Annotated in this window: 415 protein-coding genes, 2 pseudogenes and 1 riboswitch (1 of these 418 only partly in view); of the genes and pseudogenes, 190 read left to right on the top strand and 227 right to left on the bottom strand. The window is 65.3% G+C overall.

The genetic code is table 11. From position 1 onward, the window contains the following. The 4 genes from HL666_RS17745 to HL666_RS17730 form a co-directional block, all read left to right on the top strand. A protein-coding gene (locus tag HL666_RS17745; RefSeq protein ID WP_172114349.1) for a cation diffusion facilitator family transporter crosses the window boundary here: on the top strand, positions 1–180 show its 3' portion. The gene continues 1,209 nt to the left of window position 1, outside the view; the window shows 180 of its 1,389 coding nt (coding positions 1,210–1,389); the start codon falls outside the window, past its left edge; its stop codon occupies positions 178–180. Positions 181–389: 209 nt separating this feature from the next. After that, the gene (locus HL666_RS17740) at positions 390–2,714 is read left to right on the top strand and encodes a sensor histidine kinase (RefSeq protein ID WP_172182684.1); all 2,325 of its coding nucleotides are present in this window, start codon (positions 390–392) and stop codon (positions 2,712–2,714) included. Positions 2,715–2,849: 135 nt separating this feature from the next. Then, entirely contained in the window at positions 2,850–3,362 is a 513-nt protein-coding gene (locus HL666_RS17735; protein ID WP_172182682.1) for an isoprenylcysteine carboxyl methyltransferase family protein, read from the top strand. Positions 3,363–3,531: 169 nt separating this feature from the next. Then, entirely contained in the window at positions 3,532–3,855 is a 324-nt protein-coding gene (locus HL666_RS17730; RefSeq protein WP_172182680.1) for an antibiotic biosynthesis monooxygenase, read from the top strand. 167 nt (positions 3,856–4,022) lie between these two features. On the opposite strand, the gene HL666_RS17725 is transcribed toward HL666_RS17730, so the two are convergent. Beyond that, positions 4,023–4,916 carry a LysR family transcriptional regulator gene (locus HL666_RS17725; RefSeq protein WP_172114353.1) on the bottom strand — a complete coding sequence of 298 codons (894 nt, stop codon included), beginning with the start codon at positions 4,914–4,916 and terminating at the stop codon, positions 4,023–4,025. A gap of 261 nt (positions 4,917–5,177) precedes the next feature. Here HL666_RS17725 and HL666_RS17720 point away from each other — a divergent pair, with 261 nt between their 5' ends. Genes HL666_RS17720 through HL666_RS17700 form a run of 5 tightly spaced genes read left to right on the top strand, consistent with a single transcriptional unit; the run spans position 5,178 to position 11,193 of the window. Then, positions 5,178–5,654 (top strand): formate dehydrogenase subunit gamma, encoded by a 477-nt coding sequence (locus HL666_RS17720; RefSeq protein WP_172182678.1) that lies wholly within the window; start codon positions 5,178–5,180, stop codon positions 5,652–5,654. Further along, complete coding sequence (locus HL666_RS17715; protein ID WP_172182676.1) at positions 5,651–7,207, top strand: formate dehydrogenase beta subunit; 1,557 nt, start codon at positions 5,651–5,653, stop codon at positions 7,205–7,207. Before HL666_RS17720 ends, HL666_RS17715 begins: the two co-directional genes overlap by 4 nt. 24 nt (positions 7,208–7,231) lie before the next feature. Continuing rightward, positions 7,232–10,111 (top strand): formate dehydrogenase subunit alpha, encoded by a 2,880-nt coding sequence (gene fdhF, locus HL666_RS17710; RefSeq protein ID WP_172182674.1) that lies wholly within the window; start codon positions 7,232–7,234, stop codon positions 10,109–10,111. Position 10,112: 1 nt separating this feature from the next. After that, entirely contained in the window at positions 10,113–10,961 is an 849-nt protein-coding gene (gene fdhD / locus HL666_RS17705) for a formate dehydrogenase accessory sulfurtransferase FdhD (RefSeq protein ID WP_172134546.1), read from the top strand. Then, positions 10,951–11,193 (top strand): formate dehydrogenase subunit delta, encoded by a 243-nt coding sequence (locus tag HL666_RS17700; RefSeq protein WP_172114358.1) that lies wholly within the window; start codon positions 10,951–10,953, stop codon positions 11,191–11,193. Before fdhD ends, HL666_RS17700 begins: the two co-directional genes overlap by 11 nt. 222 nt (positions 11,194–11,415) lie before the next feature. On the opposite strand, the gene HL666_RS17695 is transcribed toward HL666_RS17700, so the two are convergent. Both HL666_RS17695 and alaS read right to left on the bottom strand, forming a co-directional pair. Further along, positions 11,416–12,642: a cyclic nucleotide-gated ion channel gene (locus tag HL666_RS17695; protein ID WP_172134545.1), complete on the bottom strand. Its 1,227-nt coding sequence runs from the start codon at positions 12,640–12,642 to the stop codon at positions 11,416–11,418. A gap of 2 nt (positions 12,643–12,644) precedes the next feature. Then, positions 12,645–15,320 (bottom strand): alanine--tRNA ligase, encoded by a 2,676-nt coding sequence (gene alaS, locus HL666_RS17690; protein WP_172134544.1) that lies wholly within the window; start codon positions 15,318–15,320, stop codon positions 12,645–12,647. A gap of 181 nt (positions 15,321–15,501) precedes the next feature. Next, positions 15,502–15,613: riboswitch (glycine riboswitch) on the top strand. A 142-nt stretch (positions 15,614–15,755) separates the two neighbouring features. On the opposite strand from alaS, the gene gcvT reads away from it, so the two are divergent. The 3 genes from gcvT to gcvP all read left to right on the top strand — a co-directional run bounded on the left by gcvT (position 15,756) and on the right by gcvP (position 20,323). After that, positions 15,756–16,913, top strand: a complete 1,158-nt coding sequence (gene gcvT, locus HL666_RS17685) for a glycine cleavage system aminomethyltransferase GcvT (protein ID WP_172182672.1) — start codon at positions 15,756–15,758, stop codon at positions 16,911–16,913. A 22-nt stretch (positions 16,914–16,935) separates the two neighbouring features. Then, positions 16,936–17,301, top strand: a complete 366-nt coding sequence (gene gcvH / locus HL666_RS17680; protein ID WP_172134542.1) for a glycine cleavage system protein GcvH — start codon at positions 16,936–16,938, stop codon at positions 17,299–17,301. A gap of 148 nt (positions 17,302–17,449) precedes the next feature. Beyond that, positions 17,450–20,323, top strand: a complete 2,874-nt coding sequence (gene gcvP, locus HL666_RS17675; protein WP_172182670.1) for an aminomethyl-transferring glycine dehydrogenase — start codon at positions 17,450–17,452, stop codon at positions 20,321–20,323. 90 nt (positions 20,324–20,413) lie between these two features. Here the strand turns inward: gcvP and recA are convergent, their stop codons facing one another. Continuing rightward, positions 20,414–21,508: a recombinase RecA gene (recA, locus tag HL666_RS17670; protein ID WP_172114364.1), complete on the bottom strand. Its 1,095-nt coding sequence runs from the start codon at positions 21,506–21,508 to the stop codon at positions 20,414–20,416. Positions 21,509–21,985: 477 nt separating this feature from the next. On the opposite strand from recA, the gene HL666_RS17665 reads away from it, so the two are divergent. From HL666_RS17665 to HL666_RS17650, 4 genes are all read left to right on the top strand, one after another. Further along, complete coding sequence (locus tag HL666_RS17665; RefSeq protein WP_172114426.1) at positions 21,986–22,279, top strand: hypothetical protein; 294 nt, start codon at positions 21,986–21,988, stop codon at positions 22,277–22,279. 848 nt (positions 22,280–23,127) lie between these two features. Beyond that, complete coding sequence (locus HL666_RS17660; protein ID WP_246739347.1) at positions 23,128–23,385, top strand: hypothetical protein; 258 nt, start codon at positions 23,128–23,130, stop codon at positions 23,383–23,385. A 302-nt stretch (positions 23,386–23,687) separates the two neighbouring features. Continuing rightward, positions 23,688–23,927, top strand: coding sequence for a DUF6894 family protein (locus HL666_RS17655; RefSeq protein ID WP_015665825.1), 240 nt, complete (start codon positions 23,688–23,690; stop codon positions 23,925–23,927). 196 nt (positions 23,928–24,123) lie between these two features. Continuing rightward, on the top strand, positions 24,124–24,261 hold the full coding sequence (locus tag HL666_RS17650) for a hypothetical protein (RefSeq protein WP_172114324.1): 138 nt from the start codon (positions 24,124–24,126) through the stop codon (positions 24,259–24,261). A 7-nt stretch (positions 24,262–24,268) separates the two neighbouring features. On the opposite strand, the gene HL666_RS17645 is transcribed toward HL666_RS17650, so the two are convergent. Beyond that, entirely contained in the window at positions 24,269–24,523 is a 255-nt protein-coding gene (locus HL666_RS17645; RefSeq protein WP_172114365.1) for a hypothetical protein, read from the bottom strand. A gap of 94 nt (positions 24,524–24,617) precedes the next feature. Then, the gene (locus tag HL666_RS17640) at positions 24,618–24,914 is read right to left on the bottom strand and encodes a hypothetical protein (protein WP_172114366.1); all 297 of its coding nucleotides are present in this window, start codon (positions 24,912–24,914) and stop codon (positions 24,618–24,620) included. Between the two features lie 314 nt (positions 24,915–25,228). Between HL666_RS17640 and HL666_RS17635 the strand changes: the two genes are divergently transcribed. Further along, entirely contained in the window at positions 25,229–25,669 is a 441-nt protein-coding gene (locus HL666_RS17635) for a PaaI family thioesterase (RefSeq protein ID WP_172182668.1), read from the top strand. Positions 25,670–25,814: 145 nt separating this feature from the next. Next, positions 25,815–26,066: a PilZ domain-containing protein gene (locus HL666_RS17630; protein ID WP_172114368.1), complete on the top strand. Its 252-nt coding sequence runs from the start codon at positions 25,815–25,817 to the stop codon at positions 26,064–26,066. Positions 26,067–26,079: 13 nt separating this feature from the next. Here HL666_RS17630 and HL666_RS17625 read toward each other — a convergent pair whose 3' ends face one another. Both HL666_RS17625 and HL666_RS17620 read right to left on the bottom strand, forming a co-directional pair. Beyond that, complete coding sequence (locus HL666_RS17625; RefSeq protein ID WP_172182666.1) at positions 26,080–28,059, bottom strand: pyrroloquinoline quinone-dependent dehydrogenase; 1,980 nt, start codon at positions 28,057–28,059, stop codon at positions 26,080–26,082. A 276-nt stretch (positions 28,060–28,335) separates the two neighbouring features. Further along, entirely contained in the window at positions 28,336–29,850 is a 1,515-nt protein-coding gene (locus HL666_RS17620) for a caspase family protein (protein WP_172182664.1), read from the bottom strand. Between the two features lie 236 nt (positions 29,851–30,086). On the opposite strand from HL666_RS17620, the gene HL666_RS17615 reads away from it, so the two are divergent. The 3 genes from HL666_RS17615 (at position 30,087) to HL666_RS17605 (ending at position 33,088) form a co-directional block, all read left to right on the top strand. Then, entirely contained in the window at positions 30,087–30,467 is a 381-nt protein-coding gene (locus HL666_RS17615; RefSeq protein WP_311975835.1) for a hypothetical protein, read from the top strand. Positions 30,468–30,681: 214 nt separating this feature from the next. Next, positions 30,682–31,728 carry an HD-GYP domain-containing protein gene (locus HL666_RS17610; protein ID WP_172114372.1) on the top strand — a complete coding sequence of 349 codons (1,047 nt, stop codon included), beginning with the start codon at positions 30,682–30,684 and terminating at the stop codon, positions 31,726–31,728. A 136-nt stretch (positions 31,729–31,864) separates the two neighbouring features. Continuing rightward, positions 31,865–33,088 (top strand): GNAT family N-acetyltransferase, encoded by a 1,224-nt coding sequence (locus tag HL666_RS17605; RefSeq protein ID WP_172182660.1) that lies wholly within the window; start codon positions 31,865–31,867, stop codon positions 33,086–33,088. On the opposite strand, the gene HL666_RS17600 is transcribed toward HL666_RS17605, so the two are convergent. Both HL666_RS17600 and HL666_RS17595 read right to left on the bottom strand, forming a co-directional pair. Further along, on the bottom strand, positions 33,066–33,731 hold the full coding sequence (locus HL666_RS17600; protein WP_172114374.1) for a DsbA family oxidoreductase: 666 nt from the start codon (positions 33,729–33,731) through the stop codon (positions 33,066–33,068). The genes HL666_RS17605 and HL666_RS17600 overlap by 23 nt on opposite strands. A 68-nt stretch (positions 33,732–33,799) precedes the next feature. Beyond that, positions 33,800–34,615 (bottom strand): helix-turn-helix domain-containing protein, encoded by an 816-nt coding sequence (locus tag HL666_RS17595; RefSeq protein ID WP_172134570.1) that lies wholly within the window; start codon positions 34,613–34,615, stop codon positions 33,800–33,802. Between the two features lie 104 nt (positions 34,616–34,719). On the opposite strand from HL666_RS17595, the gene HL666_RS17590 reads away from it, so the two are divergent. From HL666_RS17590 to HL666_RS17580, 3 genes are all read left to right on the top strand, one after another. Then, positions 34,720–34,944 carry a hypothetical protein gene (locus HL666_RS17590; protein ID WP_172134534.1) on the top strand — a complete coding sequence of 75 codons (225 nt, stop codon included), beginning with the start codon at positions 34,720–34,722 and terminating at the stop codon, positions 34,942–34,944. Positions 34,945–34,977: 33 nt separating this feature from the next. After that, a complete protein-coding gene (locus HL666_RS17585) occupies positions 34,978–35,376 on the top strand; it encodes a hypothetical protein (protein WP_172134533.1) in 399 nt (132 codons plus the stop codon). 126 nt (positions 35,377–35,502) lie between these two features. Beyond that, on the top strand, positions 35,503–36,120 hold the full coding sequence (locus tag HL666_RS17580) for a class I SAM-dependent methyltransferase (protein WP_172182658.1): 618 nt from the start codon (positions 35,503–35,505) through the stop codon (positions 36,118–36,120). A gap of 26 nt (positions 36,121–36,146) precedes the next feature. On the opposite strand, the gene HL666_RS17575 is transcribed toward HL666_RS17580, so the two are convergent. Further along, the gene (locus HL666_RS17575) at positions 36,147–36,857 is read right to left on the bottom strand and encodes an SET domain-containing protein (RefSeq protein WP_172182656.1); all 711 of its coding nucleotides are present in this window, start codon (positions 36,855–36,857) and stop codon (positions 36,147–36,149) included. 145 nt (positions 36,858–37,002) lie between these two features. Between HL666_RS17575 and HL666_RS17570 the strand changes: the two genes are divergently transcribed. Beyond that, positions 37,003–37,617, top strand: coding sequence for a hypothetical protein (locus HL666_RS17570; RefSeq protein WP_172182654.1), 615 nt, complete (start codon positions 37,003–37,005; stop codon positions 37,615–37,617). Here the strand turns inward: HL666_RS17570 and HL666_RS17565 are convergent. Together HL666_RS17565 and HL666_RS17560 are read right to left on the bottom strand one after the other, a co-directional pair. Then, entirely contained in the window at positions 37,614–38,264 is a 651-nt protein-coding gene (locus tag HL666_RS17565; RefSeq protein WP_172182652.1) for a DUF6321 domain-containing protein, read from the bottom strand. The genes HL666_RS17570 and HL666_RS17565 overlap by 4 nt on opposite strands. A gap of 45 nt (positions 38,265–38,309) precedes the next feature. After that, a complete protein-coding gene (locus HL666_RS17560) occupies positions 38,310–39,020 on the bottom strand; it encodes a TetR/AcrR family transcriptional regulator (protein ID WP_172182650.1) in 711 nt (236 codons plus the stop codon). A 109-nt stretch (positions 39,021–39,129) separates the two neighbouring features. Here HL666_RS17560 and HL666_RS17555 point away from each other — a divergent pair, with 109 nt between their 5' ends. From HL666_RS17555 to HL666_RS17540, 4 genes are all read left to right on the top strand, one after another. Next, positions 39,130–40,542 (top strand): carotenoid oxygenase family protein, encoded by a 1,413-nt coding sequence (locus HL666_RS17555; protein WP_172182648.1) that lies wholly within the window; start codon positions 39,130–39,132, stop codon positions 40,540–40,542. A gap of 150 nt (positions 40,543–40,692) precedes the next feature. Next, positions 40,693–41,277, top strand: coding sequence for a hypothetical protein (locus HL666_RS17550; protein WP_172114382.1), 585 nt, complete (start codon positions 40,693–40,695; stop codon positions 41,275–41,277). Positions 41,278–41,301: 24 nt separating this feature from the next. Further along, positions 41,302–41,853, top strand: coding sequence for an inner membrane-spanning protein YciB (locus HL666_RS17545; protein ID WP_172114383.1), 552 nt, complete (start codon positions 41,302–41,304; stop codon positions 41,851–41,853). Between the two features lie 118 nt (positions 41,854–41,971). Then, the gene (locus HL666_RS17540) at positions 41,972–42,268 is read left to right on the top strand and encodes a hypothetical protein (RefSeq protein WP_172182646.1); all 297 of its coding nucleotides are present in this window, start codon (positions 41,972–41,974) and stop codon (positions 42,266–42,268) included. A gap of 922 nt (positions 42,269–43,190) precedes the next feature. Here the strand turns inward: HL666_RS17540 and HL666_RS17535 are convergent. The 3 genes from HL666_RS17535 to HL666_RS17525 form a co-directional block, all read right to left on the bottom strand. Beyond that, a complete protein-coding gene (locus HL666_RS17535; protein WP_172182644.1) occupies positions 43,191–43,871 on the bottom strand; it encodes a DUF429 domain-containing protein in 681 nt (226 codons plus the stop codon). Between the two features lie 303 nt (positions 43,872–44,174). Next, on the bottom strand, positions 44,175–45,830 hold the full coding sequence (locus HL666_RS17530) for a fumarate hydratase (protein WP_172114385.1): 1,656 nt from the start codon (positions 45,828–45,830) through the stop codon (positions 44,175–44,177). A gap of 185 nt (positions 45,831–46,015) precedes the next feature. After that, positions 46,016–46,255 carry a hypothetical protein gene (locus HL666_RS17525; RefSeq protein ID WP_246741557.1) on the bottom strand — a complete coding sequence of 80 codons (240 nt, stop codon included), beginning with the start codon at positions 46,253–46,255 and terminating at the stop codon, positions 46,016–46,018. Between the two features lie 199 nt (positions 46,256–46,454). Between HL666_RS17525 and HL666_RS17520 the strand changes: the two genes are divergently transcribed. Beyond that, positions 46,455–46,889: a hypothetical protein gene (locus HL666_RS17520; RefSeq protein WP_210261948.1), complete on the top strand. Its 435-nt coding sequence runs from the start codon at positions 46,455–46,457 to the stop codon at positions 46,887–46,889. A gap of 162 nt (positions 46,890–47,051) precedes the next feature. Continuing rightward, entirely contained in the window at positions 47,052–47,264 is a 213-nt protein-coding gene (locus tag HL666_RS17515; RefSeq protein ID WP_172114387.1) for a hypothetical protein, read from the top strand. Positions 47,265–47,329: 65 nt separating this feature from the next. Here HL666_RS17515 and HL666_RS17510 read toward each other — a convergent pair whose 3' ends face one another. The 10 genes from HL666_RS17510 to flgB form a co-directional block, all read right to left on the bottom strand. Then, positions 47,330–48,031, bottom strand: a complete 702-nt coding sequence (locus HL666_RS17510) for a glutathione S-transferase (RefSeq protein ID WP_172182642.1) — start codon at positions 48,029–48,031, stop codon at positions 47,330–47,332. A gap of 57 nt (positions 48,032–48,088) precedes the next feature. Then, positions 48,089–48,775, bottom strand: coding sequence for a lectin (locus HL666_RS17505; RefSeq protein ID WP_172182640.1), 687 nt, complete (start codon positions 48,773–48,775; stop codon positions 48,089–48,091). A gap of 159 nt (positions 48,776–48,934) precedes the next feature. Continuing rightward, positions 48,935–49,903, bottom strand: a complete 969-nt coding sequence (locus HL666_RS17500; protein WP_172114390.1) for a Tim44 domain-containing protein — start codon at positions 49,901–49,903, stop codon at positions 48,935–48,937. A gap of 155 nt (positions 49,904–50,058) precedes the next feature. After that, positions 50,059–52,626, bottom strand: a complete 2,568-nt coding sequence (gene cckA, locus HL666_RS17495; protein WP_172182638.1) for a cell cycle histidine kinase CckA — start codon at positions 52,624–52,626, stop codon at positions 50,059–50,061. A 155-nt stretch (positions 52,627–52,781) separates the two neighbouring features. Further along, complete coding sequence (gene flhB / locus HL666_RS17490) at positions 52,782–53,861, bottom strand: flagellar biosynthesis protein FlhB (protein ID WP_172114392.1); 1,080 nt, start codon at positions 53,859–53,861, stop codon at positions 52,782–52,784. Positions 53,862–53,875: 14 nt separating this feature from the next. After that, positions 53,876–54,643 carry a flagellar biosynthetic protein FliR gene (gene fliR / locus HL666_RS17485; RefSeq protein ID WP_172114393.1) on the bottom strand — a complete coding sequence of 256 codons (768 nt, stop codon included), beginning with the start codon at positions 54,641–54,643 and terminating at the stop codon, positions 53,876–53,878. Positions 54,644–54,858: 215 nt separating this feature from the next. Further along, positions 54,859–55,122, bottom strand: coding sequence for a flagellar biosynthesis protein FliQ (gene fliQ, locus HL666_RS17480; RefSeq protein ID WP_008965881.1), 264 nt, complete (start codon positions 55,120–55,122; stop codon positions 54,859–54,861). Between the two features lie 140 nt (positions 55,123–55,262). Then, positions 55,263–55,619: a flagellar hook-basal body complex protein FliE gene (gene fliE / locus HL666_RS17475; protein WP_172114394.1), complete on the bottom strand. Its 357-nt coding sequence runs from the start codon at positions 55,617–55,619 to the stop codon at positions 55,263–55,265. A 16-nt stretch (positions 55,620–55,635) separates the two neighbouring features. Further along, the gene (gene flgC, locus HL666_RS17470; RefSeq protein WP_172114395.1) at positions 55,636–56,061 is read right to left on the bottom strand and encodes a flagellar basal body rod protein FlgC; all 426 of its coding nucleotides are present in this window, start codon (positions 56,059–56,061) and stop codon (positions 55,636–55,638) included. Positions 56,062–56,090: 29 nt separating this feature from the next. After that, on the bottom strand, positions 56,091–56,498 hold the full coding sequence (gene flgB, locus HL666_RS17465) for a flagellar basal body rod protein FlgB (RefSeq protein WP_172114396.1): 408 nt from the start codon (positions 56,496–56,498) through the stop codon (positions 56,091–56,093). Between the two features lie 357 nt (positions 56,499–56,855). Here flgB and HL666_RS17460 point away from each other — a divergent pair, with 357 nt between their 5' ends. From HL666_RS17460 to HL666_RS17450, 3 genes are all read left to right on the top strand, one after another. Further along, positions 56,856–57,911 (top strand): flagellar biosynthetic protein FliO, encoded by a 1,056-nt coding sequence (locus tag HL666_RS17460; protein WP_172182824.1) that lies wholly within the window; start codon positions 56,856–56,858, stop codon positions 57,909–57,911. Continuing rightward, positions 57,908–58,663 (top strand): flagellar type III secretion system pore protein FliP, encoded by a 756-nt coding sequence (gene fliP / locus HL666_RS17455; RefSeq protein WP_172134703.1) that lies wholly within the window; start codon positions 57,908–57,910, stop codon positions 58,661–58,663. The genes HL666_RS17460 and fliP overlap by 4 nt, the downstream gene beginning before the upstream one ends. Before the next feature lie 664 nt (positions 58,664–59,327). Then, positions 59,328–61,466 (top strand): PQQ-dependent dehydrogenase, methanol/ethanol family, encoded by a 2,139-nt coding sequence (locus tag HL666_RS17450; protein WP_172182636.1) that lies wholly within the window; start codon positions 59,328–59,330, stop codon positions 61,464–61,466. Positions 61,467–61,508: 42 nt separating this feature from the next. Here HL666_RS17450 and HL666_RS17445 read toward each other — a convergent pair whose 3' ends face one another. The 5 genes from HL666_RS17445 to fliL all read right to left on the bottom strand — a co-directional run bounded on the left by HL666_RS17445 (position 61,509) and on the right by fliL (position 68,317). Continuing rightward, positions 61,509–65,252: a tetratricopeptide repeat protein gene (locus tag HL666_RS17445; RefSeq protein ID WP_172182634.1), complete on the bottom strand. Its 3,744-nt coding sequence runs from the start codon at positions 65,250–65,252 to the stop codon at positions 61,509–61,511. Positions 65,253–65,356: 104 nt separating this feature from the next. Next, on the bottom strand, positions 65,357–66,127 hold the full coding sequence (locus HL666_RS17440) for a MotE family protein (protein WP_172182632.1): 771 nt from the start codon (positions 66,125–66,127) through the stop codon (positions 65,357–65,359). After that, a complete protein-coding gene (locus tag HL666_RS17435; RefSeq protein ID WP_172114402.1) occupies positions 66,124–66,603 on the bottom strand; it encodes a DUF6468 domain-containing protein in 480 nt (159 codons plus the stop codon). The genes HL666_RS17440 and HL666_RS17435 overlap by 4 nt, the downstream gene beginning before the upstream one ends. Then, positions 66,600–67,802, bottom strand: coding sequence for a flagellar motor switch protein FliM (gene fliM, locus HL666_RS17430; protein ID WP_172114403.1), 1,203 nt, complete (start codon positions 67,800–67,802; stop codon positions 66,600–66,602). Before fliM ends, HL666_RS17435 begins: the two co-directional genes overlap by 4 nt. A 20-nt stretch (positions 67,803–67,822) precedes the next feature. Further along, complete coding sequence (gene fliL, locus HL666_RS17425; protein ID WP_172114404.1) at positions 67,823–68,317, bottom strand: flagellar basal body-associated protein FliL; 495 nt, start codon at positions 68,315–68,317, stop codon at positions 67,823–67,825. A 377-nt stretch (positions 68,318–68,694) separates the two neighbouring features. On the opposite strand from fliL, the gene flgF reads away from it, so the two are divergent. The 5 genes from flgF (at position 68,695) to HL666_RS17400 (ending at position 73,820) form a co-directional block, all read left to right on the top strand. After that, the gene (flgF, locus tag HL666_RS17420) at positions 68,695–69,459 is read left to right on the top strand and encodes a flagellar basal-body rod protein FlgF (RefSeq protein WP_172114405.1); all 765 of its coding nucleotides are present in this window, start codon (positions 68,695–68,697) and stop codon (positions 69,457–69,459) included. Between the two features lie 28 nt (positions 69,460–69,487). Further along, positions 69,488–70,276 (top strand): flagellar basal-body rod protein FlgG, encoded by a 789-nt coding sequence (gene flgG, locus HL666_RS17415; protein ID WP_172114406.1) that lies wholly within the window; start codon positions 69,488–69,490, stop codon positions 70,274–70,276. A 22-nt stretch (positions 70,277–70,298) separates the two neighbouring features. Then, complete coding sequence (gene flgA, locus HL666_RS17410; protein ID WP_172182630.1) at positions 70,299–71,360, top strand: flagellar basal body P-ring formation chaperone FlgA; 1,062 nt, start codon at positions 70,299–70,301, stop codon at positions 71,358–71,360. Between the two features lie 5 nt (positions 71,361–71,365). Beyond that, a complete protein-coding gene (gene flgH / locus HL666_RS17405) occupies positions 71,366–72,145 on the top strand; it encodes a flagellar basal body L-ring protein FlgH (RefSeq protein WP_172114408.1) in 780 nt (259 codons plus the stop codon). Between the two features lie 484 nt (positions 72,146–72,629). Further along, positions 72,630–73,820 carry a hypothetical protein gene (locus tag HL666_RS17400; protein ID WP_172114409.1) on the top strand — a complete coding sequence of 397 codons (1,191 nt, stop codon included), beginning with the start codon at positions 72,630–72,632 and terminating at the stop codon, positions 73,818–73,820. A gap of 354 nt (positions 73,821–74,174) precedes the next feature. On the opposite strand, the gene HL666_RS17395 is transcribed toward HL666_RS17400, so the two are convergent. From HL666_RS17395 to HL666_RS17375, 5 genes are all read right to left on the bottom strand, one after another. Then, positions 74,175–74,966, bottom strand: a complete 792-nt coding sequence (locus tag HL666_RS17395) for a 2-keto-4-pentenoate hydratase (protein WP_172182628.1) — start codon at positions 74,964–74,966, stop codon at positions 74,175–74,177. A 164-nt stretch (positions 74,967–75,130) separates the two neighbouring features. Continuing rightward, positions 75,131–75,280, bottom strand: coding sequence for a hypothetical protein (locus HL666_RS17390; protein ID WP_246739350.1), 150 nt, complete (start codon positions 75,278–75,280; stop codon positions 75,131–75,133). A gap of 35 nt (positions 75,281–75,315) precedes the next feature. Continuing rightward, positions 75,316–77,412, bottom strand: a complete 2,097-nt coding sequence (locus HL666_RS17385; protein WP_172114411.1) for a sensor histidine kinase — start codon at positions 77,410–77,412, stop codon at positions 75,316–75,318. Between the two features lie 234 nt (positions 77,413–77,646). After that, positions 77,647–78,012, bottom strand: coding sequence for an RNA polymerase-binding protein DksA (dksA, locus tag HL666_RS17380; RefSeq protein WP_172114412.1), 366 nt, complete (start codon positions 78,010–78,012; stop codon positions 77,647–77,649). Between the two features lie 228 nt (positions 78,013–78,240). Next, positions 78,241–78,852, bottom strand: a complete 612-nt coding sequence (locus tag HL666_RS17375) for an NAD(P)-dependent oxidoreductase (RefSeq protein WP_172182616.1) — start codon at positions 78,850–78,852, stop codon at positions 78,241–78,243. 144 nt (positions 78,853–78,996) lie between these two features. On the opposite strand from HL666_RS17375, the gene HL666_RS17370 reads away from it, so the two are divergent. Further along, positions 78,997–79,371, top strand: coding sequence for a winged helix-turn-helix transcriptional regulator (locus tag HL666_RS17370; RefSeq protein ID WP_172114414.1), 375 nt, complete (start codon positions 78,997–78,999; stop codon positions 79,369–79,371). 14 nt (positions 79,372–79,385) lie between these two features. Here the strand turns inward: HL666_RS17370 and HL666_RS17365 are convergent, their stop codons facing one another. After that, positions 79,386–79,799: a flagellar assembly protein FliX gene (locus HL666_RS17365; RefSeq protein ID WP_172114415.1), complete on the bottom strand. Its 414-nt coding sequence runs from the start codon at positions 79,797–79,799 to the stop codon at positions 79,386–79,388. Positions 79,800–80,069: 270 nt separating this feature from the next. Between HL666_RS17365 and HL666_RS17360 the strand changes: the two genes are divergently transcribed. The 4 genes from HL666_RS17360 to HL666_RS17345 all read left to right on the top strand — a co-directional run bounded on the left by HL666_RS17360 (position 80,070) and on the right by HL666_RS17345 (position 82,736). Continuing rightward, positions 80,070–81,194: a flagellar basal body P-ring protein FlgI gene (locus HL666_RS17360; RefSeq protein WP_172134694.1), complete on the top strand. Its 1,125-nt coding sequence runs from the start codon at positions 80,070–80,072 to the stop codon at positions 81,192–81,194. Next, complete coding sequence (gene flgJ, locus HL666_RS17355) at positions 81,194–81,592, top strand: flagellar assembly peptidoglycan hydrolase FlgJ (protein ID WP_172114417.1); 399 nt, start codon at positions 81,194–81,196, stop codon at positions 81,590–81,592. Before HL666_RS17360 ends, flgJ begins: the two co-directional genes overlap by 1 nt. Positions 81,593–81,649: 57 nt before the next feature. After that, a complete protein-coding gene (locus HL666_RS17350; protein ID WP_172114418.1) occupies positions 81,650–82,135 on the top strand; it encodes a hypothetical protein in 486 nt (161 codons plus the stop codon). A gap of 214 nt (positions 82,136–82,349) precedes the next feature. Continuing rightward, complete coding sequence (locus HL666_RS17345; protein WP_172114419.1) at positions 82,350–82,736, top strand: hypothetical protein; 387 nt, start codon at positions 82,350–82,352, stop codon at positions 82,734–82,736. A 259-nt stretch (positions 82,737–82,995) separates the two neighbouring features. Here HL666_RS17345 and flaF read toward each other — a convergent pair whose 3' ends face one another. From flaF to HL666_RS17330, 3 genes are all read right to left on the bottom strand, one after another. Further along, entirely contained in the window at positions 82,996–83,361 is a 366-nt protein-coding gene (gene flaF / locus HL666_RS17340) for a flagellar biosynthesis regulator FlaF (RefSeq protein ID WP_172114420.1), read from the bottom strand. Positions 83,362–83,710: 349 nt separating this feature from the next. Beyond that, positions 83,711–85,282, bottom strand: coding sequence for a DUF1522 domain-containing protein (locus tag HL666_RS17335; RefSeq protein ID WP_172114421.1), 1,572 nt, complete (start codon positions 85,280–85,282; stop codon positions 83,711–83,713). A gap of 230 nt (positions 85,283–85,512) precedes the next feature. Then, the gene (locus HL666_RS17330) at positions 85,513–87,060 is read right to left on the bottom strand and encodes a flagellin N-terminal helical domain-containing protein (protein WP_172182614.1); all 1,548 of its coding nucleotides are present in this window, start codon (positions 87,058–87,060) and stop codon (positions 85,513–85,515) included. A gap of 381 nt (positions 87,061–87,441) precedes the next feature. Between HL666_RS17330 and flbT the strand changes: the two genes are divergently transcribed. Continuing rightward, positions 87,442–87,876 carry a flagellar biosynthesis repressor FlbT gene (gene flbT, locus HL666_RS17325; protein WP_172115623.1) on the top strand — a complete coding sequence of 145 codons (435 nt, stop codon included), beginning with the start codon at positions 87,442–87,444 and terminating at the stop codon, positions 87,874–87,876. Positions 87,877–88,035: 159 nt separating this feature from the next. Here the strand turns inward: flbT and HL666_RS17320 are convergent, their stop codons facing one another. The 10 genes from HL666_RS17320 to HL666_RS17275 all read right to left on the bottom strand — a co-directional run bounded on the left by HL666_RS17320 (position 88,036) and on the right by HL666_RS17275 (position 103,147). Next, the gene (locus HL666_RS17320) at positions 88,036–89,586 is read right to left on the bottom strand and encodes a flagellin N-terminal helical domain-containing protein (protein WP_172182612.1); all 1,551 of its coding nucleotides are present in this window, start codon (positions 89,584–89,586) and stop codon (positions 88,036–88,038) included. A gap of 348 nt (positions 89,587–89,934) precedes the next feature. Beyond that, on the bottom strand, positions 89,935–91,443 hold the full coding sequence (locus HL666_RS17315; protein ID WP_311975819.1) for a pyridoxal phosphate-dependent decarboxylase family protein: 1,509 nt from the start codon (positions 91,441–91,443) through the stop codon (positions 89,935–89,937). Next, positions 91,440–92,630, bottom strand: coding sequence for an ATP-grasp domain-containing protein (locus tag HL666_RS17310; protein WP_172115110.1), 1,191 nt, complete (start codon positions 92,628–92,630; stop codon positions 91,440–91,442). Before HL666_RS17310 ends, HL666_RS17315 begins: the two co-directional genes overlap by 4 nt. A gap of 52 nt (positions 92,631–92,682) precedes the next feature. After that, complete coding sequence (locus HL666_RS17305) at positions 92,683–94,308, bottom strand: hypothetical protein (RefSeq protein ID WP_172182611.1); 1,626 nt, start codon at positions 94,306–94,308, stop codon at positions 92,683–92,685. Positions 94,309–94,319: 11 nt separating this feature from the next. Continuing rightward, on the bottom strand, positions 94,320–95,126 hold the full coding sequence (locus HL666_RS17300) for a hypothetical protein (protein WP_311975817.1): 807 nt from the start codon (positions 95,124–95,126) through the stop codon (positions 94,320–94,322). Positions 95,127–95,218: 92 nt separating this feature from the next. Beyond that, complete coding sequence (locus tag HL666_RS17295; protein ID WP_172115099.1) at positions 95,219–97,090, bottom strand: flagellin family protein; 1,872 nt, start codon at positions 97,088–97,090, stop codon at positions 95,219–95,221. Positions 97,091–97,105: 15 nt separating this feature from the next. Next, positions 97,106–98,968, bottom strand: a complete 1,863-nt coding sequence (gene flgK / locus HL666_RS17290; protein ID WP_172133063.1) for a flagellar hook-associated protein FlgK — start codon at positions 98,966–98,968, stop codon at positions 97,106–97,108. 43 nt (positions 98,969–99,011) lie between these two features. Next, complete coding sequence (locus HL666_RS17285) at positions 99,012–100,817, bottom strand: flagellar hook-basal body complex protein (RefSeq protein ID WP_172182610.1); 1,806 nt, start codon at positions 100,815–100,817, stop codon at positions 99,012–99,014. Positions 100,818–101,115: 298 nt separating this feature from the next. Then, a complete protein-coding gene (gene msrB, locus HL666_RS17280) occupies positions 101,116–101,619 on the bottom strand; it encodes a peptide-methionine (R)-S-oxide reductase MsrB (RefSeq protein ID WP_172115093.1) in 504 nt (167 codons plus the stop codon). A gap of 94 nt (positions 101,620–101,713) precedes the next feature. After that, positions 101,714–103,147 carry an NAD(P)/FAD-dependent oxidoreductase gene (locus HL666_RS17275; RefSeq protein ID WP_172182608.1) on the bottom strand — a complete coding sequence of 478 codons (1,434 nt, stop codon included), beginning with the start codon at positions 103,145–103,147 and terminating at the stop codon, positions 101,714–101,716. Positions 103,148–103,263: 116 nt separating this feature from the next. On the opposite strand from HL666_RS17275, the gene HL666_RS17270 reads away from it, so the two are divergent. Together HL666_RS17270 and HL666_RS17265 are read left to right on the top strand one after the other, a co-directional pair. Beyond that, positions 103,264–103,803, top strand: a complete 540-nt coding sequence (locus tag HL666_RS17270) for a SixA phosphatase family protein (RefSeq protein WP_172115089.1) — start codon at positions 103,264–103,266, stop codon at positions 103,801–103,803. Between the two features lie 52 nt (positions 103,804–103,855). After that, a complete protein-coding gene (locus HL666_RS17265; RefSeq protein ID WP_009030219.1) occupies positions 103,856–104,281 on the top strand; it encodes a universal stress protein in 426 nt (141 codons plus the stop codon). A gap of 15 nt (positions 104,282–104,296) precedes the next feature. Here the strand turns inward: HL666_RS17265 and HL666_RS17260 are convergent, their stop codons facing one another. From HL666_RS17260 to HL666_RS17250, 3 genes are all read right to left on the bottom strand, one after another. Continuing rightward, entirely contained in the window at positions 104,297–104,953 is a 657-nt protein-coding gene (locus HL666_RS17260) for a class I SAM-dependent DNA methyltransferase (protein WP_172182606.1), read from the bottom strand. Between the two features lie 24 nt (positions 104,954–104,977). Next, entirely contained in the window at positions 104,978–105,565 is a 588-nt protein-coding gene (locus tag HL666_RS17255; RefSeq protein WP_172182818.1) for a YdcF family protein, read from the bottom strand. Positions 105,566–105,653: 88 nt separating this feature from the next. Beyond that, on the bottom strand, positions 105,654–106,238 hold the full coding sequence (locus tag HL666_RS17250; protein WP_172115105.1) for a hypothetical protein: 585 nt from the start codon (positions 106,236–106,238) through the stop codon (positions 105,654–105,656). Between the two features lie 48 nt (positions 106,239–106,286). Here HL666_RS17250 and HL666_RS17245 point away from each other — a divergent pair, with 48 nt between their 5' ends. Continuing rightward, positions 106,287–106,718, top strand: coding sequence for a hypothetical protein (locus HL666_RS17245; RefSeq protein WP_172115082.1), 432 nt, complete (start codon positions 106,287–106,289; stop codon positions 106,716–106,718). A 74-nt stretch (positions 106,719–106,792) separates the two neighbouring features. On the opposite strand, the gene HL666_RS17240 is transcribed toward HL666_RS17245, so the two are convergent. Continuing rightward, positions 106,793–107,299, bottom strand: coding sequence for a YciE/YciF ferroxidase family protein (locus tag HL666_RS17240; RefSeq protein ID WP_172115079.1), 507 nt, complete (start codon positions 107,297–107,299; stop codon positions 106,793–106,795). Positions 107,300–107,665: 366 nt separating this feature from the next. Between HL666_RS17240 and HL666_RS17235 the strand changes: the two genes are divergently transcribed. Together HL666_RS17235 and HL666_RS17230 are read left to right on the top strand one after the other, a co-directional pair. Next, complete coding sequence (locus HL666_RS17235) at positions 107,666–108,757, top strand: lysylphosphatidylglycerol synthase transmembrane domain-containing protein (protein ID WP_172115076.1); 1,092 nt, start codon at positions 107,666–107,668, stop codon at positions 108,755–108,757. 92 nt (positions 108,758–108,849) lie between these two features. Beyond that, a complete protein-coding gene (locus HL666_RS17230) occupies positions 108,850–110,796 on the top strand; it encodes an SGNH/GDSL hydrolase family protein (protein ID WP_246741556.1) in 1,947 nt (648 codons plus the stop codon). A 681-nt stretch (positions 110,797–111,477) separates the two neighbouring features. Here the strand turns inward: HL666_RS17230 and HL666_RS17225 are convergent. After that, a complete protein-coding gene (locus tag HL666_RS17225; RefSeq protein ID WP_172115073.1) occupies positions 111,478–112,086 on the bottom strand; it encodes a DUF2147 domain-containing protein in 609 nt (202 codons plus the stop codon). A gap of 171 nt (positions 112,087–112,257) precedes the next feature. Beyond that, positions 112,258–113,286: an NAD(P)/FAD-dependent oxidoreductase gene (locus HL666_RS17220; RefSeq protein WP_172115071.1), complete on the bottom strand. Its 1,029-nt coding sequence runs from the start codon at positions 113,284–113,286 to the stop codon at positions 112,258–112,260. A 176-nt stretch (positions 113,287–113,462) separates the two neighbouring features. Here HL666_RS17220 and HL666_RS17215 point away from each other — a divergent pair, with 176 nt between their 5' ends. Beyond that, positions 113,463–113,927, top strand: a complete 465-nt coding sequence (locus HL666_RS17215; protein ID WP_172115068.1) for an acyl-CoA thioesterase — start codon at positions 113,463–113,465, stop codon at positions 113,925–113,927. Positions 113,928–113,986: 59 nt separating this feature from the next. Here HL666_RS17215 and HL666_RS17210 read toward each other — a convergent pair whose 3' ends face one another. Together HL666_RS17210 and HL666_RS17205 are read right to left on the bottom strand one after the other, a co-directional pair. Next, positions 113,987–114,307: a 2Fe-2S iron-sulfur cluster-binding protein gene (locus HL666_RS17210; RefSeq protein WP_172115065.1), complete on the bottom strand. Its 321-nt coding sequence runs from the start codon at positions 114,305–114,307 to the stop codon at positions 113,987–113,989. An 83-nt stretch (positions 114,308–114,390) separates the two neighbouring features. Beyond that, the gene (locus HL666_RS17205) at positions 114,391–114,765 is read right to left on the bottom strand and encodes an Hpt domain-containing protein (protein ID WP_172133058.1); all 375 of its coding nucleotides are present in this window, start codon (positions 114,763–114,765) and stop codon (positions 114,391–114,393) included. Between the two features lie 384 nt (positions 114,766–115,149). Here HL666_RS17205 and HL666_RS17200 point away from each other — a divergent pair, with 384 nt between their 5' ends. Further along, entirely contained in the window at positions 115,150–120,900 is a 5,751-nt protein-coding gene (locus tag HL666_RS17200; protein WP_172115061.1) for an apolipoprotein A-IV repeat region-like domain-containing protein, read from the top strand. Between the two features lie 356 nt (positions 120,901–121,256). Here the strand turns inward: HL666_RS17200 and HL666_RS17195 are convergent, their stop codons facing one another. From HL666_RS17195 to HL666_RS17185, 3 genes are all read right to left on the bottom strand, one after another. Next, complete coding sequence (locus tag HL666_RS17195) at positions 121,257–122,129, bottom strand: MlaD family protein (protein WP_172115059.1); 873 nt, start codon at positions 122,127–122,129, stop codon at positions 121,257–121,259. Between the two features lie 150 nt (positions 122,130–122,279). Then, positions 122,280–123,050, bottom strand: coding sequence for an ABC transporter ATP-binding protein (locus HL666_RS17190; protein WP_172115057.1), 771 nt, complete (start codon positions 123,048–123,050; stop codon positions 122,280–122,282). A gap of 6 nt (positions 123,051–123,056) precedes the next feature. Beyond that, positions 123,057–124,190, bottom strand: coding sequence for an MlaE family ABC transporter permease (locus HL666_RS17185; RefSeq protein WP_172115055.1), 1,134 nt, complete (start codon positions 124,188–124,190; stop codon positions 123,057–123,059). A gap of 158 nt (positions 124,191–124,348) precedes the next feature. On the opposite strand from HL666_RS17185, the gene dgcA reads away from it, so the two are divergent. Continuing rightward, a complete protein-coding gene (gene dgcA, locus HL666_RS17180; RefSeq protein WP_172182604.1) occupies positions 124,349–125,344 on the top strand; it encodes an N-acetyl-D-Glu racemase DgcA in 996 nt (331 codons plus the stop codon). Here the strand turns inward: dgcA and HL666_RS17175 are convergent. Beyond that, positions 125,314–126,513, bottom strand: a complete 1,200-nt coding sequence (locus tag HL666_RS17175; RefSeq protein WP_172182602.1) for an MFS transporter — start codon at positions 126,511–126,513, stop codon at positions 125,314–125,316. The genes dgcA and HL666_RS17175 overlap by 31 nt on opposite strands. Positions 126,514–126,588: 75 nt before the next feature. Here HL666_RS17175 and HL666_RS17170 point away from each other — a divergent pair, with 75 nt between their 5' ends. Next, positions 126,589–128,214: a hypothetical protein gene (locus HL666_RS17170; protein ID WP_172182600.1), complete on the top strand. Its 1,626-nt coding sequence runs from the start codon at positions 126,589–126,591 to the stop codon at positions 128,212–128,214. A gap of 150 nt (positions 128,215–128,364) precedes the next feature. Beyond that, complete coding sequence (locus HL666_RS17165; protein WP_210261961.1) at positions 128,365–130,089, top strand: caspase family protein; 1,725 nt, start codon at positions 128,365–128,367, stop codon at positions 130,087–130,089. Positions 130,090–130,102: 13 nt separating this feature from the next. On the opposite strand, the gene HL666_RS17160 is transcribed toward HL666_RS17165, so the two are convergent. From HL666_RS17160 to HL666_RS17140, 5 genes are all read right to left on the bottom strand, one after another. After that, the gene (locus tag HL666_RS17160; RefSeq protein WP_172182596.1) at positions 130,103–131,092 is read right to left on the bottom strand and encodes a threonine ammonia-lyase; all 990 of its coding nucleotides are present in this window, start codon (positions 131,090–131,092) and stop codon (positions 130,103–130,105) included. Positions 131,093–131,149: 57 nt separating this feature from the next. Next, positions 131,150–131,962 (bottom strand): UDP-2,3-diacylglucosamine diphosphatase, encoded by an 813-nt coding sequence (locus HL666_RS17155; protein ID WP_172115044.1) that lies wholly within the window; start codon positions 131,960–131,962, stop codon positions 131,150–131,152. Between the two features lie 192 nt (positions 131,963–132,154). Beyond that, complete coding sequence (gene pyk / locus HL666_RS17150) at positions 132,155–133,573, bottom strand: pyruvate kinase (protein ID WP_172182594.1); 1,419 nt, start codon at positions 133,571–133,573, stop codon at positions 132,155–132,157. Positions 133,574–133,728: 155 nt separating this feature from the next. After that, positions 133,729–134,802: a tartrate dehydrogenase gene (locus tag HL666_RS17145; RefSeq protein WP_172133050.1), complete on the bottom strand. Its 1,074-nt coding sequence runs from the start codon at positions 134,800–134,802 to the stop codon at positions 133,729–133,731. A gap of 21 nt (positions 134,803–134,823) precedes the next feature. Further along, positions 134,824–136,119 (bottom strand): MFS transporter, encoded by a 1,296-nt coding sequence (locus HL666_RS17140; RefSeq protein ID WP_172182592.1) that lies wholly within the window; start codon positions 136,117–136,119, stop codon positions 134,824–134,826. Between the two features lie 126 nt (positions 136,120–136,245). Here HL666_RS17140 and HL666_RS17135 point away from each other — a divergent pair, with 126 nt between their 5' ends. Beyond that, entirely contained in the window at positions 136,246–137,163 is a 918-nt protein-coding gene (locus HL666_RS17135) for a LysR family transcriptional regulator (protein ID WP_172115036.1), read from the top strand. Positions 137,164–137,184: 21 nt separating this feature from the next. On the opposite strand, the gene glgX is transcribed toward HL666_RS17135, so the two are convergent. The 5 genes from glgX to HL666_RS17110 form a co-directional block, all read right to left on the bottom strand. Further along, positions 137,185–139,419, bottom strand: a complete 2,235-nt coding sequence (gene glgX / locus HL666_RS17130; protein WP_172115034.1) for a glycogen debranching protein GlgX — start codon at positions 139,417–139,419, stop codon at positions 137,185–137,187. A 65-nt stretch (positions 139,420–139,484) separates the two neighbouring features. Further along, entirely contained in the window at positions 139,485–139,757 is a 273-nt protein-coding gene (locus HL666_RS17125; protein WP_172115032.1) for a DUF3606 domain-containing protein, read from the bottom strand. Between the two features lie 901 nt (positions 139,758–140,658). Next, positions 140,659–141,480: a hypothetical protein gene (locus tag HL666_RS17120; RefSeq protein WP_172182590.1), complete on the bottom strand. Its 822-nt coding sequence runs from the start codon at positions 141,478–141,480 to the stop codon at positions 140,659–140,661. 425 nt (positions 141,481–141,905) lie between these two features. Next, a complete protein-coding gene (locus tag HL666_RS17115; protein WP_246739946.1) occupies positions 141,906–142,136 on the bottom strand; it encodes a DUF3551 domain-containing protein in 231 nt (76 codons plus the stop codon). Between the two features lie 375 nt (positions 142,137–142,511). Then, a complete protein-coding gene (locus tag HL666_RS17110; RefSeq protein WP_172133048.1) occupies positions 142,512–143,306 on the bottom strand; it encodes a helix-turn-helix transcriptional regulator in 795 nt (264 codons plus the stop codon). A 92-nt stretch (positions 143,307–143,398) separates the two neighbouring features. Between HL666_RS17110 and HL666_RS17105 the strand changes: the two genes are divergently transcribed. Next, a complete protein-coding gene (locus HL666_RS17105) occupies positions 143,399–143,962 on the top strand; it encodes a peroxiredoxin-like family protein (protein ID WP_172133047.1) in 564 nt (187 codons plus the stop codon). A 301-nt stretch (positions 143,963–144,263) separates the two neighbouring features. Here the strand turns inward: HL666_RS17105 and HL666_RS17100 are convergent, their stop codons facing one another. From HL666_RS17100 to HL666_RS17085, 4 genes are all read right to left on the bottom strand, one after another. After that, entirely contained in the window at positions 144,264–144,812 is a 549-nt protein-coding gene (locus tag HL666_RS17100) for a cytochrome b (protein WP_172112798.1), read from the bottom strand. Positions 144,813–144,920: 108 nt separating this feature from the next. Next, the gene (locus HL666_RS17095; protein WP_172112797.1) at positions 144,921–146,363 is read right to left on the bottom strand and encodes a sensor histidine kinase; all 1,443 of its coding nucleotides are present in this window, start codon (positions 146,361–146,363) and stop codon (positions 144,921–144,923) included. Continuing rightward, a complete protein-coding gene (locus HL666_RS17090; protein WP_172112796.1) occupies positions 146,360–147,025 on the bottom strand; it encodes a response regulator transcription factor in 666 nt (221 codons plus the stop codon). Before HL666_RS17090 ends, HL666_RS17095 begins: the two co-directional genes overlap by 4 nt. 9 nt (positions 147,026–147,034) lie before the next feature. Beyond that, positions 147,035–147,340, bottom strand: a complete 306-nt coding sequence (locus HL666_RS17085) for a PepSY domain-containing protein (protein WP_172112795.1) — start codon at positions 147,338–147,340, stop codon at positions 147,035–147,037. A gap of 328 nt (positions 147,341–147,668) precedes the next feature. On the opposite strand from HL666_RS17085, the gene HL666_RS17080 reads away from it, so the two are divergent. Beyond that, positions 147,669–147,914 carry a hypothetical protein gene (locus HL666_RS17080; protein ID WP_172112794.1) on the top strand — a complete coding sequence of 82 codons (246 nt, stop codon included), beginning with the start codon at positions 147,669–147,671 and terminating at the stop codon, positions 147,912–147,914. 34 nt (positions 147,915–147,948) lie between these two features. On the opposite strand, the gene arsB is transcribed toward HL666_RS17080, so the two are convergent. The 4 genes from arsB to HL666_RS17060 all read right to left on the bottom strand — a co-directional run bounded on the left by arsB (position 147,949) and on the right by HL666_RS17060 (position 150,605). Beyond that, on the bottom strand, positions 147,949–148,977 hold the full coding sequence (arsB, locus tag HL666_RS17075; protein WP_172182588.1) for an ACR3 family arsenite efflux transporter: 1,029 nt from the start codon (positions 148,975–148,977) through the stop codon (positions 147,949–147,951). Positions 148,978–148,980: 3 nt separating this feature from the next. After that, positions 148,981–149,508, bottom strand: a complete 528-nt coding sequence (locus tag HL666_RS17070) for an arsenate reductase ArsC (RefSeq protein ID WP_172112792.1) — start codon at positions 149,506–149,508, stop codon at positions 148,981–148,983. Beyond that, the gene (locus HL666_RS17065; protein WP_172182586.1) at positions 149,501–149,863 is read right to left on the bottom strand and encodes an ArsR/SmtB family transcription factor; all 363 of its coding nucleotides are present in this window, start codon (positions 149,861–149,863) and stop codon (positions 149,501–149,503) included. Before HL666_RS17065 ends, HL666_RS17070 begins: the two co-directional genes overlap by 8 nt. Positions 149,864–149,957: 94 nt before the next feature. Then, positions 149,958–150,605 carry a Crp/Fnr family transcriptional regulator gene (locus tag HL666_RS17060; protein WP_172182584.1) on the bottom strand — a complete coding sequence of 216 codons (648 nt, stop codon included), beginning with the start codon at positions 150,603–150,605 and terminating at the stop codon, positions 149,958–149,960. Between the two features lie 77 nt (positions 150,606–150,682). Between HL666_RS17060 and HL666_RS17055 the strand changes: the two genes are divergently transcribed. The 5 genes from HL666_RS17055 to HL666_RS17035 all read left to right on the top strand — a co-directional run bounded on the left by HL666_RS17055 (position 150,683) and on the right by HL666_RS17035 (position 155,969). Next, positions 150,683–151,165 carry a hypothetical protein gene (locus HL666_RS17055; protein ID WP_172112789.1) on the top strand — a complete coding sequence of 161 codons (483 nt, stop codon included), beginning with the start codon at positions 150,683–150,685 and terminating at the stop codon, positions 151,163–151,165. 103 nt (positions 151,166–151,268) lie between these two features. Continuing rightward, positions 151,269–151,586, top strand: a complete 318-nt coding sequence (locus HL666_RS17050; RefSeq protein ID WP_172112829.1) for an ArsR/SmtB family transcription factor — start codon at positions 151,269–151,271, stop codon at positions 151,584–151,586. A gap of 47 nt (positions 151,587–151,633) precedes the next feature. Beyond that, positions 151,634–153,010, top strand: a complete 1,377-nt coding sequence (locus tag HL666_RS17045; protein ID WP_172182582.1) for an NAD(P)-binding domain-containing protein — start codon at positions 151,634–151,636, stop codon at positions 153,008–153,010. Between the two features lie 27 nt (positions 153,011–153,037). Beyond that, complete coding sequence (locus HL666_RS17040) at positions 153,038–154,225, top strand: MFS transporter (RefSeq protein ID WP_172112787.1); 1,188 nt, start codon at positions 153,038–153,040, stop codon at positions 154,223–154,225. 169 nt (positions 154,226–154,394) lie between these two features. Continuing rightward, positions 154,395–155,969 carry an EAL domain-containing protein gene (locus tag HL666_RS17035; RefSeq protein ID WP_246741555.1) on the top strand — a complete coding sequence of 525 codons (1,575 nt, stop codon included), beginning with the start codon at positions 154,395–154,397 and terminating at the stop codon, positions 155,967–155,969. A 9-nt stretch (positions 155,970–155,978) separates the two neighbouring features. Here the strand turns inward: HL666_RS17035 and HL666_RS17030 are convergent, their stop codons facing one another. Further along, entirely contained in the window at positions 155,979–156,404 is a 426-nt protein-coding gene (locus HL666_RS17030) for a CHRD domain-containing protein (RefSeq protein ID WP_172182580.1), read from the bottom strand. A gap of 174 nt (positions 156,405–156,578) precedes the next feature. Between HL666_RS17030 and HL666_RS17025 the strand changes: the two genes are divergently transcribed. Beyond that, complete coding sequence (locus tag HL666_RS17025) at positions 156,579–157,235, top strand: TetR/AcrR family transcriptional regulator (RefSeq protein ID WP_172182578.1); 657 nt, start codon at positions 156,579–156,581, stop codon at positions 157,233–157,235. A gap of 93 nt (positions 157,236–157,328) precedes the next feature. Here HL666_RS17025 and HL666_RS17020 read toward each other — a convergent pair whose 3' ends face one another. Continuing rightward, on the bottom strand, positions 157,329–158,048 hold the full coding sequence (locus tag HL666_RS17020) for a GntR family transcriptional regulator (protein ID WP_172182576.1): 720 nt from the start codon (positions 158,046–158,048) through the stop codon (positions 157,329–157,331). Between the two features lie 175 nt (positions 158,049–158,223). Here HL666_RS17020 and HL666_RS17015 point away from each other — a divergent pair, with 175 nt between their 5' ends. From HL666_RS17015 to HL666_RS16995, 5 genes are all read left to right on the top strand, one after another. Beyond that, positions 158,224–159,117, top strand: a complete 894-nt coding sequence (locus HL666_RS17015; RefSeq protein ID WP_172112782.1) for a VOC family protein — start codon at positions 158,224–158,226, stop codon at positions 159,115–159,117. A 29-nt stretch (positions 159,118–159,146) separates the two neighbouring features. Continuing rightward, positions 159,147–160,679, top strand: coding sequence for a bifunctional 3-(3-hydroxy-phenyl)propionate/3-hydroxycinnamic acid hydroxylase MhpA (gene mhpA, locus HL666_RS17010; protein WP_172182574.1), 1,533 nt, complete (start codon positions 159,147–159,149; stop codon positions 160,677–160,679). Positions 160,680–160,709: 30 nt separating this feature from the next. Further along, positions 160,710–162,035 (top strand): MFS transporter, encoded by a 1,326-nt coding sequence (locus HL666_RS17005; protein ID WP_172182572.1) that lies wholly within the window; start codon positions 160,710–160,712, stop codon positions 162,033–162,035. 14 nt (positions 162,036–162,049) lie between these two features. Continuing rightward, the gene (locus HL666_RS17000; RefSeq protein ID WP_172182570.1) at positions 162,050–162,901 is read left to right on the top strand and encodes a fumarylacetoacetate hydrolase family protein; all 852 of its coding nucleotides are present in this window, start codon (positions 162,050–162,052) and stop codon (positions 162,899–162,901) included. Between the two features lie 81 nt (positions 162,902–162,982). Continuing rightward, positions 162,983–163,123, top strand: a complete 141-nt coding sequence (locus HL666_RS16995) for a hypothetical protein (RefSeq protein WP_172182568.1) — start codon at positions 162,983–162,985, stop codon at positions 163,121–163,123. 21 nt (positions 163,124–163,144) lie between these two features. Here HL666_RS16995 and HL666_RS16990 read toward each other — a convergent pair whose 3' ends face one another. From HL666_RS16990 to HL666_RS16940, 11 genes are all read right to left on the bottom strand, one after another. Next, positions 163,145–164,725, bottom strand: a complete 1,581-nt coding sequence (locus tag HL666_RS16990) for a DHA2 family efflux MFS transporter permease subunit (protein ID WP_172182566.1) — start codon at positions 164,723–164,725, stop codon at positions 163,145–163,147. A gap of 10 nt (positions 164,726–164,735) precedes the next feature. Further along, on the bottom strand, positions 164,736–166,007 hold the full coding sequence (locus HL666_RS16985; RefSeq protein ID WP_172182564.1) for an HlyD family secretion protein: 1,272 nt from the start codon (positions 166,005–166,007) through the stop codon (positions 164,736–164,738). Positions 166,008–166,180: 173 nt separating this feature from the next. Further along, positions 166,181–166,870 carry a YoaK family protein gene (locus HL666_RS16980; RefSeq protein ID WP_172182562.1) on the bottom strand — a complete coding sequence of 230 codons (690 nt, stop codon included), beginning with the start codon at positions 166,868–166,870 and terminating at the stop codon, positions 166,181–166,183. A 20-nt stretch (positions 166,871–166,890) separates the two neighbouring features. Beyond that, positions 166,891–168,300, bottom strand: coding sequence for an alginate export family protein (locus HL666_RS16975; RefSeq protein WP_172182560.1), 1,410 nt, complete (start codon positions 168,298–168,300; stop codon positions 166,891–166,893). Positions 168,301–168,304: 4 nt separating this feature from the next. Next, positions 168,305–169,189 carry a glyoxalase gene (locus HL666_RS16970; RefSeq protein ID WP_172182558.1) on the bottom strand — a complete coding sequence of 295 codons (885 nt, stop codon included), beginning with the start codon at positions 169,187–169,189 and terminating at the stop codon, positions 168,305–168,307. Between the two features lie 25 nt (positions 169,190–169,214). Further along, positions 169,215–169,640 carry a DoxX family protein gene (locus HL666_RS16965; protein ID WP_172182556.1) on the bottom strand — a complete coding sequence of 142 codons (426 nt, stop codon included), beginning with the start codon at positions 169,638–169,640 and terminating at the stop codon, positions 169,215–169,217. Next, a complete protein-coding gene (locus HL666_RS16960) occupies positions 169,640–171,517 on the bottom strand; it encodes an amidohydrolase (RefSeq protein WP_172182554.1) in 1,878 nt (625 codons plus the stop codon). The genes HL666_RS16965 and HL666_RS16960 overlap by 1 nt, the downstream gene beginning before the upstream one ends. Further along, positions 171,514–171,801 carry a XapX domain-containing protein gene (locus HL666_RS16955; protein WP_172112771.1) on the bottom strand — a complete coding sequence of 96 codons (288 nt, stop codon included), beginning with the start codon at positions 171,799–171,801 and terminating at the stop codon, positions 171,514–171,516. The genes HL666_RS16960 and HL666_RS16955 overlap by 4 nt, the downstream gene beginning before the upstream one ends. A gap of 8 nt (positions 171,802–171,809) precedes the next feature. Continuing rightward, a complete protein-coding gene (locus tag HL666_RS16950; RefSeq protein ID WP_172112770.1) occupies positions 171,810–172,460 on the bottom strand; it encodes a hydrolase in 651 nt (216 codons plus the stop codon). Positions 172,461–172,486: 26 nt separating this feature from the next. Further along, positions 172,487–172,999: a magnesium transporter CorA family protein gene (locus HL666_RS16945; protein WP_172133030.1), complete on the bottom strand. Its 513-nt coding sequence runs from the start codon at positions 172,997–172,999 to the stop codon at positions 172,487–172,489. Between the two features lie 15 nt (positions 173,000–173,014). Continuing rightward, positions 173,015–173,839, bottom strand: a complete 825-nt coding sequence (locus tag HL666_RS16940) for an alpha/beta fold hydrolase (RefSeq protein ID WP_172112768.1) — start codon at positions 173,837–173,839, stop codon at positions 173,015–173,017. Positions 173,840–173,982: 143 nt separating this feature from the next. On the opposite strand from HL666_RS16940, the gene HL666_RS16935 reads away from it, so the two are divergent. Continuing rightward, entirely contained in the window at positions 173,983–175,032 is a 1,050-nt protein-coding gene (locus HL666_RS16935) for an AraC family transcriptional regulator (protein ID WP_172182552.1), read from the top strand. A 26-nt stretch (positions 175,033–175,058) separates the two neighbouring features. Here the strand turns inward: HL666_RS16935 and HL666_RS16930 are convergent, their stop codons facing one another. After that, positions 175,059–175,514 carry a nuclear transport factor 2 family protein gene (locus HL666_RS16930; protein ID WP_172182812.1) on the bottom strand — a complete coding sequence of 152 codons (456 nt, stop codon included), beginning with the start codon at positions 175,512–175,514 and terminating at the stop codon, positions 175,059–175,061. 61 nt (positions 175,515–175,575) lie between these two features. Then, positions 175,576–176,376 (bottom strand): bifunctional hydroxymethylpyrimidine kinase/phosphomethylpyrimidine kinase, encoded by an 801-nt coding sequence (gene thiD, locus HL666_RS16925; RefSeq protein WP_172182550.1) that lies wholly within the window; start codon positions 176,374–176,376, stop codon positions 175,576–175,578. A gap of 120 nt (positions 176,377–176,496) precedes the next feature. On the opposite strand from thiD, the gene HL666_RS16920 reads away from it, so the two are divergent. Both HL666_RS16920 and HL666_RS16915 read left to right on the top strand, forming a co-directional pair. Continuing rightward, complete coding sequence (locus HL666_RS16920) at positions 176,497–176,742, top strand: Lrp/AsnC ligand binding domain-containing protein (RefSeq protein ID WP_172112765.1); 246 nt, start codon at positions 176,497–176,499, stop codon at positions 176,740–176,742. 387 nt (positions 176,743–177,129) lie between these two features. Next, positions 177,130–178,194 carry a helix-turn-helix domain-containing protein gene (locus tag HL666_RS16915; RefSeq protein WP_172182548.1) on the top strand — a complete coding sequence of 355 codons (1,065 nt, stop codon included), beginning with the start codon at positions 177,130–177,132 and terminating at the stop codon, positions 178,192–178,194. Here HL666_RS16915 and HL666_RS16910 read toward each other — a convergent pair. Further along, on the bottom strand, positions 178,148–180,655 hold the full coding sequence (locus tag HL666_RS16910; RefSeq protein WP_172112763.1) for a bifunctional diguanylate cyclase/phosphodiesterase: 2,508 nt from the start codon (positions 180,653–180,655) through the stop codon (positions 178,148–178,150). The two genes, HL666_RS16915 and HL666_RS16910, sit on opposite strands and share 47 nt — an antisense overlap. 238 nt (positions 180,656–180,893) lie before the next feature. Between HL666_RS16910 and HL666_RS16905 the strand changes: the two genes are divergently transcribed. Continuing rightward, positions 180,894–182,054 (top strand): ABC transporter substrate-binding protein, encoded by a 1,161-nt coding sequence (locus HL666_RS16905; RefSeq protein WP_172112762.1) that lies wholly within the window; start codon positions 180,894–180,896, stop codon positions 182,052–182,054. A 207-nt stretch (positions 182,055–182,261) separates the two neighbouring features. Here HL666_RS16905 and HL666_RS16900 read toward each other — a convergent pair whose 3' ends face one another. The 6 genes from HL666_RS16900 to HL666_RS16875 all read right to left on the bottom strand — a co-directional run bounded on the left by HL666_RS16900 (position 182,262) and on the right by HL666_RS16875 (position 191,541). Continuing rightward, a complete protein-coding gene (locus HL666_RS16900) occupies positions 182,262–183,182 on the bottom strand; it encodes a c-type cytochrome (protein ID WP_172182546.1) in 921 nt (306 codons plus the stop codon). Positions 183,183–183,352: 170 nt separating this feature from the next. Beyond that, positions 183,353–183,805 carry a c-type cytochrome gene (locus tag HL666_RS16895; RefSeq protein WP_172182544.1) on the bottom strand — a complete coding sequence of 151 codons (453 nt, stop codon included), beginning with the start codon at positions 183,803–183,805 and terminating at the stop codon, positions 183,353–183,355. Between the two features lie 132 nt (positions 183,806–183,937). Further along, positions 183,938–186,247, bottom strand: a complete 2,310-nt coding sequence (locus HL666_RS16890; protein WP_172182542.1) for a xanthine dehydrogenase family protein molybdopterin-binding subunit — start codon at positions 186,245–186,247, stop codon at positions 183,938–183,940. A 167-nt stretch (positions 186,248–186,414) separates the two neighbouring features. Further along, positions 186,415–187,944: a murein biosynthesis integral membrane protein MurJ gene (murJ, locus tag HL666_RS16885; protein ID WP_172182540.1), complete on the bottom strand. Its 1,530-nt coding sequence runs from the start codon at positions 187,942–187,944 to the stop codon at positions 186,415–186,417. Between the two features lie 1,395 nt (positions 187,945–189,339). Continuing rightward, on the bottom strand, positions 189,340–190,491 hold the full coding sequence (locus HL666_RS16880; RefSeq protein WP_172182538.1) for a DegT/DnrJ/EryC1/StrS family aminotransferase: 1,152 nt from the start codon (positions 190,489–190,491) through the stop codon (positions 189,340–189,342). A gap of 48 nt (positions 190,492–190,539) precedes the next feature. Next, positions 190,540–191,541 carry a Gfo/Idh/MocA family protein gene (locus HL666_RS16875; RefSeq protein WP_172112756.1) on the bottom strand — a complete coding sequence of 334 codons (1,002 nt, stop codon included), beginning with the start codon at positions 191,539–191,541 and terminating at the stop codon, positions 190,540–190,542. A 342-nt stretch (positions 191,542–191,883) separates the two neighbouring features. On the opposite strand from HL666_RS16875, the gene HL666_RS16870 reads away from it, so the two are divergent. Continuing rightward, on the top strand, positions 191,884–192,594 hold the full coding sequence (locus tag HL666_RS16870; protein ID WP_172182536.1) for a DUF1223 domain-containing protein: 711 nt from the start codon (positions 191,884–191,886) through the stop codon (positions 192,592–192,594). A gap of 9 nt (positions 192,595–192,603) precedes the next feature. Here the strand turns inward: HL666_RS16870 and HL666_RS16865 are convergent, their stop codons facing one another. The 6 genes from HL666_RS16865 to HL666_RS16840 form a co-directional block, all read right to left on the bottom strand. Continuing rightward, positions 192,604–194,823 (bottom strand): O-linked N-acetylglucosamine transferase, SPINDLY family protein, encoded by a 2,220-nt coding sequence (locus tag HL666_RS16865; protein ID WP_172182534.1) that lies wholly within the window; start codon positions 194,821–194,823, stop codon positions 192,604–192,606. 86 nt (positions 194,824–194,909) lie between these two features. Beyond that, positions 194,910–197,129, bottom strand: a complete 2,220-nt coding sequence (locus tag HL666_RS16860) for a tetratricopeptide repeat protein (RefSeq protein WP_172182532.1) — start codon at positions 197,127–197,129, stop codon at positions 194,910–194,912. Positions 197,130–197,210: 81 nt separating this feature from the next. Then, on the bottom strand, positions 197,211–199,433 hold the full coding sequence (locus HL666_RS16855; protein WP_172182530.1) for an O-linked N-acetylglucosamine transferase, SPINDLY family protein: 2,223 nt from the start codon (positions 199,431–199,433) through the stop codon (positions 197,211–197,213). Between the two features lie 71 nt (positions 199,434–199,504). After that, positions 199,505–200,917, bottom strand: coding sequence for a mannose-1-phosphate guanylyltransferase/mannose-6-phosphate isomerase (locus tag HL666_RS16850; protein WP_172182528.1), 1,413 nt, complete (start codon positions 200,915–200,917; stop codon positions 199,505–199,507). Positions 200,918–200,929: 12 nt separating this feature from the next. Then, positions 200,930–201,946: an NAD-dependent epimerase gene (locus HL666_RS16845; protein WP_172182526.1), complete on the bottom strand. Its 1,017-nt coding sequence runs from the start codon at positions 201,944–201,946 to the stop codon at positions 200,930–200,932. A gap of 10 nt (positions 201,947–201,956) precedes the next feature. Further along, the gene (locus HL666_RS16840) at positions 201,957–203,240 is read right to left on the bottom strand and encodes a nucleotide sugar dehydrogenase (protein ID WP_172182524.1); all 1,284 of its coding nucleotides are present in this window, start codon (positions 203,238–203,240) and stop codon (positions 201,957–201,959) included. A gap of 197 nt (positions 203,241–203,437) precedes the next feature. On the opposite strand from HL666_RS16840, the gene HL666_RS16835 reads away from it, so the two are divergent. Then, positions 203,438–204,400, top strand: a complete 963-nt coding sequence (locus HL666_RS16835; protein WP_172112748.1) for a lysylphosphatidylglycerol synthase transmembrane domain-containing protein — start codon at positions 203,438–203,440, stop codon at positions 204,398–204,400. On the opposite strand, the gene asnB is transcribed toward HL666_RS16835, so the two are convergent. Both asnB and HL666_RS16825 read right to left on the bottom strand, forming a co-directional pair. Further along, complete coding sequence (gene asnB, locus HL666_RS16830) at positions 204,401–206,371, bottom strand: asparagine synthase (glutamine-hydrolyzing) (protein ID WP_172182512.1); 1,971 nt, start codon at positions 206,369–206,371, stop codon at positions 204,401–204,403. 38 nt (positions 206,372–206,409) lie between these two features. Next, entirely contained in the window at positions 206,410–208,374 is a 1,965-nt protein-coding gene (locus HL666_RS16825) for a TIGR04372 family glycosyltransferase (protein ID WP_172182510.1), read from the bottom strand. A gap of 417 nt (positions 208,375–208,791) precedes the next feature. On the opposite strand from HL666_RS16825, the gene HL666_RS16820 reads away from it, so the two are divergent. From HL666_RS16820 to HL666_RS16810, 3 genes are all read left to right on the top strand, one after another. Continuing rightward, complete coding sequence (locus HL666_RS16820; RefSeq protein ID WP_172112745.1) at positions 208,792–210,294, top strand: MBOAT family O-acyltransferase; 1,503 nt, start codon at positions 208,792–208,794, stop codon at positions 210,292–210,294. A gap of 64 nt (positions 210,295–210,358) precedes the next feature. Beyond that, positions 210,359–211,492: a hydrolase gene (locus HL666_RS16815; protein WP_172182508.1), complete on the top strand. Its 1,134-nt coding sequence runs from the start codon at positions 210,359–210,361 to the stop codon at positions 211,490–211,492. 128 nt (positions 211,493–211,620) lie between these two features. Continuing rightward, positions 211,621–212,757, top strand: a complete 1,137-nt coding sequence (locus HL666_RS16810) for a hypothetical protein (RefSeq protein ID WP_172182506.1) — start codon at positions 211,621–211,623, stop codon at positions 212,755–212,757. Between the two features lie 18 nt (positions 212,758–212,775). On the opposite strand, the gene HL666_RS16805 is transcribed toward HL666_RS16810, so the two are convergent. After that, positions 212,776–213,747 (bottom strand): hypothetical protein, encoded by a 972-nt coding sequence (locus tag HL666_RS16805; protein WP_246741554.1) that lies wholly within the window; start codon positions 213,745–213,747, stop codon positions 212,776–212,778. Positions 213,748–214,347: 600 nt separating this feature from the next. Here HL666_RS16805 and HL666_RS16800 point away from each other — a divergent pair. The 17 genes from HL666_RS16800 (at position 214,348) to HL666_RS16720 (ending at position 232,650) form a co-directional block, all read left to right on the top strand. Then, positions 214,348–215,835 carry a PfkB family carbohydrate kinase gene (locus tag HL666_RS16800; RefSeq protein WP_376698599.1) on the top strand — a complete coding sequence of 496 codons (1,488 nt, stop codon included), beginning with the start codon at positions 214,348–214,350 and terminating at the stop codon, positions 215,833–215,835. 9 nt (positions 215,836–215,844) lie between these two features. Then, positions 215,845–216,567 carry a nucleotidyltransferase family protein gene (locus tag HL666_RS16795; protein ID WP_172182502.1) on the top strand — a complete coding sequence of 241 codons (723 nt, stop codon included), beginning with the start codon at positions 215,845–215,847 and terminating at the stop codon, positions 216,565–216,567. A gap of 108 nt (positions 216,568–216,675) precedes the next feature. Further along, positions 216,676–217,614, top strand: coding sequence for an NAD-dependent epimerase/dehydratase family protein (locus HL666_RS16790; protein ID WP_172112740.1), 939 nt, complete (start codon positions 216,676–216,678; stop codon positions 217,612–217,614). Next, positions 217,611–218,219, top strand: coding sequence for an SIS domain-containing protein (locus HL666_RS16785; RefSeq protein ID WP_246739260.1), 609 nt, complete (start codon positions 217,611–217,613; stop codon positions 218,217–218,219). Before HL666_RS16790 ends, HL666_RS16785 begins: the two co-directional genes overlap by 4 nt. 12 nt (positions 218,220–218,231) lie before the next feature. Beyond that, entirely contained in the window at positions 218,232–219,230 is a 999-nt protein-coding gene (locus HL666_RS16780; RefSeq protein WP_172182500.1) for an NAD-dependent epimerase/dehydratase family protein, read from the top strand. A 66-nt stretch (positions 219,231–219,296) separates the two neighbouring features. Then, the gene (locus HL666_RS16775) at positions 219,297–220,145 is read left to right on the top strand and encodes a transketolase (protein WP_172182498.1); all 849 of its coding nucleotides are present in this window, start codon (positions 219,297–219,299) and stop codon (positions 220,143–220,145) included. Beyond that, the gene (locus HL666_RS16770) at positions 220,142–221,065 is read left to right on the top strand and encodes a transketolase family protein (protein ID WP_172182496.1); all 924 of its coding nucleotides are present in this window, start codon (positions 220,142–220,144) and stop codon (positions 221,063–221,065) included. The genes HL666_RS16775 and HL666_RS16770 overlap by 4 nt, the downstream gene beginning before the upstream one ends. Before the next feature lie 8 nt (positions 221,066–221,073). After that, positions 221,074–222,111 carry a zinc-binding dehydrogenase gene (locus tag HL666_RS16765; RefSeq protein WP_172112736.1) on the top strand — a complete coding sequence of 346 codons (1,038 nt, stop codon included), beginning with the start codon at positions 221,074–221,076 and terminating at the stop codon, positions 222,109–222,111. Between the two features lie 9 nt (positions 222,112–222,120). After that, complete coding sequence (locus HL666_RS16760; protein ID WP_172112735.1) at positions 222,121–222,738, top strand: HAD family hydrolase; 618 nt, start codon at positions 222,121–222,123, stop codon at positions 222,736–222,738. Beyond that, the gene (locus tag HL666_RS16755) at positions 222,716–223,762 is read left to right on the top strand and encodes an aminoglycoside phosphotransferase family protein (protein WP_210261944.1); all 1,047 of its coding nucleotides are present in this window, start codon (positions 222,716–222,718) and stop codon (positions 223,760–223,762) included. Before HL666_RS16760 ends, HL666_RS16755 begins: the two co-directional genes overlap by 23 nt. A gap of 28 nt (positions 223,763–223,790) precedes the next feature. Then, positions 223,791–224,453: a class I SAM-dependent methyltransferase gene (locus HL666_RS16750; RefSeq protein ID WP_172112733.1), complete on the top strand. Its 663-nt coding sequence runs from the start codon at positions 223,791–223,793 to the stop codon at positions 224,451–224,453. A 655-nt stretch (positions 224,454–225,108) separates the two neighbouring features. Continuing rightward, positions 225,109–227,133, top strand: a complete 2,025-nt coding sequence (locus HL666_RS16745; RefSeq protein WP_172182494.1) for an acyltransferase family protein — start codon at positions 225,109–225,111, stop codon at positions 227,131–227,133. Between the two features lie 113 nt (positions 227,134–227,246). Next, positions 227,247–228,200 carry a TylF/MycF/NovP-related O-methyltransferase gene (locus HL666_RS16740; protein ID WP_172112731.1) on the top strand — a complete coding sequence of 318 codons (954 nt, stop codon included), beginning with the start codon at positions 227,247–227,249 and terminating at the stop codon, positions 228,198–228,200. A 61-nt stretch (positions 228,201–228,261) separates the two neighbouring features. Beyond that, the gene (locus HL666_RS16735) at positions 228,262–229,350 is read left to right on the top strand and encodes a GSCFA domain-containing protein (protein ID WP_172133005.1); all 1,089 of its coding nucleotides are present in this window, start codon (positions 228,262–228,264) and stop codon (positions 229,348–229,350) included. A gap of 50 nt (positions 229,351–229,400) precedes the next feature. Then, positions 229,401–230,294, top strand: a complete 894-nt coding sequence (locus HL666_RS16730) for an SGNH/GDSL hydrolase family protein (protein WP_172112729.1) — start codon at positions 229,401–229,403, stop codon at positions 230,292–230,294. Positions 230,295–230,301: 7 nt separating this feature from the next. Then, the gene (locus HL666_RS16725; RefSeq protein WP_172182492.1) at positions 230,302–231,270 is read left to right on the top strand and encodes a phytanoyl-CoA dioxygenase family protein; all 969 of its coding nucleotides are present in this window, start codon (positions 230,302–230,304) and stop codon (positions 231,268–231,270) included. 402 nt (positions 231,271–231,672) lie between these two features. After that, the gene (locus HL666_RS16720) at positions 231,673–232,650 is read left to right on the top strand and encodes a TylF/MycF/NovP-related O-methyltransferase (protein ID WP_172182490.1); all 978 of its coding nucleotides are present in this window, start codon (positions 231,673–231,675) and stop codon (positions 232,648–232,650) included. Between the two features lie 6 nt (positions 232,651–232,656). Here HL666_RS16720 and HL666_RS16715 read toward each other — a convergent pair whose 3' ends face one another. Genes HL666_RS16715 through HL666_RS16700 form a run of 4 tightly spaced genes read right to left on the bottom strand, consistent with a single transcriptional unit; the run spans position 232,657 to position 239,556 of the window. Beyond that, positions 232,657–234,636, bottom strand: coding sequence for an acyltransferase family protein (locus tag HL666_RS16715; protein WP_172182489.1), 1,980 nt, complete (start codon positions 234,634–234,636; stop codon positions 232,657–232,659). Then, the gene (locus HL666_RS16710; RefSeq protein ID WP_172182487.1) at positions 234,614–235,699 is read right to left on the bottom strand and encodes a hypothetical protein; all 1,086 of its coding nucleotides are present in this window, start codon (positions 235,697–235,699) and stop codon (positions 234,614–234,616) included. Before HL666_RS16710 ends, HL666_RS16715 begins: the two co-directional genes overlap by 23 nt. A gap of 28 nt (positions 235,700–235,727) precedes the next feature. Then, a complete protein-coding gene (locus tag HL666_RS16705) occupies positions 235,728–237,686 on the bottom strand; it encodes an acyltransferase family protein (protein WP_172182485.1) in 1,959 nt (652 codons plus the stop codon). A gap of 19 nt (positions 237,687–237,705) precedes the next feature. Then, positions 237,706–239,556, bottom strand: coding sequence for a TIGR04372 family glycosyltransferase (locus HL666_RS16700; RefSeq protein ID WP_311975782.1), 1,851 nt, complete (start codon positions 239,554–239,556; stop codon positions 237,706–237,708). Between HL666_RS16700 and HL666_RS34230 the strand changes: the two genes are divergently transcribed. The 13 genes from HL666_RS34230 (at position 239,524) to HL666_RS16640 (ending at position 258,519) form a co-directional block, all read left to right on the top strand. Next, positions 239,524–239,781: a hypothetical protein gene (locus HL666_RS34230; RefSeq protein WP_246741565.1), complete on the top strand. Its 258-nt coding sequence runs from the start codon at positions 239,524–239,526 to the stop codon at positions 239,779–239,781. The genes HL666_RS16700 and HL666_RS34230 overlap by 33 nt on opposite strands. Before the next feature lie 333 nt (positions 239,782–240,114). Continuing rightward, positions 240,115–241,305 carry a class I SAM-dependent methyltransferase gene (locus HL666_RS16695; RefSeq protein ID WP_172182481.1) on the top strand — a complete coding sequence of 397 codons (1,191 nt, stop codon included), beginning with the start codon at positions 240,115–240,117 and terminating at the stop codon, positions 241,303–241,305. Further along, complete coding sequence (locus HL666_RS16690) at positions 241,305–241,841, top strand: WbuC family cupin fold metalloprotein (RefSeq protein WP_172132997.1); 537 nt, start codon at positions 241,305–241,307, stop codon at positions 241,839–241,841. The genes HL666_RS16695 and HL666_RS16690 overlap by 1 nt, the downstream gene beginning before the upstream one ends. Continuing rightward, the gene (locus tag HL666_RS16685; RefSeq protein ID WP_172112720.1) at positions 241,838–242,578 is read left to right on the top strand and encodes an SDR family NAD(P)-dependent oxidoreductase; all 741 of its coding nucleotides are present in this window, start codon (positions 241,838–241,840) and stop codon (positions 242,576–242,578) included. Before HL666_RS16690 ends, HL666_RS16685 begins: the two co-directional genes overlap by 4 nt. A gap of 68 nt (positions 242,579–242,646) precedes the next feature. Next, positions 242,647–243,912: a class I SAM-dependent methyltransferase gene (locus HL666_RS16680; RefSeq protein ID WP_172182479.1), complete on the top strand. Its 1,266-nt coding sequence runs from the start codon at positions 242,647–242,649 to the stop codon at positions 243,910–243,912. A gap of 159 nt (positions 243,913–244,071) precedes the next feature. Next, positions 244,072–244,914: an ABC transporter permease gene (locus tag HL666_RS16675; RefSeq protein WP_172112718.1), complete on the top strand. Its 843-nt coding sequence runs from the start codon at positions 244,072–244,074 to the stop codon at positions 244,912–244,914. A gap of 24 nt (positions 244,915–244,938) precedes the next feature. Continuing rightward, positions 244,939–245,688: an ABC transporter ATP-binding protein gene (locus tag HL666_RS16670; protein WP_172112717.1), complete on the top strand. Its 750-nt coding sequence runs from the start codon at positions 244,939–244,941 to the stop codon at positions 245,686–245,688. 42 nt (positions 245,689–245,730) lie between these two features. Then, positions 245,731–246,807, top strand: a complete 1,077-nt coding sequence (locus HL666_RS16665; RefSeq protein WP_172112716.1) for a glycosyltransferase family 2 protein — start codon at positions 245,731–245,733, stop codon at positions 246,805–246,807. Continuing rightward, positions 246,804–248,915: a TIGR04372 family glycosyltransferase gene (locus HL666_RS16660; protein WP_172182477.1), complete on the top strand. Its 2,112-nt coding sequence runs from the start codon at positions 246,804–246,806 to the stop codon at positions 248,913–248,915. Before HL666_RS16665 ends, HL666_RS16660 begins: the two co-directional genes overlap by 4 nt. Positions 248,916–249,114: 199 nt before the next feature. Then, positions 249,115–252,003, top strand: a complete 2,889-nt coding sequence (locus HL666_RS16655; protein ID WP_172182475.1) for an NF038122 family metalloprotease — start codon at positions 249,115–249,117, stop codon at positions 252,001–252,003. Positions 252,004–252,447: 444 nt separating this feature from the next. Next, positions 252,448–256,218, top strand: a complete 3,771-nt coding sequence (locus HL666_RS16650; protein ID WP_246739932.1) for a S8 family serine peptidase — start codon at positions 252,448–252,450, stop codon at positions 256,216–256,218. A 136-nt stretch (positions 256,219–256,354) separates the two neighbouring features. Beyond that, positions 256,355–257,512, top strand: a complete 1,158-nt coding sequence (locus tag HL666_RS16645) for a glycosyltransferase family 4 protein (protein WP_172112712.1) — start codon at positions 256,355–256,357, stop codon at positions 257,510–257,512. Beyond that, a complete protein-coding gene (locus HL666_RS16640; protein WP_172182471.1) occupies positions 257,509–258,519 on the top strand; it encodes an MraY family glycosyltransferase in 1,011 nt (336 codons plus the stop codon). The genes HL666_RS16645 and HL666_RS16640 overlap by 4 nt, the downstream gene beginning before the upstream one ends. Here the strand turns inward: HL666_RS16640 and HL666_RS16635 are convergent. From HL666_RS16635 to rfaD, 4 genes are read right to left on the bottom strand one after another with little or no spacing between them, the layout of a single operon-like run. Beyond that, positions 258,505–260,418, bottom strand: a complete 1,914-nt coding sequence (locus tag HL666_RS16635) for an SDR family NAD(P)-dependent oxidoreductase (protein WP_172182469.1) — start codon at positions 260,416–260,418, stop codon at positions 258,505–258,507. The genes HL666_RS16640 and HL666_RS16635 overlap by 15 nt on opposite strands. Then, on the bottom strand, positions 260,415–261,698 hold the full coding sequence (locus HL666_RS16630; RefSeq protein WP_172182467.1) for an O-antigen ligase family protein: 1,284 nt from the start codon (positions 261,696–261,698) through the stop codon (positions 260,415–260,417). The genes HL666_RS16635 and HL666_RS16630 overlap by 4 nt, the downstream gene beginning before the upstream one ends. After that, on the bottom strand, positions 261,695–263,167 hold the full coding sequence (gene rfaE1, locus HL666_RS16625) for a D-glycero-beta-D-manno-heptose-7-phosphate kinase (protein WP_172182465.1): 1,473 nt from the start codon (positions 263,165–263,167) through the stop codon (positions 261,695–261,697). The genes HL666_RS16630 and rfaE1 overlap by 4 nt, the downstream gene beginning before the upstream one ends. A 38-nt stretch (positions 263,168–263,205) precedes the next feature. Next, entirely contained in the window at positions 263,206–264,186 is a 981-nt protein-coding gene (rfaD, locus tag HL666_RS16620; RefSeq protein ID WP_172182463.1) for an ADP-glyceromanno-heptose 6-epimerase, read from the bottom strand. A 149-nt stretch (positions 264,187–264,335) separates the two neighbouring features. Between rfaD and waaF the strand changes: the two genes are divergently transcribed. The 3 genes from waaF to HL666_RS16605 are packed head-to-tail and all read left to right on the top strand — an operon-like array spanning position 264,336 to position 266,583. Beyond that, positions 264,336–265,400 (top strand): lipopolysaccharide heptosyltransferase II, encoded by a 1,065-nt coding sequence (gene waaF, locus HL666_RS16615; protein WP_172112706.1) that lies wholly within the window; start codon positions 264,336–264,338, stop codon positions 265,398–265,400. A 58-nt stretch (positions 265,401–265,458) separates the two neighbouring features. Then, entirely contained in the window at positions 265,459–266,055 is a 597-nt protein-coding gene (locus HL666_RS16610; RefSeq protein WP_172182461.1) for a D-sedoheptulose 7-phosphate isomerase, read from the top strand. Then, positions 266,056–266,583 (top strand): D-glycero-alpha-D-manno-heptose-1,7-bisphosphate 7-phosphatase, encoded by a 528-nt coding sequence (locus tag HL666_RS16605; protein ID WP_172182459.1) that lies wholly within the window; start codon positions 266,056–266,058, stop codon positions 266,581–266,583. It abuts the gene before it with no gap. On the opposite strand, the gene HL666_RS16600 is transcribed toward HL666_RS16605, so the two are convergent. Continuing rightward, positions 266,565–267,614, bottom strand: a complete 1,050-nt coding sequence (locus tag HL666_RS16600; RefSeq protein WP_172182457.1) for a glycosyltransferase family 4 protein — start codon at positions 267,612–267,614, stop codon at positions 266,565–266,567. The two genes, HL666_RS16605 and HL666_RS16600, sit on opposite strands and share 19 nt — an antisense overlap. A gap of 127 nt (positions 267,615–267,741) precedes the next feature. Here HL666_RS16600 and galE point away from each other — a divergent pair, with 127 nt between their 5' ends. The 3 genes from galE (at position 267,742) to HL666_RS16585 (ending at position 271,406) form a co-directional block, all read left to right on the top strand. Then, positions 267,742–268,755, top strand: a complete 1,014-nt coding sequence (gene galE, locus HL666_RS16595; protein WP_172182455.1) for a UDP-glucose 4-epimerase GalE — start codon at positions 267,742–267,744, stop codon at positions 268,753–268,755. Positions 268,756–268,857: 102 nt separating this feature from the next. After that, complete coding sequence (locus tag HL666_RS16590) at positions 268,858–270,663, top strand: ABC transporter ATP-binding protein (protein WP_172182453.1); 1,806 nt, start codon at positions 268,858–268,860, stop codon at positions 270,661–270,663. Positions 270,664–270,707: 44 nt separating this feature from the next. After that, positions 270,708–271,406, top strand: a complete 699-nt coding sequence (locus tag HL666_RS16585) for a fumarylacetoacetate hydrolase family protein (protein ID WP_172182451.1) — start codon at positions 270,708–270,710, stop codon at positions 271,404–271,406. An 844-nt stretch (positions 271,407–272,250) separates the two neighbouring features. Here the strand turns inward: HL666_RS16585 and HL666_RS34425 are convergent. The 3 genes from HL666_RS34425 to HL666_RS16570 all read right to left on the bottom strand — a co-directional run bounded on the left by HL666_RS34425 (position 272,251) and on the right by HL666_RS16570 (position 275,917). Then, entirely contained in the window at positions 272,251–273,477 is a 1,227-nt protein-coding gene (locus HL666_RS34425) for a reverse transcriptase/maturase family protein (RefSeq protein WP_172132977.1), read from the bottom strand. A gap of 818 nt (positions 273,478–274,295) precedes the next feature. After that, a complete protein-coding gene (locus HL666_RS16575) occupies positions 274,296–274,673 on the bottom strand; it encodes a hypothetical protein (RefSeq protein ID WP_172132976.1) in 378 nt (125 codons plus the stop codon). 140 nt (positions 274,674–274,813) lie between these two features. Continuing rightward, on the bottom strand, positions 274,814–275,917 hold the full coding sequence (locus HL666_RS16570; protein WP_172132975.1) for a cyclase family protein: 1,104 nt from the start codon (positions 275,915–275,917) through the stop codon (positions 274,814–274,816). A gap of 115 nt (positions 275,918–276,032) precedes the next feature. Here HL666_RS16570 and HL666_RS16565 point away from each other — a divergent pair, with 115 nt between their 5' ends. Beyond that, on the top strand, positions 276,033–277,106 hold the full coding sequence (locus HL666_RS16565) for a CobW family GTP-binding protein (protein WP_172182449.1): 1,074 nt from the start codon (positions 276,033–276,035) through the stop codon (positions 277,104–277,106). Positions 277,107–277,796: 690 nt separating this feature from the next. Here HL666_RS16565 and HL666_RS16560 read toward each other — a convergent pair. The 3 genes from HL666_RS16560 to HL666_RS16550 all read right to left on the bottom strand — a co-directional run bounded on the left by HL666_RS16560 (position 277,797) and on the right by HL666_RS16550 (position 280,074). Then, positions 277,797–278,726, bottom strand: a complete 930-nt coding sequence (locus HL666_RS16560) for an aspartyl/asparaginyl beta-hydroxylase domain-containing protein (protein ID WP_172132973.1) — start codon at positions 278,724–278,726, stop codon at positions 277,797–277,799. Between the two features lie 237 nt (positions 278,727–278,963). Then, positions 278,964–279,119, bottom strand: a complete 156-nt coding sequence (locus HL666_RS16555; protein ID WP_172112695.1) for a hypothetical protein — start codon at positions 279,117–279,119, stop codon at positions 278,964–278,966. A gap of 259 nt (positions 279,120–279,378) precedes the next feature. Then, positions 279,379–280,074 (bottom strand): PilZ domain-containing protein, encoded by a 696-nt coding sequence (locus HL666_RS16550; RefSeq protein WP_172112694.1) that lies wholly within the window; start codon positions 280,072–280,074, stop codon positions 279,379–279,381. Positions 280,075–280,795: 721 nt separating this feature from the next. Here HL666_RS16550 and cpaB point away from each other — a divergent pair. From cpaB to HL666_RS16530, 4 genes are read left to right on the top strand one after another with little or no spacing between them, the layout of a single operon-like run. Continuing rightward, positions 280,796–281,608: a Flp pilus assembly protein CpaB gene (gene cpaB, locus HL666_RS16545; RefSeq protein ID WP_172112693.1), complete on the top strand. Its 813-nt coding sequence runs from the start codon at positions 280,796–280,798 to the stop codon at positions 281,606–281,608. 11 nt (positions 281,609–281,619) lie between these two features. Further along, positions 281,620–283,089 carry a type II and III secretion system protein family protein gene (locus HL666_RS16540; protein WP_172182447.1) on the top strand — a complete coding sequence of 490 codons (1,470 nt, stop codon included), beginning with the start codon at positions 281,620–281,622 and terminating at the stop codon, positions 283,087–283,089. Positions 283,090–283,123: 34 nt separating this feature from the next. Then, entirely contained in the window at positions 283,124–283,861 is a 738-nt protein-coding gene (locus HL666_RS16535) for a CpaD family pilus assembly protein (RefSeq protein ID WP_172182445.1), read from the top strand. Next, entirely contained in the window at positions 283,858–285,126 is a 1,269-nt protein-coding gene (locus HL666_RS16530; RefSeq protein WP_172112690.1) for a CpaE/TadZ family protein, read from the top strand. The genes HL666_RS16535 and HL666_RS16530 overlap by 4 nt, the downstream gene beginning before the upstream one ends. A 3-nt stretch (positions 285,127–285,129) precedes the next feature. Here HL666_RS16530 and HL666_RS16525 read toward each other — a convergent pair whose 3' ends face one another. The 3 genes from HL666_RS16525 to HL666_RS16515 all read right to left on the bottom strand — a co-directional run bounded on the left by HL666_RS16525 (position 285,130) and on the right by HL666_RS16515 (position 288,386). After that, positions 285,130–285,999 (bottom strand): tetratricopeptide repeat protein, encoded by an 870-nt coding sequence (locus HL666_RS16525; protein ID WP_172182443.1) that lies wholly within the window; start codon positions 285,997–285,999, stop codon positions 285,130–285,132. Positions 286,000–286,084: 85 nt separating this feature from the next. Then, positions 286,085–286,330 (bottom strand): PilZ domain-containing protein, encoded by a 246-nt coding sequence (locus HL666_RS16520; protein ID WP_172112826.1) that lies wholly within the window; start codon positions 286,328–286,330, stop codon positions 286,085–286,087. A gap of 133 nt (positions 286,331–286,463) precedes the next feature. Continuing rightward, entirely contained in the window at positions 286,464–288,386 is a 1,923-nt protein-coding gene (locus HL666_RS16515; RefSeq protein ID WP_172182441.1) for an FAD-binding monooxygenase, read from the bottom strand. A gap of 97 nt (positions 288,387–288,483) precedes the next feature. Here HL666_RS16515 and HL666_RS16510 point away from each other — a divergent pair, with 97 nt between their 5' ends. The 3 genes from HL666_RS16510 to HL666_RS16500 all read left to right on the top strand — a co-directional run bounded on the left by HL666_RS16510 (position 288,484) and on the right by HL666_RS16500 (position 290,999). Beyond that, positions 288,484–288,939: a MarR family transcriptional regulator gene (locus tag HL666_RS16510; protein WP_172112825.1), complete on the top strand. Its 456-nt coding sequence runs from the start codon at positions 288,484–288,486 to the stop codon at positions 288,937–288,939. A gap of 211 nt (positions 288,940–289,150) precedes the next feature. Continuing rightward, the gene (locus HL666_RS16505; protein ID WP_172132967.1) at positions 289,151–289,414 is read left to right on the top strand and encodes a hypothetical protein; all 264 of its coding nucleotides are present in this window, start codon (positions 289,151–289,153) and stop codon (positions 289,412–289,414) included. A 1-nt stretch (position 289,415) separates the two neighbouring features. Continuing rightward, positions 289,416–290,999, top strand: a complete 1,584-nt coding sequence (locus HL666_RS16500) for a peptidoglycan recognition protein family protein (protein ID WP_172182439.1) — start codon at positions 289,416–289,418, stop codon at positions 290,997–290,999. 29 nt (positions 291,000–291,028) lie between these two features. Here the strand turns inward: HL666_RS16500 and HL666_RS16495 are convergent, their stop codons facing one another. Continuing rightward, the gene (locus tag HL666_RS16495; RefSeq protein WP_172182806.1) at positions 291,029–292,489 is read right to left on the bottom strand and encodes a flavin-containing monooxygenase; all 1,461 of its coding nucleotides are present in this window, start codon (positions 292,487–292,489) and stop codon (positions 291,029–291,031) included. A 166-nt stretch (positions 292,490–292,655) separates the two neighbouring features. Here HL666_RS16495 and HL666_RS16490 point away from each other — a divergent pair, with 166 nt between their 5' ends. Both HL666_RS16490 and HL666_RS16485 read left to right on the top strand, forming a co-directional pair. Continuing rightward, on the top strand, positions 292,656–293,381 hold the full coding sequence (locus tag HL666_RS16490) for a hypothetical protein (protein ID WP_172182437.1): 726 nt from the start codon (positions 292,656–292,658) through the stop codon (positions 293,379–293,381). Between the two features lie 146 nt (positions 293,382–293,527). Next, entirely contained in the window at positions 293,528–294,259 is a 732-nt protein-coding gene (locus HL666_RS16485; RefSeq protein ID WP_172182435.1) for an alanyl-tRNA editing protein, read from the top strand. Positions 294,260–294,535: 276 nt separating this feature from the next. Here the strand turns inward: HL666_RS16485 and HL666_RS16480 are convergent, their stop codons facing one another. Beyond that, a complete protein-coding gene (locus tag HL666_RS16480; protein ID WP_172182433.1) occupies positions 294,536–295,027 on the bottom strand; it encodes a P-loop nucleotide/nucleoside kinase family protein in 492 nt (163 codons plus the stop codon). Between the two features lie 577 nt (positions 295,028–295,604). Here HL666_RS16480 and HL666_RS16475 point away from each other — a divergent pair. Both HL666_RS16475 and HL666_RS16470 read left to right on the top strand, forming a co-directional pair. Then, the gene (locus HL666_RS16475; protein WP_172112682.1) at positions 295,605–295,883 is read left to right on the top strand and encodes a PepSY domain-containing protein; all 279 of its coding nucleotides are present in this window, start codon (positions 295,605–295,607) and stop codon (positions 295,881–295,883) included. 58 nt (positions 295,884–295,941) lie between these two features. Further along, on the top strand, positions 295,942–296,541 hold the full coding sequence (locus tag HL666_RS16470) for a cytochrome b/b6 domain-containing protein (protein ID WP_172182431.1): 600 nt from the start codon (positions 295,942–295,944) through the stop codon (positions 296,539–296,541). Between the two features lie 5 nt (positions 296,542–296,546). Here the strand turns inward: HL666_RS16470 and HL666_RS16465 are convergent, their stop codons facing one another. Further along, a complete protein-coding gene (locus tag HL666_RS16465; RefSeq protein WP_172112680.1) occupies positions 296,547–296,726 on the bottom strand; it encodes a hypothetical protein in 180 nt (59 codons plus the stop codon). Positions 296,727–297,020: 294 nt separating this feature from the next. On the opposite strand from HL666_RS16465, the gene HL666_RS16460 reads away from it, so the two are divergent. Further along, positions 297,021–298,061, top strand: coding sequence for a M15 family metallopeptidase domain-containing protein (locus HL666_RS16460; protein WP_172182429.1), 1,041 nt, complete (start codon positions 297,021–297,023; stop codon positions 298,059–298,061). A gap of 116 nt (positions 298,062–298,177) precedes the next feature. Continuing rightward, on the top strand, positions 298,178–299,047 hold the full coding sequence (locus HL666_RS16455; RefSeq protein WP_172182427.1) for an urea carboxylase-associated family protein: 870 nt from the start codon (positions 298,178–298,180) through the stop codon (positions 299,045–299,047). Positions 299,048–299,137: 90 nt separating this feature from the next. On the opposite strand, the gene ahcY is transcribed toward HL666_RS16455, so the two are convergent. From ahcY to HL666_RS16440, 3 genes are all read right to left on the bottom strand, one after another. Then, positions 299,138–300,559 (bottom strand): adenosylhomocysteinase, encoded by a 1,422-nt coding sequence (ahcY, locus tag HL666_RS16450; protein ID WP_172182425.1) that lies wholly within the window; start codon positions 300,557–300,559, stop codon positions 299,138–299,140. Between the two features lie 276 nt (positions 300,560–300,835). Next, a complete protein-coding gene (metK, locus tag HL666_RS16445) occupies positions 300,836–302,032 on the bottom strand; it encodes a methionine adenosyltransferase (protein WP_172112676.1) in 1,197 nt (398 codons plus the stop codon). Positions 302,033–302,101: 69 nt separating this feature from the next. Then, on the bottom strand, positions 302,102–303,451 hold the full coding sequence (locus HL666_RS16440) for a hypothetical protein (RefSeq protein WP_172112675.1): 1,350 nt from the start codon (positions 303,449–303,451) through the stop codon (positions 302,102–302,104). 155 nt (positions 303,452–303,606) lie between these two features. On the opposite strand from HL666_RS16440, the gene HL666_RS16435 reads away from it, so the two are divergent. From HL666_RS16435 to HL666_RS16420, 4 genes are all read left to right on the top strand, one after another. After that, positions 303,607–305,259: a caspase family protein gene (locus HL666_RS16435; protein ID WP_172132960.1), complete on the top strand. Its 1,653-nt coding sequence runs from the start codon at positions 303,607–303,609 to the stop codon at positions 305,257–305,259. A 185-nt stretch (positions 305,260–305,444) separates the two neighbouring features. Beyond that, positions 305,445–305,822 carry a DUF2147 domain-containing protein gene (locus HL666_RS16430; RefSeq protein ID WP_172132959.1) on the top strand — a complete coding sequence of 126 codons (378 nt, stop codon included), beginning with the start codon at positions 305,445–305,447 and terminating at the stop codon, positions 305,820–305,822. A 58-nt stretch (positions 305,823–305,880) separates the two neighbouring features. Beyond that, entirely contained in the window at positions 305,881–306,573 is a 693-nt protein-coding gene (locus tag HL666_RS16425) for an SGNH/GDSL hydrolase family protein (RefSeq protein ID WP_172112672.1), read from the top strand. Positions 306,574–306,678: 105 nt separating this feature from the next. Beyond that, entirely contained in the window at positions 306,679–307,809 is a 1,131-nt protein-coding gene (locus HL666_RS16420; protein WP_172112671.1) for an acyltransferase family protein, read from the top strand. Between the two features lie 54 nt (positions 307,810–307,863). Here HL666_RS16420 and HL666_RS16415 read toward each other — a convergent pair whose 3' ends face one another. The 6 genes from HL666_RS16415 to HL666_RS16390 all read right to left on the bottom strand — a co-directional run bounded on the left by HL666_RS16415 (position 307,864) and on the right by HL666_RS16390 (position 314,130). Next, positions 307,864–308,982 (bottom strand): cobalamin-independent methionine synthase II family protein, encoded by a 1,119-nt coding sequence (locus HL666_RS16415; protein WP_172112670.1) that lies wholly within the window; start codon positions 308,980–308,982, stop codon positions 307,864–307,866. Positions 308,983–309,426: 444 nt separating this feature from the next. Continuing rightward, entirely contained in the window at positions 309,427–310,143 is a 717-nt protein-coding gene (locus HL666_RS16410) for an ABC transporter ATP-binding protein (RefSeq protein WP_172182804.1), read from the bottom strand. After that, positions 310,143–310,889 carry an ABC transporter ATP-binding protein gene (locus HL666_RS16405; protein ID WP_172112669.1) on the bottom strand — a complete coding sequence of 249 codons (747 nt, stop codon included), beginning with the start codon at positions 310,887–310,889 and terminating at the stop codon, positions 310,143–310,145. The genes HL666_RS16410 and HL666_RS16405 overlap by 1 nt, the downstream gene beginning before the upstream one ends. Beyond that, positions 310,886–311,923 carry a branched-chain amino acid ABC transporter permease gene (locus HL666_RS16400; protein ID WP_172182423.1) on the bottom strand — a complete coding sequence of 346 codons (1,038 nt, stop codon included), beginning with the start codon at positions 311,921–311,923 and terminating at the stop codon, positions 310,886–310,888. Before HL666_RS16400 ends, HL666_RS16405 begins: the two co-directional genes overlap by 4 nt. 7 nt (positions 311,924–311,930) lie before the next feature. Continuing rightward, on the bottom strand, positions 311,931–312,800 hold the full coding sequence (locus tag HL666_RS16395) for a branched-chain amino acid ABC transporter permease (protein ID WP_172112667.1): 870 nt from the start codon (positions 312,798–312,800) through the stop codon (positions 311,931–311,933). Between the two features lie 148 nt (positions 312,801–312,948). Next, positions 312,949–314,130 carry an ABC transporter substrate-binding protein gene (locus tag HL666_RS16390; RefSeq protein ID WP_172182421.1) on the bottom strand — a complete coding sequence of 394 codons (1,182 nt, stop codon included), beginning with the start codon at positions 314,128–314,130 and terminating at the stop codon, positions 312,949–312,951. Between the two features lie 270 nt (positions 314,131–314,400). Here HL666_RS16390 and HL666_RS16385 point away from each other — a divergent pair, with 270 nt between their 5' ends. After that, positions 314,401–314,697, top strand: coding sequence for a hypothetical protein (locus tag HL666_RS16385; protein ID WP_376698598.1), 297 nt, complete (start codon positions 314,401–314,403; stop codon positions 314,695–314,697). A 12-nt stretch (positions 314,698–314,709) separates the two neighbouring features. On the opposite strand, the gene purU is transcribed toward HL666_RS16385, so the two are convergent. Then, a complete protein-coding gene (purU, locus tag HL666_RS16380; RefSeq protein WP_172112665.1) occupies positions 314,710–315,573 on the bottom strand; it encodes a formyltetrahydrofolate deformylase in 864 nt (287 codons plus the stop codon). Between the two features lie 156 nt (positions 315,574–315,729). Between purU and HL666_RS16375 the strand changes: the two genes are divergently transcribed. Beyond that, positions 315,730–316,572 (top strand): uroporphyrinogen-III synthase, encoded by an 843-nt coding sequence (locus HL666_RS16375; RefSeq protein WP_172182419.1) that lies wholly within the window; start codon positions 315,730–315,732, stop codon positions 316,570–316,572. Positions 316,573–316,703: 131 nt separating this feature from the next. On the opposite strand, the gene fcl is transcribed toward HL666_RS16375, so the two are convergent. Beyond that, positions 316,704–317,657 carry a GDP-L-fucose synthase gene (gene fcl, locus HL666_RS16370; RefSeq protein ID WP_311975768.1) on the bottom strand — a complete coding sequence of 318 codons (954 nt, stop codon included), beginning with the start codon at positions 317,655–317,657 and terminating at the stop codon, positions 316,704–316,706. Between the two features lie 43 nt (positions 317,658–317,700). Further along, the gene (locus tag HL666_RS16365; RefSeq protein WP_172112662.1) at positions 317,701–318,375 is read right to left on the bottom strand and encodes a Crp/Fnr family transcriptional regulator; all 675 of its coding nucleotides are present in this window, start codon (positions 318,373–318,375) and stop codon (positions 317,701–317,703) included. A gap of 290 nt (positions 318,376–318,665) precedes the next feature. Between HL666_RS16365 and HL666_RS16360 the strand changes: the two genes are divergently transcribed. The 10 genes from HL666_RS16360 to HL666_RS16315 all read left to right on the top strand — a co-directional run bounded on the left by HL666_RS16360 (position 318,666) and on the right by HL666_RS16315 (position 333,458). Then, positions 318,666–319,535 carry an ABC transporter ATP-binding protein gene (locus tag HL666_RS16360; RefSeq protein ID WP_376698597.1) on the top strand — a complete coding sequence of 290 codons (870 nt, stop codon included), beginning with the start codon at positions 318,666–318,668 and terminating at the stop codon, positions 319,533–319,535. Next, the gene (locus tag HL666_RS16355) at positions 319,532–321,463 is read left to right on the top strand and encodes a long-chain fatty acid--CoA ligase (RefSeq protein ID WP_172182415.1); all 1,932 of its coding nucleotides are present in this window, start codon (positions 319,532–319,534) and stop codon (positions 321,461–321,463) included. Before HL666_RS16360 ends, HL666_RS16355 begins: the two co-directional genes overlap by 4 nt. Before the next feature lie 205 nt (positions 321,464–321,668). Beyond that, positions 321,669–322,562 (top strand): branched-chain amino acid ABC transporter permease, encoded by an 894-nt coding sequence (locus tag HL666_RS16350; RefSeq protein ID WP_172112821.1) that lies wholly within the window; start codon positions 321,669–321,671, stop codon positions 322,560–322,562. Between the two features lie 3 nt (positions 322,563–322,565). Further along, positions 322,566–323,639: a branched-chain amino acid ABC transporter permease gene (locus tag HL666_RS16345; protein WP_172182413.1), complete on the top strand. Its 1,074-nt coding sequence runs from the start codon at positions 322,566–322,568 to the stop codon at positions 323,637–323,639. A gap of 57 nt (positions 323,640–323,696) precedes the next feature. Continuing rightward, the gene (locus HL666_RS16340; RefSeq protein WP_172112658.1) at positions 323,697–324,983 is read left to right on the top strand and encodes an ABC transporter substrate-binding protein; all 1,287 of its coding nucleotides are present in this window, start codon (positions 323,697–323,699) and stop codon (positions 324,981–324,983) included. A gap of 115 nt (positions 324,984–325,098) precedes the next feature. Then, positions 325,099–325,938: an ABC transporter ATP-binding protein gene (locus HL666_RS16335; protein WP_172182411.1), complete on the top strand. Its 840-nt coding sequence runs from the start codon at positions 325,099–325,101 to the stop codon at positions 325,936–325,938. 148 nt (positions 325,939–326,086) lie between these two features. After that, entirely contained in the window at positions 326,087–327,310 is a 1,224-nt protein-coding gene (locus HL666_RS16330) for a phenylacetate--CoA ligase family protein (protein WP_172182409.1), read from the top strand. Positions 327,311–327,438: 128 nt separating this feature from the next. Further along, a complete protein-coding gene (locus HL666_RS16325; protein WP_172112655.1) occupies positions 327,439–328,629 on the top strand; it encodes a CaiB/BaiF CoA transferase family protein in 1,191 nt (396 codons plus the stop codon). A 168-nt stretch (positions 328,630–328,797) separates the two neighbouring features. Next, entirely contained in the window at positions 328,798–328,959 is a 162-nt protein-coding gene (locus HL666_RS16320) for a hypothetical protein (protein ID WP_172112654.1), read from the top strand. Positions 328,960–329,483: 524 nt separating this feature from the next. Further along, a complete protein-coding gene (locus tag HL666_RS16315) occupies positions 329,484–333,458 on the top strand; it encodes an autotransporter outer membrane beta-barrel domain-containing protein (protein ID WP_311975767.1) in 3,975 nt (1,324 codons plus the stop codon). A gap of 215 nt (positions 333,459–333,673) precedes the next feature. On the opposite strand, the gene HL666_RS16310 is transcribed toward HL666_RS16315, so the two are convergent. The 6 genes from HL666_RS16310 to HL666_RS16285 form a co-directional block, all read right to left on the bottom strand. Next, positions 333,674–335,194: a tripartite tricarboxylate transporter permease gene (locus HL666_RS16310; protein ID WP_172112653.1), complete on the bottom strand. Its 1,521-nt coding sequence runs from the start codon at positions 335,192–335,194 to the stop codon at positions 333,674–333,676. Positions 335,195–335,314: 120 nt separating this feature from the next. Next, on the bottom strand, positions 335,315–335,857 hold the full coding sequence (locus tag HL666_RS16305) for a tripartite tricarboxylate transporter TctB family protein (RefSeq protein ID WP_172112652.1): 543 nt from the start codon (positions 335,855–335,857) through the stop codon (positions 335,315–335,317). A 32-nt stretch (positions 335,858–335,889) separates the two neighbouring features. Next, the gene (locus HL666_RS16300; RefSeq protein WP_172112651.1) at positions 335,890–336,876 is read right to left on the bottom strand and encodes a tripartite tricarboxylate transporter substrate binding protein; all 987 of its coding nucleotides are present in this window, start codon (positions 336,874–336,876) and stop codon (positions 335,890–335,892) included. 132 nt (positions 336,877–337,008) lie between these two features. Further along, the gene (locus HL666_RS16295) at positions 337,009–337,806 is read right to left on the bottom strand and encodes an enoyl-CoA hydratase/isomerase family protein (RefSeq protein WP_172112650.1); all 798 of its coding nucleotides are present in this window, start codon (positions 337,804–337,806) and stop codon (positions 337,009–337,011) included. Then, on the bottom strand, positions 337,806–338,999 hold the full coding sequence (locus tag HL666_RS16290; protein ID WP_172182407.1) for a pyridoxal-phosphate-dependent aminotransferase family protein: 1,194 nt from the start codon (positions 338,997–338,999) through the stop codon (positions 337,806–337,808). Before HL666_RS16290 ends, HL666_RS16295 begins: the two co-directional genes overlap by 1 nt. 208 nt (positions 339,000–339,207) lie before the next feature. Next, a complete protein-coding gene (locus HL666_RS16285; protein ID WP_172182405.1) occupies positions 339,208–340,413 on the bottom strand; it encodes a pyridoxal-phosphate-dependent aminotransferase family protein in 1,206 nt (401 codons plus the stop codon). Between the two features lie 126 nt (positions 340,414–340,539). On the opposite strand from HL666_RS16285, the gene HL666_RS16280 reads away from it, so the two are divergent. The 3 genes from HL666_RS16280 (at position 340,540) to HL666_RS16270 (ending at position 344,972) form a co-directional block, all read left to right on the top strand. Further along, positions 340,540–341,307 (top strand): GntR family transcriptional regulator, encoded by a 768-nt coding sequence (locus tag HL666_RS16280; protein ID WP_172112819.1) that lies wholly within the window; start codon positions 340,540–340,542, stop codon positions 341,305–341,307. Positions 341,308–341,424: 117 nt separating this feature from the next. Next, complete coding sequence (locus HL666_RS16275; RefSeq protein WP_172182403.1) at positions 341,425–344,379, top strand: FAD-binding and (Fe-S)-binding domain-containing protein; 2,955 nt, start codon at positions 341,425–341,427, stop codon at positions 344,377–344,379. Between the two features lie 164 nt (positions 344,380–344,543). Next, positions 344,544–344,972 carry a GlcG/HbpS family heme-binding protein gene (locus tag HL666_RS16270; RefSeq protein ID WP_172132942.1) on the top strand — a complete coding sequence of 143 codons (429 nt, stop codon included), beginning with the start codon at positions 344,544–344,546 and terminating at the stop codon, positions 344,970–344,972. A 201-nt stretch (positions 344,973–345,173) separates the two neighbouring features. On the opposite strand, the gene HL666_RS34595 is transcribed toward HL666_RS16270, so the two are convergent. Then, entirely contained in the window at positions 345,174–345,326 is a 153-nt protein-coding gene (locus HL666_RS34595) for a hypothetical protein (protein ID WP_347339861.1), read from the bottom strand. 6 nt (positions 345,327–345,332) lie between these two features. Here HL666_RS34595 and HL666_RS34590 point away from each other — a divergent pair. The 3 genes and pseudogenes from HL666_RS34590 to HL666_RS16255 form a co-directional block, all read left to right on the top strand. After that, a pseudogene (locus HL666_RS34590) lies at positions 345,333–345,380 on the top strand (hypothetical protein); the annotation flags it as partial. Positions 345,381–345,572: 192 nt separating this feature from the next. Continuing rightward, positions 345,573–346,577: an SDR family oxidoreductase gene (locus HL666_RS16260; RefSeq protein ID WP_172133072.1), complete on the top strand. Its 1,005-nt coding sequence runs from the start codon at positions 345,573–345,575 to the stop codon at positions 346,575–346,577. A gap of 87 nt (positions 346,578–346,664) precedes the next feature. Beyond that, the gene (locus tag HL666_RS16255; protein WP_172132941.1) at positions 346,665–347,033 is read left to right on the top strand and encodes a VOC family protein; all 369 of its coding nucleotides are present in this window, start codon (positions 346,665–346,667) and stop codon (positions 347,031–347,033) included. Here the strand turns inward: HL666_RS16255 and HL666_RS16250 are convergent. Next, positions 347,030–347,902: a GNAT family N-acetyltransferase gene (locus tag HL666_RS16250; RefSeq protein ID WP_172182401.1), complete on the bottom strand. Its 873-nt coding sequence runs from the start codon at positions 347,900–347,902 to the stop codon at positions 347,030–347,032. The two genes, HL666_RS16255 and HL666_RS16250, sit on opposite strands and share 4 nt — an antisense overlap. A 146-nt stretch (positions 347,903–348,048) precedes the next feature. On the opposite strand from HL666_RS16250, the gene HL666_RS34215 reads away from it, so the two are divergent. Beyond that, positions 348,049–348,414, top strand: a complete 366-nt coding sequence (locus HL666_RS34215) for a hypothetical protein (protein WP_311975766.1) — start codon at positions 348,049–348,051, stop codon at positions 348,412–348,414. On the opposite strand, the gene HL666_RS16240 is transcribed toward HL666_RS34215, so the two are convergent. The 5 genes from HL666_RS16240 to HL666_RS16220 form a co-directional block, all read right to left on the bottom strand. Beyond that, the gene (locus HL666_RS16240; protein WP_172112642.1) at positions 348,324–349,103 is read right to left on the bottom strand and encodes an enoyl-CoA hydratase/isomerase family protein; all 780 of its coding nucleotides are present in this window, start codon (positions 349,101–349,103) and stop codon (positions 348,324–348,326) included. The genes HL666_RS34215 and HL666_RS16240 overlap by 91 nt on opposite strands. 72 nt (positions 349,104–349,175) lie before the next feature. Continuing rightward, positions 349,176–349,913, bottom strand: coding sequence for an esterase/lipase family protein (locus HL666_RS16235; RefSeq protein ID WP_172182399.1), 738 nt, complete (start codon positions 349,911–349,913; stop codon positions 349,176–349,178). Further along, positions 349,913–353,338, bottom strand: a complete 3,426-nt coding sequence (locus tag HL666_RS16230; protein ID WP_172182397.1) for an acyl-[ACP]--phospholipid O-acyltransferase — start codon at positions 353,336–353,338, stop codon at positions 349,913–349,915. Before HL666_RS16230 ends, HL666_RS16235 begins: the two co-directional genes overlap by 1 nt. Positions 353,339–353,740: 402 nt before the next feature. Next, the gene (locus tag HL666_RS16225) at positions 353,741–354,010 is read right to left on the bottom strand and encodes a hypothetical protein (RefSeq protein ID WP_172112640.1); all 270 of its coding nucleotides are present in this window, start codon (positions 354,008–354,010) and stop codon (positions 353,741–353,743) included. A gap of 177 nt (positions 354,011–354,187) precedes the next feature. Continuing rightward, a complete protein-coding gene (locus HL666_RS16220) occupies positions 354,188–356,275 on the bottom strand; it encodes a molybdopterin oxidoreductase family protein (protein WP_172182395.1) in 2,088 nt (695 codons plus the stop codon). Between the two features lie 357 nt (positions 356,276–356,632). Between HL666_RS16220 and HL666_RS16215 the strand changes: the two genes are divergently transcribed. Both HL666_RS16215 and HL666_RS16210 read left to right on the top strand, forming a co-directional pair. Continuing rightward, positions 356,633–357,319 carry a GntR family transcriptional regulator gene (locus HL666_RS16215; protein WP_172112818.1) on the top strand — a complete coding sequence of 229 codons (687 nt, stop codon included), beginning with the start codon at positions 356,633–356,635 and terminating at the stop codon, positions 357,317–357,319. Between the two features lie 64 nt (positions 357,320–357,383). Next, positions 357,384–358,382 carry a TRAP transporter substrate-binding protein gene (locus HL666_RS16210; RefSeq protein ID WP_172112817.1) on the top strand — a complete coding sequence of 333 codons (999 nt, stop codon included), beginning with the start codon at positions 357,384–357,386 and terminating at the stop codon, positions 358,380–358,382. A gap of 79 nt (positions 358,383–358,461) precedes the next feature. Here the strand turns inward: HL666_RS16210 and HL666_RS16205 are convergent, their stop codons facing one another. Both HL666_RS16205 and HL666_RS16200 read right to left on the bottom strand, forming a co-directional pair. Further along, complete coding sequence (locus tag HL666_RS16205; RefSeq protein ID WP_172112638.1) at positions 358,462–359,193, bottom strand: Crp/Fnr family transcriptional regulator; 732 nt, start codon at positions 359,191–359,193, stop codon at positions 358,462–358,464. Positions 359,194–359,776: 583 nt separating this feature from the next. Further along, positions 359,777–360,490: a helix-turn-helix domain-containing protein gene (locus tag HL666_RS16200; RefSeq protein WP_172112637.1), complete on the bottom strand. Its 714-nt coding sequence runs from the start codon at positions 360,488–360,490 to the stop codon at positions 359,777–359,779. A gap of 137 nt (positions 360,491–360,627) precedes the next feature. Between HL666_RS16200 and HL666_RS16195 the strand changes: the two genes are divergently transcribed. Further along, entirely contained in the window at positions 360,628–360,945 is a 318-nt protein-coding gene (locus HL666_RS16195) for a c-type cytochrome (RefSeq protein WP_172112636.1), read from the top strand. Positions 360,946–360,960: 15 nt separating this feature from the next. Here HL666_RS16195 and HL666_RS16190 read toward each other — a convergent pair whose 3' ends face one another. From HL666_RS16190 to HL666_RS16180, 3 genes are read right to left on the bottom strand one after another with little or no spacing between them, the layout of a single operon-like run. After that, positions 360,961–362,064 carry an ABC-type transport auxiliary lipoprotein family protein gene (locus tag HL666_RS16190; RefSeq protein WP_172182393.1) on the bottom strand — a complete coding sequence of 368 codons (1,104 nt, stop codon included), beginning with the start codon at positions 362,062–362,064 and terminating at the stop codon, positions 360,961–360,963. A gap of 2 nt (positions 362,065–362,066) precedes the next feature. Beyond that, positions 362,067–362,846: an ABC transporter ATP-binding protein gene (locus HL666_RS16185; RefSeq protein ID WP_172112634.1), complete on the bottom strand. Its 780-nt coding sequence runs from the start codon at positions 362,844–362,846 to the stop codon at positions 362,067–362,069. Between the two features lie 2 nt (positions 362,847–362,848). Continuing rightward, a complete protein-coding gene (locus HL666_RS16180) occupies positions 362,849–363,985 on the bottom strand; it encodes an ABC transporter permease (protein WP_172133070.1) in 1,137 nt (378 codons plus the stop codon). Between the two features lie 164 nt (positions 363,986–364,149). Between HL666_RS16180 and HL666_RS16175 the strand changes: the two genes are divergently transcribed. Next, positions 364,150–364,419: a hypothetical protein gene (locus HL666_RS16175; RefSeq protein WP_172182391.1), complete on the top strand. Its 270-nt coding sequence runs from the start codon at positions 364,150–364,152 to the stop codon at positions 364,417–364,419. Then, positions 364,420–364,923, top strand: coding sequence for a phage holin family protein (locus tag HL666_RS16170; protein WP_172182389.1), 504 nt, complete (start codon positions 364,420–364,422; stop codon positions 364,921–364,923). A gap of 26 nt (positions 364,924–364,949) precedes the next feature. On the opposite strand, the gene HL666_RS16165 is transcribed toward HL666_RS16170, so the two are convergent. Continuing rightward, the gene (locus tag HL666_RS16165; RefSeq protein ID WP_172182387.1) at positions 364,950–367,643 is read right to left on the bottom strand and encodes a bifunctional acetate--CoA ligase family protein/GNAT family N-acetyltransferase; all 2,694 of its coding nucleotides are present in this window, start codon (positions 367,641–367,643) and stop codon (positions 364,950–364,952) included. Positions 367,644–367,897: 254 nt separating this feature from the next. Here HL666_RS16165 and HL666_RS16160 point away from each other — a divergent pair, with 254 nt between their 5' ends. Together HL666_RS16160 and HL666_RS16155 are read left to right on the top strand one after the other, a co-directional pair. After that, positions 367,898–368,887, top strand: coding sequence for a zinc-dependent alcohol dehydrogenase family protein (locus tag HL666_RS16160; RefSeq protein WP_172182385.1), 990 nt, complete (start codon positions 367,898–367,900; stop codon positions 368,885–368,887). Between the two features lie 25 nt (positions 368,888–368,912). Then, positions 368,913–370,457, top strand: coding sequence for a bifunctional aminoglycoside phosphotransferase/ATP-binding protein (locus tag HL666_RS16155; RefSeq protein WP_172182383.1), 1,545 nt, complete (start codon positions 368,913–368,915; stop codon positions 370,455–370,457). Positions 370,458–370,499: 42 nt separating this feature from the next. Here the strand turns inward: HL666_RS16155 and HL666_RS16150 are convergent. Both HL666_RS16150 and HL666_RS16145 read right to left on the bottom strand, forming a co-directional pair. Next, positions 370,500–372,237, bottom strand: a pseudogene (locus HL666_RS16150) (PHA/PHB synthase family protein). A 143-nt stretch (positions 372,238–372,380) separates the two neighbouring features. Then, positions 372,381–372,743: a hypothetical protein gene (locus HL666_RS16145; RefSeq protein WP_172132928.1), complete on the bottom strand. Its 363-nt coding sequence runs from the start codon at positions 372,741–372,743 to the stop codon at positions 372,381–372,383. Between the two features lie 160 nt (positions 372,744–372,903). On the opposite strand from HL666_RS16145, the gene HL666_RS16140 reads away from it, so the two are divergent. Then, positions 372,904–373,632 (top strand): CBS domain-containing protein, encoded by a 729-nt coding sequence (locus HL666_RS16140; protein WP_172112627.1) that lies wholly within the window; start codon positions 372,904–372,906, stop codon positions 373,630–373,632. A gap of 64 nt (positions 373,633–373,696) precedes the next feature. On the opposite strand, the gene HL666_RS16135 is transcribed toward HL666_RS16140, so the two are convergent. The 8 genes from HL666_RS16135 to HL666_RS16100 all read right to left on the bottom strand — a co-directional run bounded on the left by HL666_RS16135 (position 373,697) and on the right by HL666_RS16100 (position 383,251). Next, positions 373,697–374,965: a CaiB/BaiF CoA transferase family protein gene (locus HL666_RS16135; RefSeq protein WP_172182381.1), complete on the bottom strand. Its 1,269-nt coding sequence runs from the start codon at positions 374,963–374,965 to the stop codon at positions 373,697–373,699. A gap of 172 nt (positions 374,966–375,137) precedes the next feature. Beyond that, complete coding sequence (locus HL666_RS16130; RefSeq protein ID WP_311975765.1) at positions 375,138–375,992, bottom strand: DUF5309 domain-containing protein; 855 nt, start codon at positions 375,990–375,992, stop codon at positions 375,138–375,140. A gap of 1,377 nt (positions 375,993–377,369) precedes the next feature. Beyond that, the gene (locus HL666_RS16125) at positions 377,370–377,810 is read right to left on the bottom strand and encodes a hypothetical protein (RefSeq protein ID WP_172112606.1); all 441 of its coding nucleotides are present in this window, start codon (positions 377,808–377,810) and stop codon (positions 377,370–377,372) included. 559 nt (positions 377,811–378,369) lie between these two features. Next, positions 378,370–379,248: a M23 family metallopeptidase gene (locus HL666_RS34585; protein ID WP_172112605.1), complete on the bottom strand. Its 879-nt coding sequence runs from the start codon at positions 379,246–379,248 to the stop codon at positions 378,370–378,372. Positions 379,249–379,257: 9 nt separating this feature from the next. Further along, complete coding sequence (locus HL666_RS16115; RefSeq protein ID WP_172182379.1) at positions 379,258–380,016, bottom strand: hypothetical protein; 759 nt, start codon at positions 380,014–380,016, stop codon at positions 379,258–379,260. Positions 380,017–380,599: 583 nt separating this feature from the next. Then, on the bottom strand, positions 380,600–380,899 hold the full coding sequence (locus HL666_RS16110) for a hypothetical protein (RefSeq protein ID WP_172112603.1): 300 nt from the start codon (positions 380,897–380,899) through the stop codon (positions 380,600–380,602). Next, positions 380,892–382,553, bottom strand: a complete 1,662-nt coding sequence (locus tag HL666_RS16105) for a portal protein (RefSeq protein WP_172182377.1) — start codon at positions 382,551–382,553, stop codon at positions 380,892–380,894. Before HL666_RS16105 ends, HL666_RS16110 begins: the two co-directional genes overlap by 8 nt. A 44-nt stretch (positions 382,554–382,597) precedes the next feature. Further along, positions 382,598–383,251 (bottom strand): hypothetical protein, encoded by a 654-nt coding sequence (locus HL666_RS16100; protein ID WP_172182375.1) that lies wholly within the window; start codon positions 383,249–383,251, stop codon positions 382,598–382,600. A gap of 219 nt (positions 383,252–383,470) precedes the next feature. Between HL666_RS16100 and HL666_RS16095 the strand changes: the two genes are divergently transcribed. After that, positions 383,471–383,782, top strand: coding sequence for a hypothetical protein (locus HL666_RS16095; RefSeq protein WP_210261942.1), 312 nt, complete (start codon positions 383,471–383,473; stop codon positions 383,780–383,782). A 186-nt stretch (positions 383,783–383,968) separates the two neighbouring features. Here the strand turns inward: HL666_RS16095 and HL666_RS16090 are convergent, their stop codons facing one another. Beyond that, positions 383,969–384,544 (bottom strand): portal protein, encoded by a 576-nt coding sequence (locus HL666_RS16090; protein ID WP_172112600.1) that lies wholly within the window; start codon positions 384,542–384,544, stop codon positions 383,969–383,971. Positions 384,545–384,607: 63 nt separating this feature from the next. After that, the gene (locus tag HL666_RS16085) at positions 384,608–385,270 is read right to left on the bottom strand and encodes a hypothetical protein (RefSeq protein WP_172182373.1); all 663 of its coding nucleotides are present in this window, start codon (positions 385,268–385,270) and stop codon (positions 384,608–384,610) included. A gap of 48 nt (positions 385,271–385,318) precedes the next feature. Between HL666_RS16085 and HL666_RS16080 the strand changes: the two genes are divergently transcribed. Further along, entirely contained in the window at positions 385,319–385,573 is a 255-nt protein-coding gene (locus tag HL666_RS16080) for a hypothetical protein (protein WP_172182371.1), read from the top strand. Between the two features lie 36 nt (positions 385,574–385,609). On the opposite strand, the gene HL666_RS16075 is transcribed toward HL666_RS16080, so the two are convergent. From HL666_RS16075 to HL666_RS16055, 5 genes are all read right to left on the bottom strand, one after another. Further along, positions 385,610–386,896, bottom strand: a complete 1,287-nt coding sequence (locus tag HL666_RS16075) for a PBSX family phage terminase large subunit (protein WP_172182369.1) — start codon at positions 386,894–386,896, stop codon at positions 385,610–385,612. 422 nt (positions 386,897–387,318) lie between these two features. Continuing rightward, entirely contained in the window at positions 387,319–387,675 is a 357-nt protein-coding gene (locus tag HL666_RS16070) for a hypothetical protein (protein ID WP_172182367.1), read from the bottom strand. Between the two features lie 751 nt (positions 387,676–388,426). Continuing rightward, positions 388,427–388,690, bottom strand: a complete 264-nt coding sequence (locus tag HL666_RS16065) for a hypothetical protein (RefSeq protein ID WP_172112594.1) — start codon at positions 388,688–388,690, stop codon at positions 388,427–388,429. 653 nt (positions 388,691–389,343) lie between these two features. Then, complete coding sequence (locus tag HL666_RS16060; RefSeq protein ID WP_172182366.1) at positions 389,344–390,282, bottom strand: hypothetical protein; 939 nt, start codon at positions 390,280–390,282, stop codon at positions 389,344–389,346. Positions 390,283–390,385: 103 nt separating this feature from the next. Next, positions 390,386–394,279, bottom strand: a complete 3,894-nt coding sequence (locus HL666_RS16055; protein ID WP_172182365.1) for an ATP-binding response regulator — start codon at positions 394,277–394,279, stop codon at positions 390,386–390,388. A gap of 138 nt (positions 394,280–394,417) precedes the next feature. Between HL666_RS16055 and HL666_RS16050 the strand changes: the two genes are divergently transcribed. Further along, positions 394,418–395,716 (top strand): NRAMP family divalent metal transporter, encoded by a 1,299-nt coding sequence (locus tag HL666_RS16050; RefSeq protein ID WP_210261953.1) that lies wholly within the window; start codon positions 394,418–394,420, stop codon positions 395,714–395,716. Positions 395,717–395,903: 187 nt separating this feature from the next. Further along, positions 395,904–397,535, top strand: coding sequence for an NAD-dependent malic enzyme (locus HL666_RS16045; protein WP_172182800.1), 1,632 nt, complete (start codon positions 395,904–395,906; stop codon positions 397,533–397,535). Positions 397,536–397,606: 71 nt separating this feature from the next. Here the strand turns inward: HL666_RS16045 and rocF are convergent, their stop codons facing one another. Next, the gene (rocF, locus tag HL666_RS16040) at positions 397,607–398,581 is read right to left on the bottom strand and encodes an arginase (RefSeq protein WP_172132874.1); all 975 of its coding nucleotides are present in this window, start codon (positions 398,579–398,581) and stop codon (positions 397,607–397,609) included. A gap of 214 nt (positions 398,582–398,795) precedes the next feature. Between rocF and HL666_RS16035 the strand changes: the two genes are divergently transcribed. After that, on the top strand, positions 398,796–399,056 hold the full coding sequence (locus HL666_RS16035; protein ID WP_172182798.1) for a hypothetical protein: 261 nt from the start codon (positions 398,796–398,798) through the stop codon (positions 399,054–399,056). 6 nt (positions 399,057–399,062) lie between these two features. On the opposite strand, the gene HL666_RS16030 is transcribed toward HL666_RS16035, so the two are convergent. After that, complete coding sequence (locus tag HL666_RS16030; protein ID WP_172182363.1) at positions 399,063–400,214, bottom strand: OpgC domain-containing protein; 1,152 nt, start codon at positions 400,212–400,214, stop codon at positions 399,063–399,065. A 343-nt stretch (positions 400,215–400,557) separates the two neighbouring features. Between HL666_RS16030 and HL666_RS34505 the strand changes: the two genes are divergently transcribed. The 3 genes from HL666_RS34505 (at position 400,558) to HL666_RS16020 (ending at position 401,698) form a co-directional block, all read left to right on the top strand. Beyond that, positions 400,558–400,806 (top strand): hypothetical protein, encoded by a 249-nt coding sequence (locus HL666_RS34505; protein ID WP_172112589.1) that lies wholly within the window; start codon positions 400,558–400,560, stop codon positions 400,804–400,806. 288 nt (positions 400,807–401,094) lie between these two features. Further along, a complete protein-coding gene (locus HL666_RS34420; protein WP_283812621.1) occupies positions 401,095–401,229 on the top strand; it encodes a hypothetical protein in 135 nt (44 codons plus the stop codon). Positions 401,230–401,383: 154 nt separating this feature from the next. Further along, positions 401,384–401,698 carry a c-type cytochrome gene (locus tag HL666_RS16020; RefSeq protein ID WP_172112588.1) on the top strand — a complete coding sequence of 105 codons (315 nt, stop codon included), beginning with the start codon at positions 401,384–401,386 and terminating at the stop codon, positions 401,696–401,698. Positions 401,699–401,853: 155 nt separating this feature from the next. Here the strand turns inward: HL666_RS16020 and HL666_RS16015 are convergent, their stop codons facing one another. From HL666_RS16015 to HL666_RS16005, 3 genes are all read right to left on the bottom strand, one after another. Beyond that, positions 401,854–402,207, bottom strand: a complete 354-nt coding sequence (locus tag HL666_RS16015) for a phasin (RefSeq protein ID WP_172112587.1) — start codon at positions 402,205–402,207, stop codon at positions 401,854–401,856. Between the two features lie 92 nt (positions 402,208–402,299). Further along, positions 402,300–402,593 carry a hypothetical protein gene (locus HL666_RS16010; protein WP_172132871.1) on the bottom strand — a complete coding sequence of 98 codons (294 nt, stop codon included), beginning with the start codon at positions 402,591–402,593 and terminating at the stop codon, positions 402,300–402,302. A gap of 203 nt (positions 402,594–402,796) precedes the next feature. Continuing rightward, positions 402,797–403,816: a GlxA family transcriptional regulator gene (locus HL666_RS16005; RefSeq protein ID WP_172112585.1), complete on the bottom strand. Its 1,020-nt coding sequence runs from the start codon at positions 403,814–403,816 to the stop codon at positions 402,797–402,799. A gap of 64 nt (positions 403,817–403,880) precedes the next feature. Here HL666_RS16005 and HL666_RS16000 point away from each other — a divergent pair, with 64 nt between their 5' ends. The 4 genes from HL666_RS16000 (at position 403,881) to HL666_RS15985 (ending at position 406,987) form a co-directional block, all read left to right on the top strand. Continuing rightward, the gene (locus tag HL666_RS16000) at positions 403,881–404,591 is read left to right on the top strand and encodes a hypothetical protein (protein WP_172112584.1); all 711 of its coding nucleotides are present in this window, start codon (positions 403,881–403,883) and stop codon (positions 404,589–404,591) included. Beyond that, on the top strand, positions 404,591–405,883 hold the full coding sequence (locus HL666_RS15995) for an MFS transporter (protein WP_172182362.1): 1,293 nt from the start codon (positions 404,591–404,593) through the stop codon (positions 405,881–405,883). Before HL666_RS16000 ends, HL666_RS15995 begins: the two co-directional genes overlap by 1 nt. A 118-nt stretch (positions 405,884–406,001) precedes the next feature. Next, positions 406,002–406,664: a YqcI/YcgG family protein gene (locus HL666_RS15990; protein WP_246739252.1), complete on the top strand. Its 663-nt coding sequence runs from the start codon at positions 406,002–406,004 to the stop codon at positions 406,662–406,664. Then, complete coding sequence (locus HL666_RS15985; RefSeq protein ID WP_172182361.1) at positions 406,661–406,987, top strand: cupin domain-containing protein; 327 nt, start codon at positions 406,661–406,663, stop codon at positions 406,985–406,987. Before HL666_RS15990 ends, HL666_RS15985 begins: the two co-directional genes overlap by 4 nt. Before the next feature lie 2 nt (positions 406,988–406,989). Here HL666_RS15985 and HL666_RS15980 read toward each other — a convergent pair whose 3' ends face one another. Further along, entirely contained in the window at positions 406,990–407,178 is a 189-nt protein-coding gene (locus HL666_RS15980; protein WP_172112580.1) for a hypothetical protein, read from the bottom strand. Here HL666_RS15980 and HL666_RS15975 point away from each other — a divergent pair. Together HL666_RS15975 and HL666_RS15970 are read left to right on the top strand one after the other, a co-directional pair. After that, a complete protein-coding gene (locus HL666_RS15975) occupies positions 407,159–407,389 on the top strand; it encodes a hypothetical protein (RefSeq protein WP_246739251.1) in 231 nt (76 codons plus the stop codon). The two genes, HL666_RS15980 and HL666_RS15975, sit on opposite strands and share 20 nt — an antisense overlap. A gap of 224 nt (positions 407,390–407,613) precedes the next feature. Continuing rightward, positions 407,614–407,847, top strand: coding sequence for a DUF6894 family protein (locus HL666_RS15970; protein ID WP_172112579.1), 234 nt, complete (start codon positions 407,614–407,616; stop codon positions 407,845–407,847). Between the two features lie 289 nt (positions 407,848–408,136). Here the strand turns inward: HL666_RS15970 and HL666_RS15965 are convergent, their stop codons facing one another. Beyond that, complete coding sequence (locus HL666_RS15965; protein ID WP_172112578.1) at positions 408,137–409,192, bottom strand: hypothetical protein; 1,056 nt, start codon at positions 409,190–409,192, stop codon at positions 408,137–408,139. A gap of 300 nt (positions 409,193–409,492) precedes the next feature. Between HL666_RS15965 and bamA the strand changes: the two genes are divergently transcribed. After that, positions 409,493–411,745 (top strand): outer membrane protein assembly factor BamA, encoded by a 2,253-nt coding sequence (gene bamA, locus HL666_RS15960; RefSeq protein ID WP_512699044.1) that lies wholly within the window; start codon positions 409,493–409,495, stop codon positions 411,743–411,745. Between the two features lie 83 nt (positions 411,746–411,828). On the opposite strand, the gene HL666_RS15955 is transcribed toward bamA, so the two are convergent. After that, positions 411,829–412,263 (bottom strand): hypothetical protein, encoded by a 435-nt coding sequence (locus tag HL666_RS15955; protein WP_172182796.1) that lies wholly within the window; start codon positions 412,261–412,263, stop codon positions 411,829–411,831. Between the two features lie 246 nt (positions 412,264–412,509). Here HL666_RS15955 and HL666_RS15950 point away from each other — a divergent pair, with 246 nt between their 5' ends. Beyond that, positions 412,510–412,866 carry a hypothetical protein gene (locus HL666_RS15950; protein ID WP_172182358.1) on the top strand — a complete coding sequence of 119 codons (357 nt, stop codon included), beginning with the start codon at positions 412,510–412,512 and terminating at the stop codon, positions 412,864–412,866. A gap of 64 nt (positions 412,867–412,930) precedes the next feature. Here HL666_RS15950 and HL666_RS15945 read toward each other — a convergent pair whose 3' ends face one another. After that, positions 412,931–413,530 carry a DUF6456 domain-containing protein gene (locus HL666_RS15945; RefSeq protein ID WP_172112576.1) on the bottom strand — a complete coding sequence of 200 codons (600 nt, stop codon included), beginning with the start codon at positions 413,528–413,530 and terminating at the stop codon, positions 412,931–412,933. Between the two features lie 54 nt (positions 413,531–413,584). Next, positions 413,585–414,121 (bottom strand): GcrA family cell cycle regulator, encoded by a 537-nt coding sequence (locus HL666_RS15940; RefSeq protein ID WP_172182356.1) that lies wholly within the window; start codon positions 414,119–414,121, stop codon positions 413,585–413,587. 142 nt (positions 414,122–414,263) lie between these two features. Here HL666_RS15940 and HL666_RS15935 point away from each other — a divergent pair, with 142 nt between their 5' ends. Beyond that, positions 414,264–414,884 carry a LexA family transcriptional regulator gene (locus tag HL666_RS15935; protein ID WP_172112574.1) on the top strand — a complete coding sequence of 207 codons (621 nt, stop codon included), beginning with the start codon at positions 414,264–414,266 and terminating at the stop codon, positions 414,882–414,884. Positions 414,885–414,997: 113 nt separating this feature from the next. Beyond that, the gene (locus HL666_RS15930; protein WP_172132866.1) at positions 414,998–415,276 is read left to right on the top strand and encodes a hypothetical protein; all 279 of its coding nucleotides are present in this window, start codon (positions 414,998–415,000) and stop codon (positions 415,274–415,276) included. A 69-nt stretch (positions 415,277–415,345) separates the two neighbouring features. On the opposite strand, the gene HL666_RS15925 is transcribed toward HL666_RS15930, so the two are convergent. Next, positions 415,346–416,320, bottom strand: coding sequence for a quinone oxidoreductase family protein (locus HL666_RS15925; protein ID WP_172112572.1), 975 nt, complete (start codon positions 416,318–416,320; stop codon positions 415,346–415,348). A 206-nt stretch (positions 416,321–416,526) separates the two neighbouring features. On the opposite strand from HL666_RS15925, the gene HL666_RS15920 reads away from it, so the two are divergent. The 4 genes from HL666_RS15920 to HL666_RS15900 all read left to right on the top strand — a co-directional run bounded on the left by HL666_RS15920 (position 416,527) and on the right by HL666_RS15900 (position 418,863). Continuing rightward, positions 416,527–416,787 carry a hypothetical protein gene (locus HL666_RS15920; protein WP_172112571.1) on the top strand — a complete coding sequence of 87 codons (261 nt, stop codon included), beginning with the start codon at positions 416,527–416,529 and terminating at the stop codon, positions 416,785–416,787. Positions 416,788–417,018: 231 nt separating this feature from the next. Then, on the top strand, positions 417,019–417,345 hold the full coding sequence (locus tag HL666_RS15915) for a DMT family transporter (RefSeq protein WP_172112805.1): 327 nt from the start codon (positions 417,019–417,021) through the stop codon (positions 417,343–417,345). Positions 417,346–418,170: 825 nt separating this feature from the next. After that, positions 418,171–418,368 (top strand): hypothetical protein, encoded by a 198-nt coding sequence (locus tag HL666_RS15905; RefSeq protein ID WP_172112527.1) that lies wholly within the window; start codon positions 418,171–418,173, stop codon positions 418,366–418,368. A 273-nt stretch (positions 418,369–418,641) separates the two neighbouring features. Beyond that, positions 418,642–418,863, top strand: a complete 222-nt coding sequence (locus HL666_RS15900; RefSeq protein ID WP_172182355.1) for a hypothetical protein — start codon at positions 418,642–418,644, stop codon at positions 418,861–418,863. 34 nt (positions 418,864–418,897) lie between these two features. Here HL666_RS15900 and HL666_RS15895 read toward each other — a convergent pair whose 3' ends face one another. From HL666_RS15895 to phnG, 9 genes are read right to left on the bottom strand one after another with little or no spacing between them, the layout of a single operon-like run. Next, positions 418,898–419,509 (bottom strand): pyridoxamine 5'-phosphate oxidase family protein, encoded by a 612-nt coding sequence (locus HL666_RS15895; protein WP_172182353.1) that lies wholly within the window; start codon positions 419,507–419,509, stop codon positions 418,898–418,900. Continuing rightward, positions 419,487–420,125, bottom strand: coding sequence for a phosphonate metabolism protein/1,5-bisphosphokinase (PRPP-forming) PhnN (gene phnN / locus HL666_RS15890; protein ID WP_172182352.1), 639 nt, complete (start codon positions 420,123–420,125; stop codon positions 419,487–419,489). The genes HL666_RS15895 and phnN overlap by 23 nt, the downstream gene beginning before the upstream one ends. Beyond that, positions 420,122–421,279, bottom strand: a complete 1,158-nt coding sequence (locus HL666_RS15885; RefSeq protein ID WP_172132861.1) for an alpha-D-ribose 1-methylphosphonate 5-triphosphate diphosphatase — start codon at positions 421,277–421,279, stop codon at positions 420,122–420,124. Before HL666_RS15885 ends, phnN begins: the two co-directional genes overlap by 4 nt. A 16-nt stretch (positions 421,280–421,295) precedes the next feature. After that, positions 421,296–421,994, bottom strand: a complete 699-nt coding sequence (gene phnL, locus HL666_RS15880; protein ID WP_172112566.1) for a phosphonate C-P lyase system protein PhnL — start codon at positions 421,992–421,994, stop codon at positions 421,296–421,298. Between the two features lie 11 nt (positions 421,995–422,005). Further along, positions 422,006–422,800: a phosphonate C-P lyase system protein PhnK gene (gene phnK, locus HL666_RS15875; protein WP_172112565.1), complete on the bottom strand. Its 795-nt coding sequence runs from the start codon at positions 422,798–422,800 to the stop codon at positions 422,006–422,008. Then, the gene (locus HL666_RS15870) at positions 422,793–423,677 is read right to left on the bottom strand and encodes an alpha-D-ribose 1-methylphosphonate 5-phosphate C-P-lyase PhnJ (RefSeq protein WP_172112564.1); all 885 of its coding nucleotides are present in this window, start codon (positions 423,675–423,677) and stop codon (positions 422,793–422,795) included. The genes phnK and HL666_RS15870 overlap by 8 nt, the downstream gene beginning before the upstream one ends. Then, positions 423,674–424,777 carry a carbon-phosphorus lyase complex subunit gene (locus HL666_RS15865; RefSeq protein WP_172182350.1) on the bottom strand — a complete coding sequence of 368 codons (1,104 nt, stop codon included), beginning with the start codon at positions 424,775–424,777 and terminating at the stop codon, positions 423,674–423,676. The genes HL666_RS15870 and HL666_RS15865 overlap by 4 nt, the downstream gene beginning before the upstream one ends. Before the next feature lie 3 nt (positions 424,778–424,780). Next, positions 424,781–425,392 (bottom strand): phosphonate C-P lyase system protein PhnH, encoded by a 612-nt coding sequence (gene phnH, locus HL666_RS15860; RefSeq protein WP_172182348.1) that lies wholly within the window; start codon positions 425,390–425,392, stop codon positions 424,781–424,783. Further along, on the bottom strand, positions 425,392–425,847 hold the full coding sequence (gene phnG, locus HL666_RS15855; RefSeq protein WP_172112561.1) for a phosphonate C-P lyase system protein PhnG: 456 nt from the start codon (positions 425,845–425,847) through the stop codon (positions 425,392–425,394). Before phnG ends, phnH begins: the two co-directional genes overlap by 1 nt. A 119-nt stretch (positions 425,848–425,966) precedes the next feature. Between phnG and phnF the strand changes: the two genes are divergently transcribed. Beyond that, positions 425,967–426,692, top strand: coding sequence for a phosphonate metabolism transcriptional regulator PhnF (phnF, locus tag HL666_RS15850; RefSeq protein WP_172112560.1), 726 nt, complete (start codon positions 425,967–425,969; stop codon positions 426,690–426,692). A 36-nt stretch (positions 426,693–426,728) separates the two neighbouring features. Here the strand turns inward: phnF and HL666_RS15845 are convergent, their stop codons facing one another. The 9 genes from HL666_RS15845 to phnC all read right to left on the bottom strand — a co-directional run bounded on the left by HL666_RS15845 (position 426,729) and on the right by phnC (position 435,095). Then, complete coding sequence (locus tag HL666_RS15845) at positions 426,729–427,571, bottom strand: phosphodiesterase (protein WP_172182347.1); 843 nt, start codon at positions 427,569–427,571, stop codon at positions 426,729–426,731. A 7-nt stretch (positions 427,572–427,578) separates the two neighbouring features. Beyond that, positions 427,579–428,631, bottom strand: coding sequence for an ABC transporter ATP-binding protein (locus HL666_RS15840; RefSeq protein ID WP_172133064.1), 1,053 nt, complete (start codon positions 428,629–428,631; stop codon positions 427,579–427,581). 5 nt (positions 428,632–428,636) lie between these two features. After that, complete coding sequence (locus HL666_RS15835; protein WP_172112557.1) at positions 428,637–429,422, bottom strand: ABC transporter permease; 786 nt, start codon at positions 429,420–429,422, stop codon at positions 428,637–428,639. Positions 429,423–429,426: 4 nt separating this feature from the next. Continuing rightward, on the bottom strand, positions 429,427–430,242 hold the full coding sequence (locus HL666_RS15830) for an ABC transporter permease (RefSeq protein ID WP_172182345.1): 816 nt from the start codon (positions 430,240–430,242) through the stop codon (positions 429,427–429,429). 52 nt (positions 430,243–430,294) lie between these two features. Further along, positions 430,295–431,302: an ABC transporter substrate-binding protein gene (locus tag HL666_RS15825; protein WP_172182344.1), complete on the bottom strand. Its 1,008-nt coding sequence runs from the start codon at positions 431,300–431,302 to the stop codon at positions 430,295–430,297. 158 nt (positions 431,303–431,460) lie between these two features. Beyond that, a complete protein-coding gene (phnE, locus tag HL666_RS15820) occupies positions 431,461–432,309 on the bottom strand; it encodes a phosphonate ABC transporter, permease protein PhnE (RefSeq protein WP_172182342.1) in 849 nt (282 codons plus the stop codon). Further along, positions 432,306–433,190, bottom strand: a complete 885-nt coding sequence (gene phnE / locus HL666_RS15815; protein WP_172182341.1) for a phosphonate ABC transporter, permease protein PhnE — start codon at positions 433,188–433,190, stop codon at positions 432,306–432,308. Before phnE (HL666_RS15815) ends, phnE (HL666_RS15820) begins: the two co-directional genes overlap by 4 nt. A gap of 93 nt (positions 433,191–433,283) precedes the next feature. Then, positions 433,284–434,216 (bottom strand): phosphonate ABC transporter substrate-binding protein, encoded by a 933-nt coding sequence (phnD, locus tag HL666_RS15810; protein WP_172112552.1) that lies wholly within the window; start codon positions 434,214–434,216, stop codon positions 433,284–433,286. Positions 434,217–434,288: 72 nt separating this feature from the next. Then, positions 434,289–435,095 (bottom strand): phosphonate ABC transporter ATP-binding protein, encoded by an 807-nt coding sequence (phnC, locus tag HL666_RS15805; RefSeq protein ID WP_172112551.1) that lies wholly within the window; start codon positions 435,093–435,095, stop codon positions 434,289–434,291. Positions 435,096–435,273: 178 nt separating this feature from the next. Between phnC and HL666_RS15800 the strand changes: the two genes are divergently transcribed. The 3 genes from HL666_RS15800 to HL666_RS15790 are packed head-to-tail and all read left to right on the top strand — an operon-like array spanning position 435,274 to position 437,828. After that, entirely contained in the window at positions 435,274–435,936 is a 663-nt protein-coding gene (locus HL666_RS15800; protein WP_172132852.1) for an LbetaH domain-containing protein, read from the top strand. Next, positions 435,933–437,120: an alpha-D-ribose 1-methylphosphonate 5-triphosphate diphosphatase gene (locus HL666_RS15795; protein ID WP_172182339.1), complete on the top strand. Its 1,188-nt coding sequence runs from the start codon at positions 435,933–435,935 to the stop codon at positions 437,118–437,120. Before HL666_RS15800 ends, HL666_RS15795 begins: the two co-directional genes overlap by 4 nt. 6 nt (positions 437,121–437,126) lie before the next feature. Next, entirely contained in the window at positions 437,127–437,828 is a 702-nt protein-coding gene (locus tag HL666_RS15790; RefSeq protein ID WP_172182338.1) for a DUF1045 domain-containing protein, read from the top strand. An 18-nt stretch (positions 437,829–437,846) separates the two neighbouring features. Here HL666_RS15790 and HL666_RS15785 read toward each other — a convergent pair whose 3' ends face one another. The 6 genes from HL666_RS15785 to HL666_RS15760 form a co-directional block, all read right to left on the bottom strand. Next, positions 437,847–438,959, bottom strand: a complete 1,113-nt coding sequence (locus HL666_RS15785; protein ID WP_172182336.1) for a mechanosensitive ion channel family protein — start codon at positions 438,957–438,959, stop codon at positions 437,847–437,849. 121 nt (positions 438,960–439,080) lie between these two features. After that, positions 439,081–439,836, bottom strand: a complete 756-nt coding sequence (locus HL666_RS15780; RefSeq protein ID WP_172112546.1) for an SDR family NAD(P)-dependent oxidoreductase — start codon at positions 439,834–439,836, stop codon at positions 439,081–439,083. A 29-nt stretch (positions 439,837–439,865) separates the two neighbouring features. Continuing rightward, a complete protein-coding gene (locus HL666_RS15775; protein WP_172112545.1) occupies positions 439,866–440,789 on the bottom strand; it encodes an acetamidase/formamidase family protein in 924 nt (307 codons plus the stop codon). A gap of 32 nt (positions 440,790–440,821) precedes the next feature. Next, positions 440,822–441,688, bottom strand: coding sequence for an ABC transporter permease (locus HL666_RS15770; protein ID WP_172182335.1), 867 nt, complete (start codon positions 441,686–441,688; stop codon positions 440,822–440,824). After that, positions 441,685–442,506, bottom strand: a complete 822-nt coding sequence (locus HL666_RS15765; protein WP_172182333.1) for an ABC transporter ATP-binding protein — start codon at positions 442,504–442,506, stop codon at positions 441,685–441,687. Before HL666_RS15765 ends, HL666_RS15770 begins: the two co-directional genes overlap by 4 nt. Beyond that, positions 442,503–443,546 carry an ABC transporter substrate-binding protein gene (locus HL666_RS15760; RefSeq protein ID WP_172112542.1) on the bottom strand — a complete coding sequence of 348 codons (1,044 nt, stop codon included), beginning with the start codon at positions 443,544–443,546 and terminating at the stop codon, positions 442,503–442,505. The genes HL666_RS15765 and HL666_RS15760 overlap by 4 nt, the downstream gene beginning before the upstream one ends. A gap of 589 nt (positions 443,547–444,135) precedes the next feature. Between HL666_RS15760 and HL666_RS15755 the strand changes: the two genes are divergently transcribed. The 4 genes from HL666_RS15755 (at position 444,136) to HL666_RS15740 (ending at position 449,122) form a co-directional block, all read left to right on the top strand. Further along, the gene (locus HL666_RS15755) at positions 444,136–444,690 is read left to right on the top strand and encodes a peroxiredoxin (protein WP_172112541.1); all 555 of its coding nucleotides are present in this window, start codon (positions 444,136–444,138) and stop codon (positions 444,688–444,690) included. A 2-nt stretch (positions 444,691–444,692) separates the two neighbouring features. After that, positions 444,693–445,238 carry an alkylhydroperoxidase, AhpD family gene (gene ahpD / locus HL666_RS15750; protein WP_172112540.1) on the top strand — a complete coding sequence of 182 codons (546 nt, stop codon included), beginning with the start codon at positions 444,693–444,695 and terminating at the stop codon, positions 445,236–445,238. Between the two features lie 503 nt (positions 445,239–445,741). Next, entirely contained in the window at positions 445,742–446,659 is a 918-nt protein-coding gene (locus HL666_RS15745; RefSeq protein WP_172112539.1) for an SEL1-like repeat protein, read from the top strand. Positions 446,660–446,761: 102 nt separating this feature from the next. After that, positions 446,762–449,122, top strand: coding sequence for an ABC transporter substrate-binding protein (locus HL666_RS15740; RefSeq protein WP_512699043.1), 2,361 nt, complete (start codon positions 446,762–446,764; stop codon positions 449,120–449,122). Here the strand turns inward: HL666_RS15740 and modD are convergent, their stop codons facing one another. After that, positions 449,123–449,989, bottom strand: coding sequence for a ModD protein (modD, locus tag HL666_RS15735; RefSeq protein WP_172182332.1), 867 nt, complete (start codon positions 449,987–449,989; stop codon positions 449,123–449,125). Between the two features lie 119 nt (positions 449,990–450,108). On the opposite strand from modD, the gene HL666_RS15730 reads away from it, so the two are divergent. Continuing rightward, entirely contained in the window at positions 450,109–450,702 is a 594-nt protein-coding gene (locus HL666_RS15730; protein WP_172132844.1) for a DUF2478 domain-containing protein, read from the top strand. A 7-nt stretch (positions 450,703–450,709) separates the two neighbouring features. Here HL666_RS15730 and HL666_RS15725 read toward each other — a convergent pair whose 3' ends face one another. From HL666_RS15725 to nifH, 11 genes are all read right to left on the bottom strand, one after another. After that, positions 450,710–450,916, bottom strand: a complete 207-nt coding sequence (locus tag HL666_RS15725) for a TOBE domain-containing protein (protein ID WP_172112537.1) — start codon at positions 450,914–450,916, stop codon at positions 450,710–450,712. Between the two features lie 147 nt (positions 450,917–451,063). Further along, positions 451,064–451,360, bottom strand: coding sequence for a ferredoxin family protein (locus HL666_RS15720; RefSeq protein ID WP_172112536.1), 297 nt, complete (start codon positions 451,358–451,360; stop codon positions 451,064–451,066). 40 nt (positions 451,361–451,400) lie between these two features. Beyond that, positions 451,401–452,708 (bottom strand): FAD-dependent oxidoreductase, encoded by a 1,308-nt coding sequence (locus HL666_RS15715; protein ID WP_172112535.1) that lies wholly within the window; start codon positions 452,706–452,708, stop codon positions 451,401–451,403. 22 nt (positions 452,709–452,730) lie between these two features. Then, positions 452,731–453,837 carry an electron transfer flavoprotein subunit alpha/FixB family protein gene (locus tag HL666_RS15710; protein WP_172132843.1) on the bottom strand — a complete coding sequence of 369 codons (1,107 nt, stop codon included), beginning with the start codon at positions 453,835–453,837 and terminating at the stop codon, positions 452,731–452,733. A gap of 51 nt (positions 453,838–453,888) precedes the next feature. Continuing rightward, on the bottom strand, positions 453,889–454,734 hold the full coding sequence (locus HL666_RS15705) for an electron transfer flavoprotein subunit beta/FixA family protein (protein ID WP_172112533.1): 846 nt from the start codon (positions 454,732–454,734) through the stop codon (positions 453,889–453,891). Between the two features lie 259 nt (positions 454,735–454,993). Further along, positions 454,994–455,332 carry a nitrogenase stabilizing/protective protein NifW gene (gene nifW / locus HL666_RS15700; RefSeq protein WP_172182330.1) on the bottom strand — a complete coding sequence of 113 codons (339 nt, stop codon included), beginning with the start codon at positions 455,330–455,332 and terminating at the stop codon, positions 454,994–454,996. Further along, the gene (gene cysE, locus HL666_RS15695) at positions 455,329–456,120 is read right to left on the bottom strand and encodes a serine O-acetyltransferase (RefSeq protein WP_172112531.1); all 792 of its coding nucleotides are present in this window, start codon (positions 456,118–456,120) and stop codon (positions 455,329–455,331) included. Before cysE ends, nifW begins: the two co-directional genes overlap by 4 nt. Positions 456,121–456,122: 2 nt before the next feature. Next, positions 456,123–457,262 carry a homocitrate synthase gene (nifV, locus tag HL666_RS15690; protein WP_172182329.1) on the bottom strand — a complete coding sequence of 380 codons (1,140 nt, stop codon included), beginning with the start codon at positions 457,260–457,262 and terminating at the stop codon, positions 456,123–456,125. 313 nt (positions 457,263–457,575) lie between these two features. After that, a complete protein-coding gene (gene irrA / locus HL666_RS15685; protein WP_172112529.1) occupies positions 457,576–458,070 on the bottom strand; it encodes an iron response transcriptional regulator IrrA in 495 nt (164 codons plus the stop codon). A 17-nt stretch (positions 458,071–458,087) separates the two neighbouring features. Next, on the bottom strand, positions 458,088–458,822 hold the full coding sequence (locus HL666_RS15680; RefSeq protein WP_172132840.1) for a nitrogen fixation protein NifQ: 735 nt from the start codon (positions 458,820–458,822) through the stop codon (positions 458,088–458,090). An 82-nt stretch (positions 458,823–458,904) separates the two neighbouring features. Beyond that, entirely contained in the window at positions 458,905–459,792 is an 888-nt protein-coding gene (gene nifH, locus HL666_RS15675; protein WP_012045780.1) for a nitrogenase iron protein, read from the bottom strand. Between the last annotated feature and the right edge of the window lie 141 nt (positions 459,793–459,933).

Below are 459,933 nucleotides of genomic sequence, written 5' to 3'. Positions count from 1 at the left end.
CACAACGTCCGTGTCCGCAACACCGAGGCCGGCGAGATCGTCAACTTCCACTGCCGGGCCGCACCGTCGATGAGCGTGCTCAAGGTGCACGACAATGTCGACCACATCGAGCGCGGGATACGGCGCACCTTCCCGACCGTGAAGCGCGTCATCAGCCACGCCGAGCCGCCGCACGGCTGAAGCCCTGACGTCACGCTGCGTTCTCGCTTCGGACTCATCTCGCCGGCTTTTCGCCATGGCAAATCCGCATTGGATAAGATTTATTAGCTTTTGCCAAATCGTTGACTCTCGACAGCCCGAGAAATCTGGATTCAAATCGACTTGATTCGGAAGCGGCTGGGGCTCTTTCGAAATTCGGGTATCCAAGCAAAGTTTCGGGGGTCTACAGCATGGCGCGTGCGCATGCCGCGAACGCGTGCGTCCAATCTTCTGATTCCATCAAGGGGTTGGCGCAATCGATCGCGAAACCGGCCTATCAAAGGCTGCTGACTGCTGAGCCGGTATTGCGTCGTGCTGTCCCCACTTTGATCATTGCCTTTCTCGTCACCATCTGTCTCGGCGCCTTCGTCCAGGTGCTCGATCACAGCCGGCAGAAGCGCGGCGCGACCAAGCGCGACCTCGCCGCGATCTCGGATCTGCTGGCGGACCGCATCGGTCATCTGGCGATGCGCCCCGACCGCATGGCCAACATTGAGCATCTTCAGACCCTGCTGCCGGACCTGATCCCCGCCTGGGGCGTTGCGCCTGGCCGCCATGTGATCATCACCGGCGCCGACCACCGCATCCTCGCCCGCGTCCCGGTCGATGCCGCCCTCGGCGAGAACGACCGTATCCTCGACCTGATCTCGACGGCGCAACTGCTCGCCACCCCCGGCCTGCAGGGCGCCGTCACCGAGATCACGCTGCCGAACGGCCGTCCCGCCTTCGCCGTCTCGCAATTGATCAAGGCCCTGCCCGGCCGCGTCGTCGTGATCCAGGAGAAGATCGAGCCGATCTGGGGCTCGGACGCCGCGCTCTCGATCACGCTGTCGGCAACCACGGGCTTCGTCGTCCTGATCCTTGGCTTTGCCTTCCACTGGCAGTCGACCCGCGCCCGCGAAGGCGACCTGATCAACGACGCCGTGCGCGGCCGCATCGACACCGCACTGAACCGCGGCCGCTGCGGACTGTGGGACTGGGACCTGTCGCGCGGCCGCATCTTCTGGTCGAACTCGATGTTCGCGATGCTCGGTCTCGACAACCGCACCGACCTGCTCACCTTCGGCGAGGTCAACGCGCTGGTGAACTCCGACGACATCGACCTGTTCGCGATCGCCGACCAGCTCGTCGCCGGCGAGCTGCGCCACATCGACCAGAGCTTCCGCATGCGCCACACCGAAGGCCATTGGATCTGGCTGCGGGTGCGCTGCGAGCTGAGCCAGGGCACCACCGATTCCGGCCTGCACCTGATCGGCATCGCCGTCGACGTGACCGAGCAGAAGAGCCTGGTCGAGAAGACCGCCGAGGCGGATCTGCGGCTGCGCGACGCGATTGAGACGATCTCGGAAGCCTTTGTGCTGTGGGACGCCAACAACCGCCTCGTGCTGTGCAACTCGCACTTCCAGAAGCTGCACAAGCTGCCGGACTCCGCCGTGACGCCGGGCACCTCCTACGAGACCGTCATCGAGGTCGGCAAGATGCCGGAGATCCGCACCCGCCTGCACGACAACAGCCAGCAGGCGCCGGGCGGCCGCACCTTCGAGGCGCAGCTCGACGACGGCAGCTGGCTGCACATCTCCGAGCGCCGCACCAAGGACGGCGGCTACGTCTCGGTCGGCACCGACATCACCCGCATCAAGGAGCACGAGCAGAAGCTGGTCGACAACGACCTGCGCCTGCGTGCCACCGTGATCGACCTGCAGCGCTCGCAGACCGCGCTGGAGCGCCAGGCGATCGAGCTCGCCGACCTCGCCGAGAAGTACTCGCAGGAGAAGACCCGGGCCGAGGAGGCCAACCAGACCAAGTCGAAGTTCCTCGCCAACATGAGCCACGAGCTGCGCACGCCGCTCAACGCCATCATCGGCTTCTCCGAGATCATGGGCTCGGGCATGTTCGGCTCGCTCGGCTCGGAGAAATACCAGGAATACTGCCACGACATCCTGACCTCCGGTCAGTACCTGCTCGAGGTGATCAACGACATTCTCGACATGTCGAAGATCGAGGCTGGCCGCATGAAGCTCGACATGGAGCCGCTCGACCTCGCCAAGACGCTGGCGGAGTCGCTGCGCGTCGTCTCCGGCCGCGCCCAGGACAAGAGCCTGGTGCTCGACGCCGACATCGAGGGCAGCATCCCCGTCGTCGCCGACCGCCGCGCCACCAAGCAGATCATGGTCAACCTGTTGTCGAACGCGGTGAAGTTCACCCCCGAAGGCGGCCGCGTCACGATGCGCAGCCGCGTGTTCGACGACAAGGTCGTGCTGATCATCGCCGACACCGGCATCGGCATCCCCGCGCAATCGCTGGCGCGGCTCGGCCGGCCGTTCGAGCAGGTCGAGAGCCAGATGACCAAGACCTATCACGGCTCCGGCCTCGGCCTCGCCATCGCCCGCTCGCTGGCCCAGCTCCACGGCGGCTCGATGCGGTTGCGCTCCCGCATCGAATGCGGCACCGTCGTCCGCGTCACCCTCCCCCGCGACGCCTACAAGGCCACGGCGAGCATCTCGGTCGCGGCGTGAGGGTGGACGCGTCGGACACCTTTGCGCCGATGAGCGTCGCCGTCAGCTTGCGAACGGAAATGCTGACGTCTGAGGTATTGACGCACCTGCCGATCGACAACTAAGGCAAGCGCTCCGAAAACGGGAGTGTCGGGTGTGATCATCGCCTTCATCGTCGCCGCCTTCGTCTACCGCTTCGCCATGCTCGCGGTCTCGATCCGCAACGAGAAGCGGCTGCGCGCCGACGGCGCCACCGAATACGGCGCCTCGGTGTCGCGCTGGCTCGCGATGGCCCATGTGGCTTTTTATCTCGCCGCGACGGCCGAGGGCCTCGTCCGCGACGCGCCGATCGATGCCATCAGCATCACCGGCTTCCTCATCTACCTGTTCGGCGCGGTCATGCTGCTGGTCGTGTCGCAATTGCTCGGACGGTTCTGGACGGTCAAGCTGATGATCGCGCGCGACCATGCGCTGGTGAGGCACCCGTTGTTCCGGATCGTCCGCCATCCGAATTACTTCCTCAACATCGTCCCCGAGCTGATCGGCTATGCGTTGACACTGCACGCCTATGTCACGCTCGTCGTTGGACTGATGATCTATGCCCTGCCGCTGGCGCTGCGCATCCGGCAGGAGGAGAAGATCATGCGAGACAGGTTCGCCTCGTATTGACCGCGCGCGACCCGCTACGGACGAGGATCAAGGATCGAAGAGCCGCGTGCCCTCCTCCCCGGCACGCCGCTTTGATCCACGCCGCAGAATCGCAATTTTGAGCAAGTCCGGGACCGCAGGCTGTGCGATCCCTAGCGGGTGGACATCTTGGCACCCGAAGGGATCAACGATGCTGAGGCGGATATGGCGCGGCTGGACCAGCCCAGCGAATGCGGATGCCTACGAGGAACTGCTGCGCTCGACGATCTTTCCGGCGATCAAGGACCGAGCGATCGTCGGGTTCACCGGCATCGAGCTGCTGCGCCGGCCGCTGGAGACCGAGGTGGAGTTCATGACGATCATGACGTTCACCGACGAGGACGCCGTCAAGCGCTTCGCAGGAGCCGCACATGAGCAGGCCGTCGTGCCGGCCGCAGCGCAGGCGCTGCTCGGTCGCTATGACGCGCAGTCCGCGCATTACGATGTCCGGGTGCCATTGACGACGGCAGGCTGAGCCCGCAACGGCCCGCAAGAACGCAGGGTGGGCGAAGCGGCGCCGCAGGCGGCGTGTGCCCACCGTCTGTCGGCAGATATGGACGCCGACGGCGGGCGCGGCGCGCGTGATGCTGCGTCTGGCCGCGCGGACGCGCCTTTGCCCACCTGCAGCGACGAAGCCAATGCCTACGCCTGCAAGCTCGGCGCGACCTCGCGGGCGATCTGCACCAGCGAGGCGATCAGCGGGGTCATGGGGTCGCGCTGCGGGATAACGAGGCCGATCTGGTAGTTGATCACGGGATCGACGATCGGGATCGAGCGCACCTTGTCGGCGAGCCCCAGCGTCTCGGCGAGCTTGGCCGGCATCACGCTCGCCCAGCGGCCGGTCTTCACATGGGTGTAGAGCACCAGCAGCGAGTTCGAGGTCAGCGTCGGCGTCACCTCGTTGCCGGCGGCCTTCAGCGCGCGGTCGATGATGCGGCGGTTCTGCATGTCGGGCGTCAGCAGGCACAGCGGCACCTGCCCAACCTCCTTCCACGTCACCTGCTCGCGATCGCCGAACATCGCGTCGGGCGCGGTCAGCAGCCGGTAGCTCTCGTTGTAGAGCGGGATGGTGCGCACGCGGCCGATCGGCTCGTTCTCGATGTAGGTCAGCCCGGCATCGACCTCGAGATTCTCCAGCAGGCCGAGCACGTCGGCGGACGTGCACGACATGATGCGGAACCGGACCTCCGGATGCTTGGCGCGGAACGGCGTCGTCAGCGACGCCACCATGCCCAGCACGGTCGGCACCGCCGCGATCCGGATTTCGCCCGAAAGCTTGTCCTTGAGGCCATTGATCTCCTGGCGCATCGCGCGGAAGTCGCCGACGATGCGGCGCGCCCAATCCAGCGTGCGCTCGCCTTCCGGCGTGAACCCCTGGAACCGCGAACCGCGCTGCACCAGCATGACGCCGAGGATCTCCTCGAGCTGCTTGATGCTGGTCGACATCGTCGGCTGGGTGACGCCGCAGGCCTCGGCCGCCCGGCCGAAATGACGCTCCTTGGCCAGCGCCAGCAGCAGTTCGAGCTTGTCGATCAAGAGGTCGGCCTTCCAGCGGTTGATGGGCCTGGTTCCGCACGTTTTCGGACGCGTCGGCCACCGTGAAACTCTATCACGGCAAGGGTGTCGCCGACATGGTAAAACGCGCCGCAGCCCTGTCGCGCGAGCGCCTGTTTTTCGTCAACTTCTAGCTATCCCACGATTGCGTTTCGCTATCGCAGCACGGGACTGCTTTATTGATATCTTGAGCAATTCCAATTTGGATGTGCGAAACGCTTGCAACGCAGAATCGGGATCAGGATGACGCCGGTGTACGAAAGTTGGGACGCGGCGCGCGGCGCCGAGATCATCGCCGAACATAGCCAGATGGAGGGAGCAACCTTGCCCATCCTCCATGCGTTGCAGGAGACGTTCGGCTACGTCCCCGAGGATGCCATTCCGATGATCGCATCCGCCCTCAACCTGTCACGCGCCGAGGTTTACGGCGTATTCACGTTCTACCATGATTTCCGGGCCAAAAAGGCCGGCCGTCACGTGCTGAAGCTGTGTCGCGCCGAGGCCTGCCAGGCTGCCGGCGGCGATGCACTCGCAGCTCGTGTCGAGGCTAAGCTAGGGATTGCGATGGGCAACACCACCGCCGATGAGCGCGTCACGCTCGAGCCGATCTACTGCCTCGGCCTGTGCGCGACCGCGCCCTCGGCGATGCTCGACGGCCGGCTGTTCGGCCGGCTCGACGAAGCCCGGATCGATGCTCTCGTCTCGGAGGCCCAGCGATGAGCGTGCGTCTTTTTGTCCCGTGTGATGCCGGCGCGCTTGCCGTCGGCGCCGATGAGGTCGCCCACGCGCTGCACAAGGCGGCGCTGGAGCGCAAGGTCGATGTCGAAATCGTGCGCAACGGCTCGCGTGGGTTGTACTGGCTGGAGCCGCTGGTCGAGTTGGAGACGGCGCAGGGCCGCTTCGGCTTCGGTCCTGTCACCGCTGAAGACGTACCGTCGCTGCTCGACGCGATCCTTGCCGACACCTCGCACAAGCTCTCGCTCGGTCTCACCGAGGAGATCCCGTGGCTGAAGCGGCAGACCCGCCTCACCTTCGCCCGCTGCGGCATCGTCGATCCGCTTTCACTGGAAGACTACCGCGCGCACGGCGGCTACAAGGGTCTCACGCGTGCGCTGACCTTGTCGCTGGATGCCGTCATTGCCGAGGTCACGACGTCGGGCCTGCGCGGCCGCGGCGGCGCAGGCTTTCCGACCGGCATCAAGTGGAAGACGGTGTCGCAGACGGCGGCCGACCGCAAATACGTCATCTGCAACGCCGACGAGGGCGACAGCGGCACCTTCGCCGACCGCATGCTGATGGAAGGCGATCCCTTCGTTCTCATCGAGGGCATGACCATCTGCGGCATCGCGGTGGGCGCCACCAAGGGCTACATCTACACGCGTTCGGAATATCCGCACGCGATCGCGACCATGACCAAGGCGATCGACATCGCCAGGAAGGCCGGCCTGCTCGGTGACAAGATCGCGGGCTCCAACTATACCTTCGATCTCGAGGTCCGCACCGGCGCCGGCGCCTATGTCTGCGGCGAAGAGACCGCGCTGATGGAGAGCCTCGAAGGCAAGCGCGGCATCGTCCGCGCCAAGCCTCCGCTGCCGGCGCATCATGGCCTGTTCGGCAAGCCGACGGTCGTCAACAACCTCCTGTCGTTCGCGGCCATCCCCTTCATCCTCGATGAGGGCGCCAAGGCTTATGCGGATTTCGGCATGGGACGCTCGCGCGGCACGATGCCGATCCAGATCGCGGGCAACGTCAAGTTCGGCGGCCTGTTCGAGACCGCGTTCGGCATCACGCTCGGCGAACTCGTCGACGACATCGGCGGCGGCACGTTCACCGGCCGTCCCGTGCGCGCGGTGCAGGTCGGCGGTCCGCTCGGCGCCTATTTCCCGCGCGCGCTGTTCGATACGCCGTTCGACTACGAGGCGTTCGCCGCCAAGGAGGGCCTGATCGGCCATGGCGGCATCGTCGTGTTCGACGACACCGTCGACATGTCGAAGCAGGCGCGCTTCGCAATGGAGTTCTGCGCCATCGAATCCTGCGGCAAGTGCACGCCCTGCCGCATCGGCTCGACGCGCGGCGCCGAGACCATCGACAAGATCCGCCGCGGCGAGCGCGTATCTGAGAACATCGCTCTCGTCGAGGACCTCTGCGGCACTATGAAGCTCGGATCGCTCTGTGCACTCGGCGGCTTCACGCCCTACCCTGTGCTCTCGGCGCTGAAACACTTCCGCGAGGATTTCGGTCCTCAGCAACCGCGCCTGCAGGCTGCGGAATAGACATTCGGGAATAAGGACACGGCCATGTCGCTCATCCACGAAACCGATTACGGCACCCCGCTCTCCAAGTCCGAGAAGATGGTCACCTTGACCATCGACGGCCAGAGCATCACCGTTCCCGAGGGCACCTCGATCATGCGCGCGGCCATGGAGGCCGGCACGCAGATCCCGAAGCTGTGCGCGACCGACATGGTCGACGCATTCGGCTCCTGCCGCCTCTGCCTCGTCGAGGTCGAGGGCCGCGCCGGCACGCCGGCGTCGTGCACCACACCGGTGGCCGCGGGCCTCGTCGTTCACACCCAGACCGAGCGGCTGAAGAAGCTGCGCAAGGGCGTGATGGAGCTCTACATCTCCGACCATCCGCTCGACTGTCTGACCTGCGCCGCCAATGGCGATTGCGAGCTGCAGGACATGGCCGGCGCCGTCGGCCTGCGCGACGTGCGCTACGGCAACCAGGGTGAGAACCACGTGTTCGCCGACGCTTGCGGCGAGGCCAATCCGGCCTGGCTGCCGAAGGACGAGTCCAACCCTTATTTCACCTACGATCCCTCGAAGTGCATCGTCTGCTCGCGCTGCGTCCGCGCCTGCGAGGAGGTGCAAGGCACGTTCGCGCTGACCATCTCGGGCCGTGGCTTCGACAGCCGGGTGTCGCCGGGCATGAGCGAGAGCTTCCTGGGCTCAGAGTGCGTCTCCTGCGGCGCCTGCGTGCAGGCCTGCCCGACCGCGACCCTGACCGAGAAGAGCGTGATCGAGATCGGCCAGCCCGAGCATTCGGCGGTCACCACCTGCGCCTATTGCGGCGTCGGCTGCGCCTTCAAGGCGGAGATGCGCGGCGAGGAAGTCGTGCGCATGGTGCCCTACAAGGACGGCAAGGCCAATCGCGGCCATTCCTGCGTCAAGGGCCGCTTCGCCTATGGCTATGCGACCCACAAGGAGCGCATCCTCAAGCCGATGATCCGCGAGACCATCGACCAGCCCTGGCGCGAGGTCTCCTATGACGAGGCCTTCAACTTCGCCGCGCAGAAGCTGCGCGGCATCCAGGCCAAGCACGGCCGTGACTCGATCGGCGGCATCACCTCGTCGCGCTGCACCAACGAAGAAACCTATCTGGTGCAGAAGCTGATCCGTGCCGGCTTCGGCAACAACAACGTCGACACCTGCGCCCGCGTCTGCCATTCGCCGACCGGCTACGGCCTCGCCACCACCTTCGGCACCTCGGCCGGGACCCAGGACTTCGACTCGGTCGAGGACAGCGACGTGATCATGGTGATCGGCGCCAACCCGACCGATGCGCATCCGGTGTTCGGCTCGCGCATGAAGAAGCGGCTGCGCCAGGGCGCCAAGCTGATCGTCGTCGATCCGCGCAAGATCGACCTCGTGAAGTCGGCGCACATCAAGGCGGACTATCATCTGCCGCTGCTGCCCGGCACCAACGTCGCGATCCTGACCGCGCTGGCGCATGTGATCGTCACCGAGGGCCTCGTCAACGAGACCTTCGTGCGCGAGCGCTGCGACTGGAGCGAGTTCCAGGACTGGGCGGAATTCGTCGCGCTGGAGAAGAACAGCCCTGAGGCGATCGCCGGCATTTCCGGCGTCGATCCGGAAGCGATCCGCGGCGCGGCCCGGCTCTACGCCAAGGGCGGCAACGGCGCGATCTATTACGGCCTGGGCGTCACCGAGCACAGCCAGGGCTCGACCACGGTGATCGCGATCGCCAATTTGGCGATGGCCACCGGCAACATCGGTCGCCGCGGCGTCGGCGTGAACCCACTGCGCGGCCAGAACAACGTGCAGGGCTCCTGCGACATGGGCTCGTTCCCGCACGAGCTGCCGGGCTACCGCCACATCTCGGGCGACGCGGTGCGCGATCAGTTCGAGGCGATGTGGAACGTCAAGCTCAACCCCGAGCCGGGTCTTCGCATCCCCAACATGTTCGATTCCGCGATCGAAGGCACGTTCAAGGGCCTCTACGTGCAGGGCGAGGACATCCTGCAGTCCGATCCGAACACCACGCATGTCGTGCAGGCGCTGTCGTCGATGGAATGCGTCATCGTCCAGGACCTGTTCCTGAACGAGACCGCCAACTACGCCCACGTCTTCCTGCCCGGCTCGACCTTCCTGGAGAAGGACGGCACCTTCACCAACGCCGAGCGCCGCATCCAGCGCGTCCGCAAGGTGATGAGCCCGCTCAACGGCATGGCCGACTGGGAGGTCACGATCGGGCTGGCCAAGGCGATGGGCTTCGAGATGAAGTACAACCACCCGTCGGAGATCATGGACGAGATCGCGGCGCTGACGCCGACCTTCACCGGCGTCTCCTACCAGAAGCTCGAGGAGATGGGCTCGGTGCAGTGGCCCTGCAACGAGAAGTTCCCCGAGGGCTCGCCGATCATGCATGTCGACGGCTTTGTCCGCGGCAAGGGCAAGTTCGTGGTCACCGAGTACGTCGCGACCGACGAGCGCACCGGCCCGCGCTTCCCGCTCCTGCTCACCACCGGCCGCATCCTGTCGCAGTACAATGTCGGCGCGCAGACAAGGCGCACCGAGAACGTGGTGTGGCATGGCGAGGACGTGCTGGAGATCCATCCGCACGACGCCGAGCAGCGCGGCATCCGCGACGGCGATTGGGTGCGGCTGACCAGCCGCGCCGGCGAGACCACCTTGCATGCGCTGATCTCCGAGCGCGTGGCGCCGGGCGTGGTCTACACCACGTTCCACCATCCGCTGACGCAGGCCAACGTCATCACCACCGACTACTCGGATTGGGCGACCAACTGTCCGGAGTACAAGGTCACGGCGGTGCAGGTGTCGCAGTCCAACGGCCCGTCGGACTGGCAGAAGGCCTATGACGAGCAGGCCCGCAACTCGCGCCGCATCGCCCCGGTCGTGGAGGCGGCGGAGTAGCATGCGAGATGCAGTGCGCATCGCGGATCGTCTGGTCTGGCGCGACGGAGCCCTCACCGAGGGCCACCGCCGCGTGCCGGAGGAGACCGCGGTCGCGCTGACCTACAATGGCGGCACCCAGGCCGTCATGATGGCGACGCCGCAGGACCTCCGCGACTTCGCCGTCGGCTTCAGCCTGAACGAAGGCCTGATCACGAGCCGCGACGACATTGTCTCGCTCGACGTCGTCGAGCTGGACGACGGCATCGAGCTCAGGATGTGGCTGCCCGACGCGTTCGCCGAACGCCTCGCCGAGCGCCGCCGCAACATTGCCGGCCCCACCGGCTGCGGCCTGTGCGGCATCGACTCCCTCGCCGAAGCGGTGCGTCCGGCCGCGCATGTGCCCCAGGGCCGGCGCTTCACGCCGCGCGACGTCATGACGGCGCTGGTCGCCATCGAGCCGCTGCAGAAGCTCAACCACGAGACCCGCGCCGTGCACGCCGCGGCGTTCTGGACACCCGCCCGCGGCATCGTCGCCCTGCGCGAGGATGTCGGCCGCCACAACGCGCTCGACAAGCTGGCCGGTCATCTCGCGCAGACTCACAGTACGGCGACCGAAGGCCTCGTGATCATGACGAGCCGCGTCTCGGTCGAGCTGGTGCAGAAGGCCGCCGCCATGGGCGCGCCGGTGCTGGTCGCGGTGTCAGCGCCGACCGCACTCGCCATCCGCATGGCCGAGGCCGCCGGCATCACCCTCATTGCCGTCGCCCGCAACGATGGCTTCGAAATCTTCACCCATCCCGAACGGATCGTCGCGAGCGCCGAGACCGGCACGCGATCAACACAGACGGACACGCCCCATGTCGCATAACCCTTCCGAACGCCTCGTCTACATGGCCAACCAGATCGGCAAGTTCTTTCAGAGCCAGGGGCAGGAGAAAGAGGTCGCCGGCGTCGCCGAGCACATCAAGAAGTTCTGGGACCCGCGCATGCTGAAGACGATCTATGCGCACCACGATGCCGGCGGCGCCGGCCTCGACCCGGCCGTGAAGGAAGCAATCGGCAAGCTGAAGGACGCGGCGGTGGCGAAGGAGAAGGCGTAAGGCGGGCCGTCGCGTAGCCCGCATGAGCGGACGCCGGAGCCCGAAGGGCGCAGGTGGACGCGACATGCGGGACCGATGCCACCACACACTCCGGGCATGCTTGAACCCGGATGTCGCTTCGCTCATCCGGGCTACGCTGTCGCCGCAGCAATGATCACCGCTCCGAAGGGATGGGTTAAGAGCGACCGCCGTCACCGTGGGCGGTGAGATCAATCGCCCTACCTACCCGCCCTCCTCTTCATGCTCGGCCTGCGACAGCTCGGCGATGGCGAGGTCGCCAGAATCGGCCATGCGGGCCTTTGCCGTGGTGGTGACATGGGCGGCGAGCGCTGGCATGCGCGCGATCAGGGCGTGAAAATCCTGCGCGTCGAGTACCAGCAGCCGCGTCTTGCGGGTGGCCTTCACGGTCCCGGAGCGCTTGGTTCGGTGCAGCAGCGCGATCTCGCCGAAGAAGGTGCCGTCGGCGAGCCGCACACATTGCGTCGGCAGCTCGATCTCGACCTCGCCGGCGGTGATGAAATACATCGAGGACGCCACGTCGCCGCGGCGGACGAGAATTTCGCCGGTCTCGATCGTGCGCGCGCGCAGCAGCCGCATGATGTCGGCGATCTCCGAGGCGGAAAGATGTGAGAACAGCGGCACCCGCGCCAGCATGCCCCAGGTGACGACGAAGTCGCGCCGCTTCACCTCGTCGGCAAAGGCATTGGAGATGATGGCGACCGGCAGCGCGATCATCGCGAGGCCGCCGACGATCGTGAACACCGAGATCGCCTTGCCGAGCGAGGTCACCGGCACGACGTCGCCATAGCCGACGGTGCCGAGCGTCACGATCGCCCACCACATCGCGTCGGGAATGGTGCCGAACTTGTCGGGCTGCACGTCGCGCTCGACCGCATAGAGCAGCGAGGCGAACAGCAGCACGGCACCGGCCAGGATCGCGATGCAGCCGACGAGCGTACGGCGCTCGGCCTGGATCGCCGCGAGCAGCGAGCGCATCGCCGGCGAATAGCGTACCAGCTTGAGGAACGGCAGCACCACCAGCACCGCGAGCGTGGCGTGATCGCCGAACGCAAGCACGACAGCGGCCGGCAGAAAAGCCAGGAGATCGATGACTCCGAGCGCGGAGAGTGCATATTGCAGGCGGTCGCGCAGCGGCGAAACGTGCTGCGGCGTATGGCCGGCGACGCTCCAGAGCCGGGCGACATACTCGAAGCCGAACACCAGCACGGCCATGACCTTCACCGCGGTGAAGGTCGGGCCGAAGCGGGCGTCGAACTGCGGCACCGAGGCCAGGATCGTCGCCAGCACATCGGCGAAGATCACGATGACGACGGCCCGCACGATGCGCGCGCCGACCGACAGCGGCAGATGGTCGTGCTCGAGCAGCTCGTAGAGCCGGTCCCGCAGATCGGGATCGCGAATGCTCTCGCCCGGCCCGAGCGTCGGCACGATCAGCCGTCCCGGCCGATCGCGCTCTCGATCGCGGCCAGCGCGGCCTCCGCCTTGGCTCCATCGGGACCGCCGGCCTGGGCCATGTCGGGACGGCCGCCGCCGCCCTTGCCGCCCAGCGCCTCCGACGCCGCGCGCACGAGCTCGACCGCGTTGAAGCGCGACGTGAGATCGGCGGTGACGCCGACCACGACGCCGGCCTTGCCATCCTCGGCACGGCCGACGATGGCGACGATGCCGGAGCCGACCTGCTTCTTGGCCTCGTCGACCAGCGACTTGAGATCCTTCATCTCGACGCCCTCGACTGCGCGGGCCATCAGCTTGACGCCGTTGACCTCGCGGACGCCGGACGCCGCGCCACCCGCGGAGCCGCCGCCGCCCATCGCGAGCTTCTTGCGCGCGTCCGACAGCTCGCGCTCGAGCTTCTTGCGCTCCTCCATCAGCGCGGTGATGCGCGCTGGCACTTCGTCGACGGTGGTGCGCAACTCGGCCGCGGCGGCCTTGGCGAGCGAGAGGTTGTGGTTGGCGTGGGCGCGGGCGCCGCGCGCCGTCAGCGCCTCGATGCGGCGGACGCCGGAGGCCACCGCGCTCTCCGAGGTCACCGCGATCAGGCCGATGTCGCCGGTGCGCTTCACATGGGTGCCGCCGCACAGCTCGACCGACCAGCCCATTGCGTTGCTGCCATGGTCGCGCGCAACGTTGCCCATCGAGACGACGCGGACCTCGTCGCCGTACTTCTCGCCGAACAGAGCGCGGGCGCCGGCCTCGCGGGCGTCGTCGAGCCCCATCAGCCGGGTCGTGACCTCGGCATTCTCCAGCACGACGTCGTTGGCGATGTCCTCGACGCGGGCGAGCTCCTCCGCCGTGATCGGCTTCGGATGGACGAAGTCGAAGCGCAGGCGGTCGGGCGAGACCAGCGAGCCGCGCTGGGCGATGTGGTCGCCGAGCACCTGACGCAGCGCCTCGTGCAGGATGTGAGTCGCCGAATGATTGGCGCGGATCGCGGAGCGCCTGGAGTGATCGACGTCGAGCTGCAGCGCGGTGCCGAGCTTGAGCGTGCCCTGCTCCACGGTTCCGATATGCACGAACAGGTCGCCGGCCTTCTTCTGGGTGTCGGTGATGCGGACGCGGACGCCATCGCCGGTCAGCACGCCGGTGTCGCCGACCTGACCGCCGGACTCGCCGTAGAACGGCGTCTGGTTCAGCACGATCACGCCGCTCTCGCCGGCCTTGAGGCTGTCGACCTCAGCGCCGTCCTTGACCAGCGCGGTGACGGCGCCCTCGGCGGTCTCGGTCTCATAGCCGAGGAACTCGGTGGCGCCGAGCTTCTCGCGCAGCGGGAACCAGACGGTTTCGGTGGCCGCCTCGCCCGAGCCGGCCCAGGCCGCGCGCGCCTTCGCCTTCTGCCGCTCCATGGCGTCGGTGAAGGAGGCCTGGTCGACGCTGATGCCGCGCGACTTCAGCGCGTCCTGGGTGAGGTCGAGCGGGAAGCCATAGGTGTCGTACAGCGTGAAGGCGACGTCGCCGTCGAACATGTCGCCCTTGGTGAGCGAGGCCGATTTCTCGTCGAGGATGGCAAGCCCGCGCTCCAGGGTCTTGCGAAAGCGCGTCTCCTCAAGCCGCAAGGTCTCCTTGATCAGCGCCTCGGCGCGGATCAGCTCGGGATAGGCCTGACCCATCTCGCGGGTGAGCGCGCCGACGAGCTTGTGCATCAACGGCTCGCGCGCGCCGAGCAGCTGGGCGTGGCGCATCGCGCGGCGCATGATCCGGCGCAACACATAGCCGCGGCCTTCGTTGGACGGCAGCACGCCGTCCGAGATCAGGAACGACGAGGCGCGGAGGTGATCGGCGATCACGCGCAAGGATGCCTTCTGCGGGCCCTGCGGGTCGGCGTTGGTGAGGTCGGCGATGGCGCGGATCAGCGCGACGAACAGGTCGATGTCGTAATTGTCGTGCTTGCCCTGCAGCACCGCGGCGACGCGCTCGAGGCCGGCGCCGGTGTCGATCGAGGGCTTCGGCAAGGGATTGCGGACGCCGCCCTCGAGCTGCTCGTACTGCATGAACACGAGGTTCCAGATCTCGATGAAGCGGTCGCCATCCGCCTCCGGCGAGCCCGGAGGGCCGCCCCAGATCTTGTCGCCGTGGTCGTAGAAGATCTCCGAGCACGGGCCGCACGGGCCGGTGTCGCCCATCTGCCAGAAATTGTCCGAGCCGGCGATGCGGATGATGCGCGACTCAGGGAGGCCCGCGATCTTCTTCCACAGCCCGAACGCCTCGTCGTCGTCGATGTAGACGGTCGCGGTCAGCTTGTCCTTCGGGAGGCCGAATTCCTTGGTGACGAGCTTCCAGGCGAGCTCGATGGCATTCTCCTTGAAGTAATCTCCGAAGGAGAAGTTGCCGAGCATCTCGAAGAAGGTGTGGTGCCGGGCGGTATAGCCGACATTGTCGAGGTCGTTGTGCTTGCCGCCGGCGCGGACGCATTTCTGCGACGTGGTGGCGCGGTTGTACGGCCGCTTCTCGACGCCGGTGAAGACGTTCTTGAACTGCACCATGCCGGCGTTCGTGAACATCAAGGTCGGGTCGTTGCGCGGCACGAGCGGCGAGGACGGCACGATCTCGTGGCCGTTCGCAGCGAAGAAATTGAGGAAGGTCGACCTGATCTCGTTGACGCCGCTCATAGCAATCCAATCGAAGAAGTCCGGGAATTCTGCGGGAATGCTTTTAGACAAGGGACTATCGCGTGTCCAGAAACTGTGCAGAAACATCATGGGGTTGCTGCACGGCTCCTAAAGCTGGTTGAAAGCCATGGTGACGCGTTGACAGCTCCCGCGGGCTGGTGTTTTGTCGCCAGTACTGACGACAGTCGCGTCGGGAGAGACCGGTCTTCTGAGGTTCTGGTTGAACTTCGAGGGCCGGCGCCGAAGGAGCAACCGCCCCGGAAACTCTCAGGCAAAAGGACCCTCGCGACTTCAACTGCATCTGGAAAGAGACGCTGGCCGGGCCTGATCCCGGGAGGCGTCCGCCGACGGGATAATACTCTCAGGCACAGCGACAGATGGGGCTTCGGTAGCGTTTTTCGGGACTGGTCCCGAGGAACCGCGCGAGGACCCCTGATGGCTGAACCGGCTGCTGCAACTTCTTCTTCCTCTTTAAAGCGAACGCCGCTGCATGCGCTGCATGTGAGCCTCGGTGGCAAGATGGTGCCGTTCGCGGGCTATGAGATGCCCGTCCAATACGCGCCCGGCGTGCTCAAGGAGCACCTCCATACCCGCGCTGCGGCGGGGCTGTTCGACGTCTCCCACATGGGCCAAGTCGCGCTTGTGCCGAAATCCGGCACTGCCGTCGACGCCGCCGCGGCGCTGGAGCGGCTGGTGCCGCAGGACATCATCGGCATCCCCGCGGGCCGGCAGCGCTACGCCCAGTTCACCACTGCCGAGGGCGGCATCCTCGACGACCTGATGGTGGCGAATTTCGGCGAGCACCTCGTGCTGGTCGTCAACGCGGCCTGCAAGGACGCCGACATCCAGCTGCTGCGCGACGGGCTCTCCGACGTCTGCGAGGTGCAGCCGCTGATCGACCGCGCGCTGCTGGCGCTGCAGGGGCCGAAGGCCGTGAGCGTACTGGCGAAATTCTGTGCAGACGCCGGGGCGATGCGGTTCATGGATTCGGGACCGCGCATGGTCGACGGGATTACCTGCTACGTCTCGCGCTCCGGCTACACCGGCGAGGACGGCTACGAGATTTCTGTGCCTGCCGACAAGGCCGAGCAGCTCGCCGAGGCGCTGTTGTCCGACAAGGACGTGCTGCCGATCGGGCTCGGCGCGCGCGACAGCCTGCGGCTCGAGGCCGGGCTTTGTCTGTACGGCCACGACATCGACACCACGACGACGCCGGTGGAGGCCGCGCTGGAATGGTCGGTGCAGAAGATCCGCCGCAGCGGCGGCGCGCGCGCCGGCGGTTTCCCGGGCGCCGCGAAGATCCTGCCGCAGTTCGACGCCGGCGCAGCCCGGCGCCGCGTCGGCCTGAGGCCGGAGGGTCGCGCACCAGTGCGCGAGGGCGCGACGCTGTTCGCGACCGCCGACGCGTCGGAGCCGGTCGGCAAGGTCACCTCCGGCGGCTTTGGTCCCACGCTGAATGCGCCGGTCGCGATGGGCTACGTGCCGACCGCCCTCGCCGCGCTGGACACACAGCTGTTCGCGGATGTGCGCGGCCAGCGGCTGCCGCTGCGCGTCGCCGCTACGCCTTTCGTTCCCAACACCTACAAACGTTGACCATAAGCGCTGAAGGACGTCCATGACCACGCTCTACACCTCCGACCATGAATGGCTCAGCATCGAGGGCGATGTCGCCACCATCGGCATCACCGACTACGCGCAGGCACAGCTCGGCGACGTCGTGTTCGTGGAGCTGCCGCAGGTCGGCCGCGCGCTGAAGAAGACCGAGGCCGCCGCCGTGGTCGAATCGGTCAAGGCCGCCTCCGATGTCTACGCGCCGATCACCGGCGAGGTGGTCGAGGTCAACCAGGCCATCGTCGACGAGCCCGCGCTGGTCAACACCGATGCCGACGGCAAGGCCTGGTTCTTCAAGCTCAAGATCGCCGACAAGGCCGAGCTCGGCGGCCTGATGGATGAGGCGGCGTACAAGGCGCACACGGCGTGAGACAAGGCGGTGCGGCAACACCCACCACTGTCATCGCCCGGCTCGACCGGGCGATCCAGTACGCCGCGCCCCCTCCGCTTGATCTCGACAGCAACGTTTACTGGATGCCCCGCCTTCGCGGGGCATGACGAGGCATAGAGGATTGCTCATGACCACGCCGCTCAAGCCGCTCGATGATGCCGCCGCCAGCTTCGCCCGCCGCCATATCGGTCCCTCGCCGCGTGACGTCGCGGCGATGCTGGAGACCGTGAACGCAAAGAGCGTCGCGGAGCTGATGGCGCAGACCCTGCCCGGAACGATCCGGCAGTCCGCCCCGCTCGACATCGGCCCCGCCCTGAGCGAGACCGAGGCGCTGTCGCACATGCGCGCGCTGGCGGCGCAGAACCAAGTCTTCACCTCGCTGATTGGCCAGGGCTATTCCGGCACGATCATGCCGGCGGTGATCCAGCGCAACATCCTGGAGAACCCGGCCTGGTACACGGCCTACACGCCCTACCAGCCCGAGATCAGCCAGGGCCGGCTGGAGGCGCTGTTCAACTTCCAGACCATGATCTGCGACCTCACCGGGCTCGACGTCGCCAACGCTTCGCTGCTCGACGAGGGCACCGCGGCGGCCGAGGCGATGGCGCTGGCCGAACGGTCGGCACGGGCGAAGACCAAGGCGTTCTTTGTCGACCAGAATGTGCACCCGCAGACTCTGGCGGTGCTGCGCACCCGCGCCGAACCGCTGGGCTGGCAGCTGATCGTCGGCGATCCGGCGAAGGATCTCGAGGGCGCCGAGGTGTTCGGCGGCCTGCTGCAATATCCCGACACGACCGGCGCATTGCGCGATCCGCGCACCGCCATTGCCAAGCTGCACGACAGGGGTGCGCTGGCGATCCTCGCCGCCGACCTGCTGGCGCTGACCTTGATCGCGGCTCCGGGCGAGCTCGGCGCCGACATCGCGATCGGCTCGGCGCAGCGCTTCGGCGTGCCGATGGGCTATGGCGGTCCGCATGCCGCCTATATGGCGGTACGCGATGCGCTGAAGCGCTCGCTGCCCGGCCGCATCGTCGGACTGTCCGTCGATTCGCGCGGAGCCCCCGCCTATCGGCTGGCGCTGCAGACCCGCGAGCAGCATATCCGCCGCGAGAAGGCGACGTCGAACATCTGCACCGCGCAGGTGCTGCTGGCGGTGATCGCCGCGATGTACGCGGTCTATCACGGCCCTGAAGGGTTGAAGGCGATCGCCCGCAATGTGCATCGCCGCGCTGCAGTGCTGGCGGCGGGTCTGCGCAAGCTCGGCTTTGCTCCGGCAAGTGACAGCTTCTTCGATACGATCACCGTCGAGGCTGGCGCCACGTCGGATTCGATCATCGCCCGCGCTGTAGGCGAGCGGATCAATCTCGGCCGCGACGGCAGCCGGCTGCGGATCGCGCTCGACGAGACCACGACGCCCGATGTCGTCGAAGCCGTGTGGCGCGCCTTCGGTGGCGAGCTGTCCTACGCCGCGATCGAGGCCGAGGCGCGCGACGCCGTCCCGGCCGAGCTGAAGCGGCAGCGGCCCTACCTGACGCATCCGGTGTTCCACGCACATCGCTCCGAGACCGAGATGCTGCGCTATCTGCGCAAGCTTGCCGACCGCGACCTCGCACTCGACCGCGCGATGATCCCGCTCGGCTCCTGCACGATGAAGCTGAACGCGACCACCGAGATGATTCCGCTGACCTGGCCGGAATTTTCCAGCCTGCATCCGTTCGCGCCGCGCGCCCAGGCGGCCGGCTATCACGCGATGTTCGCCGATCTGACGGACTGGCTGTGCCGCATCTCCGGCTATGACACGGTGTCGCTGCAGCCGAACTCCGGCGCGCAGGGCGAATATGCCGGACTTCTGGCCATCCGCGGCTATCATGCCGCGCGTGGCGAGAGCCACCGCACGATCTGCCTGATCCCCTCCTCTGCCCACGGCACCAACCCGGCCTCCGCGCATATGGTCGGCATGGAGGTCGTCGTGGTCGGCTGCGATACCAACGGCAATGTCGATCTCGCCGACCTCAAGGCCAAGGCGCAGATGCACAGCGCCAAGCTCGCGGCGATCATGATCACCTATCCCTCGACGCACGGCGTGTTCGAGGAGCACATCCGGGACATCTGCGACATCGTCCATGCCCATGGCGGCCAGGTCTATCTCGACGGCGCCAACCTCAACGCACAGGTCGGGCTCGCCCGCCCCGGCGACTATGGCGCCGATGTCAGTCATTTCAACCTGCACAAGACGTTCTGCATCCCGCATGGCGGCGGCGGCCCTGGCATGGGCCCGATCGGGGTCAAGGCGCATCTGGCGCCCTTCCTGCCCGGTCATCCCGCGACCGACGGCGCCCGCGCGCATCCGGTCGGTCCGGTGTCGGCCGCACCCTACGGCTCGGCCTCGATCCTGACCATCTCCTACATTTATATGCTGCTGATGGGCGGCGAGGGCCTGACGCACGCCACCGAGATCGCGATCCTCAACGCCAACTACGTCGCGGCCCGGCTCGATCCGCATTTCCCGGTGCTGTACCGCAACGAGCGCGGCCGCGTCGCGCATGAATGCATCATCGATCCCAGGCCGCTCAAGCAGACCAGCGGCGTCACCGTCGACGACATCGCCAAGCGCCTCATCGACTACGGCTTCCATGCGCCGACGATGAGCTTCCCGGTCGCCGGCACCTTGATGATCGAGCCGACCGAATCGGAATCCAAGGCCGAGCTCGACCGCTTCTGCGACGCCATGATCGCGATCCGCAAGGAGATCGCCGAGGTCGAGCAGGGCCGCTTCAATATCGAGGCCTCGCCACTGCGTCACGCGCCGCACACGGTGCACGACATCGCCGAAGACGATTGGACCAGGGCCTATCGGCGCAGCGAAGGCTGCTTCCCGGAGGGCACTTCGCGCACCGACAAATACTGGTGTCCGGTCGGCCGCGTCGACAACGTCTATGGCGACCGCAACCTGGTGTGCTCGTGCCCGCCAGTCGAAGATTACGCGCAGGCGGCGGAGTAATCTGCCGCCAATAGCGGACGAGAACGACAACGGGCGCCAAGTCGATCGACAGGCGCCCGTTGCGTTTTCCCGTCGACGTGACCTGCAGGCCTATTCCTCCGCCGGCTCCTCGCCATCGCCGTCGGCATCGCGCTCGGCGTTGCCGGCCAGGATCTGCTCGGCGATCAGGCCGGAGTTCTGGCGGATCGCGGCTTCGATCTTGGCGGTCATGTCCGGATTGGCCTTGAGGAACGATTTCGAATTCTCACGTCCCTGCCCGAGACGCTGGCTATCGTAGGAGAACCAGGCGCCGGACTTCTCGACGATGCCGGCCTTGACGCCGAGATCGAGGATCTCGCCCATCTTGGACACGCCCTCGCCGTACATGATGTCGAACTCGACCTGCTTGAACGGCGGCGCCAGCTTGTTCTTCACCACCTTTACGCGGGTGGAATTGCCGATCACCTCGTCGCGCTCCTTGATCGCGCCGATGCGGCGGATGTCGAGGCGCACCGAAGCATAGAATTTCAGCGCATTGCCGCCGGTGGTCGTCTCCGGCGAGCCATACATCACACCGATCTTCATGCGGATCTGGTTGATGAAGATCACCATCGTGTTGGACTTGTTGATCGATGCCGTCAGCTTGCGCAGCGCCTGGCTCATCAGGCGGGCCTGCAGCCCCGGCAGCGACTCGCCCATCTCGCCCTCAAGCTCGGCCTTGGGCACCAGCGCCGCCACGGAGTCGACGACCAGCACGTCGACCGCACCGGAACGCACCAAGGTGTCGCAGATCTCCAGCGCCTGCTCGCCCGTATCCGGCTGCGAGATCAGGAGCTCGTCGATGTTGACGCCCAGCTTGCGCGCATAGACCGGATCGAGCGCATGCTCGGCATCGATGAAGGCGCAGATGCCGCCCTTCTTCTGCGCTTCCGCCACCGTGTGCAGCGCCAACGTGGTCTTGCCCGAGGATTCTGGCCCGTAGATCTCGACGATGCGCCCCTTCGGCAGACCGCCGATGCCGAGCGCGATGTCGAGCCCGAGCGAGCCGCTCGACACCGTCTCGACATCCATCGAGCGATCGTTCTTGCCCAGCTTCATCACCGAGCCCTTGCCGAACTGGCGCTCGATCTGGGACAGCGCTGCGGAGAGCGCCTTACTCTTATCCATGGAGGAACCTTCGACGATACGCAGGGCGGTGGCGGACATTGGCGCTCCTTATGGCGGGGATTCGCGGGATGGACAAACGGTTAACGAGGTCGGCCAGCAATCTTGAGGTGAATGTACTCCATCTGTTCTTTGTTCGCAATATGTTCTTGCGCGCTTTCCAACTGTTCGCAGACGGCCACAAGAGGCCCGGTCGCATCGGCGGCCGATCGCAAGCCGGAGCGACGACTGCGCAGGATCCGGGTGCGCGATCGAGGCAAATCGCGACAGACGTGCCGAGTCGCGACCCGGGGCACCGATTGCGACCCGGCCCTCCCCACGATCCAGCCTCGCTTCCCTCGACTGCGACGAACCGGAATTCAACCAAGAATTGTATTCGTCATGGAGCTTGCGATCCGGCTCATGGTTTGCTTCCTCCTGAACTCGCAGCAACTCGCATCGCCCGCCCATCGCATGTCGAACAGCAATTCCGCGCCCACCGTTACGCTGTGGCGGCCCGTCGGCCCCAAGGAACTCGCGCTGATCGAAGCGTCGGGCATGCGCGCATTTCCGCCGCGCCTGCCCGAACAGCCCATCTTCTATCCCGTGCTGACCGAGGACTACGCGGTGAAGATCGCGCGCGACTGGAACGTGCCGGCCAGCGGCAGCGGTCATGTGCTGCGTTTCGAGGTGCGGCGAGATTTTCTCGATCGCTACGCGGTGCACGAGGCCGGCGGGCGCGGCCACCTCGAGTACTGGATTCCGAGCGAGCATCTCGCGGACTTCAATGCCGCCATCGTCGGGCCGATCGCGCTCGTCAAAACTTTTCCTTGAAGCAGACGATAAACAAACAGACTTCTGCACGCGTGCGTAGACCGCACGCTCCGTGGTTCTCCTGACGAGAACGAAGTTCCCCCAACCCTTCTACTTTTGTTCGGCTCATCACATGAGCACGCGCACTGATTTCGTGCAGCGACACGCTCGCCGATCCTTCGATCTCGCGCGACCTCACTCGGTCGCAGCAAGTTCCACAGCAGGATCGCGGCCGCAGCTGGCCTCTCGCGCACCACGAAGACGATGATTGATTGCGGGTCTGCCGACATCATCGACACGGACAACACGATCCGCATTCTTTATCTGTTGATCATCATACCGCGGGCCCTGGAGTTGCCGGTGCATGCGGTCATGGCAGGCAACAGGAACTCCATCGGCACGAGCAACTCGTCCAGGATGAAACGGCGCTTCCGTTCCCCGCATGCGCGACACAATCAGAGGGCGACAACCCCTGCCGCCCGGACCGGACGTGATGGAGATTACGCGATATGCGGCCGGGTGACCGTCAAACCACGGGCATTGTCATAAACTTTTGGTTGTGATACCAAATTCAGGTCATCGGGCGTCGCAACGAATTGATCAGCCCCGAATTTGTTTGTTCGTTTTCGATGACGGTTGGCGAATGTCATAAGCTGATACTGGCGCGTGATGTGCCGTCACCCTCGAATGCCATCTGCCAGCAACGGCTGCAGGCTCTGTCACCTGTAGGCGCACGGCCCTGAAACCATCCGCGCCGAAAGAAGGCCCCGGACCGCGTCCGGGGCCTTTGACGTTGCGCGCCCCGCGTGGCGACTGATCAGCAGCGCAACTGTCGTTTTGTCGCACCCGAATGGAACGGATCGCGTCCGTTGCGCATCATCATGCCGATGACACGCGATGATCTCACCTGCCGTTGCTGCAGAGCCGGCCTCCAGCGCATCGAGCTTCATTCGCAGCGAGGGGCTGCGGGAGACCGCCGCTGCCCGGCCTGCGACGCGCTGCTCGAAACCGTCGATGGCGCGACGGAGGTCGTCTACCGTCTCATGGTCGTGCCGGAGCGGATCTTCGACGCGCGAACAATGCGCGCCCTCGAAAGGGCGCGCATTCGCCCTGCAACCTTGATGTGACGCAAGGTGAGCGTGCGCGTAACGAAGTAGATTGATTCTGTCATTGCCGAACTGCCCTGCCGGGAAGCTCCGACGTTGACCCGAGCCTCGGATCGCGGCGATCCGAGGCTCATTCGTCGCGGGTGGCTCGGGGATCGCCACGCCACGCGCTTTCGTAGCGACGACACTTCGCGGCCATCGCGAGCGGCGCCACTGGCGACCGTATTTTACCGGAATTGATCCACAGGGCGTTTCCGCTTCCATTTACGCTGCGTTCATCAAACCCAGCGGCCTGGGGCGGTCAGGGCTCACCGGTTTTGGCAATGCCGCTCTATTTCTTTCGTATCCGTAACGGCCACTTCTCAGGCGCGTCCGAGTACGGCACCGAGTGTGCCGATCGCAATGCAGCCTGGAAAGAGATGACGACTGTGTGCGCCGACATGGCCAGCAGCATCTCGCGCAAGCTCGCCGAAAATTCCGAGTGGCAAATGGAGCTGCTCGACGAGACGCGGCAGCCGGTCTTTCGCATCCGCATCGTCGCCGAGTCGCTCGATCAGGCGTGACGGCGGCTTGCGGTCCGCGCGTCGCGCCGACCCTGCATGGCGACTGCGACAATCAACAACCAAAAGCTGTGCAAGTTGTTGCAAATGCCTGCCATTTCGGCAGGCGTCCTTGATCCAAATCAAGTAGCCAGTTGCGCTCCTGGCAGACACTTAAACTTGTATGGGTAATCTGATCTTCAAATGTCCGCGGACCGGGATGAACGTGCAGCATTGGCTGGAAGAGCCGAAGCCAGGCGACCCCGCATGCGCTTACGAAACCGTGGTTTGCAAGGCCTGCACCCGGCTTCACTTCATCAATCGCGACACCCGCAAGCTGCTCGGCGAGCGCGAATGAGCGGCGCCTAGTCCGCGCTTGGCAATCGCCGCATCGTGAACTCGATGGCGCCATCGGGAAGCTCACGCCAGCTTTCGACGGCGCTCATATAGCCGGCCTTGGGGTAGCGGCTCAGATAGTCGCGCGCCTTGGCACGCGCTTCCTCGCGCGGCAGGGTGAACGTGTCGCGCACGTAACCATCGCGCACGTAGCCCTCGCGGCCGTCGCCGTTCCGGCGCCGGGCCGCCATCCGGCTGGCGATGTCCCGCGGGCGCAACCCCATCGATGAACTCCCGACACGCTGCAACCTCGTCAATATAGACGAGACTGCGTGGAATCCGAGTCCGGAGGATAGGGGTCTGGCCCGCTGAAGCGCTTCAGTTGGTGCTGGCGCCGGATTTCGGCTTCTTGGCCGCCGTGGTCTTCACAGGAGGGGTCGTCTTCGGCTGTTCCGCAGCGCGCACATTGCCCCAGGGGTCGGAGCTTGTCTTGGCATCCGGGATCTTGCGCATGGTGTCCTTGTAGGCCTTGTCACGCGCGGCCTCCGCCTCCTTCTCCTCGGGGGTCTTGGACGGACCATCCGCGAGAAGATTGATGTTCGGCATCTGCGCCATCGCCGGAACGGCCCAGCCGGTCAGCAAGGCGACCGTCATCGTCACGATCAGCTTCTTCATTGGTTACTCCCCGGTATAAGCCGCCTTATACCATTGCCTCGTCCTTCGCCAAGTCCGCGCAGGTCAGCGCAAGCCAAGTCTGCGCAGGCCAAACCTGGGAATGCCGGACTCGGGATGCCGGTCTGGGGATGCCAACGTAAGGCGAACACCCGGCCCGTTGCAGCCGTCTTGCCGGACCTGTCGCCGCACCGGCATTCATCATAGAATTTCAACTCCGGCCTTTTCAAGCCGCCGGCCTGCCTGCGGCCATCGGCCGACCACTCCCGCCTGCGCGCCGGAGCGTACCGGCGACAACACCTCGGAGGACCCCGCCCGTGCCGAACGACGCCCCGGATTTCACCCTCGATCAGGCGCGACGCATCCTGGATGACGTGTTCGCACCCTGGATCAAGGATCTCGCTCTGGCGGTCGAGGACATCGCCCCATCGGCGCTGGGCGAGCCCGGGGCCATCCTGCGGATGCCGTTCACCTCACGCCTGTGTCGTGACAACGGCGTGGTCTGCGGCCAGGCTTTGATGGCCTTTGCCGACACCGCGATGGTGATCGCCATGGTGACGGCAAGCGGCGGCTACCGGCCCATGACCACCGTCGACCAGACCACGCATTTCATGCGCGCCGTCGCCTCCGCCGACGTGATCGCGGATGCACGTGTCGTTCGGATGGGGCGGACCATGAGCTTCGGCCGAGTCACGCTGACGAGCGCAGCCGACGGCAAGCCGGTGGCGATGGTGTCGAGCGCCTTCGCGATGCTCTGATAAGGGTGGCTCCGGAAACTTAATGAAACGTAAAGACGACGGTCCGGCCTTCGCGGGCCGGATTTATCTCAATGAAACCCGGGCCTGATTTATTTTACGCGCTTTTGACACGAAAGGCGGCGTCAGCCGGCATCGGGTTACGGCCATGAGCGAGACGGATGAGAAGCGGATCGCACCCCGGCATCGGGTGCTCAAGCAGGGCAGGCTGGCGTTCGACGGCGGCGGCGCGGTCGATTGCATGGTCCGCAACATGTCCGACACGGGTGCGCGGGTCGAGGTGGTGAGCCCGGTCGGCCTGCCCGAGGCGTTCACGCTGGTGATCCCGTCGGACAAGTTCACGCGGCGTTGTCACGCGGTGTGGAGCCACGACAAGCGGATCGGCGTGGCCTTCGATTGAGCGGATCCGGCGGCTAGAGCCGCCGCCTCCGCAGCCGCCATCGCCAGCCGGCCGAGACAAGCACCGCCATCACCAGGCTCGCCGTGAGGGCACCGCCGGCGAACCGTCCGCCAGGCCTGTCGATCGTTCGCGACCACCAAGACGGCGCCTCGCCCGCCCGCGCCAGCCGGAATGCCACGACACTGTCGCCCAGCGATGTGCCGGCCTCGGAATGGCCGCCGGCTGCGATCACCATATATTGCTCGCCCTTCCACTCATAGGTCATGGGATTGGCGACGCCCGGCGCCGGCAGCCGGCCCTGCCACAGCTCTCGCCCCGTGCCGGCATCGAAGGCGCGCAGATAGGCATCCATCGCGCCGGTGAAGACCAGTCCGCCCGCCGTCACGGCGACACCGTTGACGAGCGGCGTCCCCCATTTGAACGCAAGCCCGAGCGGCGCACGATCCTCCGTGGTCCCGACCGTCGCGCGCCACAGGATTTTCCCGGCCTCGAGATCGACCGCGACCATCTCGCCCCAGGGCGGCCGATTGCACAACAGGCCGAGCCTGGACATCGCAATCGCGCGCGTCACCGCGAACGGCGCGCCGCGTTGCAGTCCGAAATCGACGCCGCGCGGCGGTGTCAAATGGTCAGCCTCGGCGCGCGGGATCAGCCTCACGATGTGAACGGCGCGGCTGACATTGGCATAGAGGATCCGGTGGACGGGATCGAACGCCGCTCCGCCCCAGTTCACGCCGCCGCCGGTCATCGGATAGAGCAGCGTGCCTTGCGTCGTCGGCGGCGTGTAGAGGCCGTCGTTGCGCAGACCCGCGAGCTGATCGTCGCAGGAGGAGTCCACGACGCGCGGCAACATGCGGAAGATGTCCGCCGGTGCGAAACGCTGCTCCAGCAGCGGCGGCACGTGCGTCGGAAATGGCTGCGTCGGAGAGAGATGCTCGCCCTCGACCGCGCCTTGCGGCACGTCACGCTCCTCGACCGGCCAGATCGGCAGACCGGTGTCGCGATCGAGCACGAACACGAAACCCTGCTTGGTCGGCTGCATCACGACGTCACGCATGCCCTGCCCGGTCTCGATCCGCGCCAGCGTCGGCTGCGCCGGCAGGTCATAGTCCCAGACGTCGTGATGCGTGGTCTGGAACGACCAGGCGGGCGCGCCGGTCTCGAGCCGCAATGCGATGACGGAATCGGAATGGCGATTGTCGCCTGGGCGCGCGCCGCCGAAGAAATCCGGACTGGGCGAGGACGTCGGAAGGAAGACCAGGCCGCGCTGCTCGTCGACCGACATCGGCGCCCAGACATTGGCATGGCCGGCAACGATGCCGTCATGGATCAGCGGATCGAAGCTCCAGCGCAGCTCGCCGCTGCGCGCATCGAAGCCGCGCACGGTGCCTCGGGGCGCATCGACCCGCACATTGTCGCCGATCGATGAGCCGACCACCACGACACCACGACCAACCACCGGTGCCGACGTGATCTGGAATTCTCCCGGCCACAGCAGGTCCCTGGCGACGTCGATCCGCACTTCGCCATCGGCTCCGAAGCCGGCGCAGGGACGTCCGGTCCGCGCGTCCAGCGCGATCAATCGGGCATCGACCGTGCCCATGAACAGCCGGCTGCGGCATGCCGCATCGGCCGGCGCCTGCGCGTCGATCCAATGCGCGACGCCGCGGCAGGCATAGCGATTGGCCGGACGCCGTCCGTCGCCGACCTTGGGATCGAAGCGCCAGCTCGGCACGCCGGTGCCGGGGTCGAGCGCGACGACCTCGTTGAACGGGGTGCAGAACACCAGGCTGTCCTCGACCAGGATCGGCGTCGCCTCGAACTTGGTACGAAGCGCTGCTGCCGGCGGCCGACTCTGGAGATCACCGGTGTGATAGTCCCAGGCTGGCACCAGCCGATCGACGTTCGCCGGCGTGATCTGCGCCAGCGGCGAGAACCGCGTCCCGCCGGCGTCGCCGCCCCAATGCTCCCAGCCATGGGCCGGCCCCCCCATCAGCTGGCTCCAGATGACGGCCGCCCAAACGCCACATTGACGCAACGACATCCCCTCCGCCTCCCCCGCAATCTGCCTCCGAAGCAACGCGTGAGCCATGAGAGCATCTCCCATGGGCAAATCCAGTCGAATGGGACAGTTGGCAGCCGATGCGGGACGAGTGGTTGAACGCAATGGCGGAGGGCGGACGCCAGGGACGACCGGACGGAGCTTTCTCTAGATGGAAGCGGCCGCCCCTGCGGACGGCCACTTCGATGACGTGGGGGTCGATGAGCTTCAGTAACCGTAGCCGCGCCGCGTCGGATAGCTCTGAGGAGCCCGACCATAGCCGCCTCCACGATAGCCCCCGCCGACGCCGATCCCGACACTGACCGGCGGCGCCACGCGCACCGGAGGACCATAATAGTCGCGCGTAGGAGACGGCGGCGCGTAGACCACGACGTCATCGCCAGGATCGCGGCGAGGCGTCCGGCTGGCGCGCCTGGGCGGATCATTGTCGCGCTTCCGGGCCGGCTTCTCCTCGACCCGCTTCGGCGTCTCCGATTTGCGGGCCGGCGGCGGCGTCTGCGAGCACGGACAGGTGGGACCTGCGGTGGCGGCCGCCGGCACGACCGGGGGGCTCGCCGGGGCCGCGGCAGGGATCGCCGCATTGACGGCCGCCACGACCGGCGCCACCACCGGCCGATTGCGCAGCCGCTCGATCAGCTTGCGTGCGGTCGGGGTCAGATCGCTGTCCGGATAGGTCGCGAGAAACCCTTGATAGGCGGCGACCGTGTTGATCAGCACCGCCTCGTTCCAGGCCGCCATCCTGTTGTGGAGGTCGAGCCATTCCCGCGCCTGCGGACCGTAGGGCGGCGCGGTGTAGAGGGCCACGAACGCCTCATAAGCTTCGACGCTGCCGTCGCCGACGATGATCTCGTTGGCGGCTTCGATCGGCTTGCCCTGCAGGCTGCGCTTCCATTCGTCGACGCTGCGCTTGGCAATCACCGGCCGCGGGCCGGCATTGGCAGCGCTCGCATCTGCCGGGACGACGAAGCGAAAATCCTCCGTCAGCGACGATGAATCCCAGGGCGTCTGGCGGCCTTCGGTGACCTTGTTCACTGCCACGCGCACCCGCTTGAACGCCTGCTCGATCGGCAGGCCCGGCTCCCGCGCGGCCTGTAGCAGGGCCGTGGTGTATGGGCTGTTGGCACCGGTGCCGTCCTCGGCTTCCGCCCCGGGCGAGGTCGAGTACGACAGGAAGGTGCCCGGCGCGCCGGTCTTGGTGTCGACCAGCGCGAGACCGCGGCCCGCGTTCTGATTGATCGCGGGAAACGGATTGTTGCGGCAGGCGTCGAGCAGCAGGATGCGCATCCGGCTGGGCACGGAGTTGAGCGTATTCAGAAGATCGTTGAGACGCACCGCCTGAAGCGGAATGTCGGCCTCACGTCGCGGATCGACGTCGACCGGAACCAGATAGTTCTCGCCATCGATCTGCAGGCCGTGGCCGGCATAGAACACCAGCGCCACCGTGTCCGGTCCCTTGCTCGCGATCTTTGCGGCAAAATCGCCGACCTCGCGGTTCAAGTCGCGCTGCGACAAGTCGGCGGCCCGGGTCACCTCGAAGCCGGCCTCTGCCAGCATCTTGGCCATCGCGTTGGCGTCATTCGCCGGATTGGGCAACGGGGTCACCGCACGATAGGCCGACTGCCCGATCACCAGCGCCAGCCTGCTGCTTTCGGCCAATGCGGGCGACAATCCGGCTAGCAGGCCGCCGGCCAGCAAGGCGGCCCTGAGGGCGTGGCGGAACATGGCAATCTCCAATCTGCACGTGACTTGCCCGTTGGTCGGACCGGTTCGCGGCCCGGTTCATTGCCGGGAGCAAATGCCGCACGGTCGGCTCCACTCGGCAGATGCTGCCGGATCGTGGCGTCCTGGTCGACATCTTTGCAGCACGAGATTCCCGCAGCATTGCCGCGATCGCGACCTAGCGTCCGCGCCGCATGGCGGGTAGCTCGAAAATGCGACTGATGGCGTCAGTTGCGGGAATGCTCGCGGCTCTGCCGCTTGCAGGCTGCGCCGCAGACAGTCAATCCCGCCTCCCCGCCTTCATGCGCGCCAGGGCCCCCGAGCCGCCGCCGGAATCCCCGCCCGACGTGGCGGTTCTCGTCCGCAAGTCTCTCGACATGATCTTCGTCGCCACGGCGCAGCCGCGCGATCTGGAGGCCACACCCGCCATGCGCACGGAGCGTGGCGACGCATGGACAGCCTGCGTGCGCGCCCAGATCATCTCCGTCGCCGGCGCTCGGCTCCGGCGCCAGACCTACCGGCTGACGATCAGGCAAAACGAGATCATCGACCGGCGGCGCGCCGTCCCAGGCCGCGACTGCGTGTCTGATGATTACAAACCGATCCTGCCCACGAAATGATTCAACCACAGGGCGATTGTATTAAATCCGGACGACCGGAGCTGATTACGAGCCGCTCCATGCAAGAACCTGCTACCACCTCGGGAACGTAGTGTTAGTTATTAGCTAACGCAAACCAGCGACCGCCCAGCGAACGAATGGCTCAAATTTAACGATTCCTGGGGAACATCATCTCCGACACACGCGCGGAATGACCCTTGGAATCTGGTTCTCCATGAACGTTCATATCGTCGGCGATGACACAGCCAAGCTCGCCCTGCTTCGTGGCATGCTGGCCGAGCGCTGCTCGCTCACATCGGAGCTGATCGGTGCCGCCGATATCAAAGGCGGCGACATCGACGCCATCGTCGTCGCCGCGGATCTGCGCGACGTCGACAACATCACGGCATTGAAAGGGATCTCCGACCGGCTGGCGCGGATTCCACGCCGCATCTTCCTGACCAACCACAAGTCCCGTCTGTCGACGGTTCAGGCCTATGCGCTCGGTGCTACGAGCGTGTTGTCGAGCACACCGAGCCGCAATCAGTTGCTGGGAAAGCTGCTGGATGCGCGGCCGAGCTCGGCGGTCAAGAGCGTTGCAGTCGACGATCGCCAGGCCGCATTCACAGGCGCGGCCTGCATCGCCTCGATGTTCGCTGCGGTACTCGGCGGGGCCGAGATCGACATCGAGGAGACGCGTCGCGCCGGCAAGCGGATTGCGGAATGTATCGCTGAAAACGGCCTGTCGGACTGGCTCGCGACCGTTCGGCGCCACCATGAAGGCACCTATCAGCATTGTCTGCTGGTCACCGGCATCACCGTCGATTTCGGTCTGAGCCTCGGCGTCCACAGCTCCGATCTGGAGCGGCTCTACATGGCCGCGATGTTCCACGACATCGGCAAGGCCAAGATCCCGCTGACCATCCTCGACAAGCCGGGCCGGCTCGACGTCAAGGAGCGCGCGCTGGTCGAAACACACCCCGCGGCGGGATACGATGCGCTGAAGGACAACGCGGCGATCACGACCGAGGTGCTCAACGCGGTCCGCCACCATCATGAATTTCTCGACGGCAGCGGCTATCCGGACGGGCTGATGGCCAACAACATCCCGGATCTGACGCGCATCCTCACCATCTCCGACATCTTCTCGGCCTTGATCGAATACCGCAGCTACAAGCCGGTGATGGCGCGCGAAAAGGCATACGAGATTCTGCAGGGGATGGAAGGCAAGCTCGAGAAGCCGCTGATCGGCGCCTTCCGCGATGTCGCGCTGATGCGCTGAGGCTCAATCGAGCCGTGGTGAATGGGCGGTTAAGGCCGGCACGCAAATCCTAACCGAGCGGCAAGGCCTATCTTGTCAGCTTTGCGATACCGTTCGGCCGGGCTGCGCGGTTCGCGCAGCAAGGGGACGATGGGACGTGGCCGAGATCATCGATCATTCGATTGCACATGCTTCAGCGGGCGCACCAGGGCGCCGCACCGTTGCGGCGGCGGCGCCCTTGCTTGCGCTCGGAGAGGTCGCTGTTCCGGCCTGGCAGGCTCTCGCCCAGCGGGCGCTGGAGCCGAACGGCTACTACCTGCCGGGTTGGGAGCTCGCCGTCGACGCCTCTGCCCAGGGCCGCACCGGCACCTCGGCGTTGTGCGCGTGGAATGACGACCCGTCCCCTCACCTCGTCGGCCTCATGCCCGTCACCTCGCTGTGGCGCGCCTGCAAGCTGCCGCTGCCTGTGCTCGCCAGCGGCCACCCCTACGGCACGTTGTGCACGCCTCTGCTCGATGCCGGCAGCGCGGAGCCGGCCGCGGCGCGACTTCTCGACGAGGCCAGGCGAACGGGTGCACGCGCGGTGCTGCTGCGCGACATGTCGGTCAGGGGTCCCGTGATGCAGGCGTTCGCCACCGTGCTCGGCAGCGCGGGGCTGCGTCCACGCATCGTGCACTCCTACGAGCGAGCATGCCTCGACGCGACCGGCGACGGCGAGACGATGCTCCACGACGCGCTCGGCACCAAGAAACTGAAGGAGCTGCGCCGCCAGCGCCATCGTCTGGCCGAGCATGGCGAGGTCCGCATCGAGGTCGCGCGCGCCCCCGGCGATGTCGCAGCTGCGCTCGAGACCTTCCTGCGGCTCGAGGCGAGCGGCTGGAAGGGACGCCGGGGCACCGCGCTGATCCAGCATGATGGCGATGCAACCTTCATTCGGCGCGCAGTGCCGGCGCTCGCGCAGGACCACGCCTGCGAGATCATCAGCCTCCTGGCCGGCGACATGGCCGTGGCTGCGGGCATCGTGCTGCGCCACCGCGGCCGCGCCTTCTTCTTCAAGCTCGGCGTCGACGAGCGGTTCGCGAAATATTCGCCGGGCGTGCAATTGACGCTCGATCTGACGCGGCACCTCTGCAGCGATCCGTCCATCAGTTCCGCCGATTCCACCGCGGGTCCCGACCATCCCATGATCAATCCGATCTGGCGCGGGCGCCTTGCGATCGGTGACGTGCTGATCCCGCTCTATGCGCGCGATCCCGCCGTCGAGATCATTCACGCCGCGCTGATCGCCCGCCGCCAGGGCCTCGGCCTTGCGCGGCGCGCGGTTCACGCGATCCGCGACTGGCGGAGACACCGGACGACTACTCAGCGGCCTGCGCATTGACCTCTGCCGAGACCTGGCGAATGGCGCGCGCCAGCATCTGCGGATCCTGCGCGCCGGACACGGCGTATTTTTGCGCGAAGACGTAGGTCGGCACGCCGGAGATGCCCTTCTCTGCGGCTTCCTGGGCCTGCCCCGAGACCAGCGCGACGTCCTCGTCGGTCGCCAGCATCTTGCGGACGACAGCGGCATCGAGCCCGCAATCCGCGGCGGCCTGCACCAGCACCTCGGTGTCGGTGAGATCGCCGCCGTCGCGGAAATACAGCTCCATCAGCCGCTGCTTCATCTCAGCCGCCTTGCCGATCTGGCCGGCCCAGTGAATGAGGCGATGGCAATCGGTCGTGTTGGGCTGGCGCGCCACCTTGTCGGGCCGGTAGTTCAGTCCCTCCTGCTCCGCGGCCGCGACCACGCGACCCGCGATGCCCTTATAGGCTTCGACCGAGCCGAACTTGGTCGTCAGATATTGCTCGCGGCTGATGCCCTCGCGCGGCACCCAGGGATTGAGGAAGAACGGCCGGAAGTTCACCTCGACCGGCACGTCGGGTACCAGCTTCAGGGCCTCCTCGATGCGATGCTTGCCGATGTAGCACCAGGGACAGACGACGTCGGAGACGACGTCGATGATCAGCGGCTTCAAGGTGCTCATGCGCGTGCCTCCAGGTTCCAACGGGCTACGCCCAAGATAGAGCGGTGAACGGCCAACACAAGCTCAGGTCACAGCGAGGTAACCATCTCCTTCAGCCTCGCGGCCGTGAGCTCGTCAGCCGGGAAGAAGGTCTCCAGCGCCAGCTCCGACAGCGTGATGTCGACCGGCGTGCCGAACACCATCGTCGTCGAGAAGAAGCTCAGCACATCGGCGCCCACCCGCAGCCGCAGCGGAATCGCGACGCTGTCAGCTGCGATAGGGGCCGATCGCGCCGGAATCGGATAGGATTTCAGCTCCTGATAGAGCGTCAGCAAGTCGGCATCCGCAGTGGCCTCGCATTGCCGGTGCAACCGCTCCAGCAGATGCCCGCACCATTCGGCGAGGTTCACCGTCCGCGCGGCGAGCCCCTCGGGATGGAACGCGACGCGCAGCACGTTGAGCGGCGGCGCCAGCAGCCGTTCGGGGATGCCCGCCAGCAGCGGCGCGATCATCCGATTGGCCGCGACCAGGTTCCAATGCCGATCGACCGCGAGCGCCGGATTGGGCTCATGCGCCTTGAGCACCAGGTTCATCGCCTCGCGCGCGGGCTTGAGCGCGGGGTCATCGAGTGGGCGCTGCTGGAACGCAGGCGCGTAGCCCGCCGCAACCAGCAGGACGTTGCGCTCACGCAGCGGCACGTCCAGCCGCTCCGCCAGTTTGAGGACCATGTCGCGCGACGGCGCGGCCCGGCCGGTCTCCACGAAGCTCAGATGGCGCGCCGAGATCTCGGCATCGAGCGCGAGGTCGAGCTGCGACAGATGCCGGCGCTGCCGCCACTGCCGCAGATGCTCTCCGACATGAACGGGTTTGGCGCGGTCGGCGCGCGCCGAGGCGAGCTGGGTCATCATGAGCGGAAGACCTATCACGCAGACGTCAGCGCCACCATGACGTGCGAGGTAATCGAAATGCCTCCCGTTGCCGACCATCGTCGTCACCACAGGAGATGACCATGAGCAGGCCGCAGACACCGACAACTACTCCACTTGCAGCCGTCAGCCGCTGGATGGCCGGGCTTGCAACCTCGCTGCTGGCGCGCTCGCTCAACCTGCCGGAGCCGCTGCTGCACGCCACGGGCAGCCTCGTCTTCGCGCAGGTCTATGAAATGGAGCTCCGGGCCGCACGCTCGCTGTGCCCGGCGCGCCTGCGACGTCAACTCCTCGCCTGGTTCCGCTGAAGCCAACCTCACCCCAACCGAAGGAGACCCGACATGATCACCTCGTCCGCCCTGCTCCGCCGCGCCCTGATCGCCGATGCCGTGTTCAGCGGCGTCGCAGGCCTTGCGCTCACCTTCGCCGCATCGCCGCTCGCGGCACGGCTGCAACTCCCCGACGCGCTGCTGCGCGAGACCGGGATGTTCCTGATCGTCTATGCCGCCTTCGTCGGCTGGCTGGGATCGCGACAACTGGCGCCGAAGCCGCTGGTCATGCTCGTGATCGCCGGCAATGCCGCGTGGACGGTCGGCAGCATCGCACTGTTGTTCTCCGGCTCCGTCACGCCCAATGTGCTGGGAGAGATCTTCGTTGCGGCGCAGGCGGTCGGCACCGGCGTGTTCGCCGAGTTGCAATATATGGGGCTGCGCCGCAGTTCCCGTGCCGTCACGGCCTGACGCCGCCTGAAGGCGGGCGCCGTCCGTCGAGATCGGACGGACGGGCGCTCGCATCCGAACTGAAACGAGGGCATGCATCGCGCGCGCACCTCCGGCATAGTCGCGTGCCGACGGGAGATCACACCGATGCAGCCGCATGTCAGCGGAACGGAGGGCTACGCCGCCGAGGCCGACACGCTGTTCGTGCGTTACGAGAGCATCCCGCCGGAACAGGTCCATGCGGCCGTGCTTCACCTGCTGCCCAAAGCGCCCGCTCGCGTGCTGGACATCGGCGCCGGTACCGGGCGCGATGCGGCGTGGTTCGCCAGCCTCGGACATCAGGTGGTCGCCGTCGAGCCGACAGCTGCACTGCGCCTCCGCGCGATGCAGATTCATGCCTCCGCCGCCATCACCTGGATCGATGACAGCCTTCCAGAGCTCGCCGCGCTGGCGATGCGTGACGAAGCGTTCGACCTCGTGATGATAACCGCCGTCCTCATGCATCTCGACGAAGCGCAGCGGCAACGCGCGCTTCCCAACATCGCGGCCGGCGTCGCGCCCGGTGGCAAGCTCATCATGACGTTGCGGCATGGGCCGGTCCCGCCAGGCCGCCGGATGTTCGAGATCGATCCCGAGACGATCATCGCGCCGGCGCGGCAGCTCGGCCTGCGGCTCGAGCTGAACCGCCACGGCCCTTCGTCCCGCGTCGATAACCAGGCCGCGGGGGTGAGCTGGACGACACTGGCCTTTGCCAAACAGCCCTGACGGACGACCGCCGCAGGCGGGCCGGATCAAGCCGCCTTGGCGCGGCTCGTCAGCGTCTTGGCCGGACTGGACTTGGTCTTGACCCGCTTGCCGACCGCAGGCCGGCGGCTCTTGGCCGCGGCACGATCTGATTTCGCGGAGGCGCTGGACTTGGACGTAGACTTGGCCTTGGCCTTGGCGCGCTGCTTGGCCTTGTCCTTCGCCGTCTCCTTGGCGAGCTCGTCGGTCTTCTTGTTCGCCTTCTTCTCGGCCTTGCGCGCGTCCTTTGCGTTCTCCTTGGCCTTCACCCGTGCCCGCTCGGCGCGCTCTTCCGCCTTCTTCTTCGCCCGCTTCTTCTCGCAGGCATCGCATTTGCATCCGATCGGCTTCAGATAGGCTTTGAAGTAGTCCGTGCCGTAATCGTAGTTGATCTCGTCGCCCGGCGCGATGTTCTTGATGGCGCGGATGACGATCTTCTTCTTGCGCGGCTTGACGTCGGATTCGGCGTTCGGCTTGCAGGAATGATTGATGTAGCGGGCGACGTTCTCGCGGATCGAGCCGTCGATGGTCCAGCGCTTGTCGAGCTCGAACAGATATTTGTTCTCGATCGCGTCGTCCTCCGCCTTCTTCGAATCCAGCAGCGGCCCGAAATAGCGGATGATCTTGGTGCCCTTCTTGATCGGCTGCGTGGCGAACAGGCCGAGCCCCGTCTTGGAGCGGCCGACGCGATAGGGTTTGGTCTTTGGGATGACAGGCATGAGTGATGAGAAGAGATGGACCTTGCGAGGCCGCCGTTCTAGGATAATTTCGCCACGCTGTCAGGTGTTTCCCGCTGCCGTTTCGCGCCGTCCCCAGCTTGCAGCGTCCTGCGCGGGACGAGTTCCGGATATCAGGCGCACTTGCATGCCCAAATCCTTCATCAATGGCGCAGTCTCGCGAATCAGTGTCGCGCTCGTGCTCTTGATCCCGTGGATCAGCCGGGCGGCTGCAGAGACCATCGCCAGCGCCTACACGTCGGCGGCCGCCAAGGACTGCCGCACCATCGGCAAGCCGGAGGGCGACAGCTCTACGCAAACCTGCCCCGGCAGAGACGGCCTGATCCTGCTCGTGAATGAAGGCGATCTTCGTCAGACGGTGTCGGTGGGCCGCAACATCCGCACCGCCGCGAAGGAGCCCGCAGCCCAGACCTGGTTCGGTCCGTTCAACTCCGCCGGTCCCATCGTCGAATGGCGCATGGCCGACGGCAAACCGTTCGCGATCATCCAGCGCTGGCAGATCGCCGACAATGACGACCAGGGCAGGAAGGGGCCGAAGGACAAGCCGATGCTGGTGGTGACGCGGCTGCCGCCGGGGCCGGTGTGCCACGTCGCTTATGTCGATGCCGCCGGCACCAACGCCAACGAACTGGCACGGCAGGCCGCTGACGAGGCGGCGCGGGGCTTTGCCTGCGGCAAGGACAAGGTGAAGATCATGGGCCCGCGCGGCCGCGTGATCGATCTGGCTCTGCCAGCGCCCTAGCCTCTTCTGCCTCCGGCATCCCGGTCCTTGATGCGATGATAGCGTGCGAGCAGCCGCTCGCCTTTCGCAGCAATCCGGCGCGCAGCTGCCACGGTGCGCGGCACCGGCTCGCCCCAGGCATGCGCCGAGAGCGCCAGCCGCGTGGGACGCCCTTTCGCGTCGACGAGCGGCGGCAACCGCTTGCGTCCGTAGAACCGCACCGCCCAGCTGCCCTTGCGGCGCATCTCCAGCGGCGTCATCTCCGACACCTTCTTGGTGACGCCCGGCTTCAAATGCGCGCCGTCGCGTTCGGCAAACGCCCGGCGCCCCGCCGCGGTGAGGCCGCCGCGCGGATCCTTCTCCGGCGCTTGGGTTGTCGTCTTCCGAGAGCGAGCCGCGCCGCGCTTGGCCGGTCGCTTCTTTGCAGAGGGGGCGGCGCGCGGCGTGGTCTTGGACTTCGCCGTCCGCTTGCGACCGCTGGTCTTGGTCTTGGCGGCCTTCTTGGCCGCAACGCGCATGTTGTCGACGAGGTTGGGATAGCGCCGTCCCGCCCGGCGGGCGCGCGCCTTGGCCGTCGCCTTTTGTGCCGGGGTGAGAGGCTTGGAGGCCTTGCCGGCGCGCTTGCGCGGATTGGCCTTGCTCCAGGGAGCGCGTGGTGATCGTGCCATGCGTCATCAACGCATGATCCCCGACCAGGTTTCCGCTGCGTCGAACTACGCCCCCGGCGGCAGCCTCGGCACGGTCGCGCGCAGCATCGCATCCAGCAGCGATTCGGCCGTGGTGCCCGCGGGCGAGCGGCGCAGAATGTCGGCGAGCCGGCCTTCGAGCAGCAGCATCGTATAGCCATGCACCAGCGACCACGCGCGCGCGATCGCCGCGGCCTGATCCAGCGACAGCTCCTCGTCGCCGACAAGGCCTTCGCGCGCCGCCACCGAGCCCGCCAGACCGGCAAAAGAGGCCTCGGCGGCGGCGTGCAGCGACGGGCGTGAATAGTCGAGGCGCTCGGTGCGGAACATCAGCCCGTACATGCCGGGATTGGCCTGCGCGTAAGCGACATAGGCATGCGCCCGGGCCATCGCGCGCTCGATCGGGGTGCCCGGCGATTCTCCCGCGGCCTTCATCGCCGCGTTGAAGCGCGTGAAGCCGATCGCGGCGAGCTCGCTGACGAGCCCGGTGAGATCCTTGAAATGATGCGTCGGCGCTGCATGCGAGACGCCCGCCTCGCGCGCCACCGCGCGCAAGGTGAGGCCCGCGAGGCCGTCCCGCTCCAGCACGCGCTCGGCGGCTTGCAGCAGCGCATCGCGTAGCGCACCGTGGTGATAGGGCGCCGCCTCCGCTGCGCCGGTACGTCGCCGCGCCAGGCGTGCCGCTGGCGCAGGCGTGCGGCGGGGCCGGGCCCGAACCTGTTCCGTCTTGCTCGTCATGAGTCTCCTTATACAAGCAATTTTGACACCGTAAAGATTTGCCTTGACCATCGCCTGCGCGACCGCTAGGTTTATCTTTACAACGTAAAGATAAAGTGGAGGAACGGTCGTGAGCGAAACTCTCCAGACGAGTGACCAGCACAACTGGACCAGGCGCAACAATCTCGCGCCGATCCCGTTCGAATGTGATGCCCCGTTCCTGAAGGTCACCGGCGAGCTGCCGCGCGAGCTCAACGGCACGCTCTATCGCAACGGTCCCAATCCGCAGTTCGACTCGCCCGGCTCGCACTGGTTCGTCGGCGACGGCATGCTGCACGCCTTCCATCTCGAAAACGGCCGCGCCTCCTATCGCAACCGCTGGATCCGCACGCCGAAATTCGAGGCCGAGCGCCGCGCGGGACGCGCGCTGTTCGGCGGCTTCGGCCGCAAGCTGCCGGACGCGCCGAGCGACGTCAGCGATGGCGGCGTCGCCAACACCAACATCATCGCCCATGCGGGGAAGCTGCTCGCGCTGGAGGAGGCGCATCTGCCGACCGAGATCGAGCCCGGCACGCTGGCGACGACAGGCTATCAGGATTTCGGCGGCCGCCTGCGCGGGGCCTTCACCGCGCATCCAAAGACCGACCCGGTCACCGGCGAGTTGCTGTTCTTCGGCTATAACGCGGCCGGACCGCTGACGCCCGCGCTCACCTACGGCACCATCGATGCCGCCGGCCAATTGACGCGCTTCAATCGGTTCGAGGCGCCCTATGCCAGCATGGTGCATGACTTCATCGTCACCGCCAACCACGTCCTGTTTCCGATCCTCCCGCTCACCGGCAGCATGGAACGCGCAATGTCGGGCAAGCCGCCGTATGCGTGGGAGCCCGACAAGGGCGCCTTCGTCGGTGTGATGAAGCGGAGCGGCGACATCAAGGACATCGTCTGGTTTCGCGGTGACGCCTGCTACGTCTTCCACATCATGAACGCCTGGGACGACGGCAGCCGCATCATTGCCGACGTCATGCAGTTCGACGAGCCGCCGTTGTTTCCGCACCCCGACGGTCGGCCGACCGATCCGCGGAAGTCGCGCGCGCGGCTGTGCCGCTGGAGCTTCGACCTCGCCGGCAACAGCGACCGCTTCACGCAGATGTATCTCGACGACCTCACCGGCGAATTCCCCCGCGTCGACGACCGCCGCGCCGGCCTTGCCAGCCATCATGGCTGGTACGCCTGCGCCAATCCGGACGGCCCGCTGTTCGGCGCACTCTCCGGCCTCGCTCATGTCGATGGCGCCGGCACGCGGCGCGCGACCCATCTTCTGCCGGACGGCGACAGCCTGTCCGAGCCGGTGTTCGTGCCGCGCAGCGCGGGCGCGGCCGAAGGCGACGGCTGGCTGCTGACCGTGGTCTGGCGTGCCGCGACCAACACATCCGACCTCGCCGTGTTCAACGCCACCGACATCGGCAGCGGACCGGTGGCGCTGGTTCATCTCGGCCACCGCGTGCCGGACGGCTTCCACGGCAACTGGGTCAGCGCCTGAAATCCGAGCCTCTGAATACCAAGCCATTGACAACACGACGCTAACCTCTCGCCTCACGATATGTTTACACTGTCAAGTTCGCCTTGACCCGCGCCGCAGCGGGCCGTATTTATCTTTCCAATGTAAAGATAAGCGTGACGGGACCTCGCCATGACGATCTTCCTCATCCTCGCGCCCTACGGCGTCTATGCTGCGCTGATGATGGTGGCCTCGGCCACGCTCAGCCTGGCGGTGGCGGCCGCGCTGTGCCTGGCGGTGGTTGGGCTGGACGTCGTGCGCGGCCGGTCGGTCAAGATCCTGGGCCTCGGCTCGGCGATCATATTCGCCGGCGTAGCCGCCTACCTGCAGCTCTTCGATCCCACCTTGAGCGCGTCCGGAGTGCGGATCGCCGTCGACTGCGGCATTTTCGCACTGTCGCTGGGCTCGATGCTGCTCCGCACCCCCTTCACCCTGCAATATGCGCTCGAGGACGTGCCGCCGGAAACGGCGGCGATTCCCGGCTTTCTGCGCGCCAATTACGTCATCACCGGCGCCTGGACGCTGGCGGCGCTGCTAATGGTCGTCGGTAACCTCATGACGCTCTACGTTCCCGGCCTGCCCTACTGGACCGGCCTCGCCATTGCCTTCGCTGCACGCAACAGTGCACTTTATTTCACGCGCTGGTATCCTGAGTATCGTAAGACGAAGGACATCGCCGCGCAGACTGCCGCCGCAATGTCCGGTCAGGATTCGTGACGGGTTGGCTCCAGGGAGACGTGCGTGAAAGACGTGTTTGCGAAACTGACTGCCGATTTTCTCTCCGCTGCCGTCTTCTTCATCCTGTACATCGCCACCGATGACGTCGTGCTGGCCACCTCCGCCGCGGTCGGCGTCGCCATCGTCCAGGTGGTCTGGGCCCGCATCAAGGGCGTCAGCCTCAGCTTCATGGCCTATGCCAGCGTCGCCCTCGTCATCGTGCTCGGCGGCGTCACGCTGCTGACCAACGATCCGCGCTTCATGTTCGCAAAGCCCGCGATCGGCCATTTCGCCATCGGCCTGATCATGCTCAGGCGCGGCTGGATGCTGCGCTACGTGCCGCCGATCGTTTCCGAGACGATTCCGGAATACGTCACGGTCGCGGGCTATGCCTGGGCGGCGCTGATGTTCGCACTCGGCCTCGGCACGGTCGCCGTCGCCATGACCGGCGACATCAAGCTGTGGGTGCTCTACATCACCGTGGTCGCCGGCGGCGCCAAGGTCGCAGCGTTCGCCCTGCAGTTCATCGCGTTCCGCTTCGTGGTCGCCAACCGCCTCCGGGCCGCACGAGCCTGACCGGAGCCGTCGATCGCCCAATGGGCTTACGATCAAAGATGCGCTATAGGGGCGCGCGAATGCATCCATGCGGGGCCACTTCGGCATCCGGGATGTGCAACGCCAGGGAGAACGATCGATGGCTGTGGACGGCAACTGGAATCTGACCTTGAACACGCCGATGGGCGAGCGCAGCGCGACGTTGAGCGTGAAGAGCTCCGGCTCGACGCTGACCGGCACCCAGGCCGCCGAGGGCGATTCCGCCGAGATCTTCGACGGCACCGTCAATGGCGACGACGTCGCCTGGAAGGTCTCGATCACCAGCCCGATGCCGCTGACGCTCGACTTCAAGGGCAAGGTCACCGGCGACACCATCTCCGGCGAGATGGGCATCGGCTTCATGGGCAGCTTCCCCTTCACCGGCGCCCGCGGCTGATCCTTATTCTTTAGAGTAGTGAGCACGTCGCCTCGACACCCTCCGCTGTCGTCCCCGCGAAAGCGGGGACCCATACCCCCAGGGAGCGGTTCGAGGCACGCTGGCGATTGGCATTTTGCCCCTCACATCCGCCGAGCGTATGGGTTCCGGCTCAAGGCCGGGACGACGCCTATTTTTCCGCCAGCATTCCGCTTCACATCTCCCAGACAAGCATTCGCATTCTCGCGGCTGATAACGCCCGAGTGATGCACCGGCAGGTCCCTCTTCGAAAGCAGAGGGCGCAGGGAAGGCCAGGCGTCGGCTGACGCCTGCGGCCCGCCTGCTNGAAGGCCAGGCGTCGGCTGACGCCTGCGGCCCGCCTGCTAAAAAAATGCAGGCGGCAGGTACCACAGGTGCAGCCGAGAACACCCGGCCTTCCCTGCGCGACGGTCTCACGCTTATACGCAGTCGCCCTGGTGCGCCGGCTTGTTGGCCACCATGCCGCGACAATGCTTGCGCATTGCGCTGTTGACACCAGCTTCGGGGTGTCAGGCCGCTGCGACTTCACGTCCGCGCCGAGCCGTTCGTCCGCGCATCCGCTGAGGACACGCTGCGGCTCCATCGCGGCCATCGCTCCCCGCCCCGCGTGTCGTGACGATCGCGCGCTACGCCCCTTCGCAGTGGGACGGGATGCGGGGAGATAATCATGATTTCCGGAAAATGGCAATGAATTTTTATTTTTCGGAACACGCATTCTCGCCTGACCGCTGGATCTCGCGAGAGGCGACACTCTCTCCTCCGTCATTCCGGGGCGTGCGAAGCACGAGCCCGGAATCCATCGGGCGGCAGCACACGCAGCCCGATGGATTCCGGGCTCGACGCGCTGCGCGCGCCGCCCCGGAATGACGGCGGAGTTCGTGGCCGCAGGAGTGCTCACGCGCTCTCAAAACCAGATCTGCATCGCCAGGCCATGCGCATCGCGTGGCGGATCGCCGTCGGGCACGCAGCCGGCGCAGTCGCGGGCGGCCAGCGCGACGGCGCAGGCGTCGAGCACATCGTCGGACTTGGCGGCGGTGCCGATACGGGCGCGGGTCAGCCAGTCGTCGATGGCGGCAAAGCCCGCGGCAACTAACAGGTCGCGCCGCAGCCTGGTCCCCTGCGCCGTCTTCTTCGACGGCAGCGGCGCGCCGTGGAGGCGCAGGAACACCAGCTCCGGATGGGCCTCGCGGATGTCGAAGTCGCGATGCGCGCGGACGTAGGCATCGACCTCCATGATCTTGCGGCCGAGATGCCAGAGCTGGCGCGAGGCGCGCGTCTGGCCACGCCGCGACGCCTCGGCATTCGCTTCGTCCGGATCGGTGTAGTCCTCCCACAGCCAGCGCCGCGCGCCGGTGAAGACGCGGGAGCGATGCGGCGCGAGCTTGTCGCGCGCGAGCCTGTCGCAGGCGCGGTTGCCGTCGTCGGTCATGCCGATGGGAATGTCGATCGCCGCGCGGGTGAAGGGAAATAGGAGCCCGGTGGAGATGTCGGGAGGGAAGCTGATGTCGCGTTGATCGCCGTCGATGGACACGGCGACCCAGCCGCGCGAGAAGCCATCGAGACCGAGGAAGCGTTGAGCAGGCACGTTATTAGTCCGGGATGAAACAGTGCCGATGACTGCGCCCTCTCCCCTTGTGGGAGAGGGCTACACCGATAGTAGCCTCGCAACTCGCTCGGGTGAGGGGTTCTCTCCGCAAGTACCGTTTTCGTGGAGAGAGACCCCTCACCCGGTATGATCGCGCCAATGCGCGATCATACCACCCTCTCCCGCAAGGGGAGAGGGTGCACCGCCGCCGTGGCAAGACGAGACTTGGTCACCACCTCCGCCCATACACCAACGGCCGGGATCGCTCCCGGCCGCTGCAACGAAGATCAAGCACGCACCACCTCAGCCGAGGTTCAGCTCCTTGAAGAAGTCGTTGCCCTTGTCGTCGATGATGATGAAGGCCGGGAAGTCGACGACCTCGATGCGCCAGATGGCTTCCATGCCGAGCTCGGGATATTCGACGACCTCGACCTTCTTGATGCAGTGCTCGGCGAGGTTCGCGGCCGCACCGCCGATCGAGCCGAGATAGAAGCCGCCGTGCTTCTTGCAGGCCTCGCGCACCGCCGGCGCGCGGTTGCCCTTGGCGACCATGACCATCGAGCCGCCGGCGGCCTGGAACTGGTCGACGAAGGAATCCATGCGGCCCGCGGTGGTCGGGCCGAACGCGCCGGAGGCATAGCCGTCGGGCGTCTTGGCGGGACCGGCGTAGTAGACCGGGTGGTTCTTGAAGTAGTCCGGCAGCGGCTCGCCGCGGTCGAGGCGCTCGCGCAGCTTGGCATGCGCGGCGTCGCGAGCGACGATCATGGTGCCGGTCAAGGACAGCCGGGTCTTGATCGGGTTCTTCGACAGCGTGGCGAGGATGTCCTTCATCGGCTGGTTGAGGTCGATCTTCACGACCTCGCCGCCGAGCGCCTGCTCGACCTCCGGCAGGTACTGCGCCGGATGATGCTCGAGCTCCTCGAGATAGACGCCGTCCTTGGTGATCTTGCCGAGCACCTGGCGGTCGGCCGAGCACGACACGCCGAGGCCAATCGGCAGCGAGGCGCCATGGCGCGGCATGCGGATGACGCGGACGTCGTGGCAGAAATACTTGCCGCCGAACTGGGCCCCTACTCCCAGGCTCTGCGTCATCTTGTGGATTTCCTGCTCCATCTCCAAATCGCGGAAGGCGTTGCCATCAGCGGAGCCCTGCGTCGGCAGCGCGTCGAGATAGCGCGCGGAGGCCAGCTTCACCGTCTTCATGCACAGCTCGGCCGAGGTGCCGCCGATGACGATGGCGAGATGATAAGGCGGGCACGCGGCGGTGCCGAGCGTCAGGATCTTCTCCTTCAGGAACGCCAGCAGCCGGTCTTTCGTCAGCACCGACGGCGTCGCCTGGAACAGGAAGCTCTTGTTGGCCGAGCCGCCGCCCTTGGCCATGAACATGAACTTGTAGGCGTCCTCGCCCTCGGCATAGATCTCGGTCTGCGCCGGCATGTTGTTGGCGGTGTTCTTCTCCTCGTACATCGAGAGCGGCGCGACCTGCGAGTAGCGCAGGTTCCGGCGCAGATACGCATCGCGCGCGCCTTCGGAGAGCGCAGCCTCGTCGTCACCGTCGGTGATGACGTTGCAGCCCTTCTTGCCCATGATGATCGCAGTGCCGGTATCCTGGCACATCGGCAGCACGCCGCCGGCGGAGATGTTGGCGTTCTTCAGGAAGTCGAGCGCGACGAACTTGTCGTTCGGGCTGGCCTCCGCGTCGTCCAGGATGCTGCGCAGCTGCTTCAGATGGCCAGGGCGCAGGAAGTGGTTGATCTCGCCGAAGGCCGCCTCCGACAGGGTGCGCAGCGCCTCGCGCGACACCACCAGCATGTCGCGGCCAAGCACCTTCTCGACCCGCACGCCCTCGGCCGTGATCTTCTTGTAGGGCGTGGTGTCCGGCCCGAGCGGAAACAGCGGCGTGTGCTTGTAGGGCGGGACGGGCTTGGACTGGTCGGGGAAAGCGGTCGGCGCGTTCATGGCGAGCTCGTGGGGTTCTAAAGATGGCCGCCCAAAGCGGTCTTGACAGGTCTGATATCACCCTGGTGTTGGGGCGCAACATATGGTTCGGCATGGCGGTTCCGGGGCCGGACCATGCCTACTTTGGTCTGAATGGTGGGAGATCGGCGGGGCAGTATGGGCGGACAGAACCGGTCGTGAACCCGTCACACGCCGGAGGCGTTCAGCACACAAACTTGCTGATGCGATCTGGCGTTTCTGTCTGCGAGACAATCTTCCGGTTTGGATCGAACCTCCTCCCGGAGAACTTCCTCCAGCTGGTCGTCTGTCAGTCCAACGTCCCGCATGTGCTTGACATGGTCGAGCAGAGCGCCGGCCGCGGCGTTCTGATCGTCGGCCGACAAGCGCTGAACCTCTTGCAGCGCCTGCTCGAGCAATTCGGTCATGGGTTGAACGTAACAGCTTCGGTGGGCGACGAAAAGAACCGCGCGAGGGACCGGACGCCGGTTTGCCACACCCGACGGCTTGTTGCCCTGCCCGGTCCATCGGACCTTGCATGACCCACGCGTGCACGCTTCAATGGAATTGGGGGTATTTGGAATGCAGTCTTATTTCCGTTCGTTTGGCCGCTCGGCCGGATTTGCCATGATCATCGCGCTCGGCGCGGTGCTCGCGCCGCAGGCGGCGCGGGCCGATCGCTGCGACGACGTCGCCAAGGAACTGAAGAACGGCATCGACGGTCTCAAGATCGGCCAGACCGCGGCGGGTACCGTCTATCTCGCCCATCCCAAGGCGCGCGAGATCACGCTCGGCTGCTCATCGAAGAACTTCTCGAACCAGCTGTTCGGGAAAACCGACCGCAAGCCGCCGCCGGCCTTCGTCGAACTGATGGCAAGCGCCGCGGCGATCGTGTTCACTCTGCCGAAGGACGACATGGTGCGCGGCGTCAACCGCTGCTACCGCCGGCTCGGCATCTTCCGCGGCGACGACGTTCCCAGCCGCTACCGCCGGCTCGACATGCGCTGCGCCAGGACCAAGACCGAGTCGTCGATCACGATCAGCCGCAGCAAGGATCAATAGCTTGGCATGACCGGGGTGCCGACGGTTTCTGCGAGGGGATCAGCGACCCGTTCACTATTCGCGACCGCCACTCACAGTTGCAGACAATTCGACCGATCCGGTTGACGAAACGTTCGTTGGACATGGCCACGCTTGGCCGAACACCAAGCGAGGAGCTGGACCATGTCCGTTTCGAGCGTTTCGTCGTCATCAGCGCCGCCCTCACCGCCGCCGGTCTCGATCGAGACGAACAAACCTCAGACGCAGCAGGCGCAGAGCCAACAGACGCAGTCGTTCAAGCCGGACAAGACCGGCGACGAAAACGCTGCCGAGAACAAGGCTTCGCGTCCGCCGCTGCCGCCCGGCCAGGGCACGCGCGTCGACATCATCGCCTGACGACCCCACACCCTCAGGCCAACTTCGTATGACGGCGGCGCCTTCGGCGTCCGCCGTCATACGTGCTACACATCCAGCGCCTTGTAGCGGCGGAAGATGCCGTCCTCGTTGAAGGGAATGCGGCGCTCGCTTTGCAGATAGGCGGCGACGTTCGGCCTGATGGCGACACGGTCGTGCAGCGCGACGAGGCCGGGGATGTTAGGCTCGAACGCCGCCATCCGGCGGGGAAACGCATAGCGCAGGCCGGCGACGATCTGGAACAGCGACAGGTCGACGTAAGTGAGCCGCCGCCCGGTGACATAGGCGCCGCTCTTTGCCAGGATCTGCTCGAAATAGCCGAGGAATTTCGGCACCCGCTCGCTCCAGAACTCGGCGGTGCGCTTCTTCGCGGCCGCGCGCTGGTCCTCGTAATACAGCGTCGGCCCGAGCGGATGATGGGTGTCGTGGATCTCGACGACGAAGTCGGTGACCGTGAGCTGCAGCTGATGCACCCAGGACTGGCCCGCCTCGGCCTTCGGCGCGAGCCCGTGGCGGCTGCCGAGGAAGAGCAGGATATTGGCGGTCTGGCCGATGATCCGGCGACCGGCTTTGAGGAACGGCGGCGCGAAGGGCGGCGTGTCGCCCGCCCCCTCCAGCACCGCGGTCATCGCGCCGATGCCCTCCTCGCGCGCGACGTCGCGATAGCTGGCACCCGCCTCCTCCAGCGCCAGCCGCACATATTCGCAACGGCCCTGGATCATCGGCCAGTAATACAGCTCGTAACGCATGGGCCATCCTCGATGCGATGCGCCCATACGCGATGCGGCGGAGACGGACGCAGGTTGTTAGTTCGCCGCGAAGCAGTATAGCAGCCCGTCGCCGCCGGTGCTCTTCAGATCGGCCTGGGAGCAGCCGCCGTCGGGACCGCGCGACGGATGCGAGGTGTTCCAGGATTTCGACGGCTCGTCGTCGCGCAGGCCGATGCGGTCGGAATGACCGACCATGGCGGCGCCCGCCGTCGCGCTGGTCCAGTTGCGGCAGGTGCGGTCCTCGCCAGCGGCGAATGCGGTTCCGTCCGCCTGCGAGCCGGTCAGCACGTCGTGGCGATTCGGCGTGTCGCCACGGCCGTTGATGACCTCGCCCTTCTCGCTCAGTGCCGTCTGCTTGGTGAGGTTGTTGGAGGCCCCGTGCAGGTCGGCGACGTCCTTGGCGATGACCACGCCCTTGGCGTTCTGCCACGGCCCCTTGCCGATGCGGTCGCGCGCGTTCACCGCGGGCTGGCCATCGGCGGCCTGGGTGGAGAGATAGGCGCGCCAGGTCTTGGCGCCGGCGCCCGCTGCCTGGGCGAGCGACTGGCAGTGCTTGTCGGCGCCGGCGAGGCCGCCGAGATTGCCGCCATTGCCGGGACCGTTGCTGGTCAGGAAGAAGCTCATGTCGCCGCTCTGCGCGGCGGCAGGCGCGATCAGGCCGGCAGCAGCGGAGGCCGCAGCAAGGAGCGCGCTGCTGATCATGATGGTGCGAATCGACGTCATGGGTGTCCTCCCTCGTGGAAACCGTCGGCGCATCGCTTCCTGCGATGTCGTTCATGCCTGGGAACCCGTCCTGCCCCGGATTATTCCGCCGCTGGCTGGGCAAAACAAAAGCGCCGCGGATGGCTCCGCGGCGCCTGAAGTTCGTTCCTATCAATCGGCTCAGCCGACCTGCTGGATCGCCGACAGCTGCCATTCGGCGCCGGGGTGACGCAGGAAGGTCCAGATCTCCGTGACCTCCTGCGGCTGGTCGGAGCCGTCGACCACGCGGCCCGAGGCGCGCTCGATGGTCTTGTCGGCCAAGGTGAACCGCATCGCCACCGTGGCGTAGTCGGCGCCGTTCTCGCGCCAGGATTCGGCCAGATCGCCCTGCAGCAGTTTGACGCCCGTGACCTTGTTGACGACGCCGCGGGCCTGGTTCTGCTCGAGATCGCGCTCGAAATACGAGGCCATCTCGGGCGTCGACAGCAGGCGCAGGCGGCCCACGTCCTCGCTCGACCACGCCGACTGGATGTCGCCGAGCAGCCGCTCGAACGCCTCATAGTCGGCCGGCTGGATCTGCAGCGGCGGCTGGCTGCCGCCGCCGAAGCCACCGAAACCACCACCCAGACCGCTCAGGCCCGAACGGAAGCTCTGCTGCCCGTCGGTCGACGACGGCGTGGGACCGGCGGCATAGGCCGGCTGGTTGCGGCGCTGCCACCAGGCCATCGCGAACCGCACCACCAGCACCACCAGAAGCACCTGGAGAATCAGGCCGATGATCGAGGCGAAGCCGCCGAGGCCGGAGAACAGACCGCCGCCGAACAGCATGCCGAACAGGCCTGCGCCGAGGAAGCCCGCGGCGAGGCCGCCGAGCAGGCCGCCGGCGCGTCCGCCGAACAGGCCGCCGCGCGCGGGCGCAGCCGTGTTCATGCCGGGCTGGCCCGGCTGGGTCATGGTGCGGTTGAACTGCGACGCCGATCCCGGCGCGGTCGATGTCGGAGGCGGCGCGGAGAAGGTCCGCGTGCCGCGGGAGCCCGAGCTGGAGCCGCCGCCGATCCGGGCGTCGGCCGCCGAGACGGCGAGCACCGTCGGCAGCGCCAATGAAAGGGCCACGGCCATCGCCTTGAGGAGGCCGCTTTTGCGCTGCATGAAGCTCATCTTCGTTTCCCATAACTCCCCGGAATGGGGATGCCCCTAAGATGGGCACATCGGGCGAAAAAGGAAGGCGGCACGAGGCCGCGCGGCTGCGGCGCTGGGTCGCGGGATGAACGCGCTCGGCCGCCGTGCCAGGGTACCCTGGTAACCTATTGCGGCGCCATGGTTTCCTTCACCGCCGCGACCAGCTGGCTGAGCGTGAAGGGTTTGGGCAGGAACGCGAACTGCTGGTTCTCCGGCAGGCTCTTCTCGAACGCGTCCTCGGCATAGCCCGAGACGAAGATGATCTTGATCTCCGGATTCTTCTCTCGCATCACCTTCAGCAGCGTCGGCCCGTCCATCTCCGGCATCACGACGTCGGAGACCACGAGATCGAGCTCGCCATTGCACTCCTCCAGCGCCTCCAGCGCCTCGATGCCGTTGGAGGCCTCGATGACGCTGTAGCCGCGCGAGCGCAGGCCGCGCGCATTCAGCGCCCGCAGGCCCTCCTCGTCCTCCACCAGCAGGATCGTGCCCTGCCCGGTCAGATCGGCGCGCGGCTTCGGCGGCTCGACGGCGGCCGAATCCCTGGCTGCGCCGTTGACCGCCTGCGGCTCGGCCTGGGCCTCCGGCACCACGACATGGCGCGGCAGGAAGATCTGGAACGAAGTCCCCTTGCCGACCTCGCTGTCGACGTAGATGAACCCGCCGGTCTGCTTGATGATGCCGTAGACCGTGGACAGGCCGAGGCCGGTGCCCTTGCCGACCTCCTTGGTCGAGAAGAACGGCTCGAAGATCTTCTCGCGAATCTCGGGCGGAATGCCGGTGCCGGTGTCGCTGATCTCGATGCGCACATAGTCGGCCACGGGCATGCCCTTGTAGGCCGCCTGCGCGACCTCGTCGGCCGAGATATTGGCGGTGCGGACCGACAGCTTGCCGCCGTCAGGCATCGCATCGCGGGCATTGACGGCGAGGTTCACCACCACCTGCTCGAACTGCGAGACGTCGACCTTGACCGGCCAGAGGTCGCGGCCATGGGCGAGATCGAGCTTGACCTTCTCGCCGATCAGGCGGCGCAGCAGCATCGTCAGATCGGACAGCGCGTCGCCGAGATCGAGCACCTGCGGCCGCAGGGTCTGGCGGCGCGAGAAGGCGAGCAGCTGGCGCACGAGCGTCGCGGCGCGCGTCGCGTTCTGCTTGATCTGCATGATGTCCTGGAACGACGGATCGGTCGGCTTGTGGGCGTTCAGCAGGAAGTCGTTGGCCATCATGATGGCCGAGAGCACGTTGTTGAAGTCGTGGGCGATGCCGCCGGCGAGTTGGCCGACCATCTCCATCTTCTGCGACTGGTTGATCTGGTTCTCCAGCGCGCGCCGCTCGGTGGTCTCGAGCATGTAGACGATCGCAGCCTCGGTCTCGCGCTCGTCCTCGTCGACCGCCGTGACGAAGAACTGGCCGAAGCGCTCCTTGGCGCCGTCCAGCATCACCTCGACCGGCGGAATGTCCGCCTGCCCTTCGGCCGCCTGATTGATCGCAGCGATCAGCAGATGCCGGTCGCGCTGGCTGACGGCACGGAAGATCGATTTGGCAGCCGCCGCATCGCCGCTGACGCTCTGCGCCAGCTTGGCGAAGCGCGCATTGGCACGCACCACCGCACCGCCGCGATCGACGGTCGCGATCGCCATCGGCGTGTGGTCGAAGAAGCGCATGAAGCGCACCTCGGCGGCGCGGTCGGGATCGGAGCGCTCGTCGCGGGCGCGGCTGATGACCAGGGTGCGCGAGGCGCCCGGCTTGCCGTCGGCGCCGAAGGCGAGCTTGTGGTAGAGCCGCGCCGGCATGGTCTTGCCGCCGCGCATCTTCAGGTCGATGTCGAACACCTCGGTGCGGACCTCGCCGGGCACCGCGACGATCGAAGTGAGCAGCGAGGCGCCGTCGCCGGAGACCACGTCGGCGAGCTTCAGCCCGCCCGAGCCGATCTCGGCGAGATCATAGTCGAGCCAGTTGGCGAGCGTCGCGTTGACGTAGACTAGGCTGCCTTCGGGATTGACAGAGAAGAAGCCGCACGGCGCATGGTCGAGATATTCGATCGCGTGCTGCAACTCCTGGAACACGTCTTCCTGGCGCTCACGGTCGCGCGTGATGTCGGCGATCGACCACACGGCGTAGCGGGCGTGGCGCTTGGTCTGGCCGAGCGGCCGCACGCGCATGCGCAGCCAGCGGCCCTGGCCGCCCTCGGCTGCGGTGATGCGCACCTCCTCCTGCTGCCGCTTGCCCTCGCGCGCCGCCTTGAGCAGCCGGAACACCGCTTCGGAGACGTCGGGATTGCCGATGAAGACGCGTTCGACGGGGCGCGCCTCCTGCGGGCTCGCCGCACCGGTCATGCTGAGATAGGCGGCGTTGGCGTAAACGACGTGGCCGCGCGGATCGGTCACCGCCAGGCCATCGAAGGCGTGGTCGGCGATCGCGCCCATGACGGGATCGTCGGTCGCCTTGTCGGCGAAGCGGACGATGCCTGCGGCAAAGGCGAACAGGTTGAACAGGCCGACGGTGGCGAGCAGCGACAACAGGCCCAGAATATAAGGCTGCGCCTGGGCGCGCCCGATCGTCATCAGCGCGATCGCGACCGCGACGAGGCCGAACGCCACCAGCAGAATCAGCAGAATGCTGCCGCTGCGGCGCGGCCGCTCCGGCAGGTTCACCTGGTCAGGTGACGCTTCGTTGTCGGGTTCGGCGCTCATGGCAAAAGGACGCGACCTGTCGGCTGGGAGCCTCAGCCCATTCGTGCGGCCCCCGCTTCCACCTGCCTGAATCGACGGGTCAAGCGCAAGCCCGTCAAGCCGATATTCCATGATTTATCCGTATTTTGCGGCCCGATCCTGGAGCGAATCGGTTGTCATCGCGGGCGCCCCGACAGGTTGCGCCGCAGCCCCATCACGTAGCCGATGATCTCCGCGACCGCGTGATAATGTTCCACCGGGATTTCCTCGTCGATCTCGACCGTGGCATAGAGCGCGCGGGCCAGCGGCACGTTCTCGACGATCGGGATGTCGTGCGCCTTGGCGACTTCCCGGATCTTGAAGGCGATGTTGTCGACGCCCTTGGCGACGCAGACCGGCGCGGACATGCCGCGCTCATAGGACAGCGCGACCGAGTAGTGGGTCGGGTTGGTGATGATGACGGAGGCCTTGGGAACCGCCGCCATCATGCGCTTCTTCATGCGCTGCTGACGGATCTGCCGGATGCGGCCCTTGACGTGCGGGTCGCCTTCGGACTGCTTGAACTCCTCCTTCATCTCCTGCAGCGACATCTTCTGCCGCTCGTACCATTGCCGGTACTGGAACAGGTAGTCGCCGATGGCGACGAGGGCGAGCAGCGCCACCACCGAGCCCATCAGATGCGTGGTCAGCGAGATCGTGACGCCGAGCAGCTCGCTGATATCCATGTGCAGCAGCGATTCCAGGCGCAGCCGCTCCGGCCACAGGATCATCACCATGACGGTGCCGAGCAGCACCAGCTTGAAGATGCCCTTGGCGAAGTTGGCCGCGGCCTGCTTGCCGAACAACCGCTTGGCTCCGGCCAGCGGCGAGATCTTGCTCAGGCTCGGCTTCATCGGCTCGCCCGACCAGACCAGGCGATGCTGCATCATGTTGCCGGCGATCGCCGCCAGCATCACCATCAGGATCGGCACGCCGATGGCGGCGATCACGGTGAACGACAGGCTGCGCGCCAGCGCCAGCAGGCCCGCGCCGTCGGTGTGGATCATCCAGGAATTGGCGATCAGGTTCCGCATCGGCACCAGCACGGCGGCACCGATCGAGCCCGAGAAAGTCGTCATCACCAACGTCGCGGCGGCGATCACGAACCAGGTGTTGAGCTCCTGGCTCTTGACGACGTCGCCGCGCTCGAGCGCCTGGTCGAGGCGTTTTTGCGTCGGGTCTTCTGTTTTGTCTTCGGAATCGGCTTCATCGGCCATCGATCAGGCTCCCCTCACCGCGGCATCATCTCGTGAAGGACGCCTTCGAAATAGCCGATGAACGATCCCATCATCGCGGTGAGAACCAGCGCGAAGATCATGAATCCGATCAGGATGGAGAGCGGCGCACCGACGAAATACACCTGCATCTGCGGCATCAGCCGCGCCAGCACGCCAAGCCCGATATTGAAGACGAGACCGAACACCAGGAATGGCGCCGACAATTGCAGCCCGATCTTGAAAGCGGCGGCAAAGGCCTTGGTGGCCAGCGAAGCGACGTCGCCGCTCGGGATCAGTTCGCCGGGCGCGAAGATCTTGTAGCTGTCGCTCAGCGCAGCAATGACCAGATGATGGCTGTCGGTCGAGAACAGCAGGGTCACGCCGAGCATGGTCAGGAAGTTGCCGATCAGGACACCCTGCTGGCCCTGCGTCGGATCGACCGCGGTGACGAAGCCGAGCCCCATCTGCTGCGCGATCACCGAGCCGGCGACCTGCAGCGCCGACAGCGTCACCCGCGCGGTCGCGCCGAGCACGATGCCGATCACGATCTCGTGGACCATCATCACCAGCAGCGGCGCCATCGCCTGCAGGTCGATCTGATAGGCCTGACGGTGCAGCGGCAGCACGACCATCGTGAGCAGCAGCGCGGTCGCGAGCTTGATGCGAACGGGAATGTTGACCTCGCCGAGGCCCGGCAACAGCATCACCATCGCGCCGATACGCGCGAAGGCCAGCATGAACACCGCCGCCAGGGTCGGAAGAAACGAGATGTCGATGCGCATCGTCCGCGGTCCCGGCGCCGGCAACCGCAAGCTGCTGCGGCACGCCGGTCTGCGAAGAAAAGACCGGACAGGAAACAGCTTGGCAACCGGCCTGCAGAGCGCCGGGCCGAAAGGCCGCTTGCGCCCGATCGAAAACGGCAGTGCCCCCCGGACTGCCCTTCACGACCGGTCGCAACGCCTCCAAGCAGGACAGCTCTGCCGCGCCGGACATTGCCTCATCCGCCGATGATTCGCGACGAGATCCGCATCATGTGCGAATGCAGCGCATCGGCCATGAACGGCAGCGCCAGCAGCAGCGTCACGAAGATCGCGATGATCTTCGGCACGAACACCAGCGTCTGCTCCTGAATCTGCGTCAGCGCCTGGAACAGCGAGACCACCACGCCGACCACGAGGCCGACCACCATCAGCGGCGACGACACCAGCACGATCGTCCAGATCGCATCGCGCGCCACGTCGAGCGTTTCAGCTCCGGTCATGTCCTCTCGCCCCTCGTCGTCGGTCGGCGCCTGATCGGGCGACCTTGCATTGCGCACGGCTCCGGCACATCCGGCCCCGCAGATCATGCGACGTGACACGCCCTGTGCGCGTCACGTCGTTCAAGCGCCCGCAGGCGGCCTCAGATCGTCATCTTCATGACGTCCTCATAGGCTTGGATCACGCGGTCGCGCACCGAGACCAGCGTCGACACCGCGACGTCGGTCTCGGCGACCGCGGTGACGACGTCCATCACATTTGCCTTGCCCGAGGCCATCGCGACCGTCTGGCTGTCGGACTTGCGCCCGGCCTCCACGACGCTGCCGATCGCATCCTTCAGCACCGCGCTGAACGACGGACCACCCTTGTCGGCGACGGCGCCACTGCCGAGCACGTCGCGCACGCGCGCAAGACCGCCGAAGGCATTGCCCGAACCGCTGGTGTCGAGCACGCGGGCGGAGTTCGCATAGGCATTTGCTGCGGAGATTGGGGAGGCCATGACTTTCGTTCCTGTCCTAGGTCTTCAGAATGTCGAGTGTGCGTTGGATCATGCGGCGCGTGGCGCCGATGATGTTCAAGTTCGCCTCGTAGGACCGCTGAGCATCACGCATGTCGGTCATCTCGATGAGCGGATTGACGTTGGGGTACTTGACATTGCCGGACGCGTCCGCGGCCGGGTTACTGGGGTCGTATTTGACGCGGAACGAAGATTGATCGGGCACCACCTTGCCGAGCGTCACCACCTTGGCGTCCAGCGCGCGGTCGAGCGCCGAACTGAAGGTCGGGACCTTGCGGCGATACGGATCGCCGCCCGCTTTCGCCGCGGTCGAGTCGGCATTGGCGATGTTCTCGGAAATGACGCGCATGCGCCCCGCCTGCGCACGCAGGCCTGACGTCGCGATGCTCATCGAGCGCAGGAAATCGCTGGAGTCGTTTGCCATGCTTGTCGGTCTCCGTCCTTAGCTCCGGCTCAGGCCTTGCCGATCGCCGTCTTCAACAAACGCAGGCTCTTGCCGTAGAGCGAGGTCGCGGCTGCATAGTCCATCTGGTTGGCGGAGACCTTGAGCATCTCCTCCTCGAGGCTGACGGCATTGCCGGCCGGCCGCGTCAGAAATCCCACCTTCCGATTCTGGTCGAAGCTCGCATTGTCGCCCGACGACGGCGCAATGTGCGCCGCGCTGGTGCGCGTCAGAGTCAATGCGGCGAAGCCGCCCACCGGCTGGCCGGTTGAATTGAACTTCGGCTCAACCAGATCCTTGGGCTTGAAGTTCGGCGTGTCCGAGTTGGACACGTTTTCGGACAGCACGCGCTGGCGCTCCTGATGCCATTGCATCTTCGTCCGCAACGCCGACAGGACGGGGAGATCGTTGATGGACATCGCGCTGCTCGGTTGTGTCCGGCTACCGGACGGTTTGGGTAGGTAGAAATTGCCGTGCATATGGTTAACGGAGAGTTAAGAAACGGTATGCCGGACACCGGGACTATCCCGGGGTTTTGACACTTTCTTAGGAAAGTGCGGGTCGGCCGGCTGATCGATGCATCAATTCGGGACGGGGGACCTCGCCAAGAAGTCGTTTTGGCCCGGCCGATTCATGGGTTATTAAGATACCGAGCGGCAGATCCTGCCGTTTTGCGTTAACGGGTTGGTTCCGGTTCTGAAGGCCTCGTTCACTGACGCGACTGCGTCGGGCACAGGAGAGACTTCGAAAGGACGCGGTATTTGCCGGGGACAGAGATGCAGGCGCTGACGTTCTTTTTTGCTTTCGTAGCCGTGCTGGCGTTGATCGGCCTTGCCGCATGGCTGGTTCGTCGATTCGCCGGCAATCGCCTCGGCACGAACCCGAATCGCGGCCGCATGCCCCGGCTCGCCGTGATCGATGCCGCTGCCGTCGACGGCCGCCGCCGGCTCGTGCTGGTGCGTCGTGATAACATAGAGCATCTCCTGATGATCGGCGGGCCGACCGACATCGTCGTCGAATCCAACATCGTGCGGGCGATGCCGGCACGCGAGCAGTTGCCGCAACGGCCGGGCCTCAATGCCGAACAGCCGGCGGCGCGCATCGCGCCGGCGCAGGACGCGCCGTCCTGGACCGACAACGAGCCGAAGCCCGAGGCCGCCGAGCTTGCGGAGGTGCCGGTTCCGGAGTTGCCGCTCCGTCCGCAGCGTCCTTCGTTCATCGACGAGGTTCGCCGCACCGCACCGGCAGCGGGCGAGCGGCGCGAGCCGCCGCCGCCCTTTCCGCCCGAGCCGCCGCTGCCGCCGCGCCGGCCTGCCCCGCGCCCCGAGATGCGCGCAGAGCCGCGCGGGGGCGACGAGGCCCGCCTGGAACCGCGCCCCGAGCGGGCTGCTGGCCGCGGCGAGCAGGTGATGCCGCGACCGCTGCGGCCAGCCGAGCCGCGCCAGGCCGAAGCACAGCGCCCGCCCGAGGGCCCTCGGCTGCCGCCGGCTCGCGCCGAGCGAGCCGAACGGGTAGAACGCGCCGAGCAGGCCGAGCGCGTGGCCGCGCCGCCGCTTCCACCGGTCGCCCAGATGCCTGCGCCGCCCCCGGCGGCGCCGCCGCCAGCGCCGGTGGATCAGAGCGCCGAGGCCAATCTGGCCGAGATGGCGCAGCGTCTGGAGGCGGCGTTGCGGCGCCCGACGTCCGAGCCGCAAGCGGCGTCAGGCGGCCCCGCAGCGCTCCGCCCCGCGCGCAGCGAGCCGGCAGCGGCGCCTGCTGCGCCCAAGACGAGCTTCGAGAATCTGGAGGACGAGATGGCCTCGCTGCTCGGACGTCCGAAGTCCTCTCAGTGAGATCGCGCAGCTTCCCGCGTAGAGTTGTCCTCATCGCTGTCCTGATTGCCGCCGGCTCGTTCGCGGGGAGCGCGGCTGCGCAGGACATCAGCATCAATCTCGGCGGCGCCGGCGGTGGCGGCGTCACCGAGCGCGCCGTCCAGTTGATCGCCCTGCTCACGGTGCTGTCGATCGCACCGTCGATCCTGATCATGATGACGTCGTTCACGCGCATCGTGGTCGTGCTGTCGCTGCTGCGCACGGCGATGGGCACGGCGACCGCGCCGCCCAACTCCGTCATCATCGCGCTCGCGATGTTCCTGACCGCGTTCGTCATGGGCCCGATACTGCAGAAATCCTACGAGGACGGCATCCGGCCGCTGGTCGAGAACCAGATCGGCGTCGAGGACGCGTTGCAGCGCGCCTCGGTGCCGTTGCGCGGCTTCATGCAGAAGAACGTGCGTGAGAAGGACCTCAAGCTGTTCATCGACCTCTCGGGCGAGGCGCCGCCGGCGACGCCCGACGACCTGTCGCTGCGCATCCTGGTGCCGGCTTTCATGATCTCCGAACTCAAGCGCGCTTTCGAGATCGGCTTCCTGCTGTTCCTGCCGTTCCTGATCATCGACCTGGTCGTCGCCTCGGTGCTGATGTCGATGGGCATGATGATGCTGCCGCCCGTGGTGGTGTCGCTGCCGTTCAAGCTGATCTTCTTCGTGCTCGTCGACGGCTGGTCGCTGGTCGCAGGCAGCCTGGTGCAGAGCTACGGCGGGTAGCGGCGCAACGACGATCACCGCGGCACGCTTTCCTCCGGGGCAAGCTCGTTCCCCTTCCCGAGGCAAGCTCTTTCTCCTCTCCATGAACGCGCCGGTTGGCGCGTTCATGGTCGGTGTGCAGCCCCCACCCTTGAGTGCCAAGACCTCATGGTGAGGAGCGCCGCACGCGCGTCTCGAACCATGAGGCCACAGTTCGAGGCTCGCCCTTCGAGATGCTCGCCTGCCGCCGGCTCCTCAGGGAGCGGGTCGCCACCGAGATTGACCGACAAGGAATCGTCGCAGCGAGCCGGGTCGCGCCGGCGAGAGGCTGATCCGCTCGCCGCAAGCGCGGCACCGCGCCCGAGCCAAAAGAAAGTCTCCGGCCCTTGGGAAGCCGGAGACGAAGGTGGATCCTGGAAAGATGATGAATGCACGAAGCGTAGTTCGCGACGCGTGGTGTGTGAACCCTGAAATTTGTGACGGCGCTTCGGGACAGAACTCGCGGTCAGATCGGGAAATTGTCCACGGCGCTGCAGGAAGAATTGGATGGGACAACTATCAAACAAGGACAATTAGTTGTTGTGATCGCTGCAGCGGCGACTTTGTCGGTTCCGTTTCTTGACGCTCACTTTCATCCGCCCCTACGATGCAAGAAGGATCCGACAGAGATCCAGGGAGGAACGATATGGAAGTCAGACAAGGTGTGCATCGAGCAAGAGTTCGGTCCGCTGTTCGCGCGGCTGCCATTCTTTGCGTGGCGCTCGCCATTCCCGCGGGCGGAACGACAGCCGAGGAATTGACGCCGGATCGCATCAAGGCGACGATGTCCGCCGTCGACAGCGCCATGATCAAGGCCAATGCCGCGACGTCGAAGGATTGGCCGACCATCGGCCTCGACTATGGCGAGACGCGCTTCAGCAAGCTCGACAAGATCAACACCGACAACGTCAAGGAGCTCGGGCTCGCCTGGAGTTATAATCTCGAATCCGAGCGCGGCATCGAGGCGACGCCCGTCGTGGTCGACGGCATCATGTATCAGACGGCATCGTGGAGCGTCGTGCATGCGATCGATGCCCGCACTAGCAAGAAGATCTGGACCTTCGATCCCGGCGTCAAGCGCGAGATCGGCTACAAGGGCTGCTGCGACGTCGTCAATCGCGGCGTCGCCATCTACAAGGGCAAGGTGTTCGTCGGTGCCTATGACGGGCGGCTGATCGCGCTCGATGCCGCGACCGGCCAGAAGGTCTGGGAAAAGGACACGCTGATCGATCACGAGCACTCCTACACCATCACCGGTGCGCCGCGCGCGTTCAACGGCAAGGTGGTGATCGGCCAGGGCGGCGCTGAGTATGGCGCGCGCGGCTACATCACCGCCTATGACACCGAGACCGGCAACCAGCTGTGGCGCTGGTTCACCATCCCCGGCGATCCGTCGAAGCCGTTCGAGGACGAGTCGATGGCCGCGGCGGCGAAGACCTGGGATCCCTCGACCAAATACTGGATCAATGGCGGTGGCGGCACGCCATGGGATACGATCACCTACGACCCCGACCTGAACATGGTCTATCTCGGCACCGGCAACGGCGCGCCGTGGAATCGCAAGATCCGCAGCCCGTCCGGCGGCGACAACCTCTATCTCGCCTCCATCGTGGCGCTGAACGCCGACACCGGCAAATACATCTGGCACTATCAGGAGACGCCCGGCGATCACTGGGACTACACCTCGACCCAGCCGATGATCCTGGCCGACATCACCATCGACGGCGCCCCGCGCAAGGTGATCCTGCACGCGCCGAAGAACGGCTTCTTCTTCGTGATCGACCGCACCAACGGCAAGTTCATCTCGGCCAAGAACTTCGTCGATGTGAACTGGGCGACCGGCTATGATGCCAATGGCCGTCCGATCGAGGTGCCCGCCGCGCGCGGCGATGATCCCTACGACTCCATTCCGGGCCCCTATGGTGCGCATAACTGGCACCCGATGTCGTTCAATCCGCAGACCGGCCTCGTCTATCTGCCAGCGCAGAACATCCCGGTGAACCTCACGCCGGAGAAGAACTTCGTCAACAACGCCCCGACGCCCGGCAAGTTCGGCGGCGTCACCGCGTGGAATCTCGGCTTCGCCTTGAACGCGACGCCGCCGAAGGCGCCGGCATTCGGGCGGCTTCTCGCGTGGGATCCGGTACAGCAGAAGGAGGTCTGGCGGATCGAGCACGCCTCGCCGTGGAACGGCGGCACGCTGACGACGGCCGGCAATCTCGTGTTCCAGGGCACCGCGGACGGCCGCTTCGTCGCCTATGACGCCCGCAACGGCAAGATGCTGTGGGAGACGCCGACGGGCACCGGCGTCGTCGCCGCGCCGTCGACCTACATGATCGACGGCGTGCAATATGTCTCGATCGCGGTCGGCTGGGGCGGCGTCTACGGCCTTGCCGCCCGCGCCACCGAGCTGCGCACGCCCGGCACCATCTACACCTTCGCGGTCGGCGCCAAGGCGAAACTGCCGGAGTTCGTGAAGTACCAGACCGAGGGCCTGCTGCAGGGCGTGAAATACGACCCCAAGGACGTGCCCGAGGGCACCGCGCTCTATGTCGCCGCCTGCGCCACCTGCCATGGCGTGCCCGGCGTCGACCGCGGCGGCAACATCCGCAATCTCGGCTACGTGCCGGCCGAGGAGATCACCAAGCTGAAGGACATCGTCTTCAACGGACCGTTCCGCGACCGCGGCATGCCTGATTTCACCGGCAAGCTGAAGGAGGAGGATGTCGTGAAGATCCAGGCCTTCATCCAGGCGACGGCCGACGCGATCAGGCCGAAGAAGTAGCAGGGCGCCTTCGCCTCAGGCCGACATCCAGCGGCGCCGTGATCAGCGGCCGGCGATCGCCTGCTTGACGCCCTGGATGCGCGGCAGGGCGCCGGTGGATTCGAGGCCGGGCTTGGCGGCATCCTTGCCGGCATCCGGGCCCTTGCCGGTGGCGTCGGGGAACCGCGCCTTCATGTCGCGCAGGAAGCCGTCGAGCGTATCGACACCCGCCGCCATCTTGGCGATCTGGGCGAACTCCGCGCTCGATCCACTGGCCGGCCTGCTGGCGACGTCGAAGGCGAGCTTGTCGGCCTCACCGGTCATCAGCGGTGCGTATTTCTCGCGGAAGCGGGCGAGGCCGATCGCATCGTCCGCCAGCGCATAGCCGACCACGGCGCGCAGGATGTCGCCGCGCTCGGCCGGATTGAGCGGACGGAAATCGCGCCAGCGGTCGCCGTAATACAGTTCGATCTGCTCCGACGCCTCGCGCCAGCGCCGCGACGCCCAGTAGATGTCGGAGCGCAGCCGGATAGCCTCGCGCCCCGCCACATTGGTGATGATGTCGAGCCCGAGATCGTGGCGTCCGATATCGCTGTTGGCACGCGCCTCCAGCAGCAGCCGCTGCTGACGCAGTTCGCCGGAGAGATCGGCGATGCGGGTGGTGCGCAGCGCCTCGATGGCACGGTCCGGCTTGCGGTTGGTGAGGTACACCATGGCGAGGCGGGCTGCGACCTGGGCGCGCGCGGCGCCTTCGAGACGGTGATCGACCTGATACTGCAAGAGCTCGGCGGCCTGGTCGAGCAGGTCGATGCCGACCAGGCGGTCGGCGAGCTTGCGGATCATCTCGTCGCCGCGACGCCCGATCGGGGTCAGCTCGCGAAAGCCGTAGAAGATGCTGAGCGCGTCGACCGGCGGCAGTTCGTCGGCCTTGCCGCTCAGGAACAGCTGCGAGAACAGCCGCTGCGCGGCGTCCTGCGCCTGCCGCGCCATGTCCGAGTTCGGCATCAGGCGGGTCGCCATGCGCGCGGCCTCGAGCGAGTCGGCATAGCGGCCCGCCTCCTCGTAGAGCTGCGACATCATCTGCAGGGTCTGCACCTCGATGGCGTCGCCGCGCCAGGTCGCCTGCAAGGTCTCCAGCTCCTTCAACGCATCCGCCGGCTTGATCTCGCCGCGCTTTTGCAGGAGCTTGATCTCGAACAGCTTGGCTTCCGCGGCGGCCGGGCGATCGTTCGAGTTGATGGCGAACCTGTACTCGTCCAGCGCATCCTTCTCCTGCGCCATGGCCTCGGCGAGCCGGCCGCGCAGCACGGCGACATCGGGCTTCATGTCCGCGGGCACGCCGATCACGTCGAGCTCGGCGCGGCGCTTGGCGGCGCCTGCGAAATCCTTGATCTCGAGCGAGGCCTTCATCGCATCGGAGGTCACGATCCGCTGCAGGTCGAGCGGCAGCGAGGCGATGGCGAATTCGACGTTCTTCAGCTTCTCGCGCGCGTCGGCAAACTTGCCCTGCCGTGCGAAGGCGAGGCCCTTCCACATCTGCGAGTCGAAATTGTTGCCGATCGAGGAATTGGCGAGATCCTTCAGCCCCTGGTCCGGACGTCCCATCAGGATGCTGGCGACGGCGTGGATCATCAGCATCGCCGTCTCGTCGGTGCGCGGATCGTCGTCCGAGATCATCAGATTGGTGATGCCGCGCGCCTCGGGATACATGCCGCGCGCCATGTAGAAGCGCGCCAGCGCAAGGCGGGCCTGGGCACGCCGCTCCGGCTCGGCGTTGGCCGCAGTCCTGATCAGCAGGTCCTCGCGCGGCACGAAGGGCTGCGTCTGGTTCTGCTGCCATTCATCGATGTCGAACATCGGCCTGACCGCGGTCGGCGCACGCTCCGGCGAGAAGCCGATCGAGGACAGCGTCAGCCCGCCCGGCCGACCCAGGATCACCTTGTCGGGCGCGATCTCGACGGCAACGTCGTCGGAGTTCGGACGCACCGCGATGCCGTGAATGGAATCCAGCAGCGACAAATCGACGAAATCCTGCCGCTTGATGAAGCCGCGGATCGGCGGCGGCGCCGTCACCACCAGCAGCGTATCGCCGGCGTCGGGATCGGTCAGGCGATGCAGCATCCCGGCTCCGGGGTTGGCGAGCGGCACCATGACGTTGGCGAGCGCGGGATCGGTGACGTTGCGCATCACCATCAGCGGCTGCTGATTGGTCTGGCCCTTGTCGGCGAAGGACAAGGTCCAGCTGCGGCCGCCATCGTCGCTACCGAGCGAATGCATCTGCGGCCGGTTGAGGCGGATGCGGATCGCCTGGCCCTTGTCGAGCGCGACCCGGTTGACCTCGCCGATGATCGCGCCGCCCTTGGCCCTGATCGGTTCGACGTCGACGGGCTTGGTCGAATCGAACACCATCCACACCGTGTCGCCACGGCGGAACAGCGCGGCGGGCGTGACCTGGCCGAAGCCGAAGGTCAGTCGCAGGCCCTCGCTGTCGCGCAGCGCCTCGAGCGTCGCGGCACCGGTCGCAGGCTTCTCCGCCGGCTTTTCCATCGTCTTGGGTGCCTCGGCCATTTCGGGCTGGGCCGCTTCCATCTTCGGAGCTTCGGCCTTGGCGGCCTCCGACTTCACAACGTCAGACTTGGCCGGCTCGGACTTGGCAGGCTCAGGCCTCGCCGCCTCAAGCTTGGCTGCCTCGGGCTTGGCAGCCTCGAGCTTGGCAGGCTCGGGAGCGGCTTCCGCCTTGCTCGTAACCGCGGGGGCCGGCTCGGCTGCGGGCTCGGTCGCTGGAGCAGCGACGGCGGGCTTGGCCTCCGCCTTCATCTCCTTGGCGATGGTCTCGGAGGTCGGCGGCACGATCTCCGGCTGCGCAGCCTGCTTTGGCTTCTCGCCATTGGGCTTGTCGCCGCTGGACTTGTCGGCGGCGGCCGCCTTGGCGCCCGGCAGCGTGTCGGAGGAGACCGCGGCCACCTTCTTGTCCGGTTGCACATAGGCGATGTCGATGTTGTAGTTCTTCTCCTCGCGGAAGGCGTGGACGTCGACCTCGCCGATCAGGCCGATCTCGACCACGGTCTTGCTGCCGTCGATGCGCTGGTTGATCGCCGCGACGTTCGGCGGCGACACGATCTTGGCGTCGGCGAGATCGAAGTTGAGCGGCGCGTTGAAGAACAGCGACATCTTCTGGTCGTTCATCACCGAGGAGATGCCGACGCCGTCGGGAATCTCGAACACGAACCGCACGAAGGTCGGCTGCACCAGCGCGCGCACGCGAATCGGCGGCCGCTTCTTCGACTCCGCCTCGGCGCGCTGCAGCCGCAGCGCCTTCTCGGCGGCGCGGGCGCGCTCGGCGAGCTCGCGCACGACCTCGGCCGGCAGCGGCGGCGGCGCGCCGGTCCAACTGTCCGGTAGCAGGTCGATGAAGACGCGCTCGCCGGCCGTCATGGTGTTGACTCGCACCTTACGCGACAACGACAGCCGCAGCGCCGAACCGTCGGGATCGCCGCGCGCCGAGGAGATGTAGTCGGGCGCCGCGTCGACCCAGCGGTCGATCGGCACGTTGGCGGGACGATCGAACTTGATCAGCAGGATCGAGCCGGCGGTGGTCACGTCGGCCCCGACATCCTCGGAGAATTTCAGCACCAGACGGGCATAGCCGTTCTGGGCGGACAGGCTGGCCTCGCCCGGCACCGGCGCGGCGCCGGCGGCGACCGTCGACAGCATCAGCCCGATCACGATGGCCGACAGCAGGGCTAGGCCGGCGCGGATGCGCGCGCGGGCCTGCGACCGCAATCCTATGGGAGACGTGCGCGCCATGGTCACAAGCTTCCAGTTCGACATCCGCTGACTTGACGGATACGCCTGCCCCGCCAAGCCGGAAGTCTAGGATCCGGCGTTTAAGGGGGCATTAAACATGCGGCTCAATTGCTTTTCACAGGCACGATCTTGCCCTCGATCTTCGGCAGCTCGGCGCTGGCTTCCGGCCGGTCGGCGCCAGCCCGGCGGGCGAGCTCGACGGTGAGACGCTCCGCCGCCTCCGGCGTCATCAGGCCGAGAATGTCGGACATTTTCCGCGGCGCGATCTGCGAGGCGATCTCGATCAGGACGGACATGTCGAGCCGGTCGAACACCTTGGCGGCGTCCTTGGGCTTCATGCCCTCATACATTGTGACGATGCTCTTGAAGCGGGCGTTGTCGGCTTCGGCCTTGGCGGCTTGCGCGCCGGAGATACGACCCTCGATCGCCTTCATCTCCTCGGTCTTCGACTGGATGCGCTGCTCGGCGGCGCGCAACAGGCTCTCGCGGATGTCGATCTCGCGCTGGCGCGCCTCGAGCTCCTGGCGGCGCGACTGCAACCGCTCGAGGATTGCCTTCTCCGTCGGGGAGACCTGCTGCTGGTTCTCCTCCGGCTTGATCACGATGCCGTCGGGCTTGGTGTCGGGAGCGGCAGGCTTCGGCGCCTCCTCCTTCTTCTCCTTCGGCGCGCCGTGGGTCGAGCCAGTGACGATGTCATTGTCCTCACGTCCCGGATAGCCGAGGTTCTCCTGGGCCCAGGACCGCTTCGAGGATTGCGGATCATAGTCGAACACGTAGCCGCCATCGATCACGAGGCCGGCCACCTTCAGGACCGCGAGGCAAGCCACCGCGATCAGGACGACGGGAATGACGCGGATGTTACGGAACGCATTCATGCGGCAAGGCCACCGGTCCTTCGACGTTCAGAGAATGCCTGGGCCGCGGCGGCAACCGCCTTGGCGCCGGAGACGCGCACCGGCTCGGCCATCGCGGCCGGCGCAGGCGCGGCCGCCGGCTCGGGCACGGCGTCAGGCGAGGTGATGGGCCGCGCAGCGCTCGCGATCCGCGACAGCCGGCGCACCACGCCATCGCTCTCGGCGAGCTGCTTCCTGAGCTGATCGGACATCTGCGTCGCCGCAGCGAGCTGATTGCCGAGATTGTCGTTGACGTCGCGCACCGCGAGCTTGAGGCCGCCGATCGCGCGCTCGGCGATCTCGGTCGCGGTGATCAGCTCCGCGATCACGGCCTTCAGCGAATGCTCGTCGGCCTTCAGCCGCTTCAGCCTGGAGTTCAGCAGCATGCAATAGCCGATGGTCAGCACCAGAAGGACCGCCACCAGGCTTTCGATGATCAATCCGAGGGAATGGTTCATTGGGCCTCCATCAACTTGTTCTGGCCTTCGGAGCCTTCGAACATCGCAAGCGTCGTATTCGGCTTGCGCAAATTCTTGGTGACACGGATCGCGACGCGGTCGCCGACGCGACCCATGCGTCCTTCCGTCAGCATGGTGCTGCCGCAGCGGACCGCGACCAGCGCATCGGGCCTGATGTCGAGCGGCAGGGTGTCGCCGACCTTCAGCTTCATCAGCTGCTTCAGCGGCACGTCGGCCTCGTAGAGCACGGCATCGACGGCGATCTCGGCCTTGGTGATCTCGGTGGCGAAGTGGCCTTCCCAGACGGGATCGCGGCCGAACTTCTCACCCATGAACATCTGCAACAGCACGGGCCGGATCGGCTCGATGGTCGCATAGGGCAGCAACAACTCGATATTGCCGCCGCGGTCCTCCATGTCGATCCGGAGTTTCACGAGGATCGCGGCATTGGCGGGCCGGCTGATCGCGGCGAAACGCGGATTGGTCTCGAGCCGGTCGATCGTGAAGCGCACCGGCGAGAGCGGCCGGAACGCCTGCTCGGCATCGGCCAGCACCACCTCGATCAGGCGCTTGACCAGGTTGGTCTCGATGGTCGTGTAGGGGCGGCCCTCGACGCGCAGCTGGGTGTTGCCGCGGCGGCCGCCGAGCAGCACGTCGATGATCGAATAGATCAGCGTCGAATCGACGGTGGCGAGCCCGAAATTCTCCCACTCCTCCGCCTTGAAGACGCTGAGCACGGCCGGCAGCGGAATCGAGTTCATGTAGTCGCCGAAGCGGACCGAGGTGATGCGGTCGAGCGAGACTTCGACGTTGTCCGAGGTGAAATTGCGCAGAGAGGTCGTCATCAGCCGCACCAGGCGGTCGAAGACGATTTCGAGCATCGGCAGGCGCTCGTAGGACACCATCGCCGAATCGATGATGGCGCGAATGCCGGAATGGTCGTCGAGATTGACCTCGCCGGCGGTGAAGCCGAGGAGATTGTCGATCTCCTCCTGCGACAGCACCCGCTCGCCGCCGTTCTTGGTGGCGCCGAAATCGCGGCTGCCGTCCTCGACCATCGCGGCCCATTGCAGGGCCATCGATTCCGTGAGTTCATTGGCTGCTGCGGCTTCCGCGGCCTCTGTGGGATCCTCCGAATCGAGCGAGGCCTCCCATTGCGCGGCTATCGCATCTTGGTCGACTTGATCGTTGCCCGCCATGATCGTTGAGCTTCTTTGCCTTACTGGACCACGATTTCCTTGAACAACACCGCGTTGACCTGGTTGGGCGCCAGCGCGACGTTGACCCGCTTGGTGAGCTCCTCCTTGAGCCGGAACAGGCCCGCCGAGCCGTTGAGGTCGCTCGGCCGGAGCTCGCGCAAATAGGTCTGGAAGATGTCGGTGACGCGCGGCAGGGTCGGCTTGATCGCCTCGATCTGCTTCTCTTCCTTCACCTCGAGCACGATCTTCACTTTCAGATATTGGACGCGGTCACCGGGATTGCCGACCAAGTTGACCAGCAGGTCGGGCACCTCGACGAAGGCCGGCGGCTTCGGCGGCGGCGCCGCCTCGGCGTGATGCTCGTCGGCCTTGTGGCTGAAGAAAAAGAAATAGGCCGCGCCGCCGACTCCGAGCAGCGCCAACGCACCGACGACCATGATGATCAGCTTGAGCTTGCTCTTCGGCGAGCCGAGTTGCTCCTCGCCTTCGCCTGCTCCGCCTTCATTCTCAGCCATGGCCTTCGGATCCTCTAGGACAGTCGAACCGATGCCGCCAGAAAGCTTGATGACGCGAAACTAACGCTCCCAGCGCATCTGCGCTTCGTTGAGGCAACGCTACGGTAACAATGGTTAACGGAAGCTTTCTTTTGTTGGGGAGGTGGGAAAATCTTGCCGGGCAAATATGGTTAGCGAGACGTTATTGCCGGGTGTTTCGGACCCGGCCATAAATTCAACTCGTTGATATATATATCGTTTTCGAGTTGGCACGGCTTTCGCTGTACCCCTTGCGAACCCGCCGGCTTGGGAGAGCCGAACGGTTCACAGAAGACCCGCTTCAGACCGCCTTGGGAGAGGCATCGGCTGCGGGATTCGTTAAGAGGGGAGATCGACCGGTGGAGAATGCGCTTCTCATCGGATTGTCGCGGCAGATGGTGCTGGAGCGGCAACTCGACGTCGTTGCCAACAACGTTGCCAACGTCAACACCAACGGCTTCAAGGCCGATCAGCAGCTGTTCGAGGAGTATCTCTCCTCCGGCGCGCATGAAGACAATTTTCCGGGCGCCGCCCGCAAGGTCGCCTACGTCCAGGACCGCGGCACCTATCGCGACTTCTCGCAGGGCTCGATGCAGCGCACCGGCAATGCGCTCGACGTCGCCGTCACGGGAGACGGCTTCCTGACGGTGCAGACTGCAGCCGGCGAGCGCTACACCCGCGACGGCAACCTGCACATGAACAATCTCGGCCAGCTCGTCACGGCCGCAGGTGACCTGGTGCTCGGCACCGGCGGTCCGATCGTGTTCCAGCCGACCGACCACGACATCAACATCTCGCCCGACGGCACCGTGACGGTGGTCGAGGGCGTCAACCGCACCGACTCGATCCGCGGCAAGCTGCGCCTCGTCAACTTCGCCGACCCGCAACAGGCGCAGAAGCAGGGCAACAACCTCTACGCCGCCGTCGGCGGCGCCATCCCGCAGCAGGACATCAAGTCCACCGTGCAGCAGGGCTACATCGAGAAGTCGAACGTGAGCGCGGTCGGCGAGATGAGCAAGATGGTCGAAGTGATGCGTGCCTACACCCAGGTCGCCAACATGCTCCAGGTCCAGAGCGACCTGCGCAAGAACGCGATCGAGAAACTCGCCGACGTTCCGGCCTGACCACGACAGACTTTGAAGGAGACGTGACATGCAGGCGCTTCATACCGCTGCGACCGGAATGGCGGCACAGGAACTCAACGTTCAGGTGATCTCCAACAACATCGCCAACCTCCGCACGACCGGCTTCAAGAAGCAGACGGCGGCATTCCAGGACCTGATCTACGAGCACATGCGCCGGGTCGGCGCGCAGTCCTCGGACCAGGGCACGATCCTGCCGGTCGGCATCGACATCGGCGGCGGCGTCAAGACCGTCGGCACGCCGCGCTCCATGACGCAAGGCACGCTGTCGCAGACCGGCAACGATCTCGACCTCGCGATCTCGGGCGAAGGCTTCTTCAAGGTCCTGATGCCGGACGGCACCTATCAGTACACCCGCGACGGCACCTTCCAGATGGACAACCAGGGCCGCATCGTCACCGCCCAGGGCAACCCGGTGCAGCCGACCATCACGATCCCGAACAACGCCTCGGGCATCACGGTCAACGCCCAGGGCCAGGTCTCGGTGACGCTGCCGGGCTCGACCACCTCGAACATCATCGGCCAGATCCAGGTCACCCGCTTCATCAACAAGGCCGGCCTGCAGCCGGTCGGCAACAACCAGTTCACCGACACGCCCTCCTCCGGCGCGCCGCAGGATGGCGTCGCCAACCAGGAAGGCTACGGCAGCATCACCCAGGGCAGCCTCGAGCAGGCCAACGTCGACGTCGTCAGCGAGATGAGCGAGCTGATCGCCGCCCAGCGCGCCTATGAGATGAACGCCAAGGTCATCTCCGCCGCCGACCAGATGATGCAGTCCACGACCGCGCTGTTCCGCTGAGGCCTGAGGGGAGATCACGACGATGACCCGCACCCGTCCCTTCCTGCTTGCTGCCGCCCTGCTCGCCTCGACCGCGCTGTCGGCCTTCGCCGGCGAGGCCGACGACCAGATCAAGGCGCCCGTGCTGCGCGCGGCCGTCAACGTCACCGGCGAGATCGTGCGCGTCGGCGACCTGATCGAAAACGCCGGCGTCGCCGCCAACGTCGCCGTCTACCGCGCGCCCGATCTCGGCACCACCGGCGTGCTGCCGGCTGCACAGGTGGTCGCGGCGCTGCGCAGCCACCAGGTCATCGGCGTCGATGTCCGCGACATCAAGGAGGTCGCGGTGACGCGGCTCGCCCGCGCCATCGATGCCAAGGAGATCAGCGCCGCGGTGGCCCAGGCGCTCGACCACCGCAACGGGCTCGGCGACGCCGCAAGCCTCAACGTCAGCTTCGACCAGCCGGTGCAGGACCTCAAATTCGACGCGTCCACATCGGGCACGCTGGCGCCGACCAATGTCCGCTTCGATCCGCGCAGCGGCCGCTTCGACATCAGCTTCGAGCTCGGCCATGCCAACGGAACGAGCCCGACCAAGCTGCGCTACACGGGCACGGCGATCGAGACTGTCGAGGCGGTGGTGCTGACCCGCAACATGGATCGCAACGAGATGATCCGATCCGGCGACCTGCAGACCGAGCGGCGGCCGCGCGCCGACCTCGGCGGCGCCGAGCCCGCCTCGCGCGAGCTGGCGGTGGGCATGCAGATGCGCCGACCGGTCCGCGCCGGCCAGCCGCTGAAGGCCACCGATCTCGCCAAGCCGGACCTCGTGCAGCGCGACCAGGCCGTCACGCTGATCTATCAGACCGCCGGCATCTATCTCACCACGCGCGGCAAGGCGCTGGAATCCGGCACCGAGGGCGACGTCGTCAGCGTGCTCAACCTGCAGTCCAAGCGCACCGTGACCGGCCGTGTCTCGGGCCGCGGCCAGGTCTCCGTCGACATCGCCGTCGCCAAACCTCTGCAGACCTCCGAAGCCGAGATTCCGGCGCCGGTCTCCGTCGCCAGCCGCCTGCCCTCCTCCGCCACCCCGAAAGCCGAGTAAGTTTCATGTCCAAGTTCAAGTTCGATGGTCAGGGTGTTTCGGGTCTGCGGCGGGTCGCGCTGATCTCGGTGTCCTTCGCGGTGCTGTCGGTCGCGGGCGGCTGCTCCTCGATCGATCGGCTCAGCCAGATTGGCGAGCGGCCGAAGCTGACCGAGATCGACAATCCGACCACGCAGCCCGGCTACAAGCCGGTGCAGATGCCGATGCCGAAGCCGGAGGCGGTGTCCTATGCGCCGAACTCGCTGTGGCGCAATGGCTCGCGCGCCTTCTTCAAGGACCAGCGCGCCCACCAGGTCGGCGACCTCCTGACCGTTACCGTCAGCATCTCCGACAAGGCCAACTTCGCCAACGAGACCCAGCGCAGCCGCACCAACAAGGAAGATTCGGGGATCACCGACTTCATCGGCTCGCAGACGCTCGGCGCCCAGGCGCAGAAGGTGCTGCCCGGCCGCATCCTGACCGCCGACGGCACCTCGTCATCCGACGGCAAGGGCACCATTCAGCGCTCGGAATCCTTGACCACCAGCGTCGCTGCGGTCGTGACCCAGGTGCTGCCGAACGGCAATCTGGTCGTCGAGGGCAAGCAGGAGATCCGGGTCAACTACGAGATCCGAGAGCTGATCGTCGCCGGCATCGTGCGTCCGGAGGATATCCAGAGCGACAACACGATCGACTCCACCAAGATCGCCCAGGCCCGCATCTCCTATGGTGGCCGCGGCCAGATCACCGACGTCCAGCAGCCGCGCTACGGCCAGCAGGTCATGGACATCCTGCTGCCGTTCTAAGGCGAACACCACGACGCACCGGGCGGAGACCCGCCCGGTCGCTCAACCAGGCCGCCGGCGAGCAAGTCGGCAACCGACAACGAGGACGACGAAACGCGACAAGAATCCCTCCTGACCTCAGGAGGGTCGGACGAGGATTGGCCGAGCGCGAGATCACGCCCCGAGATCACGGGGCCCGCAGCCGCCGCCTCTCTCCGGAAACGAGCTCCCACATTGCCCAATGCGAACCTAGGCGCGGCGGGTGATGTATACGCGGCCTCCGGTAGCTCCCCTGCCGGAGGCCGTGTTCGTTTCGAGCCGATGTCGCTCGCAATTGAGTCATTCAATAGTTGAGTTGCTCGACCGTTCGAAACGCGATCATCAGCTCTGGCCCTGAACACTTCTGGCGTCGCGAAAGCAGCCGTTCACATTCACGGCCTTTCCCGAACCGAGCCGCCTGCTTTTCATGCACGCAATTTTTGTTCTCAAACGAATGGTGAAGACAATGGGCAGTTTTGTTCCGAACGGGAGTTACGTTCGCTCATGTTTCCAGATCACCGTGAAGCTGACCTGCCAGGCCTGGTCAGCCGGAGACGATTGGGTCCCGGCGAGCTTCGATCTGACAAACGCTGAAGACGTTCAGCTTCTCAATGAGAACGGGGTCCTCAAGCCGGCCCCCGAGAGCGCCCCTCCGACAGGCTTCATTCCAGCAGGAAGCTACAAGCTCACCTGCAAGGATATTCACGTGACGTTGGCCTGCCAGGCCGAAAAGATCGATGGCAGCTACATCGATGCCACCTTCGATCTGACCCACGTGCCGGCTGCGGATCTCTGGAACGACAACGGCATCCTCAAGAACGCGTACAAGACGCTGGCGATCTACGTTCCCGGCCCGTTCTATCAGTCGTCGGGAGGGATCGAGCCGCTCATGTCGTCGAACTTCAACACGGTGATCGCCTGGGCGTTTCACGTCGAAGCCGACGGCAGCATCTTCAACGAGGGAACGGTCGTCAAAGGCGGCAAGTATGTTGGCGACCTCAAATGGGCCGAACGCCTTCACGCGCTCAAGGGCCCGACATCTTCGGTCAGACGAATTCTGTTCTCGCTCTGGGGTGAGGGCACTTTCAGCAACATTCAGAACTTGATCTGGGCCGACGGCCCCGGCGAGCCACAGACAGGACCCGGCACCCCGCTCTACGAAAACTTCCGCGCTCTCAAGGCCGCAATGCCTGCAGTCGACGGCATCGATCTCGATAATGAGAGCCTCTACGACACGCCAACGACTGTCGCATTCAGCCGCATGCTGGGTGTGCTCGGCTACCAGGTCACTTTCTGCACCTACACCGATCCGAGTTTCTGGTGCGATAGCCTGCAGGAGGTTCACGAACGGGATCCTCAGATCGTCGCGGAATTCAACCTGCAGTGCTACTCTGGCGGGGGAGGCAACAACCCCCAGGATTGGGTCGATGCCATCGAACGGAAGATGGCGCCCGGCTTCCACGCGGAGAGCTTCGTCTTTCCCGGGGTCGGCATCAATTACGGCGCGGAGACACCTGAGAAGGCACGTGAGAAGTTTGCGTATTGGAGCAAGCGTCACCCGCTGGCCGGCGGTTTTCTCTGGAAGGCCGACGAGATCCCCAGTGCCTACACCCTGAGACAGTTCGCGGATGCGATGAGAAATGGACTGAACGCCTGAGATCGGTCCGGCCTTGCCCACGGATCCGACGTCCCACCGGTCATCGCGCCGGTCGGACGTCGCCCGCCGCGGGTCCAGGGGAGCACCCTGCCGTCCAAACTGGGAAATCACCGCTCGGGCCAGATCTGGGCCGAACCACCTTCAGACCGCGCGGATTGGCCTCCATCCGGCGTCTGGGATCGCACCGTATCGCACAACGTCAACAACGCTTGACGATGGCTCCTCCCCGGGCGGCGGACGACTCCTGCTCATGGCGCTGGTTCGATCGCAAGACCCGGATCAAATGATCAATCGCACCGGCCGGCAAGCTTGCCAACTGACCATCGGCGAGGCTTCACGTTTTCGAGGACGAGATCACACGATCCCCGTCTCGACGACGCCCAGCCCATCCAGCTCCATCCGCACCCGGTCACCCGGCTTGAGCCAGACCGTCTTGACCAGGCTGCCGGTCAGCACCAGCTGCCCGGCCTCGAGCCCGTCGCCGCGGGATGCGAGGTGGTTGGCGAGCCAGGCAAGGGCATGCAGCGGATGGCCGAGCACGTCGGCGCCGGTGCCCTCCCCGGCCAAGGCGCCGTTCACGAAGGCGCGGCCCTGCACCGCGGCAAGGTCCCCGGCGGCATCGCGCGGGACGGCAGGCCCCAGCACGCACCCTGCGGCAAAGAAATCGTCCGCCACCAGGGTCGGGGCGCCCATGGTCTCCCATTGCACGTAACGGTCGTCGACGATCTCGATTGCCGCGTGGCAGTCGCCGATCGCGTCGCCGACATGGGCGATGGTGAACGGCGCGTCCAGCGGCAGCAGGTCCTTCGCGAGCCGCACCGCGATCTCGCACTCGACGCCGACGCGAACGAAATCGGCCGCGCGCAGCGCGGCGCCCGAGGCGTGCACGCCGCCCGCAAACACGCCGCCCGCGCAAGGATGCGGAATGCCAATGTAATCCTGCATCACCTTGCTGGTGCAGCCGATCTTGTAGCCGACGAAATCGCCGGCATGCTCGGCGAGCAGCCAGTGAACCTCATGCTGGATCTCATAACCGGCCGCTTCATCCTTCGGCTGAAGATGAGCCGGCAGAGGCGCCAGTGGCGTCCTCTCGCGGCGGGCGCCCACGATCAGTTGCGCGGCGGCAAGGACCTCGTCTGCTCCCATGGTCGTTCAACTCCCGCTGCAAGCCGCTCGAAGCGGCCTCTCAAATATTATGGTTAACCGCCTGTTACTTCGTCGCTTCTGACGCTCTCCGCTGCGATGCCGCAGCGGCTCGCATCCCGTACGGAGCTGCCGTCGGGCCATTCCGACGGCGCTTCAAGCGCGCCTTACGCCCGCACCGGTTCCGCGTCCAGCAGGCTCCCGGCCGTCGCGACGATGATCTCATCATTCGGTCGTGGATTCCAGCCGAGCAGCTGCCATACCGTTTCGCGGGAAGCGGCACGGCGCTGTCCGAGCAGCGGTTCGACGTCACGCAACTGCGGGTCGGGGAGGCAAACCGGCCGGCGCGCGGCTACTTCGCTTCGCTGAGGGTTGCGTCGGCTCCCGGACTGCGCGTCTCGAGCCACGGCAGCTCGAACTGACAGATCAGGCCACCTTCGGAAAAGGTACGCTGCAGATGCCTCACGGTGCGGGTCAACAGGCGGCTGCCGAAGCCGACCACAGGAGGCTCGCGCGCCGGCGGACCGCCGCTTTCCTGCCAGCGGACGTGCAACGCGTCGGGCCCGAGCGACCAGGAGACCTCGACGCGACCGCCCGGTGTCGTCAGCGCGCCGTACTTGCTGGCATTGCAGGCCATCTCGTGGATGACGAGCGCGAGCTGGGTGGTCAACTCGACCGGGACCAGGATATCTGGACCGCCGAGCAAGAGTTGATCGGGCGCGCTGGCGAACGGCGCCACCTGGCTGGTGACCAGCGAAGCGAGATCGGCACCCTGCCAGTCGTTCTCCGAGAGGCTGGTGTGAACCGTGGCCAGCGCGTGCAGCCGTGATGTGAAGTCGCGAACCTTGACATCGTGCCGCGGCAGCAGCTGGTGGGCCAGCGACTGTACCACTGCGAGGCTGTTCTTCACGCGATGGGCGAGCTCATGGACCAGCAACTCGCGCTTGCGGTCCGCTTCCTTGGCGGCAGTCACGTCGATATTGACGCCGATCATCTGAGGGTCGCTGTCGCCCTCGCCGCGCAACAGGCGCGCCCGCGCCTCGATCCAGCGGACCGAGCCGTCCGGCAGCGGTACCCGCCATTCCGAATGGAGCTCGCCGGTGATCAGCGCCTGCTTGTTGTCCCGGTCGGCGCGGGCCTGATCCTCGGGATGCACCAGCGCCAGCCAGGCGTCATAGGTCCCTGGGAAGGTGCCGGGCTGCAACCCATAGAGCTCCTCGATCTCATCGGACCATTGGCTGGTGTTCGAGTTGCCGTCCCAGGAGAACGTCCCGAGCCGCCCGTATTTGGCCGCGAGCTTGAGCTGCTCTGCGGTGCGCGAGGAGTCGTCCCTGGCCTTGGCGAGCAGCCTGAAATTGTCCTGGATGATGCGCGCGCTCTCGGCCTGAGCCCGGGCGGCGGCGGCAAGTCGTGCATTCAGCGCCCGCACCTCCGGAGGATCGGACGGAGCGGCCGCGCCGGGCGTGGAGCTCTTGACTGCGATGCTGTCGAGTGGCCGGGCAATGCTGCGGCCGATGCCGGCCGCAAGCAGCAGCGCCAGCGCGCAGATCGTCGTGGCCGCGATCGTGGCGGTCTGGACCGTCGAGGAGATCGCCTGGGCGAACACGCCCTGCTTGATGCCGACGCCGACGGTCCAGTCGCTCAGCTGAGGATGCGCATTGGCGTTGATGACGCGATCGCCTTCGATCGAGGGAAACTCCGCAATGCCGGCGACCTTGGCGCTCGCCCGCCAGCCGGCCGACGCGGGCTGCCCCGTCGAGGTCGCGTTCTTCGGGATGCGCGAGATGTACCGGCCGCTGCCATCCATGATGCCGACCAGCCAGTCGGCCGGCAGTTGCTGCTGGGCGAGCAGCCGTGTGTAGTTGGCGGCGGGCATCGCGATCGACAAACAGCGGAACGGCATGCCGTCCTTGAAGACGGGGATATCGACCGTCGCCACCCATTCGCCGGAATTGGGGCCGGTGAAGATGTCGGAGACCTGCGGTCGCCCCAGCTTGAACGCAAGATCCTGCGAGCGCTGGCCCTGCGGGGTGCGCTCGCCGAGCGGCTTGCCGGGCGCTGCCAGGGTGTTGAGCAGCAGCCGGCCGCTGGGGTCGGAGACGATGATCCAGGCATCGCCGCTAACCAGCCCGACTCGGCGCGCCTCCGACTCGAACTGGCCGAGATCGTCTGCGGCGAGATCGGGTGACTTTGCCAGCACCTCCGCCAGCGCGATGTAGCGCCGAAGCTCGGCGTCGACAGCTCCGGAGATCGTCTGGGCTGCGTAAGACAGGCCCCGCCGGATCGAGGCATCCGCGGACTGCGCCATCGAGACGATGACATAGGCGATCAGCCCGACGCAGGGCAGGAACAGGATCCCTGCGAGCAGAAGCAGGCGTCCCTTGATGCTGAGAACGCCATACGAGCGCTGCAGCGTGACAAGCACACCACCGAGCGAGCCCGTCGGCATTGATTCCTGCGCGCGCATGATCCCCCACGGCGTGTTCCAAGACGGAACCCACTCCAATTCCGTGAGGGCCAAAAGGTTCCTGGCGTGTCCCGATAAACCGGTCCGCGCGAGGGAGATAACAACGCGAGAATGCAGTGACCTTCGCGCCGCGGGGAGGCGCGAACTCAGCCGTCGTTCGGGCCTGCGGCCGCACCCGGCAGGCGGCCGCAAGGCTGATCATGTCAGCATCGCGACCTACTCGTCGCGATACACCTTCTCGCGTTTCTCGTGGCGTTCCTGCGCCTCCACCGATAGCGTCGCGATCGGACGGGCCTCGAGCCGCTTCAGCGAAATCGGCTCACCGGTCTCCTCGCAATAGCCATAGGTGTTGTCTTCGATGCGCTGGAGCGCCGCGTCGATCTTGGAGATCAGCTTGCGCTGGCGGTCACGGGCGCGAAGCTCGATCGCCCGGTCGGTCTCCGACGACGCCCGGTCGGCGAGGTCGGGATGGTTCACGTTCTCCTCCTGCAGAGCCTGCAGGGTGAGCTTCGATTCGCGCAGGATCTCCTCCTTCCATGCCAGCAGCTTGGCGCGAAAGTACTCGCGCTGGCGTTCGTTCATGAAAGGCTCTTTTTCGGAAGGTTTGTAGTTCTTCAACTTTTCCAAGGTCAGCCCATCTGTACGTGCTGGCGCCGGTTTCGGCACCGGCGGACGGAATACGCCCGTTCGCGGCCGCGTTATATAGCGGCCTCTTGTGACAGACAATATTTCCATCGACACGGGCGCCCCGCCATCCGGCCGTTGTCCAGCCAAAATCGCGACCGGACGGCGGGGCGCCAAAGGACTGCCTCAATAACCGACCGTGAAACGGGCCCGGCGGTGCGCCGGACGCTCGATTTCGTCGGCCATTGCGACCGCGAAGTCCTCGAAGGTGATGAAGCTCTTACCGTCGGGATCGACCAGCAGCTGGTCCGTTCCGAGCCGGAACTTGCCCGTCCTGGCGCCGAAATCGATCATGGCCGAGGGCGACAGGAAGGTCCAGTCGAGCTCCTTCTCCTGGCGGAGCCGGTCCAGGAACGCGGCGCCCTTCTCCGCTTCGGCCTTGTAGGCGGCCGGAAAGCCCGGCGTCGTCACCAGCCGCACGCCCGGCGCGACCTCGAGCGAGCCGGCGCCGCCGACAACGAGGTAACGAGATACGCCGGAATCTTTCGCCGCCCCGATCAGCGCCTCGACGTCACTCGCCGAAAAATGGATCGAGCTGATCGCGACCTCGTGGCCAGCCCAGAGCTTCGCCAGCGCGGCGCGGTCGTTGGCATCACCCCGCACGGCGGTGACGTTGGCGTGCTTCTCGATCTTGTCCGGATGCCGGGCAATGCCGGTGACCTGATGGCCGCGATTGGCCAGCTCGGCGGTAATGCGCGACCCGGCACGGCCGGACGCGCCGGCAACGGCGATCTTCATGCTGCAACTCCATCGTTTGCGATCATTGGCTCGGATCGGGCCTCTGGACGAGACCCGCTTGGTATCCGATAGTGACTAGATAGCGGAACGAATGCTGGTGTTAAGAGCGCACTTTGAGATCACCAGGTCACGCCGGAGTAACCGATGCGAGCCCCGAACGTCTATTCGGCCGAGTGTCCAACGCGAAAAATCCTCGATCGTGTCGGCGACAAATGGGCCGTGCTGATCCTGATCCTGCTGCGCAACGAGCCCTTGCGCTTCAATCAGTTGCGCCGCGCCATTGAAGGCATCTCGCAGAAGATGCTCTCGCAGGTGTTGAAGAGCCTGGAGCGCGACGGTCTGGTGCGGCGGCGCGCGATCGCCACCGTGCCGGTCACGGTCGAATATTCGATCACGCCACTGGGGCTGACGCTCGCCGCGGCGGTCGATCCGCTCCGTGACTGGGCGGAGCGGCATCTGAAGGACGTCACCGCCGCGCAGCGGCGCTATGATGCGCAGGCGCCCTCGAAGGCCGCCTGAGCGCCCGATCCGGCTCAGCCCTGCCCCGCCTTGGCGAGCTCGACCTCGACCCGCAGCTCGATCTCGGACAGGATCGCATCCAGTCCCGGCTCGCCGGACGTCTGCTTCAGGTCGGCCGCCGCATCGCGCAGCCGCAGCGCCATCGCGGTGTCGAGCTTGCCGGACAGCAGCGAGAGCTTGAGATCGTCGAGCACGTCCAACGCGCGCTTGCCGCGCTGGACCGAGCGCTTGCGGCGTTCGGCCGGATCCTCCTCGATGCCCTGCAGCGCCAGCAGCGCGTCGATGTTGGCGGTCTGCTTCGGCGCCAGCGTCGCGCGCGTCTCCTGCGTGGTGCCGACGTCGGGGAGCTTGAAGCCGCCGGACGAGGTCTTTCGCGTGGAGCTGGTCGACGTGGTGAGCGTCGTGCCGTTCGGTCCATAGATGCGCATCGGTGGCTCCCCGCAAGCTCTGCGTGTCGGAGCGGAGATTGGCCGCGTCGTGGTTAACGGTGCGTAAATGGCCCGGCAAATTCTGCCGGGGCGGCAGCTTCGTTCCTCCGGAGTAACCCTGGTTCGCAACAAAGCCTGCGATCGATTTCACACTCTTTCAATGAGTTAGCCGGGAGCATCACCCTGGCACGGCCCTCGCATAGTTAATGCCGATCATGCGGTCATGGGAGTGGCCAAGTGATCACTTGCAGAGTTCGAGGGGAGCATAGGATGCGACGCGTCCGACTTACGCGCCTGTTTCAGGCCGCTTGCGCCGCCATGCTGGCGCTGGCCTCTATTGTCATGCCCGCGCATGCGACGTCGCGGATCAAGGATCTCGCCAATATCGAAGGCGTACGCCAGAACCAACTGATCGGCTACGGCCTCGTGGTCGGCCTGAACGGCACCGGCGACACGCTCAACAACATCCCGTTCACCAAGCAGTCGCTGCAGGCGATGCTCGAGCGCATGGGCGTCAACATCCGCGGCGCCACCATCCGCACCGGCAACGTCGCCGCCGTCATGGTCACCGGCAATCTGCCGCCCTTCGCGACGCAAGGCACGCGCATGGACGTCACGGTGTCCGCGCTCGGTGATGCCAAGAACCTCCAGGGCGGCACCCTGCTCGTCACCCCCCTGCTCGGCGCCGACGGCAACGTCTATGCGGTGGCGCAGGGCTCGCTCGCGATCTCTGGCTTCCAGGCCGAAGGCGAGGCCGCCAAGATCGTGCGCGGCGTGCCGACGGTCGGCCGCATCGCCAACGGCGCCATCATCGAGCGCGAGATCGAGTTCGCGCTGAACCGGCTGCCGAACGTGCGGCTGGCCTTGCGCAACGCCGACTTCACCACCGCCAAGCGCATCGCGGCGGCCATCAACGATTTCCTCGGCGTCAAGACCGCCGAGCCGATCGATCCGTCGACAGTGCAGTTGAGCGTCCCATCGGAGTTCAAGGGCAATGTCGTCGCCTTCCTGACCGAGATCGAGCAGCTCCAGGTCGATCCGGATCTGGCCGCGAAGATCGTCATCGACGAACGCTCGGGCATCATCGTCATGGGCCGCGATGTCCGCGTCGCCACCGTGGCCGTCGCACAGGGCAACCTCACGGTCACGATCTCGGAGAGCCCGCAGGTCAGCCAGCCCAACCCGCTGTCGCGGGGGCGGACCGTGGTCACGCCGCGAACCAGCGTCGGCGTCACCGAGGACGGCAAGAAGTTCGCGATCGTCCGGGACGGCGTGTCGCTGCAGCAGCTGGTCGACGGCCTCAACGGCCTCGGCATCGGCCCGCGCGACCTGATCAGCATCCTGCAGGCGATCAAGGCCGCCGGCGCCATCGAAGCCGACATCGAGGTGATGTAATGGCCACGTCCTTCGTCGACTCCTACGCCGGCCGGGTTCCGCTCAGCACGCCCCACGCGACGGCCGCAGCCGCGCCGCGCACCGATCTGGATCTCGCGGAGGCCCTCACCAAGGTGTCTCCCAAGGCCCAGGCCAAGGCCAAGGCGACCGCGACCGATTTCGAGGCCATGTTCCTGAACTCGATGTTCTCGCAGATGACCAATGGTGTGAAGGGCGATGGTCCGTTCGGCAACACGCCCGGCACCGGCGTCTGGCGCTCGATGCTGACCGAGGAATATTCGAAGAACTTCGCCAAGGCCGGCGGCGTCGGCATTTCCACCGACGTCTTCCGTACTCTGATCCTGCAGCAGGCCAAGAGTAGCACTGCCAGCAGCAGTGCCGGCAACGGCAAAGCGTAACCGTAAGCGTAGACATCGCGGGGGCCCGCACCGCCCCACGCCGACAGGAGTAAAGAGATGACCGCACAGGGCCAGGCGAGAAAAACGACCTACACGGCTGCCGCCAGCGCGGCGGAGGCGCGCGCGCTTGCTGACGAGATGGTCAGCGTCATGAGCGAGCTGATTGCAGTCATCGAGCAGGAGACCGAGCTGGTCCGCGCCGGCAAGCTGCGCGAGGGCATGGCGTTCGGACCGAGGAAGACCGAGCTCTCGCGCCACTACGTCACGACGGTGGGCCGCCTCAAGGCCAGCCAGGCGTTCATGAAGCAGACTGCGCCGGAGCTGCTCGCCAGCCTGCACCGCCACCACGACACGTTCCGGGCGATGCTGCAGGTCAACCTGACGGTCCTGGCGACGGCGCATGCGGTCTCGGAGAAGATCGTACGGGGGGTCAATGCCGAGGTTCAGCGCAGGAACATCCCGAGCACCTATACGGCGGGTGGCCACCGCGCCGCCCCGGGCAGCCGCCATCTGACCCCGCTCGCCGTCAGCCGGACGCTCTGAGCCACCAGCCTGGCACAGGAATCGGTTCTCCAGAGCCGCGCCGCCCGAAAGGGTCGCGCGGCTCTCGCCGTTTAACGTTCGAACAAGCTTAAAAGGCCCCGGCCAATCACAACGCGCCGTTCATCCTATTTCCTAACATAACGTTGATTGGTGATCGGCATAGTTGCAAGCGGGATGGGTTGGGAATTGACTCGATGGCCATGAGGAGGCTGCCATGAGTTCCGATTTCAGCGTGAGACCGGTCGGCGCGCCAGCGTCTGTTCCGATCATTCAACCGTCGAGCCAGGCGGTGGTGAACGCTGTGCCGACGGACCTTCCTCCGAGCCAGACCGTGACCGCGGCCGAGGCCGGCGCCCCCGTGCGCAACGACGTCCAGCTCAGGGCCGCGAACGACTTGTCGGTTTCGCACCAGGCCTATTACGACCGAGCGGCCGCAGCGCTCGTGTTTCAGGTGGTGAACCGCAGGACCGACCAGGTCGTGGCGCAATATCCGGATGAAGCCGTGCTGCGCCGCCGCGCCTACTTCAACACGCTCGACCTGCAGAAGGATCTGCAGAAGGAAGACGTGCCGCGCGTGGTGCCCACCGATCGCACGGCCTGATCGCATCGCCGACGATCGACGTCCAGCCGTCCCGGCCGGTCGCCGCGGCGGTTATCAGCGTTGGAAAGATCAGTTGCTCTGCGTGGCGTTGGCGGTGTCGAGGCCGTCTCGCCCGATGCGCCCTGCTCCAGCTGCGCTGATGGAGCGCCGGATCGACGGCTTCATACGTCCCGTCGCTCCAACGTTCGATGTTTAGGACATGGACGAGATGCTGGTGACGTCAGCCAAGGCGCTTCCTTCCGGTGTCCGGTCCGGAAGGTCAGCTGCGTCCGGATAGCCCCGCCGCAATGTGGCAGTTGATGTCGATCAGCGACTTCAGCTTCGCCGGATCCGGATCCATCTGCATCTCGATCGTCTGCTTCATGACGAACACGCCGATATTGGCGATGTTCTGTCGGATATCGAGCGAGTTCGGATTGTCGTCCATCTCCATCGCGCTCATGAAGATCGTCCAGAGGCGACGGTTGAAGAGCAGCGCCTTGTACATGTTGCGATCGGGGCCGCTCCAATTGGCCTGCACTTCCTGCAACTGCCGCGCAGCCTTCAACAATGCTTGAGCTTCGATCTCCCGTGGTGATGCCGTCGTTTGCGACGTGCGTGCATAGGCTTGAGCGGCATATGACATCAAGTACTCCGGACTGACGCGGGGACACCAACAAACTGCTCAGGTTTTGTACGTTGCGTGCCTTTAAAATATGGTTAGCAGCTGTTAGCGGATTTCGCTTCTCGATATCACCAGACGTCGAAAACAACCGCACCTGCGAGGCGTCTTAATTTGGTGCGAACGCAATTGCTCAAATCGCTTGAAAAAATTCGTGAGTCGTTCGCCGCCGGCGCGCACACCGTGCGCCGCATACCGAAGCTTCGCAGGGGAGCAGACGAACCGCGCGTGAGCGCGGCGGCCGAGGCGCAAAAAAAGAAGCGGCGGGCCATGCCCGCCGCTTCGCTGGATGGAGATGTCGGTGCGGTCGCGCTCAGCGGAGCAGCTGCAGAACGCTCGCCTGCGACTGATTGGCCAGCGCCAATGCGGAGACAGCGATCGACTGCCGTGTCGACAGCGCCTGGCTGTTGGCCGCCTCCTCGTTGGTGTCGGCCAGCGTCAGGTTCGACGAACCGGTCTGCAGCACGTTGATCAGGTTCTTGTTGAAGTCCTGACGGATCTGCACGATCGACAGGTTCGAACCGAGAGACGACGCTTCGGAGCGAATGGCCGTCGATGCGCTGTTCAACGTCGACAACACCTTGTTGGCCGAGTTGCTGTCGAGGAAGTCGGTTCCGACCACCAGCGCCGACAGGCCGAGGCCGGTGCTGTTGAACGTCACGCCCGTGATGTTCAGGGTCGACCTGCCGGTCTCGTTGAAAGTCAGCTTCAACGTGTCGCCGTTCAGCAGGTTGATGCCGTTGAACGATGCGTCCTGTGCGGTGGTGTCGATCTGCGCCAGCACGTTGTTGTATTGAGCAATCAGTCCGGCGCGCGTCGTCTGCGAGTTCGTGTCCGCCACCGGGGTCGATGCGGTCACACCGTTGAAGGCCTGGCTTGCCGCGGTCGAGGAGCCTGCGACCGCGCCGATGGTCGACGAGGCCGCTTCGTTCGTGGTGAGGATCGTGAGCTGACCGGTCGTGCTCAGGCTGGCCTGCAGATTGTTCGCGGCAAGAGCGGTGTTGAGCTGGGCCAGAGTCGATATCTGAGAGGCGCCTGTGCCGAATGTGATGTTCGTTGCGACACCGCCCCCTGTCGAGGCGATGGTCAGCGTCTGCCCTGACAACGCCGGCGGATTTCGGGCCGTCGTGCCTGCTGTCAGCCCGAGCTTGGCCAAGGCGGTGCCCGATATCGTCAGGTCTTGCGCGGTGCCTGTGGCGATGGAAATCTGGCCGCCGCTCACCGAGGATGGCGTCGCGGTTGCGCCGGTCACCGAATCGATCGCGGCGAGAAGGTTGCTGACGGTGTCGCCCACGCCGATATTGGTGCCTGCCGAGACGGACCCGGCCACGAAGGTGAACACCACGCCGTTGACGACCAGCGTGTCGCCGGTGGTGACGCTGCTCGCCAGATCGTTCGAGGTGGAGCTCGCCGTACCCGACAGCCTGGTGGATCCGGTGATCGCCACGGCCGAGCTGAGATTGTCGTTGTTGACCACGCTGCCGGCCACGAAATTGTTCGAGGAGCTGCCGAGCAGGTTGTTTGCGGTCGCCCCCGGGATGACTGCGGAGGTCACACTCGACTTGGTGGTATAGCCGGTGGGCGCCTGAAGAACCTGGCTCGCGATCGACTTCGCGCTATCGACCAGCTTCTGGAGCGAGGTCAGACCGGTATTCGCTGCCTGCAGAACCTGGACGCCGTTGCCGATGCTGTCGAGCAGGTTCGCAATGTCGCTCGCACGGTTGTTGAGCGATTGCGCAGTGAAGAATTCGGTGGGGTTATCGAGCGCCGTGTTGACCTTGTTGCCGGTGGCCAGGTTGTTTTGAGTCGTGGCCAGCAGCGATGCGGTATTTTGCAGCGCCAGCAGGTTTTGGCGAACCGAAGCCGAGAGAACGATACCGGACATGTGTGTGAAACCTTCCTAGTTATTCACCAGGAGGTTCTAGTCCACCCACTTTTAAAACATGGTTAATGGCGCTTTAAATTTCTTGCTTAACGTCTGGTTACGCTCCGTCCCGGGTCCCTGCCCCGCGTTCGGAGCCAGTATTGATACGGACGGCAGCACCGAACCAGGCGCAAAAAAAGCGGCGGGGTTTCCCCCGCCGCCTTCGATCTCGAGATGACGATGCCTGCGGATCAGCGCAGCAGCTGCAGCACGCTGGCCTGCGACTGGTTGGCGAGCGACAGCGCGGACACCGCGATCGACTGGCGGGGCGACAGCGCCTGGCTGTTGGCCGCTTCCTCGTTGGTGTCGGCCAAGGTCAGGTTCGACGAGCCGGTCTGCAGCACGTTGATCAGGTTCTTGTTGAAGTCCTGACGGATCTGCACGACCGACAGGTTCGAACCCAACGTGGAGGCTTCGGACCGCAGCGTGGAGCTCGCCGAGTTCAGCAAGGTGATCACCTTGTTCGCCGAGTTGTTGTCGAGGAAGTCGGTGCCCGAGGTCAGGTTCGACAGGCCGAGACCACCGGTGTTGAAGGTCACGCCGGTGATCGACAGCGTCGACTTGCCGTTCTCGTTGAACGTCAGCTTCAGCGTGTCGCCGTTCAGCAGGTTGACGCCGTTGAAGGAGGCATCCGCCGCGGTCGTGTTGATCTGCGCCAGCACGTTGTTGTACTGCGAGACCAGGCTCGAGCGCTGCGTCTGGGCGGTCGTATCCGCCACCGGAGCCGCCGCGGTCAGACCGTTGAAGGCCTGGCTCGATGCTGCCGACGTGCCGCCGATCGTGCCGATCGTGGCCGAAGCCGCGTCGTTCGTCGTGGTGAGCGTGATCTTGCCGGTCGTATCGATCGAAGCCTGCAGGTTGTTGGCTGCAAGCGCCGTATTCAGATCGTTCAGCGATTTCACCTGCCCTGTCCCCAGGCCGAACGTAATGCTGGTCGCCGTGCCTCCTCCTGTGGCGCCGACCGTCAACGTCTGTCCTGACAGGCCGTCGCCGACGGCAGTCAGCCCGAGCTTGGCCAGGGTGCCGCTGCTGCCCGAGAGCGTCAATCCCGCCGCCGGCGGCGTCAGGGTGATCGCACCTGCGGTGATCGACGCAGTGACGCCGGTCTGGGTCTGGATCGCCGACAGCAGGTTGGTGACGCTGTCGCCGATGCCGATGCTGGTGCCCGTCGAGGACGTCCCGGTCACGAAGGTGAAGGTGGTGCCGTTGACGACCAGCGTCTCACCCGAGGTGATGCCGGTGGCGAGGTTGTTCGACGCGGTACCCGCCGTGCCCGACACCTTGGTCGAGCCGGTGATCGCCACTGCGCTCGAGGTGTTGTCGTTGTTCGCGACCGAGCCGGTCACAGCCGTCGAGCTGGAGCCGAGCAGGTCGGTGGCGGTCGCGCCGGTCAGAGCCGTCGAGGTCACGCTGGACTTGGTGGAGTAGCCCACGGAGCTCTGCAGCACCTGGTTGGCGATCGACTTGGCGCTGTCGACGAGCTTCTGCAGCGAGGTGATGCCGGTGTTGGCGGCCTGCAGCACCTGCACGCCATTGCCGATGCCGTCGAGCAGATTGGAGATGTCGGAAGCGCGGTTGTCGAGACCCTGGGCGGTGAAGAAGTTGGTCGGATTGTCGAGAGCCGAGTTGACCTTCTTGCCCGTGGAGAGATTGTTCTGGGTGGTGGCGAGGAGCTGAGCTGTCGACTGAAGCGAGAGCAGATTCTGACGCACCGACGCCGAGAGAACAATACCTGACATTTTCATACCCTTCTGGTGTGAAACAAACGACCGATCCTTCAGGATCGGTTGTGCCCGGATCGACTTCGCAACCGGGCGACGTGCGTTAAGGTAAATGGGACTGGCTAACAAAGGGTGAAGCCACCCGCCACAGGGGGCAGCCTCGGACCGCGCCCGGGCGCTCGAGCTTCGCGGAGCACGCCGGCGATCACATTGAAAACACCGAACATTTACCAAGCGCGCCGGTCATTTACCGATCATTAACCATGTTCGGAAAGGATCGCTGCGCGCCGAGCGATCGAGCGCGCAGACTGTTCGCGCGATTTAGACTGGCAGCACATGAGTGCCGGCCTCGCCGAAGCAGATTCGGCACCGCGCCGATCGCGGCAACGGAGGACGAGAATGGCCCTGAAAGTCGAACTGAAGCCGCATGAGCGCATCATCATCGGCTCGTGCGTGATCACCAACACCGACCAGCGGGCACGGCTGCTGATCGACGGCGACAACATCCCGATCCTGCGCGAAAAGGACATCCTCACGCCGGAGACTGCCGACACACCGGCCAAGCTCGTCTATCTCGCCGTCCAGCTGATGTACATCTCGCCCGGCGCGGATGCCGATCACGGCACCTACTTCAACCTGCTGCGCGACATCATCACGACGGTGCCGAGCGCCTGGCCCATCATCGAGGCCATCAACGGCCACATCCTCAACGGCGATCTCTATCAGGCGCTGAAGGAAGCCAAGAAGCTGGTCGCCTTCGAGAAGAAGCTGCTCGAGCAGGCCGAGGCTGAACAGGCCGAGCAGGCCGGCAAGGCGGTCAGCTCCGCCGCCTGACCTCGGCGATAGCGCTCATACGAAGAGCCCGGTTCCGCGCCTGCGGAGCCGGGCTCTTCGTATGGACGCAAGACACGCAACGGCACGCCTGCTCCACAGACACGAAAACGGCGGGGTTTCCCCCGCCGCCTTCGATCTCGATATGACGATGCCTGCGGATCAGCGCAGCAGCTGCAGCACGCTGGCCTGCGACTGGTTGGCGAGCGACAGCGCGGACACCGCGATCGACTGGCGGGTCGACAGCGCCTGGCTGTTGGCCGCTTCCTCGTTGGTGGCGGCCAAGGTCAGGTTCGACGAGCCGGTCTGCAGCACGTTGATCAGGTTCTTGTTGAAGTCCTGACGGACCTGCACGACCGACAGGTTCGAACCCAGCGTGGAGGCCTCGTTGCGCAGCGTGGAGCTCGCCGTCGTCAGCACGCCGATCACCTTGTTCGCCGAGTTGTTGTCGAGGAAGTCGGTGCCCGAGGTCAGGGTGGTGAGCCCAAGACCCGCCGAGTTGAAGGTCACGCCGGTGATCGACAGCGTCGACTTGCCGTTCTCGTTGAACGTCAGCTTCAGCGTGTCGCCGTTCAGCAGGTTGACGCCGTTGAACGATGCGTCGCTCGCCGTCAGGTTGATCTGCGTCAGCACGTTGTTGTACTGCGAGACCAGGTTCGCCCGTTGCGTCTGGGCGGTCGTATCCGCCACCGGAGCCGCCGCGGTCAGACCGTTGAAGGCCTGGCTCGATGCTGCCGACGTGCCGCCGATCGTGCCGATCGTGGCCGAGGCCGCGTCGTTCGTCGTGGTGAGGGTGATCTTGCCGGTCGACGAGTCGATCGAGGCTTGCAGGTTGTTGGCTGCGAGCTTCTCGTTGAGATCGTTCAGCGACTTGACCTGTCCTGTTCCCAGGCCGAACGTGATGCTGGTCGCCGTGCCTCCTCCTGTGGCGCCGACCGTCAACGTCTGTCCTGACAGGCCGTCGCCGACGGCAGTCAGCCCGAGCTTGGCCAGGGTGCCGCTGCTGCCCGAGAGCGTCAATCCCGCCGCCGGCGGCGTCAGGGTGATCGCACCTGCGGTGATCGACGCAGTGACGCCGGTCTGGGTCTGGATCGCCGACAGCAGGTTGGTGACGCTGTCGCCGATGCCGATGCTGGTGCCCGTCGAGGACGTGCCGGTGACGAAGGTGAAGGTGGTGCCGTTGACGACCAGCGTCTCACCCGAGGTGATGCCGGTGGCGAGGTTGTTCGACGCAGTGCCCGCCGTGCCCGACAGCTTGGTCGAGCCGGTGATCGCCACCGCGCTCGAGGTGTTGTCGTTGTTGACGGCCGAGCCGGTCACAGCCGTCGAGCTGGAGCCGAGCAGGTCGGTGGCGGTCGCGCCGGTCAGAGCCGTCGAGGTCACGCTCGACTTGGTGGAGTAACCCACCGCGCTCTGCAGAACCTGGTTGGCGATCGACTTGGCGCTGTCGACGAGCTTCTGCAGGGAGGTGATGCCGGTGTTGGCGGCCTGCAGCACCTGCACGCCATTGCCGATGCCGTCGAGCAGATTGTTGATGTCGGAAGCGCGGTTGTCGAGACCCTGGGCGGTGAAGAAGTTGGTCGGATTGTCGAGCGCCGAGTTGACCTTCTTGCCCGTGGAGAGGTTGTTCTGCGTGGTGGCGAGGAGTTGAGCTGTCGATTGCAGCGAAAGCAGATTTTGGCGCACCGACGCCGAGAGGACGATACCTGACATTTTCATACCCTTCTGGTGTGAAATCGACGCCGATCCCTTCGAGATCGGCGTGACGTCCAGCTCGACTTGGCGACCCGGACGACGGGCGTCACGGTGAATGGCGGTGGCTAACAAACACTGAAGCGGTTGTGGGGCGGCCTCGCTTCAATCAACAGAACAGGCGCATCGACGCGTCTGATCGTCGCAGCGACCCGTAAAACCGTCCCTTGAAAAGCCTCGCAGATTCACCAAAAGCGGGTGTCGTTCACTACGCGTCAACCACCTTTGGAAACGGTTCGACACGCGCAGGCGCCATCCCTCCGGTGGTACTCGTCGACCAGCGGAGCGAAGCTGACAGGCCGTTTGCGATCAGAGCGCCAGCGGCGGCGCTTCGATCTCGATCAACGGCGTCAGGCCGGCCGCCCGTTGACGGCCGAACGTGAGGACCGCTGTAATCAGCTGCTCGATGTCGCACACATCGGTGCGATGATTGACGATCGCGGCGCGAATCGCCAGCCGGCCGTCGAGCACCGTGGTCGAGGGTGCCGCGAGGCCAGATTCGTGGATGTCTGCCACGATCTCGCGATTGAGCGCATCGGCATCCTCACAGCGATAGCGAAAGCAGACGATGTTGAGATTGACCGGCGCCAGCAGCTCGAGCTCGGGCTCGGCGCGCACCCGCGCCTCCAGATGGCGCGCAAGCGCGCAGCTTCGCGCGATCACGGCGCCGAGCGCGTCGGTGCCGAACGTGCGCAGCGTGAACCAGGTCTTCAGCGCCCTGAAGCCGCGCGACAGATCTGGACCGAGATCGCACGGCCATTGCGCGCCGGCTGCAAGGCCCCGCGTCTCACGGCGCAGATAGGCGGCCGGCGCGGCGAAGGCGTCGCGATGCTTGGCGCCGTCGCGCACCAGCAGGAAGCCCGCGTCGTAGGGCACCTGCCCCCATTTGTGGAAGTCGAGCGCGATCGAATCCGCCCGCTCGATGCCCGCAAGCATTGGTGCGAGCTCCGGCGACAGCATGGCAAGCGCACCGAACGCGCCATCGACGTGAAACCACAGGCCCTCGCTGCGGCACAGCTCGGCCACCTCCGTGAGATCGTCGATCGCCCCGATATCGACGGTTCCTGCGGAAGCGACGACGAGGAAGGGTTTCAGACCCGCGGCGCGGTCGGCCGCGATGGCTGCCCGCAGCGCGGCGACGTCGATGCGATGCGCCGCGTCGACGTCGATGCCGAGCAGCGCATCGCTGCCGAAGCCGCAGATGTCCATCGCCTTGGCGATGCAGCCATGCGCGGCTTTCGAGGTGTAGGTGCGCAGGCGCCGGCCGGTCTCACCCAGGCCTGCCGTGCGAACCGATGCGCCGAGCGCAGTGCGGCGAGCCACCAGCACCGCCATGAGATTGGCCATCGAGGTGCCGGTGACGAAGATGCCGCTGGCGCCTTGCGGAAAGCCGAACAGCTGCCGCGTCCAGTCGACCACCTGCCGCTCGATCTCGATCGGCGCATGATCGCGGCCGCCGAGATTGGCATTCAGTCCGGCGGCGAGCATTTCGGCGAGCATGCCGACCACCGTGCCGCCGCCATGCACCCAGCCCATGAAGCCGGGATGCACGTTGCCGGTGGCGTGGGGAACGACGAGCTCGCTGAAGTCGCGATACACCTCGGCGAGATCGGTCGGCGCGTGCGGCAGCCGGCTGCGAAAGCGCTCGCGGGTCGGCTGTGACATCGGCTGCCACACCGGACGGTCGCGGATCCCGGCGACGTAGTCGAACATGTCATCGAGCATGCGATGACCTTGCGCGCGCAGCTCACCCCAGTCCTGCGGATCGAGCGTCTCGGCCGGCCGCAACGAGACGTCGCTGCGCAGCTCCGCGGTCACGCCGCCTGCTCCGCCGCCGCTGCCGCGCGCTTGGCGATCATGTCCGCGAAGGCCGCGAAGATCTTCCGCATCTGCGGCGGCTTGTAGGGGAAGACGTCAGGCGAATCCATGTTGTGCACGACCGCCGTGTTGTCGGCCTCGAACACCAGCAATGAGCCGTCCTTGGTCTCGGCGCAGTCGATGATGAAATAATCCAGACCGATGCGCTCGGCGATCGCCGCGAGCACGCTGTGATGACGCCGGCCGAAACCGATGTCGAAAGTCTGCATGAACGTCGCCTCTTCCAGGCGCTTGCCCTCGCTGGCCGCCATGCCGGCATTGAGGTACCAGATGTCCCAGCGCCGCGCGATCGCCATGTGGCAGGCGTAGGCCACGCCGTCGACGAACACGATGCGGTACTTGCGGAACTGGCCGTCCTCGCTCGCATAGTCGACGAAGCGCGCGAGAAAGAACTCCTGCTCGTCGCGCTCGTCGAGATAGAGCGACAGCTCGATCGGCTCCTCGATCTTCTCCAGGCCGACACCGGCATGCGAGCCGCGCGGCCGGATAATCAGCGGAAAGCTCAGCGCGCCATCGACGTCGCCGATCCATTCGCACTCGTCCGCCACCGCGACCAGGCGCTCGCGGTCGACCGGCACCGTCGGCGGGATCGTCAGCCCCTCGATGCCGGCGAGCAGCGCATGCAGCTTGTCGCGGTCGAGATGCCAGATCCGCTGCGGCGGGTTGAGCAGCGGCCGCGGCCAGCGCGCCGCGACGGCGTCGATCTCATGCAGCGCGTGCTGACAATCCTCGGAATCGGAGGCGATGACGATGGCAACGTCATGCGCCGGCAGCGGCGCAGGCAGCTCTGCGCCCGGCACGACGTAGAGCAGGACCAGCTCGATGTCGGCGTCCTCGAGCAGGAACTCGATCGGCGTATTGCTGCCCATGTCGGTTGCCGCCGCGAGCGCGAGCACGCGCAGCCGCGGCGCCGGGTGATTGCCGGCCACGCGATAGAGCTGCTGCGACTGCAGCACGTCGTGCTGGATCGCGAGCCCGGACGATTTCTCGCCCAGCAGCTGTGCGATCAGCGCGAGATCGAGCCCTTCGCCCGGCGTGGCGCTGCCGTCGAGCAGCTTGCCGAGCAGCGCAGCCCATGTCGGCTTGAGATCCTGGCCGTCGAAGGCGGCCTTGGCGATCTTCGCCATGCCGGTGCGCTCGGCACATCCCGTGCGGCCGGCTTCGGCCAAAGCGAGCAGATCAGTTGGCATGGTGGATGTCCCTGAGATCGCGGCTGCCCAGATCCGATACGAGCAGCTCCGTTTTGGCGACCACGTCGGCGATGCGGTCGATTTCGGCTTCGAGATTGACGCGCGCGGTGGTGACGTCGTCGCACCATGTCTCCGTCAGCTGGCGCGCGCCGATGCACAGGCGCAGCGCGGCCGCCGGCGCCTCGCCGGGCCGCTCGATACGGACGGGCTGACCAATCAGGCACTGACGCGCGGCAACGGCCGCCGTCCGACCGCTGAAGCGGCTGCCGAAATCGTATTGGAGGGCATGATAGACCGCGTGCGTCTCGCCGAGATCGAGCGGCCGCCCCTCGCGTTGAAGCGCGAACGGGAAGATCGTCGGACGGCCGAACTCGTCATTGTCCTCGTCGGCGCTCGCATAGGGAGCGAACGGGCGCAGCACCGGCGACAGCAGCAGCAGGCTTTCGATCGCCTCTCCGAGTTGCCGGATCGCCATCCGGCGGAATGCCGCAGGCACCGCCTGATAGGCCGCGATCTCCTCGAGCGCGGCTTCCCAGCGCAGCCATTGTCCGATGTTGGCGCGCGGCGCCGAGCGAGCCCGCAGATCGGTCCAGGCCAGCGGCCAATCGCTGCGATTGACGTAGTCGAACAATCCGGGCGCGACCGCGTGACCCTCGCCCAGAGCCGACGCCACGCGGCGCGGGACGAGCAGCGCGCCGCTGAAGGCCGGCCCGCCATAGAACTTGGAGCCCGACATCAGCACGAGATGGCCGCGGTCGAGATGCCAGCGCAGCCGGCCCGGGCCGAGCCGCATCTGGCAGGCGTCGACGACGATCTGGACCCGGCCCGGCCAGCGCCTGATCACCTCGTCCAGGCAAGCGAGTCCCGGCGCGCGCCAGCCGAGCTTGGAGGAGTCCATCACCTGCAGCAGGACGTTGCGGCCGCCGCGGACGATCGCCTCGACCGTGTCGAGCACGGCCGGAGCGATATCGCCGCGCGGCCGCATCGACGCGCCGTCGAGCAGCGGCAGGAACACCGCCTCGCTCGCGAGGCCGTGGATCGGCGCATCTCTGGTCACCGCAAGGCCGTTCGCCGTCCGCGTGCTGAAATGACATCCGCGAGCGCTCGCCGCCGTGCCGCTGCCGGTCTGATCGCTCGCGACGACGACATTGGTGACGTGCTCACCGAGCAGCGCGCGCACCAGCGCCAGCGCATGGAGCTGCGCGTCGGTGCCCGATGGCGAGAACACGATGTCGACATCGTCGGCAAGACGCAGATGACCGCGCAATTCGCAGCGCATCTCCTCGGTGCGGCGGTCGAGCGCCTCGTCGACGCCGAGCGAGATCGCCGCATGCATCAATCGTTCGCGTGCCAGCTCGACGCGCGCATAAGCACGCTCCGAGATCGGCGAGGCCGTGCTCGAGGCGAAGCACACCAGATCCGGCACGGGCGCTGGCGAGCAGCCGTAGGCGTTGCGGCCCCAGGGCCGATCGAGCGCCAGACGGGTGTCGCCGCCGTCGATCAGGAGATCGCCGAGCAAGGCGAAGAGATCGCGCAGCCCGGTCGCAGCGCGCTGCCCGCGCTGCTCGCTGCGGGACGAAGGAAGAAGCTCCGACCGGGTTGCCGCCGGGGTCATGGTGCGGATCGTCAGGCTGCGTCTGCCGCAGCAGCGGTGGGAACCGCCACCGCCGACGCAAACTGCGAGGCGACATTGCCGTGGAACACCGACGGACCGACATGATCCAGCCGACTATCGAGATCGGCCCAGATCTCGCCACCGAGATCGGTCCAACGCCTGCAGAAGGCGAAATCCTCGCTGAGATAGGTGCCCGTCTCCGGGTCGATCATGCATTCGAACAGCGCGAAGCGGTTCGGATTGCCGGCCAGCGCATCCTGCGAGTGCTCGCGGAAGAACTGCAGCGGAGCGTAGGCGGGATGCGCGATCATCGCCTCGATGACGCGGCGGCGGATCATCAGGAAGCCGGTGCCGGCATAGCGCACCCGCGTGAAGCCGTTGACCACCGCGACGTGGTCCGGATTGTCGATCTCCAGGACATAGTCGAGCGAGGCCGCCGGCACGTCCATGCGGTTGGCGTTGATGGCGCGCCGCGCCTTGTTCCAATTGACCTTCTTGACCGGATAGACGCCTGCGACCATGTCGCCGCCGGATTCGATCAGCCGGAACACCTGCTTCGGCGCGAAACCGATATCCGCATCGATGAACAGGAGATGCGTGGCGGAGGGATCGTTGAGGAACAGGGTGACGAGATTGGCCCTGGCGCGGGTGATCAGCGCATCGCCGTCGCGCATGTGGACGGTCAGGTCGACGTTCGACGTGGCGCGCAGCTCGCGCTGCAGGGCGAAGATCGAGCTTGCATAGATGCTCGACACTTGGCCGCCGAAACAGGGGGTGGCGATCACCAGGTGGATCCGCTCGTCGATCGGGTTACTCACGTCAGCCTCCAGAAAAAGAGGCTCTCGCCCCAGATCTGAACAAAAGCTAAAGAGACGTGGTTAACGAAAACCTAACCGCCGCCCCCGTTGCTTTACAGGAACTTCACCAGCGACAATTGCGACAGCATCGAGGTCGTCTGGTAGGACGCCTGAAGATTGGTCTGCAGCTGCAGGAGCTGGGCTGCCACCTCCTGCTGCGAGATGCCCTCGGTCTGGTCGACCAGTGCCTGCATCGCCGCCTTGGCCTGGGTCTGGCGGGCCGCGGCGTCCTTCATCGTGGTTTGCGCGTTGGCGAATTCGGTCTGGATGTCCGAGATCGACTGCTGGCCGATCCGCGCCGTCAGGTTGGCGGCAATGCGCTCGCTGAGCGCGCCGATCTGCTGCGGCGCGTTCGCGCCGGCCGGCGGCGTGTTGACGGCGGCGTAGACCGCAGTCTGCTGCACGAGGTTGCGGATCGCGAACTCGTTGCCCTGGGCGCCGAACTGAATGCTCTGCGCCGTGTCGATGCGGATCGTCGAGCTGGACCGCGCCGAGCCCGGGCCGCTGTTGCCGGTGTACCAGGCCACGGTGCTGGTCGAGCCGTTGACGAGGCTGGTCGCCGATCCCAGGGGCACGCCGGAGACCCGCAAAGGCGGCGTCGCGGCGGTGACGGTGCCCGAGAAGCCGAGCGCGGCGAAAGCACCCGCGTTCGAGCTCGAGACCGAGAAGCTCGCTGCATCGTCGGTGCGCAAGGTGATGGCTCCGCCGCTGACCGTGGAGGCCTTCGAGGTCCCGCTCAGCGCGTCGATCTTCGACAGCAGCGTCTGCACGCTGTCGCCGACGTTGATCTGGTTGTTGCCGTTGGCACCCGAGGCGACGAAGGTCAGCGTCTGCCCGTTCACGGTGATGGTGTCGCCGGCGGTGAAGTCGGTCGCGATCGAATCGGTGCCGGCGATGCCCGACAGCAGCGTCGCCCCGGTGATCGGCGCCGGCGTCCCCGCCTTGTTGTTGACCGCGGTGCCCGACACCGAGCTGGCGGTGTTGAAGAAGTTGTCGCCCGCGGTCACGGCGGAGGCTGCAACGAGCGAGGTGTTGGCCAAGGTCGTGAGCGCCGTATTCAGCGCCGCATTCAGGTTGGCCGAGGTCGCGGCGGGAGTCGCGCCGATCGCAAACGTGTTGGTGGGCGCCGGCGTCGTGGTCGACGCCGTCAGCTTGATCGATTCCGAGGTGCCGTCCGGGAGCTTGAAGACGAAGCTGATCTGGTCACCGGCGTTGGGATTGCCCGCGGTCAGGTCGACGGAGATCCCCGCCGGCGACCCGGACGGTCCGGTCACGGTCGCGTTGGTCAGCGACGAGGTCACCGAGCTCAGCTTGAAGCCGAATGGTGAGCCGGCGACGTCCTCCGCCAGCGTGATCGGCATGGTCGCCGACGCGGAGAGATTGAGGCGGCCGAGACCGTTGAGGCCGAGATCGGCCTGCTGCCGCTCGGCGATCACCTGCTTCAGCCCGGCCTGGGTGGCGGTCCCGTTCAGGATGTCGTCGGCCGAGGCGATCGCCGGCCGGTCGGTGGCGCTGCCGGAGAAGATGTAGCGATCGCCGACCTGGGTGTTGAGGATGCCGGTGATCGCCGACAGGTTGGACGACGCCGTCAGCTGCCCCGTGGTCTGACCGGTGCTGGTCAGGTTCTGCGGCGTGGCCGAGGCACCGCTCTGGACCTGGCTTGCGATCTTGGACAACGACTGCAACGAGGTGTTGACCGCCCCGATGACGGTGTTGACGTGCGTCATCGTCGTGGTGAAGCCGGCGATGTTCGACAGCTGCGCCCGCGCCGCGATCGCAAACCCCTCGTCCGGCCCCATGCCGGCATAGTTGTTCGCCTTGACGCCGCTCGACAGCTGCGTCGAGAGGTCCGCGAGCTGGTTGGAGATGTTCCGCACGGACAGACCGAGCAGAGAGGTTCCGTAGTTGATACTGCTGATCGACATCTTACTCGCGCCTCACTAGAAAGCCTGGATCAGACTCTGCATCATGCTTTGCACGACCGACATGATATGCGCGTTGGCCGCGTAGGTGTTCTGGACCTGGATCAGGTTGGACATCTCGCTGTCCATGTTGACCCCTGCGGTCGAGTTGAACTTTTCCTTCAGCGTGCTGACGACGACGCTCTGCCCCTGGCTGAGCTGAGTTGCCAGTGTCGAGGCGCTGCCCTGCTGGCTGACGAACTGCTGCAGATAGCCGGACACGGTGCCCTGGAACGGCTGCGCCGCCGAGCCGAGTCCGGTGGTCGGCGAATAGCTGAACGTCGCCGATGTCAGCTGCGCGAACAGGAAGTCCGGCCGTGTCGAGTCGCCCGCGGGGGTCTGCGGCGAGGTCGAATAGGTCGACAGCTTGGTGGCGTCGTTGAGCAGCGCCGGATTGACGTTGAGCCGCCCGGCGAGCCCGGTCATCTGCGAGCCGGTCGAGGTGATCGCGCCGGTGTACAACCCGCTGCCATCGGTGAACACTGGCAGCTGCGGGTTGCCGCTGGCAAGCGTCTGCACCGTCACTGTCGACGAGGCCGACTTCACCGTCGCCTGGCTGGTGCCGTCATCGGTGATGCGCAGCGTGGTGCCGGAGGGATTGGCGAACTGCAGATGCGCGCCGCCGAGCGCGCTGTTGAGCTGCGTCACCACCGAGGCCATGCCGAGCGAGAAATCGACGCCGACATAGGACGGGTTGGCGCCGGTGGCGTTCTGCAGCGGCAGCGCGGCGGGATCGTTGACGTTGACGATCTTGACCTGGCGCTGGACGTTGCTCGAATCCGTGTAGGTCAGGTTGATCGTGTTGCCGGCGAGCAGCCCCGTCGTCGAGACGTCGAAGCCGGCCGGAGGTCCTGCCACAGCCGTGCCGGCCGTGGTCTTGTCCGACAGCGCCGAGGCCATCGTCGCGGCGAGCTGGTCGACCTGGGTCTGCGCCTGCACCAGGGTCTGGTCGCGCAGCTTGAGGTCGGCCGCGATCTGGCCGGAGTTCAGCAGATTGTTGGCCACGACGTCGAGCGAGACGCCATTCGACAGCTTGATGTTGAGCTGCCCGACGCCGCTCTTGGTCGGATTGCTGTTGTAGAGCGAGGTGGCGTCGAGCGTGCCGGGCGAGGAGAAGGTGAACTCCGAGGTCAGCCCCGCGCCGACCAGCTGAATGCCGGAATTGGTGAACACGCTGACGCCGTTGGTCGAGTCCGACACCACGCGGATGTCGACATATTTCGACAGCGTGTCGATAGCATTGTCGCGCTGATCCTGCAGCGTCGCCGACAGCGGATCGGACGGGCTGAGACCCTGCAACTGGGTGTTCAAGGTGGCGATCTGCTTGATCGCCGCGTTGGCCTGCGTCGCCGAGTTGCCGATGTCCTGCTCGACATTGGTGCGCAGCGTCTGGATGCCCTTGGTGGTCGCGTTGAGCTGCTGCGCCAGCCCTTGCGCGGCCGACAGCGCCACCGCTTGCGCCGACTGGTTGCTCGGATTGTTCGATAGCGACTGCAGCGCCGTGGTGAAGTTGTTGAGCGCCGTCTCCATGGTGCCGCTGCCGCCGGGCGTGCCGTACACGCTCTGCAGCTGCGTCAGGATGTTGGCCATCTGGTTGGCATAGGTTCCGCCCGACGTCTCGGTGCGGAGCTGGTTCTGCACGAACAGATCGAGCTGGCGGTTGACGCCCGTCGTCATCACCGTCGAGCCGAAGCCGCCGCTGGCGATCTCGATCTGGTTCGGGTTCTGTACAACGTAGCCGGGCGTATTGGCGTTGGCGACGTTCGACGAGATGATCGAGAGCGCGGCCTGCGTCGAGCGCAGGCCGGACATCGCGGTGGCGAGGGCGGAACTCAAACCCATGTTCGTTTGCCTTGTGTCAATTCAACCGCCACGCGCTGCGCTGTTAGCGCAGCACGTTCAGAAGATCCTGCACCATCGAATTGGCCGTCGTGATCACCTTGGTGTTGGCGGAATAGGCCTGCTGGGTCACGATCAGCTTGGTGAACTCGTCGGCGATGTCGGTGTTCGAGCCTTCCAGCGAACCGCCCGAGATCTTGCCGGAGGCGCCGATGATGGCCTGCCCCGACTGGTCGGTCGCCTCATAGGCGCCGCCGTCGAGCGCCTTCAGATAGTTGGTGCCGTTGAAGTGCGACAGCGTCACCTGCGCCAGATTGATGGTCTGGCCGTTGGAGAAGGTGCCGGTGACGATGCCGCTGTTGTTGACGGCGACGGATTGCAGCTGGCCGGCGGCGAAGCCGTTCTGCGAGATCTGGTTGATCGTCGCGGAGCCGACGGTGCTGGCATATTGCGTCAGCGCGCCCGAGGAGATGTTGAGGCTGACGGTGCCGAGCGTGGTGCCGTCGACCACGACGTTGGGGATCGAGATGTTGGAGGAGGTCGGCGAGGTCAGCGAGCCGTCGGAGCCGAACACGAAATTGGTGCCGACGTTCTGCCAGGCCACCGTCGAGCCGGTCGCGTTGGAATCGGTCTGATAGAACAGGTTCCAGACGTCCTGATGGCCGGTGCCGAGCGTCGAGCTGTCGACCTTGCCCCAGCGCAGCTGCACGTTCACCGGCGTGCCCGCCGAGTTGTAGGTGGTGACCGCGCCGCCCGAGATCGTCTCGTTGTTGAAGTTGGTGAGGTCGTTGCCGATCACGATGCCGGTGCCGGCGCTCGCCGTTCGCGTCAAGGCCACCGGCGACGTCAGGCCAAGCGCCGCGAAGCCGCCCGCGGCGCTGCTCAGGCTCCAGTCCTCGCCGCTGCCCGAATGCAGGGTGATCTTGCCGGCGGTGATGGTCGGCGACACACCCGTCACCGCGGCGATCTTGGCCAGCAGCGTGCCGACGGAATCGCCGACATTGATCTGGTTGCCCGAGGCGCCGGAGGCGACGAAGGTGAAGGTGACGACGTCGCCTGCGCTGCCGGTCAGGGTGATGGTGTCGCCGGCCGCAAAGTCGGTGGTGATCGAGTCGGTGGCCGCGCCGCCGGACAGCAGGGTCGATGTGGTGATGCCCACCGCGTTCTTGTTGTTGGCCGTGGCGCCGGTGACCGTGGCGTCGGCATAGAAATTTGTGCCGACCGGCAGCGGCACGTTGGAGAGATCGGCCGAGTTGAGGCCGCCGGCCGCGACCAGCGTGCCGGTCGCCGCATTGCCGCTGGCGCCGGTCTTCGGCTGCGTCGGCAGGTTGGCGGCGTACTGGATCGCCGTGGTCGCCTGCGCCGGCACGAAATTGTTGGCGAACTGCAGCACCGTCGGCACGTTGCCGGTGGCGTTGCCGGTCTTGGCGTCGACCGCGACGCCCATCAAATAATAGCCGGCGCCGTTGATCAGATTGCCGTTGGCGTTGAGCTGGAAGTCGCCGCGACGGGTGTAGTTGGTGACGCCGGTGAAGACCGGCACGTTGTCGACCACCGACGAGGCTTTCTGCACGTTGAAAAAGCCGTCGCCGTTGATCGCCATGTTGGTGGCGACCGAGGACGTCGAGACCGTGCCCTGGGTGGTGATGGTCGCCTTGGCGAAGGCGGTGACGCCGCCGGCGTTCTGCCGGGTCGGGTTGGTGGCGTTGGGGATGAGGTCTTCGAAGCTGGTGCCGATGCCCTTGTAGCCGACGGTCGAGGCGTTCGCGATGTTGCCGGAAATGTTCTGCAGCGCGAATGATTGAGCGGACAGGCCGCTCACCGAGGTGTTCATCGCGTCGAAGATACCCATACCATTCTCTCCACATTGACCCGGCGGCCGGTCCGCCCATGGCCGCGTTTTCGTGGAGAGCATCGCAATCGCTGTGCCAGATGGCATTTCGCTGCGAAATCAGCGAGTTGGGAAATAACAACGTCAAAAAAGCGGCGTCGAAAGTGGTGAACAATTGCCGAGCCGGCAGTTCTTGCCGGGCCGGACGCGCACCATCGCGCTCCGGCTCGGCTGCTGCTCACAGGTGCCGGCGCGTCCTCGAAGACCCGCTTTTCAGGTCTTCAACGGTCGCCGTCGACAATCCAGGCGGAGAATCTTCTCAGGTCGAGGACGGGTTGGCCGGATGGAACACCAGCGACAGGCCGTCCATGCAATAGCGCAGGCCGGTCGGCTTGGGGCCATCGTCGAACACGTGGCCGAGATGGCCGCCGCAACGGCGGCAATGCACCTCGGTGCGGACCATGCCGTAGGTCTTGTCCTGCCGGGTGCCGACCGCATTGTCGAGCGGCTTGAAGAAGCTCGGCCAGCCGGTGCCGCTGTCGAACTTGGTATCCGAGGAGAACAGCGGCAGGTCGCAACCGGCGCAGGCGAACGTGCCCTTGCGGTGCTCCTTCAAAAGCGGGCTGGTCCAGGGCCGCTCGGTGCCTTCTTTCCGCAGGATGTCGAACTGCTCCGGCGTCAGCTGGGCGCGCCACTCGGCCTCGGTCTTCTCGATCTCGAACTTCTCGGCGGCGCGCGCCGGCTCCGAGCCGCCGAACCAGCGCAGGGCGGCGAAGCCGAACAATCCGGCAGCGGTGGTGAACATCATGCGGCGGTCGATCATGGTTGTCTCCGTACGGCGGCTTGTTACCGGATCTACGGACGAGATCCCGCGAAGTTACGTCGGCTGCGGGTCCGAGGCCTCACTTTCTTGCGAGCTATCCGCCCTCCCCGGCGTCCGGACGGCGGGTCAGGTCGGACGGCTGCGGCCGCAGTGGCAGGCGCGAGCCCGGGCGCTGCGCCGCCTGGCGGCGCGCCTCGGCGGCCCTGATCTCACGGATGCGCTCCTGCGCCCGGGCCCGCTCGCGGTGCCGTGCCAGGGTACCTGCAGCCGCGGCGCGGCCTCGGACCCAGAGATTGACGACGTGGCCGGCGACCCGGCCGCTGACGCCGCCGGCCCAGACCAGCTCGAACGGCGAGAACAATTTCCAGCGGTCGTCGCCGGCGAGGATGCCTTGCGCGATCAGCTGACCGGCCATCGCGGAGGTGTTCATCCCCTGCCGGCCGAAACCGCTCGCCACCCACAGGCCTTTGCGGAGCTGGCCGATCTGGGGCATGCCGTGCACCGTCTGGCCGGTCACACCGCCGAAGGTCTCCGCAATCTCGACGCGGCCGAGTTGCGGAAACACGGTGCGGATCCGGCGCTGCAGCGCCGAGGCGAACCCGCTGGGACGCGCGTCCCAGGTCGTCTCCGGGCTCGCCCACATCAGCCGGTCTCCGTCCACGACGCGGAAATGGTCGATGCCGTCGGTGTCGTGGACCGAGCCCTTGAAGGCGATCGCCTCGGCGAGCGCCTCGCCGAGCGGCGCGGTGACGCCGCCATAGCGCCACACCGGCAGCAGCGTATCCGACAGCTTCTGCAAAGGCGCGCCCAGATGGATGTTGCCGGCGAGCACGATGTGGGAGGCCCGCATCCGCGCCGACGGCGTCACGATGCGCTTGCGCACGCCGGACGCATCGATGCTGACCACGGGCGTGTCCTCGAAGATCCGCGCCCCGGCCTTGTGCGCCAGCCGCGCCAGCGCGTGGACATACTTCCGGCCGTCGAGCTGGAACGCCCGGGGGTAATGGACGCCATGAAAATAGCGGCTGGTCTTGAGCTCGCTCCTGACGCGCTCGACCTGCCAGCCCTCGACCTCGGTGGCGAAATCCTCGTGCAGCATCTGCAGGCGGCGGATCAGCGCATCGCCGGCGTCGACGTTGGAGACCTCGAGCGCGCCCTCGCTGAGACCGATGCCGGGCATCGCGGTCTCCGTGGCCTGGGCCCGGATGAACTCAGCGCCCGACCAGGACAGCGCCCACAGCGCGCGCGCATGCTCCAGGCCGACGCGCTCGATCAGGTCGGGGAGCGGCAGGTCGAATCCGGGCAGCACCGTGCCGAGCATGTGGCCGGAGGCGTTCCATCCGACCTGGCGGCCTTCCAACACCGCGACGCTGGCGCCCTGCCGCGCCGCGCACAGCGCCGTCGTCAGCCCCGCCAGGCCCGCCCCGACCACGCAGACATCGACGTCGAGGTCGAAGTTCAGCCGGGTCCGGGTGATCGCACCTGCGGCATCCGCGTCATCGATCGCGCTTGTGAAAGTCTCGCTCATGGCGTTTTCTTAGCGAACCCTACGCCGGTCTGTCACCTGACGTCATGCCGCTTTTAGTGGCGATAAAGAGACGTGATACAGGCTGAGACACCCTGACCGATTCGAGACCGGATTCCATGCGCCGATTGATGCTGCTGCGCCACGCCAAGACCGAGACTGACGCGCCCTCGGGCCGTGACCAGGACCGCCGTCTCGACGAGCGCGGGCACCAGGATGCCGCCATGATCGGCGACTTCATCGCCGGCCATCCGCTCGCGCCGGAGCTGGTGCTGGTGTCCACGGCGGTGCGGGCACAGCAGACCTGGGAGCTCGCGCTGGAGGCGATGAAGGATCGCGTCGTCTCTCCGCAGGTCGAGTCCGTGCCGGAGCTCTACGGCGCCGAGCCGATGCAGATCCTGCATCAGATCCGCCTCGCAGCGGCGTTCGATCCGAAGCAGCTGCTGGTGGTCGGCCACAATCCCGGCCTGCACGAGCTGGCGCTGGCGCTGACCGGCCAGGGTGATCCCGAGGCGCGCCAGGAGCTGATGCGCAACATGCCGACCTCCGGCCTCGCCATCTTCGACTTCGACACCGACGATTGGGGGGATGTGAGCTTCGCGCGCGGCAACCTGCTGATGTTCATCACGCCGAAGCTGCTCAAGCAGGGCTCCGATTGACAGGCCGCGGTGGCGGAGCGCGTAATGGTCGCGCCAAGTGAAGGAGGCCGCGATGTTCAAATCGATTCTGGTTCCCATCGATCTGGCCGATACCGACCTTGCCAAGCCGGCGATTGCGACCGCCGCCACGCTGGCGGAGACATGGCAGGGCACGGTGCATCTCCTCAACGTGATGCCGATGACCCCGGTGATGCTCGCCGAATACGTCCCCGCCGATTTCGACGCCCAGCAGCGCGAGACCGCCGAGGAAGCGCTGTCGATCGTGGCCCGCGAATCCGGCATTCCGGCCGAGCGCATCAGCTACACGGTGCGCCAGGGCGGCATCTATCACGAGATCCTCGAGGAGGCCGCCAAGGTGCAGGCCGACCTGATCGTCATGACCTCGCATCGCCCGGCGATGCGTACCTACTTCCTCGGCAGCAACGCGGGGCATGTGGTGCGTTATGCGAAATGCTCGGTGCTGGTGGTGAGGCCGTAGCAGCGATCGAGCACATCACCACTGTGCTTGGGCGTCAGAGCGACGCTGGTCACCTCCGTGCGCCGGCGCGAGCCGCCGGGCGAGCCAGAAGCTCCGCCCGCCTGTTGAAGGATCGCCCGTCTCATGCGTGATCAACGCGAAACCGCCGTCGAGCAACAACGCCTCGTATTCCGACGGATCCAGGCTCGCGTGATACAGCGGATCGCCGCGATATGATCCCATCGCTTCGCCGTGCGCGGGACCCGCATTGAACATCAGAACGCCGTCCGGCGCCGTGCAGGCCGCGAAGATCGGAAACATGCGTCGCTGATCATCGTGCGCGAGATGAAAGAAGCTGTCCCATGCCAGCACGCCGTCGAACCGCCGGTCTGAGGTGAACGAGCGCATGTCAGCGACGATCCACGCCTGCCCTGGCATCCGCGTTCGGCACAGGCTGATCATGGTCGGAGAGCTGTCGACGCCGGTGACCGAAAACCCCTGCGCCACGATGTGCGCTGCGACCGGCACGCCACCTCCGCAACCGAAATCGAGCACGGTCGCCCCCGGTCTGAGGAGGGCGACAAAGCGGTCTATGGCAGGTCTATCGGTCCACGCCGCTGCGCGGCGGTCGGCGTCCCACGACAACGCATGGGTCTCATAGTGAGCGACGATGCGATGAGCTGCTTCGGTCATGGAAATGTCCTGATACAGGCGTTGCTACGGCCACTCGGCAATGAAGCCCCTCTCCTTGTACGGCTCGATCTTGTCCCACTCGCTCAGCACGCGGCGGCGGAATTCCGGATGGGTGTGCCAGAGATCGCGCGGCACGCCGAAGCCGTCCACGGTCAGCAGCATCTTCTCGACCTGCGGCCAGTGCCGCTGCATGGTCATTGCATAACGCCGCGCGGTCCAGCTGTTGCCGAGGCAGATGACGGTCCTGACATTGGCGAGGCCGAGCGTGGCCTCGATCACCGGCAGCGAGAACATGACGTTCTCGCCGGTGTTCATCGCGCGATGCTCTTCGAGGATGAGGTCCGCCGGTACGCCGCGCTTCGCCATGGCGGCCTTGATCAGCGTACACTCGGACAGCTTGGCGCCCGGCGTGATCCCGCCGCTGACGACGGCGTGGCGGAAATAGCCCTGCTCCCAGAGGCTGGCTGCCGTCTCGGCGCGCAATTCCTCCTCGACGCGGGTGCCGAACACGAACAGGAGATCAGCGGAGCGCAGCGGCGTGTCGGCGAAATGCTGCGCGTTGATGGCGGCAATCTCACTGGCATTGGGCAAGCGCAGCGCGCGATCCTGCATCATGCGTCTCCGGGAGCGGCAGCGCATCCTCGCATGACCGGCCGCTGTGGCACGGTCACTTTCCAACACCGACGATGACGCCGCGTGATCAGGGCAGCAGCGCCCGCGGAATGTCGGCGAAGCTGTAGGTCTGCGGCTTGTTGCGGATCACGAAGCCGCCGACCTGCCAGGCGAACAGCGCGGCGAAGCCGATCAGGAACAGCGCTCCCGACCATTCGGCGATGGCGAGCGCGCGCACCAGAAGCGCGGCCATGGCTGCAGTCAACACCGCCATCACCATCATCGACGCGGTATAGACGGTACGGCCAAGGCCGCCGGTCAGCCGCGCCGTGCTGCCTGCGGCCGCGAGCCGCGCATGCAAGGCAAGGATGAAGGTCCTGTAGGCCTCGCTCTGCGGCACCATCAGGGTCACGGTCTGCCAGGTGGTCGAGATGAGGTTCAGCCGCCGGCCGTCACGATGCGTGATCTCGGCGCGGAAGCGCTTGGCCTGCATCGACACCGGCCGGTAGGACAGCCGGATCGCGGCGATGTCGGCATAAGGCCATACCCCGGCGTGGCCGGCGAACCGCCACGACAGGCCCTGCTCGGTCAGCTCGAACTCCTGGGCGGAGCCGATCAGAGACGCCTTGTAGGCGTAGCCGATCGGCGCATCGGATGGTGTCGGTACGGAAATGGGGCGGTCCTGTTGCGTGGGTCAGGCGCCTTATCCTACAAACGAACGATGAGCGAAACGATCCATTTTCCGCGCCACCTGATCCTGGCCGGCGCGATGGCCGCAGGCGTGCTGCTGGCGCTGGCCGTGCACATGCTCGGCGCCCGCTACGGGCTCGATCTCGGCGGCCTGTGGCAGAGCGATGGTGCCTTCATGCCGGCCGGCTCGGCGATCGCCTGGTGGCTGATCGCGACCGTCGGTTTCTCGAGCGGCTATTTCATCGCCAACATCATGCACAGCGCGGTGTCTGGCGAGATCCCGCAGCGTGCACGCAACTTCCTCGTCGTGGTCGGGGTGCTGATGCTGGCCGGCATCGGCCAGGCGATCTCCGGACCGAGCCCGGTGCCGTCGGCCTCCGGTGTGCTGGCGGGTCTTGCCGCGCTCTGCCTCGGCGCCCTGATGGCGTTCTGCGGCGCCAATTTCGCCCTGCGCAAGAGCTGATCACCCCATCCGAAATGACGACGCCGCGCGGTGCTTCCGCGCGGCGTTTTGCCTCATCAAGTCGTGCGGCGCGATCAGCTGGCCGCACGCAAATTGACGGTGGTCTCGGCGAGCTTGGTGAGCTTCATGTCGGTCGCCTTCTCCTCGTCGAGCGTCTTCTGCAGCACGGCCGCGCAATCACTGCGGCCGAGCTGCTTGGCCCAGGCGATCAGGCTGCCATAGCGGGTGATCTCGTAGTGCTCGGCCGCCTGCCCGGCATTGATCAAGGCGGCGTCGAGCACGGTCTTGTCGGCCACCTCGCCGGCGACCTCCTCGGCCTCCTCGATGATGCCGTCGATCGCCGGGCAGTCGACTGCCTTCGGCGCGATGCCGTGCATCTCGAACACCTGCTCGAGCCGCTTTACATGCGTCCGCGTCTCGTCGAGATGCGTGAGGAAGCCCTGCTTGAGCTGCTGATCGGTCGCCTTGTCGGCCATCTTGGGCAGCGCTTTGATCAGCTGGTTCTCGGCGTAATAGATGTCCTGCAGCTGATGAACGAACAGGTCGTTCATCGTCTTGATGTCCTTGGTGAAGAGTCCCATTTGCCACTTGTCCTCTTGGTTCGGAACATGGCTTGCCTTCCCCGACCGATCGTGGCCATGTTCGCTACCCCCGCGGGCGGCTAACCGGGTGACGCGTCCGTTGTTCCGGCCCGCGGCGACACGACCGCCGGAACCTCGCGACGTGAACTTTCCTGGCGGGTAACCAATGGGACCGAACTAAGGCGGCCCAGCTATGTGACTGGAGTGTGACAGACCCGCGGATCGACGCCGGGGCTGCGCTGTGTCAAGGACTGCACAAAGCGTGCGTTTTAGCTTAAGGAACAGGCTGTCACGGATTGCCCGCCCTCATCGTTCAATGGTTTTGTCCCGTCTCCAAGATCTAGTGCCGCCCCGCCGGGAGGATGAATGCAGCGCCTGCTGACCACGCTCTCGCGTGGCTTCAAGAAATGGATCGGCTGGAAGCGGCTGGGGATTGCAGCGAGCCTTGCGATCATCGCCTTCGCGATCACCACGCTCGTGCGCACCCTGAAGGGCGTCGACGGCAGCGTCATCCTGACGGCGCTGACCGAGATCCCGCCCGGTCACATCGCGCTCGCCGCCTTGTGTGTGGTCGGCGCGTTCTGCACGCTGACGTTCTATGACTATTTTGCGCTGCGAACGATTGGCAAGAAACACGTGCCTTATCGCATCGCGGCGATGAGCGCCTTCACCAGCTATTCGATCGGCCACAACATCGGCGCCACCGTGTTCACCGGCGGTGCCATCCGCTTCCGGATCTATTCGGATTACGGCCTGTCGGCGATCGACGTCGCCAAGATCTGCTTCCTGTCGGGTCTGACCTTCTGGCTCGGCAACCTGTTCGTGCTGGGCATCGGCATGACCTTGCATCCGGCCGCCGCCACATCGATGGACCAGCTGCCGCCGGCGGTGAACCAGCTGATCGCGATCGGCATCCTCGGCGCGATCTTCGCCTATCTCGGCTGGCTGACCGCCGGCAAGAACCGCCGCCAGCTCGGCCAGAACGGCTGGAAGGTGGTGCTGCCCTCCGCCCAGCTGACACTGGTGCAGATCCTGATCGGCGTCGTCGATCTCGGCTTCTGTGCGCTCGCGATGTACCTGCTCGTCCCGGCCAACCCGCCGATCGACTTCCTCTCGCTGTCGGTGGTGTTCATCCTCGCGACCCTGCTCGGCTTCGCCAGCCACGCACCCGGCAGCATCGGCGTGTTCGATGCCGCGATGCTGGTGGCGCTGCCGCAGTTCGGACGCGAGCAACTGCTCGCCACCCTGCTGGTCTTCCGCGTCCTGTATTTCGTGATCCCGTTCGCCATCGCGATCTCGATCATGGGGGTCCGGGAACTCTGGCTCAACGTCGTCAAGCCATGGCAGGAGCGGCGCCGGCTGCAAGCGGCCGTCTCGGACGAGATCGCCGCCAAGCGCGCCGCCGCGACGGCGACCGCCCCGGTTCCGCAACGGATCAAGCGCCACTCGCAAGGTTGACTCGGCGCTTCCAACGACCGTTTGTGATGGCGCGGTTGACGTTGCCAGCCGCCCTCTTATTTCCGCCCCATCGCTCACGTGAATCCTGGCGCATGACCCGATTTCTCTCTCGACCGATGCTCGCCGCCTGCGTCCTGGGCGGCCTGCTTGCGCCTCTCGCCGCGACCGAGGCCGCCGCTCAGCTGGACGCAGCACCGCTGCAGATCAGCTGGGAGGTCCGCAACCGCTTCCGCCTGTTCCGCGAGGAGCGCGACTTCCTGCTCCACGTCGAGAGCACGCGCGACCGCTCCATCCTTTCCGCCGAGCAGGGACTGAGCATCCAGAGCGACGGCCGCGGCTGGGCGCGCAACGTCGTCAACCGGCTGTGCATCGACCTCGCAGGCCGCGTCAACGAGCCGTGCACACGTGACAACGTCAAGGAAAGCTATCTGACGCCGATCGACCATCCGGTCACGGTGCGCCTGACCGGCCCGGTGCCGGTCGGCGCCACCTGCGCGTGGTCGTTCGACGACGGCGATGGGCCGCAGACCTCGACCTTCGACTGCGCCGAGCCGGTCAATCTGCGCGTCCGCTATGGCAGGCAGACCGTCGCATCCGTCGACGTCACCAGCCCGGAAGGCACGCGGCAGGTCTCGACCGGGATCCAGGTGCGCGACGTCTTCATCGCCGGGCTCGGCGACAGCATCGCCTCCGGCGAGGGCAATCCGGACCGTCCGATCGCGCTGGCCGACGAAGGCTTCTGCTTCCGCTCCTATCTCGGCGGTCCGTCCGCGCAATATTATCGGCCGAGCCGCGCCGGCTTCAAGGGTGGCCGCGCCTGCGAGGCGCCGGACACCCTGCAGAACTGGCAGAAGCACAGCGCGGTCTGGTTCAATGCCGCCTGCCACCGCTCGCTGTACAGCTACCAGACCCGCACCGCGCTGGCGCTTGCGGTGCGCTACCCGCACGTCGCCGTCACCTATCTGCCGCTCGCCTGCACCGGCGCCACCATCGCCGACGGCCTGTTCGGCAGCCAGCGCGCGCGCGAATGCCTTCCCGGCCGCTCGGTGGCGACCTGCGCCGGCGGCGTCAACGGCCAGCTCGGCGAGCTGCGCGATGCGTTGACCGCGGCCAAACGCCGCCAGCCGGACCGCAAGCTCGATCTGGTGCTGCTGTCGATCGGCGCCAACGACATCAACTTCTCCGGTCTCGTCGCCGACGTCATCGTCGATACGCCCACCGAGCGCACGCTGTTCAAGCGCTCCGGCGTGATCGGCTCGGTCGAGGAATCGCGCAGCGAGCTGGCGCGCGACCTGCCGCAGGGCTTTGCCAAGCTGCGCGAGGCGCTCAAGCCGCTGGTCGGCGACCTCTCGCACGTCGTCTACACCTCCTATGGCAACCCGGCGCTGAGCGGCCCGGGCACGCCCTGTCGCGGCGGTCCGGCCGGCTTCGAGGTTCATCCCTCCTTCAACGCCAATCCGCAGCGGCTCGCCAACGTGGCCGGCTTCGTCGAGAACGAATTCCTGCCGACGTTGCGCGGACTCGCGCAGTGCACCGCCGGCATCCTCTGCCGCGACCCGCGTGCCGACCGGATGACCTTCGTCGATGCGCATCAGGCCGCGTTCGCCGATCATGGCTTCTGCGCCCGCTCGCCGCAGGATCCGCCGTTCGACCGCGAATGCTTCTCCGCCAATGGCGAGAGCTTCGACTCGAACATCGTCAGCGCCGCCAACGAGCCGCTGCTGTGCGGCCGCGGCGCCAGCGAGTATCGTCCCTATCTGCCGCGCGCGCGCTGGATCCGCGACGCCAATGACAGCTACTTCTCGGCCATGACCTATCCGCAGGGGCTGCCGGCGGCGATGCAGCCTGCCGACATCCACGATGCGAGCTGGGGCGTGCTGTCCGCGGTCTATGGCGGCGCCGTGCACCCGACCGCGGAAGGCCACGCGGCGATGGCCGATGCGGCGTTTCCGGCCGCCGCACAGGTGCTCAACCTCGATGCGGTCGAAGCCAACGTGACCATCCAGCCGCTGCCTCCGGCAGGCGTGGTCAGGCAGTAGCGCGCCGGTCGGACCGGCATCTCGTCGCTGATGTCAGCGAGTCGCCCGTCGGGCGCGATTTCGCCACCGCGGATCGAACTAACAGACCGTCGCGCACCCTGATCAGGCTGCGACGGGCTGCGCCAGGACATTAAATTCGCGTGCGGTCTCAGACAGATCACCATTGTCCAGTCCCGCCGGACGAAAGAATTTCATTTCTCTTTTCCAGAAACCATGCTCTCTTGGCGCATCCCGTGCTCATGAGAGGGGCGGTTCGCGGTCGTCACGAGCGTAGAGCGTGGGATGCGGTGGGCGCCGCCGGTCGCAGCGTGATCCCGATCACGTCGACGAACGAGCGGTGGCGCACGGTGAAGTCGTATGGTCCTGGCATCCCGACGCTGGTGCCAAGCGGGTGGCGATGATCCGCCCGTGACGGGGGCAAGACAGCCCGGTCCCCGGGGAGAGTACGTATAAGCCGTCAAGCCATCGTGCAGGGAATGCCGGTTGAACCGGCTTTGCCTGTGGTTCCTGCCGCCTGCATTTTTTCAGCAGGCGGGCCATGGGTGAGGCCCTCACCCGGCATTCCCTGCGCCCTCTCACTTCGGAGGGCCGAACTCAGCCTTCGCAACTCGGACGCCTGCGTCGCGAGATCGCGACAGCATGTCCATCGCGAGCGGAGATGAAATGCGGGCCAGCCGCAAACTACTTCGCCGGCGCCGGCTTCTTCATCATCGGCGGTGCCTGCTTCGATCCTGGCGCGGTCGCCGTCGTCGCCTGGGCCGGGAGATACTTCGCGAGGATCGCGGGATCGATCTGCGCCATGTTGGTGTCCGGCAGACGCGTCCAGGTCTCGTCCTTGCCGAGCAGCGAGAAACCGAGATAGCCGCGCAAGGTCAGCGACTGGCCGTCCGGGCTGACCTTCATGTTGGCCTTCCAGATGTTACCGTCGCGCGGATTGAGAACATTGCCGCCTTCGTATTTCAAACCTTCGCGCTTCATGTCGCGCACGAAGGAGATACCGAGCACCGGCGCATTCTTGCGGTCGTCGGTGCACTTGGCGCAGACCTCGTTCGGATTGTCGCCGGGGCGCGGAAACGTCTTGGCGATCACGCCTTCGAACACGCCGTCGTGGTCGATGAAGAGAAACCAGCCGACGGGCCTGCCATCCTCGACCTTCTGCCACAGCCCGGCCGCGGTCGGCTCCGCCGCGAGCGCCGGCCGCGTCAGCAGCGCACCGGCAATGACGAGCGCGCCGACCGCGAGCGTCGTTACGCCAGGCACCAGCCGAAGTCGGGGAAACGCATTGCGCATCATCATCTCACCTTGACCAAGTCACAAAATGAATGGCCGCACAGTACGGCCGTTTCGCAGCTCCTTCCAGCCCATAACAGGTCTGGCGCGCCGGTGAAACCGGCACGCGCAGGAAACATTTCTTCACATTTGAGTTGGTGTGACGGTGCCGGGTTCCATTCCGCGAACGAATTAGTTGACGCCGAGCTTCTTCTGCAGGCTCGACGACGACGTCGTGTACTGGAACACCAGCCGCTTCTCCGGATACACGTAGCGGTGCGCCTTCTGCGCCATCAGCGCGCCCTCGTGGAAGCCGCACAGGATCAGCTTGATCTTGCCGGGATAGGTATTGATGTCGCCGATCGCGAAGATGCCGGGCACGGAGGTCTCGAATGCCGAGGTCTCGACGGGAATGAGATTGTGCTCGAGCGCGAGGCCCCACTCGGCGACGGGGCCGAGCTTCATCGTCAGGCCGAAGAACGGCAGCATCATCTCGCAGGGAATGGTCTCGACGGCATTGTCGTTGCCCTTGATGGTCGCCGCCGAGAGCTGACCATTGGCGCCTTCGAGCGCGGTCACCTGGCCGATGCGCAGATCCATCTTGCCGGCAGCGACGAGCGCGCGCATCTGCTCGACGCTGTGGGGCGCGGCACGGAAGTCGTCGCGGCGGTGAATGAGCGTGATGCGCTTCGCGATCGGGTGCAGATTGAGCGTCCAGTCGAGCGCGGAGTCACCGCCGCCGACGATGACGACATGCTTGTCGCGGAACTGTTCCATCTTGCGCACGGCATAGAATACCGAGGTGCCTTCGTAGGCCTCGATGCCCGGCACCGGCGGACGCTTCGGCTGGAACGAGCCGCCGCCGGCGGCGATCACCACGACCTTGCATTCGAACACCTTGCCGGCATCGGTGGTGACGCGGAAACCGGGATCGCCGATCTTCTCGACGCTCAAGACCATCTCGCCGAGGTGGAAGGTCGGGCTGAACGGCTTGATCTGTTCCATCAGTTGATCGGTGAGGCCCTGCCCCGTCACCATCGGCACGCCGGGAATGTCGTAGATCGGCTTCTCCGGATACAGCTCGGCGCACTGGCCACCGACCTTGTCGAGGATGTCGATCAGATGCGCCTTGATGTCGAGCAGCCCCAGTTCAAACACGGCAAACAGTCCGCAGGGGCCCGCGCCAATGATCAGCACATCGGTCTTGATCGCTTCGCTCATGTCGCTCTTCTCGTTGGAGGCGCCGCTCGGAGGATGGCGGCAGGTGGCGGTTCCGAATTTGTAGCCAACGGGGCGGTCGCAGGGAAGGCACAAAAGCCGCCCCTCGCGCGCGCCCGCGGCTTGCGGCGGCAAGCGTAGCGAGGTTTGAAGGGAGCATGAATGATGGAGATCAATCGGTGACAGAGACGGCCCGCCACGACCACGCGCCACGGCTCGAGGACTTCCCCTATCGCCTCACGGATAATGTCCGCTTCGGCGACCTCGATCCCAACCAGCACGTCAACAACGCGGTCTATGCGACGTATTTCGAGACCGGCCGGGTGACCTTGATGAAGGACCCGCGCCATGGCCTGACCCAGCGGGGGCTTGCCTGGATCATGGTGCGGCTCGACATGCATTTCCGCGCCGAGCTGCGCTGGCCGGGCGCAATCGAGCTGGGTCTGGGTGTCGTGAAGCTGGGGCGGACATCGGTGACCTGCGAGCAGGTCGTGTTCTCGGACGGGAGCTGCGTGGCCTCGGCCACCGCCGTGATGGTGCTGATCGACGAGGTGACGCGCAAGCCGGCGCCGCTGACCGAGCAGGTCGTCGCGGCGCTACGGCCCTGGGCTCGCCATGGCGTCACACTCACGCCGGCGGCATAGACCGCGCGGCGAAATTTCAAAGGAGATGTCAGCAGAAGATGCGCGCGACGCCCCGACGATCAGGCCTGACGCTCGGGCGTCGCGACGACGAGACCGTCGAGCTCGTCGGAGACCTTGATCTGGCAGGAGAGCCTGGAATTCGGCCGCACGTCGTAACCGAAATCGAGCATGTCCTCTTCCATCGGGGTCGGCGGGCCGACCTTCTCGCGCCAGGCTTCGTCGACATAGACATGGCAGGTCGCGCAGGCACAGGCGCCGCCACATTCGGCCTCGATGCCCGGAATGGCGTTGCGGATCGCCGCTTCCATCACGGTCGCGCCGTTCTCGATGTCAACGGTTCGGGATTCGCCGGTATGGTCGACAAAGGTGATCTTGGCCATGTGTGCTCGTGCTGCGCAGGGAATGAGGTCGGGCTGTCCTATAACGGACCGCTCCGCTCCGCGCTAGTGCCGTGGACGGCCCGTCAGGCCGCGCCGAGCATGTCGGAAATGGCCGCTCGGGCCTGTGCCACGGCCGTGCCGAGCCAGGCCAGCGCATCGGCCGGATCGCCTGTCCGCAGCGCCGCTTCGAGCCCTTCGGCCGCGTCGGCGACATCGAGCGCGCCGATGGCCCGGGCGGAGCCCTTCAGGGTGTGGGCGACAGAGGCGGCATCCTCGGGCAGCACCTGCAGCCGCTCCAGCAGGCGGACGGCCTGGGTCGAGAACATCGCGAGCACTTCACGCTCGAGGTCGGTGTCGCCGAGGGTCATGCGCCTGAGAAGGTCGAGGCTGATCGGCCCGTCGTCGGGAACCAGCGGGGGCGAGGGCATCCATTCGATCCGTGACAGGTCGGGAATCATGGCAGTCATCCGGTCCGGCGGGCGCGCGTCGCGCCCCTGTGGTAACCCAAGCACGACAATGGTTAATGCATTGTTACCGTCCCAATTGCCGCGGGTTTGCCGCGATTTTGACCCGGCTCCGCCCCAATCACGGCCGAAACCGGAATTCGCAGACCTTCTAAAGTGTTAACGGCGGCTGCTGTTAACGATGATTAAGAATCTCTTAACCACGGCCATTTCTTTCAACAGGCACAGCCAATAGGATGATCCCCGGATGGAGTGGGTCACCTGGCGGAATTTGCCACCCCTGGTGCCTGCGAGGGATGACGTCCGGTTCGAGCGCGGCGAGGGGGTACTCGTACGCGGCTTGCCGGAACGAAATTAAGACGAGGGCTCGGACTCAACATGGCGAACACCCCCAAAAAGGTCAAAGACCCGACTGAAGTTGCGCTGTCCGCCATTCAGGAGGCTTTGAACATCAGCGATACGTCCGCGCCCCAGGACTCGCAGGGCCCGGTCCACGCTGACGGGGCGCCGCCGGTCATGCCGACCGGCGGATCCGCTTTCGATTCGTTCGACTCCCGTCCGGGCGTCGACAACCGCAGCCTGGACGAGATCGAGCCGCCGCCGCTTGCCGCTCGCCGGCCGGCCAATGACGACCGCGAGACCATCGGCCAGCTGCTGCAGGCGATCCAGAAGGGCCGCCCCTCGCGCGGCGTCTATACCCTGGCAACCGTGTTTGCAGGCATCTGGATCGTCGGCTGTGCCCTGCTCACGATCGGCTTCCTGCCGTCGTTGCAGGCCGTGATCGGCCAGAGCGGCGGCGTGCTGGTGCTCGCCGGCCTTGCCGCGGTGTTCTTCGCCCCCGTCCTGCTGTTCTATTTCCTGGCGAGTCTCGCCTGGCGCGGCCAGGAGCTGCGCATGATCGCGCAGTCGATGGCGCAGGTCGCGATCCGCTTCTCCGAGCCGGAGGGCGCCGTCAGCGATTCCATCGTGACCGTCGGCCAGGCCATCCGCCGCGAGGTTGCGGCGATGGGCGACGGCGTCGAGCGCGCGATCGCGCGCGCCGGCGAGCTCGAGATGCTGGTCGCCAACGAGGTCGCCGCGCTCGAACGCGCCTACAGCGACAACGAGGTGCGTATCCGCGCCCTCCTCCAGGACATCGCCCATCAGCGCGACAACCTGGTCGGCCAGGCCGAGCAGGTCCGCAGCGCCATCTCCGGCGTGCAGATCGACCTGCGCCACGACATCGCACTGATCTCGGACGCGATCGCCTCGCGCGTCGATGAGGTCGCCAAGAGCATCACCGGCGCGCTCGAGGAGCGCGGCGCCCACATCACGGCTGCGCTCAGCAATGCCGGCGACAACATGATCCTCGCGCTCGGCGAGCGTGGCGGCGATCTCCTGGACCGTCTCGAAGAAGCGAGCGCCGAGACCACCCGCGCCGTGCTCGACGCCTCCGAGCGGCTGACGACCAGCCTCAATTTCAAGACCGGCCACGTCCACGACGAGTTCGCCGATCTGTCCGACCGCGTCCACGAGATGCTCAATGAGCGCATCGACCGGATCACCAACGAGTTCGAGCAGCGCACGGCCGCGATCGTCGACGGCATTTCAGTCCGCACCGAGCAGGTCCACGATTCGCTCAAGGCGTCCGGCGACTCCCTGCTGCTGGAGCTCGAGCTGCGCAGCGGCGACCTCGTCACCAAGATCGACGAGGCGAGCCAGCGCCTGTCGGGCCACATCGTCACGTCGGGCGAGAAGGCGAGCGAGTCGCTCGACGCGACCGTCAACTCGCTGGTCGCCAAGGTCGTCAGCCAGACCGAGAGCACGCACGACACGCTGTCGATGCAGATCAGCGCCTTCGACGAGCTGGTGAAGAACCAGGGCACCGAGCTCGCCGAACGTTTTGCCCGCGACAGCTCGACCCTGGGCGCGCTGATCACCCGGCACATCACCGAGTTCGATCGCACCGTGAAAACCTATGGCGGCGAGATCGTCGAGCGCATGGGCCAGCGGACCCAGGAGATCTCCGACAATCTCAAGACCTATGTCGACAGTTTCGACACCCGTCTGTCGTCCAACAGCGGTGAGATCACGGCGACGCTGGACCAGCGGCTGAGCCAGTTCGAGACCAATCTGCAGGCCCGCATCACCACATTCGATTCCTCGCTGGATTCGAAGATCAAGACCTTCGACGACAGCGTCGAGGGCCGCCTCAAGTCGCTCGAGGAGAACTTCGACAGCCGGGCGACCTCTGTCACTTCGACCATCGAGGGCCGGCTCGGAACGCTGTCGAACTCGCTGACCGACGGTGCGGCGCAGGTGCTGCACGCCATCGACTCGCGGCTGACCGTGCTGACCTCCTCGCTGACCGATGGCTCGGCCCAGGCGATCCAGTCGATCGATTCCCGCCTCAACATCCTGACCTCCTCGCTCACCGACGGCACCGACAAGGCGCTGGAGGCGATCGATCAGCGCATCGTCAGCCTGTCGAACATCATCGACGGCCGCAGCTTCGAGCTGACCGAAGCCGTCACCGCCCGCTTCCAGGACATCCATCAGGGCATCGAGACCCGGGTCGGCTCGATCGCCACCGAGATCGACCATCGCGTGTCGCAGTTCGAGGACCTCCTCGGCTCACGCGTCGAGGCCGTGGCCGGCCGCATCGAGAGCAGCGGCCGCCAGGCCAGCGACGAACTGATGACCCGCGCCGAGCTGCTGTCCGCCAGCATCAAGTCGCATGTCGAGGATGCCGAGCGCGCGCTGACCAACCTCGTGGTCAACACCAGCGAGACCATCCAGACCGGCGCCCGCACGGCGCAGGAGGCGCTGCTCAACGTGTCGACGGACGTCGGCTCGCAATTGAAGAATACCTCTGCCGAGGTCGAGCGTGCCCTCACCGGCGCCGGCAGCAATGCCGCCAATTCCATCCTGACCAGCGCACGCGAGGCCCAGGCCGCCCTGGTCACGGCCTCCGGCGAGACCGCCGAGCAGATCAAGTCGCTGTCGGCCGATGTCGAGCGCACGCTCACGGCAGCGGGCTCGACCACCGCGGCCTCGATCCTCGCCGGTGCCCGCGAGGTCCAGAACACGTTGGTCTCGGCCTCCTCCGATGCCGCAATCCACGTGAAGTCGCTCGCCACCGATGTCGAGCAGGCGCTGACGGCCGCAGGCTCGGCCACGGCAGCCTCGATCCTGGCCGGTGCCCGCGAGGTCCAGAACACGCTGGTCTCGGCCTCCTCCAACGCAGCCGAGCACGTGAAATCGCTCGCGGCGGATGTGCAGCGTTCGCTGACCAGCGCCGGCACGGAGACCGCGGAGACGATCACGGCCGGTGCCCGCGAGGCCCAGAGCGCCCTGCTCGCCGCCTCCCACGAGGCCGCCGAGCAGGTCAAGGTGCTCACCGTCGACGTCCAGCGCTCGCTCTCGATCGCGGGAACGACCACCGCCGAGGCGATCACCGGCGGCGCGCGCGAGGCGCAGAGCACGCTGATCAGCGCGTCCTCGGAAGCGGCCAATCACGTCAAGTCGTTGGCCGCCGATGTCGAGCGCACGCTCGCTGCCGTCGGCACCAACACCGCGGCGACCATCGTCGACAGCGCGCGGGATGTGCAGTCCAAGCTGGTGAGCGCCTCGACCGAAGCCGCCGACCACGTCAAGTCGCTGGCGATCGACGTCGAGCGGACACTGGCCGCGGTCGGCACCACCACGGCCACCGTCATCATCGACAGCGCCCGTGAGGTCCAGTCCAAGCTGATCTCAAGCTCGACCGAGGCGGCGGAGCACGTCAAGTCGCTCGCCGTGGACGTCGAGCGGACGCTGTCGTCGGTCGGCGCCGACACAGCGACCTCGATCCTCAACAGCGCACGCCAGGCGCAGATGTCGCTGACCTCGACCTCGGCGGACACCGCTGCGGCCCTGATCGGCAGCGCACGCGAGGCCCAGGCGGTGCTGACCACGACCACGACCGAGACCGTCGCGGTGATCGTCAGCGGCGCCCGCGAAGCGCAGAGCGTGCTCACGGCGACCTCCACCGACACGGCCGGCCAGCTCAAGGCGATCTCGACCGAGATCGAACGTTCGATCAACACGGTCGCCGCCAACACGACGGACGCGATCCAGAGCAGCGCCCTCAATGCCCAGAGCGCGCTGGTCGCGGCCTCCAACGAGGTCTCGACGCGGGTGAAGTCGACCTCGACCGAGATCGAGCGCTCGGTGCTCGCCGCCGGCAACTCGTTCGGCTCGGCCATGACCGGCAAGACCGACGAGATCGTCACCTATGTGCAGCAGCAGAGCGAGCGGCTGTCGCAGATCCTCGACGGCAAGCGCGGCACGCTGGTCGAGACGCTCAACTCGAAGACCAACCAGCTCACGATCGAGATCGATCGCGTCACCACCGATGCGCTGAAGCAGATCGAGATGCGCGGCCAGGCGTTCGCCCAGACCGTGAACGGCAACGGCTCCGAGGTCGCCCGCACCATCACCTCGGCCGGCGAGCTCGCGACCACGGCGATCACCAAGTCGCTGAAGGATCTCGAGCAGGCCTCGCGCGCCGCGATCGAGCAGTCGCGCCAGGTCTCGGTGGCGGCCGTCACCGAGATGCAGGAGACCAGCAAGATCCTGCGCACCGACACCGTCGCTCTGTTCGAGCGTCTGCGCGAGGGCAACATCCTGCTGCAGGAGGTGCTGACCGGCGCCCACGACAATCTCAACTCGCTGGAGCGTGCGCTGGTCGCCCGCGTGGCCGATTTCGTCACCGCGATGAACGACGTGACGTCGCGCAATGGCACGGCGACGCAGACCCTCGAAGATCAGCTCAACGTCTTCAACGCCAAGACGTCCCGTGCGCTCGAGGATCTCGGATCGCTGTCGAGCCAGTTCGATGCCCACGGCAAGGCCCTGATCGAGGCTGCCGCCATCGTCGAGCAGAGCAACCGCGATGCGACGGTCTCGATCTCGGATCGCAAGACGACGCTGGAATCGCTGGTCACCACCATCGATCTTCGCACCGCCGATCTCGACCAGCGCCTGACCCGCTTCACCACCCTGCTCGACGAGTCGCTCGCGGCCGCCGAGGAGCGGGCCCGCGACATCGCCCGGGTCGTGGCGGAAACGGCCGGCGCCGGCTCGACCGCGCTCAGCCGCCAGTTCGAAGCCATCCGCGCCAATGCGGAGGAGGAACGCCGCCTCACGACGTCGCAGATGCAGGAGATCTACCAGCAGAGCACGCAGGAAGCCGATGCGATGTTCAAGCAGTCGGCCGAGAGGTTCGCGACGCTGGTGTCGAGCATGAAGCAGATGACCGCCGAAATGCATCGCGAGCTCGAAGCGACGCGCAACGAGCTGCGCCGCGGCGTGCTGGAGATGCCGCAGGAGGCGGCCGAGAGCACAGCGCAGATGCGCAAGGTCATCGTCGACCAGATCGAGGCCCTCGCCGAGCTCAACCGGATCGTCGCACATCATGGTCGGGGTCTCGACGTGGTCAGCACGGCGCGTCCTGCCGCAGTCGCGCCGCCTGCCGCCGTGATGCGTCAGGAGGAGCCGGTGGTGGCCGCCGTCGGCGGCCGAACAGACATGCGCCTGCGCGAGCCTGCGGCCACCAGCGTCACCAATCTCCCGCCGCCGGATCTCGGCATGCAGCCGCCAGCCCCGCCCCCACCGCAGCCGCGCCGGGTCGAAGCACCGCCGATGGGCCCGGTCGCCGATCAGCGCAGCGACAACTGGCTGTCCGACCTGCTCAACCGCGCCGACAACAGCACCGCCGGACAGCCCCAGGCTCCGGCTCCGCGTGGCCGCGGACCGGCGCAGCAGCCCGGCAATCCGCTGGAATCGCTGTCGCTCGACATCGCCCGGCTGATGGACCGCAACCTCGCGGCCGAGATGTGGGACCGTTATCAGCGCGGCGAGACCAAGGCGTTCTCCAAGCGCCTCTACACGCCGGCGGGTCAGAAGGCGTTCGACGAGGTCGCCCGCAAGTATCGCGCCGACCGCACCTTCAAGCAGACGGTCGACCGCTACATCACCGAATTCGAGCGGCTGCTCGACGAGGTCGCCCGCGATGACCGCAATCCGCAGGCGCTGCGCACGCAGCTGACCTCGGAGACCGGCCTGGTCTACACCCTGCTCGCCCACGCCGCCGGCCGGCTGGCGTGACGGGAGGCGAGTAGCGAACGGGGAGTGGCGAATAGCCGATGGCGACGAGCCCACCACCGACAGATCGAGAGCAACTCAGACGAACGGAGGCCGCGAGGCCTCCGTTTCGCTTTCGTAGATCCAATGAAGCCTTGTTCGGCTTTGCTCGTTTCGGCCCGGCATCCGCACGCCCGGCCCCTGCCACTTGGAGATCGCCACCGCATCCTGCGCTCGACCTTGCCGGCGACGCGTACATCGCCCGGCATCCGACAGGGCTAAGCGGTGTCGAACCAGGAGACGAGCAGCCATCGGCACACTGCGGCCGCCGGGTTCAAGCGCCCCTATTCGCTACTCCCAATTCGCTATTCGCCAGAGCCTCACCGCCGCCCGGTCGCGGGCGGTGCGGGCGCGGGCTGCGAGGCCTGGGCGTTGCTCGGGCTGGAGTTGCTGGCCCCGAACAGGACCCGGGTCGGATTGCGGTCGAAATTGTTCACGGCTCGGCTGATGTCGGACAGCGTCCGCCGTCCATCTGCCATCAGCGCGCCGGAGCGCTTGTCGAAATCCTCGGCAAGCTCGCGGATCGACTTCACCGTCAGGAACAGTTCGCCGCCGTCCTTGCCGCCGGCCAGCGAATTGAGGCCGAGCATCAAGGTGTCCGCCTTGCCCATGATGCCGTCGACACGGGACATGACGCCATCGATGCGCTCGGAGTTGCGGGCCAGCGACTGGGTAAAGACCTCGAGGTTCTTGATCGAGTTCTTCACGGCGTCCTGGTTGTCGGCGACCACCTTGTTGATGTTCTGCAGGGTGGCGCGGATCGCCTCGGTGACATCCTGCAACCGGGTCGGATCGGCGCGCAGCAGCGGAACGCCGTCCTCGTCGAGCGGCGGCGGCGGCGCGGCCTCCTCGCCGCCCTTCAGCGCGATCGCGGCAACGCCGGTGAGGCCCTGAAACTCGAGGCCGACCAGGGTGTCCTTGCGGATCGGGGCGTTGTTCTCGACCATCGCCAGCGCCACGACGCGGCGCGGATTGTCGAGCTTGACCGAGATGACCTCGCCGACCCGGATACCGTTGAAATTGACGCTGCCGCCATTGCGCAATCCGGCGGCCGGGCCTTCGAACACGACCCTGAGCGGGCTGCGCTGCTTGGTGGTGTGCAGGCTCTGGAACCAGAGGACGAATCCGACCGCCGCGGCGATCACCGCCAACGTGAACGATCCGATCAGGACGTAATTCGCCCGCGTTTCCATTACAAACTCCGGTACCGGCACGTGGCCGCGAAGATCCCAGCCCCCGCTCCCGTGCGCTCTCGGTTGGCGCCGGACCGCGGCACCCCCCATCTGCTTAGTCGCGGGAGGCTCCACTCCCGCTCACAAAAATCATCCCTGGGGCGCGTCGCACTACCCCATCACGGCGCGTGCACGCTTGCCGTGGAAATACTGCCTGAGCCACGGATGCTCCGAGGCCTGCATGTCGGCCATCGATCCCGCGGCAATGATCTTGCCGTTGCCCAGCACGGCGATGCGGTCGCAGGCCGTGTAAAGGCTGTCGAGATCATGGGTTACCATGAAAACCGTCAGTCCCAAAGTGCGCTGCAGAGTGCGCACCAGCTCGTCGAAATCGCCGGCACCGATCGGGTCGAGACCCGAGGTCGGCTCATCGAGAAACACCAGTTCCGGATCGAGCGCGAGAGCCCGCGCCAACGCGACGCGCTTGATCATGCCGCCGGACAGCTCGCTCGGGAAACGATCCGCAACATCGGGCCGCAATCCGACCATCACCAGCTTGGCGACCATGATCTCGTCGAGCAGCCGCTGCGAGACCTTGAGATATTCCCGGACCGGAAACTGGATGTTCTGCCGCACCGTGAGCGAGGAGAACAGCGCGCCCTGCTGGAACAGCACGCCCCAGCGCCGCTCGACGGCCCGGCGACCGGCACGATCGGCGGCGTCGAGGTCGACGCCGAACACCTCGATGTTGCCCGACAATTTCGGCACGAGGCCGATGATGGTGCGGGTCAGCACCGACTTGCCTGCACCGGATGGACCGACGAAGCCGAGGATCTCGCCGCGCTTGACGTCGAGATCGAGGCCGTCGAGCACGCGTGTCTTGCCGAACTGCACGGTGACGTCGCGGACGCGGATGATCGGATCGGACACCGCCTGCATCATCTCGACTCACATCCCGACTGCTGCGAAGAAGATCGCAAACACGCCATCCATGACGATGACGAAGAAGATCCCCTTCACGACCGACGACGTCGTGTGGCGCCCGAGCGACTCGGCGCTGCCCTGCACGGCGAGGCCCTCGACGCAGGCAACGATCCCGATCACCGCCGCCATGACCGGCGCCTTGAGCAGGCCGACGGTGAAATGATCAATCGAGATCGCATCGCGCAGGCGCAGCAGGAAGGCTTCGGGATCGACGCCGCCATAGAACCAGGCCACCAACCCGCCGCCATAGAGCGCCGCGATATCGCCGAGGAAGGACAGGATCGGCAGAGCGATCACCAGCGCCAGCATCCGCGGCAGGATCAGGACCTCGATCGGATCGAAGCCCATGGTGCGCAGCGCGTCGATCTCCTCACGCATCTTCATCGAGCCGAGCTCGGCCGTGTAGGCGCTGCCCGAGCGGCCGGCGATCATGATCGCCACCAGCAGAACGCCGATCTCGCGCAGCACCAGCACGCCGAGCATGTCGACGACGAAGATGTCGGCGCCGAACCTTCGGAAATGGAAGATGCCCTGCTGGGCGATGATGCAGCCGATCAAGAACGTGATCAGCACGATAATCGGCACCGCGCGCCAGCACACCTGCTCGAGATGATGGATGGTCGAGGTCAGGCGGAAGCTACGGGGATGGATGAGCACCCGGCCGCCGGCGACGATGACCGCCCCGAGCATGTCGATCAGCGCCGCCACCGTGCCGAAGATGCCGGCGACGCTGCGGCCGATCTGGCTGAGCATGCTGGTGACGGTCAGCGCGGTCGCATCGCCATCGGCGGCGACGCTGACCCGGCGCACCTCATCGACCAGGCTGGCGTAGTTGGCGGACAGGCCGTCGATCCTCGGCTCCGCGGTTCCGGTCGTGAAGCTGCGGCGCAGCCGCTCGATCAGCCAGGCCCCGAACGTATCGAGCTTGACCACCTGCGAGACGTCGATCGAGACATCGACCTTCTTGCCGGCGAGCTTCTCGGCATCCGCGACGAGCCGCTCGAGCGACGGCGCAAAGGGCGCGGTCCATGCGCCGGTCGCGCGCAGCAGCAGCGCGTTGCCCTCGCCGCTTCGCTGCAGATCGGGGCGGCCGTTCACGACGACCATCCTCGGAGCCTCGGACGCCCGCTCCTTGACGAGAGAAATCCCACCGCGTCGCCACCACCTTGCCGGAGACCCCCATCAACAGCCATAGTCGCTCCCGTCGCGCAAGTCCCCAGCGCCCCATTCCGGTTCACAAATCGCCAGACTTTCAAATGACTTCCACCGGTTTCCCAATATTGGATGCCCAGATCGGCCACTGGCCCATCGCCGGCAGCTTCACGATCAGCCGCGGCGCCAAGACCGAGGCCGTCACCGTGATCGCGGAGTTGCGAGACGGAGCGATCGTCGGCCGCGGCGAATGCGTCCCTTATCCGCGCTATGGCGAAACACCCGACGCCACGCTGAGCGCCCTGCTCGCCATGCGCGACGCGATCGCCTCCGGCCTCGATCGCGAGGCCCTGCAGACGGCGATGCCGCCGGGCGCCGCGCGCAATGCGCTCGACTGCGCGCTGCTCGACCTCGAGGCCAAGCGGAATGGCCGCCGGATTTGGGATCTGCTCGGGCGCCGGGCGCCGGAGCCTTGCGTCACGGCCTACACGATCTCGCTCGGCACGCCCGACGTGATGGCCAAGGCCGCAGCCAAGGCGGCGCACCGGCCTCTGCTCAAGATCAAGCTGGGTGGCGAAGGCGATCCGGCACGGATCTCCGCGGTACGCGCGGCGGCACCGCAGTCGCAACTGATCGTCGACGCCAATGAGTCCTGGACCGACGCCAATCTGGAAGGCAATCTCGCGGCATGCGCCGCCGCCGGTGTCACCCTCGTCGAGCAGCCGCTGCCCGCGGAAAAGGACGAGGCTCTCGCAAACATCGCGCGCCCGCTCGCCGTATGCGCCGACGAGAGCGTTCACGACCGCGGCTCGCTGGAAGCGCTGCGCGGCCGCTACGACGCCGTCAACATCAAGCTCGACAAGACCGGAGGGCTGACGGAAGCCCTGGCCATGGCGGATGCCGCACAAGCGCTCGGCTTCGACATCATGGTCGGCTGCATGGTCGCGACTTCGCTGTCGATGGCGCCGGCCATGCTGCTGACGCCGCTCGCCCGCTATGTCGACCTGGACGGTCCGCTGCTGCTGGCAGAGGATTGCACCCACGGCCTGTACTACGAGGATAGCCTGGTCTATCCGCCGGACGCCGCGCTGTGGGGATGACCCGCGAACCGGTTGCGCGCGGTCCACATCAGGAGGCCGCCGAGCCCGGCCATCGCCGCCATGACGAGATAGACGCCCGGCCCATATTGCGCATAGATCGGACCTGACAGCGCCGAGGCCGCCGAGCCGACGATGCCGCTGGCGGCTGAATAATAGCCCTGCCCCCGCGCCGTCACATGCGCCGGCACCTGGCGGACGAGCAGCCCCATGGTCCCGACCAGTGTCAGCCCGAACGTGAAGCCATGGCTGATCTGGACCACCGTGAGCCCAAGAGCGTGCGGCTCCGTCGCAGTGAGCGTCCAGCGCAGCACGGCCGCGATCGCGCCGATGACCACCAGCGTCGACGGCGCCAGCGTGAACCTTGGCGAGAGTGCGAACACCAGGATTTCGGCGAGTACGCCCATGGTCCAAAGCCAGGCGATGGTCAGCCCGCTGAGCCCCTGCGCCTTCCACTCGATCGCGGAGAACGTGTAGTAGGCCGCGTGGCTGCCCTGGATCAGCGCCGAGGCCATGATGACGCAGAGAAAGCCGGGATCGCTCAGCAGATGCCGCCCGTCCTGCGCCGGGCCGGCGCTGCGAGGCAACGGAGGCAGCCGCTGGAGCAGCAGGCCGCTCGCGGCGCCGAGCAGCCCGACCGACACGATGATCCAGATCAGCTCGGTTGCCGCAACGACATCCGCCAGGCCGCCGCAGAGCAGCGTGCCGACGATGAACGCCGCGGAGCCCCACAATCGGAGTCGCCCGTAGTTCAAGCCATAGCTCATGACGCCGCGCAGCGCGTACGCGTCCGTGAGCGGGACCAGTGGCGTCCACAGGCAGCACGTGGCCACATAGACCAGAAATACGGGCCAGGCATCGTGCTGGAACGCCAGCACGGCAAATCCGGACGCGGTTGCGAAGGTCACCAGCCGCATCGCGGCACGAAGCGCTTGACGGCGCTCGGCGCCGGCCGTGATCAGCGGCAGCACGGTAAACCGCGTTACCGCGGGAACCGCTATGATGACCCCGATCCAGGCGGCGTCCAGTCCAATCGCCCGTAGCCACACGGGGAAAAACGGCAGATGCGTCCCCGAGAGCGCGAACACCGCGCCGTAGAACAGCCCCAGCCGGCCTGCGAATCGACGCGACAATACCGGCGATGTGGTGGAGATTTGTCGGGACAGTGGCATCAATTCAATTGCGATTCGATCAATATCATGGTGATCGTTATGGCAACGCGCAGCAATTTGCGCGATGGGTTTGTCATGGTCGATGAAGTCTTCGCCCTCTCGCCGATTTCCGCCCGCGCGGCTCAGCCGAACGAGGCCGACTACGAGGCGATCCGCGACGCCTTCATGGAGACGTCCAGGGGGCGCTGGTTCCTCGGCGAATACGCCAAGCGCAACCGCAACGCCGACACCAGCATGGTGCTCGACGCGGTGGCGCGCATCGAGCATGCGCTGGCGTCGCAGCGCCAACAGCAGCAGGAATTCGATCAGGCCGACGGCAGGGCGCTGCCCGAAGCCCTGGCCGCGATCCGTGCCACTGTCGAAGACGCCGCGTTGGCCGCGACCTCTGCGGTCGACAGCATGGCCCTCGAGCAGAACCTGGCGCCGGTACGCAAGGGCATCCGGATCATCAAGGAGATTTCCTGGCGCTGGCGCGAGATCGGCGCAGATTCCCGAATCTGCGACCTGATTGATTCCCAGGTGATCTCGATCGAGGCCGCCTGTGACCAGCTCGCGAGCGCGGACCCCAAGGTTGCGTTGCTCGCGGCATTCGAGATCATCAGGTCGCGGCTGAAGGAGCTGGACGACGGACAAGCGGCGGCTTCGTCAGCGGCTGCCGAGGTTGTCGCAGGAGCCGACGCTGTCGCTCCGCCCGCGCAGGAAGGCACATCAGCCGCAGCTGCAGAACCCGTGATGCCGGAAGCTCGAGACAAACGTCCGAGCGAGCAGCACGCGCCCGTCGCGCCGGAGCCGATCGCGCCAGCGCGCGTGGAGGCGACTGTTCCCGAGCCTGCGGTGACCAGCTCGCTCGTCGCGGCCGTCGCCGCGATCGAGACGATCGAGACGCCGTCCGCTGCGGTGATCGTGGCGGCCGCGATGATCACAAGCGAGGCGACCGAGGCCGTGGTGCAGCCTGCGGCTTCGGTGGCGCCGACCGAGATCGTGGCCGAGCCTTCGATTGCCGAGGTTCTGGTCGAGATCGAGCAACAGGCGTCCGCGAATGCAGAGGATGCGGCAGCAGCAGAGGCGCAGGACGAGGCGATCCTCGAGCTGGTCGCGGCCGAGATGGGAGCTCCCGATCCGGTCGAGGAGGAGGAGTTCGCTCGAGCCCGAACGCTCGGCTTCGACATCGAGGAGCCGACCTCGGTCGATGACGACATCGTGGCCAGCTTCAGCGAGCCCCCGCCCTCCGAGCCACAGCTCGCGCTGACCACGACAGAAACGACCGTTGCGAAAACGGCGGCGGCCGAGGCCGCCTCCCCGACGGTGGCTCCAGCCGCCCCCCCGATGGTGACTCCGGTGGCCGAGCCGGTGGTAGCTCCACCGATGGCGCCGGCTCCCGTGCCCAGCGCGCCGATGCCGACGCCGCTCCCGGAGTCCATTGCCGCCGAGACCCTGGCCGCCGTGGCCGCCGCCGTGGCGGTTCAGCCGCCGCCCGCGCCACCGCTGGCCGAGGCGCCGCCGATCCGGCAGGACCCTGCCCCAGCCACCCCGGCTTCGAGCACGAGCGCCTACGCGATGCCGAAGCCGGCATATGAACCATCGCTCGGCTCGACCCTGCTGTCGAACGGCCTTCTGCAGCGTCCGCAGGCGCCGGCGAACGATCCGTTGCTGCCGATCCGACGCATGACCCAGCCCGAGAAGATCGCCTTCTTCTCTTGAGGGTCGTTGCATCCGGGAGTCGCGCCCGTCGCGGCCTCTATCTTCGGCACCCCGAGCGTGGTCGGCTGACCGCCGCTCGGGGGTGATGCGGGTCACGGACGGCGGCGCGTGACCCTCTTAGCCTCATCCTCAAGCCATTCGCTCTTGCGCATGCTCGAGGAGAACGCCGTGTCCGCTCCGCTAATTCGCGCTTCCCGTTTCGCTTGGAAATCCCTGCTCGCGTCAGCGTTACTGGGCCTGACGGCCTGTGCCGTCCCGGGTTCGGCTTTTGCGGGTAGCAGTGAGATCGACGGCCTGCAGACGCCGCCGCGAGCACTTGCCGCGCCAGCGCCGGTCGCAGCAGACGGTGTAGCCGCCGCTTCGCAGCAAGGGCCCGAGCCGCGCGTCGCGCTCGTGATCGGCAATGCGACCTATCAGAATGCTCCCCCGCTCGACAATCCCGACAATGATGCCCATGCGGTCGCGAAGCTGCTGAACTCGGCCGGCTTCGAGGTGATCACCGCGACCGATTTGACGCAGAACGAGATGCTCAAGGTCGTGCAGGATTTTTCCAGCCGGGTCGCGGCCCACGGGCCGAACGCGGTGGCGATGGTCTATTACGCCGGCCATGGCGTTCAGCTCGCAGGCGAGAACTATCTCATCCCGATCGACGCCCGCATCTCCGCTCCGTCGGACCTCACGACCAGCACGATCCGGCTGGTCGATCTGATGGCCACCCTCGATGCCATTCCGAGCCGGATGCGGATCGTGGTGCTCGATGCCTGTCGCAACAATCCGTTTCCTGCGGTCAATGACGCTGGACGCGGCCTCGCCATCGTTGACGCGCCGAACGGCTCCATCGTCGGCTATTCGACCTCTCCAGGCGAAGAGGCGCTCGACGGCCGTGGCGAGCACAGCCCCTATACACAGGCCTTCCTGAACCTGGCGCGGCAGCCGAACCTGCCGATCGAGCAGTTGTTCAAGCGCGTCCGCCTGCAGGTCAACCAGACGACGGCGGGACGGCAGACCCCATGGGAAAGCTCGTCGCTCACCAGCGATTTCACCTTCTTCGGTGACTCCCTCGTCGCCGCGACGCGTCCGCCGGAAAAGGCGCCCGTGGTCCAGATGGCCGCCGACCTTCCCAGCAGGTCCGTACGGCAGGCCTATGACTACGTGCTGTCGGAGAACCGTCCGCAATATTATCGCGAGTTCATCGAGATGTACCCGCGCGATCCGCTCGCCGAGCGTATTCGCGCCCTGCTCGCGGGCCTGGTGCAGGCTGCCGCGTGGCATCAGACGGTGCTGGCGAATTCGCCTGCCGCCTATAAGAGCTTCAGCGAATCCTACTCCGACAGCCCCTACGCCCCCATTGCGGTGCGGCTGCAGGTCCAGCCCCGGATCGTGCCGGTGCTGCAACCGACACGGCTGATGGTGCCGCCGCAGCTTGCCCCCGCAGGGCGGCTCAACATCGGCAATCACATGCAGGGGCGTCCTGGACCAGTGCCAATGCAGCCGATCAACACCCCGCCGCCGCCGGCGGTCCTCACCAAGGGCGCTCCCATCAACAATCCCCGTCCAGGCAAGGTGCTCGACGCGCGGCCGCTCGGCCAGAACAAGATCGGCGACAAGGTCGTGCCGTCGTCGAACACGCTGCCGGCTGCCAAGATCCAGCGCGATCCGTTCAAGCGGATGCCCGGTCGTCCGCTCGACACCCGCGAGGTGCGCCGTCCCTTGCCCGGCTATTCCGGTCCGTTCAAGCCGGGTTTCAACGGGTCACGTCCATCGCTGACCCGCGACCAAGGGCCGATGCGCGGTGCCGGCACACCGCATGTCGCGCAGTCTGGACCGCGGATCGGCGGTGGCGGATCCGGTCGGGGCGGACTCGGCTTTCACTGACGCCTAGGGAACGTCAGGCTATCAGCCTGGCAAACAGTTCGGCATCCACGTTGCCGCCGGAGAGAACGATCACGACCGTCTTGCCGGTCACGTCGAGGCGGCCCGCCAGCAGGGCCGCCAGACCGACAGATCCACCCGGCTCGACGACGAGCTTCAACTCCCGGAAGGCGAAGCCGACCGCGCGACCCACCTCTTCATCCGAGGCCTCCACCGCCGCCGACAACAGCCGGCTGTTGATGGCGAAGGTGATCTCTCCAGGGATCGCAGCCATCAGGGCATCGCAGATGGTGCGGCCCTTGGCGTCATGGGCCTCGCGGTGGCCGGCCCGCAGCGAGCGGGCATGGTCGTCGAAGCCCTTGGGCTCGGCGACCACCATCTGCGTCTCCGGAAAGCGCGCCTTGACCGCCGTCGAGACGCCCGCGAGCAACCCGCCGCCTGACGCCGGCACGATCACGAGATCCGGCGTGAGGCCAAGGCCCGAGAGATCCTCGGCGATCTCGCGGCCGACCGTGCCCTGCCCCGCGATCACGTAGGGATCATCGTAGGGCGGCACCACCGTCGAACCGCGCTTGCCGGCGATGTCGCGCGCAATCGCCTCGCGGTCCTCGCGGTCGCGATCGTAGAGCACGACATCGGCCCCAAACGCCTTGGTCCGCTCGCGCTTGGCGGCCGGCGCGTCGGAGGGCATCACGATGGTGGCGTCCATGCCCAGCAGCGTCGCGGCGTGGGCGACGCCCTGCGCGTGATTGCCCGACGAGAACGCAACGACACCCTTGCCGCGGTCATTCGGCGGGATCGACGCCAGCTTGTTGTAGGCGCCGCGGAACTTGAATGAGCCGGTCCGCTGCAGCACTTCCGGCTTCACGAACACATTGGCGTTCAAGCGCTCGCTGAGCACGGGGGCCGGCAGGAGCGGCGTCCGCACCGCAACCGGCGCGAGGACGTGGGCCGCGGCCTCGATGTCGGCGACGGTGACGGGCAGGATCGGGGCATGAGCTGTCATGCGCCTATTTTACCGCGCTCGATTGCCGAGAGGCAAGGGAGCCGGCGTCGACCAGCGTCAGGCGGCGCGGGCTGCGAGTTGCGGAACCGGCGCAGGTTGTCGCTGCGGATCAGTCCAGGTCAGGATCTCGAACCGGCCATCCTCGTGCTCGACGAGGGCCGTGCAACTCTCGACCCAGTCGCCGCAGTTCATGTAGCGAATGCCATCCTGGTCGCGGATAACGGCGCAATGGATGTGGCCGCAGATCACGCCGTCAGCGCCATGCCGGCGTGCCTCGGAGGCCAGCGCCGTCTCGAACGCGCCGATATAATTGACGGCGTTCTTGACCTTCTGCTTGGCCCATTGCGACAGCGACCAATAGGGCACGCCGAACATCCGGCGGAAGAAGTTGACCAAGCGGTTCATCTGGATCGCGAAGTCGTACGCCTTGTCGCCGAGATGGGCGAGCCAGCGCGCGTTCTGCACCACCAGATCGAAGATGTCGCCGTGGATGACCAGATAGCGTTTGCCGTCGGTGCCGGTGTGGACGATGTTCTCGACGACGTCGATGCCGCCGAAATGCGTGCCGTAATAGCCGCGCAGGAACTCGTCGTGATTGCCCGGTACGTAGACGATCTTGGCGCCCTTGCGCGCCTTGCGCAGCATCTTCTGCACGAGATCGTTGTGCGACTGCGGCCAGTGCCAGCTCGATTTCAGCGCCCAGCCGTCGATGATGTCACCGACCAGATAGATCGTATCGGCATCATGGTGGCGCAGGAAGTCAACGAGGAGATTGGCCTGCGAGCCGCGGGCTCCGAGATGTACGTCGGAGATGAACAACGTCCGAAAGCGCTTCGTCGGGCTTTCTTCACCAGCAGTCTCGAGTCCCATGCGCGCCCACCTAACAGTCCCTGATGACACGGCGATGACGAGCGGCCGCACCGGCAGAACCCATCCTGCCGGACCGCGACGGACACCATTCGCATCACGACTCGCGATGTCCTCGTCACGTTCCCGCGATACCAGCGCGGTGCGACAATCAGGCGACAAGCGGGCGGCGCAGACAGGGAATTCGGTTGCCTCCTATCTGGGCACGGCGACGACGCGCAGATTGTTGGTGGTGCCGGCCTGGGCGAACGGAATGCCGGCGACGACGACCAGCAGGTCGCCCTTGTCGGCGAACTCCTCCTGGACCGCGAAGAACGTCGCCCGCTCGACCATTTCCTCGTAGCTCTGCACGTCCTGCGACAGCACGCTGTGCGCGCCCCACAGCAAACACATCCGTCGCGAGGTGTCCTCGTTCGGCGTGATCGCCAGGATCGGCAAGCTCGGCCGCTTGCGCGCGACGCGCGAGGCCGAGGTGCCGCTCGACGTGTAGGCCACGATCGCCTTGGCGTGGATCGCCGACGCAAGATCGGCCGCCGCGGTCGCCACCGCATGCGGCGGCGTCTGCTCCTCGTCGGGCTGGGTGGCCTGAATGATCGAGCCGTACATCTTGTGCTTCTCGGTGCTCTTGATGATGCTGTCCATCATCGCCACCGCCTCGCGCGGATATTGCCCGCTGGCCGACTCCGCCGACAGCATCACCGCATCGGCCCCGTCATAGATCGCGGTCGCGACGTCCGAGACCTCGGCGCGCGTCGGCGTCGGCGTCGCCACCATGGAATCAAGCATCTGCGTCGCCACGATCACCGGCTTCACCGCGAGACGGCAGGCGCGCACCAGCTCCTTCTGCTTGCCCGGCACGTCCTCGTTCGGAATCTCGACGCCGAGATCGCCACGCGCGACCATGATGGCATCCGACAGCTGGATGATGTCGTCGATCCGTTCCAACGCCGCCGGCTTCTCGATCTTCGACATGATGCCGGCGCGGCCGTTGATCAGCCCCCTCGCCTCGATCACGTCGGACGGCTTCTGCACGAAGGACAGCGCCACCCAGTCGACGCCGAGATCGAGGCCGAAAGCGAGATCGGAGCGATCCTTCGCCGTCAGCGGCGACAGTTCGAGAATCGTGCCTGGAAGATTGACGCCCTTGTGATTGGAGATCGCGCCGCTCACGATCACCTTGGCTTCGATCCAGTCGTCGCCGAGACCGGTGACGCGCACCCGCACGCGGCCGTCATCGATCAGGAGATCGTGACCGGGCGCGACCGCTGCAAAGATCTCGGGATGCGGCAGCGGGATCGAATCCTTGTCGCCCTCGGTGCCATTCAACACGAAGCGGATCGTCTCACCCGTGTCGACCTGGATCTTCTTGTCGCGCAAGGTGCCCACGCGAATCTTCGGCCCCTGCAGATCCATCAGGATGCCGATCGGTCGCTGCACGTCCTTCTCCAGCGCGCGGATCGCGGCATGCACCTTGGCGTGATCGGCCTGCGTGCCGTGGCTGAAATTGAGTCGGAACGTATCGACACCGGCGAGAAACAGCGCCTTCAGCATCTCCGGAGAATTGCTGGCGGGGCCGACGGTCGCGACGATCTTGGCTCGACGGTGACGACGCATGATGTGTCCTTTCTCCCCAGCCCGCGTTTCACGTCTTGATGACACGCATGTGATTGTCATGCGCAGACGCCGTGGAAGCGCTGGTATACGCCCCGCAGCGTCCATTGCAAGTGTGCGGCGGAACACGCCGAAATTGTGCGAGGAAGCAGCACGCGTCAGACGTTGGAGCCGTGGATGGCGTCGATCACCGCGTCCGTCACCTCCTTGGTCGTCGCCTTGCCGCCCACATCCGGCGTCAGTATTCCGGCCGCACACACCTTTTCCACGGCCGCCATTAGTCTGACGGCCGCGTCCTTCTCGCCGAGATGATCGAGCATCTGCGCGCCCGTCCAGAACGTCGCGACGGGATTGGCGATGCCCTTGCCGGTGATGTCGAACGCCGACCCGTGGATCGGCTCGAACATCGACGGGAAGCGCCGCTCCGGATCAATGTTGCCGGTCGGCGCGACGCCGAGGCTGCCGGCGAGCGCGCCAGCGAGATCGGAGAGAATGTCGGCGTGCAGGTTGGTCGCAACGATGGTGTCGAGACTCTTCGGCTGCAGGGTCATGCGCACGGTCATCGCGTCGACCAGCATCTTGTCCCAGGTCACGTCAGGGAACTCGCGCGCGACTTCGGCGGCGATCTCGTCCCACATCACCATGCCGTGGCGCTGCGCGTTCGACTTGGTGACGACGGTGAGGAATTTGCGCGGCCGCGACTGCGCCAGCTTGAACGCATAGCGCATGATTCTGACGACGCCGACGCGGGTGAACACCGCAACCTCCGTCCCGACCTCCTCCGGCAGGCCGCGATGCGCGCGGCCGCCCATGCCGGCATATTCGCCTTCGGAGTTCTCGCGCACGATCACCCAGTCGAGATCGCCGACGCCGACATTGCGCAGCGGCGAGGCGACGCCCGGCAGGATCTTGGTCGGGCGCACATTGGCGTACTGATCGAACCCCTGGCAGATCGGCAGCCGTAGGCCCCACAGCGTGATGTGGTCGGGCACGTCGGGCGCGCCGACCGCGCCGAAATAGATCGCATCGAAGTTCTTCAGCTCGGCGAGACCGTCGGCCGGCATCATCACGCCGTGCTTCTTGTAGTAGTCCGAGCCCCAGTCGAATGTCTTGACGTTGAAGCTGATGTCGCCCGCTCGCTTGGCGAGCGCCTCGAGCACGCGGACGCCGGCGGAGATGACTTCGGGGCCGATTCCGTCGGCGGGAATGGCGGCGATGGAGTGAGTGCGCATGGAATGAGCTCCGTGTGAACGTTAGAACTGCGTGGCCGGCGCGGCCTTCGCGGCTTGTGATCGGGACAGCAACAGCGTCAGCACCGCCGATATCACCAGCAGCCCGGCGACGAAATAGAGGCCGCCATTGAAGCTGCCGGTCTGGTCCTTGATCCAGCCGATCATGGCCGGACCAACGAAGCCGCCGAGATTGCCGATCGAGTTGATGGTGGCGATGCCGGCGGCAGCGGCCGAGCCGGATAGGAACATGGTCGGCATGCTCCACAGCGGCGGCTTCGACGAGGAGATGCCGACATTGACCAAGGTCAGAGCGGCAAGCACCGCGGCGACGCTGGTCGAGAGCCCGGCCAGCCAAAGACCGACGGCGGCAACCACACAGGCCAGCACGACATGCCAGGTGCGCTCGGCCGTGCGGTCGGAATGCCGCGCCCACCAGATCATGACGACGACTGCGATCGTCGGCGGCACCGCGTTGAGAAAGCCGACGGCGAACGACAACAGGCCGAACTGCTTGATGATCTGCGGTGCCCAGACGCCCAGCGTATACAGACCGGCCGAGGTCCCGAAATAGACCAGCGCGAGCGCCAGCACGCGGATGTCGGCGAGCCCACGCCAGACGCTGTGGCTGGCGGTGGCCGCCTTGCTCGCCACCTCGGCATTCATGGTGCGCACCAGCCAGTCGCGCTCGTCGCCGGCGAGCCAGCGCGCCTGCTCCGGGCGATCGGTCATGTAAGCGAGGACGACGAAGCCGAGTAGCACCGCCGGCAGCGCCTCGATCAGGAACAGCCATTGCCAGCCCCTGAAGCCAAGGATCCCGTCCATCTCCAGCAGCGCACCGGAGAGCGGCGATCCGAGCACGGTCGACAGCGGCGCGGCGGCCATGAACAGCGCGGTGACGGCGGCGCGCTGACGCAAGGGAAACCAGTAGGACAGATAGAGGATGATGCCGGGAAAGAAACCGGCCTCCGCCGCACCGAGCAGGAAGCGCAGCACATAGAAGCTCACCGGACCCTGCACGAAGGCCATCGCGCCGGAGACGAGGCCCCAGGTGATCATCACCCGCGCAATCCAGATCCTTGCGCCGAATCTGTCGAGGGCGAGGTTGGAGGGGACCTCGAACAGAAAATAGCCCCAGAAGAAGATGCCGGCGCCGAAGCCATAGGCCGAGGCCGACAGACCGATGTCCTTGTTCATGGTGAGCGCCGCGAAACCGACATTGACGCGATCGATGAAGGCCACGAAGTAGAGCAGCATGATGAAGGGGACGATACGCCACGTGATCTTGCGCAGCACGCGTGTTTCCAGCTCTCCCGCCATCGCCACCTCCCTCATCCGTTTTGGTTGATCGGAGCACCGTAGGCGGTGGTATGGGAGATCTTCAATGCTCGCATCATTATACAAAAAAATCATATAATCCGGCCGTCGCCTCACGGGATCTGCTTCATGGAATTGCACCAGCTCCGCTGCTTCGTCGCCGCTGCCGAGGAGCTGCATTTCGGCAAGGCGGCGCAGCGGCTGCAGATGCTGCCCTCCGCGCTCGGACGGCAGATCAAGCTGCTGGAGGACGATCTCGCGACACCCTTGTTCGCCCGCACCACCCGCGCGGTGGCGCTGACCGAGCATGGCACGGCGCTGTTGCGCGACGCCCGCGTGATCCTGGCCCGCGTGGAGTCTGTGGAGACCAGCTTCCGCCGCCGCGCCCGAGGCACGAAGGCGCAGCGGCTGCGGGTCGGCGCCATCGACAGCGCCGCCGCCGGCCTGCTGCCGCAGCTGCTGCACGATTTTCGCGAGGGACATCCGGAGATCGCGGTGCAGCTCACGGAAGACAAGACGATACGGCTGCTGCCGAAGATTCTCTCCGGTGCGCTCGATCTTGCTTTCATCAGGCCGCCAGAACGCACCGACCCGCGGCTCGAATTCCGCGCCTTGCTCAGCGAGAGCGCCGTGGTGGCGCTGCCGCAGCGGCACCGGCTGGCGGCGCGGGCCTCGGTCTCGCTGGCTGACATCGCCGGCCAGCCGCTGATCGTGCCGGACAGGCGGTCGCGTCCGCACAGCCATGACCTCACCATGAAGCTGTTCGCGCAGGCCGGACTGTCGCCCGACGTGGCGCAGTTCGCCGACGAGAAGCAGACCATCGTGCATCTCGTCGCGGCTCGCCTGGGCATCGCCATCGTACCGCGCTGGACGGCGCGGCTGGCGGTCTCCGGCGTCCGCTTCGTGCCGCTGCGGCTGAAGCGCGGCAGCAGCGCCGGCCGGCTGCCGCTGGCGGCGGCCTGGCTGCGCGGCTCGCGAGATCCGGCGCGCGAGGCCATGCTCGGCGTGCTCGACGCGAGGCTTGCGAGATACGCCCGCGGTGCCTGACCGCAAAATCCGCCGAACATCCTACCCCAGCGGCGCCTCCGCGATGTCGAGCAGGGCACCGAGGCCGTGGCGCAAGCCGCGCATCGGCTGCTGCTCCGAGGACAGGCCGAAGGCGAGCAGCGATCGCCCCGTCACGGCGTAGACGTGGCCGAACGGAAACGACTGCGGCTGCGCGTCCGGCTGATTGGTGTCGAGCAGCGCCAGCCAATTATGGCCTTCGGGCACGGACGGAAGCGTGAAGTTCACGACGTCGAAATGCGCGTTGTAGACCAGCAGGAGCGTCGCATCCGAGCCACGCCGCTTGACGCCGGTCTCCTGGGCGCGGCCGTCGAGCAGCATGCCGAAGCAACGCGCGTGATCGTCGGTCCACTGCTCCGTCGTCATCTCCTCGCCCGACGGGTCGAGCCAGGTGACGTCGTTGACGCCGAGGTCCTCATTGTGCGAGCCGATCAGGAAGCGGCTGCGATAGAGGATCGGAAACGCCTTGCGCATGGCGATCAGCTTGCGCGTGAATTCGCGCAACGCCCGCCCCTGCGGCGTGATGCCCATCCAGTCGAGCCAGGTGGTCTCGTTGTCCTGCGCATAGGCGTTGTTGGTGCCGTTCTGGGTATGGCCGAACTCGTCGCCGGCGAGCAGCATCGGCGTGCCGTGCGACAGCAGCATCGTGGCCAGCAGATTGCGCTTCTGGCGCTCGCGCAACGCCGTGATCTCGGGATCGTCGGTCGGTCCCTCGACGCCGCAATTCCAGGAGTGGTTGTTGCTGTGGCCGTCGCGATTGTCCTCGCCGTTGGCCTCGTTGTGCTTCTCGTTATAGGAGACGAGGTCGTTGAGATTGAAGCCATCATGGGCGGTGATGAAGTTCACGCTGGCCCACGGCCGGCGGCCGCGCTTGTTGAACAGATCACCCGAGCCCGAGATGCGCTTGGCGAAGTCGGCCAGCGTGCCGCCGTCCCCCTTCCAGAACGCACGCGCGGTGTCACGAAACTTGTCGTTCCACTCCGCCCAACCCGGCGGAAACTGGCCGACCTGGTAGCCGCCCGGGCCGATGTCCCAGGGCTCTGCGATCAGCTTGACGCTGTTCAGCACCGGATCCTGACGGCAGGCGTCCAAAAAGCTGCCGCCTTCGTCGAAGCCATAGGGCTCCCGCGCCAGGATGGTGGCGAGGTCGAAGCGAAAGCCGTCGACCCGCATCTCGGTCGCCCAGTAGCGCAGGGAATCGGCGACCAGCTGCAGCACGCGCTGATGCGACAGGTTCACGGTGTTGCCGGTGCCGGTGTCGTTGATGTAGTAGCGCTTCTGGTCGGGCATCAGCCGGTAGTAGCTGGCATTGTCGATGCCCTTCAACGACAGGGTCGGGCCGAGCTCGTTGCCTTCGGCGGTGTGGTTGTAGACCACGTCGAGGATGACCTCGATGCCGTTGGCGTGGAACTGGTTGACCATGGTCTTGAATTCGGTCGCGAACGGCGTCTTCAGATAGCGCGGCTCCGGCGCAAAGAACCCGATGGAATTGTAGCCCCAGTAGTTGCGCAGGCCCTTCTCGACCAGATAGCTGTCGTCGATGAAGGCATGGATCGGCAGCAGCTCCGCCGAGGTAATGCCCAGGGAGCGTAGATAGGCCGGAATGTCCTGATGCGCGAGACCGGCGAAGGTGCCGCGGTCGGCTTCGGGCACCAGCGGATGCAGCCTGGTGAAGCCCTTGACGTGCATCTCGTAGAAGATTGTCCGCTCCCACGGAATTTCCGGCTTGCGCGAGGTGCCCCAGGTGAAGGCGGGGTCGATGACCCGACACTTCAGCATCAAGGGCGCACTGTCGCGATCGTCGAACGACAGGTCCTTGTCGGCGTGATCGAGCTGATAGCCGAACAGCTCCGGCCCCCAGCGCAGGTTGCCGACGAGCTGCTTGGCATAGGGGTCGATCACGAGCTTGTTGGGATTGAACCTGTGACCGGAGTCCGGCTCGTAAGGTCCATGAACGCGATAGCCGTAGACGGTGCCGGGCCGCGCGGCCGGCAGGTAGCCGTGCCAGACCTCGTCGGTGTATTCGGGAAGCTCGATGCGCTCGAGCTCGGTCTCGCCGGTGTCGTCGAACAGGCACAGCTCGACCTTGGTCGCATGCGCGGAAAAGATCGCAAAGTTGACGCCGAGCCCGTCCCAGGTCGCGCCGAGAGGAAACGGACGGCCTTCGCTGATCCTGGTCTTGCGCAGATTGAACGCCGCCTGCGTCAAAGCGTCACCGAGTTCGGTGCGTTGGTCCATCCTTTGCCCCCTTCGTCCAATTCCCCAGATCGATTGTCGGGGGTCTGCATGATCAGCGTCGATTGCTAGGTTGCCGCTGGCGTCTCGTCCGGCACGATGACTTCCGCCTTGGTCTCGATCACCGTCACCGAGGCGATCACGGCTCCCTCCGGTGCTGCCTTCGCGGCCCGCTGCTGCGCGACTTCCTTGGTGATGGCTGCGATGGAGTTGCCAATGCGTTCGACGATCTCGGTCAATTCCCCGGGCGACATCTTCAGCCGCCTGGTCACCACGCGGACCTGGGCCTGATCGGTCATGTCGAGCTTGTTGCGGGACGGCTGAATCTTCGGACGGCGCATCGGGAGTCCTCCTGCATGCCAGCTAACCTTGGCTGCGGAATTTGGTTCCCGCGACGGGCTCCCTCCCCCTGGGCATCGCCATGAAGACGTGCGTCACTGCTCCCGCGGCGCCACGCGCCCGAGTGATGTCATCGGTGTTGCCCCCTGATCGGGCAGAGGGCGCAGGGAATGCCGGGAGCTGGCCGCCCCCATGGCCCGCCTGCAGAAAAAAAGCAGGCGGCAGTCACCACAGGTTCAGCCGAGACATCCCGGCATTCCCCGCGCGATGGTTTTCACGCTTACTTCGCGATCTCCCCGGTGTCCGGCTTGGTAGCCACCGTCGCCCTCGGGATCATCGCCCGACGACTTGGCGCCAGCATCGGGGCGCCAGGACCACGCGACTTCACGTCCGCAAGCTGCCGTTCGTCCGCGCGGGTCGCCCCACGCTGCGGCATCCTGCAGCCACCGCATCCCGCGCCCAACGTTCCGTGACGATCGCGAAGCGCCCCTCTCGAGGAGCACGGGATGGCGACGGTCTAGCACATTTTCTGGAAACACGAAATAGAAATCTTCAGTCGACGACAGGCGCCTTGTCGCACGCGTTCGACGGGGTAGCCGGTCGGACTGCCCTTGCACCGGCCAGCCGAACGAAAGGCGGGAGCCCGCGACCGGAGTTGACCCGAGCACTCCGACTTGTGCGGTGCTTCAAGGGTTTTGGATGCAGGACGTCAGCACCAATACGAGCGACAAAGCCACGTCCGCTTTTGGGCCCGAAGCGGCCATGGTGCGGAAAGCAGGACTTCCAGCCCCAACATCCCAGCCCCTGTCAAAGGACAGGACCTATAAGGTCCCTTTGACAGGGGCCGGCTATGCATCGAGGCGATCACTGCATTGCGTCGCGCTGCCGAAAGAAAGTCCCGACTCAGCGTCCTCCAGCGTTGAGATCAATCGTGTCGCGTGTGCCGTTCTCAAGAGTCACAGTTGCGACGCCGCCTGAGACACTGTCGACCGCGACGATAGGCCCAACGGATGACACCCGGCGGATTTGTACAGCCTTGCCAGCGCGGAAACTCACCGCGGCTAGCTCGCGACGATCAAGCGACGGCAGCACGACATCCGGCGTCCCATCCCGATCAATGTCATGGAGTCGCGCGAGATCGAGATTGCGGGTGCCAAGGATATGGTTGGTAAAACCATCAATACGCGCGATCTCGACCAGGCTGCCGGATGCGAGCCGGTAGAGCCGCATCGAGCCCTCAAGATGCGGCGTCAACACCGCAGCGATGGTCATCTCGCCGGTCCCCGTGAAATTCCCGACGCCGACCAGATTGAGCCAACGGTGGCCAGCACCAATCGCCGGGCTTTCCGCCAAGGGCTCTATGCCGTTGCGAAGTGTAAAGACCGCAATGGCCGCACCGCGGCGCACGTATGATTTCACTATGACTGCTTCGGGAACACCGTCGCCGTCGAGATCGGCGAACCGCACGCGTCGATCTTCGAACACGGCATCCTTCGGTAGGCGATAGGTGAACCGCCGGCCATCGCGTTCGACCACAAAGCCGCCTGCCTCGATGGCGTCTCCGAGCACGCCGTGGTCGTAACGAGTCGTGGGATCGATGAGATAGGCGGTGAATTCGCCAACACGCGTCACCTCGGTATCAGGGAGGCGTTGCGCGCCGGTCGCGCACGCCAGCGGAAGCCCCGCGAAAATCAAGAAGGCCGGTATTGTACGACGCACAAGCATCAGCGTTTCCTCAAAATCCAGCCAGAAATGTCGAAGCCCGCTCGCTCGGAACGTCGCGGATGTTGTCTTGCAAGACGACACAGCAAGATCGGCGACTCTCGAATGCAGTCGTGAGTTTGGTGAGCCAGTATTGAGCGACGGGTTGGCATGATCTTCTCCCAAATTGACCCAAAAATACGTCTGACTGAGTGCAGATGTTACGGGCCTGTTCGCATTCCTTCGCAACAAATTGAGAAAATACCGATAGCTACCCGATCGCACGGCGGCCGAACCAACCGTCAATGCTTTGCGATTTGGTCATTCGCCGACTGCCACTCAAGCGAGCGCGCACGACGCCAGCTATCGGCCCATCCCGGACCTTCTGGTCGGCGCCGACGATGGCCGCTTCGTCGAAGATTGGAATCTTGTCAGGCCGCAATCGGCGCCTAGCGGGGAGGCCGGCGGCGGCTTGGCTCAGACGGGCGTTGCACATATGGGTTCGGCAAGCACATGGCCGACAGGCTCGCAGCCCCCGCTCTGCACGCCTCCCACGACCTGTACTGGCACGCGATCGTGCTGGACCCGCCCCACTCCCACGTCTGGAGGCACACCGGATCATTGCCACCAAACCGTTGAGCGGCGGCTGGAGCGGTTGCAAGCAAAGTGATGGAAGTCATGAGGAGAAACGCGCGCATCATCACTCATCATGACATGAGACTGAGCCGTCCGAAAGGGTCTGCCGGCGCGGCGACGTCCTCGCGGGCTTGATCTGCAGGCGCGGCGGGTTTCGGTGTCCGCGTCGTCAGGTGATCATCTCTTGCTCCGGTGCATATAAGCCCGCCGATGGCCTGCAGCTGATCGGACGCCTCCGCCAGCCAGCCTTCCTCGACAGCTGGAGAGCAGCTTTTGACCGGTTGCGGACAAATGGGCCCATCTGATTGACGTTCCCGGAGGCGCCAGATGGACGCCGCGCTAAATCCTCTGCAAATGACTTAGTTTGCGGGTCGGCCCATTGAACAGCCTGATCCTCATACTCTCCTGGCCGTGACCCGTCAGGTGTCGGCAGCAACATTCCGAGATGAAGAACCAGGGTGACGCAAAGAAATCGGTGAATGGCCGAATGCCAACGCGTAGGCGCGTGAGAACGCTGCTGCGCTGCCAAAACCCACGCGTCGGGCGACCGATTTGATGCGCTCGCCGCGCTGAAGCTCACGCTGGGCAAGAGTCAGTCGCCATGCCTTCAGATAGGCCGCCGGTGTAGTGCCAGTCACTTTGGGAAACAGCGTCATAAATCGGCTTCGCGAGAGTCCGCTAATGCTGGCAAGTTCCTCGATATGCCACTGGCGAGAAGGTTGATCGTGCATGGCGACGAGGGACTTATGGATCGCTGGATGGGATAGGCCGGCAAGAAGTCCCGGTTGCGTCGAGCCGATATCGATTGCCGCCCGGAGGACAAGCAGGATGATCACCTCGCACAGGCGGTCGAGAGCGACTTGCCTGCCGCACCGCATGTCTGAGGCCTCGGCCACAAAGGCTGCAGTCAGAGCCTGCAAAATCGGAGACTCGCTGAGGGGGATCACGATCCGCTCGGGCATCGCATTCATGAGCGGGTTTGTGACACCCCCGAACCGAACTGCGGCCGCAGCGAGGATCTCGCCGCGGTGATCGGGCATTGCATCGCGATGGGGGCAGAAGGTGACGCTCCTTGCACAGCCGCCTTCTCCCAGAATGACGAGGTTTGCAACCGCATCTCGCTCGTCTTGGGCCACGACCGTCACTGACAGTTCAAAGGCATCAAAGAAGGCGCAAAGCCGGTCGAGCTTGCCGACGGCAGGACTCTCAGTCATGTTTTTTGAACTATTCATGCCCGAGAGTGTGACATGAGGGAGGTGCCGTCGCAACTCTTCTGTGTTGCCCAAGTTCGTGAAAAGGAATCTCGATGCTTACACCCCGTCAGAAGGCACCGGCCCTTGCGTTGAGAACGCTCGATCATGGCCGTTTCGATTTGGCCACGGAAAGCCCCGAGCGCATGACGCTCATCTGCTTCTATCGCGGCTTGCATTGCCCGATCTGTGCCAACTACTTGAAGGAATTGGACCGCCTGACGCCGGAATTTGCCGTGCGCGGCGTAACGACTGTTGCCATCAGCTCCGACGGGGAGGAGCGGGCGCGCCAGATGGCCGACAAGATCCAGGCCAAAAATCTGCGTGTGGCATATGGGCTGGGATTGAGCGATGCCCGCAGTTGGGGGCTCTATATCTCGAGCTCTCGCGGCAAGACCTCGATCGGCATCGAGGAACCTGCTTTGTTCTCTGAACCCGGCGTGTTTCTGATCAGCGCGGATCAAACGGTCTACTATCTCTCCGTGCAGTCCATGCCGTTTGTTCGTCCCAGCTTCGCTGAAATGGTCCAGGCGTTGGATTTCGTGATCAAGAACAACTACCCAGCCAGAGGCGAGTATGCGGGCGCGATACCAGACGTGGGCGCGCCTACATCCGAGTAGAGTGCTGGTGCACCGCAAGCCGAACGATCACAGGTATCGATGATCCTTTCGCGCCCTGCATAGATGCCCCAAAGCCGCCGCTGCCGCGGAGATCGCCGCGGCCTCATCGACCTCGCGGCCGCGCAGGTGCTCGGCGGCGTAGCGCTCGGCGTCGGAGCGGTCAGCCCATCCGCCGTGCCACGACGTTGCGGACGATCTCCGACGCGGTGAAGGGCTCTTCGTCGTGCGGCGTTGCCGGCACGGCGGCCTCCGACGGCGTGATCGACGGAGGCCTTCCAGCAGGCCGGGATGACGGCAGCGATCACCGCAGCCCCGGCACCATGCGCTTCAAGGTCCGGTCGTGCAGCCAGTAGTGATGCAGCAGCGCGGCGCCGGCATGTAGGGCGATCAGGATCATAAGGCCGTTGGCCAGCGCCTCGTGCATCTCCTTCATGTCGTGGGCGAAGCCGCGGTCGCCGACCCAGGGCGAGGCGATCTCGAACAGGCCGAACACCGGCAAGCCGTAGCCGCGGGCGAACTGGGTGAGGATGCCGAGGACCGGAATGGCGAACATGATGCCGTAGATCAGCAGATGCACGATCTCGCCGGCATGAACGGTCCATGATCCGAACTTCGTCGCCTCGGGGACCGGGGGCGGATCGGCGAGGCGCCAGGCCAAGCGGGCCAGCGCGAAGCCGAGCATCGACAGCCCGAGCGAAGCATGCATCATCAGGCCCATGTCGTGGGCGTTGCGCGGCAGCATGTCGCCGAGATGGCCCGAGATCCAGGCCGCGGGCACCAGCACGGCGACGATCCAGTGCAGGCCGATTGCGATCGAGCCATAGGTTTTGGCGGAGTTTCGAATACGCATGAGACAGCATCCTTCGGACGTGGGGCCCTCGCGGCCGATGGTCCGGCGGAGGGCGGCATGGCCAAAGCGAATAGCTGATCCCGGGCGTCGCGCTGCTGACGTCGACCGTCAGCCCGCTGTCAGGATGGAACGCGTCTCCCTGGCGTCGCGCGCCGGCGATCGCCGACCTTCCGCCACCATCGCCGGGGCCTGCGCCAAGGCCGGCGCCATCGCCGGTGCGATCGTGATCTTCGCCCCGCCGAGCTCGGAGCTGCCGATCTGCAGCCGCCAGCGGTAGGCCTCGAGCACGTCCTGCACGATTGCGAGACCCAGGCCGCTGCCCGGCCCCTGCTCGTCCAGGCGGCCGCCGCGCTCGAGCACGCGGCCGATCTGCGCTGCCGGAATGCCCGGACCGTCATCCTCGACCACCATGCTGAGAGGGGTCGCGCGCGCGACGATGCGCACCGTGCTGGCCGCATGGCGCGCGGCATTCTCCAGGAGATTGCCGAGCACCTCGGCAAGATCGGTGCGGTCCATGGCGACCCGCAAGCCCGCGGGCACCTCGCCGTCGAAGCTGACATGCGCCGCGGCCGGCGTGCGGCCGAGCGTGCCGAGCAGCGCCTCCACCAGCGGCGCCAGCTCGGTGGCGGCCTCCGGCGCGCCGCGCACCTTGCCGCGCAGCCGCGCCAGAGCCAGCTCGCGATCGACCTGCCGGCTCATGGCCTCGGCGACGTCCTCGACATTGCGCGCCAGCTCCAACTGGCCAAGCTCCTTGAGCCGCGCGGCGTCGGCGGTGAGTGCGGCGAGCGGCGTCTTGAAGCCGTGCGCGAGATCGGCCGCGCGGCTGCGCGAGCGCAGGATCTCGCGGCTCTGCGCGTCCAGCAGCGCGTTGACCTCCTCGACCAGCGGGGCCACCTCGGTCGGCACTTCGACGGGGAGGTGCTGACGCTTGCCGCCACGGATCTCGGCAACACCCCGGCGCAGCACCGCCAGCGGACGGAGGCCGAGATTGACCTGAACGGTCGTACCGACCGCGAGGATGGTTGCAAGCACGGCAAGCGCGATCGACAGATCCTTGGCGAAGGCGCGCACCGCGCTGGTGGCACCGTCGAGATCATAGGCGACGGCGGCCCGCACGCGGATCTGGCTGCCCGGATTCATCACGACGCCGCGCTCGGCAACCAGCACGCGGACGCCATCGGGACCGGCAAGCTCATGCTGATGCACATCGCTGGGTCCGGGCTCGTCGATCGGAAGCGGCAGGATCGTGTCCCACAACGATCGCGAGCGGAGCAGCTGACCGTGATCGTCCGAGATCTGCCAGTACAGGCCCGACAGGGGCACGACGAAGCGGGGATCGGCCGGCGATCGCGACACGACGATGCGCCCCTCGGGATCCACCTCGAGGCCGTTCAGCAATTGCCGCAGATGCACGTCGAGATCGGCGGCGAGCGTGCGCGCGACATGCCGCTCGAACAGCACGACCATGCCGAAGCCGGCGACGCCGAGCGCGACCAGCAGCGCGATGGTGCCCGCTGCTACCAGCCGCAGCCGCAGCGAGCCCAGCCTCATTCGACCGTCTCCGCAATCATGTAGCCGAAGCCGCGGCGGGTCTCGATGATGTCGGCGCCGAGCTTCTTGCGCACGCGCCGGATCAGCACCTCGAGCGCATTGGAATCGTGATCGTGGCCGAGGCCGTAGACGTTCTCCTCCAGCTCATGCTGCGGCACCACGCGGCCGCTCTGCCGCAACAGATAGGCGATCAGCCGGTATTCGAGCTGCGACAGCGCCACCGGCACGCCGGACAGGCTGACCTTCATCTGCCGCTCGTCGAGCGTCAGGTCGCCCGACGAGAGCACCGGGGCGGCATGGCCGGCGGAGCGTCTGACGATCGCGCGCAGCCGCGCCAGCAGCTCCTCGTTGCGAAACGGCTTCGGCAGATAGTCGTCAGCACCGGCGTCGATGCCGTCGACCCGCTCGGCCCAGCTCGCGCGCGCCGTCAGGATCAGCACCGGCATGTGGCGCCCCGCACTGCGCCAGCGCTTGAGCACCGACAGGCCGTCCATGCCGGGCAGGCCGAGGTCGAGGATCACGGCGCCATAATCCTCGGTGTCGCCGAGAAACCAGGCCTGCTCGCCATCGTCGGAGCTCTCGACCAGATACCCGGCCGCCAGCAGCGTCCGCGACAGGTCGGACGACAGCCGCGGATCGTCCTCGACCAGCAGCACACGCATCTACTCATCCTACTTTTCGTCGATCCGCTCGATCTCTCCGCTGCGCGCATCGACATAGACTTCGAGCACACGGCCGTCGCGCCCGATCACCCGAAACTCATAGCGCCAGCGGCCGCGCTGACGCTCGATGTCGATCCCCGTTACATCCCCCGCGATCCGGCCGCGCAACCTCGGCAGGATCTGCGACAGCGGCAGCACGTCGCCCGCCTCCACGGCGTGGCGTACGGCATCGCGGCGCTCGCGATCGTCCTCGCGCGCATCGGTCGCCGCCGACGCCGCCGTCGAGATCAGCATCGCCAATGACGTGACGCGCATGAACCGTCCTATTTGAGGCAAATGCATGATCTTCCCTGGACCTGGCGCTCTGATTGTCGAAGCTGGCGTTCATTCGTCGCGCCGGTTTCGGATTGCGGGGCATTCGCAAATGCTAGGAAACCGCTGAGGGTTTTAGTTTGAACTTCCGGTGTCGGAATTGCGCTCGGACCGAATGCGGGGGTGGAGACTCGCATATCGCCGCATCCTGCCCGAGCCAAGCTGACAATTCGCTGACGCCGCGCGACGGGATGCCGTCAGCACGGTTGCGACATGCTCTCATGCAGGCGCCGCGCGAGCAGGCCGGCGCAAGCGACTTCGGAGTGTAGGCATGCGTAGAACGGTGATGCTGGCAACCTTGCTGGCGGGGCTCGGTGGCATTCTCGCGGTGGCGCAGGCGAGCCGGGAGACGGCGCCGGAGCTGGTGCCGTTGGCCCGCATCCATGACGGGGCCGCAACGCATCCGATGCAGTTTGCGGCGCTGGCCGAGCGCGCCGATGGCCGGCTCCTGAGCTACGAGCCGTCCCGCCGGGAGCGCGAAGGCGACGACGACGAGCAGGACGAGCCGCGGCGGTGATGCCGATCGCCGCGCCGCGCGTCGCACGACGCGCTCATGCCGGCAGTCCCGCTTCGTACCAGTCGCGACTCGCCTTGACGATGCGCACCACCGACAACATCACGGGGACCTCGACGAGAACGCCGACCACGGTTGCCAGCGCGGCGCCGGAGTCGAGGCCGAACAGGCTGATGGCGGCGGCGACCGCCAGCTCGAAGAAATTGCTGGCGCCGATCAGGGCCGCGGGCGCGGCCACGCACCAGGCGACGCCGAGCCGGCGGCTCAGCCAATAGGCGATGCCCGCATTGAGGTAGACCTGGATCAGGATCGGCACGGCGAGGATCGCGATCACGACCGGCTGCTTCAGGATCTGCTCGCCCTGGAAGCCGAACAGCAGCACGAGCGTCGCCAGCAGCGCCACGAGCGACACCGGCTGCAGCACGCGCAGGGCGCGCTCGAAGGCGCCGCCCTTGGCGCGCAGCAACGCCCGACGCAGCAGCTGCGACACGATCACCGGCACCACGATGTAGAGCAGCACCGACAGCAGCAGCGTGGTCCAGGGCACCGAGATCGACGCGACGCCGAGCAGGAGACCGACGAGCGGCGCGAACAGAAACACCATGATGACGTCGTTGAGCGCGACCTGGCTCAGCGTGTAGTGCGGCTCGCCCTCGCAGAGGTTGGACCACACGAACACCATCGCCGTGCAGGGTGCGGCAGCCAGCAGGATGAGGCCGGCGACGTAGGACGACAGCTGCCCTGCGGGGAGCAGCGGCGCAAACACGTGGCCGATGAAGATGCTGCCGAGCAAGGCCATGGAGAACGGCTTGACCGCCCAGTTCACGAACAAGGTGACGCCGATGCCGCGCCAATGCGCTCTGACGCCGCCGAGCGCGGCGAAATCGATCTTCAGCAGCATCGGAATGATCATCAGCCAGATCAGCGCCGCCACCGGCAGATTGACCCGGGCGACCTCGGCCGATGCGACGACCGCGAACAGTCCAGGCATCAGATGGCCGAGACCGATGCCCACGACGATGCAGAGCAGCACCCAGACCGTCAGATAGCGCTCGAAGACGGTCATCGGTCAGGCCACGTCGGAGCGGAACGACGTCGCGCCCTCGCCGGCCCCGATCTCGCGCAGCCGCGTGCCGAGCGACAGCGCATCGATCCGGTCCAGCGGCAGGTTGATGAAGGCATCGATGCGGTTCTTCAGATAGCGGAAGGCGGTCGTGAACGCGGCGAGCTTCTGCAGCTCCGTGCCCTCGGCCGCCGCCGGATCCTCGATCCCCCAATGCGCGGTCATCGGCTGCCCCGGCCAGATCGGGCAGGCCTCGCCGGCCGCGTTGTCACAGACCGTGAACACGAAATCCATGACCGGCGCGCCCGCCACGGCAAACTCGCTCCAGCTCTTCGAGCTGAGATCGTCGGCCGGATAGTCCATGCGCGCGAGCAGCGTGAGCGCCAACGGGTGCACCGCGCCCTTCGGCGTGCTGCCGGCGGAGAAGGCGCGGAAGCGGCCGGCGCCGTCCTTGCGCAGGATGGACTCGGCGAGGATCGAACGCGCCGAATTTCCGGTGCACAGGAACAGCACGTTGTAGATGCGATCAGACACGGGTCTTCTCCTTCCGCTTCGGCGGACAGCATGGGGTGAGGCTCTCGATGACGGGCGCGCAGACCTCGGGGCGGCCGCCGCAACAGTCCTGCAGCAGGAACAGCGCGACCTCCCGGAATTGCACCAGGTCGGCCCGATAGACGATCGAGCGGCTGTACCTGATCGAGCTGACGAGACCGGCGCGCGCCAGCACCGACAGGTGGGCCGACAACGTGTTCTGAGGCACTTCGAGAAGGCGCGCGAGCTCGCCGGCGGGCAGCCCTTCGGGCTCGTGCTGCACCAGGGTGCGGAAGGCCTGCAGCCGCGTCGGCTGCGCCAGTGCCGCCAGGGCCAGAACTGCGCTCTCGTTTTCCATATATCCAGAATTATCGATATATGATCCGCACGTCAAGGCCGGCCGCGAGTCGGATGGCCAGATACCGACGCGAACGATGATCCGGCTGATCCGCTCAGCACAAGCGCAGGTGGGCGCCATTGATGACAAGCTCGCCGGCCTGCGCCATGCGTGCCAGCGCGCGATAGAGCGCTTCGTGGGTGATGCCGAGCTCGGCCGCCCAGTCCTTCTTGGAACGGTCGAGCGCGAGCTCGCTCCCCTCGCCTTCTGTCTCGATGAAGTGCACGATCCGCTCGCGGGCGGTCTTGAGGCTGAGCCGCTCCGACTGCGCGCGGACCTGGCGGAGCTCGCGGGCGAGATGGTCGCTCCATTTGTCCCGGATCTCCGGGCGGCGCAGCGCGTCGGCGAACGCCTGCCGGTCGATCGCGAGCAGTGCTGAATCCTGCGCTGCGACGGCGTCGCAATGATATGATGACTGATCGAGGCTGGCCTCAGCGAGAAAGCCCTGCCGCGCCCGCTGCAGGATGATGTCGTCGCCGGCGCGCGAGCGGCGCAGCAGTCTCACCTCGCCCATCAGCACGAAATACATTGCCTGCGGGCGATCACCCCGACAGAACACCGCGCCCTGGCGTGGCACCTCGATGCGCCGCGTCCGCACCCTGGCAGCCGCGGGCATCGCGGCGAGCAATGGCAACAGAACCGCGAGGCGGCGCCAGTCGAGCGGACGGGTGCCGTCGGATGGGAAATGGTCGGTCCTCGGCATATGATCAGGATCATATGCGCAGCCCGGCCGCGAGGTCTAGGGAGGACATCACGCGATCAATCACATGGAAGGTTCTCATGCGCCTGCGTCTTGCCGCCATTATGCTGGCCTTGGTTGCGTCCGCTGGCATCGCCACGGCGCAGCATCACGGCCACCACGACCACGGCAGCCATGGTGGAGCGCTTCCGGCCGACGCGCGCGAGCGCGTGGCCTTTCCCCCCGAGCTCGCCGAGCACACGCTCGCCAACATGCGCGACCACCTGCTGGCACTGCAGCAGATCAACGAGGCGCTTGCGGCGGGCGACATGGATCAGGCCGGCCGCATCGCGGAGCAGCGCCTCGGCATGACCTCGCTGCGACTGCACGGCGCCGCCGAAGTGGCCAGGTTCATGCCGCGGGGCATGCAGGAGGCCGGCACGGCCATGCACAAGGCGGCAAGCCGCTTCGCCATCGAGGCGCAGAATGCCGGCGTCACGGGCGAGATCAAGCCGGCGCTGACGGCACTGGCGGAAACCATGGCCGCCTGCGTCGGCTGCCATGCCGGCTACCGGCTTAGATAGCCGTGCAGCCGCCTCCTGGAGCTTCCCGCAGCTCCCTCTATTATTTCGAATATACTAGAAATATCGATTGACTCCCGTTGCCCTCCGCCGCATCCTGCGTCCCATGAAGCTCGACGACGCCGCCGCCCGCCTGGAAGCCCTCGGCAACACCACGCGCCTGAAGATCTACCGCGCGCTGGTGCGCGCCGGGCATGCCGGGATGCCGGTTGGACGGCTGCAGGAGCGGCTGAAGATTCCGGCCTCCACGCTGTCGCATCACGTCAAGGCGTTGGTCGCGGTCGGGCTGATCTCGCAGCTGCGCGAGGGCACGACGCTGGTCTGCCATGCCGAATACGACGTGATGCGGTCGCTGCTCGGTTTTCTGGTCTCGGAATGCTGTGCCGAGGAGCAAGGCTGCGGCACGGCGCGGCCGGCCGCATGATCCTCTGGCCTTTAATTCGATAATTCTAGAAGCATGGGAGGTGCGTGATGACGGAAGCCAGGACGAGCACCAAGACGGTCGCGATCATCGGCGCCGGCCCGGTCGGCCTCGCGGCCGCGGCGCATGCGCTGGAGCGCGGCCTGCGCCCGCTCGTGCTGGAGGCAGGTCCCGAGGCCGCGCATGCGGTGCGGCAGTGGCAGCACGTGCAGCTGTTCTCGCCGTGGCGATACAACGTCGATACGGCGGCGGCACGGCTGCTTGCCGCCACCGGGTGGAATTCGCTCGAGCCGGAGGTCTATCCGACCGGGCGCGAGCTGATCGACTCCTACCTCGCGCCGCTGGCGACCCGCACGGCCCTGCGGGACGTCATCAAGACGTCGCACCGGGTGACCGCGATCAGCCGCGTCGGCTTCGACAAGGCGAAATCGAGGGGCCGCGCCGCTGCGCCGTTCGAGATCCGCTACCGGAACGGCAAGGGCGAGGCGACGATGCAGGCCGATGCCGTGATCGACGTCTCCGGCACCTGGTTCTCGCCCAATCCGGCCGGCGGCAACGGCCTGCCCGCGCTCGGCGAGGCCGCGCACGCCGCGCGCGTCGCCTACGGCATGCCGGACGTTCGAGGCGCGCAGCGCAGCCGCTACGCCGGCAGGACCGTCGCCGTGCTCGGCGCCGGCCACTCGGCGATCGGCACCTTGATCGACCTCGCCGCGCTTGCCAAGGACGAACCCGGCACGCAGGCGATCTGGCTGCTGCGCAGCAACGATCCGGCCAAGGCGTTCGGCGGCGGCAGCGCCGACCAGCTCGCCGCACGCGGTGAGCTCGGCATGGCGTTCGCCGCACTGGTCCGCTCGGGACGCATCCGAGTCGAGACCGGATTTCATGTCACGGGGATCAACGATGCGGACGGCCGATTGCAGATCGTCGCAGGCGGCGATCGCGGCATCGACGCGGACGAGTTGATCGTCGCCACCGGCTTCCGTCCGGATCTGTCATGGCTGTCGGAGCTGCGGCTGCGGCTCGATCCCGCGATCGAAGCGCCGGCAGCGCTGGCGCCGCTGATCGATCCCAACGAGCATTCCTGCGGGACCGTCCGGCCGCATGGCGCGCGCGAGCTGGCGCAGGCCGACGAGCCCGGGCTCTATCTCGCAGGCATGAAGAGCTATGGCCGCGCGCCGACCTTCCTGATGATGACGGGCTACGAGCAGGTCCGCTCGATCACGGCCGACATCGCAGGTGACAAGGCTGCGGCTCATCGCGTCGAACTGCAGCTGCCGGAAACCGGCGTCTGCACCCGCGGCGGGCTCGAGAGCATTGCAGCCCTGTCCGGCTGCTGTGGCGGACCGACGCCGTCCGGCGTAGACAGTTGTTGCGCCGACGATGCCAAGGCCAAGGCGGCCGGGCGCACGGGCTGCGGCTGCTCGTGACGCAGAACTGACGAGAGGTCGAACGGAATGCAGGCACGACGGCTGGGCGTGGTCATCGCTCTCGGCACCGCCCAGACCCTGGCCTGGGGATCGAGCTATTACTTGCCGGCGATCCTCGCCGACCCGATCGCAAGGGATCTCGGCCTCTCCAACAACTGGTTCTTCGCCGCGTTCTCCGCCTCGCTGATCATCTCCGGCCTGCTCGGCCCGCGCATCGGCCGCCAGATCGATCGCGTCGGCGGCCGTCAGGTGCTCTGCGCCTCCAACATCGTGCTGGCGATCGGGCTCGCGCTGCTCGGCCTGTCGCATTCGCTGTGGGTGATGGCGATCGCGTGGCTGTGGCTCGGCGTCGGCATGGGGCTCGGTCTCTACGATGCCGCGTTCGGCGCGCTCGGACGCATCTACGGCCGTGATGCCCGCGGCGCCATCACCGGCATCACTCTGCTCGCCGGTTTCGCCTCGACGGTCGGATGGCCGCTGAGCACCTGGGGGCTCGCGACGATCGGCTGGCGCGAGACCTGTTTCGCCTGGGCGATCGCGCATCTCGTGATCGGCCTGCCGCTCAACCTGTCGCTGCCCCGCGCCAATGCGATGGCGCCCGGCGAGATGCCGACGGGCAAACCGAACATTCCGCTCGACCGCCCGATGGTGCTGATCGCCTTTGCGATGGCGGCTGCCTGGACCGTGACCGCGGCGATGGCCGTGCACCTGCCGCGGCTGATGGAGGCGTTCGGCGCGACGCCGGCGCAGGCGCTGTTCGCCGGCATGATGATCGGGCCGGCGCAGGTCGCCGCACGGGTGTTCGAGGCCGGCTTCCTCAGCCGCTTCCATCCGCTCGCCTCGGCAAGGCTCGCCTGCATCACCCATCCGCTCGGCGCGCTGACGATCGGCTTGTTCGGCGGCGGCGCCGCGGCGGCCTTCGCGCTGCTGCACGGGTCCGGCAACGGCATTCTCACGATTGCCCGCGGCACGCTGCCGCTCGCGATCTTCGGCCCCGCCAACTACGCCTACCGGCTCGGCCTGATCGGAGCGCCGTCGCGGATTTGCCAGGCCTTTGCGCCGCTGCTGTTCGGACTGCTGATCGACGCGCTCGGCCGTTTCGTGCTGATCGTCTCGGCGAGCCTGAGCCTGTCGGCGCTCGCGGCCTTGATGCTGCTGTCGGCCGGACGGGCCGAGACCGCCGTGCCGGGCAGCGCCCCCGACAAGGCGGCCTGAGCTGCCTCGGTAGCACTTCTTTAACCAGCTTTCGGCGGCCGCAGCTGCGCTGACCGCTGCGGCCCGCCCCGAGGTCGCGAATATACGAAAAGTTGAAGGTTGGGCTGAACGATGCTCCGTGGTCACACGGGGGGCGTTCACGGACACGATGGCATTGCAGCGCAAACACATGCTTCGTGTCGGGGCGGTGGTCGCCTGTGTCGGGATCTTCCTGGCCGGCGCCGATCTCGCCGTGACTGCACTGATCGGCAACCAGACCGCGCGACAGCTCAGCGACCTCAGCAAGGTGGCGCTGCGGCGCTCCGAAGCCGCGATCGACTCGGCCGGCGCCATCCTGCATCGCCTCGTCGCGAAGGGACCGATGGATTGCAGCGCCATCGCGCTGCAGGCGCTGCGGCTGCACGTCTACCAAGGCACCATCGTCAAGGACATCCGCACCGTCGACCGCGAGGGGTCCGTGCTCTGCGCGGCCTATTCCGAGACGCTCGAATTCGACAATGGCTGGGCGCGGCGGGACGAGATGTTCCAGTCGGCCGACGGCCAGCTGCGGCTGTTCCGCGTCGCGCAGTTCACGGGCGACGCGTTCGGCGTGCTGCGCGACATCGACGCACAACGCTCATTGGCGGCGATCCTGCGCATCGACGGCAATCTGCTCGACGTGATGCCGGCCGGCCTGCGCGCCGAGAGCCACGTCACCCTCACGCTGCCCGATGGCGAGCAGGTCGCGGGCTATCATCCCGACACGTCATCCAAGCCGCCGACCCAGAGCGTCGCCTTCACCACGGTGTCCGATCGCTATCCACTGCAGGCCACCATCCATGTGCGGCCGAACAGCCTCAGTGCGCGCCACGACATGTCCTATCTGCTGACGATGCTCGCCGCGGGCATGCTCGGCGGCGTGTTCGGGCTGCTGCTGGCGAGCTATCTGAGCCGCCCTGTCGATCCGGTGGCCGAGCTCGACCGCGCCCTCGCAGGCAACGAGTTCAAGCCCTATGTGCAGCCGACCTTCAGCCTGAAGACCGGCGACATCATCGGCTGCGAGATGCTGGCGCGCTGGGAGAAGCCGGACGGCCGGCTGATTCCGCCGATGAGCTTCATCCCGCTGGCGGAAAGCTCCGGCCGCATCGAAAGGCTGACCTGGCAGATCCTGAAGACCGCGCTGCGCGAGCTGCAGCCCGAGATGCGGCAGGACAAGCTGTTCAAGCTGTCCGTCAACATCACGCCGCGGCATCTGCTCGGCGCCGGCTTCATCGACGATCTGCGCAAGGTGGTCGCATCCTCGTCGGTCTCGACCCGCCAGGTCGTGCTCGAGGTGACCGAACGCGAGGAGCTCGCCGATCTCGACAAGGCGACCGATGTCGTGAAGGAGCTCAGCGATCTCGGCTTCCGCATCGCGCTCGACGACGTCGGTATCGGCCATAGCGGCCTGTCCACCATCCAGCGGCTCGGCGCGCGCATCCTGAAGATCGACAAGTTCTTCGTCGACGCGATCACCCGCGACCAATCCGCCGTTGTCGTGGTGCAGATGCTGGTGGCGCTGGCGCGCGAGCTGGAGATGTCGGTGGTCGCCGAGGGCATCGAGCATCAGGAGCAGGTCGATGCGCTGCTCGCCTGCGGGGTCGAGGAAGGCCAGGGTTATCTGGTCGCGCCGCCGATGTCGCTCGATCGCTTCAAGCACTTCCTCGACGTGCGCCGCGCCGCGGCCCCTGCGGAGCGGACCAAGACGCCGGTGCTGGCGGCCTGAGGGCCGAGGTCACTGCTTCGTCATCTGTCCACGGATCTCGCCGCCCGGATTGGCCTGGGTGTGGATGTTGGCGTACCATTTGCCGGCGATCAGATCCGCCGCCTGTGCATCGGTGAGCGCGGACGCCCCCGTGATCGGCGACTCCGGGCTCTTGAACGGCAGCACGATGCCGGCATTCTTGCCGGGCTCGCTGGGTCCGTGGAAATGCGCGCCGATCGGCGGGCCGCTCAGGCCGGAGAAGGTGATCTTCCAGACCAGCGTCTTGGTCGTGGTGTCGAAGCTCGCTTCGGCCGTGCCGGACGCGGCGCTCGCATTCGGCGGGACCTCGTTGGCGGCCTTGAGCTCGGACTTCAAGATGACGGTTTCGGCATGAGCCGACGGCAGCGCCGCAACGCATGTCGAGACGAGCACCGCCAAAACGAGCTTACGATTCATGGCTTCCCCCCGGTCGTTGGTTGCAGTCTGGAGTCTGAGGACCCCGGAGGCAAGCCGATATTCCGCTATGCGCATGCGGGGAGCCGCGGCCGCGGCGTTGATTGATCAATGCCGGCGGCTGTGCCAAACAGGATGAAGCGACAACGAGCTCGACGGAAGGCAATGGCGGAACGGATGGCTGCTTCCAGGATGGCCCGCGGCAAGGTCGGGCGCCCCTCGCTCGAGCGTGCCGGCGAGGTCGAGGAGCGGATCCTGGACGCCGCCAAGACCGTGTTCCTCGCCAACGGCTTCGAAGGCGCCAGCGTCGACGAGATCGCGCAGACGGCGCGCGCCGGCAAGCCGACGATCTATGCACGCTTTCCCAGCAAGGCGGCGCTGTTCGCGGCGGTGATCGGCCGCCAGGCGGCGCGCAATACGCAGTATGAGAATCTCGTTCCGCAAGGACGCAGCTTCCGTTCCAGGCTCGTGAACCTCGGCGTGACGCTGATCGAGCGCGCCTTCGAGGACGAGACCATCGGCCTGATGCGCACCGCCATTGCCGAGAACCCCCGCTTCCCGGACCTTACGCTGGAAATCCAGGCCTCGGCGCGCCAGCGCGCCACCCTCAACGTCGGCCACGTTCTCGGCGAGCTGGCGCGGGCGGAAGGCCTGGCCGGCAAGGGCGCTTTCGCGGCGGAGCGGATCGAGGACACGGCCAGGATCTTCATCGACCTGGTGGTGTTCTCCATGCTGATGCGGGCACTGCTCGGCGAGGACATCCGTGCGCTGAAGAAGGAGCTCCAGGCTTGCGTCGAAGGACGTGTCGCTTTCTTCCTGTCGGCGACGACGTGAGAGCGCAGCGCTGCTGGCAGCCGGCCTCGGCCTGCACGAACGGCACCTGACGCCGCCTGCCGTCATTCCCGGGCATTCGCGCGCAAGATGACGCTATTTGCCGGCGCTTTTTGCCTTCAGCTCCGGAAAGATCGTCTCGTCCTGCAGGATCACGTCGGCCGTGCGCTGATAGTGCGCGGTCAGCAATGCGACGGCGCGCTCCGTGTCCGCATTGAGCACGGCGCCGACGATCTCCGCATGCTCGTCGCCCACCGCGCGTGACGGAAACGCCTTGCGGATCGACAGCCTGCGATAGCGATAGAGCTGGTCGGCGAGCTGACCACAAAACCCGATCAGCGATTGCGAGCCGCAGTTCGAGATCAGCACCCGGTGATAGACCCGGTGCAGCTTCTCCCATTCCGGATTGTCCTCGAACGTCGTCGCGCTCAGCGAGCGCGGCGCGCGGCTCAGGCGATGCTGCGCCAGCACCAGTTGCTCCTCCCATTGCGGCGTCGCCGCCGCCATCGACTCGCGCAGCGCCAGCGCCTCGACCCAGCAGCGCGTCTTGGTCAGCTCGGCGAGCTCGGCGCGGCTGATGTCCTTGACGTAGAAGCCGCGCTGCTCGCGCACCTCGACCAGGCCGTCGGCCGTGAGACGGTTCAGCGCCTCGCGCAGCGGCGTCTGCCCGGTCTGATAGGTCTCGGTCAGGAAGCGCATCTGCAGCTTGCGCGATGGCGCGAGCCGCCCGGACAGCAGGTCCTCCCGCAGCCGGTCATACACATGGCTTGCCTGGGTCGACGGGCCCTGCCCCTCGACCTCGATCACCGCGTCCACGTTCGATCTCCCCTCGGAATCGCCGCTCCTGTATAGAGCTTCACCCTGAAACACAAAATTTATAAATTCTGATTGATTTCGATTTTTTATGTAATAAAAGAATGTCGCCGGATCGCCGGCCGATGACAAGAAACATCGCGCGCTCCTCTCAGGGGGCGCGCCGGAGGACTCGTCCATGACCCGATTTCCGGTCACGGCTCTACGCAGCGTCGACCTCGGCACGCCCGATCTTGGCCGGTCCGAGGCGTTCTATCGCGACGTCTGGGGGCTGGAGCGGGTCGCCACCGCGGACGGCGTCGTCTACCTGCGCGCCACAGGACGCGACCATCACGTCGTCGCGCTGCACCGGAGCGATCGCACCGAGCTGAAGGCCGTGACCTTCCGTGTCGCCGAAGCCACTGATTTCGACACCATCGCACGCAACGCCCTTCAGCAGGGCGCGACCTTGATCGCAGCCGCCGCGTCGAACCCGGCGCCTGATGGCGGCGTGATCATGAGCCTGCGCAGCCCCGAGGGCTGCACGCTGCGCTTCGTGCATGGCGACGTCACGCACGAGGCCAGGCCATCGCGACCGGAGCTTCCGGAGCGCCTCGCTCACGTCAATCTCAACAGCACCGATGTCGACCGTACCGCCGCCTTCTACGAACACGCGCTTGGCTTCAAGCTCACGGATCGCTCGGCGGCGATGGCCTTCGTGCGCTGCAATTCCGACCATCATGCCGTCGTCATCGCGAGCGCCAAGGTGAACGGCCTCAACCACGTCGCCTTCCTGATGCCGACCTGGGAAGGCGTGATGCGCGGATCGGGCCGCATGATCGATGCCGGCTATCCGATCGCCTGGGGCGTCGGCCGCCACGGCCCCGGCGACAACGTGTTCGCCTATTTCATCGATCCGCAGGGCATCGTCATCGAATACACCGCCGAGGTGCTGCAGGTCGACGACGACTACGTCGTGCGCGGTCCCGAGCATTGGGTCTGGCCGCCCGGCCGCACCGATCAATGGGGCATCGCGCCGCCCAAGGCCGAGCACGTCAAGGCCGCGCAGCTCGCGGTCGGCTTCGCCGCCTGACCTTCTTCCAACGCCGAGATCCGCGCGCCATGTCCGCCACGTCGAACACAGAACACCATCAGGTCGTCATCATCGGCTTCGGGCCGACCGGCGCCTTTGCGGCAAGCCTGCTCGGCCGCGAGGGCGTCACCGCGCTTGCGATCGACCGTGCCCGCGAGATCTACGACAAGCCGCGCGCGATCGCGCTCGATCACGAGATCATGCGGCTGTTCGACAATCTCGGCATCGCCGCGCAAGTCAGCCGCTACGTCGCGCCGTTTCCGGCCTCGGAGCATTTCGGCGCACAAGGACAACTGATCCGCCGCATCGACATGGTCGGTGAGCCCTACCCGCTCGGCTACACGCCGAGCATGGTGTTCACCCAGCCGCCGGTCGAACAGGTGATGCGCGACCGCGTCGCCGGCTGCCCCTCCGTCACGGTCGAGCTCGGCACGACCCTGGTCGACATCCGTCAGGATGCGAACGCCGCGAGCGTCGTTTTGAAACGCGAGGACGGCAGCACGCGCGAGGTCACGGCCGACTACGTCATCGCCTGCGACGGCGCCTCCAGCACCGTGCGCCAGACGCTCGGCATCGGCTTCGAGGATCTCGACTTCGACGAGCCCTGGCTGGTCGTCGACCTGCTGGTCAACGACAGCGGTATGAGCAGACTGCCGGCGACCGCGGCCCAATTCTGCGATCCGGCGCGGCCGACCACCTACATCATCGGCCCCGGCAACCACCGTCGCTTCGAGATCATGCTGCGCCCGGGCGAAGACCGACATGCGATGGAGCAGCCCGGGCAGGTCTGGCAACTGCTCTCACCCTGGCTCTCGCCTGAGGATGGCCAGCTGTGGCGCGCGGCGAGCTACCGCTTCCATGCGCTGGTCGCCGGCCGCTGGCGCGACGGCCGCGTGCTGCTGGCCGGCGATGCCGCACATCAGCAGCCGCCCTTCATCGGCCAGGGCATGTGCCAGGGCCTGCGCGATGCTGCCAACCTCAGCTGGAAGCTCGTCCGCGTGCTGCGCGGCCAGTCGGGGCCGGCGCTGCTCGACAGCTACGAGGTCGAGCGCAGCACCCATGTCCGCGAGCTCACCACCCGCATCAAGGCGATCGGCCGCGTCATCTGCGAGCAGGACCCCGTGGCTGCCGCAGCCCGTGACGCGCGCATCCTCGCCGAGGGCGGCGGCGCGCCGCGCACCATCACCCGGCAGGAGATCGTGCCGCCGCTGACCACGGGCCTGCTGGCGACGAAGGCGAACGCCGCCAACGGCACGCTGTTTCCGCAGCCCTGGATTCTGCGAGATGGGGAACGTGTCCTGCTCGATGCGGTCGTAGGAACCGGATGGCGGCTGGTCCTCGACGGACGGCGCGCACCAAGCGCGCAGGCGGACGTCCACATCCATGTGATCACCATCGGTGGCAGCGGCCTGTCCGAAGAAAGCGGCGTGGTCGCGCGATGGTTCGAGCGCCATGGCTGCAGCGCCGCACTGGTGCGGCCCGATCACTACGTCTACGGCGTCGCCGCGGACACGCCGGAGCTCGCGGCGCTGCTGGCCGAGCTGCACGAACGACTGAACTAATCAAAACAAAAACATCAAAGGGGAAGCGCCATGACGACAACGACCGAGACCGCGAGCGGATCAGCGGGAGGACGCGCGATCGCCGTCCTCATCATGCTGTTCCTGTTCCAGACGCTGAATTTCTTCGACAAGCTGGTGTTCGGCCTCTCGGCCGTGCCGATGATGAAGGAGCTGGGGCTCAGCCCGAAGGATTTCGGCCTGATCGGCAGCAGCTTCTTCCTGCTGTTCTCGCTGTCCGGCATGGCCGTCGGCATGTTCGTGGTCGGCCGCTTCCCGGTGAAATGGCTGCTCTTGATCATGGCCGGCGTCTGGTCGGCGACGCAGATCCCGATCTTCTTTTCCGGCTCGATCGCGGTACTGGTGATCTGCCGCATCATCCTCGGCGCCGGTGAAGGCCCGGGCCTGCCGACCGCGCTGCACGCCTGCTACAACTGGTTTCCCGCCGACAAACGCAGTGTCCCGAGCGCGGTGGTGCTGCAGGGCATCAGCGTCGGCCTGCTCGCCGGCGGCCCGATCCTGACCTATGTCATCGTGAACTACGGTTGGCGCACCGGCTTCCTGTTCTGCGGCCTGCTCGGGCTGGCCTGGATGCTCGGCTGGTTCTTCATCGGCGGCGAAGGCCCCTACTCGGCCGCACATGCGCCGGAAGCTGTCGTGGCCAAGGACAAGGCGCTGCCCGCGCGCGTCCTGTGGGGCGACGCCACCGTGATCGGCGTGATCATCATGTCGACGGCGTCATACTGGATCGTCGGCATGTCCGCGACCTGGCTGCCGCCTTATCTGCAGCTCGGGCTCGGCTACAAGCAGGTCGATGTCGGCTGGATCATCTCGGCCATCTACCTGTTTCAGTCGCCGCTGCTGCTAGGCGGCTCCTGGCTGACGCAGGTTCTGCAGCGCAAGGGCTTCAGCCTGCGCGCCTGCCTCGGTCACGCCTCCGGCCTCGCGCTGCTTGCTGCCGGCTGCGCGCTGCTGCTCAGCATCGTCACGACGGGCCCGCTGCAGCTCGCCTGCGTCGCGATCGCCTTCGCCGCGCCAAGCCTCACGACGATCTTCGGTCCTGTCGCGCTCGGCGCCATCGCGCCGGCCGTGCAGCGCGGGCGGCTGATCGTCGTGATCTATTCCGGCAATGCTGCCTCCGCGCTGGTCTCGAACGCACTCACCGGCTGGATCGTCGGGGAGGCCGGCAGCAACGCGCCGCTGGGCTATGCCCATGCCATGACCTTCACCGCCGGCGTGCTGATCACGGGCGCCATCTCGGCCTTCGCGCTGATCTTCCCGGAGCGCACGATTGCGCGCTTCGCGAGGACGGCGCAGGCACCGTCTTCCTCCTCCGCCGTCGCGGCGGTCTCGACCTGATCAAGGGACCTCAGATGAAATTTGCAAGCTTCACGATTCATGACACGCCGTCCTGGGGACTGGTCGAAGGCGACGACATCGCCGATCTCGGCGCCATCCTGCGCGACCGCTTCCCCGACCTGAAATCGGCGATCGCAGCCGACGCGCTGAACGAGGCGGCGGCCGCGGCTGCGAAGGCCAAGCGGCATGCGCTGTCCGCCATCACCTTCCTTCCGGTGATCCCGAATCCGGACAAGATCCTCTGCATCGGCCTGAACTACGAGACCCATCGCAAGGAGACCGGCCGCTCCGAGGTCGAGAACCCCACCGTGTTCGGCCGCTTCGCCAACAGCCAGACCGGGCATCTCGCCAACATCATCCGCCCGCGCGTCTCGACCGATCTCGATTTCGAGGGCGAGCTCGCCGTGATCATCGGCAAGCCCGGCCGCTACATCCCACGCAGCGAGGCCTTCCAGCACATCGCCGGCTATGCTTGCTACAACGAGGGCAGCGTCCGCGACTTCCAGCGCCACACGCATCAGTTCACGCCGGGCAAGAATTTTCCTGACACCGGCGCGTTCGGCCCGTGGCTGGTCACGCCTGACGAAATCGACGATCTCGGCCCGCTCAAGCTGCAGACGCGGTTGAACGGCGAGGTCGTGCAGGAGGCGACGATCAGCCAGATGATCTTCGATATCCCGCGCCAGATCGAATATTGCTCGTCCTTCACCCGCCTCGAGCCCGGCGACGTCATCGCCACCGGCACCCCCGGCGGCGTCGGCTCGCGCCGCACACCGCCGCTGTGGATGAAGCCGGGGGATGTGGTGGAGGTCGAGATCGACAAGATCGGGCTGCTGCGGAATGGGATCGCGGACGAGGCGGTTTAAGTCCGCTCGCTCGCCCTGCAGCGATCTCACTCGGTCTCTCCGACGTCATTCCGGGGCGGGCGCAGCGCGAGCCCGGAATCCATGACCACGACCATCAATGGCGTACCACCGGTGTACCCACTGCCGTTCTCGCGCAACAGTGGCCTGTGGGTATGGATTCCGGGCTCATTCGCGCTGCTTCAAAATGGCTTCGCCATTTTGCGCGCGAATGCCCCGGAATGACTGCGGAGACCCAACTCCCCCTCAATGCGCCATCGCCGGGCCGCCACCGAGCTTCACCTTGCGCAAGGTCAGCGCCAGCGGGATGGCCGACAGCGAGATCAGCATCAGCGCCCAATAGACGTCGACATAGGCGAGCAGCGAGGACTGCATCTGCACGGTCTGGCCGATCCACGCCAGCGCCTGCTGCTTCGCCTGCACCATCGAGCTGCCATGGGCGGCGAAGTAGTTGGTCACCTGATGCAGCGTGTCCTGGTAGGCCGGGTTCGACGGGATGGTGTTCTCGATGAGGCGGTTCTGGTGGAACTGGCCGCGATGCGCCAGGATATTGGCCGCCAGCGACACGCCGATCGAGCCGCCGGTGTTGCGCGCTGCGTTGATCAGGGCCGAAGCCTGGTCGGTTCTCTCGGGCGGAATGCCGTTGTAGGACGCGGTCGTGATCGACAGGAAGATCAGCGGCAGGCCGATGCCGATCAGCATGCGGGACTCGGCGAAGAACCAGAAATCGACATTGGCGTAGACCCGTGTCAGGTCATACATCGCGAACGCCACGACAGCAGCGCCGGTCATGATCATGTATTTCGGCTGCACCTTGCCGGACAGCTTGCCGACCACGAACATCATGCCCATCGTCACGAGCCCGCCCGGCGACAGCACGAGGCCGGCCCAGGTGGCGGTGTAGCCGAAATCCTTCTGCACCATCTGCGGCAGCATCTGCGTGGTGCCGAGCAGGATCGCGCCGGTCGCCAGCATCACCAGGAAGCAGGCACCGAACTGGCGCGAGGCCAGCATGCGCACGTCGACGGTCGGATTCTTCTGGTTCATCTCCCAGGGGATCATGGCGATGAAGGCCGTCACACAGACCGCCGCGGTGATCACGATGAAGCGCGAGTCGAACCAGTCGTCCTCCAGGCCACGGTCGAGCATCAGCTCGAGCGCGCCGAGGAAGGTCGCCACCAGCACGAAGCCTATGATGTCGAAGCCGTGCGCCTGTTTGCGCCGCTCCTCCGTGACCGATTCAGGTTCCTTGAGGATCAGCCCGATCAGCAGCATCGCGGCGAGGCCGACAGGGCCGTTGATCAGGAAGCACCAGTGCCAGGAGGCATTGTCCGAGAGATAGCCGCCGAGCGTCGGGCCGACCACCGGCGCGACGACGACGGCGACGCCGAACAGCGCGAACGCCTGGCCGCGCTTCTCCGGCGGGAAGGAGTCGGCGAGGATCGATTGCGCCACCGGTACCATGCCGCCACCGCCGAGCCCCTGCAGGATGCGGAACAGCAGCAGCACCTGCAGATTCCAGGCAAAGCCGCACAGCACCGAGCTGGTAGTGAACAGGCCGAGGCACATGATGAAGAACGCCTTGCGGCCGAAGCGCTTGGCCAAATAGCTCGACGCCGTCAGGATGATGGCGTTGGAGACCAGATAGGTCGTTACCACCCAGGAGGATTCGTCCTGGCTCACGCCCATGCCGCCCGCGATGTAGGGCAGCGCGACGTTGGCAATGGTGGTGTCGAGCACCTCCATGAAGGTCGCGAGCGCGACCAGCACCGCGATGATCCACGGACTGCCGGCGCGCGGCGCGGAGAGGGCAGCAGCCTCACTCATCGCGAACCTCTTACAGCACGGCTTTCAGACGCTCGTAGAGCGAGGGCTTGGGATCGACGCGCACGGTCGGCACCACCGACATGCCCGGCCCGAGCGCGACATCCGTCGGCGGATCGTCCATCTCGATCTTCACGGGAACACGCTGCACGATCTTGACGTAGTTGCCGGTCGCGTTCTGCGGCGGCAGCAGCGAGAACGCCGGGCCCGAGCCGGACTGCACGCTCGCGACATGGCCACGGATCTCGCGCTCCGGATAGGCGTCGATTTCCAGTGTCACCGGCTGGCCGGGACGCATCTGGTCGAGCTGGGTCTCCTTGAAGTTGGCGGTGACCCAGACCTCGTCCGGTACGAACATCGACAGCGCCGTGCCTTGGGCAACGAACTGGCCGTCAGCGGCGCTGAGATTGACGACACGTCCGGACTGCGCCGCCGTGACCGTGGTGTAGGACAGATTGAGCTGCGCCTGGTCGCGCTGCGCTTGTGCCTGGGCGAGACTGGCTTGCGCGCTCTCGCGCTGCGCCTTCAAGGATTCCAGCTGACGCTGCGCGACGCGCAGATTGGCCTGCGCCGATGTCAACCCGGCCTTGGCCTGCTGAAGCTGCGACGTATATTGCTGCTCGCTCTGTACGGTGCCGGAGCCGCTACGGGCGAGTTGCTGGTAGCGGTCGGCCTGCTGCTGGGCGAAGGTCAGCGCCGCCTGGGCCTGCTCGACCTGAGCTTGGCTCGCGGTGATCTGCGCCTGCTGGACCTCGAGCTGGGCATCGATGTTGTCGATCCCCGCCGCCGCCGACCGCACCTGCGCCTCGGCCTGCGCCAGCGCCGTCTTGTAGTCGCGGTCATCGATGCGGGCGATCACGTCGCCGGCCTTGACGTGCTGGTTGTCGGTGACCGGAACCGCGGTGATGTAGCCCGAGACCTTCGGGGCGATCGAGAACTGGCGGGCCGCGATGAAGGCGTCGTCGGTGCTCTCGAAATGGCTCGCCGCGTCGTAATAGACATAACCGCCGGCGGCGGCCGCCAGCAGCACGACGAGCCCGACCGCCGCGCCGACGGGATGCCGCCGCAGCAGGCTGCGGCGGGGCTTGGCGCCCTGCTCGCTTTGCCCCTCCAGGGCGGGGCTGGTCTCATCCGGCTGATGCGTTTCCCGATCGGCCTCGCGGCGGAGCTCCTTCACGGCATCGCCACGCCATTGCTTCAGCGCGCGCTCGCGCGCCGGGACGGTCTGATCGGCTGGTCTGACGGGCGGCGTGGACTCCGGGGTGGACGACGAGTGGACGGCCATTGCGGCGCTCCGAAAAGAACGAAACTGTTCCGTTCTAAATAGAGAACGGATCCCATTAGGCAAGCCGGAAGGGCCGCTTCGGGATCGATAACTTTTCGTGAGCGGACCCTAAAATTTCCGTCATCCAATCGTAGGCACGATCGGATCGGCTGGCCGCAATGACGATCTGGAGTTCAGCGCGCCGGCGGCGGACCAGCCATGCGCGCGACGAGCGTCAGCGCAGCGACAACAGGCGGGATCACGAAGCACCAACTCCCGAGCCTGACGAACAGCAGCGCCGCCGCGCCGCAGCCGAGCGCAAAAGCAGCGACGTTGACCGCCATCTGCACCAGCCGTCCCGGCGGCGGCGCCTGGCCCTTGTCGCCGACATAGATCCTGTCGGCGATGTCGATCATCACCTGCGTGGTGGTGCCGGTCATCAGGGTGGAGGGCGGGGACGTCGGCAGATGGATCCGGTGCACGGCGTTCTGGATCGCCATCGCAGCGACCAGCACCATGCCGGTGAGGATCGCCTCGTGGCTGTCGCCGTTGTGGAACGGGCCGAAATGGATGGCGAGCGCGGCCCCGAGCACGAGCAGCACCAGCTTGACCGCGATCAGGATCTCGAAGGCGCGCGACCATCTGCGCGACAGCAGCGTACCGGTCAGCCGCGTCGCGATCACGACGACGCAGAACACCGGCAGCGCCAGCAGCTTGGCGATTGCGCCGGACGTCCCAAGCGCGAGCGCCGCGCCGAAGGTGACGAAGTTGCCGGTAACATGCGCGGTAAACAGGCCCTGCAGCGCCAGGAATCCGGCGGTGTCGACATAGCCGGCATTGACGCTGAGCAGCAGCGGGACGATGCGCGAGTCCGTGGTCGCCATGGGTTGTCTGCCTTCGTTGATCAGAGCGCGTATTTCAGCTCGACGCCGATGTAGTCGGAGTCGTGGCCGCCGGCGTGGTGCAGCGTATCGCCGATGTCGTAGTGCACGGCCTCGATCGCGCCGGTGAGATTGGCATTGAAGCGATAGTCGGCGCGCAGCTGCGCATAGGCGCCGGACCACAGACTGCCCTGCCCGGCGGTGCCAGCCACGGCGACGTTGGGCTGGACGTAGATCGCGTCCGCCGTCGTCGCGCGCCATTGCAGGCCGATCGCAGCCATAAACGACAGCGCCGCGGTCGGCTTCACCGTCAGCGAGGGCTTGAGGTGGATCAGGTTGGTGTAGCCGGTGAAGCCGGCGAGCGAGAAATAGTAGCCGTTCGGGAACAGCGGATTGAACGTCTCGATCCTGTCGTCGCCGCGATGGCGGTCGCCGGAGGCGCCGTCGAGCTGGAGGCCGATGCGCGGCTGCCAGGCGACGTCGGCGAAGGTGTAGCCGACGCGCGCGCCGGCACCCCAGGCGCGGATCTGCTTGGCGCCGACCGAGCCCGCCTGCCCCATCGCTTCGAGATCCCAATCGAAGCCGGCGAGCTTGCCGGCGAAGCGCAGGTCCAGCACGTGGCGCTGCTCAAGACCCGCGGCGTCGAGAAAGCGGGCATTATCGCGCTGGTAGTAGGAATAATACGCCGACAGCTCGTTGGTGCCAAGCACCTGGCGTTCGACGCGGAAGGTGTGGAACAGGAACTTGCCGTTGGACGTATCGTCGAACGGCCGCACCAGATTGTACTGCACCGGCTGGCTGACGAAGCCGATGAAGCGCCAGGGACCGCTTTCCCAATCGCCCCACAGCGCATCGAAGGACTGGCGCACGTTCGGCCCGTCGCGCGAGGAGACGAAGCGCTGCAGGTCGAAGTCGAAATCCTGCCGGCCGACACGGGCCTTGAACGTGCCCTGCTCCGTCGCATTGACGTAGGCGAGGAAAGCCAGCCGGAGATCGAGCGGGTTCTGGTCGACCGACGTGATGTTGGCCTTGCCGAAGGCTCTCGCGTCTTCGAGCTGGACGAAGGCCTGCCAGTGTTCGTCGAAATGCGCGTCGGCATGGATCTGCAGCCGTTGCAGGACGTGCTGATCGGGCTTGGCGCCGCCGATGCCGAAGCTCGCCGCGTCCAGGCTCTCGAACCGCTCGCGCAGGGTCATGCCGAACGAGACGTAGCTCTGCGGCACGCCGGCCTGCAGCGGGATGTATTTGATCGGATCGAACGCCTGCGTGCGCAACGCCGGGTTGGCAAGAACGGACCAGTCCTCCTGCCAGCGGTTGGTGCGGATGGCGGGACGGCTGTCTTCGGCGTCGGCCACGCCGCACGACGCTGCGATCATCGCAACAGCGGCCGCCGTCCTCGTCAGTGCCTGCCCCATCCGCACGCGTGTCCCCATCGGGCTACTTTACCAGCGCGTGGATTTCCGCGACATAGCCGCCGGGAAACTGCACCAGCGCCTGCTCGCGCTTGTCCGCCGTAAACGGCTCGACCAGCACGGTCGCGCCCGCGCCCTTGGCCTTGTCGAGCGTGGCTTTGAGATCGGCGACCTCGTAGCCGGTCATCTCGCGGCCGAACGGATATGGCAGATGGCCGTCGGTGACGAGCACGGTCATGCGGCCGAACACCGACTCGATGCGGATGCGCCGGTAACGATCATTGGGGCGGCCGATCTCGACGCCGGGCGCCCTGGCCTCGTCGGAGACGACCTTGCCTTTCGCAAAGCGCAGGAAGGCGCGCGTGAACGCTTCGGCGCGATCGGCCGAGACATAGACGCGGTTCTCCGGAGCCGTCTCGAACGCCGCATAAGACGGCTTGGTCGTGTGCCAGTAGAGCTGCATGTTGACGCCGCCCGGCCACTGGATCACGGCATCCCGGCCGATCGGATCGGGAAACGGCGCGACCACGACATCGGCGCCGGCGGCTTTGGCCGCCTTGATGGCGGCGTCCATGTCGGTGACGAGATAGCCGGTGCGCTCGGCGCCGAACGGATATGGGATCGGAGTCTTGAAGCCGAACAGCGACACCGTACCGACCGGCGTCTGCAGCAGCTGCGAGGTCGTGCTGCTCGGCGTCGGCGTCACCGTGGCGACCACCTGCTTGGTGCTCTGGCCGCCGAAGGTGGCGAGGAAGCTCGTCACGAACTTGTCGACGTCGTCGGGCGCGACATAGACATGCGTCGTATCGTATTGCGCGCCGACGCCGACCAGCGGCGCGGTGCCCTTGGCGAGCGCGGGAGCGGCGAGCAGCGTGGTAGCGACGAGTGCGCCGAGCAGATGACGGGACATGACAACCTCAGACAGGAGACGCGGATCAGGCGCGGCGCGCGCGCCAGGACATGACGGAGACGAGCACGAGACCGGCGATCAGTCCGAGATGCTCGAAGAAGGCGTTGAGCGCCATGAAGCGGTCATGGCCCTGCATGTGCCAGAAGTCGTTGGCGGTGAGCATGGCGACAAAAGTGAGCACGCCGAGCCCGCCGGCGCCGAGCCAGACCAACCGGTTGGCCACGACGAGCAGCGAGCCGATCAGTTCGACGGCGATCGCAGCGACCGCCCACAGCGCCGCCGGCTGCAGGCCGAAATGGGCCTGCTCGGCGATGGCGCCGGGGAAGTCCGCGAGTTTCTGGACGCCGCCGATCAGATAGGCAGAGACGAGCGCGAGCCGCGCCGCCGGCCAGAGCCACGGCCAGGCGAGCACCGCCGCAACCGGCCGCGGCGTGTCCGGGATTGTGGCCATCACACCGCCCAGCAGGCGCAGCCGAGCGCGCCCCAGAAGCTCTTGAGGTCGGCGACCGGCAACTGGCTCGACCAGGAGCGTGCGTGATCGTGGCCGTGCACGCCGCAGGAGTTGGCGCAGCCGCACATCTGCATCGCCTGGGCACGCACCGCGCCGGTCTCATCCTTCGCGAGCCACGCGCCGTAGCCGCCGAAGCGGCGCACCGGCGACCAGTCCGGCATCGCAGGCGGCGGCGCGGCGTCGTCGAGCGTCTTGAAGTCGGACGCTGCGTAGACCACACGGCCGCCGACCATCGTCAGGTGGCTCGTGATATCGGCGATCTCGGCTTCCGCGCAGGTGAAGAAGTCGCGGTCCGGCACGATCAGGTCGGCGAACTGGCCGACTTCGATGCGGCCCTTTTTGCCCTCCTCATTGGAGAACCAGGTGACGTTCTCGGTCCACATCCGCAGCGCCGTCTCGCGATCGAGGCAGTTGCGTTGCGGATACAGCCGCAGGCCGCCGACCGTGCGCCCCGTCACGAGCCACGACAGCGAGACCCAGGGATTGTAGGACGCGACCCGCGTCGCGTCGGTGCCGGCGGAGACCTTGACGCCCTTGCCCAGGATCTTCTTCACCGGCGGCGTCGCCTCTGCGGCGCCAAAACCGTAGCGCTCGACGAAGTACTCGCCCTGATAGGCCATGCGGTGCTGTACGGCGATGCCGCCGCCGAGTGCGGCGATGCGGTCGATTGACTGGTCCGAGATCGTCTCGGCGTGGTCGAAGAACCAGTTGATGCCGTCGAGCGGCATGTCCTGATTGACCGTCTCGAACACGTCGAGCGCGCGCGAGATGGTCTCGTCATAGGTCGCGTGCAGCCGCCACGGCCATTTGTTCTGCACCAGGATGCGTACGACCTCCTCAAGCTCGCCTTCCATTTCGGCCGGCATGTCCGGCCGCGGCACACGAAAATCCTCGAAGTCGGCGGCGGAGAACACCAGCATCTCGCCGGCGCCGTTGTGCCGGAAATAGTCGTTGCCCTGCTTGTAGGACGAGCTCTGCGTCCAGCGCAGGAAATCGTCCTTCTCGCCCTTCGGCTTCTGCGTGAACAGATTGTAGGCGAGCCGGATCGTGAGCTGGCCGTCATCGGACAGCTTCTGGATCACGGCATAATCGTCGGGATAATTCTGGAAGCCGCCGCCGGCATCGATCGCGCCGATGACGCCGAGCCGGTTCAGCTCGCGCATGAAGTGGCGCGTCGAGTTGAGCTGATAATCGAACGGCAGCTTTGGGCCTTTGGCGAGCGTCGCATAGAGAATGGCGGCATTCGGCCTGGCGAGCAGCAGGCCGGTCGGATTTCCCTGGGCGTCACGCACGATCTCGCCGCCCGGCGGCTGTGGCGTGTCCTTGTCGTAGCCGACGGCGCGCAAGGCGGCCCCGTTCAGGATGGCGCGGTCGTAGAGGTGCAGCAGGAACACCGGCGTATCCGGCGCCACCGCATTGAGCTCGTCGATGGTCGGCAACCGCTTCTCGGCGAACTGATGCTCGGTGAAGCCGCCGACCACGCGCACCCATTGCGGCGGCGGCGTGATCGCGACCTGCGCCTTCAGCATCGCCATCGCATCCGCCAGCGAGCGCACGCCGTCCCAGCGCAGCTCCATGTTGAAGTTGAGCCCGCCGCGAATGATGTGGAGGTGATTGTCGATCAGGCCCGGCAGCACGCGCCGGCCCTTGAGGTCGATCAGCTTGGTATTCGGGCCGGCGAGCTTCATCACGTCCGGCTCATGGCCGACGGCCGTGAACACGCCGTCCTTGATCGCCACCGCATTCGCCTGCGGATTGGAGCGGTCGAGCGTCGTGAACAGGCCGCGATGCAGGATGAGGTCGGGAAGATCGCTCATGAGGCCTTCTCGTCTTGCGCAGCAGAGGTCGTCGTCTCCGCCCGGCCATGATGGCCGGGCAGCAGGCCGAAGATGTGCGTGGCGCAGGCCGCCTTCTGCCACGCGGCAGCAAGCGTGGTGCCGTCGAGGAGCTGCCTGCCCACGGGGACCACCTGCTCTCCAACGAGGATGCCGAGCAGGCCGACGAGCGCCACCAGCGGCGGCGCCGGCGAGCGCACCTGCAGCAGGCTGTAGATGACGCCGACCAGCAACCCTGCCCCGAGCGAGAACAGATAGAGCTTCATGACGTGCCTCAGGCCGCCTTGGGACCGCCCTCGGAAGCGTGCTCGCCGAGCGCCCATTTCGAGAAGCGGATCTGGATGCCGTACGGGGAATGGGCCTTCAGGATCTCCATCATGCCGTCATAGGTCTCGGCCCGTGCCCAGTCCTGCTGCAGTTCGAAGGCGAACTGGCACGAGGTGATCGGCACGGCGCCGGCCTGCACCGCACGATCCATCGCCCGGTTATGCGCCTCCAGCGACAGATCGCCGCAGGCATCGGCCGGAATGTAGATCTCGTACCCCTCGCGCAGCATGTCGAGCGTCGGGAACAGCACGCAGGCCTCGGTCCACAGTCCCGCGATGATGAACTTCTTGCGTCCGGTCGCGGCAACCTGCTTGCGGAAGCCGGCATCGAGCCAGGAGTTCATCGCCGTGCGGTCGACGATGTCGTGATTGGGAAACAGCTCGGTGACCTCCGGCATGAAGGGACCGGAGAACGAATCCTTGGCGACGGTGGTGAGCACCGTCGGGAGCTTGAACAGCTTGGCCGCCTTGGCGACGATCTGGATGTTGTTGAAGACGCCGAGGCGGTCGTGCGACTGCACGCCCTGATACATCGCCGGCTGGTAGTCGATCAGCGCCACCGCGCAGTTCTGCGGGGTGAGCATTTCGAGCTTGGACATGAGGGTCTCCTTGAAAACGAGATGAGTCAGGCGAGCGATGCGCGCGGCGCAGCCGCACCGGGCGTGAAACGCCGCCACGAGAAAATTCCGAGCGCGATGAACAGAGCGAGCGTGACGAGCTGAGCAACCGCGAACGGGAGTTCGCTCTGCGTGGGCGCGAGCGCGTTGAGCACGCCGATCTTCTGGAACGACTGCACGACCGCAACGAAGACGTTGAGATAGAGCGAGAGCAGCGCAGCGACGACGTAGACCCGTCGCCACCACCCCGACAGCGCGAACACGTAGAGCGCGGCAGCGGCCGCGGTCAGCAGCGCCAGCAGGATGATGCCGATGATCCGCGGCGGGTCGAGACCGAATGGCGGCAGCGGAAACCCGGTCACGCCCGTGAGAAAGGTCGTGACCAGGAACAGCGCCGCCCAGACCGCCAGATGGCGGGCTGCCAGCATGCCGGCGAGCATGACGAGCCCGGTCGCGATTCCGATCAGGCTCAGCACCACGTGGATCTGAAGAAACAGAGTCGTCGGGATTCCCCAAGTCATGCCAGCCTCCTCTGATCAGCTCTTGATGAAGGCCAGCAGGTCGGCGTTGATGGTCGCGGCTTCGGTGGTCGGCATGCCGTGCGGAAAACCCTTGTAGGTCTTGAGCGTGCCGTTCTTGAGCAGCTTGGCCGACAGTGGCGCGGAATCCGCGTAGGGAACGATCTGATCGTCCTCGCTATGCATCACCAGCACCGGCAAGGTGATCTTCTTGAGGTCTTCGGTGAAGTCGGTCTGCGAGAACGCGACGACGCCGTCGTAGTGCGCCTTGGCGCTGCCCATCATGCCCTGCCGCCACCAGTTCTGGATCACGGCCTCGGACGGCTTGGCGCCGGGCTTGTTGAAGCCATAGAACGGCCCGGCCGCGACGTCGCGGTAGAATTCCGCGCGACGGGTTGCAACCTGGGTCTGGAAGTCGTCGAACACCGATTTCGGCAGGCCGCCCGGATTGGCCGCGGTCTGCACCATCAAGGGCGGCACCGCGGCGATGATCGCGGCCTTCGCGGCGCGGCTCTCGCCGTGACGTGCGAGATAGTGCACGACCTCGCCGCCGCCGGTGGAATGGCCGACATGCACGGCATTCTTCAGGTCGAGATGCGCGGTCAGCGCCGCGAGATCGTCGGCATAGTGGTCCATGTCATGACCATCAGGGACCTGCGCCGAGCGGCCATGGCCGCGGCGGTCATGGGCGATGACGCGATAGCCGCGATCGAGGAAGAACATCATCTGCGCATCCCAATCATCCGACGACAACGGCCAGCCATGGCTGAACACGATCGGCTGACCGGAGCCCCAGTCCTTGTAGTAAATCTCTGTGCCATCGTTGGTTTTCAGGACGGGCATGATTGTCTCCTGGGCCTTGAGGGGACGCGGTCGCCACGACGAATTTCGTATCGCGATCGCCAATCCCAGATGCTATGCAGTCTCATGTGCACCTGCACAATGATCCGAGGACGCCAAAGCACTGGCTCCAGAAGGCCAAGGGGATGGCTCAGCAGATCCGAACCACATCGTCGTCCTGGATGCGCGGAGTCGCGACCACGCTGACCGAGCAAGGCCTCGATGCGGCCGCGCTGTTTGCCGAGGTCGGACTTGCGATTGAGGATCTCGACGATTGCGATCGCCGCTGGCCGACCGAGGCGCTGAGCCGATTATGGGTGCTGGCGGCCGAGCGCTCGGGCAATCCGGACATCGGCCTTGCGAAGCTCGATGCGCCGCGGCCTGACAATTACGGCGTCGCGGGCTACGCCATGATGTCGAGCCCCACGCTTCTCGCCGGACTGACCCGTCTCATCCGCTATATGTGTCTTGTCAGCGACGCGGTGACCATCACGCTCGAACCCGGCGATGGGGGCCGCTGGGTACGCACCGACGTCTATGGTGGCGAGTGTCCGATTCCGCGCCAGCGCTATGATTACGGCGTGGTCAATCTGCTCAATCTGTGCCGCTGGATGCTGGACCGGCGGCTGACGCCGCTCTCCACGCGCTTCTCACACGCGGTGCCGCTGTCGATCGCGTCCTACAACAAGGCGTTCCAGTCGCCGCTCGAATTCGACGCGCCGTTCAACGGCTTTCTCATCGCGGAGCAGGATCTCGCGTGCAAGCTGACCACGTCGGCGCCCGAGCTCGCCGCTATCCATGACCGCATCGCCGACGAGGCGCTGGAGCGTCTCGTCAAGACCGACACGGCCCATCGGGCACGCACGGCGATCGCCAAGCTGCTGCCCGACGGCAGCCCGCTGCGCTCGGCAATCGCGGCCGAGCTCGGCTTGAGCGATCGCACTTTCCAGCGCAGGCTCGCCGACGAAGGCATTTCCTTCAGCGACCTCGTCGAGGATGTCAGGCGCGAGCTGGCGCAGCGCCACCTCGCCGATTCTCGCATGACGCTCACCGACATCGGCTATCTGCTCGGCTATGCCGACCAGAGCACGTTCTTCCGCGCCTCCAACCGCTGGTTCGGCGAGTCCCCGGGCGAATATCGATCGCGCGTGATGAACGGGCATCGACGCGAGATCGAGGCCGCTCAGCAGAAGTGAGCGGCGGGATCTGCTCCGCTTGCGGGTCAGAACATGCCGTTGGTGTTGGCCGACTGCTCGGGGATCGGCTGTACGGAATCCCAGTGCTCCTCGATCTTGCCGTCCTTCAGACGGAAGATATCGACGATCGCGCTGCCGCGGGTGCCTGGCTCGCGGATCGCATGCACACGCAGAATGACGAAGTCGCCGTCGACCAGGACCTTCGTGATCTCGCTGCGGGATTGCGGATACTTGGCCTTCAGGAATTCGATGAACTTGCGGAATCCTTCCGGACCGTCCTCGGCGCTCGGATTGTGCTGAATGTAGGTGCCGAGATATTTCGAGGCCGCCACGAAGTCCTTGCGGTTGAGGCCCTGCTCATAGAAGTCGAGAACGATCTGCCTGTTGCGTTCTTCCTCCGCCGAATAGGCCCGCTCCGCCCGGACCGGCGTGGAGAGCACTCCGACCATAGCCAGCATCATCAGGATCAGGGCATGCCGCATCATCGAGGTCCTCCTGAGTGGAAAAGCTTGCGCGGCCGGACCGGACGCATGAACCACCACGTCAATAAAACCGATGCAGATGATGCACCGGGCCGTGACCGTGACCGACCGTGAAGCGGTCGGCGGCGGCGATTGCGCCGGAAATGAAGGCCTTGGCATTGCGCACGGCAGTCTCCAGCTCCTCGCCCTTCGCAAGCCCCGCAGCCACCGCCGATGACAGCGAGCAGCCGGTGCCGTGCGTATTCCTGGTGGCGACGCGCGGCGCTGACAGCGCGATGCTGGTTCCTGAGGTGATCAGGTAATCGGTGCTCTCGGCCCCCTGCCCGTGACCGCCCTTGATCAGCACGGCCGGACAGCCGAGCGCCAGCAGCCGGCGCCCCTGCGCGGCGATGGCCTCGTCCGTATCGGCGATCGGCTCGCCGAGCAGCGCGGCCGCCTCCGGCAGGTTCGGCGTGATCAGCGAGGCCTGCGGGATCAGCCGGCTGCGCAACGCCTCGATCGCGTCCTCCGGCAACAGCCGCGCCCCGGAGGTCGCCACCATCACCGGATCGAGCACGATGTGAGCAGGCCGCCAGCGCCCCAGGCTGTCGCTGATGGCCCCGGCGATCGGCGCCTGAGCCACCATGCCGATCTTGACCGCGCCGACGGTAAGATCGGCGAAGACGGCGTCGATCTGCGCCGCGACGAAATCGGGCGGCACCAGGTGCACCCCGGTCACGCCCGTGGTGTTCTGGGCGGTCAGCGCCGTCAGCACCGAGGCGCCATAGACGGACAGCGCCGCGAAGGTCTTCAGGTCGGCCTGAATGCCGGCTCCCCCCGAGGAGTCCGAGCCGGCGATGGTGAGTGCGACAGGCGTGCTCATAGCCTTTCCTAGCGCGGCGTCGACACGCCCGGCAAGCAGGCCGGGTCCCCTGAAATGCGTCTCGACTTCGTCCGAAAACGCTATATTGAGGCTTGGAACGTCCTCTGGAGACCGTCCGCAATGGTTCCCTTCTTCGTCCAGATCAAGTGCAAGCTCGGCCAGTCCTACACGGTCGCCAATGCGCTGGCAGAGGCCGAGATCGCGTCCGAGATCTATTCCACGGCCGGCAATTACGATCTGCTGGTGAAGTTCTACGTCGATAACGCCACCGACATCGGCCACTTCGTGAACGAGAAGGTCCAGGTGCTGCCGGGCATCCAGGACACCCACACCATCATCACCTTCAAGGCCTTCGGCGCCACCTGACGACAGGCAGCTCCCGCAAGGATCGTCGCGAGACCTTTGGACCTCGCCGATAGACAAAGGCGCCCGTCGTTGCCGACGAGCGCCGAGGTCTTTGAAAATGGCACAAGCATGGTTTCGTCATGAAAGACGGTGAGCGGGTGGTCCCCTCTCCGGCCGAATTTTTCGGGCCAAGTGCTTCGGCAGTTCGGAAAGCCGAGCCTTTCGATCGCGAGGGGCAATCGGGGGGACCATCGAACGGCCCGGCTTTCCTTCTGGGCAACTTGGCGATAGGCCCCCTATAACCGGTGCGGGGTGCGGGAGGTCAATGCGGGCGAGTGGCCGGATACGATCGATCAAGAAGTTGAGACGAAAGCTCAAGACAGTCTGCGACGTCGTGTGAAGAGTGAGATGAAAGCCGTTTCGTCCCTGCTGCCGAGTTACGGCTTCTCAGCCGAGCAGATGGACACCGAGACCAATATCGTCGCCTGGCGCGAGGCCACCTCGACGTTCTTCGACGTCGATGACCTCGCCGCCGGCGAGGCCGCCCCCTTCAGGGCGGATGTCCTGTCCTATGCGCTTGGCTCCGTCCTGCTCGGATCGGCCCGGGCCAGCGGCCAGCGCTTCCGGCGATCGGCCGAGACCATCGCGCGCAGCGGCGTCGATCACATCATCCTGCAGCTCTATGTAAGCGGCGGCTATGAGGGCGTTGCCGGCCAGCGCCCGATCCGGGTCGAAGCCGGCGATCTCTGCGTGCTCGATCTGGCCCAGACACTCGAGACGCGTGCCACGCCGTTCGAGAACGTCACCATGGTGGTGCCGCGGCCGATGTTCGATTCCCGCCTGCTGCAGGTCGATGATCTGCACGGGCTGGTGCTGCCGCGCGGCGGGGCCTTGGCGCCGCTGCTGGCGCGGCATTTCGGCGCACTGCTCGATTGCGCACCGCGGATGAGCTTCGATGAGTGCCAGGCCGTCGTCGACGGGACGATCTCGCTGATCTCGGCGTGCCTGCGCGGCGAGCTCGAGCGCCGCGATGCCGATCGCAGCGTGACGGCGGATGCCTCGCTGCTCCGCATCCGGCAATACATCGAATCGCAGCTGTCCAGCCCCGAGCTCAGCGCCGACGCCGTCGCGCTGCATTTCGGCCTGTCACGGGCATCGCTGTATCGGCTGTTCGCACCGATCGGCGGCATCGCCGACTACATCCGCAGCCGCCGCCTGCACCGCGCCTTCTTCGATCTCGCGGGAAGCGGATCGCGCGGCTTGCGCGTCAGCGAGGTGGCGCGGCGCTGGCAGCTCGGCACGGATGCGCATTTCACGCGGCTGTTCAAGGCGGCCTATGGCATCACGCCGAGCGCCGCGCGCGAGGCGGCGATGCTCGGCCTGCCGCAGCTGTCGGCCGCCGCCGAGGCGGACGCCGCCTCGCCGCTCAGCCGTTGGATGCGAGGGATAGCAGCGCCCCGGACCGGGGAATGAGCGCGACCACCGCGGCCGAGCGTGCATCGGTCTCGTGGGTGCCTTCTTCCTGCGGCGCCGGCTCGTCCGTCTCATCCGACGCCCGCGCGATGTCCAGATGCTGCTCCAGCTGCTCGACCGGCATCGGCCGGCCCAGCAGATAGCCCTGTGCGAAGTTGACTCCGAGCGCGCGCAACTGCGCCAGCTGCTCCTCGGTCTCGACGCCTTCGGCCGTGATCTGAATCCCCAGCCCGCGCGCCAGCGTCACCACCGACGAGATCACGGCGGCGCTTTCGTCGCGCACGCTCAGATTGGCGACGAAGGACTTGTCGATCTTGATCTTGTTGAACGGGAACGCGGTCAGCGAGCGCAGCGACGAGTAGCCGGTGCCGAAATCGTCCAGCGCCAGCGAGATTCCAAGGCCCTTGAGCCGGTCGATGAAGCTCTCGTTCTCTGCCGCACGCTCCAGCAGCACCGACTCGGTGATCTCGATCTCGAGCCGCTTCGGATCGAGGCCGGACCTCGCGAGCGCCGACTGAATGACGTCGAACAGCTCCGACTGCTTGAACTGCACGGGCGACAGGTTGACCGCGACCTTGACGTCGTCGGGCCACGCCGTCGCGTCGTCACACACGCGCCCGATGATCCACTCGCCGAGCGGCACGATCAGGCCGGTCGATTCCGCCAGCGGGATGAACTTGTCCGGCGGCACCAGCCCCTTGACCGGATGACGCCAGCGCACCAGCGCCTCGACGCCGCGGCGCTCGCGCGTCTCGGCATCGTAGAACGGCTGGTAGTGAACCTCGAACTGGCACTGCGCGATGGCGTCGCGGAGGTCGCCTTCCAGCGTGTTGCGGGCCTCGAGCTCGGCCGACATCGCATCGTCGTACATCGTGTAGCAGCTGCGGCCGGCGGATTTCGAACGGTAGAGCGCAAGGTCGGCCTTCTTGAGCAGATGCTCCTGGTCACGGCCGTGCTGGGGCGCGAGCGAGATGCCGATGCTGGTGCCGATCTCGACGCGCTGGCCGCCGATCTGGAACGGCTCGGCGATCAGCTTGGTGATGCGCTGCGCCAGCTCGATCGCGGCGGCGCGCTGATCGCTGGAGCCGGCCTGGATCAGGGCGAACTCGTCGCCGCCGAGCCGCGCCAGCACGTCCTCGTCGCGCAACTGCGAGCGCAGCCGCTGCGCGACCTGCATCAGCAGCTCGTCGCCGGCGCCATGGCCGAGCGAGTCGTTGACGTTCTTGAAGCGGTCGAGGTCGAGCAGGAAGACGGTGAAGCGGCCGTTCTTGTCGTCGTTGATGCGCTCCATCTCCTCGAGGAAGAAGGCGCGGTTCGCGAGCCCGGTCAGCGCATCGGTCTGCGCCAGCTCCAGCACGCGGCGGTTCGCGAGCGCGAGCTGCTGGGCGTTGCGGCTCGACAGAGCGAGATAGACGGCGAGGAAGATCGTCGTCGCGATGCCCGCGGCGTACAGCGCCAGCGCGCGATTATGCGTCGCCATCAGGCCGCCGCCGGCGGGCGCGGCCTGGAACACCCAGTCGGCATCGCCGATGCGCAGGGTGGTCGACCAGATGTTGGGGTCGGCGGGCCAGCGCTGCGGATCGACGCCGGAAGCATTGATCACGCGCTCCGGCGGCAGCAGGTTGATCTGCAGCGCCGGGCTGTTCGGATTGTTCGCACGCACCGACTGCAGCAGCATCGGCAGGTCGAAAACGCCGACGATGAAGCCGGAGAGATTGCGGCGGCGGTCGGCGACGGTGGTGCGCGACGTGCCCTTGGCATAGACGGGGATGCCGATCATCACGGCGTTGTTGCGCTCGTTCTGATTGATCAGGTTCTGGCGGGTCCGCAGCGCGCCGATCATGTCGTAGTCGCGCGACTGCTCCAGCACGGCGCGATGATCGGGGATGCTCCAGTAATCCAGGCCGTAGACCGGCGAGGTCTTTGCCTCGGTCGAGAAGTAGACCGGATAGTACTCGTCGCTCTCCGGCGCCACCGTGCCGTCCGGATAGGACTTGATGCGGAAGGCGGGAACGCCGTCGGTGATCGCGGCCGCTTCGTACTCGCCGCGCTCCTTGCGCTTGATCCGCGGCAGCCAGGCCAGACGCAGCATGCCGCGATGCGCCTCGAACAGGCGCGTGCTGAACGTCTGGTATTCGCTCCGCGTGATGTCGTCGTTGGCGGATTCGAAGCGGGTGCGCAGCGCCGTCAGCCGGCTGACATATTCGTTGACGCCGTTCTGGACCAGGATCGCCTGCGCCTCGGCCACACCTTCGAAATCGGTCCGCGCCAGCCGGTTCTCCCAGCGGCCGACGGCGACCGTTCCGGCAATCGACAGCACCACGCCGACGCATGCGGCGATGATCGCAGGACGATAGAGGCGGTATCGCGATAGCGACGCGCGCAGTCTCTCGCGCCCGCCACCGATGCGAGCACCATCATGTTCCTGCAGCGTCGGTGCGCTGTACTCTTCAACCTGCAATATGGCCCCCGCCAAACGGCTGCCCCTCACGACACGAGCACCGATGCTCGGCCGGCTAAGTTAAGGACGGTCAAAGATGATCAGTTGTGGAGTACCAGAAACCGAGGCTTGGTTAACGACTGGCTTTTCAGGGCCACCCAAAACGCGATCAAGCGCGAGCTACGTCTTTAGCGAGGTCTTCATTCAACGCGCGTAGGCTGATTTCTCGTCAGGCGTACGCGTGAATCGAAGATCGCAAATGAACTGGTTCTCAAGTTTCCGGAACTCCATCGTTCTCATCCTGGTTGCGGGCCTGCTCCTGGTCGGGTCTGCCCGCGCCGACGAGCTCGGCGTGACCAACGACTCGATCCTGTTCGGCCAGGTGGCAGCCCTGGAGGGCCCGTCGGCAGCGTTGGGCCAGGCCGCGCGCCAGGGCCTGCTGGCCGCGTTCAGCGAGCTCAATGCCAAGGGCGGCGTCTATGGCCGCCGGCTCAAGCTGGCGAGCCGAAATGACGGCTACGACCCCGACCGCTCCGTGGTCGAGACCATCAAGCTGATCTACGAGGACAAGGTGTTCGCGCTGATCGGCGCCGTCGGCACTCCGACCGCGATGGCCACCGCGCCGATCGCAGCCTCGAACGACGTGCCCTTCATCGGGCCGGTGTCCGGCGCCGAATTCCTGCGCGCGCCGGAATTCCAGAACATCGTCAACATCCGCGCGAGCTACGCGGCCGAGGCGGAAGCCTCGATCAAGCATCTCACCGAGGAGCTGCGTCTCACCCGCATCGCCATCTTCTATCAGGACGACGCGTTCGGCCGCGACGTGCTGGCCGGGGTCAAGACCCATCTCGACCGGCGCGGGCTGGAGCTCGCCGCCGAGGGCACGTTCGAGCGCAACACGCGCGCCGTCGGTGCGGCGCTGAAGGTGATCCGCCGCGCCGAGCCGGAGGCCGTGATCCTGGTCGGCACCTACGGCCCGTGCGCGGAGTTCATCAAGATGGCGCATCGCTCAGGCTTCAGTCCGACCTTCTCGGCGGTGTCCTTCGTCGGCGGCAATGCGCTCGCCAAGGAGCTCGGCTCGGAAGGGCGTGGCGTCATCGTCTCCGAGGTGGTGCCGTTCCCGTGGGACACGGATCGCCGCATCGTCGCCGACTATCAGGCGGCCATGAAGACGCTCGATCCGAGCCAGACGCCCGACTTCATCGGCCTCGAGGGCTACATCACCGGCCGCCTGGTGGCGCGCGCTCTGGCGATGACCGGGCCCAACCCGACGCGGGCCGAGCTGCTGCGGATCATCAACGAGGTCGGCCAGTTCGACATCGGCGGCCTCGTCGTCAGCTTTGGCAATGCGCGCAAGGAGAACCCGCCGCCTGTCTCGCTGACCGTGATTCAGAGCGACGGCACCTTCAAGCCGATCTAGAAGACGGTTTCCGGAGTCCTGGCACGTTGGTCATTTAGCTCTCGCTGTCATCGTCCGCGAAAGCGGACGATCCAGTACGCCGTGACACCTCGGTCAATCTCTTCTGCCGCGGAGTACTGGATGCCCCGCTTTCGCGGAGCATGACGGCGGTGGGGATGGCGGGATCCCGAGACGGAAACAACCGGTTCGAAGGAAACGCTCGTCTCGTCAGCCCGCCGGCTTCTTCGGCTTCGGCGGGCCTTCGACCGGCGGCAAGGATTTCAGATAGACCGCCATCGCCTTGCGATCCTCGGGCGTCAGCTGCGACGTATTGCGGATCACCCGCGCCATCGACCCTCCGGCGCTGTCCCCGTCGGGCAATTGCCCGGTCTCGAGGAAATAGCTGATGTCGCTCTCGCTCCAGTCCGACAGGCCCTTCTGGGTGATGTTCGGCACGAAGCCCTGCCCCTCCGGATCGGGGCCGCCAGCGAGGCGCTGTGCCGAAACGATGCCGCCGAGAGGGTTGCGCGGGCTGTGGCATTCGGCGCAATGGCCGAACGTGTTGACCAGATAGGCGCCGCGATTCCATTCCGCCGAGCGCGAGGCGTTCGTCACGAACGGCTTGTCGTCGAAGAACAGAAGTTTCCAAATACCGAGCGTGCGGCGAATGTTGAAAGGAAACGGCATGTCGTGGTCGCGCGACTTGCCGGCCACCGGCGGCAGCGTCTTCATGTAGGCGAACAGATCGCGGACGTCGTCGACCTTGGCGCCGGCGTAGGAGGTATAGGGAAACGCCGGGTAATAGTGACTGCCGCCGGGCGAGACACCCTTGACCACCGCATTGACGAACTGCGCCTCGGTCCAGCGCCCGATCCCGTCATTGGGGTCGGGCGAGATGTTGGGCGCATAGAAGGTGCCGAACGGCGACGTCAGCGGCAGGCCGCCACCGAGCTTCAAGCGATCCGGCTGGTTCGGCACCTGATGGCAGGAGGCGCAGCCGCCGATGTTGAACATCTCCTGGCCGTTGGCGAGGTCGGGCGCCCTCGTCGTCGCTGCGAGCGCGATCGTGGACGGCTGGGTCAACCACCAGAACACCGCAAGGCCGGCGGCGCCGAGCGCGCAGAGAGCAAGCAGGAGGCGTCTGGGCATGGTCGCTCCGTCACAGGCAGGAAGATAAGCGTCCGGCAGTCATCCGCCGCGAGCGCCGTGATACGACAAGACGCACGGGCCGGGCAAACCCGCGGGCCAGAAGCCAGTGCGGCAAAAACGAACGGGGGCGAACGCGCTGCCGCGTCCGCCCCCGTCGATGTCACGACAGATCAGCCGTTCTTGAGACGGAAGGTCTCGTGGCAGCCGCCACATTCCTTGCCGATCGCAGGCGCCGTCGCCTTCAGGCTGTCGAGATCCTTGATCTTGGCCTTGGCCTCGGTGACGACCTTGGCGAAGCTGTCGATCTTGGCCTTGAAGCCGGCCTGGTCTTCCCAGATCTTCGGCGAGGCGCTGTAGTCGCCCTCGAACTTCGCGCCCTTCATGCTGGCCGGATACATCGTCGGCAGCTTCTTGGCAGTCTCGTCGAGCTGCGCCAGGGCGGCATTGACGGCGGCCTGGTCATACGGCTTCTCGCCCTTGACCATGGCGATCAGGACACCGCCGAGGTTCTTGGCGTTCGCCTTCATGATGTCCTGGCTCTGCTTGACCAGGTTGTCCTGTGCCATCACGGCGCCGGCCCCGAGCAGCAACGCTGCTGCTGCCACCACGACAGTCCGCTTCATCAATTCGCTCCTTTGTTGTCACAATCCCGTCCAGCCCACCCGGACGGGTCGCGCCTGTTTGGTCAACCCCTGCCCCGGCGGGTTATTCCGGAATTGAGGCGGATATCGGAGAGGTACGCTGGGAGAGGGTACTCAGAGACTGTGACGGCGATGCTGCTCCCGGATCGCGATCCAGACCCGCTCGGGGGTCGCCGGCATGTCGATGTGGTCGATCTTGTACTCACGCCACAGTGCTTCGACGATCGCATTGACCACCGCCGGGCACGAGCCGATCGCGCCCGCCTCGCCCGCGCCCTTGACGCCCATCGGGTTGGTCTTGCAGGGCACGTTGTGGGTCTCGAAGGTGAAGGTCGGCGCATCCGCCGCGCGCGGCAGCGCGTAGTCCATGTAGCTGCCGGTGACGAGCTGAGCGTCGGAGTTGCTGTAGACCACCTGCTCCATCAGCGCCTGGCCGATGCCCTGCACCGCGCCGCCATGCACCTGGCCGGCGAGCAGCAGCGGATTCAACGTCACGCCGAAATCGTCGACGATCACGTAGTTCACGATCCTGATGATTCCGGTGGCCGGATCGAGCTCGATCTCAGCCACATGGGTGCCGTTCGGGTAGGTGCCGTCGGCGCTGGCGAAGGTGGCGCTGCCGTTGAGCTTGGCGGGATCGACGCCCGGGCGCTTGGCGAGATCGGCGAAGCTGATCGCGCGGTCGGTGCCGGCGACGCGGATCACGCCGTCGGCGATCTCGAGGTCGCCGAGGCCGGCTTCGAGCGCTTCGGCCGCGATCTGCTTGAGCTTGTCGCCGAGCTCATGCGTCGCACGCTGCACGCTGACGCCGCCCGAGGGGATCGAGGCCGAGCCGCCGGTGCCGAGGCCGGTCGCGATCTCCGCCGTGTCGCCCTGATGGATGTGGACGCGCTCCGGCGGCAGGCCGAACTGCTCGGCGACGATCTGCGCATAGGCGGTCTGGTGGCCCTGCCCGCTCGACTGGGTGCCGATCAGGATCGTGACGTCGCCATTGGGATCGAGCCGCACATTGGCGGTCTCCTCGCCCATGGTGCCGCAGACCTCGACATAGCTCGCCAGCCCGATGCCGCGGATGAGGCCATGCTTCTTGGCGGCCTTGGCGCGCTTGGAAAAATCCTTCCACTCCGCGATCTCCATCGCGCGCTTGAGATGCGCGTTGAAATCACCGGAATCGTAGACCTTGCCGGTCGCGGTCTTGTAGGGCAGCGCGCGCGGCGGGATGAAGTTCTTGCGCCGGATGGCATCGACGCTCATGTCGAGCTTGCGCGCGCAGGCATCGACCAGGCGCTCGACCACATAGGCCGCCTCGGGACGGCCGGCGCCGCGATAGGCATCGACCGGCACGGTGTGGGTGAAGATCGTGCGCACGCGGCAGTGGAACGCCTGGATGTCATAGAGGCCCGGCAGCATGCCGGCGCCGCCATGCGGGATGTAGGGCGCGAAGGTCGAGAGATAGGCGCCCATGTCGCCCATCAGGTCGACGTCCATCGCGAGGAACTTGCCGTCCTCGGCCAGCGCCATCTTCGCGGTCGTAACGTTGTCGCGGCCCTGCGCGTCGCCCATGAAATGCTCGGAGCGGTCGGCGGCCCAGCGCACCGACTTGCGCAGCCGCTGCGCGGCGACCGCGAGCAGCGCGTATTCCCGGTACGGAAACAGCTTGGTGCCGAAGCCACCGCCGACATCCGGGCAGATCACGCGCATCTTCTCGGTCGGGATCTTCAGCACGTTCTGGCACAGGATGTCGCGCAGGCGGTGGCTGCCCTGGCTGCCCGCCGTCAAGGTGAGATGATCGCGCTTGGTGTCGTATTCGCAGACGGCGGCGCGCGTCTCCATGAAGCTCGCCACCACGCGCGGATTGACGATGCGGATCTCGGCGACCGCATGCGCCTTGGCGAACGCCGCCTCGGTCGCGGACTTGTCGCCGATCGAGACGTCGAACAGCACGTTGTCCTTGTGATCGGCCCACACCTGCGGCGCGCCCGGCTTGATCGCATTGACGACGCCGGTGACGGCCGGCAGCGTCGTCCACTCGACCTTGATCGCCTCGATCGCATCGCGCGCATGGTCGAGCGTGTCGGCGACCACGAAGGCGACGGCGTCGCCGACATGACGCACCTCGTCCTTGGCGAGGATCGGATAAGGCGGCGCGGTGAACGGATCGGTCTCGAGGTTGAACAGGCACGGCAGGCCGCCGAGTTCCGCGGTGTCCTCGGCGGTGAGAATCAGCGCCACGCCCGGCAGCAGCCGCGCCGCGGCGACATCGACGGTGAACTTCGCATGGGCATGCGGCGAGCGCAGCACCAGCGCATGCAGGGCGGCCGATGGCGCGAGATCGTCGGTATAGCGGCCCTTGCCGCGAATGAGCGCGTCATCCTCCTTGCGGAGAACGCTCTGACCCATGCCGAACTTGATTGGAGCTGCCATCTTGTTTCACGTCCCACTGCATTGTCGATGATTGCCGCCATATTGCAGTGGATCGCGAAAGCGCGCAAATCTCATTCGCCCGCGGTGTGGTCAACTCTTGGCAAAACCATCTGGCTGGCATGTTGTCGCGCCGTATTCCAGCCCGAAATGCTGCAATGCAATGACATCTAGCGCCGGACCAGCGCCTTGAGCCAGCGCGGGCCGAACAGCGCCAGGATCGCGACGGCATAAATGACCGTCCCGACTGCGACCAGCAGGCCGAGCGTGGCCTCGTCCTGCGCGCGGCCAAGCGAAGCGAGATGGATCGCGGCGAGATGGGCCGTCAGCCACAGCGCGGCGGCCAGCACCAGCCCGGTCGCGGCGAACTTGACCAGTGACAAGGTCAGCCGTCGATCGACGACGAGGTAGCGCTTGTGGACGGCGAAGCCGAGCACCAGCAGCAGATTGATCCAGGCCCCGACGGCGGTGGCCAGCGCCAGCCCGACCTGGGCCAGCGCTCCCATCAGCAGCACCTTCAGCACGACGTTGACGGTCAGCCCGGTCAGCGAGGCCTTCACCGGCGTCGCCGTGTCCTTGCGCGCATAGAAGGTCGAGACCGCGCTGCGGATCATCACGAAGGGAATGAGGCCCACGGCATAGGCGGCGAGCGTCGCACCGGCCGCGGCGGCGTCGCCTTTTGTGAAGGCGCCGCGGGCGAACATCGCGCGCGTGATGACGTCGGGCACCGCGAGGAAGGCGGCGACGAACGGCACCGAGAACAACAGCGTGAACTCGAAGGCGCGGCGCTGCTGCTCCATGGCGCCCTGGTGATCACCCGCCGTCAGCCGCCGCGACATCTCCGGCAGCAGCACGGTGCCGATGGCGATGCCGATCACCCCGATCGGCAGCTGGTTGAGCCGATCGGCGTAATACAGCGCCGAGATCGCGCCTGCCGGCAGGAACGTCGCGATGATGGTGTCGGCGAACATCGCGACCTGCGTGCCCATTGAGCCGAGTGTCGCCGGTCCCAGCGCCTTGAAGAAGGCGCGGATGTCGTCATCGAGCTTGAGCGGCGCAAAGCGCGGCAGGCCGCCATGACGGGCGAGATCGCCGGCGAGCAGAAAATACTGCAGGAAACCGGAGATCAGCACGCCCCACGCCGCGGCATGGCCCGCATTCGGAAAGAACGCCGCGAGCGCCAGCGTGACCATCATCGCCAGATTGAGGAAGATCGACGCCGCCGCGGCGCTGGCAAAGCGCTGCATCACGTTGAGCATGCCGCCATACAGCGTCACCAGCGTGATCAGCAGCAGATACGGGAACGTGATCCGCGTCAGCGTGATCGCCATGTCCCGCTGCCCCGGATCGTCGGTGAAGCCGGGCGCCAGGATCGTCATCGCCTGCGGCATGAACACCCAGGCTAGGACCAGCAGCACGATTTGCGAGGCCAGCAGCAGCGTGAAGATGCGGTCGGCAAACAGGCTCGCGGACGCCGGCCCCTTCGCGCCATGGACATGCGCATAGGCGGGAACGAAGGCCGCGTTGAACGCGCCCTCGGCGAAGATCGCCCGGAAATGGTTCGGCAGCCGGAACGCGATGAAGAACGCATCGGCAATTGGCCCGGCGCCGAGAATCGCCGCCAGCATGATATCGCGGGCAAAGCCGGTGAGGCGCGACAGCAAGGTATAGCCGCCGACGGTGAAGATGCGTCCGAGCATGGGGGGCTTGTAGAGGATTGGGCGCGGAGTTTGAAGCGGGGAACGTGGGTTTAGCCTGCTGGCGGCTAAAGTGTGGCGTGAGACTGATGTCATGCCGGTGCGGCAGACACGCTGCATGCCTCATACTCCGCTGTCATCCCGGACCAGCCTGCCGACGCGAAGCGGCGGCGGGCGCCGATCCGGGATCCATACGCCGTGTCGTCGATGGGACGCGCGGGACGAGCCGCCTGCCCGCTACGGACATCACGCGGTATGGGTCCCGGCGTTCGCCGGGACGACAATGGTGTGTGGAGCGGCCAGCGAGGCAGATCAGCCCAACGCGCCCTCACCCACTGAGGTGGCGCCGCCTCCCCAGGAACGGCGGCATCAACATGCGCGAACTTCCGATAAAAATAATCTTATTGCGTTTTTTCGAAAACCATGATCATCTCCCTGCATCCCGCCTCACCGCAGAGGGGCGTTGCGCGCGATCGTCACGACACGCGAGGCGGGGATGCGATGGCCGCGAGAGCTCGCAGCATGTCCTTGTGGCGTGCGGACGAACGGGCTGTCACGGACGGTCAAGTCGCGTGGTCCTGGCCTCCCGAAGCTGAGGTCAAGTTGGCGCTGCTGCGGATGCACGGCGCTGATGACGGTGGCCAACGAGCCGGCGCACCGGGGAGATCGCGAAGCAGCCGTCAACCCATCGCGCAGGGAATGCCGGAATGTCGGCTGAACCTGTGGTACCTGCCGCCTGCATTCTTGTTCGCAGGCGGGCCATGGGTGAGGCCTTCACCCGGCATTCCCTGCGCCCTCTGCGCTGTTTGCGAGGGGCGGACTGATCGCAAGCCTCGGGCGTCACGTGCCGCGAGAACACGCCCCTATGTCGATCGCTGTTTGAGATGTAAATCGGAATTGAGCCACGCTGCCGTAGGGCGGATTAGTACTACTGCGTCAGAAACACTGCCCGCTATCCGTCGTCATTCCGGGGCGCCCGAAGGGCGAGCCCGGAATCCATAGCCACAGACAGATGTTTGGCGACAAAGTGACCACAACCAGCCTGCCTTACACTATTGCCTGTGGGTATGGGTTCCGGGCTCGCCCTTCGGGCGCCCCGGAACGACACGGAGGGAGTAAAGCCCATTTCTGACGCAGTAGTACTAATCCGCCCTACGTTCTGCTGTTCAAAACTTGAACGACGCCTCACCCACCGCCGTCATCCCGGACAAGCCTGCCGGCGGGCAGCGGCGGCAGGCGCCGATCCGCGATCCATCCGCCGTGGCGGACGTGTTGGGCAAAAGGCCAATGACCAGCCTGCCTCGAACCGCTCCCTGGGGGTATGAGTCCCGGCGTTCGCCGGGACGACACTGGCGTGTTGGCTGCCGGTGGACGCAAATCAGTTCAGCGCGCGCGACCTCAGCCCCGCAGCGCGCCGCGCACCACGTCGATGATGCGGGCCTGCGTCGCTTCGTCCAGATAGGCGTGCATCGGCAGGCTGATGACGTCGGCGGAGAGTTGCTCGCTGACAGGCAGGCCACCATCGGCGCTCGGGAAGATGCGGTACGCCGTCTGCTGGTGCATCGACTTCGGATAGTAGATCGCGGTCGGAATGCCCTGCGCCTTCAGCGCGGCGGCGAAGGTGTCGCGGTCGACGCCCTTGGGCAGGCGGATGGTGTATTGCGCCCAGACCGAGGTGCAGCCCTCGACGAGGCGCGGCACCTTCACCACATCGGCCAGCGCCGCCGTGTAGCGCTCCGCCACCTTGTTGCGCGCGGCGATCTCGTCCTCGAAGATCCTGAGCTTCTCGATCAGCACCGCGGCCTGGATGGTATCGAGCCGCGCGGTGAGGCCGAGGCGGACGTTGTCGTATTTGTCGCTGCCGCCGCCATGGGCGCGCACGCTGCGCAGCCGCTCCAAGAGGCCGGCGTCGTCGGTGAGGATGGCGCCGCCGTCGCCGAAGCAGCCGAGCGGCTTGGCCGGATAGAAGCTGGTGGCGGTCGCAAGCCCAAACGTGCCGATGCGGCGGCCCTTGTAGCTGGCACCAAAACCCTGCGCGGCGTCGTCGAGCACGAACAGGCCCTCGGCTTCGGCGATCGCGGCGACCGAATCATGGTCCGCGCTCTGCCCAAACAGATCGACCGGGATCACGGCCTTCGGCTTCAGGCCGAGCCGCGTGGCGGTGGCAATGCCGCGGCGGAGCGAGGCCGGATCGATGTTGAAGGTGTCCTCGAGCACGTCGACGAACACCGGCGTCGCGCCGGTCAGTGCCACGGCCTCGCCGGTGGCGCAGAAGGTGAAGGACGGGCACAGCACGGCATCGCCCGGGCCGATGCCCTGGGCCATCAGCACCATCAGCAGCGCGTCGGTGCCGCTGGAGCAGCTCACGGCGTATTTGGCGCCGCAGAACTCCGCCAGCTCCTTCTCGAGCTGGATCACCTCGGGGCCGCCGAGAAACTGGCAGTGCGCGAGCACGCGGGCGACGGCGTCATCGAGGGACTTGCCGAGCCGCTGGCGCTGCGCGGCGGTGTCGATGAACGGAATGGGCTGATGACGCAAATGCTGGTTCATGAGCTCTACAACGTTTCGAAATTGGAAATGGGGGGAGCGGAAGCGCGACTAGCCTGCCGCACGGAGCTTGGCGGTCTCGGCCGGACGATGGCTCGAGGTCTCCAGGCACTGCGTGGCGATCGCGAGGCTCGCGACGCCCTCGTCGCCGGTGACAGCCGGCGCGGTGCCGGAGCGCACCGCGTGCAGGAACGCGATCAGCTCGGCGCGCAGCGGCTCGTCATGGCCGACCGGCAGATGCCGCATCGAGTAGCTGCCGTCCGGCTTGAAGCCGAAGCATTCGGTGACCTGGCGTGTGAGCAGATCGCCCATGATGTACTTGCCGCGCGTCGCCACCGTGACGTTGCGCGCCTTGAACGGCGTCAGCCAGTTGGTGTTGATGTGCGCCAGCACGCCGGAGGCGGTGCGGAATTGCAGCAGCGCGATGTCCTCGCGCTCGGCCACCGCGCTCGACAGCTGCGGCTGCACCTCGATGATATCGGACTCGGTGAACCAGCGGATCAGGTCGATGTCGTGCACGGCGAGGTCGATGACGACGCCGACATTGGACATGCGCGGCGGGAACGGGCCGACGCGGGTGATGGCGATCGAGAGGAGGTCCTCGCCGGCGATCGCCTTCTTGATCGCGGCGACCGCCGGATTGAAGCGCTCGACATGGCCGATCATCAGGGTGACGCCGGCGCGATGCGCAGCCGAGACGATCTCCCTGCCCTCCTCGACCGTGGAGGCGATCGGCTTCTCGACGAGGAGATGAACTTTGCGCGCAATGCAGGCGAGCGCGAGTTCATGATGCAGATGGGTGGGAGCGGCGATGGTGACGGCGTCGACACCTTCGGCGGCGAGCTGATCGAGCGTTTCGAAGGTCGGGCAGTTGGCGAGCTCGGTGACGCGGGTGCGATGCGCCTGGAGCGGATCGACGACGCCGACGAGATGCACGTCGGGCAGTCCGGCGAGCACGCGGGCATGGTTGCTGCCCATCACGCCGGCTCCGATCACGCCGACCCGCAGCGCCTGCCTCAGTTCGGCCTTGTGGCCCGCCCCCTTGGAACTCATGTCCTCGACCCCATCGATGTCACGGTTCGGCCACAACAGTTAACGATCTGCAAATCAGCCGGTCGACGCTCTCCTAGCATGGCACTTCCAGCGAGGCGAATGCGGAAACCTTTTTCAGGACACGATTTGATTCAGAAAGTTACATCGGAGGTAGACAAAAAGCGGAGTGTTTTGAGGGACCTGTAGCATGGCCTTCGCGTGTGCCGCGCGCCCTGCTCACGTGTTGGGACAGGCAGTGGACGGCGGATGATCCGCATCACGCCTGCGTGTTGGCAGCGCCCGGAGGTAACGCGATGGATCGAACTTGCGAAGGAGGTCATGTCACATCGCGGGAGAACGCCCATGGTCCAACACCTCGCCTCGCTTCGCTACGCGTCTCGCTTCGCCATCCTGCTCGCCTCCCTGGCACCCTGGTCGCCGTCGGCCGCGGCCGCAGCGGAGCGACCGGTGGTGATCGAGCTGTTCACGTCGCAAGGCTGCTCGTCGTGCCCACCTGCAAATGCCTATTTGAACGAGTTGGTGCGCCAGCGGCGCGACGTGCTGCCGCTCGCCTTTCATGTGACCTATTGGGACCGGCTCGGCTGGAAGGATCCGTTCTCATTGCCGGCGGCGACCGATCGTCAGGCCCGCTACGGCAGCCGCTTCGGCGACGGCTCCTACACGCCGGAGATCGTGATCGACGGCCTAACCAGTCATGTCGGCTCCAACAGGGCCGAGATTGCACCGGCGATCGAGCGCGCCAGGGCCGCGCGCGCCGCGACGCCGCTGACGCTCGCACGCAAAGGCGACAAGCTCACCGTCGAGGTCGGCGCCGGTGAAGGGCGCGGCCGCATCGTGCTGGTCGGCTTCGATCGCCGGCATGAAACGGCGATCCGCCGCGGCGAGAATGGCGGCCGCACGCTGGAGGAGCTCAACGTGGTGCGATCGGTCCGCACGCTGGCAGATTGGAGCGGCGCCGCGCTCCGCCTGACCGAGCCGATGCCGGAGGGCGAGGATGTTGCGGTCCTGCTCGAAGCGCCGGACGGCCGCATCGTCGGCGCTGCGCGGCTGTAGCTGCCGAGGTCAGGAGGAGGCGCAGTCGAGGCGCCAGAACCGGCGGTAGCCCTCCTCCACCTTGCGCGTGTAGGTCTCCACGTTGCCCGCCGCGGAGCCAGCAACCATCGCCGGCAGCTCAGCGCGCAGCTTCGCCAGCTCCGCAGGCTGCGCCGCATGCTTCAGGGCGATGGCGATGTAGCCGTCATCGTCCGCCGCCACGAACGCGGCGAGCCCGACCGCCGTGTTGATGGCGGCTGCTGCGCGCGCCGCCGCACCAAAGCCGAGCTTGGCGATGACGGGCACGCCGGCCTGCAGCGATTCCCAGGTGCTGACGCCGCCATTCTGCGGGAACGGATCGAGCGACATGTCGATCTCGGCGAACTGCGCGATGTGCTGGTCGCGCGTCGACAGACCAAGGCAGGTGATGCGCTCCTCGGCGACACCATGCGCCACGAACCGGGCGACGAGAGCGTTGCGCACCAGGGAATCGTCGAGTGCGCCGTTCTTGATGACGATCCGCGCATCCGGCAGCGCAGCCATCAGCCGCGACCACAGCGCGAGCGCAGGGTCCGAGATCTTGTCGATCCGGTTGAACACGCCGAAGGTGACGTGGCCGTTGCGCAGCATCGGCAGCGGCGTCGGCTGCCATCCCGGCAAGGGGTCGGTGGTGATCACCGCCGGCAGATCATAGACCTGCTCGGCAAACAGCGGACGCGCGGCCTCCGGCACGGTCACCGGATCGGCGAAGAAGTAGTCGATGGTCGGAAGTCCCGTTCCCGTGCCGCTGCCCCATGCCGTGACCTGCACCGGCGCCGGCTTGCGCGCGAACACCGGCAGCCGGTTGCCGGCGGAATGGCCGGAGAGATCGACGAGGATGTCGACCTGATCGGACTCGATGCGATCGGCCAGTTCCTCGTCGGACATCTGCCAGGCGTCGACCCAGATGTCGGCGGCGGAACGGCAGCGCTCGGTCATGCCATCCCGAAGCGGCGAGCAGGAGTAGCAGACGACCTTGAAGGCCTGGTGGTCGTGATGCCGCAGCACCGGCAGGAACACCAGCGCCGCCGAGTGATTCCTGAAATCGGACGAGACGTAGCCGATGGTGAGCCGCCGCTCCGGATCGCGGTCGCGGACCGGCGGCGGCCGGCGCGTGATCTTGCTGCCGATCCTGGTCCACCATTCCCGGCGTACCGCCTGGTGCTGGGCGAAGCCGGTGTCCGGCATGAAGTCGAGCAGGAAGATCTTGGCGGTGATCGCATCACCGAAGTCCGGCTTGATCTCGAGCGCCCGCTCGAAGTGCTGCATGGCCGTGGCGAGATCACCCTGCTTGCAGAAGCATTCGCCGAGCCAGGTCCAGGCGACCTCCGACCGCGGGTTCTGCTCCAGCACCTTGCGGCAGGCGTCCATCGCCGGCGCGATGTTGTCCCTGATGACGCTCAGCTGCGCGAAGCCCAGCAGCGCCACGTCCTGCAGCGGGTCGATGGCCAGCGCGGCTTCGAAATCCGGCATCGCCTGGTCGAACCGGCCGGCCTGCTGGTGCAGCCGGCCGCGCTGCGCCAACACCTGCGCCGCGCGCGGCCGGATCGCGAGCGCGGCATCGAATGCGGCCAGCGCGTCGTCGGAATGGCGCAGGTTGATGCTGGCGAGCCCCTTGCCGAACATCGCCTCCATGTGGCGCGGGTTGAGCGAGAGCGCGCGAGCGAAGCTCGCATTGGCCTCCTCGCTGCGCGCGAGCGGCAGCAGCGCCATGCCGCGATTGCAATGAGCATCGGCATAGTCCGGCTTGAGCGCGATCGCCCGGTCATGCGCGGCGATCGCCTCCTCCGGCCGCCCCAGGCGCATCAGCGTATTGCCGAGGCCTGTGAGCGCCACGAGCAGATTCGGCTTCAGCGCGATCGCCCGCTCCTGGCATTTGCGCGCCTCCTCGTAACGCTTGCGATTGAACAGCGCGAGCCCGAGATTGGACAGCGCCTCGGCGTGACGCGGCTCGATCTCGACCGCCTTCGTCAAGGCCTGCTCGGCGAGGTCGAGCTGACCGCTGTCCAGCGCCACCACGCCGAGCAGATGCAGGGCATCGAAATGCTCCGGCAACAGCGCCAGGATCTGGCCGCAGATCGCCTGCGCCTCCGCCGGACGCCCAGCGCGATAGGCCGCCACCGCGTGCGACATCAGCTCGTCGGCCTGCTTGCGGTGCTTCTTCTGGAGCCTGGCGTTCTGGAACGCGCGAGAGCCGACATTGCTAGCCAAGGACCTGCCTCCACGTGGCGGCGTGCGGACTTCAACGAACGCGACGAACTCATGCGTGGCGTCGGCTTGCGCCGCCGCCACGACGTTCAGCCGGGGCTGGCGCAATGACGGCGCCAGAACTGGCGATACCCCTCTTCGACCTTGCGGGCGTAGGTCTCGACGTTGCCGGCTGCGGAGGCGGCCACCCGCGCCGGCAGTGCGGCCCGGAGCTTCGCCAGCTCGGCCGGTTGGCGCGCATGCTTGATGGCGATCGCAATGTAGCCGTCATCGTCCTCGGCCACCCAGTCGCCGAGCCCGACAGCGGTGACGATCGCGCCCGCGGCCCGCGACGCCGCGCTCAGGCCGAGCTTGGCGATGACGGGAACGCCGGCCTGCAGCGACTCCCAGGTGCTGACCCCGCCATTCTGCGGAAACGGATCGAGCGAGATGTCCACCTGCGCAAACTGCGCGATCTGCTGCTCGCGCGTCGACCAGCCGAGACAAATGACGCGCTCGTGACTGAGGCCATGGGCGGCAAAGCGCGCCAACAGGCGGTCGCGCAGCAAGGGATCATCGAGCGAGCCGCTCTTGATGACGATGCGGGAGTCAGGCAGCGCCGCCATCAGCCGCGACCACAGCGCGAGCGCCGGATCGGAGATCTTGTCGAGCCGATTGAACACGCCGAAGGTCACGTGGCCGTTGAGCAGCATCGGCAGCGGCGTCGGCTCCACGTCCGGCAGCGCTTCCGTGGTGATGACAGCAGGCAGATCGTAGACCTGCTCGGCGAACAGTTGGCGTGCGGCCTGGGGCACCGTCACCGGATCGGCGAAGAAGTAGTCGATCGTCGGCAGGCCCGTGCCGGTGCCGCTGCCCCACGCCGTGACCTGAACCGGTGCCGGCTTGCGGGCGAACAGTGGCAGCCGATTGCCGGCGGAATGGCCGGAAAGATCGACAAGGATGTCGACGCCGTCGGCTTCGATGCGGTCGGCCAGTTCGTCGTCGGACATCTGCGAGGCATCGACCCAGACTTCGGCGCAGGCGCGGAACTGGGCGGTCACCGCATCCTGGACCGGCGAGCAGGCGTAGCAGCAGATCCGGAAGGCCTCACGATCGGCGTGCTTCAGCACCGGCAGATAGGTCAGCGCCGCCGAGTGATTCCTGAAATCGGAGGAGACGTAGCCAAGGGTGAGGCGCCGCTCCGGATCGAGGTCGCGCGGCGGCAGCGATCTCTGCGGGATGTGACGGCCGATCCGCTCCCACCACTCGCGCCGAGCGGCCTGATGCAGCGCAAAGTCGGCATCGGGCATGAATTCGAGCGTGAAGATCTTGGCGGTCATCGCCTCGGCAAAATCGGGCCTGATCTCCAGGGCACGATCGAAATGTGCGATGGCCGCAGCGACCTCGCTTTGCTTGGCGTAGCAGACGCCGAGCCACAGCCAGGCATCCTCGGAGCGCGGGTTCTGCTCCAGCACCTTGCGGCAGGCATCCACGGACTGCGCGACGTCCTTGAAATGTCCGAGCTGGGCCTTGCCGAGCAGCGCCATCTCCAACATCGGATCACGGGCCAGCGCCGCCTCGTAGTCCGCCTTTGCCTGATCGAACCGCCCGGCCATCTGATGCAGCCGGCCGCGCTGCGCCAGCACCTGCGCCGCACCGGGCTTGACGGCGAGCGCCGCATCGAACGCCGCGACCGCGTCGTCGACGTGATTCAGATTGATGCTGGCGAGCCCCTTGCCGAACATCGCCTCCATATGGCGCGGGTTGAGAGAGAGAGCGCGGTCGAAGCTCGCATTGGCCTCCGCGTTGCGGCCGAGCGGCAGCAGCGCCATGCCGCGATTGCAATGGGCATCGGCGTAGTCAGCCTTCAGCGCGATCGCCCGGTCATGTGCGGCAATCGCCTCGCTTGGCAGGCCGAGACGCATCAGACTATTGCCGAGGCCGGTCTGCGCGACAACGAGATTGGGTTTCAGCGCGATTGCGCGCTCCTGGCATTTGCGCGCCTCCTCGAAACGCTTGCGGTTGAACAGCGCGAGGCCGAGATTGGAGAGCGCCTCGGCATTCCGCGGCTCGATCTCGACGGCCTTGGTGAGCGCCTGCTCGGCGAGATCGATCTGGCCGCCGTCGAGCGCCGTCACGCCGAGCAGGTGCAAGGCATCGAAATGGTCGGGCAGCAGCACCAGGATCTGGCCGCAGACCGCCTGGGCCTCAGCCCGCCGTCCACCGCGATAGGCGGCGACGGCCGTGGGCATCAGTGCGTCCGCCTGCTTGCGGAGCTTCTTGTTCAGCCTCGCATTCTGAAACGCACGGGAACCGACATCGCTTGCCAAAGACGGCCTCCAGAATTGACGCGTCGATCTACGAATCGGGCGCGCTCATGCGCCGCACGATTTCCCGCCGGGCCGAAGGACTCAGCTGCCGGCCGCGCAATAGCGGCGCCAGAACTGGCGGTACCCCTCCTCGACCTTGCGCGTATAGGTCACGACATTGCCGGCGGCCGAGCCGGCGACACGCGCCGGCAGCTCAGCGCGGAGCTGGGCCAGCGCGGCCGGTTGTCCAGCGTGCTTCAAAGCGATCGTCACATAGCCCTCGTCGTCCTCAGCCACCCAATCGTCGAGCCCGATCGCCTTGACGATCGCGCCGCCGGCCCGCGATGCCGCGCTGTTGCCCAGCTTGGCGACCACGGGCACGCCGGCCTGCAGCGATTCCCACGTGCTGACGCCGCCATTCTGCGGGAAAGGATCGAGCGAGATGTCGACATCGGCAAAGGCAGCAATGTGCTCGTGACGCATCGATGCGCCGAGACAGGTCACCCGGCCCTCGCCGATGCCGAAGGCGGCGAAACGCGCGATCAGCCCGTCGCGCAGGAATGGATCCTCGAGCGCACCGTTCTTGATGACGATGCGGGCCTCGGGCAGAGCCTGCATGAGCGCCGACCAGACCGTCAGCACCTCGTCGGAAATCTTGTCGACGCGGTTGAAGACCCCAAATGTGACGTAGCCATTGCGCAGCATCGGCAGCGGCGTCGGCTGCGCGTCGGGCAGCGGATCCGTCGTGATCAAGGCCGGCAGGTCGTAGACCTGCTCGGCGAACAGCGGCCGCACCGCCAATGGCACGGTGACCGGATCGGCGAAGAAATAGTCCATCGTCGGCAATCCCGTGCCGGTCGCATTGCCCCACGCGGTGACCTGGATCGGCGCGGGCTTGCGGGCGAATACGGTAAGCCGGTTGCCGGCCGAATGACCGGAGAGGTCGACGAGAACGTCGACCTGATCGGCCTGGATGCGATCGGCGAGCTCATCGTCGGACAGCTGCGCTGCATCGACCCAGCCATCGGCCGCAGCCTTGCACTGCTCGGTGACAGAATCGACCAGCGGCGAACACGAATAGCAGATGACCTTGAACGCGGCGTGGTCGTGGTGGCGCAGCACCGGCAGGAAGGTCAGCGCAGCCGAATGGCTGCGGAAGTCGGACGACACGTAGCCGACCGTGATGCGGCGCTCCGGATCGCGATCGATGGCGGCAAGCTGGCGCTGCGGGATGTGCGCGCCGATCCGCTCCCACCATTCGCGCCGGACCGCCTGATGCACCGCGACGTCGGCCCCGGGATAGAAGTCCAGCGCGAAGATCTTCTTCAGGATCGCGTCCTCGAAGTCCGGCTTGATCTCGAGGGCGCGGTCGAAATGCTGGATGGCGCCGGCCGTGTCGCCCTGCTTCGCCAGGCACGTGCCGAGCCAGATCAGCGCCACCTCCGACGCCGGATTCTGCTCCAGCACCCGTTTGCAGGCCAGCATCGCCGGCGCGATCCGCTCGGTGAGCACGCAGACATGCGCCTTGCCGAGCAGCGCCGCTTCCAGCGCGGGATCGGTCGCGAGCGCGGCATCAAAATCGGCCTCGGCCTCGTCGAACCGTCCCATCTGCACGTAGAGACGGCCACGCTGCGCGACGATGGCCGCGGTCCCCGGCTTCATCGCAAGCGCGGCGTTGAAGGCTGCGAGCGCCTGTTCCAGGTGGCGCAGATTGACGCTGACGAGCCCCTTGCCGAACGTCGCCTGCATGTGCCGCGGCGCCAGCGCCAAGGCGCGGTCGAAGCTCTGTCTGGCCTCCTGGTTGCGCAGCAGGAGCAGTTGCGCCATGCCGCGATTGCAATAGGCGTCGGCGAAGTCCGGCTTCAGCGCGATGGCGCGGTCATGCATCTCGATGGCCTGCGCGAACAGCTGCATGTTCATCAAGGTGTTGCCGAGGCTCGTCAGCGCCGTGGCGAAATTGGGCTTCAGCGCGATGGCGCGCTCCTGCACCGCGCGCGCCTCCTCGTAGCGCTTCAGGCTGAAGAGGACGAGGCCGAGATTGGCCAGAGCCTCGGCATTGCGCGGCTCCACCGCGATGGCGCTGGTCAAGGCCTGCTCGGCAAGGTCGAGCCGGCCGCTGTCGAGCGCAGAGGCGCCGAGAAGATGTAGGGCATCGAAATGATCAGGGACGAGGCTCAGCACCTGCCCGCAGATGGCCTGGGCATCGGCATGCCGGCCGGCCCGGTAGGCCTCGACGGCCTTCGGCAGCAGGCCATCGGCCTGCTTGCGGTTCTTCTTCTGCAGGCGCGCGTTCTGGAACGCGCGCGATCCGATCGTGCTTGACAAGGATGCTCTCCGGCGGAGGACGTCCGGGGCTGTCTAGCACGGCTCGCCTGATTCGAGGCGAGACCCCCGCTTTACTCGCGGCGGTAATCGTCCTCGATGCGGATGATGTCGTCCTCGCCGAGATACGACCCGGTCTGAACCTCGATCAGCTCCAGCAGAATCTTGCCGGGATTCTCCAGGCGGTGCACCGCGCCCATGGGGATGTAGATCGATTCGTTCTCGTGCACGGTCTTCACGGTCTCATTGACGGTGACCCGCGCCGCCCCGCGCACCACGATCCAGTGCTCGGACCGGTGATAGTGCTTCTGCAGCGACAGCCGCTGACCGGGCTTGACGACGATGCGCTTGACCTGGTGACGCTCGCCGTTGTCGACCGACTGATAGCTGCCCCAAGGGCGGTGCACCTTGATGTGCGCCTCGGTCACCTCCGGCGCGACCGCCTTGAGCTTGGCTACCAGCCGCTTCAAGCCGTTGGCATCGCGCTGGCGCGACACCAGCACGGCATCCTGCGCAGCCACCACGACGAGATCGTCGACGCCTTCGAGCGCGACCAGCGCCTTGTCGGTGACGACGTTGCAGTTGCGGGAGTCCTCGAACACGGCGGCGCCGCGCGCGGCATTGCCCTGCCCGTCCTTTTCGGACAGCTCCCAGACCGCGTGCCAGGAGCCGACGTCCGACCAGCCGCACGACACCGGCGCCACGGCAGCCCGCTCGGTCTTCTCCATCACGGCATAGTCGATCGAGATCGGCTTGGCTGCGGCGAAGGCATCGGAGTCCAGGATGATGAAGCTGAGGTCGCGGCCGGCCTTGGCGACCGCGTCGGTCACCGTCTGCACGCTGGCCGTATCGAACCTGCGGTATTCATCGAGCAGGACGGACGCGCGGAACATGAAGTTGCCGCTGTTCCAGAGATAGCCCTCGCGGATGTAGCGCTCGGCGGTCGGCTGGTCGGGCTTCTCGACGAATTTCGCGACCGCCCGAACCTCTCCCGATACCGGCGCCCCCGGGCTGATGTAGCCGTATTCGGTGGCGGCGCGTTCAGGATTGACGCCGAAAGTCACGATACGGCCGGCCTCTGCGGCGGCAAGTCCGGCACGGCAGGCCACGAGAAAGGCCGCGGTATCGCGCACCACATGATCCGCGGCGAGCGCCAGCACCACGGCATCCGGATCGCGCGATTGCGCGAAGGCGGCTCCCGCTGCGATGGCCGGGCCGGAGTCACGCCGCATCGGCTCCAGCAGCACGTCGGCCTCGATGCCGATCTCGGCCAGTTGCTCGAGCACCATGAAGCGGTAGGCCGCATTGGTGATGATGATCGGCCGCGCGAACAGATCGGCGTCGGACACGCGCATTAGCGTGTCCTGGAACGTCGAGCGGGCGCCGAACAGCGGCAGGAACTGCTTCGGGCGCACCTCCCGCGATGCCGGCCACAGCCGCGTCCCGGCGCCGCCGCACATGATGAGGGGAATGATACGTCCGGTCATGCAATCAGTCCGTCAAATCCGATGATAGTCGCGATACCATTCTGCAAAACGTCCGATGCCGTCGGCGATCGACGTCGCCGGCCGGAAGCCGATGTCGCGCTCGAGATCGCTGACGTCGGCATAGGTCGCCTCGACGTCTCCGGGCTGCATCGGCAGCATCTCCCTGATGGCCGGCCGCCCGAACTCCTTCTCCAGCAGCGTTATCACGTCCATCAGCTGCTCGGGATGATTGTTGCCGATATTGTAAATCCGCCATGGCGCCCGGCTGCTCGAGGGATCCGGCTTGTTTCCGTCCCAATCCGGGTTTCCCTGTGGCGGACGGCCAATTAAACGAACGATCGCCTGCACGATGTCGTCGACATAGGTAAAATCGCGCCGCATCCGGCCGTGATTGAACAGCCTGACCGGCTGACCGGCCAAGATGGCCTTGGCGAAGATGAACATCGCCATGTCGGGCCGGCCCCAGGGGCCATAGACGGTGAAGAAGCGCAGGCCCGTGGCCGGAAGCCGGTACAGATGGCTGTAGGAATGCGCCATCAGCTCGTTGGCCTTCTTGCTGGCCGCATAGAGGCTGATCGGGTGGTCGACATTGTCCTTGACCGAGAACGGCAGCTTGGTGTTCGCGCCATAGACCGACGAGGACGAGGCGAACAGCAGGTGCTCGCAGCCGTGATGGCGGCAGCCTTCGAGGACGTTGATGAAGCCCTCGAGATTGGCATCGGCATAGGCGTGCGGGTTTTCCAGCGAATAGCGCACGCCGGCCTGGGCGGCGAGATGCACCACCGCGGGAAAGCGATGCTGAGCAAACAGCGTCTTGATGCCGGCGCGGTCGACGAGATCGAGCTTGTGAAAGGCGAAGCCGGGCTGCGCCTTCAGAAGATCAAGGCGCGCCTCCTTCAGCTTCGGATCGTAGTAGGCATTGACGTTGTCGATACCGATCACCTCGCGTCCTTCGGCGAGCAGCCGCTGCGCCAGATGAAAGCCGATGAAGCCGGCGGCGCCGGTCACGAGGATGGGATGATCTGCCATGGTCGCTCCGTCAGGGTCGCCACAGTTCGATGGCGGCGGGTTTGCTCGCGCGGTCGAGCTTCATCTTCACGTCGAGCACGAGGCCGCTCTCCTCGCGCAGCAGGCCCTGCACCAGGGACCAGCCTCCTGCGAGATACGCATCGTGCGATACGGCGAGCACGATGGCGTCGGCAGGACGCAACGCCTCGATCGCGGTCAGGCCGATACCATATTCCTCATGCACGGCCGCGGCATCGGCCAGCGGATCGGCGACCTGCACCTCGACGCCGAACGACTGCAGTTCGCTGATGATGTCGATCACCCGCGAATTGCGGATGTCGGGCACGTTCTCCTTGAAGGTCATGCCGAGGATGGTGACGATCCCGCTGCGGCCCCTGCGCTTCAGAAGACCACGAATGCATTCCCGCGCGATACGCCGGCCCATCTCGTCGTTGATGCGCCGCCCCGCCAGAATGACCTCGGGATGATAGCCCGCCTTCTCGGCGCGGTAGGTGAGGTAATACGGATCGACGCCGATGCAGTGCCCGCCGACGAGGCCCGGCGTGAACGGCAGGAAGTTCCACTTGGTCGCGGCCGCCGCCAGCACGTCGCCGGTGTCGATCTCCAGCGCCTGGAAGATCAGGGACAGCTCGTTCATGAAGGCGATGTTGAGATCGCGCTGGGTGTTCTCGATCACCTTGGCGGCTTCGGCCACCTTGATCGACGGCGCACGGTGGATCCCGGCCGTGACCACCGAACCGTAGACGTCGGCGACGATCCCGAGCGTTTGCTGGTTCTGCGCCGAGACGACCTTGGTGATGGTCTCGAAGCGATGCGTCTTGTCGCCGGGATTGATGCGCTCCGGCGAATAGCCGACGTTGAAATCGGCGCCGGCCTTCAGTCCCGAGTTGCTCTCCAGCAGCGGAACGCAATCCTCCTCGACGGCGCCCGGATAGACGGTGGACTCGTACACGACGATGTCGCCGCGCTTGAGCACGGCGCCCACGGTGCGCGTGGCGGCCAGCATGGCGCTCAGGTCGGGCCGGCGAGCGCTGTCGATCGGCGTCGGCACCGTGACGATGAAGAAATCGGCAGCCTGCATGTCGCCTGGATCGCTGGTGAAGCGCAGGCCGGGGCGCCCGAGATCGGCAGCGTCGACCTCACAGGTACGGTCCCTGCCGTCCCTCAGCTCGGCGACCCTGACAGCATCGATGTCGAAACCGATCGCTGGGCAGCCTGCGCGCGCGAACGCTGCGGCGACCGGCAGGCCGACGTAACCAAGGCCTATCACCGCGATCTTCCGGCCATGAGACATAAATTGATATTCCGGTCGTTTCGGAGGCCATTGACGCCACCCCTGCGACTGTTTAGCCACCGGGGCATCAGGACCGCAAGGGGTCGGCCGCCGTGTCGGCCTGGACCTTGTCCGAGGTCCGGTCCTGCCAGGACGGGGAGTTGCGCGTCTCGCACTCGGCTTGGGACCCTTCAACCAAGAGCGAAGCCGACTCTCGCATGCGTGCGTTTTTGATTCTCCTCCTTCGGATCGTGGTGTCGCTCGCCCTGCTCTATCTGGCGCTGCGCGGGATCAACTTTGCGGCCATCCGCGAGCGGCTCAGTCAGATCAATATCGGCTGGATCGCGCTGGCGGTGGCGATCACACTGCTGCAGATCTTCATCGGCGCGCTGCGCTGGCGCGAGATCTCCGCGCTGTGCGGCGCGCCGCTGACCGACCTCAAGGCGTTCCGCTACAACATGATCGGCGCCTTCTTCAACCAGACCCTGCCCTCATCGATCGGCGGCGATGCGGTCCGGCTGTGGCTGATCGGCCGCACTGGCGCCGGCTGGCGCGCGGCGAGCTACTCGATCCTGACCGACCGCGCCGTCGGTTTCATCGCGCTGGCACTGATCATCGTGGCCAGCCTGCCGTGGAGCTACGGCATGATCGCCGACGAGCACGGCCGGCTCGCCTTGGTGCTGGTCGATGCGGCCGCACTGGCCGCCGGTGTCGGCTTTCTGACCGTGGGCTATCTTCCGGCGGCCTGGATGAAGGCGTGGTGGCCGACGCGCCACGTCTATGCCTGCTCGGTGATCGCTAGCAAGGTCATCTTCGGCAGGACCACGGCGGCCAAGATCGCCGTATTGTCGCTATCGGTCCACGTGCTCGCCGTCGTGATCGCGTGGTGCGCCGTGCGCGCGATTGCTGCTCCCGCCGCATTCCAGCAATTGTTCCTGCTGACGCCGCCGATCATGCTCATCACGATGCTGCCGATCTCGATCGCCGGCTGGGGCGTGCGCGAAGCGACGATGATGGTGGCGTTCGGCTATGCCGGGCTCGCGCCAGCCGACGGCACGGTGGTCTCGATCCTGTTCGGCGCGGTGTACTTCATCGTCGGCGGCATGGGCGGCGTGGTGTGGATCCTCAGTGCCGAGAAGGGCAAAGGCAACATGGCCGTGCCGGCCACGGTCGAAGACTGACTACCTGGCCCCGGCCCATTCGTCGTACCAAGCCTCGGCCATCAGCACGTTCCAGAGCCAGTAGGAATGATTGTGGCGACGGCTGAGATGCTCGTCGAACATGCGCGTCACCCGCGCCGGGTCGAACAGGCCCTGCCGCTTCAGCCGTGCCGGCGACAGCAGGTCCGCGGCCCATGATCTCAGCGGCCCGCGCAGCCAGGCGTCGAGCGGAACGCTGAAGCCGGTCTTCGGACGGTCGATCATCTCAGCGGGCACATGGCGATAGAGCACCTGGCGTACCAGCCATTTGCCGCGGCCATCACGCACCTTCATCGCAGCGGGAACCCTGGTCGAGAACTCCACAACGTCCTTGTCGAGGAAGGGCACGCGCGTCTCCAGCGCCACGGCCATGGCTGCGCGATCGACCTTTTGCAGGATGTCGTCGCTGAGATAGCTCAAGGAATCGGCCAACGTCATCCGGTCGAGCGGCTCGATCTCCGTTGCGAGCTGTCGCATCTGCTCTGCGGCCCAGCTCGCGCGCTCCTCCCCCGCCACGACCGTACCGGCCGGATCCTGATCGATCGAGCAAAGTGTCCGATACAGGCCGTCAAAGCCGTCGGCTGCAATGATGCGGCCGAGCTTGGCAACCTGGTCGCCGGCATGCCGCACCATCAGGCGGGCCGGCAGCACGGGCTGGAGCGCCCTGAGAATTGTATCCGCCGGCTCCGGCGCGATTGCGCTGAACGCGGCGCCGATGGCACGGCGGAGCGGCATCGGCAGGCGTCCGAGACGCGCCTGCAGAGCGCCGCCCCAGACGTGCCTGTTGTAGCCGCCGAACAGTTCGTCGCCGGCATCGCCCGACAGCGCGACGGTGACGTGCCGGCGTGCGAGCTGCGCGACCAGATGCGTGGGGATCTGCGAGGAGTCGGCGAACGGCTCGTCATAGATGCGCGGCAGCTTCGGCACGACGTCCATTGCCGTGCGTGCGTCGACATAGAGCTCGGTATGATCGGTCCCAAGATGCTGCGCGACCCGGCGCGCATCCTCGGACTCGTTGTAGCCCCCCTCTGCAAAGCCGATGCTGAAGGTGCGCACCGGCTGCCCCGCCTGGGCCTGCATCAGCGCCACGATGGTCGAGGAGTCGACGCCGCCGGACAGGAACGCACCGAGCGGCACGTCCGACAGGCATTGCCGCTTGACCGCGATCGACAGCAGCTGTTCCAGGCGCGCGACGGCCTCCGCCTCGCTGCTGATGCGATCGCTCTGCGCCGCAACGACACGGTCGCGCAGCGACCAATAGGGTTGCGGCGCGGGCCAGTTCTCCCGTGCCGCATCGGCGGCGAAGCTCACGAACGAAGCCGGCGGCAATTTGCGGATGCCGGTCCAGATCGTGGCGGGCGCCGGCACATAGGAGTAGCGCATGAATGCGGTGAGCGCTGCGCGATCGAGCGAAGGCGCCCATTCGGGATGAGCGGCGAGCGCCTTCAGCTCGGAGCCGAACACCAGATCGCCGCCGCTCCAGCCGTAGAACAGCGGCTTCTCGCCGAAGCGATCGCGCGCCAGAATCAGGTGCCGCGTCTCCGCATCCCACAGCGCGAAGGCGAACATGCCGATCAGGCGCTGCAGCGCCGGCGCGACACCCCATTGCCGGATCGCGGCGAGCAGCGTTTCGGTGTCGGAATGGCCGCGCCAGTTCGGCGCGCCGCCCTGCCTCTCGAGCTCGGCGCGGACCTCGAGATGATTATAGATCTCGCCGTTGAACGTGATCGTGTAGCGCCCGCAGGCGCTGTGCATCGGCTGCGCCCCGGCCTCGGAGAGATCCAGGATCGCCAGCCGGCGCTGCCCGAGGGCAATGCCATGCCGCCCGTCACGCCATGCTCCGGACGCATCAGGTCCCCGGTGGGCCAACGCAGCCGTCATCCGCTCGATGGTTCCGTTCAGCCGGCCCTCATCAGCCCCCCCGGGTCTCAAAAGGCCCGCTATGCCGCACATGAGGCCCTCCTCGCAGCCTTGAGACGCCGTCGCATGACTCAGCTCAGGTCCGTCGCATCGAGCAGAAACTCCTTCTCGTGCCTCGCCAGGAATGCGAGGCTCGGGCGGCTCGTCCCGTAATAATAGGGCAAAGCGAGCGCCTTTCTCCAGCGAGACAGCAATCGTTCGGCATCGTGATCGCCATCGAACTCGGCCGTGCGACCATCCGCAATCGCCAAGACCTCTTCCACCGTGTCGTGAATCTCCTCCGCGGAATTGTTCTCCGGTTGCGCCCCGCTCCGGCCAAGCACGGCCGCATCGAACACGCGCCAGCGCCACGGCGTGCTCGTCAGCTGGCGCTGCGTCAGCATGGTGCCGTCGGCCAGCCGGACCGGTTTGAGAGCAAAGCGGACATTCCCGTTCCACAATTGGGCGTCGGTGGTGATCGCATTTACGATTGCACAAGGGATGCCGAAGCTGACCGCCACATTCGTCAGTCCGGACGTGGTCCCGATGAACGCCCTGGCGTGCCGGATCAGATGGATGTCCATCAGATCGGATCTGAACTCGCTGAGCGCATAGTCGATCGTACGCTGCAGCGGCGGGAGCTTCGGTGAATTCGGTCCGCCGAGCTTGATCACCCAGCCGCCACGCGCCGTGATCAGACGAATGGCATCCAAGGACGCCTCGATCGGCGCGTTGCGATGGGTCTGGCCGGTCCCCATGAACTCGAAATAATGTGCGGCATCCCGCGTATGCAGGCAGACATACCAATCATCGGGCTGCATGCCGAACCGCTCTCGCAACAGCCGAAGCGGGTCGCTTCCGTTTTCGTCCCGGGTGCATTGCCGGTCATAGGCATCGCGCAGCGGATGCCCGCGCCCTTGCCGTTTCCAGGCATCGAGTGCAAACGCACCAGCCTCCTGCCATGGAACGACCGGGCCTTGGGGCAGTCGAAAGGCATTGAAGTTCAAGCCGCACCATCTCTGCAGCGAAAGGAGCTCCTCCGCCAACGGCTCCGTCACCATGCCGCCGACGATGACGACCTTGCAACGGCCGTCGAACAATCGGAAGAACGAGGCGTTTGCAATCAGTTGCGGCCTGACCACCATGACAGGCTGCCCGGACCACCAGCCCAGCTCCTGCATGCGCAGGAGAATGTCGAGCATGCCGAGATGACCGATCTGCGTCGACCATTCCTCGGGGATCAGCTTCAAATCGTCCAGCGAAACATCGAGTTCGGCGAGCAGTTGCCCAAGCGCTGCGGAGACGTCCGGCCTGCCCTGCTGCCGCAACCGGTCCTGCGCATCCAAAGCACGCTCGAACAATCGTGGACCGACTTCGCCGCGCCCCACATGCGTCACACGCTGTCCAGCAAAGTTGCATAGATCGAACATGCGTCCGGGCGCGCCGCAGGCGACGTCCAACCGATTGGGTGAATAGAGGCGAGGCGACCGCGAGGCGATGTTCTGATGCGGCCGCAGCATCGACGGATCGAGCTTGCATGCGACCTCCATGCTGCGCAACGCGGCAACCTCGTCGCCGGCGATGATCTCGATCATCGCAATCAGGTGAGCGAGGTGGGCGGTCGGCGCAGGGTCCGTCTGTCTGATGCCGAGGACGGCGTCATAGGCTTGCTCGAACTGGCCGAGCTCGAACAGTGACCTCAGCAACGCAAACGCGACGTCGGCAGACGCGGCTGCCAGCTTGTTATCGAGGATCCATGCGCAGGCCTCGCGGTATGCGCCGATCCCATGCAGCACGCGCGCCGTGGCCGGCTTGAAACCGGAGCTGAGCCTGCTCGAAAAGCGAAACGCCGGATCCTCTGCAAGGCGGGAGGTGACGTAAGGAAAATAGGCCTGATAGAGCCGGCCACGGCCCTTCAGCTCGATGGCGTCGCAAACGACGAGCATCAGGAACACCAGGCGAGGCGGCAAGGCGTTGAGGCACATTCCTACAATGAGGAAGCCGAAATAGATGAAACGCCTGGAGCGCGGCCCCAGGAGCCTCCTCACGAAGGACATGCAGTCAAATCCTTGCTGGCACCCACCGCCGCCCCGGTCCGGGCGCGCCAGCGGTCGGCAACGAGGCCATCCTGGAGAAAGCGCGAGGAATTGGCAGCCATCGCATCGGAACGAACCTGAGCTCGGTCATATCGCGCGCCGCCCGCGCCTGCATTGAGCACCGGACGGGCGGATCGCAAGTGAGCGCGAAAGCCCGTCGAATAACCGGGACCTATAACAGAAGGATCCGCGGCCGGAAAGCGCGAACAGGTCGGCAAACATCCCTCTCGGCTCCATTCCCTCTCGGCTCCATCGCCACCGCTCCGCGCCAGAGGATAATCCCCGAGAGATCACGGCCCGGCCGCGTTCGCCAACTTGGCAGCCCCCTCAATCATTGATAAAGCAACGCTACACGCAGCAACATCAAGAAACTTCGTTATGCTCTTCACGCAGTTTGAGTTTCTGTTCCTGTTCCTGCCGGTGACCTTCGCCGGATATTTCCTGCTGGCAAGGCTTTTCGCATCTCCAGTGGCTCGCCTCAGCTGGCTCGCGGCCGCCTCGCTGGCGTTTTACGGCTATTGGGACCTTCACTTCGTTCCGATCATCCTGATCTCGATCGTCTTCAATTACACGATGGGTCTCTTGATCGCCGGTCAGACCGGCAAGGCGCGCACCGGATTGTTTGCAGCAGCGATCACGCTCAACCTCGCGGCGCTGGCGTTCTACAAATACACGAACTTTGGCATCCAGATCCTGAACGCGCTCACCGCGTCGAGATACCCGTTTCTCGCGATCGTGCTCCCGCTGGGAATTTCGTTCTTTACTTTCACGCAGATTGCCTATCTCGCAGACGTCTATGGCGGCTATTCCAGCGAACGTAGCTTTGTCAAATACGGGCTGTTCGTCACCTATTTTCCGCATCTGATCGCAGGCCCCATCCTTCATCATCGCGAGATGATGCCGCAATTCGGCTCGGAGGATAGCAGACGGATCTCGATCGAGAACGTTGCGGTCGGCCTCACGATTCTGACGATCGGCCTGTTCAAGAAGTCGTTCATTGCCGACGGCTTCGGGATGGTTGCAAGTCCGGTGTTCCAGGCCGCCAATTCAAGCCATCTTCACCTGATGGACGCGTGGGGAGGCGCACTCGCCTACTCGCTTCAGATCTACTTCGACTTCTCCGGCTACTCCGACATGGCGATCGGCATATCGATCATGTTCGGCATCAAGCTGCCCTTCAATTTCGATTCCCCGTACAAGTCGCAGAGCATCGTCGAATTCTGGCGGCGCTGGCACATTTCGCTGTCGCGCTTCCTGCGCGACTATCTCTATATCCCGCTCGGCGGCAATCGACATGGCGAGAACAGGCGCAACGCCAACCTGTTCACAACGATGCTGCTTGGCGGCCTGTGGCATGGGGCGGGGTTCACCTTCGTCATCTGGGGAGCCCTTCACGGGCTGTTCCTGATCGTCAACCACCGCTGGGGCAAGTTCGTCCAGGCGCGGCCGGCGCTTGCCCGTCATGCCGGCACGGCCTGGTACGCCGCGGCAGCGCTGCTCTTGACCCAGCTTGCCGTGGTTCTCGCCTGGGTGTTCTTTCGTGCCGACAATCCGAACGCAGCCATCCGGCTCATCAAGGGCATGATCGGCCTGTCCTCTCCGGAGAAGATCACCATGACCAATCTGGTCGATCCCCGAGTGATGATCGCGATCCTGGTTGGCTACGCCGCATGCCTGGCATTGCCGAACGTCAATGCGATGTTCGAGCGATGGAATGTCGGGCTGGAGACCTATCATAACCCGCGCCCATGGAGCGTTCTCGCCTTGAAATGGCGCCCCTCCCTGACGTGGGCGATCGGCACGTCGGTGGCACTGGTTGCCGCCGTGCTCATGAACATCATCGCGGGCGATACCTCCCAGTTCCTGTATTTCCAGTTCTGACCGCCGACCGGCGCGGTGCTCTAGCGCTCATCTCCGACGGGCCCACGATGCGAATGGCATCCGAATGAAGGATCAGCGGCAACCGGGTCAGTCCCCCCCGCCGAATCCGGCGCGGCGCTACGTCACCACGGTTCTGGCGGCCTCCGCACTCGCCGGCTACCTGCCTCCGATCGGTCTCTTTCATGCCGCACGCCCGTTCGGCGCGTCGATGCGGCTGCAGGATCTCGCCGATTCCCAACGCGACAATCCGGAACAGATCCTGCTCCCCTTCGATCTGCGCTACAATGCGGCGTTCAAGCTGGCGCGGCTGGAGCAGGAGCGCCCGGAGGTCATCTGGATCAGCACGTCGCGCGCCGGCACCTTTCGTGCTGCCCTGTTCGCACCTTACCGCTTCTACAATCTTTCGTTCACGGCCTGGACCACCGGCCAGACGCTCGATCTGTTCGAGCGCGCCACGCAACGACAGCGCCCCAGGATCGCGATCCTCTCGCTCGATCATTTTCTGTTCGCCGACCGCTGGGAAGAGTGGTTCGCGATCACTCGCAAGATGCACTATGACCATCCTCTCACATATCTCAGGTCGAGCCTGCTGGATTTCGCACGGACGGCAACGCGCCGCCCGGCCGCCTTCAAGGACTACGTCGGCACGCAGAGCGCTTTCGTCGGAACCCAATCCATCGTTCAGCAGGAGGGCTTCCGCAACGACGGGTCATACCGCTATTCGCCCGGCCATGTCGCCGATGCCCGTTCACGCTTCATGAACGCGGCGACGCTCGCAGACACACTGCCACGTGCGGCGGGCCTATCATCATCCCTGAAACAGCCGATCGTGCGGCTTGCCGAGATGGCAAGGTCGCGCGGCGTCAAGCTGATGGGCATCCAGCTGCCCTTCATTCGCGCCGGCATCGACCTGCTGGATCGCGAGCAGTACGGCCCTCGCGGGTTCGGCGCCTGGCGGGAGTTTGCGACCGCGCAGACCAGAGACTGGCTGCGCCAGCTCGGGATTCCGCTGTTCGATCTGGCGCGCCTGCCGATGAAGGATGAAGACTCCAGCTTCGTGGACGCCTATCACCTGGCCGACACTGGCGCTGCAGAGGTGATGTTGCATCTGCTGAGCGATCCTGACTTTCGGGACGAGTTCCCGAATATCGATCCAGCTCGCATCGCTGGCGACCTCGCGGATATCGCCCGGCGCTGAGTTCGGGAACCTGGAGACCGGAGTTCGCACCGCGGCGTGGCCATACTTGCCGCCCGTGATAACACGGATTGCGGGGCATATTCGCCCCATCTAGAAGCATGAGGATACCATCGAGCGGGTACGAAGCCGTGGCGCGTTACGTTGCGATCATTGTAGCGCTGTTTGCCGCGCTCTTCTTGCCAGTGCTCGCCATTCTCGAATGGGTCGGGTGGCGCCTGGGCGCCACCGTTCCGCTCTCCGCCATCGCCACAGAGCAATCGCAAGACGACAAGCTCGTCTGGCTGGGCGCCTTCAAGGACTACGCGCCGTACAAGCTTGAACGAATCAAGCAGGTGCAGCCCGAGGTGTTGCTGGTCGGCAGTTCGCGCTGCGGCCAGGCGCGTGCGCAGATCTTCCGTCCGTACGTTGCTTACAATGCCTGCCTGACCGCCTGGCCGCTCATCCATGTCGTCGATTTCGTCGATCGCGCGACGACGGCAGCAAAGCCGCGCGTCGTGATCGTGGCGCTGGACTACTTCCTGTTCGGCGATTTCCTCGCCGAGGCCTGGCGGAAGGAGCGCACGATGGACTTTGTCCAGGGCCTCGATTCGCATCGGCGAAAGCTGCACGACGTTGCCGACTTCGCCATTCGGACGGGCGTAGATTCTACGGCGATCATGTCGGCCGCGACGACTCCGCAGGTGGAGTCGGTCGACCAGAACCGGCTGATCGGGACGGAAGCAATCCGCGGCAAGTTCGGCTTTCGCAACGACGGCTCCGTGATGGTGGCGCCGCCCTATCGCGCAAGCGCCGCCGAGACGTTGTCCCGCGGCGCTCAATATGTGACGTCCTCGTTCCCCGGCGCCCCGCATTTGAGCGAACGCCAACTGGGCGAGATCGAGCGCTTGTCCCGGCTGTCGCGTGAGCGCGGTTTCTCCGTGATTGCCGTTCAATATCCGTTTCTGGAAAGTGCCGCGGCCTTCCTCGACACGGACGAAGCATATTGGCCCTATTCGGGACTTTGGCGCGAACTCCGCAGCAAGCCGACGGCCGAGCGATTCTCGAAGCTCGGAATTCAGTTCTACGATATGAGCCGCACGCCGATCTCCCAGGACAAGCAAAACTTCTTCGATCCCGCACACCCCTCGGAACGAGGCATGTTGAAGACCTTTCTTGCCCTGCTCGGCCGGCCAGAGTTCGGCACGCTATTTCCCAGAATCGACCGCGATACCTTGGCGAGCGACCTGGATCGGGCCAAGGGAGAGCAGTTCGATCTCTATCACTGACAGCGCCAACGGCGGGCTCTATTGTCCAGATGAACTCGACAGGAAGACGTCCTTGAAGGCTCTCGTTTTGACGATCTCGGCGGCAAGATAGCCGGTAAACTTCTCCGCCCCCTTCTTGTCGAGGTGGCCTCCACCGTCGAGCGTCGTCAGGCCGTCGAAGGGCGGTGCGATCAGCTCGACGTCGAGCGCTCTCGCCAGTTGCTCGGCCTGGCGCACGCAGGACTGGCTGTGCGGGACCAGCATGAAGACGACCCGGCCGCCTATCTCCCTCAAGAAGCTCTTGGCATAGCCGACGATCTCGGCGCTGGTGTCACAGGCCTGATCGCGTGCGGATCGCATCGGCTTGTTGTTTGGTGCCACATAGCTCGGATTGACGTCGAGAGCCATGTCGCCATTCGTAACGTTGCGATAGAGTCCGCTGTCGGAGAAATGCCCCGTGCGAGCCGCCGCGACGACGTCCTCAAGGCGCCACCGCAGATTGCGTCCGATGACGGTGAGATAGCCGCGCAACCGGTCGCGGGAAACCGCCACCACCGGGACCTTCTGCGGTCCCAGAGTGACGCTCAAGTCGCTGCTGAAGAAATGGGCGAACTGATCGTCGACGTTGATGACCCAGAGCCGAGGCCGTACGTTCCAGCGCGCGATCACCCGGCGGGAGAACTCGCCACCGCGGATTCCGACGAAAGCCATGTTGTACAGCTTCAATCGATCGAGTTGGTCCGACGCTTGCAAGGTCTGCCGGTCGATCGCGTAGCTGACGAAGGAGGGCCCGAGAAAAACGACGTCGGCAGCCCGGGCGGCGGCAATGGACGAGCCGATGTTGCTGTAGAAGATGTCCTGATCCTGGATCTGCGGAATGTGCTGCCCCCCGAAATCCCGATACCAGTTTCGATCCCCTGCCCGCTCGATCTGGGAGAAGTGGTCAGGCAACGTCTGAGCATCGAAAAGAATCATGAAGGCGGCTGCGAGCGTCAGGGCGCCGAGAACCAAGCTTCCGACCACCACGACGTATTTGCGCAGGGCACCTTTCGAGGCCGCATTTTCGGGCATCCACTCGGCCCGTCTCAACATGGTTCGTCTCTCAACTGTCGACTCGGACCGGCTGCGCACCTTACTCGCCACACCGAGCGATACAGACTGGCAGCCACGAACTCAAGCGCCCGGTCCAGCCGAAGATTTACCCGCACGAGGCGCGGGCAAGCTGACGGCAACTACACTGGCGGACCTGCACTGCATGCGTACACCGTGAGCATGTCCCAAACAGCTGCCCTTGCACCATTCAAGTTCCGCAACCCTTGTTCAGCTCAGAGGGGTTTGTGCTGCTGCGCACAGCTGATAAAGAGGTGAGCTGAGAGGCAGGCTTGCACGGTGTTCATCTGAGCCGACCATGAGAATGCATTGACTTTTCGCAATGAAATCAACGTCGACGATTGAAGCGAACCATGCCGCAACCGGTTCTCCGAAGCCGAAGCCCCCAATCGTCGAAGCGCTTATGGGTCTGCGATTCGGCCGAGCTGCCGGCGCAGTGACCGACCATACCACCTCAGCACGATCGAGCCGGAGGCGTATTTCTTGGATCAGGTGATCGATATGAGTCAGATGGATCTGGCCTGTCAGAGCATTCGCGCCTCCTGTGAGGCCGGGCAGACCGTCGCGTTCGTGTCAGGCAACTTCAACGTCGTGCACCCCGGACATCTACGGCTTCTGAAGTTCGCCGCCGAGCAGGCCGACGTCCTCGTCGTCGGCGTAAACCCGGATTCCACGCCCGGCGTGACGCTGGCGCAGGACATGCGGCTGGAAAATGTGCGTTCCATCGCGTTTGTGCACCATGCCGTGCGCTTGGAGACGAACGCATCGGACTTCATTTCGCACCTGAAGCCGACGGTCGTCGTCAAGGGCAAGGAGTTCGAGGACCGCGCCAATCCCGAGCAGGAGGCCGTCGACGCCTATGGCGGACGTCTGATCTTCTCCTCCGGTGAGTTGCGCTTTGCGTCCCTCTCGCTGCTGGAACGCGACGCCAACATCGACATCTCGACCGTCCGCAAGCCGCAGGAATTCCCCAAGCGGCACGGCTTCGAGATCTCGAATCTGAAGGATCTGCTGCGCAAGCTCGCCGGCATGCGGGTGGCCGTGATCGGCGACCTCATCATCGACGAATATGTCACCTGCGACGCCGTCGGTATGTCCCAGGAGGACCCGACCATCGTCGTGACGCCGCTGATGACCCGCACCTTCGTCGGCGGCGCCGGCGCGGTGGCGGCCCATGCGCACGGCCTTGGCGCAGACGTGAAGTTCTTCACTCTGGTCGGCGACGATGAAGCCGCCCGGTTCGCGCGCAACACGCTGGAGCAGCACGGCGTCAACTTCAACGCCTTCACCGACCAGAGCCGGCCGACCACGCGCAAGCAGCGGTTTCGCGCGCTCAACAAGACGTTGCTGCGTGTCAACCATCTGCGTCAGCACGCCTCCGACGCCGATCTGCAGCGGCAGATGCTGACCTCGGTCGAGCGCGCCCTGAAGAACTGCGATCTGCTGCTGTTCTCGTGCTTCAACTACGGCTGCCTGCCGCAGGATCTTGTGGACGCAATTGCCGATCGCGCCCGCGCCCAAGGCGTGATGATGGCGGCCGACAGCCAGGTGTCCTCGCAGACCGGCGACGTCTCCCGCTTCAAGGGCATGACCCTGCTGACGCCGACCGAGCGCGAGGCTCGCGTTGCGCTGAACGACTTCATCTCGGGCCTCGCCGTGATCAGCGAGCGGCTGGTCGAACGGGCCCGCACCAAGAACCTGGTGATCACGCTCGGCGCCGAAGGCGCGCTGATCAACACGATGGCCGAGGGCATCTTCACCTCGGACCGCCTGCCCGCATTCAATCCGTCGCCAAAGGATGTCTCCGGTGCCGGCGACAGCTTCTTCATGGCCTGCTCGATGGGACTGCGCGCAGGCGCCGACATCTGGCAAGCCTCCTATCTCGGCTCGCTGGCGGCCGCGCTCCAGGTCTCGCGCGTCGGCAATCTGCCGCTGACCACGGCCGAGCTGGTGCGCGAGATCGACGAAACCGGCTTCAGCCAGGAGTAGGATGCCGTCATGCGTGCCCTTCTGCTCGCGGCCGGGATTGGAAGCCGGCTGCGTCCGCTGACCAACTCGACGCCGAAATGCCTGGTGCGTGTGCACGACCGGCCCCTGCTGGACTACTGGCTCGATCTCGTCTTCGAAGGTGGCATTGAGCGGGCGCTGCTGAACACGCACTGGCTCGCCGAGCAGGTGCAGGCTCACGTCGCGCAATCGCGCTGGCGCGACCGCATCGATCTCGTTCACGAAGATGAACTGCTCGGCACCGGCGGCACCGTGCTGGCCAACCGCGCCTGGTTCGGCGACCAGCCCTTCATGGTTGCCCATGCCGACAACCTGACCGATTTCGACGTCGCAGGGCTGCTTTCCGCCCATCGCAACCGGCCCAATGGCTGCATCATGACGATGCTCGCCTTCCGGACCGACGATCCGAGCTCGTGCGGGATTCTCGAGCTGGATGACCAGCACAGGGTGACCGCCTTCCACGAGAAGGTCAAAAATCCGCCCGGGAACCTCGCCAATGGCGCGGTCTACGTATTCGATCCCGCCGTCATCGCCGACATCGCCGCGCTGGGAAAGCCGATCGTCGATCTCTCCACCGAAATCATCCCCAACTATTTGGGACGGATTTTGTGCGTGGAAACCAGCGGTTATCATCGGGATATCGGCAACCCGGAAAGCTTGCGCCGGGCCCATTTGGAGTTTAAGCACGAACCGCGCCGTGGCGGGGACGCTTGACGGGCGATTTTCGCCGCTGGGCTGGTCGCCTTGCCCCGCCAATTTGTATAAATGTGCGCGCGACACGCCAGCCGGCGAGACGACAGGCGAGCCACGGGGATTGCTCAGATGAAAGTATTCGTGACCGGAGCGTGCGGCTACAAGGGCAGCGTGCTCGTGCCGAAGCTCCTGAAGGCCGGCCACAAGGTCGTCGCGTTCGACATCATGTGGTTCGGCAACTTCCTCGAGCCGCATCCGGATCTGACGGTCGTCCAGGGCGACGTCCGCAACCCCGACGCCATCGACCTGACCGGTGTCGACGCCATCATTCATCTCTCCAGCGTCGCCAATGATCCCTGTGGCGATCTCGACCCGAAGCTGACCTGGGAGATTTCCTGCCTCGCGACGATGCAGCTTGCCGACCGCGCCTATCGCCACGGCATCAAGCGCTTCATCTACGCGTCCTCCGGCAGCGTCTACGGCGTCAAGGAAGAGGAGCAGGTCACCGAGGATCTCGAGCTGCTGCCGATTTCCGAGTACAACAAGACCAAGATGTGCGGCGAGCGCATCGTGCTGTCCTACAAGGACGACATGGTGGTGCAGATCGTCCGTCCCGCCACGGTCTGCGGCTACTCGCCGCGCCAGCGGCTCGACGTCTCCGTGAACATGCTGACGATGCAGGCGCTGATGAATGGCCGCATCACGGTGTTCGGCGGCGACCAGACCCGGCCGAACATTCACATCGACGATATCACCGACCTCTATCTCTTCCTGCTCGATCATCCCGAACACACCGGTGTCTATAATGCGGGTTTCGAGAACATATCGATCCTCGACATCGCCAACATGGTCACCAAGCACGTGCCGGCCGAGGTCATCGTGACGCCCTCGAACGATCCGCGCAGCTATCGCGTCAACTCCGATCGCCTGCTCGCGACCGGCTTCCGCCCAAAGAAGACGGTGGAGGACGCGATCAAGGAAATCATCGGCATGTACTCGCAAGGCCAGCTCAAGAATGACGACCGCTGGTACAATCTGAAATGGATGGAGAAGGAGGTCGTGAAATGAACGTCCTGGCCTTCAAGACCCCCGGCAGCCTGTTCGCCGACTACACCAGCCGCTTCAGCACCGTCCTGAAGGACTTCGACTGGGCTCCCGTCGAGAAGCTCGCCTATGATCTGCGGGACTGCTGGCAGACGGGACGTCAGGTGTTCTTCTGCGGCAATGGCGGCAGCGGCGGCAACGCCAACCACCTCGCCAACGACTTCCTCTACGCGCTGTCGAAGACGCCGGGCTCCGGCCTGCGCGTGCATTCGCTGTCGTCGAATCCGTCGGTCATCACCTGCCTCGCCAATGACGAAGGCTATGACCAGGTGTTTTCGCTGCAGCTCGCGGTGCTCGCGCGCAAGGGCGACGTGCTGATCACCTTCTCCGGCTCGGGCAATTCGCCGAACATCCTGAAGGCGCTCGAAGAGGGCAAGAAGATCGGCATGACCAGCTATGCCGTGCTCGGCTTCTCCGGCGGCAAGGCCAAGGCGCTCGCCGACGTGCCGATCCATTTCGCGGTCGACGACATGCAGATTGCCGAGGACGCGCAGATGGTGATCGGCCACATGATCATGCAGTGGCTGTACGCCCAGCGTGGCGACATCATCACGACGCGCGAGGTCTGACGGACAGGGACGATGGCTGCGAACGAAAAGTACCTGATCCTCGGCTCGAACTCCTTCTCGGGCGCAACCTTCGTCGACTTCCTGGCCGCGGCCGGCCACGACGTGATCGCGACCAGCCGCTCGGACGAGCCGCATGACGCCTTCCTGCCCTACAAATGGCAGAAGCGCCCCGGCAGCGTGCGCTTCAAGCGCGTCGACCTCAATCACGATCTCGACGCGCTGAAAGCCCTGCTCGCGGCCGAACGGCCGACCCATGTCGTGAACTTCGCGGCGCAGAGCATGGTCGGCGAGAGCTGGCTGTATCCGGACCATTGGATGATGACGAACGTCGTCTCCGCCGTCCGCCTGCACGACATCCTGCGCAACTATGACGGCCTCGACCGCTACGTTCACGTGACCACGCCGGAAGTCTACGGCTCGACCGAGGGTTGGGTGCGCGAGGACGCAGCCTTCAACCCGTCGACGCCCTACGCGGTGTCGCGCGCGGCCGGCGACATGAGCCTGCGGACCTATTTCGCCAACTACCAGTTCCCCGTCGTGTTCACCCGCGCGGCCAACGTCTACGGCCCTGGCCAGCAGCTCTACCGCATCGTGCCGCGCACCATCGTCGCCGCCATGACCGGGCAGAAGCTCCGCCTCGACGGCGGCGGCAAGTCGGTGCGCGTCTTCATCCACATGACCGACGTCTCGGACGCGACGGTCAAGATCGGCCGCAGCGGCAAGCTCGGCGAGACCTATCACATCTCCGGCTACGAGCTGGTGTCGATCCGCACCCTGGTCGAGATGATCCTCGCCCGCCTCGGCAAGAACTTCGAGGACTGCGTCGAGATCGGACCGGAGCGGCCCGGTAAGGACACCGCCTACACGCTCGACAGCTTCAAGCTGCGCACCGAGCTCGGCTGGCGCGACACCTTCTCGCTGGAACAGGGCATCGACGACGTCATCGCCTGGGCGCGACGCTTCGAGGATGTCATGGCCAGGCTGCCGACCAAGTACGAACATAAACCCTGATTGATCACAGCGCTTCCCCTGGAAGCGCGCCCTGCGCCTCCCCGGGAGGCGCGACTGGAGAGCACGATGAACGTGGCAGTCCGGAACACCGCGGCCAAGCCCGACGTGGCCGCCCTGAAGGCGCAGGCCGCCAAGCTGCGCGGCAAGATCATCGAGATGTCGCACAAGGCCCAGGCCGCCCATCTCGCCTCGTCGCTGTCCTGCGCCGATGCGATGACCGCGGCCTACTGGCACGTGCTGAACATCGACCCCAAGAACCCGACCGATCCGCTGCGTGACCGTTTCATCCTGTCGAAGGGCCACGCCGCCGCGGCTCTGTTCGCAACGCTGGCGATGAAGGGCTATTTCCCGATCGAGGAGCTCGACACTTACTGCCAGGACGGCGGCCGGCTCGCCGAGCATCCGCCGGCGAACCTGTTGCCCGGCGTCGAAGCCGCCACCGGCTCGCTCGGCCACGGCCTTCCGCTCGGCTGCGGCATGGCGCTGGCCGGCCGCATCAAGGGCGAGAATTACCGCGTGTTCGCCCTGCTCTCCGACGGCGAGAACAATGAGGGCTCGGTGTGGGAGGCCGCGATGTTCGCCGCCGCCCAGAAGCTCGAAAACGTCTGCGTCGTCGTCGACTACAACAAGTGGCAGGCGACCGCGCGCTCCAACGAGACCCTGATGCTGGCGCCGCTGCGCGACAAATGGGCCGCCTTCGGCTGGGATGCGCACGAGATCGACGGCCATGACGTCGGCGCGCTGGCGGAGGCCATGCAGAACATCCCGAACGGCTCGGGCAAGCCGGTGGCGCTGATCGCCCACACCGTCAAGGGCAAGGGCGTGTCGTTCATGGAGGACGACAACAACTGGCACTACCGCGCCCCCACCGCTGAGGAAGTCGTCAAGTCGTTCAAGGAGCTCGGCCTGTCATGAGAAACGCGTTCGCTGACGAACTGACCAAGCTCGGCAACGAGGACTCTCGCGTCGTCATGCTGTCGGGCGACATCGGCAACCGCCTGTTCGACAAGTTCAAGGACAAGCATCCGAGCCGCTTCTTCAACTGCGGCGTCGCCGAAGCCAACATGATGGGCGTCGCCGCCGGCATGGCCATGAACGGCCTGCGCCCGGTCGCCTATACGATCACGCCGTTCGTGACGACGCGCTGCCTGGAGCAGATCCGCACCGACGTCTGCTATCACGAGGCGCCGGTGACGATCGTCGCCGTCGGCGCCGGCCTCGCCTATTCCGGCCTCGGCCCGACCCATCACGCCTGCGAGGACATCTCGTTCCTGCGCTCGATCCCGAACATGGTCGTGATCTGCCCGGGCGACGCCTTCGAGGTCCGCGGCGCCCTGCGCGCGGCGATGCAGCAGGATCGCCCGGTCTACATCCGCATGGGCAAGAAGGGTGAGCCGGTCGTTCACAAGGGCCCCATCGTGGACTTCAAGATCGGCAAGGCGATCACGATTGAGGAAGGCTCCGACGTCTGCCTGCTCTCGACCGGCAACATGCTGCCGGAAGCCATTGAAGCCGCACACCGATTGAAGGAGAAGGGCATCTCCGCGGAGGTCGTCAGCTTCCACACCGTGAAGCCGCTGGACGAGGACAAGCTCAAGCAGGCGTTCAGCCGCTTCAAGCTGGTCGCGACCATCGAGGAGCATTCGCTGATCGGCGGCTTCGGCGCGGCCGTCTCCGAGTGGCTCGTCGACAGCGAGACGCAGGCGAAGAAATTCCTGCGCTTCGGGACGCCGGATGCCTTCTTCAAGAAATCCGGTGAACAGGAATATGCCCGCGAGGTGCTCGGCCTGACCGGCCACCAGATCGCGGACAAGATCATCCACGCCTTGAGCTGAGACATCACATGAAGACCCAAGCTGCCCTCCTGGTCCAGACCGGCCAGCCGCTCGTGCTCGCCGAGATCGAGACCCCCGCTCTGAAGCCGGGCCAGGTGCTGGTCGAGATCGCCTATTCCGGCGCCTGCGGCACGCAGGTGATGGAGTGGCGCGGCGACAAGGGCGAGGACAAATGGGTGCCGCATTGCCTCGGCCATGAGGGCACCGGCACGGTGATCGAGACCGGCAGCGCCGTCACCAAGGTCAAGGTCGGCGACAAGGTCGTGCTGTCCTGGATCAAGGGCACCGGCATCGAGGCCGGCGGCGCGGTCTATGACTGGGACGGCAAGAAGGTCAACGCCGGCGGCGTCACCACCTTCCAGCGCCATTCCGTCGTCAGCGAGAACCGCCTGACCCTGCTGCCGCCCGACCTGCCGATGGACGTCGCGGTGCTGCTCGGCTGCGCCGCGCCGACCGGCATGGGCGCGGTCTACAACGTTCTGAAGGTGCAGCCGGGCGATGCGGTCGCCGTGTTCGGCACCGGCGGCATCGGGCTCAACGCGCTGATGGCCGCGGCTTTGGCTGGTGCGATGCCGGTGATCGGCATCGACCCCAACCCGACCCGCCGCGCGCTCGCCCAGATCTACGGCGCGACCCACGTCATCGACGCCTCCGGCGACGTGCTGGCCGAGATCAAGAAGATCGTGCCGCAGGGCGTTGATCTCGCGGTCGAATCCTCCGGCATTCCGGGCGTCATGGATCAGGCTGTGAACGCCACCCGCCAGCAGGGCGGCCGCGCGGTCGTGATCGGCAACGCCAAGCACGGCGCGGCGCTGACCTTGAATCCCGGCGTCTTCAACCAGGGCAAGAGCCTGCTCGGCACCTGGGGCGGCGACAGCGTGCCGGACCGCGACTACGGGCGCTACGGCCGGCTGCTGAGCTCCGGCCGCTTCCCGGTGCGGGACCTCTTGTCGAAGCCCTACAGCCTCGCCCAGGCCGATCAGGCGCTGCAAGACCTCGCCGCCGGCAAGGTCGGCCGTCCGCTGATCGACATGTCGCTGGCTTAAGTTCTGGCCATGCGGATCGGGATCGACTTCGACAACACGATCGCCTGCTATGACGGCGTGTTTCATGCGGCAGCGCTGGAGCGCGGCCTGATCCCGGCCGATCTCGGCCGCGACAAGAACAGCGTGCGCGACCATCTCAACGGCTCCGGGCGCAAGGACGATTTCACCGAGCTGCAGGGCTATGTCTACGGCGCCCGCATGGATCTCGTCTCGCCCTACCCCGGCTTTGCCGAGTTCGTCACGGCCGCCCGCGGCGCCGGCCACGACCTGTTCATCGTCAGTCATAAGACCAAGCACCCCATTCTCGGTCCCAAGCACGACATGCATGCCGCCGCGCGCGGCTTCCTGACCGATCGCGGCCTGATGGGCGAGGCCCCCGGCCAGATCGCGCCGGACCGGGTGTTCTTCGAGCTGACCAAGGACGAGAAGGTCGCCCGTGCGCACGCGCTGGCCTGCGAGGTCTTCGTCGACGATCTGCCGGAGATCCTGGGGATGAGCGGATTCCCCGAGGGCATGCGCAAGGTGCTGTTCGACCCGGAGAACCAGTTCGCGGCCAAGGCCGTGCCTTACGAACGGCGCGCGTCCTGGGCCGAGATCGCGGCGGATGTCGTCCGTGACCGCGGCTGAGGCCAGCGCGGACGCCGCCCTGCTGGCGTTGGCGCAGCGTCTCACCGCGCAGGCCGGCAAGGCAACCCCGACGGGGCTGACGCGGCTCGCCGGCGGCCGCAACAACCAGGTCTTCCGCCTCGACACCGCCGATGGCCCGCTGGTCCTCAAGCGCTACTTCACCGACGCCCGCGACACGCGTGACCGGTTGGGCGCTGAGTGGAGCTTCATCAGCCACGCCTGGTCGCACGGCGTCCGCGTCGTGCCCGAGCCACTCGCGTGCGATCGCGCTGAGCAGGCCGGCCTCTACAGCTTCGTCGAAGGACGCAAGCTGACCCCGCTCGAACTGGCGCCGGCTCACGTCGATGCCGCGATCGACTTCGTGCTCGCGGTGAACGCCCCGCCCCGCCCCGCTCTGGCGCCGGGGTCCGAAGCCTGCTTTTCGCTCGCCGAGCACCTCGCCACCGTCGAGCGCCGGGTGGCGCGGCTGGCGACGCTCGATGCCGACGTGCCTCATGTCACGGCGGCCCGGCAGTTTGTGGCGGAGCGGCTGCAGCCGGAATGGGCCGACGTGAAGGCTAACATTTTGCGCGGCGCTGCGGCTGAAGGGCTTGCCTTCGAGGCCGCCATCCCCGCCGACCAGGTCTGCCTGTCGCCGTCCGATTTTGGCTTCCACAACGCGCTGATCGACGACCAGGGCAAGCTGACCTTCCTCGACTTCGAATATGCCGGCCGCGATGATCCGGCCAAGCTGGTCTCGGACTTTTTCTGCCAGCCGGAGGTGCCGGTGCCGCTCGCCGTGCACGAGCACTTCATCGACCGCCTGACCGACGGCCTCGGGCTCGACGCAGCGAGCGTCGCACGCTGCCGGCTGTTGATCGACGCCTATCAGGTCAAATGGACCTGCATCATCCTGAACGACTTCCTGCCGCTTGGCGCCACCCGCCGCGCCTTCGCCGACACCGGCGCCTGGGCGCAGCGCTGCGCCGCGCAGCTCGCCAAGGCCGAGGCGCAGCTCGGCCTGATCGGCGCCACATCCGATTAACCGACAATCGTAACGCCCGGAGATCTTCATGGCCTATCGCGAGTTCGTCAGTCTCGTCCACAAATCGACCAAGCGCGACTACCTTGCGCGCGTCACCCAGCGCGACAAGGCCGATGTCGCTGAGATGGCGATCAAGTTCGACTACGACTACTGGGACGGCAGCCGCGAGACCGGCTATGGCGGCTACAAATATGACGGCCGCTGGCGCAAGGTCGCCGATGCGATGATCGAGACCTACGGCATCAAGCCGGGCATGCGCGTGCTCGACGTCGGCTCCGGCAAGGGTTTCATTCTCCACGATTTCCGCGAAGCGATCCCGGATCTCGAAGTCGCCGGCATCGACATCTCGTCCTATGGCGTTGAGCATACGATGGAGAGCGTGAAGCCGTTCTGCCAGGTCGGCTCCGCCGCCAAGCTGCCCTACCCCGACAAGCATTTCGATCTCGTCATCTCGATCAACACGCTGCACAATCTCTACAACTACGATCTCGACGCTGCGCTGCGCGAGATGGAGCGCGTCAGCCGCGGCGCGAAGTACCTCTGCGTCGAGGGCTATCGCAACGAGCGCGAGAAGGTGAACCTGATGTACTGGCAGCTCACCTGCCGCATCTTCCACACCCCCGAGGAATGGGCCTTCGAGTTCAAGCGCTCCGGCTACACCGGCGACCACGAGTTCATCTTCTTCGAATGAGGTTGACTGAAGACGTCGACAGACGCTCTCGCGACCCATCGGCGTCCGAGTGATGCTCCGGTCACCGCCCTCTCGGAACGAGAGGGCGCGAGGAAGGCCGGACCTCGGCTGAGGCCCGTGGCCCGCCTGCTCAAAAGAATGCAGGCGGCAGGTACCACAGGTACAGCCGGACAGACCCGGCCTTCCCCGCGCGATCGGGTTTTACGGTGTCCTTCGTGCTCTCCCTGGGGATCGGCTTTCTTGCCCCCATCGCCCGCGCGTGCCCAAAGCAACGACCACGGACTTGACCTCAGCGTCGAGAGGCCAGGACCACACGACTTCGCCGTCCGCACCGGCTGCGCTCGTCTGGCACAGCCGCCGCGTCCATCGCAGCCCACCCCCACGTATCGTGACGACGCGTACGTCCCTCTGCACGGGGCGGGATGGCCGAGAGAACCACATTTTCTGCAAAAACGAAACAGGAATATTTTTCGGCGCCGATCTGGACATAAGCCATCTCTTTGATCGAGCAGATGAATTCGGCGCAAACGCGCAGCCGGACCAGCCAGAGCGTCCCATCACGAAGAGCAACGAAAATTTGAACCGGACGTGATCGCAGGCTAGGCTGGTCGGGCGCGTGTCGCGCCTGACCGCAGAGGCCATCCGAGCTCGCCCCATGCATTCGCCACTCGCGGCCAACGACGAGAGCGCACGAGCGACGTCCCGGCTTCGCGGCTACAGGCCCGACATCGACGGGCTTCGCGCGGTCGCGGTGCTGTCGGTCGTGGGCTATCACGCCTTCCCGACTGCATTCCCGAGCGGTTTCGTTGGTGTCGACGTCTTCTTCGTGATCTCCGGATTTCTGATCACCTCGATCATTCTCGACGAGATCGCGCGCGATCGCTTCAGCTTCGTGACCTTCTATGCGCGACGGGTGCGGCGGCTGTTTCCGGCGCTGCTCCTGGTCACCGCGGTGTGCCTCGTCGCCGGATGGCTGGTGCTGTGGCCGGAGGACTTCCGCAGGCTCGGCAAGCACGCGCTCGCGGGGGCCGCGTTCCTGACCAATTTCGCGCTGTGGCGAGAGGCCAATTATTTCGACGTCGCCTCCGACACCAAGGTCCTGCTGCATCTGTGGTCGCTGGCCATCGAGGAACAGTTCTATCTGATCTGGCCGGCGCTGATCGCCATCGCCTGGCGCATGCGACTGAACCTTTTCATGGTGTTCGCAGCCATCTTCGCCGCTTCGTTGGCCTATGGCATCAAGATCACGGCCACGAACCAGGTGGCGGCGTTCTTCTCGCCCGCCTCCCGATTCTGGGAGCTGGCCGCGGGGGCCCTGCTCGCCCAGGCCAGTTTTGCCTGGCCAAGCGTTTTTGCCCGGCCAGAAAATCCGAGCGTTGGCCGCCCGAGAACCGGGCGTTTCAGCGCAGACGCTTTCGCACGGCAGGCGGCCGGCGCGCTCGGCCTCGTTCTGGTCCTGGCCGCGGTCTTTCTGATCAGCGTGCGCGATGCCTTTCCCGGCTGGTGGGCGCTCATGCCGGTGGCGGGCGCGGGCCTGATCATCTTTGGCGGCCCGGATGGCTGGGTGAACCGCCGCCTGCTGTCGACGCGGCTCATGGTCTTCATCGGCACGATCAGCTACCCGCTGTATCTGTGGCACTGGCCGCTGCTGGCGTTCGCCAAGGACATTCTCCACCACGAGACGTCGGCTGCCGTGCGCGGCGCGCTGGTCGCCGCCGCCGTTGGCCTCGCCTGGCTGACGTACCAATTCGTGGAGCGGCCGATCAGGAAGGAACGGCGGGAGCGCAGGGTCGCCCCACCGCTGTGCGCGGCCATGCTGGCGATCGCCGCGTGCGGCGCGATCATCCTCGTCAGGGACGGGTTTCCCCAACGCTTTCCCGACGAGAAGAGCGTCTATGCCCAGTTCTTCGACCGCGGATCGCAACGCACGATCGACGAAGCCAGGCTGATCAACCAGCTGCCGTGCAACTTCTACAGCTTCGACAGCCCGACGCCAACGAGAGCGCCGCGTCCCGTCGACCCGGCCTGCTACACACGGCACACGCCGCGCAGCGTGCTGATCCTCGGCGATTCCAACGGCGCGGATCTGTACCATGGCTTGAAGCAGGTGCTGCCCGAAAGCGTCTCCCTGTTGCTGCTCTACAGCTCCGGTTGCCGGGTCCAGCCCTTCTCGAAGGAGTTGATCGAGAGCGACCATTGTCACAAGGCGAACCATTTCGCCCTCGAGCGGATCAAGGCCGATCCGCCCGACATCGTGCTGATGGCATCGTACAATTCCTACGACATCGACTATATCCGCGCCTATGCGAAACTGATCAGGCAGCACGGTGTCAAGCACGTGCTCGTGCTGGGCCAGCGTCCGCATTGGCGCTACGACCTGCACCGTATCATTCTCGACGAATTCTGGTCGTACACGCCCCGGCGCATTCCGGGGCGTCTCGACGAGAGTCTTCACGCCCTCGGCCGGCAATTCGAGGCGCAATTGCGCGCTGAAGAGCCGTTCGAATATGTCGACCAGATGCAGCCCTTCTGCAATTCCGACGGATGCCTCACCTATCTCGGCGACGACCGGCGCGATGGCCTCATCACCAACGATACCGCCCATCTGCGGCCGCACGCCTCGGTCTGGCTGGCCCGAGAGCATTTGGCGCCGCTGATTCTCAGCCGGTTCGAACACTAGGGCCGAACACCCACGCAAAACGAGTGCAGAGCCTGCATGCCGCTTTTGCGATCTTGGCAAAATGTATCTATAAAATGGCAGCCAACATCGAGAGCGCGGGGAACGGGGCTGTCATGACCAAGTCATTGAAGGTGGCGATCGCCGAAGGCCTGCCGCCCCAGACCCTGTTCAAGCTGCGCTCGATCAAGCGCGCGCTGATGGGGCAGCCGCCTCCGGAACGGCCGCAGGCGGCCACGGCGCCGGAGCCTGAACCCGAGCCTGAACCGGCCCCCGCCCCGGTCGCCGAAGTCTTGCCCGAGGTGCCCGAGCCGCGGACGCGCCAGACCGAGGCGCTGGAACGGCTCGACGCCCACAAGATCAGCGCGCCGTACCTGTTCTTCGACATCGACGACGTCCTGATCCTGCCTGCCAAGGAGATCGCGCGCACGCTGACCTTGAGCGCGATGTACATCAACAGCGCCGACGTCAAGGGCGACATCGCCGAATTCGGCACGATGGGCGGGTTCACGGCCCGGACCCTGGCCAATGCAATGGTGTTCGATACGCGCTATCAGCCGAACCAGCCGCTGCGCAAGCTGCGGCTGTTCGACAGCTTCGAGGGATTGCCGGAGATCACGGCGAAGGTCGATCTCGAATCGCAGCACGTCAAATCGGGCACATGGTCGAAGGGAGGGTGCCGGATTCTCAGCGCCGCCGACCTGCGGACGATGGTAGAGGCCATCATTCCACCGAGCCGCGTCCAGATCTACGAAGGCTGGTTCGCCGACACGGTCAAGCAGCTTCCCGACGACACGCGATTGGCGTTGATCCACTTCGATGGCGATCTGTATTCGTCGACCATGGACGCGCTGGTTCCTTGTTTCGAACGCGGCTTCATCTCGAAGGGCGCCGTCATCTGCTTCGACGACTGGAACTGCAACGAGGCGGACCCCGAGGCCGGCGAGCGCAAGGCCTGGGCCGACCTCGTCAGCCGCTTCAAGATCGTGGCCAGCCACTCCGGCGACTATTCGATCCAGGGCACCAAGTTCATCATCCATTCCTATCGCGGCATGAAGCCGAGGGCGTGAGCACCATGCGCGCGCGATCGTCGTTGCGTCTCGCTGGGCCGTGCTGCCGGAAGGTGAATGCATGAGCTGTCCCTACACCACGCTGCCCGCAAGCAGCTTCTGGCGCCAGGCCGTCGCCGAGCGCAGCACCTCGGAGCTCGATCCTCATCTGACCGCACGACTGCGGTTTGGTCCGGATCAGCGCATCGCGTCGGCCGGCAGCTGCTTCGCGCAGCACATTTCGCGTGCCCTGAAGGCGCGCGGCTACAACTACTACGTCACCGAGACCGCACCGGGATATCTTTCGCCCGAGCAGGAGGAGCGCTTCGGCTACGGCATCTTTTCCGCCCGCTACGGCAACATCTACAGCACGCTGCAGCTGCTGCAGCTGTTGCAGCGTGCGTTCGGCGGCTTCCAGCCGGCCGATCAGTTCTGGACCGACCCCGACGGCCGGGTTTTCGATCTCCTGCGTCCCCGGATCACGCCGAAGGGCTTCGTCTCGATGATCGAGGCCGAGGCCGATCTCAAGCAGCATTTGCGCGCAGTCCGCAAGCTCATCGAAACGGCCGACGTGTTCATTTTCACGCTCGGCCTCACGGAAAGCTGGGTTTCCAAGCTCGACGGCACTGTGTACCCGACCTGCCCCGGCTGCGGCAGCGCCGGCGACTATGACGACGCCAGATACGCATTCCACAATCTCTCGGTCACGGAGACCACCGGCTATCTCGCCGAGGCGATCAACCTGATGTCGGCCGCCAATCCGCGGCTGCAGATCATCCTGACGGTCTCGCCGGTGCCGCTCGCCGCCACCATGGAGTCCCGCCACGTGATGCAGGCGACGACCTATTCGAAGAGCGTGCTGCGCGTCGCCGCCGAGGAGATGGTCCGGCGCTACGACAACGTGCACTATTTCGCGTCCTACGAGATCATCACCAATGCGAGGAATGCCGGCGCCTATTTCGCCGACGATGCCCGGTCGGTCACGCCGGAAGGCGTCGCGCGGGCGATGAACCTGTTCTTCGCCCATTTCACGGCAGAAAGTGCTGGCGCCACGGCGCGATCGACGGGCGACGGTGCAGGCCAGCGGTCGGCTGCTCCGCCCGCCGAGCCGCAGATCGTCTGCGACGAGGACGAGTTCTATCGGGCGCTGGCCGCCAGCCGGAAAAGCTGAGGACCAGCGGCGGCCACGGGCCAGTCTGTGATGTGAAGGGAACTATCAGCGTGGATACCGAGCTCGAAACGGTTCTGCCGGTCTATATCGTCGGCGACAGCCATTCCCTGCCCTATCGGAACATGGTGTTCCGGGAGCGCTGGACGGGCGCGTGGGTCATGGCCCGCACCAAGTACATTCCAGGCGCCACGGCCCGGGAGTTCTACAATCCCGCCACCGGCGAGTTTCATCCAGACTTCATCGCCTTCCTCGAATATGAGGGTCTGGTCCGCAACGGTCGTGCGACGCATTTGTCGATGGACGAGGTCGATTTTTCCATCGCCAAGGCCGTCGGCCAGGCCGTGCGGCCGCCACTGATCATGATCACCGTCGGCGAGATCGACGTTCGCGGCCCGATCCTGCAGCTTCTCAAGGACAGCCACGATTTCGTTCCCCCGTTCGCGACCACGCTGCCTCTGCTCGACAAGCCGCTGGTGCCCTGGGACATCATCGACGAAGCGATCGAGGCTCGTCTCGGCCCCTTCATTGCCGGCCTCGACCAGCTGGTCCAAGCCGGCTTCAAGCGGGTCTACGTCCAGAGCGTGGTGCCTCCGACCCGGCAGGAAGCGCGCATCCGCGAGCTGCAGAAGTACGACTGCCCCGTCTCGGTCCGCACCAAGCTGGTTCAGGCCTTCAACTGGAAGCTGGCACAGAAGGTACGATCGGTGAACCTGTTCATGATCGACCGCTGGTCCGACCTGACGGAAGGCGATCTGCTGCGTCCGGAGTTCGATTTCGATGGGGTGCATCTCCCGCCCAAGGGCGCCCGCCTCCTGCTCGAGACCCTGATCGATCACGCGATCGACAGCCGCGGCCTCGTCGCCAATCATCCGCGTTATGAACTCTATTATCGGATGGCATGCGGTCTGGACCCGTTCCAGCCCGCCAAGTCAAACGCAGCATGAGGACGTCATGGCCGTCACATCGATGATCAGCACCGCCAAGCAGCGGCTCAAGGGCGGCATCAACCAGGCGCTCAGCGCCCTCGGCTATCGCCTGGTGCGCGCCGACACGGCGGACCGCCTGACCGGGCACTTCAATCCCGCATCCTGGAGCGGCAACGGCACGGCGCAGCCGCGCCGTCTGACGCTGCTGCCCGCTGCCAACGCGGCCCCGGCGATGTGCACCGCCCATGCGCCGAAGTTCGATCCGCAGAAGACGCCGAGCCAGCTCGCCGACAAGATCGTCGCCTTTCAGCAGAACGGCGTCACAGTCATCAGCACGAACCCGGAAAAGGCCGCCCATTTCCGGGAGACCGAGAGCTTCGACCGCGACGTGAGCAATCGTCATTCGGCATGGGACTGGGCTGGCAACAGCGTCGCCCCGTACACGCAGGATCTGCAGACCGGCATGCCATCGGCGGCGCTCGTCGACTACCTCCACGCGCTGTTCAGCGGCGGCGATTTCGATTCCTTTTTCCGAGGCGTGCTCGGCTGTCCGGCCAAGGTCGCCAACGTCAGACTGGTGCGTTCAAAGCCGCATCTGACGGAAGGCGTCGGCCCGCAGGAATGGCACAGCGACGGCTGCCCGGCCGGCGTCATCCGTGGCGTGCTCTACCTCTGCGATGTGGACGAGCAGACCGGTCCGTTCCAGTACCGGGACGCCAACCACCGCGAACATACCGTGCTCGGCAAGACCGGCGATCTGCTGGTGTTCGATGCGACGCGCCTCATGCATCGCGGCAGCCCGCCATCGCACAAGACGCGCTCGGCCATCGATCTGGTGTTCATGCCGCGCATGCCCGAAGAGGACATGAAGATCATGGTCGTCGGCATGAACCACTGGCCGGCGGACCCGTTCTTCGTCAAGCTTCCCAAGGAACGCGCTGCAGACGCCTGCGATCCAATCTCCGAAGGACGCGGGGTCGCCAGCCTTTATTGACGCAGGGCCGCCTGCTTGCGTCGCGGACGTAGGACAGCTAAGCCAAGGGGCGGTGGATAAGCTTGCGCCTGGCAGGACAGTCGTCGCATCCGTCGCTGTCGACCTCTGGATGGACCATGAGCGGGATCGCTCGGAGATTTCGGATGTTCGTCCCGTTCCAGCCGATGCCTGCACATGTCCCGCGTCACGCGCGTCGGATCCACCGAGCCCGGCCTGTGGCACACAGCTCCCCGATCGGCGCTGACCGCCGGCCGCTTGCGTCGGCATCCCGATATATGTCGCAAGCTGACACCACGTGTTCGGCGTCCCCGCCGACAGCCTTTCTTCGGCGCAGCATCTCGTCTGCGTCATCCCTCAACGCCGTTTTGCGGTGATCGAACAGTGCCGCGTTGGAGAATTTGAATGCTGCAACCGTTGAAGAATGCGCTCGCGACCTCGCTTCCGCCAGACGTTGTGTATTGGATGCGCTCGGTCAAGCGGGCGATCATGTTCGAGCCGCCGCTGCCCTGGCCGTATGGCGCAGGCCGGAGCTCCAGCGCTCAGGACAGACCTCCGGCCGTTGCAATCGCCGCACCTGACTTCGATGGCTCCGATGACGGACGCCTCATCCAGGACATCGCGCTGGAGAAATACAGCGCGCGGCAGCTTCCCTCGCCTGGCCTGTACTACACCTATGCCGACGTGCTGATCCTGCCCGCACAGGAAATTGCCAAGACGCTCACCCTGTGCGTCCAATACATCAACAGCTCTCACGTGATTGGCGATATCGCCGAATTCGGCACGATGGGAGGATTCAGCGCGCGGGCGATCGCCACCTCGATGGTGTTCGACCTGCAGCGGCAGCCGCTGAGCAAGAGCGCCTCGGGTGAAAATCCGTTCCGTATTCTGCGCCTGTTCGACAGCTTCGAAGGCCTGCCCGAAATCACCTCCCCGATCGATCAGGTCGCTCCGCACGTCATTTCCGGTGCATGGGCCAAGGGTGGCTGCAAGGTGCTGGCTGCGCCGCAGCTGCGCGCCCTGATCGGGAAGATCATTCCGCCGCACCGCTTCCAACTGTACGAGGGATGGTTCGCCGACACGGTCAAGACGCTACCGCCCGAGACGCGCTTTGCGATGATCCATTTCGACGGCGACCTCTACCAGTCGACCATCGATGCGCTCGTTCCGCTGTTCGAGCGCGGCATGATCTCGATCGGCGCGGTCATCTGCTTCGACGATTGGAACGCCAATCGAGCCATTCCCACCACGGGCGAGCGTCAGGCGTGGAAGGAGCTGGTCGAGATGTTCGCGATCGAGGCCTCCAGTGGCGGCGACTACTCGGTGGGCGGCACCCGCTTCATCATCCACTCCTATCGCGGCATCCCGGCCGATCCGATCTGACCTCGCTTACGGCGACGGCCGCTGGGCTGGTCCCAGCAGGCCGTCGATGGTGTGGCGCGCCAGGAAGATGGCGCCGGGCACCGTGAGGTGCCCCGGATCGAATGCCGTCAGTTGCGAGGCGCCCGGACCAATCCGGCTGAGACAGCCCTCGTCGTTGCAGAAGACGTCGCGGACAGAGATGTAGTCGATCCCGAGCTCACGGGTGAGCTCGCGAAACAGGGCATCCCGGCCGCGCGTCCATTCGTCGTTGGAACGGAAGAAGGTCCGCTCCGGCAACACCGCTCCGGTCTGCCGGTAGTAGTCCAGAACGTTGTGTGACAGGCCGACGCCCTGCCAGCTCGGCGGCGGTCCCATCACCACGATCCTCGCGATGCCGTTCGCCCTGAGCTGCGCGACCGTGCGGGGCAGGTCTTCGCGCAGCACCGCCTCGGCATGCCCCCAGGTGGCATCGAGAATGACGACGTCAGGCTGCAGGCGGCCGATCCGCAGCACGACATCGTCGTTGATGCTCTTGCAGAACGGCCGGGCCGCCAGCGTATAGCCGATCAGCGGCGGACAGGCCGAGGCGGTGTATTGCGCCACGTCATAACCGCGCTCCGCCGAGACGTGCAGCAGTCCCGGGTAGAGGGCCGCTCCATAGGAATCGCCCCAGATCAGCAGTAGCGGCCGGCCTCCGCGCCCGGCGCAGTCGGCGCCGAACGCGGACGCGGACTGCAGCAGCAGCAGGCAGCGGCCGCGCCGCCAATGTGATGACGTCTCGGTGCCCGAGAGCATGAAAGGCCTAATCTCCGGCGCGAAGCGGACCGGCAGGCCGTGCGTGCTGGTCGCGGCGATGCCGACCGGGATCATTGCCGCCATCGCTGCCAGCAGAGCTCCGACCCGCCATCCGACCGGTGCGGCCCCGAACCTGATCGGCTGCTCGATGAAGCGATAGGTGAGCCAGGCGAGCACGGCGCTCAGCGCCAGCACCGCGAACAGGCTCCATGCAGGCGCCGCTCCGCCGAAATGCAGCTTGGTGAAGGCGATCAGCGGGAAGTGCCAGAGATAGAGCGGGTAGCTGATGAGGCCGACGAACACCAGCGCAGGCCGCGCCAGCACCCACTGGACCGGCGTACCGCCGGTCGCAATCAGGGCCATGGTTGCCAGCACGGGGACGATGGTCCGAACGCCGGGCCAGGGCGACGTTGCGCTGAAGCCGAACAGGGCAAAGACGATCCCGGCCACGCCGAGGGCCGCGAGCAGGTTGCTGGTGCCCGCACCGATCCGACGATCGGCACGCTGGCGCAGCCACACCGCCAGGAGCGAACCCGCCAGCAGCTCCCAGCCACGCGTGGTCGGTGAATAGAACGCCCAGGCCGCCTCTCTCGCCGGGGTCGTCAGGCAGACCACCAGGGAACCAAGCCCGAGCGCGGCCACGATCGCCGCTTTCCATGACGGCAACCGCGCAATCAGCACGAACGCCGCCGGCCAGACGATGTAGTACTGCTCCTCGATGCCGAGCGACCACAGATGCAGCAGCGGGAGACGCTCCGCGCCGGGATCGAAATAGCCGACGATCTGCTCGTGCAGCATGAAGTTCTCGATGAACGCCGCCGCACCCTTGATGTTGGATCCGAGCGCTTCCATCGCGGCCACCGGAAGCAAGAACCAGGCGATCGCGAACGTCGCCACGACGACGGTGATGAGCGAGGGAAAGATTCGCAGGATGCGGCGGGCGTAGAAGGTCGCAAAGCAGAAGGTTTTGTCGGCGCATTGCCGATCGATGATGCCCGTGATGAGATAGCCGGAGATCACGAAGAACACGTCGACGCCGGCAAATCCGCCGGGCATCAGCTGCGGAAAGGCATGGAAAACGAGCACCGCGATCACCGCAACGGCGCGCAGCCCGTCGATATCAGGCCGATAGGGCAGCGTGTGCGCTGGACTCGGAGACGGCGGGGTGCGTCCCGTTGCAGCCCGGCCGTCAAGGCTTCCGGCGATCGTCATTGTCACGCATCCCCTGAAACGCCCGCGTCTGTTCCAGCGCGTCGATGAGGTCGCGGGTGAAGTCCGCGGCACCCTGGCCGTCGAGATGACCGCCGCCATCCCAGCTGGAATAGTCGGTTCGTGACGGAAGCGCCGTCTCGACGCCGATGGCCGCCGCGATCTCGCGCACCTGGGTCAGGCAGCCGTGAAAGTTGGGAACGAAGGTCAGCACCACGGGTGCGCCCAGAGACCGGACCATGTCGCGGGCGTTGGCGATCACATCGGGCGTGGTGTGACAGTCTGGATCGCGCGTCATCTTCACACGTGGATTGCCCTGGCTGAGAAAGCGCGGAAACGTGCTCATGTCGGCCGCCCCCGTCCGATCATCACGATCGAAGCGCGGCAGCGGTCCGGATCGCGGGCCGGCAAGCGCCTCGCGCCAGTGCCGCGTCGCGTCCTCGAAGCGCCAGCGCAGATTGCGCCGGATGATCTCGTACGTCGCGCCGTAGCGGCTGAGCTTGGTGCTGGGGATCGGGCGGACGTCGGCGCCGAACGCACGCGTCAGGTTGCGATGGAAGAAGTTGCCGCCGCCGCCGCCGTCGTCGGCGTTCAGGATCCACAGCCGCGGACGGATATGATGCCGGAGCGCGATCTGCCGCGCGAACTCGCCACTGGCGACACCGACGAACGCCATGTTGTAGAATTTCAGGCCGTATGGCTTTTCGAGACGCTCGTGCATGACGGCCTGGTCGATCGCGAACGACACCAGGGACGAGCCGAGGATGATGACGTCGGCCTGCCGCGCATTGTCGATCGAGCGGCCGATCCCATGATAGAACAGATCCTGGTCCTGGATCTCGGTGACGCTGTCGCCGCCGAAATTGCGGTACCAGGCCGGATCGCCGGGCCTGCCGATCGCGCTGAAATGGTCGCCGCCTTGCGCAGCCAGCCAGACGCCGAGTCCGCCCAGCATCGCTGCCGTCAGTCCGAGCAGGCAACCGAGATAGCGGCGTCCGGCCGGGCCGAGGCCATCAGGATCGACCTGGTGTCCGGCACGATCGGTCCGCTCTACCCGACGATCCATGTTGCCCCCGAGGCGCCCGGACAAGCGACTATTTCGGCAGGCCCGGCACGGTGTCGAGCACGTGCCGGGCAACGAGGAGCGACGCGGGATAGGTCAGATGCCCGGAATCGAAGGTGGTGAGCTCCGATGCGTTCGGTCCGATCCGGGTGAGGCAGCCATTGTCGTCGCACATGAACTGACGCAGCGAGACATAGTCGGCGCCGAGGCGTTTGGCCTGAGCGGCAAGAAACGCGTCGAACGGCTTGGTCCACTCGTCGACGGTGCGAAACCAGGTTCGCTCCGGCAGCACCGTGCGAGTCCGGAAATAGTAGTCCAGCATATTCGCCGGCAGCCCGTCGCCCTGCCAGGTCGGCGGCGGCCCGACGATCACGACGGCCGGCACCCCCGCTTCCTTGACCAGGGGGATGGTGCGCTCGAGGCCGGCACGGACCTCGTCGTCGCTGGCCCGCCAGGTGCCGTAGAAGATCACGACGTCGGGCTTCAATTCGGTCAGATGCCGTAGCACCGCATCGTTCGAGGGCTTGCAGAGCGGACGTTGAGCATTGACGTAGCCGATCAGCGGCGCGCAGGCGGAGATCGCAAATTCGGCGACGTCGAAGCCGCGCTCGGCGCCGAACTGGGCCAGTCCCGGATAGAGCGAGGCGGCATAGGAATCGCCCCAGACCGCAACGAGTGGACGGCGGCCCGTGCCGAGACATTCCGGTGCAAACGCACTCTGATCAGCCATCAGCAGGCATTTGCCGTTCCGCCAGCGGAACGCGGTCTCGCTGCCATCCAGCATGAATCCGCGGATCTCGGCCGGGATGCGCGCCGGCCAGCCGTTGGAGCGGTCGGCGATCACGCCGACGATCCCCAGCGCGACCATGCCGCCGAGCAGGCTGCCGACCTTGAGCGGCACCCGCCGCCGCCCAAAGCGGATCGGCCGCTCGATGAAGCGATAGGTCGCGAAGGCGAGCAGCAGGCTGGCAGCGATGATCGCGATCATGACCCACGCCGGCACCTGATCGACGAACTGGATGCGCGCATAGGCCATCAGCGGGTAGTGCCAGAGATAGACCGGATAGCTGATCAGGCCGACGAAGACCGCCGGCGTCGAGGACAGGACGTAGCGATGCACCAGCGTGCCGCTGGTCGCGATCAGGGCGGCCGCGCCCAGAACGGGAAGCAGCGTGCGGACGCCCGGATGCGGCGTGAGGCGGCCGAAGCGCCAGAATGCGATCACGATCGCGAGCAGTGCAGCCAGCGCGATGAGCTCGCGGACCATCGCACTGTCGATCAGCGGCTGCGGGCGAGCCTCGACGCTGCGTCCATTGACCCAGAGCGCCAGCCCCGAGCCGACCAGCAGCTCCCACGCGCGCGTCACCGGCAGATAGAAGGCGTAGTCCGGCGCCCGGGGCTGCACGATCAGGCATGCAATGAACGAGGCTGCCGCCAGCGCGATCGTGATGGCGAGGCTCCAGCGCCGCCACGCCCCGATCAGCATCAGGAGCAGCGGCCAGACGATGTAGTACTGCTCCTCGATCGCCAGCGACCACAGATGCAGCAACGGCTTCTTCTCTGCCGCCAGGTCGAAATAGCCGACCTGCCCGAGCAGGATGAAGTTCTGAATGAAGACCGCGCCGCCGGCGATGTTGGTGCCGAGCGACTTGAGCTCGCGCGGCGGCAGCAGGAACCATGCGATCAGGAACGTGACCAGCACCACCGCGATAAGCGCCGGAAAGATGCGGCGTATCCGGCGCGCATAGAAATCCGCGATGCTGAAACTGTTCGACAGCATCTGCTTATGGATGATTCCGGTGATCAGATAGCCGGAGATGACGAAGAAGATGTCGACGCCGTAGAAACCGCCGGGCACGGCAGTGGGAAAGGCGTGGTAGAAGAGGACCGGAAGCACGGCGACGGCGCGCAGCCCGTCGATCTCCTCGCGGTAGCCGAGCGGCGTGGCACGGGCTTCTTCCAGCGACAGGTTGGGATGGGCGAAGTTCATCGGAGCTGATCGATGCGTTTCAGGAGCGGTTGAGAAGCGACGCCGAATACTTCTCCAGGAAGTAACGGGATGGTCGCGAGCTGCCGAAGAATCCGGGAATATTGACACATTTCTCCCAGGCATCATCCACCGGCTTGATGACGGGCGGCGCCCCGGACGACAGATCCAGCACCTCGCGGGTGGTCTCCAGGATCTCGTCGGCGCTGCTTTCGCTGACGGTCAGGCCCGCCGCCTGGACGGTCTCGTAGGTCGGGAACGTCCAGCGCCAGGTCTCGGAGGTGACATCGCTCAACGACAGCAAACGCCCATCCCTCGTATGCACGGGCTTGAGCGAGAACCGGGTATCCTTGGACCATAGCAGCCCGACCGAGCTGAGGGCATTCACCATCGCCGTCGGAATGCCGAAGCTGGTCGCGACATAGGCGAAGCCCGAAGTCGTGCCGATGAACATCCGTGCGCGGCGCATCAGGTGGATGTCCATCTCGGGCACCTGATCCTCACAGCGCGCATAATCGACGACGCGCGGCATCTCCGGCAGTGGCGGCGCCCTGCGCCCGCCCATGCGGATGACCCAGCCGCCCTGATCGGTGATGAACCGCACGGTGTCCAGATAGTTGCCGATCGTGGCACTGCGAATCGACTCGCCCGTCCCGAGCGTCTCGCCACGGGCCTCGGCGTCGCGCATGTGGAGACAGACGAACCAGTCGTCGGGCCCAAGCCCCCATTTCTGCCGCAGCGACTGATAAAGCGTCTCGACGCGATCATCGACACGAAGCCGCGCGTCATAGATGTCCCGCAGCGGAAAACCACGATTCTCGCGCTCCCACTGCTGGAGCGCCATCGACCCGGCGTCGTTCCAATAGACGCTATGGCCGTCCTTGAACTGAAACGCCTGATGGGAATCGCCGAGGAACGGCGTCAGGCTGGCGAGTTCGTGCCAGACCGCCGGCGAGACCCCCTCGTCGCCAAGAGTGAGCGTCGGGCAGATGTCGGAGAACAGCGACAGGAACGGCTTGTTGGCGATTCTTTCATTGTAGGCCAGAAGCACCGGCTGGCCGGACCACCACCCCATCTTGCGCATCATCAGGTGAACATTGAGATGCCCGTTGTGGCCGATCAGCGCGCTCCAATCCGGCGACAGCAGCCTGACGTTCGACAGCTCGGTGCCGATCCGGTCGAGCTCGCGCTTGAGCTCCCGCGACGGCGACGGAAGCGAGCGGCGCAGTCGGCGCTGGGTATCCATGCAGCGCGTATAGACCAGCGGCACGAGGTCGCCTTCGCCGAAGTGATAGGTCCGCAGCAGCAGATGGCGGTAGGCGTAGAACAGGTAGACGTCGAACGCGAGCTCACGATCGATCGTCCGTTCGGGAAGCTGCTCCCACTGATGGCCGCCCTCCTCCAGCTGGCCAATCACGCCATTGATGTCGCGAAGGCCGAGATCCCTCATCAGGCGGTCGACAATGTCGCGGTCACGAAAGAAGTAGGGAATGTATTCCGCGGCCAGCACGTCCGGCGACACCTGCTCTGCCTCGACGCGCCCGTTGAAGATGCGCTCCTCATATTGAAAGTTGCGGTGCTCGAGCATCAGCCGGACAAAGGTCCGAAGCTGCGGCGAGCTGCCTGCGAGCTTGGACCAGTTCAGGGTGTGGATCTGCGTCAGCAGATCCATCGAATAGCCATTGCCGAAGGGGTCGACGCCCTGCACGCCCCGGCTCTTCTGCTGCGTGACGCCGCGAAACACGGTGAGGGCTTCGGTCCGATAGCCGGCCAGCAGCAGATAGAATGCGACCTCGTCCGCATGGCGGCGCGTGAACGGACCGTGCAGGATCCAATCGAGATGCGCCTTGACGAAGGGCCCGCAGAAAAACACGAAATGCCGGTCGAGCGCACCATGATTGAAGAAATGGCGAAACCACACGGTCAACCGGAACCGCGCCTTGAACGGAAGGCAGGTAAAAGCGATGTTGCGCGCGAAATGACGGGCGCGACTCTTTCTCAGCACGCGGAAAGCGAAATGCGCGAGGCGCAGCACAATAGGCTTGATGCGAGCTTTGATGCGACGCGTGAGACGTTCGATGGTGCTCTCCTCGGGTGAGATTGTATCGTACATTGCTGCCCGCCCGAACCGTCGCCTGAAAAAGTCTCAGGACACGCTTACTTCGGGGCAGTTCGGCGATCAACACCCGATCGGCTGTTTGACCGCGCCAACAGCGCCAATCCCTGGGACAAATCGATATCGACCGTGTGCGCGGGCCAACCGCAATTGCGTTCAGCGATCAGACAGCGTAAGATTGAGCAGCCGCGCGGATCCGCCGCTAGAGCACGTCAGTGGTACCGCTACGTTCAGCGCCGGCCCCGGGGCGATCGACCGAATTTCAACGAGGCAAACGCGTTCATCGCGAGGCCAGGGCACCTTCAAGGCACCTTGATGACATCGACCTGCCGCCTCTGCGGAAGCGACATTGCCACGCCCGCTCTTTCCCTCGGTTCAGTTCCGGTCTGTAATGCATTCAGCAAATCTGGGCGGGCTGACCGTCGTGTCGATCTCGACGTCGTGGAATGCGAGACGTGCCGGCTGATCCAGCTCCTTCAAGCCCCGCCGCCCGCTCTGTTGAGCCCGGAGGTGCCCTGGATTCGCTATCGGGAACCCGAAGGCCATCTCGATGCGCTCGTCACCAGCCTGACGTCGCTGCGTCCCGGCGCGCGCCGCGCGGTCGGCACCGGCCCGTTCGAGCAGCCGCTGTTGTCTCGGCTCGCCACCCACGGCCTGCACACGCAGGCTCTCTCGCTCGACACCACCGCCCCGGATGGCCGCCATCCCTACCTTGAAAGCTGGCAGGCCACCCTTGGCAACGAGCATCTGGCGACGGTCTCGGCGCAGCATGGCACGTTCGACGTTGTCTCTTGCCGCTACATCGTCGAGCACAGCCCGACACCCGTTGCAGCCTTGCAAGCCCTCAAACAGCTGCTCTCTCCGGACGGCGTGCTGCTGATCGAGGTCCCCGACAGCAGCAAGTTTCTCGCGGCGCGCGACTATTGCTTCCTGTGGGAGGAGCACAGCTGCTACTTCGTCGAGGACACGTTGCGGCAGCTGGCGCACGCGAGCGGGTATCAGGTGCTGGCGCTGCTGCGCTACCCCGGTGCACTCGAAGATGCCCTCGTCGCCGTGCTGGCCCCGGGTCACGTGACCGCCCCATCACCCGCGCAAGGTCCCTCGACGCTGTTTGAGACCTATCGCAGCAGCTTCCCGGAGCAACGGGCCCTGGTGCAGGCGCGGCTGCGCGCGGGTGCCGGCCCGCGGCGGGATGGGCTGGCGCTGTTCGGCATCGGCCATCACGCCATCATGTTCGCCAACGCCTTCGGCGTTGCGGACTTGATCGCCCTGGCCGTCGACGACGACGCGGACAAGCGCGGCTTTTTTCCGCCCGGCCTTCGCGTCCCCGTGGTAGGCTCGGAGCAGCTCCTGGTCGATGAGCGGATCACCACCTGCCTGTTCGCCGTCGCCCCTCACATCGAGGGCCGGGTGCGCGACAAGCTCGCGCCGCTGGCAGCACGGGGCGTGGCGTTCCACTCCATCTACGCCGCGCTCGACAATGCAATCACGAAGGATCTCGCCTGATGAGCCTGGTTCAGAAATCCCCTGAGGTATTCCTCGCCGAGGGGCCCATTGCGGCGGTCGGCCAGGCCGAGATCAACACCCTGAAGGCCGCCGTCAAGGCCAGCCCGAAGCGCCGCGCCCGCATCAACGCGCATCCGGATGGTGACGATTCGCTGCACGAGATGATCATCGCGATCGACGCGAGCTCCTACATCCGCCCGCACAAGCATCCGGGCAAGAGCGAAGCGTTCCACATCATCGAGGGCGAGGTGGACATCGTGGTCTTCAACGACGACGGCGAGATCGAACGCGTCGTCGAGCTGGGGCCGCCGGGCGGCACCCGTCCGTTTTATTATCGCATGTCCAACGCCTTCTTCCACACGCTGATCATCCGCAGCGATCTGTTGATCGTGCACGAAATCACCAACGGCCCGTTCCGCCCCGGCGCCAGCGTGTTCGCCGATTTCGCCCCCGAGGACAGCGACACCGCCAAGGCCGCGGCCTACCAGGCCGATCTCGTCCGGCGCGTCGCAGCGCTGCAGGACGCCGCGGCATGACCCACCATGCCGTCGTGGTCGGCGGCACCCGCGGCCTCGGCCGCGTGGTCGTCGAGCGCTTCCTGGCGCGCGGCTGCGCGGTCAGCGTGGTGTCGCGGCAGCGTCCGGCCGAATTCCCGGATCGAGCCGACCTGAAGCATTTCTCCGCGGATCTCGAGCGGAGCGACAGCTTTGCCGGGCTGTGGAGCCAGATTGCCGAGGCCAACGGCCCGATCCGCTACCTCGTCCTGAGCCAGCGCTTCCGCGGCCAGGGTGATCCCTGGGCCGGCGAAATCCAGGTCGGCCTGACCGCATCACGCGACCTGATCGAGGGCTTTTCCGGTCATTTTGCCGGGGATGGCGACCGCGCGATCGGCGTGGTCAGCTCGGTCTATGCCGAATTCGTCGGCTCCTCGCAGCCGGTCGGCTATCATGTCGTGAAGGGCGGCCTCAACGCGATGGTCCGGCATTACGCCGCGACGCTCGGCCGACGCGGCATCCGCGTCAACGCGATCATGCCGCTGACCTATCTGAAGCGCGAATCGCGCGTGTTCTACGAGCAGAACGAGAAGCTGATGGAGACCTACCGGAAGCTGGTCCCGCTCGGCCGGCTCGGGACAGCCGAGGAATGCGCCGACGCGCTCGACTTCCTGTGCAGCGAGCGTGCCTCGTTCATCAACGGGCAGAGCCTGTTCCTTGATGGCGGAGTGTCCACAGTCTGGCAAGAAGAGGTCGCCAAGAGCTTCGCGGGGCTGTAAAACGCGCCGCAAATTCCTCTTCGGCCGACATCCCGTCTGCGGGATCGCCAACCCAGGATCGACACGTCATGCAGCACGTCAAGCACAAGACCGATTGCCGCCTGTGCGGATCGACCTCGCTCGATCACGTGCTGCCGATCAGGCCTTCCGCGATCGGCGACGCGTTCGTGACGGCGGACCGGCTGAGCGAGAAGCAGGATCTCTACCCGCTCGACTGCTATCTCTGCCTGAGCTGCGGGCACTTGCAGAATCTCGACGTCGTCGACCCCGACATCCTGTTTCGTGACTACACCTACCGCACCTCGGTCTCGCTCGGCCTGGTCGAGCATTTCAAACGCTACGCGCAATCCGTGGTCTCCACGCTCGGTATCCCCAAAGGCAGCCTGGTTGCGGAGATGGGCAGCAATGACGGCTCGCTGCTGAAGGCGTTCAAGAACGAGGGCATGCGGGTCCAGGGCATCGACCCCGCCCGCGACATCGCCGCGACCGCCACCGCGGAAGGCGTGCCGACGATCCCGGATTTCTTCACCAGCGCGCTGGCGGCCCGAATCAAGGCGGAACAGGGCGAGGCCAAGCTGTTCTGCGCCAACAACGTGTTCGCCCATATCGACAACATGTCGGACGTGGTGAAGGGCATCCGGCTGCTGCTCGCCGACGACGGCGCCTTCGTGTTCGAGGTCTCCTACATCGTCGACATGATCGACAACATGGTGTTCGACACCATCTACCACGAGCACGTCTCGCACCACGCGCTGATCCCGCTCGAGACCTTCCTGAACCGACACGACATGACGCTGTTTCATGTCGAACGGACCGGCACCAAGGGCGGCTCGATCCGGGCCTTCGCGCAGCCGAAATCGACCGGCCAGCGGCCGCGCTCGGCGGAGCTGTCGAAGCTGATCGCCGAGGAGGAGCGGCGCGGCGTGACCAAGCCGCAGATCTACCGCGACTGGTTCGTGGCCATCGAGGACTGCAAGCGCAGGGTGCTCGCTTATCTCGACCAAGCCATCGCTGCCGGCAAGCTCGTCGCCGCCTATGGCGCCTCGACCACCACGACCACCCTGCTCTACCATTTCGAGCTCGAGAGCCGGGTCAAGTTCATCGTCGACGACAACCAGCTCAAGCACGGCCGCTTCAGCCCGGGCGCCCACATCCCGGTGCTGCCCTCCAGCGAGCTCGCCACCCGGAAACCCGACGTCGTCGTGATTCTCGCCTGGATCTATGCCGACCCCATCCTGAAGCGGAATCAAGCGTTTCTGGATGCCGGCGGCCGGTTCCTGGTGCCGCTGCCGGAGCCCCGGATCGTCGATGCCGCGGGATCGGCCGCGATCTGAGCAGCGGCCCGGACGGTGGTGGCCGCCTTCGAAGCTGCCCTGTTGACAGTCCCTGCGTAACATGGTCCAGCAAGCGCGGCGATCGGCCGCCGGCGCGCGCGGAGATGGCCGCTTTCGTCTGGCAGGCCAGATACTTACGGCATTCGCGAGGTAGCAGGAATGACCACCTTGACCGATGGACAGGTCGAGCGCTTCGTGGTTGCGGATCAGCGTCGCGTCTCCTGGGCAAGGTGCCGCGAGGACATTGCTCCGTTCATCACCCGCCATGTGACCTGGCGCGCGCTCGCAGCCGGCGACATCCGCTCGAAATACCGCCGCACCATGCTGGGCCCGTGGTGGATCACGGCCACCAACGCAATCACGGCGCTGATCATGGGCGCGGTGGCCGGTCGCTTCCTCGGCGCCGACATGAAGACCTATCTGCCGCATTTCATGGTCAGCATGACCATCTGGAACTTCATCGCCTCCTCGCTTGGCGAGTCCTGTTACACGATGATCAATGCGGGCGGCATGATCAAAGCGGTGGACATGCCGATCCTGATCCACGTGATGCGCATGGTTCAGCGCAACCTGATCATCTTCCTGCACAACATCGCCATTATCCCCGTCATCTGGCTGATCTATCCGTGGTCGATCGGCTTCGTCAGCCTGCTGAGCCTGTTCGGATTGGCCCTGGTCTACGTCTTCATCGTCAGCCTGACCACGATCGTGTCCATGATCTGCGTGCGTTACCGCGACGTGCCGCCGGTGATGAATGCGATCATTCAGCTGCTGTTCTTCATCTCGCCGATCATCTGGGCGCCAGGACAGATCAAGGGCGGCACATTCATCGTCGCGCTCAATCCGATCGCCTATCTCCTGGCCGTGACGCGTGACCCGCTGATGGGCATCGTTCCCAGCCTCGCAAGCTGGGCCGGCGCGATCGGATGCGTCGCCGTCTTGACCGCCGCCATGGTCTATATCTACACGCGCTATCGCTCGCGCGTCGTGTACTGGGCCTGATGTTCAGGCCATCCGGGATCCCTCATGCCTCTGATTGAAGCCAAGCAAATCGGCATCGAATTTCCGGTCGCGCCGCCGAACGCACGATCCTTCCGGCATCTGGCCATCAAGGCGGCGTCCCGCGTCGGTGGCCGGGTCTCGAAGAACGAGGGCTCGTTCCAGTTCGTTCAGGCGCTCGACGACATCAGCTTCACCCTGAAACACGGCGACCGGCTCGGCCTCGTCGGCCACAACGGCGCCGGCAAGACCACGCTGATCCGCGTGCTCGCCGGGATCTACGAGCCGACGCGCGGCTCGTTGCGGGTCGTCGGGCGCAACGTGCCGATGTTCGACATCGGACTCGGCATGGACGAGGAGGCCTCCGGCTACGAGAACATCCGCACCCGAGGCCTGATTCTGGGGCTGTCGCCCGAGGAGATCGAGCAGCGCGTGCCGGAGATCGCCGAGTTCGCCGAGCTCGGCGACTATCTCGAGCTGCCGATCCGGACCTATTCTTCCGGCATGCTGCTGCGCCTGGTGTTCTCGATCGCGGCCTCGATCCATGGCGACATCATCCTGATGGACGAGTGGATCGCGGTCGGTGATGCGCAGTTCCGCAAGAAGACCCATGGTCGGCTGCAGGAGATCACGAACCGCTCGGGGATCGTCGTGCTCGCCTCGCATGATCATGGCCTGCTGCGCGACACCTGCAATCTCGGGCTCTATCTCGATGGCGGCCGCGTGCGCGCGTTCGGCGCGCTGGACGACGTTCTGAAAGAGCTGCCCAAGGTTTGAGCGGCCAGGCTCGACAGCATGCGGCAGGAAGCTCGCCGAACCATGACCACGACGACCGCCAGCGCCGCCTCTCCGACCGTCCCGACCGTCACGCTGGTCGTCCCGAACTTCAACCATGCCCACTACCTGTCCGAGTCGCTCGGCAGCATCGCGAACCAAACCCGCGCCCCGGACCGCGTCATCATCATCGACGACTGTTCGACGGATGACAGCATCGCGGTGATCTCACGCTTCCTGGCCGACCGGCCGAGCTGGCGGCTGATCCGCCACGAGATCAACCAGGGCGTCGTACGCGGCCAGAACGAAGCGCTGGCCATCGCGGACACCGATTGGATCGGCTTTCTCGGCGCCGACGACGCGCTGCACCCGACCTATCTCGAGAAGGCGATGGCGCAGGCCGCCGATCACCCGGACGCCGGCCTCATCTTCGCCTGCTGCGAGATCATCGGGCCGAACGGGCCATCCGCCAGACGCATGCTGCGGCCGATCATGCTGCCGGCGTCCGCCTCCACGATGCTGGCGCCGGCGGACGTCCGCCGCATCCTGCGCGTCGGCGACAACTACTTCTCCGGCACCACATCGCTCTATCGCCGCAGCGCATTGCAGGCGCTGGGCGGGTTCGACGTCAAGCTCGGCTCGTTCTCCGATGCGTTTCTGGCGCGACGGCTGGGGCTGACCTATGGCTGCTACTTCATTGCCGATGCGCTGGGCTATTGGCGCATTCACGGCCAGAATTATTCGACGGCGACGGCCACCGATCCAGCCTCGCTCAATTCCAAGCTCGCGGAGATCGGCACATTGATCGCTGAAAGCCAGCTGTTTCCGCAAGGCTATGGCGCGCTGTTCGCGCGGCGCAACCGCTTCGGAGCCGCGCGAACGGTGTTGGGCGGCGATACGGCGCCGTCGGCCAAGGCGGCGCGCGTGTCCGCCCTGCTCGGCGGTACGATGCTCGATACGCAGCTGCTGCGGCTGACGTTGAGCTTCGGAGCCATCGGCCGTGTTGCCGCGCTGGCCTGGGTGACCCTGCGGACGCGGCCGATGTCGCTCACGCGCCTGCTCGCCCAGACTGCAGCGCGACGTTCGATCATCTCGGCGACGCCGGGCTATCGCGCACGATGACGGCTCGTTCGCCCATCGGCTCGCTTCGGCACCGCCTCGGCAAGCGGCAGGCGACCACGGCCTCGATCCGCGTCGTTCCAACGAGACAACCATCACCGCAGCCGCCGCGAAGCCGTTGGTCGCCGAAAACCTGGCTGACCACATCGGCATTTCGCCTCTACGCGTTCCTCAGCGCGAGGCGCCGGCAATTGCTGCCGCTGACCACCCGCGCCGCAAACATCGTCGACAGCAGGCTCATCGTTGCCCCGTCCGGCGCCAGGTTGCTGCGACTGATGGATCGGCAGCTGGCAAAAGGCTCGCCGGTCGGCGGGCTGCTGGCCCGCTTGATCTCGACGTCGCTGGCGGCGGCCGCTCAGGTCCATCTGGCTGCGAGCCGCAAGCCGAGCGCGATGCGTGCGGTGCGCGTGCTGAACCTGATCTTCCGCGGTCAGGTTCGATCCCGCGCCGGAATCGGCGCCCAGGCCTATTTCACCACGCTGGCGCTGTGCAGTGCCTACGACCGGATCGTGCGCGAGGTGCCGCAGCCGGAGACGATCGACAGCTTCGCGATCAATTTCGCGGTCGGCGTTGCCCACATGTATCGCGGCAATCTGCCGGTGGCGGCCCATTTCCTCGCAGCCGCCGCAGCCTCGGACGACGGCAACGCGTTGCGCAAGCTCGGCTCTGTCCATGCCTTGGCCGGCGACCACGCCCAGGCCGCCGCTTGCTTCGAGGCATCGGTCGCGCGCGATCCCCGCTCCGTGATGGCGCATCAGAACTATGCGGGCGGCTACGATCCGTCGACCTACACGCCAAGCGCCTGGGAGCTGGAAAATGCCGGCGAGCTGCTGATCTACGACAATCTGATCCAGCTCGGCGAGAACTTCTATCACCAGGGCCGCTACGACGACACGTTCCGCAGCTACCAGGCGGCGCTCGATCACCAGGATGCGCTGGCGCGCAAATGGTCGATCCCCAAGGCGCTGGTGCAGCGCATCGCCGCCTCCAGCAGCATCTTCGATCCGACGCTCCCGGTGCGGCTGCTCGGCTACGAATGGGTGACGCTGATCGGCCATGTCGGCTTCATCGATTGCCATTTGCGCATGGCGGCGCTGGGCATGCTGCCGCGCGCCAACTACGTGCTGCTCGCCCCGCCTGGCAAGGTGGTCAACCAGCCGTTTCTCAGGCTGTTCGCGCCGCATGTCACGATCATCGAGGAGCCCACGCTCGTCGACGATCTGCTTCCCTATCAACGGCTGGTCGGCGACCAGTTCATCGCCGTGCGCGGCGAGAATGGCGTGGCCGAGCCGTGGGCCCACGCGGCCTCGCGCGCGCAGGTCGCCTGGGCTGCGCAGCAGCGCGGCCCGATCGTGAAGGTCCCGCCGGAACTGATGAATGCAGGCACGGCCCGACTGCGCGCGGCGGGCGTCACGGCGAGCTGGTTCGTCGCGATGCACATCCGCGAAGGCGGCTATCACGGTGACGGACCGGGCACCACGCGGCAGCATCGCTCCGCCAATGTCGGCGACTACCTCGCCGCCATCGCTCACATCGCCGCACGCGGCGGCGTGGTCGTGCGCCTCGGTGACCGCAGCATGACCCCGCTCAGCGACGTGCCCGGCGTGTTCGACTATGCGCATAGCGACATCAAGTCGGCGGAGATGGACCTCTATCTCTGCGCGGCCGCGCGCCTGTTCGTCGGGACGACGTCGGGGCTGACCACGGCTGTGCAGGCGCTGGGAACGCCGATGCTGCTCGTCAACTGCATCTCCAACGACTGTCAGTTCTGGCACGAGCGCACCGACTTCACCGTGCGTCCGGTCTACGACCGGCGCAACAGGCGCTATCTGTCGCTGAAGGAAACCTATCGCCAGCCGCTGCAGGCGCTGCTGATCGACACCGCCGTGCTGTCGCGCCATGGGCTCGAGATCCACCCGAACAGCGCGCAGGACATCACCGAGGCCGTTCGCTACAAGCTCGACTGCCTGGACGATGCCGGCAGGTCGCTGCGCGCGGGCGGGCCCCTGCTCGATCGCTATCACGCAGCTCTCGCTGGCAACCCCTATAATTTTGGTGCTGCCTTACCAGTGCCGGCATTTCTCGACCGGCTGCCGGAACTGCTCGGTTGAGCCTGCGAGCGAGCCTTCGTTCGATGGACGCCCGCAGCAGCCATCGCCAGTAGTTTTCCTGTCCCTCGGTAGAGCCATTAACCTTCGGGCAAGACGATCGGCCTGATAGGTAGGTTTCGCACGGTCGCGAATCGCACGCAGCGCGATTCGGAATCGGCGATCCATGCTCCGCTCGATGCGAATGGCAGGAACCGACGCAATGCCAGGGCAGTTACAGGGCTCCCCGATCACAGACCCCTACGACGCAGGGGTCGGCCCACCTCCGTCCAATCCCGTCGAGCTTCCGGAAGAGGCCGTCGAATCGCTGCTCGCGCAGGGCGATTTCGCCGGCGTCGGCGCCGTTACGGCGGTGAGCGCTGGCGGATTGACGATCAACCTGTTGTTCGACACCGCCGCCATGAACGCGCCCGCGAGCTTCCGGGCCGGCATTCAGCAGGCGGCGGCGATCCTCACGTCGGTGATCTCGGATCGGATCACGGTCAACATCAAGATCGACTATAGCGGCGTCGGTGGCGGCGCAGCAGCGGGCCCTGACGGCGGTCAGTGGATGACCTATTCCAGCGTCAGGTCCAACCTGATCAACTATGCCAGCCCCGGCGATACCACCTTCAACGCCTTGCCGGCCGGTTCCAGCATCCAGGGGCAGTCCTATGTTGCGGTCTGGAACACCCAGCTGAAGCTGTGGGGCGGGCTCGGCGCCAACGACGCGACCACCGACGATGGCAGCGCGACGTTCGCGACCGATATCAATCCGAACCTCCTGGTCGGCGTGGCGCTGCACGAGCTGACGCACGCCTTCGGCCGCGTGCCCTACGGGCCGCAGCCCGACATTTTCGACCTGTTCCGTTTCTCCAGTCCGGGCGTCCGGCTGATGACCGGCGGCGCAACGGCGGGGACGGCCTATTTCTCGCTCGATGGCGGCACGACGAAGCTGGCGGATTACGGTCAGTCCTCGGACCCCAGCGACTTCCTGAACGGCGGTGTGCAGGGAGCGAATGATCCCTTCAACGAGTTCTACACCTACAACACGCTGCAGACGCTGACGGCGGTGGATCTCAAGCAGATGGATGCGCTCGGCTTCCATCTCGTCTCCGCCACGCCGGTCACGATCGAGGCTGTGGGATCGATCAGCCTGGTTCAGCTGGGCATGAGCTACTTCCTCAATCCCGTCGGCGGCGGCACCGGCCCGCAGATCAAGTTCGGCGGCAGCACCGTCCAGCCCGGACAGTTGGGCGGCTGGGCCCCGATCGCGGCCGAGACCAGCGGCAGCGGCTACCAGGTTGCCTGGAAGATGTCCGGTGCCGACCTCTATACGGTCTGGAATCTCGACAGCAGCGGCAACTACACGGGGAACCCGATCGCCGGCGTTTCGGGAGGCTCGGCTGCGTTCGAGGCGTTCGAGCCGTTCTTTCATGAGGACTTGAACGGCGACGGCACGATCGGTGTACCGACCACGGTCATCGAGGCGATTGGTTCGACCAGTCTGGTCCAGTCCGGCAATGGCTATTTCCTCAATCCGGTTGGCGGCGGCACCGGTCCCCAGATCAAGTTTGGCGGCGCCAATCTCGTGGTCGGTCAACTCGGCGGCTGGGCGCCGATCGCTGCCGACGTCGTCGGCAGCGGCTATCAGATCGCCTGGAAGATGGCAGGGGCCGACCTCTACACGGTCTGGAATGCCGATAGCACCGGCGCCTACATCGGCAATCCGATCGGGGCCCTCAGCGGCACCAACAGCGCGCTGGAAGCGCTCGAACCCAACCTCCACCAGGATCTCAACGGCGATGGCACGATCGGAATTCCAACCGTCGTGATCGAAGCGGTGGGATCGACCAAGCTCGTCCAGTCCGGATCGACATACTATCTGAATCCCGTGGCCGGCGGCACCGGACCACAGATCATGTTCGGCGGCAGCGTCGTTACCGTCGGTCAGCTCGGCGGCTGGGCCCCCATTGCCGCCGACGTCGTCGGTAGCGGCTATCAGATCGCCTGGAAGATGGCCGGGGCCGATCTCTATACGGTCTGGAATGCCGACAGCAGTGGCAGCTACACCAGCAATCCGATCGGGGCCCTGAGCGGCACCAATAGCGGCCTGGAAGCGCTGGAGACCAACCTCCACCAGGATTTGAACGGCGACGGCACGATCGGCATTCCGTCAGCCGTGATCGAGGCGCTGGGATCGACGAGCCTGGTGCAGTCCGGCTCGACCTACTTTCTCAATCCGGTCGGCGGCGGCACCGGGCCGCAGATCATGTTCGGCGGCAACGTCGTCACCGTCGGTCAGCTCGGCGGCTGGAATCCGATCGGCGCAGAGGTCTCAGGCAGCGGCTACCTGGTCGCCTGGAAGATGGCAGGCGCTGATCTCTACACGGTCTGGAACACCAACAGCAGCGGCGCCTATGTCAGCAACGCGACCGGCGCCGTTCCCGGCGGCTCGGCAGCCCTCGAGACGCTAGAGACCAGCTTGCACCAGGATCTGAACGGCGACGGTACGATCGGCGTGCCGTCTCACGTCGCGGCGAGCACGCAATCCCTGACGTCCGCGAGCAGCCCCGACGTGATGCTGACGCTGTCCGGCAGCTTCAGCGGCTATCTGGTCGGCTTCGGCGGCACCGGCGACCAGATCGACCTGAGCGGCATGGCCTATGCGTCGCTGCAGACGCATTTCGACGCCGGAAGCGGGCTGCTGTCGCTTCGCGACGCCACAAGCAGCACAGCGCTGCACTTCCTCGGTCCGCTGTCGGAGGACAGCTTCCACTTCAGCGATGACGGCCACGGCGGAACGATGATCTCAGGCGCCACGGGTCCCGCAAGCGGCACTGCGCCGCAATCCGTCTCTTTGGCCGGACACGACACCTTCGTCTTCGCCGAGCATTTCGGACAGGTCAGCATCGCCGATTTCACCCTGGGCAGCGACACGATCGTCGTCAGCCACAACGTGTTCGCGAGCCAGTCGGCACTGTTGGCGTCGATCCATGACGATGCGGCCGGCAACGCGGTCATCACCGATGCGGCGCAGGACAGTATTACGATCCAGCATGTCACGACCGCGGACCTGTTGGCCCATCTGTCCAGCTTCCATCTCGTCTGATCGGACCGCACCGCTCATCTGCGCCTGCCAAAGCCGCCTGATTGCGCGACCTTCGCCGACGACGATGCGGCCTGGGGCAAAGCCCGGTCAGCCGACGCCGACAACCGCTGCCATGAACGCCACCGGCGGTTGAATTCAATCACACAAATCGAACCGCGACATATGGCCGGCGGCGCCATTCTTCAGTAACATTTTACACAAATTCGCAGGGCATCACTGCGCGATGCTCAACTTTCATCTCTCCTGTCGGACTCCGGGGCGGGATCAACAATAATTTCAAGCATGCTGTACGAATCTGATCGCGCCGAAGAACCGTCCCACCGCTGGCGAGAGGCCGCTCAGTCCCTGATTTTCGATCCCGTTGCCGGCGGGCATCACACCCCTCTCGAGCCTGCAGCAGATGCATCCGGCGCCGGCGATGTCTCCGCGCCGGTCGTCAGGCCGATGCAGCATCGACCAGCCGATTCGGCGCCCGCGCAATCGACCACGGACTCTCCGGCTGAAACGACGAACCAGGCCGGCGGCATCACCTCCGATGCCCACACCTCCCATGCCCATGAGACGATGGTGTCGATCGGGCAGCTGTCGGAAGTGACGGTGCAGGCCCAAACGTCGGGTTACGATGCGGCCGGGCAGACCGTCTGGACGGCGGTTGTCACCAGCTCCTCCTGGCAGATCAGCCAGGAAACGTCGTTCAATCCGCCCGCACTGGCTGCGGACGCCGCCGCCGAGGCCGCGCATGCCGCCGCGCAGAGCTTCGGCTCAGGCGGATTGATCATCTCGACCGCCGCCCAGATGTGGTACGGCGCCAGCGCATCGCTGCAGGCAAGGTCGCTCGGCGGGTCCGAACAGGTCGCATCGGGCGAGACTGGACCGAGCGGCAGTGTCCATACGTCGATGCAGGACGCGGTGGCCGAAGCCATCACCTCGGCTGTCTCGGGACAGGCCGCAAACGGCGCACAGATCGTGCAGGCGCTCGGCGGAAACTCCACGGGCGTGACCGGCGCCGGCATCAAGATTGGCGTCCTCTCGAGCAGCTTCAACAATCTCGGCGGCGCCGCGGCGGACGAAGCCAGTGGCGAACTGCCATCCGCCTCCAAGATCCAGATCCTGAAGGACGCGCCGTCCGGCGGATCGGACGAAGGCCGTGCGATGATGCAGATCATCCACGACATCGCGCCCGACGCCAGCCTGGCCTTCTACACGGCGACGCAGAGCGAGCAGGACTTCGCCGCCGGCATCATCGCGCTGGCCAATGCCGGCTGCAAGGTCATCGTCGACGACGTCAGCTACACGGATGAGCCGTTCTTCCAGAACGGCATCGTCGCCCAGGCGATTCAGACCGTTCAGGCCATGGGCGTGACCTATGTGACCTCGGCCGGCAACAACGGAAGCTCGGCCTATCAGACGTCCTGGACGTCGACCTCCGGCAGCATCGGCGGAAATTATTTCGCCGGCAATGCGCTGAGCTTCGGCGGCAATGTCGCGCAAACGATCACCGTGACCGCGGGCGCCCGCCTGCTCGTGCAATGGGACCAGCCCTGGGGTCAGGCCGCGTCGCACCTCGCAGTCAGCGTGTACAAGGACGGGCAGTACCTCGGATACGCTCCCAACTACAACCAGAATCCGTTCATCGGCTTGCAGTTCGGGGTCTCCGGCACGTACCAGATCGTGATTGCAGACGTGTCGGGTCCCACGCCGTCCACGATCAAGGAGATCCTGGCCGGCAATGGTCTCTCGGTCTCCATCAGCGGCGCCAATGCAGGCACGGTTTTCGGTCATGCGATGACGCCGGGAGTGATCACCGTCGGAGCCGTCAACAGCGCGTATACGCCCGCCTTCGGCTATACTCCGGTCCCGGAAAGCTTCTCGTCATCGGGAGCCGGGACGGAAATCCTGTTTGCCAATGACGGCACGCGCCTCACGACGCCGCTGCAGCTCAGCCCTGTGGTGGTCTCCGGCATCGACAACATCGCGACCACGGTCTCGGGCTTTAGCGCCTTTTACGGCACGTCTGCAGCCGCCCCCAGCGTTGCCGCGATCGCCGCCTTGATCCTGACGGCCAACGCAACGCTGAGCTACGCCGACGTCTCGGTGATCCTGCAGCAGACCGCCATCCCGATGAGCAACCAGGCGGTGGCCGGTGCGGGCCTGGCCCAGATCAATCCAGCCGTCAGCTCGGCTCCGTACTATGCCAATACCGTCATCGAGGCGCTCGGATCGATCAGCCTCGCGCAGGTCGGCGTCATCTACGATCTCAACACCGTCGGTGGCAGCACGACGGTGGCGTTGCGGTTCAACGGTGCCAACGTCGTCGTTCACCAGCTCAGCAACTGGATGCCGATCGGCGTCGAGTCCAATGGCAGCGGCGGCTATCAGGTAGCGTGGAAATTCCAGGGCCAGGATCTCTACACCGTCTGGACCGTGGACGGCAGCGGCAACTACACCGGCAACGCGATCGGCGGCGTCTCCGGCGGATCGGCGGCGTTCGAAGCATTCGAGACGTCGTTCAATCAGGATCTCAACGGCGACGGCACGATCGGCCTTGCCAGCACCGTCATCGAGGCGGTGGGGACGACGAGCCTCGTTCAATCCGGCAACAGCTATTTCCTCAATCCCGCCGGTGGCGGCACCGGACCGCAGGTGAAGTTCGGCGGCTCCGCGGTCGCGCCGGGACAGTTGGGCGGCTGGATCCCGATCGCGGGCGAGGCCGTGGGCGGCGGCTATCAGATCGCCTGGAAGATGACGGGCGCCGACCTTTATACGGTCTGGAACGTCGACAGCAGCGGCAACTACACGGGCAATCCCATTTCCGCCGTCAGCGGCAGCAGCGCCGCGTTCGAGCTGCTGGAGACGAATTTCCAGCAGGATCTGAATGGCGACGGGACGATCGGCATTCCGAACACCGTCATCGAAGCGGCCGGATCCACTAGCCTGGTGCTGGCCGGATCGAGCTATTTCCTCAACCCCGTCGGCGGCGGCACCGGTCCTCAGGTCATGTTCGGCGGCAGTCTCGTCGTCGCCGGACAGCTCGGCGGCTGGCAGGCGATTGGCGCGGAGGCCACGGCGAGCGGTTACCAGATCGCCTGGAAGATGGCCGGCGCCGACCTCTACGTGGTCTGGAACACCGATAGCAGCGGCAACTATGTCGGCAACGCGACCGGCGCGGTTTCAGGCAGCGCCGCCTCGCTCGAAGCTCTGGAGGCCAGCTTCCACCAGGACCTCAATGGTGACGGCACGATCGGGGCCCCGAACGTGACGCCGAGCGTGACCGTCGTCGAAGCCTTGGGGTCGACGAGCCTGGTGCTGTCCGGCACGACCTACCTGATGAATCCGCTCTCCGGCGGCACCGGCCCGGAGGTCAAGTTCGGCGGCAGCGTCGTCGTCGCGGGCCAGCTCGGCGGCTGGGCGGCGATTGCAGCAGAAACGTCCGGCAGCGGCTACCAGGTGGCCTGGAAGATGGCGGGGGCCGATCTCTACACCGTCTGGAACACCGACAGCAGCGGCAACTATGTCGGCAACGCCATCGGCGCGACATCGGGCGGCTCCGCCGCGCTCGAGCAGCTCGAGACCGGTTTCCAGCAGGACCTGAACGGCGACGGCACGATCGGTATCCCGGCGTCCAGCAGCTCCGTGGCGGCAAGCGCGCAGGCCGTGACATCGAGCGCGGCCGACGTGGTCCTAGCCTCGCCGTCCTTCAGCGGCGAGCTCGTCGGATTCGGCAGCACCGGCGATCAGATCGACCTCACGAGCATCGCCTTCACGTCGCTACAGGCCCACTTCGATGAAACCAGGGGGGTGCTGTCGTTGAGCGACGGAACGAACAGCGCATCGCTGCACTTTATCGGCTCCCTGTCACAGGACAGCTTCCACTTCGCGTCCGACGGCCAAGGGGGCACGTTGATCTCCGGCACGCGAACCGCCGCGGCAGCTACAGGCGGCACGGCATCCCCTTCGGTGTCACTGGAGGGGCACGACACCTTCGTCTTCGCCCCGCATTTCGGGCAGGTCACGGTCTCGGACTTCAACGTCGGCACCGACAAGATCGTGTTCAGCCAGAGCATCTTCGCCGACGCCTCCGCCCTGCAGTCGGCGATCCATGAGGATGCTGCGGGCAATGCCGTGATCACCGATGCGGCGCTGGATACGATCACGATCCAGCACGTGTCGGCGGCCGATCTGTTGGCCCATTTGTCGAGCTTCCATCTGGTCTGAGACCGGAGTTCCGAACCGCTGGCGGCGGGCGGTATTCAAGCCATGGCAAAGCAGATCACGGCCAGGCAGATAACGGCTCGCGCAAGGCCCGCTCTTGGCCTATACGGCGCTTCGACCGCCTGAGACCGTGAGTTTGATGCCCCCGCCCCGCTCCCCCCAGCCGCGCCGCCTGCTCTACGTGGCCAACGAGGATTTCGCCTTTCTCATGCATCGCCTGCCGATGGCGCGTGCTGCGCGCGACGCCGGCTACGAGGTGCATGTGGCGACCAACGTCAATGCAGGCGCGGCCGCAATCGCGGCCGAGCGCTTCGTCCTGCACCCGATCCCGTTCCGGCGCGGCGGCCTGTCGCCGGCTTCGGCCCTGCCCACGGTCCGCGCCATCCGGGCCGTCGAGGCCGCGATCAGGCCCGACGTGATCCACCATTCCGGGCTGCAATCGAGCGTGCTCGGCTCGCTGGCCGCGCTCGGCCAGGCCACGCCGGTCGTCAACGCCATGACCGGGCTTGGCTACATCTTCACCTCGTCGAGCTGGCGCTCGCGCCTGCTCAAGCAGGGCCTGCTGTGGCTGCTGCCGCGGCTGATGAACCGGGCACCGAGCTGCGTGCTGGTGCAGAATCCGGACGATCGCGACGCCTTGCAGACCATGGGCGTCCGGGCCGACAAGATCACGCTGATCCCGGGCTCAGGCGTCGACACCGAGCGCTTCCAGCCGCTGCCCGAGCCGGCCGGACCGATCACGTTCGGCTTCGCCGGACGTCTGCTGACCGACAAGGGTGTCCGCGCCCTGGTCGCCGCGCACCGCCTGTTGCGCCAGCAGGGACACGACCATCAGTTGCTGATCGCCGGCTCGCCTGATCCGGCCAACCCGGCCTCGGTCTCGGCCGAGGAGGTCGAAGCATGGCGCAGCGAGCCCGGCCTCACCCTGCTCGGCCAGATCAAGGACATCACCGAGCTCTGGCGGCGCTGCCACATCGCCGTGCTGCCGTCCCATCGCGAAGGGCTCCCGGTGAGCCTGCTGGAGGCCGCCGCCTGCGGCCGGCCGCTGGTCTCGACCGATGCGCCCGGCTGCCGCGAGATCGCTATCGCGGACCAGACCGGGTTGACCGTACCGGTCGAAGATTCCGCCGCGCTGGCGCAGGCGATGGCGCAGCTTGCCGCCTCGCCCGAGCTGCGCGCGCGTTACGGACGCGCCGCACGACAGCTCGTGGAGGACAAGCTCTCGGCCAGGATCATCGGGCGCTCGGTGGTGGCGCTCTATGATCGTCTCGCCTCGGCGTCGGGCGCGCCGAGATGATCGCCGATCCCGCCGCCATTCTCGTGGGCATCGCCCTGCTCTCGGCCGCGATGTGCGCCGTGCTGATCGTGCTGCTGCGCCCGCTGTTGCAGCGCTACGCGCTGGCGCGGCCGAATGCGCGCTCCTCGCACAAGATTCCGACGCCGCAAGGCGCCGGCATTGCGGTGGTCGGCGCGACGCTCGTGGTCGGCGGTGCGTTTGCCTCTGTGATGGGCTTTGCACCGCTGCTCATGCTGTTCATCGCGGTGCCGTTGCTGGCGCTGATTGGCCTGGTCGACGACATCAGGCCGATCCCAGTGCTGCCGCGATTCGTCCTACAGGGGTTCGCCGTCGCCCTGGTCGTCTTCACCGCACCGGACGATCTCAGGCTGTTTCCAATTCCGCTCGCGCTCGAACGCAGCTTGCTGCTGATTGCCGGCCTCTGGTTCGTCAACCTCGTCAACTTCATGGACGGGCTCGACCTGATGACGGTGGCGGAAGCGGTGCCGATCACGGTGACGCTCGTCCTGTTCGGCTTGTCCGCATGGCTGCCGTGGCCGGCGACCGCAATCGCCGCGGCGCTGGGCGGCGCGATGCTCGGCTTCGCGCCCTTCAACCGTCCAGTGGCGAGAGTCTTTCTCGGCGATGTCGGAAGCCTGCCGATCGGGCTGCTGCTGGGCTGGTGCCTGCTGCATCTGGCCTGGCAGGGATACGTCGCCGCCGCGCTGCTGTTGCCGCTGTATTATCTCGTCGATGCCACCCTAACCCTGCTGCGGCGCATCGCACGGCGCGAGCCGTTCTGGGCTGCACACCGCACGCATTTCTACCAGCGCGCCACCGACAACGGCTTCACCGTCGCCGGCGTGGTCGGCGAGGTGTTCGTCCTCAACATCGTCCTCGCAGCCCTCGCCGGCGTCTCGATCGCGTCGGGCTCCATGACGATCGATGCCATTCTGATCGTCACCGGCCTCGCGGCGGTTGCTGTCATGCTCCGCCGTTTTTCGCGTCCACGGTCAGGCGGCGCTTGAGCCGAACTCCGGGACGGCATCCTTCAGCACCGACTTGATCGTCACCGGATCGTTGCGCGTGATCGCCTGATCGAGCGCCGCGATCCACGCCTTCAGCGTCGGCATCGGCGGCTCGTTCGGCGTCGCCGCCATGACGCCGGCCACGCCGATCTCGACCGGCGGCTCCTCGCTGGCAAACAGGATCTCGTTGAGGCGCTCGCCCGGACGGATGCCGGTGAACTTGATCTCGACGTCGTAACCCGGCTGCAGGCCCGACAGGCGGATCATGCGCTCGGCGAGCTCGACGATGCGAACCGGCTGGCCCATGTTCAGCACATAGACCGAGACGTCCGGCCGCTGCGGCGCCAGCGCATGCGACGCCGCGGTGATGACGAGGTCGCAAGCCTCGCGGATGGTCATGAAGTAGCGCACCATGTCCGGGTGGGTGACGGTCACCGGACCTCCGGCCTCGATCTGGGCCTTGAACTTCGGCACCACCGAGCCGTTCGACGCCAGCACGTTGCCGAACCGCACCGAGATCAGCCGCATCGGCGGCCGGCCCGCCGGCCGCTCGGCGAGCTGCCGATCGAGCGCCTGGCAATACATCTCGGCGAAGCGCTTGGTGAGACCGAGCATCGAGACCGGCTCGATCGCCTTGTCGGTCGAGATCATCACCATCGCCTCGGCGCCTGCGGCCACCGCGGCGTCGGCCACGTTGATCGAGCCGAAGATGTTGGTCTTGACGCCCTCGCTCCAGTCACGCTCGAGGATCGGCACGTGCTTCAGCGCGGCGGCGTGAAACACCAGATCAGGCTTGAACTCGCCGACCAGCGCGAACACCCGGTCGCGATCGCGGATGTCGGCGATGCGGCCCTCGACGGCGACATTCGCCTCGCTGTCCGCCGCGAGCACCTCGGTGATCGCGTAGAGTGCCGGCTCGGAGTTCTCGAGAATGAGCAGCCGCGCCGCACCGAACGCCACGACGCGCTGGCAGATCTCGGCTCCGATCGAGCCGCCACCGCCGGTCACGACGACCGCTTTGCCCCGCACCAGCGCCTCCAGCCGGCCGTAGTCGATCTTCTCGCTCGGCCGCAGCAGGAGATCCTCGACGGCAACGGGGGCCAGCCGCGGCGCATCGCCGCTCTCCAGCGACGGCAGGCGGCTGACGATCAGGCGCAGCCGTCGCGCCCGCATCAGAAAGGTCTCCGGATGGCAGTCTGGCTCGAATGCCGTCGGCATCATCAGCGCGCGCGCGATCGGCCGCTCGCGCCGGGCGAAATCAGCCGCAACGTCCTCCACGTCATCGATGCCGCCGAGCACGGGAACGCCGCGGATCAGCTGTCCACGATCGGCCATCGACGGCGACAGGATCCCGATCGGCCAGATCCGCTTGACCGCGCCGCTCTCGATGCCCCGCAGCACGACCTCGGCATCGGCGGCACGCCCGATCAAGAGCGCCGGTGCAGCGTCCTCGGACCTCGCATGCCTCCGCACCCGCGTGTAGCGGAAATAGCGATAGGCAAAGCGCAGTGCGCTCAGACCGAAGATCTCCAGGAACCAATAGAGGATGATCGTCAGCTTGCCGAAGAAGAAGCTGCCGCGGACATTCGGCGCGACGATGATGTAGTCGAGCACCAGCAGCGCCAGCGTCAGCACGGTGGCGACGCGAACGATGTTGAGGGCATCGGGCAGCGAGATGAAGCGCCACTTCGTCGTCAGCAGATTGGAGAAATAGAAGACCACGAAGCTGAAGGCGATGAAGTAAGGCAGCAGCTGCAGCAGCAGCGGCACCCGCTCCCAGAACGTGCTGGCGCCTTCGAAGCGGATGTAGAACGCCGCGAACAGCGCGACGACGCTGACCACAAGGTCATGCGCGGCGATCAGCAGGTTGCGGGAGGTCAGCTGGGACAGACGTGTCATGGCGCGAGCGGCCCCTGCGCCACGTCCGGCTTCGTCCGTGATCGCAGCACCATGCCGCCGGCCACGCCGACGCCGATCACGTACATCCATCCCTCGTGAAAATCGAAGATGTGGGAGTTGAACAGCGAAGTGAAGATGTTCTGCACGACCACGAGAAGCCCGATCCACGGCACGAGACCATCGCCGCGGAACAGCAGCAGATGAGCAGCCCACATCGCATAGAGAATGACGACCCCGAGCGTCCCCCATTGGACGGCGACGTTGAGCGTCTGGTTGTGCGGATTGCCGACCACGGTGCTGCCGGCGAGATCCGTGCGGCCGCTCGCGGCCAGCTCGAACAGATGCCGCGTGGAGCCCGAGCCGTGCCCGATCAGCGGGGCATCGGCGAAGAAGCGCAGGGACTTGCGCCAGAACTCCAGCCGCTCGCCGATCGACGTGACCCCGCGATCGTTCCGGTAGTCCTGATACTGCGTCGTGAAGGTCGCGACCTTGCTCTGCAATTGCGGCGAGACGAACCAGGCGGCCAGAGCAAGCACGAGCGCGCTGACGGCGATCATGAGGTTGGCGCGCCATTTCAGGTGGATCAACCCGAACACGGCGAGCAGAATCGGAATCGTTACCAGCGCGGTGCGCGAGACGACGATGAAGATCATGTTGGCCAGGAAGGCGAACATGATCGCGGTGAGAACGCTGGCCGGCACGAAGCGGCGGGCGCGCAGCAGCTGCGCGATGGGATAGGCCAGCGCGACGGCGCAGAGCGAGAATTCCTGGCCCTGGTCGATGTAGTTCTTCACGAAGATGCCGCGATCGGCATTGGCCTTGAGCGCCAGCGCCGGATTGAACGCGACCGCGGTCGACATCACGACCATCAGCACGCAGGAGGCGAGAAAGGCGGAGAACACCCACAGGCCACGCTCGGAGCGCTGGAAGTGATAGAGCAGTGCCGGCAGCACCAGGAGCTTGGCTGCCGGCCCGACCGCGTAGAGCCGCGTGCCCCAGGCTGCGTCAGACCACAAGGTCCCGACCAAGGCCAGCACGAACAGCGCGATCGGCGCCAGCGAGATCGGCTGCTTCAGAATCTTCAGCAGGCGCTCGAAATCGAGATACGGCACCATCGTGATCAGCATGACGACGCCGAGGATCGACACCAGCGATGTCGACCATGGCAGCGACGCCGCCAGCAGTATCGCCACGACGTCGACGGTGGTGCGCCACGCCGCGGGATCGCGCCACCGGCGCGCCAGCAGCGCCGGGCCGGGATGACCTGCGAGCGCGCTCATCGCACCTCGCTCCGGGCGCGGTCCACCAGCGCAGTCGTGCTGTGTCCCCTGAGGATGTCGATCAGGATCACCTCGCCGCCCGCCGCTTCGACGACCTCGTGTCCGACGACCTGCTCGCGCGTGTAGTCGCCGCCCTTGACCAGCACGCTCGGCCGCACCAGCTCGATCAGGCGCAGCGGCGTATCCTCGGCGAAGATGGCGACCAGATCCACGGCCTCCAGCGCAGCCAGCACCTCGGCGCGGGCCCGCTCATCCTGCACGGGCCGGCTCTCGCCCTTCAGCCGCTTGACCGAGGCATCGCTGTTCAGTCCGACCACCAGGCGGTCGCAGGCGGCCCGCGCCGCCGTCAGCACCTTCACATGGCCCGGATGCAGAATATCGAAACAGCCATTGGTGAAGCCGACGCGCAGGCCCTCGCCTCGCCAGGCCGCGACGCGAGCCGCGAGCTCGCTATCGCTCTCGATGATTTTCTCCTCGGCCGCACGATAGGCATGCGGCAGAATCTTCCGGCGGAGCTCAGCCGAGGTCACGCTGGCTGTGCCCTGCTTGCTGACGGCCACCGCCGCTGCCGCACTCGCCATCCGCAAAGCGTCCTCCCAGCCGGCTCCGGCCGCCAGCGTCGCGGCGAGAACGGCCACCACGGTGTCGCCGGCGCCGGAGACGTCGCGCACCTTGACCGGGTAGGCCGGCACGTGAATCGGGTTGGCCTGCCGAGGCACCAGCGTCATGCCGCGCTCGCTCTGGGTGACCAGGATCGCCTCGCAGTCCGCGAGATAGATCGCATCCTGCGCCGCGACCGCAATCTCCTGCTCCGTTTCGGCGCGGCTTCGGGTCGCTTCGGAAAACTCCTTGCGGTTCGGCGTCAGCACGCTGGCGCCGCGGTAGATCGCGAGATTGGCGCTCTTGGGATCGACGATCACGCGCTTGCCGGCCTTGCGCGCCGCGTCGATCACGTTGCGCAAGACGCGCGCCGTCAACACGCCCTTGGCGTAGTCCGACAGCAGCACGATGTCGGCACGCGCAAGCAATGGCAGGATGGCCGCAATCAGCTTCTGTTCGATCTCACCCGATGCCGGGGCGGCGCGCTCCCAGTCCGCGCGCAGCATGTGCGTGGAGAAATGCTCGGACACGAAGCGCACCTTGCGGGTGGTCGGCCGCGACGGATCGCGCACCAGCACGCTTTCGATACCCGCCTCCTTGGCGAGCTCGGCCCCGAGCTGGTCGCCGGCCGAGTCCTGGCCGATCAGGCCGACGAAGATGCAGCGGGCGCCGAGCGCGGCAATGTTGCGCGCGACATTGCCGGCGCCGCCGATATTGATCTCGCTGCGCCGGACCGCGATCACAGGCGCAGGCGCCTCGGGTGAAATCCGCGAGACCTCGCCGTAGACGAACTCGTCCAGCATCAGGTCACCGACGCATAGCACCGTCTGGCGGGCGATCGCTTGCGAGAGATCGTCGAAGTCGAACATCAGCGGCAGTCTCGGTGCAGGTGGTTCAATGTGGGCGTCTAGCGGAAGCGGTCGGCGGAATCGAGGTAGTCCCGGACATAGCCGGCGACCGCATCCTCGAGCGGCGTGAAGCCGCCGTTGTAGCCGGCCGCCACGAGGCGGTCGACCTTGCTCTGGGTGAAATACTGGTAGCTGCCGCGAATCGCCTCGGGCATGTCTACGTACTCGATCCGGGGCGTCGTTCCGATCGTCGCATAGGCCGCCAGCATCATGTCCTTGAAGCTGCGCGCCTGGCCGGTGCCGACGTTGAACAGGCCGGAGACCGATGGCGAGGCGAGGAGCCACAGCATCACACGCACGACGTCGTCGACATGGATGAAATCGCGGCGCTGGTCGCCGTCGGCGATCCCCTCTCGATGCGACTTGAACAGCTGCAGGGTGTGCCCGGCCTTGATGTCGTCGAAGCGGCGCGTCAGCACGCTCATCATCGACCCCTTGTGGTACTCGTTGGGACCGAACACGTTGAAGAACTTCAGACCGGCATATTGCGGCGGCAGCCGCTCGCCGCGCGCGGCGCGCGCTGCGACCGCCATGTCGAACAGATGCTTGCTCCAGCCATAGAGGTTCATCGGCCGCAGGGTCTTGAGCGCCGCGAGCGAGGGATCATCGTCGAATCCCTGCGCGCCATCGCCATAGGTGGCCGCCGAGGACGCGTAGATGAACGGCGTCAGGTTGGCCGTGCACCAGTCGAGCAGCTGCAGCGAGCTGCGAAAATTGCGTTCCATCACGAGATCGCCGTCGGTGACCGTGGTGGCGGAGATGGCGCCCATGTGCAGGACGGCGTCGAGCCGGCGGCCTCTGAGCCATTCGGCAAGCTCGGATGGCGGCACGACATCCGCCAGCTGCCGCTTGGCCAGATTGCGCCACTTGCCCTCGCTGCCGAGCGTGTCGCAGACGACGACGTCGGTTTGGCCGGCGTCGTTCAGCGCCGCGACCAGATTCGATCCGATAAAGCCGGCGCCGCCGGTCACCAGCAACATTGCGCAACCCGTCCTGATCCCGAAAAACCCGGCCCTCGCGTAGCGCATGCGGGGGGAAAGTGTAAGCGCTTTGGTGACGGCCGGATCCGGCCCACTTTACCTGCGGCGGCCGAGCGGCTACCAGCGCCGCGGAGCCAGGCAGTCAAAGAATGAACTTGAATTCGTCCAAGATCGAGGTCGACACGGCGGACACCAGCCCGATCCTGATCATTCCCTATATGTGGATCGGCGACTTCGTCCGCGGCCACACCGTGGTGCGGGTGCTCAAGGAGCGCTGGCCGAATCGCCCGGTGGACCTGCTGGTCACCTCGTTGTGCGCGCCATTGGTCGATTACATGCCCGGGGTCCGCGCCGGCATCGTCTGGGACCTGCCGCGCAGCCGGCTGGCGCTCGGCCGGCAGTGGCAGCTCGCCAGCCTGTTGCGCGAGCGCCACTACCGGACCGTGCTGGTGATGCCGCGAACCTGGAAATCGGCGCTGGCGCCCGCCCTTGCCGGCGTCCCCGAACGCGTCGGCTTCGTCGGCGAGATCAGGTTCGGGTTGTTGAATTGTTGGCGCTGGGGCGAGAAGGCGCTGCCCCGCTTCATCGACAAGAACGCCGCCCTCGCCTTGCCCGACGGCGCGCCGCTGCCGCCGGAATGGCCGGTGCCGCAACTGCGGGTGCCGCCGGGGGACGTCGCGCGCTGGCGCGAGGCCAATGGCCTGGGGAACCGGCCGGCCGTCGCCCTGGCGCCGGGGTCTGTCGGCGCCGCCAAGCGCTGGCCGTTCTACGGCGAGGCCGCCCGGTTGCTGCTCGAAGCCGGTCTCGACGTCTGGGTGGTCGGCGGCCCCGGCGAGAAAGGACTTGCCGCCGAGATCGTCGCCGCCGGCGGCCCTGGAGTCCGTGACCTGACCGGAACCGATCTGCGCAACGGCATCCTGGCCATGGCCGCCGCCGGTGTCGCCATCTCCAATGATTCGGGGCTGATGCACATCGCCGCGGCATTGGGCACGCCGACCATGGGCATCTTCGGCCCTACCAGCCCGTACCACTGGGCGCCGCTGAACGGCCTGGCCGCGACCGTGCAGACCAAGACCCAGGTGCCCTGCCAGCCCTGCCACCGCCCGGTCTGCCGGATGAACGACCATCGCTGCATGCGCGACATCCCGGCCACCGATGTCGCCGCCATCGCCCAGCGCGTGCTGGCTGACGCGGCGATCCCGGTCGCGCCCTAGCTTGCGCTGGGGCATCGCGCCCCATACACCAGCCCCATCGCCGCCCCGAGCCATCATCGTGACCCACGCACCGGACAGCCTGATCGCGACCCACCTCGCCCGCTCCCGCGCGGCGATGGAGCGCGCGGCTGGTGACGCTGCAATGCTGGCCAGCGCGGAGCGGATTGCTGCGACCATCATCGCGGCGCTACGCGGCGGCCACAAGCTCCTGATCGTCGGCAATGGCGGCAGCGCGGCGGACGCGCAGCACATCGCCGCCGAGATCGTCGGCCGCTACAAGCAGGAGCGGCCCGCTTATGCCGCGATCGCGCTGACCACCGACACCTCGGCGCTGACCGCGATCGGCAACGATTATGGCTTCGATCAGATCTTCGCCCGCCAGGTCGAGGGGCTCGGCGCACGGGACGACGTGCTGCTGGCGATCTCGACCTCCGGCCGCTCGCCGAGCATCCTCAATGCGCTGCGCAAGGCGCGCGAGCGCGGGCTGGTCACGATCGGCTTCACCGGCACCAAGGGCCTTTCGATGGGCGATCTCTGCGACGAGCTGCTGGTCGCGCCGAGCGACGATACGCCGCTGATCCAGCAGATCCACCTCGCCACCGCGCACGGCATCTGCGAGGCGATCGAGGCGGCGCTGATGCGGGACGAGACCTAGATGACCACCGCTCCCCTGAAGCCGGCGGCGTTTCTCGACCGCGACGGCGTCATCAATCATGACGACAACTACATCGGCTCGCCCGAGCGCATCCGCTGGATGCCGAACGTGGCGTCTGCGATCCGGCGGCTCAATGAGGCCGGTTATCACGTCTTCCTGTTCACCAACCAATCCGGCGTCGCGCGCGGGCTGTTCAGCGAGGACGACGTGCTCAGCCTGCACGAGTGGATGCAGGCCGAGCTTGCGGCGCAGGGCGCTAGGATCGACGACATCCGCTATTGCCCGTACCACACCGAGGGCTCCGTCGCGCAATATCTGCGCGAGCATCCCTGGCGCAAGCCGGCTCCGGGCATGATCCTCGACCTGATGCGGCACTGGCCGATCAGGCGCGAGGGCAGCTTCGTGATCGGCGACCGCGCCTCCGACATCGCGGCCGCGGAAGCCGCCGGCCTGCCCGGCTTCCTGTTCGCCGGCGGCGACCTCGATGCGTTCGTCGCTGAGGTCATCGCTCAGACCAGCCGGCGATAGACCGCGGCGATCTTCTCCGCCTCGGCCTCGAGGCTGAACTTTTCCACCACGCGCGTCCGCGCCCGCTCTCCCATCGCATGCGCCGCCGCCGGATCCTGCATCAGCGGCTCGAGCGCTGCGACCAGCGCGTCGACGTCGCCCGGCGGCACCAGCTTTCCGGTCACGCCCTCCTCCACCACGATCTCCGCAGCGCCTGCCCGCGCCGCGACCAGCGCGGCGCCGGCGGCCATCGCCTCGATCAAGGTCAGGCCAAAGCCTTCGTTGCGCGAGGTGAAGGCGTAGATCGTCAGCCGCTGATACCAGCGCTGGACCGCGGCGATGTCGAGCTCGCCGGTGATGACGATGCGCTGCTCGAGGCCGGCAGCCGCAATCTGCTTCTTCAGCTCGCTCGCGAACGGCATCTGCTCGGGCGTCACCGCGCCGACCAGCACGGCGGAAAAATCCGGATGGCGCGGCAGCAGCCGGCACATCGCGGCGACGAACACGTCGCTGCCCTTTTGCGCGCGCACGCGGCCGAAGCAGCCGATGGCGTATTTCCCCGGCAGCCCGCTCTCGGCAAACGCGGCGGCGCGATCGGCCGGCGGCGCGTAGACCGCGGTGTCGACGCCATGCGTGATGACGGTCGCCTCGCGCTTCAGATAGGACGCGGAGAAGTCGCTGGTCGCGATGATCGCGTCCATGCGGCGGATCAGCCAGCGCGTGATCCAGCTGTGATGGCGCTGCGCGGCCGAGGTGAACACCAGCTTGAACGGCCAGCCCAGCGCGCGCAGGAGCACGCCGATGATCATCTCGTCATTGCGGCGCGCGTGCCAGATCAGCGGCCGGCGCCGGCCCCACAGCTTGAGGAGGTCGCGCGCCGCCATCCGCGCAATTCCTTCCGGCGCGTAGGAGCCGAGCCACGCCGCACGTACGAGCTTCGCCAGCTTCGGCGCCACCATGCGGTTGGTCGCCGTCACGCCGGAATAGCGCCGGTGCAGGTTCGGCACGATCACGTCGAGAGCTCCAGCGGAAAAAGGCTCGGCTTGCACCATCAACTCCAATTCTAGCGGTTCCCTATACGCAACATTAAGCACGCCCGCCAGTTCGCCATTCCCGCAACAGGTCCTTCATTTCGGCGGCGTTAGTCTGCCGCAAAACAAACAGGGATCGCGTCAAACAATGACCGTGCTCGTGACCGGCGGCGCCGGCTATATCGGCAGCCACATGGTGCTGGCGCTGGCGGAAGCCGGCGAGAGCGTCGTGGTGATCGACAATCTCTCCACCGGCTTCTCCGGTTTCGTGCCCGACAGCGTGCCGCTGTTCATCGGCGATGCCGGCGACGAGAACCTCGTCGACGGCGTCATCAGCCAGCACGGCGTCGACAGCATCATCCATTTCGCGGGCTCGATCGTGGTGCCTGAATCGGTGCGCGATCCCCTGCTGTATTACCGCAACAACACCATGACCACGCGCAGTCTGTTGAATGCTGCGGTCAAGCGCGGCGTCAGCCGCTTCATCTTCTCCTCCACCGCCGCGGTCTACGGCAATCCGGAGCAGATCCCGGTGCCCGAGACCGCGCCGACGCGGCCGACCTCGCCCTATGGCAGCTCGAAGCTGATGACCGAGATCATGCTGCATGACGTCGCCGCGGCGCACGATCTCAATTACGCCGTGCTGCGCTATTTCAACGTCGCCGGCGCGGATCCGCATGGCCGCATCGGCCTCGCCTCGGTCGGCGCCACGCATCTGATGAAGATCGCGATGGAGGTCGCGACCGGCCAGCGCGCCAAGATCGACGTCTACGGCACCGATTATCCGACGCCGGACGGCACCTGCGTCCGCGATTTCATCCATGTCAGCGACCTCGCCCAGGTGCACCGCGCCGCGCTGGCCTATCTGCGCGGCGGCGGCAGCTCGGTCACGCTGAATTGTGGGTATGGCCGCGGCTATTCCGTGCTCGAGACCATCGAGGCCGTCCGCCGCGTGTCCGGCCGGGCCATTCCGGTGCAATACGGGCCGCGCCGGCCGGGCGACATGATGGCCATGGTCGCCGATACCTGCCGTCTCAGGGCGCTGCTCGACTGGACGCCGGCCTATGACGATCTGGAAACGATCGCCGCCCACGCGCTGGCCTGGGAGCAGAAACTGTTCCTGGAACGCCACAGCGACCAGGAGCAGCGGGCCTCGGCCTAGAATCAACGACTTAGCAGGGCGACGGGGGGCTTGAAAAAGCCGCCCCGAGCGGGCAAGCACACTTGGCCGCCCGGCGATTTGCCCGCGCGGCCAGGGACCAGAATGGCCGAATTTCCGAAGAAGATCACCGACGATCCCTATGGCGCCGCGATCCTGATCCGCCGCCTGGTCATGGAACAGGGCATCGTCTACTGGCGCCGCTATCTCACGGCCTTTGCGCTGATGGCGGTCTCGGCCGGCGCCAGTGCCGGTGCGGCCTACATCCTGGGACAGGTCATCAACAAGGCCTATGTCGACCGCAGCATCCCCGGCATCGCGGTGCTCTCCGGCGTCACCGTCATTCTGCTGTTCGTCAAGGGCGTCTCGACCTACGGCTACGCCGTGATCCTGTCGAAGATCTCGAACGCGATCCTCGCCAACAACCAGCGCGCGCTGTTCGCCAAGCTGATGAGCGAGAGCATCAGCTTCTTCTCCGAGCGCCACTCCTCGGAGTTCCTGGCGCGCCTCACCGCCGGCGCCAAGTCGATCACCGACGTCCTGACCATGCTGATCAACGCGATCGGCCGCGACCTCTTGCTGCTGATCAGCATGATCATCGTGATGATCTCGCAGGACCCCTGGATGTCGCTGCTCGGCCTCGTCGTGGTGCCGCCGGCGATGATCGTGCTGCGCAAGCTGGTCAAGCGCATCAAGGGCCTCGCGCACAGCCAGTTCACCGGCAATGCCGACATCCTGGAGACCATGCAGGAGTCGCTGCAGGGCATCCGCACCGTCAAGGCGTTCACGCTCGAGGACGCGATGCGCGCGCGGATCGACGAGAACATCGCGGTGGTCGAGCGCAACGCCAACAAGATGGCCCGCGTCTCCAACCGCTCCAACCCGCTGATGGAGATGCTCGGCGGCTTCGCGGTCGCCGGCTGCCTGATGTATGGCGGCTATGCGGTCATCGCGCTGAACGCCACGCCCGGCCAGTTCTTCTCCTTCATGACCGCCTTCCTGATGGCGACCGAGCCGGCGAAGCGGCTGGCGCGGCTCAACATCGACCTCAACAGCCAGCTCGTCGGCGCCCGCATGCTGCTCGAAGTGGTCGACAGCCCCGCCAGCGAGCAGCCCGACGACGACAAGCCCGCGCTGGAGCTGACCCAGGCTAGAATCGAGCTGCGCGACGTCTCCTTCGCCTATCGCAACAACGAGCCGGTGCTCAACCGCATGAGTTTTGTCGCCGAGCCCGGCAAGGTCACCGCTTTGGTCGGCCCGTCCGGCGGCGGCAAGTCGACCGTGCTGGCGCTGCTGCTGCGCTTCTACGAGGCGACCGAGGGCGACATCCTGATCGACGGCCAGTCGATCTCCACGGTGTCGCGCCGCTCCCTGCGCGAGCAGGCCGCCTATGTCGGCCAGGACGTCTATCTGTTCCGCGACTCGATCCGCGCCAACATCGCCTTCGGCAAGCCGGGCGCAACCGAGGCCGAGATCATCGAGGCGGCGAAGGCGGCCTGCGCGCATGACTTCATCATGAGCTTCCCGCTCGGCTACGACACGCCGGTCGGCGAGCACGGCACGCAACTGTCCGGCGGCCAGCGCCAGCGCATCGCGGTGGCGCGCGCGCTGATCCGCAACGCACCCGTTATCCTGCTCGACGAGGCCACCGCCGCGCTGGATTCCGAATCCGAGCGGCAGGTGCAGGAGGCGATCGAGCATCTCTGCCAGAACCGCACCACCATCGTCATCGCGCATCGCCTGCACACCATCATGAACGCCGACGCCATTCTGGTCGTCGAGGCCGGCGAAATCGTCGAGCGGGGCCGGCACGACGATCTGTTGCGCCGTGGCGGCCGCTATGCTTCGTTCTTCCGCCTGCAACAGCGCGACATGGGGCCGAACGTCATCCCCATGACCGCGACTTCGTGACCGCGACATCCTGAAAAGCCCATTTCACCGCATCGAGACCTTTCATGAGCTCCACCGTCATCCCGGCCTTCCCGCAGCCCTCTCTTCCCGTCGTCGGCGAAGCCGGTGTCTTCCCGGTCCGCCGCATCTGGTGCGTCGGCCGCAACTATCTCGAGCACATCCGCGAGATGGGCAATGACGAGCGCGATCCGCCGTTCTTCTTCGCCAAGCACGCCGACATGCTGGCGCCCGAGGGCGCGGTGATCCCCTACCCGCCGCTGACCACGGACATGCATCACGAGGTCGAGCTGGTGGTCGCGCTCAAGAGCGGCGGCCTGAACATCCCGACCGACCAGGCGCTCGACCACGTCTACGGCTACGCCGTCGGCATCGACCTCACCCGCCGCGACCTGCAGCTCGCCTCCCGCAAGATGCAGCGCCCCTGGGAGGTCGGCAAATCGTTCGACCATTCGGCGCCCTGCTCGGCTGTGGTGCCCGCGGCCAAGATCGGCCACCCGGCGAAGGGCAAGATCTGGCTGTCGGTCAACGGCACCGAGCGCCAGACCGGCGACCTCTCCGAGCTGATCTGGAACGTGCCGGAGATCATCTGGAAGCTGTCCCAGCAGGTCGAACTCGCCGCAGGCGACATCATCATGACCGGCACCCCGGCCGGCGTCGCAGCCGTGGTGGCCGGCGACAAGATCGAATGCGGCGTCGACGGCGTCGGAACGCTGAAGGTGAGCATCGGGCCGGCTGCGAAGTAAGCGGTTCAAAACTCGATATCTGCAAGGCCGCGCTGCTGCGCGGCCTTTTCCACAGCTGTCATGCCCGCGAAGGCGGGCATCCAGTACGCTGCGGCTCCTCGATTCATCACCACCGCCTCTGGAATACTGGATCGTCCGCCTCCGCGGACGATGACACCTGGTGGCTTGGCAGAGCGCCCGCCCCAAACTCCGTCATTGCGAGCGCAGCGAAGCAGTCCAGGGCGTCACGAGGACGCTGGATGGCTTCCGCCTACGCCCTCCGAGCTTCGGCGGACACGTCGCGGCGCTCGCGATGACGCAAGCGGCAACACTGATCCACAATCTCAAACAGCATGGCGTCGAGAGAACGAGCATCCACCTTCTCGCGACGCATTCCGCGCCCGAGTGATGCTCCAACTCCCGCCCTCTCCGAATGGAGGGCGCAGGGAAGGCCGGGCGCTGGCCGCGCCCGTGGCCCGCCTGCGAAAAAAATGCAGGCGGCAGGTACCACAGGTCTGGCCGAACACACCCGGCCTTCCCCGCGCGATGGTTTTAACAGGCTATAGCGTGCTCTTCCTGGTGCACCGGGCTTTCTGGCCACCATCCGCCGCGCGACACGTGAGCGTCATCGCGACGTTGACACTAGCTTCGGAGTGTCAGAACCACACGCTTTCACCGTCCGCGGACTAAGCGTTCGTCCGTGCTCATCACACGCCGCCCGCCCGCGTCCACCACTCCCCGCTGCCAACGTCCGTGACGACCGCGAACCGTCCCCTACCGTGCAACGGGATGGGCGGGACTGTAATACTGATTTGGCGAAATTGTCAAGGCCCCGCTATCATGAAAACGCCCGCGCTAAACCAGCCTAAGGATCGTCCATGCTGCGCAAGGCAGCATCTATCCTTCGCTCAAAACGGAGAACCTGCCTCAACATCTGCTTACTCTCGAAAACACTAGCTGAACGCCGCGCATAGGAAGAGAAGTTACGAGATCCTACTGGATAGAATCGCTTCCTAAGCTTCTTCGTATAAATCTTGGTAGCGTTTCCCAATGCCATCTCCGCCTTCCCGATACGCTTGGTGCGAGCTATGCTGCGCTTCGCCTTTCGCCACTGCCTAGCTAGCGAGCCCGGCCTGATCGCAGCGCCCTTGGCGGAAATGTTGAATCCAAGATACTGAAACTCGCGCGCCCCCACTGAGCCAATCACAACCCTTTCAGTTTTATCTTCGTTGATTTCCAGTTGATGCTTCTTTAGCTCAGCTAAAAAGGCCGACCTGAGCTGAGCTTCGTCACCGATATTGCAAATTATCAAAATATCGTCCGAATACCTTTGATATAGGGATCCACTCCTTCGGCAGCACTCAACCATTCTTTCGTCTAGTTCCAACATGTACAAGTTCGATAGCGCGCTACTAATAGGAGTTCCCTGCGGGATTCCAAACCTTTCATCATTCACCAGGATTGGAATCCCCTCCAATTTGACTTCGGCAATTGTAGCGATTGGCTCTCTAGAGTCGCCCGAAAGCTGCGAAGAAAATCGGGGGTGAGCAGCAAGAGCGGACTTTTCGACTGCGCTAAACCGCGTCACGTGACGAAAGACTGCAAACCAGTCGCGACCAAGCTCCTCGACTTCGAGAATGAACTTCAATCGTCGCTTCAGGATTTGATGATCAAGATTGTCAAAGAATCCGCTAATGTCAAAACACAATACCACACAACCCGGCCTACTCTTTGCGAACTGGAACGCTTCAGACGCGAAATGATAGTTCGACTTTCCGAGCCTTCGGTAGGCGATTACGTTCCGATCCAAACCTTTGCGCTCATAATACGCATCCAGGCGCTTAGATAGATCCAACGCATATTTAGATAGAATGCACGAGTCTCTATGCGACGCATACATGATCGGTCTTTGCTTAAAGACCGTCTTGCCGAGCTTTGGCTTATAGCGCTTAACCCGCTTTTGGTAGCGGATTAAAGGCAGCCAAGCATGGCGTTCAACGAAACCTTCATCTGCAACCTTAATGGCATATTGCTCGCCGACCTGCGCATCAAAATGCCTGTAGCCTCGTGGCCTAAACCAATCGATCGTCACATCTGCCCCTTCGATGTGCAGAGTTTGGGAGACTAGCTCTGACCCCGAGCCTCGACAAAGTCGAACGCCTCCCAAACGCACGCCTATATCCATCAGCGATTTTCCACTGCAGTAAGTGGTCGATTGCTAACGCGGGTCTTAGAACACAAGGCGGTATAGTCTAGTCGTGGAGGTACGAGCGATGCTCGCAGTCTCGTCGCTGCAGGACGGTTGGCCGATGCTGATCAGTTTCAGCGTCGCGCTCATCATGCAACCAGTTGACAGGTTCAACGACCGTGCCCTTCGGCCAATTCCGGGGGCCGCCCTTAGTTGGGCGGGGCTCTCAATTTTTGCAAGGTCGACGCAACCGGGTGCTAACAAACATTTTGTAGTTGAAGCATTCACATTATAACTTGACACTTAGTCAATTCACTCGCGAATTGATTCGTGCGGCTGCATATCCGTAGATTGACGGACGTGAGCGCGCCGGCAGATCCTGAAATGGAGGCGAACATGGGAAAGCCGGAAGAGCCTTACGTCCTAATCGTCGTTGAAACCTACCTTGAGAGCGGCGCCGGTCTCCATGGAGACCTCCACGTCAGACCAATCTCTGGTCAAGCCCTCCCGCAAGATCTACGGGTTCGCTTTCCGAAAGCACTGCGTCGGGCTCACCCGCTGGGCACACGCTTTCTGGTCTATGCCAAGCTGACTGACAAAGAAGGCGGAAACGAATTCGTTCATACGAACCATGCCTGGGATGTGCGGGTACTTGGACCAGCGCCGGCCGGAGATGATTTGAAGTACACGAGGCGGTGAAGAGAACGGCGGATCACGCTGCGCTATTCCGCCCTCACTTCCATGCCGAACGGTGGATGCAGCCAACCACCATCACGACCATGCCGCAGAATCGCAAAATCCCGCTCCGTGCCACAATGCTCGACGAAAGGATAGGAGCTATTGCTCGGCTCAGGCGTGACGTCGATCAGCCGACCTGACGGAATATGCCGCACAACACTGTGTGGCATAAGCCAATGCCCGCCGTTAACAAGCCAACCGCGGACAACCGCATACTCCGGATATCGCTGAACGAAATTTTCCGCGTTGGTGTGGCAGTCGTTCGGCAAAGCGTCCGCCCACGGGTCTCTCGGCACGACCGGCGCGCTGACAGCCCGAGCAACGACGTCATCGAGATAAGCTGTCGTGCGATTGGTGGTCATCGTTGTTTGATCCCCAGACACAGCTCGTAGGGGGGATGAGCCGAAGGCGTAATCCGCCGCGTTTCACGGCGAAGAACGGCGGATTACGCTTCGCTAATCCGCCCTACTCCGTTTTTCACCGAAAGGTCGGCGCCTCCGGCTCACGTGATCGCAATCGGGCAGCCGTTGCTGCCGGTGGCGCCCTTGATGGGGGACGGGGTGAAGCTGTAGACGAACTGGTATTTCTTCGCGGCGATCAGCTCGTCGAACACCAGGTTCTCGTGGTTGAGGATGCCGTGCTTGGTCTGCAGTTCGGCATGGACGGCGAAGGCGAGCGACTTGTCGGGATTGGGGACGACCTCGACGGCCCAGGTGTCGGCGCCGGTCAGCGCGAGATCCTTCTCGATCACCCATTTGGCGGCATCGAGTCCGATGCCGGGTTCGCCGCTGTTGAAGCGGTCATTGTTCTTCATCCACAGCGAGCCCCAGCCGGTGTGGAAGAAGATCGCGTCGCCGGGCTTGATGTCGGCCTCGCTCATGTTCTGCTTCTGCAGGGCCGCCTTGATGTCGGCCGCGGTGATCTCCTGGCCGGCGTCCATCATGCCGCCCTTGAGCGCGACCATGTCGACGAGGTGGCCGCGGGTGAACAGCGGCTTCAGCTTCTCGACGCCGAGCTTCTTGAGGCCATAGGCGTCGCTGATCTCCGCTGCGGAGAAGCCGTTGTAGAACTTCATCTCGCTCTTGTCGCCATCCTTGCCGAGCTGCAGGCCGATATGGCCGAGACCGTCGAACTGGGTGCCGGTCTGGCCGATCTCGGTGGCAAGAAACTCGTCGTGATAGACCAGCCGGTTGTCCCCGAACGGGCCGCCGGTCGGGCTGCCGGGAATCCGCAACGCAAACACCCGCGCGCCGAACAGCGGCATGCCGGTCTCGTAGACGCGGCCGATCTTGTAGATCTTGCCGTCCTTGATCCATTTGACGGTGTCGAGCACCTTCTCGGGCGTCATGTGGTTGGACGCGCCGGCCTCGTCATCCTTGCCCCATTTCGACGGCCACCACGGCTTGTCGGTTCCTTTCGGCATCGGCGCGGCCTGCGCCTGCGCTTCGCTGACCGGTGCCAGCGAGAACTTGCCGTGCATGGAGCCCGCAAGCGCCGCGCCCGCGGCGCCGGCGAGACCTGCCGTGCGCAGCAATGTCCGGCGATCGGTGGCCGGTCCCTCGTTGCGGTCCTGATTGGTCTGCTGACTCTTGACCCCGTCGTCCATCGTCGCCTCCCCAGGTTGAGCTCATTTGCTGAGCCTTAAAAAATCATTTTCGCCATGCTCCTCCTCCGTTAGTCTGATGTCCAGCGACAAAAATAAGACAGTGGGTGGAAGCGCGATGAGCCTGTTCGAGAACGACAAGTCGGCCCAGCGTCTGCCCGTGTCGTTGATCACCGGCTTTCTCGGCAGCGGCAAAACGACGCTGCTCAATCGCCTGCTGCGGCACGACGACATGGGCGACAGCGCCGTCATCATCAACGAATACGGCGAGATCTCGCTCGACCATCTCCTGGTCGAACGCATCGACGGCGAGGTTGCCGTACTCGCGAGCGGATGTATCTGCTGCACGATCCGCAGCGATCTCGAAGAGACCCTGCGCACGCTGCTGGTGCGGCGCGACCGCGGCGAGGTGCCGCCGTTCCGGCGCATCCTCATCGAGACCACCGGGCTTGCCGATCCCGCGCCGATCCTCCAGTTGTTGTTGAACAATCCGCAGGTCTCGCATTTCCTGCGGCTCGATACGGTCGTGACCACGGTCGATGCCGTCAATGCGCCGCATCAGCTCGACCGCCAGGATGAGGCGGTGAAACAGGTGGCACTGGCCGACCGGCTGTTGGTCACCAAGTCTGACCTGGTCAGCGATGTTGCCGCATTGGAGCAGCGGCTGCGGCGGCTCAATCCCGGCGCCCACATCGCGCGCGTGACCCATGGCGAGATCGATCCCGCCGATTTGTTCGGGGGCGCGCTGATCGATCCCGAGAAGAAGGCGGTAGACGTCGCGCGCTGGCTCAACGAACACGCTTTCGCTGACGATTGCGGAGCCGCGCATGAGCATCACACGCACGATCATGCTGGTCACGGCCATCACGATCACGGCCACGCTCATGAGTCGTCGGTCACGAGCTTCATGATCGCATTCGACGAGCCGCTGGACTGGATGACCGTGTCGGACTGGCTCGCTTATCTTCGCAAGGTGCGTGGCGAGGATCTGCTGCGGGTGAAGGGCATCCTCAATCTCCACGGGGAACCGACACCGGTGGTCATCCACGGGGTTCACCACGTCTTCCATCCGCCGGTGGCGCTTTCCGCATGGCCTGACGCGGACCGCCGCTCGCGCATCGTCTTCATCACGCGCGGAATTGCGCGGGACGATGTGCTGGCGTTGTGGGAGGCCGGCCGCGCAGCGGCGTAGGTGCGTAGGGCGGATCAGCCGAAGGCGTCATCCGCCGCGCCTACGCGGATAGTAGGGCTGGATTGCGCTGCGCTAATCCTCCTGCGTCAGAAAAGGGCTTCGCTCTCTCCACACGTCGTTCCGGGGCGCCCGAAGGGCGAGCCCGGAACCCATAGCCACAGGCAATCGTGTGAGGCAGGCTGGTCGTGGGCACTTTGCCGCCAACATCTGTCTGTGGCTATGGATTCCGGGCTCGCCCTTCGGGCGCCCCGGAATGACGACGGATAGCTGGCAGTGCTTGTGGCGTGACAAGCGTAGCAAGCATAGGGCGGATCAGCCGAAGGCGTCATCCGCCGCGCCTACGCGGATAGTAGGGCTGGATTGCGCTGCGCCAATCCTCCTGCGTCAGAAAAGGGCGTCGCTCTCTCCACACGTCGTTCCGGGGCGCCCGAAGGGCGAGCCCGGAACCCATAGCCACAGGCAATCGTGTGAGGCAGGCTGGTCGTGGGCACTTTGCCGCCAAACATCTGTCTGTGGCTATGGATTCCGGGCTCGCCCTTCGGGCGCCCCGGAATGACGACGGATAGCTGGCAGTGTTTGTGACGTGACAAGCGTAGCAAGCATAGGGCGGATCAGCCGAAGGCGTAATACGCCGCGCTTCACGACGAAGAACGGCGGATTACGCTCCGCTCATCCGCCCTACTGCGTGCCTCATCGAAACGCCGACACCACGATCGCCCCGACGATCGCCACCGTCAGCGTGTACTTCGCCGCGTAGTACACCGTCCGGTTCCACGCCTTCACCTTGCGCGTCGCCAGGTGAAACTCGTAAAGCTTGCCGAACACCTTGTTCAGCACGCCGACGTGCTCGCCCTCGACGTTCTGCGTCGCCGAGGCCTTGACGATGTGGTGGCTGACCCAGCGGTTGATGGCGGCGATGACGCCGAGCTTCATCGGGCGCTCGACGTCGCAGAACAGGATGATGCGGTTCTGGTCGGTCGCGTTCTCGGCGCTGTGAATGAAAGTCTCGTCGAACATGAAGGCCTCGCCGTCGCGCCAGACGCAGGGCACGCCGTCGACCAGGATGCGGCACTTGTCGGAGTTCGGCGTGACGAGCCCCAGGTGATAGCGCAGCGAGCCGGCGAAGGGATCGCGGTGGGCGCCGAGCTTGCCGCCGGGCGGCAGCATCGCGAACATCGCGCCGTGGACGTTCGGGATGGAGTTCAGCAACTCCACCGTCCTCGGGCACAGCGTGCGCGCCGACGGCAGGAAGTCGTCGTACCATTTCAGATAGAAGCGCTTCCAGCCGCTCTTGAAGAACGAGTAGAAGCCCCAGTCGTTGTTCTTGGCGGCGGCGCGGATGAAGCCTTCGTCGAACAGGCGAACCGCTTCCTCGCGGATCTCCTGCCAATTGTCGGTGAGCTTCTTGAGCTCCGGAAACTGCTCGACCGGGATCACCGGCGTGTTCGGCACGGCCGAGCCGGCATACATCAGCACATTGTAAGGAGCGAGATAGGTCGAGTGGTCGCCTATCTGGCGGGCGAAGCGCAGCCGCTCCTTGCCGCGGAAATGGACGTAGAGGGTGGCCCCGATCAGGATGTAGAGGCCGATGAGCTGTGGCGCGAAGAGCTGTCTGAGCATGCCCGGTACCCATGATCCGGCCGCTCAGAGCGTGTTGCGCAGAACCCGTGTCGCCTAATGGGCGAGATCGAAGATGGTGCTCTGATGCCGACCGCGAAAGCCACAATTTAGCCGGAAGCGCGGTGGGCCGCATCCCCCGGCACGCGGGTTGTGATGGGAAACAGATGGCAATAGTCCGTCGCCGTGCTCTGGCGGCAACAGCTGGGCTTGGCCGGCTCGGCCCTCAGCGCCGGGGCGTCACCCCCGCGCCATCTCCTGCAGCCCCTTGAAGGTCAGCCGCTTCGGATCGCGTACGCCGGCCAGATACATCCGGCGGATGAAGGCGGCGACGGCCTCGCGGTCGCACCCGGTCAGGATGACGACGGCATCCACCGCGGTCTTCTGGGCCTCCATGGGACTGGTCCTCCTGGCATTGCACCCGGCACCGCCAAGCTTTCACGACGCCGATTAACAGCGCGTTAACCGTGCGGACGGCTGCCAGTTCCCATTGCCCGGATTCGCCTCCTCGCCCAATACGCGAAACTGCTTAGTGCGCGCCGCCTTTGCTGCCGAGTTTAGCGAGGTCAACCGGGGGCCCGGTGCTCACCCTCCCCTGGAGGGGGAGGGTGAAGACACCTCGTCGCTGTATCGCGCCTTCTCCAGGCCGCCGCCGTCAGACCATGAAGAAGTCCTGGGGCGTCTCGACGCCTCGCTCATCGTCATGGTGCGAGGCGAGCTTCTGCCGCGTCGGCCGTGTCGGCGGGGTGATGACGCGCCGCTCCAGCTCTGACGACGCCGGGATCGTATCCACAAACCTCACGGCGAAGCCGTCGGGGAAGTGCCGGATCACGCGTCCGATGCAGCTGCCGACGGCGAGCGGCGTGCCGATCTCCGGCTGGATCGCCGCCGAGACGGCCGCCCCCGACATCGACGCGTCGATGACGAGACACGGGATGCAGCTGCCGTCGGCGAGCGTCAGCTCCGAATGCGGCGAGTTCGGCACGAAGCGCGCGTCGCGGCGGGAATCGCGGATCGTCGGATCCTTCTGCTTCTTCTCCAGCCAGACCAGCTTCTCGGCGAGCTTGGCGCGCTCGGCGCGCGTCATCTCCAGCTCGAGCAGGAAGCCGCCATGCACGGTGTCGCTGATCTCGCCTTCGAACTTGCCGAAATCGCGGAAGTACGAGGTCAGGCGGTCGCCGACCTTGCCGACCACGGGCACGTCGAGCAGAGCACGAAACGGCGACACGCGCGTGGTGCGGCAGGCGAAGGAGCGCAGACGCCCCTGCGGATCATACCAGTTCGGCAGCGTGTAGGTGCCGACCGTCTGGATCCGGACCGCGCGCTGCTTCAGGAATCGAGCAACCGACATTGCACGCCCCCCCTCGACCCCCATCCATCCCCATGACCCACGACGGCCCGCCGTTCACGGCGCGGCGCGGCAAATACAATTTTTGCGTGCATTTTCGAGCGGAATACAACGCGCACCAACCCAGCCATCATGCCGGGACCGTGCGCGCAAAAGCCTAAGAAATTCTGAAAATGAGGTCGGAAATCCCGCCCAACGGAATCGTATGTCCAACCGGTTTCGGCTTTCTGAAGATCCGGCCCCGTCCGATTACGGTGCAGCGCGGCATGCAGTGTCGGCATCGTGGCTCCCTCGGAGAGTACAGCGCGAACGTTTTCGCGTGGCGCGGGGGCAAGCGTGATCGGCCGATCCGCACGTCCCCGCGCGACGGCACAACCTCGTCGACGACGTCGTCGTTCCAACGCCAGCGTTGTTAGCAAACGATCAAGCTTAACGAGATGCCCACTGAGGCGCGGCTGCAACTCACGATCTCATTCTATTGCGCGCACGGCGACGGATGCGTGCAGGCGCGGCGCGTGCAAATAGCTAACACATTCGCGGCGTTTCACTATTTGCACGCTAACAACCTGTTCACCACTTGCGCAATCGTTGCTTGAGGCGAGTGCTGCAGCCCGCCTCGTTCAAGTCTGCTTATACCATTGGCGCTTAGTCGTTAGTCAGGGAGAACCGCTGTCGATCGATGCGCGCGTTTGCTCCCCGTGTATGAGTAGAAAGTAGTCCGCGCATGATGACCGCACGCATCGTGGTGTTAACCATCGCTCTCGGCGCTGGCGGCGTTGCGGCCTATCTCGTCAGCAACTCCGAAGGCCAGCAGCCGGCGCCGGCAGCGCCGGTCGTGCAGCTGCCGACCGTCGAGGTGCTCGTCGCCAAGGGCGACATCGGTCTCGGACACGCGATCAAGCCGGGCGACCTCGTCTGGCAGACCTGGCCGGAGGCCGCGAGCAACATCTTCATTCGCCGCGGCGACCGTCCCGAGGCCGCCAATCAGCTGGTCGGCTCGATCGCACGCGCCCCCTTCGTCATCGGCGAACCCATTCGCGAGCAGAAGCTGGTCAAGTCCGACGGCTCGGGCTTCATGGCCGCGATCCTGCCCGCGGGCATGCGCGCCATCTCCACCGAGATCTCGCCCGAGACCGGCGCCGGCGGCTTCATCCTGCCGAACGATCGCGTCGACGTCATCCTGTCGAAGCGCGACAAGAATCCGGACAAGCCGGGCGCTGCCGACGCCGTCAGCTCGGAGACCATCCTGACCAATGTGCGCGTGCTCGCGATCGACCAGGCGCCGAAGGAGAAGGAAGGCCAGAACACCGTCGTCGGCAAGACCGTGACGCTCGAGCTCAAGCCTGATCAGGCCGAGACGCTGGCCCGTGCACGGCAGGCCGGCACGCTGGCGCTGGCGCTGCGCAGCATCGCCGACGTGAACGCGGCCGAGACCAACACCGCCGAGGCCCAGCAACAGCAGCAGATGGCGCGGCGGGGCAACGCCATCGAGATCATTCGCTACGGGGTTTCGACCTCGCAGACCGCGCAGAAGTAAGGACGGGGAAGATGACGGGGCATCAACGCGCAAAGATGGGAATGGGGATCGTCCGCGCGCTCTCCATGTCGGCAGCCGTGGCGCTGGCGCTGACTCCGGCGATCACGCCGGTGAAGGCGGCCGAGGACAGGCTGGACACGCCGGTCGTGTCGGTCGGCTCGTCCAAGGTCCGCTACATGTCGCTCGGCATCGGCAAGTCCGTGGTCGTCGACTTTCCGCAGGACGTCAAGGACGTGCTGGTCGCCGATCCCAAGATCGCCAACGCCGTGGTCCGCTCGGCGCGGCGCGCCTACATCATCGGCGCCGCCGTCGGCCAGACCAACGTGGTGTTCTTCGACGGCGAGGGCCAGCAGGTCGCGGCCTATGACATTGCCATCAAGCGCGATCTCAACGGCGTGCGCCAGGCGCTCAGCCAGAGCATTCCCGGCGTCAAGATCGACGGCGTCGGCGACGGCGTGATCCTGACCGGCTCGGTGTCGAGCCCGGTCGAGGCGCAGCAGGCCGGCGAGATCGCGGCGAGGCTGGTCGGCGGCGCCGACAAGGTCGTCAACTCGATCGCCGTGCGCGGCCGCGACCAGGTGATGCTGAAGGTCAACGTCGCCGAGGTCAGGCGCGAGATCGTCAAGCAGCTCGGCATCGATCTCAGCGCCTCCATGACCTGGGGCACCGCGGTCGTGAACTTCAACCAGACCAACCCGTTCACGGCCTATGGCAAGTCGCTGGTGTCAGGCAACGGCCTCTCCGCCATCGGCGGCGGCAATCTGTCGTCGGTGTCCGCGACGATGCGCGCGATGGAGACCGCGGGCGTCGTCAAGACGCTGGCCGAGCCGAACCTGACCGCGATCTCCGGCGAGTCCGCGACCTTCATCGCCGGCGGCGAGTTTCCGGTCCCCGGCGGCTACGCCTGCGATCCCAAGACGGGCCTGTGCAGCACCTCGGTCATGTTCAAGAAATTCGGCATCTCGCTGAACTTCACGCCGGTGGTGCTCAGCGAAGGCCGCATCAGCCTGCGCGTCATGACCGAAGTCTCGGAGCTGTCGAACGACAACGCGATCACCGTGTCCTACGCGCTGAGCGCGGGCGCGACCTCGTCGGTGACGATCCCCGCGATCCGCACCCGCCGCGCCGAGACCACGCTCGAGATTCCCTCGGGCGGCTCGATGGCGATGGCCGGCCTGATCCAGAACCAGACCAAGCAGGCGGTCAACGGCCTGCCCGGGCTCAACCAGCTGCCGGTGCTCGGCCAGCTGTTCCGCAGCCAGGACTACGTCAACAACGAGACCGAGCTGATGGTGATGGTGACGCCCTACGTCGTGCGCGCCGTCGCCCAGAAGGAGCTGTCGCGGCCGGATGACGGCTTTGCGCCGGCGACCGATTCGGAATCGGCGCTGCTCGGCCGCATGAACCGGCTCTACGGCATCGCCGCCAAGGTCGACGCGACCACGGGGCAGCCGGCCGGCTTCGGCTTCATCATCGACTGAGACGACGGGGACCATGGGGCACGGGGGAACGATCATGTCGGGATCAATTCGGGACGGCGGACGACGGGCATCATGGCGGGCCGGCGCGCTGGCGAGCCTCGCGCTGACGCTCGGCGCCTGCAACTACACCAGCGGCGAGGTCGTCGCGACGATCCCCGACGACTACCGGATGCGCCATCCGATCGCGATCGAGGAAGGCCGGCAGTCGATCGTCGTGTTCGTCGGCCAGGGCCGCGGCGGCCTCACCGGCCCGCAGCGCGACGACGTCCTCGGCCTCGCCCGTTCCTGGAAGCGCGAGGGCACCGGCGCCATCGTCGCCGAGGTGCCGGCCGGCACGCCGAATGCGCGCGCCGCCGCCGACGTCTATCGCGACATCCGTGCCATGCTGACCGCCAGCGGCGTGCCCGCGCGCGCCATCACGATGCGCAACACCATGCCAGACGACCCGCGGCAGCTCGCCGTCATCCGGCTGAGCTATCCGAAGATCGCCGCCGTCGCCGGCCCCTGCGGATTGTGGCCGGACGATCTCGGGCCGAACATCAACAATCCCGGCTACAGCAGCAATCTGCACTATCAGAATTTCGGCTGCGCCACGCAGCGCAACCTCGCGGCGATGATCGACAACCCGGCCGACCTCGAGCAGCCGCGCTCCGAGACCGCCGCCTACACGCCGCGCCGCTCCGCTCTGTTCGAGAAGTACCGCAAGGGCGAGTCGACGGCGATCACCTATCCGGAATCCGACAAGGCCAAGCTCAGCGATACAGGCAAATGATCAAAGCGTCGCGCCACAGCCAGGATGAGCAGCCGGTGCCGAGCGGCCCGGTGCTCGACGATCACATCGCGCCGGTGCCGCGCGTCTCGGTGCAGGCATTCTGCGAGACCGACCAGACCTCGTCCGCGATCCTCGCCGCGAGCCAGGACCGCAGGCTCGGCAAGGCGCATATCACGATCAAGGCGGGCGGCATGCCGCGCGCGATCGAGACCTACAATTCTCAGCCGACGCCGAACGTCATCGTGCTGGAGACGAAGCCCGGCGGCGACATTCTCGGCGGCCTCGACGATCTCGCCAGCGTCTGCGATCCCGGCACCCGCGTGGTGCTGATCGGCAGCCCATCGGACGGCGTCGCCTATCGCGAGCTGGTCCGGCGCGGCGTCAACGACTACGTGGTCGGCCCGGTCGAGACCATCGACATCATCCGCTCGATCTGCAGCCTGTTCTCGGCCTCCGAGGCCGTCATCACCGGCCGCATCATCGCGGTGGTCGGCGCCAAGGGCGGCGTCGGCGCCTCGACGGTGGCGCACAACGTCGCCTGGAGCATGGCGCGCGACCTGACGCTGGATTCCGTCGTCATCGACCTCGACATGGCGTTCGGCACCGCCGGCCTCGACTACAACCAGGATCCGCTGCAGGGCATCGCCAACGCCATCTTCCAGCCTGATCGGCCGGACACTGCGCTGATGGATCGGCTGCTCGCCAAATGCACCGAGCATCTCAATTTGCTCGCCGCGCCGGCGACGCTCGACCGCGTCTATGATTTCGGCGCCGAGGCGTTCGACGCGATCTTCGACACGCTGCGCCTGACGCAGCAATGTATCGTGCTCGACGTGCCGCACCAATGGTCGGCCTGGACGCGCCACGCGCTGATCAATGCCGATGACATCCTGGTGGTGGCCGAGCCGGATCTCGCGAACCTGCGCAACGCCAAGAACCTGCTCGGCGTGCTCAAGGCCTCGCGCCCCAACGACCGGCCGCCGCTGTATTGCCTGAACCAGGTCGGCATGCCCAAGCGGCCGGAGATCGACCTGAAGCGCTTCGCCAAGACGGTCGAGGCCGAGCCGGTCGCGGTGATCCCGTTCGACTGCAAGCTGTTCGGCACGGCCGCCAACAACGGCCAGATGATTGCGGAGGTCGGAGCGCTGAGCCGCACGCCGAAGCTGTTCCTGGAGATCGCCAACCGGCTCACCGGCCGCGTCGATGCGAGGCCGCAGCGCAGCTCGCTGCTGGCGCCGATCGCCAGGCTGCTTGGCGCGAAATAGCGCTCAGTCGTCGGAACGGCTCAGCGCCTTCGCCAGCGCCTTGTCGGGCTGGCCGGCCACCGGGCGGTCGTGGCGCGGCGTCAGCTCGCGCTGTGCCATCTGCCTTCGCACCAGGATCTTCTTCACATAGGCGACGTTGGCATTGGCCTGCTCGGGCGGCAGCCCCGTTCGCGCGATGCTCTCCGCCTCGCTCATGCGGCCCTGCAGGCCGACGATGACGGCGAGATTGGTGCGCACCCGCGGGCTCGCCTCGGGATTTGCGCTCGCCTTGCGCAATTGCTCCTCGGCCTTCGGCAGCTCGTTGGACAGCGCATAGGACAGACCGAGATTGGACAGCACGGAAGGGTCGTCGGGGGCGATCTTGAGCGCGGTGATGTAGTACTGCCGCGCCTCCTCGTTGCGCCCCATCTGGTCGAGCGCGGCGCCCTGCGCCGAGAGGATGCGCCAGTCGGGATCCTCCGGCGAATGCGCGCGGCTGAGGACGTCGAAGGCCTGCTGGAAATTGCCGTTGTCGGCGAGCGCGCGGCCGTAGGCGGCCAGCAGAGCCTTGTTGCCGGGATTGGCGATCGTCGCCTGCTCGAGCACGGCGACCGCCTGCGAGCGTTGGCCGGTGGCGCGCAGTGCGCTGCCATAGCGAAGCGAGACCTCGGGATCGTTCGGCGCGGCGCGGAAGCGCTCGCGGAGCTGGTCGAGCTCGGCGCGCGGATCGGATGCGGCTCCGCCGGGCTTTTCGGACTTGCCGCCGAGCGCGCCGGTGATGTCGCCGAGATCGGTGGTCTGGCAGGCGCCGAGGCCGAGCAGCACGACGCCGAACGACAGCGCGAACGCGGCCGGCCGGAGCAGAGGGAGGGAGCAGGAGGGCCGCGTACGCATGCAACTGAACTACTTCGGGACCAGATGACCTGCACGCTGGCAGATTAACCCTAAGGTCCCGTTAAGCAGCCGCGCGAGGGGCGCCTCAATCGATGAATTCGGCGCCGAACTCGCAGCCGATGCGCCAGGCCAGCCGGCATTTCCGCTGGTGGTCGGGCGAGAAGACGATCGTGAACTGCGGTGGGATTTCGACGAACTCGGCGACCACCTTCACGCCGCCATCCGAAATATCCGTCACCGTGCAGTCACGCGGCAAGCTGCCGTTGCCGTAGTGTATCTTGGCAATTCTCTTGCACAGCCGACGTTCGCTCTTGCGACGGTTCGCCAACATCAACATTCGACGTCTCACCCACTCAATCGTCCATCCGGAGACTCATGCTTGTAGCGGCAAAACGTTGGGATCCGGCTAGCGCGAGGTCCGGGAATCCGGCGCCGCGGTTTGCATCTTGTTTACCATGGTCGCCTCAAACGGCCGGCAGCATGATGCCGTCGAAATACGCCGACAGCCTCCTGACATCATCGAGCGGCATGACGTCGGCGACATACTGGTCGGGCCGCACGATCACCAGGCAGCCGGCCGTACGATCGATGCCGCGCATCGCGAAGATGTCCTGGCCGCCCTTGAGATCGGGACAGAACATCTTCTCGTAGTCGATCAGGCCGTAGCGGCCCTTCCGCGGCTTGAGCAGCTCCGGCATCGTCTCGAGCGCGAGCCCGCGATGACCTTGCTGGAACACCGCGCGCAGGTCGATGACGGCATCGATATCGGCGCCGGCCGGCGTGAAGCGGCGCACGGGTGAGGCTGCATCCTCGGTCAGGAACCTGCACAGGCGGCGGATGGCGGAATCAGCCGCGGAGGGATCTTCGGCTCCGGCAAATGCGAACAGGCGGAAGCGGCCATCGGCCTGGACCACGTGGCCGAGCTCCATTGGCTTGGCGTCGCCCAGCCGGATCACGGGTGCAGAATGGAAGCGCTTGCCGATCACGAAGCCCGAAGCGAGTTGCTGGAAGGTATCGTCGCCGGTGAGGAGGGACGGCCGGTAGTGGGTCGCGGTGCCCGCGGTGTAGCGGCCGTGACGCACGAAATAGTCCTGCGTCTGCGCTGCATCCGCTCCGCCCTGCTTGGCGGCGGAGGCGAGGATCGCGGCCCATTCGCGGTCGAAATCGATCAGCTCCTGAGCGATCGCCTGCCGCTCGGCCGAGTAGCTGTGCAGCAGTTCGGGCGCGCAACGCTTGCCCAGCACGGCCGCGAGCTTCCAGCCGAGGTTGAAGGTGTCCTGCATCGACACGTTCATGCCCTGCCCTGCCTTCGGGCTGTGGGTGTGGCAGGCATCGCCGGCGATGAAGACGCGCGGCAGCCGCGTCGCCACCTCGGCCTCCGGCACGTCGTCGAACTTGTCGGTGATGCGCTGGCCGATCTCATAGACCGACCACCACGCCACCTCCTTCACCTCGAGCGTATGCGGCGCCAGGATGCGCTGCGCCTTCTCGATCAGGGTATCGACGGTGATGTTGCGGCCCGCCACGCGCTCGCCGACATCGAGCTTGGCAAGCTCGACATAGAGCCGCACCAGATAGCCCCCCTCGCGCGGGATCACCAGCAGGCTGCCGTCCCGGGCCGACTGGATCAGCGACTTGAAGCGGATGTCGGGAAAGTCAGTCACGGCGAGCACGTCCATCACGCCCCAGGCGTGATTGGCGGAATCGCCCTGCAGCTCGCGGCCGATCGCCTTGCGCACCACGCTGCGGGCGCCATCGCAGCCAATGACGTAGCGCGCTCTGATCGTTTCGACCTGGCCTTCATGCGCGGCATCGATGCGGTCGAAGCCGACGGTCACGCCATGCGCGCCCGCGGGCGCCGCGGGATCGATCGTGAGATCGCGCAGCCGCCGCGAATAATGAGGTTCGAGCCTCGATGCCGAGCGACGCATGACGTCCAGGAAGAAGTCGTGCACGCGGGCCTGGTTGAGCACGACATGCGGCATCTCCGACAGGCCGTCCTCGACGTCCTGCACGCGGCCGCTGCGGACGATCTGCGCGCTGTTGGCGTCGTCGGGCTTCCAGAACGTGGTCTCGTTGATCCAGCACGCCTCTTTCAGCACCTTCTCGGCAAAGCCATAGGCCTGGAACATCTCCATGGTGCGGCAGGCGATGCCGTCGGCCTGGCCCAGCAGCAGCCGGCCCGGCTTCTGCTCGACGATGCAGGTCTTGACGTCAGGAAAGGCGGAGAGCTGGGCGGCGAGGTTGAGCCCCGCCGGCCCGCAGCCGACGATGAGCACGTCGACCTCGGCCGGGAGCGCGCCTTGCGCGCCCTGGCTCGCCACCCGCTCGGCCGGGTCGAAGATCTCGGGATCGCCCGGCTGAAATCCGTTCAGGTGAAACTGCATGACGGCCTCCCTCGCTGTTCCTTATTGATCAGTATGCTGATCATCAGTATGCTTGTCAAGCAAGCGAAGGGAGATTCGATTGGCCGAGATGCATGACATGCCGGGCCATCTGGCGCGCCGGTTTCAGCAGATCGCGGTGGCGGTATTCCTGGCGGAGGTGGAGGCGGCCGGCTTCGACCTCACGCCGGTGCAATATGCGGCGCTGGCGGCGATCGCAGCCAATCCGGCGACCGACCAGATCACCCTGGCCGGACTGATCGCCTACGACCGGACCACCATCACCGGGGTGATCGACCGCCTCACTCAGAAGGGCCTCGTGGTCCGCCGGGCGAGTGCACGCGACCGCCGCTCGCGCGAGCTCCTGGTGACCGACGAGGGACAGCGGACGCTGCGGGCGATCACGCCGGCGGTCGAGGCAGCGCAGCGGCTGATGGTGCGCGGCCTGACCAAGACCGAGGCGCGCGAGCTGATCCGCCTGATGCAGAAGGCGATCGCCGCCGCCAACGACCTCAGCCGCGCGCCATTGCGGGAGGGCGCGGCGGAGCGGCAGTGATCGCTCGAAGCCGATCTCCAGAGGAGACAAACTCCGCCTCATCCGCCGGTCATGGACCGTCGTAGACCATAAGATACATCGTCAGGCCGCACGCGCCTTCCGCCATATATCTCCACTGTATCTCTTCGGCAGATGAACGGGCCGGTCCGCCGCGCTACGCTCTCCGGAATTGTGATGAGTTCATATTGCAGTTCATGGCGGGGAGCGCCTCATGCCCACGACCTCCGATACATCCGCTGATAGCCACGATGAGAGTGATGCTGACAGCTGCCTGTGCGGCATAGAGCACATCGAAGATGAGTTCACCTCGGATGCCGAGCTGCCGCCGGCCATCGGAGGCATCAGGATCGAGGTCGCGGCCGACGTCGATCACCATGACGACGACGAAGACGACGTCGATGGGTGCGATCTCGACTTCGGACTCGACGATGTGACGAGCGACGCGGAATTGCCTGCAGCGATCGGAGGAGTCTGACGTGGCCTTCTCACTCACATGGCTCGCTGAAGTTCTCGAGGACGCCGGCCTCAAGGTGGCCGAGCAGCCGGGATGGCGCTCCCGGGGGCGGGGCGAGATGGGCACGGTCAAAGGCGTCATCTGCCATCATACGGCGGGACCTGGACCGGAGAAGGGCGTCATGCCGAGCCTCGGCATCATCACCAATGGCCGGCCCGATCTCGCCGGGCCTCTGGCGCAGTTGGGTCTCGGACGCGACGGAACGTACTTCGTCGTCGCCGCCGGGCGCTGCAACCACGCCGGGGTCGGCATGTGGCAGGGTCTGCGCACAGGCAATGAAAGCTTCATCGGCATCGAAGCCGAGAACTCCGGCAGGACCAGTGATCCATGGCCCGCCGTTCAGCTCGACGCCTATCGTCGCGGGGTGGCCGCGATCCTCAGGAAGATCCACGCCGACCCGGTGATGTGCTGTGGCCACAAGGAGTATGCGCTGCCTCCCGGCCGCAAGAACGACCCGACATTCGACATGAACGAATTCCGGTTGCAGGTCGCCGCCATCCTTGCGGGCACGGCTCCGGCGCCGATCATCGTTCCGCCGATCGACGAGGAGAAGCGCCCGACCTTGCGGCGTGGCGCCCGCGGCGATCTCGTCCGACAACTGCAGAACGATCTCAAGATCGATGCCGACGGCATCTTCGGCGCCGGCACGGAGGCCGCGCTACGCGAATTCCAGCGCCAGCACGACATGGTTCCGGACGGGATCGCTGGTCCCAAGACCTGGGCCGCGCTCGATCAATCGCCGGGCCCGGTGCTTCCCCTGGCTGCGGCACCGGCGCTGCAGGCCTTCGCGGCGCCCGCAACGGGTCCAAGCTCGATCGACGAGCTGAAGCAGATGGCTGCCAGCAGTCCGGTCACGCGCATCAATTGGCGGGACCGGGGCGCAGCGCCCAAGGGCTATGTCGTGGGCATGGCGCTGACCTTCGGACGCGTCTACCACAAGTTCAAAGCCAACGACGCTGCCGCGCTGGACATGGCCAGCAAATCCTCCGGCAACCTCAATCGCGACGCCCTCGCCTGGTACAACGACATCTTCACCGCGGCAGGAATGAGCAACGCCGCCGACGGCGCGGAGACGTTGCGGCACCTGTTCGTCCTGATGATGGGATTGGGCATGCGCGAGAGCTCCGGCCAATATTGCGAAGGGCGCGACAGGTCGGCCGACAATGTGACGTCGGACACCGCCGAGGCCGGCCTGTTCCAGATGAGCTTCAACGCCAATCGCGCGAGCCCGCTGCTGGGGCAGATCTTCGCCAGATACAGGAACAGCCCGTCAGGCTTCCTCGCCGATTTCGGCGTCGGCGTACATTGTCGGCCGAGCAGTCTGGAAAACTTCGGCTCCGGTGACGGACTCGAATTCCAGCGGCTCTGCAAGCAGTGCCCCGCCTTCGCCGCCGAATACGCCGCGGTCGCGCTACGGCACATGCGCAAGCATTGGGGACCGATCAACCGTAAGAAGGCGGAAATCCGCGCCGAATGCGATGCCCTGCTGGCCCAGGTCGCAACGGCGATCGACCGCAATCCGGCGCTCGGCCAGGCGCTGCAGTGAACCGCAGATGAGGCCGACGGCTCGGCCGTTTACGAATACCGCATCACGCCGTCGTCCACCTTGCCGAGGCGTAGCGAGACGATGTCCAGCGCGTAATTCTGGTACAGCCGCCACGGCCGCTTCGAGCCCTGCTTGGGCAGGTCCGCGATCGAGCGCTGCACATAGCCGGAGCTGAAGCTCAGCGACGGCAGCGGCGTGACGCTGCCGTCGTCATTGTGCGGCACGCATTGGCGGTAGCCGTGCCGGTCCATGTAGTTGAGCAGACGGCAGACATACTCGCAGGTCAGGTCGCATTTCAGCGTCCAGGACGCGTTGGTGTAGCCCAGCGTCGCCGCGAGGTTCGGCACGTCGGAATACATCATGCCCTTGTAGTTCAGCGTGTTGGCAAAATCGACCTTGCGGCCGTCGACGATCACCGCGATGCCGCCGAGCACCTGCAGCACCAGCCCGGTCGCGGTGACGACGACGTCGGCTTCGAGCTCGCGGCCATCGGACAGGCGCAGGCCGCGCTCGGTGAACGTCTCGATCCCGGCGGTCACCACCGACGCCCGCTGCTCGCGGATGGTCTTGAACAGGTCGCCGTCCGGCACCAGGCACAGCCGCTGGTCCCAGGGGTTGTAGCGCGGCGTGAAATGGGTGGCGACGTCGTAGTCGGCGCCGAGCGCGGCGCGCACGCCGCCGAGGATCAGCTGCTTGACGCGTTCCGGCTTGCGCCGGCTGAGCTGGAAGAAATACATCCCGAACAGCACGTTGCGCCAGCGGATCAGGTGGTAGGCCAGGCTTGCCGGCAGATGCGCGCGCAGCTTGTTGGCGAGCGCGTCCTGTGCCGGGCGTGAGACGACATAGGTCGGCGAGCGCTGCAGCATGGTGACATGGGCGGCGGTCCTGGCCATCGCCGGCACCAGCGTCACCGCCGTGGCGCCGGAGCCGATCACGACGACGCGCTTGCCGGCATAGTCGAGATCCTCAGGCCATGCCTGCGGATGCACGATGCGGCCCCTGAAGTCGGCCATGCCCTTGAAGTCCGGCAGGTAGCCGTTCTCGTAGCGGTAGTAGCCGGAGCACATGAACAGGAAACCGCAGGTCATCAGCACGGTCTCGATCGTGCCCTGCTCCGTCTGTCGCTCGGCCTCGACGGTCCAGCGGGCGTCCGCACTCGACCATGACGCGCTGACGACGCGATGGTTGAAGCGGATGTGGCGGTCGATACCGTTCTCCGTCGCGGTGTCCCTGACATATTTCAGGATCTGCGGCCCGTCCGCGATCGCCTTCGGATCCGTCCAGGGCTTGAACGAATAGCCGAGCGTGTACATGTCGCTGTCGGAGCGGATGCCGGGATAGCGGAACAGGTCCCAGGTGCCGCCGATGGCGCCCCGCCCCTCCAGGATCGCAAAGCGCTTGGCCGGGCATTTGTGCTGCAGATGATAGGCAGCGGCGATGCCGGACAGCCCGGCGCCGACGATCAGCACGTCGACATGCTCTGTTGACATCGCCTCTGTTGACATGGCGCTTTCCTGGCGTTCCCTGGTCCAGCTTCTTGCTTCTGGCGACGAACAGTCGCAACCCTGCCAGTCCCTGTCAAATCGGCGGCGCGTTGATCGTCGGTCGACCCGCCTCCGCGGCCTGCGGGTCACGCGCATGGAGATGGACCTTGCGATGAACGCCCCCTACCCAAGCAACCACAGGCCCGGCGACGACCACAGCCGAGAGCGCGGGAGCGTGCAGGCGCAACGCCTAGCCCTCGGCTTCACGGTTGCAGCCATCGGGCTCGCGGCCTGGTCGCTCTTCCCGAGCTTTCCAGCCGGCCAGCTGATCGCGGTCGTCACGATCATCCCGCTGCTGGCGCTGGTCCTCACCCTGCGCTTTCCGGACCGGTTCCGCATCGGCCTCGGCTCCGGCTATGGCGCCAATCTCGGCACCGGCTGCATCGTGGCGGCCGGCACACTCGCCGCGCGCACGCTGTCGGACCTCAACCTCGTCAGCTGGCTGCCGCTGACGGCATTCGCGATCGCGGTCGCCCTCGTCTTCCTGATCGTCGCCGCTCGCTTCGAGACCCAACTGCGCCGGCGCGGCTGGCGGCTGCTGGTCGCGGCGCTGTTCGTCGGCGCCTACGCCTTCGGGACGCTCGGCCAGTTCAACGTAGCGCTCGACCGTTCGGCACCGGCGCTGCTGCGCAGCCGCGTTCTCGGCAAGCATGTCGGCCACAGCCGGCTCGCGACCTATCGCGTCACGCTGGAAGCCTGGGGACCGTTTGCGACGGCAACCGACGCCCATGTGGCACAGGCCTTGTACGAGCGGCTGCAACCCGGCGACACCGTGTGCCTGCGGCTGCGCGACGGTGCGTTTCGCATGGCTTGGTTCAGCGTGGCCGCGTGCCGGTGAGGCGCGGTAGGCACATTGCACGGACGAGCGAGGCTGCGTAGAATTCGTAGCCCGCATGAGCGCAGCGACATGCGGGATCTCACGCGCTATCTCGGTGAACCCGGATGTCGCCGCGCTCATCCGGGCAAAGACAGCGACCGGTTCGCATGACCGAACTTCTTCCACGCCCCTTCGCCGTCGATCATCCCGAGATTCGGGCGCTGGACGCCACCGCGCTCGACGCGCGTCCTGGCGCTGTGCTGCTGGCGCGCTCGCCGTTCTATCCGGGCGGCGGCGGTCAGTTGCCGGACCGCGGCACGATCGCGTGGAATGGCATCGTGCGGGACATCGTGGGCTTCGAGCCGACCGCTGACGGCATCTGGCACCTGATCGGGGACGATGCCATTCCCGACGGAACGATCGAGCTGCGCGTCGATGCCGCCTTTCGCCAGCGGATGTGCGAGCAACATACGGTCGCCCACCTCGTCAACAGCGCGGTCTACACGCTGTTCGACGGCGCGCTGCTGACCGGCGTCCGCATGACCGACAGCGACGAATTCAGCGCCGACTTCGACCTGCCCAAGGTGGCACCGGAGCAGCTGCGCGCCGTGGAGCACGCCGTCAACGCCGCGATCGCCGACGACCGCCCGGTGACCACCTTCGACATGGACTACGATGCCGCGCAAGCCACCGCCGGACTCTTCCGCGCCAAATCCGTCGCCCCGCCGCGCCAGGCCGACGGCCTGATCCGCATCGTCGACATCGACGGCCTCGACCGCCAGGCCTGCGGCGGCACGCATCTGGTTTCGACCGCGCGGGCGCGGCGCATCCGAATTCTGAAGGTCGACAACAAGGGCCGGCAGAACCGGAGGTTCAGGATCGGGCTGGGCGCTGCATAGACGCGCCGTGCACCGGCATGCAACGCGTTGCCGCCACGTCGTCATCGATGAAGGCCACACTGTCTCCAACGTCATTCCGGGGCGCGCGAAAGCGCGAGCCCGGAATCCATAACCACGACTGCTTGAGAGCGTAGGCGATTTCTCCACGGAGAATCTGACCCCTCATACCAGCCGGTGATCATGGATTCCGGGCTCATTCGCTTGTCCGCTGGCGCGGACCTGCGAATGCCCCGGAATGACGTGCGGACAGAGTTGGCCCTTGCGCTACCAGCGATGTCAGGGCTGGTGCACGATCACGTCGAATCCTTCCTCGGGCGTCGGCGCTACGAAGTACGACGTGAACAAGTCGAACTCCTCGTCGGTGACCGTGAAGGCGTGCCTTCCGCCGGCATTCCGCGCGCGCAGCCGCGCCTTGCAGATCTCGTCGGACACGTCGACATGATGCAGCCGGTGCGGCACCTGCGCGGCTTCGAACAGGCCGCGCATCCAGGCACGGCTCGCCAGCGTGTTGGCCGGGAAATCGAGCACGACCGAAACGCCGGCGCGCAGCAGCGCCACCACATGCGGCCCCATCACGGCACGTAGCCGGGACGAATTCCGGACATAGTCGGCGAGACTGGTCTGCTCGCCCGGATAGAGCTGTGCCAGCCAGTCGTCCTCAGCCACCGCCACGGTGGCCGGGTGCCGGCCGAGCTCGGCCGTGAGCGTCGATTTGCCGGCAGCGATCTTGCCGCACACGAGGTGCAGCGTAGGTGGGTTCGCAGACATGGATGAAGACCTCGCGTGCGACGCCGCCTCGGGCGTCAAAACGGTCGCGGACAATGTTCGCAGGCAATCGCGCCCGGCCCGACGGATCAGGCCGGGTCGGTAATTCGGCGGCGGGCGGCCGCTTCTGCGAGGTGAGCGCGAGAAGTCATCGGGCATTTGTGACAGAACCTTGCGGCGCGGTCCAGACGGTCCGCATCTCTCCGGGGCCAATGCAGATCCTGGCCTTGCCATCCGTCTATCCTCCGTCCCGGCTCTCCACGTCGTTCCATGTCGTGGAGCGACGTGGATGCCCGGGAAGGAGCCCGGGCATGACGAGTAACTAATTGCGGGTGACGCCATGGGCGAGACCGCTTTGATCGCATCCATGGGTGCTCCGACAGGCGATTGCCTGCGCATCGAGACCTAACGTCGCGGAGACCGCGCCTGCCGGCGCAGCCCTTGTTCTGCAGGCCCGACACGAATTTGGAAAAGCTCTAAGAGCAATTCCAGCTGCCGCTCCGTTGACACATTCGCGCCGTTGCCGTCTCCACTGGTGCCACGATGCATCGTGTTTGATTTTGCTTCATTGGAGGGATTGATGAGACTGACCACCGCCGCCCTGCTCGGCGCCGCACTCGCCGGCTTCGCCATCTCGCCGGCCCTGGCCGACGGCTACAAGGACTGCACCAAGCTCGACAAGGCCCAGTGGAAGCCGGCGGCCGAGGCCGAAGCGAAGGCCAAGGCGCTGGGTTACGAGGTGCGCCGCTCCAAGATCGAGGGCTCCTGCTACGAGGTCTACGGGGTCAAGGAAGGCAAGCTCTACGAGCTGTTCTACAGCCCGGAAGATCTGAGCCTGAAGCACACGGTCGCCAAGTAATCGACGCCAAGTAATCGAGACTGCGTGCGGCTCCGCTGCGCGCCGCGATCCGACGGCCATGCACGGCACAGCTCCCAGAGTCAGCGTGAAGGACCCAGACCAGGCCGAGACCGTGCTGGTCTGGGACCTGCCGTTGCGCCTGTGGCACTGGTTGCTGGCCGTGCTGGTGATCGTCGCCTGGGTCACGCCCAACGTCTATGACGGGCTGCATCGGCTGGCGGGCTATGCGATCCTCGGACTGCTGGCCTTCCGGCTGATCTGGGGCATCATCGGCACGCGCCATTCGCGCTTTCGCAGTGTCCGCGCCCGGCTGCGCGCCACACCGATCTATCTGTGGAATCTGCTGCGCGGCAAGACCGGGCGCTATCTCGGGCTCAACCCCGCGGGCACGGCAATGCAGCTGGCGCTGCTGCTGCTGCTGATCGTCTCTGCCGTGTCCGGCGCGATGCAGGTCACGGTGCGTTTCTTCGGGCTCTGGTGGGTCGAGGACACCCACGAGGTCACGTCGTATCTCCTCATCCCGCTGGTCGTGCTGCATGTCGCGGGCGTCGTGCTGGTCAGCCGCATTCAGCACGAGAACCTCGCGCGCGCGATGCTGACGGGGCGCAAGCTGATGCGGCGCAGGCCGCGTTCGGACATTCCGCCTTCCGAATCCTGACCGGCTCAGCCGCGCACGGCGTAAGGCGTCTGGGCGAGGCGGTCAGCGCCTATGGCGAGATCGCGTTGCGCGTCCGCCAGCGCCTTTCGCTCCCGCTTTTCCTCGGGCAACGACCAGATTGCATCATCCGGCGCATAGTCCCGGATCAGCCGGGTGCCACCGACGATGATCTCGATGGTGCTCATGACATCAGCTCCACGAACCAGTTCCGACAGCGTACGCCGCGCCTCTGACGCCGGCAACTGATCGTCTTTCATGGTTGGGATTTGACGCTGCGCGGCGCGCGGTGCGCAGGCTGAACCGCTGGTCGAGGCGCCGCTCGGCGGAACTCCGAATCGTTGCACTCAAGACACAGTTCCCGCAAAAGGTGCCGGCCACACGCGCTGTGGTGTTGCGCCCGGCCGGCTAGCACCGAACAATCGCAGGTATCGGATGCCTGACCGCTCCTGTTCGCAGGGGCCTGGATTCTAGGAGGCCGGATGATGAGCTCTCAGCAGTTCACCACGCGTGCGTTGTGCCGATCGGTTGTCCTCGCAGGCTGCGTCATGGCCTGGCCTGCAGCCGCCGCCGAACCGGAGGCAATGACGACGCCGGTCGTCGCGGAGGTCACGGCCTCGACGACCGCCGAGCCGATGACCCCGCCGTCGCTGTCGCCAGAGACGGCGCTGACGACGGCATCGATTACGCCCTCGACCGTATTGCCTGCGGAAGAGGCGGCATTGCCGACGGCGCCGGGCGAAACGCCCAAGTCCACCGTCGCCAGCGCCGATCGCATCGAGATCCTCGACGAGTGCCCCGACATCGACGCCTGCGTCGATCGCTATCTGTTTGCGCTGTATGAGCGCGCGCCGAAGCTCGACAAGATCCGGGAGACCGAGCGCCGCGTCGTCACGGTCAAGCGCAAGGGCCGGATGGTGAAGGTGACGCGCAGCTTCACCAGGCTCGTCGACAACGATTTCACCTGGAAGGATCCCAAGGCCGCCGAGCGGGTCGGCCGCAGCATGGCGGAATATGTCATCGGCGGCATGGACCGCAGCTTCAAGCTGAAGCTGTTTCATACGCTGCACGCCGCCGAGGCGGCAGGCCTCGCGCCCGGCATCACCAGCGGCTTCCGCGACGACTATCGCCAGGAGATCGCGAGCGGGCTGAAGGCGGCGACCAACCGCTCCTATCACGGCGGCAGCCTGCGCGGCGGCTATGGCCATGGCCTCGCCGCCGACATCGTCAGCGTCAACGGCGCGACGCGCGCCCAGCGCTGGGTCGCAACCGAGCAGCTGTGGAAATGGGTCGACGCCAACGGCAAGAGTTTCGGCGTCGGCCGGCCCTATCTCGATCGCGACCCGCCGCATGTCGGCCCTGTCGACGGCGAGGAATATAGCAAGCACCGCACGCCGGCCGTGAAGGTGGCTGCGGCCGAGACGCGGAAGCACAAGCGTATCGCCGCGCGTCAGGAGCATCATGCGGCGAAGCGCGCGAAGGCCGTGCGTGCCTCGGCGCTGGGCTCGCGGCGGACCGGCTGACGCAGGCCACGCGGACCGATCGATCGACTGTCGGGGCGGCGATCGGCCATCCGGGACAGGCGGGGACAAGAGGCGCTATGGTGACGATCCCGCCCCTGCCGCCTCGTGAGTAGATCATGCCGTCACACCTGCCGCCCGAGCCCGCTGATGCCGCCGCACGGCGCGCCGTCCGCCCTGCCATAGTCTATCCCGCCGGCACGCTGCCGCGGCCGGACATGGCGATGCTCGAGGCCGCGCGGCAGACGATGACCAAGATCGACGAAGTGATCGTGCCGCCGCGCGATGCGCGCTGCTTTCGGGTCGCGCGCGGACAGTTCTTCCGCATCGTCAGCGTCGAGGGCCCGCAGGTCGGCGACCTCAATCTGTGGAATGCGCATGATTTGTCCGAGCGCTTCTTCAGCGGCAAGACACGGGCGTTGCATGCCACGCACGTCTCGACCGGCGACCGGCTGTGGAGCACGATGCCGAGCCTGCGGCCGATGGCCACGATCAGCCACGACACGCTCGGCTGGTACGGCTTCGATGCCGACGGCGCCGGCATCCACGATGTGATCGGCACGCGCTGCGATCCCTATACCAACCGGCTGCTCAGCGGCGGCGCTTACGATTTCTGCTGCCATTCGAACCTGGCGCGTGCGCTGGCCGGCGAGTTGAAGACGGAGCCGCGGGCCGTCGAGCAGCACGTGCACGACGTGCTCAACGTCTTCATGTGCACCGGCTTCACCCGCGATACGCATCAGTACTTCATGAAGGCGAGCCCGGTGCGGCCCGACGACTACATCGAATTCCTGGCCGAGATCGACCTGCTCGGCGCGCTCTCGGCCTGCCCGGGCGGCGACTGCGGCGCGACGCATTCGAGCGATGCCGCGGCCTGCCATCCGCTGCACATCGAGATCTACGAGCCCGACCGGACAAAGCTGGCCGGCTGGCCGTGGCCGTCGCCCAGCGACTATCACCGCGGCCACGGCGCGCAGCCGGCGCGCTGACCGCACCGCGACGGCTCCGGAAGGCACCAACGCAAAAGGCCGGGGCAATGCCCCGGCCTTCGCCATATCAGCCGCGCGGTGCGCCGGATATCAGTAGCGGTAGTGGTCCGACTTGAACGGGCCTTCCTGCTTGACGCCGATATAGGAGGCCTGGTCGGGGCGCAGCTTGGTCAGGTTCACACCGATCTTGGCGAGATGCAGCATCGCCACCTTCTCGTCCAGCGACTTCGGCAGCACATAGACTTCCTTCTTGTACTTGCCGTCCTTGTTGTTGGCGTAGAGCTCGATCTGCGCCAGGGTCTGGTTGGTGAAGGACGCCGACATCACGAAGGACGGATGGCCCATCGCATTGCCGAGGTTCACGAGGCGGCCTTCGGACAAGAGGATCATGCGCTTGCCGTCGGGGAAGGTGATCTCGTCGACCTGCGGCTTGATGTTGGTCCACTTCAGGTTCTTCAGCGAGGCGACCTGGATCTCGTTGTCGAAGTGGCCGATGTTGCAGACGATGGCGCGATCCTTCATCGCGCGCATGTGCTCGATGGTGATGATGTCCTTGTTGCCGGTGGCGGTCACGAAGATGTCGGCGCGCGGGGCTGCGTCCTCCATCGTCACCACCTCGTAGCCCTCCATCGCCGCCTGCAGCGCGCAGATCGGATCGATCTCGGAGACCATCACGCGGCAGCCGGCCTGGCGCAGCGAGGCGGCCGAGCCCTTGCCGACGTCGCCGAAGCCGGCGACCATCGCGACCTTGCCCGACATCATCACGTCGGTGCCGCGGCGGATGCCGTCGACCAGCGACTCGCGGCAGCCATAGAGATTGTCGAACTTCGACTTGGTGACGCTGTCGTTGACGTTGATCGCCGGCCACAGCAGCGTGCCGGCCTTCTGCATGTCGTACAGGCGATGCACGCCCGTGGTGGTCTCTTCCGAGACGCCCTTGATCGACGCCGCGATGGCAGCGAAGTAGCCCTTCGGCTTCTCCTTGAGCTGCTTCTTCAGCAGCGCGAAGAACACTTCCTCTTCCTCGGAGGCCGGCTTGTCGAGGAACGCCGTATCGCCGTTCTCGGCGCGCAGACCGAGATGGACGTACATGGTGGCGTCGCCGCCGTCGTCGAGGATCATGTTCGGATGGCCGCCGCCGTGCCAGTCGAACAGCTTGGCGGTGTAGTCCCAGTAGTCGACCAGCGTCTCGCCCTTGATGGCGAACACCGGAATGCCGGCGGCGGCGATCGCGGCGGCGGCGTGGTCCTGAGTCGAATAGATGTTGCAGGAGACCCAGCGGATGTCGGCGCCGAGCGCCTTCAGCGTCTCGATCAGCACCGCGGTCTGGATGGTCATGTGCAGCGAGCCCGCGATGCGCGCGCCCTTGAGCGGCTGCTTCGGGCCATACTCCTCGCGCGTCGCCATCAGGCCGGGCATCTCGGTCTCAGCGAGCGAGATCTCCTTGCGGCCGAACTCGGCGAGCGACATGTCCTTGACGATGTATTCGTTAAAACCTGGCTTGGCGGTCATGTGGGTTTCCTGGTCGGATGTATTCGGACGGGGTCGTGACGAAACGAAAAGAGACGCGTCGAGGCGCAGTCTGGATCACCGCCCCCGGACTTTCGGGGATAGGAGACGGCGGCCTTCTGCCGTCGTCCTTGGCTTGGTCAAACCGATGCATGGCATCGGTCATGGGATGAGAGGCAGCCGCACGCATGGTGCGAACTGTTGCCCCTGTCCCCCACCCGGACTGCATTGATCGATGCAATCCGATCTCTCCCCGCGAGCGGGGAGAGATCAAGACGGTTACACCGCGCGCTTGAGCGCCTCGACGAGATCGGTCTTCTCCCAGGAGAAGCCGCCCTCATTGTCCGGCGTGCGGCCGAAATGGCCGTAGGACGAGGTGCGCGCGTAGATCGGGCGGTTGAGGTCGAGGTGGGTGCGAATGCCGCGCGGCGTCAGATCCATCGCCTGGGCGGCAGCCTTCTCGAGCACGTCCTCGGACACCTTCCCCGTGCCGTGCGTATCGATGTAGATCGACAGCGGCCGCGCCACGCCAATCGCATAGGCGAGCTGCAGGGTGCAGCGGTCCGCGAGGCCGGCGGCGACGATGTTCTTGGCGACATAGCGCGCGGCATAGGCAGCGGAGCGATCGACCTTGGTCGGATCCTTGCCGGAGAACGCGCCGCCGCCATGCGGAGCCGCACCACCATAGGTGTCGACGATGATCTTGCGGCCGGTCAGACCCGCGTCGCCATCGGGACCGCCGATGAAGAACTTGCCGGTGGGATTGATATGCCAGATCGTCTTCGCGGTGATCCAGCCTTCGGGCAGCGCCTTGCGCACATAAGGCTCGACGCGCTCGCGGACCTGCGCGGAGGTCATGTCCTCGACCAGGTGCTGATGCGACACCACGATCTCGCGCACGCCGACCGGCTTGCCGTTCTCGTACTGCACTGTGACCTGGCTCTTGGAGTCGGGCCCCAGCACCTTCTCGACGCCGGCGTGTCGGGCTTCCGAGATCAGCCGCAGGATCTTGTGGGCATAGAAGATCGGCGCCGGCATCAAATCCGGCGTTTCGTTGGTCGCGTAACCGAACATGATGCCCTGGTCGCCGGCGCCCTCTTCCTTGACTTCGCCGGGCTGCAGCGCGTCGACGCCCTGGGCGATGTCGGCCGACTGCGGATGCAGCAGGATCTCGATGTCGCAGGTCTTCCAGTGGAAGCCTTGCTGCTCGTAGCCGATGTCCTTGATGGCCTCGCGGACGACGTGCTCGATGTGCTCGTTGGTGACCGAGGACGGACCGCGAGTCTCGCCGGCGATCACGACCTTGTTGGTCGTGGCGAGCGTCTCGCAGGCGGCGCGGATCTGCCAGGGGTCGATGCCGGCCTTCGGCCCTTCGCGGTAGAACAGGTCGACGATCTCGTCGGAAATACGGTCGCAGACCTTGTCCGGATGGCCTTCGGACACCGACTCCGAGGTGAACAGATAAGACGCGCGCATCAAGCAACCCCTTCTTCGCCGCCCACGGCGGTCGTTTGTATTGATCCCAAGTTTCCTGATCCCAGGATGTCAGTCGCGACGCCGCGAGATGACGTAGGACTCGTCGTAGAACCACAGCCCGTTGTGCTTTCGCAGAACCTCTCTGGCGGCGTCGAGCGCGCGGGACGAGTGGGCCACCTCGGTCAGGCGGTCTTCCTCGATCTGCGCGACATACACCGCCGCGTTCCAGGCTGCAAAGGCGGTCGAGGTTCCGATCGCACCGGTGACCTCGTTGGGCAGAGCCTCCATCTCATACCTGAAAATCGAGCGATTGTCCGCATAGGCGTTGAAATTTAAGTCCCGCCCACTGGAGCCGAGCTCGTATTTCACGGCGCGCAATAGCTCATGGCGGCTGACCGAGAAAGGATTTTCTCCCGGCCACACCGCCTGGATGATGTCCAGGCCCGGATCCTGGCCATGGGAGTGGATTCCAATCAGCCGGCCGCCCGGTTTGAGCGCCCGCGCCAGCGGTGCGATGATGCGCTTGGCGCGGAAATTCACCGAGGACCGAGCCCGATAGGGTTGCGAGGCGATGATCAGGTCGAAATTGGCCTCGACCCGCCCGGCCCGGGGGATGATACCGTCGAGCAGGAAGCGGTGATCCTCGCGGTAGAGCACCAGCGCGATCGGCCGCTCATAGACCGGCATGCCCGTGCGCTGGGAGACGTTGGCGCGCCAGTTCTGCTCCAGGAACGGCTTCAGCGCCGTGATCTGCGCCTCGAAATCCCCTGACGAATCGCCCTGCAGCACCACCTCGTGCCAGATCATCGAGGCGGCGACCGACGGCGACGCCGGCGTCAGCCAGGGCGCCTCGGCATAGTTCATGTTGGTGAACACGAACACGCTCGCAGGATGCTCGAACAGCCGGTCCGGGACCTTCTCCAGCGTCAGCCGGACATCTTCGAGGCTCAGCTCCTTGCCGGCGACGTAGAACGGAATGTGTGGAAAGCGGCCGTGCATCGTCCGCAGCACCTTCGACAGCACGGTGCCGTCGCCGACGCCGGCATCGAACAGCCGCAGCGCCGGGGGGCGTGGATGGATGCTGGCAAGCTCGAGGCCGACGCGCTCGGCGACGACCCGCTTCTCGCTGCAAGTATGGACGAACAGCAGGTATTTCTGGCGGTTCTCGAAGAAGCGGAAATTGCTCTTGGGGTCGCGCTTCTCCGGCACGACGTCGAGCCGCGGCGGCGGCAGGGTGCCGGTCGAGGCCGCGATATAGGCCTGGATGCGGTCCAGCGTGTCGATGGTGATGCGCTTGCCCTCGCGCAGCCGCTGCACGAGCTTGCCGTCGTTGACGGCGCGTCGGCCGAACGTCGATTCCGCCATGTCCGACTGGCGGCAGAACTCCGTGATCTGGGCGAGCAGCTGGTCGTTCTTCATGCGGCTGAACAGGTGGGAAATTTGAGTGGGCAGAACGCCATTGGCCCAACGCTCTAGCACCATCTGCCCACCGATAAAAGGGCCTGAACCCGGAACCTTGCGGGCGCAACAAACGGGACATGGTTTCCCTGCTGTTCCCGCTCCGGTTTGTCCCGATGCGCCGCGCCCTCCTGCTCCTGCCGCTCCTGGCCGCGCTCTGCGTGTCCCCTGCCCTCGCGCAGTCGAAATCCCAGCTCGGCCCGCTCTGCACCACCGAGACGACGCCGGCGGACCAGATGATCGCCGCCTGTAACAAGATCATCGCGCTGAAGGTATTCTCCGGCAGCCAGCTGGCGACGATCTATTTCTGGCGGGCGGTCGGCTGGAATAAGAAGGGCGACTATGCCCGTGTGATCTCGGATGCCACCGAAGCCCTGCGGCTGCAGCCGGCGCAGGCGATCTACAATTTGCGCGGCTCAGCCTATTACGACAAGGGCGAGTACGAGATCGCGATTGCCGACTTCAACGACGCGATCAAGAACGGCCCGCCGAGCGGCACCCTCTTCCACAACCGCGGCAATGCCCATCGCGGCGCCGGCGATTTCGCCAAGGCGATCGCGGACTATGATCAGGCGATCAAGCTGACGCCGAAATCAGCGCTGTCCTGGCAGAACCGCGGCATCTCCAGGGAGGCGACGGGCGACCTCGACGGCGCGCTCACCGACATCAACGAGGCGATCCGGCTCGACCCGGCGCTGGCCTCGCCGCTGATCAACCGCAGCGTCATCTGGCGCGCCAAGGGCAATGTCGAGCGCGCCATCGCCGACGGCTCCGAGGCGGTGCGCCTGGCACAGAATCCGCCCGCCAATGTAATGACGCCGCCCGGCAGCGTGGTCATCGCCGCCCATGTCCACAGGGCGCTGGCCTATGAGGCCAAGGGCGAGTTCGACGCGGCCAAGGCGGACTACGCCGCGGCATTGAAGCCGGTCGCGTCCGACGCCGGCAGCAAGGCCAACCAGGCGACCGCCAAGGTGCGGCTTTCGCTGCTGTCGGAACCGGTCGTGCAGCCGCCGCAGCGCGCCGACACGCCCCAGCCAGCGGCGCTCGCGACGGGGCAACGCATGGCGCTCGTGATCGGCAACGGCGCCTACGCGCATGTGCAGCCGCTGACCAATCCGCCGCGCGATGCGCGTGCGATCGCGAAGAGCCTGCGCGACATCGGCTTCACGGTGGTCGAGGGCATCGATCTCGACCGCGCGGCGATGCAGGCCAAGACGCGCGACTTCCTGCGCGAGGCGACGCGGGCCCAAATGGCCGTCGTGTTCTATGCCGGGCATGGCGTGCAAATCGACGGCCGCAACTATCTGGTGCCCACCGACATCGCGCTGTCTGCAGGCAGCGAAATCGTCACCGCCATGGTCGACATGGACCTGATCCTGGCCGGGCTCGACGACCAGGTCCGCACCAACATCCTGATCCTCGACGCCTGCCGCAACAACCCGTTCGCGCCGCCGGAGCCGGCCGCGCCGCCTAGCAGGAGCTTGAGCGCGAGTGGCCTTGCCGCGCCCTCTTCGCTCGGCGCCGGCGCGACGTCCGGGGCCGGCACGCTAATCGCGTTCGCGACGGCTCCGGGCAAGGTCGCGCTCGATGGCGAGGGCGACAACAGCCCATTCTCGGCGGCGCTGTCGCGCCACATCGGCACGCCCGGCCTCGAGGTGCAGCAGATGCTGACGCGGGTCCGCGCCGAGGTCGTCGCCGGCACCCGGAACAGGCAGGTGCCATGGTCGAACTCCTCGCTGCTCGGCGAGGTCTATCTGGCGGCGAAATAGACGGCGCCGGGCAGACGCTGCGACAGCCTGCCCCCCTCGCAGCTACCTTCGCAGCGGGTGCAGCTCCGCCGAATCCTGATATCTTCCGACCAACAGAGACGTGGATCAGGGCTGTCGGCATGCCGCGTCACCGACACGATCCACGGGCAACAATCTGCGTCTCGAAGCATACAGGGGAGGCTCGCATGATCGGTCGTTTTGTTCTTGGGCTTGGTTTTTCGCTCGCACTGGCCGCGGGCCCCGCGCTCGCCGACGACGTCACCGGCGTCTGGCTGCGCGAGAGCGGCGCGTCCAAGGTCAGGTTCGCGCCCTGCGGCGGCGCCGTCTGCGGCACGCTTGTCTGGATCAAAGAGGGCACGGACACGCCGGCCAAGGTCGGCCAACGGCTGTTCTCCGGCATGAAGTCCACCGGGCCCAACGCCTGGGCCGGCAGCTACAGCAACCCGGACGATGGCAAGACCTACGATGCGAAGATGACGCTGTCGGGCAACACGCTGACGACCTCGGGCTGCGCCCTCGGCGGCGTGATCTGTCGGTCCTCGACCTGGACACGGGCGAATTAGAGATCCGTTGGCGTATTCGCGCTAGCGTACGGCAGATCGAGGAGCGTCAATCGTCCACATGGCAGCGAAAACGCAGGCGCGGCTGGGGTTTGTACTGTTTGCAGTGATTGCCGCAGCAGCCGCGACGTTCGTGCTGGTGCGCCGGTCTGCAGCGCCATCCGCCAACGATCACCGTACGGTTCGACAGCTCGTCGTCCACTACAACCTGCAGGCGCGCCCCGACGACCCGATCATCGTGCTCGGCGACAGCATCGTCGAAGCCGCGACATTGCCGGCCACCGCCTGCGGACATCCGGTCGTCAATGCCGGCCTCGCCGGCGCCGGCACACGCAGCGACCTCGCCGGCTGGCTCAAGCCGGCGCTGGGACCGAAGCGGCCGTTTGCGATCATCGTCTCGCTCGGCGTCAATGACGCGCTGACCGTCAAGCCCGACTCCAGCGCGATCTTCGCCGTACGCTATGAGGCGCTGTTGCGCGAGCTAGCGTCGCTCACGACACGCCTCTTCATCGTCGATTTTCCCCCGGTCGAGACGCGCGGGCCGTTCACGGCGGCCATGGAGAAGACCGCGATGGCGAGCATCACCGGCTACCGCGCCGCCCTGCCGGAGCTCGCGAAACGGACCGGAGCAACCTTCCTGCCGTTGCCGCCGATGGAGACGCCGTTCACGCTCGAGGGCATCCATCTGAATGCGGCCGGCTACCGGTCCTGGGACCAGGCGATCCTGCAGGGAACCGAACTCGCCTGCCGCTGATCAGCCGCGCGGCACTGATCCTCGCCGCCCTGCGAAAACAATCCTTCACCTCGTCCCTGCTAGGATCGGCCTGCGCATCGCGTCGCGACGGTTAACGAACCCTGCATGGCCAAGCCTCCAACGTCGACATCGCCTGGGACTCACAAGCTGCTCGGCCTGGAGCTGCTGCGCTTCCTCGCCACCATCTCCGTGCTGCTGTGGCACTACCCGCACTTCGCCTATGTCGCCGACGCGCCGGTCGGTCTCGTCCGCGGCGAGCTGCCGTTCTACGATGTCCTGTTTCCGTTCTATGAGCTCGGCGAATACGGCGTCGTGATCTTCTGGTGCATCTCCGGCTTCATCTTCTTCTGGAAGTACAGCGCGGTCATCCCGGATGGCACGGTCGACGGCTGGACCTTCTTCGTCAACCGGCTGTCGCGGCTCTACCCGCTGCATCTCGCAACGCTGCTACTGGTCGCGGGGTTGCAGGCCCTCTATGTCGCGCAGCACGGCTTCGCCTTCGTCTACCAGAGCAACGATCTCGGCCATTTCGTCGCACAGCTGGTCATGGCGAGCGACTGGCTGCCGCCGACCGGCGTCAGCTTCAACGGCCCGATCTGGTCAGTTTCGATCGAGGTGCTGGTCTATGCCGCGTTCTTTGCAGGCTTGCGCTTCGTCACCACATCGCCGCTGCTGAATCTCGCGATGATCCTGGCCGGGATCGCGAGCGGCACGCTGGTCGGCAAATGCGTCGTGTTCTTCTACGCTGGCGGATTGGCGGCCATGGCGCGGCAGAGCGTCACCAATGCCCCGTATCGCACCAAGCTGGAGATTCTGGCCGGATGCGCGGCCGTCGGAATTCCGGTCGCGCTCTGGTTCTCGGGCATCGATCTGGCCGAACGCGCCGCGGCGCTCCTGCTCGTCATCACCCCAATGCTGGTGTTCGCCTGCGCAGCGTCCATCACCGTACCACGACGCATCGAGGTGCTGCTGCAGGCCGCCGGCAACATGACCTATTCGTGCTATCTGCTGCACTTCCCGATCCAGCTCGCGATCGCGCTTGTGTTCGCATCGCTGGGGCGAGCGATTCCGTATTACAGCGATCTGTTCTGGCTCGGCTTCATGGGCCTGACCCTGACCGCGGCGTACCTCACCTATCGCTGGTTCGAGGCGCCGGCACAGCGGCTGATCCGCCGCGCCCTGCTACGCAAAAATCAAACGGGGCGGATTGCTCCGGCCCCGCTTGCTCATCACTGATCAGTCAGCACAGCCACGCCTGCTGTCCAGGCGTGCCCTGCATTCACCGGGCGGTTACTTCCCCCAGATTTCCTCGGCGAGCTCGACGCAGAGGCGCAGCTTGGCCCACTGCTCTTCCTCGGAGAGGATGTTGCCTTCCTCGGTCGAGGCGAAGCCGCACTGCGGCGACAGCGCGAGCTGGTCGAGCGGGGCGAACTTCGAAGCCTCTTCCAGGCGGCGCTTGATGTCGTCCTTCTTCTCGAGCTCGCCGACCTTGGAGGTGACGAGGCCGACGACGACGACCTTGTTGCCCTTGGGCAGGAAGCGCAGCGGCTCGAAGCCGCCGGCGCGCTCGCTGTCGTACTCCAGGAAATAGCCGTCATAGTTGGTATTGGCGAGCATGGTCTCGGCCACCGGCTCGTAGCCGCCCGAGGAGATCCAGGTCGAACGGAAATTGCCGCGGCAGACATGGGTCGTGATCGTCATGTCGGCGGGACGCTCGGCGATCGCGTAGTTGATGATGCGCGAATAGATCTGCTGCAGACCGTCCGGATTGTCGCCGCGCTCCCTGGCCTTCTTCAGCTCGTCCTGCGAGCACAGATAGGCCCACACGGTGTCGTCGAACTGCAGATAGCGGCAGCCGGCGTCGTAGAACGCCTTCACGGCCTTGCGGTAGGTCTTGCCGAGATCCTCGTAGAAGGCGTCGAGATCGGGATAGACCTCCTTGGAGATCGACTTGCGGCCGCCGCGGAAATGCAACACGGCCGGCGACGGGATCGTCATCTTCGCCGTCACATGCGCCGTATCGGCGTGCTTCTTGAGGAAGCGGAAGTGATCGAGCATCGGATGATCATCCGGGAAGTCCAGCTTGCCGATCACGCGCACCGCGTCGTGACGGGTCTGCACGCCGGTGAACTGGATGCCGGTGTCCGGGTGAAACAGCTCACAGCCGGTCAGCTTGGCGAGGAAATCGAAATGCCACCAGGAGCGGCGGAATTCACCGTCGGTCGCGAGCTTGAGGCCGGTCGAGGCCTGGCGGTGCACGACCTTCTCGATCTCCATGTCCTCGATCTTGGCGAGGTCGGCCGCCGAAATCTCGCCCTTTTCGAGCTTGGCGCGGGCGTCCTTGATCTTCTGCGGCCGCAGGAGGCTGCCGACTTCGTCGGCGCGGAAGGGGGGCTTGGTGCGTTGCATGGGCTCACTCCTTGGAAGACGTCGATTCGTTGAGTATGCTTGTTGGACCGGGCGCGAGATGTCCTGGGTGGGTCACCCGGCAAACCGTCGCGGACTGGGTCCATCCCCTACCCCGTATCCGATCGGTATACAATTCCGTCGGCAAGAGATCGTGGGAAGGCGTGGCGCGGTTGCGGCACAGCATGATCTTCTGGGCTGCTCTCGGCTCGTTTTCCTCAAAATCCTGAGGTGACCTCATCAAATCCATCTCCAGGACGCGCGGCCGGCTGGATGGCAAAGCCCCCGCTGATCCTGCAAAGAGCCGCATCCTGCATACCGGTTGAGCGACGACAGGACCGTATCGCCGCAACTTCGATCGCTCCCACCCGCTGAATGCGCGAGGACGGTCGCCCCTGCAACCGAGGATGACGCCTCGCGTGCGGCCGATCAAGCCCGTCGATCAGGTCAATGCGCCGCCGCGCTGGAGACGCCGAGGTGGCGCTCGAGCGGCGCCGGATCGGCCTTCAGCGCGCTGGACGGCGCATCGTGCACGATGGTGCCGCGCTCCAGGATCACGACGCGGTCGGCCAGCGCGAGCAGCTTCTGCGCGTGCTGCTCGACGATGATGGAGCACAGGCCACCGGCGCGGCTGATGGTGCCGATCGCGGCCAAGAGCTCCTCGACGATGATCGGGGCGAGGCCCTCGGTCGGCTCGTCCAGCAGCAGCACCTTCGGATTGAGCGTCAGCGCGCGGCCGATCGCCAGCATCTGCTGCTCGCCGCCGGAGAGCTGGTTGCCGAAATTGTTGCGGCGCTCCTTGAGCCGCGGAAACATCTGGTAGACGCGCTCGACCGTCCATGGGCCCGGCTGCGCCACCGCGGTCATGTTCTCCTCCACCGTCAGCGAGCGGAAGATATTGCGCTCCTGCGGCACCCAGCCGATGCCGGCACGGGCGCGCTGGTCGGCGCGCAACGACGTGATGTCGGTGCCGCCGAGCGCGAGCTTGCCGGAAAAGCGGCGGGTGACACCGACGATGGAGTTGATCAGCGTGGTCTTGCCGGTACCGTTGCGGCCGAGCAGCGCCAGCACCTGCCCCTCCGGCAGCGATAGCGACATGTCCGGCAGCACCACCGCCTCACCGTAGCCGGCGCGAAGATTTTCGATTGTCAGCAGGTCGGTCATCATGCGGCCTCGCCGAGATAGACCGCCTTGACCTGCGGATCGCGCGCGACCTCGTCAGGCGCGCCCTCGACCAGGAGAGCGCCGGAGACCAGCACCGAGATGCGGTCGGCGAAGGAGAAGACGAGGTCCATGTCGTGCTCGATCAGAAGCACCGTCACGTCGCGCGGCAGTGCAGCGACGGCAGCGAGAATGTCCTTGCGCTCGCCCTCCGGGACGCCGGCAGCGGGCTCGTCGAGCAGCAGCACCCGCGGCTTGGCCGCGATCGCGACCGCGATCTCCAGCAGGCGCTGCTTGCCATAGGGCAAGGTCGAGGTGCGGTCGTTCATGACGTCGAGCAGCCGGAAGCGCTCCAGGGTCTCGGCGATCTCGGCATTGATGTCGTCGCGCGTGCCCATGCGCCGCCACCAATTTCCGCCGCCGCCGAGCCGCTCGGACACCGCAAGGCCGATGGTCTCGAGCGGCGTCAGATCCGCATAGAGCTGGTTGATCTGGAAGGTGCGCGACAGGCCACGCAGCACGCGCTTGTGCACCGGCAGATCGGTGATGTCCTGGCCCTCGAGCAGGATGCGCCCCGAACTGGGCTCCAGCACGCCGGTGAGCTGATTGATCACCGTGGTCTTGCCGGCGCCGTTCGGGCCGATCAGCGCGTGCCGCGCGCCGGGTCTGATCTGCAGCGACAGGTCGCGGGTGACGTGAAGACCGCCGAAATGCTTGTCGAGGCCGCGGGTTTCCAATGCGTAGGTCATGGCGCCTCGTTATCGGTGAGGGCCACCGCCGCCTTGCGGCCGGCGATCTGCCGAAGGATCAAATTGGGCAGCCACAGCGCGTAAGCGTGAATGCGGTGGCGGCCGACCAGCACGATGACGACGAGCACGAGGCCGATCCAGAACATCCAGTATTGCGGCGTGATCCACTGGAACAGTTCCTGCAACATCCGAAACACGGCCGCGCCGATCAGTCCGCCATAGAGATAGCCGGAGCCGCCGATGACCAGCAGCAGCACGAGGTCGGCGGAGCGCTCGAACGAGAACACGTCGAGCGAAGCCAGCGCCGTGGTCTGCGTGAACAGCGCGCCGGCGACACCCGCGTAGAACGCTGCGACCGTGTAAATCGCGATCAGGCGCTTGTTGACGGGAATGCCGACCGCGGCGGCACGCAGCGGATTGTTCTTGATCGCGCGGAGCGACAGGCCGAACGGCGAATGCACGATCACCCGCGCCAGCAGGAACAGCACGAACAGCACCGCGAGCGAATAGAAGAAGCCGGTCTTGCCGAACATGTCGAAGGCGAACACGCCGAAGATCGGCTGGATGTCGATGCCTTGGAGACCGTCGGTGCCGCCGGTGATGTTGGAGAAGCGCTCCGCGAGCGCCTCCATCAACAGCGCGATGCCGAGCGTCACCATCAGCCGCGTCAGGTCGACGCCGCGGATCACGAGGAAGCTGGTGGCGAAGCCGAGCACGGTGGCGGCAAGCCCCGCCACGATCAGCGCCAGCACCGGCTCGTTGATGATCCCGTGCACCGACAACAGTCCGGCGCAATAGGCGCCGACGCCGAAGAAGGCGGCGTGGCCCAGCGAGACGATGCCGGCATAGCCGAGGATCAGGTCGAGCGACAGCGCGAACAACGCCAGACGCAGGATCTCGGTCATGATCAGGTAGCGCGAGGGGAACGCCAGCCCGACCGCCAGGACGACGATCCAGAAGGCGAACTCGCTCCAGTGCCAGCGGCCGTGCTGCCTGGCGTGGAAGCCGACCTCGGTTTGTGCGTTCGTGGTCATGCGATCCTCACCGCGTCGCCGTGCGGCCGAATAGGCCGTTCGGACGCCAGATCAGGATCACGATCATGATGGTGTAGATGACGAAGGGTCCGAGCTTTGGGACGTAATACTTGCCGGCGACGTCGCCGATGCCGAGGAGCAGCGAGGCCAGGAACGGACCGGTGATCGAGGACGAGCCGCCGACGGTAACCACGATCAGGAAGTAGATCATGAACTTCAGCGGGAAATACGGATCGAGGCCGAGGATCTCGGCACTGAGCGCGCCGCCAAGGCCGGCAAGGCCGCAGCCGAACGCGAAGGTGAAGGCGAACACCTGGGGCACGTTGATACCGAGGCCGCTGGCCGCGCGCGGATCATCCACCGCGGCGCGCAGCCGGCTGCCGAACCGGGTCTTGGACAGCACGAGCTGCAAGCCCACCGTCAGCAGGCCGCAGATCACGATGATCATCAGCCGGTAGCGGCCGATGCCGACGCCGAAGATGTCGAACTGGCCCTGCAGCACCTCGGGCAGCTTGATGAAGATGCGCGACGATCCCATGATGTAGTCGACGGACGCGACCGTCATGAACACCAGGCCGATCGAGAACAACACCTGGTCGAGATGACTGCGGGCGTAGAGATGCTGGTAGAGCGTCCGCTCCAAGAGCGCGCCGATCAGTGCGCTCGCCACGAAGGCCATCGGCAGCGCCGCGAAGAACGGCCAGCCGATCCGGTTGACGAGCACGGCGCAGACATAGCCGCCGGCCATGGCGAAGGCGCCGTGGGCGAGATTGACGAAGTTCATCAGGCCGAGCGTGACGGCGAGCCCGCAGGCCAGCACGAACAGCAGCATGCCGTAGGCGACGCCGTCGAACAGGTTGGTGAGGATGGAGGTCATTGAAAGGCTTACGCGACCAGAGAGAGGGACAAGTAGAAACTCCAAGCACCGTCATGCCCGGCCTTGTCCCGGGCATCCACGTCCAGCTTGCCGCAAAGAACGACGTGGATGGCCGGGACAAGCCCGGCCATGACGGCAGATAGAAGCGTCACTTCTTCGCCTTGCCCGGATCCTTGACGGCTTCGAAGGTCTGGAACTCGACGTTGTAGAGCTCGCCGTCGACCTTCTCCACCTTGCGGATGTAGATGTTCTGCACGATATCGCGGGTTTCCGGATCGATCGAGATCGGGCCGCGCGGGCTCTCCCAGGCCATGCCCTTCATCGCCGCAAGCAGCGAGTCGCCATCGGTCTTGCCGCCGCTCTTCTTGAGCGCTTCGTAGATCAGATGGATGCCGTCATAACCGCCGACGGCCATGAAGCCCGGGCGGCTGTTGAAGGCCTTCTTGTAGGCGGCGACGAACTCCTTGTTCTTGGCCGACGGATGCGCAGCCGAATACATGTGGGCCGTGACTGCACCGAGCACGGCATCGCCCATGTCGTTGAGGAGGTCGTCGTCGGTGACGTCGCCCGGCCCGATCACCTTGATGCCGCTCTTGTCGAGACCGCGCTCGGCATATTGCTTCATGAAGTTGCCGCCCTGGCCGGCCGGCACGAACACGAACATCGCATCCGGCTTGGAGTCCTTCATGCGCTGCAGGAACGGCGCGAAGTCCGGGTTCTGCAGCGGAACCTTCACTTCCTCGACGATCTCGCCGCCACCGGCAGTGAACCGCTCCTTGAACGAGGCCAGCGCGTCATTGCCCGGCGCGTAGTCCGAGGTGAGGGTCGCGACCTTCTTGATGCCGTTCTTGACCGCCCAGTCACCGATGATGGTCGAGGACTGCGGCAGCGTGAAGCTGGTGCGAACGATATAGGGCGACTTCTCGGTGATGATGGACGTGCCGGCGGCCATCACGACCTCGGGGATCTTGCCCTGGGTGGCGAGCGGCGCAGCCGCGAAGGCGGCGGGGGTCACGCCGAAGCCGGCGATGACGTTGACCTTGTCGTTGACGATCAGCTCCTGCGCCAGCCGCTTGGTGTTGTCGGGCAGCGCGGCGTCGTCCTTGAGGATGACCTGGATCTTCTTGCCGGCGACGGTGTCGCCGTTCTGCTGCATGTAGAGCTTGATTGCGTTGTCGATCTGCTTGCCGGTCGACGCCTGGCCGCCGGTCATCGGCACGATCAGGCCGATCTTGAACACGTCTTCGGCGCGCGCCGCACCGGACGCGAGTGCAGCCGCGGCGAGCGCCGCACTGGCGGCGAGCGTCAGTGTCTTGTTTCGCACGAACATTGAAACTACCTCCCTGGTCGGATCAGGACCGCAGCCCCCGGCCATTGTTGTCTTAACCGTGCGCTATCGTTCACGATGTCGCGCGCGCATCGCTGCGGACTCGGCACGATATTGTCAATGGCGTTCATGGGAGGGTTGGTGGACGGTCGGTTTCCGGAACAGACCATGGCGGCAATAGGTATAATAATACACCGACTTCGAACCGCCAAGTTTTTGCGAATTGATGGCAAACCGCTAGGGTCGCGCAGCGACGATGAAAGGTCCCTCTCCATGCCGGCCCGGACTGCATTTTTCGCGCGATCGCTGGCCGCGATGACCGTGCTGGCCTTGGCTGCGCCGGTCCTGGCCGGCTGCTCGTCGATCAACGAGAAGGTGGGTGCGGGCATGGGCGACTTGATGCCGCAATGGGCCGGCGGCCTGCCGGCCGGCGCTCCGCCCCGGCCGGGCACGGTCGAGTACGACCGCTTCATGCAGGAGCGCGAACGGCAGCGGCAGTTGCCGGCAGCCGAACGCGACAAGGAGACGCAGTCGAGCACCAACGCTCAGGCGACCGTCTCCGGCCGCTGACGCCCGGCATCGTCAATCCATGAAGACGACCGTCTTGCGGCCGTTGAGAATGACCCGGTCCTCGAGGTGGTAGCGGATCGCCCGCGCCAGCACCCGCCGCTCGATGTCGCGCCCCTTGCGTACGAGATCCTCGGGTGTGTCGCGATGGCTGATGCGTTCGACGTCCTGGTCGATGATCGGACCTTCGTCGAGGTCGCGGGTCACGTAATGGGCGGTGGCGCCGATTAGCTTGACACCACGCTCATAGGCCTGGTGGTAGGGCTTGGCGCCCTTGAAGCCGGGCAGGAACGAATGATGGATGTTGATGCAGCGGCCGGACAGACTGGCCGACATCTCATCCGACAGGATCTGCATGTAGCGCGCGAGCACGACGAGATCGGTCTGGGTCTCCTCCACCAGCTTCAGGATCGCCTGCTCCTGGTCGCGCTTGGTGTCCTTGGTGACTGGCATGTGGTGGAAGGGAATGTCGCCGAAATCGAGCCCGGCATAGGTCTCACGCGGATGGTTGGAGACGATCGCGGTCGGGATCATCGAGAGGTCGCGGGTGCGCCAGCGATAGAGGATGTCGACCAGGCAGTGGTCGAACTTCGACACCAGCAGCATCACCCGGCGCTGACCGGCGCGGTCGCGCATCTGCCAGTCCATGGAGAAGCGCTCGGCGATCGCGGCGAAGCCGGTCTGCAGCGCCGGCAGGTTGACGGCGAGATCGGCGGCCGTGAACACCACGCGCATGAAGAAGTGACCCGTCTCGAAGTCGCCAAACTGCTGGGCATCGAGAATGTTCTGGCCATTGTGGGCGAGGAAGGTCGAAACGGCCGAGACGATCCCGGGGCGATCCGGGCAGGACAGAGTCAGGACATATTGGTGGTCGGACATGGCGATGACGTCACCGGGCGGATGATGTGGGAAAGAATGATGCGGCAGGCTTGGCCCCCGCTTGGGCCCTGCTCTATCACCCTCCGCGCCCTTGCGCCAACGCTCGACGCGAGGGCAGGATGAACAAAACATCACCTCTCATGGTGGAGCATGGCCATGGCTGACCGGCTGACCGGCAATCGCATCCTGATCCTGGAAACGCGCGAAGAGGCGCATTTCTCGCGACTGCTCGCCGAGCAAGGCGCCGACGTGCTGCAATGTCCGATGTTCACGATCCAGGATGCGCCGGACCAGGCCCCGGTCGAGGCGTGGATCCGCCGGTGCATCGAGCGGCCGTTGGATGATCTGGTGCTGATGACCGGGGAAGGCCTGCGCCGACTGATGACCGTGGTGCGCCGAATCGGCGTCGAAACCGAGTTCATCGCCGCACTCGAAAAGGCGCGCAAATTCACCCGTGGTCCGAAACCGGGGCGTGCTCTGCGCGAGCTCGGGCTGGAATCGCAGGTCACGACCGAGAAGCCGACGTCGGAGGGCGTCGCCGAGCTGCTGGCCCGCTGCGACCTGAAGGGACATAGGCTGGGCCTGCAGCTCTACCCGGACAAGGACCATTCGGCGCTGATCGGCGCCATCAAGGCCGGCGGCGCCGAGGTCGATCCCGTGCTGCCCTATGTCTACGACGCCAAGGCGGCGGATGCGAACATTCTCACCGCGATCGACGAGATGACCGCCGGCAAGGTCGATGCGATCGCGCTGACGAGCTCGGGGCAGCCGCGGCGCTTGTTCGATGTCGCCAAGGCGCACGGTGTCGAAGAGCGGCTGCGGCAGGGATTGGCGCGGACGCCCATCGCCTCGGTCGGGCCGGTGGTGACGGAGGAGCTGGCTGCGCACGGGCTGTCACCCTCGATCACGCCGGCGGGCGAGGCCTACTTCATGAAGCCGCTGATCTCGGCCATGGCCAGCGCGCTGGGGGTGAAGGCACAACGAACCGCGCCCAACTAACGGTGTCGTCCCGGCCGTGCGGCGGGACCCGTGGCCACCGAACACGATGAGACGCGCGGAACGCGCCGCTCGGCCATTTGGCAAATCACGCGGTGAAGGTCCCGCCGCAAGGCCGGGACGACGACGAAGTGCTAAGTAGCCGCCTGCCCCGTCTCCTGCAGGAACGCCTGGTACGCGCGCGCGATGCCGTCTTCGAGCGAGGTCGTCGCACGCCAGCCGAGCCTGGCAAGTCGCGACACATCGAGCAGCTTGCGCGGTGTGCCGTCGGGCCGGGAGGGATCGAAGCTGATGCGACCGTGATAGCCGACAGCGGCCGCGACCACGCGGGCGAAATCGGCAATGGTGATGTCCTCACCGGTGCCGATATTGACCAGTTCGTGATCCGAATAGGTCTTCATCAGGTGCACGCAGGCATCCGCCATATCGTCAACGTAGAGAAACTCGCGCCGCGGCGTGCCGGTGCCCCACACCACGACTTCAGCGGCCTCGGCAAGCTTAGCCTCGTGGAAGCGCCGGATCAGCGCCGCCACGACGTGGCTGTACTCCGGATGATAATTGTCACCCGGGCCGTACAGATTGGTCGGCATGACATTGATGAAGTCCGCGCCATACTGGCTGCGATAGGCCTCGACCATCTTGATGCCCGCGATCTTGGCAATGGCATAGGGCTCGTTGGTCGGCTCGAGCGGCCCCGTCAGCATCGAATCCTCTCGCAGGGGCTGGGCTGCGAGCTTGGGATAGATGCAGGAGGAGCCGAGAAACATCAGCTTCTCGGCACCGTTCACATGGGCGGCATGGATGATGTTGGTGGCGATGGCGATGTTGTCGTAGATGAACTCGGCGCGCAACGTGTTGTTGGCGACGATGCCGCCGACCTTGGCGGCTGCAAGGAACACGGCCTGAGGCCGGGACTTCGCGAACCACGAGAACACGGCAGCTTGATCACGCAGATCGATCTCGCTGCGCGACACCGTCGTGAGCGCGACGTCCTCCCGCGCCAGGCGCCGCACCAGAGCGCCGCCGACCATGCCGCGATGGCCGGCGACAAAGACGCGTTTTCCGGCGAGGTCAAAGCGGGACGTCACGGGCCATCTCCTCAGTTGCATCGTCAATCATGCCGCAACGGCTCTAATCCCCGTAGCAGCGCAGGCGATCGAGGTCGAGGACTGTCACCCCGCCATATTCCACCCGCAACAGGCCCTCGCGCTCCAGCGTCTTCAGGCATTGATTGGCGTTCTGCCGCGACAGGCCCGAGAGCGCGCCGATCTCCTCTTGGGTGATCTCCAGGTGGCGCGTCGTGTTCGGGTAAAGGATCGGGTTAAACAGCGAGGCGATGCTGCGGGCGAGCCGCGCCGTCGCATCCAGCGTACGGCCGACCTCGACGAGGCCGATGAACTGGCCCAGCCGCTCGTTGAGCTGGGTGACCAGGAAACGGTTGAAGCCGACGCTGTTCTCGAACAGCCACATGAAGGTCGGCCGCTCCATCAGCGCCGCGCGCGTGGCGCGCAGCGCCACCACGTCGTAGCGGCGCGGCTCGTTCTTCAGCACGCTGCCCTCGCCGAACCAGGCGCCCGCCGACATGCCGGCAAAGGTCGTGGCCTTGCCACCTCGCGAGACCGTGCTCATGCGTGCCAGGCCCGTCACTATGCCGGTCCAGTAGTCGAACTGGTCGCCGCGCAGAAAGATGTGCTCGTTGGCCGCGAAGGAACGCTCGACGACGCCGGCCGAGGCGACCTCGACCTCCTCGGGCTTGAGATGGCGCGACCAGGGCGCGATGCGCAGCAGGGTGTCCGGGGCGATCAAGCCGTCATCTCGTCTCGTCGAATCTCGCAGCGACCATATTGCATCGCAACAATCACGTCATGAATTTTGCCTGGCAATTGTCAGGCGCAAGACAGTTCCTGATAGCGCTTTCCCCTATCGAGGACCACCGCATTCGAATCGGCGCCTCCCCAGTGCGCGGAAGATGCCGGTCGGCCCTCGGATGCGGCAAAGTGCGCCGCACCCCGGTGGCCCGTCATTCGTCGGATGGCGCGGAACCGGTGAGCGGGCTAGGATTGCGACGACAGCGACGAAGGATACGTCGCGACACGATGCTTGAAGAGCGCGACAAGCGCCGACAAGGACTTCGGGAGGACGACTTGGACTATACGTTGGAAGCGCGCGGAGTCTCGCTGCGTTTCGGCGGGGTGAAGGCCCTGACCGACGTCAGCTTCGGCGTGCGCGAGGGCGAGCTGTTCTCGATCATCGGCCCGAACGGCGCCGGCAAGACCTCGATCGTCAACTGCATCTCCGGCCGCTACAAGCCGACTGAAGGCCGCCTGTTTCACCGCGGCCGCGACATCACCGGCCTGCCGCCGAACGCGCGCGCCAACATCGGCATCGGCCGCACCTTCCAGAACCTCGCGCTGTTCCACCACATGAGCGTGCTCGACAACATCATGGTCGGGCGCCACCATCTTCTGAAGAACAACTTCCTCACCGGTTCGCTGTACTGGCTCACCGGCGCGCGGCGGGAGGAGTTGAAGCATCGCGAGAAGGTCGAGCAGATCATCGACTTCCTCGACCTGCAGTCGGTGCGGAAGGCGCCGGCCGGCACCCTCTCCTACGGCCTGCGCAAGCGCGTCGAGCTCGCCCGCGCGATGGCGTTGGAGCCGCATCTCATCCTCCTCGACGAGCCGATGGCCGGCATGAACTTCGAGGAGAAGGAGGACATGGCCCGCTACATCGTCGACCTCAACGAGGAATACGGCATGACCGTCGTGATGATCGAGCACGACATGGGCGTCGTCATGGACATCTCCCACCGCGTCATGGTGCTCGATTTCGGCCGCAAGATCGCCGAGGGCGATCCCGCGGCGGTGCTCGCTGATCCCCACGTCAAGCGCGCCTATCTCGGCGAGGAGGACGAACTGCTGGTCGATCCCGACGATGCGCCCTCCATCGCGGAGGACGCGGCATGATGGACTACGCGGGCCGCGTCAAGCAGGCCGACACCTATCCGAAGCTCTTGCGGTTGAATGCGAAGGAGCACGGCAAGGAAATCGCGCTGCGCGAGAAGGATCTCGGGCTGTGGCGTACCTTCACCTGGGCGGACTACCACACGCGCGTGCGCGACTTCACGCTGGGCATGACCGAGCTCGGGCTCGGCAAGGACGACGTGATCGGCATCATCGGCGACAACCGGCCCGACTGGGTCGCTGCGGAGATCGCAACCCATGCGATCCGGGGCCATAGTCTCGGCCTCTATCGCGACGTCCTCGACGACGAGGCGGCCTATCTCTTGAACTATGGCGAGGCCCGGCTGGTGTTCGCCGAGGACGAGGAGCAGGTCGACAAGCTGCTGAACCTTGCCGACCGCGTGCCAGTGCTCAAGCACATCATCTATTCCGATCCGCGCGGCATGCGGAAGTATGATGATCCTCGGCTACTGCCCGCCGACAAACTCGCCGAACTCGGCCGCGCCCGTGCCGCGCGCGAGCCCGATCTCTACGATCGCATGGTCGACGCGACCGAGGGCGAGGACGTTGCGATCCTCTGCACCACCTCGGGGACGACGTCGCATCCCAAGCTCGCGATGCTGTCGGCGGCGCGCGTGCTGAAGCATTGCGCCACCTATCTCGCCTTCGATCCGAAGGGACCGGACGACGAATACGTCTCGGTGCTGCCGCTGCCGTGGATCATGGAACAGGTCTATGTGCTCGGAAAAGGTCTGCTCTGCCGGATGAAGGTCAACTTCGTCGAAGAGCCGGACACCATGATGAACGACTTTCGCGAGATCGCACCAACCTTCGTGCTGTTCGCACCGAGGGTGTGGGAGCAGATCGCAGCCGACGTCCGCGCCGCCGTCATGGATGCCTCGCCGCTGAAGCAGCGTCTCTATCATTTGGGCATGACGGCAGGCCTGGCGGCGCTGGAGAAGGGCGAGCATTCGGGCCTAGCCGACATGCTTCTCTTCCGCGCCCTGCGTGACCGGCTCGGCTTCACGCGCCTGCGCTCCGCGGCGACCGGCGGTGCGGCGCTCGGACCCGATACGTTCAAGTTCTTCCGCGCCATGGGCGTGCCGCTGCGCACCCTATACGGCCAGACCGAGCTGCTCGGCGCCTACACGCTGCATCCCGAGAACAAGGTCGATCCCGATACGACCGGCGTACCGATGGCCGAGGACATCGAGATCAAGATCGACCAGCCCGACAGCCAGGGCATCGGCGAGATCCTGGTGCGTCATCCCAACATGTTCTTGGGCTACTACAAGGCCCCGGAGGCCTCGGCCGCCGATATCAAGGACGGCTGGATGCATTCGGGCGACGCCGGCTACTTCAACGACGCGAAACAGCTCGTCGTCATCGACCGCATCAAGGACCTCGCGGAGACCGCGCGCGGCGAGCGCTTCTCGCCGCAATATATCGAGAACAAGCTGAAGTTCTCGCCCTACATCGCAGAAGCCGTCGTGCTCGGCGCCGGCCGCGAGCATCTCGCCGCGATGATCTGCATCCGCTACTCGATCATCTCGAAATGGGCCGAGAAGAACCGCATCGCCTTCACCACCTATTCCGACCTCGCCTCGCGCAACGAGGTCTATGCGCTCCTGCAGAAGGAGGTCGAGACCGTCAATGCGCATCTGCCGCCGGCGCAGCGCATCTCGCGCTTCCTCCTGCTCTACAAGGAGCTCGACGCCGACGACGGCGAGCTGACCCGCACCCGAAAAGTCCGCCGCAGCGTGATCAATGAGAAATACGCAGACATCATCGACGGAATCTATGGCGGCAAGCCGGCCATCCCGGTCGACACCATCATCCGCTTCCAGGACGGCACCACCCAGCGCATCCGTACCACGCTGAAGGTGGTGGACCTCGGCGGTCACGGCCCAATCGCGGAGGCCGCGGAGTGATGCGACTGCTTCAGCAAGCTGCGCCGAGCATGACTGCGCCCTCTCCCCTTGTGGGAGAGGGCAGCGCCGCCGGTCGACGCGAGCGCAGTCGGGTGAGGGGTCCCTCTCCCCTTGCTCGCCCGCGGAGAGAACCCCTCACCCGGCTGCGCTGCGCGCAGCCACCCTCTCCCACAAGGGGAGAGGGTTGCAGCGTGCCCGTACGATCATGAACACCTCCTTCCTCCTGCAGCTCCTCGTCAACGGCCTCGTGGTCGGCACGCTCTATGGCGTGGTCGCGATGTCGTTCGTGCTGATCTACAAGGCGACCCAGGTCGTCAACTTCGCGCAAGGTGAGCTGCTGCTGATCGGCGCCTGGGTATGCTGGCTGATGCTCACCAAATACCAGGTGCCGTTCTGGGTCGGCATGCCGCTGACGCTCGTCTTCATGTTCGCGTTCGGCATCGCGGTTCAGGTCGTGATCCTCCGGCCGATGATCGGCGAGCCGATCATTTCCGTGATCATGGTGACGATCGGTCTCTCGACCGTGTTCCAGGCGGCGCTGAAATGGATGTTCGGCGTCAATCCGCAGCCGTTCCCGCCGGTGTTCGCCAGCAAGGCCGTCGATCTGTTCGGGCTGCAGATTCAAACCGTCTACGTCATGAGCCTCGTGGTGTCCGTGCTGATGATGCTGGGCATGGCCTGGTTCTTCAAGGTCTCCAAATACGGCCTCGCGATGCGGGCCACTGCCTTCAATCAGCAGGTGGCGCAGTCGCTCGGCATCTCCGTGAAGAACGTCTTCGCGATGGCCTGGGCGATCTCAGCCACGGTCTCGGCCGTGGCAGGTGTGGTCGTGGCCGTGGTCAACGGCGTCTCATCGGGCTTGTCGGCCTACGGCATCAAGGTGTTCCCGGCGGCAATCCTCGGCGGACTCGATTCAGTCGGCGGCGCCGTGCTCGGCGGCATCATCATCGGGCTGCTGGAGAACGTCGCGCAGTATGTCGACAGCCAGTACCTGCATTGGGGCAATCTCTACGAGATCGCGCCGTTCTACGTCCTGATCATCATCCTGATGATCAAGCCCTACGGCCTGTTCGGCACCAAAGACATCGAGCGGATCTGAACCATGGTTGCGCGCTCCACGATACCCGCCGGCGATTTCCGCACCTCCTACGCGGCGGACACCACGATCTTCCCGACCAGAACGAGCCGCAATTTCGCGATCGCCGGCGTGATCCTGCTGTGCTTCGCACCACAGGCATTCTCCGAATACTGGCTGTCGGTAGCGATCCAGATCGGCATCTTCGCCATCGCCGCGCTCGGCCTCAACATCCTGGTCGGCTTTACCGGGCAGATCTCGATCGGCCAAGCCGGCTTCTTCCTGCTCGGCGCCTTCACCTCGGCCTACATCAACAACACCTATGCGATCCCGGTTTTCTTCGCGATCCCGCTCGCCGGCGTGATCACGGCGCTCGTGGGGCTCGTCTTCGGCTTACCAGCCGCGCGGCTGAAGGGCCTCTATCTCGTCATTGCGACGCTCGCAGCACAATACATCCTGCTCGACTTCTTCTCCCGCGCCGAATGGTTCTCCGGCGGGTCGGTACCGGCGTCGGCCAATCCGTTCTCGATTTTCGGCTACACCCTGCGGGGCGACCGGCAATATTTCTACGTCGTGCTGGCCTATGTGCTGGTCTGCTACCTCCTGGTCACCAACCTGATGCGCACCCGCGACGGCCGCGCGCTCATCGCGATCCGCGACCACTATCTCTCGGCCGAGATCATGGGCATCAATCTGACCAAATACCGTACGCTGTCGTTCGGCCTCGCCGCCTTCTTCGCCGGCATCGCTGGCGCGCTCTATGCGCACTATCAGCTTGTGATCTCGCAGGAAGGCTTCGGCATCGAGCGCTCCATCCTGTTCCTGGCCATGATCATCATCGGCGGCACCGGCTCGATCATGGGCACCCTGATGGGGACCGCCTTCGTGGTGCTGCTGCCGGAATCGATGGAGTGGCTGAGCCACAATCTGAAGGGCAGCAGCATCGACAAGGCGCTCGCGCTCAACAACAACATCACGTTCCTGCGCGAGATCGCGATCGGCATGATCATCATCGCCTTCCTGATGTTCGAGCCGGACGGACTCGCGCATCGCTGGCGCCAGATCAAGACCTACTGGAAGCTCTATCCGTTCTCACATTGATTCCAACCAAAAGGGACCGGCGACAATCCGGCCCGAACCACCACAGGAGGAAGCACTATGACGATGAAATCATGGCTGGGCTCGGCGGCCCTGGCGCTGCTCGCAGGCACCTTCGCCTCGACCGCAAATGCGCAGCAGATCGCCATCGGCCATCTGCAGGATCTGTCGGGCGGCACGTCCGACGTTGGTACGCCCTACGGCCAGGCCGTGGTCGACACCTTTGCCTGGGTCAACAAGAACGGCGGCATCGGCGGCAAGCAGCTCGCTGTCGACAGCAACGACTATGGCTACCAGGTGCCGCGCGCGATCGCGCTCTACAAGAAGTGGTCGGCGCCGGACAACAAAGTCGCCGCCATCATGGGCTGGGGCACGGCCGACACCGAGGCGCTGACAGGCTTCCTCGCCAACGATAAGATCCCGGACATGTCCGGCTCCTACGCCGCCGCTCTGACAGATCCCGAAGGCACCAGCGGCAAGGCCAAGCCTGCGCCGTACAACTTCTTCTACGGCCCGAGCTACTCGGACGCGCTGCGCGCCGAACTGACCTGGGCGGCCGAGGACTGGAAGGCGAAAGGCAAGCCGGGCAAGCCGAAGTTCGTCCACATGGGCGCCAACCACCCCTATCCCAACGCGCCGAAGGCTGCGGGCGAGGCGCTCGCGACCGAACTCGGCTTCGAGGTGCTGCCGCCGCTGGTGTTCGCGCTGGCACCCGGCGACTACAGCGCGCAGTGCCTGAGCCTGAAGAGCTCCGGCGCCAACTACGCCTATCTCGGCAACACCGCGGCCTCCAACATCTCGGTGATGAAGGCCTGCAAGAATGCCGGCGTCGACGTCCAGTTCCTGTCCAATGTCTGGGGCATGGACGAGAACGCCGCCAAGACCGCGGGCGATGCCGCCGACGGCGTGATCTTCCCGCTGCGCACCTCGGTGGCGTGGGGCGGCGATGCGCCGGGCATGAAGACGGTGCAGGAGATCTCCAAGATGTCCGACCCCACCGGCAAGGTCTATCGCCCGGTGCACTACGTGGCCGCGGTCTGCTCCTCGCTCTACATGAAGGAGGCGATCGAATGGGCGGCGAAGAACGGCGGTGCCACCGGCGAGAACGTCGCCAAGGGCTTCCACCAGAAGAAGGACTGGGTGCCCGCGGGCATGGAGGGCGTCTGCAGCCCGTCGACCTGGACCGAGAAGGACCACCGCGGCACCATGAAGGTCGACCTCTATCGCGCCAAGGTGACCGGACCGACCGAGGGCGACCTCAACGATCTCATGGCCAAGGGCGTGATCAAGCTCGAGAAGGTCAAGACCATCGAGCTACCGCGCAAGGCCGAATGGGCGGGCTGGTAGTCCCACACAAGACGTCATGGCCGGGCTTGTCCCGGCCATCCACGTCCAGCTTCACACGCCAATGGGCGTGGATGCCCGGGTCAAGCCCGGGCATGACGACGGATAGAGTGTCGCCATGACCGATACACTGGAAAATCCGCGGATGAGCGCAGCTGCGGGGACAGCAGCCCCGCTGCTCTCCGTGCGCAACATCGAGGTCGTCTATGACGACGTCATCCTGGTGCTGCGCGGGCTGAGCCTCGACGTCCCGAAGGGAGCGATCGTCGCGCTGCTCGGCGCCAATGGAGCCGGCAAGTCGACGACGCTGAAGGCGATCTCCGGCCTGCTCAAGACCGAGGATGGCGCGGTCACGCGCGGCGAGATCATGTTCGACGGCGCGCGCATCGACGGCATCGATCCGGAGAAGATCGTCCGCCGTGGCATCTTCCAGGTCATGGAGGGCCGCCGCATCGTCTCGGACATGACCTCGCTGGAGAACCTCAAGCTCGGCGCGTTCACGCGATCCGATCGCGATGTCAACCGCGACATCGAGATGGTGTTCAACTATTTCCCGCGGCTGAAGGAGCGCACCGGCCTTGCCGGATATCTCTCAGGCGGCGAGCAGCAGATGCTGGCGATCGGTCGCGCGCTGATGGCGCGACCGAAGATGATCCTGATGGACGAGCCGTCGATGGGCTTGTCGCCGCTGCTCGTGAAGGAGGTGTTCGCGATCATCAAGGAGATCAATAGGGATCTCGGCGTCACCATTCTCCTTGTCGAGCAGAACGCGCGTGCGGCGCTGTCGGTCGCCAGCCACGGCTACATCATGGAGCAAGGCAAGGTGGTGCTCGACGGCACCGCGGACAGCTTGCGCGACAATGAGGACGTCAAGGAGTTCTACCTCGGCGGCGCCGGCGACCAGCGCAAGAGCTTCAAGAACCTGAAGAGCTTCAAGCGGCGGAAGCGGTGGCTGTAGCCGAACTCTCTCCTCGTCATGGCCGGGCTTGCCCCGGCCATCCACGCGCGAGCCGCAACGACGAACGACGTGGATGCCCGGACGAAAATGCGAAGACGCGCTTCGCGCTTTTGCCCGGGCATGACGGCACAAGACCGAAGGACCGGGCATGAATACCCACTACGACGCCCTCGAGACCCGTGATCCCGCCGAACGCGAGCAGGATCTGTTCGGCCGCCTGCCCGACGTGCTGCGCACGGCTGTCAGGGCGCCGGCCTATGCCGCGCTGCTGCAGGGCATCGATCCTCAGGACATCACGACGCGCGCCGCACTTGCCCAGCTACCGGTTCTGCGCAAATCCGAACTCCCCGCCCTGCACAGGGCGGCTCCGCCATTCGGCGGCTTCGTCGCGCAGGCGCCCGGCGCATTCTCGCGCCTGTTCACCTCACCCGGGCCGATCTTCGAGCCGGAGGCGGCGCATACCGATCCCTGGCGCGGCGCCCGCGCCCTCTTCGCCTCGGGTTTCCGCAGCGGCGACGTTGTGCTTAACACCTTCAGCTATCACCTCACCCCGGGCGGCTTCATCTTCGACGCCTCTGCGCGCGCGCTCGGCTGCGCGGTGATCCCGGCTGGTCCCGGCAATACCGAGGCGCAGTTCGAGCTGATCGAGGCCTACCGGCCTGTCGGCTACAGCGGCACGCCCGACTTCCTCAAGATCCTGCTCGACGGCGCCGCCAGCGCCGGCCGCGACGTCTCCTCGCTCAAGCGCGCGCTGGTGTCCGGCGCAGCGTTTCCGCCGTCCCTGCAGGCCGAGATCAAGGCGCGCGGCATCGACGCCTACCAGGCGTTCGGCACCGCCGATCTCGGCATCATCGCCTATGAGACCTCGGCGCGCGAGGGCATGGTGGTGAACGAGGAGCTGATCTTCGAGATCGTCCGCCCCGGCACCGGCGATCCGGTCGCGGACGGCGACGTCGGTGAGATCGTCGTCACCTCGCTCGATCCCGCCCATCCCTGGATTCGGCTCGCGCTCGGCGACCTCACCGCCGCCCTGCCCGGCCTCAGCGCCTGCGGCCGCACCAACGTGCGGATCAAGGGCTGGATGGGCCGCGCCGACCAGACCACCAAGGTCAAGGGCATGTTCGTGCGCCCCGAGCAGGTCGCCGAGATCGGCAAGCGTCATCCGGAGCTCGGCCGCCTCCGCCTGGTCGTCACCCGCACCGGCGAGACCGATGCGATGACGTTGAAGGCCGAATGCGCCTCGCCGGCGGACGGCTTGCCAGAGGTGCTCGCTGCCAGCCTGCGCAGCGTCGCCAAGCTCGGCGGCAACGTGGAGATCGTCGCGCCGGGCACGCTGCCCAACGACGGCAAGGTGATCGCCGACGAACGCTGAGGTCCTGCAACCGAGGCGAAGCCCTGCGGCGACGGCATGAGCCGCGCCGTGCGCACGTCCCATGCGCAATTGTCGCCTCCCGCGCCCTCTCCTATACAGCCATGTCACGTTCCCTGGAGTTCGTCCGCATGGCCTTTCCGCGCGCGTCCAAAGCCCTGTCCCGCTTCACCGTGCTCGATCTGACGCGGGTGCGCGCCGGCCCGACCTGCGCGCGGCAGTTCGCCGACTGGGGCGCCAACGTCATCAAGATCGATGCCATGATGGAAGACGGCGGCGAGGCGCTCGGCGGCCCGCGCCGCGGTTCCGACTTCCAGAACCTGCATCGCAACAAGCGGGCGATGACGCTGAACCTGAAGGACCCCAAGGGCGTCGACGTGTTCATGCGGCTCGCCAAGCAGGCCGACGTCGTGATCGAGAACTATCGTCCCGACGTGAAGACCAAGCTCGGCATCGACTACGAGGCCGTGCGCAAGGTCAATCCGCGCATCGTCTATGGCAGCATCTCCGGCTTCGGCCAGGACGGCCCCTATTCCAAGCGGCCGGGCTTCGACCAGATCGCGCAGGGCATGGGCGGGCTGATGTCGATCACCGGCGCGCCCGGCGAGGGCCCGATGCGCGCCGGCATCCCGATCGCCGATCTCTCGGCGGGCCTGTCCTGCGCGATGGGCATCCTCACCGCGCTGCTCGAGCGCGAGGTCTCCGGCGAGGGCCAGTGGGTGCAGACCTCGCTGCTGCAGGCGCAGATCTTCATGCTCGACTTCCAGGCTGCGCGCTGGCTGATGGAAAAAGAGGTCGCGCCGCAGGCCGGCAACAACCATCCGACCAGCATCCCGACCGGTGTCTTCAAGACCTCCGACGGCTACATCAACATCGCCGCCACCGGCGGGCGGATCTGGGAGCGGCTGTGCCAGACGCTCGGCGCGCCCGAATGGATCGACAATCCGGACTACGCCACGGCGCCGGCGCGATCGAAGAACCGTGACGCGCTGAACGCCGAAATCAACGCGCGCACGCTGGCCAAGACCAGCGAGCAATGGGTCGCCGAGCTCAACGCCGCCGGCGTGCCCTGCGGGCCGATCTACGCGATCGATCAGATGTTCGACGATCCGCAGGTGAAGCATCTCGGCATGGCCAAGCCCGTGCCGAGCGACGACGGACGCGACATCACGCTGGTGGCGCAGCCCTTCACGTTGTCGCGCACGCCGAGCCGTATGGCGGCGCGGCCGCCGGAGTTCGGCGAGCAGACCGAGGAGATCCTCGCCGAGTTCGGCTTCACTGACGGCGAAATCGCCGATCTCCGGCTGCATCGGGTGGTGTGAGCAGGTGCAATATGACTGAGCCGTGGCATTCCGCCGCTGTGGCCCAGATGTCACCACGTTGGAACTTCCACCTTGACCGGATTGAGGCCAAGGCAAGACCGCGTTAATCTCTTCTCATCAGTTGACGCGGACCTGAAGTGGCCCGCGGGCGTGAGGAGTAACGGGGTCATGAGCGCATCCGAGTTGAACGAGTTTCTGACGGCGATGGACATGGTTCGCGACGTCAACGCGGCTGCCCTGAACCACGGCAGTGCTCTTCCGTTTGACGAGACGATGCTCGACAACGAGTCCGACTGGTACCACATGCCGGTCGAGGAAACCGTCAACTGAGAACAAGCTGACGCGAGTTCAATCGCGTCCTGGCAATGTTTCCCGATGAAGCCTTCGTTCGATCAGCCGGACGAGGGCTTTTGCTTTTCTGCTCCCGAATGAGCTGAAACACGCTGAATTCAGCGATCGAACCGTGCGCAAAAAAAAGCCCGACGCAAGCGCCGGGCAAGAGATCGTCTCGGGAGGAAACATCAGGGCGCGATGACCATCCATGCGGCGTCACCACGCTGAGCAGGACGAAATCTGCCCATGAATGAAGCCTACCACCGCTCTGCCTAAAATGCTGTCATCGCAAAGACACAACCTCTGGAGAAGCGCCGGAGCGAATCGAACAATGGTCCGGCGCAGTCAATCCAGCTGCTCGTGAACGTGGCGGCGGTGCCACAGTCCGGCTGAGAACGGCTCTGCCGCGCTATTCACCCAAAAAGTCACAGTTCCCGTCTCCGCAATTTTGCGTGCTTTGGATGACGGCCTCTGTCCGTCGATCGGCACTGGCCTGACATCGCGTTGCGCAAAGGGCTGGCGTGCTGATTCCAGAAACATCGAACACCGAGCGTGCGGCCGGTTCTCTCCGACGGACCCGCCTGCATTGGCTCACGGCGACCACTGCGCTGCTACCGCTCGCACTGGCAAGCCCAGCGCTCGCCCAGGCGACCAGCGGCGGCTCTGGCGGCAACGTCAACGGCATCAGCAACAGCGGCGCCAGTTCGGCAACCGGCACCGGAGCGAATGGTGTTGCAGGCAGCAACATCACGCAAGGGGGCGGCGGCGGCGGCGCGGGCGCGATCGGCGGTGACGGTGGTGGCGATTACTCCGGCGCGTTCAGCGGCGGCCGGGGCGGCGTAGCGCCGGGCGAACAGGGGAATGCCGGCCAGGGCGGCGGCGGCACGTCGAGCGGCGGCGGCGGCGGTGGCGGCGCTCATGGTGCGGTGGTCACGACGGACGGCAGCAATACCGCGACCATTACCGGCGGCTATGGGGGACGCGGCGGCTCCGCCAGCCTGAGCTGGGGCGGCGGCGGCGGCGGCGCAGCCGGCTATGGGCTCGTCCTCGACGGCACTGGCCTCAACTACACCAACACCGGCGCGATCGCCGGTGGCATCGGCGGCCCGGGCGGCACGGCCAACAACAATGGGCACGGCGGCGCCGGCGGCGATGGCGGCTACGGCGTCTATCTGACCGGCACGGGCGTTCTCACCAATTCCGGCAGCATCACCGGCGGCAATGGCGGCGACGGCGGCAATGCTCTCAACAGCATCCAGACCAACGCGGGCGGGGACGGAGGCAATGGTGGCGCGGGCGTCGTCTTCGCGACCGGCGGCACGCTGATCAATTCCGGCAGCATTGCTGGAGGCGCGACAGGTGTCCGCGGCGTCGGCCAGAACAACGGCGGCGCAACTGATGATGGCGTGTTCGGGTCAGCGGGCGACGGCGTGCGCGGGGCCAATCTCACCATCATCAACAGCGGCGCGATCTCGGCGGGATCCAATTTGAGCAGCGATCCCTTGTTCGACGCCAACGCCATCACCTTCACCGGCGGCAGCAACGTGCTGGAGATCTGGGCGAGCTCGATCATCAACGGCAACGTGGTCGGCACCGGCAGCGACACGTTCCGGCTGGGTGGCGCGGCGAACGGCACATTCGATGTCTCCAGCATCGGCGGCTCGGCGCAGTATCAGGGCTTCTCGAGCTTCGTGAAGACCGGCACCAGCACCTGGACGTTGACCGGCACCACGGCCACCGTCACGCCCTGGGCGATCAACCAGGGCACGCTTGCGGTCTCCTCCGATGCCAATCTCGGCGCGGCCTCCGGCGGGCTGTCGTTCGGCGGCGGCACACTGCAAGTTCTCGCGGGCTTCAGCTCCAGCCGCAATATCACGCTCAACGCCGGCGGCGGCAGCTTCGATACCAATGGCAACAACGCCACGCTCAACGGCACGATCTCCGGCAGCGGCGGCCTGACCAAGCTCGGCACCGGAGTCCTCACGCTGAACGGGGTCACCAGCTATGCCGGCGACACCCTCGTCAGCGGCGGCACGCTTCGGACCGGCGCGTCCGGCGTTCTCTCGGTCGCCAGCAGCTACATGATCGCGACAGGTGCGACGCTCGATATCGATGGCACGGGCCAGACCATCGGTGGGCTCAGCGGCAGCGGCAACGTGCTGCTCGGGAGCAACGGATCGCTCGCGATCGGCGATAATGGCGGAGCCGCGGTGTTCTCTGGCACGATTTCGGGCAGCGGCACCTTCGTCAAGAGCGGCCCCGGCCTCCTCACGCTCAGCGGCACCAACACCTACAGCGGCCTGACCATCGTCGATGGCGGCACGCTGCGCGCGGGCGCGGCCGGCGCATTCGCACCTTTGAGCTCTTTCGAGGTCGATAGCGGCACAACGCTCGATCTCAACGGCTTCAACCAGACCATCGCCTCGCTCACCGGCGGCGGCGCCGTGCTGCTCGGCGCGGGCACGCTGACATCGGGCGGTGACAATACCAGCACGAGCTTCCTCGGCACGATCTCCGGCAGCGGCGGCTTCACCAAGGTCGGCACCGGGACGATGCGGTTCGACGGAGCGACCACCTACACCGGCGCGACGACGATCAGTGCCGGCACCTTGCAGGCCGGCGCCTCGGGCGTGCTCGCCTCGGCCAGCGCGTTCATGATCGCGTCAGGCGCGACGCTCGATCTCAACGGCTTCGATCAGGCCATCGGCTCGCTCGCGGGCAGCGGCAATGTCCTGCTCGGCGCGGCAATGCTGACGGCGGGCGGCAACAACGGCAATACCAGCTTCTCCGGCGCGATCTCCGGCAGCGGCGGCTTCACCAAGACCGGCACCGGACGGATGACGCTCACCGGCACGAGCAACTACACCGGCGCCACGATCATCAATGGCGGCGTGCTCGAAGTCGCCGGCGCCATCACCAATACCTCGGGCGTGACGGTCAATGCCGGCGGCACGCTGATGGGCGCGGGTCTCGTCGATCCGCCGATGACGGTGAGCATCAACAATGGCGGCACGCTGGCGCCGGGTAACGGCACCGCCGGCTCGTCGATGACCATCATCGGCAATCTCGCCTTCCAGTCGGGCGCGTACTATCTGGTGCAGCTCGATCCGACGACGGCTTCGTTCGCCGGCGTGAGTGGATCTGCCTCCCTCGGCGGTGCGACTGTCAACGCCGTGTTCGGCACCGGCGGCTATGTCGACAAGCGCTACACTATCCTGACGACCAGCGGCGGCATCTCCGGCAGCTTCGGATCGGTCGTGAAGACCAACCTGCCTTCCGGCTTCAAGACCAGCCTGAGCTACGACGCCAACAACGTCTATCTCGACCTGATCCTCGCGTTTGCCCTGCCCGGCGGCCTCAGCGGCAACCAGAAGGCGGTGGGCGACACGTTGTCCGCCTACTTCGATCGTACCGGCGACATTCCGCTCGTGTTCGGCCGGTTGAATCAGGCTGGTCTGACAGAGGCCTCCGGCGAGACCGCCACGGGCGTGCAGCAGACCACCTTCAACGCCATGAGCCAATTCGCCGGCCTGCTCACCGATCCCTTCGCCCAACGCCAAGGCGGCGGCGCGATCAGCTACGCCGATGCGACTCGCAAGCGCACCGACGCCTTCGCGATGCTGTCGGACGAGCGACCTGCGGATTTTGCACAACGCTGGAACGTCTGGGCGGCCGGCTTCGGCGGCTCGCAATCGACCAGCGGCAACGTCACCGTCGGCTCCAACGACACCACCAGCCGCCTTGCCGGCACCGCCGTCGGCGCCGATTATCGGATCGCGCCGCGCACCATCGCGGGCTTCGCCCTCGCCGGAGGCGGCACCAGCTTCAGCGTCAACGGTCTCGGCTCCGGCCGTTCAGACCTGTTCCAGGCCGGCGCCTATCTGCATCATCACATTGGTCCGAACTATCTGAGGGCCGCGCTGGCTTACGGTTGGCAGGACGTCACCACCGACCGCACCGTCACCATCTCCGGCACCGATCGCTTACGCGCGAGCTATCAGGCCAATGCGTGGACCGGCCGCATCGAGGGCGGCACGCGTTTCGTCGCGCCGCTTGGCGGCATCGGAGTCACACCCTATGCGGCAGCGCAGGTGACCAGCTTGCGCCTGCCCACTTTTATCGAACAGGCCACCGCCGGCGCCGCGACCTTCGCCCTGACCTACGCTGGGAAGACCGTCACCGACACGCGCACCGAGCTCGGCCTGCGCTCCGACAAATCCTATGCACTGGCAGACGGCAATCTCACCTTGCGCGGCCGCCTCGCCTGGGCTCACGACTTCAATCCCGATCGCTCCGTAGCCGCGACGTTCCAGACGCTGCCCGGCGCGAGCTTCGTCGTCAACGGCGCAGCGCAGGCGCGCGACTCTGCATTGACCACGACCTCAATCGAGATGAACTGGCTGAACGGCTGGAGCGCGATGGCGACGTTCGAGAGCGAAGTGTCGAACGTGACGCGGTCGTATGCCGGCAAGGGGACAGTGCGCTACGCGTGGTGAGAGCCGGTGTGGCGCTCACCTTGCCAGCATGCAACGCGATCGCATCTGACAGAGTTTCGCTCGCCTCTCTCCCTGTCGTCATGGCCGGGCTTGTCCCGGCCATCCACGCGGTTCGGCACGCTGAGCGCGACGTGGATGCCCGGGACGAGCCCGGGCATGACGGATTCACTCATTAGCACCGCTGTTATCGCGATAACCTAGTAGCTCGGCGTCACCTACGCCTCAGCCTTCGCTGCCGGCGGTGTCGACTTACTGACGCTCGCCACCAGCCGGTCGATCAACGGCCAGAACAGCAGCACGATCGCGAGCGTCGTGATGGTGCCGACGAGACCGTTCGCCCAGAACACCTTCATGTTGCCGCCCGAGATGATCATCGACTGCCGGAAGGCGTCCTCGGCGCGGCTGCCGAGCACCAGCGCCAGCGTGAACGGCGCCAGCGGAATCTTGATCTTCTTGAAGACGTAGCCGACGACACCGAAACCGAGCATCAGCCAGACGTCGAACATCGCGTTCTGGATCGCGTAGGCGCCGATCGCGCAGGACACCACGATCATCGGGGCCACCGCCGCGAACGGCACACGCAGGATCGAGGCGAAGATCGGCACCGTCGAGAGCACCAGCACGAGACCGACGACGTTGCCAAGATACATCGAGGCGATCAGGCCCCAAACGAAGTCCTTGTGCTCCACAAACAAGAGCGGGCCGGGATTGAGGCCCCAGACCATCAGGCCGCCAAGCAGGATCGCTGCTGTCCCCGAGCCGGGAATGCCGAGCGCCAACATCGGCAGCAGCGCCGCGGTGCCCGAGGCATGCGCGGCCGTCTCCGGCGCGAACACGCCCTCGATGCGGCCCTTGCCAAAGCTGTCCTGGTCCTTGGAGAAGCGCTTGGCGAGGTTATAGCCCATGAAGGAGGCCGCGATCGCGCCGCCCGGCGTGATGCCGAGCCAGCAGCCGATCACCGAGGAGCGGAACAGTGTCATCCAGTATTTCGGCAGGTCCTTCCAGACGGCGAGCACCGTGCGGAGCGAGATCGATGCGGCGTGGCCGCGCAGCGCCAGGCGCTCCTCCATCGTCAGCAGGATCTCGCTGATGCCGAACAGGCCGATGACGGCGACGAGGAAGTTGATCCCGCGCAAGAGATCGGTCGAGCCGAAGGTCATGCGCAACTGGCCGGAGACGGTGTCCATGCCGACGCCGGCGAGCAGCAGGCCGAGCGCCATCGCGATGACAGTCTTGTGCTTGTCCTCGCGCCCCAGACCGACGAACGAGCAGAAGGTGAGCAGATAGACGGCGAAGAACTCTGGCGGGCCGAACTTCAGGGCGAAGGACGAGATCCATGGCGCCAGGAAGGTGATCAGCATCACCGCGACCAGCGAGCCGATGAAGGACGAGGTGAACGCCGCCGTCAGCGCCTCCGCAGCCTTGCCCTGCTGTGCCATCGGATAACCGTCGAAGGTGGTCGCGACAGACCAGGCCTCGCCGGGGATGTTGAACAGGATCGAGGTGATGGCGCCGCCGAACAGCGCGCCCCAATAGATGCAGGACAGCATCACGATGGCCGAGGTCGGATCCATCGAGAAAGTCAGCGGCAGCAGGATGGCGACGCCGTTGGGACCGCCGAGCCCTGGCAGCACGCCGACGAACACGCCGAGCACGAGCCCGACCATCATCAAGAGCAGCGTCTTCCAGGTCAGAAGGACCGCGAACCCGTGCAGCAGGAGACCCAAGGCTTCCATGATTTCAATCCAACTGTTTCCTCGTCTTTGCGAGCGCAGCGAAGCAATCCAGAGTCGAATGCGCAGCCCTGGATTGCTTCGTCGCTTCGCTCCTCGCAATGACGGGAGAGAGACCGGTGGTTAGTACCCGAAGGCCGCTTCGAGCGGTCCCTTGGGCATGATCACGTCGAACACGACGTCGAAGGTCACGAACATCACGGCACTGAACAGGAATGCCGTGAGCAGCGATTTCCAGATCGCGATCTTGCCGACGACCCGCATGAAGCCGGCGATCAGGAGAAAGCTCGCCACGTAGATGCCGAGAAACTGCATGGCCATGCAGAAAAGCAGCGTCGGCACGAATACCGCCATCACGCGTCGCAGCTGCGCCCGCGTCACGAAGGTCTCGCGCGCTTCCTTGCTCGACAGGAAGGCGGCGCCGATTCCGTAGAGGCTGGCGCCGCCGAGGATTACCGACAGATAGAACGGGAAGTAGCCGGGCTCGGGACCGGTCGAGTCCCAGGACGCGCCGGTCCGCCAATTGTCCCAGGCGAGCAGAACAGCGAGCCCGAGCAGCAGCAGCGACACTCCGACGTCGACGGTCCGGTTGGAGGTGACGGCCGGAGAATTCTCCTCCGGCGCCGTCGGATCGTCGACAGCGATCTCGAGCTCAGCGTTGGACATCGATCTTCCTCATCCCCTCGGCTTCGCCGGCCTTACTTGGCTACGAAGCCGGCTTCCGTCATCAGCTGCTTGTTCAACGAGCCGTCCTCTTCGAGGAACTGCAGCATGTCCTTGCCGGTGAGGAAAATCGGCTTGAGCGCCTGCTTCTCCATATACTCCTTGTACTCCGGTGTCTGAACCAGCTTGCTGAACAGGTCGACATAGAACTCCTGCTGCTCCTGGGTCACCTTGCCCGGCAGGAACATGCCACGCAGCATCAGGTACTGCACGTCCAACCCCTGCTCCTTGCAGGTCGGAATATCGTTCCAAGACTGCGTTTCCGTGACCTTGGTTGTGTAGGAGATACGCTCCTTGTCGAACACGCAGAGCGGACGCACCTGCCCGGCGCGCCAGACCTCGAGATTCTCAGACGGGTTGTTGACGTTGGACTCGGTGTGGCCGCCGACCAGCTGGGTTGCGGCCTCGCCGCCCGACTTGTAGGGCAGATAAGAGAACTTCGCCCCGGTCTTCTTCTCCATGAAAACGGTGAGCACGTGGTCCTCGCGCTTCGAGCCGGTGCCGCCCATCTTGAAAGGCGAGCTGGAGGCCTTGGCGGCGTCGATGAACTCCTTCACCGTCTTCGGACCGTTGACGTTGTCCCACAGCACGAACTGGTCGAGCGCGATCACGGCAATGGGCGACAGCTCACGCCAGTCGAACGGCAGCTTGGCCGACAGCGGCAGCATGTAGATCAGCGAATAGGCGATCAGGACCTTGTTCGGATCGCCGTCGCTGGATTTCATGTACATCAGCGCCTCAGCCCCGGATGCGCCGCCCTTCAGCGACACGACCACCGGCTGCTTCAGAAGATTGTTCTTCTGGATCGCGGCCTGCATCATCCGCGCCATCTGATCGGAAGCACCGCCGGCGCCGGCGGCGACGACGATCTCGACCGGCTTGGTCGGCTCCCAACCGGCAGAGGCCGGCGCGCTTGCGAAAATGGCAGCCGCAGCGGCTGCGATCGTGATCAGATTACGCACGTGTTTCATCCCCCGTTCAAAGCACCAGCTTGTGTCCTACCAGGATACTGCCGGCTTATTGTGGTCACTTCAAGAACACAAGCGAGATGCGGCCTCATGACATCAGCATAAGGTCGCACGATCAGCATCGGACTACTTGCCCTTCCAGTTCGGCGTCCGCTTGTTCAGGAACGCGTCCATGCCCTCGCGGAAATCCTCACTCATATAGGCTCTCAGGATCAGGTCTTCGCCCTCGTCGCGGGACAGCGTGCGGCGGATGCGGCGCACGGCCTCTTTCGTGACTTCGAGCGTGATTGGTGCATGCGAGGCAACCAGTCTGGCCGTCTCCAACGCTCGGGCCTGCAGGGTGTCGACGTCGGGCACGATCTCGCTGAGCAGGCCGAGCGCGAGTGCCTCCGGCGCCTCGACAAGGCGCGCCTTGAAGATCAGGTCCTTGGTACGCGCCGGTCCGATCAGCGAGACCACGCGCGAAATATTCGACATCGACAGGCAATTGCCGAGCGTGCGCGCGATCGGAAAACCGATGCGCGTGCTCTCGGTTCCGATACGGATGTCGCAGCAGGCAGCGATGCCGGCGCCGCCGCCGGTGCAGGCGCCAGCGATCGCAGCGATCACCGGCACACGGCACAGTTCGAGCGTTCCGAGCACGCGGTCGATGCGCGCTTCATAGTCGAGCGCGTCCTGCGCGGTCTTGAAGGCGCGGAACTGGGAAATGTCGGTGCCGGAGGCGAAGGCCTTGTCGCCCGCCCCGGTCAGGATCAGCGCCTTGATCGAGCGGTCGGCATTGATGGCCTCGCATATCGAGGCCATCTGGTCGTACATCGCGAACGTCATCGCGTTGCGCGCCTGCGGCCGGTTGAAGGTGATCTTGGCGATGCCGTCGTCGACAGCATAAATGAGATCGTCGGGGCCGGTCGCAGGAGCGCTCATCAGGCCACCTTCGGAATCGGCGCAGCCTCGCGCGCCTTCAGGACGTCCATTGCGGCGAGCACGCCCCCGGCGCGATGCGGGACATTGGCGAGCGCGAGGCCCATCTCGACGCCAGACAGCGTGCCCATCAGCATCAGGTCGTTGAAATGGCCGATATGGCCGATGCGGAACACCTTGCCCTTGATCTTGTTCAGGCCGGTGCCGAGCGACATGTCGAAGTTCTCGAGCACAGTCTTGCGGAACGCATCTGCGTCATGGCCTTCGGGCATGACGACGCCGGTCAGCGCCGGCGAGTGCGCCTGCGGATCGGCGCACTGCGTGTCGAGGCCCCACGCCTTGACCGCCGCGCGCGTTGCGAGGCTGTGACGGCGATGGCGCGCGAACACGTTCTCGTGGCCCTCCTCCTCCAGCATCTTCAGCGCCTCGTGGAGGCCCATCAAGAGATTGCAGGCCGGCGTATAGGGGAAGGTGCCGAGCTTGTTGAAGGTGATGACCTCCTGCCAGTCCCAATAGGAGCGCATGCCGGGATTGGCCTTGGCGGCGGCGAGCGCCTTCTCCGAAACGGCGTTGAAGCCGAGCCCCGGCGGCAGCATCAGGCCCTTCTGCGAGCCGGCGACGGAGACGTCGACGCCCCAGGCGTCGTGCTCATACTCCATCGAGCCGAGGCCCGAGATGGTGTCGACCATCAACAGCGCCGGATGACCGGCGCGATCGAGCGCCTTGCGCACCTCGAGCGGCGGGGTCAGGCAGCCGGTCGAGGTCTCGTTGTGGACGACGCAGACGGCCTTGATCTTGTGCGCCTTGTCCTCGACGAGGCGCTGCTCGATCGCCACAATGTCGGCGCCATGGCGCCAGTCGCCGGAGATGAAGTCGACGTCGAGCTTGAACTTGTCGGCGATGCCCTTCCACAGCACGGCGAACTGGCCGGTCTCGGCCATCAGCACCTTGTCGCCGGGCGAGAGCGTGTTGACGATCGCAGCTTCCCACGCACCGGTGCCGGACGAAGGATAGATGATCACCGGCTGCTTGGTGCGGAAGATGCGCTGGCTGGCCGCCATCACCGCGAAGCCGAGATCGGCGAACTCCGGACCGCGATGGTCCAGCGTCGGCATATCCATCGCACGGAGCACGCGGTCGGGCACGTTGGTCGGCCCCGGAATCTGAAGAAAATGCCGTCCTGTGTGCACAGTCATTGGCGTCCATCCCCGGTCATTTGGTTGGCGCGCGGACGTGGCATCCCACGCGTTCGCCGCGCTTTTCTCCCGCCAGACCGCTGGCGTCAACAAAGAAGACGCGAGCACCGAGCGCTTCGGGCTGACATCCCTCAGATGCACACGACTCCCCTTCTTCTGTGCAGCGCGGCACGAGCCGGTCCGACTCGGAGCCGCACGCGATTTCGCCTCATTTCACAACTGCGAGATGCCGCGGCGCATTGCCGGGCAGCGGCTGCTCCAAGAGCGCCATGGCCGCATCGACGCCACCGCCACGATGCGGCACGCCGGCGACACGCATCCCCATCTCGACACCGCTCAGCGCCGCCATCAAGGTCAGCTCGTTGCACTCGCCGAGATGGCCGATGCGGAACACCTTGCCGGCGACCTTGGACAAGCCCGAACCGAGCGACATGTTGAAATTGTCCAGCACGACCTGGCGGAACTCGTCGGCATTGTGGCCCGGCGGCATCAGCACCGCGGTCAGCACCGGAGAGTAGTCCTTCGACTCCTGGCACAGCACTTCAAGCCCCCAATGCTCCACCGCCGCCCGGGTCGCTGCCGCAAGGCGCTGGTGACGCGCGAACACCTGATCGAGCCCCTCCTCGAGCAGCATCGCGATCGCTTCACGCAGGCCGTAAAGCAGGTTCGTCGCCGGCGTATAGGGGAAGAAGCCGTTCGCATTCAGCTTCAGCATGTCCTCCCAGTCCCAGAACGAACGCGGCATCTTATTGGTCTTGGCCACCGCGCGCGCCCTATCCGAAACGGCGTTGAAGCCGAGCCCCGGCGGCAGCATGAAGCCCTTCTGCGAGCAGGACACGGCGACGTCGACCTTCCACTCGTCGAAGCGGAAATCGGCCGATGCGAGCCCGGAAATGGTATCGACCATGAGCAGCGCCGGATGCTTGGCGCGATCCATCGCCGCGCGAACCTCGGCGATCCGGCTGGTCGCACCGGTCGAGGTCTCGTTGTGCACGACCATGACCGCCTTGAGCTGATGCGCAGCGTCCGCCGTCAGCTTCTCCTCGACGACCGAGGGATCGACGCCCCGGCGCCAATCGCCGGGAATGAAATCGACCTCGATGCCCCAGCGCGCCGCCATCTGCCGCCACAGCGTCGCGAAGTGGCCGGTCTCAACCATCAGCACCTTATCGCCAGGCGACAGCGTGTTGACGATTGCGGCCTCCCAGGCTCCGGTACCGGAGGACGGATAGATGACGACGGGGCTCGTGGTCTTGAAGATCTTCTGCGAGCCGTCGAGAGCGGCCTTGCCGAGTTCGGCGAACTCGGCACTGCGGTGATCGATCACCGGCATATCCATGGCTCGCAACACCCGCTCGGGCACCGGACTCGGGCCCGGGATGTGCAGGAAATGACGGCCTTGGTGACGGGTCACAGCGTAGCTCCAAAGAACAGCGGCATTCTGACACCCATGATTGCATGCAATTTTTTACTTTACAAGTATCCAACGCATGCATTTCTGCGGTCGACCATATCTGTAACACCCGCTACAATCGCACCGATGAGTTCCACGATTCCACATATCGAAGCCGTCCCTTTGGCCGAACCGACAGGCCGCACTTCCCCTGCGCGCGACGAGACCTCGCTGCACGAGGAGATCCTGGCGCGGCTGCGCGACTACATTGTCGAGGGTCATGTCGCAGATGGCGGCCGGCTGTCTGAGCGGCAATTGTGCGAGATGCTGGGCGTCTCCCGCACGCCCTTGCGTGAAGCTCTCAAGGTCCTCGCGGCTGAAGGGCTGGTGGAGCTGCTGCCCAATCGCGGCGCCCGGGTGCGCCCCTTGAGCGCTGCCGACATTCAGGAATTGTTCGATCTGATGGGCGGCCTGGAGGGCCTCGCCGGCCGCCTCGCCTGCGAGAAGATCTCAGAGGAAGGCATCGAAAAAATCGCGCAATATCATCACGATATGTACGGTTTTTACATGCGACAGGACATGCAGGGCTATTTCCGCATGAATCAGCTCATCCACCGCGCGATCGTCGATGCCGCCGCCAATGCCACGCTTCACGCGACGTATGAGAGCCTTGCAGGCCGCATCCGGCGGGTCCGCTTCTCCGCGAACTTCGCCCGCAAGCGCGAGCGCTGGAGCGAGGCCATGCGCGAGCACGAATTGATCCTCGACGCGCTGCGCCGGCGCGCCGGCAGCGAACTGTCGGACATCCTATTCCAACACCTGCGCAACAAGGGCGCCGCGGCGATCGCCTACTTCGGCGAGGAGCAGACGAACGCCGCGCCGGCGCCCGAGGGAAAGCCGGCCAGAGTAGACTAAGGTCGAGATCGCCCGCTCAAAATTGCATGCAATCTGGTTGACGCTGTCCCATAAATGATTGACACCGGGCCGAGGCCCGTGGAACTGCGACGCCACCAGGCCCGACCAGGGATCATCATGCCGAACGCCAAAGCCGGTCCGTCCAGGCTCGAACAGAAGCTCCGTGCCGAGATCACGGGCGATGTCTTCTTCGACCGGTTCAACAGGGGCCGCTACGCCACCGATGCCTCGTTCTACCAGGTCATGCCGGCCGGCGTGGTCGTGCCGCGCACCATGGACGAAGCGCTGCGGGCGCTCGCCATCGCCCGCGACGATGGTCGCATCGTCACCCCGCGCGGCGGCGGCACCTCGCAATGTGGCCAAACCGTCAACGAAGGCATCGTCGTCGACTTCTCCAAGCATTTAAACCAGATCGTCTCGCTCGACGTCGAGGGGCGGACGTGTGTGGTCGAGCCTGGCATCGTGCTCGATGACCTCAACCGCCAGCTCAAGAAGCACGGGCTGTGGTTCCCGGTCGACGTCTCCACCGCCTCGCGCGCCACGATCGGCGGCATGGCCGGCAACAATTCCTGCGGCGGCCGCTCGCTGCGCTACGGCACGATGCGCGACAATACGATTGCAATCGACGCCGCTCTCGCCGACGGGACGTTGGCACGTTTCGGTGAGGTGCCGCGCGACCTCAAAGACGTCGACACGCCCGACGAAGCCCGCGCGCTGTTCCGCCACATGCTGGCGCTCGGCGAGCGCGAGGCCGCGGAAGTCGCCGACAGGTTTCCCAAAGTGCAGCGCCGCGTCGGCGGCTACAATCTCGATGCGCTGACGCCGCGCAACGCCGCCAACAATCTCGCGCACCTCCTGGTCGGCTCCGAAGGCACGCTGGCCTTCTCGACCCGCATCGAGCTGAAGCTGTGGCCGCTGATCCGCACCAAGGTGCTCGGCGTCTGCCATTTCGGCAGCTTCTACGAGGCGATGGATGCGGCGCAGCATTTGGTCAAACTGAAGCCGATCGCGGTCGAACTGGTCGACCGCACCATGATCGGACTGGGACGCGATATCGCGATGTTCCAGCCAGTGATCGCGGCCGCCGTGCGCGGCGATCCCGACGCGATCCTGGTGGTGGAGTTCGCGGAAGAGACTGTCGACGAGAACCTCGCCAAGCTGAAGCAGCTCTCCGAGCTGATGGGCGATCTCGGCTTCTCCTGGAACAACGAGCCGCGCAAATGGGGCGGCGTGGCCGAGATCATCGAACCTGCCCTGCAGACCGCCATCGCCGACTTCCGCGCCGCAGGCCTCAACGTGATGATGTCGATGAAGGAGGCCGGCAAGCCGGTGTCGTTCGTCGAGGACTGCGCCGTGCCGCTGCCGCATCTCGCCGACTACACGGCACGCCTCAACGAGGTCTTTGCGAAACACGGCACGCGCGGCACCATGTATGCGCACGCATCCGAAGGCTGCCTGCATGTGCGCCCGGTGCTGAACTTGAAGCTGGAGAAGGACGTCAAGGCGATGCGCGCCATCGCCGAGGAAGCGTTCGCGATGGTGCGCGAATACAAGGGCTCGCATTCCGGCGAGCATGGCGATGGCATCGTGCGCTCGGAGTTTCATGAGCAGATGTTCGGCAGCCGCATTGTCGCGGACTTCAAGGAGGTCAAGCAGCGCTTCGACCCCGGCAACGTGCTCAATCCCGGCCGCATCGTCGATCCGCCCAGGATGGACGACCGCTCGCTGTTCCGCTATCCGCCGGACTATCGCATCGACGACATCAAGCCCGTGCTCGACTGGTCGGCCTATCCCGGCGCCGCCGGCGGCTTCCAGGGCGCGGTCGAGATGTGCAACAACAACGGCGCCTGCCGCAAGCTCGACGGCGGCGTGATGTGCCCATCCTACCGCGCCACCCGGGACGAGAAGGATGTCACACGCGGGCGCGCCAACACGCTGCGGCTCGCGATCTCAGGCCAGCTCGGTCCCGGCGCGCTGTCGTCCGACGAGATGATGGAGACGCTGAAGCTCTGCGTGTCCTGCAAGGCCTGCCGCCGCGAATGCCCGACCGGCGTCGACATGGCCAAGATGAAGATCGAGGTGCTGGCGGCCCGGGCGAAGACGCATGGCCTCACGCTGCGCGACCGGCTCGTCGCCTATCTGCCGCGCTATGCCGATATGGCCGCCCGCATCGCGCCGCTCGTGAACCTGCGCAATCATGTTGCGCCGTTGCGCGCGCTGATGGAGCGTGTCACCGGCATCAGCGCCAAGCGCGAGCTGCCGGCGTTCCGCACCGACACCTTCCGCGTCGATGCCGACGCGTTCGGTCCGGCTGATGGCCGCGAGGTTGTGCTGTTCGGCGATACCTTCAACCGCATCTATGAACGTGAGAATCTCGACGCCGCGCTGCGGGTGCTGATCGCCGGCGGCTATCGCGTCTACATGCCCAGGCCGTCCGACGGCGGCCGCGCGCTCTGCTGCGGCCGGACCTTTCTCTCCGCCGGCCTCGTCGACGAGGCGAAGTCCGAGCTGCAGCGACTGGTCGAGACCTACGCACCGTTCGCCTCGCGCGGCGTGCCGATCATCGGCCTGGAGCCAAGCTGCCTGCTGACGCTGCGCGACGAGCTGCTGTCGCTGCGCAACGACACCATTGCGAGGACAATCAGCGCCCACGCGCTGCTGCTGGAGGAGTTTCTGGCCTGCGAGGCCGAAAGCGGCCGACTGGCGCTGCCGCTCGGCCCCCTCCCCGGCAAGGCGCTGCTGCACGGCCATTGCCACCAAAAGTCTTTTGCCGCGTTCAAGCCCGTTGAGCAGGTGCTGCGCCTCATTCCAGACCTCGCGATCGAGACCGTCGAGTCCTCGTGCTGCGGCATGGCCGGCGCGTTCGGCTATGGCGCCGAGACCTACGATGTCTCCTTGCAGATGGCTGAGGCGTCTTTACTGCCGGCCGTGCGCAAGGCGGACGCATCGACCTTCATCGTCGCCGACGGCACCTCCTGCCGTCACCAGATCCAGGACGGCGCCGATCGCGGCGCCGTCCACGCCGCGCAGCTCCTGGCGATGAGTCTGGAGCGGGCGCAAGCGTCCAAGTAGTTCACGAGTCTCGAAGCCGCGAAGCGCAATCACAGTGTTCGTCATGGCGAGAAGCGAAGCGACGAAGCAATCCAGACCTTTTCTTGCGCCCTGGATCGCTTCGCCTCTCTCGCAATGACGACCGATAAAGCCGACCTTTCATCCCAATCGCAAAGGACACCGACATGGCCGACCTCACGCTCGACACCGCCCGCAAGATCCTCGATGCCACGCTCGCCAAGGGCGGCGAGAAGAAGCTGAAACCGCTGGCCGTCATGGTGCTCGACGCCCGCGGCTGTCTGAAGGCCGCCGCCGCCCAGGATGGCACCAGCCTGATGCGGGGCGAGGTCGCACATGGCAAAGCCTATGGCGCGCTCGCGCTCGGCCTGGGGTCCCGCGCCTTGTTCCAGCGCGCCCAGGAGCAGGCCTATTTCATCGACGCCGTGAACACGCTGGCGCAGGGCCGCATGGTCCCGGTCCCCGGCGGCGTGCTGATCATGGACGGCACCACCCTGCTCGGCGCCGTCGGCGTCTCTGGTGACACCTCCGACAATGACGAGATCTGCGCCATCGCCGGCATCGAGGCCGCCGGCCTCAAGGCGAACGCAGGCTGAGCCAGCCTCGCGCCTTAGCAACCTTATCGTCCCTCTGCGGCTTCCTTGGTGATCGAACCAAGGAGGCCACATGCCCCAGATCCCGCTACCGGAATCGGCGCTGGCAGAGAACCATGATGCCGATGCCGCACGCGGCGATGGCGTGGGCGAGATTGCCCCCGATGTGGCGTACCGTCGGCTTGCGATCGTCAATGTCTTGTTCTACGGCCGGCCGGGTGCGGGCGACGGAAACTGGGTGCTGATCGACGCCTGCATGTTCGGCGCCGGCCCGCGATCCGCCATGCCGCGCAAGCCTGCGTCGGCGGCAGCGGCGGGCCCGCCTGCATCGTTCTCACTCATGGTCATTTCGATCATGTCGGCGTGCTCGACAGTTTGGGCCGCAAATGGAACGTGCCGGTCTATGCTCATCCGCAGGAGCACCCTTATCTCTCAACGGCACGCGATTCTATCCCCGCCGGACCGTTCCCGAAGACAGGCGCGACGGCGCGCCGACGTGACGGCGTCGAGAGCTTACGAAGGATTCATCGGCTGGGTGATCCCGGAGCCGAAACATTGCTGCCTTCCGCACGTTTGTACGACGGGGTGCGCGGAGAACCGGACATGCCTCGCAGACGAGCTCGCACCATCATCATCACCGGCGCATCCGCCGGCGTCGGTCGTGCCATCGCCAAGCGTTTCGGCGAGGCCGGCGACCGTGTCGGCCTGATCGCACGCGACGAAGGGGCGTTACGCGACGTCGCACGCGAGTTGCAGGCGCGCTTTGCCCATGTCGAGTACGAGGCCGTGGACGTCGCCGATGCGCAGGCCCTGCTCGATGCCTCCGAGCGGCTCGAGCAGCGCCTGGGTCCTGTGGACGTATGGATCAACGACGCGATGGAAACGGTATTCTCGACGGTTGCCGACATCACGCCGGCCGAATTTCGCCGAGTGACCGAGGTGACGTATCTAGGCTTCGTGCACGGCACGATGGCGGCGCTACGCTCGATGCGCCGACGCGACCAGGGCCGTATCATTCAGATCGGCTCGGCGCTCGCCTATCGCGGCATTCCGCTGCAGGCTGCCTATTGCGGCGCCAAGCACGCGATCCGCGGCTTCACCGACTCCCTGCGCGCCGAGCTGATGCACGAGCGCTCGCGCATCACCCTGTGCATGGTCGATCTGCCGGCGGTGAACACGCCGCAATTCGAGTGGGCGCGTGCGCACCTGGCGCACACGCCGCGGCCGATGGGCCGACCGGTCGAGCCGGAAGTGATTGCCGACGCGGTATATCGCGTCGCCGAGGGCGGCTTCCGCGAATATTGGATCGGCTGGCCGACGCTGCTCACCATTCTCGGCAACGCAGTGGCACCAGCTTTGCTCGACCGCTATCTCGCCGCCAAGGCGATCGCTGGACAGCAGACCGACGTCCCGCTGGTGCCGGACCGCGCCGACAATCTCGACCATCCGGTCCCCCGCCTGCACCGCACCCGCGGCTCTTTCAGCCAGGAAGCTGCGCAAGGGGCGATGCTCGTGCCCGGCGATATCGCACGCGCGGCGACGATAGCGCTGGGCGCCGCAGTCTTCTTTGCCTTGGGAGCGGCGATGAGCCGGCGGCGGCTTCGCTAGGCCCGGCGTCGCTACGCAGCTCTTGCGTGACACCGGCGAGGTGCGCTTCTCTGCCCCGCGGTTTCCATTCCGCTCCGGAGCGCCTCCATGATCATCGAGAGCATCAGCGCGATCACCATTGCCACCCACGACATGGCCCGCGCCGTCGCCTTCTATCGCACGCTCGGCTTCGACGATGTCCCGTATGGCGACACCGACGCACCATTCACGACCTTCCGCATCGGCGCGGGTTATCTCAACCTGATTGCTGTCCCAGAGAACAAGCAATGGAACTGGTGGGGCCGCATCATCTTCCACGTCTCAGACGTCGATGCCGTTTACGCCAAGGCGCTCGCCGCCGGCTTCATACCGTCGACCACGCCGCGCGACGCCGAATGGGGCGAGCGCTATTTCCACCTGTCCGATCCCGACGGTCACGAGCTGAGCTTCGCGCGGCCGCTCGGCAAAACGAGCTAGCCGAGCTCGAACGTCGTCACGCCGAACAGCCGCTCGAGCCGCAGCGGCGGGATCGGCCCGGTGTACATGCGCGCGGTCTCGAACACGGGCTTCAAGCCGAGGCTTTCGGCTAGACCCACCGCATCCGGATTAATCGCGGGGGCGTCGATGAAAACCTCGGCTGCGCCGGAAACGGTCAGGAGGGCCGAGAGCACGGCCTCGGCGTCACGACGCAGATCCGCAATCAACGGGCCGATCTTGTAGCCTGTGCGGCATGGGCGGATCACTCCCCAGGCAGCCAGAGCACCGTCGCGGATGAGCGCGCGGCCGACATGTCCCGGGCTGGCGATCCAGGCCTGCAAGAATGCCGGGCGCGGAGCAGGAAAAACTGCCGCGTCGGACGCTTCGATGTCACCCAGCGGCACGTCGACCAGGGGGACGATATCACCGCCCGCCGACGCCAGCAGTGCCCCCGCAGGCTTCCCGCCGTAACGAACATTGGCGTAGGCGTAGCTGAAGCCGGATCTGCGGTAGTTGTCCTGCTGCGCAACCACGCCGTCGAGCCCGACGACGCGCGATCCCGCATGTCCCATAGCTGCCTGCCAGAGCCGGAGGCCGTACCCCTGTCCGCGCATGTCAGGCCGGACGATGTAGAAGCCGAGAAAGGCGAAGTGGTCGTCGTAGTTCACGCAGGACACCGTGGCCACTGGTACGCCATCACGCTCGGCCACGAGGAAGCCATGGGGATCGACCACGGCAAAACACGCGGGATCGGACAGGCCGGGATTCCATCCCTCGGACGCCGCCCAATCCACGGCCAGCGTAATCTCGTCCCGACGCAGCGTCCGGATGATGAGACCATCGGTTGCATGGGTGCGTGGCGATGTCATGTCAGCATCCTAGATCCCTAAGCGCGGCCGCGCGTCAACAACGAAAGCTTGATTGACGTAATCTCCACTGCTTCACATTTTCACTTCGGGCCGGTTCTCGTGGCTGCAATGAAAGATCGGACCGCCGAGGCGAGATCTGCAGTCTCGTGTTCTACAGCCATGGCTTCGGCCTGTTTGGTCGCCTCAGTGTCTCGCTCGCGCTTGGCGTCGGCGTCATCGTCTACATTCTGCAGGCCGTCACGAGCTGGCGATGGCTGGCGCATTTCGCTTTGGTCCGGTCGAATGCTGTGGCGCAGCCTGATGCTTGGCACACGCCAGCCGATACGGATGGCCTAGCGGTCGGAGGTTGCGAGACCCGGGCTTGCCTCGAACGCTGTCATTGGAGTGGCATGGTCGCCAGCGACTGCTCGCAATCAGCTCCCTACTTCCCCGGCCACACCGGCTTGCGCTTCTCGGCAAACGCCTTCAGGCCTTCCTTGGCATCCTCGGTCATCGCGAGCAGCGCGATCTGACTCTCGAGATAGGCGATCGACTCGTCGAACGACATCGAGGAAATCGCGCGCATCGCATATTTGCCGCGCCGGATCGCCGTCGGCGACTTGTCGACGAGGCGGCCGATCAGCCAGTCAACCTTGGTGTCGAGCTCGGCCGCCGGCACGACATGGTTGAGCAGGCCGGCGGCCTGTGCGGCCCTGGCATCGAACGGCTCGCCCGTCAGCGCCCATTCGTTGACGAGCCGCGGCGGCGCGATGTTCTGCAGCAAGCTCAGCACCTGCATCGGGAACACGCCGACCTTCACCTCGGGCAGCCCGAAGACGACATGGTCGGCAGCAACCGCCATGTCGGTCATGCACAGCAGCCCCATGCCGCCGGCCATGCAGACGCCGCCAACGCGCGCGATGGCGGGCTTGGTGGCATTCTGCGACAACCTCAGCAGATCGGCATAGTCGACATTGGGCCGCGAGAAATCCATCGCGAAGGCGGCGCCGGAGTTCTGCAGATCGGCTCCGGCGCAGAATGCCTTGTCCCCCGTCCCCGTCAGCACGATCACGCGCACCTCGGGGTCGTCATGCGCCTGGCGGTAGCCGCGGGAGATCCCTGCGATGACAGCGCCATTCAGGGCGTTGCGCTTCTCGGGACGATTGATAGTGATCCACAGAGCCTGCCCGCGCTTGTCCAGAATCACGCTGTCGTCGGTCATCGCCTTGCCTGTCTCATGAGGTCGGATGAGAGATTGTGGCGAGATAACTGTCGCCGGCAAGGAAAACTTGCGTCAGCTGGCCGCGCGGCGGCCGATCTCCGCGATCACGCCGCGCAGCAGCGGGCGGGCCGGCTCGAACTGGCCGGTGCGCAGGAAGGCAATGGTCTGCCGGAATGACGTCGGATGCACGAGCAGGCCCATATGCGAGGCCTTGATGGTCGTGTAGTCCGTCATTTCGGCGAGCTTGCAGCTCTCGACCGACACCCGACCGTCGTTCGGCCGCGGCAGAAGGAACAGTCCGGAAATGGGATCTAGGAAACGGTTGCCCGCGATGACGCCGATCTCGTAGTCGGCGGGAGACAGCGACGCGAGTGTGACATTCTTGGTTGTCACCAATTGCAGGCCGGCAGGGCCGAAATAAGCGCGATACAGACCGACATTCTGCAGCCGATCGGCGAGCTCACTGCCGCCGTTAGGCGTTCCCAGCATGACGACGCGGCCCAGCCGTAGCGGACGGCGCCGGGCGATGACGACGCGCGCAAGGAGCCCGCCCATCGAGTGCGTGACGAAGTGGATCGGGCCATCGAGCCCGCCGGCGAAGTCCATGATCGTGGGGCCGACATCCTCGGCAAGGCGCTCCAGCGGCTTCTTGCGACTTTCATAGTCGACGTTCAGCGTGGCGAAGCCCTCGCGCCGCAGCTTCTTCTCGAGCGGCCGCAGCATCAATGAACGGCCGGCGATGCCATGCAGCAGGACGACCCCCGCATTGTGAGGGCCATGCTGCTGATCACGCCGGCGCAGCGATGCCATCACGCCACTTCGCGCTCCTCGGGGTCGCGCTCCGGATTGGCGGCAGCCGCGCGCTCCTCTGCGAGCGCCTTGGCGCCGACGTAGTCCGTCTTGCCGGAGCCGAGCAGCGGGATCTTGTCGACCACCATCACCACAGCCGGAACCGCGAGCTCAGGAGCGCCCTGCGCCTTTGCCTGGCGCTGCATGGCCACGCGCTCGGCATCCTTCTCTGTGGTGATCAGAATGATCCGCTCACCCTTGCGCTGATCTGGGATCGACACGGCAACCGACGCCGCTTGCGGCCACAGCGTAGCAGCAATCTGCTCGACCACCGTGAGCGATACCATCTCGCCGGCGATCTTGGCAAAACGCTTGGCTCGGCCCTTGATCGTGATGAAGCCCTGCGCGTCAATGGTCACGATGTCGCCGGTATCGTGCCAACCTTCGGGCAACGCTTCCAGCACGCCGGGATTTTCCGCACGGAGATAACCGAGCATGACATTGGGCCCGCGAACCGAGAGGCGGCCGCCCTCCTCGATGCCCGGAACCTTGTCGAGCCGGGCCTCCATCAACGGCGACAGCCGTCCGACGGTGCCGACGCGGTTGGCCATCGGCGTGTTCATCGCGAGCACTGGCGCGGTCTCGGTGACGCCATAGCCTTCGAGAACGCGGATGCCAAAACGCTCCATGTAGATCTGCCGTGTCCGGTCCTTGACCGGCTCGGCGCCGGCGATGACGAGGCGCAGGGTCCGGAAATCGTAAGCATGGGCGGAGCGTGCATAGCCCGTGAGGAACGTGTCGGTGCCGAACAGAATGGTCGCACCGGTCTGGTAGATCAATTCCGGCACGATCCGGTAATGCAGCGGCGACGGGTACATGTAGATCGGGATACCCGCCAACATGGGCATCATCATGCCACCGGTGAGGCCGAACGAGTGGAACACCGGCAGAACGTTGAACACGAGATCGTGGGCGTTGGCGTCGACCCTGGCCAGCGCCTGGGCGGCGTTGGCCAGGATGTTGCGGTGGGACAGGACGACGCCCTTCGGCGTACCTTCCGAACCCGAGGTGAACAGAATCACGGCCGGGTGATCGGCATTGCGAGCGACACGCGGCTTGGTGCCATCGACGATGCCCCTAAGCTTGTCGGCCAAGCCGACTGACGCCTTGACGTCCTCCATGTAGACGAGGCGAGCCTGTCCTTCGATCGCAGCGATCAGCTTGTCGAGCTTGCCCTTCTCGATGAAGGCCCGCGACGTCAGAACCGTCGTGACCTGCGCCGCCTTCATCGCCGCCAGCACGTTCACTGGGCCAGCCGAGAAGTTCAGCATCGCCGGCACCCGACCAATCGACTGCAGCGCCATGAAAACGACGGCGACTCCCGCCGAGTTCGGCAGCAACACGCCGATATTCTCGCCGACCATCGTGCCATGCTCGAGCTTGCGGCTCAGCACCTGCGCACCGAGCAGCAGCTTGCGATAGGTCAGCTTGGTGCCGAGCGGATCCTCGACCATCACCTTGCCGGTGTCGTGGTCGCGGTGGGCATGGGCGAGCGCCTGGAACAGAGTACGGTCGAGCATGGCGTTCTTGACCATGGCCTCGATCATCACGTCCTGCAGCGCCGCGCCGGCCGCGTTGCGACGTGTCTTGCCCTTCAGCACCGGATCGATGGTCAGCTTCACCGGCGGCAGGATCGTCACGGTGACCTTGGGGAACCAGGAGCGCTTGATCTGGCCATCCTTGAGATAGCTGAGATGGGAGCGCTGCGCGCCTTCGATGCGCACGGGGACAACAACCGCGTCGGCCTTGTCGGCGATCATCGCGGTGCCGTCATAGACCTTCATCAGCGAGCCCGAGACGGTGATGCGCCCCTCCGGGAAGATCACCACCGGCTCCTGGCTGGCGACCAGCTTGATGAGGTCGCGCGCCCCGAGCGGCTTTGTCGGATCGATCGTGATGTGGCTCACCATCTTCAAGAATATCTTCGCCCACCAGGCCTGGGAGATTCCGGTGTCGACAGCGAAGGTCGCATCGATCGGCAGCACGGCATGCAGCAGCGGGCCGTCGATCAGGCTGACATGGTTCGGTGCGATCAGCATCCGGGTGCCGGCCGGCGGGAGATTTTCGAGCCCGCGCACCTCGGTGCGAAACAGAGCGCGGAACAGCATCGCGCCGAAGTCACGCACGCCTTCCTTGCCCCATTTGTTGAGCACGAACCAGACTGCACCGAAGCTTGCCAGGGCGAGGCCGAAAAAGATCCAGGCAATCGCGACCCCTGCGGCCTGCAGGCCGGCCACGCACAGCGAGCCGACCACCATGAAAGCGGCCTGCAGCACGTTTCCGGCGGCAATCACCCGCGCCCGTTCGGACGGCTCCGACCAGGCCTGCACGGCTGCGAATGCCGGCACTACGAACAGGCCGCCCCCGAAAGCGAACAAGGCAAAATCGAGCAGCATGCGCGCGCCAGGCCACGACCCGACGAAGGCCAGCGGGGCGATGCCACTTGCCGTTTCGGTGGTGCCAATCGCCCAGGACAGATCAAGTCCGAGCACGCCCATGATGATGGCGCCGAGCGGGACCAGCGCGAGATTCGGCCGGACGTGGCTGAGATGAGCTGCAAACAGCGAACCGACCGCGATGCCGACCGCGAACACTGCGAGACATAGTGTGACGACGCCCTCGGTGCCGCCGACGACGTCCTTGACGAGGGCTGGGAGCAGCGACAGCACGACCGCGCCCACGAGCCAGAACCACGACACGATCACCATGCCATCCCACAGCCGGCGCGCTGCACGAAGCGAGTTCAGAAGCTGCGACGTCGAGGTCCAGGGATTGGCTGTGATGCGCAGATCCGGCGCGGAAGGTGCCGTGTGCGGAATGCGCGAGGCCGAGGCCCAGGAGATCAGCGCCAGGCCGATGACGGCGAGGGCGACCCAGCCCATATGCGAGGAGCCGGAGACGAGCTGGCCGCCGGCGATGGTGCCGATCAGGATCGCCATGAAGGTCGCACCCTCGACCAGCGCATTGCCAGTGGCGAGCTCACCGACGGTGAGCTGATCCGGCAGCATCGCATATTTCACCGGGCCGAACAGCGCGGCGATGACGCCGAACATGCCGAGGGCGACGAACAGCAGCGGGATCGAATGGAGAAAGAAGCCGAGCGCCGCAAAGGCGGCGGCGAAGATCTCCGCAAACTTCAAGCGACGCGCAACGACACCCTTGACAAACCTGTCGGCCAGCTCGCCGCCGAGGCCAGAAAGGATGAAGAATGGGAAGATGAACACCGCTCCAGCAACGGTCACCAGCGCGTCGCCATGCGCCGCGACGGCGCCGTAAAGCAGCATGATGACGAGTGCATTCTTGAGAACGTTATCGTTCAGCGCCGAGGAGAATTGCGCCCAGAACAGCGGAGCAAAGCGGCGCGACGACATCAACTGCTTGATCATGGTCGTTTCCTGGTGGGGTTCGGCGGCTTCGCCGCAAGGATCGCTCGAGTTTTGAACTTGGTAATGAAATCGAAGCCTTTGCTGATGCGAGGCTCCTGTTACACGCGGCTATGACACGGTCTCAGTCTTCGGCCGTTCCGGGACGGGTTTCGCGAGAGCAGCGCCATCGTGTCAGCCAACGTGAAGGACGACCACACAAGCGCTACGAGCCCCGTCGCCAGCCCACCCCGCAGCGGCCAGTCGAGCGGCTGCGCAACGATGCCGCCGCCGACCAGCACGAACGTTAGCGCGAAGGTCATGTGCAAAAAGCTTATCCAGAGCGGGGGCGGCTGCACAGGAGACATCGGACGAAAGGACATGGTGACCGCTTCGTTGCGCATGAGACCGGGATTTGAATCGAGGTCAGGTAAGTTCGGCGAGATAGTGGAAGCAGCCGAATAGTCCGCCGCCGCGACCACGACGATGTCCCTCGCGACGAGCGGCCCGAAACAGCTGTTCTCCGGCCGTTCGCCGCGCGCGCCGTGCGTTCAGCAGGCCTGCAACGTCGCAGGCATTGGCGATGCGCTCGAGGCGCACCGTCACAAGATAAGACGCTGCCCGGATCAAACCGTTCAGCAAAGCCAGGAGATCTCCTGCGAAGAGTTGGGGACCGCGAAAGTTAAGAGCATACATGACATGCACCCACATTTTTGAGCAACGCTCAAAATATATAGCTCAAAAATGAGCGCTGCTCAAGCGGCTTTGGGGCGTCAAAGCGATAGAGTTAACGAAATGGCGAGCGGCCGAAGGTCCAGCACAAAACCACGCAACAAACTGATTTAATGAATATTTTAGACGATCAGCACTTGGTCAGACTGCCGCTTTGCGCAGCCAGACTTTGTTATCATGGAACGCGGCCCCGCCGATTGGAGCTACGGTGTCGGCGGCGGTGAGTGCGTTGATGCCGCGGCCGCCGATATGGGCCGCGTTGGGATGGATCGATTCGGCGATCAGCACTCCCCGCCGAACACCGTCGAACAGCCTCGCCGTCAGCGACGTCTGCCCGCGATGATTGCCAAGCGTGACGGCTTCGCCTTCCAGAATGCCGAGGGAGGCCGCATCGAGCGGATGGATCATCACCGACGGAGCCCCTTCCCGCGCCTGCGAAGACGGCGTCTCGTTGAAGGAAGTGTTAAGGAAGGAGCGCGCCGGGCTCGTCGCGAGCCGAAACGGATGCTCGCGGTCCGCCTCTTCCGTCACCGCCCAATGGTCTGGCAGCGACGGCATACGCTCGGGTTGTCCCATGACCCGTCCGAACGGCGGATTCACCCAGTCGGCCTTGAAGTGGAATCTGCCGTCCTTGTGCGCGAAGCCGTCGAGATAATGCGAGGTGCGAAAGTCGGGCTGCAGGTCGCGCCAAATGTCCGCCTCGAGCGCGGCAATATCGCCATGACCGCTCTTCTTCAACGTCGCATCGATCAACTCGCGCGGCGTCATCTCGAACCCCGGATGGTCCGCATTCAGCCGGCGGGCCAGGCCTTGCAACACCTCGTGATTGGAACGGCACTCGCCGGGCGGGTCGATCAACTTCGGCCCCACCGAGATGTGCTGGTGGCCACCGCCGTAATAGAGGTCGTCGTGCTCCATGAACATCGTCGCCGGCAGCACGACATCGGCCATCTGCGCGGTCTCGGTCATGAACTGCTCATGGACAGCTACAAATAGATCCTCACGCGCAAATCCCTTACGAACCAGATCCTGCTCGGGCGCCACCGTCATCGGGTTGGTATTCTGAATCAGCATCGCCGTGACAGCCGGACCGCCGCAGAGAGCTTCACGATCACCGGTCAGGATACGCCCGATCTGCGATTGATCGAGAAAACGGATCGAGTGATCGACGGCATCATGGCCTTCGATGATCGACTCGTCGAAGTGCCACAGCGCTGCGTTATTGAAGAAGGCACCGCCTCCCTCATACTGCCAGGCACCCGTCACAGCCGGAATACAGGACGCCGCGTGCATCTGCGTCGCGCCGTTGCGGCTACGCGTGAAGCCGTATCCCAGACGGAAGAAGGTTCGCTTGGTCTGCCCGACCAGCTTCGCGAACGCTTCGATCTCGGCGACCGGAACACCGCAAATCTGCGACGCCCATTCGGGCGTTCGCGTCATCAAATGCGTCTTGAGCTCGTCCGGACAGTCCGTGTACTTCGCCATGTAGGCGTGGTCGGCGTAGCCATCGCGAAACAGCACGTGCATCACACCGCAGGCGAATGCGCCGTCGGTACCGGGGCGCAGGATGATCTTGATGTCCGCCTGCTTCATCGTTTCGTTGTCGTAGATGTCGACCGCGGCGATCTTGGCGCCCCGCTCCTTTCGGGCGCGCGCAGCGTGGGTCATGACATTGACCTGCGTGTTCACCGGGTTCGTGCCCCAGATCACGACAAGATCCGAAAGCGCCATTTCACGCGGGTCTACGCCCGCGATCTTTCCGGTGCCAATCGCAAATCCGATGCGCGCAACATTGGCACAGATCGTCGAATAGAACCGCGAGTACTTCTTCACGTGGGTCAGGCGGTTGAGGCCGTCACGCATCACCAGGCCCATCGTGCCCGCATAGTAATAGGGCCAGACCGACTGTGAGCCGAACTCGTCCTCGGCCCGCAAGAACTGCTGAGCGATCTCGTCGAGCGCCTCGTCCCAGGAAATGCGCGCGAACTGTCCGGAGCCTTTTGCGCCCACACGACGAAGCGGATGCATCAAGCGCTCAGGATGGTGGATGCGCTCCGCATATCGAGCCACCTTCGCGCAGACCACGCCGGCCGTGTAGGTCTGCCGCTTCGAGCCGCGAACACGGCCGATCGTCTTCTGGTCGATCACCTCGACGTCGAGAGCGCAGGCCGATGGACAATCATGCGGACAGGTTGAATGGCGGATATTGACACGAGTCTGCTGGTTCATAGCCCGACTGTTAGCACTAAAGGAAGCCGCAGCCGAGAGCATTCGCGAGGCATTCGCATGAGCAAAGTCGGGTGGCGGTCTTCCGCGCCGTCGGAACAATTCCTCGCACCGATCCCTCAGCGACGAAGGCCCCGCGCGACATCCGCCCAATCTCGGGACTGCACCGCCAGATGATCGCGCCCGCTGTCGAACCGTTCACCTCTCCCCGCGATGCACCATCCACGCAGACGCCTCACGCGACCGGGATCTCCTGTTGCCAAACAGAATTCATATATTAGTATATCAATTGAGGAAACCGAGATGCCGAGTCGTGCTCCAAGGAAACAGGCGCCCGCGCCGCGTCCTGTCGTCGCTCGCATGCGCCGCAACGGCCGGCCACGCGGCGCGACGGCGGCCTCTCGCATCTATGCCGATCTCCGAGCAGAACTGGTGTCGCTGGTCCGCCGTCCCGGGGAGCCGATTTCGGAAACGCAGATCGCCACAGCCTACGGCGTCAGCCGGACTCCGGTCCGCGAGGCCATCCTGAAGCTTTCGGACGAAGGTCTGGTGGAGATCTTTCCGCAGTCGGGCATCTTCGTATCGCGAATTCCCGTTGCAACGCTTCCCGAGACGATCATCATCCGCAAGTCTCTCGAGGAGACCACCGCACGGATGGCCGCGGAGCATGCGACGTCCAGTCAGCTCCTCAACCTGCACGCGACGCTGGAACGCCAGCGCGAGGCGTGCGCTGCGAAGGATCGTGAGGCCTTTCATCAGGCGGACGAGATGTTTCATGCCGGCATCGCTGAGGTCGCGGGCTATCCTGGAATATGGAAGCTGATCCTGCAAGTGAAGGTTCACGTCGACCGCTACCGACGGCTCACTTTGCCGCAGATCGGACGAATGTCGGAAGTCATCGCCGAGCATGAGCCGATCCTGGCGGCGATAGAGCGACGCAATCCTGATGCCGCCGGTGCTGCCATGGCGAGCCATCTGGAACGGTTGCTCGACGACATTTCTGAAATCCAGACGCTTAATCCGGAATATTTCGACCAACCAACCTAGCGACTGGCCCGCGACATCCACCTGCGGTTGGACGCTCACGCAAGAGTTCGTGGGAGGGGACGCCATGAGAAGACGCGATTTCATCAGGATGACCGCAGGTCTTGCCGGCTCAACCGGCTTGCCGCCGTTCTCGACCGCGCTCGCACAATCCAAGACCGTGTTCAAGGCTTCGGACGTGCAGCCTCCCGGCTATCCGACCGTGGCAGCGACGGAAAGCCTCGGCAAGAAGCTTGCAGCGGCCACCAATGGTCGGTTGACGATCCAGATGTATCCCTCTGCGCAGCTCGGCGCCGAGAAGGAGACCATCGAGCAGACCCAGATCGGGGCAATCCAGATGCTGCGCGTCAGCGCCGGCGCCTTGGGCCCAATCGTCGACGACGTCAATGTCGTCAACATGCCGTTCCTGTTCAAGAGCATCGAACATTCCGAGAAGATGATGGATGGTCCGATCGGGCAGGATCTGCTCGACCGAGTCAGCGCCCACCCCAGCGCAAACCTTGTCGCGCTCTGCTGGATGAACTCTGGCGCGCGCAGCATCTACAACACCAAGAAGCCGATCCGGACGGTCGAGGACGTCAAAGGTCTCAAGGTCCGCGTAATCGGCAATCCGATCTTCATCGACATGATGAATGCCCTCGGCGGCAACGGCGTTGCCATGGGCTACGATCAGGTCTTCAGCGCATTGCAGACCGGCGTGATCGATGGAGCCGAAAACAATCTTCCGAGCTACGTGTTCAGCAATCACTATACGGCTGCCAGGTACTACTCGCTGACTCAGCATCTGGTCATTCCCGAAGTGCTCGTGTTTTCAAAGCGGGGGTGGGCGAACCTTTCGAACGATGATCAGGCACTGATCAAGAAGCTGGCGCGCGAAGCTCAGATGGAAGAGCGGGAGCTGTGGAAGGCCTATGAACGCGAGGCCATGGAGAAGGCCAAGGCGGCGGGCTGCGAGATCATCATGATCGCCGACAAGGCTCCATTTCAAAAGGCCGTCAGGCCGGTCTGGGACAAGTACGGGCCGAAGTACCAGGACATGATCAAGCGCATCCAGGACATCGCGTAGGGCTCCGCGCACCGGCTTTGGCAGCAGGAGGTCTACGTGGGAAGAAGCAGACTAAGACGGCAAGCGTTACAGGACCTTGCTACTCGTCTTCGTCTGGACCGGCCTCCGCCAATCCACGCAGTGGCTCGGGATTGAGTAGCACAATGGCGCCATGTTCGAGCCGAACCCACTCGCGTGCAGCCCAGGCGCGCAATTGCTTATTGATGCTCTCCCGCGTCATGCCCACCATTTCGCTGATCTCCTGCTGGGTGATGGCGATGGTGCGGCTGGCCGAGTCGACCTTCTGCTTCTCAGTGAGGCCGAGCAGAGCGCTGGCCAGGCGCCGCGGAAGATCCTGCAGGATGACCTGCTCGACCTGGTCGCTTGTCCAGCGTAGCCGGTCACAAAGCAGCTCGATGAACTTCATGGCCAGCACCGGCTGGCTCCTGACGAAGGGAAGAAACTCGCGACGATCGATGACCAGGATCTCGCAGTTCGTATTGGCGGTCGCGTCAGCGGTCCGTTCTCTGCCGTCGAGCACGGCCACTTCGCCGAATATCTCACCCGCGCTGATGAGGTTCAGGATGGCATTGCGGCCGTCCGGGGACGAGACGCTGATTTTGACCGTCCCGCTGATCACCGCGTACAGGCTCGAGCCGGGATCCCCCTTCGAGAAAATGGTTGCGCCGCGCTTCAGCGTCGTCGGCTTCGCATATCGGCAGAGCTGATCGAGCGCGTCGGACTCGAGCTCGCGAAAAATCGGATGCTGCCGCAGCACCGATAGCTTGCCGCTACCGGATGATCGGCTGCTCGCCTTCTTCTCCTCAGCCACACCGCATCTCCCAGGCGTCCAAGATCCGCCGACCAAGGGAGACGTCGAAAGCCGGTGATCCGCCCCGACTGAAGTCAAAGGACCCCGGACGCGCCTACTGCCACCAGCAAAGACGCCCCATCAGACCAGCGACCGCCCATCCCTCGATTTCCGCACCGTTGGAATACGGCAGATCGGCAGTTTGTCCAGGAAAATGCAGCGAAGATCAAATCGAGGCAACAATAGGCAACGCGCCCGTGGAGCGGGTCGCCCACCCACGGGCCGACACGAGGCCCTTGCAGTGCAAATTGGCCTTTCCAGCCCGCTTCCGCAGGCGGACGGCCCTGAGCGGCAATCGGAGTGGGCCCGACTGCTTCTGCCCGGATGATCGGACTTCAGGTCCGAGGCTTGGTCTGCGAATCAGCCCACAGCAGGACTGCCGCAAACGCGACGAAAACCGCCACAACCGCGAAGCTCACCACCATGGCATCGAAAGGCATGTCTCTCCCCCCTTTTGAGTTTGAGACATTGTTCCCCAGCGGCCGCTCTCCAGTCTTTGACTCAGATCAATGAGAATCTGGAGCACTCGAGTCGCCCGCAGGGATCAAGCGGCCGCCAGCGCCTCGGCACGGGCCGAATCCCGCAGCGATACTCCACCTGGAAGTATGGCTATGATTCCATCTCGCTCGAGCTTCGTGAACGTCCGGCTGACCGTCTCGATGGTCAGCCCCAGGTAATCGGCAATATCCTGCCGACTCATGGGCAGCGGTACGATGTTAGAGGGGCCCCGAAGCTCAACGAGGCGATCCCTCCAGCCGACCAGGAAGGTCGCAACCTTCTCCTCGGCCGATCGGCGGCCAAGCAGCACCATATGGTCGCGTGCCTGATTGAGCTCCTGCACGGCCAACTCGTTCATCCGGCGCAAGAGGTTGGGCTTGTCATCGGCGAAGCGGCCAAACGGCAGCTTGGCAAACTGACAGACCGTCACGGGACCGATGGCGTCGGCCGAGAACCCATGTCGCTCTTCGGTCGTCATCCCCACGAAATCGCCAGGCAGTACGAAACCGACAATCTGTCTGCGGCCATCGGGCAACAGCTTATAGAGCCTCATGACTCCGTCGAGCAGATTATAAAAGCACGAGGATCTGTCCTCTTGTGCGAAGACAGTCTCGCAGGATGCGAAACTCACGCGGCGGCTGAGCTGTTCGAATTCGCGCATCTCAAACTGATCCAGCGATGCGCATACGCTGAACCCTCGCACGGCACAATCGGCGCAGCCCTGCCCGTGGAAATCGACTGCAACCAGAGACGTCTTCATACAGGGCTCCGCTGGGCCAAGCGCAAGGAGAATAGCCGCATTCTAGCGAATGCTCGAAGTTCCCGTTGATTCAAATCAAATGACCGGAGGATCGCGGCCCTATCGTGGCAGAAAATGACCGTGCCTGGACGTGATGCATGCAGCGCTTTACCTTCTGCGCCCTTCTTCTGAGCCTTTCTTTGACCTCTCCGTCACTTGCCGCGTCAACGCCCGAACAACGGGGACGCGCCTACGCCAAGGCTCACTGTGCGCGATGCCATGCCATCGGCAGGACCGGAGAAAGTCCATTCAAACAGGCTCCTCCGTTTCGAACGCTGCACCTGCGGTATCCCATCGAGACTCTTGGTGAGGCTCTTGCGGAAGGCATCGTCACCGGGCACCCGGCGATGCCGCAATTCGAGCTTGCGCCACCGCAGATCAACGACTTGTTGTCGTACCTGAAGAGCCTAGAGTAGCTTCGACGGCTCCAACTAGAGGGTCTGTACGGACCAGGCCAGGATTGACTTGGCGACTCGGCCGAAGGCCTGATCGAAAGCCTCGACCGCATCGGAAGGATCGAGCCGGGCAAGCGGCTGGCTCTCGTCGAACAACCGGGACGCAATGACCTTGCCATTCTTGTCGACGAGGCGAGCCGAGAGCCCGATCTCCGCCGCAGCCGCCACTTCGGCATTGATTCGGAAACGGCGGACGTCGATCAGCAGTTGAACGTCCGGCTGGCCAACATCCGATGCCCGCAGCGGCGCATGGGCGACATCATAGTTTTCGAATGAATCGATCAGGCGGGCCTGCAGCAATTTCGGGATGCTGTCCGCCCACAGGAACTCGCCGAACCCGGGATAGTCCTTGGCTGGCGAGAACAGCATGCGCTGGGTCTGCAGCATCGCAACTGCCGTCGGCTCCGGGATCGCAAGCTGGCCCTTGATGGTCTTATTGACGGGACCGAACTCGCGCGGCGCCGCCAGATCATAGGTGACCTTCTGCGCCGGCGTACCCCCACCTGTCATTTTCTCGAGGCCGGAGACGATTCCATCCAGCTTCCCCGTGTTCCGCGCCAACCCCTCCGAAAACGTCTTGAGATTGGCAATCGTGTCCTTCAGTGGCCCGGCATTCTCGGCGAGGACGGCGTCGACGCGCCGCAAAGCGTCACGTGCCGCCTGCGTCATGCTCTGACCTGCGCCCGGCTCGGCTATCAAGGTGGAGACGGCACCAGCCGCCGCGGCCAAGGAGCCGCCCTCCAGCGCGACGACGGGAACACCCGTCAATCCCTGGAATTCCAACCCCACTCTGGTGTCGGTTCGCACCGGCGTGGTCGATGCGACCGAGATCGTCGCATTGACGCGACGTGGGTTGTCCGGCGCAAGGCTGAGGTCGGTCACTTCGCCAACGCGGATGCCATTGAAAAGGACGGCAGCACCAACCAGCAGACCTGGCACGGATCCATCGAACTGAACATGGTACACGGTCCGCGGCCCAAGTCCTCCAGTGTTGTTCAGCCAGTAGACGAAGCCAAAGATTGCGACGATGGCCGCCAGCACGAACCCGCCGATGACAGCAAAAGGTGCACGCGTTTCCATCTTCAACTCGCTTTCGGTTGTAGCATCTGGGATCGTTTGCCATGGAAGTAGGCTCGGACCCAGGGATGTTCTGATTGAAGCAGATCGCGCATCGGACCAATCGCCACGATCTTGCCATCGGCCAGGGCCGCGACCCGGTCGCAGACCGTATTCAAACTCGCCAGATCATGCGTCACCATGAACACGGTCAGTCCCAGCGTCCGCTGCAGGGTCTTGATCAGCGCATCAAAATCGCCGGCGGAGATCGGATCGAGGCCGGAGGTCGGTTCGTCGAGAAACACGATCGCCGGATCGAGCGCGAGAGCCCGGGCCAGCGCGGCGCGCTTGGTCATGCCTCCGGAAAGCTCGGCAGGAAATTTATCGCCGTCCTCTGCCCGAAGACCGACCATTTCGAGCTTCGCAATCGCGATCTCGTCCATCAAGGCCGGTGACATCTGCAGGTTCTCCCGCAGCGGAAATTGGACGTTCTGCTTCACCGTCAGGGACGAGAAGAGTGCTCCTTGCTGGAACAGGATGCCCCAGCGCGCCGCCGCCTCCTGCGTCGCACGCTCCGCCGCACCACCAAGCGGCACCCCCATCACCTCGATGGTCCCGCTCCGACGTGGAATGAGCCCGATGATCGTCCGCATCAGGACGGATTTCCCGCCACCCGAGGCGCCGACCAGCCCAAGAATCTCGCCGCGACGAACATCCAAGGACAATTCGTTCAACACGACCTGCCGCCCGAAGCCAACGACCAAATCAGTCACCCTGATGGCGCAGGAAACCTGGAGATCATCCATTGCTACATTCCAATGGATGCAAAGAACACGGCGAACAGGCCATCGAGCACGATCACCAGAAAAATGGACTTCACGACAGAGGTCGTCGTCTGCTGTCCCAACGATTCGGCACTGCCTTTCACGCGAAGGCCTTCGCTGCAGGCGACGATTCCGATCACCAATGCCATGAACGGCGCCTTCAACATCCCGACCTCGAAATGCGTGACCGAGATCGCCTCGTGCAGTCGCGCGATGAAGATTGCCGGCCCCATGCCACCGTAAAGCTGGGCAACCAGTCCTCCGCCGTAGAGCGCAGCCATCGATCCGATGAATGCCAAGATGGGCAACGTCAGGATCAGCGCAACGATCCGCGGCAGGATCAGAACCTCGACGGGATCAAGTCCCATCGTGACCAGCGCGTCGATCTCCTCGCGCATCTTCATCGACCCGATCTCTGCCGTGTAGGCACTTCCCGAGCGGCCAGCCACCATGATTGCAACGATCAAGACACCCAGCTCGCGCAGGACAAGAATGCCCACCATGTCGACGACATAGGATTCAGCGCCAAAGCGTCGAAAGTGAAAAATCCCCTGTTGAGCGATGATCGCGCCGATCAAGAACGTAATCAACATCACGATTGGAATGGCCTGCCATCCAATCCGGTACATTTGATAGACGAGTGATGTCACCCGCAAGGACCTCGGCCGGCGCAGCGTTCGTAACAATGCGAAAGAAAGCGCAGCAAGCATCTCCAGGAACACGACGACGTCCTGGGCTGCGCCAAGGCTCGATCGGCCGAGATCCGTAAGCCTAGCCAGGACGGGGTTCTTCTTCGGCGCCGGCTCGACTTCGTGCCGATTGACTAGCCGCACTTCCTCGACCAGGCCGAGGTAATTTGCTGCGACCCCAGTCATCTGCACCGGACGACCGCCAGCGGCAGCCCGGCGACTGAGCCGCTCGAGTAACCAGGCGCCAACTGTGTCGATCTCGCTGATTGCGCCGAGGTCGAGCTTCACAGACTTCGAAGCCCCGACCTTGGCAATGGCCGAGTTGGCCAAGCTTTCGAGCTCGGTCACGTTGAGCGACACCCAGGATCCGCTGGGACGGAGCTCCAACACCTCGTCCGTTGCATCGGCGGTCAATCCTGGATGAGCACGCAATTCAATGTCTCCCTCGCTCGGCGTGCCCACAGCACGACCTGTTCCTAAAATCCCGGCGATCTGCCCCGCTTGACATGCATCAATGCCGTCGGCTCAAATCGTTGAGCGAAATCAAGCCTCAACTTGCGGTCGGTTCTACAATGAATTTGAGAACAGGACAAAGCATGGCCATCGACCCCGTGATCATCAGGAACGAGCTGGACGTCCTAGGGCAAGAGCTCCGGCAACTTTTGCGTGACGCTGGCGCACGTCACGCCGACTCCAACGCTCAAACGAGTTCTGAGCCGGTCGCGGCAGCCATCGACGTTCTGAGTGCCGCCCTCAATGAGGCCGACGTCGAGGTCGAACGGCGGATTCGGGCTCGTCCGATCATCGCCACCGCTGCAGCGTTTGCGATCGGCATGACCGTCGGCCTCCTATTGCGGAGATCTTAAGTGGATACCGAGAACATCGCTAAACATTTACGTCTTCTCTGGCGGACTGACAGGGTCATCGCCGACATCAGGCTTAGGCACCTTCTCGTCGGGCTGGGCCTGCGGGCCTTCGCCGCGTTGATTGCCGTCTTCGGTCTTCTGATGCTCGAACTGTCAGCCTACTTGGCGCTGGTGCAGATAACATCAGCGGTAGTAGCAGCCGCATCACTCGGGGCATGCAATTTTGTCATCGCAGCAATTCTGCTGGCGGTTGCGGCCCGTGCACCGTCGGGCCGCGAACTCGAACTCGCCAGCGAAATCCATTCCTCGTCCATGGATGCACTCCAGCTCGAGGCACGATCGTTGCAATCGCAGATCTCGAGCGTCATCAATCATCCTCTGAACAGGCTCATTCCACTCCTCATTGTCCCCTTCATGACGTTCATCATCAAGACTCTGCGCTCCCACGGACCAACGGAAGGCGACACCGCGAGTTCATCGACCAGTGATGCCCGTGCGACTTGACTGGACTTTCCGCCGAGTAAGGCGATCTAAAGTGTTAGCTTGACGTTGCAGAGGTCGCGCTCGGTCGGATCGGTTTTGACCTCGAAACCGAGATTCCTACACATTTCCAGCATGACGATATTCTCCTGCAGGACGTCCCCAGAGATCATCTTAAGGCCCTCCGCCTTCGCATACTCGATGATCAACTGCATCAACGCCCAGCCGAGGCCACGTCCTTTGAGATCCGACCGCAACAGGATCGCGTACTCTCCGCTCTCATAGACCGAATCAGAGTGGATTCTCACGACTCCGACCAGCTCGTTGGTCGATTCGTCCAGGGCGACGAACGCCATTGCACGCGCATAGTCCAGCTGGGTCAAACGCGCGATGAACTCATGCGAGAACTCCTTCATCGGCGCGAAGAAGCGCAGGCGAAGGTCCTCGGCCGTGACATGCTTGAGGAATTCATGAATGACCGGCTCATCCTCGGGCCGGATCGGTCGCGCGAAGATGCGCCAGCCATCCTTGACCTGAAGATGCCGTTCCCACTGGCTCGGATAGGGACGGACGGCAAAATTCGAAGGGCCCGATCCCTTGAATTTCGGCGGAACCCTGCCGACAGCAACGCGCGCATCGACCGCCAAGACGCCGCTTTCGTCCGCGAGCAATGGGTTGATGTCGAGCTCGCGAATTTCGGGAACGTCCGCTGCGAGCTGCGCAAGCTTGACAAGGACCATTGCGACGGCGTCTGCCTTGACCGCCGGGACATCGCGATAGGCTCGCAGCAGTCGCGAGACACGCGTCCGTTCAATAAGGTTACGTGCAAGATGGAGATCGAGTGGCGGGAGACCGAGCGCCTTGTCGTTGATGATCTCGACCGCGGTGCCGCCCCGGCCAAACACGATCACGGTACCGAACGTCGGATCGTCAGCGACGCCCATGATCAGCTCGCGGGCCTTGGCACGGACGACCATGGCTTGCACGATCACTCCAGAAATCCGTGCATCGGGGCGAACGGTCTTGGCGCGCGCCGTGATCTCGTTCGCGGCGTTACGCACGGCTTCCGCCGTGGTCAGATTGAGAACAACGCCACCGACGTCGGATTTATGAACGATGTCCCTCGACAGGATCTTGAGGACGACCGTTGCGCCTTGCGCGAACAACTGATCTGCATAGCCGACCGCCTCGTCGACCGAGGCCGCCGCAAACGTCGGCACCATTGCGATATCGTAAGCTTCCAGCAGACGGCTGATTTCCACCGGATCGAGCCAGGTTCGTCCGTCCGCCAGCGCTGTCCCGACGATCTTGCGAGCGATCTCCACGTCAGGCGCAAAGGAGCTCGGCATGGCCGGCGGGACCGCCGCGAGCGACTCGACCACTTCCCGATGGCGGACGAGATGCATGAAGCCTCGAACAGCGTCATCCTCCGTCGGATAGTTCGGAATGCCAGCGCCGCTCAACGTCTCGATGACCTGCTGCTCCGCACCGACCCATGCCGCCAGCACCGGCTTGGCCCAGCGACGATGCTGCTTTCGATACGCACCGATGAAATGCGTGACAGCGGTCGCGATGTCGCTTGCAGATGCAATTGCGGTCTGAACGTTCATGACCAGAATTGCATCGTTGGCCTGGTCGGCGAGCAGCGTTTCAAGCGCTTGCGTATAGCGGGCGGCGTCCGCATCACCGACGATGTCGACCGGATTTGATCCCGACCAGGTTGGCGGTAGAACCGCGTCGAGCTTGTCGTGCACGGCCGGCGAGAGCGTTGCCGCGACGCCTCCGAGTTCAACCAGCCGATCCACCGCAAGCACACCGATGCCCCCACCATTCGTGAGAATTGCGAGCCTCTTGCCCGTCGGCGATTCCACCCGTCCCAGCGTCTCGGCGCAGTCGAACAGCTCACGCAGATCAGAGACCCGCAGGACGCCAGCACGGCGGAAGGCAGCATCATAGACCGCATCCGCTCCCGCCAGCGCACCCGTGTGCGTCGCCGCGGCCTTTGCACCGACGGCACCACGCCCCGACTTGACGACCACCACCGGCTTGACCCTGGCCGCCGCCCGTGCCGCCGACATGAACTTTCGCGCGTCCTTGACCGCTTCGATGTAGAGCAGGATAGCGCGAGTGCCGCCGTCCAGCGCAAAATGATCCAGGAGGTCTGCGAGATCGACGTCCAATTGATCGCCGATCGAGACGATGCCAGAAAATCCGACGCCGCGCTGCGCGGCCCAATCGACCATTCCCGCCGCGATCGCGCCCGACTGGGAAATGAGCGCCAGACTGCCCGCAACCGGCATATGAGCGGAAAAGCTGGCATTGAGCTTGATCGTGGGCATCATGATGCCCAGACAATTCGGCCCGATCAGGCGCATGCCGTACTTTTGCGCAGCCTGCTCGGCTCGATCGGCCAGCGATCCCGCTCCGTGTCCGAGGCCCGACGTGATGATCAGCGCGCCGGCGCTGCCGATTGCGCCTGCGCGATCAATCAGATCAGGAATCGTAGCAGGTGGTGTCGTGATCACCACCAGTTCCGGCACGAACGGCAGCTCACTGAGGTTGCCCACTGCCGGGATGCTGGATATCGCCGCATAACGTGAATTGACCAGACCGAGCTTGCCCTCGAACCGCGCCTTGATGACATTTTCGAGAATGGCGCGTCCGACCGAATTCGGTCGCGGACTGCCGCCAACCAGGGCGATGGAGCGAGGCAACAGCAGGTTCCGCAATCGATAGGTCGACATTTCGATATCCAGATCTCGCGTGCGCAGGGCGCGCTGTTCCTCGGGCGGGCATCTTAGTTTCAATCCGCTGCGGGTCTAGCGTGACATATCATCCAGCGCCGGAAATGTAGCGGCTCGGCTTGTGGAAACCAGCCCTCTCCTCGCCCCGCCGCATCTGATAGGCTGTTGAGCGCGTTGAGCACCTTGACCGACATCAATGGACGCAGCCCAGGATGACCTATGCCCTGAGCGCAGCGCGCCCCAGGAGGCTCTCGATGCAAGCGATGGTGTTGCACAAGGCAAGAGCGCCTCTCCAGCTCGAGACACTCGCCGATCCCGAGCCGGGACCGGGTGAAATTCGCATCCGGGTAAGTGCATGCGGGGTGTGTCGCACCGATCTGCATCTCTACGATGGGGAACTTCCAGACATTCCTTATCCGATCATTCCCGGCCACGAGATCGTCGGTTATGTCGACCGGATCGGTGGCGATGTCGTAGCCCATCAGCTCGGGGCCCGGGTTGGCATTGCCTGGCTCGGACATACATGCGGGCATTGCGGGTTCTGCATCAGGGGAGCGGAAAACCTCTGCGACACGCCAGCCTTTACCGGCTACACTCGCAATGGCGGCTATGCCACCCACGCGGTCGTAGACGCCGACTATGCATTCCCGCTCGACGGCCTGGGCGACGACATTGCTGCTGCGCCTCTACTGTGCGCAGGTCTGATCGGTTGGCGGTCGCTGGTCATGGTCGGTGACGCGGAGCGGCTCGGCATCTACGGGTTCGGAGCGGCCGGTCACATCGTCGCACAAGTTGCTCGGTGGCAAGGTCGCCAGATCTACGCCTTTACGCGCGAAGATGACCGAGCTGCGCAAGATCTCGCACTTCAACTTGGCGCGAGCTGGGCCGGTGCATCGGATCAGCATCCCGATGTCGCCCTGGACGCGGCGATCATCTACGCCCCTGCCGGTGAGCTTATTCCGGCTGCACTGCGTGTTGTCCGAAAGGGCGGCCGTGTCGTCTGCGGTGGAATCCACATGAGCGACGTTCCAAGCTTCCCTTATTCGCTTCTCTGGGGCGAACGCCAGATCATGTCGGTGGCCAATCTGACGCGACAGGATGGCCACGATTTTCTGCGCGTTGCGCGAGAGGCTCAGATCCGTACCCACACGACGCCGTATCCGCTATCCGACGCAAACGCCGTTCTTGCCCGCTTGAGACGAGGCGAGATGACCGGCGCAGCCGTTCTTGTCCCCGGCGCTTGAACACCGAATATGGCAGCAAGGACCCATGGCGTCATCATCCGATCAGGCTCTCGTATTGGCATTCTTGGGCGACCCTCATCGTCATCCAGACATTCGCCGGATCGACACGCACGCCGCTTCCATCTTCTTGTTCGGCGAGCACGCGCTAAAAATCAAGCGATCCATCCGGCTCCCTTTCCTCGACTATTCGACGCTTGCGCGACGACAGGCAGCATGCACGAAGGAACTGGAGATCAATCGTCCATTTGCTCCGAACATCTACCTGAGGGTTGTCGCCATCACCAAAGCGGCGGACGGGTCGCTCGATATCGATGGATCTGGCACTCCCATAGAGTATGCCGTCGAGATGCGTCGCTTCGATGACAGCCGGACGCTCGATCACCTAGCCGCCCAACGTCCCTTGAATACGGATCTCGCTGAGCTTCTGGCTGAGACAATCTCCGCCTCACACAACGTTGCAGCTCAGGTCTTCTCCAGTGCATGGCCGGCATCGATCCCGCATTGGATCGACGCATTCGTTGCGGCCTTTCGAAGCAGCAATCGATTTGTCACAGCCGAGGTTGACGAACTCAGCACGCTTTGCGGCTCGGCCTTCTCACGCCTCCGTCCGCTCCTCGCAGAACGCGCGGAACGCGGTTATGTCCGACGCTGTCACGGCGATCTTCATCTCGCCAACATCGTCATGATCGACGACAAGCCGGTGCTGTTTGATGCCATTGAGTTCGATGACCGGATTGCAACGATCGACATCCTCTATGATCTTGCATTTCCGGTGATGGATTTGATGCACTTCGAGCAGAGGAATGCAGCCAATCATCTCCTGAACCACTATCTGACCGTCGCAACGGCCGGGCGGCCCGATGGCTTGGCTGCCTTGCCGCTGTTCATGGCGATCCGAGCAGCGATCCGCGCCCAAGTCTTTCTTGCGAAGCTCGACCGAGAGAGTGCCGGCCAAACGAGCCCGGCTGCTTCGCCGACATTCGATGTGGCCCAAAGCTACTTCGAGCTGGCGCGTGAGTTGATTCAGCAGCCTGCTCCCATGATGATCGCCGTTGGCGGCCTGTCGGGAAGTGGAAAATCTGCGTTGGCGCGAGCGCTGGCTCCATTTTGTGTTCCGCGGCCCGGAGCGGTCGTTCTGCGCAGCGACGTGCTGCGTAAGAAGCTGTTTGGCGTCGGGCCAATCGATCGGCTGCCTCCAGAAGCCTACACACCAGAAGCGAGCGCGAGAGTTTATCAAGAGCTGCTGAAGCAAGCCCATCTCGTGTTGACTCAGGGGTTCACCGTCATCGTCGATGCCGTATTTGCCCGTCCGAATGAACGCGAGGAGATCCACGCAATGGCGAAACGGCTGAAACTGCCATTTGCCGGGCTCTTCCTCGTTGCCGACCTGCGCATCCGGCAGGAACGGATTCAGCGAAGAGTCCACGATGCGTCCGACGCGACCATCGTCGTTGCCGAAGAGCAGGAGCGTTATGACCTCGGCGCGATGGATTGGCTGCATGTGGATGCGTCGGGAGCGCCAGACGCGACATTGGAGCGCAGCCTGTCACTGCTGGGGATCAAGACATGAACTCGATCGAAGCGGCCTTCCGCGGCACTCCGGCAGTACCCGTCACGTATGGACGTAGCCACCCGGAGCGATCCCGAGATCGGCGGAGTGATCCGTTCCAAGCCGTGGCGGCGGGCCAAGCGTCCCTGACTGCTGCTCGAGCCAGGTGATCCATGTCGGCCACCATGATCCCTCGATCCGCGGGGAGGTGCCCTGCCATTCGTCGGGTCCGAGGTATGGCGCGTCGGCAGCCTTGGTGCGCACCTGATGCGAATGTCCGGGCTCGTCGGGCGGCGCAACGATGCCGGCATTGTGACCACCGCTCGCCAGCACGAAGGTGACGTCGGCGTCGACTTCGTAGTGCACCTTGTATGTCGACTTCCACGGCGCGACGTGATCGCGCATGGTCCCGACCACGAACATCGGCGTGTGAATGTCGGACAGGGAGACCGGCCGTCCCTCGACCTCATAGCGGCCTTCGGCCAGATCGTTGTTGAGGAACAGCTTACGCAGATACTCGGAATGCATCCGATATGGCAGCCTTGTCGCGTCGGCGTTCCATCAGATCGCTCGGATGGGCACGCTCGCCGAGCAAATAATCGCGCGAGACCCGCGACCAGATCAGATCGTTCGATCGCAGCAGCTGGAACGCGCCAGCCATCTGTGTCGTGTCGAGATAGCCGCGCTCCCACATCATGTCTTCAAGGAAGGCAATCTGGCTCTCGTTGATGAAGAGCGTAAGCTCTCCCGCTTCCGTGAAATCGGTCTGGGCAGCGAACAGCGTGACCGTCCTGAGACGATCGTCACCGTCTCGCGCCATGGCCGCAGCGGTGATCGAGAGCAGCGTCCCCCCCAGGCAATAGCCCGCGGCATGAACCCGCGTGTTGGGAACGATCTGCCCGATCGTGTCCAAGGCCGCCATGACGCCGAGCGATCGGTAATCGTCGAAAGCAATATCGCGATCCTCGGCTCCCGGATTGCGCCACGAGATCATGAACACGGTGAAGCCATGGTCGGTGAGATACCTGACCAGCGAATTATGCTGCGACAGATCCAGGATGTAGTATTTCATGATCCAGGCCGGCACGACCAGGATCGGTTCGGGCCGGACTTTGTCGGTCGTCGGAGCGTATTGAATCAGCTCCATCAACCGATTGCGCAGCACGATCTTGCCCGGCGCAGTCGCGACCGATTTTCCGACGACGAACTCGGTGCTGTCCGATGCCCTCCCGGGTTGCAAGACCTGCATGAGGTCGGCGAGCCAGTTCTGCCATCCGAAAACGAGGTTCTCACCGCCGCTTTGAAACGTCTTCTCCACGACCTCCGGATTGGTCGCCGCAAAGTTCGACGGCGCGAACACATCGAGCAGTTGACGCAGAGAGAAGTCGACGATGGCCTCGTTGGCAGGGTCCACTCCACGAACGCCGGTCGTAGCCTTGTGCCACCAATCTTCCCCCAGCAGGAACGCCTGGGCAAACAGATTGAACGGCTGAGTGGTCCATTGAGGCTTGGAGAAGCGATGATCGTTAGCCTGCGGTTTGATCAGGTCCCACGGACCACGATTGGGGTCGGCAAAATGCAGGGAGCGCTCTGCGAGCCGTCTTGCAGCATGCCAAGCGCCGTGGGCGATCTCGATCTGACGCTGGGGTGCAGCCGCCAGATGACACGCCCAGTCCAGATAGGCCATCGACAGAGCAGCCGGCGAAATCCCACCCGTCAGGCGAGCCAGCACAGCGCTGAACGCCTTGTCCAGCTCATGATCCTCGCGCCGAAACTCCTTGGAGTTCGCGTCGGCCCCCAGGGAGACCGGCTTTCCGCCGGATGCGACGAGAACGTCTGCTGGTGCCGGCGATACAATCTCTTCACCGACAACAATGTCGGTCGGGGCTTTGTCGGTCGTTCCGTTGCGCTTCCGCCGATCGGCACGCGGCGCACCCACCTTGTTCAGTTTCGCCACCGTTGCCCCATGAGATTCACGCTGGCATCAATCAGGCGCTGCCCGTGCTTGAACAGCCGATCGCAGTCCCGCCTGACAAAGTCGATCTGGTGACGGCCACATTCCTGGACCATCGTCTGAATTCCCTTGACGGAATGCACACCGGCCAGCTTCGAGACGAACTCGGCCAGCAAATGCGTTTCCGTTCGCGCACGATCCAGCGCCTCATTGCTGGCGAAGAGGATCTCCTCCAAGATAATCTGCTGGGAGCCAACGAGCAGCTCAAGCGCGTGCTTGTTGGAAAGCGCAACACGTTCGGATAGCTCGGCCGTTTCCTCGGCCATGGCATGCGCCCCAGAGAGCTCGGACATAGGCACCTCCCCTCTCGCTGGATGGACGTGTCTCTTAGCCCGACATCCACATGGGAACCTTGAGCTGCATCAATGACGAAGCAACTCCGCTTTGACCTGGGTCAAGTCGCGGCTTGGCCGGCGGATTACCTTTCGGCAGCCTTCGACATTGGAGTTCGCCATGCGCGCCCATCAGATCATGACCCGCCCTGTAATTACCGTCACTCCGGACACGTCGATCGTGGATGCGGCCAACATCATGTTGCAACGGCATGTCAGCGGCCTGCCGGTGGTCGATACGGGCGGCAAGCTGGTAGGCGTCGTCTCGGAAGGAGACTTCATCCGGCGGACGGAAATCGGCACCGGTCGCAAGCGCGGCCGCTGGCTGCGGTTCATTCTGGGGCCCGGTAAATCAGCTGCCGACTTCGTCCATGAGCACGGACGCAAAGTGTCGGAGGTCATGACCAAGTCCCCCCTGACGATCACCGAAGACGCCGCATTGGCGGAGATCGTCGAGCTGATGGAAAAGAACCACGTCAAGCGATTGCCGGTGGTCAAGGGTGACCAGGTGGTCGGCATCGTGTCACGGGCGAACTTGCTGCAGGCGGTCGCCACGCTGGGCCGCCAGGTCCCGGATCCGACGGCGGACGACGATCACATCCGCAATCGGGTCATCGACGCCCTCGACAAGAACGACTGGTGCCCGTTCGGGCTTTCGGTCATCGTCAAGGACGGCATCGTTCATTTGAGCGGCGTCATCACGGAGGAGCGCTCGCGGCAGGCCGCTATCGTCGCCACAGAGAACGTTGCCGGCGTCAAGAAGGTCCATGATCACCTGTGCTGGGTGGACACCATGTCCGGCATGTATCTCAATTCGCCGGAAGACGAGGACATGGCGAAGGCCAGCTGAGGTCGCCGATCATCTGCGATCTGGCACGCGGCTCGGCTGGCACTGGCGAAGAGCGGCCAACCCCCTAAGCCGGTATGGTCGGATCGACCGGTCCAAAGGCGCCGACCCGGCGGAGGGCTTCGATCTCATGGTCGGTGAGTTCCAGCTTCTCGCGCAGCACAGCGAAGGTATGCTCGCCGAGCCGCGGTGCCGCCCGCGGTTCGACAGTCGGCGTCAGCTGCATGGTGATGGACGGCTCGATGTTCGGTATCGAGCCCGCCGTCGGATGGGGAATACGACAGATGCGATCGCGCGCCCGGACCTCAGCCGCGTCGAATGCCTGCTCAACGTTCCGTACGCGCCCCACGGGGACTCCGGCCTGGTTCATGCGGGAAATCCACACGTCCATCCGCTCAGAGGCAAGTATCTCGGCAAGAATGCTGCGCAGTTGGACCCGGTTGGTCGATCTCGCCTTTCGCGAACTGAATCGGGGATCGGTCAGAAGATCCGGACGCGCAAGAACGTCCGTCACCAGCCGCTGATAAAGTCGATCATTGGCGCAGGCGACGTAGAGCGGGCCATCCGACGCTTCGAAGACGCCAACCGTCGGCGAATCGTTCGGCGAGTTGCCGGTGCGCGAGGGATTCTTCCCGTTCATCAAGAAAGCCATTCCGGAGAAACCCGTCATCGCCAACGCAATGTCGAACAAAGCCACATCGACATGCTGCCCGCGACCGAGCCGCTGCCGGGCGGCGAGCGCCAGCAGGATGGCATTGCAGGCGGACATGCCAGTCGCCAAATCGATGATCGGCGGACCGGTCCGGACCGGAGGACCGTCGGCGAAGCCGTTGAGCGACATGAAGCCACTCTCGGCCTGGGTGATCGGATCGAACCCCGATCGCCACGCAAACGGGCCGGTGCGGCCATAGGCCGAGATCGAGCAATAGATCAGCCCCGGATTGGTGCTCGAGACCGCAGGATAGTCCAGACCGTACTTTTCCATCACGGCCGATGAGAAATTCTCCACCACGACATCAGCCTTATCGATCAGCGCGCGTGCAACCTCCCTGGCCTGCGGGATCGCGAGGTCCAGCACCATGCCTCGCTTGTTGCGATTGAGACTGAGGAAGGCCGCACTTTCGCCGCCGAGCTCGGCGTGTTCGTAAGACCGGGTATCGTCTCCCCTGACCGGCTGCTCGATCTTGATGACGTCGGCACCGAAGTCTCCGAGCGTTTGCGTGCATGCCGGTCCTGCCACCACGCGCGTGAAGTCGATGACGCGCAACCCCGCCAGCGCGGCCGGTGCATCGGCCGACCGCGGCTTACGATCTGGCAGCGCCACTGCAGGCGGCATTCCGGAGCCCTTCCCCGTTTCCGTCAATCGTCTGATGCGATCTTGGCATTCGTGCCCCGGCGCCGATTGCTCCCACGTCAGGACAAGAGAGAGTTAGCTTAATCACATCGGCAAAAAAAGCCCACGTCCGGGTTGCCCGGCGGCTCTCCCTGCTGCGACGCAACGAAGCCCTTCAAGAGCTCACCGCCCGATCATCTTGCGCCAATAGAGCGAGTTCCCCCATGCCCAAGGGCGATCGGGTTGAAATAACACATAGCCGCGCCGAATGAAGTTGTTTGCAGAGGCGATGTTGCTCGTCGTAGGCATCGACCGACGCGACGATCTTCTTCGACTTGGCTTCCTCCATCGCGGTCGAGCGGCCGGTGAAGGTCGAGAACACCTGCTTGTTGAAGGCGCCGGTCAGGATCGTGCCCGGCTTGCCGCCATTGATCCAGATCGCCGACAGCACCGTCTTGAGCCGTGCCTCGGTGAAGGCGATCTGGGTGCCGTCGGTCCGGATGGCGGAGCCGTCGGCCGCGCTGGGATCGGCGGCACCGCCGGCGCTGCCCTTCGAGGTGTTGGAGACGATCCACGACAGGATCGAGGCCGTCTTGCGCGGCGTCGTGGTGTTGCCGACGACCTTGGCCTGATTGGTGCCGCACAGGATCGTCTCGAGGTCGCGCTTGAGCTCGAGGCCCTTCAGCATTTCCTGATAGGCGAGCTCATTGTCGCGGCCGGCATGATCGACGGCCTGCTGGGTGCCGGAGACGCGCGCGACCTTGTAGGAGATCTGGCACTGGTTGCCGAGGCGGACGGTCGGTGTCGTGACGTTGGTGTTGGGGTCGTCGCCTTCGAGCTGGGCATTGCTGCCGTCTGCCGGCGCCAGCGCCTGGGTCTGCCATTCGTGGTTGACGGCGGTCGCCTTCTCCTTGTCGACGCCGCTCATGAACGGCGTATCGACCGGATCGATGCGATAGATCATGTCGCTGAGATCTTCGCGGTTGCCGACCGCCTGGTAGGTGACGAAAGTAGACGTGGGTGTGGTCATCGATGATCCCTCATGTTGGCTTGCGCAGCACACGGCGATCGCTCCGATCGCGCCGCTGCTTGTGGAATGCACGACCGCGCGTTTTGCGAACGACGCTGCGTAGTTCTGGATTTGATCGAAATCGTTCAGGCCCTGCCGGCACGATCGCGCGAGAGATCCGTCTCGGTTCGGCTCATACAGGGCATCAATGCCGTGGCGCCCGTTGCAAACGGGGTCGGCAGATGCAGCCATCGTGGCTTCACCGTGTTTACACGATGAAGCTCGACGCGCGGCCTTGGCGTGAATCGGTTGACGTCCCGGCCCACGAGAAAGCCCGCGGCGGATGTCACCGACGCGGGCTCATTTAAATCTTGCGATGCTGCCTTTATGAAGGTGATTTGCCCGACGTGTCAATGGACAATACTTTGCGCCGACCGCGCATGTCGATGAACGTCGCCTCGTCAAGATGACGACTCGCCTACTCCGCCGGGCGGACAACAAGACGCCGAGTCGGCACCCTGTCGACAGGTGCGACGGGCAGGAACGGATTCGACGGATCAATCCCAGCAACGGATGCGAGCCAACCCGGGAGACCACCCGACGCTGGTACAGTCGAGGAGTCAAAACGATCTTGAAAGGCCGCAGCATTTTGCCCACGGTCTGGACTACGGGCAGGTACTGACGCATCTCCCCCGAACATCGATGGACTCTGGACGAACGGGGCATTTCCAGTCTCAAAGACCGATCGCACCCGAGCGCCCGCTTGCGGTTCACCAGTTGGAAGCTTCGTCGCTGCCGGAACGCTCTCTGCGCTCCCCCTCATATTCTCCGGAAACCTGAGGTCGAAAACGTTCTGACTGCTGGATGATCTGCTACGGGAGTCCAATGCCTGTTTCATCAAGTCGCGACGAATATCGTCGTCGACCAACGGCCACAAGAACTCGGCAAGGCGTGCATTTATGCCCGGGAAGCTTCCTGTCCCGTACCCGTCGGATTGGACGTAGATGTCGTCGCCTTCCTGCACGATCGATCGATGAACGTTGCCTGGATCGAGCCAATGACCCGGCTCTGTTGTGTTCACCACCATTCTTCGCTCGGGATCAACCCGGTGCCGGACAGCTCCAAGAATGGGAATGTCAGTTGTCTTTCCGTCCTGCGCAACGCCGCCCTGAAGAGGAGTCGCATGCCTCAAGAGAGCCTGCAGCGCCTGCGCCAGCGTAGTCCCGTTGGAAACCGCACCAACCCAAGTCTTGGTCCTGTAAAAATGAGGCCCCGTGGGAATGGGAATATCGACCCCGGCGCCGATGGGCACGTGAATACGCCTTGGGGATTGCATAGTCGGGTCCATTTCATTTCCTTTCGCGACGCAATCAATTGCCTACGCTCAAAAATCCGCCGTCAACGTTCGATCCTTCGACAAACAATTCTCAATGCCGCATCGAAGAGCAGCACGACCACAATCGAAACGAGGTTCGTTACCGAAATGAACAGACTGCTGTCGACAGCCCATTGAAGACTGCCGCGCAGCGAAAGCACGGCAGTCACGATGGCGTCGAATATAGCCGTTGCACAGATAACAAGGGCAGCAACCTGCAACGCAGAGTTCCACATGAGGACTTGGCAGCGACACCAAACGAACATCCTCGATACCAGCACCAACAAGACGACGTTCAACGCAGCGAGAGAAGCCGCGAGACCCGCGAAATAGATGACCGGTCTCATCCCTTCGACGATAATGACGCCGAGCGAGATAAGTACAGCACCACCATAAAAGATCGAAAATTTCAAAGTAAAGTCTACAAATAATACGGCGCGCCATCTTCGTATAAGGCGGCTCATGCTCAAATCTCCCCGTTATAAATCGTCAACATGGCTCTCTGATCCGGACTTCGAACGAGACCTACGACACAAGGCCGCGCACGACGAAGAGTCCGTTCTGGTCGATCGAGCTGACCGTCGACACATTGACATCGAGGTCGCTCTGCTCGCTCAAGCAGACGAACGTCCGGTCAGCGTTTATCGCCGAGGGCTGCGGTACGTCGCCACGACAATGAGACGGACAAACGAAAAGGAGGCCTAGAACGACGGACAGGCAGCTCTCGGCGACTCTGGTTGATCTTCGACATGGTCCAGGCCCCCTCGACCTCGGCTCTCAGATGATCCGTGGACCGATTCTTCTGGCTTGATACGGCAGTCCGGATTGACGCCTGTTAGCCATTGAGGCCGATCCTCGATATTGGCGTTTCTGAACACGGTGGTCTACCCAGAGCTACATTATTGCATCACCATCTTACGACGCGACTGATGAGCCGCCTCACCGGATACGTTTGTTCTGAGGATACATCCGACGGCAGATTGGTGAGACCGCTTGGCCTCGAAGGTCCCTCCAGGAGGCTCATCACCCGTTTCTCGTTCTCCATCTCGGGAGACGAAAACAGCATAGCCAAGTAGCCCAAGGCTCCCGGATCAACTTGCGAATCGACGGTCGGACGCGGGAATAGAGCGGCGTCAGGCGACGGCCGAGAAACAAGATCCAGCGGTCCCAGAACGCCGTGCCTCCGAGGATCTTTCGGCAACGGTCGAGGCAAAGGAGGTGGCACCACCGGCTCCGGTCCATTTGGCCCCCAACGGAGGTCGGTCCCTCCGCGCCGGGAATTGGCATCCCCGGCACAATAGGTGAGGATACGGATGGGGCGATAGGAGGCGACATGATCCTGCCTCTGCCAGGCAGCCGTTTCGATACTTCGTCACTCGGCTGTGGCGGCGATGGCTGGCTTGGCCGCTCATAAGGGAACAGAGGCTGATTGATATCGAACGTATCAGGGTCGGCTTTGTGTTTGACGTCGCTTGAGTATATCCCAAATGGACCGTCGGCATTGAGACGTACGTTTCCAGATATGATCTCTCGATGGAGATGAGGGCCAGTGGACAAACCGCCCATCGACTGCACATAGTCCTTGGTCCCGATCACCGCGCCAGGGATCGGCCTGCCGGCGACAATCGGGGTATTGGGAGCCGGCAAATCCCCCGGTCCCAGGTGGCCGTAAAGAGCGTAAAACTTCGTTCCATCGGGCGCGACGGACTCGACAACGACTGCTCGGCCATAGCCGGCGATCACACCACTTCTGAAGACCTTTCCGGCGTATTCGGCATACACAGGAGTATCTGGTTTGGCCGGGTTGTCCGTGCCCCCATGATATCCTCCCTTGGTGCCGGGACGCTTCGTCAACCAGCCGTCGCCCACCGGCCCATAACCTGGGTATTCGTATCGTGGCATCGTCGCTTCTCATCGTCTGCATTCTGGCGCCTGAACGGCCAAAAGGTGCGTGTTCCCCGGAGCCTCGCCTCCCAACCACGTTCCCTGAAGCATCAGGTAACAGCCGTCTTTGCTGAAGGAGAGGTTGTCGTTGGCAATCTCGAATTCCGGATACGGAAGCGAGAACGTTCGCACGCCAGAACGATCGAGGCGCGCGATTCCAAGCGTCGTGTGCCAGCGCCGGTGATCGAGCAGCGGAAATGCGCAGACGCCATAATCACCGGAGATCAGGAACGGCTCGTTGAATTTTCTAAAGAGCTTTCGCACACCGACTTGCGCCAGCCAGTCCTGCTGGCTCGAGCGCTCGCCGAGGACCATGTAGCGCGACGTCTCAACACCCACCAGTGACGCAACGTCATGGTCACCACATCGGACGATCTCCGTCGAACTGAAATCCTTGGGCAGCTTGATCTCACGACCATCCTTGATCCAACTTCCATCCGTTCGAACGAATTTCCGGATGGCGCTCGCATCGTCGACATAGACGTATCCTTCCATGAAGAACACGTTATGGCGCTCGTCGGGAAAGACCGACATGTCCGCCATGAAGTCCGGACCGTTGACCAGGACCGGCTTCTCCGAGAGCTTGATGCCATGTCCGTCCGGCGACAAGAAGGAATACAGACCCGCTCGTGTGAAGGGTTGAGAGCGCGACAGTCGATACGTAGCTAGCTGCTCATCGCGTAGCAGAAAGAGCATTGGCTGATGCGAGTCGTAGGCGGCAATCATCCGACCATCCTGCGAGCAGGACAACGATCTCACGTCGGCATTTCCGGGAACCATTGCGAGCATTCGCTCTTCGCCTCTCAAGTTGCTCTTGAAGATCGAAGTCGACTGTCTCGCAGGGTCGTACTCCATGTAGACGACACCTGGCTCCGTGCCGGAACAGAACTGAGGAATGCCGGGCAGAGACGAGCTCCAGATGAGGCTCAACTTGGTTGAAGCCACCTCTGCAACGACCTCGCTCGACAGGAAAGCCGATAGAAAGATACAAGCGATGCCAATCGCTCCCCCTATCGCCGCAGACATACTCGCGGCCAGCGCACCGGTCAGAAACCGATGGAGAGACCGTCTCAACAGAACAAATCTCGCAGCTCGAGCACACATTCGATTTTCCCTGCGGGGTTTGTGGCCGGCATTGACGAGGGGCACCGTGCTCAAGCCACCCGTCCTGGTGACGCACCAGATCGACGCTTCGCCCCCATAGGCGCGAGCCTCCAACTCTCCAAAATCAGATCGCGAACTTTTGCCAACCCTAGAACAAACAATGAACAAGTCAATACAGCTTTTGATTGTCCTCGGTCGAACCAGCTCAGAGCACGCCAAACCGCTTCCTGCGCTCCGCCGTCTGCGCGAGCTCCTTCAGCTCAGCCTGCGCCAGCCTGCCGTTGGCGACCATTGCGCCGAGATGATCGCGCACCTTGCCGACGATGTTGATGGCGAGAAACAGCTTCTCGCGGCCGGCGACGTCGTCAATCAGGGTCTGTCGCCAGGCCGAGCTGTAGCTCGCCTCGAGCGCATCGAACGCGCCGGCGAGCAGTTCGTCGTCGAGCAGCGCCTTGGCGCGGCTGCCGCGGGCGGCGGTCTGTTGCAGGGGGCTCTCGTCAGTCATGGCGTCGCTCCGTCTCGCTGTGGGATCCCCGATCCCGAGCGGCGACGGCGGCGAAGTCGATCGCCGCCTCGGCGATCTTCATCTCATGCGCCGCCTGCGCCTGCTCGCGCTTCTGTCCCTCTTCCATCGTCTTGAGATGTGCATCGAGCAGCGCAATCTTTGCGTCCAGTCCGGCCTTGATCTTGGCCAGCTCGATCTCGGCCTGCATCTTCACCTGCTGATGGACCAGATCATTGTGCGCCTGCTGCTGCGCCAGTTGCGCCTTGTGGGCGGCAATCGCCTGCTCGGTCTGCACCCGCGCCTGCGCGGCGAGCAGCTTCGGATCGGGCGGCGGCTGCGGTGGCGCCGGCGGCGGATGCAGCAGGCGCCCGGTCTGCGGATCGACCGCGGCGGGATCGTTGAAGAAGCGGCCAGGGTTCTTGTGTCCCATGATCCGCGTCAGCTCGGCGGCCGTGTTGTAGAGCTCGCGATCACCGACCAGATGGACCTTGCCGGCCATCGCCAGCTCCTTCTGCACGTTGGCGATCGCCATGGTCTGCGCGAACTGCTGCGCCTTGCCGCCCGATCCGAGCCCGACCTCGATCGTCATGTCGTCGCGGGTCTTCCAGCTGCGCGGATCGACCTGGACCCAGGCGTTGCGCAGCCGTACCGTCTGGCGCTGCTGCCCATGCTTGCGGATGGTCGCATGCAGGAGTCCGAACATGTCGCGGACGCCTTCGGCCATGATACGCGCGATCAGCTTGATGCGCATCTGCGAGGCGGAGAACACCTGCGCCACCGCCGTCGCCGACTGGTTCTGCAGCGCGTTGGCGTCGATGCCCTGCGCTTGCCTCGAGAGTCCCGAGCGGCTTTCGAGCTCGGCGTCGATATATTGGAGCATCGGATAGATCGAGCTGGTGATATCAGGTACCACCTGCCAGTTCAGCCCGCCGGCCGTCTTGGTGCGGACGACGCCTCCAGGACGCGAGACCAGGAGATCGTCGAGTGTATTGGGGCCCGCGTTCTGCTCGGCCACCTCAACGCGCGGATTGTTGTGCAGATAGAGATTGTCCAGCGCCCCCCGCTTCAGCGCCGTCTTCTCCCGCTGCAGCGGCATCACCAGATCGGCAATCGAGCGACCGAAAAATCGATGGGTCATCGGCACCGGCGTCGTGGCCGCGAACGGGATTGCGTCGAACGGCGTGATGCAGTCCTGACCGTCCTTGCGCAGGATCTCGCTCTGGTCGCCGCCGGTGATGACCTGGTACAGGCAGGGCTGTCCCTCACCTTCATAGTCCATCCGGACATAGTGCTCGGTGATACGCACGAGCCTGGTGCCCGAATTCGCTGCGCTCGACGATGCCCGCGAACGCTCGTCGACCGTATCGCGTGCGAGCGTCTCGACCCCGGTCGTCCCGCCATCGTCGCCGAGCGAGCGGATCTGCGCGGCGTCGAACCCTTCGGCAATCAGTTGCGCCTCGGTCTTGGTGACGATCTCGTGGAAGCAATAGTTGCAGTCGCGTATCGAGCGCGCGCCGCGCTCGATACCGAACTCCTCGGGCGGCACCCCCAAGACGCGCGCCTGCGCGAATTTCCGGGTGGTCACGATGGTGACGTCGTGCGTGATCGGTGCCGGCGCCGGTTGCGGCAGCGCCGACTGAAGAGGCATGGTCATGGCGATAGACCCGTTCTGTGATGGAGAAACAGATGTAACAGCGTCTAACGGCTGTCGCTTCGAGCTGCGTCGGTCAGGAGGTAGTCCCGGATCATGCCGAGAAGGCCGCCGGCCGGGGCCATCTGCCCGCCGACTCCAGACCCGTCTCCCACGACGGCAGCAGCCACGTCCGGCGGATCTCCGGGAGTTGCTCTCCTGTCCTTAATGTAGGGGATGGCCGGCACACCGTCGGAAAATGGACGATCGGGGCGAGCACCCGAAACGCGACGAGCCGACGGCGCATAGCGGCCGCCGACGTAGTTGGACGACCACGGAGAGATCGTCGACTCAAATGGTTCCCTGCCCGGCCACGGTGCAGCATAGGGTATCGGCCGTTCGGCGTCGCGCTCGAATCGGATCGGCGCGCTCTGGGGAACGCCTCCAGGCGCCGAAGACTGGCTGCCCGCCCCCATGACGGGATTCAGAATGTATTTTCTGATGAAGGCGGCGACCTGCGCCGGCGTCGCCGTAAAGTTTACGCCGACGCCGGGAATTGCGGCTCCTACACCGATCGACGACACTTTTGCCTTCCAAGGCAGCGGAACGCCGGATTCGTCCGGAATGGTCGCGTTAACGCTGAACGACGGCACGTTGATCGACGCACCGAACCTGAGAGTGTCTTCGGACGACATGCCCTTTCTGAGATGGATGAGGTGCAATCCGCCACCTCCCTTCCCCAGACCTCCCGTCAAGGTTACATTTGGTGCAGTCGGCCCTCCCGGATTCCAATAGTATGTCCCTCCGAGCCCGAACCAGGGTAGCTCCAACGAGATGCCATCCGGACGAAGATTTCCTTTCTCATTGACCGACATTTGGCTACCTTTATCAACTGAATGAAACGATCGGCTGCGATCGACACCTCGGCCAGCGCTGCAAACATGTCCGACGCGATAATCGGCTTCGCTCTCATTTGGATGGTTGCGGGCCTGCCGCTGTGGGCCCTCTTGCTGAATGATTTCCGTATCATCCACAACCATATCGCTCCGAGCGCCTCCGACATGCGCTACATGAAGCCGGGCTATTACAAGACATGGCCCTTTTTCGGATTTCGCTTCTCCGCAATGGATCCGACGAAGCTGACGGAGCCCGGTCGAGTACGGCTGAAGATCGCAATCCGGCGGCAGCGGATCATATGGGTCTGGTCGGTCCTCGGCTTTCTCATCGTCATGATTTTGGGCGCACTGAGCTGAGGACCCAACAACGAGACAGGCGCTCCCCCGCAAGAACTGTGGGAAGTACGATCGGCTACTCCGCGTTCAGCGCCCAGAGCGCTCACGGGCTCAGCGTTCCTGCCGGAGTTTCTCCCAGCCAAGATCCGCCGCTTGACGTGCCGATTCCGCGTTCATGCTGGCCCGTGGTGGATCTGAGCTCTGCATTCAAGATGCCGGCTGCCGCGGTTTTACATCCGGTTCTGCACCACGCATCGTGTGCGCCACGATCCGTATCGCGCCGTCGGATGCCATGACGGACTCGGCCAGCAGCGCGAACTGATCCTCGGTCAGGTCGTAATAGGTCTCGCGATTCTCCTCCTCGCGCTCCTCCCACCAGACCTTGACGACTCCGACTTTCGACAGCAGAGCGTCCTTGATGAAGGAGTACAAGACCATGAACCCGGGATTTTGCTGCATGAAGACGTGATTGACGTAATCAGTCTCCTGCGCCGCAGCCGCCTCGTCCTCGGGACCGACCGGCTCGAAGCGCACGACCTCGTCGGAACCCGCGAAAATGTCCATCAGATGCGGCATCAGGCCTTCGACCGTGTCGGCGACATCGGTGGAGACGGCGCGTGACCGCCCCTCCTGCGTCGGCATGTCCTTCTTCATGTTGCCGAGATAGTAATCCATGGCATCGGCACGCTCCTCGGCGAGCCGCGCCGCGGAGATGGCGGCCAGCGCATCGGCCTTTTCGGCGGCGAGCATGGACTTGAGGTCGGAGGTCGTCATTTTCGGCATGATCAGATCCACGTCATTGAGAACGCCATTGTCAGGTTTGGGACCCTCGTACGATACGGAGGCTCATCGCGGAGGCCAGGCGGAGGCACCGGCGCCATCGTCGACCGACTGCGTGCGCATGTAGTCCTGGATCATCCCAAGCAGGCCGCCTGCCGGCGGTTGCATGCGCGCCGAATCCATCGCGTCGGTGTTGCCGGTGCCCGCGATCAGACCGGGAAAGCCGCCGGGACGGCCGGCGGCCGCACGGCTGGTGGATGGGGTCGCCAACTCCGACCGCGCCCAGCAGGGCAGTGAGCTTGAATTGTTGACCATCCCTGATCGCGGGGCCGCGCCCTGCGGAGGTGCGGCATTCGGATCCGCGGGCGGCATCACCGGCACGATGGCGCCGGCCGCATCGACCGTCCAGTCCTGGGGATTTGTGAGGATCTCTCGGATGAGCTGCCCCTCCCGGTAAGCGCCATGGGCCGCCCACCCGCCGGCCAGCGATCCACCCGTTCCGAGCGCCACTGAGCCCGCGACGGCCCCCGGCAGACCACCGACGATTTCTCCCCCTATTCCTCCCAGTGTTGCGCCCAGGATTCCACCCCAGGTCTCTCCCGATCCGACCATCCCATCGTGGAGAACATCATCTCGACGCGGCGCGGCATATCGAGATAACGTCTCCTTCTTCGCTTGACTCTGCGCAATCATATTGATGAGCTTCGCAACGAGCTTTTCGGCAGCCATTCTGTACTCCATCGTAGTCGTCGTTCACGCGAGCACCTGACGAGTCCCATGACACAGGCAGACAATCAGCTGGCAGGCACTCAGAAGAGCGCCGTGCAAGGCTGTCTGAAGTCCATGATGGTCAATGTCCTCATTCTCGCATTCATGTGCGGCGCCTGGTATTTCCTGTTTGGAGACGAGGGAATCCTGGCTGGCATTGCATCATTCCTGGCCATCCACCTCGCCAGGTTTTTTGCAGCAGTGTTCGGCAACCCGCCACAGGTGCCGTCTCTCCGCGAGCCGGACCGAGACAAATCGGCCTGACTGCCGCTGAAGGACCAGCTCACGTCTGCCGCGATATCACCGCCACCCCGCATCCTGGTATCGGATCGGGCGGTTGAAGCTCGCGGCTCGCGGCGGCGCCTCGTAGCAGACCGCCATCAGTCCGATCGCGTCGGCGGCGTGCGACGACCAGTCGTGCTCGGGGCCGAGCCCGACATTGCGTGCCTCGTCCCTGCGCTCGTGATAGAAGCCGAGCGCCTCCCGGCCGGCTTCTGTGGTCGCTGCGTTGAACCAGAGCTGCGGGCCGAGCCGACGCAACGCCTCGATGCGCATCATCGCCGCGCCCCTGCCCTGGTTCTTGAGCGGCGGCTCGACGGCGAAACCGGCTTCGCGCAGATGATCGGCATAGCGCTTGCCGGTGACGGCATTGGTCGCGAGGCCATCATGCGGAAGGTAGAGAATGGCATTCTGATAGCCCCGCGCGCGCAGCCAGTTGACGTGGAAGGCCAGCACCTGCCCCACGGCCTCATAATAATCGAGCACCCGAACCTCGTTGCCGACCCATTGCACGATCCAGATCGTGAAGGCGTCGGCCGTGGCGCCGGCGCCGCCGATATCGATGAACGCTCGCAGCGGCAGCAGCGGATCCGCGGACACCTTCCCGATCCGTCCCTCGCGCCTGGCCTGGGCCAGCAGTTCGGCGAAATAGGCCCCTTCGAACGCGCGCACGTAGTCGCCCTCCCAGATGTGCTCGTAGCGGTCCGGATAGATCGCCAGGTCGAGCCGCCGCTCCTCGTCCAGCACCGGCGGAAACCATGGATTGTCGCGCCAGCTGGCCTTGACGACGACGGCGCCGTCCGCCCCGCGACCTCGCAGAAAATCGTCGACGGCATCCGACTTGCGGCGCGGATTCCAGCTCGCCCACAATTCGGAGCGCGGCGCGCGGATCGTCGGCCGTAACAGCGACAGCGAGCGCGCGCTCAAGGTCTGCGCCTCGTCGATCCAGGCGATGCGAAATCCCTCCAGCGACTTGATCGACTCCGCGGTGTGGTCCTGCATGCCGCGAAAAATGATGAGCCCGTCGCCGGGCGTCATAATGCGATCGCTGAACGACCGGAAGCCCTGGCCCAACCCGAGCGCTGCGATCTTGCCTTCGATCAGCCGTTTGGACGATTGGGCCAGTGTGCGCTGCGCCTCGCGGATGCAGACGGCCAGCGTGCCGCGCTCGGCCTGGCAGGTCTCGACCAGCAACTCGCCGAAGAAATGCGACTTGCCCGAGCCGCGGCCACCGAACGCGCCCTTGTAGCGCGCCGGCGCGAGCAACGGCTCGAACACTTTCGCAGTGGGGATCTTGAGGGTGGACAATGATCACCTGCTTCTTCCAGGTGTTAATCTCGATCGAACAGGAATGGCTCCGGCGGAGCTCCGGTTTCGAACACGGATTAGGCGCCGGAGGACACCTGCCGTGACCTCAGACGGCGCACCGGCCGACACTCTTCGACGATCGAACCTGACTCGCCCCGCTCCGGAGGCGCGGCTCCCGCCGTTTCATCGATCCAGTCCCCAAACCGCGCATCGAACGATGAGGCGGACTCCGTCCGCTCGCCGCCGTTCGATCCACTGGGAAAACGTCCCAATCGCCCGGAGGGAGTGTCAGCCCCGCCGCCGGGCCCTTTCACGATGCGGCAGCCCCCGAAACGACTTGAATTCAGGATGATGCCGAGCACGGCCTTCACGCGATCTCACGCTACAATCCAGCTGAGTGAGCCAGGCGCGGTTCAGCGCCGTCAATCGCGATGAAACCGTCTGATCAGACGATTGTCGAGCCGGTCCAAGCTGGGACCGACGACTCTGACGAGCAACGTCCACGATCCATGCAGTAGCCATCCGACCATGTAGGAAACAAGCAGGCTCACGGGGAAATAGAACAGATAGCTGTTCATCCAAGAGCCGGCGTCAAAGGGAGGATCATGAAGACCGAGCGCGGACCATACCGGACCTAGAATCATACCGGCTGGAACAACAGCGATTTCGGCCAGCAACACACTGGCCTTCAAATCCGCGAAATGAGACAGGCAGCCGAACAACGAAAAATGGATGACGTAAAGCACCGAAGCGATCAGCCCACCCTTGTTCAATCGCACAACATCACCTCATCGCCGATGGGTCGATCATTCGGCCAGCACTCGACCGAAAACTGAAGACGTTCCGTCCCGTTGGCCATGTCCCATCATTCCCGCTATTGAAGCCCCGCGACTGCTTCGCCTAGTTCGCTCGCGAAAACCGAAGGTGAATCCTTCCGACTTGTTCGTTCTGAAAGAACCCGCTCCTGACAAATTCGTCCCGGTCTCTTTTGACACGCCGATAGATCGCTAGCTGCAGCGAACCGGATCTGATGATCGAATGGAATGTTGCGCTGGCGTCGGCAACCTGACAGCAGCCAGGTGGCCCTTCAATAGTCATATCGATAGTCGGAAGATCCGTGACGCCGCGCTGAACAACAATCCCAATGTTCAGACCCGCAGCGCGGATTTCACAACTCTGCCCATAGTCACAGTCGTCGAGCTTACCGACATCGATTTCCTCGTTCGCTTCGACCGCATAATTGAGGACGAAATCGTGAGCAAAACCCACGCTGCACGAGAAAACCAACAGTAGCGTTGCGACGGCGCCTAGCCGTTCGACCGAACGAAAACTCCGTACCGACGGGTCCGGCGTCAAGACTGCACTAGCTAAAAGCCCGCCCCTGCTGACACGCACCGCTACCTCCGAATGAGCCTCCGCACTATCGACAAGCCTAGAGTACAAAGCAAGAACTTTATGGCGACGATTCCTTGCAACGACCCTTCGAGCCACGAGAAGCGCGGAGCCCGGGCTGTTTCCCGCGCCCTCAGGTCACTCTTCCTCCTGCTCTTCGTCCGCCGCTTCAGGATGCACGATCACACGCTCGATGCGATGAATCAATTCCAGCGCGCCGTCTTCGCCGTTCTGCAGCGCCTGAGGCGCTTTGCCCCAGCCGCGGTCGAGGATGGCGTTGGCGGCCGACACCCGCGCCGCGTGGGTTGCCTTGGTCGAGCGCATCACGCCGACCAGCGTGTTGATCGCGGTCTTGGTATGGCTCCGCGCCATCGAGCGGATTTCGGTGATGGTTTTCGACATGGGCGTTCCCGGGATTGCGAACGTTGATTGGGACGATGGTGGTCCTCACCAGATCGCGTCGACGCACGCGATCATCACGAGACCGATCAGGGCGAGCGTGATCAGATAGGCGGTCATCTCTTCCCCTGCGTTCGATAAGAAGCGCGGCAGATCGCTGCCAACGGCGCGATCGTTTCGGGCGCGAACCCTATCCCCGGCTCATGCGAGGGGCCGCAGCAGGCGTGGCGACTGACGCCGCGCCCGCGGGCCGTCCGGTTCGCGCCGGCCGGCCAATATTGATGCATCTGAGCACGCTGCGTCGCGCGCCATCGGCCCCGCGGCTCGATGGCAAAGGCCTGCAGCCGCCACGCGCGGGCGCCACATCCGGCGATTTCGGAAAATTCGATGATGGCACTATGCCGGTGATTTGCCCGACGTGTCAAATCCGATCGAAAGATGACCGTCATACGCGCCACCCGGCGCGGATGCGGCGGGCTCAACAAAAAGCCCGCGACCGAGGATTCGGTGCGGGCTCTACGATTTTTCGATGGTGCCAAAATGCGCCTGATTTGCCCGACGTGTCAAGCGCAACGATTTGCTACGGTCGTCAGCGGTCTTCGGCCTCAAAGCCCGCTCGTCGGCGTCAGGCACGATGAGCTCGTCGTCTGATGCGATCAGTCCTTGATCGCATAGAGTGGCGTCCTCACGGTTAGCTGATAGACCGGCTTCGGCGCCCAGGCGATCTGCGCGGTGATGCCGAACAGGCGGTTGTCGTTGTCGTCCATGCGATCGAGATCGAGCCTGAGCAGCGGCTGCGTGTAGGACGCAATCGGCGTGGCGGCGAGCAGCTGCGCGCCGCCGAACGACTGAATGCCGGCGCGCGCAGAAACCTTCCAGTTGTTGTCCCACTGATAGAAGCCGCCGACATAGCCAGCCGTCGTGCTCCCGACGCGCGCAAGAACCGAGTCGACCTCGACATGGGTGTATTGAACGCCCGCGAGCCAGCCTCGCATCTCATCCGGGTCGAGCGCATATTTCGCTTCCACCACGGTATTGAACGAGGTGGTCGCCAATGGCGAGTCCGGCACCGCACGCGTCAGCGTCGATTGCAACGTCAAGGTAGGAAATATGCCGCCGTTCTGCTGATAGACATCAGCCTGGAAGCCGAGGAACCAGCTCGTGACGGCGACGTCGGACCAGCCCGACAGCCCGTTATAGGACGTGCTGCCGGTGAAGCCGCCATAGAGCGAGAGCGCCTCGCCGAGATCGACCGTCAGCGGAACGTCGACCCCGACGCCCTGGTTGGTGGGCGCCGATAGAAGCGGGCGTCCCGGCGGTGCCGGACGGTCGAGCAGCTGACGCAGAGTCGCGATCTGCGACAGGGTTCCGAACAGCGAGGAATCGCCGAGTCCGGTCGACAGCGCGCCGCCCGGCACATAGGCATAGTTCGTGCGGAAATCGATGTAGACGTTGGCGAGACCGGGCGACGGCGAATCCGCCTCATCGTCCTTTGCGAACGCGCCGCCGCTGACGACCAGCGCCGCGCCGACAACAACAGCATTGACCCTCCGCAGCGCCCAGCCGCCGCCATGCAACAAGTCCTCGCACGCCATTCCGACGTCCCCCATCGGCCAAAACTACTCCGGGACGAAGTCCGGCTTCAAGCCGTGGGATGAGCAAACACGGCGATCAATGGGGGACAGTGGCCCTGCGGCTTCACTCGGAGGGCATCGATCTGGCAGCGCCTCGTGAGGCCATGACCTGACGCAGCACGCGCGACAGCTCGTCCACCGAATAGGGTTTGTGGATCAGGCTGAAGCCGTGGCGGTCGCCGTCGGCCAGCACGTCGCTATATCCGCTGTTGAGCACGATCGGAATCGTGGGAAGCCGCCGGCGGATCTCCTGGCCGAGGGTGACGCCGTCCATTCCCGGCATCACGACGTCGCTGAGCACGAGGTCGAAGCCGTCGGGATTGTCATCGATCATCCTGAGCGCGTCGAGGCCGCTGCGCGCCAGGGCGGTCCGATAGCCGAGGTCTTCGAGCAGCTGCGTCGAGAACTCGCCGATCTCGGGGTTGTCCTCGACAACCAGAACGTTCCAGCGCGCAGCGAGGACCTCGGGACCATGCTCGCTCCGCTCGCGCGGTCCCAGCGGCTTGGAGGTGAGCGGAAGCAGCAAGGTCAGCGTGGTGCCCTTGCCGAGCTCGCTGTCGGCGAGCACCCGCCCGCCGGACTGATGGACGAAGCCGTAGACCTGCGACAGGCCGAGACCGGTGCCGCGCCCGACGCCCTTGGTGGTGAAGAACGGTTCGAAGATGCGATCAATCTGATCGGCAGCGATGCCGCATCCGGTGTCACTGACGGAAACCGATATGAATTGCTGCGAGCCGACCGGGCCGTCCTGTTGAACGCGGTCCCCGCGAATGGTCAGGACACCCCGGCCATTCATCGCGTCGCGCGCATTGGCAACGAGGTTCACGAGCGCCGTCTCGAACTGATTGACGTCGACGTCTACCGGCAGCGGCCGCGAGCGCAGGTCGAGCTCGATGACCGCCGGCGCGCCGAGCACGGTCTGCAGCATGTCCTCGATCTGCTCGATGTGCCCGGCCGCATCAAACACCTGGCGCTCCATCGGCGTGCGGCGTGCGAAGGCGAGCAGTTGCCCCGTCAGCTTGGCCGCCCGGTCAGCCGTGTCCGAGATCGCATCCACATAGCGACGCATGCGCTCCGGGGACAACTGGCGACGGCGCAGCAGATCGGCCGATGACCTGATCACGGTCAGCAGATTGTTGAAGTCGTGCGCGACGCCGCCGGTGAGCTGGCCGATCGCCTCCATCTTCTGTGCCTGGCGGAATGCCTCCTCCGCCTTGCGACGCTCGGTCAGCTCCACCGCCTCGGGCACGATGGCGACGACCTGCCCGGTCTCGTCCCGCACCGGCCGCATCTGGAAATCGAACCATCGCCAGCCACCGACCGGAAGATCGAGCTGAAGCTCCCGTCGGGCCTCGTCGCCGCGGGCCACTGCATCGACCAAAGATCTGATCACCTCGGGCGTGCCCGGCGTGCCCGCAAACCACGGCGTCTCCCAGAACGGCACCCCGGCGACATCGTGCAACGGCGCAGCGATCGCCTCCAGCAAGGTCGCATTGGCGTCGAGCAACGTACCATCGGACGCCAGCAGCGCCTGGAACGTGTAGCTCGCCTCGAAGATCGTGCGCAGCCGCGCTTCCTTGGCCTGCAGCTCCGCGGTGCGCTCCGAGACCTGCGCCTCGAGCCGCTCGTTCAGCTCGCGCAGCGTGGTCTCCGCCTCGCGCCTGACGCGCGCGAGGTCGATGTTGGCGCGTACCCGGGCCAGCAGCTCGCGCGCGCTGAACGGCTTGCTGAGATAGTCGCTGGCCCCCGCGTCGAGCCCCTCGACCTTTGCCTCCTCCCCGGCTCGCGCCGACAGCATGACCACGGGAATGTCGCGCAGCTGCGCGTCACTGCGCAGCGCCTTCAAAAGACCGAAGCCGTCGAGCTCCGGCATCATCACGTCGGTCAGGACCAGGTCAGGGCGGCGCCGGCGTGTGGCATCGAGAGCGGCACGGCCGTCCGCGACTGCCTCCACCTCGTAGTCCTCGCCGAGCAAACGCCGCACATAGTCGCGCATGTCGGGATTGTCATCGGCCAGCACCACGCGATCGCGACGGACCGTCGCGGTACGGACACCAAGATCGTCGGCCGAGGATGGGTGCGGAAGATCGATCGAAGCATCGCCATTGAGCCAGCCCAGCGCCTCGTCGATATAGGCTTGCGCGCGCCTGTTCGTGACGGACTGCGATTGCGAGATGCCGAGCTGGCCGGCCGGCAGATGCGCCACTCCCAGCGGAATGCGGAGCGAGAACACCGAGCCGCGGCCGAGCTCGCTCTCGGCCGTGATGTCGCCGCCATGGAGCTTCACCAGCTCCTGCACCAGAGCAAGGCCGATGCCGCTGCCTTCGAAGGACCGGCCGCGCGCTCCCTCGATGCGGCGAAACCGCTCGAACAGATTCGGCACTTCGCCGGGCGGAATGCCGGTGCCGGTATCGCAAACCCGGAGTTCGGCGTGACGGCGATCAGCGGACACGCCGATCGACACGGCGATCTCACCCTCGAAGGTGAACTTGAAGGCATTGGAGATCAGGTTGAGGACGATCTTCTCCCACATGTCGCGGTCGACATAGACCGGCTCGGGAAGAGCGGTCGCATCGATGCGGAGCCGGAGGCCGGCACGATCGGTTGCCGAGCGGAAGGTGGAGACGAGTTCCTCTGTGAAGGTCACGAGATCCACCGGCTCGAAGGTCGCCGTCATGCGCCCGGCCTCGATCCGCGAGAAGTCGAGCAGCGTGTTGACCAGCTTCAGCAGCCGAATGCCGTTGCGATGGATCAGACTAAGGACAGATCGCTCTTCGCTACCAATGGATGCCCCGTCGCTGCCGAGGATGTCCTCGAGCGGGCTCAACATCAGCGTCAGAGGAGTACGAAACTCATGGCTGATGTTGGAGAAGAACGTCGTCTTGGCACGATCGACCTCGGCCAGCGCCTCGGCGCGACGCCGCTCCGCCTCGTAGGCGCCGCCATTGCTGACGGCCGCCGCGATCTGTCCCGCGACGAGGTTCAGGAAGCGCGCATAGCTTTCGTCATAGAGCCGGAACGGATTGAGCCCTGCGATGACGAAGCCGCTGCGCCCGGCCTCTCCGGACGAGGGAAGCGGCAGAACCACAGCCTGCGTCGGAGGCTGACGCCATCCCCCGCTTGGAAAGGCCGTGTCGAACCGATGCGGGAGATCGCGAACCAGCACCGCAGCCTGACGATGCAGCGCTTCGGCCAGTGGCCATGTTTCCTCCGCTTGAATCCGCGAGCGCGACTCGACCGCAGGATGGTCGCGATCGATCCCGGTCAAGGCTTCGAGCCGCGCCGCCTCGCCATCCGGCTCGGTCATGTAGATCATCGCGAAAGGAAGATCGCGCGGCTCCCGGGCCAGGGCGCGGGCGCAGCTCGCGCAGGCCTGATCGATGCTGCGCGCCTCGGCCCCCGCATTCGCAAGCTCGCGCAACAGCGACAGCTGGCGCTCGCTGATCACTCGCTGCGTATCGTCGGTGTTGGCACAGAAGATGCCGCCGGGTGAGCCGTCGTCGTCGGGAATGGGGCTATAGGAGAACGTGTAGTAGGTCTCCTCGGGAAAGCCGTTGCGCTCCATGATCAGGAGCTGGGCCTCGACATAGGTCCCCTCGTCGCCGCCGCTGGCTTTTGCGAGCAGCGGATCGATGTCCTCCCAGATCTCGTGCCAGACCACGGCGGTCGGACGTCCCAGCGCCCAGGGATGCTTGCCGCCGATAATGGACTTGTAGGCATCGTTGTAGAGATAGATCAGGTCCTTTCCCCACCCGATCCAGATCGGTTGCTGCGACGTGAGCATGATCCGCACGGCCGTCTTCAGACTCTGTGGCCAATGCTCCGGGGGACCGATCGGCGTACTCTCCCAATCGTGCTTCAGCATCAGAGTGGCGAGCTCGCTCCCGCCGGCAAATAGGCGCTCGCGCTCGGCCGTGCCGGGCTCCTGATCGTGCACTGATTGCCGATGATCCGGCAAACGTCCCCCCTGCTCACAAACTCCACCGCGAGCGGCAACGTCGGTACCCCCCTCCGGTTCCAACGCCCGGAACAAAAACGAGCTGTTGCGACTTCGAGAGGCATGCCTCGTCGCGCTCCCGGGGACCGCCACGTGACCATGATCATACAGTCCAAGCCGAACAAGCCGAGGAGATCAGCCTGTAGCGTATTCCGGCTGCTGGGTCCCGGCCTCGTGACCGGCGCTGCCGATGACGACCCGTCGGGCATCGCAACGTACTCCCAGGCCGGCGCGCAGTTCGGCTACGGGCTGTTGTGGACGGTCTTTCTCACGACGCCTTTCATGATCGCGATTCAGCTGGTCAGTGCCCGCATCGGCCGCGTCACCGGAAAGGGCCTCGCCGCCAACATCGGGGCGGTCGCGCCGCGCTCGATCGTGTTCGGACTGGTGGCGCTGCTGGTTGGCGCCAATACCTTCAACATCGCTGCCGATATTGCCGCCATGGCGGAGTCCCTGTCACTGGTGATCGGCGGCCTCAACCACGAGCATGCGCTGATCTTCGCCGCGGCCTCGACATTGCTGCAGGTGTTCCTGCCCTATCGCAGCTACGCGCCGGCGATGAAGGTCCTCACCCTCAGCCTGTTCGCCTACGTTGCGACGGCGCTGATGGTGAAGGTGCCCTGGAGCACGGCCCTGCTCGCCGCAGTGTGGCCGAACCTATCAACGCATGCCGACTATCTGCTGACGGTCGTCGCCGTGCTGGGCACCACGATAAGCCCTTATCTGTTCTTCTGGCAGGCCTCGCAGGAAGTCGAGGAGATGAACCAGGGCAGGGTCGATCGTCCGTTGCGCGAGCTGTCGAAGAAGGACCATCCCGCACTCAGGCGCATGAGGATCGACACGACGATCGGCATGATCTTCTCCAACGCGATCGCCTTCTTCGTCATCCTGACGACCGCGACCGTCCTGCACGGCAACGGGGTCACCAAGATCGACTCCGCGACGCAGGCGGCCGAGGCCCTGCGGCCGCTGGCCGGGGGCTTCACCTTCCTGCTGTTCGCGCTGGGCATCATCGGCACCGGAATGCTGGCGATCCCAGTATTGGCGGGATCGGCGGCCTACGGCGTTGCCGAGATCTTCGGCTGGCACGCGACCCTCGAGGCCAAGCCGGACGAGGCGGCCGGCTTCTACAGCATCATTGCAGCCGCAACCCTCATCGGCTTCGGGCTGGGCTTTACCGGCATCGATTCGATCCACATGCTGGTGTGGAGCGCCGTGCTCAACGGCATCGCCGCCGTCCCGATCATGGCAATGATGATGGTCATCGTCTCCAATGCGGACCTGATGGGCCGCTTTCGTGGCCGGTCCTGGCTGATCGCCCTGGGATGGATCGGCACCGCCATCATGGCGATCGCGGTCGTGGCGCTGCTGTGGTCATTCGTCACAGGACGCGCTTGAACGACCCTCGAGGTCTCCGTCGTCTGCAACGCAGTTGCACAACGTCATTGGTGCAACGCGGAACGTAAACTGTGTTAACAGTCCGTTCCCGCCATCCAGCCGCGATTGATGCCGATCAACGCAGGCGCGCTCCGGATTGGCGCAGGAACAGAGGACCTCGGAGACTGCCTTGACCCAACCGCAACGCATGAGCGCACCGACGCTGCCCACTTTTTCCCCCCGCGGACTCGCTCTGCTGCGGGATCCCTTGCTCAACAAGGGGACCGGCTTCACCGAGCAGGAGCGCGATGCGCTGGGCCTGCGCGGCTTCCTGCCCGCAGGCGTGATGTCGATGCAGGCCCAGGCCGAGCGGATCCTGGTCAATCTTCGCAGCCTCTCCAACGATCTCGAGAAGTACGTCGCGCTCAACGCGCTGCACGACCGCAACGAGGCGCTGTTCTTCCGGGTGGTCTGCGACAACATCGACGAGATCCAGCCGCTGATCTACACGCCGACCGTCGGTCTCGCCTGTCAGAAATACGGCCTGATCTTCCAGCGTCCGCGCGGCCTGTTCATCTCGGCCAACGATCGCGGCAGGATTGCCGAGATCCTGTCCAACTGGCCTTACCGTGCCAAGCTGATCGTCGTCACCGACGGCGAACGCATCCTCGGCCTCGGCGATCTCGGCGCCAACGGAATGGGCATTCCGGTCGGCAAGCTGTCGCTGTACTCGGCCTGCGCCGGTATTCATCCCGAGGAATGCCTCCCGGTCATGCTCGACGTCGGCACCAACAACGAAGAGCTGCTGAACGACCCGTATTACATCGGACTGCGCCAGAAGCGCCTCGGCGGCGACGCCTATGATTCGTTCGTCGATGAGTTCATGACGGCGGCCCGCGCCGCCTTCCCCGGCGTGCTGATTCAGTTCGAGGACTTCGCCAACCACGCGGCCTTCAAGCTGCTTCACAAATATCGCGACGACGCTTGCGTCTTCAACGACGACATCCAGGGCACGGCAGCCGTGGCGCTGGCAGGTCTGTTCTCGGCCTTGCGCATTACCGGCGGCAAGCTGGCCGACCAGACCGTGCTGTTCCTCGGCGCCGGCGAGGCCGCGACTGGCATCGCCGACCTCGTCGTGTCCGCCATGATGGCCGAGGGGCTGTCGGAAGCCGAGGCGTTGCGACGTAACTGGCTGACGGATTCGCGCGGTCTCGTCATCAAGGGACGCGAGAACCTGCACGGCCATAAACTGCGTTATGCGCACGACCAAGCTCCGATCGCAGACTTCCTGACCGCGATCAAGACGCTCAAGCCGACGGCGATCGTCGGCGTGGCGGCCGTGGGCGGCGCGTTCACGCCGGAGGTGCTGCAGGCCATGGCGGAGCTGAACGAGCGCCCGATCATTTTCGCGCTCTCCAACCCGACCTCAAAGGCGGAATGTTCGGCGGAGGCGGCCTATCGTTACACCCAGGGCCGCGCGCTGTTCGCCTGCGGCAGCCCCTACGATCCGGTCAAGCTCGACGGCACGACCTTCGTGCCGCGCCAGGGCAACAACTCCTACATCTTCCCCGGCGTCGGCCTCGGTGCCATCGCCAGCGGCGCGCGGCTCGTGACGGACGAGATGTTCATGGCCGCGGCCCACACGCTGGCGAACTGCGTCACCGGTGCCGATCTCGAGCAGGGCAGCCTTTACCCGGCCCTGCCGCGCATCCGCGAAGTGTCGGCCCATATCGGTGCGGCGGTCGCCGGTGTGGCCTATCAGAACGGACTCGCCACGGGGCCCGCGCCGAACGACCTGCTCGGCTTCGTGGAGGCGAAGATGTACGACGCCCGCTACTGATCGCCGCCCTGCGGATGCCTCGGCCGTTCACGAGGCATCCGCCGTTGCGAAGACCCCGTTCCTTCGGAGAGCTATTGATCGGGCACGATCGCGTTGCTCGGAGTCGGCCGGTCGGTGATCTGCTGGCCGAACAGGCTCGCAATCAGCTCGACCGCCACGCGCGCGGTCCTGCCGCGCTCGTCGAGAAACGGGTTGAGCTCGACGATGTCGACAGAGCGCACCAAACCAGAATCGTGCAGCAGCTCCATGATGAGATGAGCCTCGCGGTAGGTCGCGCCGCCAGGCACGGTGGTGCCGACGCCCGGCGCCACGTCGGGATCAAGGAAGTCGACGTCGAAACTGACATGCAGGACACCGTCGCGTGCCCGGACCTTGTCGAGCACGCGCCGCATCAGCACGCCGACACCGAACTCGTCGATGGCGCGCATGTCGGCAATGCTGATGCGCCGCAGCCGCAAGAGCTCCTTCTCCGCCTTGTCGATCGAGCGGATGCCGAAAAGCTCGAGCTGCTCGGGAGTGATGCTCGCCCGCCTCTCATCGCCGAGCAGACCATCGAGGCCAGGCTCACCGCAGAGGAAGGCGGCGGACATGCCGTGCATATTGGCGGTGATCGTCGTCTCCGGCGTGTTGTAGTCGGCATGCGCGTCGAGCCAGAGCACGAATAGTTCCCGCCCCTGCTCGCGGCAATGTCGTGCGATCCCGTTCACCGATCCCATGGACAGCGAATGGTCACCGCCGAGGAACACCGGGATCGCACCGGTCTGCGCCAACTCATGGCTGCGGCGGGCCAGCACCTGGGACCAGCGCTGGATCTGGCGGTAGTGTTTGGCCTTTGCAGGAGGCGCGTCGCCGAGCTCCCGCACATCGCTGATGTTGACATCGCCGTAGTCGGTGACGTCGAGCCCGAGGGTCTCGAGCACGGTGATGAGACCCGCCGTGCGCAAGGCAGCCGGCCCCATCAGCGTGCCGCGCACGGACGCGCCGAGATCGATCGGCGCGCCGAGAACGGCGATGCGCTGCGGCGGTGCTGTATCCGATGAAGCCAAGACGGGATCCTTTCATGCTCGTCCGAAGCATACCCGCTGCGGAGCTCGAATGGCGCATCTGCGCACGACGATACACCGGTTTCGAGACCTGCAACCATGACGATGGAACCAAACGCGTCAGCCGGCATTTGATCGGAAGTCTGCGGCGTGCCAAGTGCGTTGCGCCGAGGATGACGTCTCAATGCGACCGATCAGCGTCGAGAAGGTAACGGCAGTGAGCAACGAAACGTTCGAAACATCTCCGCAGCCCGGCATCGCCGAACGCGCGCTCGATACGGCGACCGACATGTCGCACTCGCTGGGCGAGATCGTGGGGACGCTGGGTGCCGCCGCCGATCGGCTGAGCGAGGCAGCGAAGGAGGCGCGGCGGCCGGGAACCGCCCTCTCGACCCTCGCCGCGATCACCCGCGAGGCCCCGCTTGCCAGCCTGTTCGTCGCCTTCTTGTTTGGCGTCGCCGTCGCACGCCGGGGCTGACGGCGATCAGAACAGCCGAGGCCCGCGCCGGTCGAGCTGTGATTCCCATGTCAGCAGCGTTGCGGCGCCAATCATGATCGCAATGCCGGCGACGCTGATCGCCAGCTGCATGGCAAGGCCACCAAAGACGTCGGTCAGCAGGACTTGGCCGATGAAGGCCAGGAGTACACCGAGACAATACATCGAGAGCGAGTTCTCGCCGCATCTGATCATCGCCGTCGTCAACGGGCGGATCGGGCCGCGCCACTGCGGCGGCGCCAGCCGCGAGACCACGAGAGCGAGCGCGAAAAAGTGCAGCAGCCGCACCGGCGCCAGATGGCTCTTGTAGATCGGATAGATCAGGCCGGTGACGGCCGACGGGATCAGGCCTTCCAGACTCTTGAACTCCCAGCTCAGCGCCACGAACAGGCTGAAGGCGAGATAGCCGAGCGCTACGATCAAGATCGTGCGCGAGCTCAGCACCGGGCGCAGGCGCGCGGCGCCGCCATGGGCGTACCAGGCACCGATGACGAACAACAGCTGCCAGGCGAACGGATTGAAATACAATTCGCCGCTCGGCCACGCGGGCACCTGCCAGCTGAACAGCTGCACCATCATGTAGAGCAGGACCGACAGCACGAGCGTCAGGGTCGCGCTCGTCATCATCATCCAGAGAATGAGCGGGAAGCAGATGTGCAGGATCGCGAAGGTCAGCAGGATGTCGGTGTTGACGGGCGCGAACTGCAGCAGCGCCACATGGAGCAGTGTCGGACCGGGCTCACGAAAGAAGAAGCCAGTGTTGGTCTCGTCGACGAAGCGCGTGCCGCCGCCGACGAACCAGACCAGCGCCGCATAGGCCAGCAGCAGCACCAGGAACGCCGCGTAGATCTCCCAGGCGCGCCGCAGCGCGCGCACGATCGTCGTCGCCCAGCCCTGCTTTGGCAGCGCGCCGCCATAGGCGAGCATGCACGTGTAGCCGGAGATGAAGACGAACACCTCGGAGGTGTCGCTGAAGCCGTAGTTGCGCAACGTCAGCCAGGCCAGCGAATTGTCAGGCACGTGATCGACGAAGATAAACCACAGCGCCAGACCGCGGCACGCATCGAGCCGCAGGTCGCGACGCCCGTCGCCGGTTTCGCCTGCGCCATCGGTCTTCGCCAGCTTTCGACCACCGGCCATCAACACCAGCCTCGTCTCGTGAGCGGACCTGCGCTGTGAGAAAGCCCGCGTGAATCTCAGAAGTCCGCCAGCAACCGATTGGAACCCTGAAGGTTGCCCGCGAGACGATCCGGCCTTGTTTCAGATTCCATGCGCGATGTCTGTAAACCGAACGGATGCTGCAGACGTTCTTCCCTGCGACAGATTGCACGGAAACCGCGTGCGCCCGGGAACATTGTCGGCATGGTGGTGTTAACCAGTTTACCTTCGCACATCTGGCAATTGTTCCAGTCCCGTAGTTGCCCGGATTGATTGTAGGTTGGTTAGACGTTGACTTGCAGTGGAAGTGTTAAAGGGGGGTTCCGTGATCCACCGAGGTGTCCAATATACGGTCGTGGCGACTGCTGAACCGGACATTTGGGAATGGCGGTACGAGTTCGGCGACCAAGTCAAAACCGGACGAACCCAGACGAGGCTTGCCGCCCTCGCTGCACGGCGCGTGAAGTCGAAGATCGACGCTGCGCTGCGAGCCACCCAGACGGGCTCCGTCACTGCGGCCAATGTCGCCGAGCGGCTGGATCTGACCAAGGCCACGTCACACGGCTTGACCTGAGGCGTCTCCGTCGCGACGCGCTGCAATCTCGCATCCATCGGCTGATCCGTGACCTCTCTCCGTTGAGACAGATCAAGGTATCGGCCGCGCGATCCGTCATGGTCAGGCAATGGAAAACCTCGTTTTTCGCTGCTCCCACACGGGATCGAACGTGCAGATCGGTTTGGCGGTGCCACCGTTTACCGAGCACGACGATGCTTACGAAGCGGTCTCATGCCCGGCATGCGGGCGCCTGCATCTCGTCAACAAGCGCACCGGAAGAACGCTGAGCGACAGGGAGGGCTCGATATGTCCTACGTTGCAGACCAGCTGACCGCCGTCCCTGCGCCCGGCTCGTCTCTCCTGCGCCGGATCAGCGCCTTCTTGAAGGCGATCGTCAGCAAGATCGACCTCTCTGACTTTCCGAGGTCATGCTGCAGCTGAGCGCGGCAGGCATTGCGTCGTCCGCCGGCTCGTCCCGCACGACGGGCGGGACGAGGATCGTTCTTCATGCCAAGATGTTCCCCTCGCGAGCAGCCGTCGCGCCAGCGGCCGGCGTCATGCTCGCCCCCACCATCGAATTGATCGGAGTGACCGGATGCGCCCCTTGGTGATCAGAGTTCTGGCGGTTGCGGCAGCGACTGCGGCGTCGACATGGGCGTGGGCCGCCGATGCGGACCATGGCGCCGATCTCGCCCGGCGCTGGTGCGCGTCGTGCCACCTCATCGAGGGGACTCAGAAGCAGGCGAGCGCCGACGTTCCGTCGTTCGCGCAGATCGCGCAGAAAGCGGATTTCACTCCCGAGAAGGTCGCGTTCTTCCTGCTCGATCCGCATCCGAAGATGCCCAGCTTCCCGCTCAACCGGCTGGAGGCAGCGGACATCGCGGCCTATATCGGCTCGTTGCGCAAATAGGGGCGAAGCTCGCCGGCGGCCGAACGGCCGCCGATCTTGCACGGCATCACGCCGCACGGTTCAACTCGTGGCGAGGACCCTGACGAGGCCTTAGCTCTTGAGAGTTGGCTCTTTAGCGTTGGCTCTTGAGCGTTGGCCTCTCAGGACTGGTGCTCTTAAGATTTCGGCTCTGCGGCCTTGCTTGCGGCGGACATGATGCCCGCCGTAATCGTCTTCATGTGCTCGCCGGCATTGGTGAACTGGCTGCGCAGGAACTCCGATTGAATCCGCATCGCCTCCTCGAGCTCGGTCGCATGAACCAGTTTTCGCGCATGCTCGAAGGCGGTCTTGATATTCTGTTCGGTGAGGGTGAGCGCCTGCTTCGACATGTCGGCAGCCGGCCCCGGGACTGTGCCGATCGACTTGCCGGCCGCGTCGAAGAACATCTCGAATGCCCTTTCCGCCTGCGCGATGGTCTTTTCCGCAAGGTCGCGCAGCTCGGCGGGCACTTCCAGTTTGGTTTGGGTCATCGGTTACATCCTCCACGACAACTCCAACTACCACATCCGGGCGCCTTCGTCCCCGTGCAAATGCACGCGAAGGCGGCGGACGGCGGAGCCCGTCAGGATGCGTCCATGCGCTCACGCGCGATCTGAAGCGAATATTCGATTGCGGCGAGATGACGGTCGAAAATGCGCCTCGCTCGCTCCTCCGTCACGAGGTCAGAGAGCTCTCGCGCATGTTGCAAAGCAAGATCAAGCAAGATGACCGTCTTCCTGACATCATCGCGAACGAGCGGCCGGACCGCGTCGAGCGGGCCGGCGCCTGCGACCGCAGCAACAGCCTGCTGGTGGGCAGCCATGAAGGCGACAGGGGACGCGGCCGCTCTCCCACGAAAGGGAATGATGTTGGACATCGACTCTCTCCGCTGCATTTCGCAACGACGGATCTGATTCAATTTTTCACGTTTATACGCGCGGCATTTTACTGAAGGCTTAGACCGATCGCAGACGGCACGGCCGGCGTGGCCCCAAAACCAGCGCCGGGATTAACCCGAAAGCAAACGGGATCGCGCCGAAACCGGCGGCTGCCAACAGGCGCGGCGGACGCCCACGCCCCTCAGCCGGAAAAGCGTCGACGATACTCCGTCGGCGACACCCCCAGATGCCGCAGGAATGCACGCCGCATGCGCTCGTCGTCGCCAAAGCCGGCCCGCTTCGCGACCTCGACGACACTCTCGACCTGGCGGCTTTCCAGCAGCAGACGGGCCGTCTCGACCCGGAGCGCTTCGACCCCTTGAGCCGGCGTCATGCCGGTCCGGTTGACATAGGTTCGGGCAAAGGTGCGCGGTGTCATGCCGGCCCTCGCGGCCAAGTTCTCGACCCTCAGGTCGCTCGCAATGTTCTCGATGATCCACGCATGCAATGAGCTGAAGCGACCCTCGACGTCCGACGCCTGCGCAGCCAGCACGGTCGAAAACTGACTCTGCCCACCCGGACGCTTCAGGAACACCACGAGCCGACGCGCGACGTCGAGTGCGATGGTGTGACCGAAATCTTCCTCGATCATCGCCAGCGCCAGGTCGATGCCGGCGCTGACGCCCGCGGACGACCACACCCGGCCGTCCTGCACGAAGATCGCGTCCGGCTCGACCTTGACGTTCGGAAAGCTGTCCTGCAGGCGCGGGCAGTAGCGCCAATGTGTCGCGGCCCGTTTGCCCTCGAGCGCGCCCACCCAGGCGAGCGCAAACGCCCCTAGGCAGACGGATGCGATACGCCGGGCATCGATGAGCACCTCGCCGATCCATTGCATCGCGATTTCGTCCTGCCGCAGCTTCCAGATGCCAGGCCCGCCAGGGATCAGCAGCGTGTCGACCTCCGTGGGATTCATGGCCGAGAGTGGCGCGGTGTCGATCATCAGGCCGACATCGGTGGGCACCAGCCCGCCCTGCCTGGACACATAGCTCAGCGCATAGCCCGGCCCCGGCAGTTCGATCTCGCTGAGCTCGGCAAAGACCTGGGCCGGCCCGGACACGTCGAGCAGCGTCACCCCTGGGAATGCGAAGATCACCAGTCGCCTCTCGGCGCCGTCTCGTCGCACCGCAGCATGCCGGGAGGCGTTGGCAGAATTCGAGGGCATATTGTCCTTTAAGCGATCGGATGACGGCCTGTATAGCTCGACGTGCAGTGCTGGAGTTCACGTGATGTCGCGCAACCTGGAAGGCCGATATTCGACCATCGCCTCGCCCTGGGACGACTACACCGTCTACAGCTTTCCCGACGCGTCCAAGATCGCGGAGCCTGACCGGCTGCCGATCATGGATGCGATGAATTCGATCATTGCTGTTAACTGGAAAGCAGTCGAACCTCACTGGACTGTCGCGGCATCGCCATTCGACAGCAAATACGGTCTCGTTCTGGTCTACGATCCCTTGGGACTGGTGGCCTTCTCGGTCTACCGCGTGATGACCATCGCGCAGCAGCCGGCCATCTATCGCAGTGGAACTGAAGTGCTGCCCGCACACCAGGGTCGTGGCCTGTATGGGTTCTTTACGTCGCAGATTCTCAAGCATCCCGGCTGCGCCACGCGCAGCGAAGGACTCCTCTACGGTTGGCGAACACGCAATCCGATCGTATGGGCTGCCAACGCGAAGATCTGCGAGAAGGTCGCGCCATCCCTGCTCGGCGATGCTGCGGATCCCGAGCTGCAGGCCGCGTGCGTCGAGATGTGCGCACGACTCTATCCAGGCAAGCCGCTGGAGGTGCCCCGCATGATCATGCGCGGCGCTTATGGTCATATCGAGCATATCCGGCAGGACTATCACGGCACGGCATCGCGCGTGGAGACGGCGATGTCTCGGATCATCCCGGACTCGGCCGACGCGCTGTTCTCCGTCGGGTACGCGAGGGTGTGATGGCGGCGCTTGGACAACGAGCAGTCGTTTCGTCTCTGCCGAGATTTGCCGATCGCGCCTATGTCGCGTGGGCAACGGTCGCGTTCGCCTACGCGATCGCCTTTCTGCAACGGATGTCGCCGCAGACCGTCGGCCTCGACTTCGTACGCGACTTCGGCACCGACGCCTCGGGCGTTGCGATGCTCGCCTCGAGCTACTTCTGGGGCTACACCCTGATGCAGATTCCGGCGGGCATGCTGGTCGACCGCTACGGCGTCAAGCGCGTCATCCTTTGCAGCATGGCTGCGTCGGTGCTCGGCAGCGCGGCCTTCGCCCTGTCGCCCAGCCTGATCGATGTCTTCATCGCACGGGTGATCACGGCCTGCGGCGACGCGCTGGTGTTCACCGCGCTGTTGAAGCTCGTGGCCCAGAGCTTTTCCGACCAACGCTTCGGGCTGATGTCCGGGATCTCCCAGGTGTCCGGCTATGTCGGCGGTGTCGTCGCCACGACGCCGCTTGCGGCCGCCGTCAGCGGATTCGGCTGGCGCAACAGCTTCCTCTTCATCGCCTGCATCGGCCTTGCGAACCTCGCCTGCGCGTCCGTCGCGTTGAAGGCCGCCCCCGCAAACGACAGAGCCCCGACGCTGAGGAGCGTGCTGCTGGCGAGCTGGCATGCGCTCGGATCGGCTGCGACTTGGGGCTGCGCGATGAGCTTTGCATCGCATTTTGCGGTCGTCACCACATTGGCGGGCGTATGGGGCATCCCGATGGTGTCGCACTATTTCGGCATCTCACCGTCGGCGGCGGGCGGTCCTCTGCTGGCCTTCATGGTCGGCAATGCAGTCGGCTCGATCCTGCTGGGCCACGCGGCGGACCGGACGCGGTTGCTGGAGGCAGCCCTGATCCGCATCAGCCTGCTGCGCATGCTGCTCGTGGCGATGCTGCTTCCGGTTCTGGCCCATGCGTTCGGCCTTCTCTATGTCGGCATGGTGTTCGCCATGTTGGGCCTGGTGGCCGGCGGCACGGTGCCGCTGATCCTGAAATGTACGAAGCGTCTCTACACGGCAGAACGCATCGGCGTGGGCGCGTCGATCAACACGACGTCCGCCGGCATTTTCGCCGGGCTCGCGCAGCCGCTCATCGCGTTCGCCATGGTGTCCGCAAGCGGGATCGGCGGGAGTGCGGGAGCGCGCCCGTACACGGTCGCCAATGATGCGGGCTACGCGACGTTGATCGCCATTCTACTGCTGATGTCGCTGCCGGGGATACTCGGCCCGCTGATGATGAGGCGCAAATTGATACTGGCAAACTGAATATAAAGAAAAAGAGAGGGTGAGTATGTCGCGTTTGTTTTTGAGAAAGGACGAAGTTCGATCCGGCCACAGGGCCGGAAGCTGGCAGAGCGTCCTGTTTTCAGAGTTCGAAGCCCAGATGAGCAGCGAAGCCAGACCCTTTCCGTGCGTCTTCGGCGTCGCGGGCTTTCGCGCCGATCAGCTTCGTTATTTGTTCCTAGATCCCATCGACATCGAGGTTCTCGGCCGGCAGCTTGCCCTGTTCGTCTCGGAGAGCCGCTCGCACGGCCCCAATACGTCACTCGTCCTGTTCACGCGCCCGCGCCCGGTCCAGACGCTCGACGCCTACTACAAGAAGTTCTGGCGGATCCTCGATCAGCTCGCGCGCATCGACAAGCAGCCATGGCCTGCGGAGATTCCGCAGACCGTCGATCATCCGATGTGGGAGTTCTCGTTTGCCGGCGAGCCGATCTTCGTCGTCTGCAGCACACCGGCGCATGTAATGCGGCAGAGCCGGCGCTCGAGCGCATTCATGCTCACGTTCCAGCCGCGCTGGGTATTCGAGCGGATGCTCGGCACAGACGAAGCCGCCGCCAAGGCCTTCAGCGAGGTTCGCAAGCGGCTGGCCCCGTTCGACACCACGACACCGTCTCCCCTGCTCGGCCGCTACGGCAATCCGGAGGGCCGGGAATTCAAGCAGTACTTCCTCTACGACGACAATCAACCGCCGCCCGCCTGCCCGTTTCACCAGCTCGCCCAGGCCAAGCCGTCGTCCATCGGAGACAAGGAGCAAGCCGCATGACCCAGATCATTGCCGGAACGAAGACCGATTTTGCGATCGATCCCGACATCCTCGCGCTGCTGCCGTCGCAGGGCTGCATCGAGCTGCAGCACGACGCCGCCGGCAAGGTTCACGCTTTCCACACGCACCCCGTCGACGAGATCCTCGTCGTGATCAAAGGGCGCCTGACGTTCCGATGGGAAGGGGGCGAGCGCGTCTGCACCGCAGGCGACAAGATCCTCCTGCCGGCCGGCACGCTGCACGAATCAGAGGCTCTGGATGATGCAATCTACGCAATTGCAATGAGTCCGATCACAACCACCACCTGTGGTCGGGATGGGTGAGGTCAGGACAGGGGGCGATCGGTTTCCGCCTGCGACTCCGACGTCAGCCGCTCGACCATTTCGATCACTTCGATGCGCTGGCCCGGCGCCAGCTTCAAGAAGGCCTTCAGAAGTCGAAGGCTCTCCACCGCTTCGCTCGATGGGGCTCCGAGCTTCGTGTGCAGCTCCGCGATGAATGTCGAATTCTTCATCTCGCACCTTTGGCAGGAAACGGTAATGCCAGTCCTTAGCAAACGTGAAGGCCTTGCACGCAAGGTAGATACTGCAGCAATTGAGGCTGAAAGTCTTGGTCTGACGACTGCGACCCTGATCCTCAGAATGGCCCGCCTGGAAATCGACCGTGCGGAACCCGACCAGGTTGAAAGTATGCCAGCGAACAACTCTTGCAGCAAGCCGAACTGACCAAACGGTCGATTTCGGCGGCACAATTTGAGCTTTCTGGCAGTTTCTGGCTGACGATGCCAGCAAAAATGGTCGTTTATCGAACGAGGGAGGGGGATTACGCCGGAGGTAAGCTTGTCCTCCATATTAGAGGTCTTCTATAGTTCGAGCGGGAGGACTACGGATTGCGGACGCCGCTTTGGCGTCGTGGTCCCCTCCCGCGGCACAGGGGCTGTAGGAAGACCATGCGCACCTATTATTTCGACATGAAGGATGGCATTCCGACGAGGGACCGGACCGGTCTGGAATTTGCGACCAGTGCCGGGGCGATCGAGCATAGCCGGGATCTGGCCCGGCGGCTTCGACACGATCCCCGCATTACCGATCGCAGACTTTCGATCGTGGTGGTCGACGAATCCGGCGCGGAGATTCACCGCGAGCCGGTCTATCCAGCCGCGATGAAAGTCGGCCTATCCTGAATCTGAGCGGCGCGGCGGCAACGTCGATGGCCGGAAGCAAATTCAACTATTCGTAGACAGAACCGGGACGACTGCAATCAACGCGAGTAGTGCAGCTGGTGATGAGGCTTGCCTCAGCCTGCCTTTGACACCGGCGTTCGTTGCCGAGCGCGCACGCCGATAGGGCCATTGGGCAACCGCCGCTCTCGACGCGCCACGCGACATCAGAATCCAAGACAGCGCGGCAGCACGCGACGGACGAGCGCCGTTCACGTCTCCCCCTGAGCATCACAAGCGCAGCCGTTCGGTGCTATTGCTGCTTCTCCCAGAACGAGAGCAGGCCTTGCGAGGCCGAACCACCGATCACGCAGGGAATGCCGACGGCGACCTGTCCCAGGGCCGCCGCCGAGACGCAGCCGAGCGCAAGCGCGCCGACGCCGAGTTGTCCCCAGAAATCCATGTTGCGGCGGGCATCGGAGCCTTTGAGCTTGAGCTCCTCGACCGCAGCGACGGCGTCCTTGCGCACGGCGCCGAGTTGCACCGTATCGGCCGCCTCGACGACCTCTCTCAGCGGCTCCTTGACGGGACCTGTCTGCCGCGCGAGCTCCTCGCGGAGATAATCGCGCAGGCTGGCATCGCGCACCGAGTAGCTGGCCAACGTGTAGCGCGCCATGCTGCCGATGGTCAGCTTGTCGACCGTATCGCGGCTCTTCGACCACGGCAGCATCTGGACGATGCGCTGGATCGGCACCCGCGAGCCGGTCGCGAAGTAATAACCCCAGAGGATGTCGAGCAGGTCTTGATGCGTTGCGTAGCTGAGCCGGGTATCCAGCTTGCGCTCCTCCTTCTTGAACGGATTTTGCGTCAGCGCGCCACGCAGCTTGTCCATCATGCCCGGCTTGGTCTCCTCCAGCGGGATGTCCATCAAGGTCGGCTGCGTGCCGCTCAGATAGCCGTCGATCATGACCCGGCGGCCCGGCATCTTCGGAGCGACCTTGCGCATGAGATTGCGCCAATCCGGAAGGCCCGAATAAGCGATGGCCCGCACGATCACCCACTCCTCCTCCGGGGGCACGGGGAAGAAGCTGTTGACGAGCTGCTCGGCCTTGGCCGGATTGGAGCCGATCGCACCCGCAATGAAGCCCAGATAGATTCCGGAATTCTCCGGCTCCTTGAAAGTCTGCGAGTGAAACAGCACCCGCACCGCCGCCGGCACATGGGCGTAGTCCGGCTTGGTACGATAATTGTAGATCCAGTTCTGGACGACGCCGAGCGAGGCGCGTGGATCGATCTCGGGGACGACGGCGGCAGCAAGCGCCGATTGAACGAAGGTACAGGCGATGAGGGCCAACGCGATCGCGCGCATGATCTGCTCCCGACAAACGTTCGCCGGCGGCAACGACCGCCGCGGACGAATGAGCACTATGCTGACCAGCGTTTGGCTCGACTCTACGTCGATTCTGCGGCCACCCTCGTTCCGCCGGCCCACCCTTCGCAGGCGTGATCGCAGGCCAACAAGTCTCCACGGCCCCGACATGATTTGGCCGTCCACCCGCTCTTGCATCACGGCGATGACGAGCAGGCAGGAGCGCACATCATGACCGCCCGGAACCGGCGTCACTCGCGCATCAGCAGACCGCGACCAATCGCGATGCTTGTTGCGGCAATGTCCGTGCTGACGTCTCCGGTGATCGCAGCATCCGCAGAAGCCCTTGCGGTACAGGGCAATCGGCGCGTCGATGCCCAGACGGTGCGGTCCTATTTCCATCCTGACGCCGAGGGCCGCTACGACGCGGCCGCGCTGGACGCCGGCCTCAAGGCTCTGGTCGCCACCGGTCTCTTCGACGACGTGAAGATCGGCCGCGCCGGGGGCCGGATCGTCGTCCGGCTGACGGAAGCAAAAGTCCTCGATCGCGTCGCTTTTGAAGGTAACAAGAAGGTGAAGGATGCCGACCTCGCCGGCGCGGTGCTGTCGAAACCACGGGCAGGCCTGCAGCGCGCGACCGTGCAGGGCGACGTGGCCCGCATCCTCCAGGCCTATCACCGGGTCGGACGCGACGACGTCCGTGTCGTCCCAGAGATCATCGACCGCGGCAATGACCGCGTCGACCTGGTCTTCACCATCACCGAGGGCAAGAAGACGCCGGTGCGATCGATCAGCTTCGTCGGCAACAACGCCTATGGGGCACGGCAATTGCGTGCGGTGATCAAGACTTCGGCGACCAACCCGCTCAGCTTCGTGATCGGCGGCAATGTCTACGACGCCGACCGTGTCAACGAGGATCGCGAACTGCTGCGACAATACTATCGCAGCCACGGCTATGCCGATGCCGAGATCACGAATGTGAGCGTCGACTATGACGCGGCGAGCAGCGGCTACAACCTTGTCTTTGCAATCGAGGAAGGCGGACTCTACAAGTTCGGCGCGATCGATGTCTCCTGCAACGTGCAGGGGCTGTCCTGCGACCGCCTGCGACCGCTGTTGGTTGCGCAGCAAGGCGACACGTTCGACGAGAGCAAGATCGACAAGACGACCGAGGTCCTGACGACGGAACTGGGCAAGCTCGGTTTTCCGTTCGCCCAAGTCGAGCCGCGCACCGTCCGCAACGCGCAGGCCCGCGTGGCCGACATCAGCTTCCAGATCGAGCAAGGACGGCGCAGCTATGTCGAGCGCATCGAGATCCACGGCAACAAGAATACGCGCGACGACGTGATCCGCCGCGAGTTCGACATCGGCGAGGGCGATGCCTACAACAGGATCCTGGTCGATCGCGCCGAACGACGCCTGCGCAACCTCAACTACTTCAAGTCCGTCAAGATCACGACGCGGCCCGGCTCGGTCCGAGACCGTGTGGTGCTGGACGTCGAGGCGATCGACCAGCCGACCGGTGATTTCAACGTCTCCGGCGGCTATTCATCCACCGACGGCCTGCTCACCGAGGTCAAGATCGGCGACCGCAACGTGCTCGGCACCGGCAACACGGCGCAGGCGACGTTCACATACGGACAGTTCGCGCGCGGCGCCACCTTGTCCTTCACATCGCCCTATGCGATCGGCCGAACCACGCCCGGCGTCGAATTGTTCGCGCGGCAGAGCATGGCGAGCACGTTCCAATCGTTCGGCAACAATACCTATGGCGGCGCGCTCACTCTGGGCATGCCGGTCAGCGAGCAGACGGCCATGCTGTGGCGCTATTCGCTCTACGATCAGAAGGTCGTGCTCGCCCCCGGGCTGTCGCCCGCAGCCGTATCCCTTCCGGTTCGGCAAGCCGTCGCGGCAGGACGCCAGACGGTGTCCCAGCTCGGCAACACGGTCACCTACAGCACGCTCGACAACACCAAGATGCCGACCAGCGGCATCCGCTCTCAGCTGAGCCAGGATCTCGCCGGCCTCGGTGGCGACGTCCGCTTCCTTCGCACCACCGCCGATGTCCGCTACTACCGGTCCATCAACAGCGATCTGACCGGCATGGTCCGCGGCCAGGGCGGCTATGTCACGGGATGGGGCGGGCAGCAGGCGCCGCTGCTCAACAGCTTCTTCGGCGGTCCGACGATGGTGCGTGGCTTCGCGCCGGGCGGCTTCGGACCGCGTGACCTTACACCGGGATCGACGATGGACAATGTCGGCGGCAGCTACTACTGGGCGACCACGGCGGAGCTGCAGAGCAACATTCCGGGTTTGCCCAAGGAATACGGCTTGCGCGCGTCGGCCTTCGTCGATGCCGGCACCGTGTTCGGCTATCGCGGTCCGACCCAGAACGTCCAGGTCGCCAACAAGAACGTCCTGCGCTCCTCGGTCGGCGTCGGCATGACTTGGGCCTCGCCGTTCGGACCACTCACAGTCGACTACGCGGTGCCGATCAGCAAGGCTGCCTACGACGTCGTGCAGCCGCTGCGCTTCAGCGCAGGCGGCTTCTAGCACGGGTTGGACTCCGGCGCAGGCGGCTTCTAGCACGGGTTGGACTCCGGCGGCGACTTGACGGTCGTCCGGCCGGGTCGACCTCAGTAGGGGTGATAGTAGTGCACGCGCGGACCGTAATACGGATGGCCGTAATACGGACGGACATAGTGCGGCCGAGGTGCGTAGTAGACCTGCGGCGGCCCATAATAGCCAGGCCCGGGATAGTAGCCGGGCTCGTAATAATAGTAGTCATCATGCTGATGCGCGGCAGCGATCGCACCGAAGGTCCCGATCATCGCGCCCATGATGGCAAGGCCGGCGGCCGGATTGCCCCTGTAGACGCGGCGATGCCGGCGACGGGCGCTGAGATCGGTCGCGTCGCCGGCAGCCGCCTTCACGACCGCATGCTTGCTGGCCGGGGGCGCCGGCTGCGCGAAAGCCGGCGCAGGTGGGCTTGTCACGAGGATCGTTGCCGCGGCGGCTGCAAACGCGATTGTCGCGCGGGGTGAACGGAACAGGTATCGACCGATGAACATGGGCATCCCCCGTCTCTTCGTCCGTGACGGATACAACACTCCAGCACGAACTGCTTGACCTGAATCAACGACACGAGCCGGCCGAGTGCACCGAAGCTCGCGTGACCCCGATGGGGCGTTAGACGCAGCGTCTCGCAGCCGGGTTCAATCTCGACCGCATCAATTTTTTCGCGAACCGGCGGGCGGTTGCGACAAACCAATGCCTGCACGCTCACGACCATTCGAACGAGGCGGACAGGAGATTCCATGGCTTCCGGACTGACACGCGCGATTTTCGGCTCCCTTGTACTTTTCGTCGCGACTTCGTCGATGGCGGCGGCCGGGGAAGGCAGGACCTCGTTGTTCAAGGTCGTGACCGTCAAGGACGAGATCGTCATCGGCCTCAACGGCGATGAGCTGACCGCGATCGGCGGCAACGACGCCAGCGCGGTGGCGCACGCTTTGGCGCAAAAGGGAGACCTCACGGCTTGGCAGTACAATGTCCACCGCGGCCCGAACGGCGAGCTGCAGATGACGCCGTCGGCCAAGATCGGCCTGTTGTCCCATGCGTCCTTGCGGGTCGAGCCGTACAGCACGACCTATGCGGTTGCACCGCATCCGTGAGCGGAACGGGGCGCCGGCCAGCGTTCGTGCCTCCCGATGAGACGCGAGCGCCGGCCACGCCGCGTCAGGTCTGCGTCGGACGGCTCGCTCGGACCGGCTGATCGTATTTTCTGGGGATACGATCTGTGGATAAGCCATAGACCAACGCCAGTCGATCCAGGCATTCCTTGAAGCGGCGGGCAAAATAGTCGTTCCAGCGCTGGCTGGCGAGACCGCGCTTATGGCCGACCTGCTCCATCGTGAGGCCGTGCACCAGGACGTCGTGCGTGATCGCCGCGCCATCGGCCCCGAGTTCGCGCTCGGCCCGGTTCAGCCGCAACACGGCCTGTCGCTGGCCTTCGGTCACCGGCTCGCGCCCTCGGGCGCCGTCGACATGCTCGCGCGACGGATCGATCGCCTGTGGGCCCCGTTCCGCCCGCTCCCAATCGTTCTGGAACGCCCGCCCGGCACGGTATTGAGCGTCGTCGAGCTGCTTGTGCGCATGCAGCCGGCCCAGCGGATCGTTGCGAACCGAGCGCAGCGCGACGATCTTCTCGCCCGGCTCGAGGGCCAGCGGATCGTCGATCTCGACCGGGACCACGTCCGCATTGCGCGGCAGATCGTGCGCGCGGCGGTCATGGGTCTTGGGCATGCGGTGGGGCTTGCTGCGTCGGGGGCGCGCCATGTCTCGTCTCCGGAAAATGGAATGGAAGCAGGTTTGGTCGGCGAAACGCCGGGCTTATGCAGCTGCCACGAGCCGCAGGGTCAGGCGCCCGACCGGGCGCACAGCGGTCTCCTCAGGGGGGGTCCGCGTCAGATGGTGGTGCGGCGTGCAGTAGCACGACCCGGGTTGCCGCGGATGGCCACAGAACGTGATCGGGTCGTCGTCCCGGTCGCCGCCGTAGGGGTAGCGGCAGTCATTTGTGCCGAGCTGGTCGAGCGACAACAGCCGCGGGCTGATGCCGACCGAGCGCAGTCGGACCGCGGCGGCGGGTTTCGGCGGCGGTGGCAGCGCCATCGGCCCAGCACCGGCCTTCGGGCTCCGCCGCCGGCCTCCGGCCGCCGCAGACCTCGGCCGGGCCTGGGCGCGCGGGGATGTCGGGGCGGCCGCCGCGACGAGCCCCATCCGCTTGCCGCGGCCGAGCGTGGCATTGCGCGTATAGGCCGTCCCGAACTGCGCATTGAGGGCGCGCGCGATCGCGGCATAGGAGAGCCCCCTGGCATGGAGCTCGCAAAGCATCTTGGAGTGTGGATCTGGCCAATCGGTGGACTGCATTGTCGCCTCTTCCTTCGGGATCGGGGGCCGCGGGCCTTGCCCGTCGCCTCTTTTTCCGTTATTCCGAAGGAAAAGTCAAGCTTGAGTTCTGATTATTCGAAACATATACTCCTTTCCGAGATTCGCAAAAGAGGTCAAAGCCATGTTGGACGTCGCCATGATCGAGCGTGCACTCGAGAAGCCAGGAAAGACCAAAGGAGGGCTCGCCCGTGCCATGGGCGTGCGCCCCGGCGCCGTCTCCGAGATCCTCGGAGGCCAGCGCCTGATCAAAGCCGCCGAGATCCCTCTGATCACGGAATACCTGGAGCTGAACTCGGTTCCCGTCATGGGGCGGGTCGGCGCCGGCTCGGTGATCGAGCCGGATTACGAGCAGGTACCGCTTGAGGGCCTGGGCGAGGTCGCCCTGCCCTTCCCGATCTCCGAGGAGACGATCGCCTTCGAGGTGTCGGGTGATTCGATGCTGCCGAAATACGAGAATGGCGACGTCATCGTCGTCTACCGCGAGCAGCGCCACCCGCTGTCGAGCTTCTACGGCGAGGAGGCTGTGGTGCGCCTCAAGTCCGGCGAGCGCTACCTGAAGACCATCGAGCGCGGCAAATCGCCATCCGTGGTCAATCTCAAGAGCTTCAACGCCAAGCCGATCGTCGGCGTCAAGCTGGACTGGATCGGCGAGATCTTCGTCACCCTGCCGCGGGGGCAGATCTCGCGGATCCGCGCCAAGGCGGTGGCAAAGGCTCGGGCGGCGCGATCGTCGAGCAAGTGAGCGGCCGGCGGCAGGAGGAACGCCCGGTGCTCCTCGTGCCGCCGCCCTTGACAAATTCTGTTTTTCGGAAATAATGGAGCCATCGAGTTCGTCCGAAGGCGAATTGGGGCTCCATGCAGTATTTCGTCGTGATGATCGACTATGGCCGACGCGGATGCGAGGCCGTGGTCGATCCCGAGATGACCCGGCGCGATGTCGTCGCGCGAATCGCGTCGGGCGAATATTCCAACATCAGCTTCATCCATGAGATCCGCGACCATTCCGTCGCGGATCTCACCGCCGACCTCATGTCAGAGGCCGCACTGCCCGAGATCGACGGGCGGGCAGCGGATCTGCAGGCCGCCCGGTTCGATCACCTCCGCGACCTGCGCAAGCACGAGCCGATCGGCTAAACGTCGTGACCGACGTTGCCGGCCGGACGGCCGCGAGAGGTTCGGCCGGCTGCCGCCTCACACCTGCCGTCAGACCAGAAGCACGGTGGACCCCGTCGTCTTGCGCGCCGCCAGATCGGCATGAGCCCTGGCTGCCTCCTTGAGCGGATAGGTCTGGTTGACCTCGATCTTCACCGCGCCGGACTTGACCACGTCGAACAGCTCTTTGGCCATCGCAACCAGACTCTCGCGCTTGGCCGCGTAGGTGAACAGCGTGGGCCGGGTCACGAACAGCGAGCCCTTTTGCGCGAGAAGCCCGAGGTTCAGCGGATCGACCGCGCCGGAGGACTGGCCGAACAGCACCGCATAGCCGAGCGGCGCGAGGCAATCGAGCGATTTCAGGAACGTGTCCTTGCCGACGGAATCATAGACCACCGGCACCTTCTTGCTGTCGGTGATCTCGTTCACGCGAGCAACGAAGTCCTCGCGGGAGTAGACGATCGTATGCGCGCAGCCATGCTCCCTCGCCAACTGCGCCTTGTCGTCGCTGGAGACCGTGCCGATGACGGTGACACCCAGATGCTTGGCCCACTGGCTGAGGATGAGCCCGACCCCGCCGGCGGCCGCATGCAGCAGAATGGTCTCGCCGGCCTTGACCCGGTAGGTCTGGCGGATCAGGTACTGGGCGGTGAGGCCCTTGAGCATCATCGCGGCAGCCGTCTTGTCGTCGATCTCGTCCGGCAGCTTCAGCAGCAGCGCCGCCGGCATCAGCCGCGCCTCGGAATAGGCGCCGAGCGGCGACGAGCCATAGGCGACGCGATCTCCGACCTTCAGGTCCGTAACCCCCTCACCGACTTCCTCGATCACACCGGCGCCCTCGCTTCCCAGGCCGCTCGGCAGCTGGACGGGATAGAGGCCCGACCGATTATAGATGTCGATGAAATTGAGCCCGACCGCCGTGTGGCGGATGCGTGCCTCGCCCGGGCCAGGCTTGCCGACCTCGACCTGCTCCCAGCTGAGGACCTCGGGACCACCGGTCTTGTGAAAACGAATGGCATTCGTCATGTGACGTTCCTCCCTGTTTGACGCCGGAGGTCGCACCGCTCCGTCGCGGCTGTTCTACGTGCACGGGCATCATCATGTGCGACTGAGACCTGGATGATTTGGTAGCCGCTCTTGCCGCCGCTTGGCAATCGCTTCAAGGCGCCCCCGCGCACAGGAACAACGCTCGCCGTTCCAGCGTTCACGGGCGATAGCGGAGGACAGCTCCAATGCCGCCTAAAAAACGCAGCGCGGTGGTCAACCCGGCCATCCTGATCGAGCTCGCTTGTCACACCTTCATGGGCACCGCGCTCGGTCTCGGCTTCGCCTTTGCGCTGACCCAGGTCGATGCCTTCGGGATTTCGACCCTGATCGCCCACAGCGGCGATCCGCACATGACCTTCACCGTTCTCGTCGGCACGTTCACGCTGGCATTTGCGGTGGGCGCCACAATGACCGGGATCGTCTTCACAATGATGCAAGAGAGGTGACGCAAACCGGCTGAACATCGCCACCGGGACGTGGCCGCCGCCCCGTCCGACGGTCGTCAGTGGCTGAAACCGTCATATGCACGTCGTGCAAAGATTGCAGATGAATGGCATTCGGACCGCGGAGCCGAGAATGCCCAGACGATCGGTTGCGGTTGCTCTGCCATCGACGAGAGCGAACCCGCCACGACATATCGTCGCACGACGCCTTGCGCGGGCGGAAAGCACACCGTCATGACCAGCGGCTGGCTCGCGCTTCTGGCCGCAGGACTGCTCGAGATCATCTGGGCGCTCGGTCTCAAGCACTCCGACGGGCTGACGCGATTCTGGCCTAGCCTGGGCACCGTGGTTGCGATCCTGCTCAGCTTCGCAATGATGTCGTTCGCATTGCGATCACTGCCCTTTGGCACCGCCTACGCGGTATGGACCGGGATCGGCGCCGCAGGGAGCATCATCGTCGGCATGATTGTCTACAGCGAGCCGGCTGATCCGGTGCGACTGCTCTGCCTGACGCTGATCATCGCCGGCATGGTCGGACTCAAATTGAACTCGCCGGTCTGACCGACCACGCACGGTCCGGCGACTCCGGCAGAGCTCGATCATGCCGAACAGAGCGAGCGACAGCACGAACGGCAGCAGATGGTAGAGAATGCGAAAGATCAACAGCGCCGCGAGCAGCTTCTCCTGACCATTGCCGCCGAGGCCGAGCAGGATGGTCGCATCGAATACACCGATGCCCGCCGGCGCGTGGCTGGCAAATCCCAGCAGGGTTGCTGCTATGAAGACCGCGATCAACCGCATCACGTCGATGCCGAGTTCGGCCGGCAGCAGCACATACATCGCGAGCGCGGCCGTACTGAGATCGAACAGTCCGATCAGGATCTGCAGCAGCACCGCCGGCCCCGACGGCAGACGTACCGGCCATCGGAGGCTACGACGCCCCGGCCAGCTCCAGACAACGAAGGCGAGCACGCCAGCCAACAGCGCCGCCGCGATCAGCCGATTGAGCGTCGGCGGCCAGTATTCAACCCAACCGAAGGCATCGGGGTCGATCATCAGGCTCAGACCAAGTGCGGTCAGATTGCCGAGCCAGAACGTCACCCCCGTGAGAAAGCTGATATTGGCAATGTCGATCGCACTCAGTCGATACGGCGCATAGATCCGGTAGCGCACCAGCGGGGAGATCAGCGCCACCACGCCGATGCCATGCGCGATCGGATAGCTGGTAAAGCTGCCGACAGCAGCTGCACGAAACGGAATGTCGTCGCGGCCGATCGTGCGTAGCGCGAAGAGATCATAGAGCGTCAGGCTGGCGTAGGAGAGCGCGATCAGCGCCAACGCGAGAACGATGAGCTTGTGATCGGTCGCCTGCGCGATCGATACGACATGACCGACATCGAGCTTCTTGAGCGCCCGCATCAGCACGACGACCGCAATCGCGGCGATCGAGATGCTCAATGCCAATCCCCCCAGACCACGGAGCCACGTCCTGCGGCTCAGGTGCGGCGTCAGATCGTCGTTCAGCACAGCCATTCAACGGATCTCGCGCCGCGCAGTTCGCGCCGGCTGATTCGAGCGGGATGATGGCGCCGTGTGACACGCTGATGTGACAGCTGCGTTACTCTGGATCACGCAGCGCCCGCATTAATTGCCCGTTAACCACGCGCCAGCTGCATGTTGCACCGCGCAGGGTTCGTGGGCGCCACATTGCAAATTGCGGATCATTCAAAATTGAATTAAACGCGGCGTCCTTCGCGCGTAATGACATGAGCCGTATCACTACGGATGCATGGCGGTCGCATCTTCGTCACGCTGTTTACCTAAGACGTGTGCGCGACAACAAGGCTACGAGGCAACATGAACGCGGACTTCGATCACGAGCTCACGCCGGATCAATGGGAGGTGCTGAAGGCGCTCCGCACTCCCGCGCGTGAACGCCGCCGGTTGAACAGCATGGTCGTGAGCCAACTCGTTGACCTCGGACTTGCGGTCATCGATGACGGCACGGCAACCATCACGCAGGATGGCCGCAAGGTGCTGATCCGGGGCTCGTCACGCCTGCTCGACGTGGCCGCTTGACAACGCGCTGAGCCCATCACGCCGCGAGCCGCCGTCACCACATCGACTGGCGCGCCCGCTCGGGCCACTCGCGGTCGTACTCGGCCCCGTCGATGGCGTCGGCCGTCATCGCGGCCAGGATCTGACCGGGGGTCGGGATCTGCTTGGAATCGACCCGCTTGTCCGGGTTCCAGAGATCAGCACGCACGATGGCTCGGGCGCATTGAAAGTAGATCTCGTCCACGGTCATGACGAGAACGCTCCTCGGCAGCTTGCCCTCCATCCGGAACGACTCCAGCAGAGCGGCGTCCGTGGAGAGCTGACCACGTCCGTTCACACGCAGCGTATTGCCAGATCCCGGAATCAGGAACAGCAGGCCTATCCGCGGATCACGCACGATGTTCCGCAATGAATCGATGCGATTGTTGCCACGTCGGTCGGGCATCATCAGCGTCTTCTCGTCGTGGATACGGACGAAACCGGGACGATCTCCGCGCGGCGAGCAGTCGAGACCTTCCGGGCCGCAGGTCGCGAGTGCGACGAACGGCGACGTCTCGATCATCACGCGATAGTGCGGCGTTACGCGATCTGCGACCTTCGCCGTCGATGTAATGCCAGTCTGGCCATAGATCGCTTCGAGTTGCTCAATCGTGGTGATGACCGACATCGTTCGCACCTTCCATTGTCCCCGGCAGGGCTCCGGCCCCCCTGATCACATCGAGCAGCCTGCGTCCGTGCGGAGCCGGATCGCCCACATTCACGATGGTGACATCCGCCGCCACCGTGTCGTCCTTGACCGTCCGCTGAAGCCGCTCGCCGATGTCGGCATCGCTCGGGCGATGCCGCTTGCCCAGACGTTCCGCGAGCACCTCCGCCGGCGCCGTGATGTTCACGACGACGACATCGGCATAATCATGCCGCGCCAACGGGATGACCATCCGCGACACGTTTACGACGACGGTGCGGCCCGCGGCGATGTCGTCCCTGATCGTACGCGGAACACCATAGCGGTGGCCATGCGCATCCCAATGCAAAGCGAACGCACCTGAAGCCAGGGCCTCGTGAAAAGCGGCCTCGCTCATCTCCAGATTGTCCTCGAATGCCGACGCCTCGCGGGTCACAACGCGTTGCGGGAACACGATGCGATCGTCACCAGCGCATTCGGCTCGCGCCAGATTGAGCAAGGTGTCCTTGCCCGCTCCGCTCGGCCCGACGACGAGCACGAGCCGGCCCGGCCCCAGTTGTTCGCTACCATCAGCCGATCGGCTGGACTCTCCGCTCATGCGACCCGCAATCCTTCCCGCCATGCGCTGCGCACGACCGCGAGATCACCAGCCAGATGAACGCGGATCAGGTCTGCGCGCTTGCCGGCGGCAATTTCGCCGCGATCATGAAGACCCACCGCCTCGGCGGGAGCCTTGGTCACGGTGCGGACCGCAGCAGCGAGATCGATCGCCGGCACGCGCTGCGGCAGTTGCAGCGCGCCCATCAGCAGGCTCGAAGGCACGTAGTCGGATGAGAGAATGTCGAGCAGGCCCTCGCGCGCGAGATCGACCGCGGCGATGTTGCCCGAATGCGATCCGCCGCGCACGACATTGGGCGCACCCATCAGGATGCTGATACCGGCCTCGTGAAGCCCCCGCGCAGCCTCCATCGTGGTTGGAAACTCCGCCACGGCGATGCCGTCCTTGATCGCGTCGGCAACATTCTCCGCGGTGGTGTCGTCATGACTGGCCAGTGGAACATCATGGATCTTCGCCAGCGCAACGATGTCGCGCATGTTCGAGGCCGCATATGCTTTTTGATAGGCAAAGCGCCGCTCGAACATCACGTCGAGCTCGGCGTCGGTCTTGCCCCCGCTCTTACCGCGATAATAGTCCCGCAGCTTCCCCTCATCACGAAACTGTCGCTGCCCGGGCGTGTGATCCATCAGGGACATCAAGCGGACATCGGAACGGCCAGCCAGCTGCTTCGCCTCCTCGACAACGGTCGGCATCGGCACCTCGCAGCGCAGATGCAGGAAATGGTCGGCGCGCAGCAGGCGGCCGTCGCGCGCGGTTGCGATCGCCTCGGCGAGCACATTCGCCTGGCCGTCGACGCCTTCGGCGCCTTCCTCGCTCCAGACCCGCAAGGAGTCTAGCACCGTCGTGATGCCCGCGGTCGCCAGTTGCCCGTCATAGGAGATCACTGCGGCAACGGGATCCCAATAGACCTTCGGCCGCGGCACGAAATGCGCCTCGAGATGATCGGTATGCAGCTCGATCAAGCCGGGCATGAGCAGATCCCCCTCGGCATCAAGACTGCCCACGGGCGCAGCCCCTTCACCCAGCTCGACGATGCGGCCACCTGCGATGGCCACCCAGCCCTGCTCGACGACTCTCTCGGCGAGAACCAGCCTGGCATTGCCTATCACCGTGTCGGACATGTTCGCGCTCATCTGTTGTTTGTGCCTGTTATGCCGCCGCCGCGAAAGTCGTCACATCGACCGTGCGATCTGCGATCTGCATCCGAACTTCGTCGTCATGCACGATCGCTATCATGGCGACGCCGGCTTGCTTCTTCGCCGCAATCAAGTCCACCACGACGGCGCGGTTCGCCGCATCGAGCGAGGCAGTCGGCTCGTCCAGCAGCAGGATCGGAACGTTCGATATGAACCCGCGTGCGATATTGACGCGCTGCTGCTCGCCGCCGGAAAATGTCGACGGCGGCAGCGACCACAGCCGCTCGGGAATGTTGAGCCGGCCGAGCAAGGCGCCGGCCCGCACGCGCGCATCCTCCCGCGAGAGCCCCGCGGTGAGCAGCGGCTCGGCGACGACGTCGAGCGCCGGCACGCGCGGTACCGCGCGTAGGAACTGGCTGACATAGCCGATGGTCATCCGCCTCGCATTGAGCACCAGGCGTGGCTCGGCGCCTGCGAGGTTCGTCATCTCGCCCTGATGACGGACGCTGATGCGGCCACCATCGCACCGATAGTTGCCGAAGATCATCTTCAGTATCGACGACTTTCCGGCGCCGGACGGCCCCGACAGGACGACGCACTCTCCCGCATTGACCTTGAACGACACGTCGCGCACCACGGGCAGAGAGATCCCGCCCTGCAGGTGCATGGTGAAGGTCTTCCGGGCATTCTCGACATCAAGCATCAGGGTCATTGTTATCGGGCTCATGGCGGCAGGATCGAGGACACGAGAAGCTGTGTGTAGGGCTCGCGCGGATCATCGAGCACCTGATCGGTGAGGCCAGTCTCGATCACCCGCCCCTCCTTCATGACCATCACACGGTGGGACAGCAGCCGCGCCACCGCAAGATCGTGCGTGACGACGATCGCCGCGAGGCCGAGCTCGTTGACGAGGCTGCGCATCAGGTCGAGCAGGCGCGCCTGCACCGAGACGTCGAGCCCGCCGGTCGGCTCGTCCATGAACACCAGCCGCGGCTCCGTTACCAGATTGCGCGCAATCTGCAGCCGCTGCCGCATGCCGCCGGAATAGGTCCGCGGCGCATCATCGATACGGGCGGCGTCGATCTCGACCCGCTGCAGCCAGGACGATGCGGTCTGCCTGATACGGCCGTAGTTGTTCCAACCAATGGCCATCAGCCGCTCGCCGACATTGGCGCCCGCGGACACGGCCATGCGCAGGCCTTGCGCCGGGTCCTGGTGCACATAGCCCCAGTCGGTGCGGAACAGAAAACGCCGTTCGGCCTCGCCGAGATCGGCGAGACTGCGCAGCACGCCATCGCGCATCCGGTAGGACACGCGCCCCGCGCTTGGCGCGAGCTGCGCCGAGAGCATCTGCAGCAGCGTCGACTTTCCCGAGCCGGATTCACCGACGATCGCGAGCACCTCGCCCGGATAAAGCACGAACGAGACGTCGCGACAGGCTGCGAGCCGGCCGTAGCTCTTGCCAAGCTCTTCAGCGACCAGCAGCGGCTGATCGGATGCGCTGTTCATGTCAACCATGAGCGCCCTCCTTGTGCGGGGCGGCATTCTCGACGCCCCGATGTCCGGCCGCCTGGCGGCCCTCGCAATAGTCGGTGTCGGAGCAGACGAACATGCGGCTTCCCTTGTCGTCGGTGACGATCTCGTCGAGATAGGAATCCTCAGCGCCGCAAAGCGCGCAGGGCGCGTCGAATTTGTAGCGCGTGAACGGATGGTCCTCGAAATCGAGCGACACCACGGACGTATAAGGCGGGATGGCATAGATCCGCTTCTCGCGCCCCGCTCCGAACAGTTGCAGCGCCGGGCAATTGTCCATCTTCGGATTGTCGAATTTGGGCGTCGGCGACGGGTCCATCACGTAGCGCGCATTGACCTTGACCGGATAGGCATAGGACGTCGCGATGTGGCCGAACCGGGCAATATCCTCATAGAGCTTGACGTGCATCAGGCCGTATTCGGCGAGCGCATGCATGCGGCGAGTCTCGGTCTCGCGCGGCTCGAGAAACCGCAGCGGCTCCGGGATCGGCACCTGAAAGACGAGCACCTGGCCCTCCCGCAGCGGCGCCTCGGGAATGCGATGCCGAGTCTGGATCACGCTTGCCTCTTCGGTCGATGTCGTCGTTTCCACGCCTGCCGTCTTGGCGAAGAACTTGCGGATCGAGATCGCGTTGGTGGTGTCGTCCGAGCCTTGGTCGATCACTTTGAGTACGTCATGCGGGCCGAGAATGGCTGCCGTGACCTGCACGCCGCCGGTGCCCCAGCCATAGGGCATCGGCATCTCGCGGCTCGCAAACGGCACCTGATAGCCGGGAATGGCGATGGCCTTGAGGATCGCGCGGCGGATCATCCGCTTGGTCTGCTCGTCGAGATAGGCGAAGTTGTAGGTCGGCGCGTTCATTCCGCGGCCTCCTTCAACACGGGAACGGCATTGGCATCGGCAAACTCCTGGCGCAGCTTGCGCAGCAGCCCTAGCTCGGATTGAAAGTCGACGTAGTGCGGCAATTTCAGATGCTCGACAAAGCCGGTTGCCTGCACGTTGTCGGAATGCGACATCACGAACTCCTCGTCCTGCGCCGGGGCGATCAAATCCTCGCCGAGCTCGCGCGCGCGCAGCGCGCGATCGACCAGCGCCATCGACATCGTCTTGCGCTCGCTCTGACCGAAGGCCAGGCCATAGCCGCGGGTGAAGCATGGCGGCTCGCTCGCCGAACCCTTGAACTGATTGACCATCTGGCATTCGGTCAGCGCGAGCGATCCGAGCGGCACAGCGAAGCCGATCTCCTCGGCGAAGAACTCCACCTCGACCTCGCCGAAACGGATCTCGCCTGCGAACGGATGGTTGCGGCCATAGCCGCGTTGCGTCGAATAGCCGAGCGCCAGCAGAAAGCCTTCGTCGCCGCGCGCGAGGTTCTGCAGCCGCAGATCGCGGCCGGCAGGATAGCTCAGCGGATCACGCGTGAGATCTCCCACGGGCACGTCGGGATCCGCATCGGGCGACCGCTCGATCAATCCGTCCTGACCGAGAATGTCGGTGACGCGCGGCATCGGCGCGTCGGATGTCGACGCAAGCGCCGGCGCCTCGGGATCGCCTGCCTCGGCCAGAGCCGGATCGAGCAGCCGGTGCGTGTAGTCGAAGGTCGGGCCCAGCACTTGTCCGCCGGGAATGTCCTTGAAGGTCGACGATACGCGCCGCTGCACGCGCATCTCGCCGGTGTCGACCGGCTCGGTCGCACCGAAGCGCGGCAGGGTCGCGCGGAAGGCGCGCACCAGGAAGATCGCCTCGATGAGATCGCCGCGCGCCTGCTTGATGGCAAGCGCGGCCAGCTCGCGATCATACAGCGAACCCTCGCTCATGACGCGGTCGACCGCGAGTCCGAGCTGCTCCGAGATCTGCGCAAGTGACAACTCGGGCACGCTCCTGTCGCCGCGGCGCTCGTGCGCCAGCAGCCGGTGTGCGTTCTCGATGGCGCGCTCGCCGCCTTTGACCGCCACATACATCCGCTAAGCTCCTGCAGGTGAGAGACGCGTCGTGCGCGGGATCGCGACCAACGATTGATCGTCGGCCAGAATGACGTCGATCCCGCGCGGGAACAGCGCCTCGTTGATTGACAGTCGCGCGAACAGATCGCGCGGCTCGATCGTCGCCGCGAGCGAGGTCACGCCATCGATCCCAGGACCACGCAGGTGGAACGTCGGCCCGGTAGAAAGGCTCGGCACCTGCAGGATCAGGGTTGTCGACCGGTCCGGGTATTCCGGCGTCCCCAGCGCAAACGATGTGAGATCAGGCAGCGTTTCCGATGCCGCCACGAGTGCGAAACCTGCGAGATCTGGACGCGTCACGACCGGCGCTCCGGTGTGAAATTTCAGCCAGGTCCCGACATCGGGCGCGCGCGCGAAGGCCGCATCGAGCCAAAGCGGCGTATCCTGGTCCAGCAAGGTCAAGGCGATCGCCGCAACGCCGGCCATCATCGACGGTGGCCGGCCGCCGCCGTCGTCGACCGGCATCACGTGTCCGGGGCGCGCCATCGCTTCCATCACCATGCGGAAGGTCGATTGCGCCGACAGAACCTTGTCGGCAAAGCCGGGCTGCAGCTCGACGGTCATCGCTGTCATCACCCCTCTCCCCGCACCATCGTATAGAAATCGACCCGCGTCGCCGCCGCTTCGGCGGCGCTTCGATCCCGCTCCTGCTGCATCCGCGCCCGCAGGGGCGCAACGACCTCCTTCTCGATGGCCTGGGCATGATCAGACGATTGAAGCAAGGCGTCGCACAGCGCGATCAGGCGCGCCTTGCCGCCGTCGCGCCCGAGGACATAGCCAAACCCCACCTGCCCGCCCTGCAGACGAACAGCCGCGCGAGACACGGTCGCCTCACCGAGATTGAACGGTGCGCCGTCGCCGCCGATCCTGCCACGAACCATCACGAGACCGCTTTCCGGCGCACGCAGATCCTGGTGGGGCGGCACCGGCAGCGCGGCCATCCGAGTCTCGATCTCGGCGGCCGGAACGTGCGACAGCACCTTCATCGCGTCCCGCCGCTTCTCCTGCAACGCCGTATCGCCGCTCATCGCCATTCTCGATCTTGCCCGCATCAAGTTGTCTATGATACTAGACAACTCGATAAGAGAGCGCCATGACTGTTTGATGACATGGACGTGATTTTCACAATGCGACGCGGGGAACTGCGATGAGCATGCCGGACGCCGGATCGGGCGTCGCGCTGTGGCGGCGGGTGGCCGACGGCATCGAGCGCGACATTGCCGATGGCCGCTTCGCGGCCGGGACGCGCCTGCCGGGCGAGACCGAGATCGCGGAGACCTACCGCGTCAACCGCCACACGGTCCGGCGCGCGCTGGCGACGCTGGCAGAACGCGGGCTCGTCCGCGCCGAGCGCGGCAGCGGCACCTATGTGGAAGCCCCGCGCCTGTCCTATCCGCTGCGGTCACGAACCCGTTTCTCCGAGATCGTGGGCGCAGGTGGCCGTGAGCCCCGCGGGCAGCTGATTGCGGCCTCGGAGGAGTTCGCGACTCGCGAGCTCGCACGCGCGCTGGGATTGAAGACTGGCGCTCCGCTGGCGCGCATCGATGCGCTGCGCTTTGCCGACAAGACCCCCATCTGCGTCAGCACGTCCTGGCTGTCGGCCGAGCGATTTCCGGACGCGGGGCGGGTGTTCGCCGCGACCCGGTCGATGACCGCGCTGCTCGCGCATTATGGCATCCGCGACTATCGCCGCGGTGCGACCAGGATCACGGCAGCGATCGCCGATGCGAGCGACGCCGCCCGCCTCGACCTCACGCTGGGGCGTCCGGTCCTGGTCGTCGACAGCACCGACATCGATGCCGATGGAACGCCGCTCGTCAGCAAGCGCTCGCGCTTCGCCGCAGAGCGCGTGACATTCGAGATCGAGAGCTAGGACCGGACCTCCGTCACCAGGTCCTCGACTCGGCGCTCAGTCGATGAGCGTGCCGTCCGGATTGAAGAACGGATGCGGCCCGTCGAAATCCCCGATGGGCACGTGATGCGTGACGACCGTTCCGAAGCCCGGTCCTGGAAACCAGGCATGAAGGTGAAAGGCTGCAGGCTCGATGCGGAAAGACGGCGGTCGAAGCTCGGACAGATCCAGCGCCACGGCATGATTCGGCGCCGGGCAGATCGTACAAGGAATACCGGCAAACCGGGTCACCACCGCGCGGTGGACGTGACCGCATCCGATCAACTGCACTCGCGGGTGACGCGTGAGGATGGCCGCGAGATCCGCGGCATTGCGCAGGTTCTGCCGGTCCATGTGCCAGATACCGGCGACGAACGGCGGGTGGTGCAGAAACAGCAGCGCCGGCCTGTCGCTGGAGGCGGACAGCGTGGCGTCGAGCCACTGCAGACTCGCCTGATCGAGTTCGCCATGCGGATGGCCGGGCACGCTGGAATCGAGCAGCAGCAGATCGAGCCCGGCCAACTCCACGTGCCGGTTCAATGGGCCGATCGGATGAACATGCAGCATGTCCGGAAATGCCGCTCGCATCAACTCGCGTGAATCGTGATTGCCGGGCACGGCGGCGAACGGAATCCGGAGCTCGGCAAGCAGATCCTTGAGATGATCGTACTCGGCCGGTGACGGCGTGTCGGCGAGATCCCCGGAGATCACCACCAGATCGAGCTTTGGCTCAAACCGGTTGAGTTCCACGATGCATCGCGCGAGCGCGCGCGCCGTATCGACACGACGATAGGCCAGCCGGCCGGGCGCCTTGATGTGGAGGTCAGAAATCTGCGCAATGTTGACCGAGTTCTTGGTCATGAGATGATCAACCTTCCGCTGGCAGCAGACGAATGGAGTTCGGCTCAATCGACAGTCCGATGCGCTCTCCAGCGTGGACCTTGATCGTATTCGGCGCGTCGACGGTCAATGGAATCGAGGCCGCGCCGCGAACGATGATCCGCTGCCGATCGCCGGCAAAACGGACGCTGTCGACGACGCCGGTCAGCCCCGATGCCGGAGCCTCGACAATGCCAATCGTTTCCGGTCGAACCATCGCCACGGCCTGGTTGCGCGGCCCGGAATCGGCGATCGGCTGTCGTCCGCCCGGAAGAACGAGGTGGGTGCCGTCGATCGGAGCCTCGATGATGTTGGCCGCGCCGACGAACTCCGCCACGAAGCGATCGGCTGGGGTGAAATAGATCTCTCGCGGCGTCCCGATCTGGGCGATGGCACCCTTGCGCATGACGACGATGCGGTCGCCGAGCTCCATGGCTTCGGCCTGGTCATGCGTGACGTAGATCGCCGTGATCCCGAGCGTGCGCAGCAGGCTGTTGAGCTCACCACGGAGCCGCTCGCGCAGGGCTGCATCCAACGCCGTGAGCGGTTCGTCGAGCAGGAGCACGCTCGGCCGGATCGCGACCGCACGTGCGAGCGCGACACGCTGGCGCTGGCCACCCGAGAGCTGATCGATACGGCGATCTTCGAGCCCGCCCAGATTTGTCAGGACCACGAGTTCGGCGACCCGCGCGGCCCGTTCAGCCCGCTTCACGCCGCGGATCTTGAGCCCGTAGCCGATATTGTCGGCGACGGTCATGTTGGGGAACAGCGCATAGGACTGAAACACCATGCCGACGTTGCGCTTCTCGATCGGCTGCCGCGTCAGGTCCTTGCCGTCGAACAGCACGCGTCCGCCCGCATCGGGATTCTCGAGCCCGGCCACGATGCGCAGCAGCGTGGTCTTGCCGCAGCCGGACGGCCCCAACAGCACCAGCGTCTCGCTCTGCGCGATGTCGAGCGTGGCGCGCGCCAGCGCGCAGGTCCCGTCGGCAAAGGTCTTGCCGCAATTCTCCACCTTCAGCGCGGCTCCATGCCGGGTCATCGTGCTCACCGCAGGTTTCCTCTCTCGCCGATCCATTGCATCGCCACCAGCAACGGAATGATCATCACGAAGAAGATCAGCGTATAGGCGGACGCGACCTCCAGCCGCATCGATGCGTAGCTATCGGCGAGGCCTACCGGCAGGGTCTTGGTCAACGGCGTATGCAACATCCAGGTCAGGTTGAATTCTCCAAGTGACAACGTCACCACCATGAGGCTGCCTGCCAGGATGCCGGGTGCGGCATTGGGAACGATGACGTCGATGAAGCGCCGCCATGGCGCGGCCCCGAGGGATGCGGCGCCCTCATCGAGCGATTTGACGTCGATCGTCGCGAATACCGCCATGACGGACCGGACCATGAACGGCATCGTGAAGATCACATGACCGGCGAGGATGAACAGCCATGAGCGGCGGAAGCTTCCGAAGCCGCCATAGGTGAGCAGCAGCGCCAGCGCGATGGCGAGCCCGGGAATCGCGAGCGGCAAGGTGATGATCTCCTCGACCAGCCGTGCCAGCCGTCCGCCGCGAACATACAGCGCATAGGCGGCGGGAATGCCGACCACGAGCGTGACCGCCAGGGTGCCCAGCGCAATCAGGATCGAGGCCATGATCGTGCCGGCGTAGAGCTCCCAGACCTGGGCAACCCATTGCAGCGTGATGCCGGACTGAATGCCGCGGAAGTAGTTGACCGTGACGCCTGCGGCGATCGACAGTGCCGCAGGCACGGCCAGGAAGGCGGCGACGAGCAGCGTGAACAGCAGTTGAAGAATGAAGATGATTCTGTCGCGCATGGACCTACCCTGCCGCAGCCACCGAGCTGCCGGCGAAGGAACGCGCCAGCGCCAGCATCAGCCAGGTCATCACGCCAAGGCCAACCGAGAGCGCCGCCGAGGTGGCCAGGTTTCCAGCCAGCGTGAACTCGGTATAGATCAGCATCGGCAGCACATCGATGTTCGTCGCCAAGGTGAATGCCGTTCCGAACGCGCCCATCGCCGTCGCGAACGCGATCGCGCCGGACGCGATCAGCGCCGGCGTCAGTGCCGGCAGGATCACGTCGCGCAGCACAGCCCATGGGCTCGCGCCGAGCGATCGGGCCGCCTCCTCCAGACCGGGATCCAGCTTCTGCGCCGCAGCCATGATGGTGAGGATGACGCGCGGGATCGAAAAGTAGAGGTAGCCCAGGAACAGCCCATGGATCGAATAAGCGAACACGAGCTTGTCTCCCGTGAGCCTGGACGAGACTTCCCCGATCAGCCCCTGGCGGCCGGCCAGAAGGATGATCATGAAGCCGACCACGACGCCGGGGAAGGCGAGCGGAAACGTCAGGATCGCGACCAGGATCGTACGGCCGGGAAAGCGCTGCCGTTGCAGAAACAGGCCTGCGATGGTCGCGATGATCAAGGTCGCGACCGTCGTTGCCGCCGCCAGCACCAGCGTGTTGAGGAGGGTCGTCCGATAGCGCGGCTCGAGGATGATCGCGAGATATTCGGCCAGCCCACGCGGCCCTTCTGAGCCGGCGAGGAGTAGCCTTGCCATCGGCAACAGGAAGAACGCTGCCGTGACCGACGCAAGCGGCAGCAGACAAAGACGGACGAAGGAAATGTGAGACATGGAATTGATTGCACCTCCGCCGGAGCGTCTCCGGCGGAGGCGCGGCACTCCTTTAGCGGACCTCGGACAGATAGCGATCCACGAAGCCCTTCTGCGCGGCCTCCATGTCACCCCAGTTCACGCTCTTGGCACGGGCATAATCGCTGTCCGGCAGGAACTTGCTCTTCACCGAGTCCGGCAGCTCGATCGGGCGCGCCGGACGCAGATAGGCATTGGTCCAGATCGCCTGGCCCTTGTCGGACAACAGATAGTCCATGACCTTCTTCGCCTTGTCCTTGTCGGGGGCGTTCTTCACGAGGCCGACGACATACGGGAAGACCACTGAACCTTCGCAGGGAATGACGAACTCGAAATTGCCCTTCTCGGTATACTTCGCGCGGTAGGCGTTGAAGTCGTAATCGAACAGGATCGGGATCTCGCCCGAGACGACGCGCGCATAGGACGTCTGCTTCGGCACGATCGGATCGTTCTTGCGCAGATCCTTGAAGAAGCCCAGAGCCGGATCGAAATTGGCCTGCGAACCGCCGAGCGCGAGGTTGACGGCAACGGCGCCGACATAGCCCACGGCCGCCGAGCTCGGATCGAGGTAGCCCACCATGCCCTTGTAGTCCGGCTTGAGCAGATCCTTCCAGCAGGCCGGAACCGGCTTGCCGCCGAGCGCGTCCTTGTTCACGAACAGGCCGAGCGTGCCGGAATGGATCGTGGTCCAATAGCCGTCCGCGTCCTTAAGGCCGACGGGGACCTGATCCCAATTCGCGGGCTTGTAAGCCTCAAGCGCATCCTGCGCCTTCGCCTTCATGCCGAAGGTGACGCCGAAATAGCCGATGTCACCAACCGGATTGCTCTTCTCGGCGAGGATCTGCGCCAACGCCTGGCCGGAGTTCTTGTTATCGTGAGGAATGTCGTAGCCGAGATCGGTCTTGATCGCCTTGAGCATCGAGGCCCAGTCGGCCCATTCCGGCGGACAGTTGTAGCAAATGACGTCCGCGGCTTTGGCCGGCTGCCACGACGCGACCATACACAGCGCGAGCAGAGCGAGAACGAGGCGGGTGACCTTCATGAAGACTGACTCCGTATTCCTGGCATCACGGCCAGTTCCGGAGCTTCCCCTAAAGGCAGCACATGAAGGATTTGCGACAGTCACCGCAGCGCACACGACACGAGCTGCACCCTGCTCGCTCGTGGACCAACACGCTCAACTCCCGGATGTCGTGCGCTTCAAGCGATGGCACGACGACCGATGATGGCGAAGCGCAGCTTGCCGGAGATCCAGTCGATCGCGGCGACGGCGACGAGGATCATCAGAATCAGGAATGACACCTTCTGCCACTCCAGGACGCGAATCTGCTCCGCCAGCTGCAGCCCGATGCCTCCCGCGCCGACGATGCCGATGATCGTCGCCGAGCGCGTATTCGATTCGATGAAGTAAAGCACCTGACCCGCAATGACCGGAAGGACCTGCGGCAGCAGGCCAAAGCGGATCTCGTGGAGCGCGTTGCCGCCGGCCGCGCGCACGCCTTCGACCTGCTTGCGGTCGGCGCCCTCCATCGCCTCCGAAAACAGTTTGCCGAGCGCGCCGAAGTCGGACACCGCGATCGCGAGCACGCCCGCGAAAGGCCCGAGACCGACGACGTTGATCCAGACCAGCGCCCAGATCAGCGTGTCGACGCCGCGGATGGTGTCGAACAGACGGCGCACCGGAAAGCGGAAGATCGCCGATGGAATGACGTTTCTCGCCGCAAGCAGGCTGACCGGAAACGCGACGCATGCGGCGAGCGTGGTGCCGAGCACCGCGATCGACAGCGTTTCGCCAAGCGCCTGGAGATAGATCGGCAGCGACGCGCCGGGATCAGGCGGCAGCATCAGGCGGCCGATCCAGCCGAGCTGGCCGAGGCCGGCCAGCATCCGCGACGGCGAGAAATCCAGATCGACGAGGCCGAACACGAACACCGCGAGCGCGACGAACAGCACGACCGGGGTCGCAACGCGCGCCGACATCGGACGCTCGAAAACGTGTGGATAGCGCTCCCTGAGCACGCGCGGATCTGGCTTCTCGCCGCTCTTCATGTTCGCGGCTCCGCACCGAACAGCCGGCCGCGCAGCCAGCCGGTGGCGATATCGATCAGGTAGACGGTCACCACGATCATCACGAGAATCGCGCTCACATCGGAATAGTAGAACTTTCGCACGGCGACGACGAGTTCCTGGCCGATGCCGCCGGCGCCGACGAACCCCATCACCGAGGCTTCGCGCACGTTGATCTCGAAGCGCAGCAGCGTATAGCTGGAGAAGCCGGCCATCACCTGAGGCAGCACGGCAAAGCGCATGCAGGAGAGCCAGCTTGCCCCGGTGGCACGGACGCCCTCGACCGGCTTCATGTCGGCGTTCTCGACGACCTCGGCAAACAGCTTGCCGAGCGCCCCGCTCGAGTGAGCGGCAATCGCGAGCACACCGGCTACCGGCCCGAGGCCGAAGGCGATGACGAAGATCAGCGCGAAGACGATGCCGGGGACGGTGCGCGCGAACTCGAGCGACCGGCGCACCGTGAAGCGCACCCACGGCGCAGGCGAGGTGTTCTCAGCGGCGAGGAAGTTCAGGCCGAACGCGACCAGCATCCCTGCCAGCGTGCCGACATAGCTGATCAGCAGCGTCTCGCCGAGCAGCTTGATCCACTTCTTGAAGCCCCAAAACCACTCGAAGACATTGCTCCAGACCCGGTGACCATCGTCGAGCGTAAAGATGCGGTCGAAATAGCCGACGAAATTGCCAAAATATGTATAGAGCGTCCGGAGGTTCACCTCCGCGCCGATGGCGGCGACGACGAGCACGGCGGCGAACGCACAAGCTGCGAGCAGAGTCCGCCAACGCCGACGCGCGACGGCCTTGCGATAGGCCTCGTTCAGCACCGCGAGTTGCTGGCTGGGAAGGATCGAGACGGCGACCGCCATCGGACTATGCTGGCCCTGTTCGAAGCGTGGAAGCATTTCTCAAAGGATGAGCCGGGCCACAGGGACCCGGCTCATGCCGCAATCGGATGACGATCAGGACGCCTTCTTGCGCAGGCTGTCGACGAACTTGATCAGGTCGATCGTGCCGTCCCAATCCTTGGTCGTGGCAGGATGGAAGCCCTTCTTCTGACCGTCGGAAAGTCGATCAAACGCCGCCTTGTCCTTGGTCGGCGCGTCGAAGAACGCCTTGGCAATCGCCGACTTGAGATCGTCCGGCAGATCGGTGTTGTAGGCGTAGGGACCGTTGATGATCGGCGCCGACTTGTGAATGATGCGGAAGTCTTCCTTCTTCATCGGCGAGCCGTCGGCGTTCTTCAGCATGCCCTTGGTCAGCATCTGCGCCAGCGTCGAGTCGTTGTCGCTGGTCCACTGGTTGGCTGCGATGTCGACCGTCCCCTGCGACAGGGCCAGCACCGCATTCTCGTGGCTGCCGGTGAAGACCACCTTGCCGAAATACGTCTCGGCGTCCGTCACACCCATTTTGTTGAGCTCGAAGCGCGGCACATTGTTGCCCGACGTGGAATTCGGATCGACCAAGCCGAGATTCTTGCCCTTGAGGTCCTCGACCTTCTGATACGGGCTGCTCGCCTTGACGAAGAACACCGAATAATAGCCGGTGCTGCCGTCTGCATTGATGTCGTTGGCGAAGGCATCGGTCTTGACCCCCGTCAGGCGGGCCCGGGCAAACGAGGCCGAGCCGTAGCTCGCAATCTGGATGTTGCCGGCGCGCTGGCCTTCGATCACGGCCGCGTAGTCGTTGGCGATGCGCAGCGTGACTTTCACGCCGAGCTCTTTGGAGAGATAGCTCACGAACGGCGCCCAACGCTCGGTGACGCCCGAGGCATTCTCAGCCGGAACGACGGCGAAGGTGAGCTCGGGATACTTCGCCTTCCAGTCAGCGGCGGAGGCCGAAGCCGTGAACGCAAGCGCGGCAACGCCTGCCAGAATGATGCGACGATTGATCATGACTTATCCTCTTGCTGCAATCATACGATGCGACCGTCGCGGGCGGCGGCCGAAACTGGTGATACATACGGCTCAGGCCACGGCAGCCTCGCCAAAGGCCGGAACGGCTGCCGGCGGCACGGGGCGAGCGTCCATGACCTCATCGGCTTCCAGATCGTAAAGCTCGCGCGCGATCTGGCCGGTGAGAGCGGCAGGGACGTCATCGAACACGACGCGCCCGGTCGCCATGCCGATCAGGCGATCGCAATAGCTGCGCGCCAGATCGAGCGAATGCAGATTGCAGACCACCGTGATGCCGAAATGCTTGTTGATGCGCAGCAGCGCATCCATCACGATCTTGGTGTTGCGGGGATCGAGCGAGGCGATCGGCTCGTCGGCCAGAATGATGTCGGGCTGCTGCACGAGCGCACGCGCGATGGCAACCCGCTGCTGCTGCCCGCCCGACAATTGATCAGCGCGCTGCGCGGCGAGCGAGGCCATGTCGAACTGCTCCAACGCGGACATCGCGATGGCGACATCCTCGGCCGGCCACAGCTGCGCCAGCGAACGCCAGGAAGGAATTTCGGCCAGCCGTCCCATCAGCACGTTGGTGAGCACGTCGAGCCGGCCGACGAGGTTGAACTGCTGGAAGATCATTGCCGAGCGCGCACGCCATTGGCGCAGATCGCGCCCGCGCAGCGCCGTCACGTCGAGATCGTTGAACAAAACCCGTCCGGAGCTGACGGGACTGAGCCTGTTGATGGAGCGCAGCAAGGTCGACTTGCCGGCCCCGGACCGCCCGATCACGCCGACGAAGCTGCCGGGCGCAATGGCGAAGGACGCATTGTCGACCGCGGCTTTCGTACCGAACCGGCACGTCAAACCATCTACCACCAGCATTGCAAGCTCCAGACGCCTCGTGACGCGCTACCGCTAGCGTCTGGATTCAACAGTTATGTGACAATGCGCTCACGCTCGCCTGCTCATCCACATCGGCGACGCCCCGGTCATCCGCCCGTCACGCAACCGTCATAGTGAGCACCTTAGACATCCGAGAACCTCCAGAAGCAGACGAGACATGGCCGGCAAGTCACTTTCAATCCATCCCACCGTCGATCCCACCGCAACCCTCCACGACGTGAGGCTGGGCGCCTATTGCGAAGTGGGTGCCCGCACCATCCTCAACGAGGTGGCGATGGACGACTACTCCTACGTCGTCAACGATGCACAAATCACCTACACGACGATCGGAAAGTTCTGCTCGATCGCGGCGATGACCCGGATCAATCCCGGCAATCACCCGATGCATCGCGCGACCCAGGCGCATTTCACCTATCGCGCCAGCGCATATTTCCCGGGCGAGCCCGACGATGCGGAGTTCTTCGCCTGGCGACGCCAACACCATGTCGACATCGGTCATGATGTCTGGATCGGCCATGGTGCGATCGTGCTGCCAGGACGCAGCATCGGCACGGGCGCCGTCGTGGCGGCCGGCGCCATCGTCACCAAGGACGTGCCCGATTATACCATCGTCGCCGGCAATCCCGCGCGTCTCCTGAAGCGCCGTTTCCCGGAGGACATCGCTGAGCGTCTGCGGCGCCTCGCCTGGTGGGACTGGGATCACGACGTACTGCGCGCGGCCTTGCCGGACTTCCGTCGCCTGGAGATCGCCGACTTCCTGGACAAATACGAGGCAGCTCTCGACGACGGCGCTCAGCTGCGGCAGAGTGCCACGCCATGACAGACATCTTTGTTTCGGGCGGCAAGTGCCTGATCGGCTCCGAACTCGTCGACGCATCGCTGATCCTCTCGCGGGGCGTGATTGCCGGGATCGACACGACTACACCGCGTACCGGACTCGATCTCGATGCGAGCGGGCTCACGGTGCTGCCCGGCATCGTCGATATTCATGGTGACGCCTTCGAGCGGCAGATGATGCCGCGCGCAGGCGTGGATTTTCCGATCGACGTCGCTCTGGTCGATAGCGACCGCCAGGCCGTCAGCAACGGCATCACCACGGTCTTCCATGCGACCACCTGGTCGTGGGAGCCGGGCCTGCGAAGTGCTGCGAACGCGCGCCATCTGCTCGGGGCGATCGAAGCTCTGCGGCCGCGCCTCGCTGCCGATACCCGCTTCCATTTGCGTCACGAGACCTACAATCTCGATGACGAGGACGAGATCCTCGCATTGCTTGCAGCGCGGCGCATCGACTTGTTCGCCTTCAACGACCATATGGACTCCACCGTGGCGAGCCTGGACAAGCCGCACAAGCGCCAGCGCATGGTGGATCGCACGGGAATGTCCGGCGGCGACTTCGATCGCCTGGTCGCGCGCATCGTTTCACGGGCCGATGCCGTTCCGGCGTCGATCGCCCGCCTCGCCGCGGCCGGCCGCGCGGCCGGCATCCGCATGCTGTCTCACGACGACGAGAGTCCGGAGATGCGCCGTGCCTTTCGGGAACAGGGCGTGGGAATCGCAGAATTCCCGGTCAATGAGGAGACCGCGCGCGAAGCCGCCGCAGGCGGCGATGCGATCGTGTTCGGCGCCCCCAACGTCGTCCGCGGCGGCAGTCACACGGGCTGGACCAAGGCGAGCGACATGATCGCCAAGGGGCTGTGCTCGGTGCTGGCCTCCGACTACTACTATCCAGCGCCGTTGCTGGCTGCCTATCGGCTCGCCGCCGACGGCATTCTTCCCCTGTCGCGGGCCTGGAGCCTGATCTCGGCTGGTCCTGCGCATGCCGCGGGCCTGTCGGACCGTGGCACGCTCGCGACAGGCCAGCGTGCCGACATCATCCTCGTCGACGACAGCATGCCGACGCGTCCGCGCGTCGTCGCTGTGATCGCGGCGGGGCGGCTGGTCCACATCACGGGGGCCGCTCGACTCAGCACCATCGCTGCACCTCGCGCAGCGGCGGCCGAGTAGCGCATCATGACCGCCGTCGCCCGCTACGCAATCTACTACACGCCGGCGGCTGACACGGCCCTAGCGGAATTCGGCGCCAGCCTGCTTGGCTACGATGCCTGGACCGGCGGTGAACGGGAGTTTCCGAGCGAGATACGCGACGCCGTCCCGGATTGGACCGAGCTCACGGGTGACGCTCGCAAATACGGCTTCCACGCGACATTGAAGGCGCCGTTTGCACTCACCGATGCGCGCGGCGAAGCCGAGCTCTGTGCCGCCTGCGCCAGCTTCGCCGCAGCGCCTCGGGCCGTTCCGCTCATCCGTCCGGTCGTCGACGCGATCAGCGGTTTCATCGCCGTCATTCCCGGCGACGCGTCACCTGCACTCCAGGAGCTCGCGGCCGCTGCCGTCACGGCGTTCGAGCCGTTTCGTGCCGCGATGTCGCCGGAGGACCGGGCGCGGCGCAAGCCTGACCTGCTGACGCCACGACAGCGCGATCACCTCGACCGCTGGGGCTACCCTTATGTCATGGAGGATTTCCGCTTCCACATGACGCTGACATGCCGGCTTTCCGACGTGCGGCGCCGTCCCATCTTGTCGATGCTCCAGGACCGCTTCGCGGCCCTTGAGCTTTCCACGCTGGCAATTGATCGGATCGCACTGTTCCGGCAGCCGAGCGCGAGCAGCCGCTTCAGCATCATCGGCAGTTGGCCGATCACGGCCGCATAACGTCAGGCCAACCCGCCGTCAGGTCGGCGCAGCCGCGAAGTGCGGCGGCGACTGCGGATCAAACAGCGACAGCGGCGGCGAAATATCCGCGCGGTCACGCGGCAAGGCTTCGCGCATCTCCCGCTGCAGAAAGGCAATGAGCTTCTCGCGGACCTCACATCTGAGGTCCCACGCCTGCGGCGCGTTCCGGGCGCTCACCAGAGCCCGCAATTCCATGGTGCGCGCGTTGGTATCGACGACCTGCAGATTGACCACGGCGCCGTCCCAGATCTTCGACTCCTTCGCGACCTCCTCCAGCCGCCTCCTGATGCGTGGCACGTCCGCGGCATAGTCCACGTGCAGAACCACCGAGCCGATCAACGAGGCCGCATCTCGCGTCCAGTTCTGGAACGGACGTTCGATGAAATAGGACAGCGGAACCACCATCCGCCTCCAATCCCACAGCCTGATCACGACATAGGTCGAGGCGATGTCCTCGACCCAGCCCCACTCGTTCTCGATGATGACGGCATCCTCGATGCGGATCGGCTGCGTGACCGCGATCTGCACGCCCGCGATCAGGTTGCTGAGCAAGGGCCGTGCGGCGAGACCGACGATCAGGCCGGCGGCGCCAGCGGATGCGAACAGGCTGACACCATATTGCCGGACCGAATCGAAGGTCATCAGCGCCGCCGAGACGGCGACGATGATGATCAACGTGTCGATCACGCGCTTGAAGACGCGAACCTGCGTCACATGCTTGCGGGCGAGGAAATTCTCCGTGATGTCGTCGCGGAACCGCTGCATGTAGCGCGCCGAGACCATGTCGACGACGCGGATCGTGATCCAGCCGACCAGCGCGATCGTCGCCACCACGAACAGGTGCGCGAGCGCGCGGCGCCATCCTTCGTTCAGCGGCGCCAGCGGAAGAACCAGCGCGACGGCCACCAGACAGAGAGCGAGCCGCACCGGTCCCGCGGTCCTCCGCAGGATGGGAAGCAGGATCGAGTTCCGGCTGCCGATCGCCCGCTTCACGAGGGCGCGCGCGATATTGTAGACGAGCAGCGCACCGAGAATGGCGCCGATGATCAAGCCCGGCCCGATCATCCAGTCCGGAACGACACCGGTCAGCTGCTGCACGAGTGCCTGCATGCCTTGCTCTCCGTTGCGGCCTCAAGGGCTCTCAACTCGTGAGATCGCAGGGAGAGTCGGACGGCAGCCGCAGTGCAGCATTCGTCGGCTGCATGGCTCGCCTGCCACCGTAACGACGGGCTTACACCGCCTTGGTCAGCGCACCGTCAATGATGAGGTTGGTTCCCGAGATTCGGCTCGCCAGCGGGCTGGCCAGCATCACCACGCCATAGGCCACTTCCTCTGCGGTTCCCATCCGTCCGGTGGGATTCAGGCCCATCGCGGTCTTGAACAGGTCCGGCGAGCCGCTCTCGATATTCTGCCAGATGCCGCCCTCGAAATAGGTGTTGCCTGGAGAAACGGCGTTGACGCGGATGCCTTTGCCGACGAGCTGGTGAGCGAGTCCTTTTGCATAATGGATCAACGCGCCCTTGATCGCGCCATAGGATCCCGCAGCGAAGTCGACCTCGAATCCGGACACGCTGGAGATGATGCTGATCGAAGCCGCTGTCGACTTTTCGAGATACGGAACGGCCGCCGCAATGGAATTCACCGTGTGCATCATGTCGGTGCGGAACGATTTCTCCCACGTCTCAGGCGAATCGCCGACCGCGAGCGCGCTGACATTGCAGACCACACAATCGACGCCGCCGAGCTCCTTGGCTGCGCCGTCCACCCAGCCTTTCAACGCGACCGGATCGGCCACGTCGACGCCCTGTCCCCACGCCTTGACACCCTTCGCCGAGAGCTTCGTGACCGCCTTGCCGACCGCCTCGGCATCGCGCGCGCAGATCGCGACATTGGCGCCTTCGGCGGCAAACAACTCGGCGATCGCAAGCCCGATGCCTTTGCTGCCGCCCGTCACCAGCACGCTCTTGCCGGCCAATCCCAGATCCATGATCGTCTCCTTCGTCTCAGTGTGCAGCGTCAGCCGTGATAGCCGGCGAGCAAGGCCTTGTTGACCTTGCAGATATAGGTGTATTTCGGATTCACCACCTGGGTGCAGCGGGCCTCGGCGATCTGGCCGAGCAGCATGTAGGCCTCGGATGCCGGAATCTTCCAATCATCTTCGAGCCAGTTGATCATCTCCTCGAAGGCGATCCGCATTGCGTCCTCGAGCGGGCGCGCGCAGCCGAGCGTGCAGATATGCGTCGGCGTCTCGATGCGCGGATGGTTCAGCCGTGCCGGCGCCTTGTCGAGTGAGACCTTGACGGTGAGATTGGCCGCAATTTCGATTGCGCCCATGCCATTGGCTTCGCCGTCGCCCTGGATCGCATGACAGTCGCCGAGGAAGAGATGCGCGCCGTCCTTGTTGACGCGGAAGAACACCGAATTGCCCGAGGTGATCTCCTGGACGTCGAGATTGCCGCCGTGAGGACCGTTGTCGACCGTCAGCACGGCGCCATGGACAGGCGCCACACCGGCGACGCCGATCATCGGGCGAACCGGAAGCTTCACGTGCTCGCTCCACAAGACATGCCCGTTCTCGACGGCCACGACGCGGGTCTGGATGCCGAACTCCTTGCGCCGGACCCAGTCCGGAAACATGCCGATGCCCGGCCACAGCGCGGTGAAGCCGAGCCTGTCGAGCTCCATGTCGATGATATCGAGCCGCAGCATGTCTCCGGCCTTGGCCCCGCGCACCTCGATCGGTCCGGTCGCGCCATTGACGTAAGGCAGCGTCACGTCGCTCTCGACGAGTTGCTGGCCGAGCGCGCGGATGGTGCCGTCATTGACGTTGATGGCGCATTCGACGACGAAGATCTCGCCGGGATCGACGGCCGCAATGAAAGCCTCGTCACCTGAAAGCGCATATTTGATGTTGCCGGCCTTGCCGACCCGTTGTGGCATGATCGCTCCCCGCTATGTCTGACTTCGATATTTCATCGCTGCTGCCGCCGCCACGGCATCAGCAACTGCTCGATCTTGCCGACTGCAAAGGTCAGCAGCAGCGCCAAAGCGATGGTCGCGACCAATGCGGCAAAGACCTTCGGAATGATGTACAGCGAGCCGGCCTTGAAGATGGCGTGCCCAAGCCCCTCGGATGACGACATGAACTCGCCGACGATCGCGCCGATCAGAGCAAAGCCGACAGTCAGCTTCAAGCCGGCAAAGATGTCGGCCAGCGATGCCGGCACCACCAGCTTGCGGAAGATCTGAAACTTGGAGGCGCCGAGCGTGCGAAGCAGATTGATCTGATCCGGGTCGACGCCTGTCGCCCCCTTGTAGGAGGTCACCAGCGCGACGATGACGACCGACAGGGTCGACATTGCGACCTTCGAGATCAGACCGGTGCCGAACCAGATGATGATGATTGGAGCAAGCGCGATGATCGGGATCGAGCCGAGTGCGATCACGAACGGCTCGACGACGCGTGAGACGAAGCGCGAATACCACAGCGACAGGCCGATCAAGGTGCCGATGCAGTTGCCGACGAAGAAGCCGAGCAGGGTCTCGAGACCGGTCACCGAGGTGTCGCGCCACAGGCTGCCGTCATAGACCATCTGCGACAGGAACTTGAAGATGGCCGACGGCGAGCCGAACATGAAGGCGGCCGCCTTGTTCTGTCCGGTCATGAATTCCCAGAAGGCCAGAAAGCCAGCGAGAACGACGAGCTGGGTCACGAGCACCGCGAGCGTGCTGCGCAACCGCAGCCAGCGCCGCCCTTGGGACGTCATAGGCCTGGCTGGACCGATGGTGGTCTGGGCGGCCGCCGACGAAGCCGGCGCAGCATCGACATCGGCCGTCATTGCAGCACCACGTCGAGATCGGCCCAGATGCTGCGGACATGGTCGCTGAAGCCGGGCGCCTGCCGGACGGAGATGACATCGTGACGATCGGCGCCGAGCGCGATGTCGTAGACGGCCTTGATCTGCGTCGGCCGCTTCGACAGCACGATCACGCGGTCGGCGAGCGACACGGCCTCCTCGATGTCGTGGGTGATCAGCAGCAGAGAGCGGCGTCCCTGCCGGACCAGACCGACCGTGTCGTTCTCGATCAGGAGCTTGCTCTGAAAATCCAGCGCGGCGAACGGCTCGTCCAGCAGCAGAACATCGGGCTCGTTGACGAGCGTGCGGGCGAGCGCCACGCGCTGCCGCATGCCGCCCGACAGCGTCGTTGGATAATGATCGGCAAAGCCGTGCAGACCGAGCTGGTCGAGCATGGCCCGGCAGCGGTCCTCGGCCTGAGCCCACGGCATGCCGCGGATTTCCAGCCCCAGCATCGTATTGCCGAGCGCGGTTCGCCACGGCAGCAGCAGGTCCTTTTGCAGCATGTAGCCGACGTTCTGCGGTTGGCCCGCGACTTCGCGACCATGCCAGCGGATGCGGCCGGCATCGGGCGCGAGCAAGCCACAGAGCGTATTCAGGAGCGTGGTCTTGCCGCACCCGGAGGGACCGACGATGCTGACGATCTCCCCTTCTCTCAACGTCAAGCTGAGATCGCCGATGACAGGCACGATACCGCCGCCATCGAGTTCGTAGCTCTTGGCGACATGCTCGACCACGAGTGGCGGCGCGGGCGCTGCGACGCCCGTGCCGGTCTGCGTCTTGAGGCTGGTCTCAATCATTTGAGACTGGCGATCGCCTTCTCCGCGAAGGAGTTGTCGATGATCTGGTCGAACGGCACCGAGCCTTTGGCGTTGCCGAGATAGACCTGCATCTCCATCAGGTTCGCCCACTGATCCGTCTTGGTGATCACCGATTGCGCCGGAATGAGATATTTCAGCTCGGCATCGATCGCCTTGTCGACGACCTCGCCGGGAAGGTCGGGAAATTCCTTGCGCGCGACTTCCTTGGAGAAGGCCGGATCGGCGTAGGTCTTGCGCGAGGCCTCCTCGAACGAGGTCACCAGCGCCTGCACCATATCGGGATCCTTCTGGATCGTGGTCGGCAGCACCATGATGCCGGTGTTGCAGAACGGGCCGATATAGTTGGAGAAGTCGAACACCACCTTGGCGCCCTGTGCTTCGGCGGCCGACACGCTCGGCTGATAGGCGATGGCGATGTCGGCCTGCCCCGCCAGCATGGCCGCGATCTCGGTCCCGGGGTTGACCGGCACGATGGTCGCATCGACGCCGACCTTCATGCCCGCCTTCTCCAGCAGGCGCTTGGCGACGCTGTAGTTGGTGTTGGGCTCGGGCGACGTCACGATCTTCAGGCCCTTGAAGCCCTTGGGATCGGTGATCGGCTGCAGCGTCTTCGACACGCCGAAGTAATGCGCCCGCTGCACCACGGTGCCGACGACCACGCCAGGACCGCCATTCTCGCGCGAGATCTGCGCCATGGTCGCGTCACCGATGGCAAAATCAGCGGAGCCTCCGAGCACGGCGGCGAAGGTCTGGGTGTCGCCGCCCGCGGCGCTCACCTGCATGTCCAGGCCGTTCTTCTTGAAGATACCGGCATGCATGCCGACGTAGAGGTTGATGTAGCCGAGATTGTGCACGGCCTCGCTGAAGCGGACCGTCTTCAGGCCGGCTGCTGCGGCCCTGCCGCTTCCGAGCAATGCGGGCGCGCCGAGCCCCGCCGCGATTGCCGCTGACGTCGCGAGAAAGCGACGCCGATCGATGGTTGGTCTTGCGCTCGCAGATGCCGAGACACGTTCGCTCATGGTGCAGAACTCCTCCCAGGCCGATGAAAATCTGCGAGGAGACTATGGTCGTGACGTGCAGCAGCAAGGCGAAATAACAGACGCGATTTGCGCAAAAGCTGACGACGCCGAGCGTGATGAGACACGCAGCGACGTGCGACGCCCGCGCTCTGCCGTGCAGTTGTCGCCCTGCTGCCGCTTAACGGGTCGCCATGGTCAAACGTGCATCGCAACAAAGGCGATAATGTCAATTTTGCCATTAAGGCCGCACAAAGAAAATGCAGCTCCGCCGCAGCTGCCTGAGGTGAGATCGGGCCTCCGGCGCGACCTTCCCGAGACGACGATGCATCAACCCTTATATGCAGTCTGGATCCCGTGCACGCTCGACACGTATCCTGCGCCGTCATCCGGTGTCACGAATCGAACGCGGCGCCTTGGCCTCCCAGCGGGCATGGTGCCGTCTCGAACATCGCTTCCATTCGCAATTGCAGCAACACCGCGCCGACTGTCGTGTTTACGACAAATCATTGATGTTGATAGCTAATGGCATATCGCTTGCAATGCACAATGCGCCTCGCTATTGCAGCGCAGAAATTTCTTGGAGTGCAACATGCTCGGAATTGGAAGTCAGCTGCCTTCGTTCGAAGTCGTCGGTGTGAAGCCCGGTTTTCACCTTCAGGAGGAGAAGGGCGAGAGCGCCTTCGAAACCCTGACCGAAGCCAGCTTTCCCGGCAAATGGAAGATCATCTTTTTCTATCCGAAGGACTTCACGTTCGTCTGCCCGACGGAAATCGCCGAGTTCGCGCGCCTCGGGAAAGACTTCGCCGACCGTGACGCCATCGTGCTCGGCGGCTCGACCGACAACGAGTTCTGCAAGCTTGCCTGGCGCCGCGACCACAAGGATCTGCACAAGCTGCCGATCTGGCAGTTCGCCGACACCAAGGGCTCGCTGGTCGACGGCCTCGGCGTCCGTTCGCCGGACGGCGTCGCCTATCGCTACACCTTCATCGTCGATCCCGACAACACGATCCAGCACGTCTACGCCACCAACCTCAACGTCGGCCGCGCCCCCAAGGATACGCTGCGCGTCCTCGACGCCCTGCAGACCGACGAGCTCTGCCCGTGCAACCGCGAGGTCGGCGGCGAGACCCTGAAGGTCGCTTGATCATGTCGATCGAGCAGCTCAAGGATCAGATCCCGGACTTCGCCAAGGACGTCAGGCTCAATCTGTCGTCCATGGCGTCCGACGAGACGCTGTCCGCGCAGGCCAAATACGGCCTGTTCGTCGCCTGCGCGATTGCGACCCGCAATCCGACGGTGACCGCGGCCCTTGAATCGGTTGCGGCCGCGCATCTGTCGCCTGCGGCTCTGGCGGCGGCGAAGTCGGCCGCCGCCATCATGGCGATGAACAATGTCTACTACCGTTTCGTGCACCTTGCCTCGAACAAGGAGTACGCGACGATGCCGGCCCGGCTGCGGATGAACGTCATCGCCAATCCCGGCGTCGACAAGGCCGATTTCGAGCTGTGGTCGCTGGCGGTGTCGGCCATCAACGGCTGCGGCACCTGCATCGACGCGCACGAGAAGGTTCTGCAGGACGCGGGTGTCAGCACCGCCGCGATCCAGACCGCCGTCCGCTTCGCCGCCATCATCCAGTCGGTTGCCGTGGCGATCGAAGCCGCTGATGTGACGATCGCCCTGGCGGCCGAGTAGAAAGCGACCCGATATGTGAAGGCGGCCGGCATTGTCCGGCCGCATTTCATTTCCAACAATTCACGCATTGGTTGCATGACAAGCCGCAGCGCGCGCAACCGCCCGGCCAGCTAAGCCTCTGACTTCGCGGCAAAGTCGAATGGGGTGCGGCATTTCGATACTGCCGGCCAACCTGCCGCTTTGAGCAGAGGCAGCCCGAGACCTCGCGCATGGCGAGCATTCATCGATATGGCCAGCCGGGAAATTTCCATCAAATAGCCTTACCTGCTCACGCTTCCCGCCAAGAAACATTGATCAGCTCAGGGCCAAGCAAGATCGATTGTGACCAGGGCGCGCGAAAACAGTGGCGCGCGTGTCGGAAGGAAACGGGAACTGTCAGTCTCGACGGCAGCGTTGGCGAAGTCTTTCCGATGTCGCATGATGCGAGCCTCGGTTCGATCACGCGCGCCCGACGCCCTGAAGGTCTCTCCCACGATCCGTTCGTCGGAGACAGGAGGCTAGTGATGAGTGCTCCAGGTCAGAACGATCCGGTCAAGCCGACACCGCCTTGGGCAAGCGAGGAGCTCCGCAAATATGCGCCGCGCCGACACCAGGCGGACGCCGGCTCCGCGACCCCCGACATGCCGGAGGAAGGCGCCCGGCTGCCGCACCATCTGATCGCCCGGCCCAGCTTCCTGCCGGCGCGGCCGGCCGCTGTCGATCTCGACGACGAAGAGGTGCGTCGTGTCTGGAGTGCGAAGCTCGACCCCGTCGTCATGCCGCTGCCGCCGGAAGATTCCGACAAGTCGTCGCGTCTTGGCGGCCTTATCAAGATCGGCGCGGCCGTCGGCATCGCCGCATCCGTTGCCATGATCATCGTCAACATGGTCCCGTTCGACAATGGCGCGGCGGTGCCGGGCGGCAAGAGCCAGATCATGCCGTCGACGGTGCTGGAGAGCCTGGCCCAGATCGACCCGGCGGAAGCCAAGGTCGCGCAGGAGGATCCGCCGCAAACCGTCGCCTCGCTCGTGGCGCCCAGCAGCATCGACGTAACGACGAGAGCCTGGCCGTCGGCCTCGCCATCTCCCGCACCGGCTGCCGCTGCCCCACCGGTCGCAAGCCAACCGCCAATGCTGCCGGCAGCCCCCTCTCGTCCGACCGTTCCCCTGCCCCGAGACGAGGTCGACGGCCTGATGAAGCGGGGGCGTGATCTGCTCGCCGCTGGCGACGTCGCAAGCGCGCGCCTGATCCTCACCCGGTTATCCGATGCCGGGATCGCCGACGCTTCTCTCCTGCTCGCGCGCACCTATGACCCGGTCGAGCTGGCGAAGTCGCGGCTCCTCGGCGCCGTTCCCGACGCTGCCAAGGCACGCGCCTGGTATCTCAGGGCTGCCGAGCAAGGATCGCCGGAAGCAAGCCGCCGCATCTCCGCAGCGCGCTAATTCATCAGCTCGGAACGCACAAACGCGATCCGGACCGCTCTCGAAAGAAGGGGCGGCCGTGCTCGTCTGCGCTCACGAACAAGACATCGAGGGGAGGATTTGATGATGCAGAGCATCGGCGTGGCGGGTGGCACCGGCGGGACCGCCACAGCAAGCCAGGATGATCAGTTGCGGCATCATCAGATGGTCCGCGCCGGTCGCGCCACGAAGGCCGCCTGCCTTGCTCTGGCTCTGTCCGTTCCGGTCGCGCTGGCCGGCGATCGAACGGCTGCCGCAGCCGAGAATGAAATCCGTATCGGCAACACGATGCCCTATAGCGGCCCCGCCCTCGCCTATGGCGTCATCGGCAAGACCATCGCGGCCTATTTCAACAAGGTGAATGCCGAAGGCGGCATCAATGGCCGGCGTATCACCTTCATCTCCTATGACGACGCCTACTCTCCGCAGAAGACGATGGACCTGACGCGCAAGCTCGTCGAGGAGGACAAGGTCCTGCTGACCTTCGCGAGCCTCGGCACCACGACCAACGCCGCCGTCCGACCTTATCTGAACGCCAACAAGGTCCCACAGCTGTTCGTCGCCTCGGGCTCCTCGATGTGGGACGAGCCGCGCGAATTTCCTTGGACGATGGGCTTCCAGCCAAGCTACCAGGCCGAGGCGCACATCTATGCGCAATACCTGCTGGAGACACGGACCCGCGGCAAGATCGCAATCCTCTATCAGGACGACGACTTCGGAAAGGACTACGTCAAGGGCCTGAAGGACGGACTTGGCGGCAAGATCCCGATCGTCGCGGAGGCGGCGTACAAGGTGACGGATGCCAACGTCAACCAGCAGATCGCGGTCCTGAAGGCATCCGGCGCGGACATCTTCTTCGACATCGCCACGCCGAAATTCACCGCGATGGCGATCCGCCGGGCCGGCGAGATCGGCTGGCGGCCCGACCACATCATCTCCACGGTGTCGAAATCCGTCACGTCGCTGATGTCAGCGGCGGAGCTGCAGAGCGCCGAGGGCCTGCTGTCCGCCGGCTATTATCTGGAGGGCGATGACGCCACGACGACGAGCGACCCTGCCTACCGGGCATGGTCGAGCTTCATGGATCGCTACCTGCCGGACGTGTCCAAGAACAACGGGCTTACGATCTACGGCTATCTGGCCGCCAGCACCATGGTCGCGGTGCTGAAGGCCTGCGGCGATGATCTCTCGCGCGACAACGTCATGCGGCAGGCCCGCTCGCTGAAGGGCCTCGCGCTGCCGATGCTGACGCCCGGAATCAACATCAATACCAGCGCCTACGATCATGCCCCGCTGGAGCAGATGCAGATGGGACAGTTCACCGGCGGCCGGTGGCAGCGGTTCGGGCCGGTCCGCAGCGGAACCGATCCCGGCAGCGTCAGCGACTCCTTCAAGACCATCTTCCGCTACGGCAACGCCAAGCGCGACCTCGCCAACCAGTTGAACGCCAATACGGTGACGCTGATGACAGGATCGCTCGGCAGCACCTATGCGAACATGGGCGCGGATCTCTCCTCGGTGCTGGACAAGGGAACCGAGTTGCGCGTTCTTCCGGTGATTGGGCGCGGCTCGGTCCAATCGGTCGCCGACATCCTGCTGCTGCGCGGTGTCGACGCCGGCATCATCCGCAAGGACACGCTGGCCTTTCTCGAGCGCAAGGATTTCGCCAACAATGTGCGCGAGCAGCTGGCCTATGTCGCCAAGCTGTTCAACGAAGAGATGCACGTGGTCGCGCCGAAATCGATCACCAGCCTGAGCGACCTCGACGGCAAGACCATCGCGGTCGACCTGCCCGACGGCGGCACCTTCGTCACTTCGATCAACGTGTTCGAGCGTCTGGGGATCAGGCCGCACCTTCTCTACATCGAGCCGCGGCTGGCGCTGGACATGCTGCGCAAAGGCGACATCGACGCCATCATCGCCGTCGAAGGCAAGCCGCTGCAATGGCTGAGCCAAGTCAACGATCCTAATCTGCATCTCGTACCCGTCGAATACGACCGGGCCCTGCATGACGACTATCTGCCCGCGAAGCTGTCGGCGGAAGACTATCCCAACCTCGTCAGTGCCGAGGCCCCGGTGAATACGATCGCCGCCGAGGCCTTGCTGGCGTCGTTCAATTGGCAGCCGGGCAGCGATCGTCATCGCCGCCTGTCGCTACTCGTCGAGGCGTTGTTCAACAACATGCAGGCCCTGCAGCGGCCGCCATTTCATCCGAAATGGCTCGAAGTCGCGCCACTGGCGCCGATCGCCGGCTGGACGCGGTTCAAGACGGCACAGGAATGGCTCGACCGTAACATGCCGGCCCCCCAAGTCATGGGCGCCAACGCCCAGGCGGGCGATCTGCAAGCCAGCAACGCCCCCAACGACCCCAAGCTGTTCCGTGAATTCATGGAATGGCGCGCCAACCGCCAGAAGCGGCCAGCCGCAGCAAGCCCGAAGCCATGATCAGGCCGTGACCGGGGCACCGGTGATCCTCACCTGCACATCGCAGGGACGGGCAAGATAGGGCGCCGAGGTGACCAGCACATCGGCGCCAGCGGCGGCGTAGGCCGCGGCGTTCTGCGCGTTGACGCCACCCGCAGCGGCGATGATCGGCCGTCTCGGCAGCGTTCTCATTCGTGCCGCCAGCGCCTCGATGTCTTGGGGGGGAAACTTCTCCGCCTGAATCACATCGAAGCCCGCGGCAGCGGCAGCGATGGCCTGCTCGACCGACGTCACCTCGATGACGAGCCGCTTCTCCGGAGCGGTACGGCGCAACCGTTCCGCTATATCCGGCAGCGGCGTATCGCCGAGAAACGCGCGATGCTCGGGAAACACGAGAATGGTTTCGGACAGGCCGAGCCGATGCATGACGGCACCGCCCGCCTTGACTGCGGCAACCGCAAACGACTTCGCGCCAGGCACGTTCTTGCGCGTGCAGGCCACGGCAATGCCGGGCACGACCGCACGCGCAGCGCGCACGATCGCTGCGGCCTCGGTTGCCACGCCCGACCAGATCTCGATCAGCGTCTGCGCCACCTTCCAGCTCCGCAACAGGCCCGCGGCAGCGCCCTGCGCAAGCAGGATCGGAGCGCCCTTCTCCAGCACCATTCCGCTGGTCGCGTGCAGCTCGACACGGCACCCCGCCAGCTCGATCAGCGCAGCGGCGTCCTCAGCCAAAGCCAGCACCATGCGGTCGCGCGCGGCGAACTGCATCAGTCCAGCTTCAGCCCCGATGCCCAGCGCTTCCGTCGTGAGATCGCCGTAAGGAACATCGTCCCGAAGCAGAGCTTGCAGATCATGACGGGGAGCGGTGGTCAACACGTGCGGCATCTCCTCTTTGTGCCGAGGCCATATTCTCGATATACCTACCGCGCGCTGCCGCACCTCGATGGCCCGGCCGACACGGCCTGGATGTGCTCGGAACGACGGCGGCCGCCCGAGGTCAACGCATGATACCGCCCGATCTTCAAGAGCCGGCTGAGCTCAATCCGCCCCGCCTCGCCGCCATTCTCTATGGGCCGGGCGACGATGCCGATGTGCTGCTGGACGATTTTGTCCAAGGACTGGTGCTGCGAGGGGTCCGCGTCGGCGGCATCGTTCAGCGCAACACCCGAGACGAGATCGGCAGGAAGAGCGGGATGGACGTCATCGACCTCGGCAATGGCGATACGATCTCGATCTGCCAGGACCTCGGCAGCGGCTCGACCGCCTGCAAGCTGGATGCGGCCGGCCTTGCCGAAGCCGGCATGGCCGTTCACCGCGCCATCGCGGCCCATGCCGACCTCATCGTGATCAACAAATTCTCCAAGCAGGAAGCGTCGGGGAGCGGACTGCGCGGCGAGCTGGCCGATGCAATCACATCCGGAATTCCGGTGCTGACCGCCGTGCCGCAGAAATGCATCGAGGATTGGCGCGTCTTCACCGGCGATCTCGGCGCCCTGCTGCCGGCGACCCGCACGGCGATGGATGCATGGTGGCTGACGGTGAGCCCACAGGCGTCGGCCCCGGCTGAAGATCGCAAGACGGCTCATCCATCATCGTGATCGCGTGCTATTTGCCGATCATCACGTCCGATGACTTGATCACGGCCGAGACGGTGTCGCCGACCGCGAGCGCGAGCTCGTCCACGGCCTCGTTGGTGATGGCTGAAAAGACCGTGAGCCCCGGAGCGAGCTCGACCCTGACATGGGCCGTGGTCGCGCCCTTGGATACGGAGATCACCTTCCCCGGCAAGACGTTTCGTGCGCTCAGTTTCACGTGCTGCTCCCATCTGCTGCAGCGTCGTTGCTGCAGCAGCATGTAAGCAGAGGAGCGGCCCGAATTCAATGACCTATATCAACCATGATATAGCATTTGGCGCCGCGATCATGTGTCTTATAACGATGCGCCATTCCCGCGGCGTCGTCAGCCAAACTTGAACAGCACGCCGTAGCCGCCGCGCGGATAGCTCCACTCGATGTCGCCGCTGGCCTCGCCGATGACGCGGCAGGTGCCGCATTCGATGCAGCCGTCCACCGTGATCTCGACCTGCCCCTTGTCGTTGAGCTCATAGCAACGCGCCGGGCACGCCTTCAAGAGTGCCTTCAGCTGCGGCGTCGGCGTCGTATGCGGACGGACCTTGATATGGGCCCGGCCCGGATCGACCTGATAGCGATTGTAGAACAGCTTGTCTTCGACCCGCACTGCGACATCCGTGCTCATATCTGATCTCCCTTGGCAACCGTTTCGTTCACTCAAGCGATCATCGCCACGCCCGCGCAAAGCGGAACGCGTCGCCGAACAGCCCCGTCCACGACCGCGCGCTGACGAACGAGCGCAGCGTGCTGCTTTCCTTCTCCTTCTTCGGCGTGCCGTCGACGCGCACGAAGTTCTGCATCGCCTTGGAGACGAGCTGCGGATAGGTGAGGAAGAAGTTCTGCGACTGGTTGTGCAGCAGCGCAGGCATGTCCTTGTACTTCTTCAGGTCCTTGATGACGAACGACTCCTCCAGCATCTTCTTGTAGAGTGAGAGGTTCTCCTTGGTCATGGGATCTCGGCGCGACTTGACCTGGAAGATTGCCTCGGCGGCAATGCGGCCGGAGGTCATGGCGAGGTTCGATCCCTCGCGATGAATCGCATTGTTGAGCTGGGCGGCATCGCCGACCACGACCCAGCCATCGCCGCAGAGCTGCGGGATCGCATTGTAGCCGCCTTCGGGAATGAGATGCGCCGAGTATTCCTTGACCTCGGAACCCTCGATCAGCGGTGCCACCGACGGATGCTGCTTGAAGCGCTCGAGCAGACCATACGGCGTCTCACCGGTCTTCTGGAAGTCGGAGACGAGACAGCCGATGCCAAGCGATATGCACTCCTTGTTGGAGTAGATGAAGCCCATGCCGGTCATTCCGCGGGAGATCGTGCCGACGGCCTCGATCACCGCGCCCTCATCGCCCTTGAGATTGAAGCGCGCCTCGATCGTCTCGCGCGGCAGGAAGTGCATCTCCTTCACCGCCAGCGCGACGCTGTCCGGCTTCGGCCGCTCACGCAGGCCGGCGCGGGTGCCGAGCAGGCCGTTGACCCCCTCGGCGAGCACGACGACATCGGCATGAATCTCGCCATCGCGCCGGTCGGTCTTGACACCGATCACCTTGCCATAGGCGTCCTGCGCCAGCTCGGTGACCGTGGTCTCACACAGCACGGTCGCGCCGGCTTCCTTGACCTTGGACGAGAACCATTTGTCGAACTGGGCGCGGATGATCGTGTAGCGGTTCGGCTTCTCCTCGTTGAAGTCGTCCGACTTGTAGTGCAAGCCGACATGCGACTTGTCGTCGAGCATCCAGAAGCGCTGCTCGACCAGATGCCGCTCAAGCGGCGCTTCCTCGCGGAAGTCGGGAATGAGCTTCTCCAGCATGTCGGCGTAGAGGATCGCGCCCTGCACGTTTTTCGAGCCGGAATACTCACCGCGCTCGAGTTGCAGCACCTTCATGCCGCGCTTAGCCATGGTCAGCGCAGCCGCATTGCCGGCCATGCCGGCGCCCACGACGATCGCGTCGAAACGTTCCTCGATCATTGCCCTGCTCCCTCTCTGGTGCCTAGCTTGCGATGCGGTCGCGCGAATGCGGCGAAAGACGCGCGCGGAATGCCTCGGTCAGCGCCGGCAGCAGCCGGATCGCGTCGGTGACGATGCCGACATGCGCGAAGTCGAAGATCGGCGCGTTCTTGTCGGTGTTGATCGCGACGATCAGGTCGGCGCCTTCCACGCCCACCCGATGCTGGATCGCGCCGGAGATGCCGGCGGCAATGTAGAGCTTCGGACGGATGGTCTTGCCGGTCTGGCCGATCTGGCGATCGGAGGTGACCCAGCCCTTCTGCACCAGCGGCCGCGAGCAGCCGAACTCGGCGCCGAGCACGGCGGCAAGCCCCTTGACGAGTTGGAAGTTCTCCGGCGATCCGAGCCCCAGCCCGCCCGCGACGACGACGTCGGCATAAGCGAGATTGGACTTCGCGGAGTCGCGATCTGGAATGAAGGACAGCACCTTGGTGACGATGTCCTCTTCGACCAGCCCGAGCTTGTGCTCGATCACGCGCGTCGCAGGCTTTTCCACGCGATCCGGCATCGGCATCACGCGCGGGCGCACCGTCGCCATTTGCGGCCGGTAGTTCAACGTGTAGATCGTGCAGAGCAGCGAGCCGCCGAAGGTCGGCCGCGTGGCCGCCAGCGAGCCGTCGGCATCGACGTCGAGCTCCGTGCAGTCGGCGGTCAGGCCGGTGAGCAACGTCGTCGCCACCGAGCCTGCGAGATCGCGGCCGAGCGTGGTGGCACCGAGCAGCAGGATCTCTGGCTTGAACGTGTTGACGACGTCGGTCAGCGCCTTCGTATAAGCCTCGTTGCGATAGTCCGTGAGAACGTCGTCGGACACGATATAGGCGAGATCCGCGCCGTAACAGAACGACTCGGCTGCGGCGTGCTGAACGGCCTCACCGGGCGGCCCGATGACGACGGCCGCGAGATCGACCTTGAGCTTGTCGGCGAGCTTGCGGCCGGCGCCCATCAGCTCCCAGGAGACAGGATGAACCTGGCCACGCTCCTGCTCGATGAACACCCAGACGTGCTTGTAGGCCTTGAAGTGCTCCGGCAGCTCCTTCTTGGTCGCGGCGCGACCGGCTGCGGCAGGCGGTGCTTTGGTGGGTTCGCTCATGGTCGTCGTTCCCTTGATCCGTCAGATGCCGTGAGGCCAGAAGCCTCGGGGTCAGAAGCCGTGCGCTGACGTCGTCAGCTCGGCTTCGAGCTTCGGCTGGCGCTTGAACAGTTCCTCGATCAGCGCGTCGGCCGGCGCGCGGTTCGAGAAGTCCACGATGGTTGCCTTCTCGGCCCGCGCCGAGGGCGCGAACACGCGCTTCACGATCGTTGGCGAGCCCTTCAGGCCGCACTTCGAGATGTCCTCGACGCCGGCATCCTTGGCGCTCCAGGTGACGATCTGCGCGCGGGCGGCGCGCAGCGCGTCGGCCATGGCGCCGCGGCGGATCTCGTTGGTCGCCTCCAGCATCGTAACCAGGCAGGGCAGCTTGGTCTTGAGCACCTGCACGCCGCCTTCCGAGCGGCGCTCGGCTTCGATGGTGCGCGCGGCGGGATCGACCTCGTTGATCTTGGCCACATAGGTCAGCTGCAGCAGGCCGAGCCGCTTGGCGATGCCGGGACCAACCTGGGCGGTGTCGCCGTCGATCGTCTGCTTGCCGGTGAACACGATGTCGGGCGCGCCGAAGGTCTCGCTGATCTTGCGGATGGCGGTCGCCAGCGCGTAGGTCGTTGCCAGCGTGTCGGCGCCGGCGAAGAAGCGATCGGTCAGCAGCACGGCGCGATCGGCCCCATAGGTGAGCGCGCGGCGCAGCGAGTCCTCAGCCGATGGCGGCCCCATCGTCAGCACCGTCACCTCGCCGCCGAACTTGTCGCGCAGCTGCAGCGCAGCTTCGAGCGCGAACAGGTCGTAGGGATTGATGATGGTCGGTACACCCTGACGCATGATGGTGTTCGTCACCGGGTGGACGCGGATCTGCGCGGAGTCCGGGACCTGCTTGATGCAGACGACGATATGCATGCGATCACTCCGGTGTTGAGCCTGCAATGAGGACAGCAATTGTCGTACCAGTTTGGATCGCAATGAATATCGATCCGGATTCAATAGCTTGGCGCAGGCACCTGCGTGGCAGCTCGGGATCGACGCAGAGGTCCGACACGTCGCAAGCAACACGCGTCGGGAATGCGACAGAGGCTGCGCAGCACGCCGGGCGCTTCGAAAGCAGAAGCGCCGCCAGTGGGGCTGGCGGCGCTTGCTGTTGTCGTGATGAGTCCGTCTGCTACTTGAGCGTCGTCAGCGACACGAACGGCTTCGGCGCCGGCTTCGGTGGCGCCACGGCTTCCTTGAGCACCTTGAAGACGCGCTGGTCGAGCGGGGTTGATACCACGAAGTCCTGGTAGGCCTGCTCCAGGAACGATTTGCAGCGCGTCGCGATCTCCTCGTTGGGGACCTCCGAGAAGTCCTCGCTGACGAGATACTGGCCCATCCGCCTGAGGATGTGCAGGCGGCAGACGTTCAGCACCTTGGGATCATAGTCGACGCCGAGCAGCTTGAAGAACTCTTCCGCCGCGGACGTCTGCTTCAGTTGCTCGAGCACATTCGGTGTTGCCGCAGTCATTGCTTCGCTCCTTGAGTCAAAGTCGGGTCAACCTCGCAACCATTGATCGGCGCCGGCGGCGGTGGTCCCTGGCGCACCTTCTGCCGGACATGCGCGAGCTGCGCTTCGAGGAACTCGATGCGGTCGAGCATGACCGACAGCGCCTCACCGACCGGATCGGGCATCAGATGATGATCGAGATCGATGCGTCCGACGGTGCGGCGGTGCGTGAACTCCGGCCGCACGACCTTGGCCGGAATGCCGACCACGGTGACATCCGGCGGCGTGCTCTGGATGACGACGGAGTTGGCGCCCACGCGGGTCCGCGGCCCGATCGTGATCGGCCCGAGAATCTTGGCGCCGGCACCGACGACGACGCCGTTCTCCAGGGTCGGATGGCGTTTGCCCGGCGACCAGGACGTGCCGCCCAGCGTGACGCCGTGATACAGCGTGACGTCGTCGCCGACCTCGGCGGTCTCGCCGATCACGACGCAGGCGCCGTGATCGATGAAGAAGCGGTGACCGATCTGCGCGCCCGGATGAATGTCGACATTCGACAGGAAACGTCCGAGCCATGACAGCAGCCGGGCCGGAAACCGCCAGCCGCGGATCCACAGCCGGTGCGCTAGGCGGTGCCAGATCAGCGCGTGGATGCCGGGATAGGTCAGCAAGGTCTCGATCTCGCTGCGCGCGGCCGGATCGCGCGAACGGACGCAGCCGATATCCTCGCGGATCAGGCCGAGCAGCGATGGGGCTGCAGACTCGGCTGCGATGGGCTTGACGATGGGAGTCTCGACGATATCGCTCATGCTCAGGCAAAGCTCGCGTGCGGGTGATCACAGACCTCGCGCCAGATGGCGGCAACGGCTTCTTTCGGCACCGGCCCCTTGTGCGCGACCGCATGCTTGCGCACGCGCGCGAGGATGCGCTGCGCCTGGTCGGCGCTCGCCGGCAGGCGCAGATCCGACAGCAGCGAGGTGATCGCCGAGAGACCTGAATGCTTGCCGATCACGATCCGGTTGGAACGGCCGAACAGCATCGGATCGAGCGCCTGATAGGTGCGCTGGTCCTTGAGCAGACCGTCGACGTGAATTCCCGACTCGTGGGTGAAGACATGCTCGCCGACGATCGCCTTGTTGAGCGGAATCGCGCGTGCCGCGGCGGCGGCCACGACATTCGCGACATGATCGAGCTCGGCCAGCACGATCCCGGTCTCGCGGCCGTAGAGCTGCCGCAGCGCGACGGCGACCTCTTCCAGTGGCGCATTGCCCGCGCGTTCGCCGAGCCCGATCACCGTGACGGACGCATGCGTCGCGCCGGCCTTGACCGCGGCCAGCGTGTTGGCGGTGGCGAGACCAAGATCGTCATGGCCATGAAACTCGATTTCCAGGTCGGTCGTCGCACGCAGGGCCCCGACCAGCACCGACGTCGCATCGGGATCGAGCACGCTCAGCGTGTCGGCGACACGGAAGCGGCGCGCACCATGCGCCTTCGCGGTCCCGATCACTTCGGCGAGAAAGCCGACATCCGCGCGCGACGAGTCCTCGCCGCCGACGGCGACCGCCAATCCTCGGCTTCTGGCATAACCCACGACGCGCTTGAGCAGATCCAGCGCAGCACTCCGGCCGCCGCCGAGCTTGGCCGCGATCTGCACGTCCGATGTCGGGATGGAGACATTCACCATCGACACGCCCGCAGCGATCGCGGCATCGACGTCGGCCTCGCGCATCCGGCACCAGCCGATGATGGTCGCCGGCAGACCGGCCTCGACGATCGCGCGGATGGCGGCAATCTCGTCGGGGCCCATTGCCGGGGTGCCCGCCTCGATCTCGGGAACGCCGGCCCGCGCCAGCGCACGGGCGATTGCGACCTTCTCGGTGAGGGCGAAGGCAACGCCCGGGGCCTGCTCGCCATCGCGCAGCGTGGTGTCGTTCAGGATGACCCGGGGCATCGGACTCCCCGGGACGGTGCTCCCGAGAGCAGAGCCGCCATCACTGGCATTCCTGCCGACTTTTTTGGGCCCGCGCGGTCCGAGGACGTCAGGCATTCACTTGCTCCGTCGCAACCTGTGTCGACCGCCTGAGCAGGTTGCTCGTCACGGCCGTCATTCACTGAGCAACGGCCATGCCACGGCCAGAGATCATTCTACTCGTTTGAATATGCACGGCTTTTCCAAGCGACCGAGATTGTCGGATTCGTAACAGGGTCGGAAATCGGACGCGGCGGAGATGGAGAGAGTTGGACTGCTGCGGTGCCTGCGGCGTTCAGCCGTGACGCTTGCGGCGCAGGTGAATGACGACGTCGATCCGCTCCATCGCATAGCCCGGCAGCGGCTCGGGCAGCTGATCGAAAGCGACGACATCAGGCACGTCGACGAGTTCGCCCTCGTCCTCGTAGAAAAAGTGCGGATGCACGGTGGTGTTGGTGTCGAAGAACGACCGGGAGCCGTCGACGCCGATCTGCCTGAGCAGACCGAGCTCCACGAACTGATTGAGCGTGTTGTAGATGGTCGCCTGCGAGATCTTCATGCCGGTAGCGACCGCCTCGGCATAGAGTACATCGGCGGTGATGTGGCGGTTGCCATTGCCGAACAGGATCCGGCTGAGCTGCTGGCGCTGCTGGGTCGGCCGCAAACCTGCCAGTCGCAGCGCGTCCTCGCATCTGCGCATCAGGGCCTCGCCAGCCTCGCAGGTCTCGGCTTCGGGGCAACGTCCATGCTCGGAGTTGCACGGAGATCCAAGCTGGGGGTCCATCAGCATCGTCGCAGTCCTCGACCTCACATTGCGGCGGTGGCCGCCTCCTGCAGCGCCACCTCGCGGCGCCGCTCCGCCATCCGGCTTTCACCGCTCTCCTCGCCGAAGCAGAGCTGGAAATCGTTGCACTGGGTGCAGACCGGGGTCGTGCACATCACGAAGCCGTCGTCCTCGCACAGCATGCGGTAGAAGAAGCGCTTCCAGCGCATGTTTCTGACGTTGCGGCTGGCCAGCGGCGCGAAATGGCGCATCAGCAGCCGCGACAATTCGGAGCGCTCGCGCAGGCCGAGGTCTTCCCACAGATGGTTCGGCTCCATCGCGCGCCGCGCCACCATGGCTGCGAGCCAGCGGCCGACGTCGCCGTCGGTGGAGCGCTGCGCTGCGAGAAGATCGCGCACCATCGCGATCTCGTCATCCTCGGGCGCCGCCGCGGCGCCGTTGATCGGCAGCCAGGATGAATCGATTGGGGCGGCCGGAAACAGCTGCGCCAACAGCGTGATCAGCTCGACGGTCGAGAGTCCCGCCCGCTCCGCGAGCGTGCCGTGCTCCATCGCGGAGACGGCAAGAATGCATGCGATCACATGACGGTCGAAGCCGGCATCGTCGACGATCAACGCGTCGTCGGGATCGACGCCTGCCAGCAGGCGGTAGATTTCGCGGCCATGATGCCGTCTGTCGTCGTCAAAGGCGACGCCGCTCGGCGCAGATTGCAGGCCGGCCTCGACGGATTGCGAGACATCCACGATTGCAATTGCCATGACGAGATCTCCTGCTGACTACGGCGGGGCCTCCGAAGAGGTACCGGCCTTCCGACGGGAGGAAGGCCGGTACCAAGACTGCTTAAGCCGTTGCGGCGAGTTCGGCGGCAGTCTTTCCGATCTGGCTCTCGTCGACCGCCTTCATGATGCCGTGCTCCATCAGCATGTCCTCGAGCTCGTCCATCGTGATCGGGGTCGGGATGATGCCCTTGCCGGCATTGCCGTGGATCTTGGTCGCCAGGTTGCGGTAGTGGTTGGCCTGGACCGACTCCGGCGCGTATTCCAGCACGGTCATGCGGCGCAACTCGGCGTGCTGCACGATGTTGTCGCGCGGCACGAAGTAGATCAGCTGGGTGCCGAGCTTCTTCGCCAGAGCCTCCGCCAGCTCCAGCTCCTTGTCGGTCTGGCGCTCGTTGCAGACCAGGCCGCCCAGGCGCACGCCGCCGGAGTTCGCATACTTCAGAATGCCCTTGGAGATGTTGTTGGCGGCATACATCGCCATCATCTCGCCGGACATCACGATGTAGATCTCCTGCGCCTTGTTCTCGCGGATCGGCATCGCGAAGCCGCCGCAGACCACGTCGCCGAGCACGTCGTAGGACACGTAGTCGATGTCCTCATAGGCGCCGTTCTCTTCCAGGAAGTTGATCGAGGTGATGACGCCGCGGCCGGCGCAACCGACGCCCGGCTCCGGACCGCCGGACTCGACGCAACGGATGTCGCGATAGCCGACCTTCATGACCTCTTCGATCTCGAGGTCCTCTACGCTACCCGCGGCAGCGGCCAGGCTCAGGATGGTGTCCTGCGCCTTGGCGTGCAGGATCAGGCGGGTCGAATCCGCCTTGGGGTCGCAGCCGACGATCAGGATCCGATGACCCATCTCGGCCAGCGCAGCCAGAGTGTTTTGCGACGTCGTCGACTTGCCGATGCCGCCTTTGCCGTAGAATGCGATTTGTCGCAGGGATGCCATTCTGCTCTCCATCAACCGATTGCTATGGCCGCGCCCGCTTGCAGCGGAGCGTGACCGCGTCCTCTCATGTGTCCGAACCGGCAGACGGGTTATTGGGAAGGAGAGCATCGCTCGTCCGAAGCGTCGGCGTGCACTCAGCCC

Origin of the sequence: Bradyrhizobium aeschynomenes (assembly GCF_013178945.1) — a bacterium.
Taxonomy (GTDB): domain Bacteria; phylum Pseudomonadota; class Alphaproteobacteria; order Rhizobiales; family Xanthobacteraceae; genus Bradyrhizobium; species Bradyrhizobium aeschynomenes.
Note: the sequence above shows the minus strand (reverse complement) of the source record. Positions and strands in the feature narration are given on the sequence as shown.

Excerpts from the sequence above, each read along its gene's own strand:
- HL666_RS17740 (WP_172182684.1), top strand. The coding sequence starts at position 390 with ATGGCGCGTGCGCATGCCGCGAACGCGTGCGTCCAATCTTCTGATTCC.
- HL666_RS17730 (WP_172182680.1), top strand. The coding sequence starts at position 3,532 with ATGCTGAGGCGGATATGGCGCGGCTGGACCAGCCCAGCGAATGCGGAT.
- HL666_RS17720 (WP_172182678.1), top strand. The coding sequence starts at position 5,178 with ATGACGCCGGTGTACGAAAGTTGGGACGCGGCGCGCGGCGCCGAGATC.
- HL666_RS17715 (WP_172182676.1), top strand. The coding sequence starts at position 5,651 with ATGAGCGTGCGTCTTTTTGTCCCGTGTGATGCCGGCGCGCTTGCCGTC.
- fdhF (WP_172182674.1), top strand. The coding sequence starts at position 7,232 with ATGTCGCTCATCCACGAAACCGATTACGGCACCCCGCTCTCCAAGTCC.
- fdhD (WP_172134546.1), top strand. The coding sequence starts at position 10,113 with ATGCGAGATGCAGTGCGCATCGCGGATCGTCTGGTCTGGCGCGACGGA.
- HL666_RS17700 (WP_172114358.1), top strand. The coding sequence starts at position 10,951 with ATGTCGCATAACCCTTCCGAACGCCTCGTCTACATGGCCAACCAGATC.
- alaS (WP_172134544.1), bottom strand. The coding sequence starts at position 15,320 with ATGAGCGGCGTCAACGAGATCAGGTCGACCTTCCTCAATTTCTTCGCT.
- gcvT (WP_172182672.1), top strand. The coding sequence starts at position 15,756 with ATGGCTGAACCGGCTGCTGCAACTTCTTCTTCCTCTTTAAAGCGAACG.
- gcvH (WP_172134542.1), top strand. The coding sequence starts at position 16,936 with ATGACCACGCTCTACACCTCCGACCATGAATGGCTCAGCATCGAGGGC.
- gcvP (WP_172182670.1), top strand. The coding sequence starts at position 17,450 with ATGACCACGCCGCTCAAGCCGCTCGATGATGCCGCCGCCAGCTTCGCC.
- recA (WP_172114364.1), bottom strand. The coding sequence starts at position 21,508 with ATGTCCGCCACCGCCCTGCGTATCGTCGAAGGTTCCTCCATGGATAAG.
- HL666_RS17655 (WP_015665825.1), top strand. The coding sequence starts at position 23,688 with ATGCCGCTCTATTTCTTTCGTATCCGTAACGGCCACTTCTCAGGCGCG.
- HL666_RS17650 (WP_172114324.1), top strand. The coding sequence starts at position 24,124 with ATGAACGTGCAGCATTGGCTGGAAGAGCCGAAGCCAGGCGACCCCGCA.
- HL666_RS17645 (WP_172114365.1), bottom strand. The coding sequence starts at position 24,523 with ATGGGGTTGCGCCCGCGGGACATCGCCAGCCGGATGGCGGCCCGGCGC.
- HL666_RS17640 (WP_172114366.1), bottom strand. The coding sequence starts at position 24,914 with ATGAAGAAGCTGATCGTGACGATGACGGTCGCCTTGCTGACCGGCTGG.
- HL666_RS17630 (WP_172114368.1), top strand. The coding sequence starts at position 25,815 with ATGAGCGAGACGGATGAGAAGCGGATCGCACCCCGGCATCGGGTGCTC.
- HL666_RS17625 (WP_172182666.1), bottom strand. The coding sequence starts at position 28,059 with ATGGGGGGGCCGGCCCATGGCTGGGAGCATTGGGGCGGCGACGCCGGC.
- HL666_RS17620 (WP_172182664.1), bottom strand. The coding sequence starts at position 29,850 with ATGTTCCGCCACGCCCTCAGGGCCGCCTTGCTGGCCGGCGGCCTGCTA.
- HL666_RS17615 (WP_311975835.1), top strand. The coding sequence starts at position 30,087 with ATGCTCGCGGCTCTGCCGCTTGCAGGCTGCGCCGCAGACAGTCAATCC.
- HL666_RS17610 (WP_172114372.1), top strand. The coding sequence starts at position 30,682 with ATGAACGTTCATATCGTCGGCGATGACACAGCCAAGCTCGCCCTGCTT.
- HL666_RS17600 (WP_172114374.1), bottom strand. The coding sequence starts at position 33,731 with ATGAGCACCTTGAAGCCGCTGATCATCGACGTCGTCTCCGACGTCGTC.
- HL666_RS17595 (WP_172134570.1), bottom strand. The coding sequence starts at position 34,615 with ATGACCCAGCTCGCCTCGGCGCGCGCCGACCGCGCCAAACCCGTTCAT.
- HL666_RS17590 (WP_172134534.1), top strand. The coding sequence starts at position 34,720 with ATGAGCAGGCCGCAGACACCGACAACTACTCCACTTGCAGCCGTCAGC.
- HL666_RS17585 (WP_172134533.1), top strand. The coding sequence starts at position 34,978 with ATGATCACCTCGTCCGCCCTGCTCCGCCGCGCCCTGATCGCCGATGCC.
- HL666_RS17580 (WP_172182658.1), top strand. The coding sequence starts at position 35,503 with ATGCAGCCGCATGTCAGCGGAACGGAGGGCTACGCCGCCGAGGCCGAC.
- HL666_RS17575 (WP_172182656.1), bottom strand. The coding sequence starts at position 36,857 with ATGCCTGTCATCCCAAAGACCAAACCCTATCGCGTCGGCCGCTCCAAG.
- HL666_RS17570 (WP_172182654.1), top strand. The coding sequence starts at position 37,003 with ATGCCCAAATCCTTCATCAATGGCGCAGTCTCGCGAATCAGTGTCGCG.
- HL666_RS17565 (WP_172182652.1), bottom strand. The coding sequence starts at position 38,264 with ATGGCACGATCACCACGCGCTCCCTGGAGCAAGGCCAATCCGCGCAAG.
- HL666_RS17560 (WP_172182650.1), bottom strand. The coding sequence starts at position 39,020 with ATGACGAGCAAGACGGAACAGGTTCGGGCCCGGCCCCGCCGCACGCCT.
- HL666_RS17550 (WP_172114382.1), top strand. The coding sequence starts at position 40,693 with ATGACGATCTTCCTCATCCTCGCGCCCTACGGCGTCTATGCTGCGCTG.
- HL666_RS17540 (WP_172182646.1), top strand. The coding sequence starts at position 41,972 with ATGGCTGTGGACGGCAACTGGAATCTGACCTTGAACACGCCGATGGGC.
- HL666_RS17530 (WP_172114385.1), bottom strand. The coding sequence starts at position 45,830 with ATGAACGCGCCGACCGCTTTCCCCGACCAGTCCAAGCCCGTCCCGCCC.
- HL666_RS17525 (WP_246741557.1), bottom strand. The coding sequence starts at position 46,255 with ATGACCGAATTGCTCGAGCAGGCGCTGCAAGAGGTTCAGCGCTTGTCG.
- HL666_RS17520 (WP_210261948.1), top strand. The coding sequence starts at position 46,455 with ATGATCATCGCGCTCGGCGCGGTGCTCGCGCCGCAGGCGGCGCGGGCC.
- HL666_RS17515 (WP_172114387.1), top strand. The coding sequence starts at position 47,052 with ATGTCCGTTTCGAGCGTTTCGTCGTCATCAGCGCCGCCCTCACCGCCG.
- HL666_RS17510 (WP_172182642.1), bottom strand. The coding sequence starts at position 48,031 with ATGCGTTACGAGCTGTATTACTGGCCGATGATCCAGGGCCGTTGCGAA.
- HL666_RS17505 (WP_172182640.1), bottom strand. The coding sequence starts at position 48,775 with ATGACGTCGATTCGCACCATCATGATCAGCAGCGCGCTCCTTGCTGCG.
- HL666_RS17500 (WP_172114390.1), bottom strand. The coding sequence starts at position 49,903 with ATGCAGCGCAAAAGCGGCCTCCTCAAGGCGATGGCCGTGGCCCTTTCA.
- cckA (WP_172182638.1), bottom strand. The coding sequence starts at position 52,626 with ATGAGCGCCGAACCCGACAACGAAGCGTCACCTGACCAGGTGAACCTG.
- flhB (WP_172114392.1), bottom strand. The coding sequence starts at position 53,861 with ATGGCCGATGAAGCCGATTCCGAAGACAAAACAGAAGACCCGACGCAA.
- fliR (WP_172114393.1), bottom strand. The coding sequence starts at position 54,643 with ATGCGCATCGACATCTCGTTTCTTCCGACCCTGGCGGCGGTGTTCATG.
- fliQ (WP_008965881.1), bottom strand. The coding sequence starts at position 55,122 with ATGACCGGAGCTGAAACGCTCGACGTGGCGCGCGATGCGATCTGGACG.
- fliE (WP_172114394.1), bottom strand. The coding sequence starts at position 55,619 with ATGGCCTCCCCAATCTCCGCAGCAAATGCCTATGCGAACTCCGCCCGC.
- flgC (WP_172114395.1), bottom strand. The coding sequence starts at position 56,061 with ATGGCAAACGACTCCAGCGATTTCCTGCGCTCGATGAGCATCGCGACG.
- flgB (WP_172114396.1), bottom strand. The coding sequence starts at position 56,498 with ATGTCCATCAACGATCTCCCCGTCCTGTCGGCGTTGCGGACGAAGATG.
- HL666_RS17460 (WP_172182824.1), top strand. The coding sequence starts at position 56,856 with ATGCAGGCGCTGACGTTCTTTTTTGCTTTCGTAGCCGTGCTGGCGTTG.
- HL666_RS17450 (WP_172182636.1), top strand. The coding sequence starts at position 59,328 with ATGGAAGTCAGACAAGGTGTGCATCGAGCAAGAGTTCGGTCCGCTGTT.
- HL666_RS17445 (WP_172182634.1), bottom strand. The coding sequence starts at position 65,252 with ATGGCGCGCACGTCTCCCATAGGATTGCGGTCGCAGGCCCGCGCGCGC.
- HL666_RS17440 (WP_172182632.1), bottom strand. The coding sequence starts at position 66,127 with ATGAATGCGTTCCGTAACATCCGCGTCATTCCCGTCGTCCTGATCGCG.
- HL666_RS17435 (WP_172114402.1), bottom strand. The coding sequence starts at position 66,603 with ATGAACCATTCCCTCGGATTGATCATCGAAAGCCTGGTGGCGGTCCTT.
- fliM (WP_172114403.1), bottom strand. The coding sequence starts at position 67,802 with ATGGCGGGCAACGATCAAGTCGACCAAGATGCGATAGCCGCGCAATGG.
- fliL (WP_172114404.1), bottom strand. The coding sequence starts at position 68,317 with ATGGCTGAGAATGAAGGCGGAGCAGGCGAAGGCGAGGAGCAACTCGGC.
- flgG (WP_172114406.1), top strand. The coding sequence starts at position 69,488 with ATGCAGGCGCTTCATACCGCTGCGACCGGAATGGCGGCACAGGAACTC.
- flgA (WP_172182630.1), top strand. The coding sequence starts at position 70,299 with ATGACCCGCACCCGTCCCTTCCTGCTTGCTGCCGCCCTGCTCGCCTCG.
- flgH (WP_172114408.1), top strand. The coding sequence starts at position 71,366 with ATGTCCAAGTTCAAGTTCGATGGTCAGGGTGTTTCGGGTCTGCGGCGG.
- HL666_RS17400 (WP_172114409.1), top strand. The coding sequence starts at position 72,630 with ATGGGCAGTTTTGTTCCGAACGGGAGTTACGTTCGCTCATGTTTCCAG.
- HL666_RS17395 (WP_172182628.1), bottom strand. The coding sequence starts at position 74,966 with ATGGGAGCAGACGAGGTCCTTGCCGCCGCGCAACTGATCGTGGGCGCC.
- HL666_RS17385 (WP_172114411.1), bottom strand. The coding sequence starts at position 77,412 with ATGCCGACGGGCTCGCTCGGTGGTGTGCTTGTCACGCTGCAGCGCTCG.
- dksA (WP_172114412.1), bottom strand. The coding sequence starts at position 78,012 with ATGAACGAACGCCAGCGCGAGTACTTTCGCGCCAAGCTGCTGGCATGG.
- HL666_RS17375 (WP_172182616.1), bottom strand. The coding sequence starts at position 78,852 with ATGAAGATCGCCGTTGCCGGCGCGTCCGGCCGTGCCGGGTCGCGCATT.
- HL666_RS17370 (WP_172114414.1), top strand. The coding sequence starts at position 78,997 with ATGCGAGCCCCGAACGTCTATTCGGCCGAGTGTCCAACGCGAAAAATC.
- HL666_RS17365 (WP_172114415.1), bottom strand. The coding sequence starts at position 79,799 with ATGCGCATCTATGGACCGAACGGCACGACGCTCACCACGTCGACCAGC.
- HL666_RS17360 (WP_172134694.1), top strand. The coding sequence starts at position 80,070 with ATGCGACGCGTCCGACTTACGCGCCTGTTTCAGGCCGCTTGCGCCGCC.
- flgJ (WP_172114417.1), top strand. The coding sequence starts at position 81,194 with ATGGCCACGTCCTTCGTCGACTCCTACGCCGGCCGGGTTCCGCTCAGC.
- HL666_RS17350 (WP_172114418.1), top strand. The coding sequence starts at position 81,650 with ATGACCGCACAGGGCCAGGCGAGAAAAACGACCTACACGGCTGCCGCC.
- HL666_RS17345 (WP_172114419.1), top strand. The coding sequence starts at position 82,350 with ATGAGTTCCGATTTCAGCGTGAGACCGGTCGGCGCGCCAGCGTCTGTT.
- flaF (WP_172114420.1), bottom strand. The coding sequence starts at position 83,361 with ATGTCATATGCCGCTCAAGCCTATGCACGCACGTCGCAAACGACGGCA.
- HL666_RS17335 (WP_172114421.1), bottom strand. The coding sequence starts at position 85,282 with ATGTCCGGTATCGTTCTCTCGGCTTCGGTTCGCCAAAACCTGCTGGCG.
- HL666_RS17330 (WP_172182614.1), bottom strand. The coding sequence starts at position 87,060 with ATGTCAGGTATTGTTCTCTCGGCGTCGGTGCGTCAGAATCTGCTCTCG.
- flbT (WP_172115623.1), top strand. The coding sequence starts at position 87,442 with ATGGCCCTGAAAGTCGAACTGAAGCCGCATGAGCGCATCATCATCGGC.
- HL666_RS17320 (WP_172182612.1), bottom strand. The coding sequence starts at position 89,586 with ATGTCAGGTATCGTCCTCTCGGCGTCGGTGCGCCAAAATCTGCTTTCG.
- HL666_RS17310 (WP_172115110.1), bottom strand. The coding sequence starts at position 92,630 with ATGGCGAAGATCGCCAAGGCCGCCTTCGACGGCCAGGATCTCAAGCCG.
- HL666_RS17305 (WP_172182611.1), bottom strand. The coding sequence starts at position 94,308 with ATGACCCCGGCGGCAACCCGGTCGGAGCTTCTTCCTTCGTCCCGCAGC.
- HL666_RS17295 (WP_172115099.1), bottom strand. The coding sequence starts at position 97,090 with ATGTCGATCAGCAGTATCAACTACGGAACCTCTCTGCTCGGTCTGTCC.
- flgK (WP_172133063.1), bottom strand. The coding sequence starts at position 98,968 with ATGGGTTTGAGTTCCGCCCTCGCCACCGCGATGTCCGGCCTGCGCTCG.
- HL666_RS17285 (WP_172182610.1), bottom strand. The coding sequence starts at position 100,817 with ATGGGTATCTTCGACGCGATGAACACCTCGGTGAGCGGCCTGTCCGCT.
- msrB (WP_172115093.1), bottom strand. The coding sequence starts at position 101,619 with ATGATCGACCGCCGCATGATGTTCACCACCGCTGCCGGATTGTTCGGC.
- HL666_RS17275 (WP_172182608.1), bottom strand. The coding sequence starts at position 103,147 with ATGAGCGAGACTTTCACAAGCGCGATCGATGACGCGGATGCCGCAGGT.
- HL666_RS17270 (WP_172115089.1), top strand. The coding sequence starts at position 103,264 with ATGCGCCGATTGATGCTGCTGCGCCACGCCAAGACCGAGACTGACGCG.
- HL666_RS17265 (WP_009030219.1), top strand. The coding sequence starts at position 103,856 with ATGTTCAAATCGATTCTGGTTCCCATCGATCTGGCCGATACCGACCTT.
- HL666_RS17260 (WP_172182606.1), bottom strand. The coding sequence starts at position 104,953 with ATGACCGAAGCAGCTCATCGCATCGTCGCTCACTATGAGACCCATGCG.
- HL666_RS17255 (WP_172182818.1), bottom strand. The coding sequence starts at position 105,565 with ATGCAGGATCGCGCGCTGCGCTTGCCCAATGCCAGTGAGATTGCCGCC.
- HL666_RS17245 (WP_172115082.1), top strand. The coding sequence starts at position 106,287 with ATGAGCGAAACGATCCATTTTCCGCGCCACCTGATCCTGGCCGGCGCG.
- HL666_RS17240 (WP_172115079.1), bottom strand. The coding sequence starts at position 107,299 with ATGGGACTCTTCACCAAGGACATCAAGACGATGAACGACCTGTTCGTT.
- HL666_RS17235 (WP_172115076.1), top strand. The coding sequence starts at position 107,666 with ATGCAGCGCCTGCTGACCACGCTCTCGCGTGGCTTCAAGAAATGGATC.
- HL666_RS17230 (WP_246741556.1), top strand. The coding sequence starts at position 108,850 with ATGACCCGATTTCTCTCTCGACCGATGCTCGCCGCCTGCGTCCTGGGC.
- HL666_RS17225 (WP_172115073.1), bottom strand. The coding sequence starts at position 112,086 with ATGCGCAATGCGTTTCCCCGACTTCGGCTGGTGCCTGGCGTAACGACG.
- HL666_RS17220 (WP_172115071.1), bottom strand. The coding sequence starts at position 113,286 with ATGAGCGAAGCGATCAAGACCGATGTGCTGATCATTGGCGCGGGCCCC.
- HL666_RS17210 (WP_172115065.1), bottom strand. The coding sequence starts at position 114,307 with ATGGCCAAGATCACCTTTGTCGACCATACCGGCGAATCCCGAACCGTT.
- HL666_RS17205 (WP_172133058.1), bottom strand. The coding sequence starts at position 114,765 with ATGATTCCCGACCTGTCACGGATCGAATGGATGCCCTCGCCCCCGCTG.
- HL666_RS17200 (WP_172115061.1), top strand. The coding sequence starts at position 115,150 with ATGGCGAACACCCCCAAAAAGGTCAAAGACCCGACTGAAGTTGCGCTG.
- HL666_RS17195 (WP_172115059.1), bottom strand. The coding sequence starts at position 122,129 with ATGGAAACGCGGGCGAATTACGTCCTGATCGGATCGTTCACGTTGGCG.
- HL666_RS17190 (WP_172115057.1), bottom strand. The coding sequence starts at position 123,050 with ATGATGCAGGCGGTGTCCGATCCGATCATCCGCGTCCGCGACGTCACC.
- dgcA (WP_172182604.1), top strand. The coding sequence starts at position 124,349 with ATGACTTCCACCGGTTTCCCAATATTGGATGCCCAGATCGGCCACTGG.
- HL666_RS17175 (WP_172182602.1), bottom strand. The coding sequence starts at position 126,513 with ATGCCACTGTCCCGACAAATCTCCACCACATCGCCGGTATTGTCGCGT.
- HL666_RS17170 (WP_172182600.1), top strand. The coding sequence starts at position 126,589 with ATGGTCGATGAAGTCTTCGCCCTCTCGCCGATTTCCGCCCGCGCGGCT.
- HL666_RS17165 (WP_210261961.1), top strand. The coding sequence starts at position 128,365 with ATGCTCGAGGAGAACGCCGTGTCCGCTCCGCTAATTCGCGCTTCCCGT.
- HL666_RS17160 (WP_172182596.1), bottom strand. The coding sequence starts at position 131,092 with ATGACAGCTCATGCCCCGATCCTGCCCGTCACCGTCGCCGACATCGAG.
- HL666_RS17155 (WP_172115044.1), bottom strand. The coding sequence starts at position 131,962 with ATGGGACTCGAGACTGCTGGTGAAGAAAGCCCGACGAAGCGCTTTCGG.
- pyk (WP_172182594.1), bottom strand. The coding sequence starts at position 133,573 with ATGCGTCGTCACCGTCGAGCCAAGATCGTCGCGACCGTCGGCCCCGCC.
- HL666_RS17145 (WP_172133050.1), bottom strand. The coding sequence starts at position 134,802 with ATGCGCACTCACTCCATCGCCGCCATTCCCGCCGACGGAATCGGCCCC.
- HL666_RS17140 (WP_172182592.1), bottom strand. The coding sequence starts at position 136,119 with ATGGCGGGAGAGCTGGAAACACGCGTGCTGCGCAAGATCACGTGGCGT.
- HL666_RS17135 (WP_172115036.1), top strand. The coding sequence starts at position 136,246 with ATGGAATTGCACCAGCTCCGCTGCTTCGTCGCCGCTGCCGAGGAGCTG.
- glgX (WP_172115034.1), bottom strand. The coding sequence starts at position 139,419 with ATGGACCAACGCACCGAACTCGGTGACGCTTTGACGCAGGCGGCGTTC.
- HL666_RS17125 (WP_172115032.1), bottom strand. The coding sequence starts at position 139,757 with ATGCGCCGTCCGAAGATTCAGCCGTCCCGCAACAAGCTCGACATGACC.
- HL666_RS17120 (WP_172182590.1), bottom strand. The coding sequence starts at position 141,480 with ATGCTTGTGCGTCGTACAATACCGGCCTTCTTGATTTTCGCGGGGCTT.
- HL666_RS17115 (WP_246739946.1), bottom strand. The coding sequence starts at position 142,136 with ATGACTTCCATCACTTTGCTTGCAACCGCTCCAGCCGCCGCTCAACGG.
- HL666_RS17110 (WP_172133048.1), bottom strand. The coding sequence starts at position 143,306 with ATGACTGAGAGTCCTGCCGTCGGCAAGCTCGACCGGCTTTGCGCCTTC.
- HL666_RS17105 (WP_172133047.1), top strand. The coding sequence starts at position 143,399 with ATGCTTACACCCCGTCAGAAGGCACCGGCCCTTGCGTTGAGAACGCTC.
- HL666_RS17100 (WP_172112798.1), bottom strand. The coding sequence starts at position 144,812 with ATGCGTATTCGAAACTCCGCCAAAACCTATGGCTCGATCGCAATCGGC.
- HL666_RS17095 (WP_172112797.1), bottom strand. The coding sequence starts at position 146,363 with ATGAGGCTGGGCTCGCTGCGGCTGCGGCTGGTAGCAGCGGGCACCATC.
- HL666_RS17090 (WP_172112796.1), bottom strand. The coding sequence starts at position 147,025 with ATGCGTGTGCTGCTGGTCGAGGACGATCCGCGGCTGTCGTCCGACCTG.
- HL666_RS17085 (WP_172112795.1), bottom strand. The coding sequence starts at position 147,340 with ATGCGCGTCACGTCATTGGCGATGCTGATCTCGACGGCGGCGTCGGCG.
- HL666_RS17080 (WP_172112794.1), top strand. The coding sequence starts at position 147,669 with ATGCGTAGAACGGTGATGCTGGCAACCTTGCTGGCGGGGCTCGGTGGC.
- arsB (WP_172182588.1), bottom strand. The coding sequence starts at position 148,977 with ATGACCGTCTTCGAGCGCTATCTGACGGTCTGGGTGCTGCTCTGCATC.
- HL666_RS17065 (WP_172182586.1), bottom strand. The coding sequence starts at position 149,863 with ATGGAAAACGAGAGCGCAGTTCTGGCCCTGGCGGCACTGGCGCAGCCG.
- HL666_RS17060 (WP_172182584.1), bottom strand. The coding sequence starts at position 150,605 with ATGCCGAGGACCGACCATTTCCCATCCGACGGCACCCGTCCGCTCGAC.
- HL666_RS17055 (WP_172112789.1), top strand. The coding sequence starts at position 150,683 with ATGCGCCTGCGTCTTGCCGCCATTATGCTGGCCTTGGTTGCGTCCGCT.
- HL666_RS17050 (WP_172112829.1), top strand. The coding sequence starts at position 151,269 with ATGAAGCTCGACGACGCCGCCGCCCGCCTGGAAGCCCTCGGCAACACC.
- HL666_RS17045 (WP_172182582.1), top strand. The coding sequence starts at position 151,634 with ATGACGGAAGCCAGGACGAGCACCAAGACGGTCGCGATCATCGGCGCC.
- HL666_RS17040 (WP_172112787.1), top strand. The coding sequence starts at position 153,038 with ATGCAGGCACGACGGCTGGGCGTGGTCATCGCTCTCGGCACCGCCCAG.
- HL666_RS17035 (WP_246741555.1), top strand. The coding sequence starts at position 154,395 with ATGCTTCGTGTCGGGGCGGTGGTCGCCTGTGTCGGGATCTTCCTGGCC.
- HL666_RS17030 (WP_172182580.1), bottom strand. The coding sequence starts at position 156,404 with ATGAATCGTAAGCTCGTTTTGGCGGTGCTCGTCTCGACATGCGTTGCG.
- HL666_RS17025 (WP_172182578.1), top strand. The coding sequence starts at position 156,579 with ATGGCTGCTTCCAGGATGGCCCGCGGCAAGGTCGGGCGCCCCTCGCTC.
- HL666_RS17015 (WP_172112782.1), top strand. The coding sequence starts at position 158,224 with ATGACCCGATTTCCGGTCACGGCTCTACGCAGCGTCGACCTCGGCACG.
- mhpA (WP_172182574.1), top strand. The coding sequence starts at position 159,147 with ATGTCCGCCACGTCGAACACAGAACACCATCAGGTCGTCATCATCGGC.
- HL666_RS17005 (WP_172182572.1), top strand. The coding sequence starts at position 160,710 with ATGACGACAACGACCGAGACCGCGAGCGGATCAGCGGGAGGACGCGCG.
- HL666_RS17000 (WP_172182570.1), top strand. The coding sequence starts at position 162,050 with ATGAAATTTGCAAGCTTCACGATTCATGACACGCCGTCCTGGGGACTG.
- HL666_RS16995 (WP_172182568.1), top strand. The coding sequence starts at position 162,983 with ATGACCACGACCATCAATGGCGTACCACCGGTGTACCCACTGCCGTTC.
- HL666_RS16990 (WP_172182566.1), bottom strand. The coding sequence starts at position 164,725 with ATGAGTGAGGCTGCTGCCCTCTCCGCGCCGCGCGCCGGCAGTCCGTGG.
- HL666_RS16985 (WP_172182564.1), bottom strand. The coding sequence starts at position 166,007 with ATGGCCGTCCACTCGTCGTCCACCCCGGAGTCCACGCCGCCCGTCAGA.
- HL666_RS16980 (WP_172182562.1), bottom strand. The coding sequence starts at position 166,870 with ATGGCGACCACGGACTCGCGCATCGTCCCGCTGCTGCTCAGCGTCAAT.
- HL666_RS16975 (WP_172182560.1), bottom strand. The coding sequence starts at position 168,300 with ATGGGGACACGCGTGCGGATGGGGCAGGCACTGACGAGGACGGCGGCC.
- HL666_RS16970 (WP_172182558.1), bottom strand. The coding sequence starts at position 169,189 with ATGTCCCGTCATCTGCTCGGCGCACTCGTCGCTACCACGCTGCTCGCC.
- HL666_RS16965 (WP_172182556.1), bottom strand. The coding sequence starts at position 169,640 with ATGGCCACAATCCCGGACACGCCGCGGCCGGTTGCGGCGGTGCTCGCC.
- HL666_RS16960 (WP_172182554.1), bottom strand. The coding sequence starts at position 171,517 with ATGAGCGATCTTCCCGACCTCATCCTGCATCGCGGCCTGTTCACGACG.
- HL666_RS16955 (WP_172112771.1), bottom strand. The coding sequence starts at position 171,801 with ATGAAGCTCTATCTGTTCTCGCTCGGGGCAGGGTTGCTGGTCGGCGTC.
- HL666_RS16950 (WP_172112770.1), bottom strand. The coding sequence starts at position 172,460 with ATGTCCAAGCTCGAAATGCTCACCCCGCAGAACTGCGCGGTGGCGCTG.
- HL666_RS16945 (WP_172133030.1), bottom strand. The coding sequence starts at position 172,999 with ATGACTTGGGGAATCCCGACGACTCTGTTTCTTCAGATCCACGTGGTG.
- HL666_RS16940 (WP_172112768.1), bottom strand. The coding sequence starts at position 173,839 with ATGCCCGTCCTGAAAACCAACGATGGCACAGAGATTTACTACAAGGAC.
- HL666_RS16935 (WP_172182552.1), top strand. The coding sequence starts at position 173,983 with ATGGCTCAGCAGATCCGAACCACATCGTCGTCCTGGATGCGCGGAGTC.
- HL666_RS16930 (WP_172182812.1), bottom strand. The coding sequence starts at position 175,514 with ATGCGGCATGCCCTGATCCTGATGATGCTGGCTATGGTCGGAGTGCTC.
- thiD (WP_172182550.1), bottom strand. The coding sequence starts at position 176,376 with ATGAGCACGCCTGTCGCACTCACCATCGCCGGCTCGGACTCCTCGGGG.
- HL666_RS16920 (WP_172112765.1), top strand. The coding sequence starts at position 176,497 with ATGGTTCCCTTCTTCGTCCAGATCAAGTGCAAGCTCGGCCAGTCCTAC.
- HL666_RS16915 (WP_172182548.1), top strand. The coding sequence starts at position 177,130 with ATGAAAGCCGTTTCGTCCCTGCTGCCGAGTTACGGCTTCTCAGCCGAG.
- HL666_RS16905 (WP_172112762.1), top strand. The coding sequence starts at position 180,894 with ATGAACTGGTTCTCAAGTTTCCGGAACTCCATCGTTCTCATCCTGGTT.
- HL666_RS16900 (WP_172182546.1), bottom strand. The coding sequence starts at position 183,182 with ATGCCCAGACGCCTCCTGCTTGCTCTCTGCGCGCTCGGCGCCGCCGGC.
- HL666_RS16895 (WP_172182544.1), bottom strand. The coding sequence starts at position 183,805 with ATGAAGCGGACTGTCGTGGTGGCAGCAGCAGCGTTGCTGCTCGGGGCC.
- HL666_RS16890 (WP_172182542.1), bottom strand. The coding sequence starts at position 186,247 with ATGGCAGCTCCAATCAAGTTCGGCATGGGTCAGAGCGTTCTCCGCAAG.
- murJ (WP_172182540.1), bottom strand. The coding sequence starts at position 187,944 with ATGCTCGGACGCATCTTCACCGTCGGCGGCTATACCTTGCTGTCGCGC.
- HL666_RS16880 (WP_172182538.1), bottom strand. The coding sequence starts at position 190,491 with ATGAACCAGCATTTGCGTCATCAGCCCATTCCGTTCATCGACACCGCC.
- HL666_RS16875 (WP_172112756.1), bottom strand. The coding sequence starts at position 191,541 with ATGAGTTCCAAGGGGGCGGGCCACAAGGCCGAACTGAGGCAGGCGCTG.
- HL666_RS16870 (WP_172182536.1), top strand. The coding sequence starts at position 191,884 with ATGGTCCAACACCTCGCCTCGCTTCGCTACGCGTCTCGCTTCGCCATC.
- HL666_RS16850 (WP_172182528.1), bottom strand. The coding sequence starts at position 200,917 with ATGACCGGACGTATCATTCCCCTCATCATGTGCGGCGGCGCCGGGACG.
- HL666_RS16845 (WP_172182526.1), bottom strand. The coding sequence starts at position 201,946 with ATGGCAGATCATCCCATCCTCGTGACCGGCGCCGCCGGCTTCATCGGC.
- HL666_RS16840 (WP_172182524.1), bottom strand. The coding sequence starts at position 203,240 with ATGTCTCATGGCCGGAAGATCGCGGTGATAGGCCTTGGTTACGTCGGC.
- HL666_RS16835 (WP_172112748.1), top strand. The coding sequence starts at position 203,438 with ATGCGTGCGTTTTTGATTCTCCTCCTTCGGATCGTGGTGTCGCTCGCC.
- asnB (WP_172182512.1), bottom strand. The coding sequence starts at position 206,371 with ATGTGCGGCATAGCGGGCCTTTTGAGACCCGGGGGGGCTGATGAGGGC.
- HL666_RS16825 (WP_172182510.1), bottom strand. The coding sequence starts at position 208,374 with ATGTCCTTCGTGAGGAGGCTCCTGGGGCCGCGCTCCAGGCGTTTCATC.
- HL666_RS16820 (WP_172112745.1), top strand. The coding sequence starts at position 208,792 with ATGCTCTTCACGCAGTTTGAGTTTCTGTTCCTGTTCCTGCCGGTGACC.
- HL666_RS16815 (WP_172182508.1), top strand. The coding sequence starts at position 210,359 with ATGAAGGATCAGCGGCAACCGGGTCAGTCCCCCCCGCCGAATCCGGCG.
- HL666_RS16800 (WP_376698599.1), top strand. The coding sequence starts at position 214,348 with ATGAGTCAGATGGATCTGGCCTGTCAGAGCATTCGCGCCTCCTGTGAG.
- HL666_RS16795 (WP_172182502.1), top strand. The coding sequence starts at position 215,845 with ATGCGTGCCCTTCTGCTCGCGGCCGGGATTGGAAGCCGGCTGCGTCCG.
- HL666_RS16790 (WP_172112740.1), top strand. The coding sequence starts at position 216,676 with ATGAAAGTATTCGTGACCGGAGCGTGCGGCTACAAGGGCAGCGTGCTC.
- HL666_RS16785 (WP_246739260.1), top strand. The coding sequence starts at position 217,611 with ATGAACGTCCTGGCCTTCAAGACCCCCGGCAGCCTGTTCGCCGACTAC.
- HL666_RS16780 (WP_172182500.1), top strand. The coding sequence starts at position 218,232 with ATGGCTGCGAACGAAAAGTACCTGATCCTCGGCTCGAACTCCTTCTCG.
- HL666_RS16775 (WP_172182498.1), top strand. The coding sequence starts at position 219,297 with ATGAACGTGGCAGTCCGGAACACCGCGGCCAAGCCCGACGTGGCCGCC.
- HL666_RS16770 (WP_172182496.1), top strand. The coding sequence starts at position 220,142 with ATGAGAAACGCGTTCGCTGACGAACTGACCAAGCTCGGCAACGAGGAC.
- HL666_RS16765 (WP_172112736.1), top strand. The coding sequence starts at position 221,074 with ATGAAGACCCAAGCTGCCCTCCTGGTCCAGACCGGCCAGCCGCTCGTG.
- HL666_RS16760 (WP_172112735.1), top strand. The coding sequence starts at position 222,121 with ATGCGGATCGGGATCGACTTCGACAACACGATCGCCTGCTATGACGGC.
- HL666_RS16755 (WP_210261944.1), top strand. The coding sequence starts at position 222,716 with ATGTCGTCCGTGACCGCGGCTGAGGCCAGCGCGGACGCCGCCCTGCTG.
- HL666_RS16750 (WP_172112733.1), top strand. The coding sequence starts at position 223,791 with ATGGCCTATCGCGAGTTCGTCAGTCTCGTCCACAAATCGACCAAGCGC.
- HL666_RS16745 (WP_172182494.1), top strand. The coding sequence starts at position 225,109 with ATGCATTCGCCACTCGCGGCCAACGACGAGAGCGCACGAGCGACGTCC.
- HL666_RS16740 (WP_172112731.1), top strand. The coding sequence starts at position 227,247 with ATGACCAAGTCATTGAAGGTGGCGATCGCCGAAGGCCTGCCGCCCCAG.
- HL666_RS16735 (WP_172133005.1), top strand. The coding sequence starts at position 228,262 with ATGAGCTGTCCCTACACCACGCTGCCCGCAAGCAGCTTCTGGCGCCAG.
- HL666_RS16725 (WP_172182492.1), top strand. The coding sequence starts at position 230,302 with ATGGCCGTCACATCGATGATCAGCACCGCCAAGCAGCGGCTCAAGGGC.
- HL666_RS16720 (WP_172182490.1), top strand. The coding sequence starts at position 231,673 with ATGCTGCAACCGTTGAAGAATGCGCTCGCGACCTCGCTTCCGCCAGAC.
- HL666_RS16715 (WP_172182489.1), bottom strand. The coding sequence starts at position 234,636 with ATGACGATCGCCGGAAGCCTTGACGGCCGGGCTGCAACGGGACGCACC.
- HL666_RS16710 (WP_172182487.1), bottom strand. The coding sequence starts at position 235,699 with ATGGATCGTCGGGTAGAGCGGACCGATCGTGCCGGACACCAGGTCGAT.
- HL666_RS16705 (WP_172182485.1), bottom strand. The coding sequence starts at position 237,686 with ATGAACTTCGCCCATCCCAACCTGTCGCTGGAAGAAGCCCGTGCCACG.
- HL666_RS34230 (WP_246741565.1), top strand. The coding sequence starts at position 239,524 with ATGCGCCTTGACGAAGGGCCCGCAGAAAAACACGAAATGCCGGTCGAG.
- HL666_RS16695 (WP_172182481.1), top strand. The coding sequence starts at position 240,115 with ATGACATCGACCTGCCGCCTCTGCGGAAGCGACATTGCCACGCCCGCT.
- HL666_RS16690 (WP_172132997.1), top strand. The coding sequence starts at position 241,305 with ATGAGCCTGGTTCAGAAATCCCCTGAGGTATTCCTCGCCGAGGGGCCC.
- HL666_RS16685 (WP_172112720.1), top strand. The coding sequence starts at position 241,838 with ATGACCCACCATGCCGTCGTGGTCGGCGGCACCCGCGGCCTCGGCCGC.
- HL666_RS16680 (WP_172182479.1), top strand. The coding sequence starts at position 242,647 with ATGCAGCACGTCAAGCACAAGACCGATTGCCGCCTGTGCGGATCGACC.
- HL666_RS16675 (WP_172112718.1), top strand. The coding sequence starts at position 244,072 with ATGACCACCTTGACCGATGGACAGGTCGAGCGCTTCGTGGTTGCGGAT.
- HL666_RS16670 (WP_172112717.1), top strand. The coding sequence starts at position 244,939 with ATGCCTCTGATTGAAGCCAAGCAAATCGGCATCGAATTTCCGGTCGCG.
- HL666_RS16665 (WP_172112716.1), top strand. The coding sequence starts at position 245,731 with ATGACCACGACGACCGCCAGCGCCGCCTCTCCGACCGTCCCGACCGTC.
- HL666_RS16660 (WP_172182477.1), top strand. The coding sequence starts at position 246,804 with ATGACGGCTCGTTCGCCCATCGGCTCGCTTCGGCACCGCCTCGGCAAG.
- HL666_RS16655 (WP_172182475.1), top strand. The coding sequence starts at position 249,115 with ATGCCAGGGCAGTTACAGGGCTCCCCGATCACAGACCCCTACGACGCA.
- HL666_RS16650 (WP_246739932.1), top strand. The coding sequence starts at position 252,448 with ATGCAGCATCGACCAGCCGATTCGGCGCCCGCGCAATCGACCACGGAC.
- HL666_RS16645 (WP_172112712.1), top strand. The coding sequence starts at position 256,355 with ATGCCCCCGCCCCGCTCCCCCCAGCCGCGCCGCCTGCTCTACGTGGCC.
- HL666_RS16640 (WP_172182471.1), top strand. The coding sequence starts at position 257,509 with ATGATCGCCGATCCCGCCGCCATTCTCGTGGGCATCGCCCTGCTCTCG.
- HL666_RS16635 (WP_172182469.1), bottom strand. The coding sequence starts at position 260,418 with ATGACACGTCTGTCCCAGCTGACCTCCCGCAACCTGCTGATCGCCGCG.
- HL666_RS16630 (WP_172182467.1), bottom strand. The coding sequence starts at position 261,698 with ATGAGCGCGCTCGCAGGTCATCCCGGCCCGGCGCTGCTGGCGCGCCGG.
- rfaE1 (WP_172182465.1), bottom strand. The coding sequence starts at position 263,167 with ATGTTCGACTTCGACGATCTCTCGCAAGCGATCGCCCGCCAGACGGTG.
- rfaD (WP_172182463.1), bottom strand. The coding sequence starts at position 264,186 with ATGTTGCTGGTGACCGGCGGCGCCGGCTTTATCGGATCGAATCTGGTC.
- waaF (WP_172112706.1), top strand. The coding sequence starts at position 264,336 with ATGAACTTGAATTCGTCCAAGATCGAGGTCGACACGGCGGACACCAGC.
- HL666_RS16605 (WP_172182459.1), top strand. The coding sequence starts at position 266,056 with ATGACCACCGCTCCCCTGAAGCCGGCGGCGTTTCTCGACCGCGACGGC.
- HL666_RS16600 (WP_172182457.1), bottom strand. The coding sequence starts at position 267,614 with ATGGTGCAAGCCGAGCCTTTTTCCGCTGGAGCTCTCGACGTGATCGTG.
- galE (WP_172182455.1), top strand. The coding sequence starts at position 267,742 with ATGACCGTGCTCGTGACCGGCGGCGCCGGCTATATCGGCAGCCACATG.
- HL666_RS16590 (WP_172182453.1), top strand. The coding sequence starts at position 268,858 with ATGGCCGAATTTCCGAAGAAGATCACCGACGATCCCTATGGCGCCGCG.
- HL666_RS16585 (WP_172182451.1), top strand. The coding sequence starts at position 270,708 with ATGAGCTCCACCGTCATCCCGGCCTTCCCGCAGCCCTCTCTTCCCGTC.
- HL666_RS16575 (WP_172132976.1), bottom strand. The coding sequence starts at position 274,673 with ATGACCACCAATCGCACGACAGCTTATCTCGATGACGTCGTTGCTCGG.
- HL666_RS16570 (WP_172132975.1), bottom strand. The coding sequence starts at position 275,917 with ATGGACGACGGGGTCAAGAGTCAGCAGACCAATCAGGACCGCAACGAG.
- HL666_RS16565 (WP_172182449.1), top strand. The coding sequence starts at position 276,033 with ATGAGCCTGTTCGAGAACGACAAGTCGGCCCAGCGTCTGCCCGTGTCG.
- HL666_RS16560 (WP_172132973.1), bottom strand. The coding sequence starts at position 278,726 with ATGCTCAGACAGCTCTTCGCGCCACAGCTCATCGGCCTCTACATCCTG.
- HL666_RS16555 (WP_172112695.1), bottom strand. The coding sequence starts at position 279,119 with ATGGAGGCCCAGAAGACCGCGGTGGATGCCGTCGTCATCCTGACCGGG.
- HL666_RS16550 (WP_172112694.1), bottom strand. The coding sequence starts at position 280,074 with ATGTCGGTTGCTCGATTCCTGAAGCAGCGCGCGGTCCGGATCCAGACG.
- cpaB (WP_172112693.1), top strand. The coding sequence starts at position 280,796 with ATGATGACCGCACGCATCGTGGTGTTAACCATCGCTCTCGGCGCTGGC.
- HL666_RS16540 (WP_172182447.1), top strand. The coding sequence starts at position 281,620 with ATGACGGGGCATCAACGCGCAAAGATGGGAATGGGGATCGTCCGCGCG.
- HL666_RS16535 (WP_172182445.1), top strand. The coding sequence starts at position 283,124 with ATGTCGGGATCAATTCGGGACGGCGGACGACGGGCATCATGGCGGGCC.
- HL666_RS16530 (WP_172112690.1), top strand. The coding sequence starts at position 283,858 with ATGATCAAAGCGTCGCGCCACAGCCAGGATGAGCAGCCGGTGCCGAGC.
- HL666_RS16525 (WP_172182443.1), bottom strand. The coding sequence starts at position 285,999 with ATGCGTACGCGGCCCTCCTGCTCCCTCCCTCTGCTCCGGCCGGCCGCG.
- HL666_RS16520 (WP_172112826.1), bottom strand. The coding sequence starts at position 286,330 with ATGTTGGCGAACCGTCGCAAGAGCGAACGTCGGCTGTGCAAGAGAATT.
- HL666_RS16515 (WP_172182441.1), bottom strand. The coding sequence starts at position 288,386 with ATGCAGTTTCACCTGAACGGATTTCAGCCGGGCGATCCCGAGATCTTC.
- HL666_RS16510 (WP_172112825.1), top strand. The coding sequence starts at position 288,484 with ATGCCGGGCCATCTGGCGCGCCGGTTTCAGCAGATCGCGGTGGCGGTA.
- HL666_RS16505 (WP_172132967.1), top strand. The coding sequence starts at position 289,151 with ATGCCCACGACCTCCGATACATCCGCTGATAGCCACGATGAGAGTGAT.
- HL666_RS16495 (WP_172182806.1), bottom strand. The coding sequence starts at position 292,489 with ATGTCAACAGAGCATGTCGACGTGCTGATCGTCGGCGCCGGGCTGTCC.
- HL666_RS16490 (WP_172182437.1), top strand. The coding sequence starts at position 292,656 with ATGAACGCCCCCTACCCAAGCAACCACAGGCCCGGCGACGACCACAGC.
- HL666_RS16485 (WP_172182435.1), top strand. The coding sequence starts at position 293,528 with ATGACCGAACTTCTTCCACGCCCCTTCGCCGTCGATCATCCCGAGATT.
- HL666_RS16480 (WP_172182433.1), bottom strand. The coding sequence starts at position 295,027 with ATGTCTGCGAACCCACCTACGCTGCACCTCGTGTGCGGCAAGATCGCT.
- HL666_RS16475 (WP_172112682.1), top strand. The coding sequence starts at position 295,605 with ATGAGACTGACCACCGCCGCCCTGCTCGGCGCCGCACTCGCCGGCTTC.
- HL666_RS16470 (WP_172182431.1), top strand. The coding sequence starts at position 295,942 with ATGCACGGCACAGCTCCCAGAGTCAGCGTGAAGGACCCAGACCAGGCC.
- HL666_RS16465 (WP_172112680.1), bottom strand. The coding sequence starts at position 296,726 with ATGAGCACCATCGAGATCATCGTCGGTGGCACCCGGCTGATCCGGGAC.
- HL666_RS16460 (WP_172182429.1), top strand. The coding sequence starts at position 297,021 with ATGATGAGCTCTCAGCAGTTCACCACGCGTGCGTTGTGCCGATCGGTT.
- HL666_RS16455 (WP_172182427.1), top strand. The coding sequence starts at position 298,178 with ATGCCGTCACACCTGCCGCCCGAGCCCGCTGATGCCGCCGCACGGCGC.
- ahcY (WP_172182425.1), bottom strand. The coding sequence starts at position 300,559 with ATGACCGCCAAGCCAGGTTTTAACGAATACATCGTCAAGGACATGTCG.
- metK (WP_172112676.1), bottom strand. The coding sequence starts at position 302,032 with ATGCGCGCGTCTTATCTGTTCACCTCGGAGTCGGTGTCCGAAGGCCAT.
- HL666_RS16440 (WP_172112675.1), bottom strand. The coding sequence starts at position 303,451 with ATGAAGAACGACCAGCTGCTCGCCCAGATCACGGAGTTCTGCCGCCAG.
- HL666_RS16435 (WP_172132960.1), top strand. The coding sequence starts at position 303,607 with ATGCGCCGCGCCCTCCTGCTCCTGCCGCTCCTGGCCGCGCTCTGCGTG.
- HL666_RS16430 (WP_172132959.1), top strand. The coding sequence starts at position 305,445 with ATGATCGGTCGTTTTGTTCTTGGGCTTGGTTTTTCGCTCGCACTGGCC.
- HL666_RS16425 (WP_172112672.1), top strand. The coding sequence starts at position 305,881 with ATGGCAGCGAAAACGCAGGCGCGGCTGGGGTTTGTACTGTTTGCAGTG.
- HL666_RS16420 (WP_172112671.1), top strand. The coding sequence starts at position 306,679 with ATGGCCAAGCCTCCAACGTCGACATCGCCTGGGACTCACAAGCTGCTC.
- HL666_RS16415 (WP_172112670.1), bottom strand. The coding sequence starts at position 308,982 with ATGCAACGCACCAAGCCCCCCTTCCGCGCCGACGAAGTCGGCAGCCTC.
- HL666_RS16410 (WP_172182804.1), bottom strand. The coding sequence starts at position 310,143 with ATGACCGACCTGCTGACAATCGAAAATCTTCGCGCCGGCTACGGTGAG.
- HL666_RS16405 (WP_172112669.1), bottom strand. The coding sequence starts at position 310,889 with ATGACCTACGCATTGGAAACCCGCGGCCTCGACAAGCATTTCGGCGGT.
- HL666_RS16400 (WP_172182423.1), bottom strand. The coding sequence starts at position 311,923 with ATGACCACGAACGCACAAACCGAGGTCGGCTTCCACGCCAGGCAGCAC.
- HL666_RS16395 (WP_172112667.1), bottom strand. The coding sequence starts at position 312,800 with ATGACCTCCATCCTCACCAACCTGTTCGACGGCGTCGCCTACGGCATG.
- HL666_RS16390 (WP_172182421.1), bottom strand. The coding sequence starts at position 314,130 with ATGTTCGTGCGAAACAAGACACTGACGCTCGCCGCCAGTGCGGCGCTC.
- HL666_RS16385 (WP_376698598.1), top strand. The coding sequence starts at position 314,401 with ATGCCGGCCCGGACTGCATTTTTCGCGCGATCGCTGGCCGCGATGACC.
- purU (WP_172112665.1), bottom strand. The coding sequence starts at position 315,573 with ATGTCCGACCACCAATATGTCCTGACTCTGTCCTGCCCGGATCGCCCC.
- HL666_RS16375 (WP_172182419.1), top strand. The coding sequence starts at position 315,730 with ATGGCTGACCGGCTGACCGGCAATCGCATCCTGATCCTGGAAACGCGC.
- HL666_RS16360 (WP_376698597.1), top strand. The coding sequence starts at position 318,666 with ATGCTTGAAGAGCGCGACAAGCGCCGACAAGGACTTCGGGAGGACGAC.
- HL666_RS16355 (WP_172182415.1), top strand. The coding sequence starts at position 319,532 with ATGATGGACTACGCGGGCCGCGTCAAGCAGGCCGACACCTATCCGAAG.
- HL666_RS16350 (WP_172112821.1), top strand. The coding sequence starts at position 321,669 with ATGAACACCTCCTTCCTCCTGCAGCTCCTCGTCAACGGCCTCGTGGTC.
- HL666_RS16345 (WP_172182413.1), top strand. The coding sequence starts at position 322,566 with ATGGTTGCGCGCTCCACGATACCCGCCGGCGATTTCCGCACCTCCTAC.
- HL666_RS16340 (WP_172112658.1), top strand. The coding sequence starts at position 323,697 with ATGACGATGAAATCATGGCTGGGCTCGGCGGCCCTGGCGCTGCTCGCA.
- HL666_RS16335 (WP_172182411.1), top strand. The coding sequence starts at position 325,099 with ATGACCGATACACTGGAAAATCCGCGGATGAGCGCAGCTGCGGGGACA.
- HL666_RS16330 (WP_172182409.1), top strand. The coding sequence starts at position 326,087 with ATGAATACCCACTACGACGCCCTCGAGACCCGTGATCCCGCCGAACGC.
- HL666_RS16325 (WP_172112655.1), top strand. The coding sequence starts at position 327,439 with ATGGCCTTTCCGCGCGCGTCCAAAGCCCTGTCCCGCTTCACCGTGCTC.
- HL666_RS16320 (WP_172112654.1), top strand. The coding sequence starts at position 328,798 with ATGAGCGCATCCGAGTTGAACGAGTTTCTGACGGCGATGGACATGGTT.
- HL666_RS16310 (WP_172112653.1), bottom strand. The coding sequence starts at position 335,194 with ATGGAAGCCTTGGGTCTCCTGCTGCACGGGTTCGCGGTCCTTCTGACC.
- HL666_RS16305 (WP_172112652.1), bottom strand. The coding sequence starts at position 335,857 with ATGTCCAACGCTGAGCTCGAGATCGCTGTCGACGATCCGACGGCGCCG.
- HL666_RS16295 (WP_172112650.1), bottom strand. The coding sequence starts at position 337,806 with ATGAGCGCTCCTGCGACCGGCCCCGACGATCTCATTTATGCTGTCGAC.
- HL666_RS16290 (WP_172182407.1), bottom strand. The coding sequence starts at position 338,999 with ATGACTGTGCACACAGGACGGCATTTTCTTCAGATTCCGGGGCCGACC.
- HL666_RS16280 (WP_172112819.1), top strand. The coding sequence starts at position 340,540 with ATGAGTTCCACGATTCCACATATCGAAGCCGTCCCTTTGGCCGAACCG.
- HL666_RS16275 (WP_172182403.1), top strand. The coding sequence starts at position 341,425 with ATGCCGAACGCCAAAGCCGGTCCGTCCAGGCTCGAACAGAAGCTCCGT.
- HL666_RS16270 (WP_172132942.1), top strand. The coding sequence starts at position 344,544 with ATGGCCGACCTCACGCTCGACACCGCCCGCAAGATCCTCGATGCCACG.
- HL666_RS34595 (WP_347339861.1), bottom strand. The coding sequence starts at position 345,326 with ATGATCGAAATGACCATGAGTGAGAACGATGCAGGCGGGCCCGCCGCT.
- HL666_RS16260 (WP_172133072.1), top strand. The coding sequence starts at position 345,573 with ATGCCTCGCAGACGAGCTCGCACCATCATCATCACCGGCGCATCCGCC.
- HL666_RS16255 (WP_172132941.1), top strand. The coding sequence starts at position 346,665 with ATGATCATCGAGAGCATCAGCGCGATCACCATTGCCACCCACGACATG.
- HL666_RS16250 (WP_172182401.1), bottom strand. The coding sequence starts at position 347,902 with ATGACATCGCCACGCACCCATGCAACCGATGGTCTCATCATCCGGACG.
- HL666_RS16240 (WP_172112642.1), bottom strand. The coding sequence starts at position 349,103 with ATGACCGACGACAGCGTGATTCTGGACAAGCGCGGGCAGGCTCTGTGG.
- HL666_RS16235 (WP_172182399.1), bottom strand. The coding sequence starts at position 349,913 with ATGGCATCGCTGCGCCGGCGTGATCAGCAGCATGGCCCTCACAATGCG.
- HL666_RS16230 (WP_172182397.1), bottom strand. The coding sequence starts at position 353,338 with ATGATCAAGCAGTTGATGTCGTCGCGCCGCTTTGCTCCGCTGTTCTGG.
- HL666_RS16225 (WP_172112640.1), bottom strand. The coding sequence starts at position 354,010 with ATGTATGCTCTTAACTTTCGCGGTCCCCAACTCTTCGCAGGAGATCTC.
- HL666_RS16220 (WP_172182395.1), bottom strand. The coding sequence starts at position 356,275 with ATGAACCAGCAGACTCGTGTCAATATCCGCCATTCAACCTGTCCGCAT.
- HL666_RS16215 (WP_172112818.1), top strand. The coding sequence starts at position 356,633 with ATGCGCCGCAACGGCCGGCCACGCGGCGCGACGGCGGCCTCTCGCATC.
- HL666_RS16210 (WP_172112817.1), top strand. The coding sequence starts at position 357,384 with ATGAGAAGACGCGATTTCATCAGGATGACCGCAGGTCTTGCCGGCTCA.
- HL666_RS16200 (WP_172112637.1), bottom strand. The coding sequence starts at position 360,490 with ATGAAGACGTCTCTGGTTGCAGTCGATTTCCACGGGCAGGGCTGCGCC.
- HL666_RS16195 (WP_172112636.1), top strand. The coding sequence starts at position 360,628 with ATGCAGCGCTTTACCTTCTGCGCCCTTCTTCTGAGCCTTTCTTTGACC.
- HL666_RS16190 (WP_172182393.1), bottom strand. The coding sequence starts at position 362,064 with ATGGAAACGCGTGCACCTTTTGCTGTCATCGGCGGGTTCGTGCTGGCG.
- HL666_RS16185 (WP_172112634.1), bottom strand. The coding sequence starts at position 362,846 with ATGGATGATCTCCAGGTTTCCTGCGCCATCAGGGTGACTGATTTGGTC.
- HL666_RS16175 (WP_172182391.1), top strand. The coding sequence starts at position 364,150 with ATGGCCATCGACCCCGTGATCATCAGGAACGAGCTGGACGTCCTAGGG.
- HL666_RS16165 (WP_172182387.1), bottom strand. The coding sequence starts at position 367,643 with ATGTCGACCTATCGATTGCGGAACCTGCTGTTGCCTCGCTCCATCGCC.
- HL666_RS16160 (WP_172182385.1), top strand. The coding sequence starts at position 367,898 with ATGCAAGCGATGGTGTTGCACAAGGCAAGAGCGCCTCTCCAGCTCGAG.
- HL666_RS16155 (WP_172182383.1), top strand. The coding sequence starts at position 368,913 with ATGGCGTCATCATCCGATCAGGCTCTCGTATTGGCATTCTTGGGCGAC.
- HL666_RS16145 (WP_172132928.1), bottom strand. The coding sequence starts at position 372,743 with ATGTCCGAGCTCTCTGGGGCGCATGCCATGGCCGAGGAAACGGCCGAG.
- HL666_RS16140 (WP_172112627.1), top strand. The coding sequence starts at position 372,904 with ATGCGCGCCCATCAGATCATGACCCGCCCTGTAATTACCGTCACTCCG.
- HL666_RS16135 (WP_172182381.1), bottom strand. The coding sequence starts at position 374,965 with ATGCCGCCTGCAGTGGCGCTGCCAGATCGTAAGCCGCGGTCGGCCGAT.
- HL666_RS16130 (WP_311975765.1), bottom strand. The coding sequence starts at position 375,992 with ATGACCACACCCACGTCTACTTTCGTCACCTACCAGGCGGTCGGCAAC.
- HL666_RS16125 (WP_172112606.1), bottom strand. The coding sequence starts at position 377,810 with ATGAGCCGCCTTATACGAAGATGGCGCGCCGTATTATTTGTAGACTTT.
- HL666_RS34585 (WP_172112605.1), bottom strand. The coding sequence starts at position 379,248 with ATGCCACGATACGAATACCCAGGTTATGGGCCGGTGGGCGACGGCTGG.
- HL666_RS16115 (WP_172182379.1), bottom strand. The coding sequence starts at position 380,016 with ATGATTGCCGCCTACGACTCGCATCAGCCAATGCTCTTTCTGCTACGC.
- HL666_RS16110 (WP_172112603.1), bottom strand. The coding sequence starts at position 380,899 with ATGACTGACGAGAGCCCCCTGCAACAGACCGCCGCCCGCGGCAGCCGC.
- HL666_RS16105 (WP_172182377.1), bottom strand. The coding sequence starts at position 382,553 with ATGACCATGCCTCTTCAGTCGGCGCTGCCGCAACCGGCGCCGGCACCG.
- HL666_RS16095 (WP_210261942.1), top strand. The coding sequence starts at position 383,471 with ATGTCCGACGCGATAATCGGCTTCGCTCTCATTTGGATGGTTGCGGGC.
- HL666_RS16090 (WP_172112600.1), bottom strand. The coding sequence starts at position 384,544 with ATGCCGAAAATGACGACCTCCGACCTCAAGTCCATGCTCGCCGCCGAA.
- HL666_RS16085 (WP_172182373.1), bottom strand. The coding sequence starts at position 385,270 with ATGGCTGCCGAAAAGCTCGTTGCGAAGCTCATCAATATGATTGCGCAG.
- HL666_RS16080 (WP_172182371.1), top strand. The coding sequence starts at position 385,319 with ATGACACAGGCAGACAATCAGCTGGCAGGCACTCAGAAGAGCGCCGTG.
- HL666_RS16065 (WP_172112594.1), bottom strand. The coding sequence starts at position 388,690 with ATGTCGAAAACCATCACCGAAATCCGCTCGATGGCGCGGAGCCATACC.
- HL666_RS16060 (WP_172182366.1), bottom strand. The coding sequence starts at position 390,282 with ATGGCGTGCGAGGACTTGTTGCATGGCGGCGGCTGGGCGCTGCGGAGG.
- HL666_RS16050 (WP_210261953.1), top strand. The coding sequence starts at position 394,418 with ATGATCATACAGTCCAAGCCGAACAAGCCGAGGAGATCAGCCTGTAGC.
- HL666_RS16045 (WP_172182800.1), top strand. The coding sequence starts at position 395,904 with ATGAGCGCACCGACGCTGCCCACTTTTTCCCCCCGCGGACTCGCTCTG.
- HL666_RS16030 (WP_172182363.1), bottom strand. The coding sequence starts at position 400,214 with ATGGCCGGTGGTCGAAAGCTGGCGAAGACCGATGGCGCAGGCGAAACC.
- HL666_RS34420 (WP_283812621.1), top strand. The coding sequence starts at position 401,095 with ATGTCCTACGTTGCAGACCAGCTGACCGCCGTCCCTGCGCCCGGCTCG.
- HL666_RS16020 (WP_172112588.1), top strand. The coding sequence starts at position 401,384 with ATGCGCCCCTTGGTGATCAGAGTTCTGGCGGTTGCGGCAGCGACTGCG.
- HL666_RS16015 (WP_172112587.1), bottom strand. The coding sequence starts at position 402,207 with ATGACCCAAACCAAACTGGAAGTGCCCGCCGAGCTGCGCGACCTTGCG.
- HL666_RS16010 (WP_172132871.1), bottom strand. The coding sequence starts at position 402,593 with ATGTCCAACATCATTCCCTTTCGTGGGAGAGCGGCCGCGTCCCCTGTC.
- HL666_RS16005 (WP_172112585.1), bottom strand. The coding sequence starts at position 403,816 with ATGCCCTCGAATTCTGCCAACGCCTCCCGGCATGCTGCGGTGCGACGA.
- HL666_RS16000 (WP_172112584.1), top strand. The coding sequence starts at position 403,881 with ATGTCGCGCAACCTGGAAGGCCGATATTCGACCATCGCCTCGCCCTGG.
- HL666_RS15995 (WP_172182362.1), top strand. The coding sequence starts at position 404,591 with ATGGCGGCGCTTGGACAACGAGCAGTCGTTTCGTCTCTGCCGAGATTT.
- HL666_RS15990 (WP_246739252.1), top strand. The coding sequence starts at position 406,002 with ATGAGCAGCGAAGCCAGACCCTTTCCGTGCGTCTTCGGCGTCGCGGGC.
- HL666_RS15985 (WP_172182361.1), top strand. The coding sequence starts at position 406,661 with ATGACCCAGATCATTGCCGGAACGAAGACCGATTTTGCGATCGATCCC.
- HL666_RS15975 (WP_246739251.1), top strand. The coding sequence starts at position 407,159 with ATGAATGTCGAATTCTTCATCTCGCACCTTTGGCAGGAAACGGTAATG.
- HL666_RS15980 (WP_172112580.1), bottom strand. The coding sequence starts at position 407,178 with ATGAAGAATTCGACATTCATCGCGGAGCTGCACACGAAGCTCGGAGCC.
- HL666_RS15970 (WP_172112579.1), top strand. The coding sequence starts at position 407,614 with ATGCGCACCTATTATTTCGACATGAAGGATGGCATTCCGACGAGGGAC.
- HL666_RS15965 (WP_172112578.1), bottom strand. The coding sequence starts at position 409,192 with ATGCGCGCGATCGCGTTGGCCCTCATCGCCTGTACCTTCGTTCAATCG.
- bamA (WP_512699044.1), top strand. The coding sequence starts at position 409,493 with ATGTCCGTGCTGACGTCTCCGGTGATCGCAGCATCCGCAGAAGCCCTT.
- HL666_RS15955 (WP_172182796.1), bottom strand. The coding sequence starts at position 412,263 with ATGTTCATCGGTCGATACCTGTTCCGTTCACCCCGCGCGACAATCGCG.
- HL666_RS15950 (WP_172182358.1), top strand. The coding sequence starts at position 412,510 with ATGGCTTCCGGACTGACACGCGCGATTTTCGGCTCCCTTGTACTTTTC.
- HL666_RS15945 (WP_172112576.1), bottom strand. The coding sequence starts at position 413,530 with ATGGCGCGCCCCCGACGCAGCAAGCCCCACCGCATGCCCAAGACCCAT.
- HL666_RS15940 (WP_172182356.1), bottom strand. The coding sequence starts at position 414,121 with ATGCAGTCCACCGATTGGCCAGATCCACACTCCAAGATGCTTTGCGAG.
- HL666_RS15935 (WP_172112574.1), top strand. The coding sequence starts at position 414,264 with ATGTTGGACGTCGCCATGATCGAGCGTGCACTCGAGAAGCCAGGAAAG.
- HL666_RS15930 (WP_172132866.1), top strand. The coding sequence starts at position 414,998 with ATGCAGTATTTCGTCGTGATGATCGACTATGGCCGACGCGGATGCGAG.
- HL666_RS15925 (WP_172112572.1), bottom strand. The coding sequence starts at position 416,320 with ATGACGAATGCCATTCGTTTTCACAAGACCGGTGGTCCCGAGGTCCTC.
- HL666_RS15920 (WP_172112571.1), top strand. The coding sequence starts at position 416,527 with ATGCCGCCTAAAAAACGCAGCGCGGTGGTCAACCCGGCCATCCTGATC.
- HL666_RS15915 (WP_172112805.1), top strand. The coding sequence starts at position 417,019 with ATGACCAGCGGCTGGCTCGCGCTTCTGGCCGCAGGACTGCTCGAGATC.
- HL666_RS15905 (WP_172112527.1), top strand. The coding sequence starts at position 418,171 with ATGACCGACATCGAGCTTCTTGAGCGCCCGCATCAGCACGACGACCGC.
- HL666_RS15900 (WP_172182355.1), top strand. The coding sequence starts at position 418,642 with ATGAACGCGGACTTCGATCACGAGCTCACGCCGGATCAATGGGAGGTG.
- HL666_RS15895 (WP_172182353.1), bottom strand. The coding sequence starts at position 419,509 with ATGTCGGTCATCACCACGATTGAGCAACTCGAAGCGATCTATGGCCAG.
- phnN (WP_172182352.1), bottom strand. The coding sequence starts at position 420,125 with ATGAGCGGAGAGTCCAGCCGATCGGCTGATGGTAGCGAACAACTGGGG.
- HL666_RS15885 (WP_172132861.1), bottom strand. The coding sequence starts at position 421,279 with ATGAGCGCGAACATGTCCGACACGGTGATAGGCAATGCCAGGCTGGTT.
- phnL (WP_172112566.1), bottom strand. The coding sequence starts at position 421,994 with ATGACCCTGATGCTTGATGTCGAGAATGCCCGGAAGACCTTCACCATG.
- phnK (WP_172112565.1), bottom strand. The coding sequence starts at position 422,800 with ATGGTTGACATGAACAGCGCATCCGATCAGCCGCTGCTGGTCGCTGAA.
- HL666_RS15870 (WP_172112564.1), bottom strand. The coding sequence starts at position 423,677 with ATGAACGCGCCGACCTACAACTTCGCCTATCTCGACGAGCAGACCAAG.
- HL666_RS15865 (WP_172182350.1), bottom strand. The coding sequence starts at position 424,777 with ATGTATGTGGCGGTCAAAGGCGGCGAGCGCGCCATCGAGAACGCACAC.
- phnH (WP_172182348.1), bottom strand. The coding sequence starts at position 425,392 with ATGACAGCGATGACCGTCGAGCTGCAGCCCGGCTTTGCCGACAAGGTT.
- phnG (WP_172112561.1), bottom strand. The coding sequence starts at position 425,847 with ATGAGCGGCGATACGGCGTTGCAGGAGAAGCGGCGGGACGCGATGAAG.
- phnF (WP_172112560.1), top strand. The coding sequence starts at position 425,967 with ATGAGCATGCCGGACGCCGGATCGGGCGTCGCGCTGTGGCGGCGGGTG.
- HL666_RS15845 (WP_172182347.1), bottom strand. The coding sequence starts at position 427,571 with ATGACCAAGAACTCGGTCAACATTGCGCAGATTTCTGACCTCCACATC.
- HL666_RS15840 (WP_172133064.1), bottom strand. The coding sequence starts at position 428,631 with ATGACCCGGCATGGAGCCGCGCTGAAGGTGGAGAATTGCGGCAAGACC.
- HL666_RS15835 (WP_172112557.1), bottom strand. The coding sequence starts at position 429,422 with ATGCGCGACAGAATCATCTTCATTCTTCAACTGCTGTTCACGCTGCTC.
- HL666_RS15830 (WP_172182345.1), bottom strand. The coding sequence starts at position 430,242 with ATGTCTCACATTTCCTTCGTCCGTCTTTGTCTGCTGCCGCTTGCGTCG.
- HL666_RS15825 (WP_172182344.1), bottom strand. The coding sequence starts at position 431,302 with ATGAAGGTCACCCGCCTCGTTCTCGCTCTGCTCGCGCTGTGTATGGTC.
- phnE (WP_172182342.1), bottom strand. The coding sequence starts at position 432,309 with ATGAAGAGCGGCGAGAAGCCAGATCCGCGCGTGCTCAGGGAGCGCTAT.
- phnE (WP_172182341.1), bottom strand. The coding sequence starts at position 433,190 with ATGGCGGTCGCCGTCTCGATCCTTCCCAGCCAGCAACTCGCGGTGCTG.
- phnD (WP_172112552.1), bottom strand. The coding sequence starts at position 434,216 with ATGATCAATCGTCGCATCATTCTGGCAGGCGTTGCCGCGCTTGCGTTC.
- phnC (WP_172112551.1), bottom strand. The coding sequence starts at position 435,095 with ATGCTGGTGGTAGATGGTTTGACGTGCCGGTTCGGTACGAAAGCCGCG.
- HL666_RS15800 (WP_172132852.1), top strand. The coding sequence starts at position 435,274 with ATGGCCGGCAAGTCACTTTCAATCCATCCCACCGTCGATCCCACCGCA.
- HL666_RS15795 (WP_172182339.1), top strand. The coding sequence starts at position 435,933 with ATGACAGACATCTTTGTTTCGGGCGGCAAGTGCCTGATCGGCTCCGAA.
- HL666_RS15790 (WP_172182338.1), top strand. The coding sequence starts at position 437,127 with ATGACCGCCGTCGCCCGCTACGCAATCTACTACACGCCGGCGGCTGAC.
- HL666_RS15785 (WP_172182336.1), bottom strand. The coding sequence starts at position 438,959 with ATGCAGGCACTCGTGCAGCAGCTGACCGGTGTCGTTCCGGACTGGATG.
- HL666_RS15780 (WP_172112546.1), bottom strand. The coding sequence starts at position 439,836 with ATGGATCTGGGATTGGCCGGCAAGAGCGTGCTGGTGACGGGCGGCAGC.
- HL666_RS15775 (WP_172112545.1), bottom strand. The coding sequence starts at position 440,789 with ATGCCACAACGGGTCGGCAAGGCCGGCAACATCAAATATGCGCTTTCA.
- HL666_RS15770 (WP_172182335.1), bottom strand. The coding sequence starts at position 441,688 with ATGACGGCCGATGTCGATGCTGCGCCGGCTTCGTCGGCGGCCGCCCAG.
- HL666_RS15765 (WP_172182333.1), bottom strand. The coding sequence starts at position 442,506 with ATGATTGAGACCAGCCTCAAGACGCAGACCGGCACGGGCGTCGCAGCG.
- HL666_RS15760 (WP_172112542.1), bottom strand. The coding sequence starts at position 443,546 with ATGAGCGAACGTGTCTCGGCATCTGCGAGCGCAAGACCAACCATCGAT.
- HL666_RS15755 (WP_172112541.1), top strand. The coding sequence starts at position 444,136 with ATGCTCGGAATTGGAAGTCAGCTGCCTTCGTTCGAAGTCGTCGGTGTG.
- ahpD (WP_172112540.1), top strand. The coding sequence starts at position 444,693 with ATGTCGATCGAGCAGCTCAAGGATCAGATCCCGGACTTCGCCAAGGAC.
- HL666_RS15745 (WP_172112539.1), top strand. The coding sequence starts at position 445,742 with ATGAGTGCTCCAGGTCAGAACGATCCGGTCAAGCCGACACCGCCTTGG.
- HL666_RS15740 (WP_512699043.1), top strand. The coding sequence starts at position 446,762 with ATGATGCAGAGCATCGGCGTGGCGGGTGGCACCGGCGGGACCGCCACA.
- modD (WP_172182332.1), bottom strand. The coding sequence starts at position 449,989 with ATGCCGCACGTGTTGACCACCGCTCCCCGTCATGATCTGCAAGCTCTG.
- HL666_RS15730 (WP_172132844.1), top strand. The coding sequence starts at position 450,109 with ATGATACCGCCCGATCTTCAAGAGCCGGCTGAGCTCAATCCGCCCCGC.
- HL666_RS15720 (WP_172112536.1), bottom strand. The coding sequence starts at position 451,360 with ATGAGCACGGATGTCGCAGTGCGGGTCGAAGACAAGCTGTTCTACAAT.
- HL666_RS15715 (WP_172112535.1), bottom strand. The coding sequence starts at position 452,708 with ATGATCGAGGAACGTTTCGACGCGATCGTCGTGGGCGCCGGCATGGCC.
- HL666_RS15710 (WP_172132843.1), bottom strand. The coding sequence starts at position 453,837 with ATGAGCGAACCCACCAAAGCACCGCCTGCCGCAGCCGGTCGCGCCGCG.
- HL666_RS15705 (WP_172112533.1), bottom strand. The coding sequence starts at position 454,734 with ATGCATATCGTCGTCTGCATCAAGCAGGTCCCGGACTCCGCGCAGATC.
- nifW (WP_172182330.1), bottom strand. The coding sequence starts at position 455,332 with ATGACTGCGGCAACACCGAATGTGCTCGAGCAACTGAAGCAGACGTCC.
- cysE (WP_172112531.1), bottom strand. The coding sequence starts at position 456,120 with ATGAGCGATATCGTCGAGACTCCCATCGTCAAGCCCATCGCAGCCGAG.
- nifV (WP_172182329.1), bottom strand. The coding sequence starts at position 457,262 with ATGCCCCGGGTCATCCTGAACGACACCACGCTGCGCGATGGCGAGCAG.
- irrA (WP_172112529.1), bottom strand. The coding sequence starts at position 458,070 with ATGCTGATGGACCCCCAGCTTGGATCTCCGTGCAACTCCGAGCATGGA.
- HL666_RS15680 (WP_172132840.1), bottom strand. The coding sequence starts at position 458,822 with ATGGCAATTGCAATCGTGGATGTCTCGCAATCCGTCGAGGCCGGCCTG.
- nifH (WP_012045780.1), bottom strand. The coding sequence starts at position 459,792 with ATGGCATCCCTGCGACAAATCGCATTCTACGGCAAAGGCGGCATCGGC.